Annotated in this window: 355 protein-coding genes, 7 tRNA genes, 7 pseudogenes and 1 riboswitch (2 of these 370 cut by a window edge); of the genes and pseudogenes, 212 read left to right on the top strand and 157 right to left on the bottom strand. The window is 69.4% G+C overall.

The genetic code is table 11. The features are described 5' to 3' along the window. Positions 1-23, top strand: partial view of a CDP-alcohol phosphatidyltransferase family protein gene (locus tag BQ8008_RS09250; protein ID WP_108833754.1) — the final stretch only. Its footprint begins 742 nt before the window's first position; the window shows 23 of its 765 coding nt (coding positions 743-765); the start codon falls outside the window, past its left edge; the stop codon is at positions 21-23. An 83-nt stretch (positions 24-106) separates the two neighbouring features. On the opposite strand, the gene BQ8008_RS09245 is transcribed toward BQ8008_RS09250, so the two are convergent. After that, positions 107-1144, bottom strand: coding sequence for a hypothetical protein (locus BQ8008_RS09245; protein WP_234415324.1), 1038 nt, complete (start codon positions 1142-1144; stop codon positions 107-109). A 137-nt stretch (positions 1145-1281) separates the two neighbouring features. Between BQ8008_RS09245 and BQ8008_RS09240 the strand changes: the two genes are divergently transcribed. After that, positions 1282-1977: a hypothetical protein gene (locus BQ8008_RS09240; protein ID WP_234415323.1), complete on the top strand. Its 696-nt coding sequence runs from the start codon at positions 1282-1284 to the stop codon at positions 1975-1977. 68 nt (positions 1978-2045) lie between these two features. After that, a complete protein-coding gene (locus BQ8008_RS13745; RefSeq protein WP_234415322.1) occupies positions 2046-2237 on the top strand; it encodes a DUF1731 domain-containing protein in 192 nt (63 codons plus the stop codon). A gap of 168 nt (positions 2238-2405) precedes the next feature. Here the strand turns inward: BQ8008_RS13745 and BQ8008_RS09235 are convergent, their stop codons facing one another. Beyond that, positions 2406-3266, bottom strand: coding sequence for a class I SAM-dependent methyltransferase (locus tag BQ8008_RS09235; protein WP_108833753.1), 861 nt, complete (start codon positions 3264-3266; stop codon positions 2406-2408). A 186-nt stretch (positions 3267-3452) separates the two neighbouring features. On the opposite strand from BQ8008_RS09235, the gene gdhA reads away from it, so the two are divergent. From gdhA to purM, 8 genes are all read left to right on the top strand, one after another. Continuing rightward, on the top strand, positions 3453-4790 hold the full coding sequence (gene gdhA, locus BQ8008_RS09230) for an NADP-specific glutamate dehydrogenase (RefSeq protein ID WP_108833752.1): 1338 nt from the start codon (positions 3453-3455) through the stop codon (positions 4788-4790). 431 nt (positions 4791-5221) lie between these two features. Beyond that, positions 5222-7636, top strand: coding sequence for a bifunctional metallophosphatase/5'-nucleotidase (locus BQ8008_RS09225; RefSeq protein ID WP_234415321.1), 2415 nt, complete (start codon positions 5222-5224; stop codon positions 7634-7636). A gap of 218 nt (positions 7637-7854) precedes the next feature. Then, positions 7855-10266, top strand: a complete 2412-nt coding sequence (locus BQ8008_RS09220; RefSeq protein ID WP_108833750.1) for a bifunctional metallophosphatase/5'-nucleotidase — start codon at positions 7855-7857, stop codon at positions 10264-10266. Positions 10267-10620: 354 nt separating this feature from the next. Then, positions 10621-11385 carry a DeoR/GlpR family DNA-binding transcription regulator gene (locus tag BQ8008_RS09215; RefSeq protein WP_108833749.1) on the top strand — a complete coding sequence of 255 codons (765 nt, stop codon included), beginning with the start codon at positions 10621-10623 and terminating at the stop codon, positions 11383-11385. Continuing rightward, positions 11382-12392 carry a 1-phosphofructokinase family hexose kinase gene (locus BQ8008_RS09210; RefSeq protein WP_108833748.1) on the top strand — a complete coding sequence of 337 codons (1011 nt, stop codon included), beginning with the start codon at positions 11382-11384 and terminating at the stop codon, positions 12390-12392. Before BQ8008_RS09215 ends, BQ8008_RS09210 begins: the two co-directional genes overlap by 4 nt. A gap of 216 nt (positions 12393-12608) precedes the next feature. Beyond that, positions 12609-14771 (top strand): PTS fructose transporter subunit IIABC, encoded by a 2163-nt coding sequence (locus BQ8008_RS09205; protein ID WP_108833747.1) that lies wholly within the window; start codon positions 12609-12611, stop codon positions 14769-14771. A 503-nt stretch (positions 14772-15274) separates the two neighbouring features. Then, entirely contained in the window at positions 15275-15706 is a 432-nt protein-coding gene (locus BQ8008_RS09200) for a sterol carrier family protein (RefSeq protein WP_108833746.1), read from the top strand. A gap of 626 nt (positions 15707-16332) precedes the next feature. Then, the gene (gene purM, locus BQ8008_RS09195; protein ID WP_108833745.1) at positions 16333-17478 is read left to right on the top strand and encodes a phosphoribosylformylglycinamidine cyclo-ligase; all 1146 of its coding nucleotides are present in this window, start codon (positions 16333-16335) and stop codon (positions 17476-17478) included. Positions 17479-17794: 316 nt separating this feature from the next. On the opposite strand, the gene BQ8008_RS09190 is transcribed toward purM, so the two are convergent. The 8 genes from BQ8008_RS09190 to BQ8008_RS09150 all read right to left on the bottom strand — a co-directional run bounded on the left by BQ8008_RS09190 (position 17795) and on the right by BQ8008_RS09150 (position 28601). After that, a complete protein-coding gene (locus tag BQ8008_RS09190) occupies positions 17795-18001 on the bottom strand; it encodes a DUF3073 domain-containing protein (RefSeq protein WP_108833744.1) in 207 nt (68 codons plus the stop codon). A 1509-nt stretch (positions 18002-19510) separates the two neighbouring features. Next, a complete protein-coding gene (locus BQ8008_RS09180) occupies positions 19511-19963 on the bottom strand; it encodes a DUF3618 domain-containing protein (protein ID WP_108833742.1) in 453 nt (150 codons plus the stop codon). Continuing rightward, positions 19960-20436: a DUF3618 domain-containing protein gene (locus BQ8008_RS09175; RefSeq protein ID WP_108833741.1), complete on the bottom strand. Its 477-nt coding sequence runs from the start codon at positions 20434-20436 to the stop codon at positions 19960-19962. The genes BQ8008_RS09180 and BQ8008_RS09175 overlap by 4 nt, the downstream gene beginning before the upstream one ends. Then, on the bottom strand, positions 20433-20918 hold the full coding sequence (locus BQ8008_RS09170; RefSeq protein ID WP_108833740.1) for a phage holin family protein: 486 nt from the start codon (positions 20916-20918) through the stop codon (positions 20433-20435). Before BQ8008_RS09170 ends, BQ8008_RS09175 begins: the two co-directional genes overlap by 4 nt. Before the next feature lie 199 nt (positions 20919-21117). Further along, positions 21118-22854: an ABC transporter ATP-binding protein gene (locus tag BQ8008_RS09165; protein ID WP_108833739.1), complete on the bottom strand. Its 1737-nt coding sequence runs from the start codon at positions 22852-22854 to the stop codon at positions 21118-21120. Next, entirely contained in the window at positions 22854-24722 is a 1869-nt protein-coding gene (locus BQ8008_RS09160; RefSeq protein WP_108833738.1) for an ABC transporter ATP-binding protein, read from the bottom strand. Before BQ8008_RS09160 ends, BQ8008_RS09165 begins: the two co-directional genes overlap by 1 nt. Positions 24723-25187: 465 nt before the next feature. Further along, positions 25188-27770: an ABC transporter permease gene (locus BQ8008_RS09155; protein WP_108833737.1), complete on the bottom strand. Its 2583-nt coding sequence runs from the start codon at positions 27768-27770 to the stop codon at positions 25188-25190. 3 nt (positions 27771-27773) lie between these two features. After that, on the bottom strand, positions 27774-28601 hold the full coding sequence (locus tag BQ8008_RS09150; RefSeq protein ID WP_234415320.1) for an ABC transporter ATP-binding protein: 828 nt from the start codon (positions 28599-28601) through the stop codon (positions 27774-27776). Between the two features lie 394 nt (positions 28602-28995). Between BQ8008_RS09150 and BQ8008_RS09145 the strand changes: the two genes are divergently transcribed. After that, on the top strand, positions 28996-31392 hold the full coding sequence (locus BQ8008_RS09145; protein WP_108833736.1) for a variant leucine-rich repeat-containing protein: 2397 nt from the start codon (positions 28996-28998) through the stop codon (positions 31390-31392). 14 nt (positions 31393-31406) lie between these two features. Here BQ8008_RS09145 and BQ8008_RS09140 read toward each other — a convergent pair whose 3' ends face one another. Together BQ8008_RS09140 and BQ8008_RS09135 are read right to left on the bottom strand one after the other, a co-directional pair. Further along, complete coding sequence (locus BQ8008_RS09140) at positions 31407-32726, bottom strand: glycoside hydrolase family 3 N-terminal domain-containing protein (RefSeq protein WP_108833735.1); 1320 nt, start codon at positions 32724-32726, stop codon at positions 31407-31409. Between the two features lie 93 nt (positions 32727-32819). Further along, positions 32820-33194, bottom strand: coding sequence for a metallopeptidase family protein (locus BQ8008_RS09135; protein ID WP_108834838.1), 375 nt, complete (start codon positions 33192-33194; stop codon positions 32820-32822). 270 nt (positions 33195-33464) lie between these two features. Between BQ8008_RS09135 and BQ8008_RS09130 the strand changes: the two genes are divergently transcribed. The 4 genes from BQ8008_RS09130 (at position 33465) to acs (ending at position 36012) form a co-directional block, all read left to right on the top strand. Next, positions 33465-33537, top strand: a tRNA-Glu gene (locus BQ8008_RS09130). Between the two features lie 38 nt (positions 33538-33575). Next, positions 33576-33649: transfer RNA gene (locus BQ8008_RS09125), tRNA-Asp, on the top strand. Positions 33650-33697: 48 nt separating this feature from the next. Then, positions 33698-33770: transfer RNA gene (locus BQ8008_RS09120), tRNA-Phe, on the top strand. A 313-nt stretch (positions 33771-34083) separates the two neighbouring features. Beyond that, complete coding sequence (gene acs, locus BQ8008_RS09115) at positions 34084-36012, top strand: acetate--CoA ligase (protein ID WP_108833734.1); 1929 nt, start codon at positions 34084-34086, stop codon at positions 36010-36012. Between the two features lie 123 nt (positions 36013-36135). Here the strand turns inward: acs and BQ8008_RS09110 are convergent, their stop codons facing one another. Together BQ8008_RS09110 and BQ8008_RS09105 are read right to left on the bottom strand one after the other, a co-directional pair. Then, positions 36136-37197 (bottom strand): permease prefix domain 1-containing protein, encoded by a 1062-nt coding sequence (locus tag BQ8008_RS09110; protein WP_159086787.1) that lies wholly within the window; start codon positions 37195-37197, stop codon positions 36136-36138. Further along, the gene (locus BQ8008_RS09105; protein ID WP_108833733.1) at positions 37197-37526 is read right to left on the bottom strand and encodes a PadR family transcriptional regulator; all 330 of its coding nucleotides are present in this window, start codon (positions 37524-37526) and stop codon (positions 37197-37199) included. Before BQ8008_RS09105 ends, BQ8008_RS09110 begins: the two co-directional genes overlap by 1 nt. A gap of 175 nt (positions 37527-37701) precedes the next feature. Between BQ8008_RS09105 and BQ8008_RS09100 the strand changes: the two genes are divergently transcribed. From BQ8008_RS09100 to BQ8008_RS09085, 4 genes are all read left to right on the top strand, one after another. Then, positions 37702-39123: a mechanosensitive ion channel family protein gene (locus BQ8008_RS09100; RefSeq protein WP_108833732.1), complete on the top strand. Its 1422-nt coding sequence runs from the start codon at positions 37702-37704 to the stop codon at positions 39121-39123. Positions 39124-39223: 100 nt separating this feature from the next. Next, entirely contained in the window at positions 39224-39676 is a 453-nt protein-coding gene (msrB, locus tag BQ8008_RS09095; protein WP_108833731.1) for a peptide-methionine (R)-S-oxide reductase MsrB, read from the top strand. A 2-nt stretch (positions 39677-39678) separates the two neighbouring features. Beyond that, positions 39679-40677, top strand: coding sequence for an endonuclease/exonuclease/phosphatase family protein (locus BQ8008_RS09090; protein WP_108833730.1), 999 nt, complete (start codon positions 39679-39681; stop codon positions 40675-40677). A 139-nt stretch (positions 40678-40816) separates the two neighbouring features. Next, positions 40817-41947 (top strand): AEC family transporter, encoded by a 1131-nt coding sequence (locus tag BQ8008_RS09085; RefSeq protein WP_108833729.1) that lies wholly within the window; start codon positions 40817-40819, stop codon positions 41945-41947. Positions 41948-41973: 26 nt separating this feature from the next. Here the strand turns inward: BQ8008_RS09085 and BQ8008_RS09080 are convergent, their stop codons facing one another. The 3 genes from BQ8008_RS09080 to BQ8008_RS09070 form a co-directional block, all read right to left on the bottom strand. Next, on the bottom strand, positions 41974-42915 hold the full coding sequence (locus BQ8008_RS09080; RefSeq protein WP_108833728.1) for a carbohydrate kinase family protein: 942 nt from the start codon (positions 42913-42915) through the stop codon (positions 41974-41976). 458 nt (positions 42916-43373) lie between these two features. Then, positions 43374-43724: an exodeoxyribonuclease VII small subunit gene (locus BQ8008_RS09075; RefSeq protein ID WP_234415319.1), complete on the bottom strand. Its 351-nt coding sequence runs from the start codon at positions 43722-43724 to the stop codon at positions 43374-43376. A 268-nt stretch (positions 43725-43992) separates the two neighbouring features. Continuing rightward, the gene (locus BQ8008_RS09070) at positions 43993-44730 is read right to left on the bottom strand and encodes an ArsR/SmtB family transcription factor (RefSeq protein ID WP_108833726.1); all 738 of its coding nucleotides are present in this window, start codon (positions 44728-44730) and stop codon (positions 43993-43995) included. Between the two features lie 123 nt (positions 44731-44853). On the opposite strand from BQ8008_RS09070, the gene BQ8008_RS09065 reads away from it, so the two are divergent. Beyond that, positions 44854-46248 carry an MFS transporter gene (locus tag BQ8008_RS09065; protein WP_108833725.1) on the top strand — a complete coding sequence of 465 codons (1395 nt, stop codon included), beginning with the start codon at positions 44854-44856 and terminating at the stop codon, positions 46246-46248. A 144-nt stretch (positions 46249-46392) separates the two neighbouring features. Here the strand turns inward: BQ8008_RS09065 and xseA are convergent, their stop codons facing one another. Beyond that, entirely contained in the window at positions 46393-47754 is a 1362-nt protein-coding gene (gene xseA / locus BQ8008_RS09060) for an exodeoxyribonuclease VII large subunit (protein WP_108833724.1), read from the bottom strand. Positions 47755-47798: 44 nt separating this feature from the next. Here xseA and BQ8008_RS09055 point away from each other — a divergent pair, with 44 nt between their 5' ends. Next, positions 47799-48866 (top strand): 4-hydroxy-3-methylbut-2-enyl diphosphate reductase, encoded by a 1068-nt coding sequence (locus tag BQ8008_RS09055; RefSeq protein ID WP_199907971.1) that lies wholly within the window; start codon positions 47799-47801, stop codon positions 48864-48866. A gap of 126 nt (positions 48867-48992) precedes the next feature. Beyond that, positions 48993-50588 carry an amino acid permease gene (locus BQ8008_RS09050; RefSeq protein WP_108833723.1) on the top strand — a complete coding sequence of 532 codons (1596 nt, stop codon included), beginning with the start codon at positions 48993-48995 and terminating at the stop codon, positions 50586-50588. Between the two features lie 113 nt (positions 50589-50701). Here the strand turns inward: BQ8008_RS09050 and BQ8008_RS09045 are convergent, their stop codons facing one another. The 10 genes from BQ8008_RS09045 to BQ8008_RS09005 form a co-directional block, all read right to left on the bottom strand. Continuing rightward, positions 50702-51073, bottom strand: coding sequence for a transcriptional regulator (locus BQ8008_RS09045; RefSeq protein WP_108833722.1), 372 nt, complete (start codon positions 51071-51073; stop codon positions 50702-50704). Next, a complete protein-coding gene (locus BQ8008_RS09040) occupies positions 51063-51611 on the bottom strand; it encodes a hypothetical protein (RefSeq protein WP_108833721.1) in 549 nt (182 codons plus the stop codon). The genes BQ8008_RS09045 and BQ8008_RS09040 overlap by 11 nt, the downstream gene beginning before the upstream one ends. Next, a complete protein-coding gene (locus BQ8008_RS09035; RefSeq protein WP_108833720.1) occupies positions 51608-52264 on the bottom strand; it encodes an RNA polymerase sigma factor in 657 nt (218 codons plus the stop codon). The genes BQ8008_RS09040 and BQ8008_RS09035 overlap by 4 nt, the downstream gene beginning before the upstream one ends. Then, the gene (locus BQ8008_RS09030) at positions 52254-52901 is read right to left on the bottom strand and encodes a hypothetical protein (protein ID WP_108833719.1); all 648 of its coding nucleotides are present in this window, start codon (positions 52899-52901) and stop codon (positions 52254-52256) included. The genes BQ8008_RS09035 and BQ8008_RS09030 overlap by 11 nt, the downstream gene beginning before the upstream one ends. Positions 52902-52914: 13 nt before the next feature. After that, on the bottom strand, positions 52915-53463 hold the full coding sequence (locus BQ8008_RS09025; RefSeq protein ID WP_108833718.1) for a DUF6286 domain-containing protein: 549 nt from the start codon (positions 53461-53463) through the stop codon (positions 52915-52917). Further along, the gene (locus tag BQ8008_RS09020) at positions 53460-53876 is read right to left on the bottom strand and encodes a hypothetical protein (protein ID WP_108833717.1); all 417 of its coding nucleotides are present in this window, start codon (positions 53874-53876) and stop codon (positions 53460-53462) included. Before BQ8008_RS09020 ends, BQ8008_RS09025 begins: the two co-directional genes overlap by 4 nt. A gap of 2 nt (positions 53877-53878) precedes the next feature. Further along, positions 53879-54055, bottom strand: a complete 177-nt coding sequence (locus BQ8008_RS13455) for a hypothetical protein (RefSeq protein WP_199907970.1) — start codon at positions 54053-54055, stop codon at positions 53879-53881. Positions 54056-54087: 32 nt separating this feature from the next. Beyond that, on the bottom strand, positions 54088-54564 hold the full coding sequence (locus tag BQ8008_RS09015) for an Asp23/Gls24 family envelope stress response protein (RefSeq protein WP_108833716.1): 477 nt from the start codon (positions 54562-54564) through the stop codon (positions 54088-54090). Positions 54565-54854: 290 nt separating this feature from the next. Next, on the bottom strand, positions 54855-55112 hold the full coding sequence (locus BQ8008_RS09010; RefSeq protein ID WP_108833715.1) for a GlsB/YeaQ/YmgE family stress response membrane protein: 258 nt from the start codon (positions 55110-55112) through the stop codon (positions 54855-54857). 163 nt (positions 55113-55275) lie between these two features. Beyond that, the gene (locus BQ8008_RS09005; protein WP_108833714.1) at positions 55276-56544 is read right to left on the bottom strand and encodes a DNA recombination protein RmuC; all 1269 of its coding nucleotides are present in this window, start codon (positions 56542-56544) and stop codon (positions 55276-55278) included. A gap of 327 nt (positions 56545-56871) precedes the next feature. Here BQ8008_RS09005 and BQ8008_RS09000 point away from each other — a divergent pair, with 327 nt between their 5' ends. The 5 genes and pseudogenes from BQ8008_RS09000 to BQ8008_RS08980 all read left to right on the top strand — a co-directional run bounded on the left by BQ8008_RS09000 (position 56872) and on the right by BQ8008_RS08980 (position 65106). After that, the gene (locus BQ8008_RS09000; RefSeq protein WP_199907969.1) at positions 56872-58464 is read left to right on the top strand and encodes an alpha/beta hydrolase; all 1593 of its coding nucleotides are present in this window, start codon (positions 56872-56874) and stop codon (positions 58462-58464) included. 110 nt (positions 58465-58574) lie between these two features. Then, entirely contained in the window at positions 58575-59678 is a 1104-nt protein-coding gene (gene ychF / locus BQ8008_RS08995) for a redox-regulated ATPase YchF (protein ID WP_108833713.1), read from the top strand. A gap of 306 nt (positions 59679-59984) precedes the next feature. Next, positions 59985-62585: a TrlF family AAA-like ATPase gene (locus BQ8008_RS08990; protein ID WP_108833712.1), complete on the top strand. Its 2601-nt coding sequence runs from the start codon at positions 59985-59987 to the stop codon at positions 62583-62585. Positions 62586-63185: 600 nt separating this feature from the next. After that, positions 63186-63761, top strand: coding sequence for a hypothetical protein (locus BQ8008_RS13345; RefSeq protein ID WP_159086786.1), 576 nt, complete (start codon positions 63186-63188; stop codon positions 63759-63761). 973 nt (positions 63762-64734) lie between these two features. Beyond that, positions 64735-65106 (top strand): annotated as a pseudogene (locus tag BQ8008_RS08980) (PH domain-containing protein). Between the two features lie 743 nt (positions 65107-65849). Here the strand turns inward: BQ8008_RS08980 and BQ8008_RS08965 are convergent. From BQ8008_RS08965 to BQ8008_RS08955, 3 genes are all read right to left on the bottom strand, one after another. Further along, positions 65850-66455, bottom strand: a complete 606-nt coding sequence (locus BQ8008_RS08965; protein WP_159086785.1) for a hypothetical protein — start codon at positions 66453-66455, stop codon at positions 65850-65852. Between the two features lie 153 nt (positions 66456-66608). Further along, entirely contained in the window at positions 66609-67277 is a 669-nt protein-coding gene (locus BQ8008_RS08960) for an AIM24 family protein (protein ID WP_108833710.1), read from the bottom strand. 179 nt (positions 67278-67456) lie between these two features. Then, complete coding sequence (locus tag BQ8008_RS08955) at positions 67457-71044, bottom strand: DUF5979 domain-containing protein (RefSeq protein WP_234415318.1); 3588 nt, start codon at positions 71042-71044, stop codon at positions 67457-67459. Positions 71045-71924: 880 nt separating this feature from the next. On the opposite strand from BQ8008_RS08955, the gene BQ8008_RS08950 reads away from it, so the two are divergent. Beyond that, the gene (locus BQ8008_RS08950; RefSeq protein ID WP_108833708.1) at positions 71925-73529 is read left to right on the top strand and encodes a Na+/H+ antiporter; all 1605 of its coding nucleotides are present in this window, start codon (positions 71925-71927) and stop codon (positions 73527-73529) included. 134 nt (positions 73530-73663) lie between these two features. After that, positions 73664-74761, top strand: coding sequence for a hypothetical protein (locus BQ8008_RS08945; protein ID WP_199907968.1), 1098 nt, complete (start codon positions 73664-73666; stop codon positions 74759-74761). Positions 74762-74946: 185 nt separating this feature from the next. On the opposite strand, the gene BQ8008_RS13735 is transcribed toward BQ8008_RS08945, so the two are convergent. Further along, positions 74947-75123, bottom strand: a complete 177-nt coding sequence (locus BQ8008_RS13735) for a hypothetical protein (protein WP_234415317.1) — start codon at positions 75121-75123, stop codon at positions 74947-74949. After that, positions 75107-76819 (bottom strand): exo-alpha-sialidase, encoded by a 1713-nt coding sequence (locus BQ8008_RS08940; protein WP_442778237.1) that lies wholly within the window; start codon positions 76817-76819, stop codon positions 75107-75109. The genes BQ8008_RS13735 and BQ8008_RS08940 overlap by 17 nt, the downstream gene beginning before the upstream one ends. Positions 76820-78517: 1698 nt before the next feature. Here BQ8008_RS08940 and BQ8008_RS08935 point away from each other — a divergent pair. The 6 genes from BQ8008_RS08935 to BQ8008_RS08910 all read left to right on the top strand — a co-directional run bounded on the left by BQ8008_RS08935 (position 78518) and on the right by BQ8008_RS08910 (position 84455). Next, positions 78518-79630 (top strand): IS30 family transposase, encoded by a 1113-nt coding sequence (locus BQ8008_RS08935; RefSeq protein WP_267896237.1) that lies wholly within the window; start codon positions 78518-78520, stop codon positions 79628-79630. Between the two features lie 353 nt (positions 79631-79983). Further along, positions 79984-80316, top strand: coding sequence for a TSUP family transporter (locus tag BQ8008_RS08930; protein WP_234415315.1), 333 nt, complete (start codon positions 79984-79986; stop codon positions 80314-80316). A gap of 304 nt (positions 80317-80620) precedes the next feature. Beyond that, positions 80621-81298: a class I SAM-dependent methyltransferase gene (locus BQ8008_RS08925; protein WP_234415314.1), complete on the top strand. Its 678-nt coding sequence runs from the start codon at positions 80621-80623 to the stop codon at positions 81296-81298. 54 nt (positions 81299-81352) lie between these two features. Beyond that, positions 81353-81802 carry an RpiB/LacA/LacB family sugar-phosphate isomerase gene (locus BQ8008_RS08920; RefSeq protein ID WP_108833705.1) on the top strand — a complete coding sequence of 150 codons (450 nt, stop codon included), beginning with the start codon at positions 81353-81355 and terminating at the stop codon, positions 81800-81802. Between the two features lie 134 nt (positions 81803-81936). Next, positions 81937-82650 carry a TetR/AcrR family transcriptional regulator gene (locus BQ8008_RS08915; RefSeq protein WP_108833704.1) on the top strand — a complete coding sequence of 238 codons (714 nt, stop codon included), beginning with the start codon at positions 81937-81939 and terminating at the stop codon, positions 82648-82650. Between the two features lie 71 nt (positions 82651-82721). Beyond that, positions 82722-84455: an MDR family MFS transporter gene (locus tag BQ8008_RS08910; protein ID WP_108833703.1), complete on the top strand. Its 1734-nt coding sequence runs from the start codon at positions 82722-82724 to the stop codon at positions 84453-84455. Here the strand turns inward: BQ8008_RS08910 and BQ8008_RS08905 are convergent. Both BQ8008_RS08905 and BQ8008_RS08900 read right to left on the bottom strand, forming a co-directional pair. Further along, positions 84349-86517 (bottom strand): nodulin, encoded by a 2169-nt coding sequence (locus tag BQ8008_RS08905; RefSeq protein ID WP_199907967.1) that lies wholly within the window; start codon positions 86515-86517, stop codon positions 84349-84351. The genes BQ8008_RS08910 and BQ8008_RS08905 overlap by 107 nt on opposite strands. 1 nt (position 86518) lies before the next feature. After that, on the bottom strand, positions 86519-86866 hold the full coding sequence (locus BQ8008_RS08900) for a PadR family transcriptional regulator (RefSeq protein ID WP_108833702.1): 348 nt from the start codon (positions 86864-86866) through the stop codon (positions 86519-86521). A gap of 265 nt (positions 86867-87131) precedes the next feature. Here BQ8008_RS08900 and BQ8008_RS08895 point away from each other — a divergent pair, with 265 nt between their 5' ends. The 4 genes from BQ8008_RS08895 to BQ8008_RS08875 all read left to right on the top strand — a co-directional run bounded on the left by BQ8008_RS08895 (position 87132) and on the right by BQ8008_RS08875 (position 92357). Beyond that, entirely contained in the window at positions 87132-87638 is a 507-nt protein-coding gene (locus BQ8008_RS08895; RefSeq protein WP_234415313.1) for a methyltransferase family protein, read from the top strand. A gap of 319 nt (positions 87639-87957) precedes the next feature. Next, positions 87958-89025 (top strand): LLM class flavin-dependent oxidoreductase, encoded by a 1068-nt coding sequence (locus BQ8008_RS08885; protein ID WP_108833700.1) that lies wholly within the window; start codon positions 87958-87960, stop codon positions 89023-89025. A gap of 89 nt (positions 89026-89114) precedes the next feature. Further along, positions 89115-90107 carry an arsenic resistance protein gene (locus BQ8008_RS08880; protein ID WP_108833699.1) on the top strand — a complete coding sequence of 331 codons (993 nt, stop codon included), beginning with the start codon at positions 89115-89117 and terminating at the stop codon, positions 90105-90107. An 891-nt stretch (positions 90108-90998) separates the two neighbouring features. Then, positions 90999-92357, top strand: coding sequence for a PAS domain-containing protein (locus BQ8008_RS08875; protein WP_108833698.1), 1359 nt, complete (start codon positions 90999-91001; stop codon positions 92355-92357). Between the two features lie 155 nt (positions 92358-92512). On the opposite strand, the gene BQ8008_RS08870 is transcribed toward BQ8008_RS08875, so the two are convergent. Beyond that, on the bottom strand, positions 92513-93787 hold the full coding sequence (locus tag BQ8008_RS08870) for a M48 family metallopeptidase (protein WP_234415465.1): 1275 nt from the start codon (positions 93785-93787) through the stop codon (positions 92513-92515). Positions 93788-94053: 266 nt separating this feature from the next. Here BQ8008_RS08870 and BQ8008_RS08865 point away from each other — a divergent pair, with 266 nt between their 5' ends. Then, on the top strand, positions 94054-94866 hold the full coding sequence (locus BQ8008_RS08865; protein WP_442778222.1) for a peptidyl-tRNA hydrolase: 813 nt from the start codon (positions 94054-94056) through the stop codon (positions 94864-94866). Positions 94867-94893: 27 nt separating this feature from the next. On the opposite strand, the gene BQ8008_RS08860 is transcribed toward BQ8008_RS08865, so the two are convergent. Then, positions 94894-95511 carry a GtrA family protein gene (locus BQ8008_RS08860; RefSeq protein ID WP_108833696.1) on the bottom strand — a complete coding sequence of 206 codons (618 nt, stop codon included), beginning with the start codon at positions 95509-95511 and terminating at the stop codon, positions 94894-94896. A gap of 94 nt (positions 95512-95605) precedes the next feature. Further along, positions 95606-96259, bottom strand: a complete 654-nt coding sequence (locus tag BQ8008_RS08855) for an HAD family hydrolase (RefSeq protein WP_108833695.1) — start codon at positions 96257-96259, stop codon at positions 95606-95608. 81 nt (positions 96260-96340) lie between these two features. Between BQ8008_RS08855 and BQ8008_RS08850 the strand changes: the two genes are divergently transcribed. Both BQ8008_RS08850 and BQ8008_RS08845 read left to right on the top strand, forming a co-directional pair. Then, positions 96341-97717: a M18 family aminopeptidase gene (locus BQ8008_RS08850; RefSeq protein ID WP_199907966.1), complete on the top strand. Its 1377-nt coding sequence runs from the start codon at positions 96341-96343 to the stop codon at positions 97715-97717. Between the two features lie 2 nt (positions 97718-97719). Then, positions 97720-98175 carry a YchJ family protein gene (locus tag BQ8008_RS08845; protein WP_108833694.1) on the top strand — a complete coding sequence of 152 codons (456 nt, stop codon included), beginning with the start codon at positions 97720-97722 and terminating at the stop codon, positions 98173-98175. 49 nt (positions 98176-98224) lie between these two features. On the opposite strand, the gene BQ8008_RS08840 is transcribed toward BQ8008_RS08845, so the two are convergent. Beyond that, on the bottom strand, positions 98225-99331 hold the full coding sequence (locus BQ8008_RS08840) for an NADH:flavin oxidoreductase/NADH oxidase (protein ID WP_108833693.1): 1107 nt from the start codon (positions 99329-99331) through the stop codon (positions 98225-98227). Here BQ8008_RS08840 and BQ8008_RS08835 point away from each other — a divergent pair. Beyond that, positions 99306-100427, top strand: coding sequence for a patatin-like phospholipase family protein (locus BQ8008_RS08835; RefSeq protein WP_442778221.1), 1122 nt, complete (start codon positions 99306-99308; stop codon positions 100425-100427). The genes BQ8008_RS08840 and BQ8008_RS08835 overlap by 26 nt on opposite strands. A 2-nt stretch (positions 100428-100429) precedes the next feature. On the opposite strand, the gene BQ8008_RS08830 is transcribed toward BQ8008_RS08835, so the two are convergent. Continuing rightward, the gene (locus BQ8008_RS08830; RefSeq protein WP_108833691.1) at positions 100430-101020 is read right to left on the bottom strand and encodes an NUDIX domain-containing protein; all 591 of its coding nucleotides are present in this window, start codon (positions 101018-101020) and stop codon (positions 100430-100432) included. A gap of 379 nt (positions 101021-101399) precedes the next feature. On the opposite strand from BQ8008_RS08830, the gene BQ8008_RS08825 reads away from it, so the two are divergent. From BQ8008_RS08825 to BQ8008_RS08770, 12 genes and pseudogenes are all read left to right on the top strand, one after another. Beyond that, positions 101400-102416: an alpha/beta hydrolase gene (locus BQ8008_RS08825; protein WP_108834822.1), complete on the top strand. Its 1017-nt coding sequence runs from the start codon at positions 101400-101402 to the stop codon at positions 102414-102416. 140 nt (positions 102417-102556) lie between these two features. Further along, entirely contained in the window at positions 102557-103165 is a 609-nt protein-coding gene (locus tag BQ8008_RS08820) for a biotin transporter BioY (RefSeq protein ID WP_108833690.1), read from the top strand. A gap of 127 nt (positions 103166-103292) precedes the next feature. Beyond that, entirely contained in the window at positions 103293-104402 is a 1110-nt protein-coding gene (locus BQ8008_RS08815) for an LLM class flavin-dependent oxidoreductase (RefSeq protein WP_108833689.1), read from the top strand. Positions 104403-104555: 153 nt separating this feature from the next. Then, positions 104556-106181: an ABC transporter substrate-binding protein gene (locus tag BQ8008_RS08810; RefSeq protein WP_108833688.1), complete on the top strand. Its 1626-nt coding sequence runs from the start codon at positions 104556-104558 to the stop codon at positions 106179-106181. Between the two features lie 19 nt (positions 106182-106200). Further along, complete coding sequence (locus BQ8008_RS08805; RefSeq protein WP_108833687.1) at positions 106201-107130, top strand: ABC transporter permease; 930 nt, start codon at positions 106201-106203, stop codon at positions 107128-107130. Next, a complete protein-coding gene (locus tag BQ8008_RS08800; protein WP_108833686.1) occupies positions 107123-108094 on the top strand; it encodes an ABC transporter permease in 972 nt (323 codons plus the stop codon). Before BQ8008_RS08805 ends, BQ8008_RS08800 begins: the two co-directional genes overlap by 8 nt. Continuing rightward, positions 108091-109959 (top strand): dipeptide ABC transporter ATP-binding protein, encoded by a 1869-nt coding sequence (locus BQ8008_RS08795; RefSeq protein ID WP_108833685.1) that lies wholly within the window; start codon positions 108091-108093, stop codon positions 109957-109959. The genes BQ8008_RS08800 and BQ8008_RS08795 overlap by 4 nt, the downstream gene beginning before the upstream one ends. A 229-nt stretch (positions 109960-110188) precedes the next feature. Then, a complete protein-coding gene (typA, locus tag BQ8008_RS08790) occupies positions 110189-112111 on the top strand; it encodes a translational GTPase TypA (RefSeq protein WP_108833684.1) in 1923 nt (640 codons plus the stop codon). 15 nt (positions 112112-112126) lie between these two features. Next, complete coding sequence (locus BQ8008_RS08785; RefSeq protein WP_108833683.1) at positions 112127-114646, top strand: VanW family protein; 2520 nt, start codon at positions 112127-112129, stop codon at positions 114644-114646. A 274-nt stretch (positions 114647-114920) separates the two neighbouring features. Continuing rightward, a pseudogene (gene fdxA, locus BQ8008_RS08780) lies at positions 114921-115253 on the top strand (ferredoxin); the annotation flags it as partial. Beyond that, positions 115247-116371, top strand: a complete 1125-nt coding sequence (dapC, locus tag BQ8008_RS08775; protein ID WP_108833682.1) for a succinyldiaminopimelate transaminase — start codon at positions 115247-115249, stop codon at positions 116369-116371. The pseudogene fdxA and the gene dapC, both read left to right, overlap by 7 nt. A gap of 261 nt (positions 116372-116632) precedes the next feature. Beyond that, positions 116633-118060 carry a citrate synthase gene (locus BQ8008_RS08770; protein WP_108833681.1) on the top strand — a complete coding sequence of 476 codons (1428 nt, stop codon included), beginning with the start codon at positions 116633-116635 and terminating at the stop codon, positions 118058-118060. Between the two features lie 178 nt (positions 118061-118238). Here BQ8008_RS08770 and BQ8008_RS08765 read toward each other — a convergent pair whose 3' ends face one another. From BQ8008_RS08765 to BQ8008_RS13725, 3 genes are all read right to left on the bottom strand, one after another. Then, positions 118239-119144, bottom strand: coding sequence for an alpha/beta hydrolase (locus BQ8008_RS08765; RefSeq protein ID WP_108833680.1), 906 nt, complete (start codon positions 119142-119144; stop codon positions 118239-118241). Positions 119145-119300: 156 nt separating this feature from the next. Then, entirely contained in the window at positions 119301-120149 is an 849-nt protein-coding gene (locus BQ8008_RS08760; RefSeq protein ID WP_108833679.1) for a VOC family protein, read from the bottom strand. 167 nt (positions 120150-120316) lie between these two features. Next, the gene (locus BQ8008_RS13725) at positions 120317-120583 is read right to left on the bottom strand and encodes a hypothetical protein (RefSeq protein ID WP_234415312.1); all 267 of its coding nucleotides are present in this window, start codon (positions 120581-120583) and stop codon (positions 120317-120319) included. 421 nt (positions 120584-121004) lie between these two features. Between BQ8008_RS13725 and BQ8008_RS08750 the strand changes: the two genes are divergently transcribed. After that, entirely contained in the window at positions 121005-121832 is an 828-nt protein-coding gene (locus BQ8008_RS08750) for a class I SAM-dependent methyltransferase (RefSeq protein WP_108833678.1), read from the top strand. Positions 121833-121892: 60 nt separating this feature from the next. Here BQ8008_RS08750 and BQ8008_RS08745 read toward each other — a convergent pair whose 3' ends face one another. From BQ8008_RS08745 to BQ8008_RS08735, 3 genes are read right to left on the bottom strand one after another with little or no spacing between them, the layout of a single operon-like run. Next, on the bottom strand, positions 121893-122648 hold the full coding sequence (locus tag BQ8008_RS08745; RefSeq protein ID WP_108833677.1) for a succinate dehydrogenase/fumarate reductase iron-sulfur subunit: 756 nt from the start codon (positions 122646-122648) through the stop codon (positions 121893-121895). Further along, positions 122645-124606 (bottom strand): fumarate reductase/succinate dehydrogenase flavoprotein subunit, encoded by a 1962-nt coding sequence (locus BQ8008_RS08740; protein ID WP_108833676.1) that lies wholly within the window; start codon positions 124604-124606, stop codon positions 122645-122647. The genes BQ8008_RS08745 and BQ8008_RS08740 overlap by 4 nt, the downstream gene beginning before the upstream one ends. Continuing rightward, positions 124603-125376 carry a succinate dehydrogenase cytochrome b subunit gene (locus BQ8008_RS08735; RefSeq protein ID WP_108833675.1) on the bottom strand — a complete coding sequence of 258 codons (774 nt, stop codon included), beginning with the start codon at positions 125374-125376 and terminating at the stop codon, positions 124603-124605. Before BQ8008_RS08735 ends, BQ8008_RS08740 begins: the two co-directional genes overlap by 4 nt. A gap of 248 nt (positions 125377-125624) precedes the next feature. Between BQ8008_RS08735 and BQ8008_RS08730 the strand changes: the two genes are divergently transcribed. The 3 genes from BQ8008_RS08730 (at position 125625) to BQ8008_RS08720 (ending at position 131091) form a co-directional block, all read left to right on the top strand. After that, positions 125625-127352 carry an ABC transporter substrate-binding protein gene (locus tag BQ8008_RS08730; protein ID WP_108833674.1) on the top strand — a complete coding sequence of 576 codons (1728 nt, stop codon included), beginning with the start codon at positions 125625-125627 and terminating at the stop codon, positions 127350-127352. Between the two features lie 146 nt (positions 127353-127498). Further along, positions 127499-128494 carry an ABC transporter permease gene (locus BQ8008_RS08725; RefSeq protein ID WP_108833673.1) on the top strand — a complete coding sequence of 332 codons (996 nt, stop codon included), beginning with the start codon at positions 127499-127501 and terminating at the stop codon, positions 128492-128494. Further along, positions 128491-131091: an ABC transporter ATP-binding protein/permease gene (locus BQ8008_RS08720; protein ID WP_108833672.1), complete on the top strand. Its 2601-nt coding sequence runs from the start codon at positions 128491-128493 to the stop codon at positions 131089-131091. The genes BQ8008_RS08725 and BQ8008_RS08720 overlap by 4 nt, the downstream gene beginning before the upstream one ends. Before the next feature lie 49 nt (positions 131092-131140). On the opposite strand, the gene dapD is transcribed toward BQ8008_RS08720, so the two are convergent. Beyond that, positions 131141-132124, bottom strand: coding sequence for a 2,3,4,5-tetrahydropyridine-2,6-dicarboxylate N-succinyltransferase (dapD, locus tag BQ8008_RS08715; protein WP_108833671.1), 984 nt, complete (start codon positions 132122-132124; stop codon positions 131141-131143). 61 nt (positions 132125-132185) lie between these two features. Between dapD and BQ8008_RS08710 the strand changes: the two genes are divergently transcribed. Both BQ8008_RS08710 and BQ8008_RS08705 read left to right on the top strand, forming a co-directional pair. After that, positions 132186-132920 (top strand): histidine phosphatase family protein, encoded by a 735-nt coding sequence (locus BQ8008_RS08710; RefSeq protein ID WP_108833670.1) that lies wholly within the window; start codon positions 132186-132188, stop codon positions 132918-132920. Beyond that, complete coding sequence (locus tag BQ8008_RS08705) at positions 132917-133699, top strand: hypothetical protein (RefSeq protein WP_234415311.1); 783 nt, start codon at positions 132917-132919, stop codon at positions 133697-133699. The genes BQ8008_RS08710 and BQ8008_RS08705 overlap by 4 nt, the downstream gene beginning before the upstream one ends. 45 nt (positions 133700-133744) lie before the next feature. On the opposite strand, the gene BQ8008_RS08700 is transcribed toward BQ8008_RS08705, so the two are convergent. Further along, positions 133745-134179, bottom strand: a complete 435-nt coding sequence (locus BQ8008_RS08700) for a PLD nuclease N-terminal domain-containing protein (RefSeq protein ID WP_108833669.1) — start codon at positions 134177-134179, stop codon at positions 133745-133747. Positions 134180-134265: 86 nt separating this feature from the next. Here BQ8008_RS08700 and BQ8008_RS08695 point away from each other — a divergent pair, with 86 nt between their 5' ends. Beyond that, positions 134266-135669, top strand: coding sequence for an AMP-binding protein (locus BQ8008_RS08695; RefSeq protein WP_108833668.1), 1404 nt, complete (start codon positions 134266-134268; stop codon positions 135667-135669). On the opposite strand, the gene BQ8008_RS08690 is transcribed toward BQ8008_RS08695, so the two are convergent. Continuing rightward, entirely contained in the window at positions 135653-136585 is a 933-nt protein-coding gene (locus BQ8008_RS08690; RefSeq protein ID WP_108833667.1) for a PfkB family carbohydrate kinase, read from the bottom strand. The genes BQ8008_RS08695 and BQ8008_RS08690 overlap by 17 nt on opposite strands. Continuing rightward, positions 136582-137595: an ADP-ribosylglycohydrolase family protein gene (locus tag BQ8008_RS08685; RefSeq protein ID WP_108833666.1), complete on the bottom strand. Its 1014-nt coding sequence runs from the start codon at positions 137593-137595 to the stop codon at positions 136582-136584. The genes BQ8008_RS08690 and BQ8008_RS08685 overlap by 4 nt, the downstream gene beginning before the upstream one ends. Positions 137596-137793: 198 nt before the next feature. On the opposite strand from BQ8008_RS08685, the gene BQ8008_RS08680 reads away from it, so the two are divergent. Then, positions 137794-138774 carry a 1,4-dihydroxy-2-naphthoate polyprenyltransferase gene (locus BQ8008_RS08680; protein ID WP_108833665.1) on the top strand — a complete coding sequence of 327 codons (981 nt, stop codon included), beginning with the start codon at positions 137794-137796 and terminating at the stop codon, positions 138772-138774. Between the two features lie 417 nt (positions 138775-139191). On the opposite strand, the gene BQ8008_RS08675 is transcribed toward BQ8008_RS08680, so the two are convergent. Then, complete coding sequence (locus BQ8008_RS08675) at positions 139192-139773, bottom strand: YagU family protein (RefSeq protein ID WP_108833664.1); 582 nt, start codon at positions 139771-139773, stop codon at positions 139192-139194. Positions 139774-140056: 283 nt separating this feature from the next. Further along, on the bottom strand, positions 140057-140497 hold the full coding sequence (locus BQ8008_RS08670; RefSeq protein WP_108833663.1) for a hypothetical protein: 441 nt from the start codon (positions 140495-140497) through the stop codon (positions 140057-140059). A 246-nt stretch (positions 140498-140743) separates the two neighbouring features. On the opposite strand from BQ8008_RS08670, the gene BQ8008_RS13720 reads away from it, so the two are divergent. Further along, positions 140744-141001, top strand: a complete 258-nt coding sequence (locus BQ8008_RS13720) for a hypothetical protein (RefSeq protein ID WP_234415310.1) — start codon at positions 140744-140746, stop codon at positions 140999-141001. Between the two features lie 1337 nt (positions 141002-142338). Here BQ8008_RS13720 and BQ8008_RS08650 read toward each other — a convergent pair. The 4 genes from BQ8008_RS08650 to BQ8008_RS08635 form a co-directional block, all read right to left on the bottom strand. After that, entirely contained in the window at positions 142339-143439 is a 1101-nt protein-coding gene (locus BQ8008_RS08650; RefSeq protein ID WP_108833661.1) for a 1,4-dihydroxy-2-naphthoyl-CoA synthase, read from the bottom strand. 63 nt (positions 143440-143502) lie between these two features. Beyond that, entirely contained in the window at positions 143503-144174 is a 672-nt protein-coding gene (locus BQ8008_RS08645) for a response regulator (RefSeq protein WP_108833660.1), read from the bottom strand. Then, a complete protein-coding gene (locus BQ8008_RS13715; RefSeq protein ID WP_234415309.1) occupies positions 144167-144946 on the bottom strand; it encodes a sensor histidine kinase in 780 nt (259 codons plus the stop codon). The genes BQ8008_RS08645 and BQ8008_RS13715 overlap by 8 nt, the downstream gene beginning before the upstream one ends. Before the next feature lie 552 nt (positions 144947-145498). Then, positions 145499-145717, bottom strand: a complete 219-nt coding sequence (locus tag BQ8008_RS08635) for a hypothetical protein (protein ID WP_108833658.1) — start codon at positions 145715-145717, stop codon at positions 145499-145501. Between the two features lie 196 nt (positions 145718-145913). Between BQ8008_RS08635 and BQ8008_RS08630 the strand changes: the two genes are divergently transcribed. Further along, positions 145914-147257, top strand: coding sequence for an arginine deiminase (locus tag BQ8008_RS08630; protein ID WP_108833657.1), 1344 nt, complete (start codon positions 145914-145916; stop codon positions 147255-147257). A gap of 31 nt (positions 147258-147288) precedes the next feature. On the opposite strand, the gene BQ8008_RS08625 is transcribed toward BQ8008_RS08630, so the two are convergent. The 8 genes from BQ8008_RS08625 to BQ8008_RS08590 form a co-directional block, all read right to left on the bottom strand. Next, positions 147289-148542, bottom strand: a complete 1254-nt coding sequence (locus tag BQ8008_RS08625; protein ID WP_108833656.1) for a galactokinase family protein — start codon at positions 148540-148542, stop codon at positions 147289-147291. Next, a complete protein-coding gene (locus BQ8008_RS08620; RefSeq protein WP_108833655.1) occupies positions 148539-149369 on the bottom strand; it encodes a nucleotidyltransferase family protein in 831 nt (276 codons plus the stop codon). The genes BQ8008_RS08625 and BQ8008_RS08620 overlap by 4 nt, the downstream gene beginning before the upstream one ends. Before the next feature lie 24 nt (positions 149370-149393). Beyond that, positions 149394-150947 carry a phosphoglucomutase/phosphomannomutase family protein gene (locus BQ8008_RS08615; RefSeq protein ID WP_234415308.1) on the bottom strand — a complete coding sequence of 518 codons (1554 nt, stop codon included), beginning with the start codon at positions 150945-150947 and terminating at the stop codon, positions 149394-149396. Further along, the gene (locus BQ8008_RS08610) at positions 150944-151825 is read right to left on the bottom strand and encodes a carbohydrate ABC transporter permease (protein ID WP_108833654.1); all 882 of its coding nucleotides are present in this window, start codon (positions 151823-151825) and stop codon (positions 150944-150946) included. The genes BQ8008_RS08615 and BQ8008_RS08610 overlap by 4 nt, the downstream gene beginning before the upstream one ends. Beyond that, the gene (locus BQ8008_RS08605; RefSeq protein WP_108833653.1) at positions 151822-152790 is read right to left on the bottom strand and encodes a carbohydrate ABC transporter permease; all 969 of its coding nucleotides are present in this window, start codon (positions 152788-152790) and stop codon (positions 151822-151824) included. Before BQ8008_RS08605 ends, BQ8008_RS08610 begins: the two co-directional genes overlap by 4 nt. 42 nt (positions 152791-152832) lie before the next feature. Next, on the bottom strand, positions 152833-154125 hold the full coding sequence (locus BQ8008_RS08600) for an extracellular solute-binding protein (protein WP_108833652.1): 1293 nt from the start codon (positions 154123-154125) through the stop codon (positions 152833-152835). A gap of 122 nt (positions 154126-154247) precedes the next feature. After that, complete coding sequence (gene gnpA, locus BQ8008_RS08595; protein ID WP_108833651.1) at positions 154248-156458, bottom strand: 1,3-beta-galactosyl-N-acetylhexosamine phosphorylase; 2211 nt, start codon at positions 156456-156458, stop codon at positions 154248-154250. Between the two features lie 97 nt (positions 156459-156555). Then, a complete protein-coding gene (locus BQ8008_RS08590) occupies positions 156556-157767 on the bottom strand; it encodes an ROK family transcriptional regulator (protein WP_234415307.1) in 1212 nt (403 codons plus the stop codon). A gap of 410 nt (positions 157768-158177) precedes the next feature. Between BQ8008_RS08590 and BQ8008_RS13340 the strand changes: the two genes are divergently transcribed. The 5 genes from BQ8008_RS13340 (at position 158178) to BQ8008_RS08570 (ending at position 162979) form a co-directional block, all read left to right on the top strand. Continuing rightward, the gene (locus tag BQ8008_RS13340; RefSeq protein ID WP_159086783.1) at positions 158178-158318 is read left to right on the top strand and encodes a hypothetical protein; all 141 of its coding nucleotides are present in this window, start codon (positions 158178-158180) and stop codon (positions 158316-158318) included. A 169-nt stretch (positions 158319-158487) separates the two neighbouring features. Continuing rightward, complete coding sequence (locus BQ8008_RS08585) at positions 158488-159819, top strand: quaternary amine ABC transporter ATP-binding protein (RefSeq protein WP_108833650.1); 1332 nt, start codon at positions 158488-158490, stop codon at positions 159817-159819. Beyond that, complete coding sequence (locus tag BQ8008_RS08580) at positions 159819-160697, top strand: ABC transporter permease (RefSeq protein WP_108833649.1); 879 nt, start codon at positions 159819-159821, stop codon at positions 160695-160697. The genes BQ8008_RS08585 and BQ8008_RS08580 overlap by 1 nt, the downstream gene beginning before the upstream one ends. Positions 160698-160763: 66 nt before the next feature. Next, positions 160764-161639, top strand: a complete 876-nt coding sequence (locus BQ8008_RS08575; RefSeq protein ID WP_108833648.1) for a glycine betaine ABC transporter substrate-binding protein — start codon at positions 160764-160766, stop codon at positions 161637-161639. A gap of 161 nt (positions 161640-161800) precedes the next feature. After that, a complete protein-coding gene (locus tag BQ8008_RS08570; RefSeq protein WP_108833647.1) occupies positions 161801-162979 on the top strand; it encodes a hypothetical protein in 1179 nt (392 codons plus the stop codon). Here BQ8008_RS08570 and BQ8008_RS08565 read toward each other — a convergent pair. Together BQ8008_RS08565 and BQ8008_RS08560 are read right to left on the bottom strand one after the other, a co-directional pair. Further along, positions 162898-163530 carry a hypothetical protein gene (locus BQ8008_RS08565; RefSeq protein ID WP_108833646.1) on the bottom strand — a complete coding sequence of 211 codons (633 nt, stop codon included), beginning with the start codon at positions 163528-163530 and terminating at the stop codon, positions 162898-162900. The genes BQ8008_RS08570 and BQ8008_RS08565 overlap by 82 nt on opposite strands. 536 nt (positions 163531-164066) lie before the next feature. Continuing rightward, positions 164067-164567, bottom strand: a complete 501-nt coding sequence (locus tag BQ8008_RS08560) for a hypothetical protein (protein WP_108834814.1) — start codon at positions 164565-164567, stop codon at positions 164067-164069. Positions 164568-164771: 204 nt separating this feature from the next. Here BQ8008_RS08560 and argF point away from each other — a divergent pair, with 204 nt between their 5' ends. The 4 genes from argF (at position 164772) to BQ8008_RS08540 (ending at position 170996) form a co-directional block, all read left to right on the top strand. Then, complete coding sequence (argF, locus tag BQ8008_RS08555) at positions 164772-165800, top strand: ornithine carbamoyltransferase (RefSeq protein WP_108833645.1); 1029 nt, start codon at positions 164772-164774, stop codon at positions 165798-165800. A 106-nt stretch (positions 165801-165906) separates the two neighbouring features. Continuing rightward, positions 165907-167034: an o-succinylbenzoate synthase gene (locus BQ8008_RS08550; RefSeq protein WP_108833644.1), complete on the top strand. Its 1128-nt coding sequence runs from the start codon at positions 165907-165909 to the stop codon at positions 167032-167034. 86 nt (positions 167035-167120) lie between these two features. Next, the gene (gene menD / locus BQ8008_RS08545) at positions 167121-168977 is read left to right on the top strand and encodes a 2-succinyl-5-enolpyruvyl-6-hydroxy-3-cyclohexene-1-carboxylic-acid synthase (RefSeq protein ID WP_108833643.1); all 1857 of its coding nucleotides are present in this window, start codon (positions 167121-167123) and stop codon (positions 168975-168977) included. A 216-nt stretch (positions 168978-169193) separates the two neighbouring features. Then, a complete protein-coding gene (locus BQ8008_RS08540) occupies positions 169194-170996 on the top strand; it encodes a S1C family serine protease (RefSeq protein WP_108833642.1) in 1803 nt (600 codons plus the stop codon). Positions 170997-171008: 12 nt separating this feature from the next. Here BQ8008_RS08540 and BQ8008_RS08535 read toward each other — a convergent pair whose 3' ends face one another. Continuing rightward, a complete protein-coding gene (locus tag BQ8008_RS08535) occupies positions 171009-172385 on the bottom strand; it encodes an isochorismate synthase (protein WP_108834812.1) in 1377 nt (458 codons plus the stop codon). 32 nt (positions 172386-172417) lie between these two features. Next, positions 172418-173146 (bottom strand): demethylmenaquinone methyltransferase, encoded by a 729-nt coding sequence (locus tag BQ8008_RS08530; protein ID WP_108833641.1) that lies wholly within the window; start codon positions 173144-173146, stop codon positions 172418-172420. Positions 173147-173510: 364 nt separating this feature from the next. On the opposite strand from BQ8008_RS08530, the gene BQ8008_RS08525 reads away from it, so the two are divergent. The 3 genes and pseudogenes from BQ8008_RS08525 to BQ8008_RS08515 all read left to right on the top strand — a co-directional run. Further along, a complete protein-coding gene (locus tag BQ8008_RS08525) occupies positions 173511-174812 on the top strand; it encodes a geranylgeranyl reductase family protein (protein WP_108833640.1) in 1302 nt (433 codons plus the stop codon). Further along, the gene (gene ndhC, locus BQ8008_RS08520) at positions 174809-175168 is read left to right on the top strand and encodes an NADH-quinone oxidoreductase subunit A (RefSeq protein WP_108833639.1); all 360 of its coding nucleotides are present in this window, start codon (positions 174809-174811) and stop codon (positions 175166-175168) included. Before BQ8008_RS08525 ends, ndhC begins: the two co-directional genes overlap by 4 nt. Positions 175169-175259: 91 nt before the next feature. Continuing rightward, positions 175260-175640: pseudogene (locus BQ8008_RS08515) on the top strand (NADH-quinone oxidoreductase subunit B); the annotation flags it as partial. 37 nt (positions 175641-175677) lie between these two features. On the opposite strand, the pseudogene BQ8008_RS14130 reads toward BQ8008_RS08515, so the two are convergent. Beyond that, positions 175678-175866 (bottom strand): annotated as a pseudogene (locus BQ8008_RS14130) (NADH-quinone oxidoreductase subunit B); the annotation flags it as partial. 15 nt (positions 175867-175881) lie between these two features. On the opposite strand from BQ8008_RS14130, the gene BQ8008_RS08505 reads away from it, so the two are divergent. From BQ8008_RS08505 to BQ8008_RS08400, 22 genes are all read left to right on the top strand, one after another. Then, positions 175882-176622: an NADH-quinone oxidoreductase subunit C gene (locus tag BQ8008_RS08505; RefSeq protein ID WP_108834810.1), complete on the top strand. Its 741-nt coding sequence runs from the start codon at positions 175882-175884 to the stop codon at positions 176620-176622. Beyond that, positions 176622-178010 carry an NADH-quinone oxidoreductase subunit D gene (locus BQ8008_RS08500; protein WP_108833638.1) on the top strand — a complete coding sequence of 463 codons (1389 nt, stop codon included), beginning with the start codon at positions 176622-176624 and terminating at the stop codon, positions 178008-178010. Before BQ8008_RS08505 ends, BQ8008_RS08500 begins: the two co-directional genes overlap by 1 nt. Beyond that, on the top strand, positions 178010-178780 hold the full coding sequence (gene nuoE, locus BQ8008_RS08495; protein ID WP_108833637.1) for an NADH-quinone oxidoreductase subunit NuoE: 771 nt from the start codon (positions 178010-178012) through the stop codon (positions 178778-178780). The genes BQ8008_RS08500 and nuoE overlap by 1 nt, the downstream gene beginning before the upstream one ends. Next, positions 178777-180108: an NADH-quinone oxidoreductase subunit NuoF gene (nuoF, locus tag BQ8008_RS08490; protein WP_108833636.1), complete on the top strand. Its 1332-nt coding sequence runs from the start codon at positions 178777-178779 to the stop codon at positions 180106-180108. Before nuoE ends, nuoF begins: the two co-directional genes overlap by 4 nt. Before the next feature lie 3 nt (positions 180109-180111). Beyond that, entirely contained in the window at positions 180112-182859 is a 2748-nt protein-coding gene (locus tag BQ8008_RS08485) for an NADH-quinone oxidoreductase subunit G (RefSeq protein WP_108833635.1), read from the top strand. 11 nt (positions 182860-182870) lie between these two features. Further along, the gene (gene nuoH, locus BQ8008_RS08480; RefSeq protein WP_108834808.1) at positions 182871-184463 is read left to right on the top strand and encodes an NADH-quinone oxidoreductase subunit NuoH; all 1593 of its coding nucleotides are present in this window, start codon (positions 182871-182873) and stop codon (positions 184461-184463) included. Further along, complete coding sequence (gene nuoI / locus BQ8008_RS08475; RefSeq protein WP_108833634.1) at positions 184456-185169, top strand: NADH-quinone oxidoreductase subunit NuoI; 714 nt, start codon at positions 184456-184458, stop codon at positions 185167-185169. Before nuoH ends, nuoI begins: the two co-directional genes overlap by 8 nt. Beyond that, positions 185166-186164, top strand: a complete 999-nt coding sequence (locus BQ8008_RS08470) for an NADH-quinone oxidoreductase subunit J (protein ID WP_108833633.1) — start codon at positions 185166-185168, stop codon at positions 186162-186164. The genes nuoI and BQ8008_RS08470 overlap by 4 nt, the downstream gene beginning before the upstream one ends. Then, on the top strand, positions 186161-186466 hold the full coding sequence (gene nuoK / locus BQ8008_RS08465) for an NADH-quinone oxidoreductase subunit NuoK (RefSeq protein WP_108833632.1): 306 nt from the start codon (positions 186161-186163) through the stop codon (positions 186464-186466). Before BQ8008_RS08470 ends, nuoK begins: the two co-directional genes overlap by 4 nt. 17 nt (positions 186467-186483) lie before the next feature. Continuing rightward, entirely contained in the window at positions 186484-188478 is a 1995-nt protein-coding gene (gene nuoL, locus BQ8008_RS08460; protein ID WP_108833631.1) for an NADH-quinone oxidoreductase subunit L, read from the top strand. Positions 188479-188491: 13 nt separating this feature from the next. Then, entirely contained in the window at positions 188492-190093 is a 1602-nt protein-coding gene (locus tag BQ8008_RS08455; protein WP_108833630.1) for an NADH-quinone oxidoreductase subunit M, read from the top strand. Then, the gene (gene nuoN / locus BQ8008_RS08450; RefSeq protein ID WP_108833629.1) at positions 190090-191703 is read left to right on the top strand and encodes an NADH-quinone oxidoreductase subunit NuoN; all 1614 of its coding nucleotides are present in this window, start codon (positions 190090-190092) and stop codon (positions 191701-191703) included. The genes BQ8008_RS08455 and nuoN overlap by 4 nt, the downstream gene beginning before the upstream one ends. Continuing rightward, positions 191700-192806 (top strand): polyprenyl synthetase family protein, encoded by a 1107-nt coding sequence (locus BQ8008_RS08445; protein WP_108833628.1) that lies wholly within the window; start codon positions 191700-191702, stop codon positions 192804-192806. Before nuoN ends, BQ8008_RS08445 begins: the two co-directional genes overlap by 4 nt. Positions 192807-193841: 1035 nt before the next feature. Beyond that, positions 193842-195224 (top strand): OmpA family protein, encoded by a 1383-nt coding sequence (locus tag BQ8008_RS08440; RefSeq protein ID WP_234415305.1) that lies wholly within the window; start codon positions 193842-193844, stop codon positions 195222-195224. Positions 195225-195510: 286 nt separating this feature from the next. After that, positions 195511-196998: an FAD-dependent oxidoreductase gene (locus BQ8008_RS08435; RefSeq protein ID WP_108833626.1), complete on the top strand. Its 1488-nt coding sequence runs from the start codon at positions 195511-195513 to the stop codon at positions 196996-196998. A gap of 84 nt (positions 196999-197082) precedes the next feature. Then, a complete protein-coding gene (ald, locus tag BQ8008_RS08430; protein WP_108833625.1) occupies positions 197083-198198 on the top strand; it encodes an alanine dehydrogenase in 1116 nt (371 codons plus the stop codon). A 4-nt stretch (positions 198199-198202) separates the two neighbouring features. Further along, on the top strand, positions 198203-198781 hold the full coding sequence (locus BQ8008_RS08425) for a GNAT family N-acetyltransferase (protein ID WP_108833624.1): 579 nt from the start codon (positions 198203-198205) through the stop codon (positions 198779-198781). 113 nt (positions 198782-198894) lie between these two features. Then, positions 198895-199764, top strand: a complete 870-nt coding sequence (htpX, locus tag BQ8008_RS08420; protein WP_108833623.1) for a zinc metalloprotease HtpX — start codon at positions 198895-198897, stop codon at positions 199762-199764. A gap of 2 nt (positions 199765-199766) precedes the next feature. Beyond that, positions 199767-200309 (top strand): AAA family ATPase, encoded by a 543-nt coding sequence (locus tag BQ8008_RS08415; protein ID WP_108833622.1) that lies wholly within the window; start codon positions 199767-199769, stop codon positions 200307-200309. Between the two features lie 14 nt (positions 200310-200323). Beyond that, positions 200324-201337 (top strand): phosphotransferase family protein, encoded by a 1014-nt coding sequence (locus BQ8008_RS08410; RefSeq protein WP_234415304.1) that lies wholly within the window; start codon positions 200324-200326, stop codon positions 201335-201337. Positions 201338-201416: 79 nt separating this feature from the next. After that, a complete protein-coding gene (locus BQ8008_RS08405; protein WP_108833620.1) occupies positions 201417-202685 on the top strand; it encodes a sensor histidine kinase in 1269 nt (422 codons plus the stop codon). After that, positions 202673-203317 (top strand): response regulator, encoded by a 645-nt coding sequence (locus BQ8008_RS08400; protein WP_108833619.1) that lies wholly within the window; start codon positions 202673-202675, stop codon positions 203315-203317. Before BQ8008_RS08405 ends, BQ8008_RS08400 begins: the two co-directional genes overlap by 13 nt. Here the strand turns inward: BQ8008_RS08400 and BQ8008_RS08395 are convergent. Next, positions 203314-203811, bottom strand: a complete 498-nt coding sequence (locus tag BQ8008_RS08395) for a YajQ family cyclic di-GMP-binding protein (RefSeq protein WP_108833618.1) — start codon at positions 203809-203811, stop codon at positions 203314-203316. The two genes, BQ8008_RS08400 and BQ8008_RS08395, sit on opposite strands and share 4 nt — an antisense overlap. A gap of 159 nt (positions 203812-203970) precedes the next feature. Between BQ8008_RS08395 and BQ8008_RS08390 the strand changes: the two genes are divergently transcribed. From BQ8008_RS08390 to BQ8008_RS08365, 6 genes are all read left to right on the top strand, one after another. Then, positions 203971-204052, top strand: a tRNA-Tyr gene (locus BQ8008_RS08390). 112 nt (positions 204053-204164) lie between these two features. Next, positions 204165-204237: transfer RNA gene (locus BQ8008_RS08385), tRNA-Thr, on the top strand. Between the two features lie 38 nt (positions 204238-204275). Further along, a tRNA-Met gene (locus tag BQ8008_RS08380) sits at positions 204276-204349 on the top strand. 61 nt (positions 204350-204410) lie between these two features. Next, positions 204411-204581 (top strand): 50S ribosomal protein L33, encoded by a 171-nt coding sequence (rpmG, locus tag BQ8008_RS08375; RefSeq protein WP_003779904.1) that lies wholly within the window; start codon positions 204411-204413, stop codon positions 204579-204581. A 114-nt stretch (positions 204582-204695) separates the two neighbouring features. Then, entirely contained in the window at positions 204696-205496 is an 801-nt protein-coding gene (locus BQ8008_RS08370; protein ID WP_234415303.1) for a hypothetical protein, read from the top strand. 505 nt (positions 205497-206001) lie between these two features. Then, on the top strand, positions 206002-206703 hold the full coding sequence (locus tag BQ8008_RS08365; protein WP_234415302.1) for a MarR family winged helix-turn-helix transcriptional regulator: 702 nt from the start codon (positions 206002-206004) through the stop codon (positions 206701-206703). 39 nt (positions 206704-206742) lie between these two features. Here BQ8008_RS08365 and BQ8008_RS08360 read toward each other — a convergent pair whose 3' ends face one another. Further along, on the bottom strand, positions 206743-207396 hold the full coding sequence (locus tag BQ8008_RS08360; RefSeq protein WP_108833616.1) for a Maf family protein: 654 nt from the start codon (positions 207394-207396) through the stop codon (positions 206743-206745). A 40-nt stretch (positions 207397-207436) separates the two neighbouring features. Between BQ8008_RS08360 and BQ8008_RS08355 the strand changes: the two genes are divergently transcribed. From BQ8008_RS08355 to BQ8008_RS08340, 4 genes are all read left to right on the top strand, one after another. Further along, positions 207437-208351 carry a biotin--[acetyl-CoA-carboxylase] ligase gene (locus BQ8008_RS08355; RefSeq protein WP_108833615.1) on the top strand — a complete coding sequence of 305 codons (915 nt, stop codon included), beginning with the start codon at positions 207437-207439 and terminating at the stop codon, positions 208349-208351. A 224-nt stretch (positions 208352-208575) separates the two neighbouring features. Beyond that, positions 208576-209601, top strand: coding sequence for an adenylate/guanylate cyclase domain-containing protein (locus BQ8008_RS08350; protein ID WP_234415301.1), 1026 nt, complete (start codon positions 208576-208578; stop codon positions 209599-209601). Between the two features lie 227 nt (positions 209602-209828). Continuing rightward, entirely contained in the window at positions 209829-210500 is a 672-nt protein-coding gene (locus BQ8008_RS08345; RefSeq protein ID WP_108833613.1) for a response regulator transcription factor, read from the top strand. An 83-nt stretch (positions 210501-210583) separates the two neighbouring features. After that, positions 210584-211660 carry a sensor histidine kinase gene (locus BQ8008_RS08340; protein WP_108833612.1) on the top strand — a complete coding sequence of 359 codons (1077 nt, stop codon included), beginning with the start codon at positions 210584-210586 and terminating at the stop codon, positions 211658-211660. 575 nt (positions 211661-212235) lie between these two features. On the opposite strand, the gene BQ8008_RS08335 is transcribed toward BQ8008_RS08340, so the two are convergent. From BQ8008_RS08335 to BQ8008_RS08325, 3 genes are all read right to left on the bottom strand, one after another. Continuing rightward, a complete protein-coding gene (locus tag BQ8008_RS08335) occupies positions 212236-212961 on the bottom strand; it encodes a VTT domain-containing protein (protein ID WP_108833611.1) in 726 nt (241 codons plus the stop codon). Positions 212962-213073: 112 nt separating this feature from the next. Next, entirely contained in the window at positions 213074-213613 is a 540-nt protein-coding gene (locus BQ8008_RS08330; RefSeq protein ID WP_199907963.1) for a GtrA family protein, read from the bottom strand. A 49-nt stretch (positions 213614-213662) separates the two neighbouring features. Continuing rightward, the gene (locus tag BQ8008_RS08325; RefSeq protein ID WP_108833609.1) at positions 213663-214835 is read right to left on the bottom strand and encodes a hypothetical protein; all 1173 of its coding nucleotides are present in this window, start codon (positions 214833-214835) and stop codon (positions 213663-213665) included. Positions 214836-214971: 136 nt separating this feature from the next. Here BQ8008_RS08325 and BQ8008_RS08320 point away from each other — a divergent pair, with 136 nt between their 5' ends. Both BQ8008_RS08320 and purE read left to right on the top strand, forming a co-directional pair. Next, on the top strand, positions 214972-216267 hold the full coding sequence (locus BQ8008_RS08320) for a 5-(carboxyamino)imidazole ribonucleotide synthase (RefSeq protein WP_108833608.1): 1296 nt from the start codon (positions 214972-214974) through the stop codon (positions 216265-216267). Between the two features lie 49 nt (positions 216268-216316). Further along, positions 216317-216859, top strand: coding sequence for a 5-(carboxyamino)imidazole ribonucleotide mutase (gene purE / locus BQ8008_RS08315; protein WP_108833607.1), 543 nt, complete (start codon positions 216317-216319; stop codon positions 216857-216859). A gap of 203 nt (positions 216860-217062) precedes the next feature. Here purE and BQ8008_RS14125 read toward each other — a convergent pair whose 3' ends face one another. Further along, entirely contained in the window at positions 217063-217656 is a 594-nt protein-coding gene (locus BQ8008_RS14125) for a LysE family translocator (protein ID WP_442778236.1), read from the bottom strand. A 144-nt stretch (positions 217657-217800) separates the two neighbouring features. On the opposite strand from BQ8008_RS14125, the gene galE reads away from it, so the two are divergent. Beyond that, positions 217801-218790, top strand: a complete 990-nt coding sequence (galE, locus tag BQ8008_RS08305; RefSeq protein WP_108833605.1) for a UDP-glucose 4-epimerase GalE — start codon at positions 217801-217803, stop codon at positions 218788-218790. Positions 218791-218875: 85 nt separating this feature from the next. Here the strand turns inward: galE and BQ8008_RS08300 are convergent, their stop codons facing one another. Continuing rightward, entirely contained in the window at positions 218876-219946 is a 1071-nt protein-coding gene (locus tag BQ8008_RS08300) for an LCP family protein (protein WP_108834804.1), read from the bottom strand. 485 nt (positions 219947-220431) lie between these two features. Then, positions 220432-221697, bottom strand: coding sequence for an LCP family protein (locus BQ8008_RS08295; protein ID WP_108833604.1), 1266 nt, complete (start codon positions 221695-221697; stop codon positions 220432-220434). A gap of 284 nt (positions 221698-221981) precedes the next feature. On the opposite strand from BQ8008_RS08295, the gene BQ8008_RS08290 reads away from it, so the two are divergent. Next, positions 221982-222869, top strand: a complete 888-nt coding sequence (locus tag BQ8008_RS08290; protein ID WP_234415462.1) for a glycosyltransferase family 2 protein — start codon at positions 221982-221984, stop codon at positions 222867-222869. 24 nt (positions 222870-222893) lie between these two features. Here the strand turns inward: BQ8008_RS08290 and BQ8008_RS08285 are convergent, their stop codons facing one another. Further along, complete coding sequence (locus BQ8008_RS08285; RefSeq protein ID WP_108833602.1) at positions 222894-223319, bottom strand: DUF2304 domain-containing protein; 426 nt, start codon at positions 223317-223319, stop codon at positions 222894-222896. A gap of 38 nt (positions 223320-223357) precedes the next feature. Continuing rightward, complete coding sequence (locus tag BQ8008_RS08280) at positions 223358-224074, bottom strand: glycosyltransferase family 2 protein (RefSeq protein ID WP_108833601.1); 717 nt, start codon at positions 224072-224074, stop codon at positions 223358-223360. Between the two features lie 254 nt (positions 224075-224328). Here BQ8008_RS08280 and BQ8008_RS08275 point away from each other — a divergent pair, with 254 nt between their 5' ends. The 6 genes from BQ8008_RS08275 (at position 224329) to BQ8008_RS13335 (ending at position 231930) form a co-directional block, all read left to right on the top strand. Then, a complete protein-coding gene (locus tag BQ8008_RS08275; protein WP_108833600.1) occupies positions 224329-224952 on the top strand; it encodes an acyltransferase in 624 nt (207 codons plus the stop codon). Continuing rightward, positions 224952-226085 (top strand): DegT/DnrJ/EryC1/StrS family aminotransferase, encoded by a 1134-nt coding sequence (locus tag BQ8008_RS08270; protein ID WP_108833599.1) that lies wholly within the window; start codon positions 224952-224954, stop codon positions 226083-226085. The genes BQ8008_RS08275 and BQ8008_RS08270 overlap by 1 nt, the downstream gene beginning before the upstream one ends. A gap of 1 nt (position 226086) precedes the next feature. Next, complete coding sequence (locus BQ8008_RS08265; protein WP_108833598.1) at positions 226087-227157, top strand: Gfo/Idh/MocA family protein; 1071 nt, start codon at positions 226087-226089, stop codon at positions 227155-227157. A gap of 59 nt (positions 227158-227216) precedes the next feature. After that, complete coding sequence (locus BQ8008_RS08260; protein ID WP_108834802.1) at positions 227217-228485, top strand: lipopolysaccharide biosynthesis protein; 1269 nt, start codon at positions 227217-227219, stop codon at positions 228483-228485. A 16-nt stretch (positions 228486-228501) separates the two neighbouring features. Then, entirely contained in the window at positions 228502-229812 is a 1311-nt protein-coding gene (locus BQ8008_RS08255) for a glycosyltransferase (protein ID WP_108833597.1), read from the top strand. A 609-nt stretch (positions 229813-230421) separates the two neighbouring features. Then, entirely contained in the window at positions 230422-231930 is a 1509-nt protein-coding gene (locus tag BQ8008_RS13335; RefSeq protein ID WP_159086782.1) for a hypothetical protein, read from the top strand. A 195-nt stretch (positions 231931-232125) separates the two neighbouring features. Here the strand turns inward: BQ8008_RS13335 and wecB are convergent, their stop codons facing one another. Continuing rightward, a complete protein-coding gene (gene wecB, locus BQ8008_RS08250) occupies positions 232126-233208 on the bottom strand; it encodes a non-hydrolyzing UDP-N-acetylglucosamine 2-epimerase (RefSeq protein ID WP_108833596.1) in 1083 nt (360 codons plus the stop codon). Positions 233209-233327: 119 nt separating this feature from the next. On the opposite strand from wecB, the gene BQ8008_RS08245 reads away from it, so the two are divergent. Next, positions 233328-234461 carry a glycosyltransferase gene (locus BQ8008_RS08245; protein ID WP_108833595.1) on the top strand — a complete coding sequence of 378 codons (1134 nt, stop codon included), beginning with the start codon at positions 233328-233330 and terminating at the stop codon, positions 234459-234461. Between the two features lie 53 nt (positions 234462-234514). On the opposite strand, the gene BQ8008_RS08240 is transcribed toward BQ8008_RS08245, so the two are convergent. Next, positions 234515-236230 carry an asparagine synthase-related protein gene (locus BQ8008_RS08240; RefSeq protein ID WP_108833594.1) on the bottom strand — a complete coding sequence of 572 codons (1716 nt, stop codon included), beginning with the start codon at positions 236228-236230 and terminating at the stop codon, positions 234515-234517. A gap of 282 nt (positions 236231-236512) precedes the next feature. On the opposite strand from BQ8008_RS08240, the gene BQ8008_RS08235 reads away from it, so the two are divergent. The 6 genes from BQ8008_RS08235 to BQ8008_RS08210 all read left to right on the top strand — a co-directional run bounded on the left by BQ8008_RS08235 (position 236513) and on the right by BQ8008_RS08210 (position 245316). Next, complete coding sequence (locus BQ8008_RS08235) at positions 236513-237649, top strand: glycosyltransferase (RefSeq protein ID WP_108833593.1); 1137 nt, start codon at positions 236513-236515, stop codon at positions 237647-237649. Then, complete coding sequence (locus tag BQ8008_RS08230) at positions 237646-238881, top strand: glycosyltransferase (RefSeq protein ID WP_108833592.1); 1236 nt, start codon at positions 237646-237648, stop codon at positions 238879-238881. Before BQ8008_RS08235 ends, BQ8008_RS08230 begins: the two co-directional genes overlap by 4 nt. Beyond that, positions 238878-241091 carry a DUF6541 family protein gene (locus BQ8008_RS08225; protein ID WP_108833591.1) on the top strand — a complete coding sequence of 738 codons (2214 nt, stop codon included), beginning with the start codon at positions 238878-238880 and terminating at the stop codon, positions 241089-241091. Before BQ8008_RS08230 ends, BQ8008_RS08225 begins: the two co-directional genes overlap by 4 nt. A gap of 100 nt (positions 241092-241191) precedes the next feature. Beyond that, complete coding sequence (locus tag BQ8008_RS08220) at positions 241192-242496, top strand: nucleotide sugar dehydrogenase (RefSeq protein WP_108833590.1); 1305 nt, start codon at positions 241192-241194, stop codon at positions 242494-242496. A 31-nt stretch (positions 242497-242527) separates the two neighbouring features. Continuing rightward, positions 242528-244594 carry a DUF6541 family protein gene (locus BQ8008_RS08215; protein WP_108833589.1) on the top strand — a complete coding sequence of 689 codons (2067 nt, stop codon included), beginning with the start codon at positions 242528-242530 and terminating at the stop codon, positions 244592-244594. 146 nt (positions 244595-244740) lie between these two features. After that, positions 244741-245316 (top strand): hypothetical protein, encoded by a 576-nt coding sequence (locus BQ8008_RS08210; protein WP_108833588.1) that lies wholly within the window; start codon positions 244741-244743, stop codon positions 245314-245316. 54 nt (positions 245317-245370) lie between these two features. On the opposite strand, the gene BQ8008_RS08205 is transcribed toward BQ8008_RS08210, so the two are convergent. Both BQ8008_RS08205 and rfbB read right to left on the bottom strand, forming a co-directional pair. Further along, the gene (locus BQ8008_RS08205) at positions 245371-247128 is read right to left on the bottom strand and encodes an NlpC/P60 family protein (RefSeq protein WP_234415299.1); all 1758 of its coding nucleotides are present in this window, start codon (positions 247126-247128) and stop codon (positions 245371-245373) included. A 112-nt stretch (positions 247129-247240) separates the two neighbouring features. Next, positions 247241-248236: a dTDP-glucose 4,6-dehydratase gene (gene rfbB / locus BQ8008_RS08200; RefSeq protein ID WP_108833586.1), complete on the bottom strand. Its 996-nt coding sequence runs from the start codon at positions 248234-248236 to the stop codon at positions 247241-247243. A gap of 390 nt (positions 248237-248626) precedes the next feature. Here rfbB and BQ8008_RS08195 point away from each other — a divergent pair, with 390 nt between their 5' ends. The 11 genes from BQ8008_RS08195 (at position 248627) to BQ8008_RS08145 (ending at position 265086) form a co-directional block, all read left to right on the top strand. After that, on the top strand, positions 248627-251764 hold the full coding sequence (locus tag BQ8008_RS08195) for an N-acetylmuramoyl-L-alanine amidase (protein WP_108833585.1): 3138 nt from the start codon (positions 248627-248629) through the stop codon (positions 251762-251764). 202 nt (positions 251765-251966) lie between these two features. Continuing rightward, positions 251967-253991 carry a rhamnan synthesis F family protein gene (locus tag BQ8008_RS08190; protein WP_108833584.1) on the top strand — a complete coding sequence of 675 codons (2025 nt, stop codon included), beginning with the start codon at positions 251967-251969 and terminating at the stop codon, positions 253989-253991. 61 nt (positions 253992-254052) lie between these two features. After that, the gene (locus tag BQ8008_RS08185; protein ID WP_234415298.1) at positions 254053-255201 is read left to right on the top strand and encodes a glycosyltransferase family 2 protein; all 1149 of its coding nucleotides are present in this window, start codon (positions 254053-254055) and stop codon (positions 255199-255201) included. After that, the gene (locus BQ8008_RS08180) at positions 255198-255665 is read left to right on the top strand and encodes a GtrA family protein (protein ID WP_108833582.1); all 468 of its coding nucleotides are present in this window, start codon (positions 255198-255200) and stop codon (positions 255663-255665) included. Before BQ8008_RS08185 ends, BQ8008_RS08180 begins: the two co-directional genes overlap by 4 nt. Next, positions 255655-257718 carry a hypothetical protein gene (locus BQ8008_RS08175; protein ID WP_108833581.1) on the top strand — a complete coding sequence of 688 codons (2064 nt, stop codon included), beginning with the start codon at positions 255655-255657 and terminating at the stop codon, positions 257716-257718. The genes BQ8008_RS08180 and BQ8008_RS08175 overlap by 11 nt, the downstream gene beginning before the upstream one ends. Before the next feature lie 35 nt (positions 257719-257753). Next, on the top strand, positions 257754-258596 hold the full coding sequence (locus BQ8008_RS08170; protein WP_108833580.1) for an NAD-dependent epimerase/dehydratase family protein: 843 nt from the start codon (positions 257754-257756) through the stop codon (positions 258594-258596). Positions 258597-258673: 77 nt separating this feature from the next. Continuing rightward, complete coding sequence (locus BQ8008_RS08165; protein ID WP_108833579.1) at positions 258674-260554, top strand: rhamnan synthesis F family protein; 1881 nt, start codon at positions 258674-258676, stop codon at positions 260552-260554. Then, a complete protein-coding gene (locus BQ8008_RS08160; RefSeq protein ID WP_108833578.1) occupies positions 260551-261648 on the top strand; it encodes an acyltransferase family protein in 1098 nt (365 codons plus the stop codon). The genes BQ8008_RS08165 and BQ8008_RS08160 overlap by 4 nt, the downstream gene beginning before the upstream one ends. A gap of 165 nt (positions 261649-261813) precedes the next feature. Further along, the gene (locus BQ8008_RS08155; RefSeq protein WP_108833577.1) at positions 261814-262908 is read left to right on the top strand and encodes an NAD-dependent epimerase/dehydratase family protein; all 1095 of its coding nucleotides are present in this window, start codon (positions 261814-261816) and stop codon (positions 262906-262908) included. A 4-nt stretch (positions 262909-262912) separates the two neighbouring features. Beyond that, a complete protein-coding gene (locus BQ8008_RS08150) occupies positions 262913-263779 on the top strand; it encodes an ABC transporter permease (protein ID WP_108833576.1) in 867 nt (288 codons plus the stop codon). A gap of 8 nt (positions 263780-263787) precedes the next feature. After that, positions 263788-265086 carry an ABC transporter ATP-binding protein gene (locus tag BQ8008_RS08145; RefSeq protein WP_108833575.1) on the top strand — a complete coding sequence of 433 codons (1299 nt, stop codon included), beginning with the start codon at positions 263788-263790 and terminating at the stop codon, positions 265084-265086. Positions 265087-265109: 23 nt separating this feature from the next. Here the strand turns inward: BQ8008_RS08145 and BQ8008_RS08140 are convergent, their stop codons facing one another. The 3 genes from BQ8008_RS08140 to BQ8008_RS08130 all read right to left on the bottom strand — a co-directional run bounded on the left by BQ8008_RS08140 (position 265110) and on the right by BQ8008_RS08130 (position 268518). Further along, complete coding sequence (locus BQ8008_RS08140; protein ID WP_108833574.1) at positions 265110-266213, bottom strand: glycosyltransferase family 2 protein; 1104 nt, start codon at positions 266211-266213, stop codon at positions 265110-265112. Positions 266214-266350: 137 nt separating this feature from the next. Further along, positions 266351-267418 carry a glycosyltransferase family 2 protein gene (locus tag BQ8008_RS08135; protein WP_108833573.1) on the bottom strand — a complete coding sequence of 356 codons (1068 nt, stop codon included), beginning with the start codon at positions 267416-267418 and terminating at the stop codon, positions 266351-266353. Further along, a complete protein-coding gene (locus tag BQ8008_RS08130) occupies positions 267415-268518 on the bottom strand; it encodes a glycosyltransferase family 4 protein (protein ID WP_234415297.1) in 1104 nt (367 codons plus the stop codon). Before BQ8008_RS08130 ends, BQ8008_RS08135 begins: the two co-directional genes overlap by 4 nt. Positions 268519-268659: 141 nt before the next feature. On the opposite strand from BQ8008_RS08130, the gene BQ8008_RS08125 reads away from it, so the two are divergent. The 5 genes from BQ8008_RS08125 to BQ8008_RS08105 all read left to right on the top strand — a co-directional run bounded on the left by BQ8008_RS08125 (position 268660) and on the right by BQ8008_RS08105 (position 273581). Then, positions 268660-269781, top strand: coding sequence for a glycosyltransferase family 4 protein (locus tag BQ8008_RS08125; protein ID WP_108833571.1), 1122 nt, complete (start codon positions 268660-268662; stop codon positions 269779-269781). Between the two features lie 151 nt (positions 269782-269932). Beyond that, positions 269933-270874 (top strand): SDR family oxidoreductase, encoded by a 942-nt coding sequence (locus BQ8008_RS08120; protein WP_234415296.1) that lies wholly within the window; start codon positions 269933-269935, stop codon positions 270872-270874. A 165-nt stretch (positions 270875-271039) separates the two neighbouring features. After that, complete coding sequence (locus tag BQ8008_RS08115) at positions 271040-272458, top strand: DUF2142 domain-containing protein (RefSeq protein ID WP_234415295.1); 1419 nt, start codon at positions 271040-271042, stop codon at positions 272456-272458. An 11-nt stretch (positions 272459-272469) separates the two neighbouring features. After that, positions 272470-273198 carry a glycosyltransferase family 2 protein gene (locus BQ8008_RS08110; protein WP_234415294.1) on the top strand — a complete coding sequence of 243 codons (729 nt, stop codon included), beginning with the start codon at positions 272470-272472 and terminating at the stop codon, positions 273196-273198. After that, positions 273195-273581 carry a DUF2304 domain-containing protein gene (locus tag BQ8008_RS08105; protein WP_108833567.1) on the top strand — a complete coding sequence of 129 codons (387 nt, stop codon included), beginning with the start codon at positions 273195-273197 and terminating at the stop codon, positions 273579-273581. The genes BQ8008_RS08110 and BQ8008_RS08105 overlap by 4 nt, the downstream gene beginning before the upstream one ends. Before the next feature lie 11 nt (positions 273582-273592). On the opposite strand, the gene BQ8008_RS08100 is transcribed toward BQ8008_RS08105, so the two are convergent. The 5 genes from BQ8008_RS08100 to rfbA form a co-directional block, all read right to left on the bottom strand. Beyond that, positions 273593-274759, bottom strand: coding sequence for a glycosyltransferase family 4 protein (locus BQ8008_RS08100; protein WP_325048130.1), 1167 nt, complete (start codon positions 274757-274759; stop codon positions 273593-273595). A gap of 19 nt (positions 274760-274778) precedes the next feature. Next, positions 274779-276062, bottom strand: a complete 1284-nt coding sequence (locus BQ8008_RS08095; protein ID WP_159086781.1) for a lipopolysaccharide biosynthesis protein — start codon at positions 276060-276062, stop codon at positions 274779-274781. A 102-nt stretch (positions 276063-276164) separates the two neighbouring features. After that, on the bottom strand, positions 276165-277025 hold the full coding sequence (locus BQ8008_RS08090) for a LicD family protein (RefSeq protein ID WP_108833565.1): 861 nt from the start codon (positions 277023-277025) through the stop codon (positions 276165-276167). 81 nt (positions 277026-277106) lie between these two features. Next, a complete protein-coding gene (locus BQ8008_RS08085) occupies positions 277107-278936 on the bottom strand; it encodes a phosphotransferase (protein WP_108833564.1) in 1830 nt (609 codons plus the stop codon). A 171-nt stretch (positions 278937-279107) separates the two neighbouring features. Beyond that, positions 279108-279980: a glucose-1-phosphate thymidylyltransferase RfbA gene (gene rfbA, locus BQ8008_RS08080; protein ID WP_108833563.1), complete on the bottom strand. Its 873-nt coding sequence runs from the start codon at positions 279978-279980 to the stop codon at positions 279108-279110. A gap of 202 nt (positions 279981-280182) precedes the next feature. Here rfbA and BQ8008_RS08075 point away from each other — a divergent pair, with 202 nt between their 5' ends. After that, positions 280183-280764, top strand: a complete 582-nt coding sequence (locus BQ8008_RS08075) for a dTDP-4-dehydrorhamnose 3,5-epimerase family protein (RefSeq protein WP_108833562.1) — start codon at positions 280183-280185, stop codon at positions 280762-280764. 271 nt (positions 280765-281035) lie between these two features. Further along, positions 281036-282226 (top strand): mannose-6-phosphate isomerase, class I, encoded by a 1191-nt coding sequence (gene manA / locus BQ8008_RS08070; RefSeq protein WP_108833561.1) that lies wholly within the window; start codon positions 281036-281038, stop codon positions 282224-282226. 76 nt (positions 282227-282302) lie between these two features. On the opposite strand, the gene BQ8008_RS08065 is transcribed toward manA, so the two are convergent. Beyond that, positions 282303-283094 (bottom strand): TIGR03089 family protein, encoded by a 792-nt coding sequence (locus BQ8008_RS08065; RefSeq protein WP_108833560.1) that lies wholly within the window; start codon positions 283092-283094, stop codon positions 282303-282305. Positions 283095-283421: 327 nt separating this feature from the next. Between BQ8008_RS08065 and BQ8008_RS08060 the strand changes: the two genes are divergently transcribed. Genes BQ8008_RS08060 through BQ8008_RS08050 form a run of 3 tightly spaced genes read left to right on the top strand, consistent with a single transcriptional unit; the run spans position 283422 to position 289806 of the window. Beyond that, positions 283422-283742, top strand: coding sequence for a WhiB family transcriptional regulator (locus BQ8008_RS08060; protein WP_003779817.1), 321 nt, complete (start codon positions 283422-283424; stop codon positions 283740-283742). Next, entirely contained in the window at positions 283739-287842 is a 4104-nt protein-coding gene (locus tag BQ8008_RS08055; protein WP_108833559.1) for a glycosyltransferase, read from the top strand. The genes BQ8008_RS08060 and BQ8008_RS08055 overlap by 4 nt, the downstream gene beginning before the upstream one ends. Beyond that, entirely contained in the window at positions 287839-289806 is a 1968-nt protein-coding gene (locus tag BQ8008_RS08050; protein WP_108833558.1) for a DUF5719 family protein, read from the top strand. Before BQ8008_RS08055 ends, BQ8008_RS08050 begins: the two co-directional genes overlap by 4 nt. A gap of 114 nt (positions 289807-289920) precedes the next feature. On the opposite strand, the gene BQ8008_RS13710 is transcribed toward BQ8008_RS08050, so the two are convergent. Next, complete coding sequence (locus BQ8008_RS13710) at positions 289921-290397, bottom strand: metallopeptidase family protein (RefSeq protein WP_234415293.1); 477 nt, start codon at positions 290395-290397, stop codon at positions 289921-289923. Between the two features lie 108 nt (positions 290398-290505). Here BQ8008_RS13710 and BQ8008_RS08040 point away from each other — a divergent pair, with 108 nt between their 5' ends. Beyond that, on the top strand, positions 290506-290874 hold the full coding sequence (locus BQ8008_RS08040) for a DUF3499 domain-containing protein (RefSeq protein ID WP_234415292.1): 369 nt from the start codon (positions 290506-290508) through the stop codon (positions 290872-290874). Then, positions 290871-291116 carry a Trm112 family protein gene (locus BQ8008_RS08035; RefSeq protein ID WP_108833556.1) on the top strand — a complete coding sequence of 82 codons (246 nt, stop codon included), beginning with the start codon at positions 290871-290873 and terminating at the stop codon, positions 291114-291116. Before BQ8008_RS08040 ends, BQ8008_RS08035 begins: the two co-directional genes overlap by 4 nt. A gap of 39 nt (positions 291117-291155) precedes the next feature. Here BQ8008_RS08035 and BQ8008_RS08030 read toward each other — a convergent pair whose 3' ends face one another. Next, the gene (locus BQ8008_RS08030) at positions 291156-292037 is read right to left on the bottom strand and encodes an RDD family protein (protein ID WP_108833555.1); all 882 of its coding nucleotides are present in this window, start codon (positions 292035-292037) and stop codon (positions 291156-291158) included. A gap of 14 nt (positions 292038-292051) precedes the next feature. Here BQ8008_RS08030 and BQ8008_RS08025 point away from each other — a divergent pair, with 14 nt between their 5' ends. Further along, positions 292052-293047 carry a stage II sporulation protein M gene (locus BQ8008_RS08025; protein WP_108833554.1) on the top strand — a complete coding sequence of 332 codons (996 nt, stop codon included), beginning with the start codon at positions 292052-292054 and terminating at the stop codon, positions 293045-293047. 56 nt (positions 293048-293103) lie between these two features. On the opposite strand, the gene BQ8008_RS08020 is transcribed toward BQ8008_RS08025, so the two are convergent. From BQ8008_RS08020 to BQ8008_RS13450, 5 genes are all read right to left on the bottom strand, one after another. Then, positions 293104-294396 carry a DUF58 domain-containing protein gene (locus BQ8008_RS08020; protein ID WP_108833553.1) on the bottom strand — a complete coding sequence of 431 codons (1293 nt, stop codon included), beginning with the start codon at positions 294394-294396 and terminating at the stop codon, positions 293104-293106. Between the two features lie 67 nt (positions 294397-294463). Beyond that, positions 294464-295534, bottom strand: coding sequence for an AAA family ATPase (locus BQ8008_RS08015; protein ID WP_234415291.1), 1071 nt, complete (start codon positions 295532-295534; stop codon positions 294464-294466). After that, the gene (locus tag BQ8008_RS08010) at positions 295531-296733 is read right to left on the bottom strand and encodes a DUF4350 domain-containing protein (RefSeq protein WP_108833552.1); all 1203 of its coding nucleotides are present in this window, start codon (positions 296731-296733) and stop codon (positions 295531-295533) included. The genes BQ8008_RS08015 and BQ8008_RS08010 overlap by 4 nt, the downstream gene beginning before the upstream one ends. Further along, the gene (locus BQ8008_RS08005; protein ID WP_108834795.1) at positions 296730-297419 is read right to left on the bottom strand and encodes a DUF4129 domain-containing protein; all 690 of its coding nucleotides are present in this window, start codon (positions 297417-297419) and stop codon (positions 296730-296732) included. Before BQ8008_RS08005 ends, BQ8008_RS08010 begins: the two co-directional genes overlap by 4 nt. Positions 297420-297435: 16 nt before the next feature. Continuing rightward, entirely contained in the window at positions 297436-298803 is a 1368-nt protein-coding gene (locus BQ8008_RS13450; RefSeq protein ID WP_199907961.1) for a DUF7847 domain-containing protein, read from the bottom strand. Between the two features lie 269 nt (positions 298804-299072). Here BQ8008_RS13450 and mtrA point away from each other — a divergent pair, with 269 nt between their 5' ends. From mtrA to BQ8008_RS07985, 3 genes are read left to right on the top strand one after another with little or no spacing between them, the layout of a single operon-like run. Further along, positions 299073-299753, top strand: coding sequence for an MtrAB system response regulator MtrA (mtrA, locus tag BQ8008_RS07995; protein ID WP_108833550.1), 681 nt, complete (start codon positions 299073-299075; stop codon positions 299751-299753). A gap of 34 nt (positions 299754-299787) precedes the next feature. Further along, positions 299788-301671, top strand: a complete 1884-nt coding sequence (gene mtrB / locus BQ8008_RS07990) for an MtrAB system histidine kinase MtrB (RefSeq protein ID WP_108833549.1) — start codon at positions 299788-299790, stop codon at positions 301669-301671. Beyond that, positions 301668-303425 (top strand): GerMN domain-containing protein, encoded by a 1758-nt coding sequence (locus tag BQ8008_RS07985; protein ID WP_234415290.1) that lies wholly within the window; start codon positions 301668-301670, stop codon positions 303423-303425. The genes mtrB and BQ8008_RS07985 overlap by 4 nt, the downstream gene beginning before the upstream one ends. An 85-nt stretch (positions 303426-303510) precedes the next feature. On the opposite strand, the gene hpf is transcribed toward BQ8008_RS07985, so the two are convergent. Both hpf and BQ8008_RS07975 read right to left on the bottom strand, forming a co-directional pair. Beyond that, positions 303511-304161 carry a ribosome hibernation-promoting factor, HPF/YfiA family gene (gene hpf / locus BQ8008_RS07980; protein ID WP_108833548.1) on the bottom strand — a complete coding sequence of 217 codons (651 nt, stop codon included), beginning with the start codon at positions 304159-304161 and terminating at the stop codon, positions 303511-303513. A gap of 318 nt (positions 304162-304479) precedes the next feature. Beyond that, entirely contained in the window at positions 304480-305535 is a 1056-nt protein-coding gene (locus BQ8008_RS07975) for a ComF family protein (protein ID WP_108833547.1), read from the bottom strand. Between the two features lie 322 nt (positions 305536-305857). Between BQ8008_RS07975 and secA the strand changes: the two genes are divergently transcribed. Beyond that, on the top strand, positions 305858-308695 hold the full coding sequence (secA, locus tag BQ8008_RS07970; protein ID WP_108833546.1) for a preprotein translocase subunit SecA: 2838 nt from the start codon (positions 305858-305860) through the stop codon (positions 308693-308695). Positions 308696-308765: 70 nt separating this feature from the next. Here secA and BQ8008_RS13445 read toward each other — a convergent pair whose 3' ends face one another. Continuing rightward, the gene (locus BQ8008_RS13445) at positions 308766-309185 is read right to left on the bottom strand and encodes an Rv3235 family protein (RefSeq protein WP_234415289.1); all 420 of its coding nucleotides are present in this window, start codon (positions 309183-309185) and stop codon (positions 308766-308768) included. Between the two features lie 247 nt (positions 309186-309432). Next, a complete protein-coding gene (locus tag BQ8008_RS07955; protein WP_234415288.1) occupies positions 309433-310350 on the bottom strand; it encodes a LysM peptidoglycan-binding domain-containing protein in 918 nt (305 codons plus the stop codon). 256 nt (positions 310351-310606) lie between these two features. Here BQ8008_RS07955 and BQ8008_RS07950 point away from each other — a divergent pair, with 256 nt between their 5' ends. Next, a complete protein-coding gene (locus BQ8008_RS07950; protein ID WP_108833542.1) occupies positions 310607-311146 on the top strand; it encodes a Fis family transcriptional regulator in 540 nt (179 codons plus the stop codon). Positions 311147-311215: 69 nt separating this feature from the next. Here the strand turns inward: BQ8008_RS07950 and BQ8008_RS07945 are convergent, their stop codons facing one another. Further along, complete coding sequence (locus tag BQ8008_RS07945; RefSeq protein WP_108833541.1) at positions 311216-311440, bottom strand: helix-turn-helix domain-containing protein; 225 nt, start codon at positions 311438-311440, stop codon at positions 311216-311218. Positions 311441-311643: 203 nt separating this feature from the next. On the opposite strand from BQ8008_RS07945, the gene BQ8008_RS07940 reads away from it, so the two are divergent. From BQ8008_RS07940 to BQ8008_RS07905, 7 genes are all read left to right on the top strand, one after another. Next, complete coding sequence (locus BQ8008_RS07940; RefSeq protein ID WP_108833540.1) at positions 311644-312294, top strand: hypothetical protein; 651 nt, start codon at positions 311644-311646, stop codon at positions 312292-312294. Next, positions 312291-314324 (top strand): AAA family ATPase, encoded by a 2034-nt coding sequence (locus tag BQ8008_RS07935; protein ID WP_108833539.1) that lies wholly within the window; start codon positions 312291-312293, stop codon positions 314322-314324. Before BQ8008_RS07940 ends, BQ8008_RS07935 begins: the two co-directional genes overlap by 4 nt. Before the next feature lie 167 nt (positions 314325-314491). Next, positions 314492-314974 carry a DUF6912 family protein gene (locus tag BQ8008_RS07930; RefSeq protein WP_108833538.1) on the top strand — a complete coding sequence of 161 codons (483 nt, stop codon included), beginning with the start codon at positions 314492-314494 and terminating at the stop codon, positions 314972-314974. A 328-nt stretch (positions 314975-315302) separates the two neighbouring features. Further along, on the top strand, positions 315303-315824 hold the full coding sequence (rplJ, locus tag BQ8008_RS07925; RefSeq protein WP_108833537.1) for a 50S ribosomal protein L10: 522 nt from the start codon (positions 315303-315305) through the stop codon (positions 315822-315824). A gap of 63 nt (positions 315825-315887) precedes the next feature. Further along, on the top strand, positions 315888-316277 hold the full coding sequence (gene rplL, locus BQ8008_RS07920; RefSeq protein WP_003783501.1) for a 50S ribosomal protein L7/L12: 390 nt from the start codon (positions 315888-315890) through the stop codon (positions 316275-316277). Positions 316278-317272: 995 nt separating this feature from the next. Next, on the top strand, positions 317273-320794 hold the full coding sequence (gene rpoB, locus BQ8008_RS07910) for a DNA-directed RNA polymerase subunit beta (RefSeq protein ID WP_108833535.1): 3522 nt from the start codon (positions 317273-317275) through the stop codon (positions 320792-320794). A gap of 177 nt (positions 320795-320971) precedes the next feature. Further along, positions 320972-324925 (top strand): DNA-directed RNA polymerase subunit beta', encoded by a 3954-nt coding sequence (locus BQ8008_RS07905; protein ID WP_108833534.1) that lies wholly within the window; start codon positions 320972-320974, stop codon positions 324923-324925. A gap of 135 nt (positions 324926-325060) precedes the next feature. On the opposite strand, the gene BQ8008_RS07900 is transcribed toward BQ8008_RS07905, so the two are convergent. Continuing rightward, positions 325061-326068: a DUF4862 family protein gene (locus tag BQ8008_RS07900; RefSeq protein ID WP_108833533.1), complete on the bottom strand. Its 1008-nt coding sequence runs from the start codon at positions 326066-326068 to the stop codon at positions 325061-325063. Positions 326069-326220: 152 nt separating this feature from the next. Between BQ8008_RS07900 and BQ8008_RS07895 the strand changes: the two genes are divergently transcribed. The 4 genes from BQ8008_RS07895 (at position 326221) to BQ8008_RS13700 (ending at position 332002) form a co-directional block, all read left to right on the top strand. Then, positions 326221-328632, top strand: coding sequence for a sialidase family protein (locus BQ8008_RS07895; RefSeq protein ID WP_108833532.1), 2412 nt, complete (start codon positions 326221-326223; stop codon positions 328630-328632). Between the two features lie 49 nt (positions 328633-328681). Beyond that, positions 328682-330892: a beta-galactosidase gene (locus BQ8008_RS07890; RefSeq protein ID WP_108833531.1), complete on the top strand. Its 2211-nt coding sequence runs from the start codon at positions 328682-328684 to the stop codon at positions 330890-330892. Between the two features lie 89 nt (positions 330893-330981). After that, the gene (locus BQ8008_RS13705; protein WP_234415286.1) at positions 330982-331359 is read left to right on the top strand and encodes a hypothetical protein; all 378 of its coding nucleotides are present in this window, start codon (positions 330982-330984) and stop codon (positions 331357-331359) included. Positions 331360-331372: 13 nt separating this feature from the next. Beyond that, complete coding sequence (locus BQ8008_RS13700; protein WP_234415285.1) at positions 331373-332002, top strand: hypothetical protein; 630 nt, start codon at positions 331373-331375, stop codon at positions 332000-332002. A 64-nt stretch (positions 332003-332066) separates the two neighbouring features. On the opposite strand, the gene BQ8008_RS13695 is transcribed toward BQ8008_RS13700, so the two are convergent. The 7 genes from BQ8008_RS13695 to BQ8008_RS07855 form a co-directional block, all read right to left on the bottom strand. Next, positions 332067-333326, bottom strand: a complete 1260-nt coding sequence (locus tag BQ8008_RS13695; RefSeq protein WP_234415284.1) for an SbcC/MukB-like Walker B domain-containing protein — start codon at positions 333324-333326, stop codon at positions 332067-332069. Then, complete coding sequence (locus BQ8008_RS13690; protein WP_234415283.1) at positions 333275-335503, bottom strand: AAA family ATPase; 2229 nt, start codon at positions 335501-335503, stop codon at positions 333275-333277. Before BQ8008_RS13690 ends, BQ8008_RS13695 begins: the two co-directional genes overlap by 52 nt. Continuing rightward, positions 335500-336825, bottom strand: a complete 1326-nt coding sequence (locus BQ8008_RS07875) for a metallophosphoesterase family protein (protein ID WP_108833530.1) — start codon at positions 336823-336825, stop codon at positions 335500-335502. The genes BQ8008_RS13690 and BQ8008_RS07875 overlap by 4 nt, the downstream gene beginning before the upstream one ends. Before the next feature lie 51 nt (positions 336826-336876). After that, positions 336877-339237, bottom strand: coding sequence for a tetratricopeptide repeat protein (locus BQ8008_RS07870; protein WP_108833529.1), 2361 nt, complete (start codon positions 339235-339237; stop codon positions 336877-336879). Between the two features lie 238 nt (positions 339238-339475). Continuing rightward, positions 339476-340333: an undecaprenyl-diphosphate phosphatase gene (locus tag BQ8008_RS07865; RefSeq protein ID WP_108833528.1), complete on the bottom strand. Its 858-nt coding sequence runs from the start codon at positions 340331-340333 to the stop codon at positions 339476-339478. A 247-nt stretch (positions 340334-340580) separates the two neighbouring features. Continuing rightward, the gene (locus BQ8008_RS07860; protein ID WP_108833527.1) at positions 340581-341693 is read right to left on the bottom strand and encodes an ATP-binding protein; all 1113 of its coding nucleotides are present in this window, start codon (positions 341691-341693) and stop codon (positions 340581-340583) included. A 109-nt stretch (positions 341694-341802) separates the two neighbouring features. Further along, positions 341803-342696 (bottom strand): inositol monophosphatase family protein, encoded by an 894-nt coding sequence (locus BQ8008_RS07855; protein ID WP_108833526.1) that lies wholly within the window; start codon positions 342694-342696, stop codon positions 341803-341805. 260 nt (positions 342697-342956) lie between these two features. Between BQ8008_RS07855 and BQ8008_RS13990 the strand changes: the two genes are divergently transcribed. Together BQ8008_RS13990 and BQ8008_RS07845 are read left to right on the top strand one after the other, a co-directional pair. After that, positions 342957-344285 carry an NAD(P)H-dependent oxidoreductase gene (locus tag BQ8008_RS13990; protein WP_199907960.1) on the top strand — a complete coding sequence of 443 codons (1329 nt, stop codon included), beginning with the start codon at positions 342957-342959 and terminating at the stop codon, positions 344283-344285. A 93-nt stretch (positions 344286-344378) separates the two neighbouring features. Then, positions 344379-344873 (top strand): GNAT family N-acetyltransferase, encoded by a 495-nt coding sequence (locus BQ8008_RS07845; protein ID WP_108833525.1) that lies wholly within the window; start codon positions 344379-344381, stop codon positions 344871-344873. 84 nt (positions 344874-344957) lie between these two features. Here BQ8008_RS07845 and BQ8008_RS07840 read toward each other — a convergent pair whose 3' ends face one another. The 11 genes and pseudogenes from BQ8008_RS07840 to BQ8008_RS07790 form a co-directional block, all read right to left on the bottom strand. Beyond that, positions 344958-345509 (bottom strand): NAD(P)H-dependent oxidoreductase, encoded by a 552-nt coding sequence (locus BQ8008_RS07840; protein WP_108833524.1) that lies wholly within the window; start codon positions 345507-345509, stop codon positions 344958-344960. A gap of 123 nt (positions 345510-345632) precedes the next feature. Then, entirely contained in the window at positions 345633-346688 is a 1056-nt protein-coding gene (locus BQ8008_RS07835) for a zinc-dependent alcohol dehydrogenase family protein (RefSeq protein ID WP_234415282.1), read from the bottom strand. A 246-nt stretch (positions 346689-346934) separates the two neighbouring features. Beyond that, positions 346935-347375, bottom strand: a pseudogene (locus BQ8008_RS07830) (ABC transporter ATP-binding protein); the annotation flags it as partial. A 130-nt stretch (positions 347376-347505) separates the two neighbouring features. Continuing rightward, a complete protein-coding gene (gene moeB, locus BQ8008_RS07825; RefSeq protein ID WP_108834789.1) occupies positions 347506-348867 on the bottom strand; it encodes a molybdopterin-synthase adenylyltransferase MoeB in 1362 nt (453 codons plus the stop codon). 56 nt (positions 348868-348923) lie between these two features. Beyond that, positions 348924-351059: an ATP-binding cassette domain-containing protein gene (locus BQ8008_RS07820; RefSeq protein WP_199907959.1), complete on the bottom strand. Its 2136-nt coding sequence runs from the start codon at positions 351057-351059 to the stop codon at positions 348924-348926. A gap of 52 nt (positions 351060-351111) precedes the next feature. Beyond that, the gene (gene modA, locus BQ8008_RS07815; RefSeq protein ID WP_108833522.1) at positions 351112-352062 is read right to left on the bottom strand and encodes a molybdate ABC transporter substrate-binding protein; all 951 of its coding nucleotides are present in this window, start codon (positions 352060-352062) and stop codon (positions 351112-351114) included. Between the two features lie 28 nt (positions 352063-352090). Further along, positions 352091-352879 (bottom strand): respiratory nitrate reductase subunit gamma, encoded by a 789-nt coding sequence (narI, locus tag BQ8008_RS07810; RefSeq protein WP_108833521.1) that lies wholly within the window; start codon positions 352877-352879, stop codon positions 352091-352093. Between the two features lies 1 nt (position 352880). After that, on the bottom strand, positions 352881-353642 hold the full coding sequence (gene narJ / locus BQ8008_RS07805; RefSeq protein WP_108833520.1) for a nitrate reductase molybdenum cofactor assembly chaperone: 762 nt from the start codon (positions 353640-353642) through the stop codon (positions 352881-352883). Position 353643: 1 nt separating this feature from the next. Beyond that, complete coding sequence (gene narH, locus BQ8008_RS07800; RefSeq protein WP_108833519.1) at positions 353644-355341, bottom strand: nitrate reductase subunit beta; 1698 nt, start codon at positions 355339-355341, stop codon at positions 353644-353646. After that, positions 355341-359117, bottom strand: a complete 3777-nt coding sequence (locus BQ8008_RS07795; RefSeq protein ID WP_108833518.1) for a nitrate reductase subunit alpha — start codon at positions 359115-359117, stop codon at positions 355341-355343. The genes narH and BQ8008_RS07795 overlap by 1 nt, the downstream gene beginning before the upstream one ends. A gap of 215 nt (positions 359118-359332) precedes the next feature. Continuing rightward, positions 359333-360661 (bottom strand): MFS transporter, encoded by a 1329-nt coding sequence (locus BQ8008_RS07790; protein WP_108833517.1) that lies wholly within the window; start codon positions 360659-360661, stop codon positions 359333-359335. 326 nt (positions 360662-360987) lie between these two features. Here BQ8008_RS07790 and BQ8008_RS07785 point away from each other — a divergent pair, with 326 nt between their 5' ends. Continuing rightward, positions 360988-361521 carry a MogA/MoaB family molybdenum cofactor biosynthesis protein gene (locus BQ8008_RS07785; protein WP_108833516.1) on the top strand — a complete coding sequence of 178 codons (534 nt, stop codon included), beginning with the start codon at positions 360988-360990 and terminating at the stop codon, positions 361519-361521. Between the two features lie 23 nt (positions 361522-361544). Here the strand turns inward: BQ8008_RS07785 and mobA are convergent, their stop codons facing one another. From mobA to BQ8008_RS07770, 3 genes are read right to left on the bottom strand one after another with little or no spacing between them, the layout of a single operon-like run. Then, positions 361545-362204, bottom strand: coding sequence for a molybdenum cofactor guanylyltransferase (gene mobA, locus BQ8008_RS07780; RefSeq protein ID WP_108833515.1), 660 nt, complete (start codon positions 362202-362204; stop codon positions 361545-361547). A 19-nt stretch (positions 362205-362223) separates the two neighbouring features. Continuing rightward, positions 362224-362718: a cyclic pyranopterin monophosphate synthase MoaC gene (gene moaC, locus BQ8008_RS07775; RefSeq protein ID WP_108833514.1), complete on the bottom strand. Its 495-nt coding sequence runs from the start codon at positions 362716-362718 to the stop codon at positions 362224-362226. A gap of 46 nt (positions 362719-362764) precedes the next feature. Continuing rightward, a complete protein-coding gene (locus BQ8008_RS07770) occupies positions 362765-364207 on the bottom strand; it encodes a molybdopterin molybdotransferase MoeA (protein WP_108833513.1) in 1443 nt (480 codons plus the stop codon). Positions 364208-364451: 244 nt separating this feature from the next. Here BQ8008_RS07770 and BQ8008_RS07765 point away from each other — a divergent pair, with 244 nt between their 5' ends. Next, positions 364452-364865: a molybdenum cofactor biosynthesis protein MoaE gene (locus tag BQ8008_RS07765; protein ID WP_108834787.1), complete on the top strand. Its 414-nt coding sequence runs from the start codon at positions 364452-364454 to the stop codon at positions 364863-364865. A 131-nt stretch (positions 364866-364996) separates the two neighbouring features. On the opposite strand, the gene BQ8008_RS07760 is transcribed toward BQ8008_RS07765, so the two are convergent. The 3 genes from BQ8008_RS07760 to BQ8008_RS07750 all read right to left on the bottom strand — a co-directional run bounded on the left by BQ8008_RS07760 (position 364997) and on the right by BQ8008_RS07750 (position 366956). Further along, positions 364997-365278: a MoaD/ThiS family protein gene (locus tag BQ8008_RS07760; RefSeq protein ID WP_108834785.1), complete on the bottom strand. Its 282-nt coding sequence runs from the start codon at positions 365276-365278 to the stop codon at positions 364997-364999. 88 nt (positions 365279-365366) lie between these two features. Beyond that, positions 365367-366602, bottom strand: a complete 1236-nt coding sequence (gene moaA, locus BQ8008_RS07755) for a GTP 3',8-cyclase MoaA (RefSeq protein ID WP_108833512.1) — start codon at positions 366600-366602, stop codon at positions 365367-365369. Positions 366603-366659: 57 nt separating this feature from the next. Further along, positions 366660-366956, bottom strand: a complete 297-nt coding sequence (locus BQ8008_RS07750) for a DUF2249 domain-containing protein (RefSeq protein WP_003785642.1) — start codon at positions 366954-366956, stop codon at positions 366660-366662. A gap of 203 nt (positions 366957-367159) precedes the next feature. Between BQ8008_RS07750 and BQ8008_RS07745 the strand changes: the two genes are divergently transcribed. From BQ8008_RS07745 to BQ8008_RS07735, 3 genes are read left to right on the top strand one after another with little or no spacing between them, the layout of a single operon-like run. After that, positions 367160-368407 (top strand): hypothetical protein, encoded by a 1248-nt coding sequence (locus tag BQ8008_RS07745; protein WP_108833511.1) that lies wholly within the window; start codon positions 367160-367162, stop codon positions 368405-368407. Then, positions 368404-369834: a hypothetical protein gene (locus BQ8008_RS07740; RefSeq protein ID WP_108833510.1), complete on the top strand. Its 1431-nt coding sequence runs from the start codon at positions 368404-368406 to the stop codon at positions 369832-369834. Before BQ8008_RS07745 ends, BQ8008_RS07740 begins: the two co-directional genes overlap by 4 nt. Continuing rightward, entirely contained in the window at positions 369831-371444 is a 1614-nt protein-coding gene (locus BQ8008_RS07735) for a multicopper oxidase domain-containing protein (protein ID WP_108833509.1), read from the top strand. The genes BQ8008_RS07740 and BQ8008_RS07735 overlap by 4 nt, the downstream gene beginning before the upstream one ends. Before the next feature lie 175 nt (positions 371445-371619). Here BQ8008_RS07735 and BQ8008_RS07730 read toward each other — a convergent pair whose 3' ends face one another. From BQ8008_RS07730 to BQ8008_RS07705, 5 genes are all read right to left on the bottom strand, one after another. Next, the gene (locus tag BQ8008_RS07730; RefSeq protein WP_108833508.1) at positions 371620-372360 is read right to left on the bottom strand and encodes a helix-turn-helix transcriptional regulator; all 741 of its coding nucleotides are present in this window, start codon (positions 372358-372360) and stop codon (positions 371620-371622) included. Between the two features lie 451 nt (positions 372361-372811). Then, positions 372812-373915 carry a ribosome small subunit-dependent GTPase A gene (rsgA, locus tag BQ8008_RS07720; protein WP_108833507.1) on the bottom strand — a complete coding sequence of 368 codons (1104 nt, stop codon included), beginning with the start codon at positions 373913-373915 and terminating at the stop codon, positions 372812-372814. Then, positions 373915-375375 carry a 3-phosphoshikimate 1-carboxyvinyltransferase gene (aroA, locus tag BQ8008_RS07715; protein WP_108833506.1) on the bottom strand — a complete coding sequence of 487 codons (1461 nt, stop codon included), beginning with the start codon at positions 375373-375375 and terminating at the stop codon, positions 373915-373917. The genes rsgA and aroA overlap by 1 nt, the downstream gene beginning before the upstream one ends. Beyond that, the gene (locus BQ8008_RS07710; RefSeq protein WP_108833505.1) at positions 375372-377648 is read right to left on the bottom strand and encodes an NADP-dependent isocitrate dehydrogenase; all 2277 of its coding nucleotides are present in this window, start codon (positions 377646-377648) and stop codon (positions 375372-375374) included. The genes aroA and BQ8008_RS07710 overlap by 4 nt, the downstream gene beginning before the upstream one ends. A 239-nt stretch (positions 377649-377887) precedes the next feature. Continuing rightward, complete coding sequence (locus BQ8008_RS07705) at positions 377888-378388, bottom strand: DoxX family protein (RefSeq protein WP_108833504.1); 501 nt, start codon at positions 378386-378388, stop codon at positions 377888-377890. 305 nt (positions 378389-378693) lie between these two features. Here BQ8008_RS07705 and BQ8008_RS07700 point away from each other — a divergent pair, with 305 nt between their 5' ends. The 4 genes from BQ8008_RS07700 (at position 378694) to BQ8008_RS07690 (ending at position 381088) form a co-directional block, all read left to right on the top strand. Beyond that, positions 378694-379362 carry a sigma-70 family RNA polymerase sigma factor gene (locus BQ8008_RS07700; protein WP_108833503.1) on the top strand — a complete coding sequence of 223 codons (669 nt, stop codon included), beginning with the start codon at positions 378694-378696 and terminating at the stop codon, positions 379360-379362. After that, positions 379359-379805, top strand: a complete 447-nt coding sequence (gene rsrA, locus BQ8008_RS07695; protein ID WP_108833502.1) for a mycothiol system anti-sigma-R factor — start codon at positions 379359-379361, stop codon at positions 379803-379805. The genes BQ8008_RS07700 and rsrA overlap by 4 nt, the downstream gene beginning before the upstream one ends. Before the next feature lie 183 nt (positions 379806-379988). Beyond that, entirely contained in the window at positions 379989-380063 is a 75-nt protein-coding gene (locus BQ8008_RS14120) for a 50S ribosomal protein bL37 (RefSeq protein ID WP_370538935.1), read from the top strand. Between the two features lie 374 nt (positions 380064-380437). Then, positions 380438-381088: a YczE/YyaS/YitT family protein gene (locus BQ8008_RS07690; protein WP_234415281.1), complete on the top strand. Its 651-nt coding sequence runs from the start codon at positions 380438-380440 to the stop codon at positions 381086-381088. Between the two features lie 20 nt (positions 381089-381108). Here the strand turns inward: BQ8008_RS07690 and BQ8008_RS07685 are convergent, their stop codons facing one another. Further along, the gene (locus BQ8008_RS07685) at positions 381109-381702 is read right to left on the bottom strand and encodes a GDSL-type esterase/lipase family protein (protein ID WP_003785741.1); all 594 of its coding nucleotides are present in this window, start codon (positions 381700-381702) and stop codon (positions 381109-381111) included. A gap of 132 nt (positions 381703-381834) precedes the next feature. After that, positions 381835-385610: pseudogene (locus BQ8008_RS07680) on the bottom strand (multifunctional oxoglutarate decarboxylase/oxoglutarate dehydrogenase thiamine pyrophosphate-binding subunit/dihydrolipoyllysine-residue succinyltransferase subunit). A 362-nt stretch (positions 385611-385972) separates the two neighbouring features. Here BQ8008_RS07680 and BQ8008_RS07675 point away from each other — a divergent pair. From BQ8008_RS07675 to BQ8008_RS07660, 4 genes are all read left to right on the top strand, one after another. Beyond that, complete coding sequence (locus BQ8008_RS07675) at positions 385973-387328, top strand: hemolysin family protein (protein WP_108833500.1); 1356 nt, start codon at positions 385973-385975, stop codon at positions 387326-387328. Next, a complete protein-coding gene (locus BQ8008_RS07670; RefSeq protein ID WP_108833499.1) occupies positions 387325-388431 on the top strand; it encodes a hemolysin family protein in 1107 nt (368 codons plus the stop codon). The genes BQ8008_RS07675 and BQ8008_RS07670 overlap by 4 nt, the downstream gene beginning before the upstream one ends. 342 nt (positions 388432-388773) lie before the next feature. Further along, positions 388774-391116 carry a M23 family metallopeptidase gene (locus BQ8008_RS07665; protein ID WP_108833498.1) on the top strand — a complete coding sequence of 781 codons (2343 nt, stop codon included), beginning with the start codon at positions 388774-388776 and terminating at the stop codon, positions 391114-391116. 15 nt (positions 391117-391131) lie between these two features. Further along, positions 391132-391887: a glycerophosphodiester phosphodiesterase gene (locus tag BQ8008_RS07660; RefSeq protein WP_108833497.1), complete on the top strand. Its 756-nt coding sequence runs from the start codon at positions 391132-391134 to the stop codon at positions 391885-391887. 126 nt (positions 391888-392013) lie between these two features. Here the strand turns inward: BQ8008_RS07660 and BQ8008_RS07655 are convergent. After that, positions 392014-392086: transfer RNA gene (locus BQ8008_RS07655), tRNA-Arg, on the bottom strand. A 132-nt stretch (positions 392087-392218) separates the two neighbouring features. On the opposite strand from BQ8008_RS07655, the gene argS reads away from it, so the two are divergent. From argS to BQ8008_RS07590, 13 genes are all read left to right on the top strand, one after another. Next, entirely contained in the window at positions 392219-393904 is a 1686-nt protein-coding gene (gene argS, locus BQ8008_RS07650; protein ID WP_108833496.1) for an arginine--tRNA ligase, read from the top strand. A gap of 4 nt (positions 393905-393908) precedes the next feature. After that, the gene (lysA, locus tag BQ8008_RS07645; RefSeq protein ID WP_108833495.1) at positions 393909-395357 is read left to right on the top strand and encodes a diaminopimelate decarboxylase; all 1449 of its coding nucleotides are present in this window, start codon (positions 393909-393911) and stop codon (positions 395355-395357) included. A 589-nt stretch (positions 395358-395946) separates the two neighbouring features. After that, a complete protein-coding gene (locus tag BQ8008_RS07640) occupies positions 395947-397761 on the top strand; it encodes a DUF7926 domain-containing protein (protein WP_234415280.1) in 1815 nt (604 codons plus the stop codon). A gap of 253 nt (positions 397762-398014) precedes the next feature. Then, positions 398015-398182, top strand: coding sequence for a hypothetical protein (locus BQ8008_RS13435; RefSeq protein ID WP_199907958.1), 168 nt, complete (start codon positions 398015-398017; stop codon positions 398180-398182). 287 nt (positions 398183-398469) lie between these two features. After that, positions 398470-399798 carry a homoserine dehydrogenase gene (locus BQ8008_RS07635; RefSeq protein WP_108833493.1) on the top strand — a complete coding sequence of 443 codons (1329 nt, stop codon included), beginning with the start codon at positions 398470-398472 and terminating at the stop codon, positions 399796-399798. Between the two features lies 1 nt (position 399799). Further along, the gene (gene thrB / locus BQ8008_RS07630) at positions 399800-400702 is read left to right on the top strand and encodes a homoserine kinase (RefSeq protein ID WP_108833492.1); all 903 of its coding nucleotides are present in this window, start codon (positions 399800-399802) and stop codon (positions 400700-400702) included. 229 nt (positions 400703-400931) lie between these two features. After that, positions 400932-402080, top strand: coding sequence for a CE1758 family FMN-dependent luciferase-like monooxygenase (locus BQ8008_RS07625; RefSeq protein WP_108833491.1), 1149 nt, complete (start codon positions 400932-400934; stop codon positions 402078-402080). A 1-nt stretch (position 402081) separates the two neighbouring features. Further along, positions 402082-402864, top strand: a complete 783-nt coding sequence (locus BQ8008_RS07620; protein WP_108833490.1) for a CE1759 family FMN reductase — start codon at positions 402082-402084, stop codon at positions 402862-402864. A gap of 376 nt (positions 402865-403240) precedes the next feature. Beyond that, positions 403241-405334, top strand: coding sequence for a transcription termination factor Rho (rho, locus tag BQ8008_RS07610; RefSeq protein WP_108833488.1), 2094 nt, complete (start codon positions 403241-403243; stop codon positions 405332-405334). A gap of 183 nt (positions 405335-405517) precedes the next feature. Next, positions 405518-405730, top strand: a complete 213-nt coding sequence (gene rpmE / locus BQ8008_RS07605) for a 50S ribosomal protein L31 (protein ID WP_108833487.1) — start codon at positions 405518-405520, stop codon at positions 405728-405730. Between the two features lie 119 nt (positions 405731-405849). Further along, entirely contained in the window at positions 405850-406944 is a 1095-nt protein-coding gene (gene prfA / locus BQ8008_RS07600; protein WP_108833486.1) for a peptide chain release factor 1, read from the top strand. Further along, positions 406934-407830 (top strand): peptide chain release factor N(5)-glutamine methyltransferase, encoded by an 897-nt coding sequence (prmC, locus tag BQ8008_RS07595; protein WP_108833485.1) that lies wholly within the window; start codon positions 406934-406936, stop codon positions 407828-407830. Before prfA ends, prmC begins: the two co-directional genes overlap by 11 nt. Before the next feature lie 233 nt (positions 407831-408063). Further along, positions 408064-408456 (top strand): VOC family protein, encoded by a 393-nt coding sequence (locus BQ8008_RS07590; RefSeq protein ID WP_108833484.1) that lies wholly within the window; start codon positions 408064-408066, stop codon positions 408454-408456. Here BQ8008_RS07590 and BQ8008_RS07585 read toward each other — a convergent pair. The 3 genes from BQ8008_RS07585 to BQ8008_RS07570 all read right to left on the bottom strand — a co-directional run bounded on the left by BQ8008_RS07585 (position 408393) and on the right by BQ8008_RS07570 (position 410821). Beyond that, on the bottom strand, positions 408393-409103 hold the full coding sequence (locus BQ8008_RS07585) for a helix-turn-helix transcriptional regulator (protein ID WP_108833483.1): 711 nt from the start codon (positions 409101-409103) through the stop codon (positions 408393-408395). The genes BQ8008_RS07590 and BQ8008_RS07585 overlap by 64 nt on opposite strands. 628 nt (positions 409104-409731) lie before the next feature. Next, positions 409732-410205, bottom strand: a complete 474-nt coding sequence (locus BQ8008_RS07575; protein ID WP_108833481.1) for a MarR family winged helix-turn-helix transcriptional regulator — start codon at positions 410203-410205, stop codon at positions 409732-409734. Then, entirely contained in the window at positions 410186-410821 is a 636-nt protein-coding gene (locus BQ8008_RS07570) for a DJ-1/PfpI family protein (RefSeq protein ID WP_108833480.1), read from the bottom strand. Before BQ8008_RS07570 ends, BQ8008_RS07575 begins: the two co-directional genes overlap by 20 nt. 133 nt (positions 410822-410954) lie before the next feature. On the opposite strand from BQ8008_RS07570, the gene BQ8008_RS07565 reads away from it, so the two are divergent. Next, on the top strand, positions 410955-413891 hold the full coding sequence (locus tag BQ8008_RS07565; protein ID WP_108833479.1) for an ATP-dependent helicase: 2937 nt from the start codon (positions 410955-410957) through the stop codon (positions 413889-413891). A gap of 370 nt (positions 413892-414261) precedes the next feature. Here BQ8008_RS07565 and BQ8008_RS07555 read toward each other — a convergent pair whose 3' ends face one another. The 3 genes from BQ8008_RS07555 to BQ8008_RS07545 all read right to left on the bottom strand — a co-directional run bounded on the left by BQ8008_RS07555 (position 414262) and on the right by BQ8008_RS07545 (position 418334). Then, a complete protein-coding gene (locus BQ8008_RS07555) occupies positions 414262-414981 on the bottom strand; it encodes a nitroreductase family protein (protein ID WP_108833478.1) in 720 nt (239 codons plus the stop codon). Between the two features lie 59 nt (positions 414982-415040). Next, positions 415041-415721 (bottom strand): sugar O-acetyltransferase, encoded by a 681-nt coding sequence (locus tag BQ8008_RS07550; RefSeq protein ID WP_108833477.1) that lies wholly within the window; start codon positions 415719-415721, stop codon positions 415041-415043. Between the two features lie 78 nt (positions 415722-415799). After that, positions 415800-418334, bottom strand: a complete 2535-nt coding sequence (locus BQ8008_RS07545; RefSeq protein WP_108833476.1) for a TIM-barrel domain-containing protein — start codon at positions 418332-418334, stop codon at positions 415800-415802. 268 nt (positions 418335-418602) lie between these two features. On the opposite strand from BQ8008_RS07545, the gene BQ8008_RS07540 reads away from it, so the two are divergent. Both BQ8008_RS07540 and BQ8008_RS07535 read left to right on the top strand, forming a co-directional pair. Continuing rightward, the gene (locus BQ8008_RS07540; RefSeq protein ID WP_108833475.1) at positions 418603-420471 is read left to right on the top strand and encodes an alpha-glucosidase; all 1869 of its coding nucleotides are present in this window, start codon (positions 418603-418605) and stop codon (positions 420469-420471) included. A gap of 111 nt (positions 420472-420582) precedes the next feature. Then, on the top strand, positions 420583-421230 hold the full coding sequence (locus BQ8008_RS07535; protein WP_108833474.1) for a nitroreductase: 648 nt from the start codon (positions 420583-420585) through the stop codon (positions 421228-421230). Here BQ8008_RS07535 and BQ8008_RS07530 read toward each other — a convergent pair. From BQ8008_RS07530 to BQ8008_RS07510, 6 genes are all read right to left on the bottom strand, one after another. Beyond that, entirely contained in the window at positions 421220-422092 is an 873-nt protein-coding gene (locus tag BQ8008_RS07530; RefSeq protein ID WP_108833473.1) for a CPBP family intramembrane glutamic endopeptidase, read from the bottom strand. The two genes, BQ8008_RS07535 and BQ8008_RS07530, sit on opposite strands and share 11 nt — an antisense overlap. A 99-nt stretch (positions 422093-422191) precedes the next feature. Then, positions 422192-423529 (bottom strand): chloride channel protein, encoded by a 1338-nt coding sequence (locus BQ8008_RS07525; protein WP_108833472.1) that lies wholly within the window; start codon positions 423527-423529, stop codon positions 422192-422194. A gap of 168 nt (positions 423530-423697) precedes the next feature. Further along, on the bottom strand, positions 423698-424543 hold the full coding sequence (locus tag BQ8008_RS07520; RefSeq protein ID WP_108833471.1) for a CPBP family intramembrane glutamic endopeptidase: 846 nt from the start codon (positions 424541-424543) through the stop codon (positions 423698-423700). Positions 424544-424549: 6 nt separating this feature from the next. After that, complete coding sequence (locus tag BQ8008_RS07515) at positions 424550-426925, bottom strand: 6-phosphofructokinase (protein ID WP_199907957.1); 2376 nt, start codon at positions 426923-426925, stop codon at positions 424550-424552. Positions 426926-427154: 229 nt separating this feature from the next. After that, positions 427155-427295: a hypothetical protein gene (locus BQ8008_RS13430; protein ID WP_199907956.1), complete on the bottom strand. Its 141-nt coding sequence runs from the start codon at positions 427293-427295 to the stop codon at positions 427155-427157. Positions 427296-427553: 258 nt separating this feature from the next. Beyond that, positions 427554-428324: a phosphotransferase gene (locus BQ8008_RS07510; protein ID WP_108833470.1), complete on the bottom strand. Its 771-nt coding sequence runs from the start codon at positions 428322-428324 to the stop codon at positions 427554-427556. Positions 428325-428805: 481 nt separating this feature from the next. On the opposite strand from BQ8008_RS07510, the gene sucC reads away from it, so the two are divergent. From sucC to BQ8008_RS07490, 3 genes are read left to right on the top strand one after another with little or no spacing between them, the layout of a single operon-like run. Next, entirely contained in the window at positions 428806-430011 is a 1206-nt protein-coding gene (gene sucC / locus BQ8008_RS07500; protein WP_108833468.1) for an ADP-forming succinate--CoA ligase subunit beta, read from the top strand. A 3-nt stretch (positions 430012-430014) separates the two neighbouring features. Next, the gene (sucD, locus tag BQ8008_RS07495; RefSeq protein WP_108833467.1) at positions 430015-430956 is read left to right on the top strand and encodes a succinate--CoA ligase subunit alpha; all 942 of its coding nucleotides are present in this window, start codon (positions 430015-430017) and stop codon (positions 430954-430956) included. Further along, positions 430953-432206, top strand: a complete 1254-nt coding sequence (locus BQ8008_RS07490; RefSeq protein WP_108833466.1) for a cell division protein PerM — start codon at positions 430953-430955, stop codon at positions 432204-432206. Before sucD ends, BQ8008_RS07490 begins: the two co-directional genes overlap by 4 nt. A 57-nt stretch (positions 432207-432263) precedes the next feature. Here BQ8008_RS07490 and BQ8008_RS07485 read toward each other — a convergent pair whose 3' ends face one another. Beyond that, the gene (locus BQ8008_RS07485; protein ID WP_108833465.1) at positions 432264-434759 is read right to left on the bottom strand and encodes a hypothetical protein; all 2496 of its coding nucleotides are present in this window, start codon (positions 434757-434759) and stop codon (positions 432264-432266) included. A 346-nt stretch (positions 434760-435105) separates the two neighbouring features. Then, positions 435106-435195: riboswitch (ZMP/ZTP riboswitch) on the top strand. A gap of 26 nt (positions 435196-435221) precedes the next feature. On the opposite strand from BQ8008_RS07485, the gene purH reads away from it, so the two are divergent. The 3 genes from purH (at position 435222) to BQ8008_RS07470 (ending at position 438970) form a co-directional block, all read left to right on the top strand. After that, positions 435222-437033 carry a bifunctional phosphoribosylaminoimidazolecarboxamide formyltransferase/IMP cyclohydrolase gene (gene purH / locus BQ8008_RS07480; protein ID WP_108834781.1) on the top strand — a complete coding sequence of 604 codons (1812 nt, stop codon included), beginning with the start codon at positions 435222-435224 and terminating at the stop codon, positions 437031-437033. A 105-nt stretch (positions 437034-437138) separates the two neighbouring features. Next, entirely contained in the window at positions 437139-437438 is a 300-nt protein-coding gene (locus tag BQ8008_RS07475; protein ID WP_108833464.1) for a DUF3017 domain-containing protein, read from the top strand. Positions 437439-437617: 179 nt separating this feature from the next. After that, positions 437618-438970, top strand: coding sequence for a dicarboxylate/amino acid:cation symporter (locus BQ8008_RS07470; RefSeq protein WP_108833463.1), 1353 nt, complete (start codon positions 437618-437620; stop codon positions 438968-438970). A 116-nt stretch (positions 438971-439086) separates the two neighbouring features. On the opposite strand, the gene BQ8008_RS07465 is transcribed toward BQ8008_RS07470, so the two are convergent. Both BQ8008_RS07465 and BQ8008_RS07460 read right to left on the bottom strand, forming a co-directional pair. After that, on the bottom strand, positions 439087-440934 hold the full coding sequence (locus tag BQ8008_RS07465; protein ID WP_108833462.1) for an amino acid ABC transporter ATP-binding/permease protein: 1848 nt from the start codon (positions 440932-440934) through the stop codon (positions 439087-439089). Further along, a complete protein-coding gene (locus BQ8008_RS07460; protein WP_108833461.1) occupies positions 440931-442748 on the bottom strand; it encodes an ATP-binding cassette domain-containing protein in 1818 nt (605 codons plus the stop codon). The genes BQ8008_RS07465 and BQ8008_RS07460 overlap by 4 nt, the downstream gene beginning before the upstream one ends. Before the next feature lie 254 nt (positions 442749-443002). Between BQ8008_RS07460 and BQ8008_RS07455 the strand changes: the two genes are divergently transcribed. The 5 genes and pseudogenes from BQ8008_RS07455 (at position 443003) to BQ8008_RS07435 (ending at position 448014) form a co-directional block, all read left to right on the top strand. Further along, positions 443003-443989, top strand: a complete 987-nt coding sequence (locus BQ8008_RS07455; RefSeq protein ID WP_108833460.1) for a malate dehydrogenase — start codon at positions 443003-443005, stop codon at positions 443987-443989. 380 nt (positions 443990-444369) lie between these two features. After that, positions 444370-445689: pseudogene (locus tag BQ8008_RS07450) on the top strand (ABC transporter substrate-binding protein). Between the two features lie 137 nt (positions 445690-445826). Then, positions 445827-446756 (top strand): carbohydrate ABC transporter permease, encoded by a 930-nt coding sequence (locus BQ8008_RS07445; RefSeq protein WP_108833459.1) that lies wholly within the window; start codon positions 445827-445829, stop codon positions 446754-446756. A 6-nt stretch (positions 446757-446762) separates the two neighbouring features. Beyond that, on the top strand, positions 446763-447617 hold the full coding sequence (locus BQ8008_RS07440; protein ID WP_108834779.1) for a carbohydrate ABC transporter permease: 855 nt from the start codon (positions 446763-446765) through the stop codon (positions 447615-447617). 106 nt (positions 447618-447723) lie between these two features. Further along, entirely contained in the window at positions 447724-448014 is a 291-nt protein-coding gene (locus tag BQ8008_RS07435) for a hypothetical protein (protein ID WP_108833458.1), read from the top strand. 45 nt (positions 448015-448059) lie between these two features. Here BQ8008_RS07435 and BQ8008_RS07430 read toward each other — a convergent pair whose 3' ends face one another. Beyond that, the gene (locus tag BQ8008_RS07430; RefSeq protein WP_108833457.1) at positions 448060-448557 is read right to left on the bottom strand and encodes a hypothetical protein; all 498 of its coding nucleotides are present in this window, start codon (positions 448555-448557) and stop codon (positions 448060-448062) included. Between the two features lie 9 nt (positions 448558-448566). Further along, positions 448567-450240, bottom strand: coding sequence for a DivIVA domain-containing protein (locus BQ8008_RS07425; RefSeq protein WP_108833456.1), 1674 nt, complete (start codon positions 450238-450240; stop codon positions 448567-448569). A 465-nt stretch (positions 450241-450705) separates the two neighbouring features. Between BQ8008_RS07425 and BQ8008_RS07420 the strand changes: the two genes are divergently transcribed. From BQ8008_RS07420 to BQ8008_RS07410, 3 genes are all read left to right on the top strand, one after another. Further along, positions 450706-452583, top strand: coding sequence for a hypothetical protein (locus BQ8008_RS07420; protein ID WP_108833455.1), 1878 nt, complete (start codon positions 450706-450708; stop codon positions 452581-452583). After that, a complete protein-coding gene (locus tag BQ8008_RS07415; protein WP_108833454.1) occupies positions 452580-453626 on the top strand; it encodes a Tat pathway signal protein in 1047 nt (348 codons plus the stop codon). The genes BQ8008_RS07420 and BQ8008_RS07415 overlap by 4 nt, the downstream gene beginning before the upstream one ends. A gap of 176 nt (positions 453627-453802) precedes the next feature. Continuing rightward, entirely contained in the window at positions 453803-454747 is a 945-nt protein-coding gene (locus BQ8008_RS07410; protein ID WP_108833453.1) for a tetratricopeptide repeat protein, read from the top strand. A gap of 67 nt (positions 454748-454814) precedes the next feature. Here the strand turns inward: BQ8008_RS07410 and BQ8008_RS07405 are convergent, their stop codons facing one another. From BQ8008_RS07405 to BQ8008_RS07395, 3 genes are all read right to left on the bottom strand, one after another. Further along, the gene (locus BQ8008_RS07405; RefSeq protein WP_108833452.1) at positions 454815-457181 is read right to left on the bottom strand and encodes a glycogen/starch/alpha-glucan phosphorylase; all 2367 of its coding nucleotides are present in this window, start codon (positions 457179-457181) and stop codon (positions 454815-454817) included. 432 nt (positions 457182-457613) lie between these two features. Continuing rightward, entirely contained in the window at positions 457614-459848 is a 2235-nt protein-coding gene (gene glgB, locus BQ8008_RS07400; RefSeq protein ID WP_199907955.1) for a 1,4-alpha-glucan branching protein GlgB, read from the bottom strand. Between the two features lie 88 nt (positions 459849-459936). Next, a protein-coding gene (locus BQ8008_RS07395; protein WP_108833451.1) for a phosphotransferase crosses the window boundary here: on the bottom strand, positions 459937-461373 show its 3' portion. The gene runs 177 nt beyond the window's last position; 1437 of the gene's 1614 nt are visible here — the last part of the coding sequence; the start codon falls outside the window, past its right edge; its stop codon occupies positions 459937-459939.

Genomic DNA, 461373 nt, shown 5'->3' with positions numbered 1-461373 from the left:
CCGCTGGCTCCGCCTCCTCGTGACACCCTCGGCAGACTCCTGACTGCACAGCGGCCACCCAGCCATCACGGCGGCTGGCAGCTTCGTCGTACCCGCAGGGCCGTCGTCAGCCCTTCCGAGGGGCGCGCAGGCCACGGGCGACGGCCACGTCCCGCAGCCAGCGCCCGCCCTCGAGCAGGAAGGTGCTCAGCACCAGGCCGATGACCACCAGGACGACCCATTGGGGGTAGCCGTGGCCATGGCCGTCGTCGCCCGCCAGGAAGAAGTACACATAGGGCGCCACGAAGGTGATGAGGGTGACGAGGAAACCGGCGAAGCGGATACGACGCCGTCGGCCCGCCACCATCGCGATGATGCCCCACGTGTAGGGCACGGCGGTGACGATGTCGATGGTCCACAGCACCCAGGGGTTGCCCTGGAAACCGGGGGCGAAGGTGGCCGGCAGCGCCCTCAGCGAGGAGTAGACGAACACCGTGGCGTAGGCGAGGAAACGCGGGTTGTGCAGCATCCGGACGATGCCGGCGCGGGGCACCAGATCCACCTCCGCCTCGCGCAGTGCGGCCAGGGTGTGCCGTGAGACCCTCAACGGGTCCGTGCCCTCCAGGACGGTGCGCAGGTAGTTGATCTGCGCAGGCGTCCCGGTGGCCCACTCATCCAGCAGCCGGCGCGGGCTCACGGCGACGACGACGGTGCCGCTGCCTTCGCTGCCTTGGCCGGCGCTGCCGGGCTCAGGAGCTCCGGCGCTCTTGGGCTCGTCCAGGGAGTCCTCGTCCAAGGAGACGACGTGGACGAGGTCCTCGCCCAGAACCGCGTGCAACCGGACCAGCTGCTGCGGGTTCACCTCGCTCAGCCACAGGCGCTGCCCGTGCTCGACCGCCAGGGACAGCGCGTGCCCCAGCGCCCAGCCGTGCTCATCGGGCGTGAGAAGCTCCTCGGGGCTGGAGACGTGGGCGAGCTCGGGCACCTCGGCGACGTTGAAACGCGTCAGGTCGCCGATCCGGTCGACCACTGCTACCGTCCGCAGGACCTCGGGATCCAGGAGGTGACGTTGTACGACGTGCAGCTCTGTGACGGAGCGCAGGGCCAGCAGGTCCATCACCGAGGAGGACGGGACGGGGCGGCGATCGGCGGTGTGAGCGGGCATCGGACTGAGCATAGGCCAGGAGTGCCTTCTCTCCTCACCCGGGAGGCGGAGGGCCCCATCCTGTCCTCGGGTCGGTGCCAGGGGCGCAGGCGGGGCCGGGCGGGCCCAGGGGCCGGCCGAGGGCTTAGAGTGGGTCAATGGGCACTCATGGCATCCCCTCAGCACCGCCCGGCCGGCGCAGCGGCCCGGGGCTGCTCGTCGTGGCCGGGGCGGGCCTCATCGGATCCCGCTTGGCGGACATTGCCCGGGACAGCGGCTGGAGGATCCGGATCCTCCACCGCAGCAGACGGGGCCGAGCGCCGCGGGAGGGCATCGAGGTCGATGCCTCCGGTAGGGAGCACGCCTGGTGGGCCCCAGCCGAGCGCCTCCTGGCGCCCGGAGCCCTGGAGGGGGCCAGAGCCGTGGTGTGCCTGTCGGGCGCCCCGATCGCGCCGCGCCCCTGGACACCGGCGCGCCGTCGCGCGCTCGCGGCCTCGCGCCTGTCCACCACCGCCCTCATCGCCCGGGTCGCCGCGGGCCTGCCCCCGGCGGGGCGGCCCGGGGTCCTGCTGAGTGGGTCGGCCACCGGCTTCTACGGGGATCGGGGGGATGAGATCCTCACCGAGGCGTGCGGCCCGGGCGAGGGATTCCTGTCCGAGCTGTGCCAGCGCTGGGAGGCCGCCGCGGGCCCGGCGGCGCGGGCAGGGCTGCGCACGGTCCAGTCCCGGTGCTCGATGGCCCATAGGAGACCGGCCGCGGCGACCAGTGGCAGCCGTGGATCGGGCTGGAGGATGCCGCGGCCGGTCTCCTATGGGCCATCGAGCACGACGACGTCCATGGACCGGTCAACCTGACCGCGCCCGAGCCTCTGCGCAACCGCGACCTCCACCGGCTGCTGTCCCGCGCCTGCGGCCCTCCCTCGATGGCGGTGGTGCCCCAGGTCCTGCTGGACCGGGCGGGGAGGACCGGGGCGGCCGGCGGTACCGGCAGCATCGGCGGCATGCTCGCCGAGCTGCTCGGTGCCTCCCAGCGCGCTGTCCCCCAGGCGCTGCTCGCCTCCGGCTTCCGCTTCACTGCGCCCGGCGCGGCCTCGATCTGGGGGCTCGGCGCCTGATTCCCGTCCCGGCGCCGCGGTGACCATGATGCGGACATCGCGGTGTCGACTGCCTCACCGGCCGCAGGGGGCGGCGGTCCTGGCCCCGACGGGGCCCGATGCCGGAGCCGCCCTCCTCACCGGCCGGCACAACGACTCATGGTGCCGGCCGCTCTCGTGCATCCGACGTCAGACGCGGGCAATGACCTCGCCGTGCACGACGACGAACCATGAGTCCTCGCTGCCGCCCCACTGCCGCCACGCCTCGGCCATCGTCTCCAGGTCTGCTTCGCGCGCCAGCCCCAGGTCGACGGCCTGGGGCCCAAAGGAGGTCAGGCACCGCTGCGCCCAGGTCTCCGACTGCCAGGCCCGGTCGGCGGGAGTGGCGTAGCACCAGGTGGAGGCTGAGGCCGTCACGTCGGTGAAGCCCGCCGCCCGGGCCCAGGACAGCAGCCTGCTCCCGGCATCGGGCTCGCCGCCGTTGGTTCGGGCGGTGGTCATGTAGACCGAGCGCCACTGCTCCATGCCCTCGGGATCGGGGAACCAGGTCATGGCGGAGTAGACGGCGTCGCGCACGGCCACGATCCCGCCGGATCGGGTGAGGCGCCGCATCTCCACCAGGGCGCCCACCGGGTCCGCCAGGTGCTGGAGGACCTGGTGGGCGTGGACGACGTCGAAGGAACCGTCCTCGAAAGGCAACGCCATGACGTCCCCGCAGCTCAGCTCCACCTGCTCGGACAGGCCCCGTTCGCTCAGCGTTGCCCGAGCGGCCTCCAGGGCGTCGGCCGCGGCATCCAGGGCGACGACCCGCCCCGGGGTGACGCACTCGGTGAGGTCCGCGGTGATGGTCGCCGGCCCGCAGCCGACGTCGAGCAGATCCATCCCAGCGCTCAGGTGGGGGAGGAGATGGGCGGCCGAGTCCGCAGCGCTGCGGCGCGCGTGCGCGCTCAGGACCGCCGCCCCGTGGCCGTGGGTGTAGCGGGCCGCGCCGGCTGAGCCGCCTGACCTGCCTGAACTGTCCGAATTGTCTGAATACGGCTGGCTGTTCATGACCAGATCCTCCGGGAACTGTGATCTACGCTGCGTGAGCATCCGGTATGCGGTCTTTGCGACGTCCATGTTTCCGCCGAACAGCGAGATGTTTCGTCTCAGTGAACGTCTCGGTGGAAGTCTTCTCGCGGCGCCGCGGCGACCAGCCAGGTGCTGAGCTTATTCCGCTAGGCGAAGGAGTCCCCCATGCAGGACGTTGTCGAGAAGGTCTACGAGCAGGTTGTCGCTCGCAACCGTGGAGAGGTCGAGTTCCACCAGGCCGTCCACGAGGTGCTGGAGTCCCTCGACCCCGTCATCGCCAAGCACCCCCACTACGCCGAGGGTGCCCTCCTGGAGCGCATCGTCGAGCCCGAGCGCCAGATCATGTTTCGGGTCCCGTGGGTCGACGACGCCGGCCAGGTCCACGTCAACCGCGGCTTCCGCATCGAGTTCAACTCCGCCCTGGGCCCCTACAAGGGCGGCCTGCGCTTCCATCCCTCGGTCAACGCCGGCATCATCAAGTTCCTCGGTTTTGAGCAGATTTTCAAGAATGCCCTGACCGCCCAGGGCATCGGCGGCGGCAAGGGCGGCTCCGACTTCGACCCGCACGGCCGCTCCGACGCCGAGGTCATGCGATTCTGCCAGTCCTTCATGACCGAGCTGGCCCGTCACATCGGCCCGTCCACCGACGTGCCCGCCGGTGACATCGGCGTGGGCGGCCGCGAGATCGGCTACATGTTCGGCCAGTACAAGCGCCTGCGTAACTCCTACGACGCCGGCGTCCTCACCGGTAAGGGCCTGGCCTGGGGCGGCTCCCTCGTGCGCACCGAGGCCACCGGTTACGGCGCCGTGCTCTTCGCCCAGTCCATGCTCTCCACCAAGGGGGAGTCCCTCGAGGGCAAGAAGGTCATCGTCTCCGGCGCCGGCAACGTGGCGATCTACGCCATCGAGAAGGCCCAGCAGCTCGGTGCCACCCCCGTCACCTTCTCCGACTCCTCCGGCTACGTCGTCGACGAGGCCGGTGTGGACCTCGACCTGCTCAAGGAGGTCAAGGAGGTCGAGCGCGGCCGCGTGGCCGACTACGTCGAGCGCCGCCCCGGCGCCCGCCTCGTGACCGGCGGCTCCGTGTGGGACGTCCCCGGCGACGTCGCCCTGCCCTGCGCCACCCAGAACGAGCTCGACGGCGACGCCGCGGTCACCCTGCTGCGGGGCGGCTGCGGCGTGGTCTCCGAGGGCGCCAACATGCCCTCCACCCCCGAGGCCGTTGAGGCCTTCCAGAAGGCCGGCATCCTGTTCGGTCCCGGTAAGGCCGCCAATGCCGGTGGTGTGGCCACCTCCGCCCTCGAGATGGAGCAGAACGCCGGCCGCACCCGCTGGGACTTCGCCACCGCCGAGGCCAAGCTGACCGGCATCATGACTGACATCCACGACTCCTGCGTCGCTGCGGCCGAGGAGTACGGCCGACCCGGCGACTACGTGCTCGGCGCCAACGCGGCCGGTTTCACCCGCGTTGCCGACGTCATGATCGCCCACGGCATCGTCTGATACCTGGCTGATCCGGGCTCTGCGCGCCATAGCGACGGCGTCCGTCACCTCTTCTCCGAGGTGGCGGACGTCGTCGTTGTGCCGTGGGAGGGGGGCGGGGCGCTCGCGGTCGATGCTCTTGGCGGCCATCCGCGTGGCTCGTTCCTCGCCGCGCTCTCGCCAGTCCCATCCACGCCTGCGAACGTGGATCCCGTACGCCTCAATGTCGTTCCGTGACGGGCAGTCGTGACCGAGCAATCTACCGACTGGATGAGATCGTAAAAAATACTGCAAAAATCCCGGGAGAGGCGTACCTTGGTGATGTTCCCTTCCTCACGTGATCCCGATCTCCATCCCTACGTCCCATGAGGATTGACATGAGAATATTTCCAGCTCGCAGAGCACGAGTCTGCGCCGCGTTGAGCGCTCTGGTTGTGGCTGCATTGAGTCCCATGATCGCGGTTCCGGCAGCATCGATCGTGCCGCCGGCTGCCGCTGTGGAGAAACCTCCCGACGGCGCTGATGGGCTTCAGGGGGCCGACGATCCGGGCAACAAGGTGAGCATCAAGCTGGTGGGCCTGGGCAGCCTTCACGGTCACTACCTGGAGACGAGCGGGTTCAACCCGGATACCGAGGAGTACGACCTCCCCAAGGACCCCGGCCTGGTCGGGATCGAGTGCGCTGTCCGTGGGATTCGAGAGGACTTCCCCAATACGCTCGTCGTCTCCTCCGGCGGCAACATCGGGGCCTCGCCCCACGCGTCCTCCTTCCTGCAGGACCGGCCCGTCATCAGCGGGCTCAATACGATGGAGCTGGATGCCTCGGCCCTGGGGGTTCACGCGCTCGATGGCGGAGTGAAGGACCTCGAGGACAGAATCCTGCCCGCCTCCGACTTCCCCATCCTGGCGGCGAACGTGTCCGGCTCCGATGCCCTGAGTGCCGAGGGGAGTGGTCGGGGGGTCTTCATCAAGGAGGTCGACGGGGTGCGCGTCGGTTTCATCGGCGTGGTGACCGACGACCTTCCCGCCCGGACGTCCGTGGCGAACCGGGCGGTCCTGACAGTCTCCCCGGCGGTGGCCACGGCCAACGCCCGCGCCGCCGAGCTCAAGGACGGCGATTCAGCCAATGGTGAGGCCGACGTCGTCGTCGTGCTCAGTCATGAGGACATGACCTCCACGGCGACCGGTTTCTCCAAGAACGTCGACGCCGTCGTCGCCGGTCGCAGCGGACAGGGCCACGGGCAGGTCGTCACCGGATTCGAGGGCAATGCGATTCCCGTCGTCCAGCCCGGCCGTTACGGACGGACCTTCGGGGATGTTCTCCTCGAGTACGATCGAACGACCCGGAAGACATTCGCCTACTACGCGCATAGCACACCGATCCAAAGCTTTGAATGCCGAGGGTCATCTCCCGATGTCCTGAATACGATGTGGGAGTACTACAGCTCCGTCACGGATGCTAAGAAGCAGCCGCTGGCGCATATCGGGGCGGACTTCCTGCGGGGTTCCGATGGAAGCGTCCCCGACACCAATGCGGCAACGGAGTCCACGGCCGCCGACTTGGTCGCCGAGTCCTACCGCAGCTGGATCACTGACATCAAACCTCCTGGAACCAGCCACTACGTCGGCATCGTCAATTCCGGTGATGTCAAGAAGGACCTCACCTACCTCGCGTCCGGCAGTGACAACGACGTCCCGCGCCCGGATCAGGACGGCCTCGTCTCCTACGGGGAGGCACTCGGCGTCCAGTCCGACAATAAAGCGCTCTCCTACACCACTCTGAATGGTGCCGAGCTCAAGGCGCTCATCGCCCAGCAGTGGAGATTCCACGCCGATCCTGCCGTGCTCAACCTGGGACTGTCCTCCAACATGGACGTCATTGTCGATCCCGGGGCGACGGCGCAGAGCGGAGCCGTTCCCACAGTGCGTGAGATCCGGGTCGACGGGCAGGTCCTGGAGGACACGGACACAGTGGTCGTGGCCTCCACCCACGAGCTGCTCTACGACGGCGTCGACTTCGCCATTCCTGACCAGAAGGTCATCGTCGACGTCGGCTCGCTCCACCACAGCGTCTTCATCTCCTACCTGCACTCTTTCGGGGATAAGCCCTTGATGCCGTCCTACTCCAAGCGTCAGGTGGGTATGAGTGTGACCCCGAAGCCCGGTCAGGCCGGCACGGTGACAGTGACGATGGACTCCCTGGCCTACACCAACGCCTCCGAACAGACCCTCGGTGCGCAGAGAGTCCGTGCCCGCTCCGGGGACAAGGAGTTCTTCAGTCAGAACATCGATCTGACCGTGGACCGCAGTGGCCCCACCACCGGTGAGGCGAGCTTTGACCTCACGGTCCCGGCCGATGCGCCCACCAGTGCCTGCCGCACAGCCTCCGCGGACAGCTGCAGCTGGGTGACCCTGGAGTCCGTTGACGGCGTCGGCCGGGTCCTCAACAGCTTCTACGTCGAGGTGCCGGCCGATGCGGCGCCCACGGCAACGCCGTCGGCTGCGCCTTCGATGGGGGCTCCGTCCTCGACTTCCGGCGCCGGGCCGTCGGCGGGTGCCACGGCGGCTCCGTCGGCGACGGCGGGCCCCAGCAGCGGTGCGGTCCCGGATGGGAAGGCGGCGGCCTCACCCGGAGGCGGGAGTGCTGACGGTGCCACGGCACCGGTCGGTGTGGGTGGTCTGCCTGCTGCCACGAGCGGGGCGGGTGCTGCCGCTCGTGAGGCTCGCGGCTCTGGTGGTCAGCCGATCGGTGGTTCGGGAGGCTGGCCGCTGGCCCGCACAGGTGCGTCCCTGGGTGCGGGCGTCGTCGCCCTGACCCTCATCGTCGGCGGCTACCTCATCCTGCGCCGCAGACGGCAGGTCGACTGACGTGGATCGCGGCAGCTCTGACACAGACTGACGCAGTGATGCGCGAATCGACACTCGTGCCCGCCACCCCGCCAGGGGAGGCGGGCACGACTGCTGGGTGATGAACGTCAGTAATTTCCGTGAAAAAATGTCCCGTGCCACGTGGTCACATACGGTTAGTCATGTTCCTCTCCTCATCTTTTCCCGGGTCACCATCCCTCCGCCTGACAAGGAACGACATGCGACTGCACCCCACGTGGGCCGTCAAGGTCGGCGCCGTCATGTGCGCGCTCACTCTGGCAGCCCTCAGTCCCTCCCCGCTCACCCCGACCGCCGGTGCCGACGAACCGGCCACGCCGGCTGACGCTCCGGCCAGCGGCACCACCACCATCGACCTGCTGGGCATCACCGACCTGCACGGCCACATCTCCCGCACCACTCAAACGGACCGCAACACCGGGCAGAGTTCCGTCGAGGACCCCGGCGCCGTCACTCTGGCCTGCGAGGTCTCCGCCGCCCGCGCCTCCAACCCGAACACCCTGTTCGTCTCCGCCGGCGATTCGGTGGGCGGATCGGCCTACGTCTCCTCCATCCTTCAGGACCGCCCCACCATCGAGGCGCTCAACGCGATGTCCCTGGATGCCTCCGCCCTGGGCAACCACGAGCTCGACCAGGGCCTGACCGACCTCGAGGGCCGCATCCTGCCCGCCTCGAACTTCCCGATCCTGGCCGCCAATGTCTCCGGCTCGGCGCCCCTTGCCGCCGAGGGCAGCGGCAAAGGCGCCTTCATCAAGGAGGTCAGCGGCGTGCGCGTCGGCTTCGTCGGCGTCGTCACCGATGAGCTGCCCACCCTCGTGTCGCCCTCGGCCCTGTCCACCCTCACCCTGAGCCCCGCGATCGCCGCCGCCAACGCCCGCGCCGCCGAGCTCAAGGACGGCGACCCCGCCAACGGTGAGGCCGACGTCGTCGTCGCGCTGAGCCACGAGGACGCCGCCACCACTGCCACCAGCTTTGGCGGGAGCGTCGACGCCGTCTTCTCCGGACACACCCACGTGCCCTTCGCCCAGACCGTCACCGGTGCTGAGGGCAACCAGATCGCCGTCGTCCAGGCCGACCACTACGGCTGGGCGCTGGGCCGCATCCGCCTCAGCTACGACCCCGCCAGCCGGAAGACCACTGTGGTCAGCGCCGACAACGAGGACCTGCGCAGCTCGAACTGCACCACCGACGCCTACGGCGTCGCCGGGATCGTGTCCCAGGCAGAGAAGGACTCCGCCACCGAGGGCGGCAAGCCGCTGGCCCGGATCGGCTCGGACTTCCTGCGCGGCTCGGACGGCACCGGCCCCGGCGCCAACCGAGGCACTGAGTCCACCGCCTCCAACCTCATCGCCGAGTCCTTCCGCAGCTGGCTCGCCACCGACATCCAGCCGGCCGGCTCCACCCGCTACGTGGGCATCATGAACGCCGGCGGCGTGCGCGCCGACCTGCTCTACGCCGCCTCCGGCTCCGAGGGCGACGGCGTCCTGACCTCGGGGGAGGCATACACAGTCCAGCCCTTCGGCAACGAGATGGCCTATACGACCCTCACCGGCGCCGAGCTGAAGGCTCTGCTGTCCCAGCAGTGGCAGCCCGGCTCCAGCCGGCCCGTCCTCACCCTGGGGCTGTCCAGCAACGTGGACGTCCTCACCGAGGCCAGCACCGATGCCGCTCATGGGACTGAAGCCGGAGCCGCCCCCGCGATCCGCGAGATCCTCGTCGACGGCAAGCCGCTGGCCGACGGCGACAGTGTCGTTGTCGCCTCCAACTCCTTCCTGCTGACCGGCGGCGACGGCTACACCGTCCTCAAGGGCAAGCCCGTGACCAACACCGGTGTTCTCGACCGCGACGTCACCTCCGCCTACCTGGCCTCCTTCGGCGACCAGCCCGTCAAGGCCGGCTACTCCAAGCGGCAGACCGGGATGACCGTGGGGCCCGTGTACGTCAGCTCAGGCGGTGCGCGCAGCACCGACATGGTCTCAGTGACCCTGGACTCCCTGGCCTACACCAACGCCTCCGAGCAGGCCGCCGGCGCCCGGAGTGTGCGCGTGAGCTCGGGGGGCAAGGAGATCCTGACCAAGGACCTCGACCTCACCGTCGACCCCACCGGTCCGACCACCGGACGGGTCGACTTCAACCTCACCTTCCCGTCCGACGCCCCCACGCGCGCCTGCCGCACGGTCCAGGCCGCCACCTGCCGCTGGGCCTCCGTCGAGACCCTCGACTCCGCCGGCACGGTTCTCAATCGCTTCTCCGTTGAGATCGAGGATGAGGCTGCGGCCGACCCCGGTGCGGAAACGGGTGACAGTACGGCAGAGGGTACTGCCGGGACGGCGGACGAGGCCGGCGGCGAGGCGACGTCCACCCCGCAGGTCGGTCGTGATGCTGATGAGGCGTCCGTGGGTGGCGGCACCGAGCCGTCCGCCGGGAGCGGCGCGCCGCCCGCAGCCGCCGCCGCTCCTGAGGCCCGCGGTAGCAGCGGCGATCAGCCAGTCGGCGGCTCGGGTGGCTGGCCGTTGGCCCGCACAGGTGCGTCCCTGGGTGCGGGCGTCGTCGCCCTGATCCTCATCGTCGGCGGCTACCTCATCCTGCGCCGCAGACGGCAGGTCGCCTGACGTGGATTGACGCGTGCTGATGCGGTCTGATGCCGACTGATGCAGCGATGCGCGAATCGACACTCGTGCCCGTCGCCCTCAGCAGGGGTGGCGGGCACGAGTGCTGGGTGACGAGTGCCTGCGTGGGTGGGGCGCCACTGGGGAAGGTGAAGGTGATCGGGGGACAGTGGCAACTGCGGTTCACGTCGAGGGCGGACCCTGTTCTCAGAACAGCCTATGAAATGTATTGTGAGTCACTCAGGGGTGGACGTGAGTGTCTGAACGGGCATACACTGATGTCTGTTCAAACATTAAAGGTTGGATTGATGCCCGAACAGGCATCATCTGCCGCCGACATCGACGTCAGGGGTGAGCATGCGCATCGAGGACAGGCACAGCCGGATCGTGGAGCAGGTGCGCGGCGCAGGGCGCGTCCTGGTCACCGAGCTGGCCGAGCGCTTCGACGTCACCCCTGAGACGATCCGCCGCGACCTGACCGCCCTGGACCGCTGCGGCTCCCTGCGCAAGGTCCACGGCGGCGCCATCCCGGCCCCCGCCCTGCCGGAGACCGGCGTGACCCAGCGCGAGCAGGTCAATACCTCCGCCAAGCAGGCCATCGCCCGCGCCGCCCTGGAATGGTTGGGCCCGGAACCCGGCACCACCCTCCTGGTCGACGCCGGCACCACCACCGGGGCGTTCGCCCGCCTCCTGCCCACCGAGAGCAACCTGACCATCATCACCAACTCCGTCCTGACCGCCGCCTCCCTGGCCGCCGCAGGACAGACCCGGGTGCGGATCCTGGGCGGCCAGCTGCGCGGACTCACCCAGGCCGCTGTCGGCCCCGAGGCCGTCGAGACCCTCTCCACCCTGCGCGTCGACGTCGCCCTCCTGGGCGCCAACGGCGTCAGTGCCGCTCACGGGCTGTCCACGCCCGACCCCGACGAGGCCACCGTCAAACGCGCCATGGTGCGCAGCGCCCGCCAGGTGGTGGCCCTGGTCGACTCCTCCAAGATCGGCCAGGAGCACCTGGTCTCCTTCGCCTCCCTCGACGACGTCGACCTCCTGGTCACCGACGTCGAGCTCCCGCCCGCACTCACCGAACAGCTCGCCACCACCGAAACCGAGGTCCTCGTCGCATGATCCTGACCCTCACACCCAACCCGTCCCTCGACCGCACCGTCTCCCTGGCCGGCCCTCTCCAGCGCGGTGCCGTCCAGCGCCTGACCACCGTCGTCATGGAGCCGGGGGGCAAGGGCGTCAACGTCGCCCGCGTCCTGTCCAACTCCGGGCGCGCCGCCACCACCGTCCTGCCCGCCGCCGAGCACGACCCCATTCTCACCGCCCTCGACGCCCTCGAGCTGCCCGGGCTCACCGTCCATCCGGTGCCCGTGGCCGGCGCCGCCCGCATCAACACCGCGGTCACCGAGCCCGACGGCACCACCACCAAGCTCAACGAGCTGGGCGCCGGCCTGAGCGAGGAGGAGATCGACGCCGTCGAGCGCGCCCTCCTGGAGACCCTGGCCACCACGCCGCTTCCGGCCGGAACCTCCCCCCACCACTGGGCGGTCCTGTCCGGCTCCCTGCCGCCGGGCGTCCCGACCAACTGGTACGCCCGCCTCGTGGGGCTCCTGCGCGAGGCCGCTCCGGGGCTGCGCATCGCCGTCGACACCTCCGACGAGCCCCTGTCCGCCCTGGCCGCCGAGCTGCCCGACTCGGCCCCCGACCTCATCAAGCCCAACGGTGAGGAGCTCGGCCAGCTCGCGGGCCTGCCCGCCGAGCGGGCCATGGCCCTCGAGGAGGGAGCCGTCGAGGGGGATTATGGCCCCGTCGTCGACGCCGCCCGCCTCCTGGTGGCCCTGGGCATCGGTGCCGTCATGGTGACGCTCGGGCCCGCCGGCGCCGTCCTGGTGACCGCCGACGGCGCCTGGCACGCCACCGCCCCGGAGGTCCCGGTGGTCTCCACCGTCGGCGCCGGGGACTCCTCAGTGGCCGGCTACATCCTGGCCGACGTCAATGGCGGCGATGAGGCCGAGCGCCTGAGCACCGCCATGGCCTACGGCTCGGCCGCCGCCTCCCTGCCCGGCACCACCCTGCCCACGCCCGCCGACCTGCCCGAGCAGCCGTCCGTCGTCACCCGGCTCTCCTAAGGGGGCCCGGAGTTGCTGGGGCCGCCGGAACCGCCGCAGCCCACCGCCCGCCTCCTGCCGTTGACCGTCATCCACGCCACCAACACCCCGACCAGCCCGACCGTTCGCAACCTCCTCCAGTCCGCCACTCACTCACCCATCACACCTGACCGCTCCGACCACCTCTGACACGCCGCCGCCCACCGGTCGGCAGCACCTCGGACACCAAGGAAGACCATGACCGAGAACACCCCACTGATCATCCCCGAGCTGGTCGCGCTCGATGCCGACGCCGGCCCGGGTAAGGAAGACGTCATCGAGTTCCTGGCCACCACCGTGGCCGGGGCCGGTAGGGCCTCCAGCCCCGACGGCCTGGCCGCCGACGCCAAGAAGCGCGAGTCGACCGCCCCTACCGGGATCCCCGGCGGCATCGCGATCCCGCACTGCCGCAGCGCCCACGTCCTGGCTCCCAGCCTCGGCTTCGCCCGGCTGGCCGAGCCGGTCGACTTCGGGGCCGCCGACGGCCAGGCCGCCGACCTCGTCTTCATGATCGCGGCCCCCGACGGTGCCGACGACTTCCACCTCCAGCTCCTGGCCAAGCTCGCCCGCGGCCTCATGCAGTCCGAGTTCACCGACGCGCTGCGCCAGGCCCCCAACGCCGAGGAGGCGGCCCGGATCGTCACCGGACAGGTCCAGCCCGAGCTGCTCGACGGCGGGGGAGAGGCTGAGAAGAGCGGAGCCGCCGAAGGCTCCGGAGACGCAGAAGACTCGGCCGACAAGCCTGCGGCCGCCGCGGCGTCGTCGGCCCCGGCGGCGGGCGAGACCGTCATCGTGGGCGTCTCCTCCTGCCCCACCGGAATCGCCCACACCTTCATGGCCGCCGAGGCCCTGGAGCAGGCCGGTAAGGACCGCGGCATCACCGTGGCCATCGAGGGCCAGGGCTCGGGCAAGATCGACGCCCTCGACCCCGACCTCATCGAGCGGGCCACCGCCGTCATCTTCGCCCACGACCTGCCCGTCAAGGGACGCGAGCGCTTCGCGGGCAAACCCGTCATCGACGTCGGCGTCAAGGCCGCCGTCAACGACGCCGGGTCCCTCCTGGACAAGGCCCTGGCCGCGGCCGACGACCCGAGCGCGGCCCGCGTGCCGGCCGGCAGCGAGTCGAGCGAGGAGAGCGAGGAGGGCTCCGAGCACTGGGCACGGCGCCTCCAGCGCTCCGTCATGACCGGCGTGTCCTACATGATCCCCTTCGTGGCCGCCGGCGGTCTGCTCATCGCCCTGGGCTTCCTCCTGGCTGGGTACGATGTCGCCAACCTCTACGAGAAGATCTCCATCAGCGACTACTCCCTGTGGAACCTTCCCGGCAACGAGTTCGTCCACGAGATCAAGAACTCGGCGGGCGACGTCGTCGGCACCGAGACGATCACCGTCTCCCAGTCCGGACTGCTGCTGTACATCGGGTGGTCGCTGTTCCTGCTGGGGCAGGCGGCCATGTCCTTCCTCGTCCCGGCGCTGGCCGGCTACATCTCCTTCGGCCTGGCCGGCCGGCCCGGTATCGCCCCCGGATTCGTCATGGGCGTCGTTGCGGTCGAGGTCGGTGCCGGGTTCATCGGTGGTCTGGTCGGCGGTATCCTCGCCGGCTACTTCGCCGCCTGGCTCGCCGGGCTCAGTGTGCCGTCCTGGCTGCGTGGGCTCATGCCCGTGGTCATCATCCCGCTGGGCACCACGCTGGTGGTCGGCGCCCTCATGTACATGGTCCTCGGACTGCCCCTGGCCTCCCTCATGACCGCGCTGCAGGACGGACTGACCTCCATGTCCGGGGGCGGCTCCGCCGTGCTCCTGGGAATCATCCTCGGGCTCATGATGTGCTTCGACCTGGGCGGGCCGGTCAACAAGGCCGCCTACCTGTTCGGCACCGCGGGCCTGTCCGCCGCCAGCGCCACCAACACCGCCCCCTACGAGATCATGGCCACCGTCATGGCCGCCGGCATGGTGCCGCCGCTGGCGATGTCCGCCGCGACCTTCCTGCGCTCGCGGCTGTTCACCAAGGCCGAGGTCGAGAACGGGCGCAGCGCCTGGCTGCTGGGGCTGTCCTTCATCTCAGAGGGCGCCATCCCCTTCGCCGCCGCCGACCCGCTGCGCGTCATCCCGGCCACCATGGCCGGCGGGGCGGTCACCGGGGCGATGACCATGGCCATGCACGTCGGCTCGCGCGCACCCCACGGTGGTGTGTTCGTCGCCTTCGCCATCACCAACTTCGGTGGCTTCCTCCTGGCTATCGTGGTCGGGGCGGCGGTGAGCACCGCGCTCGTCATCCTCCTCAAGGGGCTGGGGCGCAACAAGGACGGCAAGGACGGCAAGGACGGCGCCGAGGCGCAGCCCGCCGCCGCTGCCGCCTGATCCAGCTCCCGACCGCTGTCACGAGGACGGCCCGCCATCTGGGCGGGCCGTCCTCGTCGTCGTGGAGAGGTGCGATCGGTGCGTGTGCATGCGTATGGAGGGGCGGCGTTGGCCCGCTCGGGGCAGGGCCCGCCGGGTGAGGCGCCGTCGCGCTGTGCTGACCCTGATCGGGGACGTACTTATCGATCGAGGACTGCGTTCTCTCACAGAAGGTGACGATTGAGCCCCAGTCGTTTGTGAGAGAAGTACGTCCTGAATGGAAAACGCAGTCCCCGATCCACGCACGGCTGTCCGGTACCGCCGTCGGGGCCGGCCGGGGCGGCCAGCGCCGACCGACACAACCTCTTGGCGGTCTCTGCCGCAGATGCGGGTGCTCACGCCGCCGTCGTGGCTGATCGGTTCCGGTACGTCTGGCAAGCACCGGCCGGCCACTGCTTGTTTCCCGGCTCCTTATGCGCTCTCACGCTCGGCCCCGGCGCTGGTGGCAGCATAGGCTTCGCGTCATGGCTGCTAGACGACGCATCGACCCCGTCGCAGGGGTTCAGGCTCTGCGCCAGTGGGCCCAGGAACAGGACGAGTCCCAGAAGACTGCGGATACGAACGCCGCTGGCTCCGTGAGCCCGGCCGACCGTGCCGCCCGGCGCAGGGTGACCGCCACCGCCGTGCGCTACACCCTCGAGGAGCTCGCAGCCTGCGCCCCCGGGCGATCGGTCGAGGTACGGGTCCCGCCCTTCGGCGTCACCCAGGCCGTCGCCGGGACCGTCCACCGCCGGGGAACCCCGCCCAGCGTCGTCGAGACCGATGCTCCCACCTGGCTGGCCCTGGCCACCGGCCGACTGATCTGGCAGGACGCCCTGAACAGCGGCGCCCTCCAGGCCTCCGGCGAGCGCTGCGACCTGTCCGCCTACCTGCCCCTGGTCCGGCTCCCCGGATGAACATCGACATACATCGACATACATCGACCTTTTCTTCAAAAACGACGGTGGGGTTTGGTGGTGGATGCACCGCTCGTGGGAGGGGTGTTTTGTGTCTGGGGCTTGGTTTGGTCAGGGTGTGCGTCGTGATGCGGTGGCGCGGGTGGTGGCTGGTGAGTCGGCTTCGGCGGTGGCTCGGGATCTGGGGTGCTGTCGTGGGTCGGTGAGTCTGTGGTGCCAGGCGGTGGGGGTGGAGCTGGTAGGCGGACGACGGGGTGGGACGGTCCAGTCCGACCAGGCCAGACGTGTCAAGGTCGCCCAGGCGGTCCTGGCCGGAGCAACGCTGACCCGGGCGGGAGCCGCGGCCGGGGTGAGCCGGGACAGCGCGAGGCGGTACTGGCACGATCAGGCCGTGGAGAGTGCAGCAACGGCATCAAGGCGCTCATCAAGACGCTCGTTGGGGCGGCGGGGGCGTGGGGCCTCCGGCGGCCCGCTGGGCTCGCCGACGTCGTGGCCCGGGCCCCGGCGGCGGCCGCGCTGTGTCCAGGCGGCCCGCCGTTGCCGCCTGTCCGCGCCGCCTCCGCCGATCCGTCCTCGCCCCTCCGCCCACCACCGCATCTCCACCCGAGTCCTCAAGGAGCCCCCACATGACCCAGCAGTCCGAGCAGTCCGCCCCGGGAATCACCTACGCCGCCGCCGGCGTCGACACCGCCGCCGGGGACCGGGCCGTCGCGCTCATGAAGGATGCCGTGGCCGCCACGATGACCCCGGCGGTCGTCGGCGGCGTCGGGGGCTTCGCCGGGCTCGTGGACGTCTCCGCACTGCGCGACTACCGCCGCCCCCTGCTGGCCACCTCCACCGACGGCGTGGGCACCAAGGTCGCCATCGCCCAGGCCCTCGACATCCACGACACGATCGGCCAGGACCTGGTGGGCATGGTCGTTGACGACATCGTCGTGGTCGGGGCCCGGCCCCTGCTCATGACCGACTACATCGCCTGCGGGCACGTCGTCCCCGAGCGGATCGCGGACATCGTGCGCGGCGTCGCCCAGGCCTGCGCCGCCGTCGGCACCCCGCTGCTGGGCGGGGAGACCGCCGAGCACCCCGGCCTCATGGCCCCCGACGAGTACGACGTCGCAGGGGCCGCCACCGGCGTCGTCGAGGCCGACCGCATGCTCGGCGCGGAGAAGGTGCGCGTCGGCGACGTCCTGGTCGCCCTGGGCTCCTCCGGCCTGCACTCCAACGGCTACTCCCTGGTGCGCCGCGTCATCGAGCACGCCGGCTGGGGCCTGGAGCGCGAGGTCCCCGAGTTCGGCCGCACCCTGGGCCAGGAGCTGCTCGAGCCCACGCGCCTCTACACCCGCGTGTGCCTGGCCATGCTGGAGACCCTGTCATCGCCGGCCGCTCCGGGGCCGGTTCACGCGCTGTCCCACATCACCGGCGGGGGACTGGCCGCCAACGTCGCCCGGGTCCTGCCGGCCGGGCTCATCGCCGACGTCGACCGGGCCTCCTGGACGGTGCCGCCGGTCTTCTCCACCGTGCGCGAGCTCGGCTCGGTGCCGTGGGAGGACCTCGAGGGTACCCTCAACCTCGGCGTGGGGATGGTCGCCGTCGTCGACCCCGCCGCGGTCGACGCCGTCCTGCGCGTCGCCGAGGGCTCCGACATCCCCGCCTGGGTGCTCGGCGAGGTGCACGATGCTGGGAAGCACGAGGCTCAGGACCGAGTCGTCTCCGGCACCAAGGGGGTTGACGGGGGAGCCGTCGACATCCACGGCACCTACCGGATCGCCTGAGAGCTGCCACGGGCAGCCATGAGCAGCCAAGAGCAGCAACGCCCCCGCCGGATGCGGAATGCGTCCGACGGGGGCCTCGCGCCATGAAGTGTCACGCTTGGCGACTATTCAATCCCGACTGGGCCGGCCCTGGATGAGGGCGCCAGGGCGACACCGCCCTGACCTGGGTCGATGTGACGCAGGTGAATCGGGTCAGGAGTGAAAAGTCGCCGAGAGTGACACGGATGGCTGCCCGACAGCCTCGACTCACGCGCTGGTAGGCGCGCTGAAGGGCCGGTAGGTGCGTCCCTCCGGCCCTCCTTGACTGGGGGTGAGGTTACTTCCTGTCCTCGTCGTCCCAGTCATCGTCGTCGACGGCATACTTGGCGGCCAGTTCCTCGTAGTCGATCTCGTCATCAGGTTCAGATCCCGAGGATGCTGAGACGAGCTCCCGCTCCAGAGCCTTGTAATCGGTCTCCGGACTGAAGTACTTGAGCTTACGGGCAACCTTGGTTGCCTTGGCCTTCTGACGGCCGCGCCCCATAGGCTCGACCCCCTCCAACGTGTCACGGCGCGCACGTGGGCGCGCTCTTCCTGGTCAAATATGTCGTGGGCCAACCGTACAACGTCAATGCGTACGAACACCATTCGGACACTGGATGAGAGTCGTGGTGACGCACACCCCACATATAGGACATCAGGTTCAATAAAAGCTCAGGAGTTGCTCAGATGACTGTGGGTGTGCGCTCAGTGAACCTATGGGTTTTGCTCAACGCTGACCTGAGAGGTCCCCAGAGAGGTGGGGGCCGTCGAAAACTTTCGAGACCGCTGCCTTGAAGATCTTTGAGAGGAAGATGGGATGGGGGCTGCCTGGCGAGTGGACGGCAATGCTTCGCCGGGGGCGTACGCGGTGGGCCCGACGTATGCGCAGGCGGAGTGGCTGACCGAACCGGGCGGACGCACGTGAAGGGGCGAAGGGATCCCTCAGGGGCGGTCCTTGAGGCTTGTGGTGCGTCCTCGAGGTCAAGGGCCGAGCAGGTCGGTGTCCTGGCGGTGCGGCGGGGCTCGGCTCCCGGGGTGAGGACTGCGCTTCGTGCTGGGGACGTACTTTCATCAAAGACGGCTGCATCCTGATCTCAGTCATCTGCGACAGAACGCAGTCCTCATGCGGAAAGTACGTCCTCACCGGGCCTCTGCGTCAGCGCTGTCGTCATGTAGAAGCCGTCGGCGAGCCCATCGGTGACACTGCGGCGAATCGACTCTGCAGCCCAAACGTTCGGCGAGCTCGTGGCGCTCGAGCGGTTCGGTGTCCACACAGCGGACATGAACGGCTCCACGGCCACCATGCCTCGCGAAAAACCGCTGAATGCTGCGGCTCGTGCGCGGGTCCCGACGCCGGTGCAGAGTTCATGTCCGCTGAGTGGACACCGCCGGCTGGTTCCGCCCAGATCCGGCAGGGGACATGCCTTGGGACTATGCCGGCCCTCTCAGGCTGGAACTGGCAGAGGACGGTCTGCTTCGGGGAAAGGCTGGATCCGCCACAGGGTGGCTACTCCACGAGGCTCGGGCGCTACTATCCAGGAGTTGTCGGTACTGTCTGGGGCCGGGCTCTCATGCGGTACATCCATGTCCCGGCAAGTAGCACCCAGTCCTCGTGTAGTAGCAGTGGGCATGACGAGCCCGGGCCCAGGTAGGTCGTTGCGGCTGCGTGACGGATGCTCACATCTGGCCATCTGGGATAGCACGGATTGAGCCCTGCTCAACGTGGCTGCCGTGTGGACCGGCCCTGGCCCCGGCGTTGATCGCAGGTGGATCCGTGCCACCCGACCTCGCACGATTCCAGCAGCCATCACGCATCCAAAACATGTGCCCCGAGGGGCGGAGGCCCGTAGCGAGAGGACGCACCATAAGGGCCAAGGACTGATCCCTGGGGTGCAGTCCTCGAGCCTTACGGTGCGTCCTCACGGAATGGGTGGCATGGCCGGTGGGAGGGACATGTGGCCCGGCGGGCGGGTGGAGCCTGGTGCTCGGAGGGCTCGGGCGCGCGCCTGCTTCAGCGGCGGGCGAGGCGGGCCAGGATGATCCCGGTGGTCACCACGCCTCCAGCGACGGCAGCCGCCTTGGTGAGCGCGGAGGTCGCCTCGGAGTCGCCCTGCTTGGCGCGCTCCCAGGTCTCCTCGGCCTGCTCGGCCAGCCGGCGGGCCTCCTCGCGCAGTCGGCCGGCACCGGCCGCGGCCTGCTCACGTAGCTGGTCGGCCCGGGCGCTCGCCTGCTCGCGCAGGTGGTCGGCCCGGGCGCTCGCCTGCTCGCGCAGGTGCTCTCCGGCCTCCCGGGCCTGCGTGCGCGGGTCGACCCTGGCGGCGAGCTCATCGACGCTCGCCGCCAGCGCCACGCGCTGGGCGCGCAGCCGCTCCTCGATCTGCTCGGGGCTCAGCGACTCGGAGCCGGCGGCCCTGGCGCCATCAGCCGCGCCGGAGTCGCCACCGGCCTGCTGACCGCTGGTCATGCCCGGCCCGCCCGAGCGCGGAAAACCTTGACCGCGGCGACGGTCGCCGTCACGCTCAGGCCGGCCAGGGCGAGCCCCGCAACCGTGACGATCCCCAGCGAGGCGGGATCGCCGTCGCGGGCGTCGTCGAACAGGCGGGTGACGCGCTGGCCGAGGGTCAGCGTGCCGGGCTCGTAGGAGTCGACTCCGCCGTCGGGGTCGGTACCGCCGCCCGCCAGGGAGGCCAGGCGGTTCTTGACCTGCCCGACGGCGTTCTCGGCCTTGCCGACGGCCTGGCTGCGCAGGTCCTGGACCTTCTCGCGGGCCTTGAGCTTGGCGACCTTGGCCAGGTTGTTCGGGGCCAGGCGCGCGGCGAGCTCGTCGATGTCGGCGGCCAGCGCCAGGCGTCGGGCCGCCATGTCGGACAGAACGGCATCAGCCGACGGCGCGGCCTGCGCAGCGGGGGCAGACGTGGGTGCGGTGTTGGTGCTCACCGGGCGTTCCCCCTCTCCAGGCCGGAGGCGACGGCTCCCTTGACGGTGTTGACCGACTCCATCAGCCCCTCCTGCGGCGTGGGCGTGTTCTCCTTGGCCGCCTTGAGCCGCTTGACGCCGATCAGGGCCAGCGGCACAGCGATCACCGTGAGGATCAGCGCCACCACGAGGAAGGCGGCCCACAGTGGCATGACGTTGGACAGTCCCGCCGTCAGCGACCCGAGCAGCAGCCCGAAGATGAACAGGGCCAGGACCCCGGCGGCACCGAGCAGCCCGGCCCCCAGGCCCATCTCCTTGGCCATGCGCTGGCCCTTGGCCTTGGCCAGGTCGATCTCGCCGCGCACCAGCGCTGAGATGTTCTCCGAGATACGGGCGATGAGCTCACCGAGCGAGGGCTGGGTGCCGCCGGCCCCCCGAGGAGGCGTGGCGGAGGCCGACGGTGTCCCCTGCGACGGTGGGGGAGGTGGCTGGTTGTTGGGCATGAACGGACCTTCTCGTGTGAGGTGCAGCGTTGGGTGCAGCCGACTGACTGCGAGGCGGCGGGATCGCGACAGTGGGACGACCCTCCGACCCAAGAATCTCACAGCGCGCGCCATCGTGGAACAACGCAGACCCGGGCGGGTTTGTAGGTTTGGGAGATGGGGCCCGGCTTTCGCCACCGGCGATCTGCACCGATGTGCACTACTCCTGGTTCCAGGCCTGCCAGAGGCTCGCGTACTCCCCGCCGAGCGCCACGAGCTCGTCGTGGGTGCCCAGCTCGACGATCCGCCCGTCCATGACGACCGCGACCCGGTCGGCGTCGGCGGCCGTGTAGAGGCGGTGGGCCACCTCGATGACGGTGCGCCCCGCCAGCGCTGTGGACAGGGTCCGCTCCAGGATGCGCGCGGCGCGCGGGTCCAGCAGCGAGGTGGCCTCGTCCAGGATGAGCGTGTGCGGGTCCAGCAGCACCAGGCGGGCCAGCGCCACCTCCTGGGCCTGGGCCGGGGTGAGGTTCAGGTGCCCGGAGCCGACCATCGTGTTCATCCCGTCGGGCAGCTCGTCCACCCAGGCGTCGGCCCCGATGGCCTCGATGGCCTCACGGATCGTATCGTCCGAGGCTCGTGGGCGGCCCAGGCGCACGTTGTCCGCCACGGAGCCGACGAACACGTGGTGCTCCTGGGTCACCAGGGCCACGTGGCGGCGCAGCTCGTCCTCCGTGAGGTCCGTCAGCGCCACCCCGCCCACGGTGACGCTCCCGGAGGTGGGCGGGTTGATGCCCGCCAGCATCCGCCCCAGCGTGGACTTGCCGGACCCCGAGGGCCCGACGACGGCCAGCCGCTCCCCGGGCACGAGCTCCAGGTCGATCCCGTGGAGCACCTCGACGCCCTCCCGGTAGGAGAAGCGCACGTCGTCGAGCACGATCCGTCGGCCGTCGGGCTCCTCGCCGGTGGGGGTGCGGTCGTCGGGGACCTCCTCGACACCCAGGATGCGGGACAGGGAGGCCTGGGCGATCTGGACCTGGTCGATCCAGAACATGAGCTGGCCCACCGGCTTGCGCAGCTCCATCGCGTAGAGCGTCACGGTGGTGATCGCCCCCAGGGTCGCGTAGCCGCGGGCGGCCAGGAATCCGCCCCACAGGAGGATGACGACGACGGGCGCCCGCCAGGCGACGTCGAGCACCATGAACAGGCGCACCCGCAGCATCGCCGTGTAGCGCTCCAGGGACCAGGCTTCCTTGATGGAGGCCATGATGGAGCGCTCGCGGCGCGCCCCGATGCCCAGCGCGTCCACGGTCTCGGCGTGCTCGACCGTCTCGGAGACCGCGCCGTTGAGGCGGGCCTGGGCGGCCGACTCGGCCCGGTAGGCGGGGATGGAGGTCGGCAGGTACCAGCGCATCATCGACCACACCGGCGGGGCGATGACGAGCAGCCCGAGCGCCAGGAGGGGGTCGGCGAAGGCGGCGGCCAGGAGGGTGAAGACGATCGTCACCACGCACACGAGGATCTGCGGGATCCCCACGCGCACCAGGAACTCGATGCGGGAGACGTCAGTGGTGGTGCGCCCCACGAGGTCGCCGGTGCCGGCGGACTCCACGGCGCTCAGCGGCAGGTGCACCACCCGGTTCATCATGCGCTCGCGCAGGTCGGCGAAGACCGACTCGCCCAGAGTTCGGGCGTGCTTCTGGGCGAAACGGTTGATGAGCGCGCCCACGAGCGTGACCGCGATGATGGTCAGCACGATCCGGTCCACGTAGCCGGCGTCGGCCCGCCCGGCCGAGACCCGCCCGACCAGCCGCCCCAGCAGCTGCGGGGCCACGAGCGTGGCCAGAACCGCCGTGATCTGCAGGACCAGGACGACGGCGAAGCGCCTCCGGTAGGAGGCCATGATCCCGAAGGTCTTGCGCAGGGCGACCGGCCCGGGAGCCACGGGAAGCGCCATCAGCAGCTCACCTCCGCGTCCTCGCCCAGGGCCCGGGAGACGACGGCGCGGTAGTCGGCCGCCTGAGCGTCGCCCTCGCGGGCCATCGCCATGAGCTCGCGGTGCGTGGATCGCATCAGCTCGGCGCCGCTGGAGTCCAGGAAGACGACCTCGTCGCAGGCCTCCAGCACGAGCGGGGAGGCGGTGACGACGACGGTCGTGCGCCCGGCGCGGGCCCGGTGCACCTGGGCGGCCACCCGGGCCTCGGTGTGGGAGTCCAGGGCTGAGGTCGGCTCGATGAGCACGAGCGTGGGAGCCTCCGTCAGCAGGGCCCGGGCCAGGGACACGCGCTGGCGCTGCCCGCCGGACAGGGACCGCCCCTTCTCGGTGATCATCCCGGCCAGGCCCTCGCTGAGCGAGGTGAGGACGTCGCCGGCGTCGGCGATCTCAATGGCCTCCAGCAGGCGGTCGTCGCCGGGCATGTCGCGCTCCTGGGCGCGGACCTGCAGGTCGACGTCGGCCCCGGTGGTGCGCTCGGCCTCGGCGCGCACGAGGTCCTCTCGGCTCGCCGGCTGCGGGTCGGGGCCGCCGCGCACGTCGAGGGCCTCGCGCAGGGTCCCGGTGAAGAGCTGGGCGGTCGCCCCGGCCACGACGACGCTGGCGCGCACCTGGTCCAGGGGCATGGTGGTCAGCGGCCGGCCCGCCAGGGTCACGGTGGACCCGGAGTCGGTGAAGCGGCCCAGGCGGGTGGCCAGCGCCGCGGAGACCTCCGGGTCGGGGCACACCAGCGCCGTCATGCGGCCCTCCGTCAGGCGCAGGCCGCTTCCGGTGTCCACCAGGTCTCCGCGGACGGGGTGGGCGGCGGCGGGGTCCAGGTCGAGGCGCTCCACGAGGCTGCCGGCGGCAGGCTTCACCTCAAGCAGATGGCTCAGGCGCCGGGCGCCCACGGCGGCCCGGGTGTAGTCCTGCACGGAGTTGGTGAAGACCCACAGCGGCCAGGACAGGTAGGCGGTGTAGCCGTAGAAGGTGATGAGCCCGCCAGGGGTGAGGCTGCCGGCCACCGCCATGCGCGCCGCGATCCACACGACGATCGCGGCGAAGAGCCCGGGCAGCAGCACCTGGAGGGTCATGAGGGTGGCCTGGGAGGAGGCCACCTCGACGCCGCGGCGCCGCAGCTCCTGGGAGGCGTCCCGGTAGCGGCGGGCGAAGACGTCCTCTCCGCCGATGCCCCGCAGGATCCGCAGGCCCGCCACCGTGTCGGTGGTGATCGTGGTGACCGCGGACTGGGCCTCGCGCTGGATGGCCTGGCGCTTCTGCAACGGGCGGATGACCAGGGTGACGATCGCCGCGACCAGCGGCATGCCCAGGATGACCACCAGCCCCAGGCTCACCGAGGTGCGGAGCATGAGGACGGCCACGACGATGAAGCTGGCCGCGGCCCCCAGCAGGGCCGGCAGGTGCTGGATGAGCTTTCCCAGGTGGTCTGCGTCGGAGGCGATGATGGTGGCGACCTCTCCGGTGGAGACCTGCCGGGACAGATCCTTGCCGGTGGCGGAGACCTGGCGGCCCACGAGCCGGTCGACGTCGAAGGCGGTGCGCATCCAGGCCTGGACCCCGAAGTAGGACAGCATCGTGTCCCCGACGGCGTAGACGACGAACAGCACCAGCAGCAGGGCGCCGATGCCCCAGATGCGGGCGTTGAGGCCGTTCTCGATCCCGGCATCGAGGGCCTGGCCCAGGAAGGCCGGCACGATCGCCTGGATGATGTTGGAGGTGCAGGCCGCCAGGGTGGCCAGGGCGACCGGGACGGCGGCGCGGCGCAGCAGCCATCGCAGAAGAGCCCCGGCCCCGATGGACGGGGGCTGGGGCAGCGCAGCGTCGGGGGACATGGACGCGGGTGACAAAACGGTCCGGGACGACCGGAAGGACGGTTCGGGCATGATCGACCGAGGCTATCGGAGCTGAATCGGGCGCGGCAGGGGGAGAGCCGGTGACAAGGAAGATATCGGACGCGGGAATATCCGGCGAGTGCGGCTCGGGGCGGGGTCTGGATGGGACAGGCGCACACACCGGCGCCCCGGCCCGCCCCCGTGGTGGGGAGCTGGACCGGGGCGCCGGGGTCAACGGGTCCCGCACTCATCCAGTGCCGGCTGGATGACTCGGACCCGCCGGCTGCCGCCGTGAGGCGCCAGCAGGCCTGTGAATGCTGACGAGTAGTACGACTCATACTGTGCCGCATCGAGCGGCCGGACGGTACTGACGTATCGCCTACTTGCCTGCCACCGGCGTCGTCTGCTCGGCGAGTATCGGACACACGGTGACCACCTGCTGACTAACCCGCGGTGGCTCGGCGGCTACTCGGTGGCGATGGCGTCCAGGACGGGGATCCGGGAGGCGCGCAGCGCCGGCCACAGGGCCGCGAGGACACCGACCACCACGGAGAGTACGAGCATGCCCACCATCTGGCTCCAGGGGATGCTCAGGGACGTGAGCCCCTGGTCCTCCAGGATCTTCTTGAGCGCCGCGGCCAGGACCACTCCGGTCGCCCCGCCCAGGACGGTCCCGTACAGGGCGGTGAGGACCGACTCGGTGATGATCTCCCCGCTCAGCTGGGCCTTGCCCAGTCCGACGGCGCGCATGAGCCCGATCTCCCGGGTTCGCTCGGAGACCGAGAGCACCAGGGTGTTGACGATGCCCAGGATGGCGATGACGATGCTCAGTCCCAGCAGGCCGTAGAGGACGGCGAGCATCTGGTTGATCCGCTGGCCGACCTTGTCGGAGAGTTGGTTGGCGTCGTTCACCGAGTACTGGTAGGTGTCAGCCACGATGTCCTCCGCCTTGTGGCGCACGGTGTCGAGGTTCGCGCCGTCCTCCAGGGTGAGGAGCATGCCCAGGGGTGCGTCCAGGACGTGGGCCGGGTCGGTACTGGTGCCCGGTGAGGTCCAGGACCCCACCGCTGCCGCCACCTCGGGGGAGTAGAAGTAGGTGCCGCCGATTCCCTTCGGGTCCACGACGGCGCCGACCGTTGCCTCCACACTCCCGTTCGGGCCGGCGAGAGTGACCTTGTCGCCCATCTTGAGGTTCTCGTTCTTGCTGACTGCCACATGCGTGGCATCGAGGTCGCTCAACGATCCGGAGGTCACCCGTATGTCGTAGGAACGGGAGTAGGTGGCGGGGTCGATGACGATGGACGTCGCCGTCGGCTTCTGCGAGCCATCGGGTTTGGTGGCCGCGTTGACGTAGAGGGTGTAGGAGGAGGTCTCCTTGACGCCGTCGATCGCGGCGAGGTCCTTGGCCTTCTCGCTGGAGAGCTTGGTGGTCGAGGTTCCCATTGTAGCGGGCTGGACCAAGAGGTCGGCCTTGAGGGACCTGTCGATCTCGTCGGCGGTCGAGGCGCTGAAGGAGGCGGCCAGCGTGGCGCCGGCGCACACCAGGGCCATGCCCACCATGAGGGCGCCGGAGGTGTTGGCCGTGCGGCGCGGGTTGTGGACGATGTTGCGCACTGCCAGGCGTCCGGACGGCCGCAGCATGCGGAATGGCATTCCCAGGACGGCGACCACCGGGCGCGCCAGGGTCGGGGAGACGATGAGCAGTCCCAGGACCACTCCTCCCGCGCCCAGCCCCATGATGAGCTGGCGCTGCTCCAGGTCCTCGTTCACCCAGGCTGCGGCGACCGCGGCCGCTCCGGCCGCCAGCAGCAGCCCGCCCAGGATCGTGCGCAGGATGAGCGACTTCTCCCGGGAACCCGACACGCCGCGCATCGCCTCGACCGGGTGGGTCAGGGCGGCCTCGCGCGCCGGCAGCAGAGCGCCGACGATGGTGACGGCCAGCCCCACCACCAGCGAGATCACGATGATCGGCGCGGTCAGGCCGGTGCCCTCCAGCAGCGGTATTCCCGCGGCGTCCAACAGCTTGGCCAGCCCGGCCAGGAGCCCGGCCCCCGCGGCCACGCCCAGGGCGGAGCCGACGAGCCCGATGACGACCGCCTGGAGGAACACGATGCCGAACACCGATCCGGGCGATGCGCCGACGGCCCGCAGGAGGGCGAACTCCTTGACCCGCTGGCGCACACTCATCGCGAAGGAGTTCATGATGATGAAGGAGCCCACGAACATGGCGACGACCACGAAGACCAGCAGGAACACCTGGATGAAGCCCAGCTGGGACTCGATGGTCTTGTTCTGCTCCTTGATGAGCTCGGCGCGAGTCTTCACCTGGGTGCCGTCGGGAACGACCTTGGTGACCTCGGACTTGACCGTGTCCACCGAGGCTCCGTCAGCCAGGTCGATCGAGATGTCTGAGACCTTCCCGTCCGGGGCGGCGAGGGGCATGAGCCAGTCCGGGTCCATTCCCACGACCGTCGCGCTGGCCATGGAGGACTCGAAGTGGAACTCACCGACCACGGTGACCTCGGTGGGCTGACCCTGGATGACGATGTGCGTCTTGTCCCCGACCTTGAGTCCGGAGTTCTTCAGGGCCCCGGACTCCAGGGCGATCTCGCCCCCACCCTGGGGCATGTGACCCTGGGCCCAGGTCCGGCCCGACTCCTTGTCATACAGCGGCAGGAAGAGCGTGGGCGCTCCCATGTTCGAGACCGGGGTGTCGTTGGCGCCTACCAGCACCCCGGTCACCTGAGTCCCGGGGTTGGCGGCCTCGACGCCGTCGACCTGCTTGATCTGATCGGCCAGGGAGCTGTCAATGGGCTGGGTCTGCGTGGAGTCGGAGGAGCCGTTGTTGTCGTCGGAGGCGATCTTGGGACCCTGGACGTACAGGTCCGAGGTGATGGTGGAGGAGGTCAGCTTGGAGAAGGTTTCCGACATGGAGGCACGCAGTGCCAGCGTGCCCGATAGGAACGCCACTCCCAGGACGACCGCGAAGGTGGTGAGGAAGAACTGCTTGGCATGGGCGCGTACGGAGCGCCAGGCGACTCGGCTCACGGCTCAGGCCCCCTTGGCGGCGCCGGCTGCGGGCGCGGACTCGGCCTCGCTCAGCTCGCGCAGGGCGTCCAGGACCCGGTCGCGGTTGGGGTCGGCCAGCTCGGCCACGACGTGCCCGTCGCGCAGGAAGATGACGGTGTCCGCCCAGGCGGCCGCCTCCGGCTCGTGGGTCACCATGACCACCGACTGCTTCAGGTCGTCGACGCTGCGGCGCAGGATCTCCAGGACCTGCTCGGTGGAGTGGGAGTCGAGGTTGCCGGTGGGCTCATCGGCGAAGACGACCGCCGGTTCACCCACCAGCGCCCGGGCGCAGGCCACGCGCTGGACCTGGCCGCCGGAGAGCTCGGCGGGCCGGTGGGACAGGCGGTCCTTGAGGCCGACGGCGTCCACCACCTGGTCGAAGCGGTGCTGGTTGACCTTCCTGCGGGCGATGTCCAGGGGCAGGGTGATGTTCTCGGACGCCGAGAGCGTGGGGACCAGGTTGAAGGACTGGAAGATGAAGCCGATGCGCTCGCGGCGCAGGCGGGTGAGACGACGCTGACTCATCGAGGAGACCATGTCCCCATCGAGCATGATCTCCCCGGAGGTCACCGAGTCCAGGCCCGCCAGGCAGTGCATGAGCGTGGATTTGCCGGAGCCGGAGGGACCCATGATGGCGGTGAATCGGGCCCGGGCGATATCGACGTTGACGGCGTCGAGTGCCTTAACGGCACCCGAGCCGCGACCGTAGACCTTGGTGAGGCTGCGGGCGGAGACCACCGGGTTGTCGACGGGGCGGTGGGGATCGAGGACGGATGGGGCTGCGGATGATACGGGAACAGAACTACTCATAGGCTCAGTCTGGCAGCGGCATGGCCTAGTCGAATCCTCCTGCCGGAGGATCGCCCCCTGACCTCTTGGCCAGTCAACCCTGACCTGCGGTAGGGGAGGTCCCTGAGAGGCAGGGAACAGGGGTGAGGGCTGTGCCCGGTCTCCGCCCGACGTCGTCGCCGGCCGGGGCTCGCGGCGGTTTCCTAGAAGCCTCGCGGTCCGCTGACCTCATGGTGAGCTGACGACGAGCCCGTGATCGAGTGGTGGATTTCCTCCGTTGATGCCGTTTCTTGACCGGCTTGGCCGATTCGTGACTACCATCGGTGCTGATCAGCACCTTCCGAAGGACCCGGGACGGGTTGTGACGAACCTGGTCAGTCAAGGTCTCCCGTACGTTCTCACGGAAGGGTTCTGCATGGATCCGGCTCAGCTCACCATGGCGGCTCAACAGGCCGACGCGACCCTGGCCGCGCAGACCACTGACCAGTCCTTGCAGGCTGAGATCGCGCAGAGCCGGCCCGACCTGTGGGCCTCCCTGGCGGCCAACCCGTCGGTGTATCCGGACCTGCTGGCCTGGCTGTTCAGCACCGGTGACGCCACCGTCCTCGCTATCCTTCAGGCGCGCGGTTACTCGCCCGGCGCCACCGCGACATCCGCAGCCTCTGAGGCGACGGCGGCCGAGCCGGCTGACGAGGTGACTGACGAGGTGACCGATGAGGCGGCTTCGGCGGCTGGCGTGTCAGACTCCGGGACGTCAACCGAGGAATCTGAGCCCTCGCCCGAGGACGAGGGCGAGGGACAGGACACCGAGGAGTCCAAAGACTCCGACGACGCTGATGACTCCTCCGATGAGTCGGAGGCCGGCGAGCCAGACGACTCCGAGAAGCCAGAGGAGTCGGAGGACCCCTCGGCCGAGGAATCGGAGGAGCCTGCGGTGGACACCGGGGACACCGAGGACACTGAGGAGCCTGAGGAGACTGAGGGCACCGGGCATGATGCCGGGGACGCCGGGGATGCTGAAAACACTGAGGACACTGAGGACGCTGAGGACGCTGAGGACGCTGAGGGCACCGGGCACGATGCCGAGAAGCGCCCCAGCGATAGCGATGAGGCGGAGCCCTCAGTCGACGAGTCCGCGGGCGTCGAGAGCCCGGACGAGGGCGAGGGCTCGGATGAGGACTCGGAGAACGGGTCCGAGGACGCAGGCGCGGTGACAGCCGCCGAGGGTGCCGGATCGGACTCTGAACCGGACACTGAGACGGTCTCCGAGACGGTCTCGGAGGAGACGATCTCCGACGGCGACTCAGCCGAGCCCGTCGGGGACGAGGTGGAGGACGAGCCCGAACGCGGCACCGAGGTCGACGCTGAGGCGGGAGCCGAGCCGGAGACGGAGGTGGTCGCGGAGGATCCGTCGGCCGATGGCGCCGCCTCGTCGGGTGAGGAGGCGGCCTCCTCGGGCGAGGAGCCTGCAGGGCAGACCGAGAACATCCCTCCCGTTGAGGACACTGCGGTCTTCGCGTCGGCTGGAGTGGCACAGGCCGGGGCCTCGCCCCAGTCCGCGGCGCCGGCAGAAGGCTCGGCGGCCCCCGCGGTGGACTCCGCCGAGTCGGTGGCCATGCCCGTGGCGCCGCCGCCCTCGGCCGAGGACATCGCCGCCTGGGCCGAGACCCCCAGCGGGGCGCCGTCGGGCTTCTCCGCCGCGCAGCCGGCGGTGGAGCTGGACATGTTCGGGCCCCAGATGCCTCCACCGCAGCAGCAGAAGCAGAGCTCCGACTCGAGCCGCGCACGCCTGGTGGCAGTGATCGTCGTCCTCCTCCTCGTCATCGTCGGCGGAGGCGGCGCGTGGGCCGGGTCCTACTTCTCCGGCAAGGACAAGGGCGACGACTCCTCGCGCACCTCCCAGGACAACGCCGCCGGTGACCAGGGCGCCGGGCAGGACTCCGGCCAGGCCGATGCTGCTGCGACGGCGTCGGCGCTGCCCTCGGGGGCCGTCCAGGCCTGCTCGAGCATGCCGACGCTCAGGATCACCTCGGTGGAGGACGGCCAGGGCGAGCTCAAGGTTCAGGCCAACGTGACGACCCCCTGCGCGGACGGCGACTTCCTCGCCGGATCGGCCAACCAGGTCCTGCTCTACAGCTCAACGAGTCCGACCGGCGGCGCGGACGTCGAGCACCTCGTGGCCTCAGCCACCTTCGACCTCTCCAGCGAGCCGCTGATCATCCCCAACGGCGGGCGGTCGCTGACGCTGCGCTTCGGCGAGCAGCACTACTTCCGCACCGCCAAGGACCTCGACCTCAAGAGCCTCAAGATCAACCCCACCTTCGACCGCGGCTCCCGGCCCAGCGTCACCTCGGGCAGCTCGGCGAACTCCCCGATGACGATTGCGTCGTCCACGAGCTCCAACGTCAACCAGGAGCAGCAGGACGAGCAGGCCGCCGGTGAGGCCCTGCGGTGGCAGGCCAGCCACGATCGGTCGCTCGTCATGAGCAAGTACCTGGGGAAGTGGACCCCGCAGCTGTCCTCGAAGAAGGACGGCCTGTTCGCCGACGGGCAGACCTGGACCAACCGGATGATCCTGGCGGAGTTCCTCAAGACGCGCCAGGCCCACCCGGATGCCGCGCTGGTCTACAGCAATGACTGGTCGGTCTTCGACTCCGAAGGTGGCTGGTGGGTGACTCTGTCCGGGGAGCTCTACGCCACCGCCGACGAGGCCAACGCCTGGTGCGACGCCCAGGGCTACGACGCCGAGCACTGCCTGGCCAAGCGCATGGAGTCCAGCGGTCCGGCGCAGGGCACCACGAAGTCCCGCTGAGGCCCAGGACTGACTTAGGACTGGAGGCCGCCCTTCAGCGCCAGGACCCGTGCGGCCGACTCGTCCACCCGGGCCGCGAAGGCCGGGTCCGACTGCGCGGCGGCGATGAGGGCCTTGACCATGTCGGCGGCGACCGTCGGGTCGGCCGAGGCCAGTACGATGTCGCAGCCGGCCCGGACGGCGCGAACGGCCCGCTCACCGGCGGCAACGCCCTGCACCTGGGTGGCGGCCGAGACGTCGTCGGTGATGACCACGCCGGAGAAACCCATCTCCGTGCGCAGCATGTCGGTGACGATCGTCGAGGAGAAGACCGCGGGCGCCGAGGGATCGATGAGCGCGTAGGTCGCCGAGGAGACCATGATGACCTGCGCGCCGGCGGCGATGGCGGAGGCGAAGACGCCGACGGCGGCGTCGGTGCTGCGGGTCGTGGTGCTGTCGACGACGTTGGCGGAGGTGTCCGTGTTGGCCGTGACCCGCCCCAGGCCCGGGAAGTGCTTGTAGGTGGGGATGACACCGGAGGCCCGCATGCCCTCGGCGAAGGCGCCGGCCTGGGAGGAGACGGTGGCGGCGTCGTGCCCGTACTCGCGCCCCCAGCGGCCGATGGGCTCGTTGGTGGTCGGTCGGTCGATGTCGACCAGGTCGACCACCGGGGCCAGGTTCATATTCACTCCGACGTCGGCCAGCTCCTTGCCCCAGGTGCGCGCCGAGGCCTCCAGCTGATCGCGCGGCTGCGTCGACTGCTCCATCGCCGAGGGCAGGTCGGAGAAGCTCGAGCCGGACAGGACCTGGACCTCGCCGCCCTCCTGGTCGGTGGCCACGAGCATGGGGGTGCTGCGGGTCGTGTCCGGGCCGGCCTTGGAGGTGAAGGTGCTGATGACCTTCTGGGTCGCCTGGCTGCCCGCGGTGATGCGGCCGGCGATGAAGATGTTGCCGACGTGGTGGCTGACCACGGCGTCGGTGGAGACCGCCTGGGGAGAGGTGGCGTCCACGCCGACCATCATGAGCTGGCCGACCTTCTCCTCCAGGCTCCATCCCTCCAGCGCCCCGGCGGTTGCGGAGGCGGTGGCCGACGGCGTCGCGCTCGCGGCCGCAATGGAGGGCGCGGCGCTCGACGGCGCCGGGGTGGCGGGCTCCGCGCTGGGGGAGGCGCTCCGGGCGGACGAGGCGCCCGGGATGAGGGAGCACCCGGCCAGGGTCCCGGTGCCCAGCAGGGCCGCCAGGAGCACTGGCCGTCGACTCACGTGGTGCTGCGGGGACTCCTCCGGGGTGATGGGGTCGTGAAGCTCCCCGGTGCCCGGAGCGGCAGGCCGATGGCGGTCATTCATGCCGGCCACACTAAGGCAGGCCCCGGGGTGTTCGCGAGGCACTGGCTCTCAAGGCCTAGTGCCGACCCCGCGCTCCGCCCTTGTCCGCCCGGCTCCGCGGTCCTACTCCCAGCCCAGCTCGTGGAGACGCTCGTCAGGGATGCCGAAGTGGTGAGCCACCTCATGGATGACGGTCACCGTGATCTCCTCCACGAGCTCCTCGCGGCTGGTGCACCAGCGCTCCAGCGGACCGCGGAAGATGAGGATGCGGTCGGGCAGCACCATGGACCAGCCCTCGTCGCGCTCGGTGAGGGGGACGCCCTCGTACAGCCCCAGGAGCGTGGGCCGGCCGGCCTCGTCACAGTCCTCGTCCGTGAGCATCTCCGGGTCGGGCTCGTCCTGGATGAGGACGACGACGTTGTCCATCGCCTCGGTCAGGTCCGCCGGGATCTGGTCGAGGGCGTCGCCGACGACGTCCTCGAACTCCTGCTCCGACATCCTCCCCGACGGCTGCTCCGACAGGGAGGGCCCGGGGCGCGCAGGGGCCGCGGCGTCGCATGTGCCGTTCTCGTCCCTGTCCTGATGATTCGCCTGGCTCACGGGGTCAGCCTGCCAGACCTCGCGGTCCTGCCTCGACCGTCTTCGACGTCCGGGATTCCGCCGAAAACCGGGCGGTGAGGAGGGTCACGCCGCTGGGATTTGCGCTGTGGGAGACTGTCCCCTTAGTGTTCATCCCGGTTCGAGGCGCGACGACGTCGAAGGCCCCTGGCCCCCATCGTCTAGCGGCCTAGGACCCCGCCCTTTCACGGCGGTAGCACGGGTTCGAATCCCGTTGGGGGTACGGATTCGCACAAGTGAATAACACAGTGAATTCACACTGGCCTCGTGGCGCAGTTGGTTAGCGCGCCGCCCTGTCACGGCGGAGGTCGCGGGTTCAAGTCCCGTCGAGGTCGCGGTAAGGGTCGGTCCGATCAGAAATGGTCGGGCCGATTCCATCCCAAGGCTCTGTAGCTCAGTTGGTAGAGCGTTCGACTGAAAATCGAAAGGTCACCGGATCGACGCCGGTCGGAGCCACCGCGAAAGGCCCGGAACCCACAAGGTTCCGGGCCTTCGCTCATGGTTGGACGGGCGCCCGCCCGGGACCTGTGTCGCAGGTCCGCCTCCTGATGCGCAGGAGCGGCCGTCGGACGCATGGGTTGCGTCCTCATGGCGTCCCCCTCGCCGTATCGGTCGCCAAGCAGGCCTTCATGATGGATGATGGCAGCCCACATGTGTGCGACGCCACGTTCGTGAGCGCCGAGAGCTCCGCACTCCACGCGGCCCGCACGCCACCGGACGACCCGCGCCGCGTAACGGCGCCATATCCGTACTGCGCAAGGAGGACGCCATGATCTCAAGGAACGTGCCCCGGCCCCCGGGTGAGCCGATGGAGGAGCCGGAGCAGACCATCCATCCCGACCCCGAGGTCGTCGCGAACGCCTGGGTCGGCGACTGGCGCGCTCTGGAGGAGCGGGCCGCCGCGGACCTGGAGGGCTACTGGGCCGAGCGCGCCGGCGAGCTGGAGTGGTCCAGGCGCTGGGACACGGTGCTCGACGAGTCCGGGGCCCCCTTCTACCGTTGGTTCGTCGGTGCTCGGACGAACATCGTCTCCAACGCCGTCGACCGGCACCTGACCAACTCCCACCGCAACAAGCTCGCCCTCATCTGGGTGGGTGAGGACATTGAGCAGGTGCGTACTTTCTCCTACTTCGACCTGGGCCGGGAGGTCGAGAGGATGGCCAACGTCCTCAAGGCCATGGGTGTGCACAAGGGCGACGTCGTGACGATCTACCTGCCCCGCATCCCCGAGGTCTTCTTCGCCATGCTCGCCTGCGCCAAGCTCGGGGCCGTCCACTCGGTGGTCTTCGCCGGCTACTCCTCCGACGCCCTGAGCGCGCGCATCGATGACTCGGAGTCCAAGGTCGTCATCACCGCCGACGGCTCGTGGATCAACGGCAAGGTCTTCCCCATGAAGGAGATCGTCGACGACGCGGTGCGCTTCTCGCCCACCGTCCAGAACGTCATCGTCGTGCGCAACACCGCCACCGAGGCTGTCATGGACCCCATCCGCGACCACTGGTACCACGAGCTGTGCAAGCTCCCGATCGCCCAGGGCCGCTGCGAGACCGTGCAGGTCGACGCCGAGGACCCCCTGTTCATCCTCTACACCTCCGGGTCCACCGGTAAGCCCAAGGCGATCCTGCACTCCCACGGCGGCTACCAGGTGGGCACCTACGTCACCCTCCACGACTGCTTCGACGTCCATGACGCCGACCGCTGGTGGTGCACCTCCGACCCGGGCTGGATCACCGGCCACAGCTACCTCGTCTACGGCCCACTGCTCAACGGCGCCACCGTCTTCATGTACGAGGGAAACCCGACCTTCCCCTACCCGGACCGCTGGTGGAACCTCATCGAGCGCTACGGCATCAACGCCTTCTACACCGCCCCCACGGCCATCCGCACACTCATGCGCTTCGGCGAGGCCTGGGTGCGGCGCCACGACCTGTCCAGCCTGCGGCTGCTGGGCAGCGTTGGCGAGCCCCTCAACCCCGAGGCGTGGCGCTGGTTCCACCACGTCGTGGGCTCCGACCGCTGCCCGATCATCGACACCTGGTGGCAGACCGAGACCGGCATGTTCCAGATCACGACGGTGCCCTCCATGCCCCAGAAGCCCGGCGCGGCGGGCCGGCCGGTGTTCGGCCAGGAGGCGGCCGTCGTTGATGAGGAGGGCCGGGAGGTCCCCGACGGCGTCGAGGGGAACCTGGTCCTCAAGCGGCCCTGGCCCTCGATGATGCGCACTCTCTTCCGTGACCCGCAGCGCTACGTGGACACCTATTGGAGCAAGTACCCGGGCCTGTACCTGACCGGGGACTCGGCCAAGCGCGACGCCGACGGCTGGTTCTGGATCATCGGGCGCACCGACGACGTCATCAAGGTCTCCGGCCACCGCCTGGGCACGGCCGAGGTCGAGTCGGCGCTCGTCTCCCACTCCGCGGTGACCGAGGCCGCCGCCGTCGGCCTGCCCCACGAGGTCAAGGGGCACTCCGTCCACGTCGCCGTCGTCCTGGCCACCCGGGTCGAGCCCTCACGTGAGCTCGAGGCGGAGCTGCGCCAGCACGTGGCGGCGACCCTGTCGCCGATCGCCAAGCCGGAGTCCTTCGTCTTCCTCGAGTCGCTGCCCAAGACCCGCTCGGGCAAGATCCTGCGGCGGGTGCTGCGGGCCCGGGCGCTGGGTCAGGATGAGGGCGACCTGTCCACCCTCGCCGAGGAGTGATCGCCTCGGCCCCGACCAGGCCCCGGATCAGGGGGCGGTCCGGGCCACCGCGAAAGGCCCGGAACCCACAAGGTTCCGGGCCTTTCGCTCATTGTCGGGCGGGCGCCCGCACGGGGCGGGCGGTCAGTGCGTCCTGCGCCAGGCGGCTCGGGCGCTGGCGAAGATCCCGAACATGATGCCGGCGATCGGCCAGATGATCCAGGAGATGGCCCAGGCTGTGAAGATGAAGCTCCACAGCAGGTAGATGGCGACCGTGGCCGGCCAGTAGATGCTCGCCACGAAGCCGACGAGCGGATCCTCGTCCTCCTCGCCGTCGGGCCTGTAGGAGGAGTAGCCGCCGGAGCCGCCGGGGTGGGTGAGAGTCGTGTAGGTGGAGGACGCCCATGAGGCGGGCAGGTAGATACTCAGGCCCGTCGCGATGATGGCCAGCGATATCGCGACGCCGACACCGGAGAGTCCCGACGGAGAACCCTGGGTGGAGCCGAGCATGCTGGCGGCCAGGATCGGCAGCGCGGAGACGATCCACAGGAAGACCGCGATCGCCAGCCGGCGGGTGCGCGCCGTCTCATGGTTGAGGCGTTCGCGGGCCGCCCAGGCGGTCACCACCGGGTCCGGGGTGAACCTGCCCTCGATGAGGTGATGGACGGAGGAGAAGGCCGCCCGGCGCTGCACCAGCATGACCACCCCCAGGCCGACCAGCAGCAGGGTGAAGGCCACGCCGATGAAGGTGGCCGTGTTGTTGCTGATGGCGATCCACCCGGTTCCGGTCAGGCTCGTCAGGGCGATGAGGAGGGCCGGAGCGCAGACGAAGGTGCTGACCGCGCGGGCCAGGGTCGAGGCGGTGCTCCGCTTGGCCTGGGCCAGGGCCTGAGCCTCGGGCAGCGTCACCACCGGGAAGGAGGGCCTGCTGGGCTCGGCGGGGGCGCCAGAGCCGGCGGCCGCGTCCTGCGGGGCGTCGTCGGGCCGGATGTCGGCCGTGATGCCCAGCACCGGGGCCAGCTCCTCGAGGTTGCCGAAGTCGGTGATGACCTGCCCGACCGCCTCGTTGTGGGTCTTGCCGTGGGCGATGGCGTCGTTGTAGGCGTCCTCCATCATGGCGCGCAGCTCGCCGCGGGCCTCGGTCAGGCGCGGCGTGGCCGGGTAGGGGGCGAACATGGCGTCGAGGAAGGTCTCGATGGTGTCCATCAGTGGGCTCCTTTCGCGAAGCGGTCGATGAGGGTCTTGGTGTCCTCCCACTCGGAGACCTTGGCCGCCAGGTGCGCGGCGCCTTCCGGGGTGAGGCGGTAGTAGGTGCGGGACTTGCCGGAGTCGGAGACGCCCGCGTAGGAGGTCGCCAGCCCGGCGGACTCCAGACGCTTGAGAGCGGTGTAGAGAGTGGTCTGCTTGATGGTGTACTCGCCGTCGGAGACCTCGGTGATGGTCTTGGCGAGCTCGTAGGCGTAGGACGGCTGCCGCTTGAGCAGCGACAGGACGATGAGGTCGATGTAGCCCCGGATCGCGTCGGCACTGATCATGTGGACCCTCCTTCCTGGTTGCGTGGCGGATGGCTGCGGAGCGGTGGCGATCGCTCGTGTGTATCTAACGTACTACGACAAACGTAGTACGTCTAGTGGAGAGTTGAGAGGAGGTGAACTCGCCCGCGGCCGTTCGTCACAGCCCGGGCTCAGCCCCGCTGCCTACGCTGGCCCCATGCTCCTCGCAGCCACCACCCCACCCGCGACCCCCAGCGCGGATCCTTCGGCGACCCCGACTCCCACGCCCACCTCCGGTCCCACGGGCATTCCGTCCGTCAACGTGGATGAGACCGTCAAGGTGGTCACCAAGACGACGAACGATCTCGCCGCCATCGGCTTGCAGGCCGGTATCGGCGCCGTCATCGGCATCCTGGTGGCCGTCGTGCTCATGTCGATCCTCAGCTTCATGGGCAGGCGCCGCCTCCTGTACCGCGAGATCGTGGACTTCGGGCGCCGCCCCGCCTACGCCGTCGGCGCCATGACCGGGGCCTTCCTGGGCACCCAGCTCGCCCTGACCGGGCTGCGGCAGGCCAAGGACGACTCGACGACGATGGTCGTCATCGAACGGGGGGTGACCATCGCGCTCATCTTCTCGGTGACCTGGCTCGTCGTCGCCTTCGCCAAGGCCATCGAGTCCACCGTCGTCAAAGGGGTGCAGGCCAGCGAGAACCAGGGGCGCGCCAACCGCGTGACCACCCAGAGCCAGATCATCCGGCGTGTGGCCCAGGTGATCATCGTCATCGCCGGGCTCGTCAGCGCCATCATGACCTTCCCCAGCGTCCAGCTGGCCATGGGCTCCCTGCTCGCCTCGGCCGGTCTGGCCTCCGTCATCGCCGGTATGGCCGCGCGCTCCATGCTCGGCAACGTCTTCGCCGGCCTCCAGCTGGCCACCACCGACGCCATTCGTGTGGACGATGTCGTCGTCGTCGACGACGAGCAGGGCACCATTGAGGAGATCACCCTGACCTACGTGGTCATGCGCACCTGGGATGACCGGCGCCTCATCCTGCCCTCGACCCACTTCACCGAGAACCCCTTCGCCAACTGGACGCGCGGCGGAAGCCAGAGCACCGGCACCTTTACCCTCGACCTGGACTGGCGCGCCCCCATCGCCGCGCTGCGCGCCGAGCTGGCCCGCCTCGTGGCCGCCTCCCCGGTGTGGGACGGGCGCCAGGCCTCCCTTGAGGTCTCCGACGCCGTCAGCGGCCACGTCACCGTGCGCATCGTCCTCACCGGAGCCGACCCCGGCGACGTCGGCACCCTCAAGTCCTACGTGCGCGAGGAGCTGGTCGCCTGGCTGCAGCGCGAGGCCCCCTACGCCCTGCCGCGCACGCGGGTGGAGGTGGAGCAGGTCGAGGTCACCCAGGACCTCGGCCCCGAGGAGGTGGCTCGTGCGGCCGAGGATATCGTCGCCAAGCAGAAGGCCGAGGCCGACAGTGCCATCAAGACGGCGGCCGGTGACGACGACACGGTCACCGAGGCCGAGGGCGAGGCCGCGGCGCACGGCCTGGGGGCCAGGCGCGCCGTCACGCTGGGGCGCGCCATGGGCCGCTCCCTGCTGCACCGCGCCCGGCGCGGGGGCCTGGGGCCCAAGTGAGCCGGGCAGCCGTCACGTTGCCGGCGCCCGGCCGGGTGGGTGAGTTTTCGCTGCGTGAACGCAGTTCGCTCCACGTCGTCGGGCGGGTGACGATGAGGTCATGAGTACTGACATGAGCGCCGACCCGTCCGCCACGCCCGTCGACCCGGTCGTCGACCTGGAGGTCGCGGCGCGCACCGACGCGCAGTGGCGTGCCGTGCTGAACCCCATGGAGTACCACGTGCTGCGCGAGGCCGGTACTGAGCGGCCCTTCACCGGGGCCCTGCTCGACGAGCACCGCGAGGGCGTCTACCGCTGCCGCGGCTGCGGTGCCGAGCTGTTCCGCTCCACCACCAAGTTCGACTCCCACTGCGGCTGGCCCTCCTTCTACGACCCCTCCGACTCCGGGGCGGTCACCCTGAGTGCCGACACCTCCCACGGCATGGTGCGCACCGAGGTCCGCTGCGCCACCTGCGCCAGCCACCTGGGCCACGTCTTCGACGACGCCCCCCAGACCCCCACCGGCCAGCGCTACTGCATGAATTCCGTGAGCCTGACCTTCGAGGAGGAGTAAGCATGATCCGGGTCCTGAGTCTCAACCTCCAGCACGGCCTGCCCGGCGCCGGGGCCGGGGACGGCAGCGCCGCCACCGGCTCGCTCGCCGGCGCCGACATCTCCGACCCGGCCACCGCCCGCGCCGTCATGCGGGCCACGGCCGAGCAGATCGCCGAGCTGGCCCCTGACGTCATCGCCCTCCAGGAGGTGGACCTGGGGCAGGCCCGCTCCGGGCGCCTTCACCAGGCCGCCTTCCTGGCCGAGGAGCTGGGCATGCCCACCTGCCGCTTCGCCGCCAGCTACGCCGGGCCGGCCGTGGGGCTGCGCCGTCGGCCCCTGCGCAGCGCGCTCAGCTCGCCGACCGACGACGTCCTCGGGCTCCTGCGCGCCGCCGTCGGGGCCGGGCCGATCGGCTACGGCAATGCCCTCATCTCCCGCTTCCCGGCGGCCGGCTGGCACATCAAGCGCCTGGGACGGGGGCCCTCCAGCATCGTCAAGCGCGGCGAGCGCGCCTGGGACCCGCGCTCCTACAAGGTCTTCACCGCCTCCAGCCGCGTCATGGTGGCCGCCACCCTCGACCTGCCGGAGGATGTGGCCGGCCCGGTCCGGCAGCTGTCGGTCGCCTCCACGCACCTGGCCACCCGCGGTTCGATGGCGGCCCGCCAGCTCGCCGCCGCGTGGGAGGCGCTGGCCGGGCTGCCCGGCCCGCACCTGCTCGTGGGCGACTACAACCTCGGCGCCGAGCAGGTGGCGGCCCTGGGGCTGGGGCGCACCGTGGGGGAGGGAGCCACCTTCCCGGCCGCCGGCCCCACGCGGCGCATCGACCACGTCCTGACCGACCTGTGGCCCACCGGCCCCGACGGCCTGCCGCTGACCGATGAGGCGGCCGTGGCCGCGGCGGGTGCAGCGGGAGACGGGGAGACCGGGAGCCCGCTGCTGCGCGCCGTGGACTGGGGGACGGCCTCCTTCGTCATCTCCGACCACGTCGGCACCTGGGTGGACCTCGAGCCGGTCGGTTAGCTGTCGCTCGTCGCCCGCGCGGTCGTGCCTTATGTCGCGCGTTCGAGGGGTAGAGGGTACGAACGCGAGGTCTACCCTACGAACTCGTCGTCCCACGGCCTATCATCGCCGTCGAAACGGCCGATGAAAGGGGGCGGTGATGGCCGACGTCGTTGCGGGGCTGGCCGTCTTCGGTGCCGTCATCGCCGTCGGCTGGCTGCTGGTGCGCACCCGGGCCGTCCCCGCCGACGCCGACGGGGTCCTCACCCGCGTCTGCTTCTTCGTCGCGACCCCGGCGCTGCTCGTGACCACCCTGAGCCGGGCGGACCTGAGCGCGGTCGTCTCCCGGTCCACCACCGTGGCCGTGGCCGCCGAGCTCGCCGCCATCGTCTCCGCCTGGTGCCTGCACCGCCTCGTGCTGCGGGGCTCCACCGCCGAGGCCACGATCGGTGCGCTCGCCTCCGGCTACGTCAACGCCGCGAACCTGGGGATCCCGGTGGCCGTCCTCGTTCTGGGGGATGCGGCCACCATCGCCCCGATCCTCCTGCTCCAGCTCCTCGTGCTGACCCCCGTCACCTTCACCGTTCTCGACGCCGTCACCCGTCGCGGCAACCCGTCTCGCCTGGCGACCCTGACCGTCCCGCTGCGCAACCCGCTGCTGTGGGGCGTCGTGGCCGGGACCGCGGCGAACCTGGGCGGGGTGAACCTGGAGCACTGGTGCGGGGGCTACCCGGCCCAGGGCCTGGAGATGCTCGGGCGCGTTGCGGTGCCGCTCATGATGCTGGCTCTGGGCATGAGCCTGGCCGGGGCGCCCAGGCCCCTGCGGAACACCCCGGCGGACGAGCCCGCCCAGACGTCTCAGCCGAGCTTGCCGGTCCACCCGGCCCACCCGGCTCAAGATGCTCAGGAGCCTCTGGCAGACGGCTTGGACCAGGACGTCCATGCGGCCGAGCAGGCGGCGGACCGACCTTTTCACGCGGGCGAGCCGCACGCCCCCGACGCGGCGTCGTCATCGCTTCGGGGTGAGAGCCGGCGCAGCGGCCTGTGGCTGGCCGTGGGCTGGAAGCTGGTGGTCATGCCGGGGCTGGCCGTCGCCATCGGGCTGGCTGCGGGACTGGGCGGAGCGCAGCTGCTCGTCCCCGTCGTCACCGCCGCCCTGCCCACGGCGCAGAACGTGTTCATGTACGCCTCGCGCTACGGGGTCGGCAAGGACCTGGCGCGCGACGCCGTCCTGCTGACGACCGCCGGATTCGTGCCCGTGGTTCTGCTGGCCGCCGCGATCCTGAGGTGACCGCGGCGGCCGGCAGAACCGTCGGCTCAGGCCAACTCGTCGCGGGTGGGAGGGTTGGCCCCGGCCCGGGAGACCGTGATGTCAGCGATGGCCGCGGCGTGACGCACGATCCGCTCCAGGGTCTCGGTGTCCACCGCGCGCAGAGCCTCGCGCCGGTCCGCGCCCACGAGGTCCTCGCTCCACAGGGCGTCCTCCAGGCCGCCCATGAAGGAGTCGCCGGCGCCGACCGTGTCGGCCACGACGACGCTCGGGTCGGCGGGCACCTCCACCCGGGCCCCGGAGGCGGACAGGGCCAGCGCCCCGTGCTTGCCGCGCGTGACGACCACGACGGCCGCGCCCGACTCCAGCCAGGAGCGCAGCACCGTCTCCAGGTCCGCGTCCTCGCCGTAGAGCCAGGCGATGTCCTCGTCCGAGCACTTGACCAGGTCGGACAGGGCCACCAGGCGCTCGACGATCTCGCGCGCGTCCTCGGGCTCGCCCATGAGCTGGGGGCGGGCGTTGGGGTCGTAGGCGATGGTGGAGGTGGAGCGGGTCTCGCGCAGCACCTGCTCCACGGTGGCGGCGCCAGGGGCCAGGATGGCCGCGATCGAGCCGGTGTGCACCAGCAGCGGCGTCTCCCCGTCGGCCAGGACGGGGCGCGGCGGGTTCCAGTCCAGGTCGAAGAGGTAGGTGGCGGCGCGGTCCTCGCCGATCGTGGCCTGCGCCGTGGAGGTGCGCTCGGCGCCGTCGGCGCCCGGAGCCAGGCGAACCCCGGAGGCCTCCAGGTGGGCGCGCACGGCCTTGCCGCGCTCATCGGTGCCGATCCAGCAGTGCAGCTCGGCGTCGCGGCCCAGGCGCGCCAGGCCCAGGGCGACGTTGGCGGGCGAGCCGCCGGGGATGTCCACGGGCTCCTGCCCGGGGTGGATGACGACGTCGACCAGGGCCTCGCCGATGACGAGGGCGGATCCTTGGCGGCCAGGTGCGGTCATGGGTGACTCCTTTGTGCGGGACCGGGGTCCGGAGGATGTGGGCTGAGGTGAGACGGAGCGGGATGACAAGGGCGGTGAGCCGGGCGGGAGGGACGCGGCGGCGCGAAGCTCCCCGTGGTCGGCCGGCGGCTGGTCGATGAGTGGGGCCGGAGGGTGAACGCTCACAGACTACCGATCCGGCGCCGTCCTCAGGGCGCGTCTCACTCAATGATGTCCACATCTGCAGCAAAGGCGGCGGCGAAGCCTTCGCGGCGAATAAGAATGAGGACGTACTTTTATCCAGGATGGTGACGACCTGACCCCAGTCATCTAGGGCAAAACGCAGTCCTCGTGCGGAAAGTACGTCCCCGACCCGTGCCGCGCGGCGAGCAGGTCAGTACCGCTCGACCTCGCCGCCTCACTTCCCCACCTCGTGTCCACGACCTCGTGGATCGTGGACACGCGTGGGAGCCGGACCGTCAGTCCTCGGAGTCGTCCTGTGCGACCGCGGCCAGGCGGGCGCGGGCCTCATCGAGCCAGGTCTGGCAGCGCTGGGCCAGGGCCTCGCCGCGCTCCCACAGGGCCAGGGAGTCCTCCAGGGGGACGGAACCCGCCTCGAGGCGCTGCACGACGGCCACCAGCTCCTCGCGGGCCCGCTCGTAGCTGAGCGAGGCCACGTCCTCGTTGGCGCCGGAGGCACCGTTGGCGGAGGGTGCCGACGACGCTGAAGACCCTGAGGGCGCTGAGGATGCTGAGTAGGGGCTGTTCTGGGGTGAGTACTCGTCTGGGTACTGGTCGGAGTATGGGCCGGGGTTCATCTCGGAGCTCACTCCTCGATTCTCGCACGGGCCGGGCCACGAGCAGAGCGGGCTGGACGGTCTGAGGGGTGCCCGCAGGGTAAAAGTGTCCACAAGGGACGACTTTGACGGTGCTTCGTCTCAGTGGCGTTCGCATCTGTGCTGGCCAGAGCGTTTTGGTGCGGTGTCGACTGGTTGTGGAGGCTCCAAAGTCGTCCCGTATGGACAAAATCCCGACCTGAGTCTCTCCTGACTCCTGCTGGTTCCGGTCGAAGAGCACCGATGCGTCAGGCCTCTACTTCTACCCTGCTGCGTCGTTGGGGGTCGCCTCATCAAGGTGTGTCAGCACTCCCTCCAAACCTGCCTGCGCCAGTGCCTCGCGGCCGGCCTCGGTGACCTTGACCGCCCTGGTCCGTTCGATGTGCGCGATCCAGTCGCGGCGGAAGAGCACTTCGGTCACTGCCGTCCCCAACCGGCCACCGAGATGGAACCGTCGTTCAGTGGAGTCCATGCACGCCTCCCCGGGAGCGCGAGGCGGCTCCGACAGACCCCAGCCGATCAGGAGGGCTTTCCCGGGGGCGGTCAGCTGCCACAAGGAATCCAGGTAGCCGCACTCCCGGAGCTGCTCGGCCAGCCCCACACCGAGTCGCCCGGCCAGGTGCCGGTAGCAGGTACGGGCCGCGAGCAGTCGCCTGTTCGCCGTCCACGCGTTGAGGCTACGAGCCGTGGGCAGCGTCGAGGCCGCCATCACCCCCATGGCCTCGATGACCCGAGCCGCCTCGGGCCCTGAGAGCACGACGTAGCAGTGACGCCCCTGGCGGATCCTCGTGACGAGGCCACGCTCCGCCAGCACGTCGACATGCTCGCTGGCCGTCGACCGCGCGATCCCGGCGTACGAGCCGAGCTCGCCCACCGTCCAGGCGCGACCGTCCATGAGCGCCGCGCACATGGCCGCCCGCGACGGGTCGGCCAGCGCCGCCGCCGTGCCGGCGACGTCGGGGACCGCCTCAGGGAAGAGGCGATCGGGCATCCGAGACATGCGGCCAGTATGCGCCCGCACCGGTTCGGTCTGGACCGAACAAGGCCCGCTCTAGCCTGCCGGTGACCGGCAGCAACCGGCGCAACGACCAACAAGCAGGGACGGCACGGAAAGGGGACCCTCATGGGCGGCTACCGACGGCGCGGCGCGCTCATCGCGGCGCTGCTCGGATTCTTCATCGTCATGCTCGACACGACGGTCGTCAACGTGGCACTGTCCCGGATCGGCGCGGACCTGGGCGCTCCGGTCGCCTCCCTGCAGTGGGTCGTCGACGCCTACGCCCTCACCTTCGCCGCCCTGCAGCTGTCGGCAGGGGCGGCCTGCGACCGGATGGGCGCCAGAGGCGTCCACCTGCTCGGCCTGGCGGTCTTCGGCCTGCTGTCGGCGGCCTGCGCCCTGGCCCCCAGCAGCGGGGCGCTCATCGCCTTCCGGGCGCTGCAGGGCGTCGGGGCCGCAGCCATCGTCCCGGCCTCCCTGGCGATACTATCCCTCGTCCATGATCGCCCCGCCGACCGGGCCCGAGCCATCGGCCTGTGGGGAGGAGCCGGTGGCATCGCCGCGGCCGTCGGTCCGGTGGCCGGGGGACTGCTCGTGACCTGGACCGGTTGGCGGTTCGTGTTCTGGATGAACCTGCCCCTCGTCGCGGTCGGCATGTGGCTCACCGCCCGCGGCCTGCCCGAGCCGGAGGCGCGGTCGCTGCGACGACGCGGAGGCGGCGACCTGCCCGGGCAGATCCTCTCGGTCGTCGGGCTCGCCGCCGCCACCTACGGGATCATCACCGCGGGCGAGTACGGGTGGAGCCCGCACGTTGCCGCCTCGGCCCTCGCCGGACTGAGCCTGCTGGTGGTCTTCGTCCTGGTCGAGCGCACCGCGGGACGACCGATGCTTCCGGTAGCGGTGTTCTCCCGGCCGCGCTTCGCCGTGGCCGCTGCGGTCGGGTTCGCGCTCAACACCGGCTTCTTCGGCCAGCTCTTCGTCCTGGCCCTGTTCCTGCAGCGCTACCTGGGCTACTCGCCCTGGCTCGCCGGCCTGGCCCTGGCGCCGCAGGCGTGCAGCGCCGTCGTCGCCTCCCCGATGGGAGGCAGGATGACCGCCAGGATCGGGGCGTTCCCCACGATGCTGACGGGCCTGCTCACCGGGGCGGCCGGCTTCTGCGGACTCCTCCTCGCCACGGCGTCGACGCCGTACCCGGTCCTCGCGGCCCTGACCTTCCTGGGCGGTTTCGGAACGGCACTGACCATGCCGGCCGCGACAGCGGCCGCCGTCGCCTCCGCACCGGCGGGGTACACCGGAGTCGCCGGAAGTGTCATCAACGCGGCCCGGCAGACCGGCAGCGTCATGGGCGTGGCGGTCCTTGGCAGCCTGATCGCCTCAGGCGACTTCCTGACCGGATTCCATCGGGCGGTGGCCGGCGCCTCGGCCGTCTTCGCGGTGGCAGCGATCCCCGTCGCCGTTGTCGTCCTCGGGGCGACCGGTCGCCCCGAGGCGCGTGGAGGCACCACAGGCCTCGACGACTGACCCTTGAGGCGCCGGCCGCGCGCCGCAAGGTGCGTCCGCCAGGTTGCCGCCGGGTACGACCGCCTGACCTCCCCGGGGCGCGGTTGGCGGCGGAACGGTGCCCGCTCGGTACCCGCCCGGTGCTCAGTCGCTACTCAGTCGATATCAGTCGATATTCGCCGGCCGGGGCCTGGTGGCGCCGACGACCTGGGCGACGAGTCGGCCCTGGGCCAGGACCCCCTCGATGAGATCGCCCTTCTTGACGTCCTCGGCGCTGGTGATGACCTTCCCGCCGGGGGTGCGCAGGATCGTGTAGCCGCGGTCGAGGACCCCTTGCGGCGACAGGGCCGTCAGGCGGGCGTGGTCGGCGCGCAGGTCCGCGGCCGCCAGCGACAGGCGGTGGCCCACGGCCCGGCGCATCCGGTCGCGGGCCTGGTCGAGCTCGATGACCCGATCGCGCACGATCGAGGTGGGGTCGGCCATGACCGGCCGGGCCCGCAGCTGGTCCAGGGCCGCCTGCTCGGCGTCCAGGCGCGAGGTCAGCACGGTGCGCAGGCGCTCGCGGGCCGAGTCCAGGCCCACGGTCTCCTGGGCGAGATCGGGGACGATCCGGCGGGCGGCATCGGTGGGGGTGGAGGCCCGGTAGTCGGCCACCAGGTCCAGCAGGGGGCAGTCGGTCTCGTGGCCGATCGCCGAGACCAACGGCGTGCGGCAGGCGGCCGCGGCGCGTACGAGTCCCTCGTCGGAGAAGGGCAGCAGGTCCTCGACGGCGCCGCCCCCGCGGGCCACGACGATGACGTCGACCACCGGGTCGGCGTCGAGCTCCTGGATGGCGCGGGTGACCTCGCCGACGGCGCGCACCCCCTGGACGGCGACCTCCCGGACCTCGAAGGGCAGCCCGGGCCAGCGCAGGCGGGCGTTGACCAGGACATCGTCCTTGGCCTTCGCCTCCCGACCGCACACGAGGCCCACCTTGCGCGGCAGGAAGGGCAGGGGCCGCTTGCGCTCGGCGTCGAACAGGCCCTCGGCGGCCAGGATGCGGCGCAGCTGCTCGATGCGGGCCAGCAGGTCACCGACGCCGACGGGCCGGATGTCGTCGGCCTGCAGCTGCAGGGAGCCCCGCTTGGTCCAGAAGGTGGGCTTGGCGCGGATGACAACGCGGGCTCCCTCACTGAGCTCGGCGCCGGTGCGGGCCAGGACGGCGTCGAGGACGCGCGCGTAGATGGCCACCGACATGGACACGTCGGCGTCCGTGTCCCGCAGGGTGAGGAAGGCCATGCCGGCGCCGGGGCGCCGGCTGAGCTGGATGACCTGCCCCTCCACCCACACCTGGCTCATGCGGGCGACGTACTGGTCGATCTTGGAGGACAGCAGTCGCAGCGGCCATGGGTTCTCCGCGGTGGTGAGGTTGGCTCGGGGCGCCAGCTCCCGGCGGCTCCCGTCCACGTCGGGCGCGGGTGCCGGACCACCGGCGGGGGAGGACTGCGGGCTGGGCTGGGTGGGGCTCTGGCCTGTCACATGCACCACTGTGCCACGTCCGCCACTGGGGACCTGGGTCCTACTGTGGCACAGTGGTTGCCGTGACGACCATTGAGCTCGCCAGCGAGCACACCGACGCCGCCACGCCCTCATCGAAGGGCGGCAAGCGGATCCTCTTGGCCGCCCCGCGCGGCTACTGCGCCGGCGTGGACCGCGCCGTCGACGCCGTCGAGCAGGCCCTGGCCCACTACGGGGCACCGGTCTACGTGCGCAAGGAGATCGTCCACAACAAGTTCGTCGTGGACGCCCTCTCGAAGCGCGGTGCCATCTTCGTCTCGGAGACCGACGAGGTGCCGGTGGGCGCCCGTGTCGTCTTCTCCGCCCACGGCGTCTCCCCGGCCGTCCACGCCGAGGCCGCCGAGCGCCGGCTGGCCACGATCGACGCGACCTGCCCGCTGGTGACCAAGGTGCACAAGCAGGCGGTGCGCTTCGCCTCCAAGGACTACGACATCATCCTCGTGGGCCACACCGGCCACGAGGAGGTCGAGGGCACCCAGGGCGAGGCTCCCGAGCACATCCAGGTGGTCAACGGCCCCCACGAGGTGGACCAGGTCGAGGTGCGCGACCCCTCCAAGGTCGTGTGGATCAGCCAGACCACGCTGAGCGTCGACGAGACCCTGGAGACGGTGCGCCTGCTGCGCGAGCGCTTCCCGGAGATGATCGACCCGCCCGGCGAGGACATCTGCTACGCCACCCAGAACCGTCAGGGCGCGGTCAAGCAGATCGCCCCGCAGGTGGACCTCATGATCGTCGTCGGCTCGGGCAACTCCTCCAACTCGGTGCGCCTCAAGGAGGTGGCCCTGGAGGCCGGGGCCGGCGCCTCCCACCGGGTGGACTTCGCCAGTGAGATCGACCCGGCCTGGCTCGACGGCGTCGAGACGATCGGCCTGACCTCGGGCGCCTCAGTGCCGGAGATCCTGGTGCGCGAGGTCATCGAGCGCCTGGCCGAGTTCGGGTTCGACGACGTCGAGGAGGTGCGCACCACCACGGAGAAGATCTCCTTCTCCCTGCCCAAGAACCTGCGCGCCGACCTCATGGCGGCCCCGGGGCGCCCCGGCCCCCACAAGCGCCGCGAGCCGGCCGCCGACCACACCTGCTGACGCCCTACGGGCTCCTGCGAAGGCCGCCGACGGCGCAGCCCGTGAGACCGGCAGCACACATCGGGGCGCGTCAGACAGACCGGACGTGAATGACGGGTTGCGCGCGTAGCGATTACCCTCGGTCGCGTGACACACTCCCATGACGAGTCGGCCCCCAGCAGCCCTCCTTCCGCCGGGCCTGGCGGGCGGTCCGGCGCTGACGGCGCTGGCAGCGATGACCCTGTAGACGCGATGGTCTCCGGCGCCTCCGCCCAGGTCTCCAACGAGGCCCTGGAGGAGGAGAGCGGGCTGCAGCGCAGCCTGACCAACCGGCACATGCAGATGATCGCCATCGGCGGTGCCATCGGCACGGGCCTGTTCGTGGCCTCGGGTGCCACGGTATCCACGGCCGGGCCGGGCGGTGCTCTGGTGGCTTACACGGCGATCGGCCTCATGGTGCTCCTCCTCATGCAGTCGTTGGGTGAGATGACGGCGCACATGCCGGTGGCCGGCTCCTTCCAGACCTACGCCACCCGGTTCGTCAGCCCCTCCTTCGGCTTCGCCATGGGCTGGAACTACTGGTTCAACTGGGCGATCACGGTGGCGGCCGAGCTGGTGGCCGCTGGGATCGTCATGGCCTACTGGCTGCCGGGGGTGCCCTCGTGGATCTGGGCGGCTCTGTTCCTGGCGCTGCTGACGACGCTCAACGCCCTGTCCGCCAGGGCCTTCGGCGAGGGCGAGTTCTGGCTGTCGGCCATCAAGGTGGTCACGGTCATCGTCTTCCTGATGGCGGGCGTGGCCATGATCGCCGGCATCATCGGAGGCAGGCCCGCGGGCTTCGGCAACTGGACCACCGGGGACGCGCCCTTCCACGGCGGGATGCTGGCGATCGTGTCGGTGTTCATGGTGGCCGGGTTCTCCTTCCAGGGCACCGAGCTGGTGGGCGTGGCGGCCGGCGAGGCCCGCAACCCGAGCCGCGACGTGCCCAAGGCGATCCACACGGTGTTCTGGCGGATCATGATCTTCTACATCGGGGCGATCGCCGTGGTCGGCTTCCTGGTTCCCTACACCGATCCCAACCTGCTGCGCTCGGAAACCTCTGACATCTCCTACTCGCCCTTCACCCTGGTCTTCGAGCGGGCGGGGATCGGCATTGCGGCCGCCATGATGAACGCGGTCATCCTCACCGCCGTGCTCAGCGCCGGGAACTCGGGCCTGTACGCCTCGACCCGCATGCTGCACTCGATGGCCCTGCAGGGACAGGCGCCGGCATGGTTCTCCTACGTCAACCGCCACGGGGTCCCGGTGCGGGCCCTGGGGGCGACGGCGCTGGTGGGCGCCGCCGGCTTCCTCACCGCCGTGGTGGGTCAGGACACCGCCTACACCTGGCTGCTCAACGTCTCCGCCCTGTGCGGCTTCATCGTGTGGCTGGGGATCGCCGTGTGCCACTTCCGTTTCCGGCGTGCCTACGTGCTCCAGGGCCATGACCCGGCCGACCTCCCCTACCGGGCGCCCTGGTTCCCGCTGGGGCCGGTCCTGGCCTTCATCCTGTGCGCCCTGGTGATCCTGGGCCAGAACTACGAGGCGGTCTTCAAGGGCCAGCTGCTGGAGGTGCTCTCCTCCTACATCGGCCTGCCGGTCTTCGGGGCCATCTGGCTGGGGCACCGAATCGTCTCCGGATCGCGCGCGGTGCGCCTGGAGGACGCCGACGTCTCCGGCGTCGTCGTCCACGAGCGCCACTGAGTCGAGCCCTCCTCCACCTATCCGACGTCGGGCCACCGGCCAGCTGCCGGTGGCCCGACGTCGGCTCGTACTGGAACCTGCACGAGGGCGGGGAACCGCTCAGGATCGGGCGCCTACAGCAAGGACTGCACCCGCACCGTGACCTGGGGCGTGTTCCGGTTTCCGACGCCGGAGGAGTCGGAGTCCTGGCGTGTCTCGGAGGCGTCGTCGTGCTCGCCCGCCTCCGACAGGGCCCGGATGATGGTCTCCTGGACGTCGCGCACGATCTCCTTGACGGGCCGTGAGCCGTCGATACCGATCTCGATGACGGCCCTGTGCGAACCCGCCTCGACGACGACTCCGAAGCGGGCCTGACGAGGGTCCTGCTGCCGGATGCGGCTGCCGATCGCCCTCAACGTGCTGCCGATCCCCGGCTCGATTCCTCGTACGCCGGGGACAGCAGTGACCAGGTTGGCCAGCTCGGCTGCTGAGAGGCTAGTCGTCATCGTGGAGATCCTCGATGTGGACGTTGACGGTCGGGGACACCCCTAGGTTCTCATAGCAGGCTCCTCGAACGGCGTCGCGGACCCGCTGGGCGAGCTGCGGCAGGCTGTCCGTGGTGACGTGGGCGGAGATCCGGCAGGAGATGGTCTCCGGAACCCCCAGCCCACGGTGGTCCTTATCCGAGGGCCCGTGTTCGAAGGAGGATCGTAGGGCGCGCGCGCCGGGCACGGAGTCCACGGTTCGTCGGATGAGTGCCCGCAGCGAGAACTCGGACATGCTGTAGGGTCCCAGGTCGGTTGCCGGCATCTGCACCTGGGCGCCGTGACGGGTCTCGGCGAGGACGGCGTCCATCAGGTGGCGCTGCGGCATGACCGAGGTGCTCGCCTGAGACTCCAGCTGGTCCCACTCCTCGTGGAGGGAGGCGATCAGTCGCAGGTACTCCCGCGTGTCCGCGTCGTCCTGCTCATGAGACCGGGCGAATGACCTGTCCGACGCCGTCGAGCGTCGGGCGCTGCGTGAGAGCTGGTTGGCAGTGCTCATGCCCACTCCTTCATCTGGCGCATGACGAGAGAGCGGGCGCGTGCCAGTCTCCCGCGGACGGTGGACTCGGTGAGGTTCAGGGTCTGGGCGATCTCCTCGTAGGACATGTCGTCGACCTCTCGGAGCACCCAGACGATGCGCAGCTCGGGCCGCACGGAGGCCAGCAGGCCGGCCAGTGCCTCGATCTGGGCATTGACCTCATTGGACTCGGCCGGGTCAGCGGTGCTGTTCGACGTCGTCTCCGCCATGGCGCTCGCGGTCTCGAGACTCTCGGCGTCGTAGGGGTCGGTGGCTCGGCGCTGGCGCTTGCGCGTCATGCTGGTGGCTTTGTTGGTGCAGATCCGCATGAGCCAGCCCCGAAAGGCGTCAGGCTCCCTGACCAGGTGAAGACTGCGCCAGGCCTGGATGAGGGTTTCCTGGACGATGTCCTCACTGTCGTGACGGTTCCGCACGATCATGTAGGCGGTGCGGAACAGGCGCCCCTGGTAACGCTCGACGAGCTGTTCGAAGGCGTTGATGTCTCCATCCTGGGCACGCAGGACCAGGTAGCGGTCCCTGTCATGGGACGGAGCGGGCGGAGCGCTCGGTTGTGCGGCTTGATGTGGACGCGGGCGAGGCGCCGGCACTGCCTCGTCCTGCTTCTCATGCGTCATCGCCATCCCCGGTGCTCTCGGGTGCGTGTCGCCCTGTGACGGTCTGTGAGACGTTGCGCGAGGTCGAGGATCGCTCCAGGTGCACCAGGGTGTCGATTTGCCTGGGGCGCGTGCCCAGGGACGTGGTCACGTCATCCTCGAGCCGGCGCCTGAGATCGGCGACGGCCCACTCGACCTCGCTGCCCTGGGACACGGTGGTGGTCGCTTGGACCCACAGGCTGCTCGGTGAGCCGGTGACCCACACAGTGCACCGCTCCACCCCGGGGACGTCCTGGGCTCGCTCGGACAGGGCCTGTGCCAGGACGTCGGGGCTGACGGTGGCCAGCAGGACGCCCTCGGAGTCGCTGAACCTCAGGGGCGAGGCGGCCGCCTTGCGGGGGACCTGCATGGCGAGGAGGGCCAGCCCGGCGATGATGGCGAGGACTGACGCCAGCGCGGCGGTCGGCAGGAGCCAGTGCGCCTGGGCCGTGATGACGCTGTCCACCCGGTCCTGCGCAGTGGCCAGGAACGGGGCGACGTCGGGCCAGGACCGACCGGTGTCGAGGCCGGAGGCCAGCAGCCAGGACGCCGCTGCCGCGATGAGAAGTCCGCAGCCGGCCAGGGCCGTCCTGTTGAGGACGCCAGATACTGAGCGCATAGTGTTTTCCCTTTCAGCTCGTGTGCCGGATCCGCACGCGGCTGCGTGTGATGCCCACGGGCTTGAGCGCGTCCAGGGCCTCATCGGCCTTCTTACGGGCGGCTTCACGCACCGGGGCGAGGTCGTCCAGGACGCTGAGCACGACGACGTCGACTCGTGAGCGACGGGCGGTGACGGTGACGGAGTGGACGCCGTCGACCTGCTCGACCTGGGTCCTCACCAGGCCGGCCAGGTCCCGGCGCGTCACCGCGGTCTGGCCGGGGACGGCGTCGGGGAGGATCTCGACGCGCTCGGGGACCCCCGGCCATAGGGCCATGAGGATCATGACCAGGCCGCATACGGCGACGATCCCGGCGATGATGAGCACTGCGACGGATCCGAGGGTGGCGGATCCGATGGCGTCGAGCGTGGTGACGGCCCGGTCTGGCCAGGTGCCGCTCACGATCCGGTGCCCCAGCAGCCAGGCCCCCAGGCCTCCGGCGGTGAGCAGCAGCAGCGCCAGGATGATGCTGGGTATGCTGCGGGACGGGCGACGAATGAGTTTCTGGACGGGTGCTCTCATTTCAGGCTCTTCCTGACGTGGCTGCTCGGATTGAGCCAGGAGATCTCGAGGTCGATCTTGCCGACGCTCAGCCCGGTGAGGTGCTCGACGCGGCTGCGCACGTGTGCGCGCAGGTCCTCGATGGCGGAGGTCAGCGGCGTGGGGAAGACCAGGCCGAGGTCGAGGTGGAGGACGGCGACCTGTCCGTAGAGCTCGCACTGGGCCTCGGGCCGGGACTCGAAGTTGCGGCGGGTGCCGATTCCCAGGAGCCCTCCGGCGTTGGAGCCGACGTTGCCGGTCTCATAGGCGGCCTGGGCGGCGATCTGGGCGACGACTCGGGCCGGAATGGTGGTGACGCCGCGCTGCTCCCGGGAGGAGTCCTCATGCCGGGCGGGCCCCGGCTGCGTGATGGCGGGCTGGGTCGCGGTCGCCATCGTCACTTCCTTCGCCGATCCAGGATGCTTCGGACATCGACCCGGCCCTCCAGGTAGAGGCCCACCGCCAATCCGGCCAGGCCGCACAGGGCCACCAGGACGAAGTCGGCGAAGGAGCCGAAGGCGAGAATGCTTCCAAGGAACAGGCCCACCAGGAGGGCCAGGTACGTTGTCTTCATGAGAGCTCCTCAGATCAGGGCGTCGGGACGGATCACTTGAGGTCGGCGGCGTCGGCTGCGTCGGAGTCCTCGTCCGGCAGGTGGACGTCGGTGACGTTGATGTTGACCTCGACGACCTCCAGGCCGGTGGTGCCCTCGATCTGCTCGATGATGTTGCGGCGGATGGCGTCGGCGACCTCGACGATGGAGACGCCGTACTCGACCACCACGGTGACCTCGACGGCGGCCTGGGTCTCGCCCTTCTGGACGCTGATGCCGCCGGCGACGTTGGTCTGGGCGTTGGGGATGCGGTCGGTCACCGCGCTGAAGGCGCGGCGCACGGCGTTGCCCATGTCGTAGACGCCGGGCACCTCACGAGCGGCCATGCCGGCGATCTTGGCGACGACGTTCTCGTCGATGGTGGTCACGCCGTGCGAGGTCTGGAGGGGGCCGCGAGGGGTCTGCTTCTCCTCGACCTGCTCGTGGTACTCACGCTGCTGGCCGGTCTGGGGAATGGCGTTGTTGCTCATTGGAGCCTCTTTCGTTGATCCGTGAGATGGATAGTGACGGAATGTGGTAGTGCGCGGGCCAGCAACTGGTCCGTCAAGATGCCTCAGTGGTTTCCGTGGCCGGCCCGTGTGACTGGCCGTTGTGACTGACTGTTTTCGCTGTCCGTCATGACTGCCGCGCTGATAGGAGGACGCTGCCGGCCGGGGAATCCTCACGCCCTCAACCCATGGCTTGCGTCACAGAAACGGCGAAGCGGGTTTCGAGGAGGCGATGAATGCCTCCACGAAACCCGCTTCGGGGCGCCGAGCGCCTACTTCCTACCGGTGATGCCCAGGTAGATGGAGATCGCGACGATGGCGGCGACGATGGACAGGGCCCACCTGATCCAGTCGATCCCGTTGGTGTGGGCGACACCGAAGAAGCCGGCGACTGTGCTTCCGATGAGCGCGCCCACGGCGCCCAGTACGATGGTCCACAGCACCGAGATGTTCTGCTCGCCCCGCATGATGAGTCGAGCCAGGGCGCCGATGACGGCGCCGGCGATGATCATTCCGATGATTGACAGCATGGTGTCTTCCTCCAAGTGTGTCCGATGAGGCGAGAGTACGTCTCATATGGACGTTGGTACGGTTGTACAGCGTGCCAGCCAGTCATGAGACGAGCGGCAACACTCCCTGATAGACGCCATGGAACGACTGATCGTCACGGACTTCTTGTGTGTCGTGTGTTACCTACCGGTGGGTGGCGGTGCCGATCTCCTCACCGTTAATCCCCTCCGCGAGCTCGGGCGCGGTGAAGGTGCGCACCTGGGCGGCGTCGGCACTGATGAGCGCGGGGGAGTCCACCTGCTCTCCGAGGGTCTCCAGGGAGCGGGCGGTCACCAGCAGCCGGTTCTCCATGGAGCCGACCGCCTTGTTGTAGGCGGTGACGCTGCGCCGCAGCGCCGCACCCAGGGCATCGAGATGGCCGGCGACTGTCCCCAGCCGCTCGTAGAGGGTGCGGCCGAGCTCGAGCAGCTCGCGGGCGTCGTCGTTGACGGCGGTGCGCGCCCAGGCCGTGGCGCAGGTGCGCAGCAGGGTCAGCAGCGACACGGGCGAGGCCAGAGCGACTCCGCGCCCCAACGCGTGCTCCAGAAGCGCGGGGTCCGCCTCCAGGGCGGCTGAGAGCACTGCCTCGGCCGGGACGAAGAGCACCACGAGCTCGGGTGATTCCCCCAGCGCCCGGTCGTAGCGGCGCGCGGCGAGCTGGTCGACGTGCCCGCGCAGCGCCTTGGCGTGAGCGGCCAGGAGCTCGCCGCGCCGGTCCTCGTCCTCCGGGGAGGCTCCCTGGACGGCGGTGGCCGCCAGGTAGGAGTCCATGGGCGCCTTGGCGTCCACGGCCAGGTAACCGTCCCCGGGCAGGTGGACGACGACGTCGGGCCGGGCCCTCCCGGCAGCACCGTCACCGAGGGCGGCCGAGGCCCCCGCGCCGCCGCGCCTCTGGACCAGCGCCCCGATGGTGCGCTGCTCGGAGAAGTCGACGTGTCGCATCATCCCGGAGGCCTCCAGTACGCGAGCCAGTTCGACCTCACCCCACATGCCGCGCGCTGAGCGCGAGCGCAGCGCGCCCTCCAGGGAGGCCGTGGAGCGGGCCAGGTCCCGCTCGCGCAGGGCGGTTGCCCGAAGTTGCTCAGCCAGGGCCGCGTGCTGCTCGGCCCGCTGCTTCTCCAAGGAGTCCACCCGAGCCCCCACCTGCTCGAGTTGGCTGCGCACCGGCGCCAGGGCCCGCAGCACGGACCCGTCCCGCTCGGCGCGCTCCTCGGCCACCTGGGTGCGCGAGGACAGCTCCTCGGCCCGGGCCTGCCACTGGGCGGCCTGTGCCCGCAGCTGCGCCACCTGCTCGTGGTCCGAGCGGTCCACCGTGGTGCGCCGGGAGATCGCTCCGATGTAGCCGATGACCACCCCGATCGCCAGACCGATGAGGAGCAGGAGGAGGGGAAGAAGGACGGGTGAGGAGCTCATGAACCGATAGTGCCCCAAGTGGGTGACATCTATTCCGGGCCCTTAAGCGATCTCCTCAGACTGTCGTAGCGACGCCGCACGGCTCGTGACGTGAGTATGCCCGTGGCGGCCGATGGTCCGGGCGGGGCAGATCCTGCGAGGCCCGCGCTGACGTCATCGGCCTCCTGCACCATGGCCGCCCACCAACTGACCGCTCGGCCATGGGTCGACAGTCCCGCTGAAGGAGGCTCCTCCACCGCTCGGAGGAGGCGAGGAGACGAACTGCACGGTCTCTGTACTACCTCGGGAGGATGGGCATTGACGCAGGTAGTGCCATCCTTTGTGGGCGTGAGCCTCTTGCGTGGTATCGACCTGACCAGTTCCAGGACGATCCTGGTCGTGCTGGTCCTGTCCGTCCTGACCGCCGTCGTCGCCGCAGTGCTCCTGCCCCGGACCCTGCCGGCCGCCACGCGGGAGAAGCCCGCTGACGGCCCCACCCGCCCCACGGCCCGCACGGTGCTGCGCGCCACCGGCCGCTACACGGCGCGCGCCGTCATGGTGAGTGTGCCGGTGCTGCTCGTCGTCGTGCTCGGCGGCCTGCTCATCAACCGCCCCATGCACTACGTGCGAACCCTCGGCGACGTCATCGAGGCCGCCGCCCCGCGCACTCAGGGCACCTCGCGCGTCACGCCGCTGCCGGACGCCTCCGTCTACGACTCCGTCCCGGCCTCGGCCTGGAAGGCCTCCCTCCAGGACGCCGGTGACGGCTCGCAGAAGGGCACCTGGACCGGTCCGGTCAGCGGCATCACCCTGCCGGTGCGCGTGGTCCTCCCCGCCGACTATCGGCCCGACGACGGTCGCACCTACAACGTCATCGAGGGCATCCACGGTTGGGTCGGCGACCCGGAGTCCCTGGTGTCGGGCATAGCCTCGCCCAAGCGGCTCCAGGAGGCGATCGACGCCGGGCGCATCCCGCCGTCGATCATGGTGTTCCCCTCGGTCAATGTGGACGGCAGCCAGCACGACTGCGTCAACATCGCAGGCCGCCCGGCTGTGGAGACCTGGACCGCCGAGGAGATCCCCCGCATGATCCAGGCCAGCTTCCCCAACGTGACCACGCAGCGGGCCGGCTGGATGCTCATGGGGATCTCGGCCGGCGCCTACTGCGCTGCCCGCACCGCCTTCGACGTCCCTCAGCGCTTCGGTTCGGTGGGCGTCATGTCCTCCTACAACCGCCCCACTGAGGGCGCCCTCGCACACGGCGGCCAGCAGCTGCAGGCGCAGAACGCCCTGTCCGCCCTGCTGGAGCAGCGCACTCCCGACGGCCTGCGCTTCTACGTGATGGGAACCCAGGACGATGCCTACGGCGCCGCCCGCACGGCCTGGCTCATGGAGGACGCGGTGAAGGAGCCGGACTCGGTGACCATCGATACCCCGCGTCAGGGCGGGCACTCCTGGGTCCTGTGGAGCGGCCACTTCCCGGCGCTGCTGACCTGGTGGGGATCGGATCCGGCGGTCTTCGCCGCGGCCGGACTGCCTGCGCCCGAGGGCGATACATGGGCCAAGGCGACCGCCGACGGCGTCAAGCCCTTGACGGAAACGCCCAAGGACCAGCGCACGGTGGGGTCCGTCTCGCCGATGCGCGCCTCGCCCTTCGAACTCAACGGCCTGGGCACCATCATTGTGGCCCTGGTGGCGTCGCTGGCCGCGGTCGGTACCGCCCTGGTCTGGGCTCCCCGTTGGGGCCGACGGCGCGACGGCGGCAAGCCGTCACCGTTGCGGCTGGGCGGTGCGATCGTGGGACGCTTCGCGGTGGTGATGGTGGCGGCCTCTCTCATCGCGGTGACGGTGGGGGTCGGGGTCAATGCCGGCGGGGGCTTCTACACCTCGTGGCGTGATCTGCGGGCCTCGATCCGGGTGAGCGACAACGCTGGGAAGTAAGGAGGCACCCGACGCAGCGAGTCGGCACGGTCGACGTCGACAGGTCTGAGATGCCGGGGGCACGCTGATCGGGGCGCACGGTGTCGGAGGGGCCGTCTAAACTCTCCTGCGTGGCACTTACCATCGGAATCGTCGGACTGCCCAACGTCGGCAAGTCCACCCTGTTCAACGCCCTGACCCGCGCGACCGTCCTGGCCGCCAACTACCCGTTCGCGACCATTGAGCCGAACGTGGGGGTTGTGCCGCTGCCGGATGCGCGCCTGGACAAGCTCGCCGAGCTGTTCCACTCCGCGAGGGTGGTCCCGGCGACGGTCTCCTTCGTGGATATCGCCGGAATCGTGCGTGGCGCCAGTGAGGGTGAGGGGCTGGGCAACCAGTTCCTGGCCAATATCCGTGAGGCGGACGCGATCTGCATGGTGACGCGCGCCTTCGAGGATCCGGACGTGGTCCACGTGGACGGCAAGGTGGAGCCGGCCGGGGACATCGAGACGATCAGCACCGAGTTGGTGCTGGCGGACATACAGACCCTGGAGAAGGCGATCCCGCGCCTGGAGAAGGAGGTGCGGGGCAGGAAGACGGAGCCCGTGGTGCTGGAGACGGCGCAAGCGGCCCTCAAGGTCCTGGAGGCCGGGACACTGCTGTCCGCCGGGGCGCAGGCCGCAGGGATTGATGCGGAGGTGCTCAAGACCTTCCAGCTCATGACCACCAAGCCCTTCATCTACGTGTTCAACATGGATGACGTCGGGATGAATGACGAGGCCCGTCAGGCCGAGCTGCGTGAGCTGGTGGCGCCGGCGGAGGCGATCTTCCTGGACGCCCAGTTCGAGGCCGAGCTCGTGGAGCTGGAGCCGGAGGAGGCGGCGGAGATGCTGCACGAGAACGGGCAGGATGAGTCCGGCCTGGACAAGCTGGCGAGGGTCGGCTTCGACACCCTGGGGCTGCAGACGTATCTGACGGCGGGGGAGAAGGAGTCCCGCGCGTGGACGATCCGCAAGGGGGCGACGGCGCCCCAGGCGGCGGGTGTCATCCACACTGACTTTGAGCGGGGTTTCATTAAGGCCGAAATCGTGAGTTATGATGATCTGGTCCAGTACGGCAGCGTTGCTGAAGCCCGCGCTCACGGCCGAGTGCGCATGGAAGGAAAGGACTATGTCATGGCTGATGGGGATGTGGTGGAGTTCCGCTCTGGACTAACGTCTGGCGGCAAAAAGTAGACGGTGCTGTTCATATGGCGACGAACTGATGTAATGGCTGGAATGTGTCGAGGCTATAGAACCTGTAACTGCCAAAGACTTCCGTCTGGGCAGAGCGGTGTCGATAGGGCCGCAGTCGGCACGACGCGCTAAGTGGCTAACGGGGTTCGCCGCCATTGGCAGTGTCTAGGCGGCGCGCACCACATGCCTCCGTCGACATGTGTCTCTGGCGGTTCCTTCATGTGTTTGGGTGTGCTTTGTGCACGGTAGGTTCCTATTTAAGCGGCATTTATGAAAAAACGGATGACCAGGCATTTAGGAGGCGCAATGGAGATTGGAGCACATTGGGTTCGGGCTGCGTTACAGGTGAACCCATTTGGTTATGAGGGGCACAATGCTCCGAGTCAGTTTTTCGATGACGAGGAACGCTACAATGCGAAGCTTCTGGACACCTGCGACGAGCTGGCTATCGGACTGATTGCGATCACCGACCATTGGCGAGTCGAATCGGCAGTCGGCTTGATCTCCGCGGCGGAGAGTCGGGGCATTGTCGCGCTCCCTGGATTCGAGGCGAACTCATCGGAAGGAATCCACATCCTCGTTCTGTTCGAGGCCGGAACGCCCCTGGATGAGATCAACGCTGCGATCGGGCGCTGTGGACCCAACCCCGGATGTCCTAATGGAACCACGGGCGAGTCATATGCAACCATCATGTCTCGGATGGCGGAAGCAGGTGCTTTGCCAATCCCCGCCCATGCGAACGTGAGTCCGACAGGTCTGCTCACCACTCGTTCGGGGCAGCCTCTTGCAGCGATGATTAAGCACTCGGATCTGCACGCCATAGGTATCTCACCCCATGCGGCCGCTGCGAGAGATCAAGAAGCAGTCGTGCAGGGGACTGGAGACTTCGAGCGAGTGCATCCCTTGGCCGTTATCCATGCCGATGACGTGATGGGGCCCCGCCAGTTGAAGAGGGCGGGTGCGAGCACCTGGTTCAAAGTGAGTTCGGCATCCCTCGAGAGTCTCAAACTAGCTGTCCGCACGCCGGAGACTCGGATCTCCCTCAGTGACCCTCAGTCGACGCCACGTGCTCGCATCAAGAACGTGTCCTGGGTCGGCGGCTATCTCGATGAGGTCATCCTACCGATCTCCTCAGACCTGACTGCGTTGATTGGTGGTCGCGGTGCTGGCAAGTCGACTGTGATTGAAAGCCTCCGGTATGCGCTTGACCTTCAACCCATCTCGGTTCAAATGGGAAAGGATCACAAGAGCATCATCGATTCAGTTCTGCACGTCGGCACGATCGTGTGCGTCGAGGTTGAGAGTGTGTCACCAACACCGGCGAGCTTTACCATCCAGCGAGAGGTCAATCATCGGCCCGTCGTCTTGGACGCCAATGGCGAGAGAACAAGCCTTGCCCCGTCAGACGTCATCGGGTCCGTCGAAGTGTTCGGGCAGCATGAGCTGGCCGAACTTGCAGGCGACTCCGCGAGCATTGCCAGGCTGGTCCAGCGTTTCGCGGGATCCGATGGGGACGACCCAATTCTCGAAGATCTGCTTGAGAAGCTCCGAGCCAATCGGGATGACCTCAAACAGACAGAGACAGACAAGGCGAAGTTGGAGGGGAAGCAGGCACAGGCTGACAGGCTCGAAGAACAACTCAACCGCTATCAAGGAACGGACGTTCCTGGGAAGCTTCAGGGACATCAGCGACTTGCACTCGACGAAGCAGTGTTCAACGAAGCCTTGACCCGCGTGAGTGCAGTCGAAATTGCGCTGAAGCAGGATCAGAAGTCCAGTTGGTTGAACGATCTTGTAGCGCCTCTTGACAACATTGATGGCGCGCCACAGGCCGATCACCTGTCGCGTGCATCGAACGCTATGTCGGCTTTGTATGTGACCTTGGCGAAGTTAAGGGAGACTGCCTCCGCTGCAATCGAAACCGCTCGAATCGAGATCACTGCTGCGCAGTCCGATTGGAGCGAGGCTACCTCGGCTGAGAAGAAGGCGTACGCAGAAGTCCTTCGACAACTTTCAAATGAGGGACTCGATCCTGGCCAGTACATCTCCAAGCGCAAGGAGCTGACGGGCATCAAGGCGGCGAAGCCCCGACTGGAGCAGAAGGAAAAGGAGCTCAAGCGGCTCTTGGACGAGCGGACCGAACTCCTCAACAGACTTCGTAACCGTGAGAAAGCGGCTATTGAAGACCTCCACGATGCCATTCGATCTGCCAACGATGCGACGGGTGGGGTCGTGGTGGTTAGGCCGACGCCGACTAAAGATCGTAGTTACATCGCTGACGTCATTAAGAGCCACGTCAGTGGCCAGCGAACGCAGATCATGGCAGCCATCGATAGCCCCGATTTCACGCCAGTCGCGCTCGCGGAAGCGATCAGAGGCGGCAGTAAAGCCCTCGGGAAGTTCGGAATCAGGGGTGCGCAGTCAACGCACATGCTCGAGGCTGGTGACGAGCTGGCACGAGAACTGGAAGAGCTCAGTATCGGGGTGGGTGTTGAGGTGCTCCTCAAAATGGATGGAGCACAGGGCTTACGTAGCATGGATCAGTTGTCCAAGGGACAGCGCGCGACGGCACTCTTACTCCTGCTGCTTGGCGCATCGTATGCACCGCTCGTCATTGACCAACCTGAGGATGACTTGGACAACAACTTCGTCTACAAGGGTGTGGTGCGACGGCTTCGGGAACTAAAGGGGAAGCGTCAGGTTATTGCGAGCACTCACAACGCCAATGTGCCAGTCCTGGGCGACGCCGAGCTCATCGTGGTCCTTGAGAGTGATGGGAGCCATGGCCGCCCTGCGGAGGGCGGCATTGGCTCATTGGATGAGCACTCGGTTCGATCGCTTGCGGAGAATATCTTGGAAGGTGGGCCAGCCGCCTTCAATGCCCGTCAGCATCTCTATGGTTTCTGAGTACAAAAGACGTGAGAGTAGATTTGTGTCTAGTAAAACCAACTAATTTCAATCGCGCTGGTACCGTCATTCGAAAGTTGCTGCTACGTTGGCAGCCTACTTTCGATGGAATCTTCTTTGGATAATTTGACTTGCTGTGCATCATTGGGTGGGCTGTGTTCGAATCTACCGCAAGTGTTTTTCTGATTTTATTGAGGATAGTATATTCGTAAGCAAGTGTTTGGATGGGCGGAGGTGAGGTAAATATGTGCACTTCGATTGGCGGCGTAATTGCAGGATTTGTTGCCAGTCATGTAATTGATATAGCGACCTTGTTTTGTGGTACGCTTGTATCTACGTGCATCTCGGTCAAGATAGAAAAGTCAAATGGGGAGCCAAAATAAAATGAGTATATTAACGTCTCTTTCGTTTGCGTTTATCGGTGCAGTTATCGGAGGTGTTGTTGGACCTGCGCTTTCTTGGACTCTACGTCCCGTAGGGGCCGGTGTTTCCCTATGGGAGATTCGTGAAGCCGCTGAATCGGGGTGTCGTGCCGGTAGAAAAACTCGAAGCCGCGAGAAACGCCAGGGTGGCCAGGAGGGTGACATACTGTCGATTCTGATGGCAGCTTTTGCGGTCGTGCTACTGTATTTAAAGTGGCGACCTTGGATTTTGGTGGCCATTTCACTAACTTCTGTTTTTGTGGGGGTTATTGCATGTTTTGTCGTGCTAATTGCACGAAGACGAAGGATTATCGCAGGTGGATGGTCAACCGTCTTATGTTTATTACTGCCTTTCTTGTATGCGGCAGTTGGTATAGTAATTGTAACTCTGTTGTGGTGGGTTCCTGGCGCTCCGCCAGAAGTTCGCCGGGCTTTAACTGCTTGCTCTATTAACAATATTGAAATTGGACTACGGGGAATCGTCTATGTCCTATATTCAATGGCTGGAGGGTTTATGTATTTTATTCTCGCAATAGGGGTGATTTTGTGGGATTTAGCTCTAATTTCTGCAATTTATGCGGCACAAGAAGCGCGTCCTCACTTTTTATGGAAAACAATTGCCTGTAGAATGCCTCTTTCTCTTGGCTGGGGGATGCCGACATGGGGCGTTTTATGTGCAGTTGTGGCTATAGTGCTGGCCAGTGGAAAAGGGTACGTTTGGCTTGAGGCACTTAATGAGTCACTGACTCGATAGTCGACTTTAATGGCGCTTGAACGTGCAGTGAGATGTAAACCTGTTTTGTGTTGTTGTGGTTACTGTAAGTATATTAGTTTTAGTTTGTTGACGCATGTCTTTTCAGGGTTAATTAAGTGAGCGTGTAGGGTGATTATTTATTGGAGGTCATTCTTAGTGTCGTGAATGTGAGTTCGAAGGTAGTTAAGGTGGTTGCTGAGAACGTCTCGTGCGGTCTTCTGTAGTCAGTTTGCGGGATGTACCAGATTATTGGGTTGGAGGTGGCTCGCTTGATCTTGTAGTGGATCTGGTCGACGGTCCTGTTGTCGGGGCAGAGGGGGCGCAGGTTATCTCTTTGGGGTGATCATGCACAGCCAGATGTTCCCCTTGTCGCCAAGATGACGCGGCGGTGGTGTTCTGTCCAGGATGTCGGTGGCGGTGACAATGGCTGGAGCTGCACAGGGCCTCAGCGTCATACTTGCGTCCACCCTGAGGTTGGAGACCCGCGCCAAGCGGCCCGACTGAGCAGACGACCTGGATGTTCAACCTGGTGGCCTTGTGCTTGCCGGAGTACAGCTCGGGATGGCCCTTCCAGGACCAGTACTCGAGCATGGTGTCGTCCACGATCAGTTGGGCCGCTAGGTCCAGGTTTTCCGCGACTGCTGCCTGGTCATTGAGGGTTGTGGCGATCAGGGGCGCCTAGGTGGAGATGGTGCGCAAGACGACGATCTATGCGACGTTGAGGGCCTTTTGAGTCGGATTATGTCGTAGTTAGGTTAGTGCTTAGCGAGTGCAGGTATCTGCTCGGGCTCCGCACATTGCGTGCTGGAAGATCGGTCGTGCGGTATGAACGAGTTTGCTGAGCCGATAGGTAAAGCAACCTAAGGAACATTTTCGACGGCTTGGGATGTTCGAATTTGCTTGGTAGTCTCTACGCGCTACAGGAATTTATTTCCCGACGATCATTAATTTGCGATGAGGTGAAAAAGTGAGCATGGAGATGGCCTCGGTGGCTACGTGGACCTTCTTGGCGGAGGATCTGATTCCTCAAGACGTCCTGGGTGTTCTTGTTGAAGGGGAGCAGTCCTACACCGCCTTCAAGACGATGCGCGATTCGGCCGTGTTCACCTCGAAGCGGTTGATCATCCGTGACGCATAAGGGTTGACTGGTCGGAAGGTAGAGAACTATTCACTGCCCTACAGCGCCATTAACATGTGGTCGACCGAGAATGCAAGAACATTCGACATGAACTCAGAACTCGAATTATGGACGCGGGCAGGTCGCATCAAGATCAAGCTCGGGTCCCAGGTCGACGTCCACAAGATTGATAGGCTTATCTCGGCCTGCGTTCTCATGTCTCACTGAGCGTTGGCACCCGGAAAATGCTGAGCATCAGTAGTCTGCTGCTACTGATGTCCAATGGAGGGCCACGGCAGATTCTCGTATACGCTACTGGTGTGGATGAGCATCTTCTTCGCGGGTGCAGTGTCAGCGATGAGCAGATCCAGGCGTGGGCCGATGAGGCCGAGGCAGGCTACGACCTTCGACAACTGCCGCAACCAGTTAGGGGACGTCCTCCAGTCGATCTTGGGACTGTAGACCGGCAGGTACCTGCGGGAGTCAAGCAAGCAGCGCTACATGGAGGTTGTCAGGCGGAGAACAAGGCCGACTCAGCGGACCTCACGTAGGTTCCCGACGGATCGGCGAGCCGAGTTCTGCATTCACCGTGTGGTCGCCGCTGATCGCACGGCTGCCGGAGTCGCACGCTCCGCCGGTGTCCCCCGGCTCAGGAGGATGCCATGACCGGCTGGCCCTCGCTGGGCTGGACCACCACGAAGCCCGGGCCGTGGAAGGCCAGCTGGAAGGACTCGCCCGAGCCGCGCCCGATGAGAACCCATCTTGAAGCTGCTCTTGATCTGCGGCTGCAGGTTCGCCGACCAGCAGATCGCCGCCTGCGGGTCAACGAAGGTCGGCTGCTGCGAGTTGGCCAGACGCGCCAGCAGCCCGTTATCGGGACCAGGTACCGTCTCATCCTTCGGTGGTGTCTGGTTGGAGCCCGGTAAGATTAGGCTGGATATGAGCCCCTTTCGGTGCACATCGTCTCTGACTCAGCATCGGTTCCGCGGGCCTTTGTGCTCCTTCTTGGCTGCGGCGTTGATGGCTTCAGAAAGTTCTTCGTACGCAACTGAGGGACCGGCAAGTTTCTCCAAGATCGCAAGGCTGATGGATTCTTGGCCAAGGTCCTCTACCGTCTTCCTGGGAAGGACGTGGAAGCGCCATTGGGATGCCAGGAGCGGGTTGTACTCCTCGTGGGTGCGCGCTGTCTGGATCGCGAAGACGTACACGTCGGCGTTGTAGGTGGGAGTCGGCGTCAGCCCGCCTTCTGTGGTCCAGATGCGACTGCGAAGCCCTGTGAACTGAATCGTTGAGAGCTTGTACTGGTCCCATGCCTGGAGATAGGCGGAGGTCTTGACCTCAATCGTGGTCCCGTCCGGCGCCAGAACATCGTAAGGATCCCACTCGATCCGCAGTCCGGTCGAACCGACCGCCTTCGCCACCAGGAACTCAGCGAGGTAGCCACGGGCATTGTTCATCCGGAGATTGGACAGCGCGAAGCGCCAGAAATCCACGACCGTTGCATCCGTCCCAGCCACCACCTCCTCACCTGAAAGAGGCATGGGCTTGGGAGCACGGATCGGCGGGGGAGTAGTCACAGAGCCATTATCTCAACAAGAACAGGGTGGCCACCCAGCCCTCAGACATGGGCAGGAGAGAAGCGATCACCGCCTGCCGAGAACGGCTCTTTGCGGTCTTCGGACAATTACACGGATGCCGAGCAGCCGCACGCTCCGCCGTCGTCGCCTCGCTCAGGACGACGCCACCACCGGCTGGCCCTCGCTGGGCTGGACCACCACGAAGCCCGGGCCGTGGAAGGCCAGCTGGAAGGACTCGCCCGAGCCGCGCCCAATGAGGGAACCCATCTTGAAGCTGCTCTTGATCTGCGGCTGCAGGTTCGCCGACCAGCAGATCGCCGCCTGCGGGTCAACGAAGGTCGGCTGCTGGGAGCAGTCCAGAAGCAACGGCGGCCCATCGGAGGACACGGCCACCACGCCCTGCCCCTGAACCATGAGGTTGAACAGCCCGCCTGCAAGGATCCCGGCATTGCCCAGCATCCTGATGTCATAGCCCAGGTGCGCGTCGAAGGCCAGCAGGGACGGTGTGTTCACCGTGATCGCATCACCCTCCAGCTGGAGCAGGAACACGTTCTGCGCGCTGCGGGCGAAGAACACCTCGCCCTGACCCGAGACGCGCATGAGGTTACCGCCCTCCCCGGTGGCGGCTTTCTTGATCATGCCGCCCAGGCTCCTCGAGCCCTGGTAGGAGAAGTCGATGTTCCCCTGGTAGGCGACCATCGCGCCCTGCGCGGCCAGAACCTCCGGGCCCAGGGCCACACGAAGCATCTTGCTGGACTGGACAGTCCAGCGCTGGCCGGTCTCCTGCTCACGGTTGGCCTGCTCAAAAAGGGGACTGCGCACGTGAAAGCACCTCTGTTCCAAGGGTCGGGATGGCGACGGGACTTCGTCGACTGCAGGCTACCAACCGGCATCGCCGTCGGGTACGGAGTCGCAACGCAATGGGGATCCCTACCCACACGGGTAGGGATCCCCACCTGTCAGTCAGCGGCGTTGCGGCCGCCGGCTGTCAGCGCCTGGGCTCAGGCCCTGCGGCGGTAAGCCAGCAGCACACCTCCCGCGATCGCTGCCAGCGCTAGCACCAGGGGAATCCCCACGAACGCCCCGGTCCGGGCCAGAGGCGATCCGGAATCCTCCTGAGCCGGCTCGCTCGGTGCCGCCGGGTCGCTCGACGTAGCCTCACCTGGCGTCGGCTCACCCGGTGCCGGCTCGCTGGACGTCGGCTCATCCGGTGCCGGGTCGCTCGGCGTCGGCTCACCCGACGGAGAAGCCGTGGGGTCCTCCGACGGCGAGTCCGTACTCGGAACCTCGGTGTAGGCGTTGACGAAGGAGGCGCTGGCCACCTGGTCCTTCTCCGAGACCGTCACCGTCTGGGCCTCCGGAGCCGCCAGCGTGTAGCCGTCGATCGCGGCCGCCTTGGCATCCTCGGTCACGGTGCACTGCGTGCCCGTGGGCACCTTCGGCCCGGAGACCGCCTTGCCATCGGCCTTGGCCTTCAGCGAGCCCTCGGTCCCGTCGGTGCAGGTGTAGGCGAAGGTGAACTCCTTGTCACCGGTCTGCGCACCCGTCACCGTCTTGAGCACCGAGAAGGACCCGGTCTGACGGGTGTAGGCGTTGGTGAAGGACAGGGCGGCGTCCTTCTCCGCGATCGTCACGCTCTGCGCCTCAGGAGTCTTCACGTCGTAGCCGCTGACCTGAGCCGACGACGTCTTCTCCGACACCGAGCACGTCGCCCCGACCGGCAGCGCGGGCCCGGAGACGGCCGAGCCGTCACCGCGGACCGTCAGCTCGCCGCTCACCTCGCCCTCGACGTCGGACGTGCAGCTGTACGCGAAGGTGAAGGCCACGTTCTTGTGGGTCTTCGCGTCGTCGCCCTCCACCTTCTTCGACACGGTGAAGGTGCCGCGGTCCAGGGTGTAGGTGTTGACGGCAGAGACGCTCACGGCGGCGCCCCCGCCGAGCACGTCGAAGGTCGCCTTGTCGCCCTGCACGGCAGTGCCGCCCACGGCCAGGGCCGTTGACACGCTCGTGCCCTTGACGGAGGCCTCCTTCTCCGTGAGCGTGCACGACCCGGTCGGCACATCGCCCACGTGCGCTGTCTCACCGGCCTTGACCACCAGCTGCTTGGGGGAGGCGGCCTTGCCGGTGACCTGGTCGGTGCAGGTGTACTCGAAGGTGAACTCCGCCGGTGCCAGCTTCGCGCCGTCGCCCTCGACCGTCTTGGACACCGAGAAGCCCCCGGTCTGCCGCGTGTAGGTGTTCGTCACCGACACCGCAGGAACCTGGTCCTTCACGATCGTCGCCGTCGTCGCGGAGTAGGCGGTGGAGACCGCGTAGCCCTCACGCTGGGCCAAGGCGACGTCCTCGCTCAGGGTGCACACCGTCCCGGTGGGAAGGGCCGGGCCGCTCACGGCGCTGCCGTCCATCGGGACATCAAGCGTGCCCTGGGTGCCCTCGGGGTCGTTGCAGGTGTAGCCGACCTTGACGGCCTCGCCCGCCTGCGGGGCGTAGTCGCCCGTGACACTCTTGGTGACCGAGAAGGTGCCGGTGTCGCGGGTGTAGGTGTTGGTGGCGGTGACGGCCACGGTCTGGTCCTTGGTGATGGTCACCGAGTCCTGTGACAGGGCCGAGGCCACCGAGTACCCGTCCTTGGCGGCCGACGCGGCGTCCTCCGCGATCGCGCAGGAGACCCCGGTCGGGATCTGCGGGGAGGACACGGCCGTCCCGTCACCGGGAACCGTCAGGGTTCCCTGCACGCCGCCGTCGCAGGTGTAGGTGAAGGAGTAGGAGCCGTTGGCCGCCCCCTCCGGACCGCCCTGGACCGACTTGGCGATGGAGAAGGCGCCCGTGTCGCGGGTGTAGGAGTTCGTGAAGGCTGCCGTCGCGACCGGCTCAGCCGGGTCCTTGATGGTGACGGCCTGCTCTGCGGGAGCGGTGAGCGTGTAGCCGTCGAGACGGGCGGACTCGGCGTCCTCCTTCACCGTGCACGTGGTGCCCTGCGGGAAGGTCGCCCCTGCCTGGACGGCCGTCCCGTCGCCCTTGGCGCTCACCTGTCCGGACTGGCCGTCGGAGCAGGTGTAGGTGAAGGCGAAGTCCTTGTCGCGAGCGCCCGCAGCGGCCTCAGGGCCGACGACGCTCTTCGTGACCTGGAAGGTACCGGGCGCCTTGACGGCGTCGGCGGTGTTGTTGAGGGTCACCTTGGTCGACACGCGGTCGCCGATGGTCACAGTGTTGGTCGTGGTTCTCCCGACCGCGAAGACCGGCTTGCCCCAGGCATATCCCGAAGGAGCGGGAGCGGCCTGGCCGGTGTCCTCGGACAGGGTGATGACGGTGCCCTTGGGGAAGGTGCCCTGGAACGTGTTGGTCTTGCCGATACTGACGTTGAGGATGGCTGTACCGCTGAGACCGTCATCGTTGAGCGTCCCGGGGGCCTGCCAGCCGGCATAGCCGCCGGCGGGGCCGGGCAGGACGTAGTCGACCTTGACCGGCAGGGTCGTGTTCGCAACGTCAACGGCGTCCAGTGCCGCTCCGCTCAGGGTCTTGAAGACCTCGAAGCCGCCGAAGCCGGGCGCCATGTCCACGGTCACCTTGAACGAGTCGGCGTAGCTGCGGGCGAAGTCGCCGTGAGCCTCGGAGTGGTCGAGCGAGGCTGCGTTGGTGTACTGCACTCCGGCGACGGCCTTGCCGTTCTGGGAGGTGAACGTCGCCGGGTAGGAGATCCTGTAGTTGGAGTCAGGAGCGAAGGGACCCGTCACCTTGATCGTGGCGACCTGCCCCTGGATGTCCACGTCCAGGTCGAAGTCTCCGTACTTCGCATTCAGGTCCTTACCCGCCGCAGTGGTCAGGGACACCCCGGAGATGCTGGGTTCGGCGGCGCTGTTGCGCAGCCCGAAGTACCACCTGTTCTTGTCCCCATTGAAGGTCATACCGGGGCCGAGCGTGTCCGTGATGGTGATGGTCTCACGGGTCCGACCGTCCGAGGCGATCGGACCGTCGCCCTTGGCCAGCTGCTCCTTGATGTAGTCCGAGCCGAAGTTGACCTCCCACGTCATGGCGGAGGACGCCGATGTGATGACCGAGGAGACCTTGGAGAACTTGAGGGGCGTGTAGCCCCGTGCAGCGGGACTCTTGATGCCGCCGGTGCCGGGCAGACGGACGCTCACCTTCTGGCCGCCGTTGACAGTCATATCCACCGACTGGGCTGTCGTGGCCTGGGTGATGAGGAGCAGCGCCTGACCCGAACCCTTGAAATCCTTGAATCCTGTCGCCTTGAGGTCCTCAACCTTCTCGTTGAAGGTGCACTCCATGCTCTTCTCCGTCAGCATGCACGCGCCCACCTCGGTGGGCGTGCCGTTGTAGGGAAGGCTGAGGGGAACGGTTTTCGGGTACTCCAGGTTCTTGAAATAGGTGCCGACGTCGATGGAGAACGAGTCTCCCGGGTTGACGGTGGTCTTGGAGGCGTCCCACGTGTAGGACAGCTTGGCCACGTCCTGCGTCGTGAGACCCTCTGATGAGAAGTCGTTGCCGCTTCGGTCCGACTTGATCAGAGCAAGACCAGACAGGTCGACGTCGGCGTTGATGGCGGCTTGAGCCTGCAATGGCACGATCATGCTCGCAAGCAGTGTCAGGAGGGCGAGCCAAGCGGCCGTCGACTGCCCCCTAGACGCGACGCGTCTGAGATCGGCAGGAACCTGCATGTATACATCCTCTTCGCTAGGGATCGGCGGTCTGGGGACGACCGTGAGTAACTGGTGAAGAGTATCGCGAGGAGGAAATTCAGAACAAGCCTTGTGGTGCACCTGTCAGCGACTTCAAGAATGTTATCGGAACGTCATGAAAATGTTGTGAAAAAGAAATCTTGGAACTGTGTCAGAAGTGGCTTCCTTCGCGTTTTTGCTGCAGTTCGGAGGGTGTTCGAAGGGGTGGCAATCATCTGTGTTCGCCCAGCCTGGAGGCTGCTTGCCGCGATCCGAGAATAAGTGTTGGGGTATGAGTTTGTTTGTTTCAAGAAATATTGGTGTCCCCATATGAATTCCTTGCGAAATGAGGGGAGTATTTTCAGGGAGGCAGTCAGGAGAGGGTGTGGGGCGGTTTCGGCTGATGTCGAAGCTGCGGTGCGGCGGTTCGCCCATTGGCCTGACTCATGACGCGACTACTAAGCCTTGAGTTGTTCTCATGCTCGCCGGCGAGTGCGTGAGCCGGCAGGAGGCCACGCCCTGTTTCGATCGCTAAGAAAGCACATCGTCCCCTCGGCGCCTGCGGACGGACTCTCACGGAGTCTTGCGCCCACCTGCGCTTGATCCGTGCCAGGTGACCTCACCGGATGTGAGCGGAGGTCACGTACGCGAATAGACGTATCGACAGGGGAGTCGCAGGAGGCATCTGTAGGCTGTGCCCGGCTCAAACCCGCCCACGGTCCGGCCACGTACCTCCCGAGCCGGCCGCAGTCAGCCCACCACACTCAGCGCAGGAAGGGAACCCGGCAGCCTCATGACCATCGACATGATCGTCGCGATCATTGCCGCCTCGATTGTCGCCTACGTGATCGCCAACAGATTTCGCCTCATTGCCCCGGTGCTTCTGATCGCTGCGGGTGTGGGGGTCGCCTTCCTCCCGGTTGGGGAGGAGATGCACCTGCCCAGCACGGTGGTTCTGACGATCTTCCTGCCGATCCTGCTGTACTGGGAGTCACTGTCGGTCTCCCTCAACCGCATGCGCCGAAGCCTGCGCGGCATCATCCTCAGCGCCACGGTCCTCGTCGCCATCACCGCTGCCCTCATCGCCATCATCGGTGCCCTGATGGGGCTGAGCGTGGGCGCTGCCCTCCTCATCGGCGCCTGCCTCGGCCCTACTGACGCCACCGCCGTCTCCAGCCTGGGACGCGGCATCAACCCCAACGGCCGCACCGTCCTTCAGGCCGAGTCCCTCCTCAACGACGGCACTGCCCTGGTTGTCTTCGCCATCGCCCTCCAGACCGCGCAGGACTCCTCCGGCGTCACGGTCGGCCTCGTCGCCAAGGACCTCCTGCTGTCATTCGGCGGGGGCGTCGGTGTGGGAGCGGTCATCGGCGCCGTCGTCACCAAGATCGGCATCCGCGTCCGCACCATCACCGACGACCCCATGCTCGCAACGATCTCCGCCCTGGCCACCCCGTTCCTCACTTTCTTCCTCGCCGAGGAGATCGGTGGCTCGGGCGTCCTGGCCGTCGTCACCTGCGGCATCGTCGTCTCCCGCTTCGCCGCCCCGCACATGTCCCTGGGGTCGCGTGTCCTCGGGACCCCGTTCTGGACGATCCTCACCTACATCCTCAACACGATTCTCTTCGTCATGGTGGGCGTCGCGCTCCCCGGGATCGTTGCCGAGCTTCCTCTCGCCGACCTCGTCCGCGGTCTCATCCTCATCCCGGTCATTTACATCGCCATGGTGGCGGGCCGCTTCATCGGCCAACACCTCATCATCTACTCCATCCGCGTCCTCGACCGCCGCCCCGAGCAGCGTCTGCGCCGTACCAACTTCCGCGGCCGCGTCGTCTCCACGGTCGCCGGCTTCCGCGGCGCGATCTCCCTGGCCATGGCGCTGTCCATCCCGGTCGCCTTCGACGCCGCCGCCTACGCCGAGCGCAACCTCATCATCCTCATCGTCGCCGGCGTGACCCTCCTGTCCCTCCTCATCCAGGGGCTCGCCCTGCCCCACGTGGTCCGCTGGGCCAACGCCAAGCCCTCGGTCGGCATGCGGACGGCCGAGTCGATCGAGTCTCAGGAGACCGAGGCGCTTGCTGAGATTCTGAGCGACATCGTCAGCCAGATCGACGCTATCGCCGATCGCACCGGCGTCGACGACGACGCGGTCATCGCGGCTGTGCGCGCCGATTACGAGCGCCGCCACCGCTGCGTGAGCAACGTCGACGCCGAGGAGGAGGCGCGCGTCTACGGTGGCCCGGAGAGCACCCTGCGGCTCGCCGTCATCGACCATCTGCGCCGGCGTGTGCACGACCTGCGCTTCTCCGGCCGCATTGACGACTCCACCGCCTCCAACGTCAACCGGCGCCTCGACGTCGAGACCCTCCACATCAACGGCCCCATCGACGTCGAGTAAACCGACTGTCGTGCATCCGGCAAGGTTGTCTCCGGCAGGGGTCACGTCCTTATGACGGCGGCATTCCAAGGTTCTGGGCAGGAGTAGTCTTGCGCCGCCCCATCTCTCGAACATCCCAGAACGGAGCCCATGCGATGACGCATGACGAATCCTCCAACCCGCTCGTGCCTGCCGACGACGCCGTCGAATCCTCGACCAGCGACAACGAGACACTCTCCGACATCACGTCCGAGCAGGACGAGCAGGCCCAGAAGTTCGCCGCCGAGTTTCTCAAGAAGGTCATCCGACTCCGCGGCGTCCAGATCGACCGGGACGACTACCTGCGGCAGGAACTGCGCAAGCTCGGCGCCGACGACGACACCATTGCCCTAGCGCAGGAGACCACCCCGTTCCAGGCCGGCCTCACCCCCGCCCAGCTCGACGGCCTTGCGACCGCCACCATCGCCTTCGAAACCCGTAAGTCCGCCGCTATCTCGTTCGCGGCCGGGCTGCCGGGAGGCTTCGCGATGCTCGCAACCATCCCCGCCGATGTCACCCAGTACTACGTCCACGCCTTCCGGGTCATGCAGAAGCTCGCCTACATCTACGGCTGGAAGGACTTCCTGGGCGACCTCGACGAGATCGACGACGAGACACTCGGCAAGATGAGCCTCTTCCTGGGGGTCATGATGGGGGTCGGCGGGGCGGCATCATCCCTGACGACCTTCGCCAAGCAGGTCGCCCGCCCGGCACTCCAGAAGCAGATCGCCCAGCAGACCCTGACCAAGACCGCCTGGTACGGGCCCATGAAGCAGACGCTCAAGCTCATCGGCATCAAGATCTCCAAGGACTCCTTCGCCAAAGGTGTCACCAGGACGGTGCCCGTGATCGGTGGCGTCATTTCCGGTGGCATGACGCTCGTGGCACTCAGGACCCAGTCGACCCGCCTCCAGAAGCACCTGCGTGAGCTGCCCCCGCCGGGCGTCGATGCCGCCCAGTACCTCGCCGCGCTTGACGACCTGGACGCCCAGGCCGATGAGCCCGGTGCGCTTGCCGCTGCCCAGGCCAAGGTCAAGGGTGCCACCGGCGAGGCGGCCGCCCGGGTCAGGGGCATGGGTGGCTCGCTGCTGCGAAAGGCCCACCGGCGGCCCGCCGCCGATAACGTTCCCGATGGCACCTCGCCTGTCCGCCCTTCCCTGCCGATTGCCTCCGCCAACTCCGATCCCGACGGCGACGTGTCCACCCGCGCTTGATCCGTGCCAGGTGACCTCGCCGGATGTGAGCGGAGGTCACGCGCGCGAATCTCCCTGTCCAGCATGCTGTGGAGCTCCTGATCCACGTCAGATCAAACGACGAGGAGAGCGGCAGTGAGGGGCGGGGCGCCTTGCGCACCCCACCCCTCACATAGCGCTCAGAGCCGGTTCGGGCTCAGCCCGGCTCACTCCTTCGAGCGACGGGCCCGCAGAACCAGGTAGCCGCCCACGACCGCGACGGCCGCAAGGCCCAGGACCAGCAGCGCGTTGGTACCCGTCCGGGACAGGCTGCGGCCTGGCGCCGTCGCGGTCCCGGTCGCTGAGGCGCTCGGAGCGCCGGCGCTATCAGTCGGCTGCGCCATGGCACCGTCGGACGGCCGGTCGATCTCGTCGGGCTGGGTGCTGGGAGCCGGCGTGGCCCCCGAGGCCTGGCTCGGGGCCGGGCTCGAGACCGAGGGGGCCTGCCCCGTCGGCGTCGGCAGCGAGGTCGCGGCCGGGCTCGCCGTCGACGGCGCCCGTCCCGTTGCGCTCGGCGCAGGAGCAGAGCTCGCGTGCTCGCTCGGCCTCCCCGACGGCGCGGCGCTGGGCTGCTGGGTGGGCGCGGACGACGGCTCCGTCGTCGGCTCCTGCGAGGGCTCGGCGGACGGCCCCGCCCCTGCAGTGGGCTCGGCGGTGAGGACGCCAGCGGGGGCGCGAACTACGGCGGCATCTGGTACCGCAACNCGAGGGCTCGGGGGACGGCCCCGCCCCTGCAGTGGGCTCGGCGGTGGGAGCGGACGGCGCGCTGCTCGGCTCCTGCGAGGGCTCGGCAGACGGCTCTGGCCCCACGGTGGGCTCACTGCTCGGCGCAGTCGTCGGCTCGGCAGTCGGTGCAGTGGTCGGCTCAGCGCTGGGGGCTGTCGTGGGCTCGGCGGACGGTGCGGGGCTCGGTGACGGATCCAGGGCCTGCGCCTGCGTGCACTGGTCGCCGACCCAGCCCATGGTGAAGTTGCGGTACCAGATGCCGCCGTAGTTCGCGCCCCCGCTGGCGTCCTCACTGAGCAGACCGATGCTGCCGTCGGACTGCACCGCGATCGTCGTGTAGCCGACGAACGGCTCGTGGAAGACCTTCCCGGTCGCCCAGGAGGCGCCGTCGTCGCAGGACATCGAGATGGTGCCGCGGTCGCGCGACCACGGCCGCGGGTTCGGCGAGTGGCTCAGCAGCAGCACCTTGGCGCGCGGGTCGCCGGGGGCGGCGTTCGGGAAGGCCCGAATGATCTGGGCGTTGTCCACCGAGTCGGGCAGGTTCTTGTCGCTGGCCGGATCGCTCCAGGTCTGTCCGCCGTCGGTGGAGGTGGCCACCTTGCGGAAGCCGGAACCGTCCGAGGCGCGCGAGTTGAGCATGAGGGAGCCGTCGGAGAGTTCGACGACCTTGTTCTCGTCCATGCCGGTGCCCACCGGGGAGCCGGCCTGCCAGGTGGTGCCGTGGTCATCGGAGTAGACCGACACCGCCTGGACCGCGCCGCCCGCAGTCTTGATCGTGTACTGCTGCACCAGGCGTCCGGCGTGAGCGCCGTGCTGCATCTGGATGCCCTGGCCCGAGGCCGCGAAGCGCGAGACCCAGGGGTTGTCCTTCGTGATGTCCGCGGTGATGGTGCGGTGCGTCCAGGTCCACCCGTTGTCGGTGGAGGAGGAGACCTCGGCGTGGATGACGCCCCGGTCCTCGGGGTCGGTGCCGGCCCTTGAACCGCCCCAGCCCTGGTCGTAGGACTTGACGTGGAAGTTGAAGATCGTGCCCGTCTGGTGGTCGACGACGTAGCTCGGGTCGGAGTAGCCGACCTTCTGGCCCGTCTCAGTGCCCCGGTGGATGTAGGTCGGAGCCGACCAGGTCTTGACGCCGTCGGTGGAGCGTAGCTGGACGATGTGGTTGGGGTTGGGCGCGTCGCTGCCCTGGTTGCCGTTGTCCTTCGGCCGCTCGTCATAGGCCACCAGCACGTCGCCGTTGGGGGCGGTGGTGATCGCCGGGATGCGGTAGTTGTCGGTGGCCGTGTTGGCGGCCAGGTGCTGGGCCTGGCTCATCGAGGCCGGGAGGTCCGTGCTCGCGTCGGGGGCCGGGGTCGGCTCGGCCTGCGGGTGCTGGCCGACGACGCTGATCGGGTCTCCGGTGGCGGTGAGCGTCTGGAGGGCGGCGCCGTCGGTGCCGGTCGCCGTCAGGGTGATCGACGGCGTCCACCGGCCGGCGTCGACGTCGGTCTGCGTAATCGTGTGGGTGAGCGGTTTGCAGTTGTAGACCGCGCCCTTGCCCGGCTTGAGGCCCGCCCAGTGGCACTGGCGGGCCAGGTCGTCGAAGGAGGAGTCGGTGGCGGCGACGTTGATCGTCTTGTCCGACACCGAGCGGACGCGCACCGTGTAGCTGACGGTGTCGCCCAGCTTGTAGGTCTCCTGACTCGCCGACGGTGTGAAGGACTCGACTCGCAGCGAGGCGGGCGTGACCGGGCTCGTCGCGCCGCTGATCGTCTCCGGGGTGTTGAGGGCCTGCCCGGCGTAATTCACCGCCTTGACCTCGTAGGCGATCTGCGGGGTGAAGCCGCCGGCCTGGAGGTCCTCGGCGGTCACCGTGTGCGTGGCCAGGCCGGCGCAGTCGGTCTTGGTGACCCCGGCGGGGACGTTGCGCCACCGGCACTTGGAGACGTTCCCGGACAGGTTCGTCGAGGCCGGGGCGTAGGAGTGGGCCTCGACGCTGGTGTTGGTGAGAGTGATGTTGAAGATCATGACGTCGCCGACGGCGTAGAGGCCGTCCTCAGGGGCGTTCACCTGAGTGATGGCGACGTCCATCAGGCCGTCGGCCGTGGGCGCGGCGTGTGCCGGTGGTGCGACGGCGATCATGCCGGTGACGGCCAGGGCCAGGGATCCCAGGAAGGCGGATAGGCGCCTTAGGGAGGAGGGATTCTTCGATGTCATACGTGATCCGTTCGGGAAGGCGAGGCGGCCTTGCCTGCGCCGGGGGAGTGGTGACGACAGATGTCAGACGTCTCACGGTAAGGTAACGGATGGTTGCGATTCTGCAAACTCGGGCGGGTCGCCGACGGCACACATGGCCTGCTCGTTCGCATCGTGATGCCTCGGCGGGCTGGGCGTGAGCGGGAGTCGCGTACACATCGACGTTTTCTTCATAAACGACGGTGGGGTCTGGTGGTGGATGCACCGCTCGTGGGAGGGGTGTTTTGTGTCTGGGGCTTGGTTTGGTCAGGGTGTGCGTCGTGATGCGGTGGCGCGGGTGGTGGCTGGTGAGTCGGCTTCGGCGGTGGCTCGGGATCTGGGGTGCTGTCGTGGGTCGGTGAGTCTGTGGTGCCAGGCGGCGGGGGTGGAGCTGGTAGGCGGACGACGGGGTGGGACGGTCCAGTCCGACCAGGCCAGACGTGTCAAGGTCGCCCAGGCGGTCCTGGCCGGAGCAACGCTGACCCGGGCGGGAGCCGCGGCCGGGGTGAGCCGGGACAGCGCGAGGCGGTACTGGCACGATCAGGCCGTGGAGAGTGCAGCAACGGCATCAAGGCGCTCATCAAGACGCTCGTTGGGGCGGCGGGGGCGTGGGGGCTGGTCGGTGTCGGCCTGCTCGGGNCATGACAGACTGTGCGTGTGCGTACCGGTGAGAACCCCTCGCAGACCGCCTTCGACCGCCCCGACGACGCCCGTCGCATCCCGCGGGCCGGCTCCTCGGAGCCTCTCGGTCGGTCCAGCCAGTCGAGTCAGACCGATCCGACGGCTCCCGCGGCGCCCGTGAGCGCGCCCAGCCTGACCGCCCTGCCCGACGACCACTCCGACGAGCTCGAGCCCTCTCCGCGCGAGGAGTGCGGCGTCTTCGGCGTGTGGGCCCCCGGCGAGGAGGTCTCCCGCCTGACCTACTTCGGCCTGTACGCCCTCCAGCACCGCGGTCAGGAGTCGGCCGCCGCCATCGCCCGCTCCTTGGGGCGGTGCCGTCAGACCGTCTCACGGGAGATCGCCCGCAACACCGGCCCTGACGGGGTCTACCGGGCCCCGGGGGCCTCGGTGGCGGCCCAGGAGCGTCTGGCCCGCCCCAAGGCCAGGAGGCTCGAGGCTGATCCCGTTCTGCGTGCCGAGGTGGTGGCCCTGCTCGAGGACGGGGCCAGCCCCCGCCAGATCAGCGCGCGCCTGCGCTGGGCCCACCCCGACAATGAGTCCATGCGCCTGTCTCATGAGCAGATCTACCAGGCCCTCTACGTCCAGGGCGCCGGGAGCCTGCGCCAGCAGCTGCGGGTGGACAAGGCCCTGCGCTCAGGGCGTACCCGACGCCTGCCCCGCTCACCGCTGGCCGGCCTGCCCCGCAGGTCCAGGCGCCCCTGGATCGAAGGGGCCCAGATCAGTGTGCGCCCGCCCCAGGCCGCTGACCGGGCCGTGCCGGGCCACTGGGAGGGCGACCTGGTCATCGGCGCCGGCGGGCGCAGCGCCCTGATCACCCTGGTGGAGCGCACCAGCCGCTTCGTGCTCATACACCGCCTGGGCGGGGGCCACGACTCCCAGACCGTCACCACTGCCTTGCAGACCATGGTCGCTGACCTGCCCCGGGCCGTGAGGGCCTCGATCACCTGGGACCAGGGAAGCGAGATGGCCCAGCACGCCGCCTTCACCGCCGTCACCGACATCCCGGTCTACTTCGCCGACCCCCACAGCCCCTGGCAGCGCCCCACCAACGAGAACACCAACCGCCTGATCCGCGAGTACCTCCCCAAGGGCACCAGCTTCACCACCATCACCGACACCCAGATCCAAGACATCCAGGACCGCCTCAACCGCCGACCCCGCATCGTCTTGAACGGACAGACCCCAACTGAGAAACTCAACGACATCATCAACGGTGCAAACACCACCTGACTCCACCGTCANACACCCAGATCCAAGACATCCAGGACCGCCTCAACCGCCGACCCCGCATCGTCTTGAACGGACAGACCCCAACTGAGAAACTCAACGACATCATCAACGGTGCAAACACCACCTGACTCCACCGACGCGGCTCCGGGTCATTTATGAAGAAAACGTCGATGTGAAGGTCGGCTTGGGCTTGGCGGCGACTTAAAAAGTGAACTAGGTCACTAATCCGTCTGTCTAATGCCCGCTGCGACGGACGGAAATCGCACCTGCCTATAGTCTTTCCGCCACTGGACATCAGATGTCAATGAAGACGTCGGCCGTGGCGCATGTCAACGAAGAAGGTGCACCACCTCATGACCACCACAGCCTCCCCGGGCCACAAGGTCTCCTCCCCGGGCAAGCAACCCAGCCCGCAGGCCCGCGCCGCCGCCCGGCGCTATGCCACGGTCCTGGCCGGCCGCATCGGCATGGCCGTCACCCGTGTCGCCGGGCTGGCGGCGCGGGTAGGGACACACTCGAACGTGGACTGGCCCGTGGTGCTGGCCTTCGCGGCGGCATCGATGGTGGGAGGCCTCCTCGGTGGGCCGCTGATGAAGCGCGCCCCGGCCTCGATCCTGACGACCGCCTTCGGCGTCCTGCTCCTGGGGGTGTGTGTCGTGACCGCCTACGACCTCCTGAGCGCCTGAGTAGCCGGCGGGTGCCGCTGTGCCGCGCCCTTCACCCCGCCTTCGGCGAGATCCGGCGGCGAGTCATCGAGTCCCTCACCAGCGAGGCCTTCTATGAAGCAGAATGAATGTGATTGTCAGTATCGACATCTGTGGTGCCGTCTCCTAGGGTGGGGCCATGATCGGCTCAGGGGTTCAGGAGACTCTCTTCTTCCCACTTCTGGGGCGGGCTCGTGCTGCGCAAAGCTGGCCGAGCTGTTTCCAGGACTCCTGGTCCGAGCGCTTGGTCTCGATGGTTTCCACCGTCCGCCCTGGCATCGAGGATATGGATTTGGGTGAGATGCCCGCCGCCGTCTACGCCTTGCGCCACCTTGCCGCTGTGACGGAGATCCGGCGCTACCTGGATACCCACCCCGAAGCCGCCGTCGTCGATCTCGGCTGCGGACTGGATCGTCTCGTTGACGAGGTCGACAACGGTCGGGCGCTGATCTACAACCTCGACTTCCCCGACGTTCTCGAGTCCAGACGCACCTGGGCCGAACCCCATGAGCGAGAGCGGGAGCTTCCCTTCCCCCTCACCGATCACCGCTGGATGGATGAGGTCGACGCCAGCGGCGGACTGATTGCCGTGGCATCCGGGGTCTTCTACTTCCTGGAGAGCGGCTCGGTTCAGTGTCTTGTCGACGCGATGGCCCGCCGCTTTCCCGGTGGCCGTCTGGTCTACGACGCCGAGTCCCCGGAGATGGTCGCGATGAGCGAGCAGGCCGTGCGGGATCGAGGAATCGATGCGGCCCCCATGCCCTTCCGGGTCGCCGACCCCTGCGCCGCACACACCTGGAGCTCCCACGTCTCCCAGATCAGGGTGAACTTCGACCTGTCCTCCTACGCCGCCGATCCCTCAGCTCTTCCTGCACAGGTGCTCGAGGGCTTCGCCCACATGAGGCAGGGCCGGGCTCTCTATGAGGTCGTCGCTGATTTTGCCGTCGCAGGGGAGCCCCGCTGACACGTTGATCGAGGCGTGCTCGCCTTCTGAGGTGAGGCCTGAGAGACTAAAGGCATGCGAATCGCCATCGGCGCTCCAGGCAACGGAGCCCTCCTGAAGGAGGCCATCGAAGAGCGGTTGGTCGAGGATGAGCGCGTGAGCGACGTCGTCGACCTGTCCGCACCGGACATCACCTACCCGGAGGTCTCCTTCCGGGTCGCCAGAGCGGTCGCCGAGGGGCGGGTCGACCGCGGTGTGCTCATCTGCGGGACCGGCGTGGGAACCGCCATCGCCGCCAACAAGGTCCCGGGAGTGCGCGCGGCGACCGCGCACGACCTGCTCACCGTGCGTGGCTCGGTGGAGAACTACGATGCCCAGATCCTGTGCTTGGGGCAGAACGTCATCGCGCCGCCCGCCGCCTGGGCGCTCATCGATGTCTGGCTCGACCTGCGCCACGACCCCACCAGCAGCTACGGTCCCAAGGTCGGCGAGATCGTCGCCTACGAGGCACACCTTCACTCCTGACGTTGGACACCGTTCCGCACATCTTGGCCAGTCTTGCTGTGAATGGGACCTCGGTGCCCGGTTCTCGACCTCCGTGAGGAACCTCGCGCGAACTTGCATTGAGTGCAAAGCTGCATTGAGTGCAAGATGAGTGTGTGACTGGAACCGACCTGCGCGCCGCTCAGGCACGACGCACCCGCACCGCCATCCGCGCCGCCGCACTCACCCTGACCAAGGAACGCGGCTACGCGGCCATGACGGTCGACGACGTCGCCGCTCTCGCCGGCGTCTCCCGGCGCACCGTCTTCAACCACTTCTCCTCCAAAGCCGACCTCCTCGTCCTCGGCCCCGAGGCTCCCGAGCCGCAGGCCCTCGAAGCCTTCGTCAACGGCACCGGAACCCTCCTGGAGGACCTGGGGGCCCTGCTCGCCTCCGGTGCTGAGGCCGTCGAGTCCGAGCGCGGCTGGCTCCTGTCATTCCCTGAGATCGTGAGGGACAACCCCGAGGTCGAGCGCGCCATCCACGAGCGCCTGCGTACCGTCGCCCTGTCCTTGATCGACGCCGCCGGCCGCCGGCTGGGAACCGCTCCCGACGACCCGCGCACCCGCGCTGTCGTCGCCCTGGCCATGGGCATCCAGCGCAGCTCCGTGGACCTGTGGTCCGGGCGCGCCCACCCCTGGGAGCAGGGCGGCCCGGAGCCCTCCGCCGATGCCGAGGCCCCCACCGTGCGGAACGAGTGCCCCGAGGTCCGGCTGGCCGAGGCCATTCATGTCATGACCAGGGCCATCGCCGACGTCGTCGCCCAGCCTCAAACCGGAGGGAGACCTGACAGCGCCCCCGGCGGGCCGCCGACGGACCCGCCCAGATGACCTCGTGCCCCGCACCTCAAGTTTTTCCTTTCCATCCTTACCCACCTATCTCGTCCGCAAAGGTTCTAGCCGTGACTCAAACCGTCTCGACACCGGCACCCACCGGTACCGCCCACCACGAGCCGGGGGCCGATTTCCATCCCGACCGCCGCTTCTGGGCGGTCTACGCCTCGCTCCTGGTCGTCATGTTCCTGTCCGCCATGGATCAGACCATCGTCGGCACCGCCCTGCCCACCATCGTGGGCGACCTCGGCGGCGCCGCCCACATGGCCTGGATCCTGACCGCCTACACCCTGGCCATCACGGTCGCCATGCCCGTCTACGGCAAGCTCGGCGACCTCGTGGGCCGCAAGAACCTCTTCCTGGTGGCCATCGCCCTGTTCCTGGCCGGCTCGGCCCTGTGCGGCACCGCCGACACCATGACCCAGCTCATCATCTACCGCTTCATCCAGGGCCTGGGCGGTGGCGGCCTCATGATCTCCTCCCAAGCGATCACCGGCGACCTCATCCCGCCGCGCGTACGCGGCACCTACATGGCCCCCATGGGAGCCATGTTCGGCATCGCCTCCATCCTGGGGCCCATCATCGGCGGCTGGCTGACCGACTCGGTCTCCTGGCGCTGGACCTTCTGGATCAACCTGCCGCTGGGCGTTCTCGCCTTCATCGCCATCGCCCTGGTCCTGCGCCTGCCCAGCAGCCATCTGACCAGCCCCATCGACTGGTGGGGGCTCCTCCTGCTGAACGCCGGTGCCGTCGCCATCGTCCTCATGGCCACCTGGGGCGGCAACCAGTACGAGTGGACCAGCCCCGTCATCATCGGCCTGGGCGCCGCCGGCCTGGCCTGCTGGGGACTGTTCGCCCTCGCCGAGACCCGTGCCGCCGACCCCATCCTGCCCTGGTCGATCCTCACCAGCCGCACCTTCATCGTCTCTACGGTCGTCGGCATGCTCGCGATGGGCGGCATGATCGGTGTCCTGAGCTACCTGCCCACCTACCTCCAGATGGTCTACGGGTACTCGGCCACCGCCTCCGGCCTGCTGCTGGTGCCTATCACGGTCGGGATGCTCGTGTCCTCGATCCTCTCCGGCGTCCTCGTCTCACGCACGGACCGCTACCGGATCTACCCGATCCTCGGCCCGCTCATGGCAGCCGGCGCGTCCTTCTGGCTCTCCCGCCTGACGACGTCGTCCCCAGTCTGGCAGATCTCCGCGGCCACCTTCATCATGGGGGCGGGCGTCGGGCTGTTCTTCCAGCTCCTGGTCACCGTGGTTCAGAACGCGCTCCCGGCCCGGCACCTGGGCACGGCCACCAGCGGCAACAACTTCTTCCGCGAGGTCGGTGTCTCCCTGGGCGCCTCGCTCATCGGCGCGGCCTTCTCCTCCGGCCTCACCTCCAACCTCACCGATCGGATCGGGGCGCTGGCCCGCAGCGCGGACCCGGCCGTCCTGGGGTCGCTGGCCCAGTTCAAGGACGCCGACACCTCCTCGCTCACCCCTGCCCTGGTCAACAAGCTGCCCACCGCCCTGCACGACGCCGTCGCGAGCTCCTACGCCGACGCCCTCCTGCCGATCTTCGGCTGGATGATCCCGCTGTTCGTGGCGACCTCCGTCATCGCGCTCTTCCTGCCCGAGGTGCCCCTGTCCCAGAAGACCGCGATGGAGCAGATCGCCGAGGCCGAGAACGAGGCTGAGTCCGAGGTCAACGAGCCGACGCCGCGGGAGCCGGATCGTGCGGAGGAGCCGACGGAGCAGGAACCGGACATGGAGACGGCGGAGCCGGAGTCGGCGGCCGACGCAGAACGATGACACCGTAGGCTGGGGTCAGCATGGGCACGAAGGCGAAGAGGAAGTAGTCCTTGAGGAAGGCCAGCGACAGTCCCGTGGCGATCATGTAGATCAATCCGGTGCCTGCGCCTGCCGTGACTCGCAGGACCATGCGTGCGGGGAGCCAGGTGAACACTGTCCAGGCGAGCGCCGCACCACCGCACAGAATGGAGACCTCCACGACCGGGAACACCTCACGCAGCGACGACCACCAGGCGCTCACCGCAAAACCGGCCATGGATGCCCAGGCCAGAGCGGCAGCCCCCCATGTAGTCACAGCCGATGAGGGGTACCTTCCCGAGACCCACAGGGCGAGCGCGGTCAGGAGGGGGATGAAGGCGAGGTGCACGCCCGCAGCACCGGCCGCCCGGTTTGGGACTGCCGAGGCGATTGCTCCCACTCCGAGCACGACGGCGCTCACCGCCAGGAGTCGTATCCACGTGATTCTGCGTCCGGAGAGCATGCTCACCGTTCTGGATCCCGACCGGGGCGTGGTCGATGGAACCGCCGGATACGGGGCAGGCGCGGGCCTGCTGACGGCACTGATGACGATGAGCCCGATGATGCCGGGAAGATTCCCCCATCCCGGAAACAGGAGGAGGCTCCAGAGCGGGGGAGAAGTCAGTGCTCCCACGAGCAGCCCGACGGCGGCACGCAGGCCGGGATCCATCCTCCGACAGGCGGACAGGCCGTCAATGAGGACTCCCACAGCAGCCGCCCCCAGGCTCCAGGAGACGAAGAAAAGTGCCACCGAGACGTGATCGTTCCACTGGCTCCAGGTACCCGATCCCGCGTTGATCGCGCTGACCAGGCCCAGTATGGCGAAGGTGGCACTGGAGATCAGCGCAAGCACCAAGATGCCTGCGGCGTACGCGGTGTGCTGCGCGGTCGCCGCGGCCCGCTCGCGCAGAAGGCTGATGACGCCGATTGCCAGGAGAAACCCGATCAGGCAGGACAGTGCGGTCTGGATGAAGAACGGAGGGTCCTCCCTCCTCCCTGGCAAGAGGTCGGCAGTCAACGTGAGGGCCGTCAAGCCCATGTAGGTCACGAGCGCCAGGATCCCGCATGCCAGGGCCGTCCTGCGGCCGAGCCGGGCTCCGATGCGATGGCTCACGGGGTGTGCTTCATGAACGAAGGCATCCCGGGCACGGGTGTCAGGAAGGCCACCGGGTGTCACGGTCTTCTCTGAATGGACGTGTGATCCCGGGTGTTGTGGAATGTCCGCGTGAAGGGCGTACTGGGAGGGCTGCGATGTCGGTGTCGTTGGTGATGCCGATGGTGCCGGTGGCTGCTGGTGCCCTGGCCGTTTGAGGACGAGCGACAGAATGACGAGGACCAGGGAAGGACCGAAGACCCAGAACGGAATCAGGGCCGTGATGGCCATCATCGCCGCGACGGGAATCCCTACCATGATGGCGACCGAAGTGCGCAGCGCCGCGTGCATCCGGGTCCCGATACTCAGGGTGCCGTTGACGATGACCGCCACGGCGAGCACTCCCATGACGCCGTAGGTCGCCATCAGAGGCATACGCAGACGACCGAGGAGTGGGACGGGAGCACCGGTGTCGATAGCCGCGAAAGCGATCATCCATGCGATATTCGACACCGTTGCCACTATGCAGGTCAGCACCGTCATCGCGGCGGCGACGAATGCGTGGGGCGCCGGCAGCACTCCGCGCTCACGCACCAGCCCCAGGTATCCGGGGACCACGACGGCCCCGGAGAGGGGCGTCATGGCCGAATAGGCCCAACTGAAAATCGTATCGTCGCCCTGGCCTTCCATAATGACTGCGATGCCGAAGAGGGCAAAACTTATCAGACACAGTATGAGGCCGGTCACTGCGCACCGCAGGGCCGCCTGCATTCCCAATCTGGTCCCCATCCCGTGGAGGAAGACCGACCACCGTTGCCCAACCGTGGGGCGACTGCGCCCCAGTGCCTCGGCCTCGTCGAGCATGATGCCGAGCAGGACCTCGCCGTGGTGAGCCCGCCAGCTCCTCGGGTACCACCGGAGGAGCTGGCGGTAGTACTGCTCCTCCACCATCTCAGGCCACCCCCCAACGTGCGGTCTGCGGCCGAGGGCGCGCGGCGCTCAGGCCGGCCCGAGCGGCTCTTACGGAACGCTCCAGCGCCTGCGTCTCGGCGGCCAGCAGGTCGATGCCGGTCTCGGTGATGCGGTAGTAGCGCCTCGCCCTCCCGTCGACGACCTCCTGACCGTCGGAGCGGATGAGGTCCTTGCCCTCCAGGCGCTCGAGGGTCGCGTACAGGGTGGTGGGCTTCAGACGGGCCGCGCCGTCGGAGAGCAGCGCCGTCTCCCGCAGGATCTGGTAGCCGTGCCGGCGCCCGTTGGCGAGCGAGGTGAGAATCCAGAAGGCCGAGGAGGACAGTGACATGGGTACGAGTATATGACCGAATCGGTAATATGTCAGAGGAGGGTTGGTGGGGGTTGGGAGCGCCCCGTTCTAGAAGTGGTCCCAGGTCCGTGCCGAGGCTCTCTCGCGCCTGGTGCGCATGGGCTGCGCGGTTGAGTGTGCCGACTCCCGCATCCAGGTCGAGGACCGGGTGGCCCAGTACTTCCACGTCGGCTGGGGCTGCGTCGCCTGTTCCCGTCGTGCAGTACAGTCGCCATCGAGCGGTAGCCGGAGGAAGGATGAGACGGTGGTTGAACGGAAGCTCAGGCGGCTCCCGCCGGTGGTGGTCCTGTCGGCGGCCGCGCTGGCACAGAGGACCATGGCACGCGGCCGGAGAGTGACGCCGTCGTCGATGGCGGTGGCTGCTCCCGTACTCGGGATCTCGATATGCGCGCTCGCCGGGAGTGCGGGCAATTTTCTTCGGCACCGCACAACGGTCGATCCGGTGAGGGTCGAGCGCGCGCAGCACCTTGTTGTGGACGGTCCCAACCGGCTGACGCGCAATCCCATGTACCTGGGTCTGGCAGGAACGCTGCTCGCGCACGCGATCGCGCGCAGGAGCCCGTCCGCCGTGATCCCGATGATCGGCTTCGTCTGGCTGATCGACCGCTATCAGATCCCGGCCGAGGAGAAGGCCCTGGAGACGAGGTTCGGACGGGCGTATCTCGACTACAAGGAGGCCGTTCCTCGTTGGCTGAATGTCCCTGGCTCATCGCCGGGCGACCTCGGCCGCGAGTCGAGGATGCGCCGCTGACGAGGCAAGCCCCTTGACGATGATCTGCTGGACGAGGTCGCCAACATTGGTGGTCGGCCGGGCCGATGCTGTCGTCTTTACCCAGAAGGCCTTGGGTGGAGCGAGCCTCGCGGAGAGGCTCAAGGTCCACGGGCTGCCTGCTCAACTCATCCCCACCGGGCCGCCGACGAACGCCTTCCGGGCTCCGTTCGCCCTGGTTGCGCCGCCGCCATCGCCCGCATCGAACAGGCGTTGAGCTGAGGGGGAGTGGCCGGAGCCGGGTGACGCGGCTCGCACGAGCGGGCGGAATGACCCGACCATTCTCGTAGTTGAAGGTTGCATGAAATCATTCGGGTTCCTCAGCTTCGGACACTACGGACACGGTCGCGGCCCTGGCGACCCCGACGCCGCTCAGGCGCTCAAGGACGCCGTCGAGATCGCGGTCGGCGCCGACGAGATCGGCGTCAACGGCGCCTACTGGCGCGTCCACCACTACGCCCGCCAGGCCGCTGCGCCCATCCCGCTGCTCTCGGCGGCCGGCGCCCGCACCAAGCGCATCGAGGTCGGCACCGGCGTCATCGATATGCGCTACGAGAACCCGCTCTACCTGGCTGAGGAGGTCGCCGCCCTCGACCTGCTCACCGACCAGCGCATCGCCATCGGCATCTCCCGCGGATCGCCGGAGCAGGCGCGGCGCGGCTGGGAGACCTTCGGCTACGCCGGCAGCGCCGACCCGCGCGGGGCTGACGTCGCCCGCGCTCACACCGCCCAGTTCCTCGACGCCGTCCGGGGCGTCCCGCAGGCAGACCTCGACACCAGCGGCGGTATGGCCCCCGGCGCCAGCACCCGCCTGCGCATCGAGCCGCACGCCCCCGGCGTGGACCGCCGCATCTGGTGGGGCGCCGGCTCACGCGAGACCGCCGAGTGGACCGCTCGCCAGGGCCTGAACCTCATGAGCTCGACCCTCCTGACCGAGGCCACCGGCGAGGGCTTCTCCCACCTCCAGGCCGAGCAGATCCGCCGCTACCGTGAGACCTGGAAGGAGGTCGGCCACGACTGGACCCCGCGCGTGAGCGTCTCGCGCTCGATCTTCCCGATCGTCTCCGACGTCGACCGTAGGTTCTTCGCCCTGCGCGGCGAGGACTCCCGCGACCAGATCGGCGTCATCGACGGCCTGCAGTCGACCTTCGGGCGCACTTACGCCGCCGAGCCCGACGTCCTCATCGAGCAGCTGACGCAGGACGAGGCGCTTCACGCCGCCGACACCGTCATGCTCACCATCCCCAGCCAGCTCGGTGTCGACGTCAACCTCCACATCCTCCAGGCCTTCGCCGAGCACGTCGCCCCCGCCCTGGGCTGGCAGCCCAACACGGCCGGTCCTGTGACGGGATGCGCCCTGGAGGACTAGCAGCCCGACGGTGCCCTCTGCTCAGGACTGCGTCACCTCGCCGCCGCGGTCGGCCGGAACCTTCCGGCCGACCGCGATACGGTTTCGCCGTGGGGGACGCGGGGGAGGAGGCTCAGGTGGTCGTGTGGATGGAGCGCCACCAGGTGGCCCTCTACCTGAGCGCTCTCGCGGCCGGCGCCGTCCTGGGGCTGACCGTCCCGGCGCTGCGCAGCCTCCTTGAGGCAGCCATCACCCCGGTCCTGGCCGCACTGCTCTACGCAACCTTCCTCGGCGTCCCCTTCAACCGCCTGCGGGCCGCCTTCTCCGACGCCAGGTTCATGACGGCACTCCTGGTGGTCAACTTCCTCGCGGTGCCGGCAGTGGTGCTGCCCCTGTCCTGGCTGGTCGCCGATGAGCCGGGGCTCCTGGCAGGCACTCTCCTGGTGCTCCTGGCGCCCTGCGTCGACTACGTCATGGTCTTCACTCGCCTGGCCGGGGGAGCCTGGTCGCGCACTCTGGCGTCATCCCCGGTGCTCATGCTCGTTCAGGCCCTCGTGCTGCCCCTGTGGCTGGCGCTCGCGGCCGGAACCTCCAGCTCTCCAGGGGGCGGCATCAGCTGGTCGCCCTTCGTCCAGGCCTTCCTGGTCATGATCGCGTTGCCGCTGGTCCTGTCGGTACTGACCCGGCAGGGCGCCGGGAGCTCCTCCTCGGTGGCGCGGTGCTCCCAGGCGCTGGCCGCAACGTCGACGTCGCTCATGGTTCCGCTCATGATGGTGACCCTGGCGCTCGTTGTCGCCTCGCAGGTTCCTCAGGTCGTCTCCCGGCCCGACGTCGTGGCCCGGGTTATTCCCCTCTTCGTGGCCTTCGCGCTCATCATGCCGGCTGTCGGTGACGCTATCGGCTGTCTGGCCCGCCAGGGGCGCGAGGAGCGTCTTGCTCTCGCCTTCTCCGGAGTCACCCGCAATTCCCTGGTAGTTCTCCCACTTGCTTTGTCTCTGTCCGATTCTATGAAGGTTGTGCCGATTGTCGTGGTTACTCAGACGCTGGTGGAACTGATTGTCATGGTGATTGATGTCCGCTTGCTTCCTCGTCTGATTCGTTAGCCGGAGGAGCCGATGTGCGGATGTGTGAGACATGGGCTCCGTGCGGAGTGATGCACAGGTGCGGGCGCGGCGGGAAGCGCTATTGGTGTTGAGGGCGCGCCGATACTCGTGGCACACGGCAGGGACCGGCTTGGCGAGAGATCCTTGCGAAGACTCAGCGAATAAATCGGCGCAACAATGACGAGACCTGTGGGTCCGGGGCGATCCCGGGACCCACAGGCCCGTGTCATTGAGGATGGCATCGCCCTGGATTCCCATAACTCCAGGGGGACGCATCCTCCTTCGCCAGAGCGGTCCGCGCCGGGCTCCCTATCAACCCGAGCAGCCTCGAAATCCGATCGGTCGTCGGGCTCCCCAACCCTCGCGACCGGTTCCGTCCGGCGGCAGTCACTATGTAACCCGCCGCTCCTGTGGGAGCACTTCAATGCACCTGAAAGTCTTCTGGGAAGTCTCTCTGTGTTTTTGATCTGTTTTCATCAGATTCCTTGCTGAGGTTTCGGTGGTATGCAGTCGAGTGCGTCCCTGCTATTGACTTTAAAACGCATAGGCATTCATTGTCGCCTCGCTATGGGCTCTGTTGCCAACGTTTTGCGGCTCCTGTTGTGACGGGTGGAAGGGATTGCTGAGTCGGCGTGGCGGCGACTCGACAAGAAGTCGTTACGGCGACGTTAAATGATCTTGCGATGATGGGCGGAAAGATGCACATCCCGCCCTGAACGCGCCGGGATGGCCGTGCGACCGGTCAAATATGGTGAATGATCAGGTCACATCTCGGAAACGGGGTGTATTGTTCAGCCGTCCAACAGGAAATCAGTGGGCGGAAGGCGAAGGTCACCCGTCTCACCGCGCCAGACGCCGTCGCGCCCCGATCTCTCCAAGGAGCACTTGACTATGCCACAGGTCACCGGAGCCACCCACGAGGTGGGCGTGGACCAGCTGTTCTTCTCCACCACAGACGCGCGCGGCGTCATCCGCCACTCGAACAACGTGTTCATCGAGCTCTCCCGCTACCGACGCGACGAGCTCTCCGGTGCCCCGCACAACATCATCCGCCACCCGGAGATGCCCGGCGGAGCCTTCAAGGCCATGTGGGACACCCTTAAGACCGGCAGCCCCTTCGCCGCCTACGTACGCAACCTCGCCGCCGACGGCAGTGAGTACGACGTCTTCGCCACCGTCACTCCGCTGTCCGACGGCGGCTACCTCTCGGTGCGTACTCGACCGGTGTGCACTGACCTGTTCGACACCGCCAGCGCCATCTACCGCGAGGCCCGTGCCGTCGAGGACCAGGCCATCACCAACGGCGCTAACCGCCGTGCGGCGGCTGAGCAGGGGCTCGGCCGCATCGCCGAGCTGCTGGCCGGGGCGGGACTGTCCTCCTATGAGGAGTTCCAGAACGCGGCCCTGCCGGCGGAGGTGACGCGACGCGAAGAGCTCTCCGACGGCATCCCGGTGCGCCCCGGCGCCACCGGGGACCTGCGCGTCATGCTCGACTCGGTCACCACCATCGCCACCGGGCTCGACTCCTGGATGTCCGGCCAGCAGCAGCTCGCAGAGCTCTCCGCCTCGCTCAAGGCCGCCGGCAAGGGGTTGACTCAGACCCTGGAGGACCCGCGCCTGCGGCCTGAGCGGATCGCCGCCCTGGACCGCACCGACCCCAGGGTCAAGCCTCTCGCCGACCTGCTGGACCTGTGGACCCAGATGCAGGGCCTGGTCAGCCCTCTGGTCGCCCGGCTCGTCGACACCCTGGCCCAGCTCGACACCAACGGTGCCCGGACCGGGTTCCGTATCGCTCTGGCCCGCCTGCACGCCACCATCACGTCACTGTTCACCGTTGAGCTCATCGACGGCGTCGGCGACCCGCAGTACTCGGCCGAGGCCATCCCTGACCTCATCGAGTCCCTCAACGACGGCGTGGCCGAGATGGAGCGTCAGGCCCAGGCCCACAGGGCGCTCGCAGCCCAGGCGGTCGCCTACATCGGCGAGGCCAGCCGCATGATGACGATTCCCAACCAGCTCCTCATGCTGTGGACCGGGTCCCCGGCCTCGGCCGACCCGGCCCTGCCCGCCACGGCCGCCGAGCTGTCCGCGGCCGCCTCCGGTGTGGTCGAGTCCGTCGGCCATCGCCTTGCCGAGCTCGACGATCTCGCCGCCCGCTGCCAGGCCATCAACGTCGTCGACGGCGCCGCCGACCTGAGAGGCGCCCTGAGGTCCTTCACGACGGCGGCCAGCGCAGTCGCCCCGAGCTGAGTCCTCCGGCACTCCCGGAGCGGGGACATGCACGGGCAGAGCGCGAACGCCGCCCAGGTACACAACGGCGCCGGTTGGTGAACGCTTCCGTTCACCAACCGGCGCCACTGTGCTGAGCGAGCGCCGGCGCAGGCTCGCCGTCCCCTGGCCCGAGCTCAGTGCTGGTCGGTCTCGGAGTGCGGATCCTCCGGGCTCGTTGCGTCAGTGGAGGCCGTCCCCGGGGCATCCATGCCTTGCTCCTGCACGGGGCTTGCTGGTAGGGTGTACCCGTACGCCCCTGGCTGCTGCGGCCCGGAAGACCCCGTCGTACTCGAGTCACCCCCGAAGGCCGCCTGCGCGACCGGCTCGGTGCGAACCGGGACCGGGGAGGCCCAGCGCAGCTCGTTGCGGGCAGTCTCGTAGGTCAGGCCCGGGTAGCGGCCGAACTGCTCCTCGCTGGGCACGCTCGTGGTGGTGGAGTCCAGCACCGAGAGCATCTGATCCGGCGTCGGCCAGGAATCGGAGCGCTGGTAGCCACTGGGAGCCGAGGGCGGGAACCAGGCGGTCGACTCCGGCGGGCGGACCATGATCCGCCCGGGGCGGCTGCGGTCGCGCAGGGCGTGGGCGCGCCAGGTGTTGATCGGGTGGGTGGAGAGCCAGTTGCTCATGTGGAGCCAGAACCCCTTCTCACGCGTGGCACGGTCGGCCAGGGCGTGGGTGTTGACCTCGGCCCCCAGGTACTTGCCGCCGGAGAGGACCCCCATGGCCCCTGCCACGCCCTGCGGCGCGTAGGCGTAGCCGTGGTTGTCCGCCGTGTACTCCTGGGCACGCGAGAACGCCTGCCCCAGGAAGGGGACGTAGCTGACCAGCTGGGAGAAGGCGAGACGGAAGTAGGAGACGTGACCGGCGGCGAGGTGGCCGACCTCATGGCCGATGACGAAGCGCAGCGCCTCGCGGTCGCGGGCCTGGCCGCCGATCTCGAACAGGTCGGAGTTGACGGCCACGAAGCGCCGGTAGCCGTGACCGGAGGCGAAGGCGTTGAGTTGGCCGTTTCCCAGTACCACGTAGGCGTCGGGGACCCGCCGCAGGCCGAACTCCCGGGCCGCCTCGACCACCATCCGGTACCCCTCGGGGAACTGGGTGGGGGACATCTGCACCGAGCTCGCCCGCAGCTGGGCGTACAGGAAAGCACGGATGATCCACACGAGGAGAGGGAAGAGGGGGATGACCAGCAACACCTGAGACAGGGTGCCGCCGTCCAGGAAGAGGCTGCGGGCCTCGGCCTCCACGCCCGTGGCGTCAGAGGAGGAGGCCAGCCAGCTGACGAGGATGAACCAGGAGCCGTAGCCCATCAGCGTGGTGAGGACCGAGGCGATGAGCAGAGGGATCTCAGCGGGGTGGCGCAGGCCGCGGATTCCGGGGATGCCATGAACGGTTGCGCCGTTGAACAACCGGGGGCGGGAGGGGGCCCCGGCCGGCGTCATGACGCCTGAGGATCCGGGGGCTGCAGACGGAACAGGTGGTTGCATGGTGGCAACATAAACGACCTGAGCCGGGATCCCTCTCCTGCCCCAGGAGGATCTTCACCAAGCAACTTATCCGCCACATGGTGGGTGATAGTCGTGGTCTCTCCTCCCCATAGGACGGGGCCGTCCGCAGGGTCGTGGGGCGGAGTCGGAACCTGCCACTCCGGGGGCGACCCCGTAGGCTCTTGCCCGTGCCTCAGTCCTTCTCGCCCCCTTCGCCGTCCTCGTTCTCGCCGCAGCCGCCCTCCCTGTCCGGGCACCCGGACCACGTGGTGCCCTGGGGCATGCAGATCGCCGTGCGCTACGACAAGGTTCACCCGCCGCGGCGGATCGATGTCGCCGAGGCCGCCGCCCGCGCCGTCGTCGCCCTCCTGGCGGCGCCCGCCTCCGCCCCCGGCGGGCCGTGGAACCAGGCCGTCGACCACTGGCGCGATGGGCGCATCCGCAAGCTCGTGCGTCGCGCTCGCGGCAAGCGCTGGGAGGAGATCCAGGACATCGACGGCGTCACCGTCACCCAGGACGGCCCGGCGGGCTGGGGGCGGGCGGCGGCGCGGGCCTTCGTGCCCGGACCGGTGCGCCCCCTGCCCGGGGCCCTGGCCAAGACCCAGGTGGAGGGCACTCACTTCCCGGACGGCAGCGAGCTTCCTCCTCCGCCGGCTGCGATCACCGCGCGCGTCGCGAAGGATCCGGCCGCAGCAGACGGGATCGCGCTCGGGTCGGCGTCGGCCTCCAGCGGGGCTCTCGTGACGATCGAGGCCACGCCCCTGCATGAGATGACCTCGGGCAAGCTCGCAGCCCAGTGCGGCCACGCCGCCCAGCTCGCCTGGGAGAGTCCGGCGATGGAGCCCGCCTTCCGGCAGGCCTGGGCCGACGACGGCTTCCGGGTGCGCGTCGTCGTGCCCAGCCGCGAGCAGTGGGAGACCACCACTCGACCCGTCCGCGTCACCGACGCCGGATTCACCGAGCTTGACGGTCCCACGGAGACGACTCGCGCCTACTGGTGAGCGCCCGGCCCTTCACTGGCTGTGCGCTCAGGCGCCGGCGGGGGAGTCCGAGGGCGCAGCCTCCTTGTGAGACTCCGGTGTGCTGCGGAACACCCACAGCCGGATGAACACGTAGAGGTAGATGCCCTCGCAGCAGGCCGAGATGACGCGTGCCAGCGTGGCGTTCATCCCGAGCCAGTGCAGCAGCGAGGACAGGCCCAGGATGAAGACCACGTACTGGCTGATGAGCCCCACCGAGTAGCCGGCCCCCTGCTCGACGACGTGCCCGTGGGACTGGAAGTTCAGCCAGCGGTTGAGCAGGAAGGAGTAGATGCCCGCGATGGCGTAGCCGACCGTGACGGCCATGGGGAACCACCAGTGGAGGTGGTTGTTGAAGATCCTCAGGCAGATGATGTCCAGGATGAAGGCCGAGCCGTTGATGATCGCGTAGCCGATGAAGGTCACCGGCAGCCGGCTGCGCACGAATCCCGGCAGGACGGAGTGGATCGCGGTGATGAGGCGCAGGAAGACCTCGGGGGCGCGGCGGGCGCCGGAGGCGGGCGAGTCTGCCGAGGGCGCGGCGGGCGCGGAGGACACCGCCGAGGCGGGGGAGGCAGTAGCGATGGGGGTCTTGGGGGCCTGGTCGTCCGCCGTCGTTCCCGCCATGAGCCGTCCTCTCCTGATAGCCGGTGTTAAGGGGAGTCTTCCCCTCGGGCGCTGGTCAGGCAAGTTCCGAAAGAATGAGATGGGCCCGCCGGGCTCATCCTCGTGGGGGAGACGCGACCTGCGCCAACGCTTGGGACACCTCACGGCGAAGCAGCTCGCCGCCGGCGTCGGCCGGGTGGTGGATAGTGCGCAAGCCCACCTCGCGGGCCGCGGCGATGTTGGTGGCGCTGTCGTCGACGAACAGGGCCTGATCGGCGGCCACCCCCGCCATCTCCAGCAGCCGGAGGAAGTAGGCGGCATCCGGTTTGGCCACCCCCAACGTGCAGGAGTAGCCGTCGATGTCGCACAGGCCGTCATAGCCCAGCTGCTCACGCATCCAGGCCCGGCGCTCCCACTGCTGGTTGGTGGCCAGGACCGTTGTGTAGCCCGCCCGGCGCAGGTCACCCACCAGCTGCCAGGCCAGCGGGTCGGGTGTGGCCCGGTGCCACATCTCAAGCAGGTCCGATGCGTTCAGCTCCAGCCTCAGATTGCCCACTACCCGCTCCAGCAGCTCGGTGAGGGTCTCCCGGCCGGCCAGGGCGTCGGCCTCCTCATCCACAACGGCCCGGGCGAAGGCGGGGCCGCCGCCGCGGGTGAGCGCCTCGTCCCACGGGGTGCCGATGAGCTGGAGGACGCCGTCGGCATCGAGCAGGACGGCGCGCACGGGCGTGGACGAGGCGGACGGAATGACGGGCTGCGAGGTGGTCACACCCCGATCCTGCCCTACTTCGTCCGACCGCGCGGCAGGTGTCGGCCAGGACGTGGGGCGCACCGGTGGAAGACTGGGGCCATGACTGATGCCGCCAGCACGCCTGCCAGCGCCTCGTCCGGCCTCCGCTCGGGCGCTCCCGCCGACGACGCCGTCGCCGGCGAGATCCTGCGGGACGATGACGCCTACACCGACTCGCTCATCGACTTCGTCACCGCCTCGCCCAGCTCCTACCACGCCGCCGCCGAGGCCGCCCGGCGCCTGGAGGCGGCCGGCTTCACCCGCGTCGACGAGACCGTCTCCTGGGAGGATGGCCTGCCTCGCCGCGGCTACGTCATCCGTGACGGCGCGCTCGCCGCCTGGGTCCTGCCCGAGGCGCTCGCGCAGGGAGCCGGTCTGCGCGTCGTCGGCGCCCACACCGACTCCCCGGCCCTCAAGCTCAAGCCCGCCGCCGGCCTCGTCCGCTCCGGCTGGCAGCTCATCAACGCCGAGGTCTACGGCGGCCCCCTGCTCGCCTCCTTCCTCGACCGCGAGCTGGGCCTGGCCGGGCGCCTGACCACCCGCGACGGCGCCGTCCACCTCGTGCGCACCGGCCCCATCGCCCGCGTCGCCCAGATCGCCCCGCACCTGGACCGCGGCGTCAACGACACTCTGCACCTGGACCGCCAGACCCACCTGCTGCCCCTGTGGTCGCTGACCGGGCCCGACAGCGCCCCTGACGCCGTTGAGACCTACCTGTGCGAGATCGCCGGCATCGACCCGGCCGAGCTCGCCGGACACGACGTCCTCACCTACCCCACCCAGGCCCCCGCCCGCTTCGGCCGGGAGAGTGAGTTCCTGGCCTCCTCGCGCCTGGACAACCTCTCCTCCGTCCACGCCGGTCTCGTGGCCCTCGAGGCGCTCGCGGTCGCCGGGGCCGAGCCCGCCGAGCCCGTCGTCCTGGTCGCCTTCGACCACGAGGAGGTCGGCTCAGCCACCCGCTCCGGCGCGGCCGGCCCCTTCCTCGAGACCCTGCTGCGGCGCCTGGCCGCCGCTCTCGGGATCAGGGGCGACGACGTCGAGGCCCTCCTGGCGCGCTCGACCTGCCTGAGCGCCGACGCCGGACACTCCGTCCACCCCGCCTACGCCCACCTGCACGACCCGGCCGTCCAGCCGCTCATCAACCACGGCCCCCTGCTCAAGATCAACGCCCAGCAGCGCTACGCCACCGACGCCGTGGGAGCCGCGATCTGGGCGAGGGCCTGCGCCGCCGCCGGTGTGCCGAGCCAGGACTTCGTCTCCAACAATGCCGTGCCCTGCGGCTCCACCATCGGCCCCATCACCGCCACCCGGCTCGGGATCACCACCGTCGACGTCGGCGTACCCCTGCTGAGCATGCACTCGGCTCGCGAGATGGGCGGAGTCAAGGACGGCCCCTGGCTCGCCCAGGCCCTGCACGCCTACTGGCTGGGGGCCTGAGCATGGCGGGACGGCAGGCGGGCCGCCGCGAGCAGCAGGACTCATCGATCCGCGCCGCGGGCGTGCGCGGCACCGCCCCCTGCCCCTGCGGTGCTGGGATCACCTACGCCCAGTGCTGCGAGCCCCTTCACGACGGCGCCCCGGCGCCCACCGCCGAGGCCCTCATGCGCTCGCGCTACACGGCCTTCGTCGTCGGCGACGAGGACTACCTCTTCCGCACCTGGCACCCGCGCACCCGGCCGGAGGGGCCCTACTGCCACCCCGGCACGCAGTGGACGGGCCTGACCATCCACGAGACCGTCGGCGGCGGGGAGGACGACGAGACCGGCCTCGTGGAGTTCACCGCCTCCTACCGCACCGGCGACGGGCGCGGGGCAGTGGTGGCCGATGCCCTGAGCGAGCGCTCCCGCTTCACCCGCCGTGCCGGCCGCTGGCTCTACCTCGACGCCGTCGGATAGCTCCGCAGCGTGGTGCGGCCGAGCCCCGGCGCGGTGAGGTCCGGCCGATTCAGCGCCAGGTGCCGCGCCAGTACTGAATGGGCCATGGGGCCTCGTCCCAGGAGCGCGCTCCCAGGTCCGCCGCCCAGCGCAGCGGCAGGTACGGATCGCGCAGAGCGGCCCGGCCCACGGCGATCGCGTCGACCTGGCCGGTCACCAGCGCCTGCTCGGCCTGCGCCGCCTCCTCGATGAGACCCACGCCCACCACCGGGACGCCGGTGCCGGCCACGGCCTGCCTGACCTGCTGGGCCAGCGGCAGCTGGTAGCCGGGCCCCAGCGGGACCTGGGCGGGAACGTTACCTCCGCTGGAGACATGCAGAACGTCGATGCCGGCCTCCACCAGCTCGCGACCGAAGGCGGCGGTCTCCTCACCGGTCACCCCGCCCTCGGCCCAGTCGGAGGCCGACAGGCGGATGTCGAGAACCGCGTCCTGCCCGATGGCCTCGCGCACGGCCCGCACCACCTGCAGCGGGAAGCGCTGACGGTTCTCGGCGCTGCCGCCGTAGGAGTCGGTGCGCTGGTTGGACAAGGGAGAGCGGAACTCGTGAATGAGGTAGCCGTGGGCGCCGTGGATCTCGACGAGGTCGTACCCGGCCTCGACGGCACGGCGTGCAGCCGCCGCGAAGGCCTCCACCAAACGATTGATCCCGGCCTCGTCCAGCTCGGTGGGAACCGCGTGCTCGGGGAAGGGGATCGCGCTGGGTGCCAGCAGCTCCCAGCCCTCCAGGGTGCCGGTGCGCGCCCCGGCGACATTGGGCCGCCACGGGGAGGTCCCCGACTTGCGGCCGCCGTGCCCGATCTGGATACCGGCGATCGCTCCACCGGCGTGGATCGCCTCAACCAGGCGGCGCTGGCCGGCTACCTGCTCATCGGACCACAGCCCCAGGTCGTTGGGGGACAGGCGCCCCTCGGGCGACACCGCCGTCGCCTCCACGATGACCGTGCCGAAGCCGCCCACCGCGCGGCTCGCGTAGTGAGTCACGTGCCAGTCGGTGACGACGCCGTCCTGCGCCTCGACCGTGTACATGCACATGGGCGGCAGCCACAGGCGGTTGCGGGCGGTCAGTCCGCCCAGGGACATCGGCTCAAGAATGCGCGGCGTGCTCGAGGTGCTCATGGCCCCACGCTACCCTCCCGACCGCCCGGCAGACATGGGGCGGGAATCACCCGTACGAACCCGCCGTCGACCCCATAGGCTCCCGGCTGTGAGCTCGCGTCCCCTGCCCCCGCCGCACCCCGTCACCGACTCCGTTCAACGGCCCGTCCCCGTCACCGACTCCGTTCAACGGCCCGTCCCCGTCACCGACCCTGACCACCGGCCGGCACCCGTCACCCACGGTCCCGACGACGTCGCCCTCGTCTTCGAGAGCGGTGGCATGCGCGGTGCCTACACGGCCGGCCTCGTGCGCGTCATGCTGGAGGCCGGGCTCTCCTTCCCCTGGGTCGGCGGCATCTCCGCGGGCTGCACGAACACCTGCAACTTCGTCTCCCGCGACACCTGGCGCACCCGCGAGGCCTACCTGGGCCTGACCACCGACCCGAAGGCCGGTGGATGGGGCAGCTTCGTGACCGGCAAGGGCTACTTCAACTCCGAGCACATCTACCTGCACACCTCCGCGCCGGACGAGTCCATCCCCTTCGACTGGGAGACCTTCGCCGCCTCCCCGGCCACGGTGCGCCTGGGCGCCTTCCGCTGTGACACCGGCGAGGAGGTCTACTGGGGCCTGGAGGACATGCCCACCATGGACGACCTGCTGGTGCGGGCCCGGGCGTCGTCGTCGATGCCAGTGCTCATGCCCATGGTCGAGGTCGACGGCGCCCCCTACGTGGACGGAGCCGTCGGTCCCACCGGTGGATTCGCCGTCGACGCCGCCCGCGCCGACGGCTACGACAAGCTCCTCGTCGTCATGACCCGCCCCGAGGGCTACCGCAAGCCGCCCATGCGGCGTCATGAGATCGAGGTCCTCCAGCGCCTCTACTCGCGCTACCCGGCCCTCGTCCAGGCCGTCATCGACCGCCCCGAGAACTACAACCGCACCGTCGACGAGCTGGAGCGGTTGCGCAGCCAGGGACGCGTCTACCTCTTCCGTCCCGAGCGCATGCCCATCGCCAACGGCGAGCTGCGCTACGACCGCATCGTCACCGCCTTCGAGGCCGGCCTGGCACAGGCCCGCCGCGAGCTGCCCGCCATCGAGGCCTTCCTCGCGAGCTGAGCTCAGTGCGGCAGGGCGACGCCGTAGCGGGCGATGTCCTGGCCGGCGTCGAAACCGAAGGTGGTGATCGGGGGCACCGGCCTCCCACCGTCGAGGGCGCCGGCCAGAAGGGTCAGGACGTACCGCTCGTGCGGCGGGACCGGTTCGGGCAGATCCACCAGGGAGAACCAGCGCAGTCCCGCGTTCTTGGCCGGCTCGCGCACGGCCGGTGCGCCCGTCCAGGCGCGCAGCGTGAAGAACATGTCAATGCGCTGCTCCAGGGCTGCGCCGCCGAGGTCGTTGGTGCGGTGCATGGCCGTCAGCGGGCTCAGTTCCGCGGCGGACACGGAGACGCCCAGCTCCTCACGGGTCTCGCGCAGGGCCGTCTCGACGACGCTCTCGGCGGCCTCGACGTGCCCCGAGGCTCCGCAGGCCCAGTGCCCGTCCATGTAGCCGGTGTTCCGCCGCAGCTGGAGAAGCACCTGGGTCGCTGCGCTCACCGACCTGCTCCCTGGTTCACCCGTCGCCCCAGTCCGACCGGCGGGGGCGTCGGGGGTGGGGCGCAGGAGGTAGACGTAGGCGGCGGGAACGAGGGTGAAGGAGTGGACGGCCATGGCCGACACCGTAGACCAGGGGCGCTGCCAGGCGCGGGCGGGAGAGCGGCTCCGGGGAGAAGCACTGGGATAACCGGGGGCGAGGATTCATGAAACCATCAGGAAATTAGGCAATGCTCCCACACAATCAGTCATCAACGGCCGTCCGTGGAAACCCCACAACGTGTTCACCGTGGGATCTGCGTGATTCACTCCGCGGTAACGCTGCCGGCTCGGCGTCGGGCAACTAGGCTTCTACCTGGGATGACGGGTGAGCCCGGGCCCATCCTGTGAGCCCGGCGCCACTGCTGATCGTCAGCTGTCGACACGATCAATGATGACCGATGCCGACCTGATCATGACCGCCGCCCCACTGATGACGCTGCCTGAGGAGGACTCGATGCAGACCAGCCTTACTCGGCTCACGGCCGATGACGGAACGCGTCTGGTGGTGCACATCTGGCTCCCCGAGTGGCTCATCGACGGCTCCCTGCTGGTGGCCGACGCTCCCGACGGCGCCGCCGGGGGCCGCACCACGGTGACGCCGCCCCCGCGGATGACCGGCGCGGCCCGCCCCCACGGCATCATCCTCATCTCCCACGGCATGGCCGAGCACGCCTCGCGCTACGCCCGCTTCGCCGCCTCAGCGGTGGAGGAGGGGTACGCGGTCCTGGCCCAGGACCACCGCGGTCACGGGGCCACCGCAGCCCCCGACGGCTTCGGCTTCGTCGCCGAGCAGGACGGCTGGGACACGGTCGTGGCCGACATGAGCACCGTCCTGGACGCGGCCCGGCGGGCCTGGCCGGGCGTCCCCGTCTTCCTCCTGGGCCACTCGTGGGGCTCCTTACTGGCCCGCGACCTGGCCGCTCGCCGTGGTGGCGAGCTGGCCGGTCTCATCCTGCTGGGGACCGGCTCGGGATTCGGCGCGCTCACGAGACCCGCCACCGCCGTCTGCACCGGGGAGTCCCGGCTGCGCGGCCCGCGCCACCCCTCCCGGCTTCTCAACGCGCTCGCTTTCGGCCCCTACCAGCGCCACTTCGCCCCCAACCGCACCGAGGCCGACTGGATCAGCCGGGACGCCAAGGAGGTCGACCGCTACGTCGCCGACCCCTGGTGCGGATTCGTGTGCAGCTCCAGCTTCTTCCACGACCTCGTGGCCGGACAGGGTGCCGTCAACACACCCTCCCACGCCGAGTCGGTGCCCGCGGGGCTGCCCATGCTCCTGGCCTCCGGCGACCGGGACCCGGTCGGCGCCATGGGGAGGGGCGTCCAGCGGGCCGCCACCCTCTACCGCCGTGCCGGTGTGCGTGAGGTCGCCGTCATCCTCTACCCGGGTGGGCGCCACGAGCTCCTCAACGAGACCAATCGGGACCGGGTGACCGGTGACATCCTCACCTGGATCGACGGTCACCTGTGAGAACTGTGAAAACCACCTATCTTGTGCGGTCGGGAGGGGGAGTGATCCTGCATTCTTTGTAGGTTTCCTCCAAATGATGGTGTGGTGCTTCGGCATGATCCGGTCGTTCGCGACGCCGCGTCTGCCCGTAATGTTGAGGCATGATCAACAAACCCTCCACCCCGGCCGCCGGCTCCGCGGCCCGCTCAGAATCCGTTACCAGCGCCGCCAACCCCGCTCTTGTCCGCGTTCGTGAGGTCGGGCTGATCCTGGCCGGCACCGTCGCCCTGATCCTCATCGGTCAGATCGCGATCCCCCTGCCCTTCACCCCCGTGCCGATCTCCATGGGCACCTTCGCCGCCCTCGGTGTCGGCGCCGTCCTCGGCTCGCGCCGCGGCGCCATGTCCGCACTGCTGCTCGGCGCCCTGGCCGCCGTCGGCGCCCCGGTCCTGGCCGGCTGGAACGGTGGCGTGGGCGTCACCTTCGGCTACGTCATCGGATACGTCCTCATCGCCGCCATCGCCGGACGTGCCGCGAGCGTCTGGTCGAACCACTCCGGCTCGACCGCCCGCCGGGTCGCCACCGGCGTCGCCCTCATGCTGCTGGCCTCCGCCTCGGTGTACGTTCCCGGCCTCGTCTGGCTCAAGATCGCCACCGGCGCCAGTTGGGGCGCCACCCTGAGCCTGGGCCTGGTCCCCTTCATCATTGGCGACGTCCTCAAGTCCCTGGTCGCCACCGGCCTGCTGCCCGCACGCGGCCGGCTGCACTGACGGCCCCCGCACCCGCCCCGGCCTCATAGGTCCGGTCGTTCGCGCGCCCCGCCGAGCCCTCGCTCCGCGGGGCGCGCAGGTCTAAAGGCTCGGATCGAGGCCGGTCGGCGCAGGTTAGAGTGCCTGTATGAGTCAGCCCGAAAGGCGGGCCGTACCTGTTTTGTCCGTCATGGACATGGTGCCCGTCAGCGCCGGTCGCACCCGCTCCGACGCCCTCAACGACATGATCGCCCTCGCTCGAGCCGCCGACGCCGCCGGCTACGAGCGCTACTGGCTTGCCGAGCACCACGGCTCCACCACCTACCTGTCCTCGGCGACCGTCGTCCTCATGGGACAGGTCCTGGCCGCCACCGACCGCCTGGGCGTTGCCTCCGGCGGCATCATGCTGCCCAACCACGCCCCGCTCGTCGTTGCCGAGCAGATCGGCACCCTGGCCACGCTGTACCCCGGCCGGGTCGACCTGGGTCTGGGGCGCGCCCCGGGCACGGACCGGCTCACAGCCGCCGCACTGCGCCGCGGGGCCTCCGATCCGCGCCACTTCGCCGAGGAGATCGTCGAGATCCTCACCTACCTCGGCGACGCACCCGCTCCGGGGCCTCGTGTGACTCCCGGATCCCTCCTCCTGGGCGCTTCTGGCACGCCCGACAACGACGCAGCCCAGGGTGCCGAGCCCGGCAGCCCCCGGGTCCGGGCGATCCCGGGCGAGGGCACCCGCCCGAGCGTCTGGGTGCTCGGCTCCTCCGTCAACGGTGCGCGCGTCGCCGGGCAGCTCGGCCTGCCCTTCGCCGTCGCCTCGCACTTCGCCCCGGTCCAGGCCGAGGCGGCGATCGCCACCTACCGCTCCGTCTTCGAGGCCCAGAGCGAGAATCGCCCGCAGACCGGGCCCCGGGTCGCCGCCGCCGTCAACGTCATGGTGGCCCCGAGCGATGACGAGGCCCGTCTCCTGTTCAGCACCGCCATGGCCGCCGCCGCCCGCATCGTCGGCAACCGCCCCGGTCCCCTCGACCCGCCCACGGCGGACCCGCAGGCCTGGCGTACCCGCGCGCCGGGCAGGGAGGCGGCCGTCGAGTCCGCGATGTCCCTGTCCTTCGTCGGAACGGCCGACGACGTCGCCGCCCGCCTGCGCGAGCAGGCCGACCGCTGGGACCTCGATGAGATCCTCATCGTCACCTACGCCCACGATCCTGCTCTGCGGCGCCGCTCCTACGAGCTGCTGGCCCAGGCCTGGTACGCCTGAGCGTCCCTTTCCTACATGACGTACACGTGACCTACGTGTCGAATCTGTTTCCTTGTTGGACGTAGGATCTCCGCTCATGGACGGCGCCTGAGTGCCTCGCGCCCCCGTGTCCCAGTGACAATCCCAGTCAGTCCCATGCCCAATGGAGGTCGCATGAACCACGCCCTGACAGTGTCGCGCCGCGGCTTCGGACTTGGTGCGGCGGCCTTCGGCCTGCTCCTGGTCTCAGGATGCTCGCGCGGATCGAGCTCGGGTGGAGGGGGCCTGGGCAGCGGCAGCGGCAAGCTGACCCTGGCCTACAACTCCGACGGCCCCCACAAGACCTGGGCCGAGGCCGTGTGCCACTCGGTGTCCAACGTCCTGGGCATCACCATGGAGCCCCTGCCGGTGGCCCAGTTCTCCGAGATGCGCGCCGCCATCACCAAGCACACCCTCCTGGGCGCTTTCCGCAGCGGTTGGTCGGCCGACTACCCGTCCCTCGAGAACTTCCTCAACGCCACCTTCCAGACCGGTGCCAGCGCCAACGACTACCAGTACTCCTCGAAGACCTTCGATGACCTCCTGGCCCAGGCGGCGGCCGCCACCGACCCCCAGACCGCATACGGCTACTTCCGCCAGGCTCAGTCCCAGCTCTTCGCCGACCTGCCCGGCATCCCGCTGTGGTACCAGAACGGGTTCGGCGGCTACTCCCGCAACGCCTCCAACGTCGACTTCAACTGGACCGGCGTCCCGGTCTACGAGGAGATCAGCTCCAGCGCCAACGACGGCGTCGTCCTGGCAAACCTTTCCGAGCCTCAGAACTCCCTGCTGCCGACCAACACCAATGAGTCCAACGGTGGACGGATCCTTGACCTGGTCTTCGCCGGCCTGGTCCGCTACGACAAGGACGGCAACGTCATCAACGAGGTGGCCTCCTCCATCGAGACCGAGGACAACCAGCACTACACGATCACCCTCAAGCCGGGCTGGACCTTCTCCGACGGGAGCCCGGTGACATCCGACTCCTTCATCAAGGCCTGGAAGTTCGGGGCGCTGCTGTCCAACGCGCAGCTCGGCTCCTCCTTCTTCGAGCGGATCAGGGGCTTTTCCTACGACGAGGACTCCGAGCTGACCGGGCTGACCAAGGTGGACGACCTCACCTTCACGGTCGAGCTGACCGCCCCGGCGTCGGACTTCAAGATCAGCCTGGGCCACTACGCCTACTACCCGATGCCCGAGTCGGCCTTCTCCGACACCAAGGCCTACGGCGCCAAGCCGGTGGGCAACGGCCCCTACCGGCTCGTCTCCTGGGACCACGACAGCCGGATCGTCCTGGAACCCAACCCCGCCTACGCCGGTGGGCGCACGGTGGCGAACCGGGGCATCACCTTCAAGCTGTACACGAGCACGGACTCGGTCTACAACGACCTGCTGGCCAGCTCCCTCGATGTCACTGACTCCATCCCCGACGCCTTCCTGCCCATCTTCCGCGAGCAGCTCCAAGGGCGCGCCATCAACAAGCCGGCCGCCTACTTCCAGGGGCTCGCCATCGACGTCACCCACGAGCACTGGAGGATGGACGAGGAGGGGCGCGCCCGCCGCGCCGCCATCTGCCGGGCCATCGACCGCAACCTCATCTGCGAGAAGCTCTACTACGGCACCCGCACGCCCGCCAAGGACTTCACCGCCCCCACTGTTGCGGGCTGGACCGCCGAGGTGCCGGGCAACGAGGTCCTCACCTACGACCCGGACGAGGCCAGACGCCTGTGGGCGCAGGCCGAGGCCATCTCCACGTTCTGATCGGGAGGAAGAAGGAGACATGCTTCGTTACGTCTCACGCAGGCTGCTGCAGATGGTCCCGGTGTTCTTCGGGGCCACGCTGCTCATCTACGCGATGGTCTTCGCCCTTCCGGGCGACCCGATCGCCGCGCTCGGGGGCCAGCGCTCGCTCAGCCCCGAGGTGATCGAGCAGATCAAGGCCAGCTACCACCTCGACAAGCCCTTCATCGTGCAGTACCTGCTCTACCTCAAGGGACTGTTCACCCTGGACCTGGGCCAGTCGCTGCGAGGAACCGAGTCCGTCCTCGAGGTGCTGGTGCGGGCCTACCCGATCACCATCAAGCTCTCCCTCTTGGCACTGGCCTTCGAGGCCGTCGCGGGCATCGGCTTCGGCCTCATCGCCGGGGTGAGGAAGGGCGGCTGGTTCGACGCCACCGTCCTGGTGCTCTCCCTGGTGGTCATCGCCGTGCCCACCTTCGTCATCGGCTTCGTCCTGCAGTTCATCATCGGGGTCCGCCTGGGATGGCTGCCCGTGACCGCCGGAGAGAGCCCCGGCTTCACCGAGCTCCTCATGCCGGCCATGGTGCTGGGCGCCGTCTCCTTCGCCTACGTGCTGCGCCTGACCCGCACCGAGGTGGCTGAGAACCTCACCGCCGACCACGTGCGCACCGCCCGGGCCAAGGGCCTGAGCGGGGCCCGCGTCATGATCGTCCACGTCCTGCGCAACTCCCTGGTCCCGGTCGTCACCTTCCTGGGCGCGGACCTGGGAGCCCTCATGGGCGGCGCCATCGTCACCGAGGGGATCTTCAACATCAAGGGCGTGGGAGGCACCCTCTACTCCGCCATCATCCGCGGCGACGGCCCCATGGTCGTGTCCTTCACGACCGTGCTCGTGCTCGTCTTCATCGTCTCCAACCTCCTGGTGGACCTGCTCTACGCCGCCCTGGACCCGAGGATCCGCTATGCCTGACAAGATCACGTCCCCCACGTCGTCGCCCGCCGTGCGCCCGGGCCAGGAGCGCTTCGTCATCGCCGACGACGAGATCGGCCTGGGAGCCGTCGACGCCGTCGCCGACGAGTCCGCGCCGGCCTCCGTCTGGCTCGACGCCTGGAGACAGCTGCGCCGTCGCCCCATCTTCTGGGCGGCCTCGGTGCTCATCGCCGTCGCCGTGCTCTTCTCCCTGGTCCCCGGCCTCATCGCCCCGCGCGATCCCGGATACTGCACGCTGGTCAACTCCTACCAGGGGCCCTCCTGGGCGCACCCCTTCGGGTTCGACATCCAGGGCTGCGACATCTTCGCCCGCACCGTCCACGGCGCCCGGGCCTCAGTGAGCGTGGGCATCTTCACCACCCTCATCGTGGTCCTCGTCGGCTCGGCCGTCGGAGCACTGGCCGGGTTCTTCGGCGGGTTCTTCGATGCCCTGCTCTCACGCTTCACCGACATCTTCTTCGCCGTGCCCTTCGTCCTGGCCGCCATCGTCGTCATGCAGATGTTCCGCAACGACCGCTCGATCCTCACCGTCATCCTGGTCCTGGCCCTGTTCGGCTGGCCCCAGATCGCCCGCATCACGCGCGGCTCGGTCATGAGCGTCAAGAACGAGGACTACGTGACCGCCTCACGGGCACTGGGCTCGGGGCGCGTGGCCATGCTGCTGCGCCACGTCATGCCCAACGCCGCGGCCCCCATCATCGTGACCGCCACCGTCGAGCTCGGCGTCTTCATCGTCTCGGAGGCCACCTTGAGCTTCCTGGGCATCGGGCTGCCCTCGTCGGTCGTCTCCTGGGGCGCGGACATCGCGGCCGCCAAGGACGCCCTCAACAGCCACCCGAGCGTCCTGCTCTTCCCCGCCGGAGCGCTGGCCCTGACCGTGCTCGGCTTCATCATGCTCGGCGACGTCGTCCGCGACGCCCTGGACCCGAAGGCCCGCAAGTGACACCCTCCAACGCATCCACCACCGCCACAGCCTCAGGCGCCTCGGACAAGACCTTCGCCCCCGCGGCCTCCTGGGACGCTGAGACCGCCCCACTCCTGGAGATCACCGATCTCGAGGTCGCCTTCCGCTCCTCGACCGGGCTCGTGCCCGCCGTGCGCAAGGCGAACCTGACCCTCTACCCCGGCCAGTCCGTGGCCATCGTGGGGGAGTCGGGCTCCGGCAAGTCCACCCTGGCCCACGCCGTCATCGGGCTGCTGCCCGGGACCGGCCGCGTCACCGGCGGCACGATCCGCTTCCAGGGGCGCGACATCACCCACCCGAGCACCCAGGAGCTCACCGCCCTGCGCGGCTCCTCCATCGGCCTGGTGCCCCAGGACCCCATGTCCAACCTCAACCCCGTGTGGTCCATCGGCTTCCAGGTCAAGGAGGCGCTGCGGGCCAACGGCCTGGCCGGCGTCGCCGACGACCGCCTCGCCCACCTCATCGCCGAGCACACCGACGACGCCGAGAAGCCGACGGTCGGTGGAAGCATCGACGTCGACGAGCAGGTGGCCCTCCTGCTGGAGCAGGCCGGCCTGCCCGAGGCCTCCCGACGGGCCAAGCAGTACCCGCACGAGTTCTCCGGCGGCATGCGCCAGCGCGCCCTCATCGCCATCGGCCTGGCCGCCCGCCCCGACCTGCTCATCGCCGACGAGCCCACCAGCGCCCTGGACGTCACCGTTCAGCGACGCATCCTCGACCACCTCCAGACCCTCGTGCGCGAGCTGGGCACCGCGATGCTCTTCATCACCCACGACCTGGGTCTGGCCGCCGAGCGCGCCGAGCACATCGTCGTCATGCACCGCGGCCGGGTCGTCGAGTCCGGGCCCAGCCTCGAGGTACTCCAGGACCCCCGCCACCCCTACACCCAGCGCCTGGTCAAGGCCGCCCCCTCACTGGCCTCCCGCCGGATCGAGTCCGCACACGCCCGCGGCATCCAGGTCACCGACGACGAGCTCCTGGGAGCGAGCCTCGGGGCGAGCTCCACCGAGGAGATCCTGCGCGTCGAGCACCTCACCAAGATCTTCGAGGTGCGCGGCGCCAAGGGCGACGACAAGACCCTCACCGCCGTCGACGACGTCACCTTCGGTATCCGCAAGGGCACGACGACGGCTCTCGTGGGCGAGTCCGGGTCCGGCAAGTCCACGGTCGCCAACATCATCCTCAACCTCATCGACCCCACCTCCGGCAAGGTCTTCCACAACGGGGTCGACCTGTCCACCCTGGGGCCCAAGGAGCTCTTCGCCCTACGGCGCATCATGCAGCCGGTCTTCCAGAACCCCTATGGCTCCCTGGACCCGATGTACTCGATCTTCCGCGTCGTCGAGGAACCGCTGCGGGTTCATGGGATCGGCACCGCCAAGGAGCGCGAGGCGCGCGTCGCCGAGCTGCTCGACATGGTCTCCCTGCCGCGCTCGGTCATGCGTCGCTACCCCCACGAGCTCTCCGGCGGGCAGCGCCAGCGCGTCGCCATCGCGCGCGCCCTGGCCCTCAAGCCGGAGATCGTCGTCCTCGATGAGGCGGTCTCCGCCCTGGACGTGCTGGTCCAGGCCCAGATCCTGCGCCTGCTGTCCGACCTGCAGGCCGAGCTGGAGCTGACCTACCTGTTCATCACCCACGACCTGGCCGTCGTGCGTCAGATCGCCGACGACGTCGTCGTCATGGAGCACGGAAGGATCGTGGAGGCCGGCGCCGCCGACGAGCTCTTCGCCGAGCCGCGCCAGGACTACACGCGCGAGCTCCTCCGGGCCGTGCCCGGGGCAGGCATCGACCTCTACAGCGACGAGGCGACGGGCAAGGCAGACGACAAGGCAGAGGAGGTGTGAGCGTCGGGCATGACGCGCTCGGCGTCGCGATCGCCGCGGCCGCCGTGCTCCTGTGACGTGATCAACTTGTGACGTGATCGTGAGTGGGCGCACAGGCGAGGTGTTGGCCCAGACATGGCAGGCCAGGACCGGCGTCCTCTAATCTTTCCCATGTTTCATGCCCCTGTGGTCGATGCCGTGAACGGCATCCGGCCCACGGCGTCCCCCACCGGAAGAAGTGTGCCCCCCTATGAGCGTGCGCCAGGACCTGCGTAACGTCGCCATCGTCGCCCACGTCGACCACGGCAAGACCACCCTCGTCGACGCCATGCTCTGGGAGGCGGGCGCCTTCGGGGCCCGGGCCACCGAGGAGACCACCGGTGAGCGCGTCATGGACTCCGGCGAGCTGGAGCGCGAGAAGGGCATCACGATCCTCGCCAAGAACACCGCGGTCCACTACTCCGGACCCGCCGCCGTGGACGCCGGCTGCCCCGAGGGCATCACCATCAACGTCATCGACACCCCCGGGCACGCCGACTTCGGCGGTGAGGTTGAGCGCGGGCTGTCCATGGTCGACGGCGTCGTCCTCCTCGTCGACGCCTCCGAGGGGCCCCTGCCCCAGACCCGCTTCGTGCTGCGCAAGGCCCTGGCCGCGAACCTGCCGGTCATCCTCGTGGTCAACAAGGTGGACCGCCCTGACTCCCGACTCGACGAGGTCGTCGCCGAGTCCACCGACCTGCTGCTGTCCCTGGCCAGCGACCTGGCCGACGAGCACCCCGACATCGACCTCGACGCCGTCCTGGACGTCCCCGTCATCTACGCCTCCGCGAAGGCGCGCCGCGCCGACACCGAGGCCCCGGCCGACGGCGAGCTGCCGGCCAGTGAGAACCTCGAGCCGCTCTTCCGCACCATCATCGAGCGGATCCCCGGCCCCTCCTACGAGGAGGGGTCGCCCCTGCAGGCCCACGTCACCAACCTGGACGCCTCGCCCTTCCTGGGGCGCCTGGCGCTGCTGCGCATCCACAACGGCACCCTGCGCAAGGGCCAGACGGTGGCCTGGGCCCGCCACGACGGCTCGCTGACCTCGGCCCGCGTCTCCGAGCTCCTCGTCACCGAGGGCCTGGACCGCAAGCCCGCCGAGGAGGCGCACGCCGGTGACATCGTCGCCGTCGCCGGGATCGAGGACATCACGATCGGTGAGTCCCTCGTGGACCCCGAGGACCCGCGCCCCCTGCCGCTCATCACCGTGGACGACCCGGCCATCGCCATGACCATCGGCATCAACACCTCACCGATGGCCGGGCGCACCAAGGGCGCCAAGGTCACCGCCCGCCAGGTCAAGGACCGCCTGGACCGCGAGCTCATCGGCAACGTGTCCCTGCGGGTCCTGCCCACCTCCCGGCCCGACGCCTGGGAGGTCCAGGGGCGCGGGGAGCTGGCGCTGGCGATCCTCGTGGAGCAGATGCGCCGCGAGGGCTTCGAGCTGACCGTCGGCAAGCCGCAGGTCGTCACCCGCACCATCGACGGCAAGCGCCACGAGCCCATCGAGCGCATGACCATCGACGTCCCCGAGGAGTACCTGGGTGCCGTCACCCAGCTCATGGCCGCCCGCAAGGGCCAGATGGAGACCATGACCAACCACGGCACCGGCTGGATCCGTATGGAGTTCCTCGTGCCGGCCCGCGGCCTCATCGGCTTCCGCACCCAGTTCCTCACCGACACCCGCGGCACCGGCATCGCCTCCTCCATCGCCGAGGGCTACGCCCCGTGGGCCGGGCAGATCGTCTCGCGCACCACCGGCTCCCTGGTCTCCGACCGCGCCGGCGCCGTGACCGCCTACGCCCTCATCCGCCTGCAGGACCGCGGCAGCTTCTTCGTGGAACCCACCCAGGAGACCTATGAGGGTCAGGTCGTGGGAGAGAACCCCCGCGGCGAGGACATGGACGTCAACGTGGTCCGTGAGAAGCAGCAGACGAACATGCGCTCCTCGACCGCAGACACCTTCGAGGCCCTCGTGCCTCCGCGCCGCCTCACCCTGGAGGAGGCCCTCGAGTTCGCCGCCGACGACGAGTGCGTCGAGGTCACCCCGGACGCCGTGCGCATTCGCAAGGTCATCCTGAACTCCCAGGAGCGTTTCCGCGAGAACGCCCGTCGTCGCCGTGCCGAGGCCTGAGAGGAACCATCACCCATGAGCCAGTCCCTGAACCGCGAGGGGAAGTCTGTCTCCACTGCCGCTACCGACGCCGCTGAGCTCGTCGAGTCCGTCGATTCGGGTCAGCCGCCCAGCGCCGAGCCGGCTGCGGAGCAGGCCAAGCAGCACCACGGCGCCACTGCCTCTCCCACCGAGGCCGAGGAGCCCGGCGGCACCCCGGCCCTCAACCTCGAGGGTGACGACGACGGCACGGAAGACCCGGCCGAGGAGCCTCAGGGCGCCTCCGAGTCCCTTGCCGGGACCACCGCCGAGGCTGCCGGCCAGAGCTCGAGTGCGGTCCCTGCCGATGAGTCGGCCGGTTTCGGCGACGTTGATCCGGCCGTCGCTGAACCAGTGGTCGTGGAGCCGGTGGCGACGCCCGCAACGGTGCGCGCCCTCGACGAGGGCGCCACCCCGGCTGAGGCCCTCTCGCCATACGACCTGGCCGGCGCTGATGCCGCCGCCGACACCTCGGGCGCCGCCGAGCCCGGTGGGCGCACGGCATGGAGCCCCGACGCCGACACTATGCCGCCGTCGATCGCGCCGAGGAGCCCGGCCACTGAGCAGTCCCCCTCCGCGCCTCAGCAGGGCGCCGCCGGAGCAGCAGCGTCCGCAGCCGTGGACGAGGAGACCGCGGGAGCATCGACCGAGCCCACCGGCGTCCACCACGAGCCGGTGGCTGCGGCGGCCTTCCCGGATGCTCTCTCCGAGCCCGTCGCCGCCGGGGCTGCTCAGGCCGGGAGGGCCGACACGAGAACCGACAAGGCGGCCGGCGGACCGACCGCTGCACAGGCGACCTCACGCCGTCGGCGTCTCATCCCCGCCGCCTGCGCCGCCGGTGCCGCGGCCCTGCTGCTGGCCTGGGGCGGCATCGCCTGGTGGACCACCCAGCACATCGCCTCGGGAACCAGTGTCTCCGGCGTCGACGTCTCCGGCCTGAGCCCGAAGGAGGCTCAGGACCTTATCAGCAAGGGCGTCGGCGACCAGCTCGCCCAGCCGGTGACCCTCACCGTGGGGCAGGGCAGCTCCGAGCTCGTGCCCGCCAGCTCGGGCGTCTCGGTCGACACCGACGCCTCGGTCAAGCGGCTCACCGGCTTCACTCTCAACCCCCTCACCCTGGCCCAGCGCCTGGGCGGCCAGCGCACCGACGCCGTCATCCGGGTCGATGCCACCGCTATGCGCGGTGCCCTGGAGGACCGGGTCGACACGATGGCCAACGGCGCGGTCTCCGCCACCGTGACCCTGGAGGGCACCAAGCCGGTCACCACGCCCGCGAGCAACGGCGTCGGCCTCGACGTCGACGCCTCCCTCAAGCAGCTCACCGGCTCCTGGCCTCTGGGCAAGCAGAACATCGCCATGCCCGAGGGCACCGCGGTCCCCGCCATCACCGACGAGGAGGCCACGACGTTCGTGGACGGCACGCTCACGCCGCTGCTCTCCAGCGGGCTGACGGTCGACAGCGCCGGTGCCAACACGCAGGGTAAGGCCACCGGTGCTGCCGCGGCCTTCTCGCCCCAGGACACCGCCGGCATGCTGCGGATCTCCTCGGAGGGCGGCACGCTGAGCGCCGTCTTCGACCCGACCGTACTGCACGACGCCGTCGTCGCCAGGATCGGCCAGGTCGAGACCCCTGCCCAGAACGCCACCTGGAAGATCGACGGCTCCGCCGACGGAGCCCCCGGGGCCCGCCCGCAGTACGTCCCCTCCGCTCAGGGCAACGTCATCGACACCGCGGCCCTGTCCGCGAGCCTGCTCAAGGCGGGCACCTCCGCCACCGACGCCGCCGGGCGCACCGTGGCCCTGCCGATGGTCGTCGCCGAGCCGACGGTGACCACCCCGCAGAACGAATGGGGCATCGGTGAGCCGATCGGCGAGTACGCCACTCCCTACAACAGCGGGGATGCGCCGCGCACCCAGAACCTCACCCGCGGCGCCGAGCTCGTCAACGGCACCGTGGTCAAGCCCGGTGAGGTCTTCTCCCTGGAGCAGACCCTCGGCGAGGTCGACTACGCTCACGGATTCGCCGACGCCGGCGTCATCTCCAACGGCCAGCACGTCGACTCCCTGGGCGGCGGACTGAGCCAGGTGGCCACCACCGTCTTCAACGCCGGTTTCGAGGCCGGCATGGACGACACCGAGCACCACGCCCACCAGTACTACTTCGACCGCTACCCGGCCGGGCGCGAGGCGACCCTGTGGACCGGCAGGCTCGACGTGAAGTTCACGAACTCCACCTCCAACGCGGTGCTGGTCCAGGCGTGGCTGGATGGTGAGCAGATCCACGTGCGGATGTGGTCAACCAAGTACTACGACGTCTCGATTACGTCCTCGGACCGATTCAACTTCCGACCGGTGACCACCGAGCGCAAATCGGGCCCCGGCTGCGAGCCCTACTCGGGCGGTAACCCCGGCTTCGACATCACCGTCACCCGCACCCGCAAGCACGATGGCAAGGCCCTGCCCGACGACGTCCTCACCACTCAGTACGCCGCGGACAACAACATCGTCTGCTCCTGACGCGGACGTCCGAGTCGTTCCCTGAACGCCTTCCGGCAAAGTGGGTGCGCTTGGTCGCTCTGGTGGCGCTGGACGGGCCGGCGTCCAGGATTGGTGTTACCTACGACATTCGTGCCGGGGCAGTGACGTAATCGCGGCGCGACAACCCCGAGTTTTCCGCGTGCTGACGGCCACTCTTCTACCGCTTGGGTCGATGGGCCCTGGAGGACGATACTTGCTCCGACCCCGCCCACCCGCGCGGGAGGTTCCCCGGAGAAGAAAGGACACTGCTGCTATGACATACGTCATTGCCCAGCCCTGCGTCGACGTCAAGGACCGTGCCTGCGTCGATGAGTGTCCCGTCGACTGCATCTACGAGGGCGAACGCAGCCTCTACATCAACGCCGACGAGTGCGTCGACTGCGGGGCCTGCGAGCCCGTCTGCCCCACCGAGGCGATCTTCTACGAGGACGATGTTCCCGAGGAGTGGGAGGACTACACCCGCGCCAACATCGACTTCTTCGAGCTCAAGGGGCTGGGGTCGCCCGGTGGTGCCCAGAGGACCGGTGCCCTGGACTACGACGATCCCATGATCGCCGCCCTGCCCCCGCAGAACGAGGAGTGGAAAGCTACCGGGAGCGCGCCGCCGAACACCCCGACGGCGTCGTCGACCTCGCCGTGGGCACGCCCGTCGACCCCACCCCCGAGATCGCCCGGACCGCTCTGTCCGCGGCCGCCAACGCCCCCGGCTACCCGACGGCGGTCGGCGCCCCCGTGGTGCGCGCCGCCATCATCGAGTGGATGGAGCGCCGCCGAGGCGTGGCCGGCCTGAGCGACAACGAGGTCATCCCCACGATCGGCTCCAAGGAGTCCGTGGCCCTCCTGCCGCTGCACCTGGGCGCGGGCCCGGGCGACCTCGTCCTGCACCCGCGGGCCGCCTACCCCACCTACGACGTCGGAGCTCGCCTCGTGGGTGCGACCCCGGTCCCCGTGGACACCGACGCCGACCCCACCACCTGGGACGTCGCCGACGACGCGCGGGTGGCCATCGTCTGGCTCAACAGCCCCGGCAATCCTGACGGCCACGTCCTGGACGCCGAGCAGCTGGCCCGGATCGTCGCCTGGGCCAGGGGGCGCGGCGCGATCGTCATCTCCGACGAGTGCTATGCCGAGCTCGCCTGGGAAGCGCCGTGGGACGCCGAACCGATCCCGAGCCTCCTGGACCCTCGCGTCGGGGGATCAGCGGGCCGGACCGGTCTGCTCGCCCTGTACTCCCTGTCCAAGCAGTCCAACCTCGCCGGCTACCGGGCGGCCTTCCTCGCCGGGGACGCCGGGCTCGTGGGCGCGGTCACCGAGGTGCGCAAGCACACCGGGATGCTTGTGCCGACGCCGGTCCAGGCCGCCCTCGTGGCCGCCCTCGGGGACGAGGCGCATACAGAGGTGCAGAAGGAGGTCTACCGGGAGCGCCGTGAGGCACTCATCGAGGCGACCGCCGCCGCCGGGCTCGTCAACGACCCGGCCTCCGTGGCCGGCCTGTACCTGTGGCTCAAGGGACCCGAGTCGATGAGCGCCTACGACCTCGTGGGGGCCTTCGCCGAGCTGGGGATCGTCGTGGCCCCCGGCGACTTCTACGGCGAGGCCGGGGCCGGGCGGGTGCGCATGAGCCTGACCGACACCGACGAGCGCGTGGAGGCCGCCGCCGCGCGCCTGCGCTCACCTGAGGCCGCCGCCCTCTTCGCCGGCTGAGATCAGAACAGTTAGCCGGATCAGCGGCGACCAGCGATTCGATGAGTTCATTGGCCGACGTTGGGATTGATGAATTGATCGAGAAGCATCGGGAGACAGGGTGCCGGCTGGGGCGGGTGACCTTGGTGAGCTGTGAGTCGGGCCAATGAGACGACGCCGTGACAGCGCACCCCGTACAGTGTGCGCAGGATCCACAGGACCGCCCCGTGGACCCAGGCCTCGCCGTCGCGATGCGCGCGGCCCCGAGCCCCAGGAGAGATGATGACGAGCACCCCCACCCCCGCCGCGGCCCCAGCCGAGCAGCCGGAGCGGAGCCAGCCCAGCCTCGTCAGCGGCCCCGGTCTGCTGAGTGTCGACGGCAAGAACCTTGAGCTGCCGCGCGCCCAGGCGACCGATGGCGCTGACGGCCTGGGCGTGTCCAAGCTGCTGGGCGCCACCGGCGTGGTGACGCTCGACCCGGGCTTCACCAATACGGCGTCGTGCACCTCGCAGATCACCTACATCGACGGCGCGGCCGGGATCCTGCGCTACCGCGGCTACCCGATCGAGGAGCTGGCCAAGTCCTCGACCTTCCTGGAGGTCGCCTACCTCCTCATCAACGGCGAGCTGCCCGACCGCGAGTCCTTCCAGCGCATGGAGCGGCGCATCTCGCGTCACCGCCTCCTGCACGAGGACTTCCGCAGCTTCTTCACCTCCTTCCCCTCCTCGGGTCACCCGATGGCGATCCTCCAGGCGGGGATCGCGGGTCTGGCCACCTACTACGAGGACACCCTCAACCCGCACGACCCCTACGAGCGCGAGCTCGCCACCGTGCTTCTGCTGGCCAAGATGCCCACGATGATCAGCTACATCGCTCGGCGCGCCATCGGCCTGCCGCTGCTCTACCCGGACCCGCAGCGCTCCTACGTCGAGGACTTCATCCGCATGTCCTTCGGGATGCCCTACCAGTCCTACGAGATCGACCCGGCCGTGGTGCGGGCCCTGGACATGCTCCTCATCCTGCACGCCGACCACGAGCAGAACTGCTCGACCTCCACCGTGCGCCTCGTGGGCTCGGCCGACGCCAACATGTACGCCTCGGTGGCCGCGGGCGTGGGCGCGCTGTCCGGCCCGCTGCACGGCGGCGCGAACGAGGCCGTCCTGCGCATGCTGGACACGATCCAGAGCTCGGGGATGAGTACGGCCGAGTTCGTCCGCAAGGTCAAGAACAAGGAGGACGGCGTCCGGCTCATGGGCTTCGGCCACCGGGTCTACAAGAACTACGACCCGCGCGCCGCGATCGTCAAGGAGACCGCCCACGACGTCCTGACCCGTCTGGGCTCCGACGACGGCGACCGCAAGCTCGAGATCGCCATGGAGCTGGAGGAGACGGCGCTGCGCGACGAGTACTTCGTCTCGCGCAGCCTGTACCCGAACGTCGACTTCTACACCGGCCTCATCTACCAGGCGATGGGCTTCCCCACGAAGATGTTCACACCCCTGTTCGCCCTCGGGCGGCTGCCGGGCTGGATCGCCCAGTACCGCGAGATGATCGCCGACCCCGCCAAGCGCATCGGGCGGCCCCGCCAGGTCTACGACGGCTCCACCGAGCGCCACTACGTGGCCATGCACCGCCGCAAGCACGATGACGGCCAGTACCCGGCCACCCGCGCCGGCGTTCCCAGCCTCGACCGCGTCACCAGGGTCTGAAAGGCGATCTACCGAATCGGGGGTGTCCGTTCCAGAGCTGGAGCGGACACCCCTGGTCGGTTGGGCATCAGTCGATCAGATCAAGGAGATGCCGACGCGTCCTCATCGCATGGATGAGTCACTGGTTGCCGCCGATGCCGCCGAGAGCCCCTGCGGCTGTTTGAGGGAAGCGTCCGGGCTACCTGAGGTAGTCATCCAGGGCGGCCAGCATCGTCGGGGTGACGTGCTCAGCCCGCTCGTTGAGAATCAGGTGGTGACTGGCGGGCAACTCGATCAGCCGCTTCTGGGGCGCCACCAGTCGCTCGTAGACCAAGCGGCTGTAGCCGAGGGTGAACAGGGGGTCACCCGTCGACACGAACGCCACCACCGGGCAGGCGATGCTGCCGTCGACGAGGACCGACATATCGGTCGCGAACAGGCTGGACAGGAAGCTCACTGGGTAGGCAGTGCGTCCCAGGGGGTCCCGGTAGAACTCATCGCGCCACTCCCGCTCCGAGAAGACCTTGTTGACGTCGAGGTAGAAACTCATCGGCACCTGCAGTCCGGGCAGCACTCGGCCGGCGACGGCGATGATCCGCCGGATCGCCGGGTACGCAACGCCGAGCGCGTTGGGGAAGCGGGTGACCGACAGGGATTCTCGCAAGGGCGTGAACAGGACGTTGTGCGGAAAGGCGGCTCGGATGCGGTGCTCGCCGCCGGCGGCCAGCAGGGTGAGGATGCCGCCCTGGCTCGACCCCATCAGCCCGACGGCGCCGCGGAAACGGGCGCAGGCATAGCCCACCGCGTCCCGGACGTTTCCGATCATGTCGTCGAGGGTGAACCGGTGGATGACCCGGGGGCTGCGCCCATGAGACAGCGGGTGGACGCCGACCACGTGGTAGCCGTGCCGGCTGACCGCGTCCAGGAAGGGGCTGTAGAACAGGGGGTGGGTCATGGTTCCCGGGACGAACACGACCGTCGGCGCCGCGTCCTGCTCCGCCTCCCAGATGGACAGCGTGATGGGAGCCCGGCCCGATTCGATTGAGACCTCCGAGTATCTGGGCAGGTCGATCGAGTGCTCGTTCAGCAGCGTTGCGATGTCCACGCCAGCCACGCCCTCTCAAGGTTGTCAGCGCTTCCTACCGGTCAGCCTGTGGACGCTCACGCGACGAAGGCGTGAACGGCTGAGTGGATGATCGTGGCCCGCTGGTCGACCGCAGCCGCCAGGCTATCGCCTCGACGGCATGATGAGCTCGGTGGGCTACAGCCGGTTCAGCTCGATCTTGCCCATCTGCAGGATCTTATCGCGCACGGCGGCGTCGGCCATGAGCTCGGCGATGTTGTGGGGGACGACCTGCCAGGAGACGCCCCAGCGGTCGACGCACCAGCCGCAGCGCTCGGCCTCGGGCACGGCTGACAGTCCCGTCCAGTAGCGGTCGATCTCCTCCTGGTCCCGGCAGGAGACGATCATGGAGACCCCGGGCGTGAAGGTGAAGTCGTGGAAGGCCCCCGAGTCCATGGCCGCCATCCAGGTGCCGCGCAGCGTGAAGTCGGTGAACATGATGGTGCCCGCCTCCATCGGCCCACCCTCCTCGTAGCGGCGCAGGGCTCCGCGGTGGGCGTCGTCGAACAGGGCGATCCAGGCGTCAGTGGCCTCCTCGGCGTTGGCGTGGTTGGTTCCGCCAAACATGAAGGAGGGCAGGATGAAGGGACGCGGCTCGCCGGCAGGGTCGGTGAGCATGAGCCGCCAGGTCATGCCGAAGCGGTCGCGGACCCAGGCGTAGCGCGGCGAGAAGGGGTACTCTCCCAGCTCCATGAGCACGCCGCCGGCGGAGAGCCGCTCGTAGAGCTCATCGAGGTAGGCCCGGGCCTGCTCCTCGCCGCCGAACAGGAGCGGGTCGAAGTTCAAGATGCAGCTGATCGACGGGTTCGGGGCGTACTGGTCTCCGCCGTTGATGAGTGAGAGGCGGAAGCCATGGATGCTGACCGTGGCGGCGAGCCCGGGCACCTGCTCGACGATGGAGCCCTCGCGGAAGACGTCGGCGTAGAACCGGGCCGCTTCGTCGGCGGTGCCGTCGCACCAGATGGCGGGGTTGATGTGCTGATCCATGCGGACACCGTATCGCGAATGACGGCCACTATGAGGATTATTCATGGCGCTTGACGTGGTGGTCGGCGCGAGGGGGCTGAATCCGCGGCGACAGGTGTCCGTGCTGCGGACATGGAGGCCGCAGGGAGGTTGGAGTCCAAGCAAGAACCGCGGAATCTCAAGGATTATCATTGGTTGCATCGGCTGTGGACTCGGCCATGTCCGCTGTGTGGACACCGGGTGGCTCGTGCGTCACAGGAGGAAGGTGGAACCGACTGATAGCCCCATGAATAATACTCTTGCGGTGCTGCTGCACCGCCAGTGATGAAACGGAAGGCGAACATCGTCCAGAACCCCGGGGAAACTGCGCAGGCTGCTGTTGCCAACGCGAAAACCACCATCCCAAGCGTAAGGATGATCCGGCGGTTACCTCGGTCCGAGACCGGCCCGGACACCAGTCCGGTGAGCGCGTACCTGATCGCTTAGACGCTGACCAGCCACTCTGCGTCATCGACACGTCGAATGCCTTGGCCAGCGATGGCAGCAGCGGCGCGACGACGAAGGTGTCTGACCCGATCAGGAACATCACCGTGAACCCGAGTATGGAGAATTTTCGTTCCATACCATCCTCCAGACGGCAGAGAGCGCCTCAATGCTAAGCATTGACAGTGCTGTCAATGTCAAGAGCTACTGACGCAGATATCCCACCTCATGGCCGCGGTGCCGGTGTCGTACTCAACGGGTACCTGCCGAACTTGGCTGCCGCGTCGACAGTCACCTTCTGAGACCTGAGCCTTCCAGGAGCCTTACTGGCGTCATCGAGTCATCGACGTCGGACTCTGCCCGCGGTGGAACCACTATGGTTAGGCTGACCTCATGAGTGAGAAGCCCGCAGACTCCACCACCTCCGCCGACCTGCCGCTGCCCTACGCCGATCGCCCCATTGCCTCCGCACCCGGCCACTGGGTCCTGGCCCGCGCCGGCAAGCGCGTCCTGCGCCCCGGCGGCGCCGCCCTGTCCGCCGCCATGCTCGGCCACGCCCACCTGCCCGGCGCCGACGTCGTCGAGCTCGCCCCGGGCCTGGGGCGCACCGCCGCCGAGATCGTCAAGGCAGGTCCCGCCTCCTACACCGCCATCGACCGCGACCCCGACGCCGCCCGGCGCGTGGCCGCCGTCGTCGGGAACCTCGGCACCGTCCGCCAGGGCGAGGCCGCCGACACCGGCCTGGATGATGCCAGTGCCGACGTCGTCGTCGGCGAGGCCATGCTTACCATGCAGGGGGACAAGGGCAAGGCCGCCATCGTCGCCGAGGCCGCCCGCGTGCTGCGCCCCGGCGGGCGCTACGCCATCCACGAGCTCGGCGTCACCCCCGACGACATCGACGAGGAGTACTACACCGAGCTGCGCCGCGACCTGGCCCGCTCCATCCACGTCAACGCCCGCCCCATGACCGCCGCCGCTTGGAAGGAGCTCATGGAGGACGCCGGGCTCGTCGTCGACTGGGTCGACACCGCCCCCATGGCCCTGCTCAAGGTCGGACGCAACATCCGCGACGAGGGAGTAGGAGGCTTCCTGCGGATCGCGCGCAACGTCGCCGCGGACAGGGCGCTGCGCCGGCGCGTCCAGGAGATGGCCCGCACCTTCAAACGCTATGAGAAGGACATGGTCGGCATCGCCCTCGTCGCCCACAAGCCCGCATCCTGAGCCCCGCCCCCTCCCGGCGAGGCCTGGGGCCGGTCATCGGCCCTGATGGCGTGGTCAGAGTCAGTCGTCGTGGGTCGCTCCGCGCAGACCGGCGCGCAGAACCTCCCGGTTGAGCAGCGCGATCGCCTCGATCGGGATCCCCGCCGGGCACGCGGGCACGCACTCGCCGTACACCGAGCACGGCCCGAAGAGCTCATCGAGCTCCCGCGTCATCGCCCGGGCCCTGCGCCCCCGCTCAATGCGCCCGGCCGGCATGAGCGACAGGTGCGCCAGCTTCGCCCCCGCGAAGAGTGCCGCCGCCCCGTTCGGGCAGGCCGCCACGCAGGCCCCGCAGCCGATGCAGGCGGCGAAGTCCAGAGCCCGCTCCGCCTGCAGGTATCCCTGGGCGACGTCGTCGGCGTCCGGTGCGGTCCCCGCGGCCACGTCGACGGTCCCGCCCACCCGGATGAGCTCGTCGAGCGCCGTCCGGTCCACCGCCAGGTCCCGGATGACCGGGAAGGCCGCTGACCTCCACGGCTCCAGCCGGAAGCGCGTCACCCCGGGGAAGGCCCGCAGGTGCTGACGGCACGCCGGCGTCGTGTCCAGCGGCCCGTGCGGCACCCCGTTGACGAGGAAGCCGCAGGCCCCGCACACCCCCTCCCGGCAGTCCGACTCGAAGACCACCGGCTCACCGCCGGCCTCGATGATCTGGTCGTTGAGGCGGTCGAGCAGCTCCAGCAGACTCATCTGCGGCTCGGCGTCCTCCACTACGTGGCTCTCGAAGAAGCCTTGCGCCTGCGGCCCGTCCTGCCGCCAGATCTCCAGTTCGACCCTCATCGGTAATCCCTCACCTGCATGGGCACCAGCGAGAAGCTCAGCGGCTCGGACCGGCGTGTGTGCCCGCCGTCGGGCCCCGTCTGCCAGGCCGACACGGAGCACCAGGCATCGTCATTGCGCTGGGCCTCGCCGCCCTGCGTCGCGTACTCCTCGCGGAAGTGGGCGCCGGCGGACTCGCGCCGGTCCAGGGCGTCAAGGATCATGACCTCCGCCAGCTCCAGGAAGTCGGCGACCCGCAGTGCCCTCTCCAGCTCCTGATTGAGTCGCGCCTGGCCCCCGACCACGGTGACGTCGGCCCAGAACTCCTCGCGCAGGGCGCGCACCTCCTCCAGCGCACGCAGCAGCCCCGTCTCGGAGCGGCTGACCCCGCAGCCGGCGTAGAGGATCTCACCCAGACGGCGGTGGAACCACACGGGACGGTGGGTTCCGCCCACCGCCTTCAGTGACTCGATGCGCTCACGGGTTGCGGCCACGGTCTGGATCGCCTCCGGTGCGTCGGGGCTCAGGGGCTTGCTGCCCACCAGCCCGGCCAGGTAGTTCGGCACTGCCAGCGGCAGCACGAACCAGCCGTCCACGCTGGCGCTCAGCAGCGAGTTCGCCCCCAGGCGGTTGGCGCCGTGGTAGTTGTTCGAGGCCTCCCCGCCCACGAACAGTCCCGGGATGGTGGACATCTGGTCGAAGTCCACCCACAGCCCACCCATCGTGAAGTGGGCGCCCGGGGCGATGCGCATGGGCACCTCGTAAGGGTCCTCGCCGGTGGCGTCGAGGTACATCTCGAACAGGTTGCCGTAGCGCGAGGCGATGGTCTCCTTGCCCAGCCGCTCCAGCGCGTCGCGGAAGTCGAGGTAGACCGAGTTGCGCAGCGGCCCGACGCCGCGGCCGGACTCGATCTGCTCACGGGCGTTGCGTGAGGCCACGTCGCGCGGGGTGAGGTTGCCGAAGGCCGGGTACTTGCGCTCCAGGTAGTAGTCGCGCTCGTCCTCGGGGATGTCGTTCGGGGGCCGCTCGTCCCCGAGGCGCGCGGGCACCCAGATGCGCCCGTCGTTGCGCAGGGACTCGCTCATGAGGGTGGTCTTGGACTGCCAGTGCGAGCTCACCGGCAGCGCCGTGGGGTGGAACTGCACCATGCAGGCGGAGGCGAAGGCCGCCCCGCGCCGGTGGGCGCGCCAGGTGGCGGTGGCGTTGGAGGCCATGGCCAGGGTCGAGTAGTGGTAGACGCTGCCGTAGCCGCCGGTGGCCAGCACGACGGCGTGAGCGGTGTGGGCGCTCACCTCGCCGGTGAGCAGATCCCGGGTGACGATGCCCTGGGCACGGGAGTCGGCCACGATGAGGTCGAGCATCTCAGTGCGGGTGTGCATGTGGACGCTCCCGGCGGCGATCTGCTCCTGGAGGGCCTGGGCGCAGGCGATCTCCAGCTGCTGTCCGGTCTGCCCGCGTGTGTAGTAGGTGCGCGAGACCTGCACCCCGCCGAAGGAGCGGGTGGCGAGCTGGCCGCCGTACTCGCGGGCGAAGGGCGCCCCGATCGCCTCCATGTGATCGATGACCCGGCCGGACTCCAGCCCCAGGCGCACGACGTCGGCCTCCCGCCCCCGGTAGTCCCCGCCCTTGACGGTGTCCTTGACGAAGCGCGCCAGCGAGTCGCCGTCGACCTTGCGGGCCCGGGCGGCGTTGATCCCGCCCTGCGCGGCCACCGAGTGGGCACGGCGCGGGGCGTCGTGCAGGCTGAAGCACTCCACCCGGTAGCCCAGGCGCCCCAGGGTCGCGGCCGCCCCGGAACCGGCCAGCCCGGCGCCCACCACGATGACGGTCAGCTTGCGGCGGTTGGAGGGGTTGACCAGGCGGTACTCGTCGCGCCGACGCTCCCAGGCCTGCTCGGGAGGGCAGTCCGGCAGGCGCGCGTCGAGGTCCTCACCGACGTCGTACAGGCCGCCGACGGCCGGTTGCGTGCTCGCACTCATCCGATCACCCCCGTGCAGATGAGCACCGGCAGCAGACCGTTGACGACCGCGATGGCCAGGGCCACGGCCAGGGCGACGGCACGGCACGCCTGGCGCAGCCGGGGACCGGTGCCGCCCAGGTCGATGACCACGTTCCACAGGCCCTGCGCCAGATGGAGGGACAGTGCCAGCATGACCAGGCTGTAGAAGACCGCCATGCCGGGACGCGACAGGCTCGCCACGAGGTTGTGGTAGGCGCTGACCTGCAGCTCGCCGTTCGACGTCGTCGGCGCCTGGAAGCTCTCAGGGGCGATGAGGCGGCCGATGGTCAGGTCGAGGATGTGGACGAGGACGAAGACCCCGATGAGGGCGCCGGTGACGAGCATGGAGCGAGCGCCGATGGTGCGGGCGGGCAGAGCCCGACGTCGGAAGGGCCCGCGCGCACCCCTCGCGCGCCGCCACAGCGTGATTCCCGCGGCCACGTGCAGCACGATGCACGCGCCCAGCGCCAGGCGCATCGCCCACAGGAGGCCCTCATGCGGTAGGAGCGGGTAGGCGACCTCCCGCAGCCAGGCGGCGTAGCCGTTGAAGGCCTCAGGACCCGCGAGAACCTTGAGGTTGCCGATCATGTGGACCATGACGAACAGGGCCATGATCGTGCCCGTGACCGCCATGGTCGCCTTGAGGACCCGCTGCGAGGCCCACACGGGGGTGCGGCGCCTGCGCCGGGGCGGCAGCGCGTCACCGACGGGTCGGGCGGCCTCAGGGGCATGGGCGGTCGTGGGTGTCATCGTCACCCTGCCTCCCCTCGCTGGCGCAGAAAAACTCATCACTATGATAACGAAAACCTCGATGCTGGCATAGAGTGTGAACGTTGTATTTCATAGCCCCGGCTCAGGCATGCGCCCGGACATTCCGTGCTCGCCGTCCTCCTGAGGCTCGGTGTCCTCGCCAGCGGCCTCTGTGCCCAGGGTGAACGGCCCGGCAGCGCGATAATCTCGCCCGGCAAGTAGGAACTCCCTGGACGAAAGGACCAGCCGTGCCCACCGAGGTCTCACCCCGCTGGCCAGGACCGTCCCGCCGCCGGGTCCTGGCCGGAGGCGCCGGCGGAGCCCTCGCGGTCCTCCTGGCCGCCTCCGGGTGCTCCAAGAGCTCCAGCGGCCCGCGCCTGCTGACGATCCCGCGCGAGGACATGGGTACCTTCACCCGCAACTTCAACCCCTTCACCACCAACAGCGCCCCCATGACCGGGCAGGCCGTCTACGAGCCCCTCCTCATCGTCAATCCCCTCAGCGGCGAGATCACCCCCTGGCTCGCCGAGTCCTGGGCCATGTCCGACGATGCCGCCTCCCTCACCTTCCACCTGCGCCCCGGCGTGACCTGGTCCGACGGCAGGCCCCTGGTCGCCAAGGACGTCGTCACTACCTTCGCCGTCCACCGCGCCGTCACCGGCGGCTACGACTACCTCGACTCCGTCACCGCCAACAACGCCACCGCAGTCACCCTCACCTTCACCCGCCCCTGCTCCGTCGCCCTGCAGGAGCTCGGCAGCCAGCTCATCGCCCCCGACCACGTGTGGTCCGCCATCTCCGAGCCCGCCAAGTACCCCAACCCCGACCCCGTGGCCACCGGACCCTTCACCAAGGTCACCAGCTTCCAGGCCCAGTCCTTCGACCTCATGCCCAACCCCACCTACTGGGGCAACAAGCGCCAGGACGACGACGTCGGTGACTCCCCCTCGAGCTCCGCCACCGCCAGCACGGCCGACCACGCCTCGGTCCCCGGCATCCGCATGCTGGCCTTCGCCGGCAACGACAGTGCCAACCTGGCCGCCGTCAGCGGCGACGTCGACTGGGCGCCCCAGTACATGGCCGACATCCAGAGCGCCTACATCGACAAGGACCCCGCCCACCGCCACTACTGGTTCCCCGGCGCAGACTCCACCATCCAGTGGACCCTCAACACCACCAGGGCCCCCTACAACGACCCCGCCTTCCGCAAGGCCCTCAGCCAGGCCGTCGACCGCACGACCATCTGCGCCACCGGCATGTCCGGCTACGCCCAGCCCGCCGACCCCACCGGCCTGGGGGACAGCTTCCAGGCCTGGAAGGACCCGGCCGTGGCCGCCGCACCCCTGTGCACCTACGACAAGGCCGCCGCGGCCGCCGCCCTCGATGCCGCCGGATACGCCCTCGGGGCCGACTCCAAGCGCCTGGGCCTGGACGGCAAGCCGCTCGCCCTGACGATCTCGGTGGGCTCGACGTCGTCGGACTGGGTCAGCGTGGCCCAGATCATCGTCCAGAACCTCGCCGACGTCGGCATCAGCGCCACCATCGACTCACCGGACTGGAGCGAGGTCACCGCAGCCCTGGAGACCGGCACCTTCGAGACCGCCGTGTGCTGGTCCTCGCTGGGCGCCACCCCGTACACCTACTACGAGGCGACCATGAGCACCCAGAAGGTCAAGCCGATCGGCACCCACGCCCTGGAGAACTACCACCGCTTCGGCGACGAGCAGGCCACCGCCCTGCTCAGCCAGTTCGCCGCCACCACCGACCAGGCCCGCCAGATCGAGATCTGCCACCAGATCCAGCAGCGCTACGCCGACCAGCTCCCCGTCATCCCCCTGTTCCCCGGGCCGATCTGGGGTGCCTACACCGACGAGCACTTCACCGGATGGCCCAGCCAGGACAACCCCTACGCCTCACTGAGCACCCGCGCCGCCACCACCGTCCTGGTCCTCAACTCCCTCAGACCCCGTGCCTGAGCCGTCGCCTCAGGGCGGCCTCCCCACGCCGGCGGGTCCGAGCGCGACTACCGGGCTCTCAGCCAGAGCGGGGACACTGTCCCGGGCGACGGATCGAGTCGCCCGCAGCTGCTCGCACCTCAGGACCGGGAGGGAGGGATACGCCGGTGGCCTACATCCTCAAGCGCCTGGGTTACTACCTCGTGGCCCTCTGGGCCTCGATCACCCTCAACTTCCTCCTGCCCCGGCTCATGCCCGGCGACCCCGTCTCACGCATGTTCGCCCGCTCCGGTGCCCGTCTCACCGAGACGCAGGCCCTCCAGCTGCGCCGGCTGTTCGGGCTGGACGACGCACCCCTGTGGCAGCAGTACCTCAGGTACCTCCGGTCCGTCCTCACCGGGGACCTGGGAGTGTCCATCTCCCGCTTCCCGGCCCCCGTCAGCGAGGTCATCGGCAGCCAGATCGGCTGGACCGTCCTGCTGGGCGGAGCCGCCCTGGTCATCGCGGCCGGCGCCGGCAGCCTGCTGGGGATCCTGGCGGCCTGGCGGCGCGGGGGAGCGGCCGACTCGATCCTCGTGCCCCTCCTGGTCCTCCTCGGCTCCTTCCCCTACTTCTGGCTGGCCATGGGCGCCCTCTACGTCCTGGGCGTGGGGCTGGGCTGGTTCCCGCTGCGCCACGCCTACACCGCAGGGACCGTCGTGGACTGGACCAGCCCGACCTTCCTGGCCGATGTCGCCCAGCACCTCGCGCTGCCGGCCCTCACCATCGTCGCGGTCTCCCTGGGCGGCTGGGCCCTGGGGATGCGCAACACGATGATCTCCACCGCCTCCCAGGACTACATCCTCCTGGCCGAGGCCAAGGGGCTCGCGCGCTCGCGGATCATGCTGCGCTACGCCGCCCGCAACGCCATGCTGCCCACAGTGACCAACATCGGCACGTCACTCGGTTTCGTCGTCGGCGGCTCCATGCTCACCGAGGTCGTCTTCGCCTACCCAGGCATCGGCTACCAGCTCTTCAGCGCTGTGAGCGCCCTGGACTACCCGCTCATGCAGGGCATCTTCCTGACCATCACCGCCGCCGTCCTGGCCGCGAACCTCCTGGTCGACCTCGTCTACGTCCGCCTCGACCCCCGCGTGCGCGCCAGCGGTCAGGGGGAGTCATGAGCCCGGCCCGACGGCGCAGGGGCCCCCTGGCCGGACTGCTCTCCTCCCTGACCCGCTCCCGCCGGGCCCGGGCCGGGACGACGATCCTCGCCCTGTTCGCCATCGCCGCGCTCCTGGCCCCCGTCATCAGTCCCGGCGACCCCGCCCGCATCACGGGCGCACCGGCCTGCGGCCCGAGCCCGGCCCACTGGCTCGGCGTGACTCCCAAGGGGCAGGACGTACTCGCCATGACCCTGTGGGGTGCCCGATCCTCCCTGGCCGTGGGCCTGGGCGCCGGCGTGCTGGCGACCCTCGTGGCCCTCGTCGTCGGCCTCACCTCGGCATATCTGGGGCGGGCGGTCGACGGCCTGCTGTCCGTGGTCACCAACGTCTTCCTCCTGCTGCCGGGGCTGCCGCTGCTCGTCGTCCTGGCCGCCTACATGCCCCCGGGGTGGGCCAGCACCCTCATCGTCCTCGTCGTCACCGGCTGGGCCGGGGCCGCCCGCGTCCTGCGTGCCCAGGCCATGAGCCTGCGCGGCACCGACTTCGTGGAGGCCGCCGTCGTCGCTGGGGAAGGACCCGTGCGGATCATGGCGGGGGAGATGCTGCCCAACATGGCCTCCGTCGTCATGTCGACGCTGCTGGGCTGCGTCAACGCCGCCATCGGCGCCCAGGCCGGGCTCGAGTTCCTGGGGCTCGGCTCGTCCGGCTCCGTGTCCTGGGGCACCAACCTCCACTGGGCCGCCACCGACGGCGCCCTCATGACCGGCCGCTGGTGGACTTTCGTGCCCTCGGGCCTGGCCATCGCGCTGGTCGCATACGCCCTGGCCCTCATCAACGCCGGCGTCGACGAGGCCACCAACCCCCGCCTGCGCCGGCCGACTCGGGGAGGCCCTGACGTGGAGCGCCCCGTCAGCCTTCCGGCACACTCGGCCGGCCCGATCGTCGAAGACGGCGGGGACCGCGAGCCGCTCCTGCGCATCGAGGACCTGAGCGTCGAGTACGGCGCCGACGGCGGTGAACGCGCAGACGGCGGCCGTCGCGTCGTCGGCGTCGACCGTTTCAGCCTCACTGTCGGGCCAGGCGAGGTGGTGGGCCTGGCCGGTCCCTCCGGCTGCGGCAAGACGACGGCCGCAGCCGCGATCATGCGGTTGCTGGGCCCCACGGCGCGCGTGACCTCCGGCCGTGTCATGGTGGGCGGGCGCGACGTCCTGGCCCTGGATCCGGGTGAGCTGCGCCGCCTGCGTTGGCGGGAGGTCGCCCTCGTCCCCCAGTCCGCCATGAACGCCCTCAACCCCGTCACGACGATCGGCGAGCAGGTCGCCGATGTCCTGACCACCCATGAGGGCCTACGACGACGCGCCGCCCGCGAGCGCGCCGCCGAGCTCCTGGAGTCCGTCGGCATTCCGGTTGGCCGGCTGCGCGCCTACCCCCACCAGCTCTCCGGTGGGCAGCGCCAGCGCATCGTCATCGCCATGGCCCTGGCGCTCGGGCCCCGCCTGCTCATCCTGGATGAGCCGACCACGGCACTCGACGTCGTCGTCCAGCGGGAGGTCATGGCACTGGTGCTCAGTCTGAAAGCCCGTTTGGGCTTCTCCGTCCTGCTCATCACCCACGACCTGTCCCTCATGGCCGGGGTGTGCGACCGCATCGGCGTCATGGAGGCGGGTCGCCTCGTGGAGGAAGGGCCGACCGCCAGCATCCTGACCGCTCCCACGCACCCGGCCACGAAGGTGCTCATGGCCGGCCTGCCGGTGCGGCCCGACCCCGGCCGCCCGCCGGAGGCGCCGACGGAGCCGGTCCTCGAGGTGAAAGGCCTGTCCAAGGACTTTCCCGCCGGCGGCTTGCTCTCGCGACGCACCATCCAGGCCCTGGCCGGCGTCGACCTGACCCTGCACCGCGGCGAGATCCTCGCCCTGGTAGGGCGGACCGGCTCGGGCAAGTCGACCCTCGCCCGCATCATCGCGCGCCTGGAGGCCCCCACCGCGGGGCGCCTCCTTCTGGAGGGGCGCGACGTCCTGGCCCGCGGGCCGCGCCGTGCCTCCCGCCAGTACCGCAACCGGGTCCAGATGGTCTTCCAGGATCCCTTCGCCTCCCTCAACCCGGCCCACAGCGTCGAGCGCACGCTGGGACGGGCCCTCGCCCTGCACCGGAGCGCGCCGGAATCCGGCGGGGGAACCGACGACCAGACCGACGCCGTGGCCGAGGCTGCCCGGCTGTTGGACGCCGTCGGCCTGGAGCCCGGCCTCCTGGGGGCGCGTCCCCACGAGCTCTCCGGCGGGCAGCGTCAGCGCGTGGCCATCGCCCGGGCCCTGGCCTGCGGCCCGGAGGTGCTGGTGGCCGACGAACCCACCTCGATGCTGGACGCCCCGCTGCGCGCCGGCATCCTCGACCTGCTGGCGCGGCTGCGCCAGGAGCGAGGCCTGTCCATCCTCTACATCACCCACGACCTGGCCTCGGCCCGCTACCTCGCCGACACGACGGCGGTGCTCCAGGCCGGCCGCCTCGTGGAGACCGGCCCCACGGCCGAGCTCATGAAGCACCCCGCCCAGCCCTACACCCGGCTCCTCCTGAGCGCGCTGCCTGCCCCGAAGCCACCGGCCGCCTCCCGCGGCTGAGGCGGAAGACGGCCGGTCCAAGGCGCTGTAGCAGCGGACGTGAGCAGCCCTACTGGTTCGTGTGCAGCGCTGAGTCCAGTTCGATGCCCTTGCCGCCGCGAGCCAGCGCCTCGACGGCACCGGACTGGGAGTTGCGGCGGAACAGGACGTTGGAGGCGCCGGCCAGCTCGCGGGCCGAGACCACGCGCGGCTCCACGAACAGGCCGTGGCTGCCGGGCACCACGCCGCCCTGCGGCATGAGGGACACCTTCGTTCCGGCCGTCAGGTACAGGCCCGCCTCGACGACGCAGTCGTCACCCAGCGGGATCCCGAGCCCCGAGTTGGCTCCCAGCAGGCAGCGCTCACCCAGGGCCACACGCTGACGGCCGCCGCCCGAGAGCATGCCCATCGTGGAGGCGCCGCCGCCGACGTCGGAGCCGTCACCGATGATGACGCCCTGGGAGATGCGGCCCTCAACCATGGAGCGGCCCAGCGTCCCGGCGTTGTAGTTGACGAAGCCGGCGTGCATGACCGTGGTGCCCTCGGAGAGGTAGGCGCCCAGGCGCACGTTCGCGGCGTTGCCGATACGCACCCCCGAGGGCAGGACGTAGTCGGTCATGCGCGGGAACTTGTCCACGGAGTGGACCTGGACCGGGCGGCCCAGAGCGGCGCGCAGACGGGTGCGGGTGGTTTCGAAGTCCTCGGCGCGGCAGGGGCCGGCGGAGGTCCACACCACGTTGGGCAGGCGGGAGAAGATCCCGTCCAGGTTGATGGTGTTGGGCTTAGCCAGGCGGTGGGACAGGGCGTGCAGGCGCAGGTAGCCGCCGGCCACGGTCTGGGGGGCGTCGTCGAGGTCGGCCCAGGTGCGCACCACGGTGGTGTGCACGCCCCGGGCCTCGTCGCGACGCTCCATGGCGCTCAGAGTCGCCAGGAGGTCGGCGTGCCCGTCCTCGGGCTCGTCGCCGAGGACCGGGCGGGGATACCACACGTCAAGGGTGTTGCCGTCGTCGGTCACGGTCGCCAGGCCGAGACCCCATGCACTGCGAGTCGTCATGCGTAACACCCTACGGGACCCGGTGGCTGACCGTTGCCGGCGAGCGTGCGAGAATCACCGCATGGCGCGCACGACGATCCACCTCATGCGGCACGGCGAGGTGCACAACCCCGGGGGCATCCTCTACGGCCGCCTGCCCGGCTACCACCTGTCGACCCTGGGCCACCAGATGGCCCAACAGGTCGCTGACGTCCTGTCCGCCTCCGGGCACGACATCACCCAGGTCATCACCTCGCCCCTGGAGCGCGCGCGAGAGTCCGGAGCCCCTACCGTGGCCGCCTTCGGGCTGGCGCCGACGACGGAGGCCCGGCTCATCGAGGCCGGCAGCAGCCTCGAGGGCATCGCCGTCAACCGCAACCGCTGGATCCTGGCCCACCCCAGCCACTGGAGCAGCTACGTCAACCCGCTGCGCCCCTCCTGGGGCGAGCCCTACCGCGAGATCGTCGAGCGCATGCGCGGCGCCGTCGTCTCCGCGCTCGACGTCGCCGAGGGCCATGAGGCGCTCCTCGTCTCCCACCAGCTGCCCATCTGGTCGCTGCGCCTCTTCCTGGAAGGACGCCCCCTGGCCCACGACCCGCGTCGGCGCCAGTGCGCCCTGGCCTCCCTGACCTCCCTGACATTCGAAGACCGCACCCTGGTGGGGCTGGCCTACTGGGAGCCGGCCGGGGACCTGCTGCGTCAGGCCCGCGACATGGTGCCCGGTACCTCCGCCGCCCGGGCAGCCACTGGCCGGGCCGACCACGGCGAACGTGCTGACAGTGCTGACCGCACTGGCCGCGGTGAGGCGACGCGGTGACCCAGCAGCCGCCCTCGCGCCCGGTCGGCAGCGAGATCGTGCGCGCAGGCAGCCGGCCCGCCGCATCCGGTGAGGTGCTGCGCCCCGGTTCTCGAAGGCCCGCCCCACGGCGACCCTGGACCGGGCAGGACTTCGTGTGGTGGCACACCGCCGCCGTCCTGACCGCCACCCGCCAGGGCCGGCGTCCCAACCCGGTCTCACCCACCATCGACCCCGTGCGCCCGGCCCTGGGCTCGGGCGAGGTCATGCTGGCCACCTGCGACGCCGAGCTGCTCATGTGGCGGCGCGGGGACGCCACCTACAACCCCTCGCGTGGCTTCTTCCTGGCCGGAGGACCCGTCGGCCTGGCTCTGACGGCCGCCTTCTTCGGCGGCCAGGCCTACCTCAACCACCGGCGCCGTCGCGCCGCCGAGGCCGACGCCGTCGAGAAGTGGCGACACCTGGCCCGCGCCCGCCTCACCATCTCGACCCACGGCATCTATCTGGGTACCGGGGAGGGCGTCATGCCCATCTCCTACGCCGACGTCCAGGAGGTCCGGCTCACCACCACCGGGGAGATCGTCATCGCCGCCGCCAACGCCTCCGGCTCGGTGCGCCTCAAGATCCGTGCCCAGTGGGCCGAGCTCGTCCTCATCCTGTGGTCGGTGCGATACATGCCCGACCACCCCCAGGTCGTGGGGCGCACCTGGATCCCGGGCGACTGGCTCATCCACGCCTCTGCCCACGGCTACGACGTCGATACCGGCCCCTGGCCCACGGCCCAGGCCGCCCTGCCCTGAGACCGCCCGCGGCCGGGCGCCTCGGTCTCAGTCCTACCCAGCTGCTCAGCGCTGGTCAGTACCGGAACGGTCGGAGTCGCCCGCCTCTCCGGCGTCGGGCTTCTCATCCCTGCCGGCACCACCGCTGCTACCTGACTCCTTCGGATGGTGCTTACGACGGCGGATGTCCTGCTCCAGGTCCCGCAGGAACTCCGGGTCGTCGTCGGGCGCCATGGGCCGGGCCCGTTCCGGGCGACGGAAGGTCGTGCCCTCCTTGGAGGACCACACGGTGGGCTCCACGTAGCCGCCGCGCTCCTCAGCGGCCTTGACCCGCGAGACGATGATCCAGGCGATCGGACCGATGGTCGGGAACAGCACGATGAGGGTGATCCACAGGAACTTCGGCATCCGCGCCGGCATGCTCTCCTCCGGCGTGCGCGCGCAGTCCAGCAGGGCGTACAGCGTCAGGGCGAACACCAGGATGATGAGGACGATACGCATGGGCCAACCCTAACCGAGCCGACCGGCCCCGCAGACCCCTGCACCTGCGCATACCCCTCCCTCCGAAGGCGTGGCACGATCATCCCGTGTCCACCCCGCCGACCTTCCGCCTCCTGACCGGTGGAACCGCCCCCGACGACGTCGCCGCCCTGCGTGCCGCCCTCGCCGAGCGCCTGGCCCGGCGCGGCCTGCTCACAGCCCACAGGGATCAGGCTGTAGTGGCTGCCGCGGGTGGGACGGGCAAGCAGCCCACGAGTTCCTCTCCGCTGCTGGTGCCCATCGGCCCGGGCGAGAATCCCCGCCGAGTCCAGGCGGATCTGGCCCGCCGCGTCTGCCGGGTCCCTTCGCGCACGGACCTGGTCCTGCGCACCTCAGGCTCCACCACCGGCACCGGCAGGCTCATCGCCATGAGTGCCGCCGCCCTGGTGGCCTCCGCCCGCGCCACCCACGATCACCTGGGCGGCCCGGGCACGTGGGTCCTGCCGCTGCCCGCCCACCACGTCGCCGGCCTGCAGATCCTCATCCGCTCGCTCCTGGCCGGAACCGCTCCGGTCGTGGTCGACACGAGCACGGGATTCAGCCCGACGGCGCTCGCGGACGCCTTGCGCTCGGCCCGGTCAGTCACCGGCCCCACTGCCGGCTCCACCACCCGCCTCTACGTCTCCCTGGTCCCCACCCAGCTGGTGCGCGTCCTGCGGGACCCGACGGCGGGCCGGGCCCTGGCAGAAGCCGACGCCGTCCTCCTGGGAGGCGCTGCCGCCGATCCCTCTTTGCTGGCCCGGGCCCGGCGGGCCGGTATCACCGTGGTCACCACCTACGGCATGAGCGAGACCGGCGGGGGCTGCGTCTACGACGGTCGGCCCCTGGACGGCGTCGAGCTCGCCATCCAGGACCCCGACGCCGACGGCGCCGGCCGCATCCTCGTATCCGGGCCGGTCCTGGCCGAGGGCTACCTGTGGGACCCCGACGAAGCCGACCCGGATCCCGACGGCACGGGCCGGGCCCGTGAGGGTTTTCGGCACACCGGGGCCGGGCGCGTCCTGATCACCTCCGACCGCGGCCGACTGCGGCCCGACGGGCGCTTGGAGGTCCTGGGGCGTCTAGATGACGTCATCGTCACCGGCGGCGTCAAGGTCGAGCCCCGCCACGTGGAGGAGGCCCTCACCGGCCTTGAGACGGTGGCCGAGGCCTGCGTCGTCGGCCTGCCCGATGAGCAGTGGGGCAGCGTCGTCGTTGCTGCTGTCGTGTGCGAGCTCGCCACCGGGCAGGAGGGCTCGGGAAGCTCCGACGGCCGGAGCCGCCCTGACGGCGCCGCTCTGCGTGAGGCGATCCGCGACCGGCTGGACGGTGCCCACACCCCCAAACGGATTGTCATCCTGGAGGCCCTGCCGCTGCGCCCCAGCGGGAAGGTCGACCGGCGCGCCGTCGCCCGGCTCCTCGCCGCAGCCACAGCTGACGAGGCCACGGAGCCTCCTACGCCAGGGCCCTGATCTCCGCCTCGCTCGGGCAGGTGGCCGGGCCGAAGCGCGTCGTCGTCAGGGCACCGGCCACATTCGCCCAGCGCAGCGCCGTCGTCAGGTCCATGGAGCGGGCCAGGGCCGCGGCAAGAACACCCGAGTGCGCGTCTCCGGCCCCGTTGGTGTCCACCGGTGTCACCGGGATGCTCGGGGTGTGGACCACCGCGTCGCCGTCGGAGAACCAGGAGCCCTGCGCCCCGGCCCGCACCAGCACCGTCCCGAGCCTGGCCGACAGCGCCTCGCAGGCGCCGCCGTGGTCACCCGCCTCAACGGCCAGCCCCAGGCGGCCCGCGAGCAGCCCGGCCTCGCGCTCATTGAGCGACCAGATCGGACCCATCTCACCGAGGCGCTCCAGCGAGCTCATGGGAACCGAGCCCACCATGGGGGAGACGTCGAACAGCGCCGCGCAACCCGCCCGGGCCTCGGCCAGACGGCCGGCCAGGCGCTCAAGCGCGGCAGTGGAGGCCTCATCCGCCAGGGAGTAGCCGCTGATGTACAGGACGTCGTCGTCGCGCACGTCCAGGTGGTCGAAGGCATCGACCGGGCCCCGGGTCTCGGCCCCGCGCGTGGAGACGAAGGTGCGCTCGGCGCGGGCGTCGGTCATGGCGACGCAGTACCCCAGGTCGCCCGGTGCGAGCGGCCCGACATGGGGCACCCCGATCTTCTCCAGGGCCTTGGCGGCGGCCTCGGAGAAGGGGCCGTCGCCGAGCGGACCGGCGTACAGGGTCTCGACGTCGAGCCTGCGGGCGGCAGCCAGCACGTTGAAGCCCCCGCCGACGGCCATCCCCGCCTCGTCGGCGAACACGTCACCGCCCGGCTCAGGAATCGCCTCGATGCGCAGGGTCAGGTCAATGACAACCTGACCGGTGTGAATGACTCGTCCCGTCATGACCGCCTCCCGAGGTGTGCGTGCTCCGAGCGGATCGCGAGCAGGGCCTCGCAGACGGGTGCGAGCTCCAAACCGGAGCGCTCCAGCACCTGCCGGACCTGCTCGGCGGGAAGGAGACGGGGCGCGCTCGCTCCCAGGATCGCGCCGGCCATCGCGGCGATGGTGTCGGTGTCGCCCCCGAGCTCGGCGGCGAAGCACAGACCGGCAAGGGGCCGCCGCGCGAACTCGCGCACGATGACCAGGGCGCAGGGGACTGACTCGGCCGACTCCACCGAGGTTCCGACGTACTCGCGCACATGGTCGGCCAGGGCGTCGCCCTGCAGGCCCCGGGTCTTCTCCAGGGCCAGGCGGGTGCGGGCGGTGACGGAGGCCTTCTCCGTCCAGTGGCCCTCCTGGGGGTGGGCGACCACGAAGTCCAGCGCCGCCTCCAGGGCGGAGCCGGCGTCGGCGCCGTCGATGGCCGCACTGACCGCCGCGGCGATGAGACCGGCGGCCTCGAAGCCCTGCCGGGTGTCGTGGGTGACCAGGCAGGAGGCGTGAACGGCGCGGGCCAGGGCGTCGTCCGCGGTATTCAGGGAGAAGGCGATGCCCACTGGGGACACCCGCATCGCGGCGCCGTTGGTGGTGCCCTCCCGACCGGTGCGGCGAGGGTCGGCGCCGGCGCGCACCTGCTCGAGGGCATGCTTGGTGGAGGGCCCCAGCAGGTCGAGCGAGCCGCGGGCGCGCATGTCGTCCTCCCAGGTCAGGAGGGCCTCGGCGAGGTGGTGAGGATCGACGTGGCCGCCGCCGTCAATGAGGAGGCCGGCCAGGATGAGGGCCTGCTCGGTGTCGTCCGTGACGCTGCCCGCCGGCATCGAGGGGGCGATGGGCTGCTCGGCGACGGCGTCGCGCAGGCCGGTGATGGTGCCGTAGTGCCGGCGGATCTGCTCCGGGCTCATGGACTGGGTGGGCATGCCCAGCGCGTCGCCGAGGGCCAGGCCGGTCAGCGCCCCCAGAGCACGCTCGCGCACCGAAGGACCACGCGCTGAGCGACCGGGCGCAGGCTCGCCCGAGGGATCGTGGGGGCAAAGGTCTGGGTGTCTCACAGAGGTCTTCCTGACGATGAGGCGTCCTGGCTGCGGTGCCGTTCCTGGACCGGCTCCTGTGCCGGCACCGGCCACGGCGCTGGTAGGGTCACTGCCGCTTACCCTAGAGGATTGGAGAGAGTCGTGAGCGGCGAGAGCGTCGAGAGCGCACAGGACGGCGGACCTCGCGCCACCAGCTGGGCGGAGGTGGTGCGCCTGCGCACCCTGCCGGCCGCTGTCGCCCCCGTCATCCTGGGCGCCGGGGCAGCCGCCGCGATGGGGGACTTCTCCGTGGTGCGCACGTTGCTGGCCGCGGGCATCGCCCTGGCGCTGCAGATCGGCTGCAACCTGGCCAACGACTACTCCGACGGCGTGCGCGGCACCGACGACGAGCGCACCGGGCCACCGCGCCTGACCGCCTCCGGGCAGGTCGCCCCCCGCACCGTCAAGCTCGCCGCCTTCGGCTGCTTCGGCCTGGGAGCCCTCCTGGGGCTGGCGCTACTGGCCCTGAGCGGCCAGTGGTGGCTGCTGATCGTCGGCGCCGCCGCGATCGCCGCCGCCTGGTTCTACACCGGCGGATCCCACCCCTACGGCTACGCGGGCCTGGGCGAGGTCTTCGTCTTCGTCTTCTTCGGTCTGGTGGCCACCGTGGGGACCACCTACGTCCAGGTCGGCACGGTCCCGGGCTGGCTGTGGCCCTCGGCCTGCGGGATCGGCCTGCTCGCCTGCTCCCTGCTCATGGTCAACAACCTGCGCGACATCGACACCGACCCCGCACACGGCAAGATGACTCTGGCTGTTCGTCTGGGGGAGCGAGGTACTCGCCGCGCCTTCTCAGGCATGGTCCACCTGCCGTTGCTGTTGGGTGCGGTCGGGCTTCTATGGGCGCGTGAGACCGGGTCCGCCAGTCCCGCCGACGGCGGAGGCAGCATCAGCCCGCTGCTGAGCCTGCTGATCGCAGTGGGTGTTCCGCTCCTGCTGCTTCCGCTGGTCCGGCGAGCCACCGCCCCGGTACGCGCCGGTGCCCGGGGACGCTCCCTCATCAGCTCCCTGCGCGACGCCGGACTCCTCGAGCTCGCCTACGGCCTCGCCGTCGCAGCCGCCACCGTCATCATCACTCTGTGAGGTCTTCCTTGACTCTGTCGACCTGTCGCGATCCCGTGTGAGACCGGCGTGTCGGATCGAAGTGCACTGAATCGAATGCTGTAGTCACGGCGACTCTGTGCGTGTCTTCCGACTGGAGATCATGGGAGCCGGAGGAAGGTGGTGAGGAAGAATTCTTGAATACCTACTACCCTCCGATCATGACTGCTAGGGGTTGTCAGATTCCGGGTTTGCGAAGTGTTGGTGTGTCTGGGCTCGCAGGCGCAAGGCGCGTGGCACTGGCTTGGCGCCAGATTGTGGACTGGGCGGAGTACAAGGGATATCTCCGGCAAGGCGATGCCCGTCCTGGAGTCGCTTAACGATACTGTCGAACGATGTGGGCTGCACCGTAATAACGGTGCAGCCCACACTATGGGGGTCGCGGGAAACCGCTGCGGCTCAGCGGGCCGACTCGGCGTCGAGCCGAACCCAGGGGTCGGGCTGGTGGGTGATGCGGTTGCGCAGGTCGCGGCGCACCAGCTCGATGGACCACAGCCAGATGACATGCCCCAGCGCCTCGGAGAAGTGCTCCGCCCAGGTCTGCCCGCCGGCGACCCACGGGAAGGGTGAGGGAACCGTGCCCGTCAGCGGCATGAGCACCAGGTGCGCCCCCACCCACACGAGCAGGCCGAAGGCGGCCCCCTGCCATAGCGTGATCGATCTGTAGTACTCGGCCATGACGCAGTAGAAGACGGCGAAGACGATCGCGAAGCTGAAGTGGATGATGAAGGAGTAGATCGGCAGGCCCTCGTTGCCGTTGAAGGTGGCGCTGGTGTGCGACTGCTCCGGAGTCATGCCCAGCTGCTCCAGGAGCCTCTGAGGCGGGTTCGTCGCGTTGCGCTCCGGGGTGCGGGGCGGGAAGGGGACCTCCCAGCCGAACTTGACGATGGCGGAGAAGAACCCTCCGATGATGCCGACGATGATCGCGGTCCCGATCCGTCGTCGTGAGGGCTCGGTCTTCTCCAGCAGGGTGGACAGCATGGGTGCCTCCAGGTGTCGGGGAACGAACAGTGCGGTGGCCGGGCCGGCGGACGGCTTGCAGTTCGAACGGTGTCCTAGTCGTCCGTTGTCCACCGGCCCGGCCTTCGGAAGCCTGGCATGAGAGGCGGTTCGGTCGCAACGCTTTCGTTACCCGGTGCTCGTCGCGCTCCTCGCGCCGGGCGGAGGAACCGGAGGAAGACCGGTGAAGGTGGTACGGCGAGGGCCTCGCCACAGCTGACACTGTGACGAGGCCCTCGCCGAATGGGTAAGCGGGTCTACCGGTTCAGTTGCCGCCGCCCTGCTCGGAGCCGCCGGTGGAGCCACCACCCTGCTGGCTGTCGGCGCTGCTGTCGGCACCACCCTGGTGGCCCTCGGGGTTGTCGCCCTGAACGGAGCCGGAGCCTCCCTGGCTGCCAGAGCCACCCTGACTGTCGGAACCGCCCTGGGTGTCCGCGCTGCTGTCGGAGCCGCCCTGCTGGCTGTCACCACCGGGCTTCGCGGAGCCCTCGCCCGCGCCGCCCGTGCTGCCGGCACCATCAGACACCTTGCTGTCAGCGCCGGGGGTGGCGGAGCCACCGTCGCTGGTTTTGCCGGCCGTCTTCTCGGTGGCGGGGGTGGTCGAGTCGCTCGAGCCGGAGCCGGAGCAGGCGGCCAGACCGAGTCCGGCGGTGACGATGAGGAGTGAGGCGGCGAGGGTCTTGGCACGTGTAGCGGTGGATCGCATGAGTTCTCCTTATGCGGTTGCTGGTGCAGTGTCAGTACGAGCCAGTGCGGGATGTCCCGCACATGCGGATCCGGAGTCGCCGTCGTCCGTGTTGTTCACGGAAGTTTCATGTGGGAGTCCGACGGCGCCCGTCGTGAGTGACGATCGTCATAGACGGCTATGTGTTGTTCGGCAATCCCCGTTGCCGATGGCTCCGAACCTCTTTCGAGACTAGCAACAACAAACGGACCGAAAGGATGAATTATCGTGACAACCATCTCTAGCCTGGTGGTCATCGGACTGCTAGGAGGGTTCATCGCGGGTATCTCCCCGTGCGTTCTGCCCGTACTCCCCGTCGTCCTCCTCTCCGCGGGAGCGCAGGGCGCACGCGGTGACGCCGAGGAGTCCGGAGGCGGCCTCGCCTCCCGCTTTCATCCTTACCTCGAGGTAGGCGTCCTTGTGGTCAGTTTCACGGTGTTCATGCTGCTGGGGACGACCCTGCTGGGCCTGCTCCACCTGCCGTAGTACCTCATCCGGCGTATCGGCATCGTCATGCTCGCTCTCATCGGCGTGGGCCTGCTGCTGCCGAGGGGGATGGAGGTTTTGGGACGTTTCTTCGCGCGCTTCCATGTGTCGGCAGCTCGAGGAATCCCTCGAACGGGTTCCTGCTCGGCCTAGTGTTGCGGGCGGCCGGCGTACCCTGCGCCGGCCCGGTCCTCACAGCCGTCGCTGTGGCGGGTGCCGCTGGATGAATCGGTGCTGACACGATGGTGCTGGGGTCGTTGATCGCGTCGTCGAAGGGGTGTGCTTGGTCGTTCTGGCAGCACCCAGCGCATACTGCACGAGGGTGGGGTGCTACTGGCCGGCAGGTGGGGGCACTCTACGAAGGTCGGGGTCTCGTGCAGTATGGACAACCCCTGGTCAGTACAACCCCATCCTCGTGCAGTAGCCGACCTGAAGGGGTCCCGGCAGTGGGATCGAGTCTCGGTCACGTCTCGCGCCCCCGGCGGCCCACCCTGCCGGCGTCTCAGAAGCCATGACACCCGCACGTCTCAGAAGCGAGGAGATGCGACGCCGCTCTCCAACGCCGTCTGCCCGGCTCCTCTCCAGGTCCGCACCGACCGCCTCCTTCACAGCGACTCCTTCTCGGGGCCGCCAGCCCGGGCCACCACGTTTGGAGACTGCGGGTTGCTTCCCCGTCCTCGACGGCACAGTCTCCTGGCTCAACACGCCCGGCAATGAGCCCTGCTCCAGAGGGATCGCGCCGGCAAGGTCGCCCCGGTCGACTTCTTCGCATGCTCCTTCATCAACTGCCGGCGCTCGGTGCCCGGTATCGAGAAGCTGTGCCGGGCCTCCGGCCTCGCGCGGGGCGCCTTGTCCAAGGGGTGGCGCGGGTGCCTGGCTGGTGACCCTGGCCAGGTGCCGAGCCATCGACCGGGTCCGTTCCTCCCAGTCCTCCCGGGGTTGGGAGAGGCGGGACAGGCACATCATGTGTGATGCAGCTAACAAGAAAGTCGCCTTCGGGGGTCTGGCCTCGGTACTGACGAATGTCAGTGCCTGTGGGGCGATCGTCCGTCCTGCCGCGGTTTCCCAAGCATTCGTCCCTAGGCTTGGGGAATCGCGAACAGCTCCCGTCATGGTGAGAAAAAAATGGTGAGTGCTTTTTCTCTTATGGCATAGAAAATGCTGGGAACTCTTGTCCCGCTATTCGCCCTATCCGTTGTGGCGCTCACCTGGATTCGGCTTTTCGAGGCCATCTCCAGCATGAGGAATCCGGTCCCATGGTTGATGTCCGGTCTTGGCGCCTGCGGTGACTGGTGGTCATCGCGAACCGGGGACGAAGAATGGATGTCGTCTCTGCATCAGAAGTAGTAAGGGAAAGGCGACCAGTCGGGGGTACGGCGTTGGAGGAATGCGTCGCGCCCCTCGACCGCCTCATCGGTCATGTAGGCCAGGCGCGTGGCCTCGCCTGCGAACACCTGCTGGCCGGCCAGGCCGTCGTCGGCCAGGTTGAAGGCGAGCTTGAGCATGCGGATGGCCTGCGGGGACTTGCCCGCCACCGTGGCCGCGTACTCCAGGGCCCGCTCCTCGAGCTCGGCGTGGGGGACCGCCTCGTTGACGACCCCCCAGCGCTCGGCGGTGACGGCGTCGTAGGTGCGGGCCAGGAAGAAGATCTCGCGGGCACGCTTGTCCCCGACCTGGCGGGCCAGGAGCGCTGAGCCGTAGCCGGCGTCGAAGCTGCCGACGTCTGCGTCGGTCTGCTTGAAGCGCGCGTGCTCGATGGAGGCCAGGGACAGGTCGCATACGACGTTGAGGCTGTGTCCGCCGCCTGCCGCCCAGCCCGGCACGGCGGCGATGACGGCCTTGGGCATGGTGCGGATGAGGCGCTGGACCTCCAGGATGTGGAGGCGCCCGGCCCTTGCGGTGTCGAGCCGGGCCTGGGCGGCTGCGACGTCGGCCTCGTGGCTGTAGGTTCCGGCATCCGCATCGCCAGTGGTCGTAGCCGGCGCGTCGGGGGCATCGGGCGCCTGGTCCCGCTCGTAGCGGTAGCCGTCCCGGCCGCGGATGCGCTGGTCGCCTCCGGAGGAGAAGGCCCAGCCGCCGTCGCGTGGGGAGGGGCCGTTGCCGGTGAGGATGACGGCGCCGACGTCGCCGCTCATGCGCGCGTGGTCCAGGACCCGGTAGAGCTCGTCGACGGTCCGGGGGCGGAAGGCATTGCGTACCTCGGGGCGATTGAAGGCCACCCGGACCACCGGCAGGTCCGTGAGCCAGGTTCCGTTCTCATCGCGGACACAGCCCCGGTGGTAGGTGACGTCCGTGAGGGCTTCCGCCCGGGGTGCCTCGGCGGCCTGAGTGCTGGACCCGGTGTGGTCGAAGCCGGGCACCTCACGCCAGCGAGCGGGGTCGAAGATCTCTGAGACGTGGCGCGGCAGCGGGTGGGCCGGGGTGGGAGTGGCGTTCATGGCCCCAGCGTAGGGTGTGGGATTCCTCCGCCCCAGGCCACCGGTGCTGACCGCCGCGGCATTCTAGTTCCCCAGGGCGGCGGCGATGAGCTCGGTGCGCGAGGTGTGGCCGAGGCGGTGGAGGACCTCGGAGACGTAGATGCGCACGGTGTTCTCCGAGATGCCGAGCTTCCGGGCGATGCGCCGGTTGGTCAGGCCCTCCAGGAGACAGGTGTAGACCTCCTGGAGCCGAGGCGGCAGCTCATTGACCAGCTCCTGGATGCGGGCCTCCGCGGAGGCCCGTTTCTGCTCGGACTGATAGGCGTTGACGAGCATCTTCGTGGGGCGCGAGGACATGACCGGCTCGCCGCGGCTGGCGCGCAGCAGGGCGGCGGCGACGTTCTCCGTGCTCTCATCCTTGGTGATGAATCCGTTGACTCCCTCGGCCAGCGCGTCGGTGAGCATCTCGTCGCGGCTGAAGACGGTGAACATGACAATGGGCATCCTGGGGAAGCGTTCATAGATCGCTCTGGCGGTCTGGGCGCCGTCCATGTCCGGCATGTCGCTGTCCAGCAGGACGACGTCGATGGGCTGCTGCCCGGTCATGAGCAGACTGATGGCCTGCCGTCCGCCGGAGGCGGCGGCAACGACGGTAATGGCCCGCTGCGAATCGAGCTGCTCGGCGAAGGTGGTGCGGATCAGAGGATCGTCATCGACGATGAGAACTCGCAGGGAACGCAGGGTGTGATTAGGCATAAGCGACTCCGTCCGGCGATGACATGATGGATCTCGCACTGGTAGCTGGTATGGCGGCCTCACTCCAGGGGAGACTGGCGAGAACGGTCCAGGAGGTTCCAATCCGGTTGGAGCTCAGCGACCCTCCGGCGTTCTCGAACCGGTCCTGGAGCGCCAGTAAACCGTACCCTCCGCGCATCTCCTCGGGGACCTTTTGCTCCCGCCAGGGCGAGCTGCAGCTGATGAAGAGGGTGTCCTGCTCCTGCTCCACGAAGAGAGAGACCAGATCGCGCGGGGAGTTGTACTTGAGGGCGTTGAGGGTGTTCTCGCGGATGAAGGCGACCAGGAGCCGGCCGAGCTCGGAGCGGTGCAGCGCCGGGATTCTCTCGATGCCGTCCAGGTCCGCGTCCAGGATGATCTCGCGCTGCGCCAGCGTGGAGGCGCTGGAGTCGACGATCTCCTGGAGGGTGGGCTCCTCCTTGGGAGGTCCCTTGGAGATGGCGAGGTTATGGATGAGCAGGCGCAGGTGGGCGAGGGCCTGCTGGGTGCGGTCCTGGAGGTCGAGCATGCGGTCGCGGTCGTCGCCGTTGGGGAGCCTGATGGAGCGGGAGATGATGAGCATGCGGGTGAGGTCGGCGGCCAGGTCATCGTGGAGGCTGTCGGCGATGTCGCGCCGCAGCTGCTGAATGAGCTCGGCGGCGACCTCCTTGGAACGTTCCGCCTCCCGTTGCATCTTCTCGAGACGCTCTCTGGCGTCACGGATGAGGATGCTGATGGATGAACAAACCAGCACAGCGAAAAATACGGTAAGAGCGGTGAAAAGTGGTTTGTATCCAGCCGAAACTTGTGCGATATATAGTATAGGGAACTGAATGAGGGCTAATTTTGTGCGCTTAGAGATGAGGAGGTCGATGATAATAACAAAAACAAGACACCAGCTCCACCCTGGCTGCAATATGGGGTGTGTGAAGCTGATTAGTAGTATCGTCGAAAAAGCAAGTGCTCCGACGCTTCGTTTTTTCGAGGCGCAATACGCGAAAAAAGCGGAGAGTTGAAGAGATTCTGTGACCAAAAAAGATCGATCGATATAGTTAGTTAAGATAACTAAATCCAAAGAAAGTATCGGCAGTGCAGCCGATAAAAGAATAGCTATTCTCAGGTGCGGTAAGAACTTACTGAATCGCACCCAGATTGTGTAGAATAAACTATTACTCTGCATCCTGTGATAAAATAATATGATGTTGCCGAGGGGCTAGTGCGTGAATGTTGAGTGACATGGATGCCGACACCTCTGGGCTTACCTGCCTGTGATGGCGGGCAAACACAGAGCGTGTCGACAGCTACGTCACCAGTTGCGCCACGCCTTTCCCCACGGTTCGTAGCAGACTGCTTGGTTGATGAGGCACCAGCCCGGGTACATCTTGGCTCTGCGGAACTTCGCTGGCGAGTCGTCCTGGTTCACAGGGACGCTGGCCGGCGCTGCGCTGGCCGGTACTGCGCTGGCCGGTGCGGCGAGGCCCGCCAGGAGGAGGGCGACAAGAGAGAGGCGGACGGCGGTTTTCATCAGGGGAACTCCTGTCTAGGAAGAGGTGTCTAAGGGCAATTTATCCTACCATTCTCGTGGTTTACGACAAGTATGCATCGTTGATGCCTTTGTTGATTCGTTGCTCAACAAAAGTCGTTGAAGATGTGAGTGACTGTTCCATGGGCCGCTCGGCAGGGAGGCGGGCGAATCATCCACCTCCCGCTACCCTGTCATCATGACGCAGACCGGCGAGACCGCCAGCCGCCCCTTCATCCCCGTAGCCGATGGCGGGGGACGAGTCGACTCCGAGACCGGCGCTCTACGCGAGGTGATCGTCCACCGCCCCGGCGGGGAGATCGCCCGCCTGACCCCCATCAACGCCGACTCCCTACTCTTCGACGACGCCCTCAACATCCCCCGGGCGCAGGCCGAGCACGACGCCTTCACCGCGATCCTTCGCTCCGAAGGCGTCGTCGTCCACGACTTCCGTGAGCTGTTCACCGAGGTCCTGGCCGTGCCCGAGGCCCGCAGCCTGGTGCTGGACGAGGCGGTCGGCCCCGACGTCGTCGGCGTCTCGGCCTCCGAGCTCCTCATCGACTACTTCCAGTCCCTGCCTGACGCCGAGCTCGCCGAGGCGCTCCTGGCAGGCATCACCCGCACCGAGCTGCGCGAGCGACTCAGCTCGGCCGACGGACGCGACCTGTTCTCCTCCACCTACCTGTCCACCCTGGAGGGACAGTTCGTCGTCACCCCCCTGCCCAACCTGCTCTTCACCCGCGACACCTCCGCCTGGCTCTACGGCGGGGTCTCGGTCAACTCCATGGCCCTGGAGCCCCGCCGGCGCGAGGCCGTCGGCTACGAGGCCGTCTACCGCTACCACCCCGCCTTCGCCCCCCGCCTGGCCGAGCTCGGCGGCTCCCCCGACCCGGCCGCCCGCCTGTGGCGCGAGCAGGGGCGGGTATCAGCGGCCTCCACCATCGAGGGCGGCGACTTCCAGATCCTGGGCAACCGGACCCTCGTCATGGGACTCACCCACCGTTCCACCGCCGCCGGCGTGGAGCGCCTGGCCTCCCAGCTCTTCGAGGCCGGCGTGGCCGACCGGGTCATCGGCGTCCACATGCCCGACGCCGCTTTCTATACCCAGCTCGAGGCCGTCATGCACCTGGACACCCTCATGACCAAGGTCAGCCCCGACACCTACCTGCGCTTCCCCGGTTTCACGGAGGTCACCACCGTGGAGATCGAGCCCGGAGCAGCGGGCCGGGCCCTCAAGGTGACGGTCCACGACGGCTCCGAGATGGACGCGGTCCTGGCGCGCGCCGCCGGCATCGACTCCTTCCGCGTTATCAGCCCCGGCGCCTCCGACGAGGCCGAGGCCCTGCGTGAGCTCGCCCGCGACTCCTGCAACGTCGTCGCCCTGGCTCCCAGGCGGGTCATCGGCTACGCCCACAACCAGCGCGCCAACGACGCCCTGCGCAAGGCCGGCATCGAGGTCGTCGAGACCCCCGGCGTCGAGCTCGTGCGCGGACGCGGCGGCTCGCACTGCATGACCTGCCCCGTCACCCGCGACGCGGTGTGAACGCGGCCGCCGATCAAAGTACTCAGAGCACTCAGAGCAGCCGGCAGGCCCCCGACCCCGGCCTGGTCACGATCGCGGCGGCCTGCTCGGCCTTCTGCTCGCGGTCCCGATAGGCCTGGAGCCACTGGGAGGCGAAGTCCTGGGCATCATCGGCCGGAACGAGGGCGTACACCGACCCGCCCCACCCGGCACCGAAGGAGGAGGCGCCGATGGCCCCCATGTCACGGGCCAGGGACACCATGAGCCGGGTCTGCGGTACCTGGTTGCGCAGCCCCCGGTCGGCCAGCTCCTGGGAGCGCTGGAGGACCTCGCCGACGCCGGGATCGGCCGCGGCGATCAGCCGGGCGCCGGCCGGCACCAGCACGAGGGACTCGATGAGGAACTGCTCGATCCTCTCCTGCTCGTAGCCGGGCTCGCACAGCTCCAGCAGGTCCCGCAGCGCGGGGTCTCCGGCCGCCTGATCGCCGGTGGCGTCCCCGACCAGGTGCCTGACCGCGCCGGCCAGGGATGCGTCGGCGCGTCCAGTGGCCTTGTTCCATCTGGCCAGTACCGACTGGACGGTACTCGGCCCGCGGTTGTAGTCCTCCAGGGCCGCGCCGGTCTTGTGCGCCAGCACCCCGCTCACTGCGATGACGAAGGCCCACTGCGAGGGGAAGGAGAGGCTCCGGTCGATGCGCATCGGGTCGAAGCCGGCCAGGAGCAGCCGGTCCTGGACGCCGCACAGCATGCCCGTGTGGTCCTCGCTGCCGCCGCGGGTGCCCACCCCGCTGGTCGCCGGCAGGTCGCGCCAGCTCCGCCCGCCCTCCACGGCGGCGAGGTATCCGGCCAGGGACAGCCGGTCGGGCATCGCCTCGATCCATCGGGGATCCCGGTCCCAGCCGTTGAGGGAGGCCAGGGCCAGGGCCGTGGCGCACACGAGCGCGGAGGACGAGCTCATCCCGGAGGCCGGTGGCAGGTCCGAGGAGATGGACAGGTGGGCCGCCACTCCGGCCCCGAAGTTGAGGGTGAGGCGGTCCAGCACCGTCTGGAGGTAGCGCCCCCAGTGGCCCGGCTCCAGACCGGGATCCACCCCGGCACGCAGGGTGATGGGATCGCCACCGCCAGTGGTGGCGGTCAGGGACGACTGCGGTCCTTCGACGCGGCGCGCACGCGCCGTGATCGCCCGGTCGACGGCACCGACCAGGACCGAGCCGCCGGCGTAGTCGGTGTGCTTGCCCAGGACCTCGATGCGACCGGGTACCCTCCACTCGACCTCCTCGGGGCTCCGACTCGCTTCCTGGCTCATAGGGACACCTCCGCCTCAGCCAGGCGTGCCTCGACCTCGCCGATGTCCTCGCGGCGCGACAGGTCCAGGACCGCCCCGGTGGCGGGCAGGACCGACACCGGGCTGTGCAGAGCGCGCACGGCGTCGACGATCTCCAGCTCGCCGCGCGGCGAGGGGGTGATCCGGCGGCAGGCGGTGAAGATCTCAGCCGTGAAGCCGAAGGCGTTCATCGACACCAGGGCGTGGGCGCCTGCGTCCTGGACGGCCTGGGGGGAGGGTTTCTCGACGATCTCCTCCAGCAGTCCGTCGCGGGCGCGCACGAGCGCGAAGGCGGCGATCCGCTCCGCGGGGATGTTGGAGTCGGCCACGAGCGCGGCGCGGTCGAAGCCGGCCAGGGCGTTGCCCCGGTGGCGGGCCAGGTCGCGCAGCGCCCGGCGGGGGTAGTAGTTGTCCCCGTTGACCATGAGGAAGGGCTCCCCGTCCACGGCCGACTCGGCGGACAGCACGGCGTCGGCCGTTCCCAGGGGCTCGGTTTGGACGGCCAGGTCGATCGTGAGCCGCTTGAGCTCCAAGGAGTCGATGTGACGGCGGAAGTCCTCGTGCTCGGGTCCGACGACCAGGACGGCCCGCTCGATCCCGGCATCGGCCAGGGCCGCCAGGCCGTAGTCGATGAGCCGGTGCCCGCCGATGGGCATGAGGGCCTTGTATCCGCTGGCGGCGGCAGCGGCCTGCTGGGAGGTCAGGCCGGAGCCGGCCGAGCCCTCCGCCCGCATGCGGGTCCCCAGGCCCCGGGCCAGGATGACGGCGGTGCGGGTCCGGTCCGCTGCGTCAGTCATCGCGTCAGTCATGTGGATCCTCTCCTCCTGCTCGTCTCAGGCGTTCAGGCCGTAGTGGCTCGCGACGACGGCCGCGATCGAGCGGGCCTCGTCACCGGTGGGCATCTCGGCGAAGACCCGCAGGAGCGGCTCGGTGCCCGAGAAGCGGATCGTCACCCAGCCGCCGCCTGTGAAGTAGACCTTGCAGCCGTCGTCCCAGGAGACGCGCTCCACGTCATGAGCGAAGGCGGGAAGATCATGGGCGCAGAAAATGCGCTCCTCCAGCTCGGCGCGCCGCTCGGAGGTGAAGCCGTAGGCGCCCTCGACCATGACGAGCTCGCCGTACCTGGCCACGATATCGGCGTAGAGCTCGGAGAGCTTCTTGCCCGAGGCCGCCACCGCCTCGACCAGCAGGGAGCCGGCGTAGACCCCGTCCTTGCCGGGGATGTGACCGCGCACGGTCAGACCGCCGGAGGACTCGCCTCCGATGACGGCGCCGGTCTCGGCCATCTTGGCGCTGATCCACTTGAAGCCGACGGGCACCTCGTAGCAGACCTGCCCGTGGGCGGCCGCGACCCGGTCCAGCAGGTGGGTGGTGGACATGTTGCGCACGGCCGGGCCCGTCCACCCCTTTCGGGTCAGTAGGTAGTCGTAGAGCAGGACCAGGACCTGGTTGGGGGTGAGGTAGGCGCCGGTGTCGTCGATGATGCCCAGACGGTCCGCGTCACCGTCGGTGGCGATGCCCAGGTCTGCGCCGGACTCGACGACGGCGTTGCGCAAGGTGGTCACGGTTCCCTCGGTGGGTGAGGGCATGCGGCCCCCGAACAGCGGGTCGTGGCGGTCGTGGATGACGTCCACCTGGCAGCGGGCGGTCAGCAGGATCGTCTGCAGGCTCGTCTCGGAGACCCCGAACATCGGGTCCAGCACGATGTGCATGTGGGCGTGGCGGATGGTCTCGGTGTCGAGCTTGTCGATGATCGCGTCCAGGTACCAGTTGATGGAGCGCTGGATGGTGACGAGCTCGCAGGAGCGGGCCTCATGGGGCTCGACGCTGCGCACGTCCGCATCCGTCAGGAGTCCCAGGGAGGCGGCGAGCTCGTCGGTGAACTCCAGATCGGCGTCACGGCCACCGGGCAGGAAGATCTTGATGCCGTTGTACAGGGCCGGGTTGTGGGAGGCGGTCACGGCCATCCCGTAGGCGGCCTTGAGACGACGCACGGTCCACATGGTGGTAGGTGTGGGGGAGGGGCGGTCGATGAGGGTGACCTGGATACCGTTTCCGACGAGCACCTCGACGGCCCACCAGGCTGCGGTGTCCGACAGGAAGCGGCGGTCGTAGCCGATGACGACGCCCTGCTCGGCCGTGTCCTCAGCGAGGATGCGGTTGGCCAGCCCCTGGGTCAGGAGCCTGACGTGGGCGCGGGTGAACTCATCGCCGATCACGGCTCTCCAGCCGCCGGTGCCGAAGTGGATCATGGTTGTTCCTCTGGTGAGGCGCCGTTGCCCGGGACGGGGCGGCGGGACGGCCAGGACGATGACCAGGACCGCGATCGTCAGGACCCGCGTGGGGATCGACGGACGCAGCGAACGAGGGGTGTCGGTGGGCTTCACTTGTCGATCCTGTTCTGCACCAGGGCGTAGAGGGCGGCCAGGCCGGACTGCCAGAAGCGCTGCAGGCCCAGGAACAGCACGATCAAGGGGATGACACCCAGAAGGGCTCCTTGGAGGAGCGCACCGTACTGGGGGTTGAAGTAGGACGACATCCCATAGAGCCCCAGGGTGACGGGCTTGAGCGAGGCGGAGTTGATCGTCATCAGGGGCAGGAAGAAGTTGTTCCAGGTCGCCACGAAGATGAACAGGAAGATGGTCACCATCGCCGGGGCGAGCAGCCGCAGGACGATCGTGAAGAAGATGCGGATCTCGCCGGCCCCGTCGATGCGGGCCGAGTCGATGATCTCGTTGGGCACCGAGGAATCGGCGTAGACGCGGCCCAGGAAGACCCCGAAGGGGCTGACCGAGCACGGAAGGATGACCGACCAGATGGTGTTGGTGAGGTTCACGGCGTCGAGGACCAGGTACAGGGGGATGGTCAGCAGGGCGATGGGCATGAGGAGACCGGAGAGGATGGCGACCTGCACGGCGCCCCGACCGGCGAACTCGAACTTCGCCAGGCCGTAGCCCGCGGCGACCGATAGAAGCGTTCCCAGCACCCCGGCGAGGGTCGAGTAGAGCAGGGAGTTGAGGATCCAGCGCCAGAAGAGTCCCTGGGTCCAGCTCATCAGCGCGGTGTAGTTGGCGGAGAAGCTGTTGCGCTGGGAGAACCACCACCCGGAGGTGGTCAGCAGATCGGAGTTGGACTTGGTGGAGGAGACGATGAGCCAGTAGACCGGGCCGAGCATGTAGGCCAGGACGATGACCAGGACCGCGATCGTCAGGACCCGCGTGGGGATCGACGGACGCAGCGAACGAGGGGTGTCGGTGGGCTTCACTTGTCGATCCTGTTCTGCACCAGGGCGTAGAGGGCGGCCAGGACGCCGGCCACCAGGGCGATGAGGACGGAGACCGCGGACGCCGGGCCCGAGCCGGATGGTGAGAGCGCGCCGGTCATCGAGTTGTAGGCCATCATCATCGGGGTGTAGTCCAGCCCCATCCACTGGTTCTGGTTGTACAGAACGGTGGGCTCGTTGAACAGCTGCACGGTTCCGATGATGGACAGCAGCACCGCCAGCAGGGAGGCGGAGCGGACCATGGGGATCTTGATGCGCCGGACGATCTGCCACCCGGTGGCGCCGTCGATGCGGGCCGCCTCGTAGAGCTCGTGGGGAACGGACTGGAGCGCCGCCAGGAAGATGAGCATGTTGTAACCGGTGAAGGTCCACGTCGTGATGTTCGCCATCGACCACAGGATGATGTTCCTGCCGAAGAAGTCCACGTTGAGCCCCACGAGTCCCAGCAGCTCGTTGATCGGGGAGAAGCTGGGGTTGTACATGTAGAGCCACACGATCGCGGCCACGATCCCGGGGATCGCGTAGGGCAGGAAGAAGCCCAGGCGGAAGACCGTCACCCGCTTGACCAGGAGGGAGTCGAGCACCAGCGCCAGGGCGAGCGCCGCCACGATCATGACCGGGACCTGGACGACGCCGAACAGCAGGACCCGCCCCATTCCCTTCCAGAAGGCGGGCTGCCCCGCGGCCTGGGCGTAGTTGTCCAGGCCGACGAAGGTGCTGACCTTGTCCCCGCCGCCATAAAGGTCTCCGCCCGCGGCGACGTCCCGGAAGAAGGATCGGTAGACCGACACCACGATCGGAATGAGGAAGACGACCGCGAACATGGTCATGAACGGTGCCACGAACCCGATACCCGCCCGGGCCTGCCTGCGCTTGCGCAGCGAGGTGGTGCGGATGGCCGGGGAGCGCCCCACCGTCGTTGTCGTCGTGCTCGTCGTCGTGCTCATGGTGTTCTCACTTCGATCGTGGTGCCGGTAGCTGCCTACTGCCTATTCGGCGACGGGCAGGTTGGCGTCCTTCAGGGAGCTGACAGAGCTCTTCTGGGCCGCCTGGAAGATGTCATCGACCTTGCCGGTTCCCTTCCCGGCCGCCTCGGCGGCCTGGGTCATGGGGTCCGCCAGGGAGGGCCAGGTCGGCATGAAGCCGAACTTGGAGTTCACGGTCGCGTTGGCCTTGGTGAACTCGGCGTAGACGTCCTGGCCTCCGAAGAAGGTGGAGATGGACTCCGGGGTCTTCACCGGTGCCTTCGCGGTCAGGACCAGTCCCTGGGTGGCCAGGTCGTCGACCTGCGTGTTGAACCAGTCGTTGAAGGCCATGGCCCCCTCAGGGTTGGAGCAGCCCTTGAGGACGGCCACACCGGAACCGCCGTCGGGACCGGACATGGGCGTGTCACCGAAGGCGGGAAGCTGGGCGACCGCCCAGGAGCCGGCGTTGGGGGAGTCCTTCATCGTGTCGGCCAGGAGCGCGCCCTCCCAGGCGGCGCCGATGGTGCCGATGAGCTGCTGGTCGACCAGCGCCTTGCCGAAGGCGTCGTCCCAGCGGTTGGCCACGAGGGCCGTCTTGGAGTCCAGGACGCCCTGCCAGAAGGTGGAGACCTTGGCTGTCTCCGGGCTGGTGACGTTGACCTTCCACTTGTCGTTGTCGGCGGTGAACCACTGGGCGCCGGCCGCGGCCGACTGTCCCGCCAGGGTGTTGGGGGCCTCATCGGGCTCGAAGGCCAGCGCGTACTTGCCCTGGGCCGCCGCCTTCTGGGCGACGTCGGCCAGCTCGGCGCTCGTGGTGGGCACGCTCAGCCCAAGCTGGTCGAAGGCGGCCTTGTTGTAGAAGTAGACCAGCGGGCCGGAGTCCTGCGGCAGGCCGACGGTGGTCTTGCCGACGGTCATCAGCGACATGGACCCCTCGGAGAAGTGGCTCTTGTACTTCTCCGCCTCACTGGACACATCGGCCAGCAGGCCGGAGGAGTAGAGCTTGGGGATCTCGGCGTAGCCGACCTGCGCCAGGCACGGGGCGGTCCCGGCCTTGACGTCGTTCTCCAGCTTGACGTTCATGTCCGGGGCCTTGCCGTCGAACTTGGTGGCCTCGACCTTCATGTCAGGGTGCTCGGCGTTCCACCGGGCCACGATGTCATTGACCTTCGTCATGCCCTCACCGTCGGGAAGGCGGTGCAGGTAGCGGATCACGCCGTCGGATCCTGACGCACCGGATGAGCCGGTCGTGGCCGAGCAGCCTGAGGCGAGCAGCGCGAGGGCGAGCATCGAGGCGGCCAGTGCATGTTTCTTCATGGGATTGTCCTTCTTCGTCATTGAAAAGGGGACCGGCGGGTGCCGGAGGGGTGGGGCGGTCACAGGACGGTGACATGACGCTGTCAACGCGCATCCGCCTGCAGAACATGGAACGGGGTCGCTCACTGCGCTGGAGCGGTGAGCCACTGATACCCTCCTTCCTCCAGACGCACCGTCCGGGGGCCCTGAGGCGTCGGAACCGTCGTCGTGACGGGTTCTGGCGCGTTGTTGATGACGAGGGTGGTGCGCCCATCGGGGTAGGCGGCCACCTCCACCCTGGGGTCGAGGGCCGCCCAGCGGGAGAAGTCCTCCTCCTGGCCGGCGGCCCAGAAGACGGCCCGGTGCAGGATGCGGGAGTTCTGGGCGCAGTAGGGCAGCCCCGTGGCGTACACCGCTCTGCCCCGGCCCAGCTCATTGACCGCGAGGCGGACCTGGCCGTCTGCGGCGTCGAGCACCCGGGTGGTGGGGCTGGTGACGATGACGTCGGGGGTGCCCTCGCCGTCGTCGAAGCCGCCGGTCAGGTCCTGGCTGATGAAGTGCTCCTGCACGTCAGGACGGGGCCGGCGGGTGCTCAGTCCCCAGCCGATCTCACGGTCGACGCCCAGGACGTCGGCGAGCTGGAAGGTGACCCCGTGGGCGGGGTGGGCGCTGGGAGCTCCTACCCCGATGAGGCCGCCGCCTGCGGCGACGAAGGAGCTGACCGCGGCGACCAGGTCCGCCTCCGCCCACTGCTCGCCTCCGGAGAAGGCGGTGCCCTCGGCCCCCGCGCAGATGAGGACCTTCACGTCCTGGGGGATGCCTGCGCGCACGTCGTCGAAGGAGAGGAACTCCACGTCCAGGGGCAGGCCCGACAGCGCCTCCAGGACCCCCAGGTAGGTGTAGGCCTGGCGGTACCACAGCGCGTGCGCCACCATGTGCGACATCCAGGAGCGCAGGCGGCCCCACGAGTTGATGACGGCGACCTTGAAACCGGGGGTCAGCGGCCGGCGGCCTCCGGAGCGCTCGTGGATGGAGCGGAACTCCGCGATGATCTGCTCGATGCGGTCAATGAAGTCGGGGTGCTCGACGGCCAGGGACAGGTAGCCGCCGTAGCCGATCCGGTCCAGGGGGGAGCGCACGATGGCGCGGCGGGCCTCCAGCCAGCTGCGGTTCGCCTCGGTGACGGGGTCACCGCCCGGATGGAAGACGTCGGGGAAGAAGTAGGGCAGGAACCGGCCCTCGGTGTACCGGACATGGGGGATGTCGGCGATCATCCTGCAGGTCGCCCCCGAGCCCACAGAGCCGACGACGGCGTCGATTCCGGTCGTGGCGAAGTACTTCCCGTAGGGCTCGGCGCCGATCCAGTTGTCCCCCAGGAACATCATCGCCTCCTTGCCCCGGGCGTGCACGGCCTCGGTCAGCTCGCGTACCCGGGAGGAGACGAATCGCTGCTGGAAGTCGATCCAGTCGCGGAAGGCGCGGGTGGGAACCCGGAAGGGGGAGTTGTAGTACCCGGCGTCGACGAAGTCCTCGGCGGTGAGACGGTAGCCGTACTCCTCCTCGAAGGCCTCCAGGGCGGGGACGCTCACCGAGGCGGAGTAGCCGAACCAGTCGACGTAGCGCTCGGTGGCGTCGGAGCCGTAGACGAGGGTGAAGTGGTAGAAGAAGGTGGTGAAGCGGACCACGTCCACCTCGGGATGCTCGGCGAGCCAGGTACTCAGGTGGGAGCGCACGTGAGCCCATGTGGCCGTATGGCGCACGTCGAAGGGCTTCTCCCTCGCACGCGAGGGGTCGTCGGCCCAGCCGTTGGTGAGGTAGTTGTACATCTGGGTCGGATCCCAGATCTGGGTCGCCAGGAAGCTGACGGTGTAGACGTGTCCGGCGAGCGCGTCGTGCACGGTGACCGTGCGTCCGTCGGCCCCGATGCTCCAAGCCTGCGCTGGCAGCTCCTGGCCGGTGGTGCGGTCGTGGGCCTGCCACCAGCGCGAGACGTCGCAGCCGGTGTCCGGTTGGACCTGATCGGCGAACCAGGAGGCCAGCAGGTCGATGCTCACAGGGCCGTCGGCGGTGGCGGTGACCCGGTCGGACATGAGGAAGATCCTGGTGGCCTCCTCGGGGTGAGCGTCCGCCCAGGCGTTGTCCCCACGTCCGACGAAGTAGGTGGAGTAGACCTTGGTGGCCAGCTCCGAGACGATGCCGGGCAGCTCGGTGCCGTCGGAGTTCCGCACGGCGTCGGCGCCCAGACGGGCGACGAGGGCCCGGATGTCCTCGTCCATGCCGGTCTGGATCGGCAGGGTGAGACGTCCCCCCTCCTGGGCGGGGACCTGCGGCGCGGGCTGGGTCTGGAGAGACATCAGCGCTCCTTCGAGCTGAATAGTCTGAACTCCGAACAAAATACAGCACGCGCTGCCCGCCTGCTACTGGCGAGGTGGTCGATATGTCCGACGACGGCTAGGTGTTGTGCCCGAGGTCCACCAGGGAGGGGTTGTCGAGCACGGATTCCAGTGCCACCAGAGCCGCTCCGTGTGATGAAGCCCACTTTCCTAGGTGGGAGACCTTCACCTTCACTCGGGCGCGCGTGTCCAGGAGCCGCGCCTCCAGGGCGGTGGTGGTGGGGGAGAGGAACACGTCCGCGAAGGCGGCCAGGTATCCCGACAGCACGATCACCTGGGGGTTGAGGACGTCCGCCAGGATCGCCAGCGCCTGCGTGAGTGCCTGCTGAGACAGCCTCAGCCGGTGCGTTAGCTCGGCATCCCCGGCGTCGAAGCGTCGGCGCAGGATCTCGATGCGATCCTCCAGGGAGGTGGTCTCGTCACGCACCTCGTCGTCCGCGGGGTAGGCCGACGTCAGTGCCTGCAGCCCGGAGCGGGTCTCCCAGCAGCCTCGTCGCCCGCATCGGCATGGCAGGCCCTCGGGTTCTACGGGCATGTGCCCGACCTCGCCGGTCAGACCCAGCCAGCCCCGCAGGAGGTATCCGTCGGCGATGATGCCGGCACCGATTCCCTCTCCGCCCGACAGGTAGAGCAGGTTGCGCACCCCGGCGTCCGCGTAGCGTTCGTAGGTGGCCAGTGCGGCGAGCTTGGCGTCGTTCTCCAGCGTGATGATGGGGACGTCCTGACGGGCGCTCATACGACGGGCGACCGCGTCGTGGACCTTGTCCGCGACGGCGACGTCGTGCCACCCCAGGATGGAGGAGTAGCGCACGGTGTTGCCGACGTAGTCGATGATCCCGGGCTGGGCCAGGACGATTCCCGGAACGTTCGTCCCCTGCTCGGCCAGTCGGTCCAGGGCGTGAGACAGCATGGTGCCGATGCGTTCGATCATCTTCTCCGGGTGGTGCCCGGTATCGCCGACCAGCTCGGAGCTGCGCAGGACAACCTCCCCCGTGAGGTCCACGATGGACAGGAGCAGTGAGCTGCCGCTGATCTCCAGGCCTATTCCCGCCGCCGCGCGCGGAGCCGTGCGCAAACCCGTGCTCGGTCTGCCGACGTTGCCGGACAGGTCGGGCTCCTCCTCGACGAGCAGCCCCCGTGAGCACAGCTCGGCCACCAGGGTCGACACTGTCGCCTTCGACAGTCCCGTCTCGCGGGCCAGGCGTGTGCGCGACAGTGCGGGGCTCGTCTGGAGGTGGCGCAGGATGAGTGACATGTTCGAGATGCGCACGTCGGTATGGGCCTTGGGTCCTTGCGTTCCCGGGCCTCCGAGGAATCCTCGAGGACTCGGCCCGTCCGGCGGGGTCCATCCTGCAGCCGGCACGCCGGTCTCCTCCTCGTTGGCTCTCCAGTCGGCTCTCTGAGCCGTGATCGTGTCCCTCAGCCTAGTGATTCGGGGGAGATGACGGGCTCCGCTTCGCGTGGGCGGTCTGTGGCGTCGGTGACGGTCCGCCTCTCTCCGGCAGGCGCGGTCGGGCGGGTAGGCGTCCCTCGTGCCGTCCGCCGTCCCGAAGTCGGGCGCGATCGAGGCCCGGAACAAAATGTGATTATAATCACTTACGGTCGCCTTGAAGAGCTCCGGTTGCAGATGTTCGAGTTATTGGTTATGTCCCGCGCCTGAGGTTCTGATGAGTGCGGGCTATGCGAGTCCTCATTATCCGTGATCGTTTCAATCATTTCTGGCACTGCGGGGCGGCGGGGGCCGCCCCTGCGCGCGAGGCGATCCCGGTCCCGCTTCCCGGGCGTGTCCCCGACCACGCCCTCGGGCGTGTCAAGGCCTGAGGCCCGGCAAATCGACGAATTTGGACATATCGTCAAATTGACCACCTGAGTGCTCCGCAGCACCATAAAACCGGCTTGCGGCCGTCTTGGGGCCCCGGAAGCGGTTTTCGCAGTTCGTCGTTCGAGTCCCGAAGCGGGCAGGCCCAGGAGCTAGATCTTGAGGAGTACTGTGAAAGTCATAGAGGCCAACCATGTCTACAAGGTCTTCGGTCGACGACCGTCCGACGGTGTCAAGAGACTCAAGGCCGGCAAAACGCGGGACGACCTGAGGAAGTCGGGGCAGACCGCTGCCGTCATCGATACCTCCTTCGACGTCGACAAGGGTGAGATCTTCGTCGTCATGGGCTTGTCGGGCTCCGGCAAGTCCACGCTCATCCGCATGGTCAACGGCCTGCTGCCCATCACCGCGGGAAGCATGACCCTCTACGGGGAGGACCTGGCCCACATCTCCAAGCCGAAGCTGCGCGACCTGCGCCGCGAGCGGGTCTCCATGGTCTTTCAGAATTTCGCTCTCCTGCCGCACCGCACAGTGGGGGAGAACGCCGCCTACGGCCTGGAGATCCAAGGGATCAGCCGTTCCGAGCGCGAGCGCCGGGCCGAGGAGGCGCTGTCGATGGTCGGCCTCGACGGGTGGGGCGGCTACAAGCCCGGTGAGCTCTCCGGCGGGATGCGGCAGAGGGTCGGCCTGGCCCGGGCTCTGGCCGCCGAGACCGACATCCTGCTCATGGACGAGGCCTTCTCCGCCCTCGACCCATTGATCCGTCGCGAGATGCAGGACCAGCTCATCGACCTCCAGGGCAAGCTCGGCAAGACGATCCTGTTCATCACCCACGACCTCAACGAGGCCATGCGGCTGGGGGACCGGATCGCCATGATGCGCGACGGACGCGTCGAGCAGGTCGGCACGGCCGAGGAGATCCTCCGAGACCCCGCCTCCGATTACGTCTCACGGTTCGTGGCCGACGTCGACCGAACTCGGGTCCTGACGGCCGGCTCCATCGCGGAGCCGCCCTACGCGGTCCTGGGCTCGGACCGCAGCCCCCGCGCCGCCCACAAGCTCCTCCGGGAGAACCAGCCGCCGTGGCTGCTGGTGCAGAACCGCGACCGCACGCCATTCGGCTACGTCTGGGAGGACGACGTCGCCCGTGCGGTCACCGAGGGCTCCAACGTCCTCCCGCTGTCCACGATCCACGAGATGCCAGTCGTGTCCCACTCGACCCCCGTCAACGAGCTGTTCGCCCACGCGGCCCAGCACGCCGCCCCCATCGTCGTGGTCGACGACGAGGGACGGATCTCCGGCGTCATCCCGCGAGTCACCCTGCTGGCGGCCATCAGCGACCAGAATCAGGGCCTGAGTGCCGGATCCCCTGAGTCCGCCATGTCCGACGACGTCAAGCAGGGCGTCGAGGCCGTGCGGGCCGCCGCGCGGGCCGATGCATCCGCATCGAAGCAGGCCGGAGAGGCCAGTGAGACCACCGAGGCCGAAGGAGCCGACGCCTGATGATTCCCGCGCAGACCTTCATTCCCAAGATTCCTCTGGGCAAGCTGGTCGAGGTCCTCATTGACTGGATCCAGAACCATCTTCACGGCTTCCTCACCGTGATCTCCCAGGCCGGGACCGCTGTCAACGACACCCTCGTGGACCTGCTCCTGGCCGTGCCGCCGCTGCTCATGGTGATCATCTTCGCACTCATCGCGTGGATGGCGAAGTCGTGGAGGCTGGCTGTGGGGACCGCCATCACCTTCCTGCTCGTCATCTCCCTGGGGCAGTGGGAGAACGCCATGGAGACGCTGGTGCTGGTCACCATCGCCACCCTGACCGCCCTCATCTTCGCGATCCCCCTGGGGATCTGGGCGGCCCGGAACAAGTACGTCTCCGCGCTGATCCGGCCGGTCCTCGACCTCATGCAGACCATGCCGGCCTTCGTCTACCTCATCCCCTCGGTCCTGTTCTTCTCCATCGGCGTGGTTCCCGGCATGTTCGCCACGCTCATCTTCTCCATGCCTCCCGGGGTGAGGATGACCGAGCTGGGCATCAAGCAGGTGGACAAGGAGACCGTTGAGGCGGGGCGCTCCTTCGGTGCGACCGACTGGCAGATCCTGCGGGGCATCCAGCTGCCCCTGGCCATTCCCACCATCATGGCCGGCGTCAACCAGGTCATCATGCTGGCCCTGTCGATGGCCGTCATCGCGGGCATGGTCGGAGCTGACGGCCTGGGTAAGGAGGTCGTCAACGCGCTGTCCACCATCGACATCGCCAAGGGCACCGAGGCGGGACTGTCCATCGTGTTCCTGGCGATCTTCCTGGACCGGGTGACCGCGGCCCTCGGGGCGCCGCGGGAAGAGGGCTCGCTGCTCTCGCTCATCAAGAAGCGGTGACTCATGACTCGACGACGCTTTTCCGCCCCGCCCTCACCGGCGCCGGGCGCGCACCGAAGGAACGCCATGCAGACCTCCCGCCGCACGTTCACCACCGCCCTCGCCGCTCTGGCGAGTGGGGGCGCGCTCGCCGCCTGCGGGCGAGGGGCGGGTGCAGGCAAGCGGATCCGTCTGGGCTTCGTCCCGTCGTGGAGTGACGGTCTGTCCATGACCCATCTGCTCAAGACCCAGCTCGAGAAGGCCGGGTACCAGATCAAGCTGACTGACCTGAGTGAGGCCGGCCCCTTGTACGCCGGGCTCAGCCAGGGTGCGGTCGATCTCTATCCCTCCGCGTGGCCCGACATCACCCACAAGGACTACATGGACAAGTACCGCAAGTACATCGAGGACCTGGGGACCTACTACGACTCGGCGAAGCTGTGCTGGTCCGTCCCGGACTACTCATCGCTGACCTCGATCGAGGACATCAAGCCCCACGCCTCGCAGATCGACAACCGGATCGTCGGCATCGAGTCGGGGTCCGGTCTGGTCAAGACCTCCGAGGAGGAGGTGATCCCGGCCTACGGACTGCAGGACATGAAGTTCCTGACCTCCTCGACCGCCAGCATGCTCACCGAGCTCAAGAAGGCTGTCAGCGCCAAGCATGAGATCGTCGTGACCCTCTGGCACCCCTTCTGGGCGAACACCACCTTCAACATGCGCGACCTGGAGGATCCCAAGGGGGCCTTCGGCGAGGGGGAGGGTCTCCACTTCCTGGGTCGAGAGGGGTTTGCGCAGGAGTATCCCGAGATCGCCACGTGGCTCGGATCCATCAAGATGGACGAGCCCACCTATGGAAGTCTCGAGGACCTCGTCGTCAATACCTATGGTGAGGGCAGGGAGGATGAGGCGGCCATCGCCTGGTCCCAGAAGAACCCGCAGTACGACTTCAAGAAGTCCTGATACAGCCGGATCGTCTGTGCCGTCCTCCTGAAGGGGCGAGGCCATACGTCGTGATCCCGCCGTCGGCATGCTCGACGGCGGGATCACTGATGGGTAACCGAGCCCATCGAAAGACGTGCCCCACCCGCGTAGCGTCGACGCTGAGGAGGAAGGAGCTCTCCATGAGTGCAGACGCCATGTCCTATGGCGGTCAGGGATTCAGCGGGGTCGAGCCGAGTCCGTTGTTTTTTCCCGACGACGCGGCTCGAAGGAGGTTACGGACCTCCTGCGCTCTGGGCATCGGGGCACTCATCGTCCTTGTCGGAGGCTTCATTCTCACGGAGGTTGTCGCCGCCGGCGTGGGGGCGCACCACGGCGCCGACGGCGGACTGGGAATGCTCGCCGGTCTTCTCCTCACCCCTGTGCCCCTGGCCATGTACTCGCTCATCCTGTCCGTCCGTTCTCTGCGCAGCAGGTTCGGCATGCGCGTGGACGCCGGCGGGATCCACCTGATCACGGAACGAGGGGAGAGAACGCTGGGGTGGGGAAGCGTGCGCGGGCGCTTCGACGTCGTTGTCACCGACCGCCCCTCGCGCCGCAGCAGAGCGGCGACCTTCATCCGTACCGCGGTGGTGGTCGGCGGCAACCGGATCGAGCTGCCCTGGCTGGATGTCGCAGGGGCCGATGAGCGCCAGGCGCAGCACCGAGTGCGTGAGCACGCCGTCGAGGTCGTGGCGCGCGATCCACGGCCGGAGGAACCTGTGCGACCCGAGGGGGCGGATCCGGAGCGCCCCGCCGTCCTGCTCATGGAGCAGTTCAGCGCCAACGGGGGCGCACTGGTCTCAGCCGTGCGCTGCTTCTCCTTCATCCCCCTTCTCGCGTTGGTCGCTGAGCTCGCGTCCCTCCTGTGGGACGGATCGGGGTACGTTCTTCCCTACCTCGTTATTCCGGCGGTCGTCGGCGTGATCGACGTCTGTGCGCTGGTGTACCTGCTGGTGCTGTTCGCCTGGCTGTATGCGCCCACCTACGTCGTCGTCGAGCCCTCAGGCGTGACGGTCCGGGGACGTCAGGGAAACGGGAAGGGGCAGTACGTGCTGCCATGGGACCAGGTGCGTGGCCGCCTGGAGGCGAGGGCCGTCAAGGCGACCACGGGCTGGGAGGCGCGGGTCGTGTGCCGCACCGGCGGGCGCGACGTGGTTCTGACCGGGGCCTCGCTCATGGCTGAGGACGAGTGGTCGGCCAGGCTCATGGCGCATGAGCGGATCGCGCTCATCGCCTCCTACGACCCGGGGGCTCCGCTGACCGACGAGGATTCCCACTCCTCGATCTCCTCGATGCGCTTGCCGTCCTCGTCGAGGTAGTAGCCCTCATCGTCGATGGGACGGAAGGTCATCCGGCCGTCGGAGCTCTCCTCGGCGAAGTGTTCCCGGGTCATGAGGCGGGTCCGGCGGCTGCGCTCCTTGATCTCCTCATGCGACATCGGCGTCTTCCACGTCCGCTCCAGCGCGCAGACCGAGACGATGGAGGTGACCCACACGAGTGCGGTGAGGGGGACGAGGAGCGCCGGAGCGAAGAGCATGGCCGCAGCCGCCGCGCCGACGGCGGGGAAGGTGAAGGCGGCCGCGGTTCGCTCCGCGCGGTTCATGTCGTTGCAGCGTTGAAGACGCATGGTCAGACGCATCGAGGAGGCGTCGAGGGCCTCGCGCACCACGGTGGCCAGGATGGAGAATCCCGTGACCTGGTCGGAGGTGAGGCCGGCGCGGGTGAGAGCGGACCAGAGGGCGACCGTGATCCCCACGATGAACGCCTCAAGGATCCCTAGGAGGACTCGCCCGGACACCACTCCTGACAGGGGGACCGCCGGCTTCCTGTGCTGGTGGTCCGGCGTGTGCGCGATGCTGTGCGCGCTCATGTGCTCCTCCTACCGCCTCACAGCCCACGACTGTCGCAAGCCCACCCTACTGAGGGTGTGACTGCCATCGCAGTTGATGTTCGTCGAGGGGATGGTGGAGCGCTTTCAGCGCGTATCGATGAAACCGGAGATCTGGAACATCCAGGGCGATGGCTGAGACTCTCCGCCGTTTGGTGTGCTGCGCAGGCAGGAGAGACAACCATCTCCTTGCCATGATCGATCAGATCGTATGCGCGGAGCCGTGGTACCGCCCATGCGCATCGACTCCAGGCCCAGTGCACACATCCAGTTCGCGGACTGGATCGCTGCGTGCGTGACTCACGCAATCGATCATCAGTTGGTGAGGACCTCCCGTCATCAGGGTCACTGACGACCAGCTCTTTCCAAGCTCGGGTGGCGCTTTTACACGCGAGTCGAAACTGCATGTCGACAATCGCTCCCTGACTGATATTCATCACTCGCGCCTGTTTGACCGGAGTAGGACCCTTGAGCCCTCGGCCGGCCGCTGACGTGATCGATGACCGGCGGCTCGGAGCCTACGGGGCCGTCCGAGTCAGTGCTGCCTGGCGGAGCTCGGGCACGTACCGGCGGCCGTCGCGGAAGTCGGCGGTGATGTACTCCGACGGGAACGGCTGGGGCTGGTGAATGCGCTCCTGGAGGGCGTCATAACTGAGCGAGGTGTCCCACGGTCTCTCAATGACGGCGACGAAGGCCATGAACGGCAGCCAGGTGAGAACCGTCAGCGCCGCCGTCGATGCCGGGATAAGGAGCCGGGCCGCCAGGAATCCGGCGACCGCCGGGCACAGCACGGCGATGAGGGTCAGCAGCAGGCCGTGAGCGTCCCGGGAGCGCCAGGCCCGCATGATGAGCCGGTGGGCAGAGGCATCGATGAGCTCGCGCACGGCCACCGCCACCAGGGAGAACAGAGCTGCCCGACCGAATCCCACGCCGGCTCCGGTGATCGCGGACCATACGCACACGATCACCGTCAGCCCAATCGCCCCGGGCACCCCGAGCACCAGGCGCCCCACCACCATCGCGGAGATGGGCGTGACAGGCCTCCAGCGACCACGTCCTGCGCTGCGCTGTTCCATGCTGCTCTCGCTCATGGCTCCTCCCCGGCCGGCCGGATGGGTGTGTTCAGCCGCTTGAATCATTCTACAAAGCCTGTTCAGGGCGTCTCGCGTCGGTGCGCAACGTGCTTTACCATCATCCCGGCTCACCGCACTGAAAGGATCCCCATGACTGCGCTCGCCGCCCCCGATTCCACCGTCCTCGCCGGCCTCAAGGGCCGCAGCTTCCTCAAGGAGCTCGACTTCGCCCCCGCCGAGTGGATGGCGCTCATCGAGCTGGCGGCTCAGCTCAAGGAGGACAAGAAGGCCGGTCGTGAGGTGAAGCGGCTGACCGGCAAGAACATCGCGCTCATCTTCGAGAAGACCTCGACTCGTACGCGCTGCTCCTTCGAGGTGGCCGCCTATGACCAGGGCGCCCAGGTCACCTACCTGGATCCCTCGGGCTCGCAGATGGGTCACAAGGAGTCGGTGGCGGACACCGCCCGGGTCCTGGGGCGCTTCTACGACGGCATCGAGTTCCGCGGTAAGAAGCAGGAGCACGTCGAGGCCCTGGCCGAGCTCTCGGGGGTGCCGGTGTGGAACGGGCTGACCGACGAGTGGCACCCCACCCAGATGCTGTGCGACTCCCTGACCATGCTGGAGCACGCGGGCAAGGCCGCCGGTGACATCTCCTACGCCTACGTCGGCGACGCCCGCTTCAACATGGGGCGCTCCCTGCTCGTCAACGGCGCGCTCCTGGGCGCCGACGTGCGCATCGTGTCCCCCAGGGAGCTATGGCCCGACGAGGAGTGCATCGAGGCGGCCCGGCAGGTCGCCCGGTCCACCGGAGCGCGCGTCACCCTGACCGAGTCGGTTGAGGAGGGCGTCGCCGGTGTCGACTTCATCCACACCGACATCTGGGTCTCCATGGGAGAGCCCAAGGAGGTTTGGGACGAGCGGATCGCCCTGCTGCGCCCCTACCAGGTCAACGCCTCACTGATGGGGATCGCCGGTCCGCAGGCCAGGTTCATGCACTGCCTGCCCGCCTACCACGACCGCAACACGACCGTGGGTGAGGAGATCTTCCAGGCCACCGGCATGGACGGCGTTGAGGTCACCAACGACGTCTTCGAGTCCGGGGCCTCCATCGTCTTCGACCAGGCGGAGAACCGCATGCACACCATCAAGGCCGTCATGGTCGCCACCCTGGGCGACTGACCGGCGGAACAACCGGGGCGGGGCGAGGGCCCCGATCGACGACCTCGGACGGTGGTCGTGGGGTGTTTGTTGAGGTGGGGCCCGCCACCCTTGTCCCGGTTTCATCATGTTGGTTGAAGATCGTGCGTATTCTGTGCCCGTGAGTCCGGACCATCAGCATGCCAGCGGCGAGATCGACATCGCCTCTCTTCATGCGCAGGACTCCACCGGGCTGCTGGACCGGATCGACCGCGCCGTGGTCTGGGACATTCCCCTGACGACGCCGTTCCGCGGCATCACCCGTCGCGACGGCGTCCTGCTCCACGGTCCCGGCGGCTGGGGCGAGGTCGCGCCGTTCTGGGACTATGGGTCGGAGGCCAGTGCTCCCTGGCTCGCCGCCGGCCTGTCCCAGGCCCTGGGAGGCGTTTTCCTGCCCCGCTACCGCGAGACCATTGTCGTCAACGTGACGGTCCCCGAGGTCAGTGCCGAGGAGGCGGCCGGACTGGTGAGTTCCTCCGGGGCCAGGACCGCCAAGGTCAAGGTCTCCGGCCGACGCGACCGGCGTTCCGCCGACCTGGAGCGGCTCGAGGCGGTCCGCTCGGCCATCGGCCGCTCCGGAAAGGTGCGCATCGACGTCAACGGCGCCTGGGACGTGGACACCGCCCGCGAGAACCTGCCGCAGATGGACCGGGCCGTCGGCGGGCTGGAGTACGTCGAGCAGCCCTGCGCCACCGTCTACGACCTGGCCGACCTGCGCCGCGCCGTCGACGTCCCCATCGCCGCTGACGAGTCCATCCGGCTGTCGGCCCACCCGCTGGAGGTCGTGCACCGGCGCGCCGCCGACGTCGCCATCCTCAAGATCGCCCCGCTGGGCGGCGTGCGCCGGGCCCTGGACATGGCCGAGCGCCTCGGGCTGCCCGCCGTCGTCTCCTCCGCTCTGGATACCTCGGTGGGCATCATGGCCGGGGCCACTCTCGCCTTCAGCCTGCCGACCCTGAGCCATGCCTGCGGCCTGGGGACCGTGCGCCTGCTGAGCCAGGACGTCGCCGAGCCCAGCGTCGTTCCCCACGACGGGGTCCTGCGCGTCGACGCCGGCGCCCCCGTCTCCGAGCGCCTCCTGGACGAGGTGAAGGCGGGCCCCTACCTCACCAGGCACTGGCAGACTCGCCTGCTGCACCTGGCCGGCGCCCTGCACTCCCGCCGTCAGCGAGAGGCCCGCGACCCGAGCCGGGCCGTGGCCGGGCTGCCGCTGTAGGCCCCCGCTGGGCCCGTGCGGGGGCCCAGCGAACTGTGACACATCGCAGCGGAACGGAGGCCGGGGGCTCTCGTATCCTCGCCCCTGTGACCGACTCACCGGAGTGCCCGCAGCTCCCGCCCGCCCTGGCCGACGCCCGCAGCCTCGTGGCCACGCTTCTGGCCGAAGGCGTCCGTGAGGTCGTCCTGTGCCCGGGATCGCGCAGCGCGCCGCTGGCGGATGCCCTGGCCGACGCCGCCGACACCGGGACCCTGAGGCTGCGGGTCGTCCTGGACGAGCGCAGTGCCGGCTTCATCGCCCTCGGCGCCGCCCGAGCTCACGCCCTGGCCGGGCGCAGCCGGTGCGCCGCTGTCGTCACCACCTCGGGGACGGCCGTCTCCAACCTCCATCCGGCTGTCAGCGAGGCCGACGCCGCCGGGACCCCTCTGCTCGTCATCAGCGCCGACCGGCCCCACGAGCTGGTGGGCACCGGCGCCAGCCAGACCACCGAGCAGACCGGGCTGCTCTCACCGGCTCTGCGCCTGGCCGTCGACCTGCCCGCGGACCTGTCCGCCGACCTCGGGGCCGGTGCCGCCCAGGCTGCCATCGCCGGACAGGTGCGCCGCGCCGTCGTCGCCGCCACCGGTGCCCTGAGCAGGGACCCGGGGCCGGTGCAGATCAACGCCCGCTTCCGTCCGCCCCTGGCGGCTCCGAGCGGCGAGGCGACTCCGCCATCCGTGCCGGCACCCGCTCATCCGACCTCGTCCGAGGACGGCACGGAGCCGAGGACACCGACCCCGCCGGCTGTCGGGATGGACTGCGACGAGCAGGCCAGTGAGCCGCTCTCCCCGGAGGGCAGTGAGGGGATCATTGTCGCGGGCGACACCGCCCATCCTTCCGTCGGAGCCCTGGCGCGGGCCCTGGCCGAGCACCTCGGGTGGCCGCTCCTGGCCGAGCCCACCTCCCAGGCCCGCGGCGGCCCCCAGGCCCTGATCCGCTACGCCGAGCTCCTGGCCACCGGGCCGGGGCGCAGGCTCGCCGGCCACGCCGGCCGCCTCATCGTCGTCGGCCACCCCAGCCTCAGCCGCTCGGTCTCCGCGCTCCTGGGGCGCGAGGACCTTGACATCACCGTCCTGACCGAGCGCGCCCGGTGGGCCGACGTGTCCGGGCGGGCTCGGCGCGTCATCCCCATCGACGGTCCTGGTCTCCTGTCAGCCGACGACATCGCCCTCCGAACGGCCCGGCTGGTCGACTCCCTCGGCCTGGTACGGGCCGGCGCCAGCTGGACCGGCTCCTGGCGCCGAGCCGTGGCGGACCTGCCCGAGCCGGTCCGGTCCGGCAGCGCCGACGCCGTCGCGAACGCCGCGGTGGAGGCCGTGTGGGAGGCAAGCCTGATCGCCGGCGCTCCCACTCTCCTGGTCGGCTCCTCCATGACGGTGCGGCGGCTCGACCGCCTCGCCCGCCCCGCCGGCCCCGGCCGTGCCGCACCCAAAGCCGTGGCCAACCGCGGCCTGGCGGGCATCGACGGCACCATCGCCACCGGCATCGGGCTGTGGATGGCGTCCGGCAGGCCGGTGCGTGCCATCATGGGGGACCTCGCCTTCCTCCACGATGCCATGTCAATGGGTAGAGGACTCCGTGAGGAGGAGGCGGACCTTCAGGTTATCGTCGTCGACGACGGCGGAGGAGCGATCTTCTCCCGCCTCGAGTATGCCCACACCACAGCGCCCAGTCGGTTCGAAAGGCTCTTCACCACCCCACAGTGTGCGAATATTTCCGGGCTGGCCGCCGCCCTGGGCGCTCGCGTCCACGTCCCCGAGGACGTCGCGGCTCTCCAGGAGCTCCTGGCCGAGCCGGTCGTCGGCCTCAGCGTCGTCGTCTGGAGAGCGGAGGAGCAGGCGGGGAGCGGCGGGGATGGCAGCAGATCAGATGCCAGACGCACGCCTAACGCCCGGACAACATGAACGACGATAGAGATAGACGGCACCGCGCGAGATGAGAACCGGAGGAGAGGCGCCGGCTCACCCCGAGCCCACCCTTCCCTCCTCTCAGAGCGCAGTATCACAACGGTTACACGATCCACAGCAGAGCCTCAGGCAAAAGTCGGAAACAGTCCAGAGCCCTGATGTTGTCTACCTGCTGACCTGGACAGGGCCGACGGCCCGAGGAGGAACACACGTATGAGCGGCTACGACGAGACGAACCCGGAGACCTACCGGCCTGCTGAGCCCAGCCAGGCGGCAGACGGAAGCCACCCCGGTGTCGGCTCCCGGCCCGCCAGCAGCCAGGGGGCGTCGGCCGCGGCGTCCTCCGGCAGTGAGCCCCTGAGCGAGTCCCCGGGTGCGCCCCCGAACCAGGCCGGATACGAGGATCTCTCCCAGGCCTACGGCGCCGACGCCTCCCAGCCCGAGCCGGTCCTGCCCGGTACCGCCCGGGCGGAAGACGCGCAGTACACCCAGCAGCTGTCCGCGGACCGGCCCACCTCGCAGCTGCCCGCCGACCAGCCCACGTCGGTTCACGCACAGTCCGCGGGCCCCTCCGCGTCCTACGGGAACCAGCAGCCGGGGCAGTACCAACCGGCACAGGGGCAGTACGAGTCCCAGGTCCAGCAGCAGAGCCAGTACCCCGCCCACTCCCAGGGGCAGCCGGCCGCCCCTTACGACCAGCCCTTCTCCCAGCAGCCCTACCAGGGGCAGCAGGCGCACCTCGGTTCGCCCTACACGAGCGTCCCGACGACGCCCGGCGGTCACGACTTCACCCAGCCCGCGGACCACGGTACCGGGAGCTCCTTCTTCCCGGCCTCGGACGCCTCCGGTGGGGAGAGCGGCCGGAAACGTCGCCGGGGACCTGGGTGGTTCGCCCTGGTGGTCTCCGTCGTGGTCGCCTCCCTGCTGGGGGCCGGCGGCGCCATCGGAGCAGTCAAGGCTCTCGACGTCCGCGACGGGAGCGCCTCATCGCGCTCGTCGTCCGCCCCTACCGCGATCGCCACCGGTGACACGACCAAGACCGTTGACAGCTCCGGCCATGCCCCCGACTGGGAGGCCGTCTCGGCCGCGGTGTCCAACGCGGTCGTGTCCATCGCCATCGCCACGGAGAACGGGACCGCTCTGGGCTCCGGAGTCATCTACGACAAGGAGGGGCACATCATCACCAACAACCACGTGGTGGCGGGCGCCTCGCAGATCCAGGTGACCCTGGCCGACGGTCGCGTCTACGACGCCGAGACCACCGGCACCGACCCCGCCACCGACCTGGCGGTCATCCAGCTCAAGGACGCCCCCGACAACCTCACCGTCGCCCAGCTCGGCGACTCCGACCAGCTGACCACCGGCCAGGACGTCATGGCGATCGGCAACCCGCTGGGCCTGTCCTCCACGGTCACCACCGGCATCATCTCGGCGTTGGACCGCCCCGTCGTCAACGCCCAGGGAGAAGGCGGCGAGGGCGGCTCGTCCGCGTCGGCGGTCTACACCAACGCCGTCCAGATCGACGCCGCCATCAACCCCGGAAACTCCGGCGGCCCCCTGTTCGACGAGAAGGGCCGGGTCATCGGCATCACCAGCTCGATCGCCACGATGGGACGCTCCAGCTCCGGCGAGAGCGGCGGCTCGGGCAGCATCGGCATCGGCTTCGCCATCCCCGTCAAGCTGGCCGAGAAGGTCGCCAAGCAGCTCATCGAGTCGGGGTCGGCCACCCACGCCTACCTGGGCGTCACCCTGGAGACCGGTGCCGCAGAGGCCGACGGCGAGAAGCGCGCCGGCGCCAAGATCACCTCGGTCGAGAGCGGATCGCCCGCCGACAAGGCCGGCCTGAAGAAGGATGACGTCGTCACCACCATCGACGGCAAGACCACCGCCCAGGGCTCGGCACTGACCGGCTACGTGCGCCAGTACTCCGCCAACGACAAGGTCAAGCTCACGGTCATCCGCGACTCCAAGAAGCAGGACATCGACGTCACCCTGGCCGAGCGCAAGGACTCCTGAACAGGGGACTGGTCAGCCATGCGCGCCCAGCGCTCCCAGCACGGGGCGCATCTTGGCGGTGGTCTCGGCCAGCTCGTCGACCGGATCGGAGTCCGGCATGATGCCGCCGCCCCCGAAGACCAGCGCGGGGGAGTGGGGGCCCGCTCCGCCCAGGGGTAGCTGGGCGCTGCGCAGCGCGATGCACCACTCGCCCTCGCCATGCCAGTCGACCCAGCCCACGGGGCCGGCGTAGCGCCCCCTGTCCATGGACTCGGCCTCGTCAATGAGACGCGCCGCCGCCTGAGTCGGCGTCCCGCACACGGCCGCCGTCGGGTGCAGCGCGTCCACCAGTGCCAGGGCGCCGGTATCCCCGGCGACGACCCCGGTGACGTCACTGGCCAGGTGCAGGACGTTGGGCAGCGTCAGGACGAAGCGTGCCGGGGCCTCCACCACCGAGCACAACGGCTCCAGCGCAGCGATCGCCGAGGCTCGGGCCAGTTCGTGCTCCCGGTTGTTCTTCTCCGAGCCCTCCAACCAGGCCGCCAGACGGGCCGTTGCCAGCGGGTCCTCACCGGTGCGCCGTCGGGCCGTGCCGGCCAGCACCCGGCTGATGAGACGTCGATCGCGCAGGCGCAGCAGCAGCTCGGGGCTGGCCCCCACCATCCGGTCGACGGCGAAGGTCCAGGTGGAGGGATAGTCGGCAGCCAGGCGCCGCAGCACCGTGCCGGTGGCCAGTGGCGCAGCCGGGCGCACCAGGACGTCGCGGGCCAGGACCACCTTGCGGGCCTGTCCTGCGCGCATCCGTTCCTGCGTGCCCGCCACCGCCCGGCACCACTGCTCCTCGCTGAGAGCCCCGACCTCGACGGTGGCGTCGCCCGCACCCTCGCTGCCGGCTGCGACCCCGCCGCCATCAGCGTGCTCCCGGCCAATGGCCGTGCGAGCCTCAGCCACAATCCTCTTGACGAGCGCCTCGGGATCCGGGTGCTCCGGCTCGGCCCGACCCGCCGGGGCGGGCACCGCGGTCGTCAGCCAGGCGCCGTCGTCGTCGAGCCCGATGAGGACCTCCGGGACCAGCAGCACTGAGGACTGCTCGGAGGCGGGGGAGAAGGTGATGGTGCCCAGAGCCACGGGCCCGGTCCCGGGGCGCACCAGCGCGTCGCGCCACCAGGCGGCGCCCATCACGGCCCGCCAGGCCGCCCGCAGCGCCTCGATGCGTCCCTCGCCGTGGGCCGTGATCGTCAGGACGCGCCCCAGGCCGATGAGTCCGCGTCCCTCGTGGACCCAGGAACAGACCTCCTCGCGGCCTGCCAGCAGGTCGATGAGCTCCAGTCCCGCGAGCGCGTCATCGGGCAGCTCGTGCGTGCGGAAGGACAGCCGCGGCGGCGCGGCCAGGCAGTGGTCAGCTCTCAGAGCGGCTTTCGGAGCAGCCCCCGGGTCGGCTCTCACTGCTCCTCATCTCGGGGACGGGCGGCCCGAGTGGCGCGGTGGACGGCGACGATCCCACCGGAGAGGTTCTTGTAGCCCACACCCCGCCAACCGGCCTCGTGCATGAGCCCGGCCAGCTCCCTCTGGTCCGGCCAGGCCAGGATCGACTCGCCCAGGTAGTCGTAAGCCTCAGTGTTCGACGAGATCAGGCGTGCCGTGGTGGGCAGGGCGCTGCCCAGATAGAAGCGGTACAGGCGGCGGAAGACGGGCCAGACCGGGGTGGAGAACTCGGCGATGACGATCCTCCCGCCCGGGACCGTCACCCGGTGCATCTCCGCCAGCGCCCGCGCCGTGTCCTGCACGTTGCGCAGCCCGTAGGAGATGGTGACGACGTCGAAGGTCTCATCGGCGAAGGGCAGAGCCGTGGCGTCCCCGGCCACGAAGGCGATCTCGGGGTGGCGGCGCTTGCCCTCGGCGACCATGCCGGTGGAGAAGTCGCAAGCCACGACCTCGGCGCCGTCGGCGGCGTACTCCACTGAGGAGGTCCCGGTCCCCGCAGCCAGGTCCAGGACACGCATCCCCGGTCCGGCGGCCACGGCCGCGCGCGTCACCCGGCGCCACATGTGCACCTGGAACAGGCTCATGACGTCATTGGACAGGTCGTACCGGCGCGCGACGGCGTCGAACATCCCGGCGACCTCGCGCGGGTCCTTGGCGAGGGTGGCTCGAAGAGGGGATTGGCTCATGGGGATCATCATCGCAAATCCCGGCCGCGGCAGCGCCGTGGAGCCCCGTCGCAGGTGCGGCGGTGAGCTCCCCTGACGGAGTAGGACACAGGTCCCGTCCGACGATGTTGAAATTCGTCACTCCCTCGCAGCGTAATTCCGGAACGGCGCGGCATGCCGCCGCTTCGTCGCCTCGCTGAATCATTGCCGTCACAGCAACGAAAACCCCTGGTCAGCGCTTCCGGGGGCGGTGTCGTCCAAGAGGCGAGCGCCCCCTGGGTACAGTCGGCACAGGCCCCGGCCGCCTCGGGGCTGCATTACGGTGCCAACTGTGATGCCTATGACAACACCTGCCGTACCAGACGCACCGAGGAGGGGAGCCCGAGTGACTCAGGCAGCCGCCCAGTCCAGCGCCTCCACCGCAGCCGACGTCATCGTCGTCGGCGCCGGCCCCGCTGGCTCCTCGGCAGCCTTCCACATGGCCACCCTCGGCCTCGACGTCATCCTCCTGGAGAAGCAGGAGCTCGGCCGGGACAAGGTCTGCGGCGACGGACTGACCCCCTCGGCCGTGCGCGAGCTCGTCTCCATGGGAGTGGACACCTCCGGCTGGCAGCGCAACCGCGGTCTGCGCGTCATCGGGGGCGGGCACGTCCTCCACTTCCCCTGGCCCGAGCAGGCATCCTTCCCCTCCTACGGGATGGCCCGCCCGCGAGCCCTTCTCGATCGGGACCTGGCCGAGCACGCCGCCGCGGCCGGCGCCCGCCTGCTGACCGGTGTGACCGTCACCGGTCCCGTCACCTCGCCCACCGGGCGGGTCACCGGCGTCGAGGCCCGCCCCACCAACCGGGTCGCCTACCCCGGCATCGAGGGGCCCACGACCTTCACCGCCCCCCTGGTCGTTGACGCCGGAGGGGTCTCGGCCCGCCTGGCCACCGCTGTCGGGCGCACCAAGAACGAGCGCCGCCCCATGGGGGTGGCCGTGCGCGCTTACTTCCGCTCCCCGCGCTCCAAGGACGCCTGGATGGAGTCGCGCCTCGAGCTGTGGGACGGCAAGCCCGGCCAGTCCGACCTCCTGCCCGGCTACGGGTGGATCTGGTCCGTGGGGGAGGGGCTGGTCAATGTGGGGCTCGGCTCGGTCTCCTCGCGCGCCGCGGCCACCGCCATCGACTACCGGGCCGTGTTCAACCGCTGGATGGACAATGTCCCGGCCTCCTGGGGCTTCACCAAGGAGAACCAGGTCGGCGGCCTGGTCAGTGCCGCCCTGCCCATGGCCTTCAACCGCAAGCCCCATTACGCCGACGGCCTCATGCTGCTCGGCGACGCCGGCGGCATGGTCTCTCCCTTCAACGGCGAGGGCATCGCCCAGGCCCTCCTGTCCGGTCGCCTGGCCGCCCAGGCCGCCGCGCAGGCCGCCGCCCGCTCCACGACGTCGGGCCGCGAACAGGTCCTGGCCCAGTACCCCAAGGCGCTCAGCGCCGAGATGGGCGGCTACTACACGCTCGGGCGCGTCTTCGTCGCCCTCATCGAGCACCCCGAGGTCATGCGCCTGTGCACCCGCTACGGGCTGCCGCGCAAGCGCCTCATGAAGGTTGTCACCAAGCTCCTGTCCGACGGGTGGGAGCGTCGCGGCGGCGACGGAATCGACCACTTCATCCAGCTCCTGACAAGGATGGTGCCGGAAGCATGAACCCCTACGCCTCCCTGCTCATCATGGCCGCACTGGCTCTCGTGGTCGCGATCGGCGGCCTGGCCATGAGCGCTATCATCAGCCCCACCCGGCGCAACCGGGTCAAGGTCGCCAACTACGAGTGCGGCATCGACCCCACCCCCGCCAACACCGAGTACGGGCGCTTCCCCGTCTCCTTCTACCTGGTTGGCATGACCTTCATCATCTTCGACGTCGAGGTGGTCTTCCTCTACCCCTGGGCCACGGCCTTCGGGCGTCTGGGGTTCTTCGGACTGGGCGCCGCCGTCCTGTTCATCGGCCTCATCACCGTGCCCTACATTCTCGAGTGGCGCCGCGGCGGACTGGACTGGGACTGAGGCAGACGGACCGAGTACGAGGCACCAGCGACGGGCCCTGCGGGCGGCACGCGGCCCTGACGATCTCAAGGAGTACACAGCAGTGAAGAGCATGAAAAAGCACAACGCCTTCATGGCGTCCATCCCTTCCAAGCGCAACGACCCCTACGCGGCCGCTGCCGCCGAGGTGGACAGCCCCGGCTTCCTGCTGACCACCGTTGAGAAGCTCGCGGGCCTCGCCCAGGCCCGCTCCATGTGGCCCGTCACCATGGGTCTGGCCTGCTGCGCCATCGAGATGATGGCCGCCGGCACGCCCCGCTTCGACATGGCCCGCTTCGGCTGGGAGGTCTTCCGGGCCTCCCCGCGCCACGCCGACGTCATGATCGTCTCGGGCCGCGTCTCCCACAAGATGGCACCGATCGTGCGCAACGTCTACGACTCCATGCCCGAGCCGAAGTGGGTCATCTCCATGGGCGCCTGCGCCTCCTCGGGCAGGGCGTCGGAGCCGTGTGCCGGAGCGTTCTTCTCACTCATGCCAGCAGGCCCTTCATCTCATGGGTGGGGGTGGCGGACAGGGCGGCGGCCTCGACGGCGCGGGCGATCTCCTCGCGGTGCTTGAACAGCGGCTTCTTCTCGATCTGGCGGGTGAGCTCGAGCATGGCGTTGAGGAGCATCTCGGGGCGGGGCGGGCAGCCGGGCAGGTAGATGTCCACCGGGAACACGGCTCCGACGCCCTGCCCGAGATCCCCGAGGTCCCAGCGGTCCCCGCCGTCCCCGAGGTCGCCGGCACCCCCGTGCGCCCCGAGCTGCGCCTGGAGGTCATCGCCGCCCCCACCGGGCAGTTCGGCGCCTCCGACGCCGGCGACACCACCGGCTACGGCGAGCACCGCAGCGTCGTCACCCTCGCCCCCGCCGCCGTACGCCCCTACGGAGGCTGGTTCGACGGCGTCGTCGACGCCCTCATCGAGGACCTCCAGGACGCCGGCGTCGACCCGGCCGCCGCCATCGAGAAGGTCGTCATCGAGCACGACGAGCTCACCCTGTTCATCGCCCGCGAGCACCTGCTCGACGTCGTGCGGCCCCTGCGCGACGACCAGGACCTGCGCTTCGAGCTGTGCCTGGGCGTCAGCGGCGTCCACTACCCCCAGCTGGCCGGCCGCGAGCTGCACGCGTGCATCGAGTTCATGAGCCTGACCCACGGCGGGCGCCAGCTGCGCCTCCAGGTTGCCTGCTCCGTCTCCGACCCGCACGTGCCCTCCATCGTCTCGGTCTACCCCGGTAACGACTGGCACGAGCGCGAGACCTGGGACCTCATGGGCATCGTCTTCGACGGCCACCCCCACCTGACCCGCACCGCCATGCCCGACGACTGGGTGGGCCACCCCCAGCGTAAGGACTACCCGCTGGGCGGCATCCCCGTCGAGTACAAGGGCGCCCAGACCCCGCCCGCCGACACCCGGAGGTCCTACCGCTGATGAGCACCACACGCACTTTCCGTGCCTCCGGCCCCGCCACGGACGACCTGTCCGCCGGCGCCGAGCAGTTCACCGTCAGCGGCGGGGACTGGGACGACGTCGTCGCCCAGATCGCCGAGCGCGACGAGGCCGACCGCCTTCGCAACGACCGCATCGTGCTCAACATGGGCCCGGTCCACCCCTCCACCCACGGCGTGCTGCGCCTGGTCCTGGAGGCCGACGGCGAGGTCGTCACCGAGGTCCGTGTCGGTACCGGCTACCTGCACACCGGCATCGAGAAGAACATGGAGTACCGCACCTGGGTCCAGGGCGAGACCTTCGTGACCCGTATGGACTACGTGGCACCCTTCTTCCAGGAGGTCGGCTATGCGCTCGCCGTCGAGAAGCTCCTGGGCATCACCGACGACGTCCCCGAGAAGGCCACCGTCACCCGCGTGCTGCTCATGGAGCTCAACCGCATCGCCTCCCACGTCGTAGCCGTGGGCACCGGGGGCAACGAGATGGGCGGTACCACGCTCATGACCATCGCCTTCCGCTGCCGTGAGAACATCCTCAAGGCCTTCGAGATGGTCTCCGGGCTGCGCATGAACCACGCCTACGTCCGCCCCGGGGGCCTGGCCCAGGACATTCCCGAGGGCTTCACCGAGTTCGTGCGCTCGGTCATGCCCGACATCAAGCACGACATCCACGAGCTCGAGCTGCTGCTCATGGAGAACCCGATCCTCAAGTCCCGCTTCATCGGCGTGGGCGAGATCAGCCTGGCCGGTGGGCTCGCCCTCGGACTGACCGGCCCGTGCCTGCGCGCGGCCGGCTACCCCCTGGACCTGCGGCGCACCAACCCCTACTGCGGCTACGAGACCTACGACTTCCGGGTCCCCACCTACAAGGTCTCCGACTGCTACAACCGCCTGCGGATCCGGCTCGACGAGGCCTACGAGTCCCTCAAGATCGTCTCCCAGTGCCTGGACCGCCTCGACGAGATCTCCGCCCGCGGCGACGACCCCTCCAACACCACGATGGTGGACGACCCGACCATCGCCTGGCCCGCCCGCATGGCCATCGCCACCGACGGTCAGGGCCAGTCCCTCGAGCACGTGCGTGAGATCATGGGCTCGTCCATGGAGTCCCTCATCCACCACTTCAAGCTGGTGACCCAGGGCTTCCGGGTCCCGGCCGGGCAGGTCTACCAGACCGTGGAGCACGCCAAGGGGGTCCTGGGCATCCACGCCGTCTCCGACGGCGGCACCCGCCCCTACCGGGTCCACTTCCGTGACCCCTCCTTCTCCAACCTGCAGTCGCTGGCCCTGATGGGCGAGGGCGGCATGATCGCCGACCTCGTGCCCACCCTGGCCTCCATCGACCCCGTCCTGGGAGGCGTGGACCGCTGATGAGCACCACTGAGAACGCAGTCAACCCGGCCGTCGAGACCATCGCCACCGTCAGCGCGGTGGACCCGGCGGGCGCCGTCGCGGCCGCCGCCGTCGCCGCCGGATACAGCCCCGACGTCGCTCAGGGCCTCCAGGTCGACATCGAGCGGATCATCGCCCGCTATCCGGCGGGCAAGGAGCGCAGCGCCCTCATCCCGATGCTCCACCTCATCCAGTCCGTGGACGGCTACGTCTCACCGGCCGGCATCGCCCTGTGCGCCGCCCGGCTGGGCCTGGACCGCGCCGAGGTCAGCGCCGTGGCCACCTTCTACAGTCAGTTCCGCCGCCACCCCGCCGGCACCTACCACGTGGGCGTGTGCACCAACGCCCTGTGCGCCGTCATGGGCGGGGACGAGATCTGGACGGCCGTCACCGAGCACACCGGCCTGGGCGCCGAGGAGACCAGCGATGACGGCACCATCAGCCTCGAGCGCATCGAGTGCAACGCCGCCTGCGACTACGCCCCCGTCGTCATGGTCAACTGGGAGTTCTTCGACAATCAGACCCCCGACTCCGCCGTCGCCATGATCTCGGCCCTCGAGCGCGGCGAGGACGTGGCCCCCACCCGCGGGCCCGAGACCGTGCCCACCTTCCGCGAGAACGAGCGCCTTCTGGCCGGCTTCGAGGACGGGCGCACCGACGAGGGACGCGGCCCCGGCGAGCCGACCCTGCGGGGCCTGCGCATCGCCCGCGAGCACGGCTGGACCGCGCCGAAGGAGGAGTCCAAGTGAGCGCCACCGCCACCTACACCGCGCCGGGCACTCTCACCCCGGTCCTGAGCGACCTGTGGGACCGGGAGCGCTCCTGGACCCTGCGGACCTACCTCGACCACGGCGGCTACGAGGGCCTCAAGAGGGCCAAGTCGCTCAGCCCGGAGGAGCTCATCACCCTCATCAAGGACTCCGGCCTGCGCGGACGCGGCGGCGCCGGGTTCCCCACCGGCCTGAAGTGGTCCTTCCTGCCCCCGGTCGACGGCGGCCCGCGCTACCTCGTGGTCAACGCCGACGAGTCCGAGCCGGGTACCTGCAAGGACATCCCCACGATCCTGTCCAACCCGCAGGCGCTCATCGAGGGCATCGCCATCACCTCGCGGGCCATCGGCGGCGACCATGCCTTCGTCTACCTGCGCGGTGAGGTCTCCCACGTCTATCGCCGCCTGCTCAGCGCCGTGCGCGAGGCCACCGAGTCCGGCCTGCTGGACACCGGCTTCGGTCTGGACGGCCAGCAGCGCCTGCGCATCACCGCGCACGCCGGCGCCGGCGCCTACATCTGCGGGGAGGAGACCGCCCTGCTGGACTCCCTGGAGGGCCGGCGCGGCCACCCCCGTCTCAAGCCGCCCTTCCCCGCCGTCGCCGGCCTTTACGCCCGCCCCACGGTGGTCAACAACGTCGAGACCATCGCCTCGGTCCCGGCGATCCTGGCCCGCGGCGCCCAGTGGTACTCCACCATGGGTACCGAGAAGTCCAAGGGCCACGGCATCTTCTCCGTGTCCGGGCACGTGGCCCGCCCCGGCCAGTACGAGGCCCCCTTCGGCATCACGATGCGCGAGCTCATCGAGCTCTCCGGCGGCATCCGCCCCGGCCATGAGCTGAAGTTCTGGGTCCCGGGAGGCTCCTCGACACCGATCTTCGGCCCCGATGAGCTCGACGTCCCGCTGGATTACGAGTCCGTGGCTGAGGCCGGCTCCATGCTGGGAACCCGTGCCCTGCAGGTCTTCGACGAGACCGTCTCCGTGGTGCGCGTAGTCACCCGCTGGACCGAGTTCTACCAGCACGAGTCCTGCGGCAAGTGCACCCCCTGCCGCGAGGGCACCTACTGGATGCGCCAGATCATGCTGCGCCTGGAGGCCGGACGCGGACTGCCCGGCGACGTCGAGAAGCTCGAGTCCATCGCCTCCAACATCGCCGGGCGCTCCTTCTGCGCCCTGGGCGACGCCTCCGCCACCCCGGTCCTGACCGGCATCAAGCGGTTCCGCGAGGAGTTCGAGGCCGGCTACACCGCCGCCGCCGGTGAGCTCTTCCCCTACGCCGCCTCCTCCGTCTTCGAAAGCGCACGGTGAGCCATGACTGCTGAGACGACCACCAAGAGCTCCGCGCCGGCGGCTCCGCCGGCCCCGGAGATGGTCCACATGACCATCGACGGGCTCCCCGTCGAGGTCGAGAAGGGGACCCTCCTCATCCGCGCCGCCGAGCAGGTCGGCGTGCGCATCCCGCGCTTCTGCGACCACCCGCTGCTCGCGCCGTCGGCCAACTGCCGCCAGTGCCTGGTGGAGGTGGCCATGCCCGGGCGCGACGGCGTCGTGCGGCCCATGCCCAAGCCCCAGCCCTCCTGCGCCATGACCGCCATGGAGGGCATGGAGATCTCCACCCAGGCCACCAGCGAGGTCGCCGCCAAGGCCCAGGCCGGCACCATGGAGTTCCTCCTCATCAACCACCCGCTGGACTGCCCCGTGTGCGACAAGGGCGGCGAGTGCCCCCTGCAGAACCAGGCCCTCGAGCTCATGGCCTCCGGCGCCCAGTCCGCCACCCGCTTCACCGACGTCAAGCGCACCTTCCCCAAGCCGCTGCGCCTGACCAGCAACATCCTGCTGGACCGCGACCGCTGCATCCTGTGCCAGCGCTGCGTGCGCTTCGCCGACCAGATCCCCGGCGACCCCTTCATCGCCCTCCAGGGACGCGGCGGCGGCCACCCCTCCTACGACATGGACGGCCACCCCGAGCACGCCGGCGGCCTGTACTCCGAGCAGATCGGGCGCTTCGACGCCCGCGTCCTGGACTTCTCCAGCGGCTCGGCCGAGCAGACGGTCGACGCCGACCTCCAGACCATCCGCGGCGTACCGTCCCTGAGCGCCCTGGGCGACCTGACCGGCCCCGGCGGCGAGCCCGGTGCCTCCGACGGCACCGACTACGGCCCCGACCTGGGCGCCGGGCGCGAGGACCTGGACGCCTCCGGGCGCCCCTTCGCCTCCTACTTCTCCGGCAACATCATCCAGATCTGCCCCGTGGGCGCCCTGACCTCGGCGAGGTACCGCTTTAGGGCCCGCCCCATGGACCTGGTCTCCACCGACTCCGTCACCGAGCACGACGCCTCCGGCTCGGCCATCCGCGTCGACATGCGCCGCGGCGTCGTCCTGCGCCACCTGGCCGGCAACGACCCCGAGGTCAACGAGGAGTGGATCACCGACAAGGACCGCTTCGCCTTCACCTGGTCCTCCCAGCCCGACCGCCTCACCGTGCCGCTCGTGCGCGACGAGGAGACCGGCGAGCTCGTCACCACCTCCTGGTCCGACGCCCTGGATGTGGCCGCCCGGGGCCTGGCCCGCGCCGCCTCCGACGGGGGAGTGGGTCTCCTGCCCGGCGGCCGCCTCACCCTGGAGGACGCCTGGGCCTGGTGCCGCTTCGCCCGCACCGTCCTGGGCACCAACGACATCGACCAGCGCGTGCGCACCCACAGCCTGGAGGAGGACACCTTCCTGGCCGCCCGGGTAGCCGGCACTGGCCTGGGCGCCGTCACCTACCGTCACCTGGAGACAGCCGGCCAGGTCCTGCTCCTGGGCCTGGAGCCCGAGGACGAGTGCGGCTCGCTGTTCCTGCGCCTGCGCAAGGGCGTGCGCGCCGGCGGCGTCAACGTGGCCACCGTGACCACCTGCCTGAGCGCCGGCAGCCGCAAGCTCTCCGCCCAGGCCATCCTCACGCCCCCCGGTGAGGAGGCCCGCGTCGTCGCCCACCTCAGCCAGACCCACCCCGTCCTCGTCGAGGCCCTGCGGGCCGACGGCGCCACCATCCTCGTCGGTGAGCGCGCCGCCCGCGTGCCCGGCCTGCTCAGCGTCGCCGACGCCCTGGCCACCGCCACCGGCGCCCACCTGGCCTGGGTCCCGCGCCGCAGCGGCGAGCGCGGCGGCATCGAGGCGGGCCTGCTGCCCGGCCTCCTGCCCGGCGGCCGCCCCGTGGCCGACCCCGAGGCCCGCGCCCAGGTCGAGCGGGCCTGGAACATGGGACCCGAGCACTTCCTGCCCACGTCGCTCGGCCGAGACACCACCGGGATCCTCTCCGCCCTCCTGGACGGAACCCTGGGCGGCGCCATCGTCGGCGGCATCGACCTGCGCGACTTCCCCGATCCGGGCCTGGCCCGCGCGGCCCTGGACGCCAGCGGCTTCACCGTCCAGCTCGAGGTGCGCCGCAGCGAGGTCAGCGAGCACGCCGACGTCGTCCTGCCCGTGGCTCCGGCCGTGGAGAAGAACGGCACCTTCGTCAACTGGGAGGGGCGCGTGCGCCCCTTCGGCCAGGCCCACGTCTCGCGGGCCCGCACCGACCGCCAGGTCCTGGCGATGCTGGCCGACGAGATGGGCGTCGACCTCCAGGTCGACGACCTCGTCACGCTGCACGAGCAGCTCGCCGCCCTGGGCCTGTGGCGCGGACGGCGCATGCCGGTGGCCTTCGGCCGTGCCCCGACGACCTCGGCCGAGGCGGCGATCGTCGGCGGCGGCGTGGAGGCGCGCCTGACCACCCACAAGCCCATGCTCGACGCCGGACGCCTCCAGGACGGCGAGCCCTTCCTGGCCGCCACCGCCCTGCGCCCCATCGCCCGGGTGGGCACCGACCTCGCTCAGCGCCTGTCGCTGCGCGGCGGTGAGGAGGTGACCGTGTCGACCGCCACCGGATCGATCACCCTGCCGGCCGTCGTCGGCGGCGTCAGCGACGGAACCGTGTGGCTGCCCGAGTGCTCGGCCGGATCCACCGTCCACCAGACCCTGGGCGCCGGTCACGGCTCCCAGGTCACCCTGACCCATGCAGCGGAGGTATTGAGGTGAACCCGATCTACATGGCCCAGGCCGCCGCCGACGACGTCGTCTCCAACGGGGGCGTGGTCGCCGACTTCTCCGCCGAGACCTGGTGGCTGACCCTCATCAAGGCCGTCTTCATCGTCGCCTTCCTCATCGTCAGCGTCATCATGGCGCTGTGGGTGGAGCGACGCGGCCTGGCCCGCATGCAGACACGCCTGGGTCCCAACGTCAACGGCCCGTTCGGCCTGCTCCAGGCGATCGCCGACGCCGGCAAGCTCATCATGAAGGAGGACTTCTGGCTCAAGGGGGCCGAGAAGATCATCTACCTCCTGGCCCCGCTCATCGCCGCCTTCAGCGCCTTCATGGTCTACGCGGTCATCCCCTTCGGACCGCAGGTGAGCATCTTCGGCCACTCCACGCCCCTGCAGCTGACCGACTTCCCGGTGGCGGTCCTCTACATCCTGGCCATCACCGCCTTCGGCGTCTACGGCATCATCCTGGGCGGCTGGTCCTCCCACTCCACCTACCCGCTCTTCGGCGCCGTGCGCAGCGCCGCGCAGGTCATCTCCTACGAGCTGAGCATGAGCCTGTCCATCCTCACGGTCTTCCTGGCCTCGGGGACCATGGCCACCTCCGGGATCGTCGGTGCCCAGCAGCGGATCTGGTGGGCGGTGGCGATGCTGCCGAGCTTCATCATCTACGTCATCTCCATGGTCGGTGAGGTCAACCGCCTCCCCTTCGACCTGCCCGAGGCCGAGGGCGAGCTCGTCGCCGGCCACATGGTCGAGTACTCCTCGATGAAGTTCGCCTGGTACTTCCTGGCCGAGTACATCAACATGTTCAACGTCTCGGCCGTGTGCGTCACCCTGTTCCTGGGCGGCTGGCGCTCCACCATCCTCAGCCTGTTCTGGGAGGGCGCCAACTCCGGCTGGTGGCCGATGCTGTGGTTCATCGGCAAGGTCTGGGCGGTCATGTTCTTCATGATCTGGACCCGGGGCACCTTAGTGCGCATCCGCTACGACCACTTCATGAAGCTGGGGTGGAAGGTCCTCATCCCCGTCTCCCTGGTCTGGTTCGTGCTGGTCGCGGTGGTGCGCGCCTTCCGCACCTTCTCCGGCGCCTCCGTGCAGGCCCTGCTGCTGCCCCTGGCGGTCGTCTTCTGCCTCATCATGCTCATCCTCTTCCTCGTCCCCGACAAGGAGGACGAGGAGGAGCTCTACGACGACGAGGATGAGTACGACGACGGGGACGACGTCGAGATCATGAGCGCTGACGACGACCACGTCGCCTTCCTCGAGGGATTCCCCGTCCCGCCGCTGCCGGGCGAGTCCCTGCCGCCCTCGCCGCGTGCCCGCCGCGCCGCCCTGGCCGCCGACGTCGATGACTCCGAGGACCGGTCGGTCACCGCCGTCGGCCTCCTGGACCGCGACGACCGCGAGGAGGACGACGCGACCGACTCCGCCGAGTCGCCCGACTCAGCCGGCGCTGACGAGGCGGCTGCTCCGCCCCGGGCCGGTGCGGACTCGGCCACCGCCCTGCCCACCTTCACCCTTGACCTCAAGGCCGACTCGGCCAGTGACAAGGCCACCGACAAGGCCGCTGAGGCACCCCAGGAGGGAAAAGATGACTGATCGCCGCCCCAACCGCTCCCGGGGCTCCCAGCACGACAACTGGCTGCGCGACGCTCCCTCCACCCTGGCCCGGGCCTTCGCGCCCGTGGCCGGATACGGGGTCACCATCTCCTCGATGTTCCGCCCGGTGGTCACCGAGCAGTACCCCTTCGAGCCGCCCCAGGTGATGCCCCGCTACCACGGCCGCCACCGGCTCAACCGTTACGACGACGGCCTGGAGAAGTGCATCGGCTGCGAGCTGTGCGCCTGGGCCTGCCCCGCCGACGCGATCTACGTCGAGGCGGCCTCCAACGAGCCCGGCGCCCAGTACTCGCCCGGTGAGCGCTACGGGCGCGTCTACCAGATCAACTACCTGCGCTGCATCTTCTGCGGCATGTGCATCGAGGCCTGCCCCACCCGGGCCCTGACCATGTCCACCGACTTCGATGAGCTCGTCGGTCCCGACCGCGGGGGCCTCATCTACGAGAAGGAGGACCTCCTGGCCCCGGTGCCCGACGGCGCCGTCGCCGCCCCCCACCCCATGGTCGAGGGCACTGAGGACGGCGACTACTACCGCGGCCAGGTCACCGGCTCCACCCAGGCCCAGATCGACTGGGTGCGCGCCCAGCGGCCCGACGACCCCAGTCTGTCCGGCGCCCGCGCCAAGGCCGCCTCCGCCACCTCCGGCTGGGGCACCAAGCAGACCGTGAAGGGGGCCGTGCGATGAGTGCCCTCCTGACACCCGGCGCAGTCTCCGCCTCCCTGACCGGAAACGGTCACCTGGGGCTGGGGGAGGCCATCGTGTTCGGCGTCGTCGCCCTGGTCACCGTGGCCTGCGGCATCGGCGTCCTGACCGCCAAGCGGGCCGTGACCGCCGCTATCAACATGATCGGCATCATGATCTCGCTGGCCGTCCTCTACATCGTCAACGAGTCGCCCTTCATGGGGATCACCCAGATCGTGGTCTACACCGGCGCCGTCATGACCCTCGTGCTGTTCGTCATCATGCTCGTGGGCGTCGGCGGTGACGAGCCGGTCAGCGCCGCCGGCTCGGTCATGAGACGCCCGCTCCTCATCCTCCTGGGACTCGGCCTGGCCGGCGTCCTGACCGCCGTCGTGTGGCGCACCGCCTTCCCGACGCCGGCCGGTCTCAAGGACGGCGCCAAGGCCGCCCCAGATCTGCTGGCCGTCACGCTCTACAACGACCACGTCGTCACCATGGAGCTGACCGCCATCCTGCTCATCGTCGCCGCCGTCGGCGCCCTGACCCTCACCCACCGCCAGCGGATCCGGGCCCGGTTCAGCCAGCGCCGCGTAGCCGCGAACAAGATGCAGGCCTACGCCTCCAAGGGTGTCCACCCCGGCCAGAAGCCGATGCCCGGCGTCTACGCCTCCACCAACTCCGCCGCCGCCCCCGCCCTGGGCGCGGACGGCGAGACCGTCGAGGAGTCCGTGCCCCGGGTCCTGCGCGCCCGCGGCCAGGGACTGGAGCTGTCGGACGTCTCCCCGGAGATGGGCCTGGCCCAGCGCTCCGGGACGATCGTCTCCCGGCAGGGCAGTGTTGGTGGCGTCGGCGACGTCGGCTCCCAGCGCACCGGCCGCTCCGGCATGTCCGGCATGTCCGGCATGCCCGGCGCCGCCGCGCCCGCCGTCCAGCAGCCCGTCCTGGGCGCCGACGATGCAGCCGACTCAGCCGCCCCTGAGCAGAAGGAGGAGAAGTGAGTCTCCCCATCGCCGTCTACATCATCCTGGCCGGGGTTCTGTTCACCCTGGGGGCGCTCACGGTTCTGCTGCGCCGCAACGCCATCATCGAGCTCATGGGGGTTGAGCTCATGCTCAACGCCGTCAACCTCGTCCTGGTGACCTTCTCCCGGATCCACGGCAACCTCACCGGTCAGGTCTTCGCCTTCTTCGTCATGGTGGTGGCCGCCGCCGAGGTCGTGGTGGGCCTGAGCATCGTCGTATCCATCTTCCGCACCCGCAGGTCCACGTCGGTCGACGACGAGAACCTGCTCAAGAACTGAGGGGAGAGACCACCGACATGCTTCCCGCTCCTGTCACCGCCGTCGCGACGCCCCTGACCGAGGCCACCGGCCTGGCCTCCTGGGCCTGGCTGCTCATCGCCGTGCCCGCCGCCTCGGCCGCCTTCCTGCTGCTGGCCGGGCGCCGCTCCAACACCTGGGGCCACTGGCTGGGCCTGGCCGCCGCCTTCGCCACCGCCTGCCTCGGTGTGGGCATCCTGCTCCAGGTCCTGGGCCTGCCCGCCGAGGAACGAGTCATCGGCCTGCCCCTCTACCACTGGTTCGCCGCCGGCAACCTGAGCATCGACGTCGGCCTGCGGCTGGACCCGCTGTCGCTGACCTTCGTGACCCTGGTGACCTGCGTCGGCTTCCTCATCCACCTGTACTCAGTGGCCTACATGGCCCACGATCGGGACCGGCGCCGCTTCTTCGCCTACCTCAACCTCTTCATCGCCGCGATGCTCACACTGGTGCTGGGTGACTCCTACATCGTGCTCTTCGTCGGCTGGGAGGGCGTGGGACTGGCCTCCTACCTGCTCATCGGCTTCTGGAACACGGCCGACGCCGACGCCCCCCAGGATGAGCAGGCCACCAGCCGAGAGAACGCCGCTGCCGCCAAGAAGGCCTTCATCATGAACCGTGTGGGCGACCTCGGCCTCCTGCTGGCCATGATGACGATGGTCGGCCAGGTCAGCTCGGTGTCCTTCGACGCCGTCTCCGCCTCGGCCCTCGACGGCTCGGTGTCCACCGGCTGGCTCACCGCCATCGGTTTCTTCCTGCTCCTGGCGGCCTGCGGCAAGTCCGCCCAGTTCCCGCTCCAGGCCTGGCTGGGCGATGCCATGGCCGGTCCCACGCCGGTCTCCGCCCTCATCCACGCCGCCACCATGGTCACCGCCGGCGTCTACCTCATGGTCCGCTCCGCCGCCGTCTTCGAGGGAGCCCCGGACGCCCAGATGGCCGTCGCCGTCGTCGGCGCCATCACCCTGCTGCTGGGGGCCGTCATCGGAAGCGCCAAGGACGACATGAAGAAGGTCCTGGCCGCCTCCACCATGAGCCAGATCGGCTACATGATGCTGGGCGCCGGGCTCGGCCCGATCGGCTACGCCTTCGCCATCTTCCACCTGCTCACCCACGGATTCTTCAAGGCCCAGCTCTTCCTGGGGGCCGGCTCGGTCATGCACGCCATGAGCGACCAGGTCAACATGCGCCGCTTCGGCGGCCTGCGCGGCGCCATGACGATCACCTGGGTCACCATGGGCATCGGCTGGCTCGCCATCCTGGGAGTCCCGCCCTTCTCCGGCTTCTGGTCCAAGGACCGCCTCATCGAGGCCGCCTTCGTCGGTGAGGGCGTCAAGCCCTGGATCCTGGGAACCATCGCCCTGTTGGGCGCCGGACTGACCGCCTTCTACATGTCCCGCCTGTTCTTCATGATCTTCCACGGCAGGCAGCGCTGGACCACGGACAAGGACCTGGAGGGCGAGGTCCACCCTCACGAGTCCGGCTGGCTCATGACGCTGCCCCTGATCATCCTGTCCGTGTTCTCCGCCGGCCTGGGCGGGCTGCTGACCTACGACAACATGTTCGTCACCTGGCTGGAGCCGGTCACCGGCCACGCCGAGCACGGCGAGCCGGTCCTGCCGGCCGCCGTCATCATGGGCGCCACCCTCGCCCTGGTCGTCGTCGGGGTCGTCGTGGCCTGGTGGATGTACGTGCGCCGCCCGGTGCCCGTCGTCCTGCAGCCGACCAACCCGCTGGTGGAGGCCGCCCGCAAGGACATGTACCAGGACGCCGTCAACGAGGCCCTGGCCATGCGCACCGGCCAGGGACTCGTCCTGGCCACCGACGCCGTCGAGCGCTACGTCGTCGACGGCGCCATCGAGGGCGCCGCCACGGGCACCGGCGCCCTGGGGCGCCTGACCCGCCGCACCGAGTCCGGGTACGTGCGCTCCTACGCCGGCTACATGCTGGCCGGAACGGTCCTCGTACTCATCGCCGTCCTGGCTGCCAGGTTCTGAGAGGACACGACACATGCCGACTCTTCCCGCATCGCTGCCCGTCCTGACCGTCATGGCGATCGTGCCGCTGGCCGGGGCGCTCCTGCTGTGGCTGGTCCCGCCGCTGCGCCGGCTCCACGCCCGCGCCGTGGGCCTCGTGTTCTCCCTGGCCGTCCTCGTGCTGGGCCTGTGGGCGCTGAGCGCCTTCGACCTCGGCCACGCCGGCACCGTCCAGCTGGCCGACACCCACTCGTGGATCCCCGCCATCGGCGCCTCCTGGGCCCTGGGTGTCAACGGCCTGGGACTGGCCATGGTGCTCCTGGCCGGCTTCATCACGCCCCTGGTGCTGCTCGCCTCCTGGGGCGAGGTTCCCGCCGACCGCCAGGGCCTGTTCACCGGGCTCGTCCTGGCCCTGGAGTTCTTCGTCGTCGTTATCTTCTCGGCCCGTGACCTGCTGCTGTTCTACCTCTGCTTCGAGGCGATGCTCATCCCGGTGTACTTCCTCATCGGGTGCTTCGGTGGGGAGAATCGCCAGCGCGCCGCCCTGAAGTTCCTCCTGTACTCCCTGGCCGGCGGGCTCGTCATGCTCATCGGTGTCATCGCGGTTTCCCTGCACTCCGCCAAGGACGGCACCCCCAGCTTCCTCATCGACTCGGTGGCCGCCAACCTGCACGTCTCCACCGGTGCCGGGCACTGGATCTTCCTGACCTTCTTCATCGCCTTCGCCATCAAGGCGCCCCTGGTCCCGGTCCACACCTGGCTGCCCGACACCGCCGAGCAGGCCACGCCGGGCACCTCGGTGCTGCTCATCGGCATCCTGGACAAGATCGGCACCTTCGGGATGATCACCCTGGTCCTGCCGATCTTCCCCGAGGCCTCGCGCTGGGCCTCCCCGGTGATCCTGGTCCTGGCGGTCGTCTCCATCATCTACGGGGGCCTGGCCGCCATCGCCCAGGACAATCTCTACCGGCTCATCTCCTACACCTCCGTGAGTCACTTCGGCTTCATGGTCCTGGGGATCTTCATCGGCAACCAGATCGCCGCCAACGGCGCCATGGTCTACATGGTGGCCCACGGGCTGTCCATCGCCGGCCTCTACCTGGTCACCGGTTTCATGGCCCGGCGCACCGGGACGGTCGCCATCAGCGAGCTCGGTGGCATCGCCCGAGTCATGCCGCTGGTGGCCGGCACCTTCCTCGTGTGCGGCCTGGCCTCCATCGCCCTGCCGGGCCTGAGCGGGTTCGTGCCCGAGTGGATGGTGCTCACCGGCACGTTCTCGGTCTCACTGGCTCTGGGCGGCGCGGCCGTCGTCGGCGTCGTCATCGCCGCCGTCTACATGCTGCTGCCCTACCAGCGGGTCTTCACCGGGGCGCCTGCTCCCGAACGAGTGGGCAGCCCCGACCTCGACGGGCGAGAGCGGCTCGTCGTCGTCCCCATCATCGCCGCGATGCTCGCGCTCGGCCTGGCCCCGGCCGCGCTCACCCACGCGCTCGACGACGTCGCCAGACAGGTCACGCTCACGGTGAGCCGCGCCCCGCAGGACGCCGCCTCCGGAGTCGTTGCCGGCGACTCCGGTGCCGACGGCGCTGCCGAATCGCCCACTGCCTCCACCGCTACGGAAGGGAACGCCAAGTGAGCCCCTCAGACACTGCCCCGATCGTCAACTGGGATGCTCTGACGCCGGTGCTCATCATCCTGGGCGCCGGTGTCCTGGGCGTCCTCGTGGAGGCCTTCATCGCCCGCCCCGCCCGACTGGCCGTCCAGGCCACGCTGAGTTTTCTGGCCATCCTGGCCTCCGGGGTCTTCCTCTTCCTGCGCTGGGGCGAGGTCAAGGCCGCCGGGGCCGCCGTCGAGGCCATCTACCAGGGCCAGGGCGCGGAGGGCTTCCTGCCGGGCGCCCGGATGTCCTCAGGCCTGACCGAGGACCCCTTCTCCATCGCCGCCCAGGGCATCCTCCTGGTCATCGGGCTGCTGGCCGTCCTGGTCATGGCCGACCGCACCGCCGTCGGCGACGGGGCCTTCGCGGCCCAGGCCGCCGACCGGCCCGGTAGCGCGGAGGAGACCGAGTCCCTCCTGGCAGGGTGGACCACCACCGAGATCTTCCCCCTGACCCTGTTCTCCCTGGGCGGCATGATGCTGTTCGGGGCCAGCAGCGACCTCATCACGCTGTTCGTCATCCTGGAGATGATCTCCCTGCCGCTGTACATCCTGGCGGCCACCGCCCGCCATCGCCGGCTGCTCAGCCAGGAGGCGGCACTGAAGTACTTCGTGCTGGGCGCCTTCGCCTCAGCCTTCCTCCTCATGGGCTCGGCCCTGCTCTACGGGGTGGCCGGCGCCGTCGACTACAAGACTCTTGGCGATGCCGTGCGCACCGTGCAGGGGCAGGACTGGCTCATTCTGGCCGGTCTCATGCTGGTCATCGTCGGCCTGCTGTTCAAGGTGGCGGCCGTGCCCTTCCACGCCTGGAGCCCGGACGTCTACCAGGGCGCCCCCACCCCGGTCACCGGCTTCATGGCCGCCGGGGTCAAGGCCGCGGCCTTCCTGGCCCTCGTGCGCTTCTACTACATGATTGCCGGCGCCATGGGCTGGGACCTGGCCCCCGCTCTGTGGGCCGTGGTGGCCCTGACCATGCTCGTGGGCACCGTCGTCGGCGTGGTCCAGCGCGACGTCAAGCGCATGCTCGCCTACTCCGCCATCGCCCACGCCGGCTTCATGCTCATCGGGATCCTCGCCTACTCCAAGGCGGCGATCTCCGCGCTCAGCTTCTACGCCCTGACCTACGGGATCGCGACCGTGGGCGCCTTCGGCATCATCGCCCTGGTGCGCTCCAACCGCGGCGGCTCCGTGGGCGGCGAGGACGGTGACCTGGAGGCCTTCAAGGGCCTGGGGCGGCGCAGCCCCTGGGCGGCCGGTGCCATGACCGTCTTCCTGCTGTCCTTCGCGGGCGTGCCCCTGACAGCCGGGTTCATGGCCAAGTTCCGGCTCTTCGCCACCGGGCTGAGCGGCAACGGGGTGCCCTTCGTCATCCTCGCCGTTGTCTGTTCGGCCGTGACCGCCTTCTTCTACATGCGACTCATCGTCCTCATGTTCTTCCATGAGCCCGACGGCGAGCGCTCAGTGGTTGTGCCCAGCAAGGGCCCGATCCTCCTGGCGGTCAGCGTTGCGGTGATAGCAACAATCGGGCTCGGGGTTTTGCCGCAGGCCGCCTTCGACCTGTTCGACCGTACGGCTATGCTCCTTCCGTGATCGGATCACTGCCGCTGAGCGCGCCCCAGCTGGAGGCGCGCATCGTTCCCGCTCTCCAGGCCATAGAGGACCGCCTCATGGAGGTGGTCACCAGCGCCGACGAGACCATCAACCCGCCGACCTCGCACCTGGCCGAGGCCGGGGGTAAGCGCCTGCGCCCGGTGCTGGCCCTGCTGACCGCCCAGCTCGGCGATCCGGCCCTGGCCACAGGTGAGGAGATCCGCGACGCAGGCGTGGCCGTGGAGCTGACCCACATCGCCACCCTCTACCACGACGATGTCATGGACGAGGCCCCACTGCGCCGCGGCGCCCCGAGTGCCCAGACCGTGTGGGGCAACTCCGCCGCCATCCTCACCGGCGACGTCCTCGTGGCCCGTGCCTCCCAGCTGGTGGCGGCCCTCAGCCCGGAGGCTGTCATGGCCCACGCCAAGACCTTCGAGCGCCTGTGCATGGGTCAGCTCCACGAGACGCTGCCGCGCCCTTCGGGGACCGACCCGGTGGACCACTACATCCAGGTCCTGGCGGACAAGACCGGATCCCTCATCGCGGTGTCCGCTCGGTACGGGGCTATGCTCACCGATGCCGGTGCGCGCACCGAGCAGATCGTGGAGGAGTTCGGCGAGAGGATCGGCGTGGCCTTCCAGCTGGCCGACGACGTCATCGACCTCATGAGCGACTCGGCCACCACCGGCAAGACTCCTGGCACCGACCTGCGTGAGGGTGTGGACACCATGCCGGTGCTGCTTCTGCGCAAGGCTCTGGCGGCCGGCGAGCTCGATGCCGCCGGCCAGGCCATCCTCTCGCGCCTGTCCACCGGTGACCTGTCCGACGACGCCTTCCTGGCCGATGTCGTCGCTCGCCTGCGTGAGCACCCCGTCCTGGCGCGTACCCGCGAGATGGCCATGGCCTGGGCCGCTCAGGCGGCCGAGGGCCTGGAAGGGCTCGAGGAGGCCGTTCTTGATGGGACCCGGCAGCGCCTGGCCCGGGCCGGCATCGAGGGCGAGGCCGCCGCGGCGGCTTTGGCCGACGCCGGTGAGCGGGTGGCACAGGTGCGTGCGGCCATGGAGGACTTCGCCCGCATCCTCGTGGACCGGGCTGCCTGACCGGCCGACCGTATTAACTTATGACTTCTGAGAGTTTCGGATGTCATGACATCTGAGACACTGGTTGGGTGGGTTGCCTGGGGCTTTCGTGCAGTAGGCACAACCCCTGGCCAGTAGATCCCGACCCTCGTGGAGTAGCCGACTCGGGGTGGGAGTGGGCCGGAGTCGGCGTTGAACCATGATCTCCGGGCCCCTGTGCGGGAGCCGGAAGGGGCCAGGCAGGGGAAGGTGAGGCCGGCGCCGGGGTGAGGGCGCTGGACCCCGCCGCCATGATCTCGCGGAGTCGATCAGGCCCGCGGCTCGGCGTCCACAGCGCTGACATCAACGGGCCCGCCGTCGATGCGGCCGGCGGGGATTGTTGGAATCCTGCGTTTTTTCTTCGGTGTGCGCGTCGGTGCGGTGTTGATGTCAGCGCCATGGACACTGGCGCCCCGTCAGGTCTCTTCCATCGGCCCACGGTCGCCTCCAGGACAACCAGCCCGCCCCGGGTTCCTGCCCGAGCGAGTGTCTCAGAAGTCTCGACGCTCATATGTCTCAGAAGTGAGGAGACAAGACAGAGGGTTGGGTGTACTCCACGTAGGTCGGGGGTTCGTGCAGTACGCACGACCCTTTGCCAGTAGTCCCCACCATCGTGGAGTAGACCGCCCCGAAGACTGAAGAGGTCTCGCAACTACCCATGACTCCCCATGGGGGATGCGGAGTTGATGGGGAGAGACCGGTAGTTCCTCATCGTGAGCGGTGGACCGCGGCGTATAAGGTGTCTCGTACGTGTTCCCAATGCGCCGAAAGGTTCCCGACATGCCGTCCTCCACGCCGCTGTCGCCCGATACCCGTACCCGACTGACCCGCCGCGGTGCCCTCACCCTGCCCGCCCTGGCTGGTGCGGGGGCCGTCCTAGCAGGCTGCGGGGCGCTCAAGAAGGACGGCGTCGCCTCCTCAGGGAAGAGCTTGGGGGCTACCTCCTCGGGGAAGAGCTCGGGGGCTGCGTCCCCACGTGCAGCTGTCGCGACCTCGCCTGGTCCCCATGGCGGGGTGGTGCTCAGTACGGAGTATCAAGGTGCTCCGCTGACGGTGGAGGTCGGGCCGGTCGCGGTGAAGGGAAAGCACACGGTGGCGAGGTTTCACATCTCTACCGACTCAAAAGAAGATGTGTACCTTTCCCAGGCATTCGCCCTAACGGAAAACGTCGGTACGACTGCTGATGTCCAGATGATGTCGCTGGAGCAGAGTCTGGTCTACGTCGAGCTGGGGAGGAACACGGAAGACCTCTCCGGTGCGGTCACAAAAGGTGCCCCGAAGGATGCTTTCCCTGTTTTCAGCGCTCTGAATGATGGAGTGCAGTCTGTGGAGATGCTGCTTCCCAACATGGGTGTTGTTGTCGGTGTTCCTGTGGTGAAGGAGTCGGAGGTGGATTTCAATGTCGATGACGTGATCGCTAAGGCCAACCTTCAGGGTCCCGACCCTGGTCCTTTCAAGCTCGAGCGGGCGACCATGTCGATGGATGGGTCGTCGGATACGAAGCAGGATGAGAAGTCGACGACGGTGACGGTGGCTGGGGATGTCACTTTTGAGAGTGACTCTGATCAGCTGTCGGCTCAGGCTGACAGTGTGTTGGCGAATGTGGTGGAGCAGATCAAGAAGTATCCCTCTGGTGGGGATCTGACGATCACGGGTCATACCGATGATGTGGCTGATGATGCGCATAACCAGGATCTGTCGGAGCGGCGGGCCAAGGCGGTGTCGGAGCGGCTCAAGAAGCTGACGGACCTGTCCACGTGGAAGGAGTCGGTCTCGGGTAAGGGGGAGTCCTCGCCGCGGGTGCCGAATGACTCCGATGAGCGCAGACAGATCAATCGCCGTGTGGAGATCACGCTGACGCCGTCGAAGGCTGCTGAGGTCAGTGCGTCACCAAGTGCGAGTGCGGCACCGTCGTCGGCGACCGTGCCTGACCCGGCAGGCCCTGTGGGTAAGGGTCCCGAGGGCGTCGACGTGAAGGTCGGCGGTAAGACCATGCGCATGACGATTGACCATGTAGTTCGAGTAGGGGGCTACCTGACCGGAAAGGTAGTGCTCACCTCTAAAGGAAAGGTCGACATGCCGACTGCTTCCTTTGCTTTGCCGGGAAGAATGATGGAGACGCGTGGGCTGGATGGAGTATTCTACGTGAGTAGCTTAACCATTCTCAGTGGTGGGTTGAGGCATCTGGAGGCGGACTATGCGTACCCCAATGGGAATCGAGTTCCCTTGGCGAATAACTTTGTGTACAGTCTCGAGCCTGGGGCTTCCCAGTCCCTCCCGGTTGTGTGGCCAGACGTCGGCGAGGACAGCATCACGATTGACATGCCTCCAGGTGAGTACGTTTATGCGCAAGAGCGAGTCGTTGCTCGCCTTACTGACATCCCGGTCGTCAACGCGTAGTGTCTCTGCCGCTCAAAAGGGGGCGTGGTCGATGAGGGTCGCCGTGCCGTCCTGATCGGCTCCCCGGTGGAGGACTCACCGTCCGGTCCCGCCGGTGCCTCTCCGACGTGACGCGGCTCAAAGCGGCGATGTTGCCCGCGCCCTGGGGGAGGGCCGCCCTTCCTCCATAGACTGTGCCGCGGTGCCCCGCCGTCGTTGCCGTCGTCCCGGACTGGACCAGCCGGCCCTCCGGGCAGCGGAAGCGCGGGCGCCACGACCACGTCCCCTGAATCAGGAACGAAGAACAGTGAACGCACGTCCTCTCAATGTCGCCGTCATCGGAGCAGGCCCCGCAGGCATCTACGCCTCGGACATCCTCTCGAAGTCGGGTCTGGACGTCTGTATCGACCTGTTCGAGCGGCTCCCCGCTCCCTACGGCCTGGTGCGCTACGGCGTCGCCCCCGACCACCCGCGCATCAAGCAGATCATCGTGGCCCTCTACAAGATCCTCCAGCGCGGGGACATCCGCCTCATCGGCAACGTCGAGGTCGGCCGCGACATCTCCGTGGCCGAGCTCCACGAGCACTACGACGCCATCGTCTTCTCCACCGGGGCTGACACCGACGCCCCCCTCGACATCCCCGGCGTCGACGCCCCCGAGTGCCATGGCGGTGCCGACTTCGTCTCCTGGTACGACGGTCACCCCGACCACCCGCGCACCTGGGACCTGAGCGCCAAGGAGGTCGCAGTCATCGGCGTCGGCAACGTGGCCCTGGACATCGCGCGTGTCCTGGCCAAGCACGCCGACGACCTCATGACCACCGAGATCCCGGCAAACGTCGTCGCCACCCTCCAGCAGTCGCCGGTCACCGACGTGCACGTCTTCGGCCGCCGCGGCCCCGCCCAGGTGAAGTTCACCCCGCTGGAGCTGCGCGAGCTCGGCAAGCAGGCCGACGTCGACGTCATCGTCGACGAGGAGGACTTCGAGTACGACGAGGGCTCCCAGGCGGCCCTGGCCTCCTCCAACCAGCAGCGTCAGGTCGTCAAGGCCCTCGAGGGCTACGCGATGCAGGAGCCGGAGGACCTCACCGCCTCCCACCGGATCCACATCCACCTCTTCTCCGCCCCCCACGAGGTTCTTACCGATGACGACGGCCACGTCGTGGGCCTGCGCACCGAGCGCACCCGCCTGACCGGTGACGGCAACGTCACCGGTACCGGCGAGTACCGCGACTGGCCCGTCCAGGCGGTCTACCGCGCCGTCGGATACGCCTCCAGCGCCATCGAGGGACTGCCCTTCGACGCCGAGCGCCACGTCGTGCCCAACGAGGGCGGCCGCGTGCTCGGCGAGGACGGCAAGCCGCTGACCGGCCTGTACGCCACCGGCTGGATCCGTCGCGGCCCCGTGGGGCTGATCGGCTCCACCAAGTCCGACGCGCAGGAGACCATCACGAACCTCGTGGCCGACGCGAACGCAGGCCTCCTGCACGCCGAGACCGACGACGAGGCCCAGGTCGGCCACGACGCCCTCATCGCCCTGCTGGAGTCCCGCGGCATCCCCTTCACCAACTGGGAGGGGTGGGAGCTGCTGGACGCCTATGAGCGCGAGCTCGGTGAGGGCTACGGTGAGGTCGTTGTCACGGGTGGCGCCTCCAAGCCGCGTGAGCGCGTCAAGGTCGTCTCCCGTGACGCCATGACCGCGATCTCCCGCTCCACGGAGGTCCCCGAGGACCTCATCGGCCAGCCCGAGGCGGACCGCGTCCCCGAGCGCGTCGCCCACCGGCTGGTCGACTGAGCCGGGGCTCGGTGGCCCTGCCGCCGGTCCCGGTCGACACTCGTCAATCCGACCCCTCACGACGACCACCCCGGAGGTAGAACCATGCGAATCGGCGTTCCCACCGAGATCAAGAACAACGAGTTCCGCGTTGCCATCACGCCGGCCGGCGTCCACGCGCTCACCCGGCGCGGACACGCCGTGACCGTCCAGGCGGGTGCCGGCCAGGGGGCCTCGATCCCCGATGCGGAGTATTCCGCTGCCGGTGCCACCCTCACCGACGACGTCCCCGGCCTGTGGGCCGACTCCGAGCTCGTCCTCAAGGTCAAGGAGCCGATCGCCCAGGAGTACCAGTTCCTGCGCCCGGACCTGCTGCTGTTCACCTTCCTCCACCTGGCCGCGGACCGCGCCCTCACCGAGGAGCTGCTCGCCAAGCAGGTCACCTCCATCGCCTACGAGACCGTCGAGACCGACGCCGGCGCCCTGCCCCTCCTGGCACCCATGTCCGAGATCGCCGGGCGCCTGGCCGCCCAGGTCGGTGCGGACGCCCTGCTGCGCCCGCGCGGCGGGGCCGGTGTCCTGCTGGGCGGGGCCGCCGGGGTACGGCGCGGGAACGTCGTCGTCCTGGGAGGCGGCACCGCCGGCCTGAGTGCCGCGCGGGTCGTGGCCGGCATGGGCGCGGACGTCACCGTCTTCGACGTCGACCCCGCGCGCATGCGCCGCATCGAGGAGATCGACGGCGGGGCCATCCGCACCCGCTTCTCCACCGAGCTCGACGTGGCGCAGGCCTGCGCCGGGGCGGACCTGGTCATCGGCGCGGTCCTCGTGCCCGGGGCCCGCACCCCGAGCCTCGTCACGCGCACCATGGTGGAGACCATGCGGCCCGGCAGCGTGCTGGTGGACATCGCCATCGACCAGGGTGGCTGCTTCGAGGACTCCCGCCCCACCACCCACTCGGAGCCCACCTTCGAGGTGGACGGCAGGATCTTCTACTGCGTGGCCAACATGCCCGGCGCCGTCCCGCACACCTCCACCTACGCGCTGACCAACGCCACCCTGCCCTACGCGCTCGCTCTGGCCGACGACGGATGGCGCGGCGCCATCGCGGCCCGCCCCGATCTCGCCCGCGGCCTGAGCACTCACGCCGGCGCCCTGTACACCACGGGCGTGGGTGAGGCCCTGGGAATCCCCACGGCCGACGTCGCCGATCTGCTGGGCTGAGACGATGAGAACCCGGCGCATTCGTCCCGCGAGCGGGCCGGACCGCTGGGCGCACGACCTGTTCCGGCGCGCTTTTCCCGAGGAGGAGCGCCTGCCCTGGGCCCTCATCCACCTGCTCAGCCTGCGGCGCGGCATCGACCTCGTCGCCTGGTGGGACGAGCCCGCAGACCCCGCCCAGGCGGCCTCGCCGGACCCGAGCGCCCTGACCTGGACCGTGCGTCGTCCCGGCTCCCGGCTGCTCTACGTCTTCTACGTCGTCGTCGACGATGCCGTCCGCGGACGCGGCCTGGGCACCCGCCTTCTGGCCGAGCTCGAGCGCCGTCACCCCGGCTGCACCATCGTCCTCGACATTGAGCCGGTCATCGCCGAGGCCGACAACGCCGACGAGCGTCGCCGTCGGCTCGCCTTCTACGAACGGGCGGGCTTCCGCGACACCGGGTACGCCATCGTCGACTCGATGGGGGAGTACTGGACCCTCGTGCGCGAGGCGCCGGGAACCACCTTCCATCCCGACGACTTCCGCGCCGCCCTGCGCTACCTGGACTGCGGCCTCAGCACCGCTCGAGTGGTCCCGCGCGGCTGAGCCCGCGCCCCGTCTGAGCCGCGCGGAGCCTAGCCGTTATTCCCCGATCCGCCAATGGCCGCACGCGCCGGTGGACATAGGTGGGACACAGGTTCGTCCCATAGTCTCCATCCATGACATGGACCAACCACCACAACGGTCTCAAGACCGCCGCCCTCCTCGGCGGTATGTGGAGCCTGCTCCTCCTGCTCGGCTACGCGCTGACGCGTGGGACGGGTTCATCCATCTGGCTGTTCATCCTGCCGATCATCGGTGTCGCACAGACCGCCTACGCCTTCTGGAACTCCGACAAGATCGCCGTGCGCTCCATGGGCGCCATCGAGGTCACCGAGGCCCAGCAGCCCCAGATGTACGCGATCGTGCGTGAGCTCTCCGCCGCAGCCGGCCAGCCCATGCCGCGCCTCTACGTGGCCCCCACGATGAGCCCCAACGCCTTCGCCACCGGCCGCAACCCCTCGCACGCCGCCGTGTGCTGCACCCAGGGCATCCTCCAGCTCCTCAACGGGCGCGAGCTGCGTGGCGTCCTGGGCCACGAGCTCTCCCACGTCTACAACCGCGACATCCTCACCTCCTCGGTGGCCGCGGGTATCGCCGGCGTCATCTCCTCGGTGGCCACCATGGCCCTGTGGTTCGGCGGCGGCAACCGGCGCGACCGGGACGGCGGCAACATCATCGTCGTCCTGCTGCTCTCCCTCATGGCGCCCCTGGCCGCCACCATCACCCAGTTCGCCATCTCCCGGACCCGAGAGTACGACGCCGACCACGACGGCGCCGAGCTCACCCAGGACCCGCTCGCCCTGGCCAGCGCGCTCAGCAAGCTCGAGTCGGGCATCTCCCGCGTGCCCATGGGGCAGGACCCGCGCCTTGAGCCGGTCTCCTCAATGATGATCGCCAACCCCTTCGGGAGCCTGCGCAACCTCTTCTCCACCCACCCGCCCATGGACAAGCGCATCGCCCGCCTCGAGCAGATGGCCGGGTACTGACGGTGCCCCTGACCGTCGTCGGCGGACTGCCGGCGGTCGGCAAGACCGCAGTGTGCCGGGAGATCCTGCGCCTGCGGGCAGAGTCGCAGTCGCCGGATGGGCCGCCGACCTGGCTGCGCATCGACTCCATCGAGCAGGCCCTGCGGGACAGCGGCGAGATGCTCCCCGGCATGCCCGGAGGCGCCGGCTACTACGCGGCCGCCGCCGTCGCCCGAGACGTCCTGGCCTCGGGCGGTGACGTTCTGGTCGAATGCGTCAACCCGCTGCCCGTCACCCGCCGCTTGTGGGAGGAGACGGCTTCGGTCCGGGGATGCCGGTTCCTTGCCGTCGAGCTCATCTGCTCCGATAAGGCCGAGCACCGTCGCCGGGTCCAGCAGCGGAGCAGCGACATCGAGGGCCTCGAGGTGCCGGACTGGCAGGAGATCGAGCACCGTGACTACGCCCCCTGGCCCGAGGCCGACCTCCGCCTGGACACCGCCCGGCTCACTGCCGTCGAGGCGGCCCGGGCCATCATCGGTCGCCGCCTCGCAGACGGGGCGAGGTGATGGGGGACAGGGGAGTGTGCAGCCTGCTCCCACCTGACGACGTTCTCTCTCGACGCATCCGGACCGCCGTTGACGCCGACCGGCTGCGCGGGCTGCCAGCCGAACCGGGGGCGCCTGAGGTCACATTCCTTGGGGCCGGTGAGAGCTACACGGCCTGTCGGATCGGCTCCGGCGACCAGGCCCGGGTCCTGCGCATTCCTCGCCGTCCTCCCCATGAGATGCCCCGCTCCATGGAGGCCGAGTTCGAGGTCCTCAGGCGCGTGCCGCCCGAGCTCGGCACCAGCGCCATCGCCTTGGAGACCGGAGCCGACAACCCGCTGGGCGCCCCCTACATGGTGACCACCTACGTGCCCGGTCGGGCCCTGCGCGCCGCCGACTGGAACCCGCGGCTCGCGACCGCCCTCGCCCACCAGATCGCCCGCCTGCATGCGGCCTTCGCGGCCGGTCCTGCGCCGTCGCCCGCGAGCGTGCCGAGCGCCTGCGAGCAGGGGGAGGGGCTGCTGACCTGGTGGAGCTCGCATCATCCGGTCACCCTCGCCGACCCTCGCGTCACCGCGCTTCTGCCCGCCTGGCGCCGCGGGCTCGCCCGCCTCGACCCCGCCTTCGCGGGCGTGGCCGTCCACCCGCTCATCCACGGCGACGTCGTCGTCACCAACGTCATCCTCGGTCCCGACGGCGTCCCACGGTTCATCGACTTCGAGTGGTCGGGCCCCGGCGATACCGCCAAGGACCTGGCCCTCATCGGCGGCCGGGTGACCGGCGGGCCCTGGTACCTGCCCATGACGCCCGATGACCTCGCCGCCTTCGTCACTGAGTACTCACGGTACTCGCGCTACGCCCAGCGCTCGCGGCTCGCGCAGTGCAACGGTGCCACCGACCCGCAGCAGCTGCTGGAGCGCCGTGACGCCTACGAGCTCCTCGACCGTCTGGGCAACCTCCTGTACTGCCTGAGCCGACCCGGCGAGGCTCGCTATGGGAGGTGGGCTGATGAAATCGCCCGCAATCTGACCGATCGGCTCGCAGGCTAACGTTGTCGGGCTAGCCCCACCGAGGCCTCGCCAGGTGGCAGGATTGGGCGTGATTCCGGGCCTGAGGAGGATATGAGGCATGAACCGATCAGTATGGGCCGCGCGCTACCGCCGACTCGGCAGGGACGCCGTCTTCCTCCTCCTCAGCGGGCCACTGAGCCTGCTCGCCTTCTGCCTCGCCGTGCCGTTGACCGCTCTCGGTGTGGGCACCACCATTATCTGGGTGGGGCTGCTGGTGCTCGTCATCGACCTGAGCGTCGCCGGGAGCTTCGCCAACCTGGCCCGCCTCGCCGTGGCGCGCCTGGACGGACGTGAGCCGGTGCCGGGCGGCTACCTCATCTCAGAGCCGGGAATCCCCGCGAGCCGTCGGCTCTTCCGGCGTCTGCGTGACCCTCAGCGCTGGATGGACCTGCTGTGGGTCGTTGTCTACTTCCCGGTCTCCCTGGTCACCTGGGTCCTCACCGTTGTGTGGCTGGCCCTGGCCGTGGGTGGCTTGCTCTCCCCCATTGTCGACGTCATTCTTGAGTTGATTCGTAACACGATCATTGGAGACCAGAGCCAGAGTCTGGCCGAGTTTCTGGGGCTGTATCCGCCCCTGCTCTGGGAGATCGTGATCCACCTGAGCGCCGGCATCATCTTCTCCCTGACCGCTCCCTTCGTCCTGCGAGGGCTGGCCGCCATGCAGGCGGGGCTCATTCGCGGCATGCTCTCCTGGCGCAGTGAGGTCAGTCGCCTCCAGACCTCCCGCGCCGCCGTCCAGCGGGCCGAGGCCGACACCCGCCGCCGCTTGGAGCGCGACATCCACGACGGCCCCCAGCAGCGCCTCGTACGCCTGCGCATGGACCTGGCCCGTGCCCAGCGCCAGGCCGAGAAGGACCCGGTGGCGGCGTCGGCGATCATCCAGGGCGCCATGGACCAGACCCAGCAGACCCTCGACGAGCTGCGCCAGCTCTCCCGCGGCATCGCCCCGCCCGTCCTCGTCGACCGTGGCCTGGCCGCCGCCATCACCGAGGCCGCCACCCGTTCCTCCGTCCCCGTCACCGTGAGCACCGAGCTGCCGGACCTGCCCGATCACGTCTCCCAGGCCGCCTACTTCGTCGTCAGCGAGTCCCTGGCCAACCTCAACAAGCACTCCGGGGCCACGGCCGCCGGCGTCGAGGCCCGCGTCGTCGGCGGCGCGCTGCAGGTGAGGATCAGTGACAACGGCATCGGCGGGGCCTCGACCGCCAAGGGCCACGGCCTGGCCGGTCTGGTGGAGCGCCTGAACGGTGTCGACGGTAGGCTCACGATCACGTCCCCGACCGGCGGGCCGACCACAGTGGAGGCGATGATCCCGTGCGCGTTCTGATCGCTGATGACTCCGTCCTTCTGCGTGAGGGACTGGCCCTCATCCTGGCCGACGGCGGCCACGAGGTCGTCGGGGGAGTGGGGGACGGTGAGGCCCTCGTGAGCGAGGCCCTGCGGCTGCGGCCCGATGTCGTCGTCGCCGACATCCGCATGCCGCCCTCCCACACCGACGAGGGCCTGCGCGCCACCACCCGCATCCGTGCCCAGTGGCCGGGTGCGCCCATCCTGCTGCTGAGCCAGTACGTCGTCGCCGGCTACCTGCCCGACCTCCTGGCCGACGGCGGCGGGGCCCTGGGCTACCTCCTCAAGGACCGGGTCGGTGACATCGACGCCTTCCTCGGGGCGGTCGAGCGGGTGGCGCGCGGTGAGCTCGTCCTGGATCCCGACGTCGTCTCCCAGGTCCTCCAGCGAGGCCGGCGCGATGACCCGCTCACCGAGCTCACGCCCCGTGAGCGGGAGGTGCTGGCGCTCATGGCCGAGGGGCGCACCAACGCCGGTATCGCCGAGGTCATGGTGGTCACCGAGGGCGCGGTGGAGAAGCACACCCAGCGGATCTTCGCCAAGCTCGGCCTGCTGCCCGACGCCGCCGTCCACCGCCGCGTCAAGGCGGTTCTCACCCTCCTGTCGGCCTAGCGGTAGTTGACGAACTGGAGGGCGGCGTCGACGTCGAGGTTCTTCAGCAGGGCGATGACCGACTGCAGGTCGTCGCGGGACTTGGAGGTCACGCGCACCTCGTCGCCCTGGATCGTGGCCTTGACGCTCTTGGGGCCCTCGTCACGGATCGCCTTGGTGATCCTCTTGGCCACCTCCTGGGTGAGCCCCTCGCGCAGGGGGCAGGCCAGGCGGTAGATCTTGCCCGAGGGGCGCGGCTCCTTGTCCCCCAGGTCCAGGGCCTTGAGGGAGACGCCGCGGCGGAAGAGCTTGGACTCCAGGATATCCAGGATCGCCAGGACCCTCTCGGCCGTGTTGGCCTCCAGGGTGATGGTGTCGCCGGACAGGCTCACGGAGGCGTCGACGCCGCGGAAGTCGTAGCGCTGGGCGATCTCCTTGGCGCACTGGTTGACGGCGTTGTCCACCTCCTGGCGGTCGAGGCGGGAGACGACGTCGAAGGAGGAGTCGTTGGCCATGGCGGCAGTCCTTTCCGGGGTGGGGACTTCAGTCGACCCGAGTCTAGGCGGGGTGTTCTGTGAGGAGGGTCCTACGGGGGCGATTGGCGCTGCGCGCCGGTGCCTTGCTATTCTTCCACGGCGCCGAGCGATGGCCGAGAGGCTGGAGCGCGGAGCCGAGGCGGGTTGCCCGAGCGGCCAATGGGAGCTGACTGTAAATCAGCCGCGTAATGCTACGGGGGTTCGAATCCCTCACCCGCCACGCTGATCACTCGTTGATCGCACCTCGCCATCTCGGTGAGGCCCGCAGTGAGCGAAGCCACGGCGGACCGAATTGCCAGAGCGGTTCGGATCTGCCTAGGATTCGGCTCGTTGCCCCGATAGCTCAGTCGGCAGAGCGTCTCCATGGTAAGGAGAAGGTCAAGGGTTCGATTCCCTTTCGGGGCTCTCGCAGCGGGGGCCAACGGCCCCCATTGTGTTCCTATGGCGAGGTAGCTCAGCTGGTTAGAGCGCACGACTCATAATCGTGAGGTCGAGGGTTCGAGTCCCTCCCCCGCTACGCAAGCATTCGAGTACAGCGCACCCGTCGCATGCTCGAGGATCGACACGAGGAGACAAACGTGGCCAGCAAGTCCGCCGACGTTCGCCCCAAGATCACTCTGGCCTGCTCGGAGTGCAAGGAGCGGAACTACATCACCAAGAAGAACCGTCGGAACACCCCCGACCGTCTCAGCATCGCCAAGTTCTGTGCTCGCTGCGGCAAGCACACCGAGCACCGCGAGACCCGCTGAGAAGCGCGTTCCGATCCAGGTCGTAGCCGCCTGCGGCCCAGGAGCAAGCCTCGTCGACATGATGTCGGCGGGGCTTCGTCGTGCCTGAGGCGGACGCCGCCTAGCATCGGTGACGTGAACTCTTCCCGTCTCTCCGACGACGCCGTCGAGCAGCTCGCAGCGGTCCTTGCCGGGGTGCTCGGGACGGGCTCGCCCGGACCGCCCCAGCCTGAGACGCGTCGTGCCGCGCTGCGCGGTGCCGCGCTCGTCCTCCCTGCCGTCATGGCGATGCGGCAGGTCCAGGAGCGGATGCGGACCCACGACGAGCCCGCCTCATGGGACGGCCTGCTGCACCGTCGCTGCCTCATGCGCCCGTGCTCCGTACGCGCCGGAGCCTCGAAGGTGCTCCAGGGCACCGGGGGCCCGGTGGTCCGGCGGACTGGACGTGCAGGGTGGGAGCTCATCCGAACGACCGTTGAGGTGCGGGTGGGCGGAGGCTCATGGCAGGTCACACACGAGCTCGCTCGCCGTACCTCGGCCGATCTGCCGGCGATGACGGGGAAACTCACGGAACCCGGCACCGCATTTGATCCGATGACCGGCGGAGCTCTCTACCGACTCACCTACGGCGACGTCGCCGCCTGGGCGGAGGCCACCGGGGATCGCAACGCCATCCACATCCTCCCGCGACGGGCGGCCGCGGCCGGGCTGCGAACCGGCCCCGACGCCGTCGCCGCCCACGGTCTTCTGCTCGGCGCGCTCAGTCTGGCCGTCGCCGCGCCGTCGTCTCAGCAGCAGGTTGACCTGAGATTCATTGGTTCTGCCGATGTTCCTGTCGCTCGCTGCGGTGGGGGAGGGCTGTGGGCGAGGCTCTGCGTCGACGCTGCCAGCGGTGACATCGCCCAGGGGCGACGCCTTGTCCTGCGGCGCCGGTGATGGCGGCTTCCTGACGCCGGCGCAAGGATGCCGCCGTAGGCTCTGACCGATCACCTATCGCACCGTGAGGGAATAATGATTATCTGCTGGAGAGAATTCTGACGGCGATTCGCTGTTGTCTCGATGGGCGCGAGATGAGAGAGTGAAAGCGAATTGTTCGTCCCCTCCAATCATCGGTCAGTGGGGATGATTACGTAATAAAGGTGGGTAATTCTACTGTCAATCTGATGAATGTCAGGGTGACGCGAAGAGGCTTCACGAATTACTTTTCGAGAGAGGGAGAGATTGGAGTATCTCGCGCTATATCAAGGAAAAGTAGGTGGCTTGAGGGGTGTCTCCGCAGTTGTCAGATCTTCTGGGTGACTGTGTGGACGCGCTGTCCGTCTGACCGAGTGTGATAAAAAAGAAGCAGAGTTGCACTTGTATGAAAGCCAAAGGCCGTCAGCAAGTAGGAGCTTAAGGGTTCATGACCCATCCGGGTCGGTGCTGAGAGGAGTCGAATAAGGTGATTACCGCAGAGCGAACGATGGTGGAGCCGACGTCCTACACTGAGGACGTCGAGATGAAGTGGACCCAGAGCGATCAGGAAGCCGTCGAAGCCACCTACAGCCAAGAGACGGTTGGGGCTGTTGGCTCGACGCGGTGCGGCCAGGAACCGGCCGGCACCTGCGGCCAGGAATCAGCGCAGACCTGCGGTCAGGACGGTTCTGCGGAGCAGGACGGCTTCCGTCGTCTCGACGAGATCGAGATGGATGCCTGGCGCTCCTTCCTGGCGGCCTCCACCTCCGTGACCGCCCGTCTCAATCGCGAGCTCGAAGCCGGCTGCGGCATCTCCATGCACGAGTACGAGATCCTGGTGCGCCTGTCGGAGGCGCCGGACCACACCCTGCGCATGTCCACCCTCGCCGAGCACGTGTCCCACTCCCGCTCCCGCCTGACCCACACGGTCAGGCGTCTGGAGAGCGCCGGATACGTCGAACGCACCTCCTGCGACTCGGACCGTCGCGGCGTCAACTGCATGCTGACCCAGGCCGGTCTCGACTTCCTGTGCGATGCCGCCCCGGTGCATCTCGACGGTGTGCGTCGCCACGTCATCGATCGTCTCGGCCAGGAGCAGCAGCTCGCCATGGCCGAGCTCATGAAGGTCATCGCGCAGGCCCCGGACTCCTCTGCATCGTCGGTGCTCTCGGCGTCGTCGGCCTCCTGACGGCTCCTCAACGCCGTCCGCCATGATCTGTGGGCGTCGTCAGTCGGTTTCTCCACCGGCCGGCGGCGCCCACAGGTCCGTCCAACGCACCCCCAGATCGGCCAGGAGCCGGCGCAGAAGCGGCAACGAGATGCCGACGACCCCGTGCGGGTCGCCGTCGATGCCCTCGATGAAGGCGCCTCCCAGGCCGTCGATGGTGAAGGCGCCCGCGCACCACAGCGGCTCACCACTGGCGATGTATGCCTCGATCTCGTCCTGAGATGGAGAGCCGAAACGGATGGTGGCCGAGCTGACCCCCTCGGCGATGGCTCCGTCAGTGGTGCGTAGCAGGAAGTGCCCGGTGTACAGCGTCCCCGTGCTACCGCTCATCGCCCGCCAGCGCTCGCGGGCCTGCGTGGCCGAGTCGGGCTTGCCGACCGTCTGGCCATGGATCTCCAGCATGGAGTCGCAGCCCACGACCACCTCTGCCTCCTGGGGGTCGGTGGAGGCCGCGACGTCGAGCGCCTTGGCCTGGGCCAGGGCCTGTACCTGCTCGGATGGGCTCGGAGCGGGGAGGTCTGCCAACCGGCGACGGTCGGCCAGCTCATGAAGGACGGTGTCCTCATCAACTGCCGAGACCCGCACCAGCGGTTCGACGCCGGCGGCTCGCAGAGTGGCCAAACGGCCGGGGGACTTCGAGGCCAGAAGAATCACGCCGCCAGCCTATATCGCCCCCGGCCGCTAGGCTCTTCTCATGAGCTCAGGTACTACTCCCTTCTCACGCCTTGTCACCGTCTCCGTCACCGGATCCACCCAGGACGACCTGCGGGAGGCCCTGACGGGGCCCGAAGCGGGATCCTGGCCGCACCTGTCGGCCCTGCGCGCACTGAGGCAGACCGCGGGCCGAGGAAGGTCCGGCCGCGCCTGGGTCACTCCCGACGACGGTGCGCTCCTGGTCTCGGTGGTTCTGCGGCCCCTCGTCCCCTCCGAGCGCCTGGCCTGGCTGCCGCTGCTGGCGGGTCTGGCCGTCCGCGACGCGCTGGCGCCGTTCGCCGAGGGGCTGCCGTGGAGGCTGGGTACCAAGTGGCCCAACGACGTGGTCGCCGTGCCCGAGGATCCGTCGGTGGTCGCCGCGGTGCCCGGATGGGCCGGCACCCGCAAGATCGCCGGCGTCCTCAGTGAGCTCGTCACTGCGGAGCCTCCTGAGAACCGCGCTGATGGGCGGCTCGCACCCGACGAGGTTCCGGCTGGGCGCGACGAGGCTCCGATGGTCGTTCTCGGCATCGGCGTCAACATCGGGCAGGAGGTCGACGACCTGCCGGTGGCCTGGGCGGGGTCATTGCGCACGCTCGGTGCGGTCGACGCGGCCAGTGGTCCTACGCACGCAGTTGCCGCAGAGGCCGCCCTCAATGCGATCGGTCATCAGCTGGTCCGGCGCCTGGAGCAGTGGGAGGAGGCCTGCGGCGACGTCGACGCCGGGGACGGGGTTCTCGGGCGCCAGCTGCGCGCGGCGCTGACCACTCTGGGACAGCAGGTCAGCGTTCAGGCGCCTGACGGTGAGCTCGGTGGCCTGGCCGTCGATGTCACACCCGCCCTGGTGCTGCGCAATCAGGCGGGTGACACCGAGGTTCGTGCGGGTGACGTCACGTTGGTGCGTGTCTCAGGCTGAGCCTGCGAGGGGGAGGAGGGGCGCGGGCAGGTTGCTGCCCTGGGTGGAGAGCCTCCCGACGGGCATTCGCCTGTGATCTGCGCTACTCTGACGGGGTGGTACTAGACAGCCAAGCGAGCAAGGGGCGCGCGTCGGACTCACACGGGGTCTGGGAAGGCGCCCAGCAGGCGGCTCACGCGGGCGCCCAACGTGCGGAAGGTGAGACTGCCGCCGGGGCGGGTCCCGTGGAGCGGACCACCCTGGCGGGACATGAGCGCCTGCTGCTGGGAGAGGCCCCCAGTCTCACGCTGACCGAGATGGCCCAGCGGGCCGGAACCAGTCTGGAGATGGCGCAGAAGTTCTGGCGCGCCATGGGCTTCGCCGACGTCCAGCCCGATGCGGTCCACTTCACTGAGCAGGATGTCGCCGCGCTTCAAGACACCGTGGCGCTGCTCGACGAGACCAGCGACTCCGCTCTGGCCTGGGCCAGCGTGCTTGAGCTTCTGCGAGCGCAGTCCTACACGATGGACCGCCTGGTCCTGTGGGAGCTGGAGACCTTCGTCACCGACCTCAGCGAGCGCCTCGGTCTGGACGACACCTCGGCGAGGCTGGTCGCTCTGGACCGTATCGACGGGCTCGTGGATCTTCTGTCGCGTCAGCTGACCTACGTGTGGCGCCGTCACATGGCCTCCATCCTGGGCCGTACCGACGCCGAGGTCTCCACCCGTGGCCGCGAGGACACGGGGCCGGACCTCTATCCGCTCATCCGCTCACTGGGGTTCGTTGACATCGTCTCCTTCACCCAGCGCGCCCAGGGCATGAGCAAGGCCGCCCTGACCCACATGCTGGAGGACTTCGAGAACACGGCCCGCGACGTCATCACCTCGCGGGGAGCCCGCGTGGTCAAGACGATCGGCGACGCCGTCATGTACATCTCCGACGACCTGCTGGTCGCCGCCGACGTCGTCACCGCCCTGGTCGATGAGCTTCAAAAGGGGCCCGACGCCATCCGGGTCCGCGCCAGCCTCGTCGAGGGGAGGGTCATCTCCCGCTCCGGGGACGTGTTCGGCCCCACCGTCAACCTGGCGTCGCGGCTGGTGGACGCGGCCGACCCCGGGGGCATCCGCCTGGATGAGTCCACCGCCATGGCCATCCTGCACTCGCCCCAGGCCAGTCGCTACCGGGTGGGGCAGTGCCATGAGGTCGTGGCCAAGGGGCTGGGGCAGATCGTGCCCTGGTCCCTGGAGAGGACGTCCCCGACCCGGTCCTGAACCCGGCTCGCACGACCCGAGGCGTCCGTTATCATCTCGTTATTCTTTGGTTGTCCGGTCACTGGGGCGTCACGGCAGAGTCGCAGTTTCCTGCCGTATCTCCTGAGAAAACAGCCTCTCTCCCGATCGAGGATGCCGACGATCACCTCCCCTTTTGTCTCGTCTTGATTTCTTCTCCGCCCAGGAGACGATGGCGGGTCGTTGCGTCGTCGCCTAACATCGCGGATGTGACAACTGTTCTGCTCGTCGAAGACGACCCCGCTATCTCCGAGCCCCTCGCCCGCGCCTTCGGGCGCGAGGGCTATGAGGTCCTCACTCACGGCACCGGCAAAGGCGCTCTCGAGGAGGTCTCGGTTGCTGACATCATCGTGCTGGACCTGGGACTGCCAGACATCGATGGCCTGGACGTCGCCCGTCAGGTGCGAGCCCAGGGACTGACCATTCCGATCCTCATGCTCACCGCACGTAGTGAGGACTCCGACCTCGTCGTCGGCCTGGATGCCGGGGCCGACGACTACGTCACCAAACCGTTCCGCCTGGCCGAGCTGCTGGCCCGGGTGCGGGCGCAGGTGCGCCGTGCCTCGGGCGAGGCGACGGAGGACGAGCTGAGCGTCGGTGAGATCAGGGTCGATGTTGCCGCCCACCGTGCCTTCGTCGGCTCGCGCGAGCTGCAGCTGACGACCCGCGAGTTCGAGCTGCTGCGCGTCCTGGTGCGCGCCGGCGGTGACGTCGCCTCCAGCGAGGACATCCTCAAGGAGGTCTGGGGGGAGGACCCCACCGGCAGCCCCCAGACCCTCCAGATGCATGCCACGTGGCTGCGCCGCAAGCTCGGTGATGACGAGGAGCAGCCCGCGCTCCTGCTGGTCCAGGGGGACGGTTACCGCCTGGCTGTCGGCTGAGCTGCCGACCGGGGCGGTCTGTCGGACGTTGCTGCGTCGAGAGACCGCCCCTGACAACTGACCGTGTCTGAAGGAGGACAGCCGTGCGTCGCTACGCCATGACGATGACGATGGCAGCGGTGTCTGTGGCCATCCTCCTGCTGGGACTGCCACTGGGGGGCGCCTGGATCGCCAGTGCGCTGCGCACCGCCGGGAGCGGCAACCGGGTCACCATCATCGGCACGGTCATCCTCACAGTCCTGGTTCTCACCGCCACCGCGCTGACGGCGGCCTCCGTCGTGGCCTCCCGGGCGTCCAGGCGTATCTCCGCGCCCCTCATCTACCTGGCGGCAGAGGCCGAGCAGCTCGGCAGCGGTCAGGTCCGCCCGCGGCTGCGCTCCTCAGGGATCGAGGAGATCGACCTGGTCCAGGCCGAGCTGGTGCGCTCGGCCGAGCGCGTGGCCGGCCGTATCGCCGCCGAGCGCCAGTTCGCCTCCGACGCCTCGCACCAGCTGCGCACACCACTGACCAGTCTCTCCCTGCGCCTGGAGGAGATCGAGCTGCTCGCCGGTGAGGAGGAGGTGCGGGCCGAGGCCCATGCCTGCCTGGAGCAGGTCGAGCGGCTCACCGGCGTCGTCGAGGACCTGCTCAAGGTCTCGCGCCGCACTGGAGGCGGAACCACTGAGGCCCTCCATCTCAAGGACATCTTCGCCCAGCAGCGCGAGGAGTGGGAGCCGGCTTTCGAGCAGGTCGGGCGCACCATCACCTTCCGTGATGAGATCGGCCAACCGGTCCTGGCCACGCCGGGTTCTCTGGCCCAGGTGCTGGCCACCGTCGTCGAGAACTCCCTGCGCTACGGGGCCGGGGCGACGTCGGTGAACGTGCGCAGTGCCAACGGCGGCCATGCGGTCTTCATCGACATCGCCGACGAGGGCGAGGGCGTGGCGGAGGACATCGCCCCGCACGTCTTCGAGCGGCACGTATCCGGTTACGGTTCCACCGGTGTGGGCCTGGCGCTGGCCAAGGATCTTGTCGAGGCCGACGGCGGTCGTATCGAGCTGTCCCAGCGCAAGCCCGCCGTCTTCTCCATCCTGCTCAACGCCGTCCCCAAGTCCCTGGACCCCAACAACGTCCTGCCGCAAGGCGCGCTGGTCTCCGTAGGCCGACGCCGCCGCTTCTGACCCGGCTGGCGCCTGTACGGATCCCGATGAGCATCGTTTCCTGCACCGCCACCACTGCCAACGGATACCTGGCCGACGCGCACGACTCCCTGTCGTAGCTGCTGACCGTGCCCGGGGGAGTCACCGAATACCCGCCCCTTCGTCGAGTCGGTGACGGCGGTGGTCGTGGGAGTGGCTGCTGAGTCACGAGAACCTGCTGGCGCAGCCGGAAAAGCGGCAGGCCCATCTGGATCGGCTCCGGTTGCCGGTAGTCGGCGTCGTCGCCCTGGCCGCCGGGGCGCCAGCAGGCCGGGGCCCCTTCAGGCCGGCTACTGCACGAGGGTGGGGTTGCACTGGCCAGGGGTTGTCCGTACTGCACGGTGCCGGGGCCTTCGTGGAGTGCACCCATGTGTCCCCCAGTGGCACCCGATTATCGTGCAAGTACCAGTGGAGCACCACGAGGAAGGCCACAGCCCGGGTCACATCGGTCCGCGCCACTTGCCGATGCAACCCATGGTGCCCGAAAGGCTGAATCCCCGGGGCAGTCGTCGAGTCCTGTGGTGCCTCCACCGGGAGGAGACGGAGAGGAAGGAGCGTCAGGACTTCTGGCGGTGGGACTTCATGAACTTCGAGATGGCGGAGATGAGCATCGGCGCCACCGAGATGAAGACGATCACGAGGATCATGGCGTCGATGTTCTTCCGGATCCACTCGAAGGAGCCCAGGAGGTAGCCCAGCCAGGTGATGCCGAAGGCCCAGAAGGTGGCGCCCAGGACGTTGAAGGTGATGAAGTGGCGGTAGTTCATCTTCCCGACGCCGGCGATGACGGGGGTGAAGGTGCGCACGATCGGCACGAACTGGGCCAGGGTGACGGCCTTGCCTCCGTGGCGCTCGAAGAAGTCCGAGGTGCGATCGACGTACTCCTGCTTGAAGAGGCGGGAGTCCGGCCGGTTGAAGATCGCCGGTCCCGCCTTGTGACCGATGAGGTAGCCGGTCTGGTTGCCGACGATGGCGGCGAGCCACACGAGGGGCGCTGCCACCCAGATGTGCACGCCGACGGCGCCGGTGCCCACGAACATCCCCAAGGTGAAGAGCAGGGAGTCGCCGGGCAGGAAGAAGCCGACGAGCAGACCGGTCTCGGCGAAGATGACGAGCATGACGCCGACGATGGCCCAGGGGCCGAACCATTCGACGATGGTCGTGATGAGATTGGCGGCGTCGAGCCACTCGGGGCCGAGCATCGGGGCGTGGGCGGCGGGGAGGGACGCAGGATGGGCGGCGGGCAGATCCAGTGCCGGGGCCAAGGCGGTCAGGGCAGTCACCGTGCAAGGCTAAGCGGTACCCCTGTGGTCACGCCGTGAGAGTGGTCCCCTCCGGGCTGTGGAATCGGGCACCCTGCCGGTGAGTGCTCGGGGCGCCCACCAGCTCGCGCGCTCAGGGACGAACTGCGGCTGGGACCCGGGGCTCGGCGTCGTCACCGGTGTGGTCCCCGCTGTCGGCGTCGTCGCCGGCGCCTCGGTTCTTGTGCCCGGTGAAGACGATGTAGTGGTAGAAGATGAAGCGGAACGCGGTCCCCAGTCCGAAGCCGACGATGTAGGCCGCGATGTTGTCCGCCAGCGGTGAGGTCAGCCCCAGCACGTGGTGGGTGAAGAGCAGACAGAACTGGGTGATGGCGATTCCGCCCAGGTTGGCGATGACGAACAGCGTGGCCTCGCGGGCCACGTTCTTCTGGGTTCGGCCCCGATAGGTCCAGTAGCGGTTCGCCAGCCAGGAGAAGACGGTGGCGATCGCCGAGGCCAGGAGCTGGGAGGAGTTCGGGTGCCCGGAGAGGAATCCGGTGGGTCCGTGCTGGACCAGGTTGAACAGGCTGACGTCAATCACGTAGGCCGCAGCGCCCACCATGCCGAACTGCATGAACTCCTTGATCAGGGCGATGAGCCGCTGAGCCAGGGAATTATCGGAGGTGCGCGTCATGACGGGCATCCTATGCCGGTATTAGTCAGGTCGTGCAAGCGGACGTGAGTCATGGCACCCAGTGGATGGTGACGCTACCGAAGTCCCATACCCAGGAGACCCACACGAGCTGTCCGACGACGCAGGTCGCCAACAGCGCCAGTCGCCGACGGGTGGTGCCCGCCACGGCGGCCAGCGCCCATCCGGCCGGGGCCAGGGGCAGCAGGAGGCGGAGCACCGACGTCGTCGGGTCGAAGAAGGCCAGCAGGTAGAGCAGGTAGCCCAGGCACCAGAACCAGGCCGCGGGCCCCAGGGCGCGCAGGCTCGGGGCACTCAGCAGCAGGCCCACGGCGACCAGCACGACGGCGAGCAGGGCCAGTCCCAGGTGTGGGCCCACCCAGTCGCCCAGGCGGGTCAGCCACGGGATGAAGGGCGCCAGGTCAGCGCCGCGCCAGGAGGTCTCGGTGGCGGTGTAGGCGTCCTGGCGGCCCGTGGCCAGCCAGGCGATCGCAGGCCAGGCCAGGGCCGCGGTGCAGGTGGTCAGTGCCAGGACCAGCAGCTGCCAGCGCCCGCTCGGACTTTGGGGACCGTGCCCCGGCAGGAGACGTTGGAACCAGGCGGACGGGAACCAGCCCCGGGCGCAGGCCACCTCGTAGGCCCACCACAGCCCCAGCGCCGCCCCCAGGGGAACGCCGATGGGGCGGGCGAAGCAGGCGGCCACCGCGAAGGGGACCGCAGCGAGCGCCCGGCCTCGGCTCGCCAGCCACAGCGCCAGCCCCACCAGCACCAGCCCCAGGGACTCGGCGTAGGGGACCTGAAGGGCGGCCGCGCACGGTGAGGACCAGACCAGGGCCACCGCCCACAAGGAGACCCGCCGCCCCGGCAGCGGCGAGAGCCAGCGGTCCATGACAACCGCCGCCCCCGCCGACGCCAGGATCGACACGATCGCGGCGCGCACGTAGAAGGACCAGCCGGTCCAGGTCAGCAGGGAGGCCAGGCCGCTCAGCAGTGGCATGAAGGCCCAGGTGTTCTGCGTCACCCGCCCGTCGGCGCCGACCGGCAGCCGGGCGGGGTAGCCCTCCTCAATGATCCGGTTGTACCAGCCGGCGTCCCAGAAGCGCATGTGCTCCCCCCAGGACGGAGCGGCACCGCCCCATGGGGTGGCAGGCGTGTCCTGGGCCCCCAGCCGCAGGATGAGGAAGGTCAGGGTGCTCGCCGCCGCCCAGACGACCAGGACCTGCACAGCCCGGGGCAGGCGCGAGGTCGGGCCGTGCGCCGTCGATGGCGATGATGGAGGAGCGGTGGCGTCACGACCTCCAGCCTACGGTCTCGCGCCCGGCCTGCGGTGGGGGCGGGCAGCGGGCGGTAGCCTTGGTGTCGTGAGCGCACCCATTGTTGCCGTGATCGGAGGCGGGCAGCTGGCCCGCATGATGCAGGAGGAGGCCAGCGCCCTGGGCATCCATCTCAGGTCTTTGGTGGAGGCCGCTGACGGCTCCACCGGCCAGGTGGTTGTCGACGCTCCTGTCGGTGCGGCCGACGACGAGGCGGCCGTGCGCGCCGTCACCGCAGGTGACGGTACTCAGGGGCCTGGTGGGGAGCCGGTGGCGGTTCTCACTTTCGAGCACGAGCATCAGGATTCAAGCCTTCTGGAGCGTCTCCAGGACGAGGGCGTCAGCGTCCAACCCACGCCGCAGGCCCTCGAGCTGGCTCGCGACAAGCTGGCCATGCGTCGGGCCATGAGCGAGGCCGGGCTTCCACAGCCCGCCTGGGTGGAGGTCGGTGGACCGCAGCAGGAGACCGCCCAGGAGATGTCCGACGCCGTCGAGGCCTTCGCCGCCGAGCACGGCTGGCCCGTGGTGCTCAAGACGCCTCGCGGCGGCTACGACGGCCACGGGGTCCTACTCGTGCGCAGCGCCGAGTCCCTGCATGAGGGGGAGGCCGTCGAGTGGCTCACCTCGGTGGCTCGTGCCCGCGCAGGTCAGAGCGACGGTCAGGGGGCCGGCGGGGGAGGCAGCCTCGGCGGTGCGGTGGTGACCAGCCTCCTGGTGGAGCGGGCCATCCCCTTCACCCGCGAGCTGGCTGTGCTGCTGGCACGTAGTCCTAGCGGGCGGATCGCGGTGTGGCCGGTGGCGCAGACGGTCCAGGAGGACGGCATGTGCGCCGAGGTCCTGGCGCCGGCGCCCGGCCTCGACTCGGCCGCGGTTGAGGAGGCCGAGCTCATCGGACGCACGGTGGCGGAGCGCGCCGGGGTGACCGGGGTGCTCGCCGTCGAGCTCTTCGCCGTCGAGACCTTCGGGGAGCCCACGCGCCTGTACGTCAACGAGCTGGCGATGCGGCCCCACAACTCCGGGCACTGGACCCAGGACGGGGCGGTCACCAGCCAGTTCGCCCAGCACCTGCGGGCGGTGCTCGACCTGCCGCTGGGTGCCACCGAGGCAACCGCGCCCACCACCGTCATGGTCAACCTCATCGGCGGCCGGCGCGAGCCGGGTGCCGACGCTCTGTCTCGGGCCATGGCCGCCCAGCCCGACGCCCGGATCCACCTCTACGGCAAGCAGTGGCGCCCCGGGCGCAAGCTCGGGCACGTCAACATGACGGTCGGGTCGGACCAGGAGGTCGCCGACGTCGTTGAGCAGGCGCGCGACGTCGTCGCCATCCTGCGCGGGGACGCCTGAGCCGAGCACGATCACACGGCAAGCAGCACACACAGACAGGAGACAGCGCATGAGTGAGGTCAGTGGTACGACGGTGAGTAAGGCCCGGCCGGTGGTCGGCATCGTCATGGGCTCGGACTCGGACTGGCCGGTCATGGGTGCCGCCGCTGAGGTGTTAGACGAGTTCGGCGTGGCCTATGAGGCCGATGTCGTCTCCGCCCACCGCATGCCCACTGAGATGATCGACTACGGGCGCGCCGCCGCCGAGCGGGGACTGCGGGTCATCATCGCCGGCGCCGGGGGAGCGGCGCACCTGCCCGGGATGCTGGCGGCCGTCACCGAGCTGCCGGTGATCGGGGTGCCGGTGCCGTTGAAGTACCTCGACGGAATGGATTCTCTGCTCTCCATCGTGCAGATGCCCGCCGGGGTGCCGGTGGCCACCGTCTCCATCGGGGGTGCCCGCAATGCCGGACTGCTCGCGGTGCGGATCCTGGCCTCCGGAGAGGGGGAGGAGGCCACCCGGCTGGCCGCCGCCATGCGCGCCTTCCAGAAGGATCTGGGTGAGGTTGCCCATGCCAAGGGTGCCGCTCTGCGCGAGCGCCTGCGGGGCTGATCCGGAGGCCACCGGCATGCCTCATGATCCTTAGGTCGTACTGGCCGGCAGGTGACCGCGCTCCACGTACCCCCAGCCGTCGTGACGTATATCGATGTCCCCTTCAACGGCACCTGAGGGTCGTGCAGTGTAGGCGGATGGCCGGGCAGCACGGCTGCGACGGTGCAGACCGACACCACGCGCGTTGGAGTGGCGCGTGAGACTTACCCGACTGCTACGCGGACTCCGAAGCCCACGAGCACGCCGCCGAGGACTCGTTCCATCCAGGCCGCGACTGTGCACCGAGTGAGGATCTTTCTCGCGGATGACGCGAGTACCGCGTACATGGGCAGGCGATGGTCGCGATGACGAACTCGATCGCCATGAGCGCCATCGACCACGCCAGGCCCGCCTCGGGGAATGAACTGCGGGATCACCGCGAGGTAGAAGACCCCCATCTTCGGATTGAGGAGATCCGCGATGAGGCCGGTCCAAAAGGCCCTCGACGCGGGCACAGTCTTCGATAGCGTTTCAGGGCTCCCTGGTGTGATCCACTTTCCTGCCTTGGTGATCGACTGCGCCCCGAGAAACCCCAGGTAGATCGCGCCCGCCCAACGGAGAATCTCGAAAGCCGTCGGTACCTGGGTGACGAATGTCGCGACGCCGGCGACGGCCGCGATCCTCCACGCCAGCGAGCCGGTGGCTGCTCCAGGGGCAATGGCCGCTCCGTGCTTGACGTCGTGAGCCAGTGATCTGCGAAGCTCAAGTATGGCGTCGGGTCCGGGGTGATCCCGAAGATGAGAGCGACCGGAACGTATACCCAGGGGGTGGTCCTACCATGATGCTAGGACTGATTGTGGGTGTGGTGCTACGGCTCCTGAGTGCGCGACGACGCAGGGTTTCGGGGCGATATCTAAGTTCGTTTCTGTTCGGTTCTGGGGGATCGTGTGTAGACTGAGGGCATGAGCATTCTCGTTGCTGGAGGCGCCGGCTACATCGGCGCGCATGTGGTCCGACTTCTCCTCGAGCGCGGTGAGGAGGTCGTCGTCGTCGATGACCTCTCCTACGGAACGCCGGAGCGAGTCACGGGAGCCGACCTGGTCGAGCTCGACGTCGCCAGTGGCCAGGCCCCCGAGGCTCTTGCCGAGGTCATGGGCTCGCGCGGCGTCACCGCCGTCATTCACTTCGCGGCCCGCAAGCAGGTGGGGGAGTCCGTGGAGCGCCCCGCCTGGTACTACCAGCAGAACGTGGGCGGTCTGGCGAACATGCTGCTGGCCATGGAGAAGGCCGGTGTCAACCAGATGATCTTCTCCTCCTCGGCGGCCGTCTACGGCATGCCCCCGGTGGAGGTCGTACCCGAGGACATCGACTGCCACCCCATCAACCCCTACGGCGAGACCAAGCTCATCGGCGAGTGGATGATGGCCGACGCCGAGAAGGCCTGGGGGCTGCGCTGGGCCGGCCTGCGCTACTTCAACGTCGCCGGCGCCGGCTGGGACGACCTGGGTGACATGGCCACCCTCAACCTCATTCCCATGGTGCTCGACCGTCTCTCCAAGGGCGAGACCCCCAAGATCTTCGGCACCGACTACCCGACCCCCGACGGCACCTGCGTGCGCGACTACATCCACGTCAAGGACCTGGCCGTCGCGCACATCGCTGCCTTGGACTACCTGGCCGGCGGCCAGGAGATGGCCGAGCACGTCTTCAACGTCGGCACCGGCCACGGCGCTTCGGTGCGCGAGGTCGTTTCCAAGGTGATCGCCTCCACGGGACTGGACCTGGCCTCTGAGGAGCTCGCCCGCCGCGCCGGCGACCCGCCCCAGCTCATCGGCAACGCCACCCGCATCGGCGAGGTCCTGGGGTGGAGGGCCGAGCACGACCTGGACGACATCGTCACCTCCTCCTACACCTCCTGGCAGGCGGACCCGAACCGGCCCCACTTCGGCTGAGCGGTCCTGAAAACCACTGTGTGCGGGCCGGTCCCCCTTCCCGGGGGAACCGGCCCGCACATGTTCGTATTCGGTGTGTTCGGCGTCAGGACTGGTTGAAGTCGGCTGCTGTCAGTTTCCCGTCGCGCAGCTTGGAGAAGAAGTCGGGCGCGGTCGTGTCCTGCAGCAGCACCGTCTCGCCGATGTCGGCGTCCTCGGGGGAGTAGGCCGTGTCCTCGATGGGCGGGGCGCCGGTCAGGCTGTCGCCGGAGGCCGAGCGGAAGGCCAGCACCATCCTGGCGATGCTCATGGTGCCAGCGTTCTCATCCACCGTGAGAGCGTTCGTACCGGCGTCGACCAGCGCGTCCTGACGGGAGAAGGAGATGACGGTGGTCGGTGAGGCCGCTTTGGAGACCACTGCGGAGATCACGGCGCGCTGGCGCAGACCGCGCCCGACGTCACCGGTCGGGTCCGACTTGCGCATCCGGGAGTAGGCCAGTGCCTTCGTCCCGTCCACCGTCTGGCACTTGCCCTGGGAGGTGTCCCAGACCAGCCCCGAGTCCTCGTCGGCGACGTCGTAGTCCAGGCATACGTCGACCCCGCCGACGGCGTCGACCATCTGCGAGACGCCGGTCATGCCGACCTCCACGTAGTGGTCCACCGTCAGGCCGGAGAGCTTCTCGACGGTCTGGACCAACAGCTTGGGGCCGCCGAAGGAGTAGGCCGCATTGATCTTGTTCTCCCCGTACTCGGGGATGTCCACGAAGGTGTCGCGCGGCAGAGAGATCAGGCTCGTCTGCCCGTTCTCCGCCTTGTGCAGCAGCATGACTGAGTCGGCGCGGGCACCCTCGGTGTCGTCCTGGATCACACCGCCACGTGCGTCCGACCCGACGATGAGCCAGGTCTCGCCCGGCGTGTCTGCCGCCCCGGACAGGGCGTCGACGCGGTGGAGCTGGGAGGAGACGTCGTTCCACAGCCAGGCGACCCGGGCGGCGATGAGCGCCAGGACGATGACGATGACGATGACCGTCCAGCGCAGGATCCGGCGCCAGGGCGGCCGGGGACGTTTCGTCTTGCGGGGCGGCTCGGGCTCGAGCGCAGGCCCGCCCGGCACCGGCTCCTCCGGGGACTGGAGACCCTGGGCGCTCACGGGATAGGTTCCGCGCCGAGCGGGCATCGCCCGGGTGCGCTCAGGCTCGGCCGTGGCGCTCCGCCCGTCGGCCTCCGATCCCAGGGGCACCGCGCTTGACCCGGCTCGAGCGTGACTGCCGTTGCGGGGAGCGGCTGAGGCTCTGCGCGGCTGGACGGAGGGCGGCTGCTGGGCCTGCTGCGAGGCCCGCTGAGAGGACCGTTCATCGGTGCCGTCCTGATGACCCAGCACCGAGTGCCGCTCAGGCCGGCGGGCTGGGGCCGCACCGAGTGCCGCTCAGGCCGGCGGGCTGGGGCCGACGACGGCCCGGGGCCCGGTGGGGATGGGCGGCGCGGGGAGCCGCCGGCGGGGTCGTTGCCGGCCTCGCCAGAGGGGGCCTCGCTGCGTTCGCGGCTGCGCTGGTTGACCGCGTCGATGGGACGCTGCCGACGCGGAGGTTTTCCCCGACCGGAGCCGGGGGTGATCGAGGGCGGGAGCGAGTCGTCTGTCGGAGTCACGCCTAGGATCCTGCCTCAGGCGGGGCACGTCTGGGCGCTTGGCTTCGCGGTGGGCTGCTGAGAGGAGGAGCCCGTCTGCGGAGCCTGCGTCTGCGGAGCCGGCGTCGCGGCCGCCTCCGCCTCAGTGGGCTCGGCGGCCCCTTCCTCCGAAGCGGCCTGGTCGTCCGCGGCGGCGTCCACATCCGTCGTCGCCGGTGCTGCGGCCTCGGCCGGGACGGGCTTGTCCTCCTTGAGAGCGGTCCAGACCTTCTTGGCGTTCTCGCTGGGGACCACCCGGTTCTCGTCGTCCGCCGCCTCGTTCGGCATGGTGATGAAGTTGATCTTGTCCATGCCGACGCCCTGGATGGAGTAGGCCAGGCCCGACAGGTTGCCGATCTGGCCGATGTGCTCCGAGGTGGTCAGCGTCTCCAGGGTACTGGTCAGGAAGCCGGACTTAGTGAGCACGTTGGAGGACAGGGCCTTGCTGGCCATGGCGTTCATGAGCTTCTGCTGGCGGGAGATACGGGAGATGTCCGAGCCGTCGCCGACGCCGTGGCGGACGCGGGCATACTGCAGGGCGGTCTGTCCATCCAGCTTCTGGCAGCCCTCGTCGAGCGTCAGCCCGGTGTAGTCGGAGTCGTCGATGGCCTCGTCGACGTGCACGTTCACTCCTCCCAGGGAGTCGACCACCTTGGACAGGCCGTTGAAGTCGACGACGACGAAGTCGTCGATACGGATACCCGTCATCTTCTCCACTGTCTTGAGGGTGCAGGTGGCTCCGGAGGCGACGGCCTTCTTGTCGTTGCCGGTACCGGCACCGTTGGCGAAGGCGGAGTTGAACTGGCCGTCCTCCTCAGCGCCGGTGGTCTCACCGTCAAGGCTCTTGCACTCGGGGATGTCCACCAGCGTGTCGCGGGGGATGGAGACGGCGTCGACGCGCTTGCGGTCGGCGGAGATGTGCATGACCAGCGCCGTGTCCGAGCGGGCCACGGAGACCTCGTCGCTGCCTTCCGAGCCGTCCACGTTGTTGTCCCCGGAGCGGGAGTCTGTGCCCAGCACCAGCAGGTTGACGGCTCGGCCGTCGTAGCTGTCCGGCGGCTTCGTCCCGGGGCGGTCGTCCTCGGAGAGGATGCTGTCGACGTTGAACCAGGCCACTCGGGACTGGATGTTGTGCCAGGCGAAGCCTGCGCCGGAGACGACGAAGAGCACTACCGCGAGGACGCTGAGCGCCGCCCGACGAAGCAGGCGGCGTCCGAGTTCTTTGGAGGAGTGCCGCGCGCGCGGCTTACTGAACTGAGGCACGGAGACGATGATAGGGAATCATTGAGGAGATCCATATGGGGCTTCCTACACGTATTGCATGAGATTCACCCTGAGAGGGGTGAGGCCTCTCACGTGGGTCACAGCGCTAGGCTCTTTCCGTGACCAATGTTGTGGAACCTACGCCAGCCAGTGTCCCGAGTGCCCACGCGGGCTCCGTGGATCCGGTAGAGAGCCCCTCCGGCGCCCAGCCCGGTGCCCCCTGCGAGGTGGGGACATCTGGAACCGAGGTTGGTGGAATCAGCCAATCGGACAGTCAGGCGGACCTGGGCTCTGCCGGCGTCTCGGCTCCCGGCGCGCCCGATGAGCAGAGCGTGCGAGTCGTCACCGTGGCCTTCAATCCCGGCGAGGAGCTCGATCGCTTCCTGGCCTCCCTGGCCACGGCCACGTCGCGCCGGCTCGTCGTCGTCATCGCGGACAACGGGACCGAGCACGACGTCGTCACCGCCGCCGCCCGGCGCCACGGGGCCCGCGTCGTCGGCAACGGAGACAACCTCGGCTACGGGGCCGGTGCCAATCTGGCGGCCGCCGACCTTCAGGAGGACTGGGTCGTGGTGGCCAACCCCGACCTCGTCTGGAAGCCGGGCAGCCTCGACGTCCTCATCGACGCGGGCCTGGCCAACCCGGCCGCCGGGTGCCTGGGGCCGCTCCTGCTCAACACCAACGGCACCGTCTACCCCTCCGGGCGGGCCCTGCCCTCCCTGGTCAAGGGTGCCGGCCATGCCGTCCTGGGCAAGGTCTGGCCGTCCAACCCCTTCTCCGCGGCCTACCACACCGCCGCTCAGGGCGGCTCGGGCGGGTCGCGGACAGTGGGATGGCTCTCCGGGGCGTGCCTGCTGCTACCGGCGGCCGCCTGGAGACGCCTGGGTGGATTCGACGACGACTACTTCATGTTCTTCGAGGACGTGGACCTGGGGGAGCGGGTCGGGAGGGCCGGCTGGCTGAATGTGCAGGTCTACGACTCCGTCGTCATCCATGAGCAGGGGGCCAGCTGGAAGGCCCGCCCCGAGAAGATGATCCGGGCCCACCACGCCTCGGCCCGCCACTACCTCTCCGGGGTCTACGACGCCCCGTGGCAGGCACCGGTGCGCTGGGCGCTCTGCGGCGGGCTGCGCCTGCGCGAGGAGCTCGAGGTGCGCGCCTCCCGGCACTGAGCCCGACGCCGAGGCGGAAGCGGCTCATTGAGGCTGAGGCTCCCTGCTCCTCGGGGTGAGCCTGGCCGCGGCGGGCGGCTCGGGAGCGTCGTCCAAGGCGATGCGCCGCGCCAGGTGCGTGATCTGCCGCTCGCGTGCGCCATTGCGCCGGAAGGAGGACAGGATCTGCGCCAGGAAGGCGATGACCAGGGCGTACAGCAGCAGGTCCGTGCCACGACCGACCCCTACCATGTGGGCGATGCCGGTCAAGACCGAGGGGAAGACGATCGCGACGATGGCGAAGGCCACGAAGGCCAGGGTCGCCAGCCGGCGGCCGGCCTGATGACGGGCCCCGGCCGGGGTGCGCAGCATCATCCAGCCCACGGCCGCCACGGCCAGGATGAGGACGGCCTGAATGAGGAACTGACGGTTCGTCGTCGGGGCGATCTGGGTGGCGATCTGAAGAATCATGGCTCTGTGCCTTCCGTACCGGGCTCGGGAGGGAGTGCTCAGGAGAAGAGCAGGTCGACCAGGATGTTGACCGAGTTCCACAGGGACTGGCCCTTGGAGCGGGAGTACTCCGTGTAGACGATGTGCACCGGGAACTCCCGCCAGGGCAGCCCGGTGGCGCCGATCTGGCGGATGATCTCGCTGGCGTGCGCCATCCGGTTCTGCTTGAGGTCCAGGCGTGCCAGGACGTCGCGGCGGATGACCCTCAGACCGTTGTGGGCGTCGGTCAGACGCATGCCGGACGTGTGTGAGCTGACCGCCGCCGCCGTGCGCAGGACGAGCCGCTTGAGCCATCCCACCGGGGAGGGGCCCTCCAGGAAACGCGATCCGAGAACGACGGCGAGCCTCTCCTCGCGCGCCGCGGCGACCATGGCCGCGGCGTCGGTCGCGGAGTGCTGGCCATCGGCGTCGAAGGTGACGACGTAGTCGGCGTTCGTCTTCTCCAGGACGTAGGAGAAGCCCGTCTGCAGCGCCGCGCCCTGGCCGAGGTTGATCGGGTGACGCACGACGACGGCTCCCGCGGCGGCCGCCTCACGGGCCGAGTCGTCCTTGGAGCCGTCGTCGACGACGACGACGTAGGGGAAGATCTCGCGGGCCTGGGAGACGACCTCACGGACGACGGTCGCCTCGTTGTACAGGGGAATGACGAGCCAGGTGTCGGTGATCTGAGGCACCGGGGCGGACTCGTCGGCCCGTGTCGCGTTGGAGGTAGTCACTTCTGCATTCTCGCACGCGACAACGCGGCTCCGTTCGGCTTGCGGTATCCCGGGCCGGCGGGAGTTGGTGGGTTAGGTCTCGTCCGGGTCAAGCTCAGGCGTCGTCTGAAGCGGGCGCGTCCCCTAGGATGGGGCCGGTCGTGCAGCGCCCGCCGCCGCCCCGGCGACCGGAGTGGCACGGCCCCGGCAACCACCAGGTTGACCGGTCTCACTCGATCGTCAGGGCGGCTCGGGCCGTCCGCACAGGAGCTGCCGTGGCCACCCGAATCGCCCCATCAGCCGACGTCTCCGAGGAGGCTGTGCTCGGCGAGGGCACCAGCATCTGGCACCTCGCCCAGGTGCGTGAGCACGCCGTCCTCGGCCGGGACTGCATCGTGGGCCGTGGCGCCTACATCGGTGAGGGCGTGGTCATGGGAGACAGCTGCAAGGTGCAGAACTACGCCCTCGTCTACGAGCCGGCCCGCCTGGCTGACGGCGTCTTCATCGGTCCGGCGGTCACGCTGACCAACGACCACTTCCCCCGGGCCGTCAACCCCGACGGCACGCTCAAGTCCGCCGCCGACTGGGAGCCCGTGGGGGTCACCATTGACGAGGGCGCCTCGATCGGGGCCCGCGCCGTGTGCGTCGCCCCCGTGCACGTGGGCGCCTGGGCCACGGTGGCCGCCGGCGCCGTCGTCACCAAGGATGTGCCCGCTCACGCCCTGGTCGCCGGGGTTCCCGCCCGCCGCATCGGCTGGGTGGGGCGTGCCGGCGAGCCGCTCACTCCCGCCGAGACCGGTCCCGACGGCGCCCGGCGCTGGCGCTGCCCCGTCACCGGGACCCTGTACCAAGAAGCAGGCACTGAGTCCGACACCACCATCCGAGAGGTCACCCACTGATGTCACGCGAGTTCATCCCCGCCGCCAAGCCGATCATCGGGCAGGAGGAGCGCGACGCCGTCGACGCCGTCCTGGCCTCCGGAATGGTTGTTCAGGGACCCCAGGTCAAGGCCTTCGAGGAGGAGTTCTCCGCCCGGGTGGTCGACGGCGTCGAGTGCGTGGCCGTCAACTCCGGTACCTCGGCCCAGCACGTGGCCACCCTGGCCAGCGAGCTCCGGGAACGCGCCGGGGGCGCCCCGGAGGTGATCGTCCCCTCCTTCACCTTCGCCGCCACCGGAAACTCGGTGGCCATCAGCGGTGCCGTGCCGGTCTTCGCCGACATCGACCCGGTGACCTTCGCCCTGGACCCCGCCAGTGTCGAGGCCTCCATCACCGAGCGCACGGCGGCCATCGAGGTGGTCCACCTCTACGGGCTGCCCGCCAACATGCCCGAGATCCTCGCCATCGCCGAGCGCCACGGCCTGGCCGTCTTCGAGGACTGCGCCCAGGCGCACGGCGCCGCCATCGACGGCAGGCCCGTGGGCACCTTCGGCGCCTGGGGCTCCTTCTCCTTCTACCCCACCAAGAACATGACCAGCCTCGAGGGCGGCATGATCACGACGCCCGACGCCGAGCTGGCCCGCCGCTGCCGCCTCATCCGCAACCAGGGCATGGAGCAGCAGTACGCCAACGAGCTGGTGGGCCTCAACAACCGCATGACGGACGTGGCCGCAGCCGTCGGCCGCGTGCAACTGAGCAAGCTGGCCGACTGGACCGCCGCCCGCCAGGCCAACGCCGCGCGCCTCAACGCCGAGCTGGCGGGCGTGGACGGCGTCGTCACCCCCCATGTCCCGGAGGGGTACACCCACGTCTACCACCAGTACACGATCCGCCTGGAGGGGGCCTCGGCCGCCGAGCGCGACGCCGTCCAGGCCGCCCTGCGCGAGGAGTGGCAGGTTGGCAGCGGCGTCTACTACCCGATCCCCAACCATCGCCTGGCCTCCCTGGCACGCTACGCCGAGGGCCTCGAGCTGCCCGGAACCGAGAAGGCCGCCCGCGAGTGCCTGTCCCTGCCGGTCCACCCCTCCCTGAGCGAGGCGGACCTCGAGCGCATCGGCCAGGCCGTGGCCGCTACCGTCAAGGCGGGCGCCTGACATGTGCGAGAACGTTTCCCTCGACGGCCTGGCCACGACGACCGGCCTTCCCGGAGCCCACTACCTGTCCGATAAGGGCACGGCCGACAACCCCCTGCGCGTGGGGCTCATCGGCCTGGGCTCCATGGGGCGCCACCACGCCCGGGTCATCCGCGCCACCGAGGGCATGGAGCTCGTGGCCGTGGCCGATCCCGGCGGCGACCGCTTCGGCGTGGCCGGGGATCTACCGGTCCTGCCCGACGTCCACGCCCTCATCGACGCCGGGCTCGACGCCGCCATGGTGGCCGTCCCCACCGTCTACCACGAGGACGTGGCCCTGGCCCTGGCCGAGGCGGGCGTCCACACCATGGTGGAGAAGCCCATCGCCCACGACGCCGCGGCGGGCCGCCGCGTGGCCGCCGCCTTCGCCGAGCGCGGGCTCGTGGGCGCCGTCGGCTACGTGGAGCGCTGCAACCCGGCCCTGCGGGCCCTGCGCGAGCGCCTCGACGCCGGTGAGCTCGGCGAGGTCTACCAGGTCCTCACCCGCCGCCAGGGCCCCTTCCCGGCCCGCATCAGCGACGTCGGCGTCGTCAAGGATCTGGCCACCCACGACATCGACCTGACCGCCTGGGTGGCCGGCGCCCGCTACACCTCCGTGGCCGCGCAGGTCACGCACCGCTCCGGCCGGCAGACCGAGGACATGATGGTGGCCACCGGCCTGCTCGAGGGCGGCATTGTCGTCAGCCACCAGGTCAACTGGCTCACCCCCTTCAAGGAGCGCATCACGATCGTCACCGGGGAGAAGGGCGCCTTCGTGGCCGACACCCTCACCGGCGACCTCACCTTCCACGCCAATGGCACCGTGGCCTCCACCTGGGATCAGGTCGCCGTCTTCCGGGGAGTCAGTGAGGGCGACGTCATCCGCTACGCGATCCCCAAGCGCGAGCCGCTGGCCCTGGAGCAGGAGAGCTTCCGCGACGCCGTGCGCGGCGTGGCTCAGCGCCACGTCACCATGGCCGAGGGCGTGGCCACGCTCGACGTCGTCGAGGCGGTCCTGACCTCGGCGAGCGAGAACCGGACGGTCGAGCTCTGAACCGCTCGGCCACGCCGACGGGCCCGATGGCGGGGCTGCTCGCTCGGGTCCGGTCGGTCATGGACTCCTCGCCGTTCCTGCGCCACGTGCTGACGCTGGTGACGGGTACGGCGGTGGCCCAGGGCGTCACCTTCCTCATGAAGATCGTCCTGGCCCGGGTCTACACCCCTCACGACATGGGGCTGCTGGGGACCTACGTGTCGGTGGCCTCGATCCTGGTGGCGGTCGCCGCGCTGCGCTACGACATGGCGATCATGCTGCCCAAGAAGGAGGCCGAGGCGCTGAGCGTGGCACGCTTGGGCATGGTGTGCCTGACGGTGGTCTCGCTGCTGGCAACGGCGGCCTCCTTCCCGCTCAACGGCGTCATCGCCCGGCAGTGGGGGCACGAGGTGGCTCTGTGGATGCCGCTGGTGGGGCTGACGACCTTCCTCATGTCCGGCGTGGAGCTGTTCAAGTACTGGTTCAACCGCAACAGCGACTACCGCGCGATCGCGGTCAACCAGGCCGAGCAGCAGATCGGCCTGACCGGGGGCCAGTTCATTCTCGGGATCGCGGGCCTGGGAGGAATGCCCGGACTGGTGCTCGGGCACACGGCGGGCCAGATCTTCGCCTTCGCCAACCTGGGGCGTCAGGCCAAGGCCCTGTGGCGGCGGCTCCCCGAGGGCGCGCCGTCCCTGCGCTGGGCGGCCCACCGATACCGTCGCATGCCGCTGCTCAACGGCCCCAACGCCCTGGGGGACGCGCTGCGGACCAACGGCATCGCCCTGCTCATCTCGGGCTACTCGGTGGCCTCCCTCGGGCAGTTCCAGATGGCGTGGGGGGTGCTCGATGCCCCGCTCATTCTCATCAACGGCGCTGTGGCCAGGGTCTTCTTCCAGAAGCTCTCCACGATCGAGCCCGGGCAGATGCGTCCGCTGGTCCGGGTCACTATCAGGCGGGCGGTGCTCATCGGGATCGTCCCCTTCGCGCTCATCTACGTGCTCTCGCCGTGGCTCTTCCCGCTGCTGTTCGGGCAGCGGTGGGCCGAGTCGGGGAGTTTCGCCCGCGCGCTGACCCCCTGGCTGTTCATGATGCTCATCACCTCACCGATCTCGAATCTCTTCATCGTCACCGAGCACCAGGACTGGATGCTGGGGTTCAACGTCTTCTACACGGCGCTGCCCCTGGCCTGGCTGTACTGGTCCCCGCTGGACCTGCTGGCCACCTGCTACGTCCTGGGCGCCATGATGGCCGGGCTGCTGGTGGCCAACACCGCCCTGGCCGACCACGCCGCCAAGCAGTTCGACGCTGGCAAGCGCGTGGGCAGCTTCCAGACCCAGGAGAGCTAGGAAGGACCACGGGACCATGACGCACGCACCGCGCCCGAGCAACGACTTGGGCTCGACCACGCAGCGGTCGGGCCGACGCAGCCTGCTCCTGCTCACCGACTTCTACCCCTACGAGGTGGGGGAGGAGTTCCTCGAGCAGGAGATCGAGACACTGTGCGCCGCCTACGACGAGGTCGTCGTCGTCCCGGTTCGCCTGAGCGAGGGGGCCCGTCAGACCCGCGCGCTGCCGGCCAACGCCCGCTGCGCTCTGCTGCCGGCCTCCCGGCTGCCCGACTGGCGCTTTCACGCGATTCTGCGCGCCCCGCAGATCCTGCTGGGACGGGAGCGGATGGTGGAGACGCCGCCGTGGAAGAGCTTCGGGCGCTTCGGGATGGATGTGCGTTTCGCGGCGATCGCCCTGAGCGCCTATGGCCGGATGCGCCGGCTCCTGCAGGATCTCGGCCTGGAGCGGGCCGGTCACCTGACCATCTACTCCTACTGGTTCTTCACCGGGGCGGCTCTGGGCGGGATGCTGCGGCGTCGCGAGCTGAGGGGGCGGCCGGTCAAGGTCGTCTCCCGGGCGCACGCCTACGACGTCGACGAGGCCGACGCGCCGCGCGGCTACGTCCCCTCGCGCCGCTTCGTCATGCGGGCCGTGGACCGGGTCTACCCGATCTCGCAGTATGCGGCCGGCTTCCTGCGTCGCCGCTTCCCGAAGGCGGACACCATCGAGGTGCGCCGTCTGGGCGTGCCGGCCGCCCCGCGCCACGAGCGGCGTCGGACTGAGCCCTTCCAGCTCGTCTCCTGCTCGCACATGGCGCCCTACAAGCGGGTTCACCTCATTGTGGATGCCGTCGCCGAGCTGGAGAAGCGTGGCCGGAAGGTCACCTGGACTCATATCGGCGAGTTCGACGACGAGCGCCTGGCGGCCATGCGGGCCCGGGCCGAGGAACGGATCGACTCGACCCCGGTCACCTTCTCCGGGCACCTGACCAATGCCGAGGTCCGCGAGCTCTATGCGACGACGGACTTCTCCTGCTTCCTCAACTGCTCCGACGGTGAGGGCGTGCCGGTGGCCGTCATGGAGGCGCAGGCGGCGGGGCTGCCGGTGGTGGCCACGGCCGCCGGGGGGACCGGCGAGATCGTCCACGACCGCGAGAACGGCCGACTCATCCCGGTGGAGACCACCGCCGTGCAGATCGCCGACGCCATCGAGTCCGTCATGGACCTCGGCGACGCGGAGTACAAGGCCATGAGCCGGGACGCGCACGCCACCTGGGCCGAGATGTCCGACGCCCAGCGCCAGTACCGCGAATTCGTCGACGGCCTCATCGCCCTCGAGGACTGAATTCAGAGTGCCTCGAGGGCTATTCATGAGGTCCGTCGTCGGATCTGCCGTTCTTCTGAGGTGTGTCAGCGGCTCGGTGTCCACGCAGCGGACATGGCTGACTCCACGGTCAGAGTGTGTCCCAGAGAAGGCCTTAGAATCCTGCGGTTCTCGTGTGTGCTATGACGTGACTGTGGCGCTTATGTTTGCTGTGTGGACACTAATCGCCGTCAAATCGTCGCTCCTACCGACAGTCACCACGACAGGCTCGGTGAATGATCCCTTGAGGCCTATTCTCGGGTTTTGACGCGGTGGTTGGCGCGAGGGGCGCTGGATCCGCGGTGACAGGTGTCCATGCTGCGGACATGAAGGTCACAGGGACGTTGGAAGCCGAGTGAGAACCGCGGAATTTCAAGGATGCTCGTCGGTCGCGTCGGCTGTGGGCTCAGCTATGTCCGCTGTGTGGACACCGAGCCGCTCGTGCTTCTCAGGAGGACGGTGGAAACGACCGCGAATCCCGTGAATAAATCCTTCAATAGTTGAATCCGCAGGAGAGTTCTGCTGAGGTGGCATTGAAGGGATTTCTGTCGCAGGGTTGATTATGCGGCGTGCTGGTGTTACAAATGATGCATGGTGGACAAAGATGTGTTGCCTGGTAAGAAGAGCGATCCGTTTCGCTCATTCAAGCCTTCCCGTAAGCCTGGGTTGTTTGGGAGCGTGTTTGTCACACTCCTGGCTACTGTGTGGTGGTGTGCTGCGATTGTCTCAGCGCATCTGCTGATGAAGCCGAATATTCGCAGAGCTTATGAAGATAACCCGCTGAGTGTTTTTAGGATATACTTCAACTTGTTCAAAGGTCTTAGCGTGGAAGAAGTCGGTGCTGCTTCGTCGTCACTGTTCGCTCTCTTGGCGGCGGTGGCGGGGGTGGCGATAGTAATGCGAGGCATGGTTTGGGAGGTACCGGATCTCCCTGAGGGGATGCGAATGCGTCGAGCCTGGCTGCAGCGAGCGATAGATACTTCTGCAAGGGAAGATGCTGCCGTGTTTTTCATGTTTATGCTCTGTGGTCTCTACGGGTTTATCGTAGTTTGTTATGGATTTTTAATTGGAGGTAAGGACTGGAAGGGCTTCGGGTCTGCGATCTTTCTGATTCTGGTTGTGCTGAGCTTATTTGTTTCCGCTCTTCCTGCCTTTGTTGTGAAAAGCGATGTAGGGATTGTTAGCAACTATACGTATAATCTTGTTCGCTTGGCTAATGTGGCAGAATTTAGGTATCGCAACGAAAGTGGTGGCACTCGGTCCTTTAAAGTTGAAAAGGGTGGAGATGTGCGTTGGTTTGGCAGAGTCGCACGAGCGTTCGCATTTGAAGTCCCAAAGGGGTGCGGTTATATTGTAGGGAGATATTCCGGGATGCTTTTGACTGTGGCGTTGCCGGTAGTGGCTTTGGTGTTGAGGTGTCTAGCTCTCGAAAGTAATAGCAATGATCGCGATATTGGTCAAGGCTTTGCGCTTCTCGTCACCTCGGTGTTTTTGGCGACCTTTTTTGAGTTGATGATTGTGCTTGCCTTGTATGTGAAGGCAGAAAGCATGTCTGTGGGCGGATTTAATTTCCAGCAGAGCGTTCTGCCCGTGCTTGTTGCGATCCTCTCGTTTTCGTGGTCGGTGATGTATGTTGGCATGATTTTTAATGCTCTATACAGGTGGCGGGTTGTTGTCGTTGTCGCAGCCTCTCCGCCTTTGTGGTGGTTTGTGCGATCCCTTCTGGTTCTTTTTATGAAACCTCTCAGGGAGGTGGGTGCTTCCCGCGATGTAGACAGGCGTAAAAGTCTGTTCCGTAAGTTCCGTGCCTACTTGGAAGATAAGTCTGGATTGCGTGATGTGATGATGGTTAGTGTCGATCAATGTCTACTTGAATGCAGAAGCTCGGTGAATTCCTGTGTCGATCGAAACGTGCAGATTGCTGCCGAATTGAATGCGGTATTCGATCAAGTTATTCCTGAAAAATATGTTGTAACTCGTATTTGCGACGATGGGGAGGATGGGGAGATCGAATCGAAGAGTCTAAGGAACTATCTGTCCGAGGTGGTGAAGGTGACCTTGCCTCCGGTGCCGGAGTCTGTCTCTGGCGCCGGCAAGTAGGAGGAGTGAGAACGTACTTTTCTCGCGAGGACTGCGCTTTGTCGTTGACGACTGATGTCAGACCGCAGTCGTCGATGATGAAAGTACGTCCCCACAGCAAATCGCCGTTCTCAAGATGCGCAGAAGTTCAGGCCCGGCCGCCCGGCCCCAGTGCGCTCCGGGAGAGTGCCTGCTGTGCGCCATCGAATCCGGCCGTCAGCCGGGCAGGTGGGCGGTAAGCTCCTGGACGACGCGCTCGGCGGCGTGACCGTCGCCGTAGGGGTGGGCGTCGGCCTCCCGGGGCTCGGCCGGCCGTGGCCGCGAGGCCGCCTCCACCAGCGCCTCCCCGGGTTCGACCAGCCGGTTCCACCCCAGCTCCACCGTCTCCACCCACTCGGTCTGAGGGCGTACCGTGGTGCACGGCACCCGCAGCAGGAACGCCTCCTTCTGCAACCCGCCGGAGTCGGTGATGACGCCGCGGGCATGAAGCGCCGAGGCGATGAGGTCGGGGTAGGCCAGCGGAGGATGAATCAGCAGCCACCCCCGGCTCTCCAGGGCCAGGCCGTGCTCGGCGCACTTGGCCACCAGGCGCGGGTGGGCCAGGATGACGACGGGATGGTCCACCCGGGCCAGGGAGTCCAGGACGGCCTCCAGGCGCTCGGCGTCGTCGGTGTTCTCGGCCCGGTGGATCGTGGCCAGGGAGTAGGAGCCTTCAGCCAGCGAGAGCTCCTCCATGACCGGGCTGGGGGAGCCAGAGACCCGGTCGCGCACCTGGAGGAGCACGTCGGTCATGACATCGCCGACGACGACGGTGCTGCTCGCCAGCCCCTCGGCGGCCAGGTGCTCGGCCCCCACCGCGGTGGGCGTCAGGAGCAGGTCCGCGGCGTGGTCGGTCAGGACCCGGTTGATCTCCTCGGGCATGGCCCGGTTGAAGGAGCGCAGCCCCGCCTCCAGGTGGGCCACCGGGATGTGCAGCTTGACGGCCGCCAGGGCCGCGGCCAGCGTCGAGTTCGTGTCCCCGTAGACCAGGACCCAGTCCGCGGACAGGGGTGGCAGGGCCTCATCGAGCGCGGCGAGCATCGCCCCGGTCTGGGCGCCGTGCCCGCCCGAGCCCACGCCCAGGTGCACGTCGGGCGCCGGGATACCCAGGTCGGTGAAGAAGACGTCGGAGAGCATCGGGTCGTAGTGCTGCCCGGTGTGGATGATGACGTGCTCCACCCCGGCCACAGCCATGGCGTGGGAAACCGGGGCGAGCTTGACGAACTGGGGCCGGGCCCCGACGACGGAGACAACGCGCATGGGCCGATCCTACGGGCCGCAGCGGCCATGCGCGGCCGCGCGCCACCAGAGTGCAGGAGCGGAGGACTCATGCCACACGGCCGCACTCCCCGCGTCGAGACAGGCCCTAGCATGGGGGCATGCGCGTCACCGTCGTCACCACCTGGCTCCCCACCGACCGGGCACCCAGCTCGGGCTCCTTCGTCCTGCGCGACAGCGCGGCGATCCGCGACGCCGGGCAGGACGTGCGCATCATCCACCTGGTCCCGCCCCACCAGGACGACGGCGCCCGCCACCGCACCCTCGAGGGCATGCGGGTCCTGTCCATCCCCATGAAGCCCTCCAACCCGCTGTCCGTCGCCTGGGCCGCCGACCGGCTGCATCCCGCGCTCAAGGGCACCGACGTCCTGCACTCCATGGCGATGAGCACGCTCCTGCCGCTGACCGCCCTGGACCACGCCCGCGCCCTGACCCTGCCCTGGGTCCACACCGAGCACTGGTCCGGCCTGACCAACCCGGACACACTCGGCCCCGCCCTGCGCGCCGCCATCCCTGTCGTCGGCCACGGCCTGGCCCGCCCCGACCTGGTGACCGCCGTCTGCGAGTACCTGGCCGCCCCGATCCGCGCCCTGCGGCGCGGCCTGCCCACCGCGGTCGTCCCCTGCATCGTCGAGCCCCAGGATGCGGTGAGCGAGCCACCCGGTGGTGAGAGCGCCGGCAGCATCAACATGGTCACCGTCGGCGGACTCGTGGAGCGCAAGGACCCCATGGCCTGCCTCGACGTCCTGACCGAGCTGACCTCCCGGGGCATCCCGGCCACGATGACCTTCGTGGGGGAGGGGCCGCTGCGCGCCGACATCGAGGAGCGCCTGACCGCCGACCCCGCCCTGGGCGAGCGCACCCGCCTGACCGGCAACCTCGACTCCGAGGGCGTGCGCGCCGAGCTTGCCCGCGCCGACGTCTTCATCGGTCCCACCCGTGGAGACAACTTCTTCGTCTCGGCGGCCGAGGCCATCACGAGCGGGAGGCCCGTCGTCGTCTCCGACGCCGGTGGTCAGTCCGAGTACGTCACCGACGCCAACGGCACGGTCCTGCCTCTGGGAGCCGATAGTCGGCAGTGGGCCGACGCCGTCGTCGAGACCGTGGAGCGCCTCGCCCCCCGCGGCGCGGCCGCCATCGCCGCCACCATTGGGGACAGCTTCTCCTCGGCCCAGGTGGGTGCTGCCTACCGTCGCCTCCACGAGGAGGTCGCCGGCGATGTCCTCGCTCACTGACGCCTTCTTCATAGATGACCCGGAGCCGCGTCGTCTGTGAAGACAACGTCGGTTCATTCCTCCGGGGCCATCGCCTCCAGCTCGGCGGGAGTGGCGACGGGCAGGTCGCTGAACAGCCGGCACCGCCGGCACCAGGCGTCGCTCAGGAAGGCGCGCGTCCAGAAGCCCAGGAGCTTGCGCCCGCCCATGAGCTGGGCCGCCGCCACCGGTAGAGGGGCATCGGTGATGAACGCCTCGAAGGCCATGGTCGAGTGCAGCGTCGCCCACGCCGAGAAGGTCCGCTCGGCCAGACCCAGCAGGTGCAGGCGCGACAGCACGGTCTTGAGCCGCGAGCGCGTCTCCTCACTGACCTCGGTGGCGGCGAAGTAGGGCAGGTCTGCCTCGTCGGCGCGGCCGGCAGCGTCCGCCTCGGCCCCGGCGGCCAGCGCGGTCGCCCGGGCCCACAGGCGCCCGATGAAGACCGCATAAAAGTCCCGTGTGGCCGTCAGCTCCACGGCGCCGCGGTGCCAGGCGTCCCAGAACTCCACGTCCAGCATGGGCAGTGCCCACTCCAGCCCCAGGTGCTCATAGGTGCGCATGGAGTTGTTGATGTACTTGGTCTGGCGCTCGCGGACGTTGTAGGACTCCAGGATGCTCTGCATGTCACGCGGGCTGCCGGTGAAGGGCCACAGAGCCAGGAAGCCGCGGACCTTCGCGGCCCGGTAGGGGTCGGTGTAGGCGCGCCGCTGGTCCCCCTGGAGCTCCTGGTGGTGGATGAGGATCGCCTTGGCCACCTGACCGCGGGTGACGCTCGGCTCCTCCAGGAGGTGTTCGTCGTGCATGTTGCCCACGATCGTGTGCCCCGGCAGGACGACGTCGCCCGGACGCACCACGCCTTGCTCCAGCAGACTGCGCAGGGCGTGCCAGTCCTGCACGTGCGGCAGCGCCCCCAGGGCGTAGCTGTACTCCAGGAAGTCGGCAGCCTCCTGCGTCTGCCAGGCCTCGCGCAGCTCGGCGGGGACGTAGTCGACGGCGTGCCACTCCAGGCCCACCGCCTCGGCCACCTTCCGCGAGACCTCGACCTCCCGGGTTCCGGGGCGCCCATAGGTGAAGGCCACCGCCCTGTCCAGGGCGCCGTGAAGCGTCAGCCACGCCACCAGCAGCCTCGAGTCCAGTCCTCCCGACAGGGGCAGCACGAGCCGTGGTGAGCCCGGCCGGGCCGCCAGGTCCTCCAGGACCCGGCCCATGCCGGCGTCGAGCGCCGCCAGGAGCAGGCCGGAGAACTCCTCGGGGTCGGTGACCATGGCGGACTCCTCGGAGAACCGCGCCAGGGAGTGGGTGACCGTGCGGGCCCGGCCGGTGTCGCGGTCGATGTGCACGATCGCGCCCTGCTCGGTCTGGTGGACCCCGGCCAGCAGCGTGTCGGTGCCGGAGATGAAACCGGCGTCCAGGAACTCCCGGCGGGCTCGCGGATCCAGCCGGGGGGCGCTCAGGGCCCCGCGCATGGCGGTGGCGTCGTCGCTGATGATGAGCCGCCGGCCGTCGGCCCCGTTCTCAAGGGCCCAGAACAGGGGCCAGGAGCGCAGCCGATCCTGAGCCAGGATGACCTCATCGTCGTTGACCCGGATGGCGGTCAGGCGTCCCGGGTGGGAGGCGAGGACCTCTGGATCGGTCGGATCAGGGCAGGATGTGTCGCAACGCACCCACAAGGACTCGGCGGTGCCGTCCGACGGCCCGGTCTGCTGCCACTGCGGACTCGTCAGCCGAAGCTCGACGTCGATAACGCTCACCGTTGCCCTCAATCCTTTGAAATCCTCTGATCGGTCCGCGGCGCCGAGCAGCCTCGGCGGCTCGGTGCGCCTACACCGCCTGCCGGCGCTCAGTGTGTCACAGTTGTGACACGTGACGCGGATGACGCCCAGCGGATTCCACTGGGCTTCAGCGTTGCCTGACAATAGAGAAGCGCCTCATCGGCTCTCGTGAGGCGTGAGATGATCGCTCAGCATCCCGTGGGTCGGAAGTCCTACCCACTGTGGGCCGCCGGGACCCATGCACAAGACGGAGGTGACGTCATGAGCGCAGACAGGCTCATGGTCTTCCACGCTCCTTTTCCGCTTCAGCCGGACCGGGTGGCCGCCTCCATGCTGCGTCCCCTGGCGATGCGACAGGCCTTCGCCGATCTCGGCTACCGGATCATGGACGTCACCGGCTACGCCGCGCAGCGACGTCGGGCGATGGCCCGGGTGCGAGCGGCGATCGCGGCAGGATCCAGGATCGAGTTCGTCTACAGCGAGAACGCGACCATCCCCAACGCGCTGACCGAGCCTCGTCACCTGCCCGTCCACCCCGTGCTCGACGCCGCCTTCTTCCGTCACTGCCAGCGCTCCGGCGTGCCCGTCGGCGTCTTCTACCGCGACGTCTACTGGCGCTTCCCCCGCTTCCGTGAGGGCATCAACCCGATTCTCGAGGTCGGGCTCCAGGTCGCCTACCGCAGCGAGCTCATGGCCTTCGACAAGGTGGGCCTCCACCTCTTCCTGCCCAGCCAGGCCATGGCTCGCCACGTCCCGCACGTGGACCGGGCCCGCATGAGCGCGCTGCCGCCCGGGGCGCCCGACGTCGAGCCCAGCGGCGCGTGCGGCCAGGATGACGGCGGTGACGATGGCGGGGACCTCGAGCTGCTATTCGTGGGCGTCCTGCAGGACAACTATCGGCTGGACGCCTGCCTCCGGGCCGTGACCTCCACGCCTGGGACCCGCGTCACCCTGTGCGTGCGCCAGGAGACCTGGGAGGCCAGCCGCGAGCACTACGCCCCACTCCTTCCTGAGGGCCGGGCGCAGGTCGTCCACCGTTCCGGGCCCGAGCTGGAGCCCCTGTACCGGCGGGCCGACCTCGGGGTCCTGTTCTCCGAGCCCAACCCCTACTGGGACTTCGCAGTCCCCTACAAGCTCTACGAGTACCTGGCTCACGAGCTGCCCGTCATCGCCGTGCGTGGGACCCAGACCGGTCGCCTCGTCGAGGAGATGGGGGTCGGCTGGGTCCTGGACTACGACGCCGGCGCACTGAGCGACCTGCTGCGGCGTCTGCGGGAGGCCCCCGAGGAGATCGAGGCCGTGCGCCGCCGCATGCGCGAGGTCCTGCCCGATCAGACATGGGAGGCCCGGGCCCGCACCGTCGCCCAGGTCCTGGGCGAGACAGAGAGGAAGCCATGACCCGGTTCCCACGAGGCGGGGCGCTGCTGGCCACCCGTATCCATCTGCCCGAGGCCGCTGCCGCCTCCTTTCGGCTCGACGGGGTCGAGCGCGCTCTGGCCCGCCACGGCGTGCCGGTGCGGGCCCTGACCACGACCGTTCCCGGGCGGGACGGAAAGCCGGCGCCCCAGGTCGACGACCCCAAGGGCGTACGTGTCTCGCGCTGGCCCGCCCTGCGGGACGCCAGCGGCTACCTGCGCGGCTACCTGCCCTACCTCTCCTTCGATGTGCCCCTCGCCCTGCGTCTGGGGCTGGCCTCCCGGCCCGATGTCGTCCTGGTCGAGCCACCGCCCACCACCGGCGTGGTGGCGCGCACCATCTGTGCGCTGCGCCGTCTGCCCTACGTCTGGTACGCCCCCGACGTGTGGTCCGACGCCGCCGCCTCCACCGGCGCCCCGGAGGCGGTAGTCCGCTTGGTGCGCACCGCCGAGTCCTATGCGATGCGCGGGGCCCGGTGCGTCATCGCCATCAACGAGGAGGTCGCCGAGCGCGCCCGCGCCCTGGGAGCCCGGAACGTCGTCGTGGTTCCCAACGGCATCGACACCGACGTCTTCGAGCCCACCGGCGAGCTGCCCTCCGACGAGGAGCGCGCCGAGCTGGGCATCACCGGCCCCTACCTCATCTACGCCGGCACGGCCTCGGAGTGGCAGGGAGCGGACATCTTCGCCTCGGCGCTGGAGCAGGTGCGGCGCACTCACCCCACCGCCCAGATCCTCTACATCGGGCAGGGCTCGGACTGGCAGAAGATCGCCCAGGTCGCCTCCGCCCTGCCGCCCGGCCCCGACGGCGCCCCCGCCGTCGTCATGCACGGTCTCATGGATGCCTCCGACGCCGCCCGCTGGCAGCGGGGCGCGGCCGCCAGTCTCGTGTCCATCCGCCCGGGGCAGGGCTATGACTTCGCCTACCCCACCAAGGTGCTGGCCGCCCTGGCCTGTGGCGTCCCGGTGGTCTACGCCGGGGTGGGGCCCGTCATCGAGGATCTCACCGCCCACGACCTGGGCTGGGTGGCCGACTACACCGAGGACGACGTCGCCCGGGCCATGACCCGGGCGCTCGACGAGGCCGACCGGATCGCCGCGCAGGACACCTCCCGGGCCCGCCGCCTCCACGCCTGGGTGCGCGACCACCGCTCCCTGCGAGCCACCGGTGAGGCCGTGGCACGACATCTACGGACGGTGGTGCGCGGCGCATGACCTGGATCGTGACCTGGCTCTCCGCCCTGCCGCTGCTGGTCGCGCTGATCGCCGCGACCTTCGTCCCCGGCTGGCTGCTCCTCGTCGCGGGCGGAGCGCGGTTCCGACTGGCGCGCATCGCCTGCGCTCCGGCCCTGACCTTCCTGCTCATGGGGCTCGGGGGAGTGCTCTTCAGGTTCCTGGGCGTGTGGTGGCACCTGCCCACCATCATCACCTACCTGTTCCTGTGTGCCGCGGTCGTCGTCGTGGGGCGCTGGCTGTGGGTCAGGCGCAAGGGCCAGGTACTCACGCTGCGCACCTGGTTCGCCCCCGAACCGGCCCCGCACGGGCTGCCGGCGCCCAGCCCGTACTCCAGCTCCATGGGGGCGCCGGGCGAACCCGAGATGCCCGACACCCGCTCCATCCTCGGTTCCCAGCCACTGATGTGGGTCGCCATCGTGGTCACCTGGATCATCATGATCCTGCCGATCCTGCCCAGATCGGCGCCCACCATCCCGATCCAGTCCGCCGACTCCCTCTATCACTACAACCAGGCCTGGCTCATTGAGCACACCGGCAACGCCTCGATGCTCGACGGCAACGCCGGCATGTTCGGGATGGACGGCCACCACTCCTTCTACCCGATGGTGTGGCACGAGATCGTCACCCTCGCCTCGGTCGGCTGGTACCAGGTGGTCCCGGCCACCAACACCCTACTGCTCGTGGTGCCCCTCGTGTGGCTCATCGGCATGGCCTACCTGGCCCGGGTCATCCTCCCGGAGGTCCGCGGCTCGGTGTACCTGGTCCTGGGGGCCGGCGCGCTCACACCGATCTTCCCCATCAGGCTGCTGACCGACACGGCCGTGTGGCCCTACGGACTGGCCCTGGCGGCCTGCCCGGCCACCGTCGCCTGGGCGGTCGCCGCCTGGCGTCGTGCCGCATGGCTCATCACCGTGGGGCGCCAACGCCGCCCCCTCATCGTCCTCGCGGCACCGGCCGCCGCGGTCATGGGCTCGGTCGTCACGCATCCGGCGACCGCGATCATCATCGGCTGGCCCCTGGCGGCCGTGGCCTGGATGGGGATCGTCCTGGCGGGGATCCGGGGACTGCGCCAGCACGATCGCGTTGCTCGACGACGCGGCATCATCCTGCTGAGCATCGCCATCGTCGTCGTTCTCGCGGTCGCCGTCTTCGTCATGGCGCCCGGACCGCAGCAGGCGCACTTCGGTAGACGCCCCGACCGCAGCTGGGATCCGCTGTTCGCCAAGCTGGTCATCCCGTTCCTGCTGTACTACGGCGGAGGCGGCTGGGAGATCCGCGCCGCCTACATCATCATGGCCTGCCTGAGCGTACTCGGTGCGGTGCTGGCCTACTGGCGCAGGCACCACCGGGGCGTCGTGGTGGCCTGGGTTGCCTGCATGCTCCTCATCCTGGCGGCGCTGGCCCCGGTCCCCGTTCTGTCGGCCATGACCGGCGTGTTCTACAACAACCCGCACCGGATCAAGGCCATGACGGTGGTGCCCGCACTCCTCCTCGTCACGCTCGGGTTGGATGCGCTGACTGGCTGGTTCCTGGCGTGGCGGCGTCGGCGGGGCGGGCAGGCCGGCGCTGAGGCTGAAGGCGACGGCGGCAACACCGATCAAGCCCAGCCGAGCCGGCCCGGGGACCCGGCGGGCCGAGCGTCGGCCGGCCGGATTATCATGAGCAGTCCCGTCGTGGTCGGAGCGCTCGTCCTCATCCTGGGGGTCGCCAGCAGCATGACCGCCGTCAAAGCGGACGTCAAGGGCGCCTTCTCCCCGAAGTACGGTCAGTCCCGTATGGTGGTCTCATCCGCCGAGCTGGACATGATCAAGCGTCTGAGCACAGAGCTCCCCCCGGACGCCTACGTGCTGGGCGACCCCGTGGCGGGAACCGCCATGCTCCCCTTCATGGCCGGACGCAGCCCGGTGTGGATGTTCGCGGGGCAGGCGGACAGTGACACCGACGGCCTCTACCTGCGCACCCATTTCCGTGACATCCACTTCGATCCGCAGGTGTGCGAGATCGTGCGCCGCCATCGCATCACCCACTTCTACAGCGACCGGCCGCAGCGCTTCAACGGCGTGGCCAACGAGAAGCTGCGACCGGGCCTCTACGACGTCGATGTCTCCAACGGGTTCACCCTTGTGGACCAGGGCGGATCAGCGGCCGTCTACCGCATCGACCTGTGCTGGCCCTCCGGTGAGCAGTAGCGCGGCCAGTGAGGCAGGACGCCCGGTCGCCGGCCGGGCAGCACGAATGAACGAGTATGGTGGACCCGCCACGCCAGAAGCCACGGAAGGACCAACCCGCATGCGCATCGCCGTCGTCGCCCTGGGCAAGATCGGACTGCCTCTGGCCATCCAGTACGCAGACAAGGGCCACGAGGTCATCGGGGTCGACGTCAACCCCGCCGTCGTCGAGGCCGTCAACGCCGGCGTCGAGCCCTTCCCCGGCGAGGCCCACCTGGCCGAGAAGCTCGCGGCGCTCAGCCCCTCCACCGGCAACGGCGCCCTGCGCGCCACCACCGACTACGCCGAGGCGATCCCCGACGCCGACGCGATCGTGCTCGTCGTGCCGCTGTTCGTCGACGACGCCACCTGGGAGCCGGACTTCGCCTGGATGGATGACGCCACCCGTTCCCTGGCCGCCCACCTGACCCCGAACACCCTCATCTCCTACGAGACCACCCTGCCGGTGGGCACCCTGCGGGGCCGCTTCAAGCCCATGATCGAGGAGATCAGCGGACTGAAGGAGGGCACCGACTTCCATCTCGTCTTCAGCCCCGAGCGGGTCCTCACCGGTCGCGTCTTCGCCGACCTGCGCCGCTACCCCAAGCTCGTGGGCGGCCTGGACGAGGCCGGCACCCGTGCCGGCATCGCCTTCTACGAGTCCGTTCTCGACTTCGACGAGCGCGACGACCTGCCCCGCCCCAACGGCGTGTGGGACATGGGCACCGCCGAGGCCGCCGAGATGGCCAAGCTCGCCGAGACCACCTACCGCGACGTCAACATCGGCCTGGCCAACCAGTTCGCCGTCTACGCCGACAAGGCCGGCTTCGACATCGAGCGCGTCATCGAGGCCTGCAACTCCCAGCCCTACTCCCACATCCACCGCCCAGGCATCGCGGTGGGCGGGCACTGCATCCCGGTCTACCCGCGCCTGTACCTGTCCACCGACCCCGACGCCTCAGTCGTGCGCACCGCCCGCACCTTCAACGCCACCATGCCCGCCTACGTGGTGGGCCGGGCCACTGAGGTGCTCGGCTCGCTGGAGGGACTGCGCGTCGTCGTCCTGGGCGCCTCCTACCGCGGCAAGGTCAAGGAGACCGCCTTCTCCGGCGTCTTCCCCACCGTGGAGGCCCTGCGAGAGGCCGGCGCCGAGGTCCTCGTCCACGATCCCATGTACACCGACGACGAGCTGGCCGGCTTCGGCTGGACCGCCTACCACCTGGGGGAGCCGGTCGACGTCGCCATCGTCCAGGCCGACCACCCCGAGTACCGCGAGCTCACGCCCGCCGACCTGCCCGGGCTGCGTCTCCTCCTGGACGGGCGCCGCGCCACCGATGCCGCCGCGTGGACCGGTGTGCCCCGCCTGACCATCGGCGGAGGCGAGTGATCCAGGAGGCGGACTGAGCCCGGCAGCAGGTATGACCGCGACCGCGGCATGGGGAGCAGCCAGTGCCTCCGGCTGGACCCTGGTGGCTGCCACGCTCGTCGTGGCTGGCCTGCTGCTCGTGCCCGGCTGGGTCATAGGCCGAGCCGCCCGCCTGAGGGCGCTGCCGTCGCTGGCGGTGGCCCCCGCCGTCGGCTCGGCGCTCATCGGGGCTGCGGAGATCCTCGCCCATGCCCTCGCGCTGACCTGGCGTCCCTGGGGGTGGGCGGCCATCGCCGCCCTGACCGCCGCCTCGAGCCTTCTGGCGCGCCTGGTCGCCGGCCGCGCACCGGAGCGCGAGCGACGGACGACGCCGTGGAGCCGGGCCGAGTGGATGATCCTGGCCGGTGGCCTGGCCGCGGCCGTCATCGTGCCGGCAGGAGCGATCCTGTCCGCCCTGCCCGGCCCCGGCTACCCCGTGCAGGCCTTCGACGCAACCTTCCACCTCAACGCGGTGGCGGCCATCCGAGAGGGTGGCAACGCCTCCATGCTGGGGGGCCTGTCCGCCCTCTACTCCGGTCGTGCCGTCTACTACCCCACGGTCTGGCACGGGATCCTGGCGCTGGCGCCGGGCGGCCCGGTCCCGGTCAGTACCGCCGGGGTTCTGGCCCTGACCGCGGTGACCTGGCCGCTGAGCCTCCTGGGACTGCTCGCCCGGGTCACCGGCCTCGACTCCGCCTGTGAGCCGGAGGCGGACGGAGCCGGCCGACGGCAACGGGTCTGCGCGGTCGCCGCGGTGCTCGCGCTCAGCGCCGGAGTCGTGGGTTTCCCGTTGCTGCTCATGACCTCCCTGGCGGTGTGGCCCTACGCCCTGAGCGTCCTGGGACTTCCCGGCGTCCTCGTGCTCTACGACCAGCTGCGCCGGGGTGCCGCATCGCGGCGTCTTCACCTGACGCTGGTCCTCCTCGCCCTGGCCGCGGCCGGCGGTGTGGTGGCCGCGCACGGCACTGGCCTGTTCAACCTGGCGATCCTGACCCTGCCCTTCCTGGTCGACGCCGCCGCCTCCCTGTGGCGCCGCAGCGCCGGCAGCCGAGGCGCCCGGGCCCTCCTCGCGACCGGAGTTTTCGCGGCCGTGCTGTTCCTGGGCGCAGGGGCCTGGCTCATGCGCAGCTCCCTGGCCTCCGTCCTGGGGTACCAGCGACCTGCTGGGGGAGTGGCCAGCGCCGTGGCAACCCTGGGGCAGGCGCTCATCGACCTGCCGATGTACGGGACTGCCCCCGGAGCCACCGTGCCCATCGGGATCGTGGTCGGCCTGCTCACCTTGGCGGCGGCGTGGTCGGCGCGTGTGCGACGGGAGCAGCGCCCCTGGCTCGTCATGTGGCTGCTGGTGCTGTTCCTCCTGGTCCTGGTGGGCGGCCCCCAGTGGATCGGCCGGCAGATCGGCTCGCCCTGGTACCTGCAGAAGGCCCGGATCCTCCCGCTCGCCATCCTGCCCGCCCTCATCCTCATGGCGCAGGCAGGTTCCGGGCAGCCCGGGCAGAGACTGTGGGAGCTGCTGCGCCGGACGGCCTCACGGGTCGGCGGGACCCGGCCGGGGCGGACCGCGGCCGCCACGCTGGTAGCGCTCGTGCTCCTGCCGGTGGCGGCGCGAGTCCCCCTGGAGCGCAACCTCGTCGCCTCCGTCTACGACCCGCAGCGCATCCAGTACGGGACCCTGCTCACCAAGGACGCCATCACACTCATTCAGCGCTCCCGGAGTTCGCTGCCCGACGACGCCGTCGTCCTGGGGGCTCCATCGCGAGGAGCCACCTACTGGTGGTCCCTGGGCGGGAGGCACGTGGTCTACCCGACGCGCGCCGGAGCCGACGACGGCACACCGGAAGATGCCCTGGCCTCCGCCTGGCCCACCCTGGGGCAGGCGGACTCCCAGACCTGCACCCTTCTCAACCGGCTGGGCGTGAGGTACTTCTACAGCAGTTCGGATGCGACGGCCTCGGGCTCTGCGACCGGCGCAGCCCCCCTGCGCTGGGACGCGCGCCTGACCCAGGTTCCCACCGAGGGGCTCGAGCTCATCGACTCCGAGGGCAGCGCCTCCCTGTGGCGCATCACCGCCTGCGACTGACGGCCCGGTACTCTGCGCCCAGTCCTCACAGGAGTGAGTGCGTGTCTACGTCGATGACAATCGCTCAACCGACCCCACCGCCGAGGTCCCGGCAGCTGCCGGTGCCATCGGTCGGGAAGAGCGGCTCAGTCGACTAGTCTTGTGACATGGGTCCCCGTCGCGCCGTCCGCGCATACCTTGTCACATCCCTTGCCCTCATCTCGGTCGCCTCCCTGGCGGCATGTTCGTCGTCGACGTCGAAGGCCCAGGCCACGGCCTCCACGCCTGCACAGACTGCACCCAGCGGCCCTCCGGCCACCACGGCCCCCACCACCCAGTGCGAGCAGATGGACGCGATCCTCGTCGAGGCCCTGGAGCAGACACCTGAGGGGCAGGCGTACACCGGCCTGCTCGAGGGGCCGAGCAGTGAGGACACCCAGTCCGCGTGGAATACGTTCACCCAGGTCCTGGAGACCGACTACCACGCCCGGTTACAGTCGGCCGCCGGCAATGATGCCACCGCGACCAGCGCAGTGACCGCCTTGACCACCTACACCACCACGACCAGCCGACTCGCCGGCGGGCAGATCCAGGAGTTCAAGGATGACGCGCAGGCCGAGGAGGACATCAAGCTGGGGCGCACCCCTGAGCCCAACCCCGAGTATCAGGAGAGCCTGGAGGCACGCACCAACGCCCACGTGGAGCTGAGCACCTGCATGCCCCACTGGCCCGTCACCTTCTGACGCTCCTGTGCTCGACACCCCGAGGCTCCCCGGCCCGAGCGGGTTCCCGGCCGATCACGGGAAGGGGCGCACGACGTCGGAGGTCATGTTGCCCCAGCCGTAGGAGACGGTGATGTGGTCGGTCCGAGCCGGCCGCCCCATCCAGTCGGTGTGGATCACCTGGTCGCTTCCCAGATAGATGGCCACGTGCGTGACCACGCCGTCCGTGGTGTAGAAGATGAGGTCTCCGCGCTGCCGCTGGCTCAGCGGCACATGCATCATCTGCGGGTGCTTGTAGAGCTCCTGGGAGGTGCGGTAGTCGGGCCAGCCGTGCTTGATGACGTTGATCGGCTGCGGGTCGAGGCCCGCCCTGTAGAGGGACTGGAGCACCAGCCCCGAGCAGTCGAAGCCCAGGCCGTAGGGGCCGGCCCCGCCCCATGTGTAGCTGGAGCCCATCTGGTTCCAGGCGTAGCCGATCATCGCCTCGATGCGCTCATCGCGGGTTGCGCTCAAGGATGTGGGGGTCTCCTGGTGCTGGTCCACCCACCAGGAGAAACCCGTGTTGAGCGCGTTCCAGGTCGACTCGTCCACCACCCCGGTCTGGGGCAGGCCTGCCCGACGCTGGAAGTTGCTCACCGCCGAGACGAAGGATGAGTCGACGCTGGCGAGCTTTTTGGAGTGCCACAGGCCCAGGCGCTGCTGGACGATGCGAACTTTGACGCCGTTCATCCCCCAGCTGAGTGTGTTGGTCGACCATCCCAGGGGTGTGATCGAGGAGACGGGCTGCAGGTAGCCCGACGGCGCCCGGTAGCCGATCCAGGCCCCTGACGGGGCGAAGGACTGCGAGGTTCCGTCGATGGTGCGCGTCCCGGTGATCATGGCCCCGGTGCTCGGGTCCAGGTAGTACCAGGTGGTCCCATCCTTGAGCCAGCCGGTGGCCATGATCCCGGTGGTGGGGTTCAGGTAGTACCAGCTGCCGGCGTCCTGGAACCAGCCTGTGGCCATGGCGCCCGATTGCTGCAGGTAGTACCAGGTGGTCCCAACCTTGAGCCAGCCGGTGGCCATGATGCCGGTGGTGGGGCTCAGGTAGTACCAGCTTCCGGCGTCCTGGGCCCAGCCGTGGGCGCGTGCGCCGCTGGGGTGGTAGAAGCGCCAGCCGTCGGCCTGCTGGAGCCAGCCGGTGACCATCGAGCCGTTGCTGCGGAGGAGGTAGGTTGAGCTGCCGTCGACGAGCTCGCCGGTGGCCATGATGCCGGTGGTGGGGCTCAGGTAGTACCAGCTTCCGGCCACCTGGACCCACCCGGTCGATCGGGCCCCGGAGTCGGCCAGGTGATACCAGGACTTCCCGTCCTTCCACCAGCCGGTCACCATGTTTCCGTCATCGTCGAAGCGGTAGACCTCGCCGTTGATCCGGGCCCAGCGCGACCGGGCGAGGCTGCCGTCCTTGCCCCGCCACTGCCACTTCTGGCCGACGGCGACCCAGCTGCCCGTACCGGTGAGATCCGCGATGCCATCGGCCGGAGCGGCCGGGGGCTTCTGCTCGGGGGAGGCGGCCCGGTCCTCAGCGCCCGCCCGGTCCTTCGCCTCGGGTGAGGCGGCCTCAGACGGCTCAGCAGCAGGCTCGTCGTGAGGCGTTCGAGGCGTCTCGGCGTCAGGGGCGGCGTCGGTGGCCGCAGGGGGCTGGGGCGCTGCCGTCTCCTGCGCTGCGGGAGACTCGGCGGCCCGGACGGGTGGCGAGGTGATCGTGGGCAGGCCGATGATGGTCGGTCCCAGCAGGGCGATGGGGAGAAGGATGATGCCGGTGCGCACCGTCGCGCCATGTGAAGTTCTCACAGAACACAGAATACCGCCTGGACAACCACAGTGTATTGTCCAGGCGGCTGCCAGAAACGGTCGGATGAACCGACGGTTCTGATACGTGTCAGACGGTCACGTTGTCAGGTGGCTACTGCCCCTGAGCGGCGTACTTGGCCTCGACCTCGGCCTTGAGCGGGCGCCACCAGGCCTCGTTGTCCCGGTACCAGTCGATGGTCGCCTGCAGGCCGGAGCGGAAGTCGGTGAACTTCGGTGCCCAGCCGAGCTCCTCGACCAGCTTGGAGTTGTCAATGGCGTAGCGCATGTCGTGGCCGGGCCGGTCGGCGACGTGCTCGTAGTCGTCGGGCGCGTAGCCCATGAGCTCCAGGATCAGCTCGACGACCTCCTTGTTGTTCTTCTCGCCGTCGGCGCCGATGAGGTAGGTCTCGCCAATGCGGCCCTTCTCGATGATGTCCCACACGGCATCGTTGTGGTCCAGGACGTGGATCCAGTCGCGCACGTTCTCGCCGGCGCCGTAGAGCTTGGGGCGCACGCCGTCGATGAGGTTGGTGATCTGGCGCGGGATGAACTTCTCGATGTGCTGGTAGGGCCCGTAGTTGTTCGAGCAGTTGGAGATCGTGGCCTCCACGCCGAAGGAGCGCACCCAGGCGCGCACGAGCAGGTCGGAGCCGGCCTTGGACGAGGAGTAGGGGGAGGAGGGGTTGTAGGGCGTCGTCGGCTCGAACTTGGCCGGGTCGTCCAGCTCCAGATCGCCGTAGACCTCGTCGGTGGAGATGTGGTGGAAGCGCGTCTTGTGGCGGCGCGCGGCCTCCAGGAGGGTGAAGGTGCCCACGAGGTTGGTCTGGATGAAGGGGGAGGGGTCGCGCAGCGAGTTGTCGTTGTGAGACTCGGCCGCGAAGTGAACGACGACGTCGGACTGCTTCACGAGCGGGTCGACGACGTCGGCGTCGGCGATGTCCCCGACGACGAGGTTGACGCGGTCGTCGAGGTCCGTCAGTGAGCCCTTGTTACCGGCGTAGGTGAGCTTGTCCAGGACGGTGACGGTGGCGTCGGGGTGGCGCACCAGGGTCTGGTGGACGAAGTTGGCGCCGATGAAGCCGGCGCCTCCGGTGATGAGGACGTGCATAGAACTCGCTCCGATAGATGGGAACTGTGGGCGGTGGGCGCCCGTCATGGCCGACGCCATCATGCCACAGGAGCCCTCTGGTCCTCCCGCTCGCATCCTGCGGGCGGATTTCGTCCGCGGTGGCGAAATCAGATTGCAATGGTAGACCGACGGCGTGGCGAAACCTTGACCTGTCAAGAAAAGGTGACATTCACACGGCGGCGGGGACGGTGGTGGGGCTGAGGGAATGGGGTTCACCGTCAGAATCACCTAAAAATATCAGTAAACTATCAATAATCTCTCGGAAAATTCTCAGGAATTAAATATTGTGCATTTCGAGGGAGCGGCGTCGGCGGTTCCGATGGTGAGGACTGACCGACTCCAAGTCGGCATCACCGTCAAAGGAACCCCATGAAAGTCCCTCGCGCTCTTGGTCGCGTCGCTCAGCGCGCCGGCCATCGTGTCGGCCGCAGCGCTGACCACCGTCTCAGTGGCCCTCTCAGTGGCCGCATCGGTAACCGCAGTACTCGTCTGCTCGCGTATCGCGCCACCGGGCTGGTCGCCCTGGCGCCGCTCCTGCTGTCCGGACTGGTCCCCGTGGCCGGTGCAGCGCCTGACGCCGGTGACTCCGGAGGCTCGGGCAGCGGCTCGACCAGCCATGCCGACGGTCCCGCGCCGGTCCAGATCCTCGACCTGACGACCTCCAGCGGGCAGGCCACCGAGATCGCCCAGTCGGGCCTCGACGACGCTCGCTCCGGCACGGGGACAGGTTCCGGCGACGCTTCCCCGACGGACACCGAGGCGTCGACACCCTCGGCCGATGGGGCCAGCGGCGGTGTCGGCGGCAGTGGAGGGAGCGGCGTCGGCGCCGGCACCTCGGTGAGACCGGCACTGATGGCCAGTGTGAACCGGTCCGTCCGCCAGACCGTCGCCCAGGCCGCAGACGGGATCGGCGCACGCGTCGCCTCGATCCTGCCCGCTGCCACCGACCCGCAGGCGGACGCCACCCTCCTGACCGATCCGCTCGAGGTCAACCGGTTCCTCGTAGCCGGCTTCACCTGGACCGGAAGCGCTGATCTGCCCGAGGGTGTACGCATCTACCTGCGCGTGAGGGAGAACGGCACCTGGTCGCCCTGGTACCTCAACGAGGCGGCCGACTCCGGACGCGACGACCGCACCACCTCCGGCACTGGTGAGTTCGTCACCGGCGGGGCCGACGCGATCCAGGCCTCAGTCGTCGGGGGCTCACTGCCCACCGGGCTCAAGCTGGCCCTCGTCCCCTCCCAGCCCCAGGGTGAGGAGGTCCTGGACGCGGGCGACCTCACGACCACCGAGGCCGCGCCGACCCCGGTCATCGAGGACGTCGTCGCACAACCCCAGGCCGGCCGGTCCGGGGTGCTGGGGAGTCCTGCAGAGCCGGCTGCCGAGCCTGCCAGCCAGTCGGCCCCAGCGGCGACGACGCCGCTCATCAGGTCCGAGACCTTCCGAGCGTCGGCGTTGTCCGCGAGCTCTGCGCCGGCCACTGCGCCGGCCACTGTGTCGGCCACTGTGTCGGCCACTGTGTCGGCCGCACCGGTCGCGCTGCCAGTGGCTGCACCACTCTCAACGACCGCCAACGGCCTGCCAGTCCCGGTGACCACGCGCGCCGAGTGGGGCGCCAACGCCTCCTACATGAGCTGGGACCCCTACTACGCGTCCGCGGGCCACGTCGTCGTGCACCACACAGCCGGAACCAACAACTACTCCTCCTGGCAGTCCGCCTCGATCGTGCGGGGCATCTACTACTACCACGCGGTCACCCTGGACTGGGGCGACATCGGCTACAACTTCCTCGTCGACAAGTACGGCACCGTCTTCGAGGGGCGCTCCGGCTCCGTGGCGGCACCCGCCGGCAGGATGAGCGTCGGAGCGCACGCCCGGGGCGTCAACACCGGCACCATGGGCCTGTCCATGATGGGCGACTACAGCAGCATCAGCCCCTCGGACGCCCAGCTGAACGCCGTGGGCAAGATGGCCGGATGGTTCCTCAACCGAGCCGGTATCTCTGACGCCAACGGCTGGGCGGGACTGCACGTGTGGACCACCGAGCGCTACCAGGCCGGCTCCACCATCTCGATGCCCCGCATCCTGGGGCACCGAGACGTCGGCTACACGTCCTGCCCCGGCAATGTCGGCTACTCCAAGCTCGGCACGATCCGCGCCATCGCCCAGCAGCAGATCAGCGGCTCCGGCGACTGGAAGGAGGAGTCGGGCTCCTGGTACTACCTGGGGGCCGACGGCGCCAAGGTCACCGGGTGGCTGTCCGACGCCGGCAGCTGGTACTACCTGGACGCCTCCAAGAATGGCGCGATGGTCACGGGATGGCATCGCGATGGCAGCAGCTGGTACTACCTCGACGGCAGCCGCGGCGGGGCGATGGCGACCGGCTGGCTCCGTGACGCTGGCTCCTGGTACTACCTGGGGGCCGATGGCGCCATGGCGACCGGGTGGGTGTCCGATGCCGGTGGCTGGTACTACCTGGATGGCAGCCGGGGCGGGGCGATGGTCACGGGCTGGCTCCGTGACGGTGGGAGCTGGTACTACTTGGGGGCCGATGGCGCCATGGCGACCGAGTGGGTGTCCGATGCCGGTGGCTGGTACTACCTGGATGGCAGCCGGGGCGGGGCGATGGTCACGGGCTGGCTCCGTGACGGTGGGAGCTGGTACTTCCTGAAGTCCGATGGCGCCATGGCGACCGGGTGGGTGTCCGATGCCGGTGGCTGGTACTACCTGGACGGCAGCCGGGGCGGGGCGATGGCGACCGGCTGGCTCCGTGACGGTGGGAGCTGGTACTACCTGAAGTCCGATGGCGCCATGGCGACCGGGTGGGTGTCCGACGCCGGCAGCTGGTACTACCTGGACGCCTCCAAGGGCGGAACCATGGTCGCCGGCCGCGTCAAGATCGAGGGTCGCTGGTCCACCTTCGCCGCCGACGGCGCCTGGCAGGGCTATGAGACCCTGCATTCGGTCATGGCCGCGCCCACTGCGAGCAGGGAGCAGGTCATCGCCACGATGGTCTCCACCTACAACAGCTCGGGCCACGCCTATCCGTCCGCGGCTCTGTCCAGGGGCGGGGCCGCCACGGCCCAGGAGTTCTTCACCATCCTGTACGACGAGGCGGTGGCCGAGGGCGTCAGCCCCGAGCTGCTCTTCGCCCAGGTGATGAAGGAGACGGCCTGGCTCCAGTTCGGAGGCGATGTCACGATCGGGCAGTTCAACTTCGGCGGGCTGGGAGCCACCGGTGGGGGAGCCGCGGGTGCCTCCTTCTCGAGCGTCCAGATCGGGTTGCGCGCCCAGGTCCAGCATCTGCGGGCCTACGCCGACTCGAGTGCGACGCCCCAGGCGCTCTCCCGCTCGCTGGTCGACCCCCGCTTCACCTACGTGCGCAAGGGATCGGCCGTCTACGTGGAGCACCTGGGCATCCAGGAGAACCCCCAGGGCGCCGGCTGGGCCACCGCCCGCAACTACGGCAACGACCTGGCGTCCATGATCGACCGCTACTTCGGCTGAACGAGTCGTTCTGACGGCGTGGATCCAGAGCGGGCTCAGGCGGGGTCGGACTCCCTCAGGGGAGTCCGACCCCGCTTCCTGTCCGCTCGGCTCAGTGAGCACTGGGCTCGGCGTGAGAGACTGGAACCGTGAGCGTCGTGCTGATTGACCAGCTGTGACTTGTTCTGACTTGCTCTGACCAGCTTTGCCGGAGAGGATCCACGTGACCCGAGGAAACCGCGGAATCATCTACTTCCACTTCGATCCTCATGATCGCGTCCGCGACTACGTCACCCGCGTCCTGGCATCCCTGCGCCCCCACGCCGACCACATCCTGGTGGTCTCCAACTCGCTCATCGGCGACGTCGACCGGGTGCGGCTGGAGGCCTCCTGCGACGAGGTCCTTGAGCGCCCCAACGAAGGGCTCGACGTCGGCGCCTACCGCGCAGGGCTGGAGCACCTCGGCTGGGACCGGCTCGCCGACTTCGACGAGCTCATCCTGACCAACCACACCTACTACGCCCCCGTGCGCCCCTGGGAGGAGGTCCTCACCCGCGCCGAGGACTGGCGCGGCATCTCCTTCTGGGGCATGACCGAGCACGACGTCATGCACCCCCACCCCTTCCTGGCCAAGCGCGAGCTGCCCCGCCACATCCAGTCCCACTGGATCGCCGTGCGCCGCAGGCTCCTGACAGACCCCGCCTTCCGTGCCTACTGGGAGCAGATGCCGCCGGTCTCCTCCTACCGCGACTCCATCCAGTGGCACGAGTCGCGTTTCACCGGCCATTTCACCGAGCTCGGCCACACCTACGAGGTCGCCTTCCCGGTGGACCGCTATCGCTCGGACAACCCGGCCATCGAGGAGGCTCCTGCGCTGCTGGCGGACGGCTGCCCCCTGCTCAAGCGCCGGGCCCTCTTCCACGACCCGCTCCACCAGGACCGTCAGGCCGTCGTCGGCGGGGACCTGCTGGCCTCCGCCGCGCAGGCGGGCTACAGCGAGGACCTCATCCTGTCCGACGTCGTCCATACCGCGGCCGCCCGCGACCTCATCGTCAACGCCGGACTGACCGAGATCATCCCCGACACCGTCCCCGAACCCACCGGGACGCAGCCGCCGACGTCGGAGCCTTCGGGCTGCGTCGTCGTCCACCTCCCAGCCGGGAGAGAGGGGATCGAGCGTGCCGAGGCGGATGACCTCGCCGAGCGTCTGGTGAGCCTGCCGGAGCACTGGAGGGTGGTCGTCACCTCTTCCGAGGAACTGAACGCCGCCGACCTGGAGCGCGTCACCGGGCGTCGCGCCACCTTCCGCAAGGTCCGCGACCTCGATCCGCGCGGCACCATCGCCTTCCTCGCCGAGTGCGACGACCTGTGGGACCCCCAGCGTGTGGGGGACGCCGGCGCCTCTGACAGCGGTGACACCACCGACACTGCCGATACTGTTGAGGGTGATCGAGTCGACCTGGTCCTCACGATCAATGCCGGGCCCCTGTCCGGATCCTCGGGGCGGGCGGACGACGTCGCCCGCCGCCAGGTCCTCGACTGCCTGCTCGCCTCACCCGGCTACGTGGCCGGACTCCTCGGCCTCTTCGAGCGTCACCCCAGCCTCGGAGTGGTCATGCCCGCCGCCTGTCACATCGGCCAGCCGCACGGCGGGCCGCAGTGGGACGGACTGGCCGGCGCCGCCGAGGCCCTCTCGCGTCGGCTCGGTCTGACGGCCGCCCTGGACGCGGTCGCGCCGGCGGCGCCGGTCGGCTCCATGTTCTTGGCCCGCCCCGAGGCGCTGCGCACGCTGAGTGAAGGCGCCAAGGAGCTCGTGCGGCTGACCGAGCAGGCCGCCCCCAGCGCTGAGCAGTCGGTGGAGCGCCTGCAGCGGGCCCGTGCCGCCGAGGTGCTCGAGCTGCTGACCGTCTACGCGGCCATGTCCAGCGGCTACCATCCCCGCGAGGTCCTCACCCCCACCTGGGCCGGGCGGCTCTACGGCTCCCTGGCCTATAAGCAGCAGGCCGTCACCGCCGACCTGCCGGCCTACACCGACGAGCAGGTCAGGTTCCTTCGGGCTCGCTTCGGTCCCGAGTCGGGCCTCGGACCGCGAGTGCGCTCCTACGTGGACGTGCGCCACCCGGAGGTGGCCGGCGCCCTCAAGCCCGCCTATCGCTACGTGACCGGCAGTGCCGCAGGCCTGGTACGTACCACAACGACCGTCGGCAGGCGTTTGCGTGAGGTCCGTCGTCGTCACGGACAAGGTTGAAAGAGGTGTTAAGATACGACGGGGTGCGTCGTGCATCCATCTCCCACTGGCACGGGCGGTCATGCCCCTTGACGCCCCCGCTTCGATCCATGAGTTACGTGAGGACCTTGACCTGTCTATGAAGAAGATCAGCGTCGTCATTCCCAGCTATAACGAGGAAAAAAGTGTCAGGTTGATGTATGACCGGCTGAACACGGTTTTTCGTACGCATCTTCCTCAGTACGACTACGAGATGATCTTCGTTGATGACTACTCGACGGACGGCACCCGTGACGCGATCCGAGTTCTGGCCGGTGAGGACAAGCGGGTCAAGGCTGTCTTCAACGCTCGTAACTTCGGCTTCCATCGGAATGTCTTCTCTGCACTCACCTACGGCTCGGGGGATGCCACCTTCATGCTCTTCGGCGATCTCCAGGATCCTCCGGAGAATCTGCCCGAGTTTGTTGCTCGGTGGGAGGGCGGGGCCAAGGTCGTCATCGGTCAGAGGCGATCCTCCGACGAGGGTTTCATCATGACGGGTTGCCGTCATCTCTACTACAAGCTCATCGATTGGTTCGCTGACACTCCTCAAATCGCTCGCTTCACCGGGTACGGACTCTATGACGTCGAGTTCATCGACGTCCTGCGGGAGGTCGGCGATATTCAGCCGTACTTCAAGACGGTCGTCGCTGAGTACGGAATCGGGCTGGAGATCGTTCAGTACGATCAGGCGCAGTCCTCTCGAGGCAAGTCGAACTTCAACTTCCTGCGCAACTACGACTTCGCCATGCAGGGGATCACCAGTTCAACCAAGCTGCTCATGCGCATGGCCACGTTCGTGGCAGCCTTCGTCGGCTTCGTCTGTCTCGGGTTGGCGGTCTTCGTCCTGATCAAGAAGCTCATCGATTGGAACGCCTATCCGGTGGGCGAGGCCTCGCGCACCGTGGGGCTGTTCTTCCTGGGATCCATCCAGCTCTTCTTCATTGGAATCCTGGGTGAGTACATTCTCAGCATCAACGGGCGCGTCGTCAGCAAGCCTCGTGTGGTGATCGGTGAGCGCCTCAACTTCGGGCCCTCCGAGGGGCCGTCGGGCTTCGGGCGCGGCAACGGCCCTCTGACCCAGTCCGACGGAAGCGCCGTCGCGGATGCGGGCATGAGCCAGACGGGTGGGACGTCGTCACCGGACGCAGGTGCCTCACCGCGGGAACGTTCCGGCGGGGCCGCCTCTTGAACGTCTCCCGGGAAGGGGCGCGTCCCCTTATTCTGCAGTTCGGGCGCTTCCTCGTCGTCGGCGGCATCTCCTTCTCCGTTGATTTCGGTCTCTTCACCGTGCTGTACGCGCTGGGCGTCCCCCACCTCGTCGCGAGTGCGACGTCCTTCTCCACCTCGGTGGTTCTCAACTACATCCTCTCCAGGCGCTATGTGTTTGAGGCCCAGGAGAACGTCAGTATCCTTAAAGAGTTCACGCTGTACGTCGTACTCAACATCATCGCGCTGGGGCTGAACACACTCATCCTCTACATCTGCGCCGACTTGGCAGGAATGAGCCCCTTCCTGGGGAAGATCATTGCAACGGCAGTCGTGCTCATCTACAACTTCATCTCCCGCAAGGCTCTCCTGGAGCGTCTCGGCACTTCCTCCGAGGTGACCTCCGTCCACCACTCCGACGAACAGGTAGGCTCTCGTGTCCGTTAAACCTTCGAAGAATACTGCGGATAAAGCCGAGAACAAGACCGCTGAGAAGATCGATAGCGGTGCTACTCAAGAGGCCGGGGCGGAGGAGATCGTCGGCCAGCCCGCAGCCGTGTCCGGTAGTCCGAAGCCCCGTTCTGCCGCCGGCGTCGCCTCACGGCTTCACGTGATATTCGATGCGGGGGCCGATCGAGGGCGCCGGGCGGTCGAGCGCGTGGTGGAGAGTCGCCTCGGCTCCTGGTGGACCAGCACCGAGCGTCCTAGTTTTGTGGACTGGGCGCTGCTGGGCGTCATCCTGCTCGGCGCCTACGCCTTCTTCCTCTATGGGGACGTGCGAGCCACTTTCGAGCACTCCTTCAACTTCCTGGACTCGGTGTTCCAGGGGCGAGTTGGAGACTTCTACCAGATCGCGATCGAACACACGACGACGGGCCACCCCGCGGTCTACGACGTCTCGCTCTACCTGCTCTTCGGGCTGTGGAACCTACCGACCTACATCATCTACCGGATCACGGGCTTCGACTACTTCCTGTCGACCCCGGCGCAGCTGTGGCTCAAGACCATGATGGTCGTCGCCGCCCTGGCCGCCGCCAAGATGCTGGTGGACATCGCGCGCGATCTCGGAGTCGGCCGGCAGCGCAGCAAGTGGGTCGCCTTCTTCTTCCTGTCGTCGATGACGCTGTTCGTCCCGGTCTTCGTCATCGTTCAGTACGACATCATCATGATCCTCTTCATCCTGCTGGGCCTGCGCGCCTATATGCGCGGCCAGCTGGGCAGGTTCCTGCTGTGGTTCGCGATCGCCAACACGCTCAAGCTCTTCGCCATCTTCATCTTCGTGCCGCTCCTGCTGCTGAGGGAGAAACGGCTGCGCGTGGTGGCCCTCCAGCTCGTCGTCGGACTCATCGGTCTGGTCGGTTGCCGGGCCCTCTACCACGGCAACGTGGCCTACGAGGCGTCCACCGGCGGATTCATGAGCAGCATGCTCCAAAGGCTTACTGCCGTCGGGATACCGTGGCTGGGAAGCATGATCCCGATCTTCGTGGTGTTCATGGTCGGGATCGTCATCTTCACCTACCTGCGCCGCCCTCAGGGGCCGAAGGCCTTGGCGGCCGATGCGGTCTACATCTGCATGGCCGTCTACCTCGTCTTCACGACGGTCGTTCCGCTCAACCCCTATTGGGCCGTCATGGTCTCGCCCTTCGCGGTGCTCATCATCTTCCTCAATCCGCGCCACATGCTGCTCAACACCCTCCTCGAGACGGGCGTGGGAACATCGGTGTTCCTGATGTACACCTTCAGCGGCTACTCGATGTATGACCGGAACATTTTCGCTCAGCTGCTTCTGCCCCACCTGATCGCCCCGACGGCGCAGCCCCGGTACGAGACCCCCGCCCAGTTCCTCGAGGCCATGGGAGTCGCCCGGCAGGGGTCCTTCATCGTCGGCTTCATGATCGCCTGCGCCCTGGCGATCCTCATCATCAACTTCCCGCGTAACGAGATGGTGGAGAACCTGGGCAAGGGGGAGCGCGTCCCTCGATCGGTGGCATGGATGCGTCTTCTCATGCCGGCTGGGTTCAGCGCGCTCGTGATGATTCCCTACTTCGTGCCCGCCGTTCCGGTGGCGTACTCGGCGTCCACCGACGCCCCTGAGGCGGGGAGCGTCAACATTCTCGAAGACAGGGCGAGCGTTGCTGAGACGATCATCCTGCCGTCGACCGTGGAGGTCAGCTCCATCAACATCGCCTTCCTGGCGGACGAGGTGCCGTGGATCGACTCCTCGGTGGTCAATATCGCGGTCACGGATGCCTCCGGCAACCAGGTCTTCAGGACCGAGGCCCCGGCGAACTCCCTCCACACTGGCCTGCACACCTTCCCGGCCGAAGGGCTCGTCCTGCGCGGCGGCGAGAAGTACACCGTGACGATCACCAGTGAGATGACCGAGGGCGGCAAGGCCCGCGTCATGATGAATCCCTCGGTCGACCAGTTCCCGACCACGGAGAACGGGAACACCGTCGGTGGCGATCTTCTCATGTCCATCTCCGGCAGGACGAAGTGATCGTTCCACCACCGCACCTGTTAGGATCCAGAACCATGGCAAAGACAGTTCTCGTCACTGGAGCCGGCGGCTACATCGGCCGCCACGTCGTCACCGCGCTGCTGGAGCGGGGCCTGGACGTCAAGGCCCTCGACCTGCGTCTCGACGGCGTCGACGAGCGGGCCGAGAGGGTTTCCCTGGACCTCTTCTCCGGGGATGCGGACATCTACGACCAGATGGGACGTCCCGACGTCGTCCTGCACATGGCCTGGCGCGACGGCTTCAAGCACGCCTCCCCCGCCCACATGGACGACCTGGCCAAGCACGTCCATCTCATCGAGAACCTCTACGCGGGCGGTCTCAAGCAGCTCGCCGTCATGGGGACCATGCATGAGGTCGGTTACTGGGAGGGCGCCATTGATGAGAACTCGCCCTGCAGACCCGCATCGCTGTACGGCATCGCGAAGAACGCCCTGCGGGAGACCACCTTCCTGTCCGCCCGGGCGCACGACGCCGTCGCCCAGTGGATCCGCGCCTACTACATCGTCGGAGACGACAAGTTCGGCAACTCGATCTTCTCCAAGCTCCTGGCCGCTGCCGAGGAGGGGCGCACCACCTTCCCCTTCACCACCGGAAGGAACCGCTACGACTTCATCTCCGTGGATGAGCTGGCCGCGCAGATCGCCGCGATCGTGGACCAGACCGAGGTCGACGGTGTTATCAACGCCTGCACCGGCGAGCCCATGACCCTGGCCGACCGCGTCGAGGCCTACATCCGGGACAACGGCCTGGGTATCTCCCTGGAGTACGGGGCCTTCCCGGATCGGCCCTACGACTCGCCGGGAGTGTGGGGCGATCCGGCCAAGATCCGCCGTATCCTCTCCTCAAGCGCGAGCTGACGCGCCCCGAGAAGCCGCATCCCCACCCTTTCTCCTGCCGCGGCAAGCGGCCCGAACCACTGCCCAGAAGGGACATCATGGCAACGCTTGGTGAGGACCCGAAGCGACTTGGGATCTTCTTCTTCTTCGATGCTCAGGGCGTCGTGGACTCCTATGTGGAGACCCTCCTCGCCGATATGGTCAAGAATCTCTCCGAGCTGGTCGTCGTCGTCAACGGTGAGCTGACTGCCAAGAGCTACGCCAAGCTGAGCGTCTTCACGGACAACATCATCCTGCGGGAGAACAAGGGACTGGATGCCTGGGCCTACAAGACGGCCCTGGAGAGCTACGGCTGGGAGAGACTCGTCGAGTTCGATGAGGTCGTCCTGTTCAACGCCACCATTATGGGGCCGGTGCATCCCTTCGAGGAGATGTTCACCGAGATGGCCGGGCGTAACATCGACTTCTGGGGCATCACCTGGTTCCATGAGGTTCCCTACGACCCCTTCGGGCATGCTGCCGAAGGCTACCTCCCTCGCCATCTTCAGTCCCACTTCCACGCCTACCGGCGCACTCTGGTTGCCTCCAAGGCCTTCCAGGACTACTGGGACAACCTTCCCCAGATGAGCTCCTATGAGGACTCAGTGGGCCTTCATGAGGCTCCTTTCACCCAGCGTTTCGAGCGGCTCGGTTTTGTCTCCGACGTGTACGTCAATACCGAGGACCTGGAGGGCTACACCTTCTCCCCGGTGCTCTTCGCTCCCAAGCGGCTCATTGAGGAGAAGCGCTGCCCGATCTTCAAGCGCCGTTCCTTCTTCCACGACTACCAGGACCTGGTTCGCCAGTCCGCCGGGAACACCACTCTCGACCTCTACGAGTACCTGCGCGACCACACCGACTTCGACACGAACCTCATCTGGGACAACGCGCTGCGCTCGATGAACATGGCGGATCTGGTGAAGACCCTCCACCTCACCTACATCCTGCCCACGCGGACGGTCACCCACGAGCCCAAGCAGCAGAAGGTCGCCCTCATCGCGCACCTGTACTACATGGATCTCCTGGAACCCACGCTCGCCTACGTCAAGTCCATGCCCGAGGGTACGGATCTTATTCTCACTGTCGGCTCCGAGAAGAAGGCGGCTCAGGTCGAAGCCGCTTGCAAGGATCTGCCCTACAACGTGACCGTGCGCCTCATCGAGAACCGTGGGCGGGACGTCAGCGCGCTCCTGGTGGGCTGCAAGGACATCATCGACGACTATGACCTGGTCTGCTTCACCCATGACAAGAAGGTCACCCAGGTCAACCCCTACTCCGTTGGAGACGGGTTCGCGATCAAGTGCTTCGAGAACCTGCTGCCCACGCGCGACTTCGTCAAGAACGTCATCGCCACCTTCGACTCAGAGCCGCGTCTGGGGCTTCTAGCGCCCACCCCGCCCAATCACGGTGACTACTTCCCGGTCTTCACCATGGGGTGGGGTCCGAACTTCGAGCGCACCAGGACTCTCCTGGAGGATGAGCTGAACCTGAACGTCCCGCTCGACGAGCACAAGGTGCCCATCGCCCCGCTGGGCACCATGTTCTGGTTCCGTCCCGCCGCTCTCAAGCCGCTCTTCGACCACGGCTGGAAGTGGGAGGACTTCCCACCTGAGCCGAACAATATCGACGGAACCATCCTCCACGCCATCGAGCGCGCCTACGGTTATGTCGCCCAGGCCTCCGGCTACTTCTGCGGGTGGCTCTTCTCCGACTCCTTCGCCCGCATCGAGATCACCAGCCTGTCGCACTATGTTCAGGACTTCACTAACGCAGTCGCCGAGAACGGCATTCTCGGCTATGAGGATGACATGGTGAAGAACCTCTACAGCCGGGGCGTCGAACGGAAACGGATCAAGAAGCAGGTCGCGCGCTGGATTCCGAGCCCCCTGCAGAGGCCGCTTCTGAGGGCGTTCCGCAGGGCCCGGGGGATCGGTAGGTGACAGTGGCGGATACGGCGACATCGAGTCGACAGACGGTCGGGAAGCCCCGGGTCTTCTACCTGGACCTCATCCGGGCCCTGGCCGCGCTGCTCATCGTCCTGGCCCACTTCAACCACCATCTCGATGAGCGCGGTGGCGGATACGTCCTGACCCGTGAGCCCTTCGGCATCTCTGTGGGCGCTCTGGGCGTCTCCCTGTTCCTCATCATCTCCGGGGCCGCCCTGACGCTCACCTACCGGCGGCCGATCGATCTCAAGAAGTTCTACAGGAAGCGTTTCCTCAACATCTACCCGATGTTCTGGACCGCCTGGGTCCTGGCAACGCTCTATCTCACCCTCATCTCCAACGGGCGGCCGCCGAACGTCGGCCCGGCCCGGACCTTCATCTTCACGCTGCTGGGGATCGACGGGCTCGCCCTGAACTTCCACTTCCGTACGATGTACCTGCTGGGCGAGTGGTTCATCGGTTTCATCATCCTGTATTACGTGGTCTTTCCGCTGATCCTGTGGGCCATTGACCGTTTCCCGGTGGTCACCGGCGTCGTCATTCTGGCGGCCTATGCCGCCACTGCGGTCATCATGCATCGTTACTTCTCGGGCTATCCCTCCTCCATGGTCCTCACCACGAGGCTCCCCGAGCTGGCCTTCGGCAGCTACTTCGTCCTCTACGTCCGACGGGTTCACTGGGTCACCGTCATTCCTGCGGCAGCGGTCCTGGCCGTCTCGGCGATGCTCCCCGAGAAGATCCCCGAGGACGTGGGCACCACGATCGTGGGCATCTCGGCCTTCCTCATCCTCGTGGTCGCCGGTCGCTACGTGGCGATCCAGCCGGTTCGGGCCTTCGTCGGCCTGATCGCCAGGTACTCCTACCCGATCTTCCTCGTCCACCACGTGGTGATCTGGCACCTGAGTCAGCGGATCGACGTCTACGGGCTCTTCCCCCTTCAGCGTTACATGTTGCTGGCGGCCGAGTTCGTCCTCATCTTCGCCCTGTCGGTGGCGCTGGTGAAAGTCACCGACGTCGTCGTCGACTTCGTCACCAAGGCTTTCACGGGCATGAGCTGGCGCCCCGAGGTGTCCGAGGCTGAGCGCTGAGAGCCGTCGGCGGCCGTTGAGAGTGGCGTGCAACCCGTCGGCGTGTCGAAGGCAACGGCATCTGCCGGCACGATCAGCCCTGGCAACGCTGAGAATAGTGGTGAGGTCGCGGGGTGCCCCATGCGCGCTCCATCGGCCCGACTCAACTACCCAAGGGAGACCCTCGTGACCCGTACCTGCCTTGTGACAGGTGGTGCCGGATTCATCGGCTGCGCGATCTCGCGCGACCTGGCGGACGCCTTCGACCGTGTCGTTGCCCTGGACAACATGCACCCGCAGATCCACCCGTCCCAGGGGCGCCCCTCTGAGCTCGACGAGCGCGTGGAGCTGCACCGTCTGGACGTGTCGGTGGCGGAGGACTGGGACCGTGTTCTGGTCGGGGCCGCCCCGGACGTCATCGTGCACCTGGCCGCGGAGACCGGCACCGGCCAGTCCCTCACCGAGGCCTCCCGCCACGCGAGCGTCAACGTCGTCGGCACTACCCAGATGCTCGACGCCCTCGTGCGCCACGAGATCCGCCCGGACAAGATCGTCCTGGCCTCCTCCCGGGCCGTTTACGGCGAGGGGCAGTGGGTCGACGCCGAGCGGGGCCCCTCCTACCCCGGTCAGCGCACGCACGCGATGCTCGAGGCCGGGCAGTGGGACTTTGCGGGCCTGACCCCCGCCGTCCAGTCCTCCACCGCTGTCAAGGCCTCCCCGGCCAACGTCTACGCCGCAACCAAGTACTGTCAGGAGAATCTTGTGACCTCCTGGTGCGGCTCCTTCGGTGTGACCCCGGTGCTCTATCGGCTCCAGAACGTCTACGGCCCCGGTCAGTCCCTCATCAACCCCTACACCGGCATCGTCTCCCTCTTCGCCCGCCTGGCCAGGTCCGGCCGGTCCATCCCGGTCTACGAGGACGGCCAGATCGTGCGCGACTTCGTCTTCATCGACGACGTCGCCTCCGCCATCGTGGCCGGTGTCCTGCGCTCACCGGCAGCCGTTGAGCCTTACGACATCGGCCTGGGGGAGCGCACCACCATCATGCAGGTCGCCCAGACGATCGCTGAGCGCTACGGGGCCCCCGCACCGCATGTGACCGGCCAGTTCCGCGACGGTGACGTGCGCGCCGCCTGGGCCGACACCACCCGCGCCCGCCAGGCGCTGGACTGGGAGCCCCGGGTCAGCGTCTCCGAGGGCATCAACCGCCTGTGCGACTGGATCGACGCCCAGGAGGAGACAGTTCCAACCACGCCCACCGACACCGCGACGGAGGTGTGAATCCATGCAGCTCTCTCGACTTCTCCGCTCGGAGGACGCCCGCCAGACACTGGACCTCACTCTGCGCCTGACCCAGCGCTCGGTCTCCTCCGAGTTCAAGGGCACGACGCTGGGGCGCCTGTGGTCCTTCATCAACCCCCTGGCCACGATCGCCATCTTCGCCCTCATCTTCGGCGTCGTCTTCCGCGGTGGTGTGACGCCGGGCCGCAACTCCGGGATCGACTCCTTCGCGCTGTGGATCGGCATCGGGGTGCTCAGCTGGACCTTCTTCTCCAGCGGCATCATGTCCTCCATGAACGCCCTCGTGTCCAACTCAGGACTGCTCACGAAGGTCTACTTCCCCCGCCAGGTCCTCATCTACTCCGCGGTGCTGTCCCTGGCCGTGGACTTCGCCTTCGAGCTGCTCGTGCTCATCATCATCGCCATGATCATGGGCGGTCCCGGGGTCTTCCTCATGATTCCGGCGCTGCTCGTCGTCACCCTGCTGGCGGGCATGTTCGCCGTTGGGCTGGGTCTCATTCTGTCCGTCGCCACCGTCTACTTCCGGGACCTGGGCCACCTGTGGCAGATCTTCAACCAGATCTGGATGTACGCCTCCGGGGTCGTCTTCCCCCTGACCATGGTCAACAACGTCCAGAACGACCTGTTCCACATGGGTTGGCAGATCAACGGCGGGCCGATCCCGCTCACCACGATCCTGCGTCTCAACCCGGCTGAGACCTTCCTCGAGGCCTTCCGATCCTGCCTGTACGACTTCGCCCTGCCGTCACTGCCCGTCTCGCTGGCCTGTCTGGCGTGGGCGGTCGTCATGCTCTTGCTGGGCCTGGCCTTCTTCCGCCGGCACTCGGCGAGCATCGTTGAGGAGCTCTGAAACGTAAGATGACTGCATCAACCGGATCGTCCGCATCATCACTCACGTCGGCGTCGGGTGCATCCGCAGCATCCTCGACGGTGCCGGCCGTGCGCATTGAGGACGTCTCCAAGCGCTTCAGGATCTACCACCACCGCAACCAGTCCCTCAAGGGCGCCATTCTGCAGCGCAGCCGCGGCGTCTACGAGGACTTCTGGGCGCTGAAGGACATGACCTTCGACATCCCCGAGGGCAGGACCTTCGGACTCATGGGGCACAACGGCTCGGGCAAGTCCACCCTGCTCAAGTGCATCGCCAAGATCCTCGCACCCAACACCGGCTCCATCACTGCCCGCGGGCGCATGGCCGCCATGCTGGAGGTCGGCTCCGGCTTCCACCCCGAGCTCTCCGGAAGAGAGAACATCTTCCTCAACGGCGCCATCCTGGGGATGAGCCGCAAGGAGATCGAGGCCAAGTTCGACGACATCGTCGACTTCTCCGGGGTCGGGGAGTTCATCGATCAGCCGGTGAAGAACTACTCCTCGGGCATGTACGTGCGCCTGGGCTTCTCCGTGTCCATCCACGTCGAGCCGGACATCCTCCTGGTCGACGAGGTCCTGGCCGTCGGCGACATGGAGTTCCAGGAGCGGTGCATGGACAAGTTCGCCGAGTTCCGCGAGGACGGCCGCACCGTCGTCGTCGTCTCCCACGGGCTGGCGCAGATGCGCACCTTCTGCGACGAGGTCGCCTGGCTCGACCACGGACGGCTCAAGGAGATCGGACCGGCCCCCGAGGTCATCGACAGGTACTCCGACATCACTCACGGCGCCAAGAAGGTCAAGGACGGCATCGGTACCCGCTTCGGCAGCGGTGAGGCCCAGATCAGCCGGATCGAGCTGCTCGATCGCACGGGCAGGGCGGTCAGCTCCATGCGCACGGGGGAGGAGGCCACCATCCGCCTGCACTACCGCTGCGAGGAGACGATCGAGAAGCCCGTCTTCGGCTGCTCCATCGACACCCGCGAGGGTATCTTCGTGTGGGGGCTGCACGGCCTCGATGACGGCTTCCAGCCCGAGAGGATCGAGCCGGGCGAGGGCAGCGTCGACGTGTCCATCCCCGCCATGATGCTGCGGCCGGGTGCGTACCTCATCTCCGGGTCCATCCAGCCCTGGCAGCTCTCGAGCGTCATCGACGCCTACCAGAAGGCCACCGCCTTCGACATCATTCCGGGACCGCGCATGGAGTCCGGGGGCCTGGTGGCCCTGGGCGCTCACTACGAGCGCATCACCCCGCCGCGCCCCATGGTCAAGGTCACCAAGCAGGACTGAGGCCCGGCGGGGCGGGCCGCTGCTCAGCCCCGCCGGATCCTCTTGATCTTCTGGGCCACGGTGCGGAACAAGGGCTTGGCCGTGGCCTCGAGGTGGTCGATCTTCGCCTTGATCTCATGGATCTGAAACAGGGTCGTGCCGTGCAGGTCGCCGACGGTGGAGCGCAGGAAGGATAGGACGTCGTTGATCTGCGCCATGGACTCGCGCAGCTGCTGGCCCTGCTGCTCGATCTTCTCGTCCTGCTGTCGCAGACGCTCCTCGAGCCGGTGGTAGTACTCCGCCGAGACGAGCAAGAGGCCCAGGTTCTCAGGCTCAGCCGGGCCGCCCTGTGAGGGGGAGGCCTTCGCGTCGTCGGCATCGTCCAGGGACAGACGGGCGTAGCGGTCCCGGATGGCGAGGTTGTCGGTGCGGTGGTTGACGGCGTCGACGACGACGGAGTTGCCCACCGACTCGTCGGTGGAGTCGCGGTGGTGCCAGTGGGCCAGCGGCTCGCCGTCGATGAAGCCGACCGGGGAGGTCGCCAGCAGGCGGAGGTTGAAGTCCCAGTCGGCCTGGGTCAGCAGGTTGCCGTCCCAGTGGCCGATGCGGTCGGCCACCTCGCGGCGGATGAGCTGGGAGATCGGCGGCACGTAGTTGGCCACCATCGTGTCGATGAGGGTCCAGCTCTCCCTGTCCGGTGCCAGAATCCCCCGGTTGACCTCGGTCATGCCCTCCTCTGAGACCGTCTCGGAGATCAAGTCGCAGCGCGTCGCCACAGCCCCATGGCAGGGGTGCTCGTCGAGGTGGGCCACGCAGGCGGCCAGGAAGCCGGGCTCCCAGGAGTCGTCGTCGTCATGGATGGCGAAGAACTCGCAGGAGGAGGCGGCCAGTCCGTCCTCCAAGGCGGCCTCACGCCCGTGGGAGGTCTCATTGGTGACCACCGTGGTGCGCTCCCGCAGCCACTCGGGGGCGCTCTCCAGGGCGCTCTCCACCGGCTCGGTGCTCCCGGCGTCGTTGACGATGATGAGCTCGAGGTCCTGGAAGGACTGCGCCCCGACCGACTGGACTGCTCGCTTGAGCATCAGGGGACGGTTACGGGTTCGGGTCACCACCGTGACTCGTGGGGCTCGTGCGGCTTGTCCAGCCATCTTCTAGGGTCCTCCTCGATCCGGTCATCGGCACATGACGTGTCTGACGACGCTGCTGAAGGGCTTGGACCTCCGGCTACGTCTCAGTTCCGTAACTCTAGCGGGTAGGGCACGATCGGCGCAGTCGGGCGCTGGGATCAGCGGCGCCTCGATGGCTTCGGGCGTCGTGACGGAGCTCCCGAGCGTCGCCACAGCTCGCCCGGCAGGCCGGCAACCGCCTGAGCGAGCCCGGTCATCACCGGGCCTCGCCGCGGACCGCACAGGCCGCGCACCAGTGTGCGGGCCAGCGCCTGCAGCACGACGCGGGCAGGGCTGTGGGCGGCGGCCACCAGGATCCGGTTGCGGGTGTTGACCCGGATGAACATCGGTGAGTCGGTACCCGCGGAGGAGGCGTGCTCGTGGAGCACCACCGCCTCGCGCACGTAGACGACCCGCCACCCGTGCTCGCGCAGACGCCAGGAGAGGTCCGTGTCCTCGTAGTACATGAACAGGTCCTCACGGAAGCCGCCCAGGGTCCGCCACGCCTCCCGCCGGATCGCGCAGGCGCCGCCGCACAGGCCGAAGACCTGGCTGGGGGAGTGCTCCCGCTCGGCCGGCACCAGCCAGTCGCGGTCGTAACCGTTGCCGGAGGCGTCCACGAGGTTGCCCGTGGAGTTGACCAGGACCTCGCCCTCGCCGCGGGCGGCGGCCTCGTTGCTGATCCGCGTCCACCTGCCGGTGTGCGGTGAGACCAGTGCGTCCTGGCCCGGGACGGCCGGCTTCCATCGGCCGGCCAGCAGGATCCGCGCCGTCGCCGCGGCCGGGGCGGATCCCGGCGTCGCCCGCGGCGAGGTCCTCTGGGCGGACGTGGCCGGTGCGGACGGTGCTGCCGGCGGTTCGCTCAGCGGCGCCACGATCGCCTCGAGGAAGCCGGGCTCGGCTATCGCGTCATTGTTGAGCAGGACGAGGACGTCCTCGCTCATGCCTTGGGCCCCGAGGTTGACGCCTGCGCCGAAGCCCAGGTTCCTGCTCGACTGGACCACCGTCAGACCCGCCAGGCTCAGGCGCTCGACCGAGTCGTCCCCGGAGGCGTTGTCGACGACGACGAGCGTGTCACCGCCCCCCAGCTGCGCGGTGATCGAGCGGGCCGCCCGGATCGTCAGCTCGGCCTGGCGCCAGTTGACGATGACGACGCGAGCGGTGGGCCGTCGCACGAGCCGCGTCACACCACACCCCCGATGAGGGCGTTGTACACCTCTGTGTGCGCGGCGGCGCAGGCGTCCCAGGTGAAGGTCCGGGCGCGCTCGCGGCCCGCCTGAGCCAGCTCGTCGTGGGCCGGGCCGACGGCCTCGGTGAGCCGGTCCGCGATCTCGCGGGGCGAGGCGGGATCGGCCAGCAGGCCGGCCTCCCCGGTCACCTCGGCCATGCAGGTTCCGGCGCTGGTGACCACCGGGGCGCCGTAGGCCATGGCCTCCAGGACCGGCAGGCCGAAGCCCTCCCAGATGGAGGGGAAGGCGAAGGCGCGCGCACCGCAGTAGGCGGCCGCCAGCTCGTCGTCGTCGAGCCTGCCGGTGACGTGGACCCGATCACCCAGGCGGGTCAGCAGCTCGCGCTCGACGGCGTCGTCACCCCACCCGGCCGGACCGACCAGGACTAGGTCGAGGTCGTCGGCGTCGCTCTCCTCGGTCAGGAGCGCGAACGCCCGCAGCAGCCCCAGCAGGTTCTTGCGCGGCTCGCGCGTGCCCGTCCACAGGATGTAGTCGCGCGTGAGGCCCCGGGTGGAGCGGAAGCTCTCGATCTGCTCGTCAGTGACGGTGCGGGTACGCACCCCGTGCGGGATGACGTAGAGGCGGGCGGCGTCGATCCCGGCCGCGATGCAGTCGTCGGCCGTGGCCTGGGAGGGCACGATGATGGCGCTCGCCTCGGCGATGACGCGCTCCAGGGAACGGCTGAAGTAGGCGTTGCCGCGCGGGGTGAAGTGCTCGGGTGCGCGCAGGAAGGCCAGGTCGTGCACGGTGACGGCCAGTGGCAGCGCGGTGGCTGGCAGGGCCCAGGTGGTGGCGTGGACGAGCTGGGCACCGGGCAGGATGGATTCGGCGCGCGGCAGTCCCAGACGGTTCCAGGACTCGTACAGGGCGGTGCGCGGCAGGTGGGAGGAGCGCATCGGCATGGGCGGCAGGCCCACCTCCTGAGGCGAGAGGGCCGCCTGGTGGCGGGCGATGATCCCGGCCACGGGCACCTGACGGGCGCGCAGAGCCTTGGCCAGCTCGACGATGTAGGTGCCCGAGCCCCCTGGGACGGACTGCCACAGCTGCTCCACCACCATGCCCACCCGCGGTCCTCGGGGGCGGGCGGGGCGGCGGGAGCCGTTGGTGCCGGAGGGCCGGGGAGTGCGCCGGGCGGGAGTGGTCTGCGCTCATGCGCTCAGAGTACGGGGTGGCCGTACGCGACGCGGTAGCCTGCCCCCATGAAGGTTCTTCTCGATGCGACGGCGATACCGGCTGATCTCGGGGGCGTGGGACGCTATGTCGACGACCTGGTGCCCGAGCTCATCGCCTCCGGCGTCAACCTGGCCCTGGCCGTCCAACAGCGGGACGTGGCGCACTTCTCCGCCAAGGCACCCCGCGCCCACCTCTTCCCGGTCTCGGAGTCCATGGAGTCGCGCGGTGCCCGCCTGGCCTGGGAGCAGACCGGGCTGCCGGCCCTCATCCACCGGATCCGCCCCGACGTCCTGCACTCGCCCCACTACACCTTCCCGGCCCTGCACCAGGTTCCCGTGGTCGTCACGCTCCACGACGCCACCTTCTTCTCCCACCCGCAGGCCCACTCGCCCCTCAAGCAGAAGTTCTTCACCCACGCCATCCGGCGGGCCGTGCGAGGTGCCGACGCGCTCGTCGTTCCCTCCCAAGCCACCCGCGACGAGACCATCGCGTACGTCGGCGGCGACCCCGAGCGATTCCACGTCGCCTACCACGGCGTGGATACCTCCGTGTTCCACCCGGTCGACGACGCCGAGCGGGCCCGCGTGGCGGCCTCCCTCGGCCTGGAGGGCAAGCGCTACATCGGTTTCCTGGGGACCTTGGAGCCCCGCAAGAACGTCCCCAACCTGGTACGCGCCTGGGTCACGGTCTTCCGCGACTCCGATGACGCCCCAGCCCTGGTCCTGGCCGGCGGACCCGGCTGGGACGCCGAGATCGAGCCCGCTCTGGCCCAGGTCCCTCGGCACATGACCCTCCTGCGACCCGGCTACCTGCCCCTGGAGGACCTGCCCGGGTTCCTGTCCGGCTGTGAGATCCTGGCCTACCCCTCCATCGGTGAGGGCTTCGGCCTGCCGGTGCTCGAGGCCATGGCCTGCGGGGCCGCCGTGCTCACCACCCGCGAGCTGAGCCTGCCGGAGGTCGGAGGAGACGCCGTGGCCTACTGCGGATCCGACGCCTCGGCCATCGCCCGCGGCCTCGTGCTCCTCGACGCCGACCCCGAGCGGCGCCGGGCTCTGGGGGCCGCCGCCGCCCAGCGGGCCGGCGAGTTCACCTGGAGGGCCTCCGCCCAGGTGCACGTCGAGGCCTACCGGGCTGCGATGACCCGTTAGAGGGCGCTCGGGAACAGCATCATGACAGACGCATGAGGAGGGTCCGTTCCGCGGGATCCGTGCTCCGTGCGCCGGCGACATAGCCGACATAACCGGCCAATTCGCTCGTGTAGACTCCGGCGCGGGTTCTGATGCAGGCGGAACTTGCGGAATGCCGTTGGGAAGGAAGAGCCGGTCAGTGGACGAGAGCAGGTCGTTTGAGGGCGGGAGAACACGTGCGTCTCGCAGAGAGGGACAACAACGCGTTCTCGTCACCGGCGCCAACGGGCAGCTGGGGCGGGCGCTCATGGCCCTGCTTCCGCAGGCGGGGTTCGAACCCATCGGCGTTGACCTGCCGGACGTGGACATCTCGGACACGGCTGCCATGTCCTCCTGGGACTGGTCGTGCTGCGACGTCATCATCAATGCCGCGGCCTGGACCAACGTGGACGGCGCCGAGACCCCGGAGGGACGTCGCCTCTCCTGGCGGGCCAACACGGTTGGCCCGGTCAACCTGGCCCGCGCCGCCACTCGGCACGGCCTGACCCTGGTGCATCTGTCCACCGAGTACACCTTCGACGGCGCCACACCTGTTCACACCGAGGAGGAGACCCCCTCACCGCTGGGCGTCTACGGCCAGTCCAAGGCCGCCGGGGACGCCGCTGTCAGTGTCTGTCCCCGCCACTACCTGGTGCGAACCTCCTGGGTGGTGGGTGACGGTAAGAACTTCGTCAAGACAATGCTCTCCCTGGTCGAGCGTGGCATCACCCCGAGCGTCGTGGCCGACCAGACCGGCCGTCTCACCTTCGCCACCGACCTGGCCGCGGGCATCATCCACCTGCTCGTCTCGGGAGCCGAGTTCGGCACCTACAACCTCTCCGGCGAGGGGCCGGTCGTCTCCTGGGCCGACGTCGCCAAGCGCGTCTACGAGCGCGCCGGCCACAGCCCCGATGAGGTCACGCCCGTCTCCACCGAGGAGTACTACGCTGGTCAGGAAGGGATCGCTCCGCGTCCCCTGAGCTCGGTCCTGGACCTCACCAAGATCAAGGCCGCCGGCTTCACCCCGGCTGATTCCACGGAGCGCCTGGACGCTTATCTTCGGGAACTCATGTAAGTTATTTTCGATCAGAATGCATCCTCTCATCCCCGTGCCCTATCGGAGACCAGCATGAAGATTAAGCTCGCAAAATACTTACGGCTGCCGACCTCGGATCGTTCTACGACCGGTGCGGCGTCGTCCCGGCGTCCGGCGCTGACCGCCGGGCTCCTTCTTCTCCTCATGCTGCTGACCGGGTTGGGCTGGGCTGTCGGCTCGCCGGCCGGCTCCTCACCCGACGACGACTATCACCTGGGCAGTATCTGGTGTCCTCGTCCGGTGGAGGGCTCATGCGAGACGAGTGTCGTCAATGACAAGCCGGTCGTCCGTGTTCCGGTAGCGGTGTCCGAGGGGCTGATCAGGTGCTATATTACCCAGGCGGATAAGTCTGCGGCATGTACACTCGGGCATGATGACACCACGATGGCGTGGACCCCTCGTTATGACGACGGCGGATACCCGATCGGGTACTACCATTTCCACCACCTTCTCGTCGGCAAGGACGTGCAGACATCGATTCTGGTGATGCGAGGGGTCAATGTGCTCATCGCTGTTGTGCTCCTCGGGGTGGTTGGCTTCTTCGCCCCTCAGAGGCTGAGGCGGCCGTTCATCGGTGCGGTCGCGGCCTCGTGGATTCCTATGGGGATCTACTTCATCGCGTCAAATAATCCCAGCTCGTGGGCGATCTCCGGAATGCTGGCGTACTCCTCGGCAATATATATGGCCACCCGGCAGGAGGGGCGGCCCCGCGTCGTTCTTATGATCTGCGCGCTTGCTGGGGCCGGTTTGTGCCTGGCATCGAGGTATGACGCGTCCTTCTACCTGTTCATCATCGGTCTGGTCATGCTCTTCGCGGTGCGTTGGAGCCGGCAACGATGGCCGGAGCTGTGCCTCATCATCGTGGCGGCCCTTGTCGGAGTTGTCTCCATGATGATGTCAAGTCATGTGAGCGATGTTTCAGACGGCTCACGGGGACCCGCCGGTCAGCAGTCCTTCCTGGAGAGGCTGATCGTCGGGATCGAGAGCGCGCCGAAGTACCTCGGTGGATTCTGGGGTCATGCCTGGAATCCGGGATGGTATGACGTCCCACTATCGGTTCACAGTCCCTTTGTGCTCACCATTATGGCGGCGGGGGCTTTTGTGGCCATGTCCTTGCGTCGCGGTGGGTGGCGCAAGTGGACGGTCCTCACGCTCTTCGTGGGGGCGATGGTGGGGCTCCCTGCGGTGTTCCACGCCAATGGTTCCTTTGAGGTCATTGACACCTACCAGGCTCGGTACATCCTCCCGCTGCTGGCACCCACCTTCTTCTTCATGCTCGCCATGGATCAGGATGAAGACGGGTGGTTCACGCTCCCGCAGGCCGTGTGGGTCATCATCTGCGGGGCGGTGTGCCAGACGATCAGCCTTCATACGCTGCTGCTGCGGTATGTTCACGGCATCAACGGGCCGTGGGAGCTCAACCTCAACAAAAGGATCGAGTGGTGGTGGAATGTTCCGGTGTCGCCGATGCTGGTGTGGTTCGTCACCACCTGCTCCGCGACTGTTGCCTTCGGGATCATGGTCTCGATGCTGACTCGTACGTCTGAGCGGCAGGCTTCATGAATCCTCAGCCAATGCTGGTCATCATCCCTGCGTGGAATGAGGAGGCCGTCATCGGCCCCGTGCTCGCGGAGATCACCTCCGCCGTGCGAGGGCTGGCGGATGTCCTCGTGGTCTCAGACGGTTCGACCGACGCCACGGCGTCCATCGCTCGAGAGGCCGGAGTCGTGGTGCTCGACCTGCCCCTCAACCTCGGCGTCGGCGGAGCGATGAGGGCCGGGTACCTGTACGCGGCTCGGAACGGCTATGAGTACGCGGTTCAGACCGATGCCGATGGGCAGCACGATCCGGCGGAGATTCCCGCGATGCTCGAGTGCATGCGGGAGACGGGGGCGGACGTCGTCATCGGTGCGCGTTTCGCCGGGAAGGGCGACTACGCGGTCCGGGGACCGCGTCAGTGGGCCATGAACGTGCTCTCACTGGTCCTGTCCCGCGTGTGCGGCACCCGGCTCACGGACACGACGTCCGGGTTCAAGCTGACGAATCGGCGAGCCATTCACCTGTTCTCTCAGGAGTATCCGGCGGAGTACCTCGGGGACACCATCGAGGCTCTCGTCATCGCTGTCCGTCACGGTCTGGCTGTGCGTCAGCTCCCCGTGCAGATGCGACAACGAGCCGGGGGAACACCCTCGCACGGCTTCCTCAAGTCCGCCCGTCTTCTCGCTCGGGCCTTCCTGGCGCTCGGGATCGCTCTGACCCGCCCTCGATCCTCGGTTCGCAATCGTGAAGGGGGAGGGGAATGAGCTCGACCTATCTGCTCGGCGTCGCCTTCGGCGTGGTGGTCCTGGTGTCCGTCTTTCTCAAGATGCGCAACGCAGGAATGAAAGAGGCGTACGCCACGTGGTGGATCGTCATTGCGGTGGGAAGCGTTCTGTTCTCGGTCATTCCCGGTGCTCTCGAAGCCGTGTCCCGTGCTCTGGGGGTGGTCGTCCCTCTCAACCTGGGCTTCTTCGTGGCAGGCATCATTCTCCTGCTGCTGTCCCTGCGCTTCAGCGTTGATCTGTCCCAGTCCTTCGAGGACCGCCGCCGGCTCACCGAGGAGATCGCAATTCTGCGCGCCGAGGTCGATGCGCTGCGCAACCGACTGGATTCGCAGGGCGACGACACGGGCGGGGCCGATTCCTGATATGGGGTCGGTCACTGCTGTGCGTACCGGCTGATCACCTCGAGGGCGATGGACTCGTACTGGCGCGCGCGCACCGGCCATGTCCACTCCTGAATCAGGTCGGTTGACGCCTGCGGAAGCGGAGTGCTCAGGGCCTCGGTGAGGCCGGCCACCAATGAGTCGGTCGTTTTCGACGGGCACACCGTGATGGGTGCTCCCTGGTCGCGCAGCAGCTGAGCTCCGGGCACATCGAAGGTGACGACCCGCCCCTGCTCGGAGATGGCCTCCAGCAGCGTCGTCTGGAAGCCCTCGGACAGGGTGGTCGGGTTGACGAGGGTCGATCCCCGCAACGCGCTCCTGACCTCCCCCTGAGGGACTCTGCCGCGTACATCGACCACCTCGGACAGTCCCAGGGCCTCGCAGCGCTCGTGAGCGGCTCCGAGCTGGGCGCCGTCGCCGATCATCTCCCCTGTCGCCGCTATCCCCCTGCTTCGCAGCGCCGCCACGGCGTCCAGGAAGGTCTCCCAGCCCTTGCCGGCCACCATGCGGCCGACGAACACGAGGTGGGCGGGCCTGTCCTCGATGGGGCCGGTGTGCTGGGAAGGTGTGATCGCGTTGTAGAAGACGTCCGCGTGACGAGCGCCGAGACGCTGGGCGAAGGCCGCCGCCTGGGGGGAGACGGCCAGCACCCGATCGGCGTGGCGCAGGACGTAGCGGCCCATCGACAGGTCGACAACGCGCGAGCCCACAGCGATAGGCGCGGAGGGTGTTGCCACGAAGCCGCTTCCGTGCTCCGTGTGGATGACTGGGACCCGGGCGGCATGAGCGGCGCGCAGCCCCACGAAGCTCATAGGGAAGAAGCGCGTATGGGTTGAGACGACGTCAATACTGTGCTCTCGCAGGAAACGTGCGATGGCGGACGTCGTCCCGATCGCGGGGAACGAGATGACGTCGGCAATGGGCAGATACGAGCGCTCCGTGCGAACCCGGATGTCGCCGTCCATCCTCTTGCTGGGCTCCGAGGCGATCGTCAGCACCCAGATCCGGTGACCAAGATCGGACAGGTTGTGAGCCAGATTGGCGATGTGGAGCTCCAATCCCCCCATTCTAGGAGGATAGGTGTTGGTCACCAGTGCGATCCTCAGGCGAGGAGTTCCTGAGCTCGGGACACGTCGGTCGGGAAGGGCGGCATCAGACATCGTGGTGGGCCTCAGCGGATCATTTCTGGGAGACGGGTGTCATGGGGGTGAGTCTGCGGTAGTCCCGGACGAAGAACAACCCCATCACCAAGAGCGCGATGACGCTGGCGATGATCCCCACGACCGTCGGCGCATTCAGGTCGAACTGGCGGGTCAGAGGGCTCGTGATCGCCACGGTGATGCCGGCCGCGGCCACGCCGCCCAGCAGGCAGCCGACGTAGTCGCGCAGACCCAGCAGGATGTCGTTGGTGAACCAGACGAATGCCGTGATCAGGGACAGAAGAAGCGCCGGTTGCACGAGGTAGGCGTAGGGGAGGATGTCGCTTCCGAAGACGAGTCCCAGAAGCCAGTCGCCGGCTACCCAGAAGGCGAGGCATGAAGCCGCCCCGACGGCGATGAAGAACATGCAGATGCGTGCCAGGAGGGCGGCGGCCCTGGGCTTATCCGTCATCATGAGCTCGATCAGCCGGCCCAGCACAGGAGTGTAGAGGTACGTGGCTGTCGCCTGAATGATGACCGCGGGCACCGCGACCGACGCGTATATCCCCAGCGCGTCCGCCCCCATGACATCGGACAGGTGCTGGCGAGGTACGAGGGTGACGACGCTGAGCGCGGTATTGACCATGGCCACGGGGAACAGTCGGACAAAGGTCGGTGTGGCGTCGCGCCAGCGGATCTCGGGGCGGATCGGGCCGAAGCGGCGTGCTCGGGGGATGTCGTAGAACGCCCCGATTCCGATGTTGACGGCGGTGAGCAGCAGTGTTGCCGCAAGCAATGAGTTGAACAGGACGATTCCGAGGCAGAAGGCGACGAGGCCGCCAATGCCCTGGAGCAGGTAGGAGATGCCGATGTAGTCCATCCGCATCCTGCGCTGCTCGGTGGCGTGGAATCCCTCGAGATACGTGACGACCAGCTGGGAGAAGGTGTAAGTCATGATGACGAGGAAGGCGCCGGCGTTCGTGGTGGCGATCGTGTAGACAGCGCCTGCTCCGAGCGCCGCCGCGGAGGCGATGAGCCTCATCCCCAGGTACTCCTGGCTCGTGTGCTCCCCGCGCACGTCTGTGACCTGAACCGTCCTCAACCGGTACTCCGCGATGGGGAACACGAGGTTGGAGATCGACATGGCCAGCGAGAGGATGCCGGCGGTGTCGAATCCGGTGGAGAGGCGGACGGCCGCGATGGTCATCAGCCAGTTGCACATGGTCCTGGTCAGTGAACCGGTCGAGCTCCAGATGAGATTCGTGCGCAGCGGCAGAGGAGGCGGTGCTGCTTCCTCACGGGGTTTCTTCGATGAGATGTTCACGGAATGGGTATGACCTCAGTGAAGGGCCCCTTTGGGACGGGGGCGATGAAAAGTTGTTGCGAACGATGACAGGCGTCGTCGCCACCGGGTGCGGGAACCGCTCTAGGAGACGGGGGCATGGGGGCCCAGGACAACGGTGGAGGCCTGGTGGTTGACGCGTTCCTCCTCGGGGGGCAGCTGCATGTAGTCGCCGTATCCGCGTCTGAGGATCGCGTCGTCATCGTGCGCCGTCATGACCGTGATGTCCTCGAAGGGGACGCGCCTGGCGGGGAAGAGCTCCTCCAGTGACGCCGACCAGCGCCCCGGGTCCTGCGTTGAGAAGTCGCCCAGCCGGCCGGAGGCGCTTGCCTCGTGCCTGCGCGCGGCGCGCTCCCAGCGGCGCTGCAGGGTCGAGGGCCTCACCCGTGCTGCGCGCAGGCTCCAGTGGACGACGTGCATGATGCTGCTGGCGACCTGCTTGAGGGGGGCGCGCAACGGAATATCGGGTGTAGGCGTCCCGAGCAGAAAGAGCAGGCGGCCCCAGACCCAGGTGGCACGAGCCTGGCGCCTGAAGGCCTTCGGGTCGTCGGGGATGGGGTCCAGGGGGAACAGGTCGATGCCCAACGGCATCCTGAACGACCGGTTGCGGGCCACGCCTGGGACGAAGGTCGAGCCGACGAGACCGAGAACACCGAAGGTCCTCGGGTAGTCGGGGTGAGAGCCGGAGGAGATCACCTCGAAGGCCGGGGCGATCACGGCCGGCGCCTCGGCGAGAAAGCGCTCGTAGTCCTCACGGGGCATGCACACGTCGACGTCGTCGTCCCACGGGATGAAGCCCTGATGACGAGCGGCCCCGATCGCGGTCCCCCCGTAGATCACGTACCGGGTTCCCAGAAGCGTGCAGATCCGGTCGAACTCCTTGAGGGCGGCGGTGGCGGCGAGCTGGATCTTCCTGAGCTGCGTCGAATCCTCCGTGGCGGTCATCGACCCGTCCTTTCATCTGCCTGCGGGAAGACGGTGCACATTGTCGCACGCCCGGCCGGCGGCACCAGAGCGCGCATCGCTTCAGTGAGCATCACCGGCGAAGATCGCCGGCACCGCGTCCTCACCGTCCTCGTACCAGGACAGCAGGGCGTCGACGTAGTCGGTGACGTGGCGGTAGTAGGTGAAGACCTCCTGGCCGGCGTCGTCGCCCTCGGCCTCCTTGGCCAGGGCCCACACGTACCAGCACCAGCCGGCGAAGACCACGTAGGACCAGAAGTGGCGGCGCTCCTGAGCAGTGGGGGTGCGGTCGAAGTAGTAGGCGATCGCCTCGTCGGCGCGCCCGACGCGCATCTGCGTGCACACCACCAGGGTCCCGAAGTCGCTGGCGATGTCGGACATGCCGGCGTACTCCCAGTCGATGAGATCGATGTGGCCGTCGCCGGCCACCAGGAAGTTCGGCGGGAAGAAGTCGTTGTGGCTGGGCACCCTCTCGAAGCCGTCCGCGTCGGCGGCGACCTTGAGGCGCATCACCTTGCTGCGCAGCTCGACGTAGTCGGGGACGTCGATGGGATGGTGACGCTCGATCAGCTGCTCGTAGCGCAGCGCCTCCTGGATGTAGTCGAAGTCCCGCTGAAGCGTCCTGCCGGAGGTGTGCAGGCTGCGGGCCATGCGCATGGCCTGCCTGAGCTCGTCGGCGTTGGCGATGTCCAGGTTGCGGGCCTCGGGGACGAATCGGGAGATCTTCCACCCCCGGGCGTCGTCGTCGGCCACGAAGGTCGTATCCAGGCCAAGCTCACGAGCCAGGCGCAGGCCTGCCGCCTCGGCGTGGCGGTCGACGATCTCCTCGGTGCCGACGCCGGGGTGGCGGTAGACGTACTCCTCGCCGTCCACGGTGAAGTGGCACGACAGGTTCGTCAGCCCCTGCTTGAGGGGGTAGAAGCCGGAGATCTCCGTCTTGCGGCAGCCCAGGGCCTCGGAGATGTGGTCGAAGACCTCGGAGTCTACGTTCTCGATGAACTTCGGGTCGAAGGAGCGGATCTCGTCGACCGAGTCGAACTCGTTGATCATGCCCTCGGGGTAGCGGCGCATGACCATGTCGAGCTCCTTGACGTGCTCGATGTAGATCGCCTCCCACAGCTTGGGCGCCGTCTCGGGCAGGTGGTAGACCTCCTCCAGGATGCGCCGGAAGGTGGAGGAGAAGGCTCGGTCGAAGTAGACGTGGCCCAGCATGATCCAGGCGTCGGAGCCCCCGACCTCGATGTCCGTGATCCGATCGCCCGGGCCGGTGGTGATGCACCACTCCTCGGTGGGGCCCTCGACGTACTGGGCCGAGTAGTAGGCCTTGTAGACGTGCGACTCGAAGGGGTTGTCCGTGAAGTAGTCGTCGGAGGAGCAGATGAAGGTGTTCGCCAGGATGTCGCGCACCAGCCACAGGGAACCGTTGTTGTTGCGCGAGACGTAGTCGTCGTTGACGACGATCCTCACGTCGAACTGCTCTGCCAGGTAGAAGAAGTACTCCTTCTTGTAGCCGACGACGACCGTCACGTCCGTGATGCCGGCCTCGTGCAGCTGGCGGATCTGCCGCTCGACCAGGACCTCGTCGCGTACGCGGAGCATGCCCTTGGGGCGCTCGTAGGAGATCGGGGCGAAGCGCTGGGACAGGCCCGCCGCCATGATGACGGCGTTGTCCACCCGGTAGGGCTCCAGGGCGGTCCGGCCCGCCTCGGTCAGGTGGCGCTCCTGGATGTAGCCGGCCGCCTCGCACTCGCGCACGGCGGCGTTGACCCGTCCTAGGGACATGCCGGTGGACGTCTGGATCTGGCGCTGGGTGAGCGCATCGCCCGCCCGCAGGAGGGTGTAGAGCACATCGAACTGCGACTGCGACAGGGGCTGTGCCTGGGCTTCTGCCATCGGATCCACCGTTCGTTCACTGAAGAGGGAAATGCTGTGGTGTTCGAAGATAGCAGGTCAAGAGGTAAAACTGAACTGCTGGGGTGGGGTCATTGAGACCCGTGGGCGGGCGGCGCCGGTTCGCGCCACCCGCCCACCAGTGCCCGAGGTTCTGGTGACCGTTGCTTCGGCTCAGGCCCGCTGGTGCTCCAGCAGGCCCAGGAGGTAGGTGCCGTAACCGGACTTGACCAGGGGCTCGGCGCGGCGGCGCAGACCCTCGTCGTCGATGAAGCCCATGCGCCAGGCGACCTCCTCGGGGGCGCCGATGTTGAGGCCCTGGCGGTGCTGGACGGTGCGGATGAAGCTGGTGGCGTCGGCCAGCGAGTCGAAGGTTCCGGTGTCGAGCCAGGCGGTACCACGGGGGAGGACCTCGACGGTGAGCCGCCCCGCCTCCAGGTAGGTGCGGTTGACGTCGGTGATCTCGTACTCGCCTCGGGCGGAGGGTTCAAGGTTCCCCGCGATCTCGACGACGTCGTTGTCGTAGAAGTACAGGCCGGGCACGGCGTAGGTGGAGCGGGGATGGGCGGGCTTCTCCTCGATGGAGATGGCCTTGAAGTCCTCGTCGAACTCGACGACGCCGTAGGCCGTGGGGTCGGCGACCTGGTAGGCGTAGACGACACCGCCGTCGGGGTTGGTGTGACGGCGCAGCTGGGTGCCCATGCCCGGGCCGTAGAAGATGTTGTCGCCCAGGACCAGGGCGGCGCTCTCGGAGCCGATGAAGTCGGCCCCAAGGACGAAGGCCTGGGCCAGGCCGTTGGGCTCCTGCTGGACGGTGTAGGACAGGTTGACGCCGAGCTGGGAGCCGTCACCCAGGAGGCGGTGGAAGGCGGGGGCGTCGTGGGGGGTGGTGATGATGAGGACGTCCTGGATCCCGGCGAGCATGAGGGTGCTCAGCGGGTAGTAGATCATCGGCTTGTCGTAGACGGGCACCAGCTGCTTGGAGGTCCCCAGGGTGATCGGGTTGAGTCGCGTGCCGGAGCCTCCGGCCAGAATGATTCCTCGCATACTCCAAGCATGACCCATTCGGACGCCGAATGACGCCAGGATCGTCTGATTCGGGGGAGCATGTCCGTGGTGCGCGGCACGTTCGACCGTGCCGTCCCGTCTCAGAGGTGCTGGTGCGGTAGCGCCGATAGACTTCCCCGGTAGGGCGTTGCCAGTGCGGCGACGTCGACGTCGTTGACTACGTACACAGAAGGAGCCATTGATGGGGCAGATCGAGCTGGGCAAGCCGCTCGCCGTCGAGACGACGCCGATTCCGGGGTTCTTGCACATTGACCTGACCGTTCACGGGGACAACCGCGGCTGGTTCAAGGAGAACTGGCAGAGGGAGAAGATGCTGGCCCTGGGGCTGCCCGACTTCGGGCCGGTGCAGAACAACATCTCCTTCAACAACGAGGTCGGGGTGACCCGAGGCATCCACGCCGAGCCCTGGGACAAGTTCATCTCGGTGGCCACAGGCCGCGTCTTCGGCGCCTGGGTGGACCTGCGCGAGGGACCGTCCTTCGGGACCGTCTACACCTGCGAGATCGACCCGTCGGTCACCGTGTTCGTGCCCCGGGGCGTGGGCAACGCCTACCAGACGCTGGAGCCGAGCACCGCCTACACCTACCTGGTCAACGACCACTGGTCGGCCGACGCCCAGTACACCTTCCTCAACCTGGCCGACGAGACGGCGAACGTCCCCTGGCCGATCCCGCTGACCGAGGCGATCCTGTCCGACAAGGACAAGGCCCATCCGCGCCTGGCCGACGTCACCCCCTTCCCGGCACCCGAGGGGAACAGCTAGGAGCCCCCTGAGCGCTGACCCGGACGGCGCCGCGGGCCCGCCTGTGGCTCGCGGCGCCGTCGTCGTCCATCGCGGTGGGACGGGCCCCGCCCTGACGCCCTCGCCTGAGGTGCCGCCTCATCAGGCCATCAGGCATCCTGAGGTCCCGGCCTCCGGCAGCCCGGGGCGCTGCCCGGCCAGGACTGTTTGCGTCGGGTTTCATAGTGAAAATGTCTCCGAACGGTGCTGTCGCAGGCGCGGTTGAGTTCCGCTCCCGGTACGGTGAGGCGCTATGAAACGACTTGAGCCCGCCCGTCAGCAGTATGCCTGGGGGTCGACGACGGCCATCCCCGCGCTCCTGGGCATGGCCGATGACGGTGCCCCCTGGGCGGAGGCCTGGTACGGCACCCACCCGGCCGGACCGACTCGAGTCTGCGGGGACGGGCCCCTGTCCGCACTCATCGAGGCCGAGCCCGAACGCCTCCTGGGCGACGACATCATCTGGCGCTTCGGGCGTCGGCTGCCCTTCCTCCTCAAGCTCATCGCCCCCGAGCAGCCGCTGTCCCTCCAGGTCCACCCCAGTCAGGCGCAGGCGGCCGAGGGCTGCGCCCTGGAGGATGAGGCGGGCATCGCACTGGACCACCCCGCTCGCAACTACAAGGACACCAACCACAAGCCGGAGATGGTTCTAGCCCTCACCCGTTTCCGGGCCGTCGCAGGTTTCCGGGCCCCGCGCCGCGCCGTCGAGGTCCTCGCCGGACTGGACAGTCCTCTGGCCCGGCGGATGCGTCGCACCCTGCGCCTCAACCCCACCCGGTACGGCATCCGGCAGGTCTTCTCCGACGTCGTCTCGGCCGCCACTCGCCCGAGCCCCCAGGAGATCGACGACCTCGTCACCGAGATCGCGGCCCGCTTCGAGGCCGGCACCTCGCCCTCGCTGCGCGTGGACTCCAACGTCCTGAAGATGGCGGCCACCTTCCCCGGCGACCCCGGCATCGCTGCCGCGCTCCTGCTCAACCCCGTCACCCTGCAGCCCGGCGAGGCGCTGTTCGTGCCCGCGGGCAGCGTCCACGCCTACATCTCCGGCCTCGGGGTGGAGGTGATGGCCTCCTCCGACAACGTGCTGCGCGCCGGGCTGACGACCAAGCACATAGACGTCCCCGAGATGCTGGCCTGCGTCGACTACGTGGCGGCGCCCCCGGTGCGGCCGGCCCCCGAGTATCTCTCTCGAGCCACCCGCGCCTACTACGCGCCGGTGGACGACTTCGAGCTCATGGTCACCACCGTGGTGGCCGCCGACGGCCGCCTGCCGGTCCCCGGGCGGGGGCCGCGCATCCTCCTGGCCGTCGAGGGCGCCGTGACCCTGGTGACGCAGACCGACTCGCAGACCCTCGCCCAGGGCGAGGCCGTGTTCGTCGGTGCCGACGAGCGCAGCCTGTCCGTCGAGGGGGAGGGGACCCTCATCCAGGCCGACGTCCCTTAATGGGGTGCCGGTACCCCGCAGGGCGGCCCGTACAGAGCTGCCCGTACCTGCTGCACCTGCATGAGCAGGAGAGTCGTCAGTCGGGCTGAGCCTCGCAGATACCCTCTTGTCGGATCGCGGCCGCGGCGACGTCGTCGCCTGCCTCGGGAGTCAGGACCACCGCCGTGCGCCCGGTGCTCCAGGCGGCCAGCACCCCCAGCAGCGTCTCGGCCGTTCGGGGACGACGCACCAGGGCGGCGCGAGGCCCGTGCGTACCCGGTTCCCCGGTGCCCCCGGCGACGGCCTCGACCTGGGCCACCAGCTCACCCCGCGTCAGCCTGGCGGGCAGTGCATCGCCCAACGCTCCTCCCCGAGCCCCGGTCTCGGTGAGGTCGTTGCTGAGGTCAGTGAGGCAGGGCAGCTCCGCCGAGAGGCTCGCCGGCGTGAAGCGATCGGGATAGGACATGAGATCCGCGGCGCCGTCGAGCACCAGGGCGGGCAGATCGCCCGGCCAGCGCAGCGCCAGGGACGCCGCGGGGACCAGCACCTGCGCCTCCGCCTCCTCGCACAGGTCCTCCGGGCTGAAGGCGACGCTCAGCTCCGGGGTCAGGCCGGCGGCCTCGATCTCCTCACCGGTGCCCAGGAGGACGGTCCGCCCCGCCAGCCACGCCCCGCAGGCCCAGGCCACCGTCCGCCAGTGCGGCGGGAGCCCGACGTGGACTCCGTCACCCGGCGTGGACTCTGATGTGATCAATCCCGCTATCTTGGCCAACCACATGGACAGAACGTGTCCGGTCAACTCGACGCGCTCGTCGTTTCCATAACAATTCAGCCACGGTCTGTCGGCGTCATGAGGGCCTGGAAGCAGCTCTAGCAAGGGGTCGTGCATGGCCCTAGATTGAAGCAGATCTACTGACGTTCAGGAATCTCCCTGGTACTGTCCAGCCGGTTGGACCAGCCTGCTGCCGCGAGGGGTCACCCCTTAAATTCTCTGGAGAGCCGTACTTTTGTTGCTGTCAGGCAGGCCGCGGCTACCTCCCAGGGGATTTGTAGGAAGTCAACATATGGTGTAAGCCAGATGGGGTTCTTCCTTGAGATATCAAGGAATGCAGCGATGGTCACGAGAGGGTGAAGTTTCCCTCCCCGGCTTGACTGGCCTTGTCTCACACGCATGTAATTCTTACTGACAAGAAGCTCGGATCGAAGGGAGGCCAGCATGTGGAACATCCTCGGCGACGGCCCGCTGAAGCAGCCGGAGGAGCCTGACGCAGAGGTGCTCTCGCTCCTCTTCGGCGGTGGCGATGACGTCGATGAGGGACCCCTGGCGTGGCAGGAGCGCGCACTGTGCGCTCAGACGGACCCAGAGGCGTTCTTCCCTGAGAAGGGTGGTTCCACACGTGAGGCCAAGCGGGTCTGCGCGACTTGCGAGGTCCGTGAGGAGTGCCTCGAGTACGCCCTCGCCAACGACGAGCGCTTCGGTATCTGGGGCGGCATGTCGGAGCGCGAACGGCGCAAGCTCAAGCGTCGCGCGGTATGACCCGCACCGGCTCCGCGCAGGGAGCCAGTCGGGTAGGAGCCCTGGCCGTCGTTGTGTCGGCCGGGGCGAGCCCGTTTCTGGCGCAGACACTGACTGGAATCGCCTCGCAGACCTGCCCGCCGGACGTCGTCCTCGTCGTCGACGTCGCCTCGCGGGCCAACGGGCTGGGGGACGGGACTCCGATCGAGGAGCTCGTCGAGAGCTCCGGACTCGACACCGCCAGCGCGGTGCGCGTCGTCCGCGTCAAGGAGGCCAAGAGCTTCGGTGACGCAGTCTCGCGGGGGCTCGCCGCCTACGCCGAGCTCGTTGCCGCCGGCAACCGCAGGCGCCGAGGCACAGGAGCCATGGACGGCGTCGACGGGACGGACGGCTCGGACACCGACGGGTCATCAAGCGGATCGCGCACCTCCGTGCGCGACCTGCTGCTGACCGGATCCGGTCCCATCACCGGCCCCACCGGTGCGCTCTCGCCGATCACCTCCTACGAGCAGCAGCTCGTGGCGCCCGTGCAGGCCAGTCAGGAGACGCCGGAGCACCAGGTGTGGTTCTGGCTCCTCCACGACGACTCCGCCCCGGAGGAGGACTGCCTCGAAAAGCTCCTCACCGCCGTGACCAACGCCCGCTCGGTCGGAATCGTGGGCCCCAAGCAGGTGGGCTGGGACAATCCCGAGCTGCTCCTGGAGGTCGGGCTGCGCGCCACGGCATCGGCCCGGCGCGCCAACGACATCGTCCCCGGCGAGGTCGACCAGGGCCAGCACGACGACCGCAGCGACGTCCTGGCGGTGGGTACCGCCGGCGCCCTCATCGACCGCGCCGTGTGGGAGGAGATCGGTGGCATCGCCCCGTGGCTGGGCCCCTTCGGCGACGGCCTGGAGCTCTCCCGTGCAGCGCGCCTGGCCGGATACCGGGTCATCGTCGAGCCCACCGCCGTCATCCGCCATCGCCGGGCCTCCTACCAGGGACTGCGCCGGCCCGCCCACGTCTCCCACGCCTCTCGGCCCGAGTCCCGCACCGATGCCGAGGCCATCGAGGTCCGGCTCCCCGCACCCGATCCCGAGCGATCCTTCCGCGCTCGCCGCAGCGCCCAGCTGACCAACTGGGCGGCCTTCTCCACCCGGCCCATCGGCCTGCTGCTGACCTGGTTCGTCATCCTCGGGGCGATGCGGGCCGTGTGGCGGCTCGCCTCCAAGGCGCCGGCGCTCGCCCGTGACGAGCTCGGCGCGGCCCTGGCCGTCGCCGGGCGCGGACGCAGGATCAAGGCGGCCAGACGCCGGCTCGCCCGGCACACCAAGGTGCCCGCCTCCGCGCTGGGACGCCTCTACGCCACTCCGGCCGAGATCCGCGGCGTGCGCCGTGACCGCACCCGTCAGGAACGGGAGCGCCGTGCTCGCGCGGCAGCCCCCAGCGAGCTCGAGCTGCGTGAGCTCGCCGCACTGGCCCGTAGCCGACGTCGGACGCTGGGCGCCGTCATGGTGGCGGTGGCGGCGCTGAGCACCTACGGCCTGTCCCGGCTGCTGCTCACCCGTTCTGTCACCGGTGGGGCGCTACCCCTGTTCAACGGCGGCTGGCGGCAGATGTGGGAAGCCGCCTGGACCACCTGGATCGCCACCGGCGACGGCTACCCGGGCGGTATCACGCCGCTGCTGGCGATCCTGTCCGCGCCGATGGCGCTGGGCCAGCTCCTCGGAATGGGGGCCGGCACCCTTGTGCGCGGCCTCGTGTTCCTGGCCGTGCCGCTCGCCGCTCTGGGGGCCTGGTTCGCCGCCGGCACCATGACCCGGAAGGTGGCCCTGCGCGCCTGGGCCGCGCTCGTGTGGTCCCTGGCTCCCGGTCTGCTGCTCGCCCTGGGGCAGGGGCGCCTCGGCGCGCTCCTGGTCCACCTCGTCCTTCCCTGGGCGCTACTGGCCCTGGCCCGCGCCGTGGGCGCCGACCGGCGCGACCTCGTGCTGTCCGGGCTCGTGGGGGCGCACCTGCTCACTGATGACGAACGGGCCGAGCTCGACCGATTCTCCACCGAGAGGGTCACCGACCTGGCCCACCTCGACGAGGAGGCAGCGGCCGAGGCGAGCTCCGACGACGCCCGCGAGGCGGCCGATGGGCCGGTGCATGACTCCGGTGAGTCGGCGGATAAGACGGCGGAGGGCGCCGCGTCGGCCGAGTCTGACGCGGACTCGAGCAGCGAGGCCTCCGCCGACGGTAAGGACGGTGACTGCGGTGACGGCTCCGGCGAGGACCGTGCTGAGGACGATGAGGAGACCGGTCGGGCGGCCTCGGCTCTCGCCACGGCCCGCGAGGTCCTGCAGTCCTTCAGCGTCCCCGACCCTGCCGCCCCGGAGACCGAGGTCGACCTGCCCTCCACCGAGAAGTACGGCTACGGGTCGGCGACGGCCGCCGCCGTCGCCGGACTGCTGCTGAGCGTCGTCGTCGCGGCCGTCCCGGCCACCGCGGCCGTGCTCGCCGTCATCGTCGTCCTGCTGTCGGTCACGACGCGGCGCGGCTTCAAGCTCATCCTCACCCTGGTCCCCATGGCTGTCACCGCCGCCCCGGCCTGGTGGGGCGCGTGGCGACTGGGGCAGAGGGACGGCTGGGCCGAGGGCATCCGGCTGCTGCTGACCGACATCGGACTGCCCGTCTCCGTTCCGACGCCGAGCAGCCTTGATCTGCTGGCCGGCTCACCGATCGCCCTCGACGCGATCGTTCCCGCCGGCGTCCTGAGCGCCGTGGTTCGGGTGCTGCTGCTCCTGGTCCCGGTTCTCGGCGTCGTCGGCCTGTTCGTCTCCCGGCGCGTGCGGGCGGCCCGCACCGGCATCCTCCTGGCCCTCGGCGGTCTGGCGCTGGCGGGGCTCTCGCTGCGCACGCCCACCGGCCTGGGTGGCGATGTCTCCGGAGCCGGTCTGACCCCCGTGACCGGGTGGGCCGGGGCCGGAGTCTCCCTGGCCCTGAGCGGATTCCTCACCGCGGCCCTGCCCGCCGGGGAGACCATCTGGGACATGGTCAGCCGGCGCGCCGCCCACGGCCGCAGGGCCCTGGTGCGCAGGAGCCGCAAGGATGCTGAGACCGCCTCCTCCGCGAGCGATGCGCCGCGTACGGCAGCCGCCGGCTCACGGCGGATCACGGTGGCCCTCGCCGTCGCCGCCTGCCTCATCCTGCTCGCCCCGGTGATGGTCGGTGCCGCCTGGTCGCTCCAAGCCCACGGCGGCAGCAACCCGCAGGTCATGGCGCTGCGCCCCACGACCCAGCAGGTTCCCATCATCGCCGAGCAGTTCCAGAGCTCGGCCACGGCGGGTCGCGTCCTCAAGCTCACCTCCACCTCCGAGGGCCTCCAGGCCACCATCTGGCGCGGACCCGGCACCCAGGTCAGTGATGTCCTGCCCGGTGCGGTCAACGCCGAGACGCGCAGCCGAGCCGGCAGCGCCCTGGCCGACCCCCGCCTGAAGCCCACGGCCGGTCGGAGCGCGGATCTGAGCACGGCACCCACGGGCCAGGGCCTGGTCCTGGAGGATCCGGCCGACGCCGAGCTCGCCCAGCTCGTCACCCGCGCCACCGCCGGACAGGACAAGGATGTCGCCGATGCCCTGGCGGCACACGGCATCGCCGTCGTCCTGCTTGCGGACAAGGACGGCGACGCCGTCACCGCTGAGGCCCGCGTGGGCCTGACCTCCACACCCGGCCTGGAACAGCTTGCTCAGACGGCCTCGGGCAACTCCTGGCGAGTCACCTCGTCGGCCCACCCCGACTCGGCCCGCCTGAGCCTCATCGACGACGGCGGCGATGTCACCACGGTCGCCTCCACCGGGGCCGGCCCCGGAACCCGCACCCGGATCCCCGCCGGTGCGAGCACCCGAACCCTTGTCATGGTCGAGCGGGCCGATGCTGGATGGAGGGCCACCCTCGACGGCCGCCGCCTCGAGCCCACCACCGTTCCCGGCCAGGACGGAGGCTGGAAGCAGGGCTTCGCCGTCGGCCCCGAGGCCGGGGAGCTGGTCGTGACCCACGTCCGCCGGTCCACCTCGCTCCTGACCTACACGATCTGGACCGTGTGGGCCCTGACCCTCGTGGCAGCGCTGCCCCTGCGACGCGGAAAGGAAGTGGCCTCATGACCCGGCCCCACGACGGCGACACCGCGCGCCACTTGGAGCGCGACGCCGAGAACGACTCGCCCACCGACCCCCGGCCCGGTTCTGAGAGCCACGCCGACCAGCGCGACTCCGATGCGTCGGAGCGCCACGAGACCACTCCGGAGACGGACCAGACGGACCAGGCCGACGGCGCGCTCACCGCGGCGGATGAGGCCGGTGAGGAGCACCGCGCCGACTCCGGGGGCGAGCGCTCCGAGGACTCCTCCGAGGGCATCGACAGCGCCGACGCAGCTGACGCGGCTGACCCGGTGGACAACGACAGCGAGGAGCCGATCGAGTCGACCGGCGCCGATGCCTCTGTCGAGACCGACGGCCCCACCGACGCCGAGGCTCCCGGGCGCTCGAGGTCGAATGCCTCCTCCGGGGAGCCTCCGGCCGGCTCCAGGCGGCACCGCCGCAGCGTGGGGCAGTCGATCGTCCGCGGCGTCGGCATTCTGACCTCGATCGCACTCGCCGGCGCCATCGGCGGTCTCACCTGGTGGGGGCACGCCACCCCGACGGCGCCGACCCCGCAGCTCCAGGCCCTCAGCCTGGCCGAGCCCGGAGCCTCGACCACCTACGTGTGCCCCCATGCGCCCACCAACACGCTGCGGGGCACCGACGTCGGCGCCATGGAGTCGACCGCCACCCTCATCCCTGCCGGCGGGGCCGAGGCGATCCAGTCCGCCACCTACGCCGACCAACCCGTCCCCACTGACGCCACCACCTCACTGAGCACCGCCGAGGGCGGCATCCTCGCCCTCGTCCCCGCCGACGGCCAGGTCGCCAACGCCGTCGGATCGGTGACCACCCTGACCCAGAGCGGTGACCTACGCGGGCTGACCACCGCCCCCTGCGCGCAGCCGGCCGCCATGTCCTGGATCGTGGGCGGCTCCATCGCGGCCGGCTCATCGGCCGAGCTGCGTCTGACCAACCCCGGCGCCACCCCCGCCACCGCGAAGGTGAACCTCTACGGATCCATCGGACCCCTCAGCCTGCCCAGCAACGGCGAGGTCACCATCCCCGCGGGCGGCTCCTCCTCCCTGACCCTGGAGACGAAAGGCAGCCAGGACCCGCGCATCGCCGTGTCCATCGAGGCCGATGGCGGTTCCGTGGTCCCCACCCTCGTCACCGAGTCCCTCGACGGGGAGACGCCCGCCGGCACCGACGTCATCACCCCCGGAGCCGCCCCGAGCACCGACCTCGTGGTCCCCGGAGTCGAGATCGTCGAGCCCGCCTCCCAGGGGGAGGTTCCCGATGCCACGACCGGCGCGGACTCCTCCGACAGCCCTGCGGTGCGCATCGTCAACCCCGGGCAGGCCCCGGCCACCGTGTCGGTGACCATGCTCGCCAAGGACGGGGCCCGCCCACTGGCCGGGGCCCAGTCGGTGACGGTCGACGCCGGCTCCGTCTTCGATATCTCTCTGGCCGGCGTGCCCGCAGGCACTTACGGGGTGCAGGTCACCTCAAGCACCCCGGTGGGAGCGGCCGTGCGCATGGTGCGCAGCGCCGCCGAGTACCCGGAGCGCTCCCAGGCCCTCATCCACGACCAGGCCTGGGCGCAGGCAGCCCTGCCGGGTGCCGCCGACTCCGGCCTCCTGGCGGTGCCTCGCGCGTCCTCCCTGACCTCCGCGGTCACCGTGGCCAACAGCGGGAACGACGCCACCGTGACCCTGTCCTCCCTCGACGGCTCCTGGAGCCAGGATGTCGCTGTCGCCAAGGGCAGCGCCACCGCCGTCGAGGTCCCGGCCGAGGTCGCTGCCGTCCGCCTGAGCGCAGGCGGGCGGGAGGCCTCCTCGGGGACGTCGCGCACGCCGAGCGGCCTGGCCGCCGCCACGATCGTGACGGCTCAGGCCGGAGGGGATATGGCCGGCACGCTCATCTCCACGATTCCCGCCCAGCCCGACGCCGCCGTCCAGGCCCAGCGTCGCATCCTGTTGGGCTGAGGACTCGTGCTCATCAGCCCGTTGCCGAGCCGCGCGGATCTCGCGCGGCCCTGCGGAGAATCTGTCCGGCCACTTGAAGGATGTCGGTCCTGGGCGGGGAGGAGGGCCGCCCCCTCACAGCCTCGAGTCGGGATCAATCTCCTCGGGCCGGCGCCCCAGCATGAGGGCCACCTGCTCGACGACGACCCGGCGCACCAGGTCGGCCAGGTCCGCCTCGTCCGTGGCCCGTGAGGCCACCGGGCGCCGGTAGATGACGACCCGCGCCGGCAGTCCCGCGCGCGGCTCCGCGGCGAAGCCACGCCCCAGCACCACTGAGCGCTCCCACGGCGCCGGATCCGAGGGGGGCACCTCCTCGACGGCGAACTGGATCTGGTTCACGGTCGGCCAGCGCCTGGCCAGATCCTGGGCCGAGTCCACGACGAGCTCGTCTAAGCGCTCGGCCCGGGTGCGCCAGGCCGGTAGGTTCGGCGGCAGGAGCGGACCGCGCAGCCCCCGACCGTGACGATCACGACGCCTGGCCCGACGCCGCGCGGCCTCAGCGGCGGATCGCGGCGGAATCGGTCCGGGCGAGAAGGGGAACAGGTCGGTCACGTCCGTCAGCCTAGGCGCCGTCTGGATGACCGCCGGGCAGCGGCACGGTAACCTGCGGGCGTGAGAAGAGTCCGACACTGCCGCAAGCCCGGCTGCGAGCGTCCAGCCGTGGCCACCCTGACTTCCGTCTACGCGGACTCCACCATCGTGCTGGGGCCGCTGGCCACCGAGGCCCAGCCCGAGGCCTACGACCTGTGCGAGAAGCACGTCTCCTCCTTCACCGCCCCCCGTGGCTGGCAGATCATCCGCCTGGCCACCGAGTTCGAGCCGGCGCCCCCCAGTGAGGACGACCTCCTGGCCCTGGCCGACGCCGTCCGCGAGGCCTCCCGCGCCCCGCGCCCCGTCTCCTCACCGGCCGAGCACCGCCCCCGACTCGGAGCGACCGCCCCGCTGCCGCCCCCGCCGGAGGTCGCCGAGGACGAGATCCTGCGGCGCGGCCATCTGCGGGTACTGCGCGGACAGAAGGACGACGCATGAGCCCGCGTGCGGACGACTCCCGCTCCGAGTCGGGGGCACCGGTCCTGACCGGAGCGCTCCGGGCCGCTCTGCGCTGCCCTCTGAGCGGGGAGGAGCTCATGAACGGCGTCGACGACTCCGGCCGCCTCGCCCTCATCTCCCAGACCGTCGGTCTGGCCTACCCGGTGCGCGACGGTGTCCCGATCCTCCTGGTCCATGAGGCGCTGCGCACGTCTGTGACGGCTTCCGAGCCCCAGTCCTGAACCGGGACCGCCCCTCCACGAGAGGCATCCCCGGGGCGGTCAGTGCCGTCGTGTCTCCCTGCCGATCCCGTAGGGCGGGCGCGCCATGTCGTTGCGCACCTCCTCCTCCAGGCGTCGGTCCCGGGTCTCCAGCACCAGCTCACGATTGCGTCGCTCGGTGAGCACCGCGGCGAGGAACCGTTCGGGGTGCGTGCCCGGGGGCGGCGGAGGAGAGACGTATCCCTGGACATGGGACGCCAGCCCGAGCCCCAGACGGGAACGGGAGGCGGGAGTCAGGGAGGAGGCCCGTTGCAGGAAGGTCCGCGCCGTCAGGCTCAGCTCTCCGGGCAGACCGCGCAGGTCAGTGCCCGCCGCCCACTGGGCCAGCTCCGGCGGCATGAGCAGGGGAGGGGGCGTGGCGGAACGGTGACGGTCGCGAACCACGTAGGTGCCCGCCAGCAGGTCCCCGAGCCGCTTTCCCCGCTTGGAGACGATGCTGATGCACACAGCCGGCATGGCCCAGGTCAGCCAGATCTCGACCACGGCGAGCAGGGTCCGCACCAGGCAGTGACGCAACCTGACGGTACCGCCGTCGTCGCGAACCACCCGGGTCCCGGTCACCATGCGCCCCAGGCTCCGGCCCCCACTGAGGAGCTCAACGAGAAGGGGGATGACGACCATCCAGGCCAGGGCGACCAGGGCGATTATCGCCCTGACGAAAGCGAGGTTCTCGCCTAGTCCTGGCCCGTCAGCGGTCGCCAGGACCACCACCCCGAACATGGACAGGGCCCCGCCCAGGAGGTAGGCGGCGTAGTCGATGATCCCCGAGGTGATGCGATTGACAACCGTTGCGGGGACGACCTCCAGGGCGACGGCCTCACCGGTGACCATGAGCTCGCGCTCGATCATCCGCTCGGAGGATGTGGACGACTCGGTCACCATGACAGACTCCTTGCGTGGATCTTGATGCCTTCGCTGTTGCGCACCGTGATCAGTGGGAACGTCTTGACGCGCTCGTGGCGCGTCGCCACCTCAGTGGTGCTGAGACCGATGAGCTCGTGGCCCTCTACCGCACCTGCGCCCGCCACCTGTCCCGGGTGCGTTCGGCGGCACCGGATCCACAGCTCATCGCCGAGCTGTCCTCCCGGGTGGCGACTGCCCGCGGCCGTCTGACTGGGACGCGGGAGGTGCGCACTCACGCGGTTCGCCGGTTCGTGCTCCAGGTCGTGCCGGCCGCCCTCTACCGGATCCGTTGGTGGACCTGCGGGGTCATGGTCGTCGAGATCGCCCTGGCCGTGGCGGTTGGTGCGTGGACCCTGCACAGCCCCGAGGCCATGGCCTCCCTGGGGACCCCCGGGGAGCTGGACAAGTACGCCCACGAGTCCTTCGAGTCCTACTACTCCACCTACTCCGCCCGGGACTTCGCCGCCCAGGTGTGGACCAACAACGCCCGGATCGCGGCGATCTGCGTGGCCAGCGGGATCACGGGGCTCCTGCCGCTCTACTTGCTGTACCAGAACGCCGTCGCCCTGGGGCAGACCGGGGCGGTCATGACCGACCACGACATGCTCGGCGTGTTCCTGTCGCTCATCTCCCCTCATGGGCTGCTGGAGCTGACCTGCGTCTTCATCGCGGGCGCTGCGGGGCTCAAGCTGTTCTGGACCATGCTGGTTCCCGGCCCCCGCAGCCGCTCCATCGCCCTGGCCGCGGAGGGGCGAGCCCTCATCACGGTGACCGTGGGCCTGACCGTGGCCCTGGCCGTCGCCGGCTTCATCGAGGCCTTCGTGACTCCGGCACCCATTCCCTGGCCGGTCAAGATCGCCATCGGCGCCGGAGCGCTGGCGCTGCTGTGGGCCTACACACTGATCCTGGGACGCTCCGCCGTTATCGGCGGGGTCACCGGTGACCTCGAGGAGGATGAGGCCGGCTACATCCGGCCCGAGGTCGGCTGACCGGTGCGCCGTCGTGCGCCCGTCGACCGGGCGCCGGACGCCGATGCTGGTACGTATCACAGTCGCCCCGCCGCCTTGAGGTCCAGGTAGCAGTCGGCCAGCGCCGGGGCGAGTCCCTGGTCGGGCGCCTCGACGACCTCCACCCCGCCGCGGTGCAGGCGGCGACGGACCGCCTCCAGCTCCACCAGGTCCTTCTCGGCCGACGCCGCCACGTAGACGGAGTCGGCGTCGTCTCGCGCGGCCCGCAGCTCCTCAAGCTCCGGGTCCAGAGCCGAGGCGAGGACGACCGTGTGGTCGCGGGCCAGCGTCGTCAGGGTGCGGATCATCACCGCGTCCCCGCCGCTGCCGTCGAGGGCGGAGATGACGACGACCAGGGCTCGTTGCGAGAGCGCCGTGCGCACCCGGGAGGCCAGCATCGTCCAGTCCAGCTCGGTCAGGCGGGGCTCGACGGTGGCCAGGTGGTCGGCCAGCGCGTTCATGAGCACCGGCCCGGAAGTGCCCCGCACCTGGGCGCGGACGGCGTCGTCCAGTGCCATGACGTCGACCCGGTCGCCGGCGCGGGAGGCCAGGGCGGCCAGCAGCAGGGTCGCCTCGATCTGGGCGTCGAGCCGGGGCGCGTCCCCCAGACGGGCTGCCGATAGCCGGCCAGAGTCGATGACGATGAGGACACGCCGGTCGCGTTCGGGACGCCAGGTGCGCACCAGGACCTCGCCGCGGCGGGCGGTGGAGCGCCAGTCGATGGAGCGCACGTCGTCGCCGACGACGTACTCGCGCAGGGAGTCGAACTCGGTTCCCTCGCCGCGCACCATAACCGCGCTGCGCCCGTCCATCTCCCGCAGGCGGGCCAGGCGCGAGTGCAGGTGACGCCGTGACCGGAAGGCCGGCAGCACCCTGACGACCGCCGGCACCCTCAGGGAGGCCTGACGCCCCGCGATCCCCAGGGGGCCGACGACCCGGACGGTCAACGCCCCCGCCTCACGGTCCCCTCGGCGCAGGGGGGTCAGCACAGTGGAGTGCCGACGCCGCTGCCCCGCGGGGATGTGCATCTCGCCGCGCTCGTGGGTCGCCCCCGCGCTGGGCGGCCAGGCGTCGCGCAGCAGGACCCGCATCGTGCGCCGGCCGGTGTTGGTGACTGTCAGCGTCGAGGTGACGGATTCGCCCAGCCGCACGCCGTGCGCCACGGCGCGCGAGGCCCGCAGCAGACGGGGCGAGGGCGCGTAGACGACGTCGATCACGACCAGGAGCAGCACGACGCCGGCCCAGCCCAGCGCGGTCGCCGGGCGGGGGACGAGGAGGACCAGGACGATCCCCGGAAGCAGCGCCCACACGGCGCGCATCGTCAGGAACATGCCTCTCCTGTCATGAGTTGGTCGGGTGAGTCGGGTGAATGGTCGGGGCGGCGCGTCGGCCGGGCCCTCAGCGCGGAACCGGGACGGTCCTCAGGACGGACTCGACGACCGACTGGGGGGTGACGCCCTCCATCTCGGCCTCGGCGCGCAGCTGGATGCGGTGACGCAGGGTCGGCAGGGCCAGTGCCTTGATGTCATCGGGGGTGACGAAGGATCGGCCCGCCAGCCACGCCCAGGCCCGCGACGCCGCCAGGAGCGCGGTGGCGCCACGCGGAGAGACCCCCAGGGCCACCGACGGCATCGAGCGGGTGGCGCGCACGAGGTCGACCGCGTAGGCCAGCACCTCGGGGGTGGCCCCCACGGTGCTCACCTGGGTACGGGCCAGCGCCAGGTCCTCGGCGCTGGCCACCGCCTGCAGCCCGACCGAGAGCAGGTTGCGTGGGTCGAAGCCCGAGGCGTGGCGGGAGAGGACCTCGATCTCCTGGGCCCGTTCGGGAAGAGGCAGCACCAGCTTGAGCAGGAACCGGTCCAGCTGGGCCTCGGGCAGCGGGTAGGTCCCCTCGTACTCCACCGGGTTCTGGGTGGCGATCACCATGAAGGGATCCGGCAGGGCCCGGGGCTCGCCGTCAACGGAGACCTGGCGCTCCTCCATGGCCTCCAGCAGCGCCGACTGCGTCTTGGGCGGGGTGCGGTTGATCTCGTCGGCCAGGAGGAGGTTGGTGAAGACCGGCCCGGCCCTGAAGGAGAACTGGGCGCTGCGGGAGTCGTAGATGAGGGAGCCGGTGACGTCGCCGGGCATGAGGTCGGGGGTGAACTGGATGCGCTTGGTCTCCACGTCCAGCGCGGTCGCCAGGCAGCGCACCAGGAGGGTCTTGGCGACCCCGGGAACCCCCTCGAGCAGGACGTGCCCGCCCGCGAGCATGGCGATGACCAGGCCTGTCACCGCGGCGTCCTGGCCGACGACGGCCTTGCCCACCTCGCTGCGCACGGCCACGAGCCGCCTGCGCGGGTCGGCCCCGGCGCTCTGGTGGGCGCTCGGGGCTCCCGGGCCCTGGGGGGCCGGAGAAGGCCGGGCGTCGCCGCCTACGCGGCTTGTGCCGCCCAGGTTGCTGGTGGAGTCGGTGCTGTCCGTGCTCATTGGGAGTGAACCTCGCTCTCGAGTTGGTCAAGCTGAACTGCCAGGGTCGCCAGGGCCCTGTTGCTGGTCGGTGGCGGACCGTAGAGGAGAGAGTCCACCGTGGACGGATCGATTCCGGAGGCCTGGGCCACAGCCGCCACCAGGTCGCGGCGCGACGTCCCGGGGGGCAGCCCCAGGGCGGTGCCCAGGCGCAGCGCGGCGCCTGAGCGCAGCGCCTCGGCCGCACGAGGGCGGTCCGAGCCCTGTCGGTAGAGACGGCCTCGCGCCAGTGTGGTCTCGGTGGAGCGCACGACGACGGGCAGGTCCTCGGTGATGAGCCCTCCGAAGCGACGCCCCTGGACCACGGCCAGGACGCCTCCCATGAGGAGGAGCTGAAGGATGAGGACCGGCAGCCAGGCGGGCGTGGACGGAGAGTTCCACACGGAGGGGGCCTCGATGTGGCTGCCGTCCAGCCACACGACCTCGTCATGATGGCCCAGCATGCGCACGCTCAGGGCGGCGTGCCCCTCCTGAGCCAGGTGCGCGTTGGTCGCGGGCCCCGGATCGGGGAGAACCCTCAACCTGGCACCGCTGGGAAGGGCGTCGGTGGCGTAGGCGTAGCGGTCCTCGCCGACCGGGAAGCAGCCGACGGCGTCATCGTCGTCCTGCAGCGACACCGAGGCCTGTGCGCCGGCCAGCGCCTGGGCCGCCTGGGCGTCGTCGTCGGCGCACTCCGCCTTCAGGGTGGTGGAGGCCGGGGCCGCTGAGCCCTTGCTGGCCATGTCCGTCAGCCCGTCCAGGGCGCTGCTACCGCCCTGGGCGCCGATGACGACGACGTCTCCGGCCGAGCGGGCCAGGGACTCCCGCTCGTCCTGGCTGAGGCGGTTGGCGTTGACCACGGCGATGGTGGCCCCGTGACGGCTCGCCGCCAGCGCTGCGGAGGTGTTGCCCACCTTGCTCACGGAGATCCCCTCATGGCGCAGCAGCTCTGCGAGGGCCATCGTTCCCGACGCGCCGGGGTTGTCGATGGCCAGGGGGGTATGCGAGGTCGTCGGCCTGGTCCACAGGGTGACCAGGGCGGAGATGAGGATGAGGGTCAGGGGGACGAGCACCGCACGCCAGCGGCGCCACCGGTGGGACCAGTGCGGGCTGGTCACCTGGTCGGTGGAGGCCTCCGACTGGGGAGGGGACGGTGGCGAGGTCCGGGTCGACGAGCTCATGCGGGCGCCCCCGGGAGCGTCACGGGGGCGCCGACGAGTGCGTCCTGACGGTCGACGGGTACGGTGACCTGGGCCACCTGCTCGGCCAGCTCGCGCATCTGCTGGTCCTGGGTCCGGGTGGAGACCACCCGGCCGTAGAGCACGGCGTCGAACAGGTGCGCCGCCTCGTAGAGCGGGGCCACGACCGGGTGCTCGCCGAGGGACTGGTGCGTGAGCGCGGCGGCCTCCAGCGCCGTCATGCCCGGGTACTCGTCGATGACGCCGTGCTCATCGAGGGACCGGATGATGGCCCGGAATCGCTCGACGACGGCGGTGGCGAAGTCGGCCCGCTCGGCCGCCTCGTCCGCGGCCCGGGTCAGGGTGGCGGCGTCGCGGTCGTCGGTGAACACCGACAGCGGCGCTGTCCTGACCCGGCGTGCCGAGGTGAGCCGGGTGGTCAGGAGGATCAGCAGGGCGATGACGGCGGCGCTGATGGTGACGACGATCGCCGTTGACACCCAGGGCGGGACCCCGGGGACCAGGCTCTGGGTGTCCAGGAGGTCCAGGATCCATTGCCAGAACCGGTCCCACAGATCGGGGTGGTCCTGGTAGATCTCGCGGGAGAGCTCTTTGGTGGCCGCCCGACGAGCCTCATCGGCGTCGGGCGTGGCCGGTGCCTCGGCGCCGAGCGCGCCGATGGTGCTGATACTCACCACGAGCGGCTCACACTCCGGCGGCGCGCCGCAGCTCGACGTCCAGGCCCTCGGAGCGCATCCGCAGATCGGTGTAGATGAGGGCGACCACGGCGGAGTCGAAGGGCATGGTGACGGCCTGGATGAGGCTGGAGACGAGCACCGATCCGGCCAGGACGGCGAGCATCGCGTTGGGTGCCATGAGCGCCAGTCCCTGGGTCACGAAGTTCAGCGCGGAGGAGGCCGCCCAGCTGACGACGCTGATGATGATCGTCGAGAGCAGCCGAACGCCGACGACTCTCCAGAAGTAGCCGCGAGTCAGGGCCCAGGAGCGGGAGATCCCCTCGAAGACGCCGATGTTCTCCAGGATGAGAGCCGCCGGCGCCAGGCACAGCTTGCAGCCCAGGGCGAAGAGCCCCAGCATGAACGCGAGCGTCGCCACGACGAGCCCGATGATGGTGAGGACGATGAGCCCGGCGGAGCCGTCATCGCCGCCGTTGGCGATCACGCTGCTCATCGGCAGCCAGAAGACGCCGACCCCGATCGCGATGAAGACCACTGTCGCAACACCGAGGATGATCTGGATGATGATCACCTGACCGATGAGCGCCCCGACACGTGGCTTGGTGCGCTGCCACACGTCGCTCAGGGACGCCTTGCGGCCCAGGATCGTGCGCGAGACGGTGACGATGAGCAGGCCGGTGAGGATCGAGGCGGCGAATACCGTCAGCACACTGGTCAGGCCGGTCTGGACGACCAGGCCTGCTATCGATGACCAGAGCTTGTCCAGATTGGCCTCGATCTCGGCGTCAGTGAGCTCTTCCGAGGTGGTGACGCCCGGCAGGCTGAGTCGGGAGAAGAAGAAGGCGAAACCGCCGGCGGAGATGAGGCCCATAATGCTCATCACCACTAGTGAGGGGACGAACATCGCCTTGGGATTGGCGCGCAGCGACTCGAAGGCCCCGCCGAGGATCTCCCCGATGGACAGCGGACGCAGCGGGATGATCGCCGGCTTGGGGGCGATGACCGACGAGTAGCCGGTGTAGTCCGTGTAGCCGGCAGAGCCGGGGTACGGCGTGTAGCCGGGACCGTAACCGCCGGATCCGGGGTTACCGGGGCCGTATCCGCCACCCGGTCCGTATCCCGGTTGGCCACCGGCTGGTGGCGGTGGGTATCCAGGGGCTGAGCCCGGCTGGCCCACCGGCGGTGTCTGGTAGTTGCCGTAGCCGGACTGCGGTGATCCCTGCGACGGGTAGGGGGATGCCCCGCTGAACGTCCCGGAGTCGGGGGCCTGCCATCCGTCCTGGTCGCCGCCGACTGAGCCGCCCGCCATGGCGGGGGCCTCACCGCTCGCGTTGCTGCTCGGGTCGAGGTTGTCGGAGTGGGGGTCGGTGCTCATAAGCCCATGCTGTCACGTCTGCCTGCGGCAGCGCCCTCCCTCTGGAGGAGGAAATCGTGCCGGGAGGAGCGATTGAGCCGCAGGTGCGCCCCGAGGGGACGTCCGGCGAAGATCACGGTTCGGCTGCAATATTCCCGGTTCCCAGGTGCGCCTGTACCGTTTTTTCCCGTAACTGAAGGGATTCTCCTAAAATCCTGAGGAAAGTGTGAACGCCATCCCAGTGTCCTAGATGTCCCTTGGCTCCCGGGGCTCATGCCAAGATACGGGCTATGAGCACGCGCATTCTGGTCGTCGACGACGATGCATCCCTGGCCGAGATGATCGGCATCATGCTGGAGTCGGAGAGCTACACGCCCACCCTTTGTCATGACGGGGCCAAGGCCCTGGACGCCTTCCATGAGGTCAACCCCGACCTCGTCCTCCTCGACCTCATGCTCCCGGGGCTCGACGGTGTCGAGATCTGCCGGCTCATCCGCTCCGAGTCCGACGTGCCGATCATCATGCTGACCGCGCGCACCGACACCCAGGACGTCGTCGCCGGTCTCGAGGCCGGCGCGGACGACTACGTGACCAAGCCCTTCAAGTCCAAGGAGCTGCTGGCCCGCGTCTCCACCCGCCTGCGCCGCACCAACCCGGGCGCGGCCGAGCACGTGCGCGCCGGGGACCTCGACATCGATGTCGCCGGTCACCAGGTCAAGCGCGGTGAGTCGGTCATCGCCCTGACGCCTCTGGAGTTCGAGCTGCTGGTGACCCTGGCCCGTTCCCCCTGGAAGGTCTTCACCCGTGAGGAGCTCCTCAGCCAGGTGTGGGGTTATCAGCACCCGGCCGACACCCGCCTGGTCAACGTCCACGTCCAGCGCCTGCGGGCCAAGATCGAGAAGGACCCCGAGCGCCCCTCGATCGTGGTGACGGTGCGCGGTGTCGGCTACAGGGTCGGCGAATCCGCGTGAGCGACGGCGCATCGGGCGCCCTACAATGAACCCGATGCGTAATTCAGTGGGCACGTCGATGGGCTCATCGGTGGGCACTGCGGAGGAACGGATCGTTCGGCGTCTGCCCCTGCCGGGGCTGCTGCGCCGCAGCCTCGAGGTACGCATGGTGTGTACCGCCACCGTCATCGGCCTGCTCCTCATCGTCCTGCTGCTGACCTTCGTGACCGACCGGATCCGGTCGGAGGTGTTTGCCGACCAGCGCGACGTCATCCTTGCCGATGCCGCGCTGCGTGCCAGCGTCGCCCAGGCCGAGTTCGACTCGACCACCGCCGTGACCGTCGACGAGGTGTCCGCCACCGCGGAGCAGCAGGTCAACGTTGCCAAGGACTCGATCTCCTCCTCCGGCGGCGTCGGGGTCCTCATGCTGCGCAACCAGGAGGAGACCTCCACAACAGTGGTCAACGACCTGGAGACGGACACCCGCCTGCGCTCCCTCATCACCGATGAGATGACCAAGGCCCTTGACGAGGGCGGGGCCCGCTCGCAGCACTGGCAGTCGGTGGCGGTGCCCAACGCCGAGGGCGGCACCGACCCGGGCCTCATCGTGGGGACCCGCGTGAGCCTGCCCCTGGCCGGGGAGCACGACCTCTACCTCGTCTACAGCCTGGCCAGCGAGCAGCGCATCGTCTCCCTGGCCTCGCGCAACATCACCATCGGCGGCCTGGGCTTCCTGGCCATCCTCATCGTCGTGGTGTGGGCCTTCACCCGTTGGGTGCTCAGCCCCGTACGCCACACCGCCCGGGCCGCCGAGCGCCTGGCCTCCGGGCTGCTGGCCGAGCGCCTGAGCATCGAGGGCGAGGACGAGATCTCCACCTTGGCCAGGTCCTTCAACCACATGGCGACCTCTTTGGAGGACCAGATCGAGCGGCTGGAGTCCCTGTCCAAGGTGCAGCGCCTCTTCGTGTCCGACGTCTCCCACGAGCTGCGCACCCCGCTGGCCTCCATCCGCCTGGCCACCGAGCAGATCCAGGACGCTCGCGAGGAGATCTCCGACCCCTTCGCCCTGCGCAGTATCCAGGTGCTGTCCAGCTCGGTGGACCGCTTCGAGACCATGCTCACCGACCTGCTGGACATCTCCCGCATCGACTCCGGCAACGTCAAGCTCCGTCTGGAGGAGGTCGACCTCGCCCAGGTCGTCGACACCGTCATCGAGACCACCCAGTTCCACTTCGACGCCACCGGCACCGAGCTGCGCCTCCACCTTCCCGAGGAGCCTGCCACGGCGGAGGTCGACGTCACCAGGGTGGAGCGCATCATCCGCAACCTCGTGGTCAACGCGCTTGAGCACGGCGAGGGCAAGCCGCTGGACGTCACCGTCGCCGTGGACGCGGACGCGGTGGCCGTGCGGGTGCGCGACCACGGGATCGGGATGAGCCCCGACATCGTCGCCAAGGTCTTCGACCGCTTCTACCGCGCCGATCCCTCCCGCAAGCGCAGTCTGGGAGGCACCGGCCTGGGACTGTCCATTGCCATGGAGGACGCCCGACTGCACGGCGGACGCCTGTCCGCCTGGGGCTGGCCGGCCGACGGCGCCTCCTTCCTCCTGGTCCTGCCCCGCACCCAGGGGGCCGACGGCGGCCCGGGCCGGCTGGCCGGCCCCGGTCCTCTCGATCTCGTCCCCCAGGACGCGCCGGCGGTGGCTCGCGCGGGGATCCTGGCCGACGAGGACTCCTCCTTCTCCCCGGTCGGCCCGCTGGGGCCCGCCCCGGCCACGCGCCGGGCGCGCCAGAGCGTCGTCCTGGGAGACATCCCCCTGGCCGGGGAGAGCCACGACGCGGTCACCGAGGACGTCGGACGCGTCGTCGTCGTCCTGCCGGGGCAGGAGCCGGCCACCCGCACCCCCGAAGAGGTCGATGAGGAGGGCAGGCGTCGATGAACCACCACGTGAACCACTCCGGGAGCGGCCATGGGAATGGTCGTGGACGTCCGCTGGGCGCTGGGCGCCGGTTGACCCGCCGCGGTGCGCTGGGGCTGCTGTCGGCCACCGCCGCAGGAGTCCTGGGCGGGTGCACGGCGCTGCCGACCTCCAGCGGGGTCAGCCGCTCCGGAGTGGCCGCCTCCGACACCAACGCGCTCATCGAGACCGCCCCCGGGCCGGGTGAGGGCGATTCCGCCGAGGACGTCGTCAACGGCTTCCTGCGTGCCGCCATCGCCGGGTTCTCCGACGACTTCGCCACCGCCAAGCAGTTCCTCACCGAGCGCACCGCCACCCAGTGGAAGCCCCTGGAGACGGTGAGCGCCTACAGCGGCTCGACCGAGCCGCAGGTCTCGGTGGCGGCCGACGGTGCCTTCACGGTGACCTCCGGGCAGGTGGGGGTCCTGGACTCCCTGGGTGTCTTCACTCCGGCCCAGGAGGGGGCCACCTATGTCGGTGAGTTCTCCCTGGCCACCAACTCCACCGGCCAGTGGCGCATCGTCGGTCTGCCCCACGGGATCCTGCTGCCCTTCTCCCGGCTCATGCAGAACTTCGCGGTCAGTGCCCTGGCCTTCCTGTCGCGGGACCGGACCAGGTTCGTCTCCGAGCTGAGGTGGTACCCGCGCAGTTCGCAGGCCGACTCTCTGGTCTCCGGGTTGCTCGGAGGGCCCTCCGCATGGCTGAGCGATGGGGTCTTCAGCCTCATCCCGCGCAACGCCGAGCGCGCGAGCCGGGGCGTCGTCGTCGAGGCGGGGACTGCCACCGTCCACCTGAGCGCGGACTCCGACCCCGCCTCGGAGGAGGCGCGTCGGCTCATGGTGGCCCAGATCGAGCAGAGCCTCCTCCAGATCAGCGGCATCGACCGGGTCCGGGTGCTTGCGGGCACCGTCGACCTCGGTTCGGCCGCCCAGCTGACCCCGATGGCTCCGGAGGTCGGCGGCGTCGTGGGGATGTCGGAGGGCGCCGTCGTGCGCGGTACGGGTTCGAGCCGCGTCACCCTGGCGACCGATCGGGCCCTGGGGACCGGCGATGCCCGCAGCCCGAGCCTCGGTGCGGACGGGACCGTCTACGCGCTGTCGGCCTCCAGCCTGCTGCGTCTGCCTCAGGGGCAGGACTCCGCCAGCGTCATCCTGTCCGTGGGGGACCCCTCCGCGGGCGCCGGGGGACTGGGCGCGCCGCTGGGAGACCGGCACGGCTGGGCCTGGTTGCTGGCCGAGGGGCAGCTCACCGCCGTCAACGGCTCGGGGCAGCGCGCCTCCCTGGAGTCATCCTGGCTGCAGGAGGCCGCCATCGCTGCCTTCGACCTGTCCGTGGAGTCCGAGCGGATCGCCGTGCGGCGATCCGACGGCCGGGTCGCCGTTGCCGTCATCATCCGGGAGCAGGACGGCCGCCCCAAGGGGCTCGGGCCCGCTCTGGAGATGCCTCGCGCCGGTGGCGCGGGCACGAGCGGCATCTCCTGGTGCGCCCCTAACGCCGTGTGCGTCCTGGCCGACAGCAGCGCCGAGGGGAGTGGCGTGCCCGAGGTGCGCCTCGTCCAGATCGGCGGTGCGGTCAACACGCTCGTGGGTGTGAAGGAGGCCCATTCCGTCATCTCCGACCGCTCCGAGGAGTCCCTCCTCCTCATCGGCGACGGTGGCAAGACCTGGCAGCGCCGTGGGGCGACCTGGAGGGTGATCACCTCGGAGGTCGCCGACCCATCCTTCCCGCTTCCCTGAAACACCTGCCCTGAGACAGTCCGGGTGCTCCCGGCCCGCAGGGGCCGTGGAGCACCCGGAATCAGGGTGAGGGCGGGGCCTGAGGCTAGAGAACCTGCGCGTCCAGGCGGATGACGCCGTAGGTCCACCCGTGACGGTGGTAGACGGCGCAGGGCTGCTTGGAGGACTTCTCGATGAACAGGTAGAAGGGGTGTCCCACGAGCTCCATCTGGTTCAGGGCCTCGTCAACGGTCATCGGATTGGCCTCGTGCAGCTTCTGGCGCACGATCACCGGGGAGTCACCGAGCTGGGCCTCGACCGCGACACCGGGCTCGGTGGGAGCGGAGGGGGAGTCCTCGATCGGCGCGTCACTGGTGTCGGGGATGGCGGGCTCATCCGGGACTGATTCCGTCTGTGGATCCTCGCTGGGAGCCGCCACGGTGTGGCGACGGCGATGGTCCTTCATACGGTCCCGAGCCCGGCGCAGGCGCTCGGTCAGCTTTCCCATGGCGATATCAAAAGCGGCGAAGCGGTCTGAGGAGGATGCCTCCGCCCGGATGATCGGGCCCTTGGAGACGACGGTGATCTCTACTCTCTCGGCGGTGTCGGCCTGACGTGGGTTGCGCTCGTGGGTGACCTCCACCTCGACGCGCTGGACCCGGGGGTCGAACTGCTCTACCTTGACGGCCTTGTCCTCGACGTAGTCGCGCAGGCGAGAGCTGATCTCGGCGTTACGACCGACGACGGTGATATCCATGGTGGAACCTCTTTCTGGGCTCGTGGGCCGGTCCAGATGGACCGTGTGCGACAAGTACCCGCCACATCTCACGGCGGGTTGGGACTGGTGTCATCACCTCCTGTCACCTCGCGAGGGGCCCTCATGCACCGAGGCGGGAACCCGACGGACTGTCCTTGTCGACGACGGGAATCACCTGTGCGTTGTGCCACACAAGGTACACCATATGGAGCTGTTCACGCCTCCTTTTCGAACGTGCCGCGGCCTTGAGGAGCCCCCTGATCGCCGCAGGCGGACAAACCCGTGGTGGAGGAGGGGCGGCTCTCGTTGATGGCGGCTTCAACGGGGGCTCGATGGTGATCGTGGTGGCTCTGCCGGCACCGGAACAATCGGCGGGAGCCTGTTGGCGCCCAGCCGGGACGGTGCCGGCCGCCGCGGCAGGCTCCGGCTGGTGGTTCTGACCGGGACCATGACGGACGCGCGCGCCGGAGGCGGGGCGGCGGCCAGGACCAGGGCGCCCAGCACCCGGCCTCCAGCCCCCTCCAGCGCCCGGGCGCATGCGCCCAGGGTGGCCCCGGTGGTGACGACGTCGTCGACCAGGAGGGCCGGCAGGCCGGTGACGGGGGTCAGAAGACGTGGGGCCGTGGCGCGATTGCCCCGCCGTTGACGCGACGAGCGCCCGGCCTGGTGCGCCCCGCCGCCCCGGCGACGCAGCAGGTCCGCGCTCAGGATGAGAGGCGGGGGCGAGTTGGTCCGAGTCGGAGGTGGTGACTGCAGGGGCGCGGACGAGGTGGGGGCGAGGGAAGAGCCGCCCGTCCGCTCCCGATGAGCCCACCGCTCGGCGATGCCCTGGGCGACGGCGTCGGCCAGCTGCGCCGCCACCAGCCGGCCGCGCAGCCGGCGGGCCATCCTGGAAGGCGCTGGAACGACGAGCAGAACCGGGGCGGCCGGGGTGGTGGAGCGGCCGGGGCCGGAAACCGAGTGGTATCCGGGACGGTCCCCGGGCGGCCCGGCCCAGACCTCCGCCGGCGGGTGCGCGTGCGCCCAGTATCTCCCCAGGCGCCGGCCGGCCCGCGCCATCGCCTCGGCCAGGTCCTCCCGGGAGCCGTTCTTCCATCCCAGGACCATGGCGCGTATTGGACCGGTGTAGGTCGCCAGTGCCAGGACGTCGAGGTCACCGGCGGCGTCGGCGTGCTCCACGATGAAGGGCTCTCCCTCGAGCAGCTCGCGGCACTGAGGGCACAGGGTCGTCTCCCACCGTCCGCAGCCCGCGCAGCTGGCCGGCAGGCCGAGCGAGAGCCCCAGCGCGAGTCCTGCTGAGAGCCCGAGCGACAGCCTGCGCGGCGGGCGGGGCCCGGTGGCGCGGTCAGGTCGGCACTGGAACAGGTCAGGCATGCCCTCCACTGTGAGAGCAACGCGGCCGCGTGGCACGCTCGGGCGCTCGCGGTCCACAACGGGGTGCGATGGGTGATCGTCTCCGTAAGCTGTGGCCCCCTGCCAGGCCCGTACCAGACTCGTATCGGTCCTGTGATGGTCCCGTGGCGGGGCCGTGTCCTCGGTGGGAAGAATCTCGGTAGTGGGAAGACCGCTGTCCACGTAGGTCCACTAGAGTACGGAGGCAGGTAGCTCGTGAGGCCTGTGCCGATGACCGATCCGGCTGAATCGGCCCCGCCTCATCGCGGCTCTTCGCAACAGACGTCCCAAGGGAGAATGCAGCGTGTCGATCGTGGACCGGATCCTTCGCATTGGCGAGGGCCGCACCCTGAAGAAGCTTGAAGCCATCGCCGACCAGGTCGAGGCCCTTGCCGATGAGTTCAGCGAGCTCTCCGACGCCGAGCTGCGCGACATCACCGACGAGCTCAAGGAGCGCTACCAGGACGGGGAGACCCTCGACGACCTGCTGCCCGAGGCCTTCGCCACGGTGGTGGAGGCCGCCGATCGCGTGCTCGGCATGCGCCCCTACCACGTCCAGATCATGGGCGGTGCCGCTCTCCACCGCGGCAACATCGCCGAGATGAAGACCGGTGAGGGCAAGACCCTCGTGGCCACGATGCCGTCCTACCTGCGGGCCCTGACCGGAAAGGGCGTCCACGTCGTCACCGTCAACGACTACCTCGCCGAGTACCAGTCCGACCTCATGGGGCGCGTCCACCGCTTCCTGGGACTGACCACCGGCTGCATCCTCGTGGGGCAGGCCCCCGCCGAGCGCCGCGAGCAGTACGCCTGCGACATCACCTACGGCACCAACAACGAGTTCGGCTTCGACTACCTGCGCGACAACATGGCCCAGCGCCCCGAGGACCTGGTCCAGCGCGGCCACGCCTTCGTCATCGTCGACGAGGTCGACTCCATCCTCATCGACGAGGCCCGTACCCCGCTCATCATCTCCGGGCCCGCCACCGGGGACGTCAACAAGTGGTACAAGGAGTTCGCCACGATCTCCGAGCGCCTGCGCGAGGGCAAGGACTACGAGGTCGACGAGAAGAAGCGCACCGTGGGCGTGCTGACCCCCGGTATCGAGCGGGTCGAGGACTACCTCGGCGTCGACAACCTCTACGAGTCCGAGAACACCCCCCTGATCGGCTTCCTCAACAACGCCATCAAGGCCAAGGAGCTCTTCCACCGGGACAAGGACTACATCGTGCGCGACGGCGAGGTCCTCATCGTCGACGAGCACACCGGTCGCGTCCTGCCCGGCCGCCGCTACAACGAGGGCATGCACCAGGCCATCGAGGCCAAGGAGCGGGTGGAGATCAAGGCCGAGAACCAGACCCTGGCCACCATCACCCTCCAGAACTACTTCCGCCTCTACCCCGAGGGCTCCCGCTCGGGCATGACCGGTACCGCCGAGACCGAGGCCGCCGAGTTCGCCGGCACCTACAAGATCGGCGTCGTCCCGATCCCCACCAACAAGCCCATGATCCGTGAGGACCAGCCGGACCTCGTCTACACCACCGTCGAGGCCAAGCTCGACGCCGTCGTCGACGACATCACCGAGCGTCATGAGGCCGGCCAGCCGGTGCTGGTGGGTACCACCAGCGTGGAGAAGTCGGAAGTCCTCTCCGAGCGGCTGCGCGAGCGCGGCATCCCCCACGAGGTCCTCAACGCCAAGCAGCACGCCCGTGAGGCCGCCGTCGTCGCCATGGCCGGCCGCAAGGGCGCCGTCACGGTGGCCACCAACATGGCCGGGCGCGGAACCGACATCATGCTGGGCGGCAATGCCGAGCACATCGCCGTCACCGCCCTCAAGGAGGCCGGCCTCGACCCCGAGGAGAACGCCGAGGAGTACGAGAAGGCCTGGCCCGAGGCGCTGTCCGCCGCCAAGGAGGCCTGCCGGGCCGAGCACGACGAGGTCGTTGAGCTCGGCGGCCTCTACGTGCTGGGTACCGAGCGTCATGAGTCGCGGCGCATCGACAACCAGCTGCGCGGACGCTCCGGTCGTCAGGGGGACCCGGGCGAGTCCCGCTTCTACCTGTCCATGGAGGACGACCTCATGCGCATGTTCGCCTCCGGGCTCGCCCAGCGCATCATGTCCTCGGGCGCCTACCCCGACGACGTCCCGCTGGAGTCCAAGATGGTCACCCGCGGCATCGCCGGCGCCCAGCGCCAGGTGGAGTCACGCAACTACGAGATCCGCAAGAACGTCCTCAAGTACGACGACGTCATGACCGAGCAGCGTGAGAAGGTCTACTCCGAGCGCCGCCGCGTCCTGGATGGCGAGGACCTCGAGCCTCAGGTCGAGGCATTCCGGGCTCAGGCCGTGGCCTCCATCGTCAATGCGGGCACGGCCGAGGGCCGCCCCGACGAGTGGGACCTGGACGCCCTGTGGGGCGAGCTCGGCCGCCTCTACCCGGTGGGCCTCACCCAGGACGAGGTCGTCGAGGCCCTGGGCGGCAAGGACTCGCTCACATCGGAGAGTCTCATCGACGAGCTCAGCGAGGACGTCGCCGTGGCCTACGAGGACGCCGAGGCGCGTATCGACGCCAACGCCCTGGCCCACGCCCAGCTCGGCGAGGAGCCCATGCGCACCCTGGAGCGCCGCATCCTGCTGGCCGTGGTGGACAAGCGCTGGAGGGAGCACCTCTACGAGATGGACTACCTCAAGGAGGGCATTGGGCTGCGGGCCATGGCCCAGCGCGACCCCCTCGTGGAGTACGCCAACGAGGGCGCCCGCATGTTCCGGGCCATGATGGAGGGGATCCGCGAGGAGACCGTCGAGCAGATCTTCGCCAACGTCAACCGCTTCGACGCCGCCGCCCAGCGCGCCACCGAGGACGGCACTGCGGAGGCCGCCCAGGCGGTCGCCAAGGCCAACGCCACCGCGGCGGCCGGCATCCGTGTGGGCGGGGCCGCCGGCCAGGGCCGGGGCACGGTTCTGGGGGACACGGGGCAGGCCTCCATGGAGCAGCGGATCACCTACTCCGGTCCAAGTGAGTCCGGTGACGAGGAGGAGCGCTTCGGCGCCTCCTCGCGCAGAGCCTCCAGCTCCGGCTCGTCGGCCTCGGGCGGCAACCGGGCCGAGCGTCGTCGATCCAAGAAGAAGCGCCGCCACTGAAGCACGGCGAGAGCTGACGTTACCGCCGTCGATCCCGTCGGACCTGGTAGACCGCCAGGATCCGGCGGGATCACGCGATCTCCAGGCCGGTGAGGATCCAGCGCTCGCGCAGCAGCTCCAGGCGTGCTGCCGCGGCCCGGACCCGGTTGCCCTCCTCCAGGAGAACGGTCGCCTCGCAGGCCCCCGACATCGTCAGCTCGGTGCGCACGCTGCGAATGCGCGGGCGCTTCGACGACGGCCGGTGCCCCAGGATCCTGGAGGCCAGCCCCGCCCTGCGGGCGAGTGCGTCGAACAGGGACGGACTGGTCCACCGGGCCAGGTGGTCCACGGGACGCAGCCCCGCCAGGACCTCGCTGGCCGCAGTCACCACGATCGCGGCCGTGCGTGAGGCGTCGGTGCCGGCGCCGGCCTGCCTTCTGGTGAGGTGGTCGTGAGACTCGGTGTCGCCGGGCTCGTTGACGGGCTTGCGGGGCTGCGTCCCGTGGACCACCTGGCCCGGTGGACCAGTCCGTCCCTGGTGCGGTGCAGAGGGGTGGCCTCGCGGCGGGCGGGGCGGACGGCACGAGTGGCTCGAGCTGCGGTGGCGGTGACAGTCATGGCGGGCTCCTGGGAGTGCGATGGTGCCTCATGGGCACGGAGCTGGAGGTGGCTGGAGGTGGATGGAATTGGCGGTGAGGCGGTGAGGCGGTGGCCCGAGGCCGTGGTGGAGTCTCATAGCCCTGCGGCTGGGAGATGCTTCATCTCGATGGGTTCTGGCCTCCTGTCGTCGTGCTCGGCGGTGCCAGGGGGCTCGGAACGGTCAGCACCGTCCCGGGGCGGATCAGTGACGGGTTCGCCCCGATGACATCGGCGTTGGCGTGATACAGGGCGGGCCAGCTCCTCGCGATCTGTGCGCTGCTGGACCCGGCGGGCAGGAGACGGGCGGTGATCGACCACAGGCTCTCGCCGGGCAGGACGGTATGAGTGCGACCCGACGACGTCCCGGGACCGGAGGCGGGTGATCTCTCCCCGGATGTGCCGGGCGGCGTTGAGCCGGCTGCGTCGCCAGGGCCGCTCGAGCCGTCCGGGGTGGTCGAGGGGGCCTGAGACGGCGGAGACGCGGACGAGTCGCTGTGGGATCCTGAACCGTCCGGATCGACGGTGGGGGACGAGTCCCCGTGGCCGATGGGGCCCGACGACGACTGTCCGTACTGCGGTGACGGCGTCGGGGACTGGGAGGGTGAGGCGGGTGCCGAGCTCGTGGGCCTCCACCCCAGGTCGTCGCTGCCGGTGGCCTCCTCGGCGGCGAGGGCCGGGGCCGAGGACAGGGAGACGACCAGGGCGGAGGCCGCGATGCGTCGGGCCGCCGGGGCTCCCCACCCATCAAGAATCCTGGCGGCCAGTCCGGGAACATCGGTCTCGTGGGTCGATTGGGGATCGTGGGAGGCGGGGAGTGCGAGGAGGGCCAGTGCGGCCGAGGCTACGTGCCACAGGGCGCCCAGGGCGCCGATTGCGCAGGTCCCAGCGACGACGGCGTCGGACAGGTGGCCCGTTCCCCAGGACTGTGGCGGGACCTCCAGCAGGCTCGCCGTGGCGCTGCGGGCCGCGTGTCCCAGAAGCAGCAGGACGATGCCGGACACCCCGGCCAGTAGTGCCAGCTGTAACCGTGTCCCCATGACAGCCCCCATCGCCAATGATGATGTTTGATGATGTTAGGTTTACTCTGATGCTGTCCTCATGTCAAGGTGAATGGCGCGCTGTCTGACATGGTGTCTTCTCTTTCAGGGAGTCAGTGACTCATGGTGACTTGTGGCGACTCGCAGAGACTCACTGCCGCGGGTGCCCATGGCCCGGGGGCGGGGCCGGGGACAAGCGGGTGGGCGCAGGGGTGAGCGGCTTTGCACGGAGCGCCGAGTGTGATGAGGTGAGGACATGGACTGGGACCTGATGCTCGCCGACCTGGAGAGCAGCTTCGATGCCGAACGTCGTGCGGACCTGGTGGCGCAGAGCGCCGAGCTGGCCGAGGCTGAGCACGCCTCGATCGAGGTGGTCGATCGGCTCCGAGGGTCGGTGGGGCGTCTCATCCACCTGCGCACCCGCGGCGGCGTGCCCGTTGATGGCGTCGTGACCCGGGTCGAGCCCGCCTATGTCCTGGTCGACGAGGGGGAGGGCCTGCAGGCGATTGTTCCGCTGGCCGCGGTGGCGACGATGGCGGTGCTGGCCGGCCCTGCGCCCCGGGACGACCGCCGTCGGCCCACGTTGGGGGCGCTGCTGCGTGAGATCGCTCGGCGCGGTGCGCGGGTGCGGCTGGTCCTGGGATCCGGAGAGGTGGTGGGGCGGCTGGTCCGGGTGGGCTCGGACCATGTCGATGTCGCCCTCGACCCTGAGGGCGGGGTCCGTGCGCGCCGCACGCCCGGCGCGGGGATCATCAGCGTCATGACCGCGGCGATCGAGGTGCTGCGCAGTCGCTGACGTCTGCTTCGGTGTGGAGGTGTCGTAGGGGTGTCGGGAGAGCGGCTGGAGACGGTGCGGCGGGTGTGCTCAGGACTCCTCGTCCTCGACCCAGCCCGCGGCCACCATGGCCCGGGTCGAGGCGAGCTGACGCTGGATGTAGTCCTCGAGGGCCTGGTCCTCGATGCGCCAGAGCTTGCGGGCACCGACCTGGATGGCTGGGAGGTCTCCGGTACGGATGAGGGCGCGCACGGCCTGGGCGGACAGCTGGAGCTGCTCGGCGACGTCGGCGATAGTCAGGAATCGTGTGCTCATAGAACGATGATCCCACTGCTTGTCCCTCTCCACAATTCTCAAAGAAGGTTGTGGATAACCGTGAGGTATCATTTTATCCTGACGATGATTGCAGGCGATCAAGGAGGATTCCCGTGACATCATCTCGCAGTGCGCACTCCCGAGCGGTGCCCGAGCGTCCCCGTGGTGGCCGATGGCGCCGCCCCGCCTGGAAGGATCCGCGCATGGCCGGGGGAGTGGTCCTGGTCGCCGCGGCCGTGGCCCTGGGAGCCTGGGCCGTCGACGCCGCCGCAGACACCACCCGCGTGTACGTGCTCTCCAAGGACGTCGCCCCCGGGGCCGACCTGACCGCCGACGGCGTCCTCACCGCGGTCGAGGCTCATCCCGGCACCGATGCCTACGTCGAGGTCGGACACCTGCCCGACGGCGCTGTGGCCACCCGCTCCATGAGCAAGGGGGAGCTGCTGGCGGCGGTGGCCGTGGACAGCAGCCGGGAGCAGGCGCTGCGGCCGGTGGTCCTCAACGTCGCCTCCAACCTGCCGGCCTCGACGAAGGTCGGTGACTACGTCGACCTGTGGCTCGTACCCAAGGAGAGCGCCGTCGGCAGCCCTTCCACCCAGGCGCCCACCACCGGTCAAACCGACCAGGCCGGGCAGGAGCAGACCGGTGACGGCGGGGCCCGCCGAGTGGCCACGGGACTGGTCATCGCCTCGGTCGGCGAGGTCAACAAGGGGCTGATCTCCGCGCCGAGCACAGGGGTGGAGGTCAAGGTTCCCGAGGACTCCCTGGCCGCCGTCCTCAGCGCCGTCGGGCAGGAGGGATCACTCGTCCTGGTTCCCACCGGCCAGGAGGCGCCTGCGGAGAAAGCGTCGTGAGTGCCCCGGGCGCCGGGATCCTCCTGGCCCTCAGCGGCGACGACGCCGACATCCTGCGCGCGCTGAGTCAGTCGGGAAGCGGACTGTGCGTCGTACGCAGGTGCGCCGACCTGCCCGAGCTGCTCTCGGCGGGCATGGCCGGGTTGGCGTCCTTCGCTCTGCTGGACACCGGGTTCGACGAGATCGACCGCACCGTCCTGGACCGGCTCGGCCGTGCCGGCCTGAGCGGGCTGCTCCTGGTGGAGGCCCGCGAGGAGGAGCGCTGGCGCAGCGCGGGGTGGCCGGTCCTGAGCCGCGACTCGGCCCCCAGCCGCATCCGCTCCGTGATGCAGGACCTCGTGCGCCGCGGCGCGGCCGGCACCGGAGCGTCCTCACCGGCCTCCTCCATCGCGGCCGGGACAGCCCTTGATGCCCCAGCACGCCCGGCGGCAACGAGCAACGACTGGCTGAGCGCCGCCACGCCCCCGTCACCCGCTTCGTCTGCGCCGACCGCATCGCACAGTGCCGCGCAGGAGACCGCCCGGCTCGAGGAATTGTGGCGGCAGTCTCCCGGGCCGGACGGAGCCGGGGAGGCGCCTGCTCCACCCGGCCCCATGTCCTTCGCCCCCGGTCCCGGTGCGTTCGCGGGTGGACCCTCGGGGCCGGGGCGGGCGCAGCGCGCAGGCGAGGGCTCCCCGGAGGACTTCGCGGTGCCGCCGTCGGTCGCGCCGGGCAGGTCGCACACCGTCATGGCCGCTCCGGGTGCCGCGGGTGGCTCACACCCCGGCTCTCAGGCCTCGGCACCCGACGGCGGGCGCGGGCGGATCGTCCTGGTGTGGGGGCCGCACGGTGCCCCCGGGCGCTCAACCGTGGCCGCCTCCCTCGCTCACGGCCTGGCCGCCTCCGGCGGGGCGATTCTTGTCGACGCCGACGTCGAGGCCCCCAGCCTGGTCCAGATCCTCGGAATGCCGGAGGACTCCTCGGCCCTGGCCGGAGCCGCCCGCCTAGCCACCCACGGCCGGCTCGACGCCGAGAGCTTCCAGCGGGTCCTGGCCCCGGTGGGCGATGGGCTCTCGCTACTGGGAGGGCTGGGACGGGCCGGGCGCTGGCGGGAGCTGCCGCCAGCCTCCATGACCGAGGTCTGGCTCCAGTGCCGTCAGGCCGCGGCCTGGACCGTCGTCGACGTCGCCGGTGGTGTCATCGACGACGACGTCGACGACTTCACGCTCGAGCCCGGACGCGGGGCGGTCACCGCGGACCTGGTGTCCCGCGCCGATGTCGTGCTGGTGGTCGGCGGGGCGGACCCGGTGGGTGTGCGCCGCCTGCTCCAGCTCCTGGACGAGGTGGGCTCCTCCGCGACGCCCAGCGGCCGGGTCGAGGTCGTCGTCAACCGGGTGCGGGCCTCGGCCGCCGGGCCCTCTCCCCAGCAGGCGCTGCGTGAGGCCCTGGCACGTTTCGGTGGACTGGAGGACATCGTCCTGCTGCCTGATGACGCGGCGACCGCCGATTCCTGCCTGCTTCAGGGACGCAGCGTCCTGGAGGGGGCGCCCGGCAGCTCGCTGGGGAAGGCGCTGAGCGCACTCGTCGATCGTATCGACCCGCAGGCCGGTGCCGCCCGGAAGGGCAGCTCCTCGCGCCGGTCGCTGCTGCGCCGCCGTAAGAAGCGTGACAAGGCCCATGGCTCCGCGGGCCGGACCAAGGCCGAGGCCAGGGCCGCCAACGGGAGGAGGCGCTCCACCACGCGCAGCAGGGGCGGGCGGCGGCGGCGCGGCGACGGCTCCCCGGCGGCCGGCGCCCACATGCCGGCTCCTGGGGCGCCTCACTCCACTGCGCGCGCCCCGCAGCCGTCGCAGCGGCCTGTACCGCCGTCGGCCCAGCCTCCGACTCAGCCGCCGTTGCCGCCGCAGATGCCGTCGCGCTGGGAGGGGCCGGGCCTGAGCCGCGGGGTGGGGCAGGACCCGAGCCCGAGCCCGGGAGGCAACCGAGGCGGCCGCGAGGGAGGCGATGACGGTCCTCCGGCGCCGCCAAGAACGGGGCGCCATCGGTACTGACTCCCGGCGCGGGTGGCCGTGCGGTGCAGGGCCTCCCTGCCCTTGCGGACGTGCGCTTCGGCTCGGCTTCCGGGGCTCCGGTGCAGTCCGAGCGCAGCGAGGCGCGGCCGTCAGTCCCGTGTCCTCCGTGGTCCACCGGGGCAGGGCCGGTGAGGCAGACTGGGGCCATGCGCATCTACCTTCCCGCCACCGCCGCGCACCTGCGCGTCGCCGTCCTCGGCTCGCCACAGGAGCCCCTCCTGGCTCACGCCGCCACCCCCGCCCTCGCCCACGCCCTGCCGGAGGAGGACGAGGAGGGGCTGGAGGTCTCCGCCTCGCTGTGCGCCGCCGATGCCTCCCTCGTGCTGCTGGCCGAGCCCGGCGCCGAGGGGCTGGCCGACCGACGTATCGTCATCGCCGCCGACGTCGACGCCGAGCACGTGCGTGAGCTCGCCGTCGAGGGGGACGTCCTGCCCGGCACCGTCGAGGTGAGCGCCGAGATCCCCTGGGATGACGTGGCCGCCCTGCTCGTGGACGAGGCTGAGGCGGAGGCCGACGTGCATGCCGCCCGGCTCGGCGACGAGGACGCCTTCGAGCGTGCGGCCGAGGCCGACCTGCTCTGGTACGACGTCACCGAGCGCGAGGCGCTGGCCAGCAGCCTCGGGGTCTGATGCTCCATCGGGCGATGGCAGGACGACGACGCAGACTCCGTGTCCCATCGTCGAGCCTGTTGCCGGCGTTGTGCGAGGTCCGGTCGCCAGTGCCAGTGACCAGTTCCACGGCGCCCTGTCTTGCGTGAACGGGTGCGCCACTGGGTATGGTGCTCTCTGCCAAAGACCGCAGGTCTCCCGCTCCGGCGGGACCAAGCTCACTTGAGGTGAGGCCGGCGCAGGTGAGAACGTGACCCCTTCCGGGCGTGCCCGGAAGCGAGCCCCGTGCCCACCGGCGCGGGGCTTTTCCAGTGGGTGGGCCCTGCGGCATACCACGGAAGGAGGGCCCATGGCACGGCCTGACAAGGAAGCAGCCGTCGCTGCTCTGGCGGACAAGTTCCGCCAGGCTGACGCGGTCCTGCTGACTGAGTACCGGGGACTGAGTGTCGCCCAGCTCAAGGAGCTGCGTCGTTCCCTCTCCGGTAACGCCGAGTACACCGTGGTGAAGAACACGCTTGCTGCGATCGCTGCCCGCCAGGTCGGGCTCGAGGGCTTCGCCGACGACCTCACGGGCCCCTCCGCCCTGACCTTCGTCACCGGTGAACCGGTTGAGGCTGCCAAGGCTCTGCGTGACTTCGCCAAGGACAACCAGCAGCTCGTCATCAAGGGCGGTGTCATGGACGGCGCCGTGCTGTCCGCCGACGGCGTTGACCAGCTTGCCTCTCTCGAGTCCCGCGAGGTGCTGCTCGCCAAGACCGCGGGCGCCGTCAAGGCGTCCCTGTCCAAGGCTGCGTACCTCTTCGCCGCACCGGCCTCCCAGGCCGTGCGCACCGTCGACGCCCTGCGCGAGAAGCAGGAGACCGCGGCCTGAGGCCGCACGCGTCATCCACCAACCCTGCGCGCGCAGGAACCAGATAAGGAAGGAACGCCCATCATGGCGAAGCTGACCACCGAAGAGCTCATCGAGCAGTTCAAGGAGCTCACCCTCATCGAGCTCTCCGAGTTCGTCAAGGCCTTCGAGGAGACCTTCGACGTCACCGCCGCCGCTCCGGCCGCCGTGGCCGTTGCTGCCGCCCCCGGCGCTGCCGGTGGCGAGGCCGCCGCCGAGGAGAAGGACGAGTTCGACGTCATCCTCGAGGCCGCCGGCGACAAGAAGATCCAGGTCATCAAGGAGGTGCGCGCCCTGACCTCCCTCGGCCTGAAGGAGGCCAAGGAGCTCGTCGACGGCGCTCCCAAGCCCGTCCTCGAGGGCGCCAACAAGGAGGCCGCCGAGAAGGCCAAGGAGCAGCTCGAGGGCGCCGGCGCCACCGTCACCCTCAAGTGAGCTTCTCCCCGCTGCCTGACGTGGCCTGAGAGCCGTCGACGGCCGGGGGAGCCCAGCATCACCGGGTCCCGCCCACCACCAGGTGGGCGGGACCCGGTTGCGTGCCGGGGCGGGGGTGTCGTCGTCGGCGTGCTTCAACACCGTCGAGCGTGGGCGGGTGCGGCGGCATCCCCGCCCAGGTGCTGGATAGTGCGCGTGCCGGCGGGCTTGACGGTGACTGAGGACGTACTTTTGTCGTGAGGACTGCGATTCGTGGTGAACGACTGGTGTCTGGGCGTCGTCGTCTTTGAGAAGACGCAGTCCTCATGGGGAAAGTACGTCGCCGATGGCGGCGACGACGCCAGGTGCAAGGGGAGGTGGCAGGGTGCGGGGAAGGGACGTGGCAGGGTGCGGGGAAGGGACCTGTGGGGGCGGATGCCGGGATCCAGGAGGTGCGCGGGGACGGGCGGCGGTCCGGTCGGTCTGGTGCGGCGGCTTCGCGCGGTGGCTTCGGCAGTCGTCGGCGATAGGCAGTGGTGGGTAGCGGTGGCCAGCAGCGTCAGGCAGCGGCAGTCACGCAGCAGCAGGTAAACGGCGACAGGTGTTGGCGGGCAGCGGTGGCCAGCGGCAGCCAGCAGCGTCAGGCAGGGGCGGGCATCGGTGAGCAAGTGGCGCGGTGGACAATGGCCGCCCGGGAGATCACGCAGGAGGGCCCATCCGAGAACCGAGCGTCGAGCGGGATTCAGGTCACGCGGAGGGCACGGGCGGGGCAGTATGCGCGACTGTGGTGGGAATCGCAAGGATCGGGTGAGAATCGGCGTGGAGTACTTGACGCCGGCCGTGTACGCTAGCGCTTTGCGTGCATTGTGTGTATTGGTGCGAGGAGTATCTGCCCTCCGCGCGGGCCCCGGCCCCGCGGAACCCCGGCGGGCGCGAGCCCGACTCCGCAGATTCTACTCAACCCGGTGCCCGCGGTGCGCGTTGTGTGATCCCCGATCTGAGGGAAGGATCCCCCTTTGGCTGCCTCGCGCACCTCTGCACCCACTGCTGCTGACATCGCCGCTCGTACCGCGTCGCGTCGTATCAACTTTGCCAAGATCGCCGAGCCCATGCAGGCTCCGAATCTGCTCGCCCTCCAGACCGAGAGCTTCGACTGGCTCGTCGGCAACGAGAGGTGGCGCGAGCGGATGATCGCCGCCAACAAGGCGCACCCAGGCTCCCTGCCCGAGACCTCCGGTCTGGAGGAGATCTTCGACGAGATCTCCCCGATCGAGGACTTCGGGGAGACCATGGCTCTGTCCTTCCACGACCACCGCTTCGAGGAGCCGAAGTACACGGCCGAGGAGTGCCAGGAGAAGGACCTCACCTACTCCGCCCCCCTTTACGTGGTGGCGGACTTCGAGAACTTCTCCACCGGTGAGATCAAGTCCCAGACGGTCTTCATGGGCGACTTCCCGCTCATGACGGACAAGGGCACCTTCATCGTCAACGGCTCGGAGCGCGTCGTCGTCTCCCAGCTCGTGCGTTCGCCCGGCGTGTACTTCGAGCGCACCACCGAGAAGGCCACGGACAAGTTCGTCTACAACGTCAAGTTCATCCCCTCGCGCGGCGCCTGGCTCGAGTTCGAGATCGACAAGTCCGACCGCGTCGCCGTGCGCATCGACCGCAAGCGCAAGCAGGACGTCACCGTCTTCCTGCTGGCCCTGGGCATGGACGAGTCGGAGATCCGCAAGGAGTTCGCCGACTTCCCGGCCCTGACCTCCGCCCTGGACGAGGACCGCAAGATCACCACCCAGGACGAGGCGCTCCTGGACATCTACAAGAAGATCCGCCCCGGCGAGCCGCCGAGCGTCGAGGCCGGTCGCACCCTGCTGGAGAACTTCTACTTCAACCCCAAGCGCTACGACCTGGCCAAGGTCGGCCGCTACAAGATCAACAAGAAGCTGGGCCTGGCCTCGGACCTGACCGAGTCCACCCTGCGGATCGAGGACATCGTCGCGGCCCTGCGCTACCTGCTGGCCCTGCACGCCGGTGCCGAGACCGTCGAGGGCGTGCGCGACGGTGAGATCACCGAGATCGCCGTCGAGTACGACGACATCGACCACCTGGGCAACCGCCGCATCCGCGCCGTCGGCGAGCTCATCCAGGCGCAGGTGCGCACCGGTATGAGCCGCATGGAGCGTCAGGTGCGCGAGCGCATGACCACCCAGGACGTCGAGGCCATCACGCCGAACACGCTCATCAACATCCGGCCGGTGACGGCCGCGATCAAGGAGTTCTTCGGCACCTCCCAGCTGAGCCAGTTCATGGACCAGAACAACCCGCTGGCGGGTCTGACCCACAAGCGCCGTCTGAGTGCCCTGGGCCCCGGCGGACTGTCCCGTGAGCGCGCCTCCATGGAGGTCCGCGACGTCCACACCTCGCACTACGGGCGCATGTGCCCCATCGAGTCCCCCGAGGGCCCCAACATCGGCCTCATCGGCTCGCTGGCCACCTTCGGGCGCATCAACCCCTTCGGCTTCGTCGAGACCCCCTACCGCGTCGTCGTCGACGGCCACGTCACCGACGAGACCCACTACCTGACGGCCGACGACGAGGACCGCCACGTCATCGCCCAGGCCAACGTCACCCTCACCGAGGACGGCCACTTCGCCGAGGACCACGTCCTGTGCCGCGTCACCGGCGGTGAGCCGGCCCTCGTGCCCTCCTCGCAGGTGGACCTCATGGACGTCTCCCCGCGCCAGATGGTGTCGGTGGGCACCTCCCTCATCCCGTTCCTCGAGCACGACGACGCCAACCGCGCCCTCATGGGCGCCAACATGCAGCGCCAGGCCGTGCCGCTCATCCGCCCCGACGCCCCGCTGGTGGGCACGGGCATGGAGCGGCGCACCGCCGTCGACGCCGGTGACGTCCTCGTGGCCGACAAGGCCGGAGTCGTCACCGAGGTCTGCGCGGACTTCGTGCGCGTGGCGAACGACGACGGCACCGAGAAGGTCTACAAGGTCGCCAAGTTCCGCCGCTCCAACCAGGGCAACTGCTACAACCAGCGGGTCGTGGCCACCGAGGGCGAGCGCGTCGAGGTCGGATCGGTCCTGGCCGACGGCCCCGCCACCAACGAGGGCGACCTGGCCCTGGGCCAGAACCTCCTGGTCGCCTTCATGACCTGGGAGGGCCTCAACTACGAGGACGCCATCATCGTCTCCCAGCGCGTGGTCGCCGAGGACATGCTCACCTCGATCCACATCGAGGAGCACGAGGTCGACGCCCGCGACACCAAGCTGGGCGCCGAGGAGATCACCCGGGACATCCCCAACGTCAGCGAGGAGACCCTGGCCAACCTCGACGAGCGCGGCATCATCCGCATCGGCGCCGAGGTCCGCAGCGGCGACATCCTCGTGGGCAAGGTGACGCCCAAGGGCGAGACCGAGCTGACCAGCGAGGAGCGCCTCCTGCGCGCCATCTTCGGTGAGAAGGCCCGCGAGGTCCGTGACACCTCCCTGCGCGTGCCCCACGGCGAGTACGGCATCGTCACCGGTGTGCGCGAGATCGACGCCGCCTCCGACGACGCCGAGCTGCCCGCGGGAGTCAACCGCATGGTGCGTGTCTACATCGCCCAGCGCCGCAAGATCACCGTGGGGGACAAGCTCTCGGGCCGTCACGGCAACAAGGGCGTCATCTCCAAGATCCTGCCCGTGGAGGACATGCCCTTCCTGGCCGACGGCACTCCGGTCGACGTCATCCTCAACCCGCTGGGCGTGCCCAGCCGCATGAACGTCGGCCAGGTCCTCGAGCTGCACCTGGGCTGGGTGGCCTCCCGCGGCTGGGACGCCACCGCCGCCCAGGAGGCCGGCGAGGCCTGGACCGCGAACCTGCCCGCGAACGGCATCAAGGCCGAGCCCCGCACGCCGGTGGCCACGCCCGTCTTCGACGGTGTGCGCGACAACGAGCTCATGGGGCTGCTGAACTCCACGCTGCCGACCTCCGACGGCCTGCAGCTGGTGGAGCCCAACGGCAAGGCGCGCCTGTTCGACGGCCGCTCCGGTGAGCCCTTCCCGTACCCCATCTCGGTGGGTTACATGTACATCCTCAAGCTCCACCACCTCGTGGATGACAAGATCCACGCCCGCTCCACGGGTCCGTACTCCATGATCACGCAGCAGCCGCTGGGTGGTAAGGCCCAGTTCGGTGGTCAGCGCTTCGGTGAGATGGAGGTGTGGGCCATGGAGGCGTACGGCGCCGCCCACGCCCTCCAGGAGCTCCTCACCGTCAAGTCCGACGACGTCAACGGTCGTGTCAAGGTCTACGAGGCCATCGTCAAGGGTGAGGACATCCCCGAGCCCGGCATCCCCGAGTCCTTCAAGGTGCTCATGAAGGAGATGCAGTCGCTGTGCCTGAACGTCGAGGCCCTGGACGCCGAGGGCAGCGCCATCGCCCTGGACGACACCGACGACGACGGCTCGCGCGCCGCCGAGGAGCTCGGCTTCGACCTGGGCCGGCGCCCGGGCGGGGCCACCGCCTCCACGGTCGACGAGATCTGAGTAGCCACTCCGGTGACGACTTCGTGACAACTTCATCGAGCCCCGGTTGAGGGCGGGCGGCAGGCCCGCCGCCCGCCCTCCCACCAGGCTCGCAGGCGCCGTCGGAGTCATGGAACAACGACGACGGAACGCCCCCAGACCACCACCTGATGAGATTCACCATCGGAAGTAGGAACTGTGCTCGACGCCAACGTGTTCGACAGGATCCAGCTCGGCCTCGCCACCGCGGAGGACATTCGCTCGTGGTCCCACGGCGAGGTCAAGAAGCCCGAGACCATCAACTACCGCACCCTCAAGCCCGAGAAGGACGGCCTGTTCTGCGAGAAGATCTTCGGCCCCACCCGGGACTGGGAGTGCGCCTGCGGTAAGTACAAGCGCGTGCGCTACAAGGGCATCGTCTGCGAGCGCTGCGGGGTCGAGGTCACTCGCTCCAAGGTGCGTCGCGAGCGCATGGCCCACATCAAGCTCGCCGCGCCGGTCACCCACATCTGGTACTTCAAGGGCGTCCCCTCGCGCCTGGGCTACCTGCTCAATCTCGCGCCCAAGGACCTGGAGAAGGTCATCTACTTCGCGGCCTACATGGTCACCGAGGTCGACGAGGAGGGCCGTCACGACGACCTGCCCTCGCTGCGCAACGAGCTCGAGGTCAAGAAGAAGCACCTCGAGGAGTCCGGTCAGGCCGAGGTCGAGGCGCGCCAGCAGCGCCTCGAGGAGGATCTCGCCCAGCTCGAGGCCGAGGGCGCCGAGGCCTCCCAGCGCGAGAAGCTCCGCAAGACCGCCGAGCGCGAGATCACGGCCATGCGCCGTCGCAACCAGCGCGCCCTGGAGCATATGGACAAGGTCTGGGACCGCTTCGTGAGCCTCAAGGTCGGTGACCTGGAGGGTGACGAGGTCCTCTACCGCGACATGGTCGCCGACTACGGCATCTACTTCAAGGGCGCCATGGGCGCCGAGGCCATCCAGGCGCGCCTGCGCAGCTTCGACCTGGAGGCCGAGGCCGCCGCCCTGGCCGAGATCGTCGAGAACGGCACCGGCCAGCGCAAGACCCGCGCCATCAAGCGCCTCAAGGTCGTCAACGCCTTCCGCATGACCGGCACCGCCCCGGAGTCGATGGTCCTGGACAACATCCCGGTCATCCCGCCGGACCTGCGCCCCATGGTCCAGCTCGACGGTGGGCGCTTCGCCACCAGTGACCTCAACGACCTCTACCGCCGGGTCATCAACCGCAATAACCGCCTCAAGCGGCTCATGGACCTGGGTGCCCCGACGATCATCGTCAACAACGAGAAGCGCATGCTTCAGGACGCCGTCGACGCCCTGTTCGACAACGGCCGTCGCGGCCGCCCGGTCACCGGCGTGGGCAACCGCCCGCTGAAGTCCCTGTCCGACATGCTCAAGGGCAAGCAGGGCCGCTTCCGCCAGAACCTCCTGGGCAAGCGCGTGGACTACTCCGGCCGTAGCGTCATCGTCGTCGGTCCTCAGCTCAAGCTGCACCAGTGCGGTCTGCCCAGTCAGATGGCCCTGGAGCTGTTCAAGCCCTTCGTCATGAAGCGGCTCGTCGAGCTCAAGGAGGCCCAGAACGTCAAGGCCGCCAAGCGCATGGTCGAGCGCGCCAACCCCAAGGTCTGGGACGTCCTGGCCGAGGTCATCCGCGAGCACCCCGTGCTGCTCAACCGCGCCCCCACCCTGCACCGTCTGGGCATCCAGGCCTTCGAGCCCCAGCTCATCGAGGGCAAGGCCATCCAGCTGCACCCGCTGGTGTGCGGCGCCTTCAACGCCGACTTCGACGGCGACCAGATGGCGGTCCACCTGCCGCTGGGCGCCGAGGCGCAGGCCGAGGCCCGCATCCTCATGCTGTCCTCGAACAACATCCTCAAGCCCTCCGACGGGCGCCCCGTGACCATGCCCAGCCAGGACATGATCATCGGCACCTACTACCTCACCTCCGACCCCGACCCGGCGGTCGAGGTCGAGCGCGACGCCGAGGGCAACGAGATCGTCCCGGCCTTCTCCTCCTTCGCGGAGGCGGTCATGGCCTACGACTTCGGCAAGCTCCACGTCAACGCCGCCTGCGACATCCGCTTCGAGGAGGGCATCGCCGCGCCCGAGGGCTGGGAGCCGCCCGAGGACTGGAACGAGGGCTCTCCGATCACCCTGCGCACCTCGCTGGGACGGGCCCTGTTCAACACCTCGCTGCCCGAGACCTTCCCCTACGTCAACTACGTCGTGGATAAGAAGCAGCTGGGCAACATCGTCAACGCCCTGGCGGAGAACTACTCCCGCGTGGAGGTCGCCGCCTCCCTGGACGCCCTCAAGGCCAACGGCTTCTACTGGTCCACCTGGTCCGGTATCACCGTTGCCTTCGCCGACGTCGTCTCCCCGGAGGCCAAGCAGGAGATCCTCATTCGCTACGAGAACGAGGCCGCCGAGATCGAGGAGCAGTTCGAGCTCGGTGCCCTCACCGAGGACGACCGCTACGCCTCGCTCATCGACATCTGGACCAAGGCCACCGCCGAGGTCGCCGAGGCGATGCGCGAGAACTTCCCGCAGCGCAACACCGTCTACCAGATGGTGGTCTCCGGGGCCCGAGGCAACTGGGACCAGATCCGCCAGCTCGCCGGTATGCGCGGTCTGGTGGCCGACCCCAAGCAGCGCCTCATCGAGCGTCCCATCAAGTCGAACTACCGCGAGGGCCTGAGCGTCCTGGAGTACTTCATCGCCACCCACGGCGCTCGTAAGGGTCTGGCGGACACGGCGCTGCGTACCGCCGACTCCGGCTACCTCACGCGTCGTCTGGTCGACGTCTCCCAGGACGTCATCGTCCGTGAGGAGGACTGCGGCACTCGCAAGGGCCTGACCAAGCGGATCTTCTCCTGGATCGAGGCCGGCGACGAGCTCATCAAGGAGCCCTCGGAGATCCTGGGCACCACCGTGTTCGGCACCACCCTGGCGCGCGATGCCATCGATGCCGAGGGCAACCTCATCATCGAGGCGGGCGCCGACCTCGGCGACGCCGAGATTCAGGCCGCCATCGACGCGGGTATCGAGGAGATCACGGTCCGCTCCGTGCTCACCTGCGACTCCAACGTCGGTACCTGCGCCGCCTGCTACGGCCGCTCCCTGGCCACCGGTAAGCGCGTCGACATCGGTGAGGCCGTCGGCATCATCGCCGCCCAGTCCATCGGTGAGCCCGGCACGCAGCTGACCATGCGTACCTTCCACACCGGTGGTGCGGCCGGTGCCGCGGACATCACCCAGGGTCTGCCCCGTGTGCAGGAGCTCTTCGAGGCCCGCACTCCCAAGGGTGAGGCCGCCGTGGCCGAGGCCGCCGGCACCCTCAAGATCGAGGACGACGCCGACGGCAAGCGTCTGGTCATCACCCGTGACGACGGCGAGGAGGACGTCATCGTCCCGGTCTCGCGTCGTCAGCGCCTGCTGGTGGCCGACGGCGACCACGTCGAGCCCGGCCTGGCCCTCACCGAGGGACCGGTCGACCCCAAGAAGGTCCTGCGCCTGCGCTCGGTGGCCGCCACCCAGCGCCACCTCGTCGAGGAGGTCCAGGAGGTCTACCGCTCCCAGGGCGTGGACATCCACTCCAAGCACATCGAGGTCATCGTGCGCCAGATGCTGCGCCGTGTGACCGTGCTGGACTCCGGGGACACCAACCTCCTCCAGGGAGACCTGGTGGACGTCATGCACTACCGTGCCGAGAACCGCCGGGTCATGGCCGAGGGCGGTAAGACCGCCACCGGCCGTACCGAGCTCATGGGAATCACCAAGGCCTCGCTGGCCACGGACTCCTGGCTGAGCGCCGCCTCCTTCCAGGAGACCACGCGCGTGCTCACCGAGGCCGCCATGAACGGCAAGTCCGACCCGCTGCTGGGCCTCAAGGAGAACGTCATCCTCGGTAAGCTCATCCCCGCCGGTACGGGCCTGGCCCGCTACTCGGATATCGAGGTCGAGCCCACCGAGGAGGTCAAGGCCGAGGTCTTCTCCCGCGTGGACCTGGGGGACAACGTCTTCGGCGAGTCCGTCGCCCTGGACGACTTCCACTTCGGCGGCGACCTGCGTGCGGACTTCTCCGATGACTTCCGCACCGGCTTCTCCAGCAGCGAGGACGTCGAGTTCTAGGCGATCTCCTCGGGAACGTCTGCGACGAGCGGCTTCCACGGCGTCCGGCCCGCTCCCCGGTGGGGGAGCGGGCCGGACGCCGTTGTGTGAGCGGCGGAGGAGCCGGCGACGCGGCAGGCGACGAGCCTGGCGTGCTCAGTCGGTGGGCTCTGTGAGTCCGGTGCGCCCGGCGAGCATGGCCTCGCGGACGCGGCCGACCCAGGCCAGTTTCTCCTCCAGGGAGGCACGGGCCGGGGTATTGATCTTGAGGCCCTCGTAGGTCTGGGCGGAACCGGCCGCACGCATCGTGGCGGCCACCCGCTCGGGCGTGAGCCAGCTGGTCGGCTCGTGCTCGGCCAGAGGCAGATGCGCATCGGCCCACGCCCAGGCCCACTGGGTCTTCTCGGGGCCGGCGCCCGAGATCATGACGCCGCCCAGCAGGCCCGCCTCGACGAGCTCGCGCACGTGGTGCTCCGGGGTGGCCGGGTCGTGGGTCTCGATGACCGAGCGGCCCCAGTTGACGGTGATGAGGGCCGGGGTGTCCCGGCAGGCGACGATCTCCTGGGACAGCGGCAGGAAGGCCTTCTCCGAGGGGCCCACGCCGCCCTCGGCGTCGCAGTGCTCCACGATCATCCCCAGGCTCCGGGAGGCGAAGTCCTCGGCCAGCTCGCTCAAGGAGGCGTGGAAGGCCTTGGCGCAGGCCTGGTGGTGGGGCGCCGAGTGCAGCTCCACCCGGGTGACGACCTGCTGCCCCGCGGCCTCGTGCAGACGGTCGACCGCCTCGAGCAGGGTGCGGGTGTAGGCCAGGGCCTGGCTGCGTCCGTCGTCGTCGGGGGAGGCCAGGCCGAAGGCGGGATCGGCCCCGGCGCGCCCCATGGTTCCCGGGATCGCCGTGATGACGCACTGCGTGAAGCGCCCCGCCAGCTGCTCGGCCAGCCACGGCTCGGGCGCGTCGAGCGCCTCCCGGAAGGGCAGCTCGATGCCGTCGACACAACCGAGGTCGGCCAGCGCGGCGTACAGGGCGGCGGCCCCGCGGCGGTCCTCGTCGTCGGGGGGAAGCATGGGGTAGGCGCCGACGACGAACGGTACGGTGCGGCGTTCAGCGGGCTTCTCAGCCTGGTTCTCGGCCTGGTTGTCAGTCCGATTCTCTGAGGTGGCGGACATAAGGTCTCCTTGAGGTTCTGGTATCGTGCTACAGTGCGCGATACATCAGACATCATATGACTGGATGGCCTGATCGCGCACCGTCGCGCGCAGGCCGCGCTTCATCGTATAAATCCGCCGGAAAGTCGATACTGTCCCGAAGGACCCCGCCCATGCTCCTCGACCTCACCGCATCCGATACCTCCTCGCCCCTGAGCGTCGGCGAGCGCGACCTCGCCGCCCTGGCCGCCTGCGAATGCGGCACGATTCTCCTCGACGTCGCCGTCCGCGCCGACGCCACCCTCATGGAGCTCACCGGCACCAAGGGGCGGATCACGCTGGAGCTGCGCGGAGGCCGCCTCTACGGCGAGCAGGTCCTCGGGTCCGACGGCTCGCCGGAGACGGGGACGGGGGAGCAGGGCGGTGTCGAACGTCGCCTCCTCGACGCCGAGGACGCCCTGGGCCTGGACGATGGACGCCCCCACACGATCGCTGTGAGCGTCAACGAGACCGGCACCCACCTCTACGCCGACGGCTACGAGTGCTTCTCCACGACCCTGACCGCCTTCCTCTCCCAGATCGGCCTGACCGGCGTGAGCATCGACCCCGACGGGATCGCTGCGGTGACCCGCCTGACCGCCTGGGCCGAGCCCCTCAGCGACCGCGCCGTCATGGCCCAGTCCCTGGCTGTCACCCCGATGGTGCAGTTCGCGGCCAGTGAGCTCTCCGCCCGCGACGCCCGCCGCGTCGGGTCCCTGGCCTCCGGTGCCATCCGCGCTCTGTTCCGCACCCGCGGCCGGGGGCAGGCCGGCACCGTCATCGCCGCCCACGGTCAGGGCGGCACCCTGCACCTCGACATCGACGCGGGGGGCCTGACCTACCGGGTCCTGCCCGGAGCGGACTCCCCCGAGACCGAGCCCCTCATCGAGGTGCGGGCCCCGGGCCACTGGGACGACGGCACCTGGCACGACGTCGTCGTGACCTCGGCGCGCGGCGCGGTGGAGATTCACGTCGACGGCTACCAGGTCGCCCACGCCCCCGGCGGCGCCTTCCTGGCCGACATCGCGCCGGTGACCCGCGTGGTCGTGGGCGCGGACCTGGACGGCAAGCGCCTCTTCGGTGAGGCCCAGACCGCCATGGTCTACGACGCCGCTCTCACCGACGCCCAGATCAAGCGCCTGGCCGGTGCCGCCCCGCTGCCCACGCGCGCCCTGTTCGACACCGGCTACCACGGCGCCCTGTCCTACCGGATCCCCTCCCTGCTCACCCTGGACAGCGGCGTCATCCTGGCCGGCGCCGACCAGCGGGTCTCCATCCCCAATGACGCCCCCAACGACATCAACCTCGTCATGCGCCGCAGCCTCGACGGCGGCGCCACCTGGGAGGAGATGCGCACCCTGCTCTCACTGCCGGGAACCGGTGCGCTGGGGGCCTCCCTCATCGACTCCGTCCTGGTCCAGGACCGCTCCACCGGGCGCGTCATCTGCCTGGTCGACCAGTTCCCCGGCGGCATCGGCCAGCCCAACGCCGTCGTCGGCACCGGCTTCGACACCCAGGGGCGCCGTGTGCTGCACAACCGCGCCGGCGAGCTGTTCGCCGTCGAGCCCGACGGCGCCGTGCTGACCGATGCGGGCGAGCCCACCGACTACCGCGTCCTACTGAGCGACGACGCCGCCACCGGCGCCCGCGCCGGCGACGTCCTTCTGGACGGCGAGGCGGCCGGCAGCATCTACCTCGCCTACGAGCAGGCCCCCGAGGACTGCCTCTTCCAGCACCGCAGCTCCCACCTGCTCATGATCACCTCCGACGACGACGGCGCCACCTGGTCCGAGCCGATCGACATCACCGCCCAGGTCAAGGCCGACTGGATGTGCTTCCTGGGCACCGGCCCCGGCAACGCCATCCAGCTGACCGGAGCTGAGCACGCCGGACGCATCCTCGTCCCCGTCTACTACAGCCACGAGGCGGGCGGCACCGGCTACCTGTCCTGCGCCGCCATCTACTCCGACGACGGCGGAGCCACCTGGACCCTGGGCGCCTCGCCCAACGACGGGCGCGAGGTGCTGGGCTCGGTCGTCTCCTCGCGCGACCTGGCCGACGAGCGGGCCAGCCTGTACGAGTCCGTCCTGGTCGAGGGCGCCGACGGCGCCGTGCACGTCTGGGCCCGCAACCAGCACCCCTCCGGGCGGGTCGCCCACGCCGTCTCCCGCGACGGCGGCGTCACCTGGGGTGAGGTCGACCATGACGCCCAGCTCACCGAGATCTTCTCCCAGCCCAACGCCATCGCCGTCACCGGTGCCAATGACACCGCTGGAGCCGTTGAGCCCGGCAGCAGGAGCATCGTCTTCGCCAACGCCTCCCAGATGCTGCCCTTCCGTGGTTGCGGCGTCATGCGCCTGAGCCACGACGACGGCGCCACCTGGCCCCACAACCGGGTCGTCAACCCGCGCCACTACGTCTACCAGTGCATGGCCCAGCTGCCCGGCGGTGACATCGCCCTGCTGTGGGAGCGCGAGTGGCAGGGGCTGTTCCTCACCACGGTGCCGCTGGCCTGGCTGACGAGCTCGCGCTCGACGATCAGCTGAAGCCTGCTCGCAACCGCCCGTCCCGGACGTCGGCGGCGGGGGGCGCGGGGTGGGTCATGAGCCCCACGAGCTGCTGAGGCTGACCAGCCCCGCCTACGGCGGCGACTACAACCCCGAGCAGTGGGACGAGGCCGCCTTCGCCGAGGACCTCGAGCTCATGGCCGAGGCCGGCGTCAACCTGGTCTCCCTGGGCATCTTCTCCTGGGCGCGCCTCGAGCCGCGTGAGGGCACCTACGAGCTCGACTGGCTGGTGGAGATCGTGGACCGCCTCCACGACGCCGGGATCGCCGTCGACCTGGCCACCGCCACCGCCTCCCCGCCCGCCTGGATGGCCACCGACCACCCCGAGTCCCTGCCGATGAACGCCGACGGCGTGCGCCTGGGCTTCGGCTCACGCCAGCAGTACTGCCCCAGCTCGGCCGTCTACCGTGAGCGCTCCGCCGCTCTGGCCAGGGAGCTGGCCGAGCGCCTGGGGAGCCACCCGGGCGTCGTCATGTGGCATATCGGCAACGAGTACGGCTGTCACACCGCCGAGTGCTTCTGCCCCGCCTGCGCCCAGGCCTTCCGGGACTGGTTGGCGGACCGCTACGGCGACGTCGCCCGCCTCAACGCCACCTGGGGCACCGACTTCTGGTCCCAGCGCTACACGAGCCTGGAGCAGGTCAGCCCGCCCGCTGCCATGCCCACCTTCCACAACCCCGCCCAGCTCCTGGACTGGAGACGCTTCAGCGACCACCAGCTGCGCAGCCTCATGGAGGCCGAGGCCCGCATCCTGCGCGAGCACTCGAACCTGCCGGTGACCACCAACTTCATGGGCGACTTCCCGGCCACCGACTACTGGCGCTGGGCCGAGTCGCTGGACATCATCTCCGACGACTCCTACCCCGACCCCGCCGACCCGGCCGCCGCCCACGAGGTCGCCTGGGCCGGTGACCTCATGCGGGGCCTGGCGGAGGGACGCCCCTGGATCCTCATGGAGCAGGCGCCCAGCGCCGTCCAGTGGCGCGGACGCAACTCGCCCAAGCGCCCCGGCCAGCTCCTCCTGTGGTCCCTGGCGCGCGTGGCCCACGGCGCCGACGGCATCCTGCAGTTCCAGTGGCGCCAGTCCCGCCGGGGCGCCGAGACCTTCCACTCCGGCATGGTTCCCCACGCCGGGCGCGCCAGCCGCACCTGGGACGAGGTGGTGGCCACCGGTCGGGCCCTGAAGCGGCTCGGAGCGGTGCTGGGGGAGCCGGTGCTCGCCGAGGCGGCCGTCGTCCTGGACTGGGACAGCCAGTGGGCCATGAGCTCGACCATCGGGCCGGTCGAGCTCGGGGAGCGCTTCGAGGCGGCCCGCGCCTGGCACCGCAGCCTGTGGGAGGCGGGGATCGCCACGGACATCGTCCCCGTGCGTGCTGACCTGGCCGGGTACCGCCTCATCGTCGTTCCCGCGGTCTTCATCGACTACCCCGAGCTCGCCCGCCACCTGGAGCAGGCCGCCGCCGCGGGGGCCCAGGTCGTCGTGGTCGGCCCCACCGGGGTCGTCGACGCCAGTGCCGGGGCGGTCCTGGGCGGCTACCTGGGATCGCTGCGGCCCCTGCTCGGGGTGAGGGTCTCCGACCACGCCGCCCTGAGCGGACCGGTAGATCAGGACGACGCCGGCGACCTCGGTGGCTCACGTGACTCCCGCGGGGCGCTCGTCAACCGCCTCAGCCGCGCCGTCGGGACACCTGCTGCCGAGGCCTGGACGGGCCTGGAGGCGGTCGGTGAGCCGTTGCGCAGGGTCCTGGACCAGATGGGCTCGCCCACGCCTGACCTGCGCGCCGGCGGCTGGGTCGAGGAAGTGAGCCTCGATGAGGCACCAGGCGACGCCGGCGCCGGTCAGGGCCGGGCGCAGGCCGACGTGGTGGCGGTCTTCGACGGCCGCGGTGGGGGCGTGGACCTGGCCGGGCGGTCCGCCATCACCCGGCGCCCAGTGGGAGGCGCGGGGGCGGCCTGGTACGTGGCCGCAGACCTCGACACCGTCAGCCGGGCCGCCCTGCTGACACTGGTGTGCGCGCACGCCCGGGTGCAACCGGTCGTTGCCGACCTGCCCGACGGCGTCGAGGCGCAGCGGCGCGGGGAGGTCCTCTTCCTGCTCAACCACGGTGACCGGGCCGCCGAGGTGGCCGGTGTCGTGGGCACCGATCTGCTGACAGGTGAGGCCTGCACGGGCCACGTGGTCCTGGCTCCGCGCTCGGCGCTCGTGGTGCGCGAGAACACGCAGCGAGCCCTCGCCTGAGGACCTGGGCTCCTCGTGCCGGAGGCGTCGGTGGCGTAGCCTCGTGGTTGTAGAGACCCAATCGATACCCCCTGGCAAGGAGCCTCATCGTGTCCCGTCCTCTCTCCCGTGGGCCGCAGTTCGACGACGACGCCGAGGTGGATGCGGCCGTGGACCGCGTTGATGGCGCACGGCCCACCGAGCGGATCGACCTCGCCCAGGCCGAGGCCCGGGCGGGTGCCACCGAGGCGATCGCCATGCCGCCGGGAGGCGAGGGCTGGGGCTACCTGCCGCCGTCGACGTCGACCCCGCAGCTGGCCGCCTCGCCTGACCAGCGCAGCCATTACACCCAGGTCCTCCAGCCCATGCAGGCGGCGCCGGAGACGAGGGCCATGCCGGCCCAGGCCACCTACCCGGCCGAGCCGGTCCAGCAGCGCCCGCCCCACGGCCTTGCCGGTGCCGGCCCAGCAGACCTGGAGCGAGCCTGAGCCGGAGCCGCTGGTGGAGCTTCCCAAGCCCCCACAGCGTCGTCGCACGGCAGCGCTCCCAGTGGGAACCATCATGGTGCTCGTGGCATCCGCGCTCCTGGGGTGGGGGATGTACACGCTGCTGACCACGCTCCATGTCTTCGAGATCCTTTCCAGCCAGACATGGAATCCGAACTGGACGGCGATCGGCGCGATCGGTGGCGGCGCGGTACTGGCCTTCATCGCCTTCTTCGTCTCCTGCACGGCTCTGGCACGGGCCAAACCGAAGGCGCCGGCGGCGCTGCTGGTCCTGGCCTCGTTGTTCCTGCCCCTGGCAGCAACGATCGCGGGTGTCTACTACGGGGCGGGGGTGCTCAAGGAGCAGACCGTCGCCGAGGCGGAGAACTTCGCCGGTCAGATCAATGTCGGCAACATCGACCAGGCCCTCAGCTCCCTGCAGTCGGGCGTCTCCTTCCCCGGCCGTGAGGACATCATCAGCGTTCTCAACACGGTCAAGGACAAGGCCGCCGAGCAGGGAATCGACCCGCAGGGAGGCGCCGACCAGTTCGGCGACCAGCAGGGGGACTCCCAGGACGGTACCGGTCAGGAAGACGGTGGCGACCAGCAGGATGGCGCGCAGGACCAGGGAGGATCGGGGCAGTAACCGTCCATTACTGTCCGAATGCGGTTTCGGCCCAACGGCCTCGACCTGTTGGAGCTCGGGTCCCTCAGGCGGTCACCCTCAGGGTGGATCCGCCCGATGAGACGCGGCGCACCGCGATGCGCTCGGCGATCTGGTCGCGCAGCTCGGCCACGTGGGAGACGATGCCGACCGTGCGCCCGCCGGCACGCAGATGGTCGATCTCGGCCATGACCGTCTGGAGGGTGTCGGCATCCAGGGTGCCGAAGCCCTCGTCGATGAAGAGGGTCTCCAGGCTCACGCCCCCGGACTCGGCTGAGACGACGTCGGCCAGGGCGAGGGCCAGCGACAGGGAGACGTAGAAGGTCTCCCCGCCCGAGAGGGTCCTGGGATCGCGGGTGCGCTCGTCCCCGAGGTGGTCGACGACGGCCAGGCCCAGCCCCTTGCGGCGTCTGCGCTGGCTGGTCTCCTCGGCGACCCGGATGAGTTCGTAGCGCCCGGAGGACATCTGGGACAGGCGCTCGTTGGCGAAGACGAGGACCTCCTCGAAGCGGGCCTGAAGCACCCAGGTGGCCAGGGGCGTGCCGGCCTCGTTCTCCCCGCGGGCGAGCGAGGCCACCCGGATGAGATCGGCGCTGGAGCCGGCGGCCTCCTCGTAGGCGGTGGCCGCCTGCTCGACGCCGTCGACGGCCCGGCGCAGGTGCTCGTGGGACTCGGCGGTGCGCGCCTGGAGGGAGGCCGCGTCCTTCGCGACGGCGTCCGCACGGGCGAGCTCTGCAGAGGCTGCCTCGAGGCGGTCCTCCTCCTGGCCGCTCAAGGCAGCGATCTGCGGGTCCTCCAGCCCCAGGCGGACCCGCTCGCGGACCGTGGCGGAGGCGCGCACGGTGGTGGTGAGGGCGTCGATGGCGTCGCGGTCCAGGAAGGCGGCCCGCGCGTGGGCTGCGCTGGTGAAGCCCTCCTCGTCCAGGGCTCCAGCCAGGTCTGTCAGGGCGTTGCGGGCCTGAGCCAGGGCGGTGCGTGCAGTGTCGACGTCCTCGGAGGCGTCCTCGGCCTCCTGCGCCTGCACGAGGAGCGCGGCGGCGCGGGCGGTGACGCTCGGCCAGGTCCCGCGCACCTCCAGGCAGCGCCGCTGGTCCTGAGCGAGGGCCTCGCGCTCGGCCTCCAGGCGACTGCGGGCCGACTCCTGGGCCGACCGGGCGGCATCGAGTGCGGCGCGCTCCTGCTCGGTGCCGGCATCGAAGGCCTCGAGGTGCTCGACCAGCTCGTCGACGCCGTCGGCTGCGGCCTGAGCCGCGGTCAGGGCGGTGGTGGCAGCCTCCAGCGCGGCCTCGGCGGTGAGGGTATCCATGCCGTCACTGGCGCGCTGGGCCTCCAGAAGCCGGGCGGCACAGGCGTCTCTTTCCCGGACGGCTCCGCTGAGTGCCTCGTCGGCCTGCCGCTGGTGCTCCTCAGCCGCCTCGACCTGCTGGCGGGTGGCGCCCTCGGGGTGGGGGAGCCGCACACGGGGCAGGGCTCGCCCTCGGTGAGCTCGCCGGCCAGCGCCCCGGCGGTCCCGGAGATCCAGGCCAGGCGCGTGGCGCGAACCCGTTCGGTCGCCTCCCGCGCGAGCGCGGCCGCCTGGGTGCAGGCATCGTCCTGCTGGGCCAGTTGGGCCGTGAGCTGCTCGACGGCGAGGGCGGCCCGGTGACGCTCCTCGGCCCGGGTGCGGCGCTCGTGAAGACCATCCAGGCGCTCTCGGGCCGCCCGCGCCGCCTCCAGCTTCTCCACCAGGGCGGTGCGCTGCCCTGGGCGGGAGTAGAACTGCTCGGCCTGTTGCGCCAGCTCGGCGATGCTGAGCTGAAGGTTCGTCTCACGCTGGTTCAGGGCGCCCACGCGCTCCTCCAGGCCGGTCTCAAGATCGACAAGGGCCTCGAGCTGTCCGTGCTCGCGGCGGCACCGGTGCGCCAGCCCATCAAGGCCCTGGGTACTCATGGCCTCGGTCTCAGCCGGCTCCGAGACATCGGCCGCCGTGGATGTCTTAGCCGCCTCGCTGCCGCCCTGCTGGGTGGGGATGCCTGGTTCGACGGGCTCCGGCTCGACCGCTCCTGGTTCGGTGTCGCCCGGTTCATCATTGAGCGCGGAGAGTAGGCGCTGCGCCTCACGAGCCAGGGGGCCGACCAGTGCGGCCGGGGTCGTGGGAGCATCGTGATCGGGGAGGCCCGCACCGTCGGCGCTATCAGCTCCAGCGGCTCCGGACCGCTCGGCCAGGTGGGCCAGGCCGCTCTGGTCGGCGCGGGCCCACAGAGCCGCCACGGCCCGCTGGGCCCGGCTGCGTGCGGTCTGCTCGGCGGTCAGGTACGGCCGTACCCGGGCGGCGCGCTCGGCGGCTTGGAGGCGTGCGGCGTCGTCGGCGTCCTGCTCGGCGCGTTCGGCCAGCCGCTGGCTCTCCTCAACCAGGGCCCGACGCCGCTCCAGGAGGTCGTGGAGCCTCTGGGACTCCTCGCGGGCGGCCTGAGCCCGGGTGAGGACCTGCCGGGTGGCCTCGGCGCGGGCATCTGCCTGCTCTACACGGCTGCGCGAGGCCTCCAGCACCTTGGCCCCGACGCGGCGAAGAGCTTCTAGGTCCGGGGTGGCGCCGGCCATCGTGGTCTCCAGTGCCTGGGCGGGCGCCGGATCGGGATCGGTTGTGCCTTCCTTGTCTTCCCCGCCGGTTGAGGCGGCGACATCATCACCGGACAGCGGCAGCGCCTCCTGGGTTCCTCCGGACGGGGCCTCCTGTGACGAGTCATTCTGGAGAGCCACATGGTCGGCGTCGTCGGTCCCGTCGCCGGTATCTGTGGTCTTGGTGGGGGAGGGCACCTCGGTGAGGAAGGGGTGCCGGGCCAGGGAAGAGACCTGGCCGCGCAGATCGGCCGCCGCCTGCTCGACCCGCTTGGCCTCCTCCCGAGAGGCCTGGATGAGGGCGTCCTGGATGGCGTCGTAGATGCCGGTGCCGAAGACGTCCTTGAGGAGGTGCTGGCGCTCAGAGGAGTCGGCGCGCAGGAACCGGGCGAACTTGCCCTGCGGCAGGACGACCGTCTGCGTGAACTGCTCCCGGCTGAGCCCGACGGCGCGCGCGATCTCCGCGTCGGCGTCGCCCACGCGGGTGACGGGTTCGTCGAGCGGTTCCCCGCCGATCTCGGCCAGGTGCCAGAGCTTGACGGTGCCGTTCTGGGTGGTGGTTCCCTGGCCGCGCAGTTTGGCCCGCTCGTAGGTGGGGGTGCGGCGCACCCGGTAGACGCCGGCGCCGGTGGAGAAGACGAGCTCGACGACGCTCTCGGTGTGCGGGCCTACGAGGGTGGAGCGGATGCGCTCCTTGGAGGAGTCGGCCGAGTCGGCCACGTCCCCGTAGAGGGCGAAGACGATCGCGTCGATGATGGTGGTCTTGCCCGAGCCGGTGGGGCCGGTGAGCAGGAAGCGGCCCGAGGCACCCACGGCGTCGAAGTCGATGCGCTCCCGCCCCGCGTAGGGGCCGATGCCGGTCATGGTCAGGGAGTGGATCCTCATCGCTCGCTCCTCGCGCTCGCCAGGGCGGACTCGTACGCGCTGCGCAGGACGCCGCGCTCGGAGGGTTCGGGGGCGCGCCCGCAGACGTCGTCGAAGAAGTCCTCGGTGATGCGCAGCGGGTCGGCCGCGGCGGTGACGGCCACGCGCTCGCGGGCGGCGCGGGCGGGGGCCTCGTGCTGGAAGGCCAGGAGACTGGGGAAACGATCCTTGAGGGTGGCCAGGGCGCCGGGTGGTCGCTCGCCCTGGAGGATGACGCGCACCCAGGCGCCAGTGGCGTCGTCGAAGGCGGGGGAGAGGAGCTCGGGCATGGTGCCGGTCAGGGTGCGCACCTGGTGCAGGACCGGGGTGGGGATGCGTTCGAGGCCGGCGACGCCGTCGGCGCTGAGGTCCAGCAGGACGGAGGACTTGGTGGCCGAGTTGCGGGCGCCCTCGGCCTCGTCGAAGGAGAAGGGCAGGGGCGAGCCGGAGTAGACCAGGCGTGGGCCGGTGGGCCGGGTGAGATCCTGGGGCCGGTGGAGGTGGCCGAGGGCCACGTAGTCCAGGCCGCCACAGCGCTCGGCCAGGGGTGAGCCGCCCAGGGTGGTGAAGACGCCGGAGGGCACGGAGTCGACGCCGCCGACGCGAATGTCCCGCTCGGACTCGCACGCCTCGCCGCCGACGACGAAGGCGTGGGCCATGAGCAGGCTCGGCAGGCGCCGGGTGCGGCCGGTGCGCAGGCGGTCCAGGTTCGCGGCCACGAGGCGCAGGGCGGCGGAGACGACGGCCTCGTGGGAGCGGGGCAGGCGCGGGCGCTCCGACGCGCTGGGCTGAGAGGCGGTGCCTTCGCCCTCGGCCTGGTCCTCTCCGGCCATGTGCTTTGCGGGGGTCTCCTCGCCCAGGCGCTCGACGAGGAGGGGTGGGAGGATCTCGCGGGCGGCGTCGGGGTCGAGGTAGGGCAGGGCGTGGACGATGGCGGCATCGTTGCCGTCGGCGTCGGGAAGGATGATGCCGCGGTCGAGGCCGGCGGTGCGGGCCCGGATGATGAGGCCCTCGCGCATGAGGTCGGCGGCGAAGCCGAGGCGGCGGGCGGAGTCGTGGTTGCCGGGGGTGAGGACCACCCGGGTGCGTTCGGTCAGGCGGCGCAGCGTCTCATCCAGGAGGGCGACGGCGTCATTGGGCGGGATGGCACGGTCGTAGATGTCCCCGGACACGAGGACGGCGTCGACCGACTCGGCGCTGACGAGCTCGACGAGGTGGTCGGCGAAGGCGGCGTGCGCGTCATCAAGCACGCGCCCGTGGAAGGTGCGCCCCAGGTGCCAGTCGGAGGTGTGGAGGATCCGCATGCCGACACTGTCTCACAGCCCACCGACATCAATGACGGCGCCATATTGCAGTCAGTTACCGGTCTCCTGGTTGGGATTGTCCTCGGTGCCGTCCTGCTCGTGCTCTGAACCCGACGGCGGCTCGAAGAGTTTCTCCGCATCCTCGAATCTTCCTGCGGCGCGATAAGCACTGGCGAGGTTGTTGCGTGAGGTGAGGGTGCGGGGGTGGTGGGGGCCCAAGATACGGGTGGAGTCGTCGAGGGTCTGTTCGTACAGGGGGATGGCGTCGTGGAGGCTGCCGCTCGCCCGGTAGGCGCCGGCGAGCGTGCTACGTGAGGTGAAGGTGTCGGGGTGGTGGGGTCCTAGGATGCGGGTGAAGTCGTCGAGGTTCTGCTCGAAGAGAGAGATGGCCTCATTGAGTCTGCCCGCATCCTGGTAGGTGCCGGCGAGGTTGTGCCGTGAGGCCAAGGTTTCAGGGTGGTCGGGACCCAGGATGCGGGTGAAATCGTCGAGGTTCTGCTCGAAGAGAGAGATGGCCTCGTCGAGCCTGCCCACTTCCCGGTAGGTGCCGGCGAGGTTGTGCCGTGAGGCGAGGGTACGGGGGTGGTGGGGGCCCAGGATGCGGATGGAGTCCTCGAGGTTCTGCTTGTCCAGGGTGATGGCCTCGTCGAGCCTGCCCGCATCCCGGTAGGCGTCGGCGAGGTTGAGACGTGAGGCCAAGATGCCGGGATCGTCAGGACCCAGGACACGCATGACGTCGTCGAAGATCCGCTCGTACAGGGGGATGGCCTCGTCGAGTCTGCCCGCATCCCGGTAGGCGACGGCGAGGTCGTCGCGTGAGGTGAGGGTGCTGCGGTGGTCGGGTCCCAGGACGCGGCTGCGGCCGGTGAAAACCTGCTCGTACAGGGTGATGGCCTCGTCGAGCCTGCCGCTCGCCCGGTAGGCGCCGGCGAGCGTGCTACGTGAGGTGAAGGTGCTGGGGTGGTCGGGTCCCAGGATGCGGGTGGAGTCCTCGAGGGTCTGCTTGTCCAGGGCGATGGCTTTGTCGAGCCTGCCGCTCGCCCGGTAGACGCGGGCGAGTTCGTTGCGTGGGGAGAGGATGCAGGGGTGGTGGGGGCCCAAGGTGTCGCAGGCCTGGGTCACGGAGTCAGTGAGAGTAAGGGCCATCTGCGACATCCCAAGGCTGGTTGCGTATTGCAGTGTCTCGGCGAGTTTTAAAGACACGTGTGGCTCAGAAAACAATGAATGAGAGTAGTCCTGTGATGTGACAGAGAGTAGTTGCTCAATGAGATGGTGGGTCTCTTGTCGCCGCTGTTCAACATTCTCTAGGCGGTCTACGTCAATCCCGCTGAGAACTGATGCGGCGAATGTACGCGCCTCACCGAGCTTCTTCTGGTCATTCAGGTAGGTTTCCCGGTACACGTGTCCCTGGAGCCGGGGAATAATGGTCTTGTTGCCGTCGCTGGATTCTTGGAGGATAGCGACGCTCTTCAGGAAAGACAGGGTGTCGCGTACTGCGTCGGAGTCGCTGTCGAGCCTCAATAGCCAGTGAGTCGGTACGCCGGAAGCTGCCAGGAGGGAAAGTGTGTCGAGGAGCGATACGGCGATCCTCTCCTGCTGAGGGTGCTTGGTTCTGAGCTGCTCCAAAGCCTGTTCATAGGCCATGAGCAGTGTGATGCCGACGGCGTCGGGGTAGTTGGCACCCTCGAGGCGGCTGATGCTTGACTCGAGCGGGTGATGACTCAGCCTGTCAAGGTAGCCGGATAAGGTGTATCCGCCCTGTTTTGCTGTCGCGGCGGCTTGGGCTATGGCAACGGGCAAGTCGCCAAGCGCATCCGCGATCCGGTCAGCTGCTTCGCGGTGAGTGTCGACGGTACGCTCGCACAGGAGGGTGATCGACTGCTCCCGATCGAAGGCGCCAACCGTCAACCGCAGCCACCCCAGGTCGTCCCAGTCGAGGTGGCGCGTGGTGGTGATGAGGGTTCGAACTCCGGTGCTCTCGGGAATGAGGTCTCTCAGGTCGTTGGGATTCTCCACGTTGTCGAAGACGAAGAGACTGTTGCTCCCATCCGCTGAGCGCAAATGATACATGAGGCGTCGAACGATGACCTCCAGGGGGATGCTATTCGGTGCATCGATACCGGTCCGCAGCGCGAGCTCGTAGAGGTCGGCAATGATTTGCTTGCGTGAGGCCGCATGAATCCACGCGACTAGGGGCCAGCCCTCCTCCTCGCACCTGGCCGCAACCGCAGCGGCCAGCTGAGTCTTTCCGCTTCCCCGCATCCCGGTCAGAACTGTGCGAGGCTCGGCGCGAGTGAAGACGGCGTCGAAGAGCTCATCCTGCCCCTGCCGCTTGACGAAACCTGCGGCGATCATCGGTCGACTTCCGAAGCGAATGCGCGTGGGAGAAGCGGATGGGTGGCGTGTGGTCATGCTACGAATCTCCCCGATGTCCTTAGCCGACGTCCTCAGCGGCTCATGAGTCTGCGCCTACCCTCGGGGTGGCCATGCCGCCTATCGTACAAGCGGACGACGACGCCGGAATAGGATTCGTACGGCGTCGGAGCTCGACGCTGAGGAGTACAGAAATCACGTGGGGCAACGGAGAAATCCGTTGCCCCACGTGAAGAATGCCGGCGGAGGTGAATTGCGGGCGGCGGCAAGGGCTCCGTCAGGCGGCGATAGTGCCGGCGGAGACCAGAGCGATGATGACCAGGCCCAGCAGTACGCGGTAGACGAGGAAGGACGTGAACTTGTTGGAGGACACGAAGCGCAGCAGCCAGGCGATGGTCGCGTAGGCGACGATGCCGGAGACGACGGTCGCGATAATGGTGGGCGTCCAGCCCACGGTATTGCTGATGGTGCCGGCCTCGGTTGCAGCCTCCAGCAGCCCGGCCGCGACCAGGGACGGGATGCCCATGTAGAAGGACAGGCGCGTGGCCGTCACCCGGTCGAACTTGAGGAAGAGGCCGGCGGAGATCGTCGCCCCGGAGCGGGAGATGCCGGGGAAGACCGGGGAGAGGGCCTGGAACGCACCGATGATGAGGGCGTCCTTGACGGTCACGTCCTTCATGCCCTTGGTGAGGTTCTGCTGGCGGTCGGCCATCCACATGGCCGCCGACCACACGATGAGGGCACCGGCGATCACCCACAGGGAGCGGACCGGTCCCTCGATGAAGTCCTTGAACAGCAGCCCGACGGCCGCCACCGGGATCGAGCCCAGGACGATGCCCCAACCGAGCGTGTAGTCGGGGTCCTGGCGGGCCTGCTGGTTGTCCAGGCCCTTGAACCGGGCTTTGATGCCCCTGAACCAGGCGGTGATGATGCGGACGATGTCGGCCCAGAAGTAGATGATGGCCGCGAGGATCGCACCCACCTGGATGACGGCGGTGAAGGCGGTCATGCCTGCGGAGTTGATCTCGTAGCCGAGCAGCTTCTCGACGATGTTGAGGTGTCCGGTGGAGGACACCGGGAGGAACTCGGTGATGCCCTCGACAATGCCGAGGAGGACGGCGTGCAGCCAGTTCAAAGGGACTCCTGGGGTGGACGGATGGTGGACTCACGGCAGGTTACCGGCGCACGAGGTGGGGAAACGGCCAGGTAACTGTGGTACCCGCCGCAGCGGTGGCGGTTCAGCCGCGCGGCGACGCCGGGTCAAACGCCCAGTTCTACGGCCGCGTATCAGTTTGTGTCCCTTTTATAACGTTGGATGCGTGGCAAGTCCAGCCCGTGTGATCCCGGCGTGTGGCCTGCGGGCGGTCGGCCGCGGCTGCGACTCACTCCATGACGAGGTGCGCTGCGTGCTCACGCAGGTACTCACGCAGATAGGGGGCGGCGAAGTCGACCTTGCCGTAGCCGGCGGTCTTGATGACCCCGGCGGCGAGCAGCCGGTTGCGGTAGACCGACACGTAGTTGACGGGGCGATTCATGCGTTCGGCGATGTCGGCGATCTGGGATGGGCCGTCGTCCTTCGCCATGCACACGAGCATGGTGCGGTCGACGTCGGACAGATCGCGTAGCGCCGGGGCGTGCACCAGGTTGCCGAGGCGCAGTCGGGCAGCGGTCGTTCCTGCGGCGACTGCTGGCTGGGTCACTGGGCCATCGCCACTGTGCTTCCACACCTGGTACCCCACGAGCTGGATCATGAATGGGTAACCGCCGGTCGCGTTCGCGCACTCCTGGGCCAGGTCGTTGCTCAACGCCTTCGCGCCCGTGTCGAAGGTCGACTTCAGGGCCTCACAGACGTCGTCGATGGCCACTTCACTGAGTTCTATCCGCTCGGCTCGGCGCAGGAAGGTGGTGATGTCGTCATTGAGGAGCTCCTCAACGGCTTTGGGGAGCCCCGCCATGAGCAGGCCGATGGGAGCCCCTTCGCGAATGAGGTGCTGCACCTCTGCGGACAGGGCTCGCAGTTCCTCGCGCGGAATGGCATGCACTTCGTCGATAGTGAGCAGCAGGCCGGTGCCGTGTTCCGCGAGCCACTGGGTCAGTGCTCGCGCCTTCTGCCGCCAGGAGGGCTCAGGAGCAGGTGCGTGCTCGAGTGTTGCGCTACCGCCTCCGAGCGGTGTACTTAGGCTCAAGGAGGTCAACCGTGAGCGCTCCTTGCCGGCGAGCTGCGATAACTGGCGAGTGAATTCGGCGGCGAGGCGATCCATGAGCCCCTCGCGTGCGGTCTCATCAACGACCACCCAGCCGCGCTCACGTGCCACATCGCCCAGTGCGGTGAGCATGACGGTTTTGCCGACGCCGCGAGCGCCGGTGATGAGCTCCAGGAGGCCGGGTGCTCCGGGGCCGTCATCGAGGCTCTCCAGAAACTCCTCGATGACGCGGTTGCGGCCGACAAGCAGAGGCGGGGTGGCGCCCGCTGTGGGTTTGAAGGGGTTGGCCATGCGTGATCGTCTCCACTTTTGCGCGTTTTAGATCTTTTAGATCTTTTATAACTTCAGGGCGTGCTGAGTTCCAGTGATGGGAGGTGAAGGCTCGGCCGGCTGCGGCGACTCAGTCCGTCTCGGCGCCCAGGTGGCTCAGGACGACGTCGTGCAGCAGCGAGTTCGTGGCCACCGCGTTGCCCCCGAAGGGGCCGGGCTCGCCGTCGAGGGAGGTGAAGCGCCCGCCCGCCTCGGTGACCACGGGCACGAGCGCGGCCATGTCGTAGAGCTCGAGCTCGGGCTCGGCCGCCAGGTCCACGGCCCCCTCGGCCACCAGCATGTAGGACCAGAAGTCCCCGTAGGCGCGGGTGCGCCAGCACGACTGCATGAGTCCGAGCATCCCGCGCAGCCGCTTGGCCTGGGCCCACCCCGACAGCGAGGAGTAGGACATCGAGGCCCGGGTGAGGTCGTCGACGCCGGACACGGACATCCGTCGCGCCGAGCTCAGGGATCGCCCGGTCCAGGCCCCACCGCCGGACACGGCCCACCAGCGCCTCCCCAGGGCGGGGGCGGAGACCAGCCCGACGACGCACTGACCGTCCTCGATGAGGCCGATGAGCGTGGCCCACACGGGCACGCCCCGCACGAAGTTCTTGGTCCCGTCGATCGGGTCGATGACCCACTGGCGCGAGGAGTGACCGGTGGTGGGCAGCTCCTCGCCCAGGACGGAGTCGCGCCCTCGCGCCCGTCCCAGCTGCTCACGGATGACGCGCTCGGCCTCCCGGTCCGCCTCGGTGACCGGCGTCAGGTCCGACTTGGTCTCCACGGTGAAGTTCCCGGCGTCGAAGCGGGCCTGGGTGAGGCTGTCCACCTTGTTGGCGATCGTGTGCGCCAGGTGCAGGTCGTCGCGCCAGCGCCGCTGCTTGGCCGGAGGCGCCGTCGGGGCGGGTGGAGCAGCCTCCGGTGAGGGCGCTGCGGGGGGCGCCGGAAAGACGGGGCGTTGTGGGCGGGGAGTCTCGCTCATGACACCACGGTAGCGGGGGAGCGGGGTCGGTGAGGCCCACTGTTGTCGGGCGCGCCACCCGCCGGGCCTCGTGGAACCGCACTAAATCGTTATCGAATCTTGAGGTTCGCTGGAAGCGGGGGCGGGGTATCGGATGCATTGTTTTCTGCCGTCATATTGCGGAAGAACGGCGTCGAACATCGTCTGGATAGGCTGTTTCGATTTGGCTGCGTGTTATTGGTTCGTTACGCTGGCGATCATGACCCAACCCGGGAGGCTCTATGCAGCATAATGCCGGTTTTACCAGGGACGACGTCGTCACAGCCGCCCTTGAGATTGGTGTGGACCGGTTCACGATGGGCAAGGTGGCGCGTCGGTTGGGGGTGAGCACAGCTGACCTGGGACGTACTGTCAGCTCGCGCGACGACTTGCTCGTCGCCTGCCTGGAGCGCGTCTCCGCTGACGTCACGCTGCCGCCCACAGGACTGAGCTGGCAGGACTACCTGCGCCAGCTGTCCGACTCGCTGTGGGACGTGCTCGACGCCAACCCCGGCCTGGACCACACCCTCATCGACCTGGCCTGGGCCTACGTGCCCTTCATGTCCGTTGCCAAGCGGGCCCACAATGCCCTTGTCTCCGGCGGCCTGCGCAGTGAGGACGCCTACCTTGCCCTCAACTACACACTGTCGACGGTCCTGACCTCGCACCAGCAGGCGGCCGCCATGGCCGAGACGATCGAGTCCGAGCACCAGCCGGGCCGTCGCGAGCGCGGCATCGACATCGCCACCCGCATGTGGGACGAGCGCTTCGGCGGCTCGGGCGCAGCCCTGGGCATGCGTCGGTCGAACCAGTTGCACGACGGCGACGACGCCGACCGCGTCCCCTTCCGCCCCAAGGAGTCCTGGCTGGACCGCGGCGCGATGACCCCCAAGCTGGAGGTCATCATCGGCGGCTTCTCCGGCCTGAGCGACGTCCTGTCCACCTCCGGCGCCGGGGGCGACGGCGCCTCGCGGGGAGTGTCCCCCGCATCGCAGTCCAACGACACCAGGGAGTCCTCCGTGAACACTCTCGTTCTCGTCTTCCACCCCAACATCTCCGAGTCGCGGGTCAACAAGGCCCTCGGGGCGACCGCGGAGTCGCTCGGTGGCAATATCACCGTGCGCTACATGTACGACATCTACCCCGACTTCAACATCGATGTGGCCACCGAGCAGGCCGCCCTGCTGGGCGCTGACCGCATCGTCCTGCAGTACCCCATGTACTGGCTCTCCTGCCCGCCGCTGCTCAAGAAGTGGCTCGACGACGTCCTGACCTTCGGTTGGGCCTACGGCTCGACGGGCACGGCCCTGCATGGCAAGGAGCTGCTCCTGGCCGTCAGCGTCGGCGGCGCCGGCAGCGCCTACGGCCGCGAGGGCGCGCACATCTACACGATCCACGAGTTCCTGCGGCCCATGCAGGGCACCTCGCGCGTCATCGGCACCAAGTACGCCGTGCCCTTCCTGTCGGTGGGCGCCCTGGAGATCACCGACGAGGCCATCGCCCGGCGCGCGCAGGACTACGCCGCGGTCCTCCAGACCGCCGAGCTCCCGATGCTCGACATCTTCGGCTGAGGCGCCAGCCGATCCTGAGCCCGCTGGGTCCCCGTCGGCGTCATCGCCGGCGGGGACCCAGCGCATCTGCAGGGAGGGCCGTAAGATTTCGACATGGTTGAGATCGTTGCGTACCGGCCACAGCAGCGTCAGGCGCTGCTGGACCTGTCCCTGCGCGCCTGGGCCCCGGTCTTCCCGCTCATGGAGCAGGACGTGCCCGCCTTCGTCTACCGATCCTTCTACCCCGAGGGCTGGCGTCAGCGGCAGGCCGCGGATCTCGCCGAGGTCCTCGACAGTGAGCCCGACGGCGTCGACGTCGCCGTCCTCGACGGTCGCCCGGTGGGCTGGGTGTGCACCCGCCTGCACCCCGAGGACAGGATGGGGGAGGTCTACATCGTCGTCGTCGACCCCGACTACCAGCGCCGCGGCATCGGGCGGGCCCTCATGAACCACTCCATGGAGCGGGCCCGGGCCGCCGGGATGGCCATGGCGATGGTGGAGACCGGCGGGGACCTCGGGCACACTCCTGCCCGCGCCACCTACGAGGGGCTCGGCTTCCAGCGCTGGCCGGTGGCCCGCTACTTCAAGGACCTGTCCGATGGCGACTGAGACGCCCGTGAGACGCACTGAGGGCCCCAGGCCGGTTTGCCGGTCCGGGGCCCTCGGGCATGTGGAAGCTGCGTGCCGGCGTGCTCAGCCGTGAGGCTCCAGGACGGGCAGGTCCTTGCTCGACAGCGTGGCGGCGTAGTCCTCGACCCGCTGGGCCAGGGCCTCATCGGTGATGGTGAGGGTCCCGGTGGTGGTGAAGGGCTCGAGGTAGGTCATCCGACACATGGCCGCGGTCGCCTGGAGCGGGCGCAGCAGCTCGGTGATCGTGTAACCGTAGGAGGCCTCGCGGCTGTAGGCGTCGCCGGCTCCGCCCGTACTGACGGCTACCAGCAGCTCCTTGCCGGCCAGCGCCTTGCCGGTCGATCCGTAGGCCCAGCCGTAGAGGAGCACGTCGTCCTCCCACTGCTTGAGCAGGGCGGGGGTGGAGTACCAGTACATGGGGAACTGGAGGACGATGCGGTCGGAGGCCTCCAGAATCGCCTGCTCGGCGGCGACGTCGACCTTCTGGTCCGGATAGATGTCGTACATGTAGCGCACGGTGACGTCGTCACCGAGGGACTCGGCCCTGGCCGCCAGGGGGCGGTTGACGCGTGAGGCGGACATGTCGGGGTGGAAGACGAGAACAAGGGTCTTCATGAGCGCTCCTGCGTTCAGGTGGTGATGGTGGGCGGTGCGTCGTTCGGTCGGGAGACGTCAACGACGTCGTGCCCTCCTGCTCGATGCCACGCACCGGAGGCGCGGTGCGGGTATGAACCGGGATCAGGGCTTCAGGAGCACCTTGATGGCGCGGCGCTCGTCCATGGCCCTGTAGGCCTCGGGGGCCTCCTCCAGGGGCAGGCGCAGGGTGAAGACCTTGCCGGGGTTGATCTCGCGCTTGAGGATGCGGTCGATGAGGTCGGGCAGGAAGCGGCGCACCGGCGCGGGGCCGCCCAGCATGTTGATCTCGGCGAAGAAGAGATGGTCTCCGGGAAGGGAGACGCCGTGAGCCACGCCCACGTAGCCGAGGTGCCCGCCGGGGCGGCAGGAGGCGATGGCCTGCATCATCGAGGTCTGGTTGCCCACGGCCTCAACGACGCCGTGCGCGCCGTAGCCGCCGGTGAGCTCCTTGACCTTCGCCGCGCCCTCGTCGCCGCGCTCGGCGATGACCACGTCGGCGCCGAACTCGCGGGCCAGGGCGGCCCGGTCCTCGTGGCGGGAGAAGATGATGACCTTCTCAGCCCCCAGGGCCTTGGCGGCCAGCACCGCGGACAGGCCCACGGCGCCGTCGCCGACCACCGCGATGGTCTTGCCGGGGCCGGCCTGGGCCGCCACGGCCCCGAACCATCCGGTGCCCAGGACATCGGAGGCGGCCAGGAGGGAGGCGATGATGTCGGGGTCCTCGGGCCTGCCGCCGGGAACGACGACGAGGGTTCCGTCGGCCAGGGCCACGCGCGTGTACTCGGCCTGGGTGTCGCTGATGAAGCCGCCGTTGGCGCAGCGCGACTGGTATCCGTCCTCGCAGATCTCGCAGGTGTTGTCGCTCAGGCAGAAGGAGCCGACGACGAAGTCGCCGACCTTGACGTTCTTGACGTCGTCGCCGACCTCGACGACGGTGCCCACGTACTCGTGCCCCATGGGACGGGCCTTCTCCAGGGGCTGGATGCCCCGGTAGGGCCACAGGTCCGAGCCGCACACGCAGGCGGCCTCGAGCTTGATGACGGCGTCGGTGGGTTCGATGACGTGGGGGACCTCGCGGTCCTCGACGCGGATGTCACCGGCGGCGTGCATGATGACGCCGCGCATGGTGGTGGGCAGGGCAGGAGCAGAAGCAGTCACAGGTACGTCCTCACATCAGTGCGGGTTGATATGTGAAGACTAGACGCGCGTCTCGATGCGGGTCCACCGCCTGGCAGGTTCTGTCAGGGCCACCCAGCGGGACCGTGGAGCATCGGTCTCAGCTTGAGGGCTCGGCGTAATCGGCTCGAGCGCGGGCGAAGACCGGCGCCGGTGAGCGGCAGTGACGATCACGGGGGATCGTGGATGATCGCGCTCAGCCGAAGCCCATATCTGCCCGGGAAGGCGCTACTGCGCCTGCGCGCCCCCGTCCTTCGACGTCGTCGCACCGGCCACGCGCGGAAGCGGCAGGACGAGCGGGGTGCCGGTGAGCGGGTCGCTGATGACTCGCACGGCCAGTCCGAAGACCTCCTCAACCATCTCGGCGGTGACAACCTCCTCGGGCCGCCCGTGGGCCACGATGGAGCCCATGCGCATCGCGATGACCTCGTCGCCGTAGCGGCAGGCCTGGTTGAGGTCGTGGAGGACCGCCACGATCGTGGTCCCCAGCTCGGTGTTGAGCTCGCGGCACAGCTCGAGGAGGTCCACCTGGTGGGCCAGGTCCAGGTAGGTGGTCGGCTCGTCGAGCAGCAGGATGTCAGTGCGCTGGGCCAGGGCCATGGCCACCCACACCCGCTGGCGCTGGCCACCGGAGAGGGCGGCCACGTGCCGGTTCGCCAGGCCGACGACGCCGAAGAAGCCCAACACCACTACCCCCAACTCCCCGCCATATCCCGAGCCGGCCCTCCTCCACTCTCGTCCTAGACCGTCCACCTCACCTCAATCCAAGCCAGCCCACCCGCCGGGAATCGAGCAGACCTCACTTACCCGAAACACCATCCCCGCGTCTCAGTCGCGATGCCCCGCGCCACGGCCCCCGTCGGCTGGCTTCCCAAGCCTTCATCCCGCCGTCGAGGTTGAGGAGTTGCCCCGGGTATCCAGCCGCCCTCAGCGCCTCGATCGCCCGAACCGAACGCACCCCAGCAGCACACACAACGACGGTGACGCGGCTCGCGTCCAGCTCACCCATACGCTTTACCACCTCGCGCAGTGGAATGTGCTGGGCGCCCTCCAGTGGCTCGAGCGCCACCTCGACGTCCTCGCGCACGTCCAGCAGCGCCGGTGGCTCGGCGGAGTCCAGGAGCCCCTGCAGCTCGGCAACAGAGATGATGCCCTCCGCCGATCCTGATGTCTGGGCCTCTCCAGCCCCCTGAGTCCAGGGGCATGCACCGGAGCCCGACTCGGAACGCTCGGCTTGCCGGTGGGAGCCGTCCCTGGTGGCTCGTGCATGCGGCTGCGCATCGGCATCAGGATCCTGGGGGAGCGCGCAGGAATCAGCCTCCGCCGTCAGCGTTGTGATGCTCGGTCTCTCCCCGCACACCGGGCAGGCCGGGTTCTTCGCCACCGGAACCTCCCGCAGGTGCATCCCCCAGGCATCCAGCAGCGCCAGCCTTCCCAGCAGCGGCTCGCCTCCGCCAATGATGAGCTTGAGCGCCTCGGCGGCCTGCATCGTCCCAATGATCCCCGGCAGAACCCCCAGCACCCCCGCCTCCGCGCAGGAGGGCACCGAGCCCGCGGGTGGCGGCGTCGGGTGCAGGCACCGGTAGCACGGACCCCGGCGCGCGTCGAAGACCCCCACCTGCCCGTTGAACCCCAGCACCGCCCCATGCACCAGCGGCAGCCCCAGCATGACGGTGGCGTCATTGACGAGATACCGCGTGGGGAAGTTGTCCGTCCCGTCGATGACCACATCCCAGCCGCCCAGCAGCTCCAGGGCGTTCTCAGCGCTCAACCGAGTTCGGTGCGTGACGACCTCGACGTCGGGGTTGAGAGCCCTGATCGCCTCGGCCGCCGAGTCCACCTTGGGACGCCCCACAGCGGCCGTGACATGGATGACCTGGCGCTGGAGATTGGTGACGTCGACGTCGTCGTCATCGATGAGGCCGATCGTGCCCACGCCGGCGGCCGCCAGGTACAGGGCCGCCGGCGCCCCGAGCCCACCGGCGCCAACGAGCAGGACCCGTGACGCGCGAATGCGCTGCTGCCCCACGACCTCCACCTGCGGTACGAGCGCGTTGCGGTGGTACCGCTCCAGCTCATCGCGGCTCAGCGGCCGCAGACGCTCCTCGGCGACCACCGATCCGCAGACGCTATTGCGATCGCTTCGGTCGACGGTGCTCATGACGTCCTCCCTCATCCTCGTCCGACTCTTCTCTCAACGCCTCGGCACGGCAGTTCTCAACCCCGGCGGGCCACGATACGCACCTGCACCGCCTTGATGGCACAGAGGATCTTCTGGCCCTCGGTGATGCCGAGCTCGGCCACTGCCCCCGCAGTGACCGCCGCCGACAGGTGCTGCCCCTCCTCCAGCTCCAGGCGTACGCTCACCAGTGCACCCGAGCGCTCCAGCCCTGTCACCCGACCGGTCAGGACGTTGCGGGGGCTGCCGTGCGGGGCCCGGCGGTAGAGGGCGACGGCGTCGGGCGGCACCAGCGCGACACCGGGGGCTCCGGGGCGCAGACCCTCGTTGCGGTCGTCCCGATCACCCTGTTCACCGACGCCTCCTTCGGCAGCATTCTCCTGGGGACGGCCGTGAACGACCCGCCCCGACGGCAGCCGCAGCCCCGGAGCCTCGGACTCCCCGTCGACGACGCCCGTGAGCACGGACGTCCCCGTCAGACGGGCGACGAAGTCCGACCGCGGGGCGGACAGGACCCGCGCTGTCGGCCCCTGCTCCACCACTCGGCCGCGGTCCAGGACGACGACGTCCTCGGCCAGTGCTGTCAGGTCCAGGACGTCATGGGTCACCAGCAGCAGCGTCAGCCCCTCCTCGGTGCACCGGCGCGACACCAGACGGCGCATCTCCTGGCGTGCCGTCACGTCCAGGGCCGACATCGGCTCATCGAGGACCAGCAGACGAGGCCCCGTGGCCAGTGCCCGAGCCAGAGCCACGCGGGCCGCCTGCCCGCCCGAGAGCGCGCCCCCCGAGCAGGAGGCCAGGTGCTCGGCCCCGACGGCCGCCAGCTCGGCGCGTGCCCGCGTCACCGCCTCGCCCCGGCTCACACCCTGACAGCGCAGGGCGAAGACCACATTGCCCAGCACCGACATATGAGTGAAGACCCCCGGGTCCTGGCTGAGCAGCGCCACCTGACGGCGCCCGGCGCGCACGAACTCCCCGGCACCGTCCAGGACCCGCCCACCGAGCACCACCCGGCCGTCCTCGGCGTCCAGCAGCCCGGCAACCACGGAGCAGACTGTCGACTTGCCCGAGCCGTTGGGGCCAATGAGCGCCACCGTGCGCCCGGCCTCCACCTCCAGGTCGACGACGACGTCGCGCGCCCTCAGGTCGAAGGCGACCTGCAGGTCCTGGCCGCGCTTGGAGTCCCCGGCCGGCGCGGCGGGGCGGGTGCCGGTGGGGGCCGCGATGGCGCCGTCGGGCTCAGGTGAGGGGGAGGATTCAGCGGCGGGCGTGGACAGGGAAGGAACCTCATCGGCCCCGCCCTCGGGGGCGGGGCGAACCGAGGCGGCCAGACGGGACCAGTCCACAGTCGTGGCCCCGACAATGAGGAAGGACAGCCCGATGAGCACGGCCGCCAGGGCCAACGACGTCGCCGTGTCCTTCTCCCGCTCCAGGTAGATGGCCAACGGCATCGTGCGGGTGACCCCCTCCTTGGAGCCGGCGAAGGCGATGGTCGCCCCGAACTCGCCCAGGCTCCGGCCCAGGGCCAGGGCGGTACCGCGCGCCAGGGCCGGCGCCGCCAGCGGCAGCGTGATCTGCCCCAGGACCCGCCACGGCCCCGCTCCCAGACTCCGGGCGGTCGTCTCGGCCCGCTCGTCGCGGCTGCGCAACGCCGCCTCCAGGGTCACCACCAGGTAGGGCATGGAGACGAAGACCTGAGCGATGACCACCGCGGTCGTCGAGAACGCGATGGGCAAGCCCCACTCACGCAGCTGAGCCCCCAGGATCCCCTTGTTGCCCAGGGTCGACAGCAGCGCGATACCGGCCACCACCGGTGGCATCGTCATCGGCAGGACCGCGAGGACGCGCGCCAGCCGCACGCCCGGCCAGCTGCGGGACAGCAGGAGCGCCAGCGGCACGCCCAGCGTCACGCAGATCGCCGTGGAGATCAGGCAGGTGCGGATCGACAGCCACAGGGCGGCCTGGGCCGACGGCGTCGCCAGCAGCTGGGGCAGCTGCCGCCAGGAGACGCGTGTCCCCATGCCCACCAGGGGCAGGACGATTGCGCAGCCGCCCAGGATCGCCAGCACGGTGACGAGCACTGGCAAGGGAGAACGAGAGGCCCGCCCGCGCCAGGCTAGGGCGCGGGCGGGCCGTCGTGTCGGCTGCTGTGCGGACTGTGCAGTGGAGGACATCCTGTTCACAGGTCCCTGTTCACCGGATCAACCGACTCAGGTACCTGCGCTGTCACGGAGCAGTCGTCTCGGCTGTGGGCTTGGGCGCCTGCGGGGAGGCCGACTCGCCGGAGGTCGCGGCCTGGGACGGGGCAGTGCTGGCTCCTGCACTGGAGCTGGCCCCGGCGCTCGCGCCGGCTGTGGCGCTACCGGGCGCCCCGAAGCCGTACCTGGCGAGAACCTCCTGGCCGGTCTTGCCGGTAACGGCGTCGATGAAGACCTTGGCGCCCGCGGCGTTCTCGGGGTTGGCGGTCTGTGCGATCGGGTAGTGGTTGACGACGCCGCCGTCGGGGATGTCGATCTTGTCCACCTTGTCCTTGGCCGCGGCTGCGTCGGTGGTGTAGACGATGCCGGCATCGGCCTCACCGGACTCGACCTTGCCGCGCACGTCGGTCACCTTCTGCTCCTCGGAGACCGGGTTCAGGGTGACGCCCAAGGCGTTGGTGAGCTTCTTGGTGGCCTCACCGCAGGGCACCTCAGCGGCGCAGGTGACCAGGTTGGCGCCATCCAGCGAGGAGTCCAGCCCGGTGATCTTCTTGGGGTTGCCCTTGGGGACGATGAGGGTCAGGACGTTGGTGGCGAACTCGGTCTGGGTGCCGACCAGTTTCTGGTCCGAGGCCTCCTTCATCGTGGAGTTGTTGGCGGTGGCCAGGACGTCGGCGCTGTTGCCGTTCGCGAGTGAGGCCACCAGGTCCTGCGAGCCCTGGAAGTCGAAGGAGATATCCAGGCCGGGGTTGTCCTTCTCGACGGTCTTCTCGATCTCCTCGAAGGCGCCCTGGAGGGAGGCGGCGGCCAGGACGGTGACCTTGCCGGTGGCCTTCTCGGCGCCGGCGGAGGCACTTGATGAGGCGGCGCCCGAAGCGGCGCCGGTGGAGCTGTTGCTGGCGGAGCCGCCGCAGGCGGCCAGTGAGAGGACGGAAAGCATGCTGATCGCGGTGATCGCCGCACGGCGAGTGATACTCATGTGGTGTCCTTTCATGAGGTAGCCGAGATCAGGCGCCTTGTGACGGGGTGACGTCATTGACTCCCTGGTTTCCGGTGCCCTGAGTGCGCACCGGGGTCCAACCGCGCGAGGGCCGTGCGGTGGAAGTAGCCCCTTCACGTGAACGATAGACCACGTAGGGGCGGGTCACGTAGCCCACGGGTGCGGAGACCGCGTGGACCAGGCGGGTGAAGGGCCAGATCGCCAGGAGCAGGAAGCCCGCGATGACGTGGAGCTTGAAGGAGACCGGCACGTCGCTCATGAGCTCGGGGCGCGGCTGGAGAACCAGTACTGACCGCAGCCAGGGGCTGATGGTCTCGCGGTAGTCGTAGCCGTGCTCGTCGGTGAGCTGGTTGAGGACCGTGGCGGCCGCCCCCAGCAGGACCGGCACGATGAGGAAGCAGTACATGACCAGGTCGTTGCGGGTGGTGGCCAGGCGGACGCTCTTGATGACGACGCGCCGGTAGATGAGCCCGGCCAGGCCCAGGATCGTCATGATGGCCGCCGCTGTGCCCAGGTAGGTGGCGCCAAGGTGGTACATGTGCTGGGAGACGCCCAGCATCTCGGTGATGTCCTTGGGCACCAGGAGCCCGACGACGTGCCCACCCAGGACCATGAGGAAGCCCAGGTGGAACAGGGGCGAGGCCAGGCGCAGGATGCGCGACTCGTTCCACTGGGAGGACCGGGAGGTCCATCCGAACTGGTCGTTGCGCCACCGCCAGATCATGCCTGCCACCAGCAGCACGAGGCTGGCGTAGGGCAGGGCCACCCACAGGAGGTTCTGCTGAATCGGGCTCATGTCATGCTCTCCTGGCTGCTCGTGAGGGGGAAGGGCTGGCGACCGGTACAGGATCCGGCAGGGTGGGCGAACCGGACAGGCTCGGGTTGCGCACGGGAACGGTGGGGAAGGGCAGGGTGTCGGTGACGCCGACGGTCTCCGTGGGGGGACCGGCGGCCACGAGGGCGCGCACGCGCTCGGCGGTGGCCTCGTCGATGCGCGGCAGTGTCATCGAGACGGCCTCCACCAGCCCCGCGTAAGGGGAGCCGGCGTCGGCCAGGGCACTGCGCAGCACCTCGATGCCCTCGCGGTGGGAGGACAGGAGCGCGCCGGCCACCTCGTCGCCGCTGCGCGCGGACAGCTCGAGGACCACCGGCAGGTAGTCGGGCAGCTCGTCGGCGGCCATCTCGTAGCCGGCCGCCGCCAGCGCCTGCTTGAAGGCCAGCAGCGCGGCACCCCGGTGCCGGGTGTCTCCCACCGTGTAGTACGTCAGGTACAGGCAGCAGCGCCGACGCCGGTCGAAGACCTCCACGTAGTGCTCGGCCATGGCCCGCTCGCCGCGGCGCCGAGCCTGAGAGATGAACTCCTCCAGGAGCACGGCCACCTCCGGCGGCAACGCGGCCAGTTCGGCCTCGACGGCGTTCAGACGCGTCTCCAGGCCACCCTCGGCCGGGTAGTCCAGCAGCAGCGAGGCCGCCATGTGCACGGTGGCTCGCTGAGAGGAGTCCAGGGGCACCTCGGGGGGCGCATCCAGGACTCGGGGGGCTCGGACGAAGGAGACCATCTCAGAGGTCCCTGGGGGCGACGACCGCAGGACCGGTCGACGTAGCCCGTGAGGAAGCGTCGGCCGCCTGAGCCTGTCCCACCGGCTGGGGCACTCCGACCTCGGACATTCCCGGACCGGCAGCCGGCACCGGTTCGCGGCGCACGGTCGGCAGCGGCAGGCTCACCGGGCCGTTGTTGACGCCGCCGGCACCGCCCTGACCGTGGAAGGAGGCGACGTCGGGGTGGCAGCCGGCGGGGGCGCCCTCGCCCAGAAGGGTCTTGACGTCGTTGCCCATGGACTCCATGCCGCGAGGGACCTCGGGCTTGGCGGTGGGGATGACGTAGCGGTCGTCGTACTTGGCGATGGCCAGCAGGCGGTACATGGCCTCCAGCTTCTTCCCGTCCAGGCCCACGGCGGCGGCGATGGCCGGGTCGGGCTCGCGGCCCAGGCGCACGTCACGCATGTGGGAGCGCATCGCGGCCAGGCGCCGCAGCACGAGCTCCACCGTGTTGGTCTCACCGGCCGTGAACAGGCCCGCCAGGTACTCCAGCGGGATGCGCATCTCGGAGACGGCCGTCAGCAGCACCTTGTGGTCCTCCCCGTCCAGCCCGGCGGCGGCCACCTCGTCGACGATGGGCGACAGCGGCGGGATGTACCAGACCATCGGCATGGTGCGGTACTCGGGGTGCAGGGGCAGGGCCACCTCGTAGGTGTCGATGAGGTCCCAGATGGGGGAGGCCTGAGCTGCCTCGATCCAGTTGTCCGGGACGCCCTCGGCACGCGCGCCCGCCACGACCTCGGGGTCGTGGGGGTTGAGCAGGATCTCGCGCTGAGCCATGTAGAGGTCCTGCGGGTCCTTGACGGCGGCGGCCTGCGAAACGCGATCGGCGTCGTAGAGGAGGACGCCCAGGTAGCGCAGACGGCCCACGCAGGTCTCCGAGCACACGGTGGGCTCACCGATCTCCAGACGCGGGTAGCACAGGGTGCACTTCTCGGCCTTGCCGGTGGTGTGGTTGAAGTAGACCTTCTTGTAGGGGCAGGCCGACACGCACATGCGCCAACCGCGGCAGGCGTCCTGGTCCACCAGGACGATGCCGTCCTCGGTGCGCTTGTACATGGCGCCCGACGGGCAGGCGGACACGCAGGTCGGGTTGAGGCAGTGCTCGCAGATGCGCGGCAAGTAGAACATGAAGGCCGACTCGATGTCGGTGCGCACCTTGGTGTTCATGGCCTCGATGACCGGGTCCTGCTGGAGGGTCTCCATGGAGCCGCCCAGGTCGTCATCCCAGTTGGGGCCCCACTGGATCGTGGACATGTACTCGCCAGTCAGCTGGCTCTTGGCGCGCGCCACCGGCAGGGCCGGGGAGTCCTTGGGGGCCGAGAGCAGCTTGTCGTACTCGTAGGTCCACGGCTCGTAGTAGTCCTCGACCGTGGGCATCTCCGGGTTGGCGAAGATGTTGACCAATCGGCGCAGGCGTCCGCCGGAGCGGGGGCGCAGGCGCCCCGAGGCGGTGCGCTCCCAGCCGCCGCGCCAGGTGTCCTGGTCCTCCCACCCCTTGGGGTAGCCGACACCGGGACGGGTCTCGACGTTGTTGAACCACATGTACTCGGTGCCCTCGCGGTTGGTCCAGGCCTGCTTGCAGGTCACTGAACAGGTGTGGCAGCCGATGCACTTGTCGAGGTTCATCACCATTGCGATCTGAGCCATGACCTTCATCAGAACGTCACCTCCTGGTTGCTGCGGCGACGGATGAGCGTGACCTCGTCGCGGTTGTTGCCCGTGGGGCCGATGTAGTTGAAGGCGTAGGACAGCTGCCCGTAGCCGCCGGCGAAGTGGCTGGGCTTGAGCACGATCCGGGTCAGCGAGTTGTGCGTCCCGCCGCGCCTGCCGCTGGACTCGGTCAGCGGGGTGTTCATAGTGCGCTCCTGGGCGTGGTGCATGAAGACCATGCCCTCGGGAATGCGGTGGGAGACGATGGCCCGCGCCGCCACGATGCCGTTGCGGTTATAGGCCTCGACCCACTCGTTGTCCTTGACGTCGATCTTGTCCGCGTCCTGGGGGCTCATCCAGATGGTCTGGCCACCGCGCCCCAGGGTGAGCATGTGCAGGTTGTCGAAGTACTGGGAGTGGATCGCCCACTTGTTGTGCGCGGTGATGTAGCGCACCGCGACCTCCGCCGTGCCCGCCTGGCTCGTGGACACCGCGCCCGGCGAGGCCTCCCCGTACAGGGCGTGGAAGTCCAGGGGCGGACGGAAGACCGGTAAGGACTCGCCCATGTCCCGCATCCAGTCGTGGTCGAGGTAGTAGTGCATGCGCCCGGTCAGGGTGTGCCAGGGCTTGGCATGCTCGACGTTGACCACGAAGGCCGAGTAGCGCCGTCCGCCGTGCTCGGAGCCGGACCACTCCGGGGAGGTGATGACGCCCTGGGGCTTGACCTGGGTATCGGCGAAGGAGATGAGCTTGCCGGCCTCCTCCTCACTGAGCTCGACCAGCGTGGTGCCGGTGCGCTTGGACAGCGTGTCCCAGCCCTCGGTGGAGATGCGCCCGTTGGTGGTGCCCGACAGCGTCAAGATCGCGTCAGCGGCACGGATGTCGGTGTCGAGCAGCGGCCGGCCGGCGGCCTCGCCGTCGGTGGAGACCCCGTGGTTGCGGGCCAGGCGCTCCACCTCAGGCCCGGGCTTGAGCATGATGCCCTTGCAGGGCAGCCCCAGCTTCTCGGCCAGGGGACCCAGGGCGTCGAACTTGGCCCGGATCTGGGTGTAGTCGCGCTTGGTGGGAACGAGCTTGGGCATCGTCACCCCCGGCACCCACTCCTGGGGCAGGGCCGAGACGTCGCCGTGGGCCATCGTCAGGGCGTCGGGGGTGTCGTGGTTGAGGGGCGCGGCGACGACGTCGGTCTGGGTGCCCAGGTAGCGCGGCGCCCAGGCGGAGATGAGCCCGGCCAGGGTCTGGAAGACCTGGAAGTCGGTGCGCGCCTCCCACGGCGGGTCGATCGCTGCATTGAAGGAGTGCACGAAGGGGTGCATGTCGGTCGAGGAGATGTCGTGCTTCTCGTACCAGGTGGCCGCGGGCAGGACGACGTCGGAGTGCAGGGTGGTGGAGGTGTTGCGGAAGTCCGCGGTCCACATGAGGTCGAGCTTGCCGACGGGGGCCTCATCGCGCCACGTCACCGAGGCCGGCCGCTGCTCGGGCGGGGTCTCGACGGCGTTGACGTCGTTGTCCGCGCCCACCATGTGGCGCAGGAAGAACTCCGTGCCCTTGGCCGAGCTGCCCAGCAGGTTCGTGCGCCACGAGCACAGGATGCGCGGGAAGTTCTCGGGGGCGTCGGGGTCCTCGCAGGCGAAGCGCAGCTCGCCGGAGCGCAGCTGCTCGACGACGTAGTCCTTGGGGTCCATGCCCGCCTCGGCGGCCTGCTGGCCCAGGAGCAGCGGACTGCGGTTGAAGGTCGGGTAGGACGGTGTCCACCCGCGCTTCATGGCCTCGACCATCGTGTCGGTCGCCGTCTTGCCCGCCAGGGTCCCGGGCCCGAGCGGGGAGGCCAGGCGCTCCGCGGAGGTGGTGTCGTAGCGCCACTGGTCGGTGGTGATGTACCAGAAGCCCGTGGCGATCATCTGCCGGGCCGGGCGGTGCCAGTCCAGGGCGAAGGCGTACTGCTGGAAGCCACTGATCGGGCGGACCTTCTCCTGACCCACGTAGTGGGCCCAGCCGCCGCCGTTGACGCCCTGGGTGGCGCACATGGAGGTCAGCGCCAGGATCGTCCGGTAGATCTGGTCGGCGTGGTAGTAGTGGTTGATGCCCGCGCCCATGACGATCTGGGAACGGCCTCCGGACTCCACGGCGTTGAGGGCGAAGTCGCGCGCCACCCGGATGATGGCCGGGCCCGGCACACCGGTGATCTCGCTGGCCCAGGCGGGCGTGCCCGGGACGGTGGCGTCCTGGTAGTCCGCCGGCCACTGGCCGGGCATCGAGGGGCGCTCGACGGCGTACTGGGCCAGGAGCAGGTCGTAGACGGTGGTGACCAGGCGGTCCCCGATACGGGTGACCGGCACACCGCGGCGCACGACGCCGCCGCCCACAGAGCCCTCGGGGGTGGACGAACCGGGCAGGTCGAAGCGGGGCAGGAGGACCTCGGCGGCCTGAACCTGGGGGCCCTCGCCGTGCAGGTCCAGGATGCTCATGACCGGGTCGACGCCCTCCATGAGGAGGTTCCACTTGCCCTCGCCCTCGGGGGTGAAGCGGTCGGCCAGGGTGCCGCCGGGGTCGGCCGGGCCGCGCCGGCGGTCCCACACGAGGGGGCGGAACTCGTTCTTCGGGGCTCCGGCGGCGACGCCGTCGACGTCGGAGGCCGTCACGAAGCGGCCGGGCACGTAGCCGGTGCCGTCGGGTGAGGGCTCCAGGCCGATGAGGAAGGGGGAGTCGGTGTGGCGGCGCATGTAGTCCAGGAAGAAGGGCTCCTGGCGCTTGACGTGGAACTCGCTCAGGATGACGTGCCCCATGGCCTGGGCCAGGGCGCCGTCGGTGCCGGGGGCCACGCGCAGCCACTGGTCGGCGAACTTGGTGTTGTCGGCGTAGTCGGGGGAGACGGCCACGACCTTCTGCCCGTGGTAGCGGGCCTCGGTCATGAAGTGGGCGTCCGGGGTGCGGGTCAGCGGCAGGTTGGAGCCCCACATCATGAGGTACTGGGAGTTGTACCAGTCACCGGCCTCGGGGACGTCGGTCTGGTCGCCGAAGACCTGCGGTGAGGCCGGGGGCAGGTCGGCGTACCAGTCGTAGAAGGAGAGCATCGTGCCACCGATGAGCTCGTGGAAGCGGGCACCGGAGCCGTAGGAGACCTGGGACATGGCCGGGATGACGGTGAAGCCGGCGATCCGGTCCGGGCCCCAGGCGCGGATGGTGTGGATGTAGGCGGCCGCGACGATCTCCATGGCCTCGTCCCAGCCCACGCGCACCATGCCGCCCTTGCCACGGGCCGACTTGTAGGCCTTGGCGGTGGCGGGGTCACCGGTGACCTGCGCCCAGGCGGCCACTGGGTCGCCGTCGTTGGCGGACTTCGCAGCGCGGAAGGCGTCCAGCAGCACCGAGCGCACGTAGGGGTAGCGGATGCGCGTGGGGGAGTAGGTGTACCAGGAGAAGGCCGCGCCGCGCGGGCAGCCGCGGGGCTCGTACTCGGGCATGTCCGGCCCCGTGGTGGGGTAGTCGGTGATCTGCTTCTCCCAGGTGATGATGCCGTCGGAGACGTAAACCTCCCAGGCGCACGAGCCGGTGCAGTTGACCCCGTGGGTGGAGTGAACCATCTTGTCGTGGCTCCAGCGGTGCCGGTAGAAGGTGTCCGACTCGCGCCCGCCGGTCAGGAACAGGCGGCGGGCGTCGGCGGAGGCCTGTCCCCGGCGCAGGTACGAGCCCAGCGTGAGCAGTCCGGGAGCGTTCTCGACCTGTTGATCGGGCCCGGGGACGATCCCGGGGCCGGTGGGCTGGGAGCCGGTGATGCTCATCAATGGTCCTTTGGTCCGTGAAGTTGGCGGGTTGCTGGTGGTTGGGCGGAGATTGGTCTGCGTGGCCCGGGGCCGGTGAGGACGGGGCGGTCGCTGTGTACTTCTGGCTGGCCCGGCGACGCTGCTGAGATCTCAGCAGCGTCGCCGTCGGGCTGGTCAGTCGGTTGTGGGCGGTTGGCTCGGCGGGGAGGGCCCGGCCGACGCCGGATGCCGGATCAGCCCGGACGCTTGGCGCCCGGCTTGGCGTAGCGGATCCAGCAGATGACGGCGCACACGACGCAGAAGACGGCGCAGCCGTAGAAGAAGACGTGGGTGGGCATGAGGGTGAGCGCAATCCCCACGAGGAAGGGGCCGAGCGAGGCGACCGCGGCGGTGAAGCCGATAGCGCCGCCGGCCTGGCGCTTGGGCATGATCATCGGCATCTGCTTGAAGGTCGAGGCGTTACCGACGCCGGCGAAGAAGAACATGGCCAGCAGGGCCACCATGAAGATGGTGAAGTCGGCCGGGTCGTCCGCGCCGGCCACCAGGTAGCCGCACCAGGCCATCGTAATGGCCATGCCGATCGCGGAGACGAAGGTCCAGATCGCACCGCCGAAGCGGTCGCACAGGGGCCCCCACGCGAAGCGCAGGAAGGAGCCGATGAGGGTGCCGATGAAGGCGTAGGAGGCGCCCTGGGGCAGGTCGGAGGCGGCGAACTGCTTGGCCAGGTCGGAGGCGGCGCCGTAGTTGTTGTTGATGATGTTGGCGGTCTGGGCGGCGAACCCGGAGAAGACGCCGAAGGTCATGATGTACAGGACTGTCATGAGCCAGGTGTCGAGGTTGCCGAAGATGTCCATCTGCTCCTTGATGTTGGCCTTGAGCGGGACGTCCTTGATGTAGCGGAAGGTCAGGAAGGCCGCGATGAGGGACCAGGGCAGGAAGAAGACGGTGGCGTTGACGACCATGGGGGCGCCCTCGTGGTGGGGGGCGACCCAGGTCAGTCCGAACAGGCTGATGCTCATGAGGAAGGGGGCGGCGAGCTGGATGACGCTCATGCCCATGTTGCCCAGACCTCCCTGCAGGCCCAGGGCGGTGCCGGCCAGGCGCTTGGGGAAGTAGAAGCCGGTCGAGGGCATGTAGCCGGAGAAGGTGGCGGCCCCGATACCGCAGGCGAAGGACAGCGCGAGCAGGACACCGAAGGAGGTGTCATGGTTCTGCACCGCGAAGAACCAGCCGAGCATCGGCAGGATGTACAGCAGGGAGGACCAGCCGATCATCTTGCGGGCGCCGATGGTGGCGGGCAGGAACATGTAGACCAGGCGCAGCGCGGCGCAGGACAGACCCGGCATGGAGGTGATCCAGTAGATCTGGTTCTTGGTCAGGTGGAAGCCGACGTCGTTGAGCCTGGGAGCGACTGCGCTGGGCAGGAACCAGACGGTGAAGCCGAGCATGAGGGAGAAGGTGGTGATTGCCAGAGTGGTCCAGGCGATCTTCGCGGACCAGTTCTCCGGCTCCTCGGGGTTCCACCCTGTGAGGACGCGACCGGAGGTGTCGAGCGTGGGCATAGGGCTCCTGCTGTGATGTGGGGCTCGGTCTGCTGGGCGACAGCGCCTTGGACCTGAGACTGTCTTGAGGATGTCGGTGGAAGCGCGCGGGCTCGCACCGCCCCTAATGATGCATGACCTTGGCCTGGACCCTCACGCAAGGGACGAATGTCCGAGCAACACGAGGCGAAACCGACGTCTCGAAGGTGGAAGGGGGCGGTGAATTAGATTAAATGTTAGTTACCTAATTGAGGTTGCCTGTCGGAGGGTGCCTGGCGCCCCACCCCGAGGCACCAGGCGGAAGACGGAGGGGCCTGAGCGGGGCGTGCACGGACTACGGTGGCCCCATGAGTGAGACCTCGATCGTCCAGAAGGGCTTGGTGCCCCTCCCCGAGCCCGTCAAGGGTGCCGTCATCACCGTCTCTGACCGGTGCGTCAGCGGAGAGCGCGAGGACCTCTCCGGTCCGTTGGCTCAACGCCTCCTGGCCGAGTACGACGTCATCGTCGACGAGGTGGACCTCGTGCCCGACGGCGTCGAGCCCGTGCGCGAGGCGATCTCGCGGGCGGTGGCCGCCGGAGCCCGGGTCGTCCTGACCACCGGCGGAACCGGGGTCACGCCGCGTGACCTCACGCCGGAGGCCACGGCCCCGCTGCTTGACACTCGCATGGAAGGACTTGAGGCCCAGATCCGTGCCTACGGCCTGAGCAAGACCCCGCTGGCAGGTCTGTCACGCGGCCTGGTGGGGGTGACCTCCCGCGGCGACGCCGGCGCCCTGGTCGTCAACGCCCCCGGCTCGCGCGGCGGGGTCAAGGACACCGTCGCCGTCATCGGCCCCCTCGTGCCCCACGTCCTCGAGCAGCTCGGCGGCGGCGACCACTGAGAGCCTCGGTCCGAGCGGGATCGTCACTCGCAGAGGCCGCAGTCCCAGGCGCGGACCTCGTCCCAGGTGTCCAGGTCCCTCACGATCCCGTGGGGGAGGGTGATGGCGGAGACTCGGAGCCTCCCGAGGACCCGGCGCACGGCCACGTCGCGCAGAGGAGCACCGCCCGGGGCGACGGCCGCGGCCAGCACCGCTCGCCGGTAGAGGCCCAGCAGGTACTGGACGTGGTCGCCGTCGCGGGCGCAGACGCCGTCGGCTCCCGGATCGCCGTCGTACAGCGCCTCGATGAGGGCCGGTAGCGCCCGCCAGGAGGTCGGCGCGTCGCAGGTGAGGACTCCGATCAGCCCGGCGGCGGGTCCGCACCGGCCCAGGCGCGCCAGTCCGGCCGCGATGCCGGCGACCGGCCCGCCCAGCGGCGGGTCCTCCAGCGCTCGCAGGACGCCTCCGGGAAGCGCCACCTGCGCGGGGGCGACGACGCACACGTGCCCGAGTGGAAGGCCCTGGCCCCGCAGCTGTTCCAGACCGGAGAGGACGTGGTCGAGCAGACGCGCTCCGCGGGCGACGACGTCGGGCTTGGTGGCCCCGTCCAACCGCCTACCGGTCCCGCCGGCCAGCACGACGACGTCGATCGAGCCTGATATGTCAGGGCCGCCGGGCGCGTCTGCAGCGGCGTCGGCGCTCACGACGCGGTCTTCCGTCGGGTCAGGCGCTGTCACCGCGTACCCAGTCTCCGGAGCGGCCGCCGGACTTGGCCACCACCTTGGCCTCGCGCAGCTCGACGCCCCGGTCCACGCCCTTGACCATGTCGACGATCGCCAGGCCCGCCACGGTGGCGGCGGTGAGGGCCTCCATCTCCACCCCCGTGCGGTCGGCCGTGCGCACGGTGGTCTCGATGCGCACGCCGCCGTCGACGATCTCCAGGTCCACGCGCGCCCCGTGCACGCCGATGACGTGCGCCAGCGGGAGGAGCTCCGGGACCTTCTTCGTCGCCGCGATCCCGGCCACGCGGGCCACGGCGAGGACATCCCCCTTGGGGACCGCGCCCTCGCGCAGGGCGGTCACGATCGCCTCCGAGCAGGCCACGAAGGCGCTGGCGCGGGCCTCGCGCACAGTCGGGGTCTTGGCGGTGACGTCCACCATGTAGGCGGCGCCCGCCTCATCGAGGTGGGTGAGGGTGATCTCGGGGCGGGGATCCATGAGGCGGCTCCTTCACTGGGTTGCGGGCACTCGTCGTGGACGCACCCTAGGCCCTGACGGCTGACCCTGAAGGGTCTGTCCGCGAGCTCTGAGGTGCATCCGCGCGCGCCTGGAGGTGGTAGGGGAACGAGTGGGGGAGTGGGATGAGGGGCAATGCGTCGCCGACGTCGACCGCCTCGACCTCGGCGGCCACGACCGCCAGCGCCTGGGCGGCGGGCAGCGAGGCCACCAGGTGTGAGCCCGAGCCGAGCCGGTGGGTGGGCGTCACCCAGGGCAGGCCCGCGTCCTGCCCGGTCTGGTCCCCGAGGGGCCCTGCGGGGTCGGCTCCTGCCGCGTCGGCGGGAGGCTCGGTGAAGCGCACCGGCACATGCTGACGCCGGCTCGGCGGGGTCCGCCAGGCCACGGCCGCGCGTGCCGTCAGCCGGGGCCGTCCCGCCAGGTCGCCGTCTCGTCCGGCATCCGGGCTGGTGCTGAGTCCGGTCAGTCGGGCCAGCGCGGGCGCCACGATGGTCGTGAAGGAGACCAGGACACTCACCGGGTTGCCCGGCAGGCAGATGATGGGGACCCGCCGACCGTCGTCGGCGCGCACCCAGCCGTGGCCCTGAGGCTTGCCCGGCTGCATGGCCACCTTGACGAAGTCCAGGCGCACCGGGGGCTCCTCTCCCCGCTGAGCCTGCGCCAGCATCGTCAGCGGGTCGAAGGCCCCCGCGGACACGCCACCCGAGGTGACGATGAGATCGGCGTCCGCCGCGGCCCGGCGCAGTACCGCGGCCAGCTCCTCGGCGCTGTCGCCACTGCGAGCCACGCTCACGCAGTCCGCCCCGTGCTCGGCCACCAGCCCGGCCAGCAGCAGGCCGTTGGAGTCCGGGATCGTGCCGGGGGTGAGCACTTCTCCGGCATCGCGCAGCTCGGCCCCGGTTGAGACCACGGCCACGCGCACCCGCGCCGTCACCGGCACGGAGCCGAGTCCCACGGAGGCCAGGGCGGAGACGGCCGCAGCGGACAGCCTCGTGCCCGCTGCCATGACCGGATCGCCTGCGCGCACGTCCTCCCCGGCGTGGCGCACATTCAGCCCCGGCCGGGCCTCGGCGTGGAGCTCGACGCGCTCCGGCAGCGGGTGGGGGCCGGGTGCCTGATCGGTGTCCTCCACCTTGACCACTGCATCAGCGCCCTCCGGCAGCATCGCCCCGGTCATGATCCGCTGGGCGGTTCCCGCAGCCAGGGGCTGCGGGGCGGCTCCGGCCGGAACATCCCCCGTCACCGGCAGTACCACGGGCGACTGCGGTGAGGCCGCGGTCGTGTCCTCGGCGCGCACGGCGTAACCGTCCATCGCCGAGTTCGTCCACGGCGGCACCGGCACGGCCGCGGTCACGTCCTCGGCCAGCACCCGGCCGTGCGCCTGCCCCAGCGCCAGCCGACCGCCCTCCAGGGGGGAGAGGGGCTCAAGCACCTGGGTGACGTAGTCCTCCAGGGGAATCATCTGCGTCATAGCGGTCCTTTCTCGACGAGCCGTCCTCAGGTGCGGCAGAGCCGCCACCGGGCCGCCGCTCAGGCGGTCGGCCGACGTCGTCGTGTGCCCATCATGCCCGTTCGGCGGGCCCCGCCCATCTGGGTATGCTCGCGGCCGACGACACCCCGACCTCCGCGGGGCCGCCGGACCGATGCACAGCAAGACGCCCCAGGACGAGGAGATCTTCGTGACCACCAGCCCCGAGAAGCCAGGGAGCGCCCGTGTGGTGCGCGCCGAGGTCACCGAGGCGCTCATCAGCGTCACCGAGCTCGCCGGCGCCGTCCACGACGCGGCCGCCGGCGCCGTCGTCACCTTCGAGGGCGTGGTCCGCAATCACGACGCCGACCGTGCCGTCACCGGCATCGGTTACTCCTGCCACCCCACGGCCGGGCAGATCGTCGAGCAGATCGCTCGTGACGTCGCCGAGCGCGGTCGGGTGCGGGCCCTGGGCGTCGTCCACCGCGTCGGAGACCTGACGATCGGGGACGCGGCGCTCGCGGTCGCGGTCAGCTCCGACCACCGCGCCGAGGCCTTCGCCGTCTGCAGCGAGATCGTCGAGGAGGTCAAGATGCGCCTGCCCGTGTGGAAGCGCCAGACCTTCACCGACGGCTCGGCCCAGTGGAGCAACCTCGCCTGACAGGCCGATCCCTCCTTCCTGCCTCCCCTTGTCGCCGAGGCGGGCATTCTTCGCGTAGCCGGGCGGAAAAACGGTAAGGCTACGCGAAGAATGCCCGGCTCGATGCGGGTAGTGGGGTGGGAGCGCGAGCCTCACCCGCCGGCGAAGGGCGGAAGCACGTCGACGGCGTCGCCGTCGGCCAGGGGAGTGAGGGAGTCGGCCGGGGTGGAGACCGAGTTGACGAGGAAGCTGCAGATCGGCACGACCCGCGCCATCTCCAGGCCGCGCCCGGCCAGCTGCTCGCGCAGCCCCGCCAGCGTTGTGCCAGCCGGCAGGTCGAGGCGCTCCTCGGGACGGCCGGCGGCTTCGGCGGCTGCGGCGAAGTAGCGCAGGGTCACCGACAGCGTCTCAGACACCGTCGCTGTGTTTGTCATTGTGTCCGTCGCTGCGCGTGCCGCGCTCGCGGGCTCGGGGGAGGGGCTCATCTTGGGGACTCCTTGATCGGGTGCGGCTCGGATGCGGTCAGCCGCCGATGGCCGACATGGTGCGTTGCGGTCGGGTGAAGCCGTCGGCCTCAGGCGGTGCGTCCGAGCCGTGCGCGCGGGGCTTGAGCCAGGTGGCCCCCGCCCAGATGCGGATGAGCTCGTCGTCGTCGGCCCCGGCGCGCATGGGACCGCGCAGGTCGGTCTCGGTTGCTGAGAACAGGCAGGTCATGAGGCGCCCATCGGCCGTGATACGGGTGCGGTCGCAATCCGAGCAGAAGGGTGCGGTGACCGAGGCGATGATGCCGACGCTCCCGGCCGGGTGCGTCTGACCCCCGTGCGTGCCTGCGGCCACGTCCCACAGGGCGGCCGGGCGCCGATCGGGGCGGCCCGCCTCGGTGAGGGCGAAGCCGGCGTTCCTCAGAGCAGCCAGGACCTGCCGGGCCCCGACGACGTCCTGGCTGCGCCACGACTCGCGTGGTCCCAGTGGCATGTGCTCGATGAAGCGCAGCTGCCAGCCGCGCCGCAGGCACTCGGCCAGCAACTGGGGTGCGCGCGTCTCCACGGTGCCGGGCAGGGCGACCGCGTTGACCTTGATGGGGGCCAGACCCGCCTCCTGGGCGCCGGCGATCCCGGCCAGGACATCACCGAGCCGGTCGCGTCGGGTGATGGTGGCGTAGTCCTGGGGGTCCAGGGAGTCGATGGAGATGTTGACGCGGTCCAGGCCGGCCTCGCGCAGGCCGGAGGCCCGCCTGTCCAGTCCCAGACCATTGGTGGTCAGGGCGATGTCCGGCTTGCCGCCTTCGGCCGTGCGCAGGGTGGCCAGGGACGCGACGATCTCCTCCAGGTCCCGGCGCAGCAGGGGCTCGCCCCCGGTGAGGCGGATGCGCTCCACCCCCAGGCGCTCGACGGCAAGGCGCCCCAGCCGGGTGAGCTCGGCGGTGGTCAGCAGGTCCGAGGTGGGCAGCCACTCGAGCCCCTGGGCGGGCATGCAGTAGGTGCAGCGCAGGTTGCAGCGGTCCGTGATGGACAGACGCAGGTCGCGCACGGTGCGCCCGTACCGATCGGTGAGACGTTCCGGGACGCCGTCGGGCGCGAGGGTCGCCACCTGCGGAATCGGCTCCGCCGGGCGCGTCGGCGCCGGGGACCTGAGTGCCTCGGGAGACTCGGGCAGCACCGTCCGGGCCGTCGGCATGGGCAGGTCCGTGAGGCGAGCACGAGACTCGCCCACGCCGACGACCGCGGAAGCGAGTGCATCAAGCGGTGCTGGCGTCATGGAACGAGCATATCTGCCGGACGCTCGGGATCGGGAGGCGCACTCCGCGTCCGAGGATCAGGCAGTGCGCAAGATCTCGACGCGCGCGAAGCCCTCGGACTGCTCCAGCAGGGTGTGCTGGAAGGTGAAGGGCAGCTGGTCGATCTGGGCCAGCAGCGGGGTGGGGACGTGCGGGGCCACCAGGTCGAAGCCCTCGCCCGGATTGAGGGATGAAGCGGCACCGATGACCGCCGCGTGGCGCAGACGGTGCGGGATGGCGCGCGCGTCCAAGGTAAGGCGCTCGTCGCTGTGCTCGTGGCAGCCGCAGCTGGACTTCTTCTCGGTGACGGGCAGCAGTTCGGGGCTCTCACTCATAGGGGTCTCCTTCAGTGCGTTCGTACTGGTGGGCGCGACCTTACTACCACCGCGGGGCCGGGAGGAACGACCGTCCGCCCCCAGCGGCATGACCCCTACCAAAAGCAACCAAAATCTCATAGATGACGCGGAGCCGTGTCGTCTATGAATTTTTTGTTGTTGTGCGTGCGGGTGTTTCCAGCGCTGTTGGATACGGTTAGGCCGTGGAGACGGACAAGCCGGCAGTGGCGGCAGACGCGCAGGTCAAGGCGCCCACCGCCGACGACGCGGCCGGCCGCCTCAGCCGGGCGCTGACCACCCGGGTGGCGCCGCGTCTGGTGGCCCTGGCCCTGGGGGCCGCCTGCATCCTCATGGGACTCAACGCCGCCCTCCTGCGTCTCAACCTGCCCGCCCTCGTCAGCGGCGCCAGGCTGGCGGCGCTCCACGGCCCCCTCATGCTCGTCGGCTTCCTGGGCACCGTCATCGCCCTGGAGCGGGCTGTCGCAGCCCGCGCCCCCTGGGCCTTCCTCGCCCCGCTGGGCAACGCCGCGGGCTGCCTGACCCTCATGGCCGGAGCGCCCGACGCCGTGGGCCGGGGCCTCATGAGCGCCGCCGCCTGCATCCTGTGCGCCGTCTACCTGCGGGTTCACCGGCGCGCCCCCAGCGCCGCCGTCGACGTCGAGGCCATGGGCGCCGTCGCCCTCCTCCTGGGAGACGTCCTGTGGCTGGGCGGTCGCGGTATCGAGGAGGTCGTCCCGCTGTGGCTGCTCTTCCCCGTGCTCACCATCGTCGGTGAGCGCCTGGAATTGGCCCGCATCGCCTTCCTCGACGAGACGGTCGAGACCGTCGTCGAGGCCCTGTCCGTCGCCGCGGTCCTGGGTGCCTGCCTGCTGCTGGTCGGCCAGGGCGCCCACCTCGTGGCCGGCCCAGCCCTGCTGGGGCTGGCCGTCATCATGGCCTACTACGACGTCGCTCGGCGCACGGTCCGGACCAGCGGCGGGGTCCGCTTCATGGCGGCCTCCATGCTCGCCGGCTACGTCTGGCTCGCCCTCGCCGGGGCGGTCTGGTCGCTGTGGGGCCTCGACGGACTGGGCGGCTCGGCCTACGAGATCGTCATCCACGCCATCACGGTCGGCTTCGCCTTCTCCATGATCCTGGCCCATGCCCCTGTCATCATTCCGGCGATCGTCCACCGCGCGCTGCCCTACCACCGGCTCATGTGGCTGCCCTACGTCCTGCTGCACGCCGGTATGGCGGTGCGCGTCGCGGGCCTGCTGTCCGGGACCGCCGGTATCTGGCAGGTCGGCGGCGCCATCGGGGTGGCGGCGATCGGCGTCTTCATGGTCCTCACCCTGGGACGCGTGCTCACCTCCGGCAGCATCCGCAAGGCCGCGACGGCCACCCCGGCGGCTCGTCCGGTCGCTGCCGCGGTGCCCGGCTCGACGACGCAGACAGGCGGGGGCTCCGCATGAGTCTGTCCATCGGCTCCCCCGGCTCCAGGCCCGGTTCCCTCCCCGGTCCCGGGCGATCGCAGGGCCCGGGCGGCCGTCCCGCCAAGAAGCCCTCCCGGCGCACCACGCAGGTGCGCCGCAACGCCGTCGTCATGACCTGGCTTCTGGTCGCCGCGGTCCTGGCGGGCCTGACCATCGTGGGCCCCCTGGTCTCCTGGGGCACGTGGCTGCCCCTGCACGCCCTGCTCCTGGGCGGGATCGGCAGCGCCATCACCATCTGGTCCGCCCACTTCGCCGACACCCTCCTGCACCGTCCCGCCCTGGGCGGCGCCGCCCTCCTGGACGCGCGCCTCTACGCCCACAGCCTCGGCACGGTCATCGTGCTCACCGGTATCACCATGGGCCGCCAGGTGCCGGCGCTCATCGGGGCGGGCATCATCATGGCCCAGGCCATCGCCGGCGTCGTGGCCATCACCGTGCAGTACCGTCGCGCCATCGCCCCGCGCCTGGCCTCCCTGGCCATCCACTACGCCGTCGCCCTCGTCCTGCTGGCCACCGGCGCGCTCCTGGGCTTCCTCATCTCCTGGTCCAACGCCCGCGGGCGCTCCGGCCTGGCTGACGGCCTCTACCTGGCCCACACCACCACCATGCTGCTGGGCTTCGTGGGCACCACGGTCCTGGGCACGCTCACCGTCCTGTGGCCCACGATGCTGCGCACCCCCATGGAGCCGCAGGCCGCCCGCTGGACCACCCGCGGTCTGCCCTACCTCGTGGGCGGCACAGTGCTCGTGGCCGCCTCCGGGCTGTGGCTGCCCCTGGCCGGCCTGGGCACCGTCGTCTACCTCGGCGGTGCCTGCGGAGTCCTCGTGCCCGCCTACAGGACGGCCCGCCGGGTCCCGCCGACCTCCTTCGCCACGGCCTCCGCCACGGCCTCGGTGTCCTGGTTCGTCGGCTGCATCGTCGTCCTGGGGGCCCGCATGGCCCTGGCCGACGACGCCGCCTCCGCACGCGACGCCATCCACGCCCTGCGCCTGCCCCTGGCGGCGGGGTTCGCCCTCCAGATCCTCGTGGCGGCTTTGAGCTACCTGGCCCCGGTGATGCTCGGTGGCGGCCCCGCGGCCACCCGGGCCACCAACGCGATCATGGACCGCTGCGCCGCCTACCGCGTCACCGCCGCCAACGCCTGCCTCCTGCTGGCGGTCAGCCCGGGCGCGCCCTGGCAGGTGCGCGTCGTCGCCGGGGCCCTGGCCGCGCTGGTGACCTCCTACCTGCTGGTGGGCATGGTTCTCTGCCTACGCGAGCTCTCCCAGCGCAAGCGAACGCCGCGCACCACAGCCACGAAAACCAGCGCAACCGGCCCAGGCGGAGCAGCCGATGCTCCCGCCGCGGCTCACCCGACAGACCCTGCGGGCCACCGGCCCGCCCAGCCCCGAGGGGAACACCCATGACGACACCCAGCGAGCGCACCCCCTCCTCGGACTCCCCGGAGGAGACCGCCGAGACCACCGAGGCCGCCGTCCCGGCTCCCGGCAAGGCCGACGCCGCCCACCGCCGGGCCGTCACGGCCGGCACCGCGCCGGCCATCGACCGCAGCCGCCGCAAGCAGGCCCAGGAGGCGGGCTCCTCCGGAGCCTCCGTGACGTCAGCAGGCTCGACGGCGCCCGCTGCGTCGACGCCGTCGGGAGGCCTGCTGCACTCCACCGACCGCCGCGGCATCCTCATGGGGCTGCTCACCGCGGGTGCGGCCGTCGTCGTCGGCAGCGTCATCGGCAACCGGGGGCAGGGCGGAACCACTCAGGACGTCGAGGCCACCGGTAACACCGTCAACGCCACCATCAGCGTCGAGGGCCTGCGGTTCGTGCCGGACACGGTCGACGTCACCCCCGGCGACCGGCTCGTCATCACCCTGGACAACACCGCCGACCAGGTCCACGACCTCGTCCTGGCCACCGGCCAGACCACCGGCCGAGTGGCCGCCAGGGCCAAGGGCACGCTCGACGCCGGCGTCGTCACCGGGCCGGTCGAGGGCTGGTGCTCCATCGCCGGCCACCGTGCCCAGGGCATGGTCTTCCACGTCACCGCAGGTGGAGGGGGCGCCGGTGCCCACCAGCACGGCGGCGGCCAGAGCAGGCGGACCGGCTCGGGCAAGGACGCGGTTCCCGACTACTCCGCCCAGCTGCCGGCCAACTTCAAGGCCTTCGACGCCGCCCTGCCGGCCGCCCCGAGCAGCCCCGACGGCGGGCCCATGACCCACCGGCACACCTTCACCGTCAAGGAGCAGGTCATGCCGGTCGGCGGCGGCGTCACCCAGCGGCGCATGACCTTCAACGGCCAGGTCCCCGGCCCCGTCCTGCGCGGCAAGGTGGGGGACACCTTCGAGATCACCCTGGTCAACGACGGCACCATAAGTCACTCGATCGACTTCCACGCCGGGATCACCCCGCCCGACGAGGCGATGCGCTCGATCAACCCCGGCGAGTCCCTCGTCTACACCTTCACCGCCCAGCACTCGGGGATCTGGCTCTACCACTGCTCCACCTCGCCCATGAGCCTGCACCTGGCCGCGGGCATGCACGGGGCCGTCATCATCGACCCACCGGGCCTGACGGCCGTGGACCGCGAGTACGTCATCGTCGCCTCCGAGGTCTACCTCGGTCCCGAGGGCGGTGAGCCCAGCACGGACAAGATCGCGGCCAATGCCCCCGACCTCATGACCTTCAACGGGGTGGCCTTCCAGTACCACCAGCAGCCGCTCAAGGCCAAGGTGGGTGAGCGCGTGCGCTTCTGGGTCATGGCCGCGGGGCCCTCCCAACCGACGTCGTTCCACGTCGTCGGCCTGCAGTTCGACCAGGTCTTCTTCGAGGGCGCCTGGACCCTCGGCGGTCCGAGCCAGATCGGGTCCGCCTGGTCCGGCGGGTCCCAGGCTCTCGGCCTGCACCCGGCCCAGGGCGGCTTCGTCGAGTGCGTCGCCTCCGAGCCGGGCCACTACGTGTTCGTGTCCCACTCCTTTGCCGACATGGAGAAGGGCTCTCACGGTGTCCTGGAGGTCACCGCCTGAGCCGATGCCACACCCGCTGATCCGGCCCGAGATCTCCGGATGCGGCTCTGAGCGCTGCTTCGGCCCCGGGCGGCTGTGCCCGGGGCCGAAACGCTGTGAGTCAGGTGGTTCTGGCCGGTTCTCGGTAGTGGTCAGAGGTGGACGGATGGTGTGGTGGGTGACGGAGTGCCGAGGCTCAGGCGACGTCGGCGTGGACGATGTTCATCTCCCGCTCCTCCTGGGCCGGCTTGGCCGGCTCAGAAGGGCTGATCTGGCAGCCGTCGGGCCCGTTGGGCAAGAACTTGATGCGCTCGTAGGCCGCCGGGTCGGGACCGACGACGGCCCGCAGGAACCCCTCGTGCATGGTGCACACCAGGTCGCGCGGCCGGTGGTTGCGTGTGACCAGCGGGCAGGAGCGCAGGACGACGGTGTCACCGGAGACCTCCGGGGCGAAGCCCATGACCGCCAGGTAGGGGATGAGGGCGGTGACCCGGTCCACCTCCTCGCCGTCGACCACGGGCTCAGCGGCGGTGCCGGGGGTCAGCTCGGCCCAGCGGCGACCGATCTCCAGGGCGGCGGCGCGGGCCTCCTCGCCCTCGCCCAGGGTGTCGGCGATCGCGTCGAGCAGCAGCAGGTAGGCGTCGACCATCTGCTGGGGGTCAGGCGCCGTCGAGGCGTAACGCAGGGCCGGGCGGCCCCGCTTGCCGGTGGGCTTGGTGGACACCGTGACGAACCCGGCGTCGACCAGGGCGTCCAGGTGCTCACGGACGGTGTTGTGGTGCAGGTTGAGTGCGCTGGCGACCTGAACGGCCGTCATCGCGTCGTTTGAAGCCTCCACGACCTCCAGGACGCGCCGGCGCGCCGCTGAGAGGTTGGCGCGCGCGGACAAGTCGCCCAGGGCGGGACGTGGGAGTGAAGGGATCGGACGGTTGTGCATGTCCTGAGACTAACGCGCTTTCGCTTGTGGGATCCGTCAAAATCGGCTTGTAGTTGAATCCTGCAACGGCTCTGTGATGTGAGTTTTAGCACACGGTGTCCAATAGCGGGAGCGATGAAACGTGAAAAAACTCAGTGCTGGCGCCGTTTTGGGCGGGTCGTGGCCCAGTTCTCGGGCAAGCGACTCTCAGAGTTAAGGATCGTGCTGTCGACGAAACCGTGACGCCCGTCGAACGATGCCGCCCGGCGAGTCGTGGTCTCCGGGCGGGTGGCTGTGGCGTCGGCGGAGCGCGGGTGAGATCCGGGTGGGGCGCGCCCATGCGCTTACCACGGCACGCAGACGTCTCTCCTCCGGAAGAAGCCGACGACGGCGGGCGCCGATCCGTTCTGCGGCGCTCTGAGCCGCCCCGGGAGCGCTCGTGGGGCGCCGCCGCTCAGCAGTGGGAGGTTGTTCAGGGTTTGGTGGGATCCTCAGCCTCAAGCGAGGGCACCAGCAACCGCCGGAAGGACTCCACGCGGGCTCCGCGCTCTTCGGGGGAATCCGGCTCGCTCGCCCACTCGTCCAGGGCGCAGTCGACGACGCCCTCCTCATGGGTGCACCCGCGCGGACAGTCCTCGGCCACGGCCGTCAGATCCGGGAAGCCGCGCAGGACGTCGGCACTGCTGACGTGGGAGACCCCGAAGGAGCGCACACCGGGGGTGTCGATGACCCAGCCGCCGCCGGGCAGGGCGAGGGCCTGGAGGCTGGTGGAGGTGTGGCGGCCGCGGCCGGTGACCTCGTTGACGTGCCCGGTGGCGCGGTCGGCGCCGGGCACGACCGCGTTGATGAGCGTGGACTTGCCGACCCCGGAGTGACCGACGAGCACCGAGACGGTGCCGGTGAGCGCCCGGCGGACCGCCTCGACGCCGTCGTCGGCCTGCTCCTTTGACCCCTCGATCTCGGTGGGGGCGGCCTCGTCCTCTGAGGCGCCGGGGTGCAGGCGGGTGGCCAGGCAGCGCACGCCGAGGGGGCTGTAGAGGTCCGTCAGCGGGGCGGCGTCGGCCAGGTCGGCCTTGGTGAGCACGATGAGCGGTTCCATGCCGGCGTCGTAGGCGGCCACGAGGTAGCGGTCGATCATCCGCGGACGCGGCTCGGGGTCAGCCACGGCGGTGACGATGACGAGCTGGCGCGCGTTGGCGACGATCGCGCGCTCGGTGCCGGCGGCGTCGCCGTCCTCGGCGCTGCGGCGCAGCAGGGTGGCGCGCTCCTCGATGCGCACCATGCGGGCCAGGGTCCCGGTGCGCCCGCTGGTGTCCCCGACGACGGCGACCCGGTCTCCGACGACGACCTTGCCCCGGCCGAGCTCGCGGGCCTTCATGGCGGTGATGTCGCCGCTGGAGTCCTCGGTCAGGCTCGGGTCGTCGAGGCGGATGCGGTAGTGGCCGCGATCGATGCGGGTGACCATGCCCAGGACCGCGTCGGCGTGGCGGGGGCGCTGCTTGGTGCGGGGGCGCGAGCCCCGGCCGGGGCGGACCCGAACCCGGGGATCGTCGGTGCCGATGTCGCGCCGGGCCATCAGGCGCGATCTCCCGGAGTGCCCGGCTCAGTGCCCGCCCCAGCGCCATGCTCCCCGGCTGCGGTGGCGAGCATGGCGGTCCACAGGCCCGCGAAGCCGGGGAGCGTCTTGGAGGTGCACTCGATGTCGTCCAGGCGAACCCCGTCCACGCCCAGGCCGATGATGGCGGCGAAGGTGGCCATCCGGTGGTCGGCGTAGGAGTGCAGGGCGGCGCCGTGCAGCGGGGCGGGGCGGATGATGAGCCCGTCGGCGGTCTCCTCGGCGTCCCCGCCCAGGAGACGGATCTCGGTGGCCAGGGCTGCCAGGCGGTCGGTCTCGTGCCCGCGCAGGTGCGCGATTCCGGTGAGGGCGCTGGCGTGGCCCTGCGCCCCGGCGAGGGTCGCCAGGGCCGCCACCGTGGGGACGAGCTCGCCGACGTCGGACAGGTCCGCCTCGAGGCCGGTCAGCCGCCCGGTGCCGCTGGCCGTGAGGGTCTCATCGGTGAGCGTCACGGTTCCACCCAGGCGGGGCAGGAGCTCGCGCCAGGCGTCGCCGGCCTGGGTCGTGGCCGCGGGCCAGTGGGGGACGCTCACCCGGCCGCCGGCCACGAGGGCCGCCGCCAGGAAGGGACCGGCGTTGGACAGGTCCGGCTCGATCGTCACCTGCCCGCCGCGGGGGCGGCCCGGGTGAACCCGCCAGGTGCGCTCGCCGTCGCCGGCCCAGGGGGCGGGCTCGTCGACGGCGATGCCCCGTTCGCGCAGCGTCGCCACCGTCATGGCCACATGCGTCAGCGAGGGCACTGGCCCGGTGGGGGTGAGCTCCAGACCGCCGGGCAGGAGGGCCCCCAGGAGCAGGAGGGCGGAGACGAACTGGGAGGAGGCCGAGCCATCAACCGTCACCCGGGTGCCCTGGGCTCGCAGGAGTGCGCCGTCACCGGGGCCGATGCGTACGGGCAGGAAGCCGGGCTCACCGAGGTGGGTCACCTCCGCGCCCAGGGCGGCCAACGCGTCGAGCAGCGGCGCCATGGGGCGGCGCCGGGCGGCCTCGTCCCCGTCGAAGACGACCGGGGCGTCGGCCAGGGCGGCGAGCGCGGGCACGAACCGCATGACGGTCCCGGCCAGGCCGACGTCGATACGGCCGACGCCGTCGGGGCCGGTCTGAACGCGCAGCGGCAGGGGAGCGGGGGTGATGCGCAGCTGCGTGCCAGAGGCGTTGAGATCCTCGAAGCGGGCCCCGAGCACCGTGAGGGCGGCGAGCATGAGCTCGGTGTCGCGTGAGCGCAGGAGCCCGGTGAGCGTGGTCGGCGCGTCAGCGACGGCGGCCAGCAGCAGGGCGCGCGCGCTCAGCGACTTCGACCCCGGCAGCTCCACGACCGCCTCCAGCGCCCCCGCCGCCACTGGGGCGTGCCACGGCTCGGTCGAGTCGGCTGAATCGCCCGAGCCGGCACTGGCAGCGCCGACAGTGCCGGCGCTGCCGGTCATGCGAGCGCCTCGATGACGGCGTTGAGGGTTGCCGAGGGGCGCATGACGGCGTCGGTCAGGGCCTCATCGGGGCGGTAGTAGCCGCCGATGTCCACCGGTGAGCCCTGGACGGCCAGCAGCTCGGCCTGGATCGTGTCGTTGAAGGCCTCGAGCTGCTGAGCGATCGGGTCGAAGACGGCGGCCACCTCCGGACTGGTCTGCTGGGCCGCCAGCTCGCGGGCCCAGTACAGGGCCAGCCAGGCGTGCGAGCCGCGGTTGTCGATCTGCCCCAGGCGGCGCGCCGGCGAGCGGTTCTCCTCCAGCAGCCGGGCAGTGGCGGCCTCCAGGGCGGTGGCCAGGACCTCAGCGCGGTCGTTGCCGCTGACCTGGGCCACGTGGTGGAGGGCCTCGGCCAGGGCCAGGAACTCGCCCAGGGAGTCCCAGCGCAGGTAGTCCTCCTCGAGCAGCTGGCGCACGTGCTTGGGGGCCGAGCCCCCGGCCCCGGTCTCATACAGGCCGCCGCCGTTCATCAGCGGCACCACCGAGAGCATCTTGGCACTCGTGCCCAGCTCGAGGATGGGGAAGAGGTCCGTGTTGTAGTCACGCAGGACGTTGCCGGTCACTGAGATCGTGTCCTCGCCGCGGCGGGCTCGCTCCAGGGACAGGCGCGTGGCCTCCACCGGGTCCAGGATGCGGATGTCCAGGCCCTCGGTGTCCTCCTGACCCAGGTAGCGGCGCACCAGGTCGCTGAGGACGGCGTCGTGGCCGCGCTCGGGATCCAGCCAGAACACGGCCGGTGCGCCGGTGGCCCGCGCCCGGGTGACCGCCAGGTGCACCCAGTCGCGGATGGGGGTGTCCTGGGTGGTGCAGGCCCGCCAGATGTCGCCGGCCGCCACCTCATGGGACAGGAGCACCGTGCCCGGCTCGGTGCCCGTGCCCTCGACCACGACGACCTCGACAGTGCCGTCGGCCGGGATGAGGAAGGTCTTGTCGTGGCTGCCGTACTCCTCGGCCTTGTGGGCCATGAGGCCCACGTTGGACACTGAGCCCATGGTGGTCGGGTCCAGGGCCCCGTGGGTGCGGCAGTCCTCGATGACGGCCTGATAGAGCCCGGCGTAGGAGGAGTCCGGGACGACGGCGATCGTGTCCGCGGTCCGTCCGTCCGGCCCCCACAGATGGCCGCCGGCCCGGATCATGGCGGGCATGGAGGCGTCGATGATGACATCGCTGGGCACGTGCAGGTTCGTGATACCGCGGTCGGAGTCCACCATGGACAGGCGCGGCCCGGCGGCCAGCTCGGTCTCGATGGCGGCGCGGATCTCCTCGCCCTGGGCCAGCTCCTCCAGGCCCGCCAGGATCGAGGCCAGGCCGTCCTCGGCGCGCAGACCGGCCTCGGCGAGCACCTCGCCGTAGGTTGAGAAGACGCCCGGCAGGGTGGCGCGCACCGCGTGACCGAAGATGAGCGGGTCGGAGACCTTCATCATCGTGGCCTTGAGATGCACTGACAGCAGCAGGTCCTCGTCCTTGGCGGCGGCCACCTGAGCGGCCAGGAACTCATCGAGGGCTGCGGCGCTCATGAAGGTGGCGTCCACGACCTCCCCGGCCGTCACTGGCAGTGACTCACGCAGGACGACCGGTGCCGCGCCGTCGGCCGGGCGCAGCCGGATCTGCAGCGTGCCGGCCTCGGGGACGATGACGCTGCGCTCGTTGTGCCGGAAGTCGCCGGCCTCCATCGTGGCCACACGGGTGCGCGACTCGGGTGACCAGGTCCCCATCGAGTGCGGGTGCGAGCGGGCGTAGGCCTTGACGGCCGCCGGGGCGCGCCTGTCGGAGTTGCCCTCGCGCAGGACGGGGTTGACGGCGCTGCCCTTGACGGCGTCGTAGGTGGCGCGTGCCTCGCGCTCAGCGGGCGTGGTCGGGGAGTCGGGGTAGTCGGGGATCTCGTAGCCCAGGGCCTGCAGCTCGGCGATGGCGGCCTTGAGCTGGGGCAGGGAGGCCGAGATGTTGGGCAGCTTGATGATGGTGGCCGCGGGCGACTGGGTGAGTTCGCCCAGGCGCGCCAGATCGTCGTCGGCCAGGGAGAAGGCCGCCAGGATGCGGCCCGCCAGCGAGATGTCTGCGGTCCCCACGCTCACGCCGGCCCGCTGGGCGAAGCCCCGCATGATCGGCAGGAAGGAGTGGGTCGCCAGCATCGGCGCCTCATCGGTCCAGGTGTAGATGACATCGGGCTCCACGGTCTGTTCTGCCTGGGCCGACTGACTTGCCTGGGCCGGCTGGGCGGACTGGACGGTCATAGGTACTCCCTGCGTGTCGATGACGTGTCTGCGCGTGATGGTTGAGATGGCGGTGAAGCGGTGGTGAGACGGCGCTGCACCGGATCCGAGTGGACGGCTTGAGCGTAGCCGTCACCTGTGACGCCCAGGTGACACTTCAGAAGTGGTGGGGCGGCCGGAGCAGCAGTGACATGACTGTGAGCGACGGCAGTGTCCGACGTCGCACCCGGAGCCGAGCCGATGGGCTGCGGCAGTGTGCCTCAGGCGGTGACGTAGCGCTGGCGGACGGCCTCCCGAGCGGCCTGGACGGCCTCGCGCTGCTGGCGGGAGTTGCGCATCCGCCAGGCCAGGGACGGCTTGCCCTGACGGTCGACGGTGGCCAGGACCAGGCCGGCTCCCACGGCGGCCCCACGCAGCAGGCCGGAGAGAGCCTCCTTTCGGGCCTGGGTCCCCTTGACCGCCCACACGGGGTTGTTGACGGCCGTGAGCGGGATGTTGAGAGCCGCCAGGATCGTGGCGTTCGTGCGGGGCGCCCGGCCGGCGGCCAGCCCCAGCCCGGCCACGAGGCTCACGGCGCCCGAGGCACGGGTGAGCATGCGGGCGTCCGAGGTCAGCACCGGAGGCAGGCCGGCGCGCTCCAGGGTTGGGGCGACCTTCTCGAACTTCTCCACGTGACGTGACGGGCGCACGAGGGCGTCGAACCCATCGACGATGAAGGGCGCAGCGAGCATCGGGCGGGCGAAGGAGCGCAGAATGTTCATGCCCCCATCCTGACGCACCGAAGCGGCTCGGGCCAGCGGCATCGCCGCTCGAAGGTGGCGCACGCCTCGCTGAGCGCGGACGGGGAATGAATCCGGGGCAGCGCCCTGTTGCTCAGGACATGAGCACTCAGCAGCCGACCGCGCCGACGTCGAGCAGGACCGCTCGTCGCCGGGGCGCCCCGACGAGCGGCCCGCTCCGCCGGCACGACCGGCCCGTCGGTCGCCCGGCCCGACCCACCGCAGTGACCAGCTCCCTGGGCGCCGATGACACCCGGGGGACCCGGCTCGGGCTAGGCTCGTGGACGATGACGGACATCGACGACCACACAGACGAGATCACCCTGGATGAGGTGATCGATCCGGATGACTCCGCCGACGATCTCGACCGTGCCCCCGCCGACGAGGACGAGGCGGCCCGGGCCGCCCGCTTCGAGGTGGAGGCCCTGCCCTACCTCGACCAGCTCTACGGTGCCGCCCTGCGCATGACCCGCAACCGGGCCGACGCCGAGGACCTCGTGCAGGACGCCTACGCCAAGGCCTTCGGCTCCTTCCACCAGTACCGGCCCGGCACCAACCTCAAGGCCTGGCTCTATCGGATCCTGACCAACACCTTCATCAACTCCTACCGTAAGAAGCAGCGCGAGCCGCTCCAGTCCGACGCGGACACCGTCGAGGACTGGCAGCTGCACCGGGCCGCCTCCCACGACTCGGTGGGGCTGCCCAGTGCCGAGAACCTCGCCCTGGACGCCCTGCCGGACTCCGACATCAAGGAGGCCCTGGGGCAGCTCACCGAGGACCGGCGCCTGGCCGTCTACCTGGCGGACGTGGAGGGCTTCTCCTACAAGGAGATCGCCGAGATCATGGACACGCCGATCGGGACCGTCATGTCCCGACTGCACCGCGGGCGCCGCCAGCTGCGCGAGCTGCTGGCCGACTACGCCCGAGAGTACGGATACGGGGAGGAGGAGAAATGAGAGACCGCATGGAACCGGGGACAGGCAGCGAGAAGAACGCTGAGACCGCTGAGACTCCCAAGACAGCCAAGGCCGCGGTCGGGTCCCAGGACTGCTCCTGCGCTGAGGCCCGCGCCCACCTGGAGGCCTTCCTCGACCGGGAGTGCACCGCCGACCTCACCGAGCGCCTCGCCCAGCACGTGGCCACCTGCCCGTACTGCTCGCGCATCGCCGACGCCGAGACCCACCTGCGCGAGATCCTGCGCTCGCGTTGCGCCGAGCAGGCTCCCCCCGAGCTGCGCGCCCGCGTCCTGGGGCGCCTGTCGACGCTGCGGGCCACCTCGGTGAGCGTGACGACGACGTCGACCACGACCCGGACTCAGGCCTCCGCTTCCGGAAGGGTCGTGCGCATCGTGGAGTCCCGGGTCGAGTCCTCGCGAACCATTCACGTCCAGGAGGACTGAGACTCCTCACCGTTCGGTCCGGCCTGGCCCGGTCCGTGGCCGGAGCCGTTGCCCGCGGAGACGTGTGGTCGCCTTCACCGGTTGGTCGGCGGCGTGAGACTGGCCGGGTCAAGTCGCCGTGTGCGACAATCAGCGGCGTTCCGTGCCCCCTCGTGGGGCAAGTCCAGACACGAGGAGGCAGTTATGAGCAAGCGCGGTCGTAAGCGTCGTGCACGTGCGAAGTCCAGCGCCAATCACGGCAAGCGTCCCAACGCCTGAGCCGGGTAGCGCGCTAAGCGCGGCACCCTGAGACTCAACAGGCGTCGGCCGGTCACTACTGCGGTGACCGGCCGACGTCGTTCGTGAACCGTCCTGGAACCGTCCTGGTCAGGGACTGGCCCGAGGTCGCCGTCTGGGCCCTACGGCCTTGACGGTGATGAGACGCTGACATGCGAGTCGCGGAACACGGCCTGATTCGTGGTGAGGGGCACTGTCCAGCCCCTCCTTGAGGAACCCGGCGGTGTCTCGTGGACATGGCCTTGCCGGCTCCTCCTCAACGACGGCGGTGTGACATGAACCTGAGGAACCTGACAGCGAAAGACCAATGGACACTCTCTGACAACTCTCTCCTGCGACGTATTCTCGTGTGCTTTGTGGGGCAGGTGATCACGGCCTGCGGGATTGCGATCTGTCTGGAGGGCAAGAGCGGCGTCGACCCGTTCACGGCCTTCCTTCAGGGCGTCTCCCACGTCTCAGGGATCTCCTTCGCCGCGATCGTCCCGATCGTCAACATCATCATGCTGATCCTCGTCTTTCCCTTCGACCGGTCCATCTTCGGTCTGGGGACGGTCATCAACTTCACCGTCGTGGGCGTCTTCGTGGACTACTTCCGCCCGATCTACCGCAGCGTCTTCCACGTCGAGTACTCCTTGGGCAGCATGCTCCTGCACCTGGCCATCGGGCTTCCGCTGTTCTGCCTGGGGGTCTCCATGTACATCACCTGCGACCTGGGCCAGTGCCCCTACGACGGCATCGCGCCCTCGCTCAGGCGCCACTTCCCGCGCTGCAGCTACCGTGCCTACCGGATGGTCCAGGACATCATCACGATTCTCCTGGCCCTTATCCTCATCAGGTTCGACCTCTCACTGGGCATCATCGCTTTGGGAACGGTCATCATGGGCTTCTTCATCGGCCCCATCATCGGATTCTTCAACAAGCGCGTCTCCAACCGCATGGTGGGGATAACCGGCGACATCTTCGCCGCATCCAAGCCGACGACCGGGGGCTCCCCGGCGCCGGCCTGACCCGGTGGGGTGTCAGCGCCTCAGGACTCGGGGCGCTCGACGCCGAGCCACTCGTACCAGCCGCGGTGCAGCACCAGCCAGGCCAGCAGTCCGTAGCCGGCCTGGCCCGGGTGCGTGCCGCCGGCGGCCGCGACGTCGGCCGTCCACTGCTCGTGGTTGCGCAGCGGCTCGAAGGCGTCCACGTAGGGCACGTTGCGGCGCAGGCACACCTCCTCGGCGGCCTGGGAGAGCTGGGCGGTGGCGTCGGGATCGGCCTCGGGCAGGGGAGGCGGCCCGACGACGAAGCACTCTCGGTGGTCGGAGGCAGCAGTGTCGAGGATATTGGCCAGGGCCAGGCGGGAGCGGGCGTAGGAGATGCCGGCAAGCACGTCGGCCACGCCCAACCCCACCACGAGCCGGTTGATACCGGTGTGCGTGGAGCGGCGGGCCACCTCAGGCCCCCAGCGGTCGGACATCTGCGCGGTCGTCTCACCGGGAACCGCCAGTGAGGTCCACAGGATGTCGGCGTCCCGAGGTGTGCGGGCCATGACCCGGCCCGTCCAGCCCAGAGCGCGTCCGTCACCATGACCGGCCACCAGCTCGTCGCCGATGAAGCTCAGCCTCGTCTCACGCATGGCAGCGCCTCCTCGTCCCTCATGATCCCTCATGCTGTCTTGACATTATCGTGACCTTGCGATGCGGCGCGGGAGGCTGACGGCATTTCGGCGGGCTTGGCCGGAGATGAACCGGCGATGGTCAGCCTGCTCTCAGGCACGGGCGAAGGCGTGGCGGATGATCTCCTCCTGCTGGGCGCGGTGGACGCCTGCGGTTCCCACGGCCGGGGCAGCGGCCTCGGCGCGGGAGATCAGCGTGGGCAGAACACCTCCGGTCAGGTCCGCGGGCAGATGAAGCGCCAGGTAGGGCCACATGCCCTGGTTGGCGGGCTCGTCCTGCACCCATACCAGCTCGGCCCCGCTGAAGGGCGCCAGCGCCTCGGCGATGGCCGAGGTCTGAAGCGGGTAGAGCTGCTCGAGGCGGACGATGGCGGTACTCGTGTCCCCGGTCTTGGTGCGGTGGGCCAGCAGGTCGTAGTAGACGCGCCCAGAGCACAGCAGTACCCGGTCCACGTCCTGATCCTGCGCCGCGGTCAGGACGTCGTCGTCGACCTCCCCGATGACGGGCTGGAACGTGCCGGAGGTGAAGTCCTCCACCGGCGAGCACGCGGTCTTGAGCCGCAGCAGCTGCTTGGGGGTAAAGACGATGAGCGGGCGGCGCGGGCGGTGGTAGGTGTGCTCGCGCAGCAGATGGAAGTAGTTGGCGGGCGTGGAGGGCTGGGCCACCAGCATGTTGTCCTGCGCGCACATCTGAAGGTAGCGCTCGATGCGGGCCGAGGAGTGGTCCGGTCCCTGTCCCTCCTGGCCGTGGGGCAGGAGCATGACCAGGCCGGAGCGCTGGCCCCACTTCTGGGCGGCGGAGGTGACGTACTCGTCGATGACGGACTGGGCGCCGTTGGCGAAGTCGCCGAACTGGGCCTCCCACATCGTCAGCCCCTCGGGCCGCTCCACCGAGTAGCCGTACTCGAAGGCCAGGGCGGCGTACTCGCTGAGCAGCGAGTCGTAGATCTCCAGCGGCGCCTGGTCCGGGGTGAGGAAGTTCAGCGGTGTCCACTCCTGGCCGGAGGCGTGGTCGTGCAGGACGGCGTGACGTTGGGCGAAGGTGGCACGGCGGGCGTCCTCACCGGCCACGCGGATCGGTACGCCCTCCATGAGCAGGCTCCCCAGGGCGATGAGCTCGCCCAGGCCCCAGTCGATACCGCCCTCGCGGGTGGCCTCACGCCGCTTGGCGAGCATGGCCTGGAGCTTGGGGTGGACGGTGAAGGAGGCCGGCCAGGCGACCTGGGCGTCCCCGATGCGCTCGACGACGTCGCGCGCCACCGCCGAGGTCCAGCCGATCATCATGCCGCTGCCCGCCTGCTGGGAGGAGGGGATCTCCAGGGAGGACAGGGGCACGCCGACCTTCGTGGGGTCGGACAGGTCCTGGGCGGAGGAGTCGGCTGCCGGGGCGAGTGCGCCGTCGGCGCCTCCGGTGACCTGGATGTGGGCCTCGGTGAAGATCCGCTCCAGCTCTTCCTGGTAGCTCTCGGCGATCTCGTGGGCCTCCTCGGGGGTGATGTCGCCGCGCCCCACGAGGGCGGCGGTGTACACCCCGCGGGTGGAGTCCAGGGAGTCGATGAGCCGGTACATGAGCGGCTGGGTCATCGAGGGGTCGTCGCCCTCGTTGTGCCCGCGGCGCCGGTAGCAGATGAGGTCGATGATGACGTCCTTGTGGAAGGTACGCCGGTACTCGTACGCGTGGCGGGCGGTGCGGGCGACCGTCTCGGGGTCGTCGGCGTTGACGTGGAAGATCGGCACCTGCAGGCCCTTGGCCAGGTCGGTGGCGTAGGTGGTGGAGCGGGCCGAGGCCGATCCGGTGGTGAAGCCGATCTGGTTGTTGACGATGATGTGGACGGTGCCGCCGGTGCGGTAGGCGGGCAGCTGGCTCATGTTGAGGGTCTCGTAGACCACGCCCTGGCCGGCGAAGGCCGCGTCGCCGTGGACGAGGACCGGCATGACCGTGTAGCCCTTCTCGCCCAGGCCGATGCGGTCCTGCTTGGCGCGCACGATCCCCTCGACGACGCCGTCGACCGTCTCCAGGTGGGAGGGGTTGGCGGCCAGGGAGACGCGGGTGGACACGCCGTCGGTCCCCGTGAAGACGCCCTCGGTGCCCAGGTGGTACTTGACGTCCCCGGTGCCGGCGCCCTCGATGACGCCGTTGCCCTCGAACTCGTCGAAGACCTGAGCGTAGGACTTGCCGGCGATGTTGGTGAGCACGTTGAGCCGGCCGCGGTGGGCCATGCCGATGACGACCTCGTCGAGGCCGTCATGGGCGGCGGCGTCGAGCAGGCGGTCCAGGGCCACGATGAGGGACTCCCCGCCCTCGAGGCTGAAGCGCTTCTGGCCCACGTACTTGGTCTGCAGGAAGGTCTCGAAGGCCTCGGCCTGCTCCAGCTTGGTGAGGATCCGACGGCGCTCCTCGTCGCCGATGTCCTCCCAGTCGCGCTCGAGGCGCTCCTGCCACCAGAGGCGCTGGGCCGGGTCCTGGATGTGCATGTACTCCACACCCACGGTGCGGCAGTAGGCGTCGCGCAGCATCTTGAGGATCTCGCGCAGGGTGGCACGGTCGCGCCCGCCCAGGCCCCTGGTGGGGAAGGAGCGGTCCAGGTCCCACAGACTCAGCCCGTAGGAGGTGATGTCCAGATCGGGGTGGTGGCGCAGGCGGTAGGTGAGCGGGTCGGTGTCGGCGGCCAGGTGGCCGCGCTGGCGGAAGGCGTGGATGAGTTCGGCCACGCGCGCCGGCTTACCGGTCTCCAGCTCCGGGTCGTAGGTGGTGTCGCGCACCCACTCGACCGGCTCGTGGGGGATGCGCAGGGACTCGAAGGCCCGGTTCCAGAAGCCGTCCAGGCCCAGGAGCTTGCGCTCCACCAGGCGCAGGAACTCGCCCGAGGCGGCGCCCTGGATGACGCGGTGGTCGTAGGTGGAGGTCAGGGTGACGACCTTGCCGACACCCTGGCGGGCCAGGGTGTCGGGGCTGGCGCCGGCGAAGGCCGCTGGGTAGTCCATGCTTCCGACCCCCACGATGAGGCCCTGACCGGGCATGAGGCGCGGTACCGAGTGCAGGGTGCCGATCATGCCGGGGTTGGTCAGGGTCACGGTGGTACCCCGGAAGTCGTCGAGGTCCAGCTTGTTCTCGCGAGCCTTGGCCACGAGCGCCTCGTAGGCCTCCACGAACCGGGACAGGTCCATGAGGTCGGCCTGCTTGATGGAGGGCACCAGCAGACGGCGCTGACCGTCGGCGCCGGGCACGTCGATGGCCAGGCCGAGGGCCACGTGTGCGGGCTCGTTCAGGACCGGCTTGCCGGCCTCGTCGACGCCGTAGGAGACGTTCATCGAGGGCATCTCGGAGAGGGACTCGACCACCGCCCAGCCGATGAGGTGGGTGAAGGAGACCTTGCCGCCGCGGGTGCGGGCCAGGTGGCTGTTGATGATGGCGCGGTTCTCGATGAGGACCTTGGCGGGGACGGCCCGGGCGGAGGTGGCCGTGGGCATGGACAGGGAGTCGTCCATGTTCTTGGCGGTGCGGGCGGCTGCGCCCTTGAGGCGCACGGAGCTGTCCTCGCAGCCGTCGCCCTCCAGGTCGTGGGAGGGGGGGGAAGGTCGGAGCGGGTGACGTCCTGGACCGCGGAGGAGCGGCGCCGGGGGGCGGTGGCCTGAGTTGTGATGGTGGCCCGGCGCGGCTCCCCGGGGGCCGACGACGCAGATCCGTTGGCGAAGACGTTCGAGGTGGTCGGGATCGGCCGCCGCAGACCGGCGCTCGGGTCGGACTCGAAGAGCTCACGCCACTGGTGACTCACCGAGGAGGGATCAGCCGACCAGGCGGCCCGCATCTCCTCCACCATCCACTCGTTGGCGCCGAAGCCGGGGCTGGTCTGGTCCTGCGTGGGCACGTCGGGTCTCCTCGGTGAACTCGTCAGTCTGCCGTTCCGACGCTGGGAACCTCGGCGGGACCCGGGGAGGAACGGCGGTGTCCATAGGACATCCTAGGAGGCCGGGGACGACTCGGGCGAGCAATGCGGGACCAAGGACACACGCGTGTCCCGGCCGTGACGCCGCTCGTGGCCCGGCCCCGTGACCGGCCCGGAGGAGCCCGGCGGTGGTACCGTTCCGTCACTATGCGATCGGCTTTCCGCCGGGCCTCAAGGCGCCGCACCCGCACGCACCGCGCCTCCTCGCCCGCCTCTGACCAACCCCACCCCGGCTCGTCCGCCTCCGGCGCCCACGCCGCGCCCCACGTTGGGGAGGGGCCCGCATGACCGACTGGCTCATGATCGCCGTCGGCGTGGTCCTCACCGTGGGCACCGCCCTGTTCGTGGCCGGAGAGTTCTCCCTGGTGGCCCTCGATCCCTCCACCGTCGAGACCCGCGCCGCCGCCGGGGACAAGCGCGCCGGTACCGTGCGGCGCGCCCTGGGCCGGCTGTCCACCCTCCTGTCCGGCGCCCAGGTCGGCATCACCCTGACCACGGTGCTCCTGGGCTACACGATGCAGGCCGCCCTGGCCAACCTCCTCACCAACCTCATGAGCCACTGGCTGGCCACCTCCGTGGCCACCGGTGCCGCGGTCGTCATCGCGCTCATCGTCGTCAACGCCTTCTCCATGGTCATGGGCGAGCTCATCCCCAAGAACGCCACCCTGGCCGACCCCATGCGCGCCGCCGGCCTCGTGGCCCCCTTCCTCATGGGCTTCACCACCCTGCTCAAGCCCCTCATCGTCGTGCTCAACAACGCGGCCAACGCCGTCCTGCACGCCATGGGCATCGAACCCGCCGAAGAGCTCAGCGGCACCCGCAGCGCCGGCGAGCTCGCCTCCCTCGTGCGCCACAGCGCCCAGGAGGGCACCCTCGACGCCTCCACCGCCACCCTGCTCACCCGTTCCATCGGCCTGGGGGCGCTCACCGCCGTCGACGTCATGACCGACCGCGGCCGCCTCCACACCCTCGAGGCCGACGACTCCGCCGAGGACGTCGTGCACCTGGCCCGCGCCACCGGCCACTCCCGCTTCCCCGTCATCGGCCGCGACGTCGACGACGTCATGGGCATCGTCCACCTGCGCCGCGCCATCGGCGTCCCCTACGAGCGGCGCGCCGACGTCCCCGTCGCCTCCACCTCCCTCATGACCCCCGCGCCCCGAGTCCCCGAGACCATGCCGCTGGCCGACCTGCTGATCGAACTGCGCGCCCAGGGCTCCCAGATGGCCGTCGTCGTCGACGAGTACGGCGGCACCGCCGGTGTCGTCACCCTCGAGGACGCCGTCGAGGAGGTCGTCGGGGACGTCGCCGACGAGCACGACCGCCGCCGCGCCGGCGCCCACCTCGACCCCTCGGGCCACTGGGTCGTCCCGGGATGGATGCGCCCCGACGAGCTCGCCACCCGCACCGCCATCCAGGTCCCCGACGACGGCCCCTACGAGACCCTCGGCGGCCTGGTCATGACCGAGCTCGGCCGCATCCCCGTCGTCGGCGACGTCGTCGACCTGCCCCACGCCTCCCTCAGCGTCGACGCCATGGACGGGCGCCGCGTCACCCGCCTCCACGTGCGCCCCACCGAACCCGACGCGACTCCCGGGACTCAGGATCCGACGCGGAATCGAAAAGGGGGGCGTCGATGAGCACGCCCCTGGCCCTTGTGGTCACCGTCATCCTCCTGTCCGGCAACGCCTTCTTCGTCGGCGCCGAGTTCGCCGTCACCTCCTCGCGCCGCAGCCAGCTCGAGCCGCTGGCCGAGGCCGGTGACGCCCGCGCCACCATCGCTCTGTGGGCCCTCCAGAACGTCTCGCGCATGCTGGCCACCGCCCAGCTCGGCGTCACCCTGTGCTCCACCGGCCTGGGGGTCGTCGCCGAACCGGCCATCGCCCACGCCCTCGAGCCCCTGCTCACCGCCGTCGGCGTCGGACACACCGGCTCCCACGCCGTCGCCGTCGCCATCGCCCTGGTCATCGTCGTGGGACTGCACGTCGTCGCCGGCGAGATGGTTCCCAAGAACATCTCCATCGCCTCCCCGGAGAAGGCCGTGCGCTGGCTCGCCCCACCGCTGGTGTGGTGCTCGCGCGTCTTCAGCCCGGTCGTCAACGGGCTCAACGGCTTCGCCAACGGGGTCCTGAGAGTCCTGGGCATCGAGGCGAAGGAGGAGATCTCCGCGGCCTTCAACGCCGAAGAGGTCGCCTCCATCGTCGAGCGCTCCACCGCCGAGGGCGTCCTGGAGGACTCCACCGGTCTGCTCAGCGGCGCCCTGGAGTTCTCCGAGGAGACCGCCGGCAGCGTCATGGTGCCCTTGAGCGAGCTCGTCACCCTTCCCCGGGACTGCAGCCCGGAGGACGTGGAGCGGGCGGTGGCCTCCACCGGCTTCTCCCGCTTCCCGCTCGTGGCCGGTGGGGCCGCCACTGACGATACGGTCACCGACGCGGCTGCCGACGGGGGAGAGGAGCCCGTCATCACCGGCTACCTGCACCTCAAGGACATCCTCTACGCCGACGGCGCCGACCGCACCGAGCCCGTCCCCGCCTGGAGGGCCCGGGCACTCGTCCCCGTCGGCTACGACGACGAGGTCGAGGAGGCACTGGCCGCCATGCAGCGCTCGGGAGCCCACCTCGGACACGTGCGCGACGTGCAGGGCCGATTCGTCGGGGTCCTCTTCTTGGAGGACATCCTCGAAGAGCTTGTCGGAGAGGTGAACGACGCCATGCAGCGCGAGGAGCACCAGCGCCGTGATTAAGTCGTGATCTCACGGGGCTGATCGGTGGATACCCACAACTCGCAAGGGGGGCGATCGCCGATAGTCGATCGCGGGGCGGGACCGGCACGTCGACGCCAATCCGTTCGTACGACACGTGTTACTGCTTATACATTGGTGTTATAGGTAGAACACTGCGGATTGTCCGGGAAGTGCAGGTCACACAAAGGTGTGCTGGTTCTCCTGGCAAGACCCACAGGAGACCGCTACTGTTTTAACCGAGCACAACATGAGACTGTCGCCCCGGCAGCCAGCACGTCGTCATCGCCGGGTCGCCGGCAGCAACGACTTCCCCACGACACCAGCCACCTGGAGGCTTCCCGCGTGACCCCGCAGCCCATGAGTCGACGCCAGCGTCGCGAGGCGGAACGTGCTGCCGAAGTCGCTCGCCAGCTCGCTGAGGTGGAGGCCGGCACCGCACCTCCCTCGCAGCCGACACCGACGTCGCACACCACCCACGCCGCCGGCTCCACTCGCCGCTCCCGCCGTGACTCCCGTGCCCAGCGCTCCCAGACCGGCACTACTCCCAGCGCGGCGACCGCGCCGAGTGTCTCCGCCCTCCCGGACGTCCCGGTCGCCCCCCAGAAGCAGAACCACCCCCAGAGGCCCGTGGCCCAATCGACCCCTCCGGTCGCGGCGCCGGCCACGCGCCCCGGAACGCATGCAGCCGCCGGCCCAGCGCGCCCGGCTCCCAGTGAGCACACAGGGCAGGGCGGCCAGTCGCAGGTCGCCCCGATGAGCCGCATGGCCCGCCGGCGGCAGAGCGCCGTCGAGCAACCCGCCCGGCCCGCGCAACCGCACCCTCAGGCCCCCGTAGCGACTGGGCCCGCCGCTCCTTCCGCACCTGCAGTTGCCCCTGTGGCAGATGCTGCGGTGAGCACTTCACAGCCCTCTCCGGCAGCGCCCCCCGCCTTCTCCGTCTCCCCGCAGGCGCCACGAGAGACTCACCCCACCCGGCGCTCCCGCAAGGACCTCCGCGCTGGCCGGACCGCTGATGACACCCGGCGGACGCGCGAGACCCCCGCCGTCTCGCAGGCGCAGCAGCAGCCCCAGACTCAGTCGGACAACCGGCGCAGCCGCCGCCACTCTCACGCCGCCGACCAGCCGCCCGTCGTGCCGACGTCGTCGGCACCGTCGGCCCTGTCACCCCTGGTCGCGGCCTCCCTGGCCGAGTCCACCTCCACCCGCGAGCCGGCTGCTGAGCGGCCCGCTGCCAGCGCACCGTGGTGGGCCACCAGTGACTCCCTCCCCGCCTCGCCCAGCACGGCGCAGTCCCAGAGCCGCACCGCCGCGAGCAGCCGAGACTCCGCCGTTCCCGGAGCCGCTTCCCGGCCGGAGAGCCGGCGTAGGGGGCGGGCCTCGGCGGCCACGCCAGCCAGTGCCTCGGTCAAGCCTGTCGTCGCCTCCACCACCCACCACACCGCGTCCTACAGCACGCCCGGTGCTCCGGTGGACAGCGCCCCCACTCCGACGTCGCAGCCCGGGGCGGAGACGGTCTCCGAGTCGCCCGTCGCGGCACCCTCGGCGCCCGAGGCCCCCCACGAGATCCGTTTCTCCCGCAGAATCACGGACTTCCGCGGCGCCGAGACCCTTGAGGTTCCCGAGGTCCGCAAGCTCATGGCGGCCCGCAAGGCGGGGGTGCCGCTCGCCGACGAGGCGGCCATCCGCGCGGCCAAGGCCGCCCAGGGCGCTAAGGCGACCCGTGAGACCAAGAAGACCAAGCCGGCGAGGACCGCCGCGGACACATCGGACGAGGTCGACGGCGTTGAGCCGTCGGCCACGCTTCCCGCGGCCTCCAGGCCGGAGGCTCACCGCGACTCCTCGACCGGCCCCGCCCCTGCGCGCCCGGCCCGTCGCCGTACCGGTACCGGGATCCTTGGGCGCACCGCCGTCCTGTCGGCTCTGGCCGTGGCCACGGTCCTCGCCCCCCTGTCCAGCCACCTCGACAACACCCCGCTGGCCTCGGCCGCGATCAAGATGCACGCCGGCGACACCATGCAGAGCCCGGCCGCCGCCGGGGCGAAGCCGTCGTCGGTGGCCAGCGCCGTGCTCGGCCGGGACGACGACCTGGAGGAGGGCTCCGATCCTCAGCTGTCCAACGTCCCCGACGCCGCCACCCGGGCCAGGATCCGCGAGGCATACCAGAACGCCGCCAAGACCTGCTCCTCGGAGACCGGCGCCTCCGGTGACACCGCCGCCTTCAGCTCCAAGCCGCAGCTGTTCTACCCGATGCTCCCGGGCACCTACGAGATCTCCTCGGAGTACGGTTACCGCACCCACCCCACCCTCGGCTACCGCAAGCTGCACGCCGGTCAGGACATGGCCGCACCCGTCGGGACGCCCATCTACGCCGCCGCTGCCGGCACCGTGACGACCGCCAGCATGGTGGACGGCACCGGAACCGTCACCATCAAGCACGAGATCGACGGTCAGGTCTGGTACACCAGCTACCTCCACATGTACGAGGACGGCATCTACGTCAAGGCCGGTGACACCGTCACGGCCGGCCAGATGATCGCCGGCGTGGGTAACACCGGGCGGTCCTCCGGCGCTCACCTGCACTTCGAGGTGCGCACCAAGGACGACACCGCCGATGAGTCGACCGTGGAGCCGTGGGGCTGGCTCAAGGAGCACGGCGCCGTCGAGCTCACCACCAACTGCAGCTGAGGGAGAAGACCTACAGTGCCGCCTGCCTCGTCACGAACACGACGTCCTGCTGTCATCGCCCACCGCGGCGGCGGGCGCGAGGTTCCTGAGAACACCTGGAGCGCCGTCGAGCACGTGGCCGCGCTCGGCCTGGAGTGGATGGAGACCGACCTGCGGCTGACCGCCGACGGCATCGTCGTTCTCAGCCACGACGAGGACCTGCGCCGCACCGCGAACGACCCCCGCTCCGTCGGCGAGGTCATGTGGGCCGAGCTGGCCGACCTCGACTCCGGTGACGGGCGGGGCTTCGTCCGGCTCGACGACGCCCTGTACGCCCACCCGACGATGAGGTTCAACGTCGACCTCAAGGACTCCAACGTCGTCCAGGCCGCCCTGCAGACGGTGCGCGACGCCGAGGCCCTCGACCGGGTCCGCTTCGCCTCCTTCTCCGCCCGGCGGCTCGCCGTCCTGCGCCGTCAGGAACCCCGGGCCATGACCTCCCTGGGCGTCAGCGACGTGCTCGGACTCATGCTGCGCAGCGAGGCCGCCGTCCCCCTGCCGCAGACGCGCTGGGGCTGGACGCGCGGAAGGGTCGACGCCGTCCAGGTCCCCGAGAGCTACCACAATGTCCCGGTGGTCACCCGACGGTTCGTCGCCTCCGCGCACACCGCCGGCCTGGAGGTCCACGTGTGGACGGTCGATGATCCCGAGCAGATGCGCCAGCTGGCCGAGCTCAACGTGGACGCCATCATGACCGATGTCCCCACCCTCGCTCTCCAGGCCCTGGACTGAGACCCGGACCGGGAGTGCGGGCCCGCCATCGAGCCGTGGCATCGGAGTGTGGACGCTCCCCGCGTCGCCAGGTTCGCATGCACGGGCGAGCCCCCGCCGCGGGTGGCGACGGGGGCTCGGGCTCGGTGCCCCGGACAGGATTCGAACCTGCGACCTTCTGCTCCGGAGGCAGACGCTCTATCCACTGAGCTACCGGGGCCTGAGGCGTGACTGTACCAGCGTCCCGCCCCCTGAGCGAAACTGACGGGCGACTGCGACATGTCCCACGATGCCCCGCGGTCATCGGCATCCCTCGCGGTCCTGTCCGGCCGATGACGGTACGCTGGCGGGCGTGACTCCAGAAGAGCTTGCCGCAGCCATCCGCACCGTCCTGGAAGAGGCCTCCGCCGAGGGCTCCCTCGCCCTGCCCGCCTCGGAGATCCCCGACCCCCGCGTCGAACGCCCCCGTAACCGTGACCACGGCGACTGGTCCACCAACGTCGCCATGCAGCTGGCCAAGAAGGCAGGCACCAAGCCACGCGACCTTGCCGAGCTCCTCGTCCCCCGCCTCGAGGCCCTCGACGGCGTCGCCTCCGTGGAGGTCGCCGGCCCCGGCTTCCTCAACATCCGCCTCGACGCCGCCAGCGCCGGCGAGCTCGCGCGCTCCATCGTCGAGGCCGGCGAGGCCTACGGGCGCAACGACTCCCTGAGCGGCCAGCACATCAACCTCGAGTACGTCTCCGCCAACCCCACCGGCCCGGTGCATCTGGGCGGCGCCCGCTGGGCCGCTGTCGGCGACTCCCTGGCCCGGATCCTGTCCGCCTGCGGCGCCGCAGTCACCCGCGAGTACTACTTCAACGACCACGGCACCCAGATCGACCGCTTCGCCGTCTCCCTGCTCGCCGCGGCCCGCGGCCAGGAGGCCCCCGAGGACGGCTACGGCGGTGCCTACATCGCCGAGATCGCGGCGCGCGTGACCTCCGACGAGCTCGCCGCCGGCCGCCCCGCCCCGGCCACGCTCGACGACGCCGAGGCCACCGAGATCTTCCGCGCCCGCGGCGTCGACCTCATGTTCGCCTCCATCAAGGCCGAGCTCCACGCCTTCCGTGCCGACTTCGACGTTTTCTTCCACGAGGACTCCCTGCACACATCAGGTGCGGTGACCCGTGCCCTCGGCGAGCTGCGCAAGCGCGGTGTCATCGAGGAGCGCGACGGCGCCACCTGGCTACGCACCACCGACTTCGGGGACGACAAGGACCGCGTCCTCATCAAGTCCGACGGCAACCCGGCCTACTTCGCGGCGGACACCGCCTACTACCTGGACAAGCGCGACCGCGGCGCCGACTGCTCCCTCTACCTGTTCGGTGCCGACCACCACGGCTACGTCGGGCGGATGATGGCCATGTGCGCCGCCTACGGCGATACCCCGGGCGTCAACATGCAGATCCTCATCGGCCAGATGGTCAACCTGGTCAAGAACGGCGTCCCGGTGCGCATGTCCAAGCGCGCCGGCACCATCGTGACCCTGGAGGACCTCGTCGAGGCCGTCGGCGTCGACGCCGCCCGCTACGCCCTGGCGCGCTCCTCTATGGACTCCATGATCGACATCGACCTGGACCTGCTGGCCTCCTCCACCTCCGACAACCCCGTCTACTACGTCCAGTACGCTCACGCCCGTACCCGCAACGTGGCCCGCAACGCCGCCGAGCACGGGGTGAGCCGCGACCCGAACGTGGCCTCTTTCGAGCCCGCCGCCCTGGACGACCCGGCCGACACCGCCCTCCTGGGAATCCTGGCCCAGTTCCCCGCCACCGTGGCCCAGGCCGCCTCCCTGCGCGAGCAGCACCGCGTGGCCCGCTACCTCGAGCAGCTGGCCGCCGCCTACCACGCCTGGTACGGCGCCACCCGCGTCACCCCCCGCGGGGACGACGCCGTCAACTCCGGCCACGTGGCCCGCCTGTGGCTCAACGACGCCGTCGGGCAGGTGCTCGCCAACGGGCTCGGCCTGCTGGGCGTCTCCGCCCCCGAGAGGATGTGAGACCGTGACGTACCAGGTTCCCGCCGGTGAGCCGCCCCTGGGGGCGCTGGCCTGCCCCGAGCCCGAGGACCGCCCCGATCTGTGGCCCACGACGGCGCGGCGCACCCCCGACGGCGAGCTCGCCCTGGGCGGGCTGACCGTCTCTGAGATCCTCACCGATGCGCCCAGTCCCGTCTTCGTCCTGGACGAGGCCGACCTGCGCGGCCGCGCCGCCTCCTGGGCCGCCGCCATGCACGAGGAGTTCTGGCCCAGCTACGGCATGGCCGGGGGAGAGGCCTTCTACGCCGGTAAGGCCTTCCTCGCCACCAAGGTCGCCCAGTGGGCCCTCGAGGAGGGCATGGGCATCGACACCGCCAGCCGCGGCGAGCTCACCGTGTCCCTCGCCGCCCTGCAGGAGGTGGGCGGGGAGGACGCCACCCGTCTGGGCCTGCACGGCAACGGCAAGACGCAGGCGGAGATCGCCGTCGCCCTTGGCCACCACCTGGGTCACCTCGTCCTCGACTCCCTCGAGGAGGTGGAGCTCGCCGCCCGTGCCGTACGTGACCTGCGTGCGAACGGTGTCTTCGGGCCCGAGGAGACCGGCCGGGTCATGGTGCGCCTGACCACCGGTGTGCACGCCGGGGGCCACGAGTTCATCGCCACCGCTCACGAGGACCAGAAGTTCGGCCTCTCCGTCCACGCCGGCACCGCCCGGCAGGCCATCGACGTGATCATCGCCGCCCCCGAGCTCGAGCTGCACGGGCTGCACTCCCACATCGGCTCCCAGATCATGGACCTGGCCGGCTTCCGTGAGGCCGCCCGCGTCGTCCTCACCCTGCGCCACGAGGTCGCCGCGGACACGGGGCACCTGTGTCCAGAGGTCGACCTGGGCGGCGGCTACGGCATCGCCTACACCGGCGCGGATCCGGTGCCGCCCAGCCCTGCGGAGGTCGCCCGGACCCTCGCCGAGACGGTGCGCGAGCTGTGCACGGAGCTCGGCGACCCGGTCCCGCACGTGTCCGTCGAGCCCGGGCGCAGCGTCGCCGGACCGACGACGGTCACCCTCTACACCGTCACCGGTCTCAAGCGCGTTGAGCTGGGGGAGGGGACCTCACGTCTCTACGTCAGCATCGACGGCGGCATGAGCGACAACATCCGCCCCGCCCTCTACGAGGCGGCATACACGGCCCTGGTCGCCAACCGCCGCCCCGACCCGTCCGTCGGCCTGACCCGCGCGCGCGTCGTCGGTAAGCACTGTGAGTCCGGCGACGTCGTCGTACGCGACGTGGACCTGCCCGCCGACCTCTCCGTCGGTGACGTGCTGGCCGTACCTGCCACGGGTGCTTACGGGCGCTCCATGGCCTCCAGCTACAACCTCTTCACCCGCCCCGGCGTGCGCTGGGTGCGTGAGGGCGAGTCGGGCTGGATCCTGCGCCCCGAGACCATCGACGACCTCCTACGCCTGGAGGGCTGAGCCTCCGCCTCCCGACGCAACACGGCACAGCGGCGTCGTCGTTCCAGGATCTGCTCCTGCAGCGGCGGCGCCGCTGCGCATGGTCTGACAGGAGGGTGCGAGGTCGCTGAGTGCGACTCCGATCTGAGAGAGGCCTGAGTAAAACGTGTCTCAACAGAGATGAAGACCGGTTGTTTGGGGAACTCCAACAACGGTAACGCGGTCTACCTGATGGGAGAAATACAGCGCCAGCACGGACTCGTCACATGAATCTTGTGATATATCCACAATTCGTAGCAATGAAAGTTGTCTGAAACCTAGATCACAGTTGTGCTGGAACTGTGACCTCGTGCGCGTTTCGTGTGTTCACTACTCCCAAACAGTCGGTTTGTGACACAGTGGCCCTGGTCATCACGGGGCAGCCTTCCCGTCTCCTGAACGGCTGGTGGGAATGTTCGGTGATGGTTCACGAGGCAGACTTTGTCATCTATGCCAGGAATCCGGAGATCCCATGAACACAATGTCCACGGGCGCCGCCTCTCGGCCGGCCCTCTCACGAGGGGCGGTGAGGGGACTTGTCGCCATCCTTGCTCTCTTCCTTGTCGCGATCATGTCTCAGCTCTCGTCCCAGGCGAGTGCCGACGAGAACAAGAGCGTCAACGTTTCCAACCTGTCTCTGACACGTGTGGACGGCAACAACGTTGAGCAGGACGGAAAGCTCAACTACTACGACCTCGCTCGCCTGAGCTTCGACTGGAGCGGCGTCGACGCCAACCTCAAGTCGGGCGACTCCTTCACCATCGGTCTGGGTGAGTACTTCACCAACCTGCAGAACAGCGCGACCCACCCGATGACCGTCGAGTACGGCGGCAAGGACGTCGAGGTCGGCAGCTGCACCCTCACCGTCAAGGACGTCACCTGCACCTTCAACTCCAAGGTCGATGAGCTCAAGGCCGCCGGTTTCCACAACTTCAAGGGCGCCGGCTCCGCTCTGGTCTCGGTCGCCAAGACCACTGACGCCCAGACCGTCGACCTGACCGCCAACGGCGTGACCACCGCTGTCACCCTGCCTGGTGGCGGCGGTATCGGTGGCCCCCAGGAGAGCAACTGGGAGCTGACCAAGTGGGCCTCCAGCTTCTACAACAACTACAAGGAGCTGACCTGGGGTGTGAACTTCGGGACCAACCAGACCACTGGTGACAAGCTCGGCAAGACCTTCGACGGCTCCCGGCAGACCATCGTCTTCACCGACACCCTCGGTGGAGGCATGAGCTTCAACCAGGCCGACGCCACCCGCACGGTCCTCAACCTCCGCCCCGCGGACGGCAAGACCATCCCGGTGACCAACGCCGCCGGCCAGGACTCCACCACCCAGTACGGTGACTTCGATGTCAAGGCCAGCTACTCCCAGGACGGCCGCACGGCCACCTACGAGGTGACCGGTCCGTTCCAGAACGGCACCAACTTCACCCTGGAGTACCCGGTCTCCTTCGTGGACGCCAACGGCAACGCCGTCGCCGCCACCCAGGGCGCCGCCTACGAGAACTCCGTCAACCTCCAGGGCACGGACCTGACCAGCACCCAGCAGCAGTCCTACGTCCAGTACTTCGACATCTCGGTCCAGATGGAGCCCGGTTTCGGCACCTTCAACGTGACCAAGGTCGTCCAGGGCGAGGCCGCCGCTCAGGCCGCCGGCTCCTCCTTCGTCGTCGACGTCGCCTACGAGCTGCCGGCCGCCGCCAGCTCCTACCCGGACTGGAAGGCTCCCGAGGGGCAGAAGGCCACCGGTGAGGGCCGCACCGGCACCTCCTCCGTCACGGTCAAGCCGGGTGAGCCGGTTGCCTTCGACGGAACCTTCCCCGTGGGCACCAAGATCACGCTGAGCGAGGACACCTCCAAGGCCCAGCCCGCCGCCTCCGGCTACAGCTGGGGTGAGCCGGTCTTCACCGTGGACGGTCAGAACACCAACACCTTCACCATCCGCGACCAGGAGCTCGTCAAGGTCTCCCTGACTAATACGACGACGACCACCACGGCTCCGCCGACCACCTACCAGCTGCCTCCCACGGCCTCCAACCCGCCCGGATACCCGCCGGCCACCACCGCGCCTCCGACGACCACCACGGCTCCGCCGGCCACCACGGCTCCGCCGGCCACCACTGCGCCTCCCACGACGACGCAGCAGCTGCCGCCGAGCGAGTCGAACCCGCCGGCAACCGTGACTCCGCCGAGCACGAGCACCCCGGGCGCTCCGCAGACGACCCCGGCCGCCCCGGTTCCGCCCACCTCAACCCCGAAGACGCCGACCGGTGGTACCCCGCCGCTGGCGCACACCGGTGCCAACGCCGTTGCGCTCCTGCTCCTGGCCGGTGCCGGCCTGGGTGGCGGTGCTCTGATGGTGGCGCGCCGCCGCAAGGCCTCCTGAACGCGGATGACCGCTTCTCGAGCCTGAACGCTCCATAGGACCAGTGGCTCCCTCTCGGATGATCCGGGAGGGAGCCACTGGCGTTCCTGATTCCTGGGCTCTCGTCTCCCGGCATGCCATCGGTCTGCCCGGGCCTGCATCCGGAAGCAGGAGGCGCCGTGGCATCGAGTCGGCCTCAGGGAGGAGATCTCCTCCCCATCAATCATTCTCCCGAGGGTCACGGCCACCCCGAGCTCCTTCCTAACCTGGAGGCATGAGCGCAGCGACATCGTCTTCACCCTCCTCTCTGACCTCCTTCGTCTCCTCCCTGGAGCAGCCGCCCCCGGCCTGGGGCCGGGCCGACGACGCGGCGTCCCCGATGCCCATGAGCCTGGGGCGGGTCATCGGCCGACTGCTCAAGCAGATCATCTGGCGCCGCTGAGACCCCTCACTGAGCCCCCACACTGAGCCCCCTCGCTGTGAGGCCTGCTGTCACGGTGAGCCGTCCGGGACCCTATCGGCCGCCCTTCGCGGGCCGAGATGGCGGGCTCACCGCGTGTTCGCAGACGGACCTGTGAGCGCTCCGAGGCCGATGACCCTTATGCTGGCCCGCAGCGGTGGCCAGGGCGGTCGGACAACCGGTCGGATGTCTCCGCCTCCCTGGGGCCCATCGCATCACGCAGTCGAAGTGCCCGTGCACGGCACGCAACACAGCAAGGTGGTCATTTCGTGGCTCAGGACTCTTCCCCCGCCCAGCGCACCCTCACCGTCGGCGTCCTCGGCGCCGGGACCGTCGGCAGCCAGGTGATTCGTCTGCTCACCGAGCAGGCCGATGACTTCGCCGCCCGCTCCGGTGCGCGCCTTGAGATCACGGGCGTCGCCGTGCGCGACGTCAACGCTCCACGAGGCACCTCGGTGCCCCGGAACCTCCTCACCGATGACGCCACCGCCGTCGCCACCGGGAACGATCTGGTCATCGAGCTCATCGGCGGGATCGAGCCGGCCCGAACCCTCATCCTGGCGGCCTTCAAGGCCGGGGCCAGCGTCATCACCGGCAACAAGGCCCTCATCGCCGCCCACGGCCCCGAGCTCTACGCGGCTGCTGCCGCGGCCGGCACCGACTTCTACTACGAGGCCGCCGTCGCCGGTGCCATCCCGGTCGTCTACGCGCTGCGCGAGTCGATGGCCGGCGACCGCGTCACCAGCGTGCTCGGCATCGTCAACGGCACCACCAACTACATCCTCGACGAGATGAGCACCAAGGGCCTGTCCTTCGAGACCGCCCTGGCCACCGCCCAGGAGCTCGGCTACGCCGAGGCCGACCCCACCGCGGACGTCGACGGACTGGACGCCGCTGCCAAGGCCGCCATCATCGCCTCCCTCGCCTTCCACACCCGCGTGGGCCTCGACGACGTCTCCGTTGAGGGCATCCGAGAGGTCACCGCCGACGACATCCGCGAGGCCCACGCCTCGGGCTGCGAGCTCAAGCTGCTCGCCATCGCCCAGCGCCGCGAGGACGAGCACGCCCGCGGCGTCTCCGTGCGCGTCCACCCCGCCCTCGTGCCCAACGACCACCCCCTGGCCAGCGTGCACGGCGCCTACAACGCCGTCCTCGTCGAGGCCGAGAGCGCTGGGCGCCTCATGTTCTACGGGCAGGGCGCCGGGGGAGCCCCGACCGCCTCCGCGGTCCTGTCCGACGTCGTCGCCGCCGCCGCGCACCGGGTCCACGGGGGCCAGGCGCCCCGCGAGTCCTCCTACGCGCACCTGCCGGTCCTCGGTCCGGAGGCGGCCGTCACCCGCTACCAGATCCAGCTGCGCTCCGACGACTCCGTCGGCTCCCTGGCCGCCATGGCCACGGTCTTCGCCGACAACGGCGTCTCCATCAACTCGGTGCGCCAGAGCGCCTACGTCACCACCGATGGCAGCGACGACCAGGCCGTCGTCACCTTCGTGACCCACCCGGCCCCCGTCTTCCACCTCGACGCCGCTGTCGAAGGGCTGCGCGCCTCGGACCGGGTCGCCGAGGTCGTCTCCGTCCAACGCGTCGAGGGCGAGTGACATGCGCATCGTCTACGAGCGCGCCGCCGTCCGTGTCCCGGCCACGACGGCCAACATGGGGCCCGGCTTCGACTCCTTCGGTATGGCCTTCCGCTACTACGACGAGGTCTCGGTGCGCCCCATCACCGGCGTCACCCGAGTCATCGTTGAAGGTGTCGGCGCCGAGACGGTCCCCACCGACGACGACAACCTCGTCGTGCAGGCCCTGCGGGCCGGCCTGGACGCCGTCGGCGCCCCGCAGGCCGGCTTCGAGATGCGCTGCGTCAACCGGATCCCCCACGGCGGGGGCATGGGGTCGTCGGCCAGTGCCGCGGTGGCCGGGCTCATGCTGGCGCGCGGCCTCATCTCCGAGCCGGAGGCCCTCAGCGATGACCGGATCTTCTCCCTGGCCACCGAGTTCGAGGGGCACCCCGACAACGTCGCCCCCGCCGTCTTCGGCGGCGCGACCGTCGCCTGGGTCGAACGCGGTGGGCACCCGCGCATGGCGCCCATGCCCGTGGACGCCTCCCTGGGGGTGAGCCTGCTCATCCCGCCGTCGACCACGCGCCTGTCCACCAAGGAGGCCCGCCAGGTTCTGCCCGTCTCCGTGCCGCGCGAGGATGCCCTGTTCAACACCTCCCGGGCGGCCGTACTCATGCTGGCCCTCGCCGGGCGTCCCGACCTGCTCATGGCCGGCACCGAGGACCGGCTCCACCAGGAGTACCGGCGCGGGGTCCTGCCCGCCTCCATGGCGGTCATGGACTCCCTGCGCGAGCAGGGATACCCGGCAGTCATCTCCGGTGCGGGGCCCACGGTGCTGGTCCTGTCCCCCCTGGCCGAGCAGACCCGCTTCACCCTGGAGAACCACGGCTGGAGCGTGCTCACTCCCGGTATCGACACCCGTGGTGCGGTCCTGACCTCCTGATCCGTGCGAACGGCTTCTTCATCCGCATCCTTGATCGCGGGCGTCCTCGAGTCCGAGGGCGCCCGCGACCTGCGTCCGCCTCGGATCCCCGGTGAGGCGGTAGTGCCACGCTCCCACGCGGGAAGTGCGTCACACTCGGTTGGTTGAGAAATAAACTATGAATGTCTCCGGTTCTGTCAGTACACATGAATGACAGGTAAATCCAGTGTGGAAACAGGGAGGACGTTTGATGCAGTTCGGAATCTTCACGGTTGGAGACATCACTACTGACCCGGCCACCGGTAAGGCCCCCAGTGAGCATCAGCGCATCAAGAACACTGTCGAGATGGCGGTCCTGGCCGAGCAGGCAGGTTTGGACTTCTTCGCTACCGGGGAGCACCACAACCCGCCGTTCGCGCCGTCGTCACCCACGACCCTGCTGGCCAACATCGCCGCACGCACAGACAAGCTGCTCCTGACCACTGCGACCACCCTCATCACCACCAATGACCCGGTGCGTCTGGCTGAGGAGTACGCCTACCTCCAGCACCTCGCCGACGGGCGCGTCGACCTCATGATGGGGCGCGGCAACACCGGCCCGGTCTACCCCTGGTTCGGCAAGGACATCCGCAAGGGCATCTCGCTCGCGGTGGAGAACTACGACCTGCTGCGCCGTCTGTGGCGGGAGACCAACGTGGACTGGGAGGGCGAGTTCCGCACCGCGCTGCAAGACTTCACATCCATGCCCCGCCCACTCGATGGCGTCCCGCCCTTCGTGTGGCACGCCTCCATCCGCTCGCCCCAGATCGCCGAGCAGGCCGCCTACTACGGAGACGGATACCTGCATAACAACATCTTCTGGCCCATCGACCACGTCAAGAAGATGGTCGACCTCTACCGAGAGCGCTTCGCCTTCTATGGTCATGGCAAGCCCGAGCAGGCGATCGTGGGGCTAGGTGGACAGATCTTCGCCGCCAGGAGCGAGGCCGAGGCCATCGAGCGCTACACCCCCTACTTCCGCAACACCTACGTCTACCAGGGGGCGTCGCTGGAGGAGATGACACAGCACACGCCTCTCGCAGTCGGCACGCCCGAGCAGATCGTGGAGAAGTACCTGACCTACCGGGACGCGATCGGCGACTACCAGCGTCAGGCCTTCAACCTGGACCTGGGCGGCGTCCCGCACAAGGAGATCATGAAGCAGATCGAGTACCTGGGCTCCGAGATCGTCCCGGCGCTGCGCGCCGAGCTGGAGCCCGCCAAGTCCAAGGGTGTTCCGGGTGCACCGATCCACCCGCGCCACCGGGCTTTGCTGGAGGGGACCGAGCCTCCGGCTGAGGAGCCCTTCTCCATGTCCAACGAGTTCGACCCGCTCACGGGCCGGAAGGTGAGGATCTGAGATGGCTCAGGAGACCTTTGCGGCGAGTGACAAGCAGGAGATGGATGACATGAACACAGGCACGACTGCGCCCGTCGCCCCGTTCGGGGGCACCCAGTCCCTGGCCGGATCGCCGACCTACGACGCCTATGCCAATACCCAGATGGGGCGCCTGAGCCGGATCGTGGCTCTGCACGCTGGGGTCTCGGAGCCCTCGACCTCCCAGATGCTCGCCGAGCGGCTGGCCGAGTCGGCCCGCAAGGCCCTGGAGTCCGACTCCCGCCTCGCCAGCATCGAGGTCATCGGGCTCAGGCCCCTGGTCAAGGACATCGCCCTGGCCAGTGTGGGCGGACCGGTGTCTGCCGACCTGCAGAAGGTGATCGATGCCCTGTCCGCTGCCGACGGCGTCATCCTGGTCAGCCCGGTCTTTCAGGCCTCATACTCCGGACTGTTCAAGTCAGCCATGGATGTGCTGCCTGCCGGCACGCTTGAGGGCGTCCCCGTCCTGCTGGGGGCGACGGCCGGCACTGCGCGGCACAGTCTTGTTACCGAGATGGCGCTGCGGCCGCTGGTCGCCTACATGAAGGCCCTGCCGACGCAGACCGCTGTCTTCGCGGCCAGTGAGGACTTTGGTGCGGCCTGGCAGACGCCATCATCCTCTGAGAGGCCCGAGTCGCCCTTGAGTGAGCGCGTGGCCCGGGCGGGGCGGGAGCTGGCCACACTCATGGAGCGCTTCCCGCGCCAGGCGCCGGTTGACCCGCTGGCCGACTTCGCGCCCATGGGGACGCTTCTCGCAGGTCGCTGAGGCCGTGAGCCTGGGAGTTTGAAGGGCAAGAATCGACTTGGTTGCGTCCGAGTCGATCATTCCGGTGGGGCTGATCGTACGTACGGTCGGCCCCACCGGTGTCAAGGCGGCGACGAGAGATGTCATGGGTGGAATAACGGCGGCATCTCCGACGTTGCTCATTGGCGTTCCGTTAGGCACTGCGCGACGGGGCTGCTATGCTGACGCCGTCGGCCGCGCGGATTGCACCACGCCGCTGACCGCACCAGCCCCGGACCTGAGGCTCTTGCCTCAGCAGGAACCGGCAGTGCATGACCCTCCCCGTGAATGATTCCGGGGGAGTCCCCCCAGTTGAACGTCTCCTCCCGCGGAGCGTCATCACACCGTTAGGACACTCGTGACCGAGACCTCCAGCGCCCAGCCCTCGCTCTCCACCATGCGTCTGGCCGAGCTCCAGTCGCTTGCCAGCTCCATGGGCCTCAAGGGCATCTCCCGTATGCGAAAGAGCGAGCTCGTCGCTGCCATCCGGCAGGCGCGCGGCTCCTCAGCCTCCACTCCCGACTCCCACGAAGCGTCGAACAGCTCGCCCGATGCCGGGGCCGACGCCACCGACACCTCCTCCGCATCCTCCTCCAGCGCCACCTCCTCGGAATCTTCCCAGGCGGCCGGTTCGGCTCGTTCGCGTCGTCGTCGTGCCACCGCGGCCTCCGGCGCGCCCGAGGAGCATCAGTCCTCACCTGCTCTTGACCTTGGCATCGATCTGCCTGACCGGTCCGGCAGCGACTCCGATCGCGACGGAGAGCGCCCTGCCCGCAACCGGTGGCGCGAGCGCACCGAACGATCTGAGCGTTCCGAGCGCACTGAGGCGGCCGACGGCGGCGACTCCTACAGCCGCTCCGAGCGTGGCGAGCGCCCGTCACGCGACCAGCCGCGCCGCGGCCGCAGGCGCGCCCAGGCCTCCGCCGGCGCCCCCGAGAACCAGGATCGCGGTTCCCACGAGCCCCGCACCGACTCGCCCGAGGACCATGCCGACGCCAAGGCCGCCCTCATGCGTGACCTGGCCGACGCCACCGGAACCTCCGTCGTCGAGTCCCAGGAGCGCTCGCGCCGGGGCCGCGACAGCGGCGACGAGACCGACGGCTACGACGAGGAGCGCGGCGGGCGCCGCCGTCGGGGACGTAAGCGCGGACGCGACCGCTTCGACCGCGACGACCGTGACGGCAACCGCGATCAGCGCGACAGCCGTGACAACAGCGGCGGGCGTCAGAACCGCAACCAGTCGCGCGAGGACGAGGTCCTCCTGCCGGTGGCCGGCATCCTGGACGTCACCGACAACCAGCACGCCTACCTGCGCACCTCCGGCTACCTGCCCGGCCCCAAGGACGTCTACGTCTCCAACCAGCTCATCAAGGACAACGGGCTGCGCGCCGGTGACGCCGTGACCGGCTGGGTCCGTGAGGGCGGGGAGTCCTCAGCGCCTCAGGGCGGGCGCGGCAACCGCCGTCAGAACCGTGCCGGCCGCGTCAAGTACAACCCCATGGTCAGCGTCGAGACCGTCAACGGCATGGAGTCCGAGCGCTCCAAGCGCCGCCCCGAGTTCGCCAAGCTCACCCCCCTCTACCCCCAGGAGCAGCTGCGCCTGGAGACCACGCCCAAGGCCGTCACCCCGCGGATCATCGACCTGGTCTCGCCCATCGGCAAGGGGCAGCGCGGGCTCATCGTCTCCCCGCCCAAGGCGGGTAAGACCATCATCCTGCAGCAGATCGCCAACGCCATCAGCGTCAACAACCCCGAGGCCCACCTCATGGTCGTGCTCGTCGACGAGCGCCCCGAGGAGGTCACCGACATGCAACGCACCGTCAAGGGGGAGGTCATCGCCTCCACCTTCGACCGGCCCGCCTCCGACCACACGATCGTGGCCGAGCTGGCCATCGAGCGCGCCAAGCGCCTCGTGGAGCTGGGGCAGGACGTCGTCGTGCTACTGGACTCCATCACGCGGCTCGGGCGCGCCTACAACCTGGCGGCCCCGGCCAGCGGCCGGATCCTCTCCGGCGGTGTGGACGCCTCCGCCCTCTACCCGCCCAAGCGCTTCTTCGGCGCCGCCCGCAACGTGGAGAACGGTGGGAGCCTGACCATCCTGGCCACGGCCCTGGTGGAGACCGGATCCAAGATGGACGAGGTCATCTTCGAGGAGTTCAAGGGCACCGGAAACATGGAGCTGCGGCTGTCGCGACAGCTCGCCGACAAGCGCATCTTCCCGGCCGTGGACGTGGCGGCCTCCGGCACCCGCCGCGAGGAGCTGCTCATCGATCCCGCCCAGCTCAAGATCATGTGGCGCCTGCGCCGGCTCTTCGCCGGGCTCGAGCAGCAGCAGGCCCTCGAGCTGGTGCTGTCCAAGCTCAAGGACACCCAGTCCAACGCCGAGTTCCTCATGGTCCTGTCCAAGACCACCCCGGCCGGCACCTCCCTGGCCGACGGCGAGGACGAGTAGAGCCTCCGGATCCGGCTCGGTGCCGGCAGGACCTGACTGACTCGCCCCCAGGCAGGTGCCCGGTCTCACGCGGCTCAACCGTTGCGCGGGCGAGCTGGCCGGTGGCACAATCTGCTGCTGGCCTCCGGTTCACCCTCGCTCCCGCGTGGGACCCGGGACCCTCTGACGCTTAAGGAGAAACCTATGAAGCAGGGCATCCACCCCGACTACGTGGCCACCACGGTCACGTGCACCTGTGGCAACACCTTCGAGACCCGCTCCACCGTTACCCCCGGTGAGATCCGCGTGGACGTGTGCTCGGCCTGCCACCCCTTCTACACCGGCAAGCAGAAGATCCTCGACACCGGTGGCCGCGTTGCCCGCTTCGAGGCCCGGTACGGCAAGCGCAGCAAGTAGCCGCGTCTCACGACGCCGGCGGCCGGCTCCCAGAGCCGCCGTCGGCGTCGTTTGCATATCGCACGCGTATTGTAGGTGCGTGGCACCGCGACTCCCATCCCATGAAGGAACCCGAGTCCATGAGTGAGGACTTCTCCGCTGCTGAGCCGCTCCTGGCCGAGTACGCGGACATCGAGGCCGAGATGGCCGGGCCCGCGGCCTCCGACCCCGGTGCCATGCGTCGGCTGGGGCGCCGCTACGCCGAGCTCGGCAGAGTCGTGGCCGCCTACCGGACCTGGCAGTCGGCCAGCGCCGACCTGGACGACGCCCGCGAGCTGGCCGCGGAGGATGAGGACTTCGCCGCCGAGCTGCCGGCCCTCGAGGCCGCCGCGACCGAGGCCGGTGAGCGCCTGCGCGAGGTCCTCGTGCCCCGCGACCCCGATGACGCCCGCGACGTCATCATCGAGGTCAAGGCCGGTGAGGGGGGCGAGGAGTCAGCACTCTTCGCCTCCGACCTGGCCCGCATGTACTCCCGCTACGCCGAGCGGCAGGGGTGGGCCGTGGAGGTCCTCGACGCCACCGACTCCGACCTGGGCGGCTACAAGGACGTGCGGCTGGCCATCAAGACCCGCGGGCCCGTGGAGCCCCAGGACGGGGTGTGGGCGCACCTGAAGTACGAGGGCGGCGTTCACCGCGTCCAGCGCGTCCCGGTCACCGAGTCCCAGGGGCGCATCCACACCTCCGCGGCCGGCGTCCTGGTCATGCCGGAGGCCGACGACCCCGGTGAGCTCCAGATCGACGCCGCCGACCTGCGCATCGACGTCTTCCGCTCCTCGGGGCCCGGGGGCCAGAGCGTCAACACCACCGACTCGGCCGTGCGCATCACCCACCTGCCCACTGGAATCGTCGTGTCCATGCAGAACGAGAAGTCCCAATTGCAGAACAAGGAGGCGGCCATGCGGGTCCTGCGGGCCCGTCTCCTGGCCGAGCGGGCGGCGGCGGCCGCCGCCGAGGCCGCACAGGTCCGTCGCAGTCAGGTGCGCACTGTGGACCGCTCCGAGCGAATCCGCACCTACAATTTCCCTGAGAACCGGATCGCTGACCACCGCACCGGCTTCAAGGCCTACAACCTCGACGCCGTGCTCGACGGTGACCTCGGCCCGGTGATCGCCTCGGCCATCGCCATGGACGAGGCTGAGCGGTTATCCCAAGTGGGTGAGGGCAGTGGTTCCTGAGTTGTGCGGCGGTGCGCCGGCGGGCGCTGTGGACCGCTACGGGCTGCGGGCGCTGGTGCGCCAGGCGGCCGGGCGGCTGGCGGCGGCCGGAGTGACCAGTCCCCAGGTCGACGCCAGGATCCTGGCCGAGCACCTGCTGGGGAGGGCCCTCCTCCTGGCCGACGGCGCCGACGGGGATTTCCCGGCCGCCTATGACGCGCTGGTGCTGCGCCGCGAGTGTCGCGAGCCCCTTCAGCACATCATCGGCCGTATGTGGTTGCGGGGCGCCGAGCTCATCAGCCGTCCCGGCGTGTTCATTGTGCGCCCGGAGACCGAGGTGGTGGCCGGAGCCGCGATCGAGGCCGCCCGCGAGGTGATGGATGGCGGCGGGGGAGTGGTCCTGACCGCTGACCTGTGCACCGGCTCGGGCGCGATCGCCGCCTGCGTCGCCAAGGAGGTCCCTGGTGCCAGGGTGGTCGCCGTCGAGATCAGCGAGACGGCCGCGGCCCTGGCCCGCGAGAACTGCGAGCGGCTGGTTCCCGGGCGCGTCGAGGTGATCCACGCCGACGCCACCGACCCGCTGGTCCTTCACGATCTCAACGGGCAGGTCGACGTCGTCGTCTCCAACCCGCCCTACGTGCCGGCAGGCGCCGTGGAGGATACCGAAACCTCCCAGCACGAGCCCACCGTTGCTCTCTATGGCGGGGGACCCGACGGGCTGGACATCCCGGTCGACGTCCTCGTGCGCTCGGTCGCCTTGCTGCGCACCGGCGGCGTCCTCGTCATGGAGCACGACCACGAGCAGGGGGCCCTGCTGCGCGCGGCCGCGCTCGGGGCCGGCTTCAAGCAGGCCGAGACCGGCCAGGACCTCACCGGACGTGACCGCTACCTGCGCGCCGTGCGGTAGACGCCGTCGGCGGGACCGACGGCGTTGAGAGTCCCAACGGCTTTGCAGGCCGGCCTGAGCTCGACCGCGGCGGGTACCTGTTTCGGGCGTGTGATGCTCGCTCGCATTCGGTGAGCTGAGATGTCGCAGATTGAGTGGATGTGGACTGATGATGCACGGATGGGCCCTGCCGGGCCGTGGGTGATGGCCGTTCTGTTCAAGACGCGGTGGCGTGGACGGCATACGGTGTCGCTATGACACTACGACTCGGATTCATCGGCATCGTGACTCGCAATATGTCCGCCTCACTCGCCTTCTACCGTCTGCTTGGAGCGCCCGTCCCCGAAGGGAGTGACGAGCCGCATGTCGATACCAGGCTCGAGGACGGCACCGTTCTGGCCTGGGACACCATCGACCTCATTCGCCGCCTCGACCCCGGGTACGAGTCGCCCTCGGGAGGCCATCGCATCGCCCTGGCCTTCGATCAGGGGACGGCGAGTGCCGTGGACGACACCTACACCAGGCTCACCGGAGCAGGATACGAAGGCCGCACGAAGCCGTGGGACGCTCCCTGGGGGCAGCGCTACGCCACGGTGCTCGACCCCGATGGCAATAGCGTCGACCTCTTCGCGGCCTTGGAGAACTGAGCCGGCGTCACCCCGACCATGCGCGCGAACTCGCGGGTCAGATGCGGCTGGTCCGCATAGCCCGTCATCGCTGAGACATCGGCCGGCGAAAGCCCCCGCTGGAGGAGCGAGCGCGCCCGGCACGCCCGCTCGATACGTACCAGAGTGGAGTATCCGTAGCCGAAGCTCTCCAGCATTCGTCTGCGAAGCGTGCGCTCCGACCAGTCCAGAGCCCGGGCTGCCTCGCGGGCCGACGCTCCGGTCCGGGCGAGCCGGCGCGCCGCCGCCGCCCACGGTTCCTCTTGGTCGACAAGCATAGGAGGGAGCGTGAGGTCGGGCCGAGAAGTGTTGCTCGCTCGCATCATCAGGTCGTGCAGGACAACCCCTTCAGACCCCAGCACGGCACGCAGCTCCACTACTTGGTCCCTCAGCTCGCAGAGTGCTACGGGCAGGATCCTGTGAGCGGTTCCCGCTTCCAGCCTCAAGCCGACAGTGGGGTGAACGTCGTCGGCAGGAGCGTGGATGACACGAGTCTGCGGGCCGCACAGGAGCACCTGCTCGCTGCGGACAATGAGGTCGACGCATCCGTCAGCGGGAATGGCAGCGGCGCTGCCGCCCACCGATCGCCAGAGCGTGCGCTGCTCACTCAGGACCGTCTCGGAGTACACGTCTCTATCGTGGAGCCGAGAGCGATGCGAATCCAGAGAACCTGCCGAGGATGGATCTCCACGGTGAAAAGGTCGCGTCGGTAGGTGGTGTGGTGAGAGGGGGTGGTCGTTCTCGTAGGGTCTAGTTGCTCTGCACGAGGCTCGGGTGTTGTTGGAGGCGACGTCGGTGTGCTTCACCAGGGTCGGGGCTCGTGCAGTGCGGTTGGATTCTGGCCAGTACTACCTGGACCTCGGGGAGTACTTGTCCGGAGTGGGATGGTTGTGTTCGGCCAGATACCGCGAGGTCCGTGATGACGCCGTGGGCCCCGCGGGGCCCACCCTGTTCGAGACCGGAATGGACCTGTCGGACACGACTCTGGGCAGTGGCGGCGGAGACCAGGTGCTCGCCCGGGCGCGGTTCATCAGGAGTTTCACGGGGGCGGTCATCAGGGGAGACCAGGTGCTCGCCCGGGGTGGGGACTGCGTTTCGTGCTGGGGACGTACTTTCATCCAAGATGACTGCACTCTGGCACCAGTCGTCTGCAATAGAACGCTGTCCTCATGCGGAAAGTACGTCCCCGACCGGAACTGGCTCAGCGGGGCGTAGGTCCTCGCTCGGTGTCTGGTGCGCCTGGGGGCGGCTGTCTGCTTAAGGCGAGGGCTCCTCTCCGGCGGCTTGCCGGTAGCGGCGTGACGCCTCGGTGACCCGGCTGATCAGCGTCGCCAGGGTCTTCAGGTCCCTCTCTCCGATCTCCTGGCCGACGGCATCGGCCCAGGCGTGCTGCTCCGCAGTCAGTGCCGCGATCGCTCGCCTTCCCTTGTCGGTCAGGACGAGCAGGTTCTGACCGCGCCGCCCGGGATTGGGCTGCCAGTGCGCCCATCCCTGGGCGACGACGTCATTGGCCACCCGTTGCACACTCTGCCGGGTCAGTCCCACCCGACGCGCGATCTCGGCAACCGGCAGCGGTTCCTCCAGGACGGCGCCCAGCACCTGCCACCGGGCCAGGGTCAGCTCATGTGGGGCCGTGATCACCGCAGCCGCCTCCAGGAGCTCCCCGTTGAGCGCGAAGACGGGAAGGACCAGGGCAGTGAGGGCGTCCCCCTCAGGCGTTCTGCCAGGCACTGGTCGCCTCCATCAGAGCCATGTAGTCCCTCTCCCGGCCGTTCAGGAAGACCTGTTCCCAGGATTCGACTATCGCATCGGGCACAAGCCCGGTGATCCGCATGATCTCCGCGGTGAAGGGGATCGCGTGGATGCCCGAGGCGGTGGTGACGCCCCGGTCGGTCACCACCGGGGCCTCCTCGTAGCGCGTACCACCGCGGTATCCACTGGCCTCCAGGTACGAGGCGGCATTCGAGGTGTGGCGGCGCTCGTCCAGGAAGCCGCCGCGGGCCAGCAGGAGCGTGGCGCCGCAGATCGCCGCCACCGGAACCGAGCCGTCCACGAGCCGGTCGACGACCTCGATGAGCCGCTCGTGCCCTGCCGCGTAGTGGTCCCCTCCCGGAATGACCAGGGCCGCGAGTGAGCCGGTGGCGGCCAGCGCGTCCAGGGCATCGAGGTCGGCCTCCGGCGCCAGCGGCAGGTTCCCGAGCGTGCGCACCGGCGCCAGGCCGTCGCCCACGAGCAGCAGCTGGAAACGCCCGGGCTTGAGCCGCTCCGCGCCTGCGATCTGAGTGGTGAGATAGGCGTACTCCCAGTCCGCCATGGTCTCGGTCGTGTACAGGGCGATGGTCTGCATCTCGGCTCCTCGTCGGTTGCTCTGCCATATATCGACAGTATGCTGTCATTATTGACAGCGTGCTGTCAATGTCGGGTTGGGGTGGAGAAGAATACGGAACGCGTCGGTGCCCTGGCCTAGGCTTGGCCCCACGATGAACGCGATGAACTCCCTCTTCGGTGCCCTGCCCATGCCCGGCTCCGGCGGTGCGGCCACGCCGCCGCCCGAGGCCGCGCTACCCGCCCTCATCCCCACCGGAGGCTCCTTCGACGACGACTCCTGGGCCGACGTCGAGGCGCCGGAGGAGGACTGGGGCCCCGAGGACGCCCCGCCGCCCGAGGACGAGGCCGCCGCGGCCCCCACCTGGGAGGAGCGCCAGGACGAGGTCTCGGCCCTCGTCGCCCGCGCCCAGGCCAACGCCGCCGCTGCCCGCGCCCGAGCCGGCGGCGCCGCGCCGTCGGGCCACGTCCCCGGCCCCGCCTGGGGCGTGACGGTCTCAGACCCGGCCGAGCTGCTCTCCGGCCTCAACCCCGCCCAGGAGGCCGCCGTCACGCACTCGGGCGCGCCGCTGCTCATCATCGCCGGCGCGGGCTCTGGCAAGACCCGGGTCCTGACCCACCGCATCGCCCACCTCATCGCCACCGGCCGCGCCCGCCCCGGCGAGATCCTGGCCATCACCTTCACCAACAAGGCCGCCGCCGAGATGCGCGAGCGCGTCACCGCTCTGGTGGGCCCCGCCGGCGAGCGCATGTGGGTCTCCACCTTCCACTCGGCCTGCGTGCGCATCCTGCGCCGCGAGCACGAGGCAGCCGGCCTGCGCTCCACCTTCTCCATCTACGACGCCGCCGACTCCACCCGCCTCATCACTCTCATCGTGCGCGAGCTGGGCATCGATCCCAAGCGCTTCACCCCCAAGACCTTCGCCCGCCGCATCTCCGACCTGAAGAACGAGCTCATCACCCCGGCCCAGTTCGCCGAGCGGGTCGTGACCTCCAACCCCCTCGAGCGCCACCTGGCCGAGGTCTACCGCGCCTACGCCGAGCGTCTGAGCGCCGCCAACGCCCTGGACTTCGACGACATCATCATGCGTACCGTCGCCCTGCTCCAGAACCGCCCGGCCGTCGCCGAGATGTACCGGCGCCGCTTCCGCCACATCCTGGTCGACGAGTACCAGGACACCAACCACGCCCAGTACGTCCTCGTGCGCGAGCTCGTCGGCGGGCCCGGCACCTCCGGGGCGGACTCGGCCCTGCCGGTCGGTGAGCTGACCGTCGTCGGCGACTCCGACCAGTCCATCTACGCCTTCCGCGGCGCCACTATCCGCAACATCGAGGAGTTCGAGGAGGACTATCCCTCGGCGCGCACCATCCTGCTGGAGCAGAACTACCGCTCCACCCAGAACATCCTCTCCGCCGCCAATGCCGTCATCTCCCGCAACAGCGGCCGGCGCGAGAAGAACCTGTGGACCGCCGCCGGGGACGGCGCCCCCATCACCGGCTATGTCGCCGACTCCGAGCACGACGAGGCCCGTTGGATCAGCCAGGAGGTCGACCGCCTGGCCGACGATCACGGCGTGCACCCCCGCGATGTCGCCGTCTTCTATCGCACCAACGCCCAGTCCCGCGCCCTCGAAGAGGCCTTCATGCGCGCCGGCCAGCCCTACAAGGTCATCGGCGGCACCCGGTTCTACGACCGCCGCGAGATCAAGGACGCCATCGCCTATCTGCGTGCCGTCGACAACCCCGACGATGACGTCAACCTGCGCCGCATCCTCAACGTCCCCAAGCGCGGCCTGGGGGACAAGGCCGAGGGGGCCTTGGCCGAGCACGCTGCCCGCTACGCCGTCTCCTTCGGACAGGCGATCGCCGACGCCGCCGGAGCCCTCCGCGAGGCCCAGGCCGACGAGGCCGGTGATACCGAGGGAGCCGACGGGCAGGACCCGTCCTCCGCCGAGGCCGGCGAGCCGCCCGAGGTCGAGGGCCTGACCACCCGGGCCCGCAACCAGGTGCGCGGCTTCCACGAGCTGCTCACCACCCTGCGTCACATGGTCACCGCCGGCGACGGCGTCGCCGACCTCCTCGACTCCGCCCTGGACGCCTCGGGCTATCTCGCCGAGCTGCGCGCCAGTGACGACCCCCAGGACGCCACCCGCGTGGAGAACCTTGCCGAGCTCCACTCGGTGGCCAGCGACTTCCAGGCCGCCAACCCAGACGGAACCCTGGCCGACTTCCTCGAACGCGTCTCGCTCGTGGCCGACTCCGACCAGCTCCCGCCCAGCGCCGACCTGGAGGACGAGGAGGCCCGCAAGGCCGAGGAGCAGGGGCAGATCACCCTCATGACCGTCCACACCGCCAAGGGACTGGAGTTCCCGGTCGTCTTCGTCACCGGCATGGAGGACGGCACCTTCCCCCACACCCGCTCCCTGGCCGAGGAGACCGAGCTCGCCGAGGAGCGCCGACTGGCCTACGTGGCCCTCACCCGCGCCCGCGAGCGCCTCTACCTCACCCGCGCCGCCGTGCGCTCGGCCTGGGGCGCCGCCAACGCCATGCCCGCCTCCCGCTTCCTCGACGACGTCCCGGGTGAGACCATCGACTGGAAGCGCCTGGCCTCCTCGATGGAGGCGCTGCGCGGCGGCGGCACCGGCTGGGGGAGCAGCTGGGGCGAGGGCGGCTTCGGCTCGGGAGGGCGGCGCTCGGGAAGCTCCCGGCAGGACTCCTACTCCGGCGGCTACTCCGACGACGATAACTTCGCCCCGCCCGTGGGGGGAGGCGCCAAGCGCTCGGGCAAGCTGGGGCGCGTGGAGACCCCCCAGGACCGGGCCGCCAAGCGCGCCTCCGTCCGCCTTGAGGCCCGCGGAAAGCAGAGCGCCGCGTCACCGGCCGGCGGAGCCGCCGCCTCGGAGGACCTGCCCGCGGCCGTGGCCGGGCTGAGGACCGGCGACCAGGTGCGCCACGACTCCTACGGGGTGGGCACCGTCGTCGGCCTGGAGGGCAAGGGACGCTCCCTGACCGCCCGCGTCGAGTTCGTCATCGACGGCGCCCCCGCCACCAAGCGCCTCATTCTGCGCTACGCCCCCGTGGCCAAGATCTGACGGTCCAGGCTCTCGCAGCAGCAGGTACTCTTCCTCGCGGTGCATGAGGTGTGCCGCGCACTTGGGCAACTCTCACGCCACAGTCTTCGGCGCAGTGGCGATCGTGCTGTGCACCGCTGTCGGGCTGGCCGTGCTGGTCGCGGTCCGCCGGCGCGGACTCATCGTCCCGCCCTGCTGGCGCCGTCCGGCTCGGGACGCAATGCACAGCACGCAGCCGGCCTAGGGGCTGTTGCGAAAGTAGGATGGAACGCCTTGTGTTCGTACCTTAGGGCGCGCGTTCGTACCCTTTACCCTTCGAACGCGAGGCATAAGGTACGACCGCGACGTCGAGCACCACAAACGGTGACGGTTCGAGCGGGCCGCGACCGGATCAGCCGCGAGTCGGCACCAGGCGCACGGCCCACCGCTCGGCCCGGAAGTCGTTGACCGGGGCGTCGGAGGCGTAGCCCAGGGCGAAGCCGGTGATGAGACGGTAGTCGGCCGGCGCCTCGAACTCGGCGTCGAAGGGGCGGCGCCAGGTGGCCAGGACTCCCAGGGGGCAGGAGTCGACACCGTGGGCCTTGGCCGACAGGAACAGGGTCTGGAGCATGATTCCGGCGTCGAGCGCGGCGAAGGGCATGAGGCCCTTGTGGACCAGGACGAAACCGATGACCGGTGCGCCGAAGGCCTCGCAGTTGCGGCGGACGGCCGCATCGCGGGCCTTGCGGTCCTGCCGGGCGATGCCCATGTGAGCGTACAGCTGACTGCCGACGGCCTGGGAGTGGGGCAGCAGGTCCGCAGGGTGGGGCGCCCAGGTCCGGTAGTCGCCGTCGGGTGCCTTACCGCTCAGGGCCAGGCGGACCATGGCGCCGCGCTTCTTGTGCTGGACCGGGAGGGTCACGTCGAACTCGGCGATGTAGGCGGCGCGCAGCCGGTCTGCCCGCTCCCCGGTGGCCAGCGCCAGCATGAAGGGCCGAGTGTTCGACCAGCTCGGGGCCTGACGGGTATCCTCCAGGATCTCCTCGACGATCTCAGTCGGTACGGGATCCGGTCGGAAGTCCCGCACGGAGTACCGGGCGGCGGCCAGGTCGGAGAAGGCATCAGGATTCATGGTGGCGGCTCCCTGAAAAGGTGACGGTACTGGTGTTCGGGGCCGATTGCGGCACCGCCCTAGTCTCGGGTGTGACGCGGCGTCGTCCTCAAGCGTGACGACCGAGCTCGGGGCCCGAAGGTGGAGTCGTCCAGCTGGCGCAGGACCCGGGCCGGGTTACCCACCGCGAGGCTGCCGGCGGGAATGTCCTTGGTGACCACCGAGCCCGCGCCGATGACGCAGTTGTCCCCGATGGTCACGCCGGGGCAGACGATGACCCCGCCACCCAGCCACACGTTGTCGCCGATCGTGATGGGGTCGGCCGCCTCCAGGGAGCAGGCTCGCGGCGTCGGCTCCAGGGGGTGGACCGGCGTGAGCAGCTGGACGTTCGGGCCGATCTGGCAGTGGGAGCCGATACGGATCTCCACGACGTCCAGGGCCACCAGCCCGTAGTTGGCGAAGGTCCCCTCGCCCACGGTGATGTTGTCCCCGTAGTCCACGCGCACCGGCGGTAGCAGGCGCACCTTGTCGCCCAGGCCCGGGATCGCCGAGCGCAGCAGATCCCAGCAGTCCTCCTCACCCTCGGCGAAGGCCCGCTCGAAGCGGTAGAGCATCTTGCGGGCGTGCGCCGCGATCCTGGCGCTGTCCGGGTCGTCGGAGACGTACCAGTCACCGGCGAGCATGCGCTCGCGGTTGGTGCGGTCGTCGCCGACGAAGTAGGGCTCGGCCTCGGGAAAGCGCGGAGAGGGAATCTCACTCATGACCGACAGCCTAGCCGCGGCCTGTGGCACTGCCGGTCAGCTCGAGCCGACTCGCCAGAGCCGGCCCTCGCGTTCTGCTCAGGAGTGGGGAAGCACCTCGGCCACGGCCGAGCGCAGCGCCTCTGGCAGGCCCAGCGACTCCATCTCACCCAGGAGCGCGGTCCCGCTCATGCCCCGCTCCACGGCGGCCCAGGCCTGGTCCTTGGCCGCGTAGGCCACACGGGCCGCATCCAGGATCGCGTGGACCTCGTCGTGCCAGTCGGCCGGTGCCTGCCGCGCACCGCGCAGCACCAGCTCGACGCCGTCGGCCAGCTCCTGGCGACTCAGCTCGCCTAAGTGCACCAGCGTCCCGGCCCCCAGGGTGAAGCCGTCGCCGTCGACCTCCTCGACGACGAGTCGGCATGCCTGATCGCCCAACCCCAGCCAGGCGCCCGTGGCCCGTCCGGCCAGAAGCCTCACCCTCACCTGCCGTGAGTCCGGAACGACGTCGGCGGCCCCCTCCAAGCGGATACGCAGCGCCGCGTCCCCGCCGTGCTCCCCCTCGTCATCCGGCCAGGTCAGTGCCAGGCGGGTGCGGGCGACCCGGTCCGGGCCCGGCTCGGCCGAGCCGTCGTCCTCCTCAAGGGTGAAGACCCCCGAGCCGCCGGGCACGACGACGATCTCCAGCTCGTGCGGATTGTCTCCGGCAGCTTCCGTCAGGTTCCCGGTCAGCGGGATGACCGAGCCGGCCCGGGCCAGCACACCGATGCGATCCAGGGGACGCGACAGGCTCAGCATCCGCCCGTGCCCGCCGGTGGTGGCGTCATAACGGCGCCCCGTGGGCAGGTCGTACCAGACGCCGTCGGGCAGCCAGGCAGACTCCCGTCCCAGGCCGGTGGTCTCGTCCAACGGCGAGGTGAAGGGCACCACCAGCAGGTCCCCGAAGCAGAAGCTGCTCCGGTGCTGGTAGGCGGCCATCTCCCGCGGGTGGTCGTGGTAGATCGGGCGCACCGGCCCCACGCCCTCGCTCACCGAGCGCCTCGCCCACGTGTACAGGTAGGGCACCAGCCGGTGACGCAGCCTCAGGTGCGCCTCCATGGTGGTGCGCGCGTCACCCGAGTAGCGCCAGGGCTCCTTGGAGGTGAAGCCCGAGTTCGACGAGTGCAGGCGGTTGATGGGGGAGAAGCATCCCAGCTGGAACCAGCGGGCCGCCATCGCGTCGTCGCTATGGCCCAGCATGTGCCCGCCGATGTCGTTGGACCACCAGAAGTAGCCGATGTTGGCGGCCGTGGCCGTGAACATCGGCTGGAAGCGCAGAGAGTCCCAGCTGATGATCGTGTCCCCGGAGAATCCCACCGGCGTGCGGTGGCTCGAGGCGTCGGCGAAGCGCGAGAACGTCGCCGGCCGACGCCGCTCCACACCACCTGTCGCCATCGGGCGCTCCCGGCCCGAGTCGAGGTAGTGGACATGGTTGAGCATCCACAACGGGTCCAGGCCGGGAACCGTCGTGGAGCCGCCCTGCTGCCAGTCCAGCCACCAGAAGTCCACGCCCTCATCCTCCAGCCGGTGGTGGAGCCGTGAGAGGTAGGAGGCCGCGAAACCCCGGTCGGCGATATTGAAGGGCACATCCTCCCCGCTGCCCGCGTCCAGGCCCAGGTCGGCACAGACCTCCTCGTAGGCGTCCTCGTGGCGCCGCACCCCCTGGGCCGGGTGGACGTTGAGCGTGGTGAGCATGCCCCGCTCGTGCAGACCGGCCAGGAAGGCCGCAGGGTCAGGGAAGAGGTCCCGGTTCCAGGAGTAGCCGGTCCAGCCCGTGCCGATCGCCGGATCGATGTCGGTGACGTGCCAGTCCATGTCGATGACGGCCACGGAGAAGGGCAGCTCGTGGGCGGCGAAGCGGTCCATGAGCGCCAGGTACTCCTGGGCGCTGTAGGGGTGGTAGCGGCTCCACCAGTTGCCCAGCAGCGCCCGGGGGATCAAGGGGCTCGGGCCGGTGAGGCCGAAGAAGTCGCGCAGCGCCTCCCGGTAGTCCTGGCCGTAGCCGAAGACGTAGAGGTCCTGCGCCCCATCGCCGACCCGGTTGCCGGGCTCGCGCGGCCGGACCCACTCGTCCTCGGTGAGGAGCAGGGATGATGAGTCGTCCAGGGCGGTGATGCCGCTCAGGCTCAACAGCCCCGGACTGAGGGCGACGGCGCCGTCGGCCTCATCGAGGGTGCGGGTGGTGCCGCCCAGGTTCGTCAGGAAGGTCTCGTCCGGATCCCAGACGTCGCCGTGGTGCCAGGTGCCGCCGTGGGCGTGAAGCGCCGTCGAGCGCAGCCTGACACTGAGCCCGGACGGGGAGAAGCCCAGCGAGGGGACATGGGTCAGGTGCAGGTGCTCGGTGATGATCTCCAGGCGGTCCTCGCCCCGTACCACCCGGAACGACGGCGGTTCACCGAGGTCCCGGCTCACGACCAGCTGGGTGGCGGCGTCGGTGAACACATCCGTGGGGGAGTGCTCCATGCGGATGAGTCGGGAGGTCAGCACCGTGAACCGGTAGTGGGACTCAGCCGGTGAGGATCCGACCACGACGGCCTCGGGGCGTGCAGCGGCCAGACGCGGTGTGTCGGGAGCATCGGAGAGAGGAGAAACCAACAGTCGGCCTTTCACAACAGGGTCGTCACAGGGGATGGTGGGGAGGTGGCGCCCGGGCCGAGGCGCGGGCAATCATCATAATCGGCCGTGGCCCGGCGTGCCGTCTGACACAATCGATACGGGTTCGCGGAGCGCCGTCGGCCCTGGCGGTGCAGTCGGGACAAGCCGCGAGCTCCCGCCCCGTTACTGCCGATCTGCGTCCCATCCGTGTCGGACCCCCTCGTATCGTCCCTGTTTCCCCTTCATGCCGGTAGGAAGGAAGTTGCCCGTGACCCGCCCCGCACCCCTGGCTGTCTCTCACCACCACGTCGGCGACGAACCGGACTGGTGGCGCCGCGCCGTCGTCTACCAGGTCTACCCCCGCTCCTTCGCCGACTCCGACGGCGACGGGATCGGCGACATCCCGGGTCTGACCGGCCGCCTGGACCACCTCGACGAGCTGGGCGTCGACGTCGTGTGGCTCAGCCCCGTCTACCGCTCCCCGCAGGACGACAACGGCTACGACATCTCCGACTACCAGGACATCGACCCCCTCTTCGGCACCCTGGACGACCTCGACGCCCTCATCGACGGCCTCCACGCCCGCGGCATGCGCCTGGTCATGGACCTCGTCGTCAACCACACCAGCGACGAGCACCCCTGGTTCACCGCCAGCCGATCCTCGAAGCAGGACCCCAAACGGGACTGGTACGTCTGGCGGCCCGCCCGACAGATCGACGGACTGGCCCCCGGGCAGCCGGGCACCGAGCCCACCAACTGGGGCTCGGCCTTCTCAGGATCCGCCTGGGCCTGGGACGAGGGTACCCAGGAGTTCTACCTGCACCTCTTCTCACCCAAGCAGCCCGACCTCAACTGGGAGAACCCCGAGGTGCGCCGCGCCATCCACGAGATGATGACCTGGTGGCTGGACCGCGGCGTCGACGGCTTCCGCATGGACGTCATCAACTTCATCTCCAAGACCCACCCGCTCACCGACGCGCCCCAGGGCGAGGGAGACCTTTACGGCAACGCATTCGCCGCGGTGGCCAACGGCCCGCGCATCCACGAGTTCCTCCGCGAGATGAACCAGCAGGTCCTCGCGCCCCGGCCCGGCCACGTCATCACCGTCGGGGAGATGCCCGGAGCCACGCGAAGCGAGGCCGCCCTCTACACCGACCCCGCCCGCGCCGAGCTCGACATGGTCTTCCAGTTCGAGCACGTGAGCCTCACCGACGGGCCCGGAGGCAAGTTCGACCCACAGCCCCTCGACCTCGTCACCCTCAAGACCAACCTCGCCGAGTGGCAGGCCGCGCTCGCCCCCGTCACCGACCCCTCCGGCGTCGTGACGGCGGAGAAGGGCTGGAACTCCGCCTACTGGGACAACCACGACCAGCCCCGCGCCGTCTCCCGTTTCGGCGACGACGACCCGGCCTGGCGCATCCGCTCGGCCAAGACCCTCGCCACGATCCTCCACACCCACCGCGGCACCCCCTACGTCTACCAGGGCGAGGAGCTGGGCATGGCCAACACGGTCTTCCGCGGCATTGAGGACTACCGGGACCTGGAGTCCGTCAACCACTTCCATGAGCGCGTGCGCGCAGGCGATGACCCGGCCGCCGTCCTGGCCGGCCTGGCCCCCATCTCCCGGGACAACGCCCGCACCCCCGTCCAGTGGGACGGCAGCGAGAAGGCCGGGTTCACCACCGGTGAGCCCTGGATCGACCTGGCCCCCGACCACGGCACCGTCCACGCCGCAGCCCAGGTGGGTGTGCCCGGCAGCGTCTTCGAGCACTACCGCTCCCTCATCGCCCTGCGGCACAATGACGACGCCCTCGCCCTGGGTACCTTCCGGCTGCTGGCGGCCACCCACCCCACCGCCTGGGTCATCCTGCGCCAGTGGCGTGCCCCGCAGCCGGGTGAGGGCCGCCTCGAGCAACTGCTGCTCATCGCCCAGTGCGCCCGAGAGGACCTGCCCCTGGCCGGTGAGGGCGGCCTGCTAGCGGATCTCGCTGCCGAGGGCCTGGAGCCGGAGAAGTGGGCCGAGGCCGAGCAGCTCCTGCGCGCCGGCGACCCGGACGTCCAGCCCGGCTCCGGGCACTTCGGTGTGCCGGAGGCGCTGGCCGGCTGGGACTCGGTGCTGCTGCGCCGTCGGGCCTGAGCGGGTGGGTGCTCGCCGCGCCAGCCGAGGGTCTCTTCACTGGAATAGTGCGGTCCGGTTGGCTGTTCGCCTCACCGGGCAAGCCCGTGAACACCGGAATAGGAGAGCGCCATGGAGTTCAGCCAGGTCGTCGCCAATCGTCACTCGGTGCGAGACTTCACCGACCAGCCTGTCTCCCGGGAGGACCTGGTCGATGTCGTCCGCACCGCCCAGCAGGCGCCGTCGTGGGTGAATTCCCAGCCCTGGCGGGTCTATGCGGCCACTGGGGCCACTCTGGTCGGGATCAAGAAGCGCCATGCCGCAGACGTCGCCGCCGGCAGGAAGGGAGGCTCCGACCTTCCGGTGAAGCCTCGTACCGAGTGGTCTCCGACCACCCAGGAGAACATGGCCGCGCTCGGCGAGCAGATCGGTGCCCAGCTGGGCGAGGGCGTCCAGGAGTTCCAGGCATCGCAGGGACGGTTGTTCAACGCTCAGGCGGTCCTGTACGTGACGATCCCGGTCGAGTCCACTCCGTGGTCCTTCCACGACCTCGGGGCCTTCTCCGCCATGCTCGTCCTGGCGGCTGCCGACAAGGGCCTTGGCGCCATCAACGCCTACGCCCTGGTCATGTACCCGGACGAGGTGCGCGAGGCCATGGGGATCGGAGCCGATGAGATCGTGGCGGTCGGGATCGCGCTTGGTCACCCCGCTGACTCGGCGCTGGCGGCCTTCGCCCCCGACCGCGTCAACGTCGACGAGATCCTCACGATCAAGGACTGAGTGCAGAGGGCTGCTTCTGCCGTCGGCCCAGGAGGTAGATGAAAGCGGCAGCTACGACCGCGCCGACGAGCAGGATCGCGGCGTTGAGCCACGAGATCTCGAACTCGGGCAGGTTATCGCTCTGGAGCTGGCCGATGAACAGGCTCAGCGCGTTACCGCTGACGTGCAGGCCCAGGGCGAAGAAGACAGACCGCAGCCGCACCACCGACCAGCCGGCGAGCAGCCCGAAGAGCACCTTGTGGAGAATCTGCCAGGCGTAGCCCTTGGGGCTGGTCTCAGAGGACAGCCAGGTCGGCAGGTGCAGGGCAGTGAAGGACGCCGTGGTCACAACTATGGCGGTGGCGGCCCCGAAATGCGCTTGCACCGGCGCCAGCAGAGTGCGCCGCAAGGTGATTTCCTCGGGAATCGCGTTGTACACGACGCCGATTGAGATGGCGAAGACCAGGGCTTGGAGCAACGTGGATGCGGTGATCTCCGGCTTCCACAGGGGGCCCGTGCCCGTCGGCCCCATCCAGGCGTGCAGGCCCCCGAAGGTGATTCCGGCCAGGGCGCCGGCGATGAAGAGAACGGTTCTGCTGCGAATGCCGCCGCCGGACAGCAGGTCGCGCCAGGTGCGGTGGGCCGGCCCGAACCAGAGGACCGTCCCACCGAGGTGAAGGACCGCAAGCATGATGACCCACGGCCCCTGGAGGAGCGCCAGCGCGGTTCCCAGTGCCGGGGCGCCGGCCAGCAGGGCGACGGCGGCAAGGGCGGCACCCCACGAGATCCCCGACCGTCCGGTGTCAGAGGTGTCAGCACCGTCGGCCGCGGACAAGGGCCATACCGCGTGGCGAGGTGGCGCGGCGTCGCTGTGACGATCCATAGTGGTTCCGATGAGACGTGGCTGCCGGCTGCGATCCGCGCACGAGTATACGTTCAATCGGAAGAATTAATGACCCTGACACGTGGCAGGAGGTTGACGCTATCGATGCGGCTCCTGGTGCCGTGGCCGGCACTGCGATCGTCGGAGCCGGTCGGCCACGGTGCGCAACCCGGAGGGTGTAGTCAGTACGGTGACCGCCAGGACGACCGCGATCAGCGCCGCCAGCGTCCAGACTCCGGCTCGGGCCAGCTCCCAGGTGAAGACGATCCCGAAGACGGGGGCCTTCTGGGTGGTGGCGAGCACCGCGCCCGCGCCCGCCATCGTCAGCACCGAGATGCTGGCCTCCACCCCGCCGGCCTGAAGCGCGATCGCCAGGGCTGCCCCCGCGCTCGAACCCGCGGCCAGGGAGGGGGCCAGGCGTCCGCCGGTGGCTCCGGCCCCGAGCGTCAGACCGGTGAGGACCGGCTTGAGGACGACGACACCCAGCAGCATGAGTACGGCAGCACCCGGAGTGCCGAGCGAGGCGTCCGAGGCGGCCGGATCCGTGGTGGTGCCCAGCGCCACTTCCATGGCGTCGCGTCCGTTGCCGACGATAGCCGGGACCCACAGGCTCACCAGCCCGGTGATCAGCCCCGCCGCCCCGATCGCCGCGGGAAGCCAGCGGGTGGCGCGCACCCGGTGCGACATCATCCAGGACCATAGCCGCCTGGCTCCCATGCCCAGCGCGGCGGCCACGGGCACCAGCAGGACCAGCCCGAGGACGGTCCCCGACGACGGCCCCTGGGGGGCGACCTCGAAGGTGGGCCGTCCGTGGGAGTGCAGCCAGGAGACGAGTGCGGCGAGGACGCACACCGGGACCGCCACGACGGCTCCGCGTCGCCGCATCCCGGTGACCATGACGAGCTCGACGGCGTAGGCCGCCCCGCCCAGCGGCGCGTTGTACATGGCGGCCAGGCCCGCCCCGGCGGCCGAGGCGATGAGGATCGCGCCCTCGGTCCGGCCGATTCCCAACCACATGGTGAGCTTGGCCGCCACGGCACCGGCGGCCAGACGCGGGGCGCCCTCGCGGCCCACCGAGTTGCCCGAGCCGACGGTGAGGACCTGGTTGACGGCGTCGACGAACGGACGTGCCAGTCCCATCCGGGTGGCGGCCCTGCCGGAGTGGTCCGCCACGGCGGCCTCCACGCCAGTGATCCCGCCGGTCGTGCGCAGCCACCACCACACGCCACCGGCGACGACGCCTCCCATGGCCGGGGCGAGCACGCGCCGCCAGGGCGGGGCAGTAGCCACGCGCTCCAGGAGCCCGCCGTGGGCGACGCCGTAGAACAGCGACTCGAAGAGCTCCAGGAGCAGTGCCATCGCGATCCCGATGAGGCCCGCGGCCGCGCCCGCCAAGGCGGCGGCCAGAAGGAACCGGGGTCGGATCAGCGCGCGCACGCCAGGCACGATACCCGGCCCCACGGCTCAGGTGCGGTCAAGCACGTGGTTCGTCGCGGACGCGTCCCAGCCCTCGACGACGGATGTCGCGGGTACGGTCCGTGAGGCCTGCTGTGCGTCCGCGAGACCCCGGGCAGTCTCGAGTCCGACAGGCTTCCGCAGCCCGGCCTAGCGGTGGGGTGTCGACTTGCGGCTCGGGCGTCCCAGGTACCAGACGGCTGCGGCCGTCACCAGCGTCTCGGCGAGCATGGCGATAACGGACGGAGTGGTGAACCGGCTCCATCCGGTCAGGGTCTCCTCCCGGCTCAGAGAGTCCAGCAGGACGCCGGTGAAGTTGCCGCCCACATGCATGCCCAGGGCGAAGGCCAGGGAGTCCAGGCGCAGGACGGACCAGGCGGCCACCACTCCGAAGAGAAGCTTCTCGGGGACCTCAGCGGCGTAGGTGGAGGCGGTGGCGTGAGAGGAGATCCAGGTGGGCAGGTGCATGACGACGAAAGCCAGGGCCGTGGTCCACAGGGCGAACCCGTCCCCGAACTGCGCCCGCAGAGGTTCGAGCAGGCAGCGGCGCAGCGAGAACTCCTCGGGGACGGCATTCGTGAGCACACCGACCCCCAGTGCCATGGCCAGGGCGGACAGCAACCCGGTAGGTGTCACAGGGGCGAGGGCGGCTCCCGGGTTGTCGATCGGGTGGTGTGCCACGGCGCTGAGAGCGCACAGGCCCGCGCCGACGGCGAAGAGCAACCAGAAACTGCGAGGCCCCGCGGAGCGCAGCAGGTCGCGCCAGCCGCGGCGCCACACGAGGAACCAGATCGCCAGAGCCCCCAGGTGCAGGACGGCGACGACCTGCCAGGGGCCGCCCACCAGAGCCAGAACGACGCCGATCGACAGGCCTCCGACGAGCAGGACCAGGGCCGCCCAGGCAGTCCTCCGAGTGCGGGCCGCGTCTGCCCCGGCGGCGGTTCCAGCGGCCCCGGGTGGGACCGCCGTGCGCCGCGGGCCGGGGCGGGCAGTCACCTCCTGCTACCTCTGATCGCCGGCCGCGTCGTCGACCGCCTCACCGAAGTCGGGGACGTCCTTGAGCGCCAGCGTGCCGCTGTTGTGGCTGACCATGCCGACGGCGGGGCGCAGGCCCAGCCACCACTGGTGACGGGGGCGACGGTGGTCGCGGTCGAGCTCGTCGTTCATGCGGTCCAACGGGTGGTTGGAGACCTTGCCCCCCATCAGGCCCACGTAGGAGGCCGTCGGCTCGCCGCGCTTGAGGGCATCGGCCAGCAGGTCCAGGGAGTAGGCGACGAGCTTGGTCGCCATGATCCGGTCGAAGGCCGTGGGGGTGCCGCCCTGCTGCTGGTGGCCCAGGATCGCCTCGCGCACGTCGTAGAGGTCCTTGCCCTCCTCGGCGAAGATGTGGGCCAGGACGTCGGTGGTGTAGTTGACGCTGGCCCGCTCGTTGCGGATGACCAGGTAGAGGCTGCGCCCCGAGCGGAAGGACTCCACCATCCGCTCGGAGTCGGCGGCCAGGCCCTTGAGGCTGATGCCCTCCTCGTTGAGGTAGACCTTCTCCGCACCGGTGGCCAGACCGGACATCAGGGACAGGTAGCCGCACTTGCGACCCATGACCTCGGCGACGAAGCAGCGATGGGAGGCCGCCGCGGAGAGCTTGATGGAGTCCAGTGCCGCCACCGCGTTGTTGAGGGCCGTGTCGGTGCCGATGCTCAGCTCGGAGCCGGGCAGGTTGTTGTCGATGGATGCCGGCACGCACACGATCGGGATCTGGAAGGCGGGGTAGCGGTCCCGCTCGGTGACCAGGCGGTAGGCACTCAGGTAGGCGTTGTAACCGCCGATGACCAGCAGGGCGTCGATCTCCTGGAGCTCGATGGCCCGCCCCAGCGCGTAGAGCTGCTCGATGGTGGGCACCTCGCGGCGCGTGCCCAGCTGGGCGCCGCCGTCGCCGACCCAGCCCTCGACGTCGGCCCAGGTCAGCTCGTGCACATCGCCGTCGAGCAGGCCGGGGAAGCCCCCGTGGACGCCCAGCATCGTGAAGTCGTGGTCAATGCCCAGGCGCACGGCCGCGCGCGCCGCCGTGTTCATGCCCGGGGCCAGGCCGCCGGCGTGGATGATGGCGACCCGCTTGGGGCGAGCGGCGGACGACGGCGTCGAGCTGGCGCCGGGAACGGGATCGGCCGGGGGAGTGGACATGGTCTCAAACAGCTCGAGCATGTTGCCGAAGCTGGCGCCGCGGGCCTGGATCGCCCCGAGGTAGTCGTGGACGGCCACGAGGTCCTTGACGGCGCGGGTGGCCGCGATCTGCTCCATCATCGGCAGACGGCGGATACGGTTGTGGCGCTCGGCGATGATGACCGGCTCGCTGCCCGGCTCCATGGCCACCACCTCGCGGGCGGCGGCGCAGCCCAGCAGCGTGGACATCCAGCGGTCGTAGGCGCTGGGACGGCCACCGCGCTGGACGTGGCCCAGGATCGTGACGCGGGCAGCCTCGCCCAGCTTGTCGGCGATGACCTGGCGGACGTCGTCGGCGCTGATGCGGTTGCCCTCCCGGTCGGTGGCGCCCTCGGCGACGATCACCATGGACTCACGGCGCCCGGCCTCCCGGCCCGCCTTGAGCTTGGAGCACATGTCCTCCTCCCAGTCCTTGCCCGGGGGAAGCTCGGGGACCAGGACGTAGTCGCAGCCCCCGGCCACGGCCGCCATGAGAGCCAGGTAGCCGCAGTGGCGGCCCATGACCTCCACGACGAAGGTGCGCTGGTGGGAGGCCGCGGTTGAGGAGATGTCGTCGATGGCCCCCAGGATGCGGTGGAGGGCCGAGTCGGTGCCGATGGTCATATCGGCGCCCACGAGGTCGTTGTCGATGCTGCCCACCAGGCCGGTCACCATGAGGACGGGATGGGCGGCGGCAGTCTCCGCGCTGATGTCGCCGCTGGAGACAAGCTCCTCAAGCAGGGAGGGCCAGTTCTTGCGGAACTCGTTGGTGCCGGTCAGAGACCCGTCCCCGCCGATGACCACGAGCCGGTCGATGCCGTGCTCCAGGAGGTTGCGGGCGGCTGCCAGCTGGCCGGCGCGCTCGCGGAACTCGGCTGAGCGGGCGGTGCCGATGATGGTGCCGCCGCGCTGGAGGATGGAGCCCACCGAGTCCCACTCCAGGGGGCGGATGCCATCGCCGCCGGCCACGGCTCCGGCCCAGCCCTCCATGACCGCATACGGCTTGGCCCCCAGGCGGATGGCGGTGCGCACTACGGCCCGCACGGCCGCGTTCATGCCCTGGGCGTCACCGCCGGAGGTGAGGACCCCGATGCGCAGGGGCTCGCCGTCCAGGCCGAGGATCGGGCCGGGTGACGAGCCGGTGGGGGAGGGGACGGTGTCTGAGGACATGGCGGCTGGCATGTGGGGTCCTTCCCTGGGGTCGCCGGTGGGCCTGGCTCCCGGCGTCGGCCGGGAGGACATCGGTCCTTATTGTTGCTGGTGAGCGCCGCCACGTCATCCGCCTGTGGTCCCAGGAGCGTTTCCTAGGAGCGGCTTTCGCGCGCTGTCGGTTCCCGGTAAACCTACGGTTGAGGGAGTTAAATGTCCTCCTGTTTGGGGAGCAGGGGCCGGCAAGGCCATGGCCAGGGATCTACCTGTCTCGGCGAGCGCGGAACCTGCGGGCCTCGGCGTCGATGACGCGTTTGCGTCGGTGTCCCCACCGCCTGCCGCTCCAGAGGTCGAGCAGCACCACGGCGCCGACCAGTTCGCTCGTGGCCGTCGGTGCGGGCATGACCGTCTCCCCTCGGAGTCCCTTCGCTGGTGTTCATCCATGGTGATTCGCGTCGTGGCGCGCAGCGCAGGATTGGGGACGTACTTCGTGATCGGGGACTGCGTTTCGTGTCGGGGACGTACTTTTCCCCAAGATGACTGCGTTCTGGTCCCAGTCATCTGCGACAGAACGCAGTCCTCGTGCCGAAAGTACGTTCTCGACGGCGCTCACGGCCGAAGGCCTTGTGCCGCGATCCTGGGGTGGTTCCGTCAGGGCCTCTTATATGAGCGCTCTGGTGAGTGCCGCCGCGTTGGTCCTCAGATAGTGGATGTCACGCAGATAGGCGGTGTCATGGCCGTCGTCGAGGTGGGACTGGAAAGCCGCGTCGCCCTGTGCCGCCTGAGACCGCATGTAGCTGACCAGATCGAGCAGCCGTTGGCACATGGCCTCGATGACCTGTGTCCGGTCCACCTCGCCGTACTCGTCGCAGAACAGCCGGGCCCGCCGAGCCTGCTCGGCCAGAGAGCCGAAGCCGACCGCATTTTCTGGTGCGGTGAGCGGGGCGAACCGATAGATCGCGTAGGCGACGTCGCGGATGCGAGAGCCCGGGTGCGCGGTGTCGAAGTCGATGATGCAGACCATCCGGCTTCCATCGAAGACGCAGTTGTACGGCGCGAAGTCCCCGTGGCAGACGACCTCATAGGGCTCAACCGCAGTCAGCATCCAGCCGTCCACCACTTTGGTCGCCAAGTCGCTGGTCGCCTCGTGCAGTGAGTGCAGCGCTCGTGCCGCCGAGACGAGCACCTCGTCGCTGCGCAGTTCCTCAGACAGCGGGTAGGAGCCGGTCTGGCCCTCAATGAACCCGAGGACCTGCCGGTCGTCGTCGGACAGACCAAGAAATCTCGGTGAGTACCTGAACCCCCGGCACTCCAGCACGGTGAGCAGCCACTCGACATTGGCGCTGCCCTGGCGCCGACGACGAAGTACTCTGCCGCCCACCTTGGTGACCTCGGTCGACCCGCCCCGAAGGTCCTCGGGAACCTCGCTCATGCCACCTGCTCCATGCCTTGTCATCCTACGCTGTGGACGACGTCGGGCTCGAAGCGTAGAGGTTGGAGCAGGTGCCGGGAACGTACTTCGTGATCGGGGACTGCGTTTCGTGTCGGGGACGTACTTTCCTTCAAGATGACTGCGTTCTGGTCCCAGTCGTCTGCGACAGAACGCAGTCCTCGTGCCGAAAGTACGTTCTCGACGGCGCTCACGGCCGAAGGCCTTGTGCCGCGAGATGAGCCCGACCGGGCGGCCGACCAGCAGCACATCGGTCAGTCGTCAGGCTCGCCGGGCCACAGCGGCCGCCCCCGCCCGCCCCGCCTCGCCGTGAGACGTCGCGGCAGCCCTACGTGAGACGCCCGAAGTCAGCCTCGTGTCCAGCCCGTGTGGAGCGTCCTGGGACGTTAGGCTCACCATTGGCGCCAGCCCGGAGTCGGCCCGCGCCCTCAAGCCATCCACATGCCCCGAGAGGATCAGCTGCATGGATCTCTACGAGTACCAGGCCAGGAACCTGTTCCGCCAGCACGGCGTCCCTGCGCTCGACGGCGCCGTGGCCACGACCCCCGAGGAGGCGCGCAGCGCCGCGCAGTCCCTCCTCGATGCGGGCAGTGAGCTGGTCGTCGTCAAGGCCCAGGTCAAGACCGGCGGCCGTGGCAAGGCCGGCGGCGTCAAGCTCGCCCGCACCGCCGATGAGGCCGAGGCCCGCGCCCACGACATCCTGGGCATGGACATCAAGGGCCACACCGTGCGCGCCGTCCTCATCTCCGACGGCGTCGACATCGATGCCGAGTACTACTTCTCCATCCTCCTGGACCGAGCCGAGCGTCAGTACCTGGCCATGTGCTCGCGCGAGGGCGGCGTGGACATCGAGACCCTCGCCGTCGAACGCCCCGAGGCCCTGGCCCGCGTCGGCATCGACCCGCTCGAGGGTGTCACCCCCGAGGTCGCCCACAGGATCGTTGAGGCCGCCGGTTTCGCCTCCGGGCCCCTGGCCGACGACGTCGTCGCCGTCATCGAGCGCCTCTGGGAGGTCTTCACCGCCGAGGACGCCACGCTCGTGGAGGTCAACCCCCTGGTCAAAGCCGCTGACGGCCGCATCATCGCCCTGGATGGCAAGGTCACCCTCGACGACAACTCCCGCTTCCGTCATCCCGCCCACGCCGAGCTCGTCGACAACGCGGCCACCGACCCCCTCGAGGCCCGCGCCCTTGAGGCCGGCCTCAACTACGTGCGCCTCGAGGGCCAGGTCGGCGTCCTGGGCAACGGTGCCGGCCTGGTCATGTCCACCCTCGACGTCGTCGCCGGGGCCGGTGAGCGCCACGGCGGCATGAGGCCCGCCAACTTCCTGGACCTGGGCGGCGGGTCGTCGGCTGAGGTCATGGCCACCGGCCTGGAGATCGTGGCCTCCGACCCCCAGGTGCGCGCCATCCTCGTCAACGTCTTCGGCGGCATCACCTCCTGCGACACCGTCGCCCAGGGCATCGTGGCCGCCGTTGAGGCCCTGGGCGGGCTGCCCAAGCCCGTCGTCGTGCGCCTGGACGGCAACAATGCCGAGACCGGCCGCGCCATCCTGGCCGAGGCCGCCATCGACGGTGTCACCGTCGTCGACACCATGGACGGGGCCGCCGACGTCGTCACCGCCATCGCCGAGCAGATCAGCGGTCAGCCCGCTGCCAAGGAGGCCTGAGACATGAGCATCTTCCTGACAGAGACCGACCGCGTCATCGTCCAGGGCATGACCGGCTCCGAGGGCCGCAAGCACACCACCCGCATGCTGTCGGCCGGCACCAAGATCGTCGCCGGCGTCAACCCCCGCAAGGCCGGCACCACCGTCACCTTCGACATCGCCCCCATCGGTCCTGGAGCCGGCGAGGTTCAGGCCGGAACCGTCGAGGTCCCCGTCTACGGTACCGTCGCCGAGGCCAGGCAGGCCACCGGCGCCGAGGTCAGCGTCGTCTTCGTCCCGCCGGCCTTCGCCAAGGGCGCCGTCGTCGAGGCCGTCGATGCCGGAGTGCGCCTCGTCGTCGTCATCACCGAGGGCATCCCGGTGGCCGACGCGACCTGGATGCGCGCCTACGCTGCTGCCCACGGCGTGCGGATCATCGGCCCCAACTGCCCGGGCATCATCTCCCCGGCCCGCTCCAACGTGGGCATCACCCCGCCCGACATCACCGGGCCCGGCCCCCTGGGCCTGGTCTCCAAGTCCGGCACCCTGACCTACCAGCTCATGCACGAGCTGTCCGACCTGGGCTTCACCACGTGCATCGGCATCGGTGGGGACCCGGTGGTCGGCACCACCCACATCGACGCCCTGGCCGCCTTCGAGACCGACCCCGACACCCGTCTGGTCGTCATGATCGGTGAGATCGGGGGCGACGCCGAGGAGCGGGCCGCCGCCTACATCCGTGAGCACATGACCAAGCCCGTTGTCGCCTACGTCGCCGGCTTCACCGCCCCCGAGGGGCGCACCATGGGCCACGCCGGCGCGATCGTCTCCGGCTCGTCGGGCACCGCCGAGGCCAAGAAGACCGCTCTGGAGGCCGCCGGCGTCCGGGTGGGCCGTACCCCCAGCCAGACCGCGGAGATCGCCCGCGAGCTCTACCGTCAGCTGGGTGGCGAGGTGAGCGCTTGAACCTGTCGCGGTCGCGAGTCGGTGCCCTGACGTCCTGGGCCCTGTGGTCCCTGCGCGTCGGGATCGAGTCGGTCGGCCTGGGCTGGCTGGTGGTGGTGCTGCTGACGGTGGCCGTGTCCATGGCGACCTCGAGCCTCAGTGCCGCGGCCGCCCTGAGCGCCGGTGAGGCCCTGCGCGCCGGAACCGCCCTGTGGGGCCTCGGCTTCGGGGGAATGGTCACCTCGTCCTCAACCGACCAGGGCACCCTCGGCCTGCCGCTGCTGGGACTGACCCTGGCACAGGTGGCCTGGACCTGGAACTGCGTGCGGAGGGCCCGCCCCACGCGGCCTCTGGCCGGGGCGGCCATCGTCGTCGCCGCGACCACCGTCGCGGTCCTGGCCTGCCTGACCGGTTCCCAGGGGCTGAGTACCTGGCCGGCGGTCGGCGGCATCGCCGTCATCACGAGCGTCGTCGTCGCCGTCCGGCTCCAGCGCTCCGGCAACGGCTGGCCGGCCCTGACCCGATGGTGGGCTCGCCGTCCCCACTGGGCGGGCCCGGCCCTGTCACTGGCCTACGGCGCCGCCCGAGCCTTGGCGCTTCTGAGCCTCCTGGTAGGGGTCGTCGCCGTCTTCATGGGAGCCGGCCGGGTCTCGGTCCTGCACGACGCGCTGTCCGGGGGAGGTGTTGTCGCGATGGCCGGTCTCGTCCTGCTCCAGCTCGCCTGGGTGCCGACCATGCTCATCTGGGCCTGCTCCTGGCTCATCGGCGCCGGCTTCTCCGTGGGGACGGGAACGGTCTTCGCTCCCGACCGCGTGGTGGCCGGCCCCGTCCCCACCCTTCCGCTGCTGGGGCTGCTACCGACGGCGCCGCTGAGCACCCTGGGCCTGTGGCTGCCGCTCGTGGTGACGGTCGGCGCCATGGTGGCCGCCTGGAGACGCCGGGCGGTCCTCAACTCCCTGCGGGTGCGCCACGCGGTCAGTGCCGCAGGGACCGCCGCCCTCCTCGTGGCGGTCGGTGTGGGCCTGCTGTGCCTGGCGGCCTCCGGCTCCATGGGACCCGGCCGCATGACCGACGTCGGCCCACAGGTCCTCTACACGGTGATCCTCGTGTTCGTCGAGGTGGGGGTCGGTCTGGCCGCCATGGCGATTCTGGCCCATCCCTACACTCGCACCTGGGCCAGGGGAGCCCTGCCCGAGTCGAGGCTGCCCGTCTCCCGTCGTGCTCAGGAGGCGACCGAGGCCGACGGCGATTCGCAGGACGCCGGGGCATAGCCCCGAGCGCTCCGCCCCGCCCGACGGCGTTACGGGGACGCGAGCCGCCTGCTTGGGCTATCGGGCCGGAGCATCCGTGCTGCTCAGAGCCCTGATCGCCGCGTCCACGGCCTCGACGAGCTCGGGCGTCACCGCGAGGGCCGCCGACCCGGCCCGGTAGGTCATCCCGGGGATGGGGGTGTAGAGGACGTTCGCCTCCAGGCTCGCGCGCCCCTCCTTGAGGGCCTGCCACAGGTCGGGTGCGTCGTGGAGGAACCGCGTGACGCGCTCGTCGGAGGCCAGGTGCTCCAGGACGTTGTCGGCCGACTTGTGCGCCGCCCGGCCAGGCAGCCTGCGGGGAGGAATGTCGGTCTCGTCGTCGTCATCGATGGTGGGGGCCGCCCCCTGGTACTCGACGACGACCAGCTGGTCCCCGTCGGATGAGAGCGCCAGCGCGTGGACGGGGCTGTTGACGGGCCGCTGGTCGATGGCGCTGCCGCGGAAGGCGTCGGTGATCCGCAGCCCCTCCAGGATGGCGAACTGCTCGCCGTTGCCGGTGTTGAGCCGGCGTGAGAGGTCCAGGATCTCGGCCTGCTGCTCCGCCACCGAGGCAGCCAGATCGCGCATCTCGCCGACCACGCGCGAGTCCGCCCCGGAGGCGGCCAGGTCGGCGACGGTCTCATCGAGCCTGCTGGGCTCGAGGGCATCGACGCCGACGACGCCCAGGGACTCGGCGAGCTTCTGGAGGCGGTCGATATCGGCCTCGACGGCCACTTGTCGCTTGGTACGCGCCGTGAACAGGTCCTGGCTCTCGGAGAAGCTCTCAGCGGTCCGGATCCGCCGGTTGACCGAGAGCTCGGCGGCCAGGTCGGTGCCGCCGCCCGCCGGGCTCGCGCTCAGGGCCGAGCGCGGCATGTAGGTCGTCGCGAAGTCCAGCAGGCTCAGGGACGCCTGTCCGGGAGTGAGGGTGAGCAGGTAGCCCATGAGACTGGTGGACGAGGGCGCCGTGCTGATGCGACGGCCCGGTGCTCCCAGGGTCAGGATGAGGGAGAGCCCCATGGCCACCGCGGCCAGCGCCCCGATCGCGTAGAGCAGCCCGTGGGTGCCGCTCAAGCCGTCCCACCACTGGGAGAACAGACGCGGCAGCGCTGAGAGGAACAGGTCGTCCTCGGTGTCCTTGAGCTCGGGGGCGAGCTGCCAGACGGTACGAACCTCGTACATGCAGCACAGGAGGAACAGCACGACGCTGACCACCAGGATCCCCAGACGGAAGCCCTGGCGGGCATTCGGCTCATCCCCCGGCGTCGTGGCCTCCATGGCATCGGCCCGTACGCCGCGCACCTGCTCGGCGGTGGCCCGCCCGGCCCGCATGGCGTAGAGACGCCCCTGGCGCAGGTCCCCGTAGGCGCCCCAGGTGACGGCCAGGTCACCCCAGGTGAAGTTCGCCAGTGCCACCACTGAGACGATGAGGGCGCGCACGAACGGCGGAGCCTCGGTGAGGTTGGGGTAGCGGGGCGCCGGCGCTCCGGCCACCGTCCAGCCGTGCACGCCGGCGTAGGCGCGGCGGTGGGCGTCCAGGAGCAGGCAGGCGGCCATGAGGATGACGGATAGGGGGATGGCGCTCAGGCCTCCGCCATTGATCCGCCACAGGAACATGAGCAGCGCCGGGAAACCGCCTCCGGAGTCGCCCTGGCCGAGCTGCTGGGCGATCCTGGCGATGTAGGTGGCGTGGTCGCTCACTGACTGCAGGATGACCAACGCCGGCAGTATCCAGGCCACGACCCGCAGCCACACGAGGTTCTTGGCCCCTTCGAAGGCCGGCGAGTCCTTGAGGCGCCACAGCGTGATCGCCAGCGCCACCGCCATGGTGATGTTGGCGGTGCTCACCTGGTTGCTCACCGCCAGGACGTTGCTGCCCTCCTGGGTCATGGACCCGGAGGTCCACGGATTGAAGGAGAACGGCAGACGCCCGTTGCCCAGGACCGAGGAGAGCAGGCTGCTCTCCTCAAGAGCCCGGATGCCGTCCTTGACGGCCGTCAGGCCGGCACCGGCTGCGAATCCGAGCAGGGCCCAGTCGGAGGCCGCCAGGCGGCGCATCCGGCCCGGGGCCAGGAAGACCACGAGGACCAGGGGCACCAGGGGACTGAGCACGTCAAGGGCGATGGTCAGGGCGATGCTCATCCCGTTGCCCATGACGGACAGTCCTGCGCGGGTGCGTACCGCGCTCATGATCATGGCCACGATGAACGACCACACGGCGCCGACGCCGTACATGAGGACCACCGAGCGCCAGTTGATCGTGCGGGTGCGAGCCAGCAGGGCCACCACCATGAGGCACACGGCCATGAACGCCGCCGGGACCGTCGCGTAGGCCAGCCGCGGCACCATCACCAGGGCGGCGATGAGCAGCGGGATCATGAGGGCGTAGGCTCCGCGCACCACCAGGTTCAGAGCGCTGGATAACCCCGGGTGGCGGCTCCACCAGCGCCGGTAGGCGGAGGCGGCCTCCTGCCACCGCTCAGGGGGAGTCCCCCGATATACCGGTGTTGCTGCGATGTTGATGGGCGCAGTCATGTTGCGGACTGTATGCCGTATCTAAAGCCGCTTGCAAGGAAACAGGCCATTCGGTTGGGTGGTTCGCCGGCAGCGACACGGCCGGCGGTGACGTGGGCGCCGGACTGCCGATCCTCAGGCGGCGCAGGTCTTCCCGGTCAGGGTCTCCACGCCAGGAGCCTCGGCGCGTTGGCCGCCAGTGGGGCGTCGCCGGTGAGCGGGAGACGGTCGTGGTCCACGTGGCCGCTTACGGAGTCATGGGCGATGGTGAGGCCCTGCTGCTTGAGGCGCTCGGACGCAGGACCGGGTATGCGTCGCAGGCTCGCCGCCCGATCCCGGTCGCATGACCGGATCCACCCGATAGGATGAGGGCGGCCGCGACTGGCGAGGGTGGGGCACCACCGGGGAGTGGCCGAGGCCGTCCACGTACGGGACGTCGCCCGCCTGGGCGTCCCGCCCACCGAACGCCGCACCAGGAGCAGCATGTCCTCCCAGCCCGCCCAGTCAGATCAGACCTCCTGCCAGACCGCCTCCACCCCGGTGCCCACCGCCCACGTCCCCACCGAGGGCCTCGTCAGCCCCGACCGCGTCCCTGTGCGCCGCGCCCTCGTCTCCGTCTACGACAAGACCGGCCTCGTCCCGCTCGCCCGGGCCCTGGCCGACGCCGGCGTCGAGCTCGTCTCCACCGGCTCCACCGCCGCCACCATCGCCGACGCGGGCCTGGCCGTCACCCCGGTGGAGGAGGTCACCGGCTTCCCCGAGTGCCTTGAGGGACGGGTCAAGACCCTCCACCCGGCGGTCCACGCCGGCATCCTCGCCGACCGCCGCAAGCCCGACCACCTCGACCAGCTCCAGGCCCTGGGCGTGGCCCCCATCGACCTCGTCATCGTCAACCTCTACCCCTTCACCGACACCGTCGCCTCCGGGGCCCCCTTCGACGCCTGCGTCGAGCAGATCGACATCGGCGGCCCCGCCATGGTGCGCGCCGCCGCCAAGAACCACCCCGCCGTCGCCGTCGTCACCAGTCCCGGCCGGTACGACGCCGTCGCCGCCGCCGTGCGCGAGGGCGGATTCACCCTGACCGAGCGCCGCCGCCTGGCTGCTGAGGCCTTCGCCCACACCGCCGCCTACGACGCCGCCGTGTCCACCTGGCTGGCCGGCCAGGTCGAGGCCGACGCCGCCGCGGACGAGACCGGTTCCGGCGAGCCGGCCTCCCTGCCCGCCTACGTCGGCGTCGGCTACGAGCGCCTGGCGAGCCTGCGCTACGGGGAGAACCCCCACCAGCGCGCCGCCGTCTACCGCACCGCCGGGGCGAGTGGGGGAGTGGCCGGTGCCCGCCAGCTCCACGGCAAGGCCATGAGCTACAACAACTACACCGATACCGACGCCGCCGTGCGTGCCGCCTATGACCACGGCCAGGCCGTCACGGTCGCCGTCGTCAAGCACGCCAACCCCTGCGGCATCGCCGTCTCCGCCTGCGGTGACGTCGCCGAGGCCCACCGCAAGGCCCACGCCTGCGACCCGGTCTCCGCCTACGGCGGCGTCATCGCCACCAACGCCACCGTCACCGCTGAGATGGCACGCCAGATCAAGCCGATCTTCACCGAGGTCGTCGCCGCTCCCGCCTTCGAGGGCGAGGCCGTGGAGATCCTGTCCACCAAGAAGAACCTCCGTCTGCTCGTCGTCGAGCCCCCGCTGCGTGAGGGCTATGAGATCAAGCAGGTCTCCGGCGGTGCCGTCATCCAGGAGCGTGATGTGCTCAGCGCCGAGGGCGACGACCCGGCCACCTGGACGCTGGCCGCCGGGCCGGAGGCCGACGACGCCCTCCTGGCCGAGCTGGCCTTCGCCTGGCGCTCGGTGCGCGCCGTGCGCTCCAACGCCGTCCTCCTGGCCCACGACGGCGCCACCGTCGGCGTGGGCATGGGACAGGTCAACCGTGTCGACTCCTGCAGGCTGGCCGTCGAGCGCGCCAACACCCTGGGTGCCCGATCCACCGGAGACGCCGCCGCCGACAGCCCCCAGAAGGAGAAGGGCGCCGTCGGCGGGGCCGACGCCACCGAGGTCCTGGGGGACTCGACTGGTGACTCATCCGCCGTCCCGGAGCGCGCCCGCGGCGCCGTGGCCGCCTCGGACGCCTTCTTCCCCTTCGCCGACGGGCTCCAGGTGCTCATCGACGCCGGGGTGCGCGCCGTCGTCCAGCCCGGAGGGTCCATCCGCGACCAGGAGGTCATCGATGCCGCCCAGGCCGCTGGCGTCACCATGTACCTCACCGGCACCCGCCACTTCGCCCACTGACCCTCCGGCGGCCTCGTGCCCGGAGGTGGGAGCGACGGGCGCGAGGCCGGTTGCCCGGGAGGAAGGTCGTGGACCGACGCCCCGCGCGCCGATAGGCTCATCACCGTGACTCACGACCCGCATCCCCAGCAGGCCGAGCACAAGGAGCCCTACCGCACCATCTGCGTCGTCCTCGTGGCCATCGGCCTGGCGATGGTTCCCGCCATCGCGCTGCTGGGACACCGCCGCATCGCCGTCCTGTGGGCGGCCACCGGGATCCTGGCGCTCGCCATCGTCAGGATCCAGCGTCCCGACGGCACCTGGCTGGCAGCGCGCAGTCGCCTGTTCGACGTCGTCTTCGGCATCTGTCTGGCCGCGGTCCTGTTCCTCCTGTCCCCCTACGTCAACCTGCCCCGCGTCATGTGACCCGGTTCGCCGGTTGTCTTCGGTAGGCCTTCGCCATTGGCTCACCCCACGATCCGCTGTGATCTGTGTCGGCCCGGTGCCCATTTGCCGAACCGAAGCGGCGTTGTAACCGGCCGGTATGGCACGCTGGGCCCATTCACGACGTTTTGTCACATTGCTTCACACACTGAAGGTCCCCTATGTCACGCAATCCCTCGGCATCGCCCTCACTGGGTTATCGTCTCAGCCACAGCATCCTGACCTGGGTCATCGGCGCCATTGTCCTGGCCCTGCTCGTGGGGTCCGTCCGGATCGGTGGCCACCCGATCATCCCCAAGGCAGTCGGCAACGTCTTCGCGACCTTCTCCGACCTGTTCGGCCAGTTCCTCAACTTCGCGATCCCGCTCATCATCATCGGTCTGGTGACCCCCGCCATCGCCGACCTGGGACGCGGCGCCGGCAAGTGGCTCGGCATCACCACTGCCCTGGCCTACACCTCCACCCTCTTCGCCGGCTTCCTCACCTTCCTGGTGTGTGCGGCCACCTTCCCCCGCCTGCTCGCCGGGACCTCCCTGACCGACGTCGCCAAGCCCGAAGGGGCCCTGAGCAGCTACTTCACCGTGGAGATGCCCCCGCCGGTCGAGGTCATGACCGCCCTGCTGCTCTCCTTCATCCTCGGGATCGGCCTGTCCATGGTTCCCCGAGGAGTTCTGCGCAAGGGCTCCATCGAGTTCCGGGCCATCATCACCCGACTCATCGAGCGGATGATCATCCCGTTGCTGCCGCTGCACATCTTCGGCATCTTCCTCAACCTCACCTACACCGGCGCCGCCGGCTCGGTCATGAAGGCCCTCCTGAGGGTCGTCGTCGTGGTCCTCATCCTCGAGGCCGTCATCCTGGCGATCCAGTTCGTCGTCGCCGGGGTCATCGGCCGCAAGAACCCGTTCAAGGCCCTGCTCACCATGGTCCCGGCCTACCTCACCGCCCTGGGCACCTCCTCCTCGGCGGCCACGATCCCGGTGACCCTGCGTCAGACGAAGAAGAACGGCGTCTCCGACGCGGTGGCCTCCTTCACCGTCCCCCTGTGCGCCACGATCCACCTGGCGGGGTCGACCTCGAAGATCTTCGCCTTCGCCTTCGCGATCGTCCTCACCCAGGACCTGCACGTGAGCACCGCCCAGTGGGCCGGGTTCATCTTCATGCTCGGCATCACGATGGTGGCCGCGCCGGGCGTGCCCGGAGGCGCCATCATGGCGGCCACGGGCCTGCTGTCCTCCATGCTCGGCTTCAATGACCAGCAGGTGGCCCTCATGATCGCCACCTACATCGCTCTGGACTCCTTCGGCACCGCCACGAACGTCACCGGTGACGGCGCCATCGCCATCATCGTTGACCGTATGGCGGGCGGCTCCGTCAATGACGAGGGCGACCCGGAGAACGTCCGCGAGCTCTCCTTCGACGGCATGGCCTACCTCCACGCCGTCAGCGTCGAGGGCGTCGTCAGTCCTGAGGAGCTGGAGGCGTCCGCTGCCGCCGCCCGTTCCGGCGAGTAGGTTCGAGCAATCCCGAGTGGGCTCGAGTGAGGCTCGAGCAGGCCTCAGTCAGACACCGAGGGGGCGCCTGGAGTCACCGAGACTCTGAGCGCCCCCTCGGTGTCTGACTGCATCCGTCAGCGTCCGCGGGCGGTGAGTGTGCGCAGCGGTCCTGGAGCGGCCAGCAATTTGGCCGGTGGGCCCGCCTGCACCACCGTGCCCGCATCCATGACGACGACGTGGTCGGCCTGCTCGGACCACTGCAGCCGGTGGGTGATCTCGATGATCGTCGCCTGCGGCAGATAGGTGCGCACCCCGATCCGCACCTGCTCATCCAGCTCGGGATCCAGGTGGGAGGTGAACTCATCGAGGATGAGTACGCCGGGGCGGGCGAGCAGGGCTCGCGCCAGGGCCAGACGCTGCCGCTGGCCCCCGGACAGGGACTGGCCGCGCTCACCCACGAGAGTGTCGTAGCCGTCCTCCAGGGCCTCAATGTCCTTATCGATGCAGGCGGCTCGGCAGACCCGGCGAACCTGGGCGTCACTGGCCGACGGCGCTGCCAGGCGCACGTTCTCGGCGATCGTGGCTCGCATGAGGTGGATCCTCTGGTCCACCATGCCGACCTCCTGGTAGAGGCTGATCGCCTGCAGGTCGGCCACGTCCTGTCCGTCGATGAGGATGCGGCCCGACTCCGGCTCATCGAAGCGCACGGCCAGCTGGGCCAGCGTCGACTTGCCGGAGCCCGAGGCCCCCACGATGCAGGTCCACTTGCCGGCCCGGGCTCTCAGGCTCACGCCGCGCACGGCCTGCGTGGCGGTGCTGGGGTAGGAGTAGGTGACGTCCTGCCACAGGACCTCGTGGGAGATCCCGGCGGTCAGTTCCTGATCGCCGTCGCGCACCTCAACCGGGGCGGTGGCGATCTCCCAGACCCTCTCAGCCGAGGCGAAGGAGGCGTTGAGCGCCCCCGAGAGCTCCTCGACGCCGCGCACGGTCTCGCTCATCCGCAGCACGGCCGCGGCTGCGGCCGCTAGCAGGGGCACGCCCGCTCCGGATCCGGTGGTGGGCAGCATCGCCCCCACCATGACGACGGCGATCGGCGCGGTCAGGCCCGCCAGCTGGTTGATGCCCCGGCGCACGGAGGCCCACTGGCCGGTGGGACGGGAGGCGCCGACGAGCTCGGCGTCGATCCTGGCCATCTCATCGAGACGCTCCTGGCTGCGCCCGTACCCGACGACCTCGCTCATGCCCTGGACGGTGTCGGTGACGTGCTGGGTGAGGTCCGCCCGTGCCGCCGAGCTGGACCGGGAGGCCTCCAAGGAGGCGGTGAAGCCCAGGCGGGGCACGATGAGCAGCTGGAGCACCACGAAGGGGAGCGCCGTCATCGCCACCAGCCAGGACACCTTGAGACCGATGACCGCGAGCACCACGATCGGGGTGATGGCGGCCGAGACCGCCGGGGCGAAGGTGTGGGCGAAAAAGACCTCGATGCGGTCGACGTCCTTGGTGGCGCGAGACAGCAGGTCGCCCGAGCGCGACGTCGCACTGACCCGCGGCGAGCGGGGGATGAGAGAGCGGAAGATCTGCCCGCGCAGCAGCTCGAGCGCCTTGAAGGCCACCAGGTGGCCGAGGAACTGCTCGGCGTATCGCAGAGCCGCCTTGAGCAGCGACAACCCCGCCATGACGGCCAGTACCGTCCAGACGGCGGGCATCGGCGCGCCGATCATCATCGCCAGCCCCATCGAGGCCACGGCATAGGCCCCCAGGGAGAACAGGGCGATGCCGCTGAGCATGTCAGTGACGCGGCACAGCGTGGAGCCCAGCAGCGGCGACAGGACTGGGCGGGTGACGTGAAGCAGCCAGCGCACCAGCACCGCGCGCGACGGCCGCTCCCGCACCGGGGCGCTGTCGTACTCGCCCGCTCCGGCCCCACCGGCTCCGCCGACGACGCGAGTTCTGTGTGACGGTGAGCGTCTGGTTCGGATCATGACCGCACCTCCCCGTCCTGCGCAGCGGCCGCCTCATTGGCGGCGGCGTCGTCCTCGGCGTCGCCGGTACCGGAGGCCGCGTCGTTGGCGGCCGGAGCCTTGGCCGGACCCACCTCGTGAAGTCCTCGGGCCTCGACCCTGACGGTCCGGTCCGTTGCGGTCAGCGCCCCCGCACGGTGCGAGATGGTGACGACGGTGCGCCCCTGGGCCAACTGGTCGATGGACTCGACGATGGCCGCCTCGCTGGCCAGGTCCACCTGGCTGGTGGGCTCGTCCAGCAGCAGCACGGGGCGGTCGGCCAGGAACGCGCGCGCCAGGGACAGGCGCTGGGCCTGCCCGCCCGACAGCCCCAGCCCGCCCTCACCGACCTGCGTCTCCAGTCCCTCGGGCATGAGGGCCACCTCCTTGTCCAGACGGGCCACCTCCAGGGCATGCCACATCTGCGACGGCGTCGCATAGGGCTGGGCCAGGCGCAGGTTGTCCGCAATCGTGCCGGTGAACAGCCACGTCGTCTGCGCCACCAGAGCGGAGGCCGCCCGCACCTCGTCCTGGGTGGCAGCGGTCAGCTCGGCCCCCTCCACGCGCAGCGAGCCGGCGCGGGGCAGCAGGTTGCCGGCGAGCATCGCCATGAGCGTCGACTTGCCCGCACCGGAGGGACCCACGACCGCCAGGTGCTCACCGCGGCGCACGGCCAGGCTCACTCCCTCCAGCACCGGTTCGTCGCCCCAGGTGGCCTCGACGTCGTCGAGCACGACGGCGGCCCGTGTGGCTGGACCTGTCGAGGTGCTCGCCCGGGGCCTGGGTCGCGGTGCGGACCGGGGCAGGGGCCGAGCCAGGATCCGGCGGATGGCGCGCTGGTTGGCCATGCCACCCATGCCTACATAGAAGAAGGCGCCCACGTGGTCCAGCGGCTCCAGGAGCACGAAGGAGGTCAGCATGATCGCCAGGGCGTCGCCGACGTCGATCGCGCCGGCCGACAGGCGCGCCAGGGCCAGGCCCGCGGCCACGGTGATGAGGAACAGGGAGAAGAGACCGTCAGTGAGCAGGATGACGAGCTGGTTGCCCGCCAGCAGGCCCATGACCGCGCGCCGGTTCGTCTCCCCCTCCAGACGCAGGCGGGCGCTGGTGCGCTCCGCGGCCCGGGCCAGCGTGAGGGTTCGCAGTCCCTGGATGGCGTCGAGGTACTCGGCGGCCAGACGCATGCGCGCGCGCCGCGAGTTCGACGACGAGGCCCGCAGCCGCGAGTGGGCGAAGGCGATGAAGGCCGGCACCACGACGATGGCGATGGCCAGCACCAGGGCGGGGACGACATCGACGGCCGCGGCCAGCTCAATGAGCACCAGCAGGGGCGCGGCCGCAGCGGCCAGGGTCGGGGCCAGGAAGGTCTGCCGGTAGAGGGCGACGCGCTCGGTGCCGTCGGTCAGCAGAGAAGCGGTGGCGCCACTGCGCACGTCGGCGGCGCGCGCGGGGCCCAGCCCGAGCATGTGGGCCAGCGTGAGCCGGCGCAGGTGCGCCTCCTCACTGAGCGCGCTGGAGCGGGCGACCTGCTGGGCGAGCAGCTGACAGGCGGCGCTCAGGACCGCAGCGGCCAGTGCCTGGGCCAGCAGACCGATCCTGGGTGAGGAGGCCAGCAGGGCTCCCAGGGCGCGTCCGGTGGAGATGAGGCACCAGCCCGATCCCAGGGCGCCCAGCAGGGTGAGTCCGAAGGAGATGGCGCCCGAGCGGCGCCCGGCAGGTGAGGAGACCCGGGGCGGGGGCGTGGATCCGCGACGCAGAGGCGCCGGGAGGGGAAAACGGGATCGGCGTGAGCTCATCACGGTCCTGGATACGAGAAACGGGCTGGGGGAGGACCCCAGGGTATCGACCGAGGCTGGGTACTGTCAGGACCGGGATGGATCACGCTAAGATCACCGCGGATCGGCATGATCTCCACCAAGGACGGCCAGGGGAGTGGTGAGGGTCACGAAACGTGGTGGATCGGTGTGTTCACCTGCGCAGACGTCATAGCGTTGTCCTGCCGGGCTGCCGCCTGCGGCCCGCGACGACACACGTCTCGAAGGAGTCCTCGATGGCAAACGCTCCCGTCAATATCACCGTCACCGGTGCTGCTGGCAACATCGGCTACGCACTGCTCTTCCGTATCGCCTCCGGCGCTCTGCTCGGCCCGGACCAGCGCGTCAACCTCCGCCTGCTGGAGATCCCGCCGGCCGTCAAGGCTGCCGAGGGCACGGCCATGGAGCTGTTCGACTCGGCCTTCCCGACCCTGGGCAGCGTCGACATCTTCGACGACGCCAAGGCCGCCTTCGACGGCGCCAACATCGCCTTCCTCGTGGGATCGATGCCCCGCAAGGCCGGCATGGAGCGCGCCGACCTGCTCTCCGCCAACGGCGGCATCTTCGGCCCCCAGGGCGAGGCGCTCAACGCCGGCGCCGCCGACGACATCAAGGTGCTCGTCGTGGGCAACCCCGCCAACACCAACGCCCTCATCGCGGCCTCCCACGCCCCCGACATCCCCGGCTCGCGCTTCACGGCCATGACCCGCCTGGACCACAACCGCGCCCTGGCCCAGCTCGCCACCAAGGCCGGCTGCCACGTCACCGACATCGACAAGGTCACCGTCTGGGGCAACCACTCCTCCACCCAGTACCCCGACCTGACCCACGCCACCGTCAAGGGCGCCCCCGTCACCGACATCCTGGCCGACCGCGCCTGGGTCGAGGAGGACTTCATCCCGACCGTCGCCAAGCGCGGCGCCGCCATCATCGACGCCCGTGGCGCCTCATCGGCCGCATCGGCCGCCTCGGCCGCCATCGACCACGTGCACGACTGGGTGCTGGGCACCTCCGGGTCCTGGACCTCCTCCTCGGTCATGTCCGACGGCTCCTACGGCGTGCCCGAGGGCATCATCTCCTCCTTCCCCTGCACCTCGGAGAACGGGGAGTGGAAGATCGTCCAGGGCCTGGAGATCGACGACTTCTCCCGCGGCAGGATCGACGCCTCGGCGGCCGAGCTCGTCGATGAGAAGAACACCGTGGCCTCCATGGGGCTCATCTGAGCTCTTCACAACACCCGGCTCGGTACCTGGGGCCGGTCTGACACCGTGCTCGGGCCGCCCCGTCCGTGATCTGGTACGGACCACCCCCGGGTCGCCGTACCCGGCCGGCTCTCACACAGGTCCTCGCCGCCCCAGCCGGGCGGCGAGGACCTTTTTCCTGCCTGCGCATCCGGGCGTGCAGGTGAATCTCCGTCGTTACTGGTATAGACATATGCTGACTGACCAGAATAATGATTGTTACCGCAACATATGTTTGAGTTTCGCTCATTTTAGGTCTACTCTTCCGAGTCGAGACCAGATGACTTCCCGTCATCTCCGCTCACCTCCCGCGGCAACGGTGCCGTGGACATGAGACAACGTCGTTTCTAAGGAGCAGTCCCATGCGCCCCACCCACTACCTCTCCCGCCGTGCCGTGCTGGCGGGTCTGGGAACCACTGCAGTCGCCGCCACCCTGGCCGCCTGCGCCACCTCCGGCAGTTCCGACTCGACGTCTGGTGGAGCCGCCGGTGAAGGGGACGCCAGCCAGGTCGACGTCGTCACCTGGTGGTCGGCCGGCTCGGAGAAGCTTGGCCTGGACGCCCTGGTCAAGGTCTTCAACGAGCAGTTCCCCAAGACGAAGTTCGAGAACAAGGCCGTCTCCGGCGGTGCCGGCAGCCAGGCCAAGCAGAAGCTCGCCGCGGACCTGGCCGCCAAGAACCCGCCGGACACCTACCAGGCCCACGCCGGCGCCGAGATCAAGGACCACATCGAGGCCGGCTACCTGCTGGACGTCGCCAGCCTCTACGAGGAGTTCAAGCTCAACGAGGCCTTCCCCGCCACCCTCATGGAACGCCTCAAGGACTCCGACGGCAAGATCTACTCAGTGCCCTCCAACATCCACCGCGCCAACGTCGTGTGGGCCTCGGTGCCCGCCCTCAGGGCCGCCGGGCTCGACCCGACCAAGCCGGCCACCACCATCGACGCCTGGATCGCCGACATGGAGAAGGTCAAGGCCGCCGGCCTGACGCCCATCACCATGGGCATGGCCTGGACCCAGCTCGAGCTGCTCGAGACCATCCTCATCGCCGACCTGGGCGTGGACGCCTACAACGGGCTCTTCGACGGCAAGACCGACTGGGGCGGCGCCGAGGTCACCAAGGCGCTCGGACACTACAAGACGATCGTGGGATACACCGACTCCTCCCTCTACACCGAGGACTGGGAGCCCGCCATGAAGCCCATTATGGACGGCAAGGCCGCCTTCAACGTCATGGGCGACTGGGCCGTGGCCGGGTTCGACGCCGCCGGCAAGAAGGCCGGAGAGGATTACGTCTACTTCCCGGTCCCGGGCACCGACGGCGTCTTCGACTTCCTGGCCGACTCCTTCACCCTGCCCGACGGCGCCAAGCACCCCGGCGGAGCCAAGAACTGGCTCAACACGATCTCCTCCAAGGACGGCCAGATCGCCTTCAACACCGTCAAGGGCTCCATCCCCGCCCGCACGGACCTCACCGACTAGGAGAAGGGCAAGTTCTCCGAGTACCAGCGCTCGGCCATGGATTCCTTCGCCAAGGACACGATCGTCTCCTCCATCGCCCACGGCGCGGCCCTGCCGGCCAAGGCCACCAACGCGATGAACGATGCCCTGACCAAGTTCGCCCAGGGCGCCTCCGACGTCGCCGCGCTCCAGGCGGACCTCAAGGCCGCTGCCTCCTCCTGATCGGCCCTCCGGGGACGGGAACGGACCGCGCGTCCGCCCCGGTTCGTTCCCGCCCCCGGGCCGCTCGCCCACCGGATGACCGGTGGCCACGACCATTACGGGCCGATCCGCCCGCCACAACGCATCAGGAGAAACACGTGAGCACCAAGAGCGTCCCAGCGCGGCGCCGTCGGGCGAGCTGGAGGCAGTGGGGGCCCGGCCTCCTGCTCATCTCGCCCTCGATCCTCCTCGTCGGCGTCTTCGTCTACGGGATGATCGGAATCAACATCAACACCTCCCTGCTGGACATGCACACCGCCGGGCAGGTCTCCGGCCGCAAGGGGACCACCGTCGTCGGGCTGAGCAACTTCACGGCCCTGTTCGGCAGCCCGGACTTCAGGCACTCCTTCATCAACCTCATCCTGTTCACCATCACCTTCCTGGCCGGCACTCTCGTCGTCGGCTTCCTGTGGGCCTGGCTCCTGGACCGCCCCATCAAGGGCGAGGGGGTCTTCCGCTCCATCTTCCTGTTCCCCATGGCCGTGTCCTTCGTGGCCTCGGGCGTGGTGTGGCGGTGGCTGCTCAACTCCGCCCAGGGCGAGCAGGCCTCAGGGCTCAACCGGCTGTTCGAGATGACCGGTCTGAGGTTCCTGGAGAACTCATGGACCCAGAACACCACCTGGGGGATCCTCGCCATCGCGCTGCCGGCCGTGTGGCAGCTGGCCGGCTACGTCATGGCACTCTTCCTGGCCGGTTTCCGCGGCATCCCCGACGACCTGCGCGAGGCGGCCCGGGTCGACGGCGCCAGCGAGTGGCAGCTCTACAAGTCGATCATCTTCCCCCAGCTGACCCCGATCGCTCTGAGCGCCGTCATCATCATCGGGCACATGTCGCTGAAGTCCTTCGACCTCATCATGTCGATCACGGACCAGCGCACCTACTCCACCAAGGTCCCGGCCATCGACATGTTCAACTTCATGACCGACAACGACTACTCCAACGCCGCCGCCGTCGGCACGATCCTGCTGGTCCTGGTCGCCGTCGCCGTCATCCCCTACCTCATCCACGACGCCAAGGGCAGGAGGTGAGCGGTGATGGCACAGACTCGTCCGACCCGGGCTGCCAACCGTCCCGGCTGGGGGCAGACCGCGCGGTTCATCCTGCTGCTGGTCTCGGTGATCCTCGTCCTCATCCCGGTCTACGTCCTGCTGGTGACCTCCTTCAAGGGATCCGCCGACGCCGACCCCTCCCGTACCTGGTACCTGCCGGAGGTCTGGGTCACCAAGAACTGGTCCAACGCCTGGAACCAGCTCAGTGGCGGGCTCCTGCGCTCCCTGGCCCTGGTCATCCCCTCCTCGATCATCTCGGCGATGCTGGGCAGCGCCAACGGGTTCGTCCTGTCCAAGTGGCGCTTCCCCGGCGCCAACGTGGTCTTCACCCTCATCCTGTTCGGCATGTTCATCCCCTACCAGGCCGTCATGATCCCGCTCATGCGGCTGGTGACCAGCGCCGACCTGGGCTTCGGGATCCACACGCTCATCCTCATGCACGTGGTCTACGGCATCCCGATCACCACGCTCATCTTCCGCAACTACTACGAGACGATCCCGGGCGAGCTCGTCGAGGCCGCACGGGTGGACGGGGCCGGGATGCTGCGCACCTACGTCTCGGTGGTCCTGCCCATCTCGGTGCCGAGCTTCGTCGTCGTCCTCATCTGGCAGTTCACCTCCGCCTGGAACGACTTCCTGTTCGCCCTGTTCTTCGGCGGCGGGGCGCAGTCCGGGCCGGTGACGCTGGCGCTGAACAACCTGGCCCACGGATCGATCCTGGCCGACTACGGTGCCTCGATGTCCGGCGCCCTCATCGCCTCGGTGCCCACCCTGGCGGTCTACATCCTGCTGGGCAAGTACTTCGTCGGAGGACTCATGGCCGGATCGGTCAAGGGCTGAGACCGGCCCCAGCCATCGGCTCCGCAGAGGGCGGCCCCGCCCGCTGCCGCATCCGGCTCCCGTCCCCGGCTTTGGGGGCGGGAGCCGGATGTGATGAGATCGGGGTATGGCACGACGCAGATCCAAGCGCCCCTACGGGCAGGGGCACATCCCCCTGAGCATGGACCGCCTCGCCTCCGTGCCGCGCACCCAGACCGGGCCCGGCGGGGCCGACTTCACCGTGCGCTACCTGCGCGGTGGGGACAAGCCCTACACCTGCCCCGGCTGCCACCGCGTCATCCCCGCGGGCACCGCGCACGTGGTGGCCTGGACCAACGAGTCCCTCTTCGGGGCGGACCGGGGCCTGGAGGAGCGTCGCCACTGGCACACCTCCTGCTGGGAACGCCGCCTCTGGTAGCCGGGCCGGGAGGACAGCGAGAGGGCAGGGGCGACGCCAGGCGGGTCACACGAGTGGCTCGGGGGAGCGCTCCTCCCACCCCGGCAGCAGACGGTCCAGCGCGAAGCGCAGCGGCACGATGTCGCCGTCGCGCCCGCCCTCACCGATGGTCATCGGCACCGGCTGGTCCTGGGGCCTCACCCCGCGCAGACGCTGGGGCAGGCTCAGTGGCGTCGACAGGACATAGAAACGACCTTCAGTATCGATGCCGACGGTCTCGTCGGCTCTCAGGTACCAGCCGCGCAGCGGAGTGCGGGCACTGCCGCCGCAGTAGCCGCGCACCCGCAGCGGAACCGGTTCCAGGCCCTCATCGCGGGCGACTCCGAGGAAGAGGTCGACGATGCGGGCCGCCCGGGCGTGCTCGGCGTCCTGACGCGCCTGGAGCATGCGGGCCCGCTGCGCCGCGGCCCGACGACGCGACGCCGCCCAGTCGGAGTCCGCAGAATCAGAGCCAGCAGTGCTGGGTGACTCGTCCCCGAGCCGGGCGGCGCCGTCGGCTGTCACGAGCGTGTCTCAGCGGCGCCCCTTGCCCTGACGGGGGTGGCGGTTGCCGGCGTTGCCGGACCCGCCCGAGCCCCTGGCCGGGGCCGGGACGGTCTCGATGCGGCCGGCAGCGGCCTTCTGGTTGCTCTTCGGGGTCGGCTGCGCACCTGCGCGCTGACCACCACCCGAGGCCGTACCAGTCGCGTTGCCGGAGGGAGCAGGGGCCGAGGTGGCCGACGGCGCCGAGGTCGCCGAGGTCGCCGACGTGGCAGAGGCCGCACTGCCCGAGCCGGTGGCGTTGGCTGTGTTGGCACTGTTGGCGCTGCTGCCGCTGCTGCCGCTGCTGCCGCTGGTCGCCTGCTCAGCCGATGCGGCGGAGGACTGCTCCTGCGCCGGCTCCTGGGCCTCCTGGGGCAGGGCCGCGACGTGGTCGTTGAAGGTGGGGGCCTGAGGCAGCACGCCACCCAGGACACCGCGCATCTCCGTGAGGTAGGCCGAGACCGAGTCGCGCTGACGCTCGAGCTCCTGGAGCTGGCGGGCGGCCACCTGGGCGGTGACGTCGGCGTCGGCCCGGGCGTCGCTGATGATCTGCTCGGCCTCGACGCGGGCCTGCGCCAGGGTCTCCTCGGCCTGGGCGACGGCCTCCTCCTGACGCTTGCGGGCCTCGGCGTCGGTGCGGGAGCGGACCTCCTCGGCCCGGGACAGTGCCTCCTGCAGGCGCTCCTCGGCCTCCTGGGCCTGGACCTGGGCCTGCTCCTGCATCTCCCGGATGCGCTCGCGGGTGGCCTCGTGGGCGTCGGAGTCCTCCTGAGCGGCCTGCTCGTGCGCCGCGGCGATCTCCAGGGTGGCCTGCTGGCGCAGCTCGGTGGCCTCGGAACGGGCGGCGGCGGCCTCGTCGGTGGCCGAGCGGCGCAAGGTCTCGGACTCGTTGCGCGCGGAGGTGAGGATCTCCTCGGCCTCACGCTGCGCCTTGCCGACCGTCAGCTCGGCCTCCTGCTTGGCGGCCGAGAGGATCTCGTCAGCCTTCGCCGTGGAGGTCTTGTGCAGCTCGTCGGCCTCAGCGGCGGCGGCCTCACGGTTGGCGGTGGCGTCGCGCTCGGAGGTGATGGCGATCTCGGCCGCCTGCTTGCGCGCCTGGGACAGGACCAGTGCGGCCTCGCGTTCGGCGGAGGCCCTCATCTCGGTGACAGCCGCTTCGGAGTCGGCGGAGATCTGGGCCGCCTTGCGCGAGGCGGAGGAGACAAGCTCCTGGGCACGGGCCTCGGCGTTGGCCAAGGCGGTGGAGGCCTCCCCCTGGGAGCGGGAGCGCAGCTCGCTGGCCTCGCGGCGGGCGTCCGCCAGCAGGGTCGCCGCCTCCGAGGCGCTGCGCTCGGAGAGGTTCTTGGCGTTGGTCCGGGTACGGGTCAGCAGGGCGTCGGCCTCGGCGTTGGCCTTGGACAGGACGGATGCGCTCTGCTCCTCGGCGCTGCGCAGCAGCTGCTCGATCCGTGAGCCCAGGCCGGCGTAGGTCGGCTTGTCGGACTCCCGCAGCCGGCGCTGAGCGTCGGCCAGCTCGCCGGCCAGCGTCATGGCACGCTGGTCGAGGCTGGCGACCTCACGACGCGCGTCGGCCAGCTGGCGCGAGAGCTGCTCCAGCTTCCGATCGACCTGGGCGCGGTCGTAGCCGCGCATCGTGATGGCAAACTCGCTGTATTCCTCAGCCACGTCGGGTTCCTCCTCCTGGCGAGCCGGGGACGCTCGCCGCCAGCCCAAGCGTAACGATTGGGCGTGATCGGGACGGTGGTCACGAAAGAGTGACGATACGCACAATCTAGCAGGTGGGGGCCTGGACTCGAGCGGCTTGAAGGCGGTGGGCGGGGCTGTGCTCGGTGCTCGGCCGAGCGCGACCCGGGCCCGGTGCGCCGTTTCTCCGATCGTTCATCCGGTTCCCGTCCGACAACGGAGCGCGGCTTGGTCGGTGATGACAGTCGTTTCTGCCGGCAGGATCTCGGGAGAGATCACTTCGCTCAGCGCGTGCTCCGTTGTGATTTTGCGCCGAGGTCGGTGCGTTCGTGGGGTCCGTCATGCGATTCTGGTCCCTGTTGAGCGCCTGATGAGCGCTCGCAGCGATGGACGGCGCCCGTAGCCGACCGTCGGCAACCGTGTCCGCGAGCATAGGAGACCCGCGTCGTGAGTCGACGTATCTTGAGCGTGGTGGTGACCGTCCTTGGGCTGGTCCTCGTCACCCTGGCTGTCTGTTCGGCCACCATCTGGAAGCCCAGCTCCAAGGTCGAGGCGACGCTCGCCTCCGCTCCTTCTCAGCCCTACATCATCACTGCCCCCGGAGTCCTCAGCGGTACGGAGTCCGACATCTCCTTGACTGCGAAGTCCTCCGACGGCAAGGACGTCCACCTCTTCGTCGCACGCGCGGCCGACGCCGAGGCCTGGCTGAGCCCCGACGCCGACAACGCCCTTCCCTACACGACGGTCACCAGTATCGACGCCGATGCCGGCACCCTGGCCTCCAAGGACGAGACCCAGTACTGCCCCGCCCACTCGGCAACCCCGGCGGCCTCCGCCTCGGCCCAGGCCAGCACGACGCCGTCGGCCTCCGCCTCCGCCCAGGCCAGCGCGACGCCGTCGGCCTCCGGTTCCCAGTGCTCGCAGCGCAAGGCCAGCGCCGTGAGCGCCTCGGGATCCGACCTCTGGCTGGGGGAGAAGAGCGGTGGTTCCTCGGTCACCTTCAACACTGCCGACTCCGCCGACCGCGCGCTGCTGCCGCGCAAGAGCGTCGACGAGCAGATCGTCGTCATGGCGATGACCGACGGCAAGGCCCAGGCCCCCAACCTGACCGTGAGCTGGTCACGGCAGGTGGAGACTCCCTGGTACTTCTACGGCGGGCTGGTCCTGGGAGGCCTGTTCGTGCTGGCGGGTGTCTTCCTGTTCTTCCTCGATCTCCAGCTGCGCCGCGCCGGCGTCGAGCGGCGGACCCTCTCGGCCGAGCGCGCGGCCCGCATCGCCAACGCCGACGGCGTCTCCACGGAGGGCATTCCCCAGGTGGATGATCCCGACCGGCAGCTGACCCGGCGAGAGCTGAGGGACAAGGAGCGCGCCGAGGCCTCCGGTGAGGCCTGGACGGACCCGCGCACGGGCCGCGTCTACCTCGACGGCATCGAGGCCCCCGCCGTCCCCCAGGCGCCCGAGGCTCGTGGTGGCGATGGTCTCGGTGGTGGACTCGATGGCGGCTTCGGTCATGGTGCCGGTGGCGGTTTCGCCGGGCCGGAGGACCAGATGGCGGCGGGCGTGGCCCGAGGCTCGGCGGTCGTTCCCGGTCTGGACGAGGCATCCACCCAGCAGTACCGGGACGCCCGCGGGCTGGAGAGCCTCCAGGACGGCCAGGCGCTGGCGATCGCCTCGGATGACGCCGACGCGTCAGGTGCTCGCGGATACGCCGACGCGCCCGGAGGTGCTGAGGTTCCTCCCCGCACCGGCCATGTGAGCCACCACAGTCACGTGGCCCCGAGCGAGGGCCTTGCCCCTGGGCAGCGCGATGGGATCCGTGATGAGGCCGAGGACTACTCCCGCTTCGCCCCGCAGGAGTATCGCACCAGCCACATGGCCGGTGAGCCCGTCGCCGGACAGGCCTTCGAGGGCGATACCGCCGAGATCGAGAGGTTGGCGTCGTCGGCCCCGTCGTCGGTCCCGTCCCAGGACCCGAGTCTTCAGATACCCACCGACTTCGCGCAGCCGCAGGCGCAGTCCTGGCAGCCCGCCGACCAGCCGCAGCCGGATGCACGGACCCGGCCGGTTGCTGACCAGCCGGAGATGACCGCCGCGCCCGAGGGGCCCGGTACCCAGGCGGGGAGCACCGGCGAATCCTCCTCCCCGGCCGTCCTCACAGATCCCTCCACGACTCCTTCTACGACGTCGACCGTGTCGTGGCCCAGCTACTCCGGTGGCGTTGAGCTGCCTCCCGCGGCCGACCCCGCCGCCGTCCAGGCCGCTGACGCCGAGCCTCTCGGCGAGCCCGACCCCACCGCGGACCCCCACAACCAGGAGCACGCATGAAGTCCACCCGTCGAGCCTTCCTGAGCGCGGGCGGCGCCTCCGCCCTCGCCCTGACCCTGGCCGCCTGCTCGCGGTCTCAGTCCAAGAGCGCCGAGACGCAGGCCTCCGGCACCCCGATCGCCGAGCCCGTCCTCAACGACAAGCAGCTCTCCGACATCCTCCAGCGCATCCAGACCGGCCTGGAGACGGCGGACAAGGAGAAGAACGCGGACAAGCTCAAGGAGATCATGTCGGGTCCGGCGGCGCGGATCCGCGCCGCCGAGTACGCCACGGCCTCCGCCAGCGGGAACAACGATTTCATTCACCCCCTGACCACCACGATCCAGGGCGGGGGAGTGGGACAGACCGTCGGCTTCCCCCGCAACGCCGCCGCCGCCTCCGAGGGGGCCAACCCCTCGATCCTGTCCCTGGAGCAGAACTCCGCCCGTGACCAGTTCAAGCTGTGGGCCTGGGTGCAGGGATTCTCGGAGCAGAAGAACATCCCCGTCCTGACCAAGCAGACGGCCCAGCGCGCCAAGCAGGTGACCGCCGACTCCACCGGACTGGTCTCCACCCCTCAGGCGGTCCTCGCCGCCTACGTCGATGCGCTCAACAACCCCGAGGGGGACAACGGCAAGGCCTTCCCGGACGACCTGCTGCGGCAGAAGATCCAGGCCACCCGCGCCGTCGACCTCAAGGGCCTGGGAGAGGTCACCGTGACGGCGTCCCCCGGTTCGGACGGATTCCAGGGCCTGCAGGTGGAGGAGGGGGACGGCGGCGCGCTGGTCTTCACGACCCTGACCTACACGGTTGTCTACAAGCGTACGGTCGACGGCTCCGATCTCACCTTGCAGGGCGATGTCGCCGCCCTCATGGGCGGCAACCAGAAGATCGTCGGCACGGTCACCGCCACCTACGACTCCATGGTCGCCTTCGCCATCCCCAAGGAGGGGAGCAGCGAGAAGGCGGCGATCCTGGGAGCGGAGACCGCCCTGATGAAGGTGGACCGGAACGACTCCCAGACGCCGGCCCCCACGGCCGCTGCCTCGGCCAGACCGTCCTGAGACACGATGCTCCTCGGCCCGGCTCCGGTCACCACCCGGAGTCGGGCCGCCGGTGCGCCCAGGCGTCCGGCCAACGAGCGGTGCCTCCGGCGGGGCCGGCCCTGAAGGGCCCTGAAAGACACTGAAAGACTCCGACTACGAAGCAACCGGGCTGCAGCCCGAGGAAGGCAGCTGTCATGAGCATGTTCGGCGCCGTCGACCTGTCCACTCTCGCCCCCGCCACCAAGCCGGCCGGTCCTGCCGGCGGGGCCTCGGCCCCCACCGCTGGCGGCCCCGGAGCCGCTGGTGGCGGCCTGCCGGTGCCGCTCGTGGTCGACGTCGACGCCTCCAGCCTGCGTGACGTCGCGGAGGTCTCCACCCGGGTACCCGTGATCGTCATCCTGCACAGCCCGCGCAGCCAGGCCAGTGCCGATCTCGCCGCCCTCCTGGAGGGCCTTGCCACGAGTTACGCCGGCCGGTTCCAGCTGGCGCGCGTGGACGTCGACGCCGCCCCGGAGGTCGCCCAGGCACTCCAGGCGCAGGCCGTTCCCACGGTCGTGGCCCTCATCGCCGGACAGCCGGTGCCCATGTTCCAAGGCCCGGTCCCCGAGGAGCAGCTGCGCTCGGTCGTCGACCAGCTGCTGGAGGTGGCGGCCGCCAACGGCGTCAACGGCACCATTGCCCTCGACGCCGCGGCCGGTGCCGACTCGCAGACCGAGGAGCCGGAGGAGACCGAGGTCGAGCGCGCCGCCCGGGAGGCCATCGAGGCCGGTGACTTCGCCGCCGCCGAGGAGGTCTACACCCACGCCATCGCGCAGAACCCGGGCGACGACAACCTCAAGGTGGCCCGCAACCAGGTGCGCCTCATGGGCCGGCTGGACGGCCAGGACCCCCACGAGCTCATCGCCGCGGCCGACGCCGCCTCCGCCGACCTCGAGGCGGCACTGGCCGGGGCCGACGCAGCCCTGGCCCTCGGCGACGTCAACGCCGCCCTCGGCCGCGCCCTGGAGGCCGTGCGCACCCACCAGGGGGAGGAGCGCGAGACGGCCCGCCTGCGTCTGCTCGAGCTCTTCGAGGTCATCGGCTCCACCTCGCCGGAGGTCGCCCAGGCCCGCCGCCGCCTGGCCACCGTGCTCTACTGAGGAGCGGTTTGTCAGACACGAGCGCCCCTCACCGCGATGGTGAGGGGCGCTCGCTCACACCTTCAGATCAGGCGATCGGCTCGGGGCCGATCTTCCAGACCTCGCGGGCGTAGTCGCTGATGGTGCGGTCGGAGGAGAAGCGGCCGGAGCGGGTGATGTTCACCCAGGCCTTGCGCTGCCAGGCGCGGGTGTCGGCGTAGTCGGCGGCCATGGCGTCCTTGGTCTCGCGGTAGGCGGCGAAGTCGCCCAGGACGTAGTAGACGTCGGCCGGCTCGTAGGAGGGTTCCAGGAGGCTGCGGCGCAGGTCGGCGAACCAGCCCGAGCCGTTGTCGTCGAGAGTGCCGTCGGTGAAGGCGTCCAGGACACGCTTGAGGCCGGGGACGTTCTCGTAGTGCCACACCGGGTTGTAGCTCTCGCGCAGGGAGGGCAGCTCGTCCTCGGTGGCGCCGAAGATGTAGGCGTTGTCATCACCCACGACCTCGAGGATCTCCACGTTGGCGCCGTCGAGCGTGCCCAGGGTCAGGGCGCCGTTCATCATGAACTTCATGTTGGAGGTACCCGAGGCCTCCTTGCCGGCCATCGAGATCTGCTCGGAGATGTCTGCCGCCGGGATGATGTGCTCGGCGGGGGAGACGTTGTAGTTGTGGACGAAGACGACCTTGATGGTCTGGGAGACGACCGGGTCGTTGTTGACCAGCTCGGCGATGGCGTTGACGAGCTTGATGACGCCCTTGGCCCGGATGTAGCCGGGAGCCGCCTTCGCCCCGAAGATGAAGACCCGCTTGGGGACTTCCAGGTTCGGGTCCTGCTTCATGCGGAAGTAGAGGTCCAGGATGTAGATGGCGTTGAGCAGCTGACGCTTGTACTCGTGAAGGCGCTTGATCTGGACGTCGAAGATGGCCTCCGGGTCGATCTCGACACCCTCGCGCCGGGCGATCCAGGCGGCGAAGTCGACCTTGTTGGCGTGCTTGACCTCGGCCAGGCGGTCGTAGACGGTCTCATCGACGGTGTCGGTGTAGTCCCCCAGGACCGAGAGGTCCTTGACCCAGGCGTCCGAGCCGGTGACCTCGTCCAGGAGCGCCGACAGCCGCGGGTTGCACTGGCGCAGCCAGCGGCGGGGGGTCACACCGTTGGTCTTGTTGTTGAATCGCTCGGGCCAGATCGCGTGCCACTCGCCCAGGGTCTTGCGCTTGATGATCTCGGTGTGCAGCGCGGCCACACCGTTGATGGAGTAGGAGGCGTAGCAGGCGATCCATGCCATGCGCACCTTGTCGCCGGAGACGGGGGCCATGTAGTCGATCGTGCCCTGGTCCAGGCCGCGCTCGGCCATCTCGATGCGGAAGCGGCGGTCGATCTCGCGGACGATCTCGGTGATACGCGGGAAGAGGCGGTCGAAGATGGAGATCTCCCAGGTCTCCAGGGCCTCGGCCAGCACCGTGTGGTTGGTGTAGGCGAAGGTCCTGGTGACCACGTCCCAGGCGGCCTCCCAGCCCAGGTGGTGCTCGTCCATGAGGATGCGCATGAGCTCGGGGATGGCGAGCACCGGGTGGGTGTCATTGAGCTGGATGGCGTTGTAGTCGGCGAAGCCGGACAGGTCCTCGCCGTGGTGCTTCACGTAGTTCTCAACGATCTGCTGGAGGGAGGCCGAGCAGAAGAAGTACTGCTGGCGCACCCGCAGGACCTTGCCCTCGTAGGTGGTGTCGTTGGGGTAGAGGACACGGGAGATGTCCGAGGCGCGCTCTCGCTCGACGATGGCCTCGGTGAAGCGCTGGGAGTTGAAGGCGTCGTAGTCGAACTCCTCGAGCGGCTCCGCCTTCCACAGACGCAGGTTGCCCACGTTCTTGGTGCCGTAGCCGGTGATGGGCATGTCGTAGGGGATGGCGCGTACGGTCATGTCCCGGTAGCGCACCAGGCGCTGGGCCTCCTCGTGGCGGATGACGAAGGGGTAGCCCTCCTCCATCCAGGGGTCGGGGTGCTCGGTCTGGAAGCCGTCCTCGAAGACCTGCTTGAACAGGCCGTAGCGGTAGAGGATGCCGAAACCGTTGACCGGCAGGTCCAGGGTGGCACAGGAGTCCAGGAAGCAGGCGGCCAGGCGGCCCAGCCCGCCGTTGCCCAGGGCGGCGTCGGGCTCCTGCTCCAAGACATCGGTGAGGCTGACGCCGAAGGAGCCGACGGCCTCGCGAGCCTCGTCGACCATGCCCAGGTTGGACAGGTTGTTGAGCAATGCGCGGCCCATGAGGAACTCGGCGGAGAAGTAGTGCTCCTGGCGTCCGGCGCTGTACTTCTGCTCGGTGGCGTACCAGTCGTCCGCGATGGTGTCGACGACTGCGGCGGACAGGCCCTGCCAGACCTCCATGAGCGTGGCTGCGGTGGCGGGTCGACCGGATACGGCGCGCACCTGTGAGGGGGCGCTCGTGACCAGGTTCTGTGTCATTCTTCTTCCCTTGTCAGGCTTCGTGGTCGCCGACTGCAAGGAGGTTGCAGTGGACTGAAAAAGCGTACATCGACGAGAGCCGGGCCGCCCAGCCTGTATGGGGACACAGGGCAACGGTGGCCGCGCCCCAGTGCGAGACAGGCTCAGACTACCGGTTCATAGACCGTAGTGCCGGGTGGTGCTCAAGGTTGTGATCACCTCGGTGCTCGTCTCCGCCCTGGGGCTCGACACCGTCGCCGCCGTGCCCCGATCACAAGGGAACTCGTCACGACGGCGTATGTCAGACCGAGCTATCCGGATCAGGTCCGGGAGAACATGGTCGGACGACGCAGCGGGGGTGGGAGAGTCCTCATGTCTCCCACCCCCGCCGGGGCTCGCCGCCTCAGGCGGGCACAGCCGGGCAGCGCGCCCGTATCAGCCCGTCAGTCCCTATCAGTCCCGGGCGGGGCGCAGGAAGACCGCACCCATCGGGGGGACCCGCAGCCGCACCGAGGCCGGGCGCCCGTTCCAGGGCAGGTCCTCGGCCTCGACCTGACCCAGGTTGCCCACGCCGGATCCACCGTACTCCTCGGAGTCGGTGTTGAGGACCTCCTCCCAGTCCCCGGAGAAGGGCAGGCCCACCCGGTAGCCCTCGTGCGGGGTCCCGGCGAAGTTAATGATGCAGACCATGAGGTCGGCCCTGCCGTCGGCGTCGGTTCCCTTGCGCAGGTAGGACAGGACGTTGTGGTCGCCGTCGCCGGCCTCGATCCACTCGAAGCCCCGGTGGGAGAAGTCCTCCGACCACAGGGCCGGCGACTTCCGGTAGAGCTGGTTGAGGTCGCTGACCAGGGCGAGCAGGCCCTGGTGGCCCGGGTCGTCCAGGATCCACCAGTCCAGGGAGCTGTCCGCGTTCCACTCGGTTCCCTGCCCGAACTCCTGGCCCATGAACAGCAGCTGCTTGCCGGGGTGGGACCACTGGTAGGCGTACAGGGCTCGCAGACCCGCCAGCTCCTGCCAGGGGTCTCCGGGCATCTTGGACAGCAGGGAGCCCTTGCCGTGGACGACCTCGTCGTGGCTCAGGGGCAGGATGAACTGCTCGGAGAAGGCGTAGACGAGGGAGAAGGTCAGCTCACCGTGGTGGTAGCGGCGGTTGACCGGGTCCTCGGAGAGATAGCGCAGGGTGTCGTTCATCCACCCCATGTTCCACTTCAGGCCGAAGCCCAGGCCCCCGTACTCGGTGGGGGCGGTCACGCCGGGCCAGGCCGTGGACTCCTCAGCGGCCATGATGATGCCGGGGTTCTTGCGGTAGGCGGTGGCGGTGGCCTCCTGCAGGAAGCTGATGGCCTCCAGGTGCTCGCGGCCGCCGAACTGGTTGGGGTGCCACTGGCCGTCCTGGCGCGAGTAGTCCAGGTAGAGCATGGAGGCCACGGCGTCGACGCGCAGGCCGTCGGCGTGGAACTCCTGGAGCCAGTACAGGGCGTTGGCGACCAGGAAGTTGCGCACCTCGTTGCGTCCGAAGTTGAACACGTAGGTGCCCCAGTCCGGGTGCTCGCCGCGCTGCGGGTCGGGGTCCTCGTAGAGCGGAGTGCCGTCGAAGCGGGCCAGGGCCCACTCGTCCTTGGGGAAGTGCGCGGGCACCCAGTCCAGGATGACACCGATGCCGGCCTGGTGGAGCTGGTCCACCAGGTAACGGAAGTCGTCCGGGGTGCCGAAGCGCGAGGTGGGCGCGTAGTAGCTGGTGACCTGGTATCCCCAGGAGCCCCCGAAGGGGTGCTCGGCCACGGGCAGGAACTCGACGTGGGTGAAGCCGGCCTCCTTGACATAGGGGACCAGCTCGTCGGCCAGACCGCGGAAGCCCAGTCCCTGGCGCCACGAGCCGACGTGGACCTCGTAGATGCTCATCGGGCCGTTGTGGGGGTCGGTGGTGGCGCGCTTGGCCATCCACTCCTGGTCCCCCCACTCGTGGAACTGGTCGGTCACCACCGAGGCGGTGGCCGGAGGGACCTCGGTGGCGCGGGCCATCGGGTCGGCCTTCTGGTGCCAGGAGCCGTCGGCGAAGCAGATCTCGAACTTGTAGCGCGCACCCACGCCGACGCCGGGGACGAAGAGCTCCCACACGCCCGAGGCGCCCAACGAGCGCATCGCGGTGGCGGTGCCGTCCCAGTAGTTGAAGTCGCCGACGACGCGCACGGCACGGGCGTTGGGGGCCCACACCGCGAAGGCGGTTCCCTCGACCTCGCCCATGGGGCCGTCGTAGTGCTTGACGTGGGCTCCCAGGACCTCCCACAGCTCCTCGTGGCGGCCCTCGGAGATGAGGTAGGTGTCCATCTCGCCCAGGGTCGGCATGTAGCGGTAGGGGTCGTCGACGGTGGTGGTCTCGTCGCCGTAGGTGACCTTGATGCGGTAGTCGGGGACCTCCTGGCCCGGCAGGACCGCGACCCACACGCCGTCCTGCTCATGGGCAGCCGGGAAGGTGCCGTCCTTGGTGACGACGACGACGTTGTCGGCCAGGTGGCGGACGGTGCGGACGGTGACGCCGTCCTCGCCCACGTGGGCCCCCAGGACCTCGTGCGGGTCGTGGTAGCGCGCGTAAGCGACGTCGGCCAGAACCCAGGGGTCCACGGGGGCGGGGGCGAGGTCGGCCGGGGCTGCGGGACTGGGGTCGTTCTCAGGTGTGTTGGCGCTCATACAGCAACTCTTCCATGCGTCGGTGATTAGTGGGTGCTTTTGGACGTCGAACCGTTGGGGATGATGGGGACAAGAGATCTCTCCGTGCTCAGCCCTCCGTGGAGTCGTTCAGGACCGACTCGATCCCTGCCACGGGGATGCTCAGCCAGTCGGGACGATTGCGGGCCTCGTAGACCGCCTCGTACAGCGCCTTGTCGAGCTCCAGGCAGGTCAGGACCGTGCGGCGCGAGTCGGTGTCCCGTCCCTCGGCCGGTGCGGCGGTCTCGGGGGCGGGCTCTTGACGCGCCTGGCGGTAGCCGTCCTCGAAGGCGGAGCGCACGGCGGGGAGCCAATCGGGGTGGGGTGCCTTGCCCACGGCGGCGGCGTAGTCGAAGGAGCGCAGCATGCCGGCCACGTCCCGGGCCGGCAGGTCGGGGTCGGAGCGCTGGGCCAGGGGGCGCAGGGGCTCGCCCTCGAAGTCCAGGACGTACCAGCGCTGCTGGCCGCCGATCTCGTGAAGCACCTGCCCCAGGTGGTAGTCGCCGTGGATGCGGGTGGCCGGCTCCAGGGCCTCGAGCGCCTCGAGCCGCTCCATGGTCTGCTCCACCTTGAGCTCCAGGGCCCGGATGTGCCCGGAGAGCTCGGGCACCTCCTCCAGCGCCCACCGGGCGCGCTTGCGCAGGGAGGCGGCGAGCTCGGTCGGCGTTGGCGGCCGGCTCGTGCCCAGGGAGGCGGCCAGGTGGTGGTGCATCTGCGCGGTCGTGCGTCCCAGATCCCGGGCCAGCTCCACGGCGCGGGCCCGCACCGGTCCGTCGACGTCGTCGGTGGAGGCCAGTGAGCAGAACAGCTCGAAGCCGTCGTCGGCGCGGGGGACGAAGCTGCAGGCCACGGCCGAGTCGGTGGACTCCTCCAGGGCGGGCTGGCCGCAGCCGCCCATGCGCGTCCAGGTCATGGTGGACCAGGCCACCGGCGTGGGCACCCGGTCCCAGCCGCTGCGGGCCAGGGCCACCGACAGCTCCACGTCGGGATTGCGCCCGTGCTCCAGGACCCGCAGGAGCTTGACGATGAGGTCACCGGTGGCGGCGTCCTGCTCCCCAAGAGCCTCGGCGGGGTCGGAAGGGGCCGGCAGGATGACGGAGGTGTTGGACTGCTCCCCGGTGGTCACCCGCAGCCTCGGCGCCCGCTGGGCGATGGCCAGGGCTCCGGCCTCGTCCAGGACGGTGCCCGCCTTCAGCGTGCTCAGGGCCCAGGCCCGCCAGAAGGCCGGGTGGTGGGCGCCGTCGACGAGCGCCACCTGCGTGGGTGACCCCTGAGAGCCGGTGGTCACCAGCAGGCCGTGGTTGCCGGGTGCCTCACCGGGGGTGGCGAAGGAGTCGAGCGCCTCGGCGGCCTCCAGGACCACCGGTACGTGCAGCAGCACGGCGCTCCGGGCGCGCCCACTGTGCCCGGTGTGCTCACCGTGCCCGCTGTCGCCCCGCGGTGCGGCTATGACAAGGTCTCGCACCCCCTCCTCCGGCTCCCAGGTTGCGATCACGCGCAGGGAGCC

It is taken from the genome of Actinomyces sp. Marseille-P3109, assembly GCF_900323545.1.
In the GTDB taxonomy this organism is placed as follows: domain Bacteria; phylum Actinomycetota; class Actinomycetes; order Actinomycetales; family Actinomycetaceae; genus Actinomyces.
The sequence above is the reverse complement of the archived record's forward strand: the minus strand, read 5'-3'. Positions and strand labels throughout refer to the sequence as shown.

Coding starts and splice junctions, on each gene's coding strand:
- BQ8008_RS08500 (WP_108833638.1), top strand. CDS start 176,622: ATGAGCACCACACGCACTTTCCGTGCCTCCGGCCCCGCCACGGACGAC.
- BQ8008_RS08125 (WP_108833571.1), top strand. CDS start 268,660: ATGAAGGTTCTTCTCGATGCGACGGCGATACCGGCTGATCTCGGGGGC.
- aroA (WP_108833506.1), bottom strand. CDS start 375,375: ATGACCGGCAGCGCCGGCACTGTCGGCGCTGCCAGTGCCGGCTCGGGC.
- BQ8008_RS09180 (WP_108833742.1), bottom strand. CDS start 19,963: ATGACCAGCGGTCAGCAGGCCGGTGGCGACTCCGGCGCGGCTGATGGC.
- BQ8008_RS07405 (WP_108833452.1), bottom strand. CDS start 457,181: ATGACACAGAACCTGGTCACGAGCGCCCCCTCACAGGTGCGCGCCGTA.
- galE (WP_108833605.1), top strand. CDS start 217,801: ATGAGCATTCTCGTTGCTGGAGGCGCCGGCTACATCGGCGCGCATGTG.
- BQ8008_RS08285 (WP_108833602.1), bottom strand. CDS start 223,319: ATGATTCTTCAGATCGCCACCCAGATCGCCCCGACGACGAACCGTCAG.
- BQ8008_RS07940 (WP_108833540.1), top strand. CDS start 311,644: ATGGCCGGGGGAGTGGTCCTGGTCGCCGCGGCCGTGGCCCTGGGAGCC.
- BQ8008_RS07705 (WP_108833504.1), bottom strand. CDS start 378,388: ATGAACATTCTGCGCTCCTTCGCCCGCCCGATGCTCGCTGCGCCCTTC.
- BQ8008_RS07625 (WP_108833491.1), top strand. CDS start 400,932: ATGCAGTTCGGAATCTTCACGGTTGGAGACATCACTACTGACCCGGCC.
- BQ8008_RS08550 (WP_108833644.1), top strand. CDS start 165,907: ATGTTGGTTGAAGATCGTGCGTATTCTGTGCCCGTGAGTCCGGACCAT.
- BQ8008_RS08485 (WP_108833635.1), top strand. CDS start 180,112: ATGACTGCTGAGACGACCACCAAGAGCTCCGCGCCGGCGGCTCCGCCG.
- BQ8008_RS07410 (WP_108833453.1), top strand. CDS start 453,803: ATGAGCATGTTCGGCGCCGTCGACCTGTCCACTCTCGCCCCCGCCACC.
- BQ8008_RS13340 (WP_159086783.1), top strand. CDS start 158,178: ATGCGAGTCCTCATTATCCGTGATCGTTTCAATCATTTCTGGCACTGC.
- BQ8008_RS08720 (WP_108833672.1), top strand. CDS start 128,491: ATGAGCCCGGCCCGACGGCGCAGGGGCCCCCTGGCCGGACTGCTCTCC.
- BQ8008_RS08455 (WP_108833630.1), top strand. CDS start 188,492: ATGCCGACTCTTCCCGCATCGCTGCCCGTCCTGACCGTCATGGCGATC.
- BQ8008_RS08815 (WP_108833689.1), top strand. CDS start 103,293: ATGAGTCAGCCCGAAAGGCGGGCCGTACCTGTTTTGTCCGTCATGGAC.
- BQ8008_RS08945 (WP_199907968.1), top strand. CDS start 73,664: ATGACGCATGACGAATCCTCCAACCCGCTCGTGCCTGCCGACGACGCC.
- BQ8008_RS08055 (WP_108833559.1), top strand. CDS start 283,739: ATGACCCGCACCGGCTCCGCGCAGGGAGCCAGTCGGGTAGGAGCCCTG.
- BQ8008_RS13990 (WP_199907960.1), top strand. CDS start 342,957: ATGCAGCATAATGCCGGTTTTACCAGGGACGACGTCGTCACAGCCGCC.
- rfbB (WP_108833586.1), bottom strand. CDS start 248,236: ATGCACGTCCTCATCACCGGAGGCGCCGGCTTCATCGGCGCCAACTTC.
- BQ8008_RS08925 (WP_234415314.1), top strand. CDS start 80,621: ATGGATTTGGGTGAGATGCCCGCCGCCGTCTACGCCTTGCGCCACCTT.
- BQ8008_RS08835 (WP_442778221.1), top strand. CDS start 99,306: ATGCGCGGCGTGCTCGAGGTGCTCATGGCCCCACGCTACCCTCCCGAC.
- BQ8008_RS08845 (WP_108833694.1), top strand. CDS start 97,720: ATGGCGGGACGGCAGGCGGGCCGCCGCGAGCAGCAGGACTCATCGATC.
- BQ8008_RS07670 (WP_108833499.1), top strand. CDS start 387,325: ATGAGCACGCCCCTGGCCCTTGTGGTCACCGTCATCCTCCTGTCCGGC.
- nuoH (WP_108834808.1), top strand. CDS start 182,871: ATGGCCCAGGCCGCCGCCGACGACGTCGTCTCCAACGGGGGCGTGGTC.
- moaA (WP_108833512.1), bottom strand. CDS start 366,602: ATGACGCCAGCACCGCTTGATGCACTCGCTTCCGCGGTCGTCGGCGTG.
- BQ8008_RS08645 (WP_108833660.1), bottom strand. CDS start 144,174: ATGCCTAATCACACCCTGCGTTCCCTGCGAGTTCTCATCGTCGATGAC.
- BQ8008_RS08225 (WP_108833591.1), top strand. CDS start 238,878: ATGACCTGGATCGTGACCTGGCTCTCCGCCCTGCCGCTGCTGGTCGCG.
- gnpA (WP_108833651.1), bottom strand. CDS start 156,458: ATGTCTCTCCAGACCCAGCCCGCGCCGCAGGTCCCCGCCCAGGAGGGG.
- BQ8008_RS08675 (WP_108833664.1), bottom strand. CDS start 139,773: ATGCTGTCCACCCTGCTGGAGAAGACCGAGCCCTCACGACGACGGATC.
- BQ8008_RS09045 (WP_108833722.1), bottom strand. CDS start 51,073: ATGACGACTAGCCTCTCAGCAGCCGAGCTGGCCAACCTGGTCACTGCT.
- BQ8008_RS07570 (WP_108833480.1), bottom strand. CDS start 410,821: ATGCAGACCATCGCCCTGTACACGACCGAGACCATGGCGGACTGGGAG.
- BQ8008_RS08235 (WP_108833593.1), top strand. CDS start 236,513: ATGAGCGCAGACAGGCTCATGGTCTTCCACGCTCCTTTTCCGCTTCAG.
- prfA (WP_108833486.1), top strand. CDS start 405,850: ATGAGTGAGGACTTCTCCGCTGCTGAGCCGCTCCTGGCCGAGTACGCG.
- BQ8008_RS07565 (WP_108833479.1), top strand. CDS start 410,955: ATGAACGCGATGAACTCCCTCTTCGGTGCCCTGCCCATGCCCGGCTCC.
- BQ8008_RS09015 (WP_108833716.1), bottom strand. CDS start 54,564: ATGAGCAACAACGCCATTCCCCAGACCGGCCAGCAGCGTGAGTACCAC.
- BQ8008_RS09165 (WP_108833739.1), bottom strand. CDS start 22,854: ATGGCGCTTCCCGTGGCTCCCGGGCCGGTCGCCCTGCGCAAGACCTTC.
- BQ8008_RS07675 (WP_108833500.1), top strand. CDS start 385,973: ATGACCGACTGGCTCATGATCGCCGTCGGCGTGGTCCTCACCGTGGGC.
- BQ8008_RS08635 (WP_108833658.1), bottom strand. CDS start 145,717: ATGAAAACCGCCGTCCGCCTCTCTCTTGTCGCCCTCCTCCTGGCGGGC.
- BQ8008_RS08120 (WP_234415296.1), top strand. CDS start 269,933: ATGCCGTTGGGAAGGAAGAGCCGGTCAGTGGACGAGAGCAGGTCGTTT.
- BQ8008_RS08840 (WP_108833693.1), bottom strand. CDS start 99,331: ATGAGCACCTCGAGCACGCCGCGCATTCTTGAGCCGATGTCCCTGGGC.
- BQ8008_RS08570 (WP_108833647.1), top strand. CDS start 161,801: ATGAGTGCAGACGCCATGTCCTATGGCGGTCAGGGATTCAGCGGGGTC.
- BQ8008_RS08425 (WP_108833624.1), top strand. CDS start 198,203: ATGAGAACCCGGCGCATTCGTCCCGCGAGCGGGCCGGACCGCTGGGCG.
- BQ8008_RS08700 (WP_108833669.1), bottom strand. CDS start 134,179: ATGCGTATCGTCCTCATCATCCTGGTGTTCGCCCTGACGCTGTACGCC.
- BQ8008_RS09110 (WP_159086787.1), bottom strand. CDS start 37,197: ATGGACACCATCGAGACCTTCCTCGACGCCATGTTCGCCCCCTACCCG.
- nuoL (WP_108833631.1), top strand. CDS start 186,484: ATGCTTCCCGCTCCTGTCACCGCCGTCGCGACGCCCCTGACCGAGGCC.
- typA (WP_108833684.1), top strand. CDS start 110,189: ATGAGCGTGCGCCAGGACCTGCGTAACGTCGCCATCGTCGCCCACGTC.
- purE (WP_108833607.1), top strand. CDS start 216,317: ATGAGTGAGGTCAGTGGTACGACGGTGAGTAAGGCCCGGCCGGTGGTC.
- BQ8008_RS09035 (WP_108833720.1), bottom strand. CDS start 52,264: ATGACGCATGAGAAGCAGGACGAGGCAGTGCCGGCGCCTCGCCCGCGT.
- BQ8008_RS08620 (WP_108833655.1), bottom strand. CDS start 149,369: ATGACTGACGCGATGACTGACGCAGCGGACCGGACCCGCACCGCCGTC.
- rplL (WP_003783501.1), top strand. CDS start 315,888: ATGGCGAAGCTGACCACCGAAGAGCTCATCGAGCAGTTCAAGGAGCTC.
- BQ8008_RS08540 (WP_108833642.1), top strand. CDS start 169,194: ATGAGCGGCTACGACGAGACGAACCCGGAGACCTACCGGCCTGCTGAG.
- BQ8008_RS07930 (WP_108833538.1), top strand. CDS start 314,492: ATGCGCATCTACCTTCCCGCCACCGCCGCGCACCTGCGCGTCGCCGTC.
- BQ8008_RS08130 (WP_234415297.1), bottom strand. CDS start 268,518: ATGGTGGTGGAGCAGCTGTGGCAGTCCGTCCCAGGGGGCTCGGGCACC.
- BQ8008_RS07530 (WP_108833473.1), bottom strand. CDS start 422,092: ATGGATCGTCACAGCGACGCCGCGCCACCTCGCCACGCGGTATGGCCC.
- BQ8008_RS07460 (WP_108833461.1), bottom strand. CDS start 442,748: ATGAGCTCACGCCGATCCCGTTTTCCCCTCCCGGCGCCTCTGCGTCGC.
- BQ8008_RS09245 (WP_234415324.1), bottom strand. CDS start 1,144: ATGCCCGCTCACACCGCCGATCGCCGCCCCGTCCCGTCCTCCTCGGTG.
- BQ8008_RS08110 (WP_234415294.1), top strand. CDS start 272,470: ATGCTGGTCATCATCCCTGCGTGGAATGAGGAGGCCGTCATCGGCCCC.
- BQ8008_RS07455 (WP_108833460.1), top strand. CDS start 443,003: ATGGCAAACGCTCCCGTCAATATCACCGTCACCGGTGCTGCTGGCAAC.
- BQ8008_RS08710 (WP_108833670.1), top strand. CDS start 132,186: ATGGCGCGCACGACGATCCACCTCATGCGGCACGGCGAGGTGCACAAC.
- BQ8008_RS13345 (WP_159086786.1), top strand. CDS start 63,186: ATGGCAGCTTTTGCGGTCGTGCTACTGTATTTAAAGTGGCGACCTTGG.
- moaC (WP_108833514.1), bottom strand. CDS start 362,718: ATGGATCCCCGCCCCGAGATCACCCTCACCCACCTCGATGAGGCGGGC.
- BQ8008_RS08820 (WP_108833690.1), top strand. CDS start 102,557: ATGATCAACAAACCCTCCACCCCGGCCGCCGGCTCCGCGGCCCGCTCA.
- BQ8008_RS08035 (WP_108833556.1), top strand. CDS start 290,871: ATGAGCCCGCGTGCGGACGACTCCCGCTCCGAGTCGGGGGCACCGGTC.
- BQ8008_RS09100 (WP_108833732.1), top strand. CDS start 37,702: ATGCTCCTCGCAGCCACCACCCCACCCGCGACCCCCAGCGCGGATCCT.
- BQ8008_RS08565 (WP_108833646.1), bottom strand. CDS start 163,530: ATGAGCGCGCACAGCATCGCGCACACGCCGGACCACCAGCACAGGAAG.
- msrB (WP_108833731.1), top strand. CDS start 39,224: ATGAGTACTGACATGAGCGCCGACCCGTCCGCCACGCCCGTCGACCCG.
- nuoE (WP_108833637.1), top strand. CDS start 178,010: ATGAGCACCACTGAGAACGCAGTCAACCCGGCCGTCGAGACCATCGCC.
- rplJ (WP_108833537.1), top strand. CDS start 315,303: ATGGCACGGCCTGACAAGGAAGCAGCCGTCGCTGCTCTGGCGGACAAG.
- BQ8008_RS08740 (WP_108833676.1), bottom strand. CDS start 124,606: ATGAGTGCGAGCACGCAACCGGCCGTCGGCGGCCTGTACGACGTCGGT.
- BQ8008_RS09240 (WP_234415323.1), top strand. CDS start 1,282: ATGGGCACTCATGGCATCCCCTCAGCACCGCCCGGCCGGCGCAGCGGC.
- BQ8008_RS08930 (WP_234415315.1), top strand. CDS start 79,984: ATGACCACCACAGCCTCCCCGGGCCACAAGGTCTCCTCCCCGGGCAAG.
- BQ8008_RS07985 (WP_234415290.1), top strand. CDS start 301,668: ATGAACCACCACGTGAACCACTCCGGGAGCGGCCATGGGAATGGTCGT.
- BQ8008_RS09135 (WP_108834838.1), bottom strand. CDS start 33,194: ATGTCGGAGCAGGAGTTCGAGGACGTCGTCGGCGACGCCCTCGACCAG.
- narH (WP_108833519.1), bottom strand. CDS start 355,341: ATGAAGGTCATGGCTCAGATCGCAATGGTGATGAACCTCGACAAGTGC.
- BQ8008_RS08860 (WP_108833696.1), bottom strand. CDS start 95,511: ATGGCGGGAACGACGGCGGACGACCAGGCCCCCAAGACCCCCATCGCT.
- BQ8008_RS08265 (WP_108833598.1), top strand. CDS start 226,087: ATGTGCGAGAACGTTTCCCTCGACGGCCTGGCCACGACGACCGGCCTT.
- BQ8008_RS09170 (WP_108833740.1), bottom strand. CDS start 20,918: ATGCCCAACAACCAGCCACCTCCCCCACCGTCGCAGGGGACACCGTCG.
- BQ8008_RS08600 (WP_108833652.1), bottom strand. CDS start 154,125: ATGAAGAAACATGCACTGGCCGCCTCGATGCTCGCCCTCGCGCTGCTC.
- BQ8008_RS07845 (WP_108833525.1), top strand. CDS start 344,379: ATGGTTGAGATCGTTGCGTACCGGCCACAGCAGCGTCAGGCGCTGCTG.
- BQ8008_RS13695 (WP_234415284.1), bottom strand. CDS start 333,326: ATGGATACCCTCACCGCCGAGGCCGCGCTGGAGGCTGCCACCACCGCC.
- manA (WP_108833561.1), top strand. CDS start 281,036: ATGAAACGACTTGAGCCCGCCCGTCAGCAGTATGCCTGGGGGTCGACG.
- BQ8008_RS08920 (WP_108833705.1), top strand. CDS start 81,353: ATGCGAATCGCCATCGGCGCTCCAGGCAACGGAGCCCTCCTGAAGGAG.
- BQ8008_RS08955 (WP_234415318.1), bottom strand. CDS start 71,044: ATGATCGTGCCATTGCAGGCTCAAGCCGCCATCAACGCCGACGTCGAC.
- BQ8008_RS07945 (WP_108833541.1), bottom strand. CDS start 311,440: ATGAGCACACGATTCCTGACTATCGCCGACGTCGCCGAGCAGCTCCAG.
- BQ8008_RS08145 (WP_108833575.1), top strand. CDS start 263,788: ATGACTGCATCAACCGGATCGTCCGCATCATCACTCACGTCGGCGTCG.
- BQ8008_RS08990 (WP_108833712.1), top strand. CDS start 59,985: ATGGAGATTGGAGCACATTGGGTTCGGGCTGCGTTACAGGTGAACCCA.
- BQ8008_RS09190 (WP_108833744.1), bottom strand. CDS start 18,001: ATGGGGCGCGGCCGTCAGAAGGCCAAGGCAACCAAGGTTGCCCGTAAG.
- purH (WP_108834781.1), top strand. CDS start 435,222: ATGTCCTCCCAGCCCGCCCAGTCAGATCAGACCTCCTGCCAGACCGCC.
- BQ8008_RS08220 (WP_108833590.1), top strand. CDS start 241,192: ATGCGCATCGCCGTCGTCGCCCTGGGCAAGATCGGACTGCCTCTGGCC.
- BQ8008_RS08810 (WP_108833688.1), top strand. CDS start 104,556: ATGAACCACGCCCTGACAGTGTCGCGCCGCGGCTTCGGACTTGGTGCG.
- BQ8008_RS08030 (WP_108833555.1), bottom strand. CDS start 292,037: ATGGTGACCGAGTCGTCCACATCCTCCGAGCGGATGATCGAGCGCGAG.
- BQ8008_RS07440 (WP_108834779.1), top strand. CDS start 446,763: ATGGCACAGACTCGTCCGACCCGGGCTGCCAACCGTCCCGGCTGGGGG.
- BQ8008_RS07875 (WP_108833530.1), bottom strand. CDS start 336,825: ATGCGGATCCTCCACACCTCCGACTGGCACCTGGGGCGCACCTTCCAC.
- BQ8008_RS08100 (WP_325048130.1), bottom strand. CDS start 274,759: ATGTCTGATGCCGCCCTTCCCGACCGACGTGTCCCGAGCTCAGGAACT.
- BQ8008_RS09210 (WP_108833748.1), top strand. CDS start 11,382: ATGATCCTGACCCTCACACCCAACCCGTCCCTCGACCGCACCGTCTCC.
- BQ8008_RS07790 (WP_108833517.1), bottom strand. CDS start 360,661: ATGCCCACGCTCGACACCTCCGGTCGCGTCCTCACAGGGTGGAACCCC.
- BQ8008_RS08015 (WP_234415291.1), bottom strand. CDS start 295,534: ATGAGCACGGACAGCACCGACTCCACCAGCAACCTGGGCGGCACAAGC.
- BQ8008_RS07640 (WP_234415280.1), top strand. CDS start 395,947: ATGTCTCAGCTCTCGTCCCAGGCGAGTGCCGACGAGAACAAGAGCGTC.
- BQ8008_RS07470 (WP_108833463.1), top strand. CDS start 437,618: ATGTCACGCAATCCCTCGGCATCGCCCTCACTGGGTTATCGTCTCAGC.
- sucC (WP_108833468.1), top strand. CDS start 428,806: ATGGATCTCTACGAGTACCAGGCCAGGAACCTGTTCCGCCAGCACGGC.
- BQ8008_RS08165 (WP_108833579.1), top strand. CDS start 258,674: ATGGCAACGCTTGGTGAGGACCCGAAGCGACTTGGGATCTTCTTCTTC.
- BQ8008_RS09215 (WP_108833749.1), top strand. CDS start 10,621: ATGCGCATCGAGGACAGGCACAGCCGGATCGTGGAGCAGGTGCGCGGC.
- BQ8008_RS07590 (WP_108833484.1), top strand. CDS start 408,064: ATGACACTACGACTCGGATTCATCGGCATCGTGACTCGCAATATGTCC.
- BQ8008_RS08580 (WP_108833649.1), top strand. CDS start 159,819: ATGATTCCCGCGCAGACCTTCATTCCCAAGATTCCTCTGGGCAAGCTG.
- BQ8008_RS08530 (WP_108833641.1), bottom strand. CDS start 173,146: ATGAGCCAATCCCCTCTTCGAGCCACCCTCGCCAAGGACCCGCGCGAG.
- BQ8008_RS08750 (WP_108833678.1), top strand. CDS start 121,005: ATGAGTGAGAAGCCCGCAGACTCCACCACCTCCGCCGACCTGCCGCTG.
- BQ8008_RS08115 (WP_234415295.1), top strand. CDS start 271,040: ATGCTGCTGACCGGGTTGGGCTGGGCTGTCGGCTCGCCGGCCGGCTCC.
- rsgA (WP_108833507.1), bottom strand. CDS start 373,915: ATGGCCCGGCGCGACATCGGCACCGACGATCCCCGGGTTCGGGTCCGC.
- BQ8008_RS08255 (WP_108833597.1), top strand. CDS start 228,502: ATGACGCACGCACCGCGCCCGAGCAACGACTTGGGCTCGACCACGCAG.
- BQ8008_RS07710 (WP_108833505.1), bottom strand. CDS start 377,648: ATGACCGTCCAGTCCGCCCAGCCGGCCCAGGCAAGTCAGTCGGCCCAG.
- BQ8008_RS08905 (WP_199907967.1), bottom strand. CDS start 86,517: ATGGTGGAGGAGCAGTACTACCGCCAGCTCCTCCGGTGGTACCCGAGG.
- BQ8008_RS08020 (WP_108833553.1), bottom strand. CDS start 294,396: ATGTTCCTGACGATGCGCGCCGTGTGGGCGCTGCTTCCGGGGATCGTC.
- BQ8008_RS09105 (WP_108833733.1), bottom strand. CDS start 37,526: ATGATCAGTGCCGACGCGATCCGGGGCTACATCGACCTCATCGTCCTG.
- BQ8008_RS07975 (WP_108833547.1), bottom strand. CDS start 305,535: ATGCCTGACCTGTTCCAGTGCCGACCTGACCGCGCCACCGGGCCCCGC.
- BQ8008_RS08830 (WP_108833691.1), bottom strand. CDS start 101,020: ATGGCCGTCCACTCCTTCACCCTCGTTCCCGCCGCCTACGTCTACCTC.
- BQ8008_RS08245 (WP_108833595.1), top strand. CDS start 233,328: ATGCGCGTCACCGTCGTCACCACCTGGCTCCCCACCGACCGGGCACCC.
- BQ8008_RS07535 (WP_108833474.1), top strand. CDS start 420,583: ATGGAGTTCAGCCAGGTCGTCGCCAATCGTCACTCGGTGCGAGACTTC.
- modA (WP_108833522.1), bottom strand. CDS start 352,062: ATGAGTATCACTCGCCGTGCGGCGATCACCGCGATCAGCATGCTTTCC.
- rsrA (WP_108833502.1), top strand. CDS start 379,359: ATGAGAGACCGCATGGAACCGGGGACAGGCAGCGAGAAGAACGCTGAG.
- acs (WP_108833734.1), top strand. CDS start 34,084: ATGATCTCAAGGAACGTGCCCCGGCCCCCGGGTGAGCCGATGGAGGAG.
- BQ8008_RS09205 (WP_108833747.1), top strand. CDS start 12,609: ATGACCGAGAACACCCCACTGATCATCCCCGAGCTGGTCGCGCTCGAT.
- BQ8008_RS07515 (WP_199907957.1), bottom strand. CDS start 426,925: ATGCCAGCCGCCATGTCCTCAGACACCGTCCCCTCCCCCACCGGCTCG.
- BQ8008_RS08950 (WP_108833708.1), top strand. CDS start 71,925: ATGACCATCGACATGATCGTCGCGATCATTGCCGCCTCGATTGTCGCC.
- BQ8008_RS09085 (WP_108833729.1), top strand. CDS start 40,817: ATGGCCGACGTCGTTGCGGGGCTGGCCGTCTTCGGTGCCGTCATCGCC.
- BQ8008_RS13450 (WP_199907961.1), bottom strand. CDS start 298,803: ATGAGCACCGACCCCCACTCCGACAACCTCGACCCGAGCAGCAACGCG.
- BQ8008_RS08470 (WP_108833633.1), top strand. CDS start 185,166: ATGAGTGCCCTCCTGACACCCGGCGCAGTCTCCGCCTCCCTGACCGGA.
- BQ8008_RS07840 (WP_108833524.1), bottom strand. CDS start 345,509: ATGAAGACCCTTGTTCTCGTCTTCCACCCCGACATGTCCGCCTCACGC.
- BQ8008_RS08085 (WP_108833564.1), bottom strand. CDS start 278,936: ATGGCAGAAGCCCAGGCACAGCCCCTGTCGCAGTCGCAGTTCGATGTG.
- thrB (WP_108833492.1), top strand. CDS start 399,800: ATGCGCATCGTCTACGAGCGCGCCGCCGTCCGTGTCCCGGCCACGACG.
- argF (WP_108833645.1), top strand. CDS start 164,772: ATGACTGCGCTCGCCGCCCCCGATTCCACCGTCCTCGCCGGCCTCAAG.
- BQ8008_RS07620 (WP_108833490.1), top strand. CDS start 402,082: ATGGCTCAGGAGACCTTTGCGGCGAGTGACAAGCAGGAGATGGATGAC.
- BQ8008_RS07735 (WP_108833509.1), top strand. CDS start 369,831: ATGACGACACCCAGCGAGCGCACCCCCTCCTCGGACTCCCCGGAGGAG.
- BQ8008_RS13455 (WP_199907970.1), bottom strand. CDS start 54,055: ATGAAGACAACGTACCTGGCCCTCCTGGTGGGCCTGTTCCTTGGAAGC.
- BQ8008_RS07860 (WP_108833527.1), bottom strand. CDS start 341,693: ATGGCCAACCCCTTCAAACCCACAGCGGGCGCCACCCCGCCTCTGCTT.
- BQ8008_RS08185 (WP_234415298.1), top strand. CDS start 254,053: ATGCCCCTTGACGCCCCCGCTTCGATCCATGAGTTACGTGAGGACCTT.
- BQ8008_RS08900 (WP_108833702.1), bottom strand. CDS start 86,866: ATGTCACTGTCCTCCTCGGCCTTCTGGATTCTCACCTCGCTCGCCAAC.
- BQ8008_RS07685 (WP_003785741.1), bottom strand. CDS start 381,702: ATGCGTGAGACGAGGCTGAGCTTCATCGGCGACGAGCTGGTGGCCGGT.
- BQ8008_RS09065 (WP_108833725.1), top strand. CDS start 44,854: ATGGGCGGCTACCGACGGCGCGGCGCGCTCATCGCGGCGCTGCTCGGA.
- BQ8008_RS07555 (WP_108833478.1), bottom strand. CDS start 414,981: ATGAATCCTGATGCCTTCTCCGACCTGGCCGCCGCCCGGTACTCCGTG.
- BQ8008_RS07740 (WP_108833510.1), top strand. CDS start 368,404: ATGAGTCTGTCCATCGGCTCCCCCGGCTCCAGGCCCGGTTCCCTCCCC.
- BQ8008_RS09145 (WP_108833736.1), top strand. CDS start 28,996: ATGGATCCGGCTCAGCTCACCATGGCGGCTCAACAGGCCGACGCGACC.
- BQ8008_RS13690 (WP_234415283.1), bottom strand. CDS start 335,503: ATGAGGATCCACTCCCTGACCATGACCGGCATCGGCCCCTACGCGGGG.
- nuoI (WP_108833634.1), top strand. CDS start 184,456: ATGACTGATCGCCGCCCCAACCGCTCCCGGGGCTCCCAGCACGACAAC.
- BQ8008_RS08690 (WP_108833667.1), bottom strand. CDS start 136,585: ATGACGGGACGAGTCATTCACACCGGTCAGGTTGTCATTGACCTGACC.
- BQ8008_RS09080 (WP_108833728.1), bottom strand. CDS start 42,915: ATGACCGCACCTGGCCGCCAAGGATCCGCCCTCGTCATCGGCGAGGCC.
- BQ8008_RS07770 (WP_108833513.1), bottom strand. CDS start 364,207: ATGACGCAGATGATTCCCCTGGAGGACTACGTCACCCAGGTGCTTGAG.
- BQ8008_RS09005 (WP_108833714.1), bottom strand. CDS start 56,544: ATGAGCTCCTCACCCGTCCTTCTTCCCCTCCTCCTGCTCCTCATCGGT.
- BQ8008_RS08105 (WP_108833567.1), top strand. CDS start 273,195: ATGAGCTCGACCTATCTGCTCGGCGTCGCCTTCGGCGTGGTGGTCCTG.
- BQ8008_RS08625 (WP_108833656.1), bottom strand. CDS start 148,542: ATGAGCCAGGAAGCGAGTCGGAGCCCCGAGGAGGTCGAGTGGAGGGTA.
- BQ8008_RS07550 (WP_108833477.1), bottom strand. CDS start 415,721: ATGAGTGAGATTCCCTCTCCGCGCTTTCCCGAGGCCGAGCCCTACTTC.
- purM (WP_108833745.1), top strand. CDS start 16,333: ATGACCCAGCAGTCCGAGCAGTCCGCCCCGGGAATCACCTACGCCGCC.
- BQ8008_RS07820 (WP_199907959.1), bottom strand. CDS start 351,059: ATGTCCTCCACTGCACAGTCCGCACAGCAGCCGACACGACGGCCCGCC.
- BQ8008_RS09150 (WP_234415320.1), bottom strand. CDS start 28,601: ATGAGTAGTTCTGTTCCCGTATCATCCGCAGCCCCATCCGTCCTCGAT.
- BQ8008_RS08875 (WP_108833698.1), top strand. CDS start 90,999: ATGCCACAGGTCACCGGAGCCACCCACGAGGTGGGCGTGGACCAGCTG.
- narI (WP_108833521.1), bottom strand. CDS start 352,879: ATGAGCCCGATTCAGCAGAACCTCCTGTGGGTGGCCCTGCCCTACGCC.
- BQ8008_RS08800 (WP_108833686.1), top strand. CDS start 107,123: ATGCCTGACAAGATCACGTCCCCCACGTCGTCGCCCGCCGTGCGCCCG.
- BQ8008_RS08330 (WP_199907963.1), bottom strand. CDS start 213,613: ATGACGCGCACCTCCGATAATTCCCTGGCTCAGCGGCTCATCGCCCTG.
- BQ8008_RS08050 (WP_108833558.1), top strand. CDS start 287,839: ATGACCCGGCCCCACGACGGCGACACCGCGCGCCACTTGGAGCGCGAC.
- BQ8008_RS13745 (WP_234415322.1), top strand. CDS start 2,046: ATGGCGGTGGTGCCCCAGGTCCTGCTGGACCGGGCGGGGAGGACCGGG.
- htpX (WP_108833623.1), top strand. CDS start 198,895: ATGACATGGACCAACCACCACAACGGTCTCAAGACCGCCGCCCTCCTC.
- BQ8008_RS07750 (WP_003785642.1), bottom strand. CDS start 366,956: ATGAGTGAGAGCCCCGAACTGCTGCCCGTCACCGAGAAGAAGTCCAGC.
- BQ8008_RS08065 (WP_108833560.1), bottom strand. CDS start 283,094: ATGCACGACCCCTTGCTAGAGCTGCTTCCAGGCCCTCATGACGCCGAC.
- BQ8008_RS08670 (WP_108833663.1), bottom strand. CDS start 140,497: ATGCGATCCACCGCTACACGTGCCAAGACCCTCGCCGCCTCACTCCTC.
- BQ8008_RS09020 (WP_108833717.1), bottom strand. CDS start 53,876: ATGGCGACCGCGACCCAGCCCGCCATCACGCAGCCGGGGCCCGCCCGG.
- BQ8008_RS08195 (WP_108833585.1), top strand. CDS start 248,627: ATGAAAGTCCCTCGCGCTCTTGGTCGCGTCGCTCAGCGCGCCGGCCAT.
- BQ8008_RS08060 (WP_003779817.1), top strand. CDS start 283,422: ATGTGGAACATCCTCGGCGACGGCCCGCTGAAGCAGCCGGAGGAGCCT.
- BQ8008_RS08405 (WP_108833620.1), top strand. CDS start 201,417: ATGAACCGATCAGTATGGGCCGCGCGCTACCGCCGACTCGGCAGGGAC.
- BQ8008_RS08090 (WP_108833565.1), bottom strand. CDS start 277,025: ATGACCGCCACGGAGGATTCGACGCAGCTCAGGAAGATCCAGCTCGCC.
- BQ8008_RS08300 (WP_108834804.1), bottom strand. CDS start 219,946: ATGCCCGCTCGGCGCGGAACCTATCCCGTGAGCGCCCAGGGTCTCCAG.
- BQ8008_RS07760 (WP_108834785.1), bottom strand. CDS start 365,278: ATGACAAACACAGCGACGGTGTCTGAGACGCTGTCGGTGACCCTGCGC.
- BQ8008_RS08745 (WP_108833677.1), bottom strand. CDS start 122,648: ATGAGGGTCGAACTGGAGATCTGGCGGCAGGACGGGCCGCAGGCGCAA.
- BQ8008_RS09030 (WP_108833719.1), bottom strand. CDS start 52,901: ATGCGCTCAGTATCTGGCGTCCTCAACAGGACGGCCCTGGCCGGCTGC.
- BQ8008_RS08760 (WP_108833679.1), bottom strand. CDS start 120,149: ATGGATCAGCACATCAACCCCGCCATCTGGTGCGACGGCACCGCCGAC.
- BQ8008_RS13430 (WP_199907956.1), bottom strand. CDS start 427,295: ATGCCCGCACCGACGGCCACGAGCGAACTGGTCGGCGCCGTGGTGCTG.
- BQ8008_RS07485 (WP_108833465.1), bottom strand. CDS start 434,759: ATGACTGCGCCCATCAACATCGCAGCAACACCGGTATATCGGGGGACT.
- BQ8008_RS08170 (WP_108833580.1), top strand. CDS start 257,754: ATGGCAAAGACAGTTCTCGTCACTGGAGCCGGCGGCTACATCGGCCGC.
- BQ8008_RS07435 (WP_108833458.1), top strand. CDS start 447,724: ATGGCACGACGCAGATCCAAGCGCCCCTACGGGCAGGGGCACATCCCC.
- BQ8008_RS09070 (WP_108833726.1), bottom strand. CDS start 44,730: ATGTCTCGGATGCCCGATCGCCTCTTCCCTGAGGCGGTCCCCGACGTC.
- BQ8008_RS08210 (WP_108833588.1), top strand. CDS start 244,741: ATGGGTCCCCGTCGCGCCGTCCGCGCATACCTTGTCACATCCCTTGCC.
- BQ8008_RS08825 (WP_108834822.1), top strand. CDS start 101,400: ATGCAGACCAGCCTTACTCGGCTCACGGCCGATGACGGAACGCGTCTG.
- BQ8008_RS07895 (WP_108833532.1), top strand. CDS start 326,221: ATGCTCCTCGACCTCACCGCATCCGATACCTCCTCGCCCCTGAGCGTC.
- BQ8008_RS09160 (WP_108833738.1), bottom strand. CDS start 24,722: ATGTCCCCCGACGCTGCGCTGCCCCAGCCCCCGTCCATCGGGGCCGGG.
- BQ8008_RS07510 (WP_108833470.1), bottom strand. CDS start 428,324: ATGAGCGAGGTTCCCGAGGACCTTCGGGGCGGGTCGACCGAGGTCACC.
- BQ8008_RS13435 (WP_199907958.1), top strand. CDS start 398,015: ATGAGCGCAGCGACATCGTCTTCACCCTCCTCTCTGACCTCCTTCGTC.
- BQ8008_RS07465 (WP_108833462.1), bottom strand. CDS start 440,934: ATGATCCGAACCAGACGCTCACCGTCACACAGAACTCGCGTCGTCGGC.
- glgB (WP_199907955.1), bottom strand. CDS start 459,848: ATGAGCGCCAACACACCTGAGAACGACCCCAGTCCCGCAGCCCCGGCC.
- BQ8008_RS09010 (WP_108833715.1), bottom strand. CDS start 55,112: ATGCTGTCAATCATCGGAATGATCATCGCCGGCGCCGTCATCGGCGCC.
- BQ8008_RS08395 (WP_108833618.1), bottom strand. CDS start 203,811: ATGGCCAACGACTCCTCCTTCGACGTCGTCTCCCGCCTCGACCGCCAG.
- BQ8008_RS08355 (WP_108833615.1), top strand. CDS start 207,437: ATGAGCTCAGGTACTACTCCCTTCTCACGCCTTGTCACCGTCTCCGTC.
- rpmE (WP_108833487.1), top strand. CDS start 405,518: ATGAAGCAGGGCATCCACCCCGACTACGTGGCCACCACGGTCACGTGC.
- BQ8008_RS07795 (WP_108833518.1), bottom strand. CDS start 359,117: ATGAGCATCACCGGCTCCCAGCCCACCGGCCCCGGGATCGTCCCCGGG.
- ndhC (WP_108833639.1), top strand. CDS start 174,809: ATGAACCCCTACGCCTCCCTGCTCATCATGGCCGCACTGGCTCTCGTG.
- BQ8008_RS08850 (WP_199907966.1), top strand. CDS start 96,341: ATGACTGATGCCGCCAGCACGCCTGCCAGCGCCTCGTCCGGCCTCCGC.
- BQ8008_RS07730 (WP_108833508.1), bottom strand. CDS start 372,360: ATGCACAACCGTCCGATCCCTTCACTCCCACGTCCCGCCCTGGGCGAC.
- mtrA (WP_108833550.1), top strand. CDS start 299,073: ATGAGCACGCGCATTCTGGTCGTCGACGACGATGCATCCCTGGCCGAG.
- BQ8008_RS07955 (WP_234415288.1), bottom strand. CDS start 310,350: ATGGGGACACGGTTACAGCTGGCACTACTGGCCGGGGTGTCCGGCATC.
- BQ8008_RS08560 (WP_108834814.1), bottom strand. CDS start 164,567: ATGGTGGTGGGGCGCCTGGTGCTCGGGGTGCCCGGGGCGATTGGGCTG.
- BQ8008_RS07900 (WP_108833533.1), bottom strand. CDS start 326,068: ATGTCCGCCACCTCAGAGAATCGGACTGACAACCAGGCCGAGAACCAG.
- BQ8008_RS13735 (WP_234415317.1), bottom strand. CDS start 75,123: ATGGCGCAGCCGACTGATAGCGCCGGCGCTCCGAGCGCCTCAGCGACC.
- BQ8008_RS07855 (WP_108833526.1), bottom strand. CDS start 342,696: ATGAGCGAGACTCCCCGCCCACAACGCCCCGTCTTTCCGGCGCCCCCC.
- BQ8008_RS08230 (WP_108833592.1), top strand. CDS start 237,646: ATGACCCGGTTCCCACGAGGCGGGGCGCTGCTGGCCACCCGTATCCAT.
- BQ8008_RS07870 (WP_108833529.1), bottom strand. CDS start 339,237: ATGACCACACGCCACCCATCCGCTTCTCCCACGCGCATTCGCTTCGGA.
- BQ8008_RS09040 (WP_108833721.1), bottom strand. CDS start 51,611: ATGAGCACTGCCAACCAGCTCTCACGCAGCGCCCGACGCTCGACGGCG.
- BQ8008_RS07950 (WP_108833542.1), top strand. CDS start 310,607: ATGGACTGGGACCTGATGCTCGCCGACCTGGAGAGCAGCTTCGATGCC.
- BQ8008_RS08150 (WP_108833576.1), top strand. CDS start 262,913: ATGCAGCTCTCTCGACTTCTCCGCTCGGAGGACGCCCGCCAGACACTG.
- BQ8008_RS13335 (WP_159086782.1), top strand. CDS start 230,422: ATGGTGGACAAAGATGTGTTGCCTGGTAAGAAGAGCGATCCGTTTCGC.
- rfbA (WP_108833563.1), bottom strand. CDS start 279,980: ATGCGAGGAATCATTCTGGCCGGAGGCTCCGGCACGCGACTCAACCCG.
- BQ8008_RS09200 (WP_108833746.1), top strand. CDS start 15,275: ATGGCTGCTAGACGACGCATCGACCCCGTCGCAGGGGTTCAGGCTCTG.
- BQ8008_RS08260 (WP_108834802.1), top strand. CDS start 227,217: ATGGACTCCTCGCCGTTCCTGCGCCACGTGCTGACGCTGGTGACGGGT.
- BQ8008_RS08735 (WP_108833675.1), bottom strand. CDS start 125,376: ATGACACCCACGACCGCCCATGCCCCTGAGGCCGCCCGACCCGTCGGT.
- gdhA (WP_108833752.1), top strand. CDS start 3,453: ATGCAGGACGTTGTCGAGAAGGTCTACGAGCAGGTTGTCGCTCGCAAC.
- BQ8008_RS08605 (WP_108833653.1), bottom strand. CDS start 152,790: ATGAGCACGACGACGAGCACGACGACAACGACGGTGGGGCGCTCCCCG.
- BQ8008_RS08575 (WP_108833648.1), top strand. CDS start 160,764: ATGCAGACCTCCCGCCGCACGTTCACCACCGCCCTCGCCGCTCTGGCG.
- dapD (WP_108833671.1), bottom strand. CDS start 132,124: ATGACGACTCGCAGTGCATGGGGTCTCGGCCTGGCGACCGTGACCGAC.
- BQ8008_RS09025 (WP_108833718.1), bottom strand. CDS start 53,463: ATGAGAGCACCCGTCCAGAAACTCATTCGTCGCCCGTCCCGCAGCATA.
- BQ8008_RS08140 (WP_108833574.1), bottom strand. CDS start 266,213: ATGGCTGGACAAGCCGCACGAGCCCCACGAGTCACGGTGGTGACCCGA.
- BQ8008_RS07415 (WP_108833454.1), top strand. CDS start 452,580: ATGAAGTCCACCCGTCGAGCCTTCCTGAGCGCGGGCGGCGCCTCCGCC.
- BQ8008_RS08010 (WP_108833552.1), bottom strand. CDS start 296,733: ATGAGCTCGTCGACCCGGACCTCGCCACCGTCCCCTCCCCAGTCGGAG.
- BQ8008_RS09235 (WP_108833753.1), bottom strand. CDS start 3,266: ATGAACAGCCAGCCGTATTCAGACAATTCGGACAGTTCAGGCAGGTCA.
- BQ8008_RS08805 (WP_108833687.1), top strand. CDS start 106,201: ATGCTTCGTTACGTCTCACGCAGGCTGCTGCAGATGGTCCCGGTGTTC.
- narJ (WP_108833520.1), bottom strand. CDS start 353,642: ATGGTCTCCTTCGTCCGAGCCCCCCGAGTCCTGGATGCGCCCCCCGAG.
- sucD (WP_108833467.1), top strand. CDS start 430,015: ATGAGCATCTTCCTGACAGAGACCGACCGCGTCATCGTCCAGGGCATG.
- BQ8008_RS07700 (WP_108833503.1), top strand. CDS start 378,694: ATGACGGACATCGACGACCACACAGACGAGATCACCCTGGATGAGGTG.
- BQ8008_RS07785 (WP_108833516.1), top strand. CDS start 360,988: ATGAGTGAGACCTCGATCGTCCAGAAGGGCTTGGTGCCCCTCCCCGAG.
- BQ8008_RS09225 (WP_234415321.1), top strand. CDS start 5,222: ATGATCGCGGTTCCGGCAGCATCGATCGTGCCGCCGGCTGCCGCTGTG.
- BQ8008_RS09090 (WP_108833730.1), top strand. CDS start 39,679: ATGATCCGGGTCCTGAGTCTCAACCTCCAGCACGGCCTGCCCGGCGCC.
- hpf (WP_108833548.1), bottom strand. CDS start 304,161: ATGGATATCACCGTCGTCGGTCGTAACGCCGAGATCAGCTCTCGCCTG.
- BQ8008_RS08215 (WP_108833589.1), top strand. CDS start 242,528: ATGACCGCGACCGCGGCATGGGGAGCAGCCAGTGCCTCCGGCTGGACC.
- BQ8008_RS08650 (WP_108833661.1), bottom strand. CDS start 143,439: ATGAACGCCACTCCCACCCCGGCCCACCCGCTGCCGCGCCACGTCTCA.
- wecB (WP_108833596.1), bottom strand. CDS start 233,208: ATGCGCGTTGTCTCCGTCGTCGGGGCCCGGCCCCAGTTCGTCAAGCTC.
- BQ8008_RS08885 (WP_108833700.1), top strand. CDS start 87,958: ATGAAATCATTCGGGTTCCTCAGCTTCGGACACTACGGACACGGTCGC.
- BQ8008_RS08770 (WP_108833681.1), top strand. CDS start 116,633: ATGACGAGCACCCCCACCCCCGCCGCGGCCCCAGCCGAGCAGCCGGAG.
- BQ8008_RS08630 (WP_108833657.1), top strand. CDS start 145,914: ATGACGCAGACCGGCGAGACCGCCAGCCGCCCCTTCATCCCCGTAGCC.
- moeB (WP_108834789.1), bottom strand. CDS start 348,867: ATGAGCACCGTCGACCGAAGCGATCGCAATAGCGTCTGCGGATCGGTG.
- BQ8008_RS08075 (WP_108833562.1), top strand. CDS start 280,183: ATGGGGCAGATCGAGCTGGGCAAGCCGCTCGCCGTCGAGACGACGCCG.
- ald (WP_108833625.1), top strand. CDS start 197,083: ATGCGAATCGGCGTTCCCACCGAGATCAAGAACAACGAGTTCCGCGTT.
- BQ8008_RS08270 (WP_108833599.1), top strand. CDS start 224,952: ATGTCACGCGAGTTCATCCCCGCCGCCAAGCCGATCATCGGGCAGGAG.
- BQ8008_RS08785 (WP_108833683.1), top strand. CDS start 112,127: ATGAGCCAGTCCCTGAACCGCGAGGGGAAGTCTGTCTCCACTGCCGCT.
- BQ8008_RS09220 (WP_108833750.1), top strand. CDS start 7,855: ATGCGACTGCACCCCACGTGGGCCGTCAAGGTCGGCGCCGTCATGTGC.
- mtrB (WP_108833549.1), top strand. CDS start 299,788: ATGCGTAATTCAGTGGGCACGTCGATGGGCTCATCGGTGGGCACTGCG.